The following is a 407,318-nucleotide window of genomic DNA, read 5'->3' as shown; positions in this document are numbered from 1 at the left end:
ACACAGCTAACACAGCTAGAGGCTTTTTCTTTGCCTGCGGGAAATGAGAGTCTGGAAGCGATGGAGGGCAGATTTGAAGTTTATAATTTGTCTATTTATCTCTCATCTGCTCTCAAAATCAAGTTTTAATATATTAAAAAACAGAATATTTGATAAAATAATGTTTTGGTCTGATTAATTATAAAAATGAGATTTAGCACTATGAAAAAATTATTAATGTCGAGTCTGTTATTAGTGGCTTCTTGGGGTTTTGCAGCTGATGATATTGGTATGACGGCACAAGAGGTCTATGAGTTAAAGACAAAAAATGAAACGGCGGTTTTATTCATTGATGTCCGTGATCCTGTTGAAATCATGTTCGTTGGAAGCACCGATGTTGTCGATCTAAACATTCCCTTTATGACGGTTGATCGCAACAGTTGGAATGATGAAAAGGGCGTGTTTCAACTCAATAAAAATACCGATTTTGCAGAGCAAGTTGAAGAGGCGTTAACCGCTCGTGGTCTTTCAAAAGATACGATGGTTGTAACGATGTGCCGTTCAGGAAGTGAGCGCGGTAAGCCAAGTGCGGATGTGCTTCGCGAAGCAGGCTTTAACAATGCACACTACGTGATTAATGGTTTCCAAGGGGATGTGATTAAAGAGGGTGAGCAGAAGGGATTTCGCTTGCAAAATGGTTGGCAAAATTCCAACTTACCTTGGGGGCAGAAAATGAGTGGTGATAAGATTTATCGCACGGATAAATAATGGATAGAGATTAATCCTTAATTTAGAGAGCCTGCAACAACCGTTGGAGGCTTTTTTATTTTCTTGTAAAATAGGCTAATCCTCACATCTCACAAAGTTATCTTGTATAATCGTTCTATGAAACAGCAACCCATTATTTTAAATGCACTCGAGGCATCGCTTGAGGGCAATATATTGATTGAGGCGTCGGCAGGGACAGGAAAAACCTATACGATCACCTCACTTGTGCTTCGATTTTTACTTGGGCTGACCGAAAAAGAGCGTCCATTAAAGCTTGAAGAGCTACTGATTGTTACCTTCACGAATGCCGCTACGGCTGAATTAAAAGAGCGAATTTTTAAGCGTATTGTTGAGAGTAAAGAGTGTTTAATCTCGCAAGAAGTTGAGGCCTTTGATGAGACGCTCGTTACACTGCTTGAGCCTTTTCTTTTTGATGAAGCGGCCCGAAGAGAAGCGATTCTTCGTTTAATTGAAGCTGAGCGTACGATTGATCAGGCGGCAATTTTCACAATTCATGGATTTTGTCAGCGAATTTTAAGTCAAAGTGCCTTAGCGACAGGACTTGAGTTTGAATTTGAGCTAAATAGCGAGCTCAATGACCTGCTTGAAGAGAGTTGCCGCATTGTATGGCGTAAAGATTTTTATCGGTTTAATCCTGAACTTGTGGCATGTGTTCTTGATTATTTTGGCGAGCCCGTTGCGAATCGAATGGATGCGCTCCCTTTTGCAAAGAGTAAATCGCTCTTAGGAACGGTGCGCCCTTATATTCAAAATCCAAAGTTGTTTGAAGATGAGCCCAATTTAATCACCTCGTTTGAGGCGCTTGATGCCGGTCTTCACGAATATCAAACGAAGATGGCGACGCTTAAAGAGAGTTGGAAAACCTTTGGGGCAGAGGCCGTTGCGATTATTCAATCCTCGGGCATTGATAAGCGCAGCTATTCCGCAAAAAACCTGCCTAATTGGGCTAATAAAGTCTCCGATTTCTGTAATGAAGCAGGGTTTAATTATCCAGATGAACTATCGCGTTTTTCTCAAGAGGCATTGTATGAGAAGACGAAAACAGGGGGCACGCCTCCTGAGCATCCGCTTTTTAATTTAGTTGATCAGTTTTTAGCGTTTGCCCATGCCTTTAATCTCGAAAAACGGCTTAAACTCTATGCGGCGTATCGGGTTTATAATGAATTTGAGGTGCTTAAACATGATGCGGGCGAGCTCAACTTTGATGATATTTTAATTAAACTCGATGGCGTGCTCGCAAAACGTCCAGAGCGGCTTTTAGCCCATGTGCGCGAACAATATCAAGCGGTGATGATCGATGAGTTTCAAGATACGGACTATTATCAGCTCTCAATTTTCCAGACTCTATTTGGTGAGGCGAACCAGATCCCCTTTATCATGATCGGGGACCCGAAACAATCGATCTATAAATTCCGTGGCGCTGATATTTATGCCTATCTCAGTGCTAAAAAAGGTGTCGATCTTCACTATACACTCGATACTAACTATCGTTCCTCCTCGAAGATGATTGAGGGTGTGAACCACTTTTTTAAAGGATCAGTCAATCCCTTTTTAGAGGAAAACATTCCCTTTTATCCCGTTAAGTATCCTGAGAAAGCGCTAGCCGAACATCTCTATTTAAAGGGAGATGAAGAGGTGGGGATGCGCTTTTTTAATCTATCGGCAGAGGTAAATCGTGAGGAATATACCGAGTTTTATGCCAACTTTTTTGCCGATGATGTGGTGGAGCTTCTCTATCATGGTGAGATTGAAACTAATGGGGCTCGACGCAAAATTATTCCGGCAGATATTACCTTTTTAGTTCGCAGTGTTCATGAAGCTCGGGTGTTAAAAGAGGCGCTTTTTAAGCGAAATTTAAATGCGGTCTATCTCTCGGATCGAAGCAATGTATTTCATTCGGAAATGGCCGATGAGCTTGCGCTTTTCTTAGAAAGTCTGCTCTATTTTCGTGATTTTTCTTTAACAAAGCGCAGTTTTGCTTCACTTTTGTATGGATTGTCGCTTGATGAGTATTTTGAGGTGATGAGCGATCCCGAGCGTTATGAAGCGATGCTTGAAGAGCGTCATGAGCTTAAAGAATTATGGGATCGAATTGGTGTACTTGGAATGGTACGTCATTTTATGATGCGGGGCGATCGACTCGCGCGCTTGCGGGTATTGCCCGATGGTGAGCGCCTAATTACCGATCTTTTCCACCTTGCAGAATTGCTCCAAGCGCAAAAAATGGCAACCGATGAGTTGTTACTCGCGTGGTTTAAAGAGGAGCGCGAGCGCGGAGAGACGGAAGAGGTCTATCACCAGCGGCTTGAGAGTGATTTTGAGGCGATCAAAATTCTTACCTATCATAAATCTAAAGGGCTTGAATTTCCCATTGTTTATCTACCATTTGCGGTGAGCCCCGTGAGTTATCGCGATCCGGTCTCCTATTATGATAAGGAAAAAGAGCGGATTCGCTACAGTTTTACCCCATCGGAAACGATTAAAGAGCAGATTTTAGATGAGGAATTTGCGGAAGCGGTGCGCCTTTTATATGTGGCGATGACTCGTAGTAAATTCCATTGTCGCGTGGGTTTTGCGAGCCATCTCATGTCCCGGCGTTCAAGTGTGACGCATCAAAGTGCGATCGGCTCAATTTTGGGGTTAACGGAGGTAAATGCAACGCTTCCTGAAACGCTCATCAAGCCGGGTATTATTGATATTACTGAGGTGCCTGAGCATATTTTAGATCGAGTATTTGAAGAAAAAACGGCAGAACCTGAGTTAAGCGCTGCCCGCATGAATCGCTATATTCCTAATATTTGGCGCTTTACGAGTTTTTCGCATCTTTCGTATAAAGCGGAAGTGACCCATTTCCAGGACGAACGTTTTGATGAGATGCCGATTCAGGAGGAGAAAAATCCCGATCAAACCGAAATTCAAACGCCGCTCCCAAAGGCGCAACTTCATTTCCCGAAAGGGGCGGTTGCCGGAACATTCTTACACGATCTTTTAGAGAATTATTCACCGCTTGAGCTCGGTGATGAAGCGATTTTAAGCGAGGCGATTAAGCGCTCACCGCTCTATCTATCTCTTGCCGATGAGCTCGATTGCGCAACGCTTGATCTTAAAGATTGGTTTGTCGGAATCTTGCAAACGCCATTAAATCAAGACGATGAAATGATGACGCTGGGTACGATTTTATCAAACGATCAGCACACCAATGAGCTTGAATTTTTATTCCCCATTCGCCGCGATATTACTCCAGAGCCGATCAATCAATTTTTGATGGAAAATCGTACGCGGACACGCCCGGCAAAGCTCACATTTAAAGCGCTCACGGGGATGCTAAAAGGGTTTATTGACCTTACTTTTATCTGGCAAGGAAAATATTATATCTGTGACTATAAGAGTAACTTTTTAGGGGAATCTTGCGAGGATTATCAGCAAGAATCGATGCAAACGGCGATGGATGAGGCCTATTATGATTGGCAATATCTGCTCTATACCGTGGCGCTGGTGAAGTTTTTGCGCCTTAAACATCCTGAGTTTAATTATGAAACCGATTTTGGTGGCATCTATTATCTCTTTTTGCGCGGAATGCGAGGTGATGCGAGCGGCGATGGTATTTATCATCATAAACCGGCGTGGTCTGTGATCGAAAAGATCATGGATTATTTTGATGCGAAGTAAGGATTGATTATGATGAAAGAGACAATTCTTGCTATGGTTACCGCGCATTTTCAAAATAGATCCTATGCAGTCGGGACACTCTTCACTGATTGGGAAAATCCATCCGGTGGCGAGTATTATTACGCAACATTTAGCCAACAGGATCAGAGCGATCAGCGCTCATTTGTGCGCGAAGTGCCGGTTAAAATTGCGATTTTAAAGCAGATTCCAAAGTCGATTAAGATAGATGTGATTTTAATTAATAATTGTGTTTATGAGCGCTCGCGTTCGGGGCAATATGGCGTTGGGCTCTATCTTTATGATTATCTATTGCGCAAAATTCCGGTGATTGGGCTGACGAAAGAGAGTTGTGGCGGGCATCGATTTATCCATAAAAATAGGTTTGATAATGGGGAAGTTTTTTATTCAAGTGCGGTGGGCGTAAAATCAAGTTGGGCGGCAAAAAAAGTAGCACTACTTCCGGTTGATCACGATTCCGTTGCGCTTTTAAGCGAGCTAACAGACGCATTACAACACTATATTGAAAAGGAGAATACCGATGCTAACCAATCAATTTGCCGTTAATTATGGTTTGGAGGCCGGCGTATTTTCTGAGCTCGATTATTATTTTGCAAAACTGATTGGAGAGCAAAATAAAGAGTTACAGCTTCTTGCTCTATTGGTCAGTCGCGCCTATCGATTTGGGCATACGCTCGCGACGTTTGATTATCTTAATGCACCAGCAAAATGGTTCAGTGAAGAGCCTGATGAAACGGTGCGAAACTTAGGATTTGAGCTGTTAAAAGAGGCTAATCTCTCCCTAGAAACCGATTGGCGTGATATCGCGCTTGAGAGTCCTGCATTGATAAAAAGTGAGTGGGGTATTTACCTTGCTAAAAATTATCAGCAAGAGGGGAAACTCGTTGAGTTTGTGCTAAAGCATCAGGTGGATACTCAATTTTCAGAGGAGCGTTTAGTACGTTTTCAAGGGCTTTTAGACCGTTATTTTAGCACAAGTGATGCACAATCTGAGATCGATTGGCAAAAGGTGGCGGCGGCTAATAGCTTGATTCAATATTTATCGGTTATTTCTGGTGGGCCTGGAACCGGAAAAACGACGACCGTATTTAAGATTTTAGCGATTTTACAGGAAGCGGCGAAAGAGAGCGGGCAAGCGCCACTTAAAATGGTGTTAGCCGCGCCTACAGGGAAGGCCGCAGCGCGATTAACAGAATCGATTAATGAGCAAAAAGCGCAGGCATTAACGGAGATTGAGAACGATATCTTAAAGCAGATTCCGAGCGAAAGTTATACGATTCACCGCCTGCTTGGGATTCATCCCATTAGTAAAAAAACACGCTATCATGCGCAAAATCCGTTGACGCTTGATCTCCTTGTTGTCGATGAGGCGTCGATGATCGATCTCCAGCTTTTTGTGGATCTGATTGAGGCGTTACCCGCTCATGCGCGCATTATTTTCCTGGGTGATAAAGATCAGCTTGCCTCGGTTGAAGCAGGCTCGATTATGAGTGAACTTGCCTTTACGGAAAATTATACTAGTCGTCATAGTCAAACGATTGAGGTGCTTACGGGCGTATCGCTTCCGGTCAATTCGGAGATTTATCCGGCGAATTATTTCTCTTTGTTAAAGAAAAGTTACCGGTTTGATGATGCCTCGACGCTGGGGCGATTGGCCAAACGGATCAATACTTATACCCATAATTATTTTGATACTCAGCAGAAAATTCGTGATGTGATGGGGATTTTAACGAGCCATGATCCGCTGATTGGGTACCACACGCTCCCGATTGAAGAGAGCGTCTTATCTACGGAATTACGCGCTTTTTATCAGCCCTATCTTGATGCCATTCTCGCCCCAAATAGTACGAAACAAGCGATCTTTTCAGCGTTTAACAGCGCACGCGTATTAGCGATTCAGCGGCGCGGGGATTATGGAATCGAGCGCCTTAATCACCTTATTGCTAAAACGCTCTTTCCGACCACCTACAATATGGCGTTTTATCATGGGCTCGCCATTATGATTGAAGAAAACGATTATGAATATGGACTTTTTAATGGGGATATTGGGCTGATTTTAGAAGAGGAAGGGCGACTACGGGCATTTTTTGAAATTGATAACGAACTTCGCGCCTTTTCGATCCATTCCTTACCGCAGTTTAATCACGCTTTTGCGATGACGGTGCATAAATCGCAGGGAAGTGAATTTGAGCGGGTGATACTCTTTTTAGCCGAATATGAGTCGGCCTTTTTAAGTACCGAGCTTTTCTATACAGGGCTTACCCGGGCGAAAAAAGAGGCGATTATCTTTAGCTCCGAAGGGGCAATTCGCGCTTCATTAATGCAACGGGCGCAGCGGTTTAGTGCCATTCAAAAACGGCTTTCGGTCGCGCTTAAAAAGCCAGAGTTTTTAGCGGAACAGGCTAAAGAGGGGCTGTCAAGCGAGTTGCAACTTTCGCTTTTTTAACGGTATAAAAAATCCCTCAGAGGAAGTCTCATGAGGGATTTTTGACTTATTGATTGTATTTTTATCTGGTTAATGAGTACACCTGTTACGCGGTTTCGCCAAAATATGCTTCCACTTCCGATAGAGCGGGCACCGATGATTGCGCGCCTTTTTTCGTTACTACAAGAGCGCTGACTTTCGCGGCAAACTGTAACGCCTCACGGGTTGGAGCGCCTTTTGCCAGCATATAGGCAAATGCGCCAATATAGCTATCGCCCGCGCACGTGGTATCAACGGCATTGACCTTATGAATGGGGATATGCAGGGCTTCATCGGCTTTGACAAAGTATGATCCATGCTCTCCAAGCGTGACAATGAGTGCCGGAATTTTATGCGCTTTTTGCAACATTTTCGCCGCAGCAATCGCCTTTTCGGGCGTGTTGGTGGGAAGACCACTTAAAATCGCGAGCTCCGTTTCATTCGGGACTAAATAGTCGGTATTTTGAAGCAGCTCATCGGAGAGTTTTGCCCCGGGCGCCGGATTTAAGATCACCGTTTTTCCATTGTCTTTGGCATATTTCGCGAGCGCTTCAACCACCTCAAGCGGGATCTCAAGTTGAAAGATAATGATCTCTTTTTCGTCGATCACCGTTTTAATCGTATCGATATAATCGGGCTCAAAGTGAAAGTTTGCCCCGGAGTTGACAATAATATGATTATCGCCATTTTTCGCGACCACAATGTTGGCAATCCCCGTTGTGAATTTGTCCGTCATCGCAATACGATCAACGGCGACACAGCCATTATGCTGCAGATTGTGTTTTGAAGTGCGCCCGTAATCATCATCGCCCACAACGCCCATTAGCTCAACATCCGCGCCAAGCCGACCAGCAGTAAAGGCTTGATTCGCCCCTTTTCCGCCGAAATGCGTTTCAAAATGCTTGGCAAACAGCGTCTCCCCTTTGAGCGGAAGATGCTCGGTATTAAAGACTAAATCCACGTTAATGGAGCCAATTACAAGAATTTTTTTCATGAAATCTCCTTAGGCTGCAGGGTCTGATTCGAGGGTAGGGCTCGGGATAATAAATGAGACTAAAAACGCCACAATCGTGATAATTAACCCAAGCATCATACCGTTATAATAGCCTACTATTGAATCCTCCGCGAGAAATTGCACCGCTGGAAGAAGCGCAAAACTTAAACCCGCGCCAAGGTGAAACGCCGCTGCATTCATGCCGGGAAGAAAGCCCGGATTTTCTTTCGGGGAGAGCACAACGCCAAGACCATTTAAGATAATATTGGCCGTTCCTGCATAAGTGATCCCTAAAAGGAAGGTCATGCCGGCTAAAACGGGGAAGGAAGAGAGTCCGTATTGCATCATAATAAAGACGCCGATGGCACTCCCTAAAAGCCCGAGTCGAAGGATGCGATTATAGCCCAATGAAGGCGCTAAACGTCCCATAAAAGGCCCAACCGCCCAGCCAACAAGTGCGTAGGGGGTTAGCAGAAGAAGAGCCGATTTATTAGCGGTAAATCCAAAGCCAAAATCACTATTTTGCGCCAGCGAAACGGCAAGTCCATTGACCACCGCAAAAATCCCGGTCATGGTGAGAATGGTGGTAAGAAGGAGCGCCCACGTTGAACGGCGTTTTAAATGGGGAATGGTGACGAGCGGTTCAGCTTCGCTTTTTTCAGTGCGGAGGAAGAGGATAAAGGCGACAATGGCGATGATCATCGAGATCACGATAAAGCCCCAGTTGGTATCGGCAAGTTTTCCTGCTTGATTGAGCGCCATTAAAAATCCAGCAAGTGAGGCCACTAAAAAGCTGACGCCTTTCCAATCCATGCGTTGCCCCTTTGAAGGTTTTGATTCAGGCGTGCCTTTGGCAATAAAAAAGAGTGCGATAATGCCAACGGCAGCGATAAACCAAAAAACGGGACGAAAGCCAAAGTTTGTGGCGATATAACCACCTAAAAAAGCATCAATTCCCGCAATGCCCCCATTAACTGCGGTAACAATTCCCATCAGCATGCCGTAGCGTTTAGGGTCATCAATTTCATGATGGAGCATCAATAGACAAAGCGGCACCACGGGGCCGGATACCCCTTGAATAATCCGCGCGACAAAATAGAGCTCAACGTTAGGGGTGATCGCCGCTAAAACGCCGCCAATGGTGGTGATGGCAATCAGGCTAAAGAGCATCTTTTTGCGCCCAACGATATCACTTAATCGGGGCACAAAGATTGAAAAGAGGGCCGCCGACATAAAAAAGGCGGTCTGCGTTAAACCGATCGTCGCTTCATTGGTATTTAAACTTTCAGTAATGGTGACGAGCACCGGATTGAGCATACTCGCATTGAGCTGGAACGCCATACAAGCGACCAAAAGCGCGATCATTAAGGGCACGACGCTTTGGGATTTTTCATGAACGGGGGCGTGACTCATGCATCCACCTCACCGATTCGCTCTAATGCATCGACAATCAGATCCCAGAAATAGCCATGATCGAGTTTGACCGCCACTTGTGTATGGCAATCGGGCTCGGGAGGATTTCTAAAATCGGCCACAGTCATGCCTAAGGTTAAAGTGCCGGTCAGTTCAATATCCACGGGCACTTTGCGCGTTGTCATTACATTTGGGTCGATCACATAAGCCACAGCGCATGGATCGTGGACAGGGGGATGGTCAAAGCCTTGCGCTTTTTTATACATTTTGCCAAAGCATTCTAATAATTCCACCACAAATTGAGCGGGCTTTGTGCCGATCGCGCGGATTTTCTCCACCACTTCCGGCGTTGCAAGCGCTTGATGCGTTAGATCGAGTCCCACCATTGTCAGCGGCCATTTTTCATTAAAGACAATGTGCGCCGCTTCTGGGTCGATTTTGATATTAAACTCAGCGACGGCGCTCCAATTCCCAACGTGATAGCCACCGCCCATAAGGACAATCTCTTTCACCCGCTCCACAATGCGCGGCTCTTTGCGGACCGCCATCGCGATATTGGTGAGCCCGCCGGTGGGCACAAGCGTCACCGTTTTTGGCTCATGACTCATAATGGTGTCGATAATCAGATCAACAGCGTGACGCGGATCAAGCGGCAATTCCGGCTCGGGAAGTTCTGGTCCATCAAGCCCCGATTCACCATGAACGCTTGGTGCAATTTCAATCTCGCGGACAAGTGGACGCACACATCCTGCGGCAAAAGGCACGCCGGTAATATTGGCAATTTTCGCAATGGAGCGCGCATTTCGCGTCACTTTTTCAAGGGTTTGGTTGCCCACAACGGTGGTCACCGCAAGGAGTTCGATATTGGGATTTCCATGGGCAAGCAGAAGGGCAATGGCATCATCGTGGCCAGGATCGCAGTCGAGAATAATTTTACGCGTCATGATTATTTCCTCTTAAGTTAGCTATAAATCGGCATAATATCTATTATAGTAAATGAAATTGAAGAATCTTTAACATCGGTTGAGATAATAGAGAATAATCAAAAAATGTAGAAAAACGCCAAGAAAAGACCACAGATCAGGAGGGGTAATGAGAGCAACTATCAACAAACATCCAAAGAAAAGAGTGCTGTTGATCACTACCGGCGGCACGATTTCGGCGCACCATCACTCTCCGCTCGATCGGGCGCAATATCGTTCGGGCCATTATCTTGGCGAAGACTTTTTAAAGGCGCTTCCAGAGGTGAGCATACGCTACGACATTACCGTTAAAAACTATGCGCGAATTAGCAGTACCGAGATGGGAACCGATGAGTGGATCATGCTGAAAACGGCTTGCGATAGAGCGTTAAATGATGATGGATTTGATGGCGTTGTAATCACGCACGGCACCAATACTTTGGAAGAGACGGCCTATTTTCTCCACCTAACGTTAAAGAGTGATAAACCGGTGGTATTAACCGGCGCGCAACGCCCCTTTACCCACCTAAGTTCTGATGCGCTGAGTAATCTTTATGATGCGTTTTTAGTTGCCGCGAGCGATTCCTCACACGGGAAAGGCGTATTGGTTGTGGCGAATAACCGGATCTATTCTGCCCGCGATGTCACTAAAACCGCCACCTATCATTTAGAAACTTTTCAATCTCCAAGCACAGGTCCGATCGGATCGATTGAACCAGATGACGAGACTCATTTTACTGCAACGCCGGCTAAGAGACATACACTCAATAGTAAGTTCTCGACCCTTCCTTTTTTAGGCGCTGATGGGAAGCCCCTTAAACTCCCGAAAGTCGCTATTAGTTATTCCTATTCGGGGGCGGAGAGTGTGATGATTGAGGCGCTATTAAATACTCACTATCAGGGCATCGTGGTTGCGGGAACGGGCGCGGGGCGTGTTTCAAAAGCAGAAGAGATGGCGCTTAAAAAGGCTCAACAACAGGGGATAGCGCTGGTGATGAGTAGACGGGTAGGCAGCGGGTATGTGGTTGCGATCAAGAGTTATGAGGATCTATTCATTCCTGCGCGAGATCTTAATCCACAAAAGGCGCGAATCCTATTAATGCTTGGGATTTATGCAGGGTATTTTAAAGCAGATATGGTTCAATTGTTTCAAATATTTTAAATGATGATTTAGAGAGTTTGTTGACTTACGCAAGATTGTTATTGTTAGCAATCATTTTTAGTAAATTTGATATCGATTATTCAGTAATTAATCAGTTGTTTTATTCAAAAAAATTGTCAAAGTTGCTATTTAAATGTAGCGCCATGGCACTTTTTAGTTGATTAAATTATTAATAATTTTCTTCATGAGCGTAATAAAAAAGAGGTATTATATTGTCTACTAAAAGAGTAATTTATTGACGAAATGTATGACATATGACAAAAGCAAAAAATAAAAAAAGGAAGGTTAACGAGCAGATATCAAGGGCGTTTCGTTATCATTTGATTACACGTCGGCGGCATATATTGGCGATTTTTTCAGTCTTTATTTTTTTTATTGTTTTTGTGTGTGGTGCTTGGTGGTATTTGATTGGTCAATATCATGTTACTACGGAGGATGCTTATGTCGATGGCGATATCGTGACTATTAATGCTCAAATATCTGGGAATGTCGCCACAATCTATGTTGATAATACCGATATAGTTCAACAAGGGGATCCTTTGATCGAGTTGAGCGATACAGATATGAAACTCAATTTAGAGCAAGCTAAAGCAGGTCTTGCTCAAGCGGTGCGTGAGTTGCACCATAAATTTGCTCTTAAAGCTCAATTAGAGGCGATTGTTAAGCAGCGTCAATCTGAATTTGAACGTGCTGAAAGTGAATATAATCGTCGATCGATTTTAGTCAATAGCCATGCAATTTCCGATGAAGACTTACAACAATCTAAGCAAGAACTTGAGAGTACGGAAGCGATGTTAATCGCCTCTCAAAAAGAATTGGAAGGAATGGTTGCATTAATTGATAATACTGAGGTACGGACACATCCATCGGTATTAAGTGCGATGACCCGTGTTAGAGAAGCTTATATTCAATTGGCACGTACAACTGTTTATGCCCCTGTGAGTGGTATGGTGACTAAACGGAATATTCAATTAGGACAGCATATCACTCCAGCCACTAGTTTAATGGCCACAGTGCCTCTTAATAATGTATGGGTGAATGCTAATTTTAAAGAATCTCAGCTACGACATATTCGCACTGGGCAAGCTGTTATCTTAAAGTCTGATGTCTATGGGCGCAGTGTGGTGTTTCATGGGAAGGTGTTAGGTGTCGATGCTGGTACAGGGAGTGCTTTTGCTCTTTTACCTGCGCAAAATGCAACGGGGAACTGGATTAAAGTGGTGCAGAGAGTACCGGTTCGTATTGGGCTTGATCCTGAAGAAGTGGCGGTTTATCCGTTAAGAGTGGGGGTATCGATGAGGGTAACGGTTAATACACGAAACGCATTGAATATTGACGAAAACTTGAACGCATATGGTGCTAACTCTATCTACGAAACAACATTTTTTGAACAGAGATCGCAAGATGTGGAGGCAATAATTGAACAAATTATTATCGAAAACAGCACACTGTCTACTTAAAAAGTCAATGCGTTGAGCCATAAATTATGTCATTACCGCAATCAATCGTAGCTCCTGCGCATTTTAAAGCGATTTTAATCACGATCTTCTTTTTAAATATAATTGAATATCTTCAATCGGGAATGATCGCGTTTGCAGCACGTCCCATTATGGGAGAGATTGGGAGTAGCCCTGAAGAGTTTGGCTTGATCAATGCTGTCTATGCAAGTATCGCAGTTATTATGATCGCCAAGCAACATTGGATGATAGAGCGGTTGGGGTGGCGGCGTTATATACAGATTGCATTGAGCTTTTTCATGATGGGGGCGTTGGTCTGTTATTTTAGTCACTCATTTTATACTTTTTTAGCTGGCCGAGCTATTATGGCGCTTGGCGGTGCTTCGTTTATGACAAGTGCGCGTCTTCTTACATTATTATTGCCAGTGGGAGTTTTACGTTTTGTAGGGATCCGATTTTTCGTTGTGAGTATGATCTTTGGTATGGCTGGTGCGCCATTTTTAGCATCTTTGGTTGTGACGCATGATAGCTGGAATATGGTCTTTATTTTATTGATTGTTTTTTCGGTGTTAGCCTGGTTGATTTCAACCATTGCGTTGCCCGATGAGATTGTACAACCAAAACATCGAATGACTCAGAGTAGTCCAATGATCTTCATGTTGCTACTTTTAGGGGGATTTTCATTTTTCTATGTATTTAGACGCTCGAGTTATAACTTTTACAGTAATACGTTTATGCTGTTATTGATGGTTTTTGGCTCATTAATCTTTTTAATTCTCTTCTTTTTTCGCCTGCACACGCGAAAACTGGATAAGCCATTAATGCAAATTCGTCCCGTATTTCAAAATAAGCTCTTTATTTTAAGTACTCTCTTTTCTAGTGCTTTTTATATTGTGACAGCAAGTTCTAATTATGTGTTACCTCTCATGCTCCAGCAGGGATTGAATTTTTCATGGGCCTCGATTGGACTCTATATGTCATTTGGCTTTAGTACGGCATTTATCGCATGGAAAATATTTTCGACCTATATTCAACGATCGCCCATGCTTAAAAAATATCTTCTAGTAGGGGGAGCCTGTATCGCTTTTTATGGCTGGAGTTTATCTAATTTAACGCCACAGGCAACACTTTCATGGCATATTTTACCGGCGCTCTTGGCAAATGGTTTTTATATGATCTTTTTTATGTCACCAGTGACTGCTGCAGGATTTCGTAGTTTAAGAGGGGATGATATGCTTTTTTCTCATGCGATGCAGTTGCGAAATATTATTGCACAATTGGCGTTATCGATCGGTGTTTCTTGGGGGATCGTATTTATGCAATGGCGTACGACCATTCATTTTAGTCAAGTCGGAGAGAGTTTTAATTCATTCAATCCTAATTTTCTTAGTACACTCGATCAGTTAACAGCACTTTTTTCTCATGCTATGTCCGACAATGAAGCGCAATATGCCGCTTTAACACAACTGCAAAATCAATTACAGCAACAAGCAATTTTGATGGCGTCCATCGATTTTTTTCACTATGTCATGATTTTTGGTGTAGTCGTAACGATTGTCTTCTTAATTCAACGAACCGTAAAATAGCACAATACCGATTGAATCGATGCATCACCTCTTTTAAAAATCAGACGTTGCTTTATTATTAATCAATAAAATAGGTTTATTATCCCCGTTTAAATTATTATTTCGGTATGATTAACAGTTTATTAAATAATGAATTGATCGAATAATAAAGGTGGATTATGAAGCGGACCCGATTATCACTGCTGGTGGGATCTTTTTTCTTAGCGACGAGCATGCAGATGGGCGTTGCCGATATGGCCGACGGTCTCAATGCCTATTATAGCGGCGATACGACTGCGGCGTACGAAGCGCTTCTTCCTTACGGTGATACCGATGCTAAAAGTGCGTTTTTGCTTGGCATGCTTGAAATGGACGTTTCGCCGAGTGCTGAAGGCGTGGAAAAGATGCGCAAATGGTTTTTAATTGCCGAAGAGAAAGGGATGATTGAAGCGACCTATAATCTCGCGCTGATCGATTATTTTAATCAGGTTGATGAGCCTGAAAAGGTGCTCGAACGCTTAGAAAAAGCCGCCGACGAGGGGCTTTCTCAAGCGGGGATTTTGCTTGCTGTGCTCTATCTTGATATCTCACAAAGTGGCAATGATCTCTACCCGAAAAATGCGAAAAAAGGGATTGCTCACCTTGAAAAACTAAACGCAGAAAATCATCCAATGGTGGCGCTGTTACTGGGATTGGTGCACTTTGGCGATCAAGAAGACATGCCACCGCTTGGCGATTTTAAACAAGATTCTGCCAAAGGGATTGCTTACCTAGAATCGGCGCTGAGCGATGAATTTATTATGCCCGCGATGGTGCTTGCCGAGATCTATGCGGAAGGTCGCCATGACATTAAGGCGGATGCTGAGAAGGCGCAATATTATAAGGCGTTTGTTGAAGAAAACTTCATGCAGTTTTTCTTGATGGAGGACCCGGCGAGCCCATCCCTGATAAAAATTGACGCACTGCTCTCAGCTGAAGAGATCGCGAACACCTTACAAACCCTCGAAGAGAAAGCCGCAAACAATGATCTTGAAGCGATCATTCTGCTGGGGAATATTTATCGTGCCGGCGTGATTGTGCCTGAAAACACGACGCTTGCGCTCGAGTATTATAAAAAAGCGGCGGATTTAGGCGATATGACGGCGCTTTTTTACGTGGCCGATTCGCTTGAAGGCGATGAGCAAATTATCTATCTTGAAAAGGCGGCAGAGGGCGGATCTGTCCGAGCATTACGCTCGCTTGCAGAGATTCATAACGCCTATTATTCTGATTATTATGATGAAAAACGCGCCTTTAATTATCTGTTAAAAGCGGCCGATCTTTCTGATGTTGAGGCGCAATTTCTCGTTGCCAATACCTATTTAAAAGAGCACCATGATAAAAATTCACAGGCGCAAGCGGTGAAGTGGTATGAGCGAATTATTGCAGAACAGTCAGAAAGCGATGCTCATCAGCGTCAAGCCCATCTCAATTTAGGCGATCTTTATGCCGATGAAGAGGGTGTGCTTTATAATATTGAGCTTGCCAAAGCCGCCTATGAAAAGGCCCTTGAAGTCGGTGATCCTGTGGGATATGCGGAATATCGTCTTGCAAAAATTGAAGAGATGAATGATCTTAAAAAAGCCGTCACGCGTTATGAATCAATTTTAGATAAAGCCAATCCTGAATCGGAAGAAGTGCGGGGATTTACAGCGCTCAGACTTGGTAAAATTTATCGACAAGGTGCTGAAGGCATTGAGAAAGATCGCCAAAAAGCCCACGATTATTTTGTCACCGCGCTAGCGTATGATGTGACGGCGGCGAACTATTATCTTGGTGAAGATTATTATGACGGCGTGGTGGTTGAAAAAGATTTAGCAAAAGCGAAAGCCTACTTTAAAGAGGCCAGTTCTGAGTATTATGATGCGGACTATTACTATCATAAAGTGATCGTTGAGATGGGTGATCCAAAAGAGATTGCAGCGATTCGCGAGAAGCTCCTTGATAATGCCCATTATCGCGGGAATGGGCAGCCTGAGTATCTCACGCTTGCTTTTTCAGTATTAGGCGATACGCCCGAGGATTTAGCGTGGCTCTATAATTATTACTATTGGAAAAAGCAGCCAAAAGCGCTTGAAAAATTAAAAGAGCTCGCAAAAACCTCTGATTTGGCCGAGCACTATTATGGGTATGCATTGATTAAAACAGGCGCTCCCTTTGATGAGGCGATCGCGATTTTAGAAAAAACCGCGGAAAAAGGCGTTGTGGAATCGATGACGCTGCTTGGGTCAATCTACCGCCAAAACGAGTGGACCATTGGGCGTTCGATTGAGTTTAATCCTGATCGCGCGCTGCATTGGTATCAACGAGCGGCGGAGCTTGGCGGCGACAAAGAAAAAGAGAAGCTCGCTGAGATCTACTTTAAGGAGGAGTATCGTTTTAGAGATTACCGTAAAGCGAAAGCGGCGTATGAATCGATCTCTCCTGAGTGGAAATATTATGATTCCGTGCAAAAAAATCTGGTGACCATCAATGAAGCGCTCGAAGAAGTCGATGCCGTAGAAGCGCGTTATAAAGCCGGTGATCTTGATGCCGCATTAGAGCTTGCCGAGTGGCATTTGTCTGGCAAAAAAGGCTTTACCAGCGATGAAAAAGGGCTTGAGCTGATTAAAGAGGCGGCAGATAAAGGCCATCGGGATGCTCAATTTCGCTATGCGAATTATCGCTCCCATGATGATGGGCGTCTTTCACAAGCAGAGCGTTTCCGCTACTATCTATTAGCGGCTGAAAATGGGCATGAAGAAGCGGCGGGCGAAGTAGCAGAGCGCTATTATGCGGGCAATGGGGTTGAATATAATCGTGAGGAAGCGCGTAAATGGTTTAGCGTGGCATCGCGTTATTCGATAAATTCTCCGGTAGCTCCTTACTACCTCTCAAACATTAATAAATTTGATCAAGCGCTTGAAAAGGCGGATGCCGGCGAGCTTGAGAGCATTTATCAGGTGGCGATATGGTACAGTTCTGGCTATGGCATAAAAAGCGATGTGTTAAAAGCGATCGAATATTATCAAAAAGCGATTGAAAAAGGGCATACGGATGCACTCTATCGCCTTGGGCAAATCTATATTAATGGCGATTTAGGTGAGTTTAATTGGGAGTTAGCGCTCCCCCTTTTCCAAAAGGCGGCTCAAGCGGGCAATAATAATGCAACCGAGATGCTGGAGCATTATGAAAAGGATGTGAAAGCGGCGCTTGAAGGGGATTTGAAAGGGCGTGTTCATTATGCGGAATATCTCATTAACGAGATTCGTAGCTATTCAGAAGCGTATCAAAAACCTGAGTTTACCTATGCTCTCGGATTTCTTGAAAGTGCGCAACAAGAGGGAAGTGGACGGGCAAGCTATCTACTTGCCGAACTTTATGGCGGCGACTATGCCGATCGATTCTTTGAAAAAGAGGACAATGCAAAAGAGCGTTATGTTGAACTTTTAAAAGAGGCGGTTGAGCGCGGCGATGCGAGTGCGAAAGTGGCGCTCGGGAATTATTATATGACCGATGAATCGCTCTCAGCTTCTGAGCGTGAGACGCTCCTTGAAACGCTCTATCTTGAAGCACTTGAAGAGGATAAAGAGGCCTTTGAATCGCTGATGAAACTCTACGGCGGAAAGATTGAAGGCGTTCCGGCCAACTTTGAAAAAGCGAAAGCCCTCCTTTTTAAAGAGTGCGGTGCTGAGAACAAAGATGCGTGCTATCACCTTGCGGATGCCTATAAAAATGGCGCGTATGATCTGGCGAAAAACTGGCGTAAAGCGGCGGGCGTTTTTACCGGTATCGAGGATGATAATGCGGTCTACACTTATTTAGCTGAACTCTATTTAAAAGGCGATGAGACGCTTCCGCAAAACTTCGAGCTCGCAGCAAGCTATTATGAAAAGGGGTTGCATCTCCTTGAGGCGAAAGAGGCCGCGATGACCTCGGAAAATTCGCTCTGGTTTGGCGTCGATTCCGCAGAGCTCTTTGCTTACCGTGCTGCAAGAAACTTTAGCGAATATCGTGACCATTCACCCGAAGCGAAAGCACTGACAGCCGCTTGGTGGGAAAAGGCGTTTGAGTATAATTATTATGAAGATGGCGCACATGTTTTAATGGAACATTATCGTGATGCGAACGACTTTGAAACGGCTTACTATTACGCTCTTTTAAATAATGAGAAAGATCCTTATTTCCGCTCGCGGATCGATGAGGAAAAACAGGCTGAGATTGAAGCAGCGGCGAAAAAATTCCGTAACGCAGCGCCCTTTTTAAAATATAAAGCTTATATGAATGCCCGCATTGAAAGCGCTGAAAAGAGCGGTGAAGGGCGTGATTATTATCATTTAGCGCGAGTCTATCTTGAAAAACGCTTTACCCCATTTGATTTTGACCAAGCGGTGGCGTATTTCGAAAAATCGGGCGAACTCGGTTATTCGAGTGCCTATAATTATTTAGGCGGACTCTATCGCGATGGCGATTATGGTCAAGCAAAAGATATGGAAAAAGCGGTCTACTATTTTGATCTAGGCGCGAAGCAGGGTGATAGCAACTGTGCGCACTTAGCGGGCGATGCCTACTATTTTGGTCAAAATGGGCTGACGATTAACTACTCGAAAGCGGCGTACTATTTCGATCTGACCAAGATTGATGATGGTACGCACCATGCGCTAGCGAAATTTAAGCTCGGGAATATCTACTATAAAGGCTTAGGCGTTCCGCGCGATCTCAATAAAGCTTATGAACTGCTTCAATTAGCGGCAAAATACCATGACGGGTTCGCCATTGAAGCGCTCAATGAGTGGGATTTTAGTGAGATTGGTAAATAATCGCGCTGAATAATTAGCGGATCATTCGCAGATAAAATAAAACCTCTTAATGGATCGGGTGCTTTAAAATCCCGGTAATTAAGAGGTTTTTTATTGGCTTAAATTGAATATTAGAGCGGGAGGCTCTCAATATGGTGGCGATAGCGATCCATAAACTCTACAAAGGCGCGTACCGTTGGGTAATTGAGCGTCTCTTCATGATAAAAGAGCCACGTTTCACGGGTGATGTTATTGCCTTTTTTATCTTTGAGTGGCTCTTTAATAAGCGTCTCATTATCAAGAAGGCAAACGCCCGGGAGCACGGTATATCCAAGCCCTAAATTCGCCATCGCTTTACTTGTTTCAAGCGTATCGACCTGCATTAAGATCGAAGGCGGTTCTTTAAAGTGCATCTTCCACCAATTATTGACGATATCTTTGAGATAGCGGTCCATTTTATATTCAATGGAAGGTTGTTGGGGAAGCTCAGAGAGCACAATCGCATTTTGTGAGGCGATATAGAGCGGCTCTTCACAAATCAGCATTTTCTCATCTTCCCAATCATTGACGCCTCGTAAGATCGCGACGTGAATATCCCCATTTTTGAGATATTTAGTAAGATCGCGGCTAAGGCCTGTGGTGATTTCGGTTTTAACTTTCGGGAATTCTTTTAAAAACGCTTTTAGCAGCGCGGGCATTAGATATTGCCCGAAGGTTGAGGCGACGCCTAAGCGGATCGTGCCTTTAATTTTCGATTGAATTTGCACGAGCTTACTGCGGAGATGATCAAATTGCTGCATAATTTTGCGCGCATCTTCCACGACAATCTCTCCCTCGACCGTTGGGTGAATCCCTAAGCGGCCGCGGTTAAAGAGCTTCGCGTTCATCTTTTTCTCGATCTGTTGAAGACGATAGGTGAGCGCCGGCTGAGTCATATAGAGCACTTCAGCAACGGTGGTTAAGCTACGATGTTTTTCAATTTCTATTAAAATTTTTAAATCTTTTTCATTCATGGCGGTTGTCGTTATTATTTTAAGAGCATGGTTTCATGACACTTCTCTAGTTGTATCACGAATCATCAATAAAATATATCAATCGTTGATATCTAAATTTTTAAGTATTGTTTTATATCGATAAATTTTTTTTAAGCTGACTTTAATTTATTTGATAGATGACGCTTTTTAGGCGCATCGCAAAACGTCCAGCCCATTTTTTTGCCATACTCACGGCAATCAAAGAGGCGATTTTCCTCGTCAATTTTCTTTAATGTCTTGTCTTCAAGCGCTTTAATTTGGCTCGATAGATCATCGCATGCCAGGCGTTTTCGCCCTAAACGTTCGATCTCTTTTTTAAGCTCTTTGAGATAGAAGATATAGATCGCTTCATGATGTTCTTCATGATCTAAAATTTTACGATATTCGCGATTAAAATCGCTGGTGACGCTGTAACTGTAGTTGTAATGCGTGTTGAGCTTCGGTAGATAAAAATGGGAATGAAGCGTAATGTCCACGCGGGAAACGGTACAACGTTTAAAAAGATGGGTGTTAAAGTGAGTTTCAAACTCCACTTTCGGTTGATATTCGCCCAAGGTTGAGGCGTTTTTTTCATTTAAAAATTGATGAGACGACAGCGGGGCGTCACGGACGATGCTATCGAAAATCGCCTCACCGGGATTTGGGGTTACCGTGTAATAGGTCACCTCTTTCTCGACTTCAATGGCAAAGAGCGGGGAAATCAATCCCCACCCTAAGCTAATGAGTATGCATTGCAGCGTACGCATTATTGATTATTTCACCACAATGTTAACAAGGCGGTTCGGAACAACAATGACGCGTGCGATCGCTTTGCCATCGATAAATTTCTGCGCGTTTTCATTCTCAAGCGCCATTTTTTCGATTGCTTCTTTCGCACTTTCTGCCGGCACCATAATTTCGCCACGGAGTTTACCGTTCACCTGAACCATATATTTGATCTCCTCGGCAACAAGGGCATTCTCATCGACTTCCGGAAGGTCGTAGTTAAGAATGTCATCGCCATAAAGTGATGACCAAATGGTATGAATCAAGTGGGGCACGATCGGGCTTAAGAGGCGTAACATAATTTTGTAACCCTCTTGTTTGACCGCATTATGATCAGCACTATCGCCCAGTTTATTGAGCGCATTTAAGATGATCATATTGGCCGATACCACGGTATTAAAGTGGAAACGATCGTAGTCGTAGAGCGCTTTTTTGAGCTCACCATGAATCTCACGGCGGATCTCTTTCGCTTTTTTGTCTTCAATTGCGGAGAGATCTAAAACGTCACCTTTTAAAACGTCTTGATTGTCGTAGGCAAAATTCCATACGCGTTTCAAGAAGCGTTCAGCGCCTTCAAGCCCTGCACTTGACCATTCAAGTGATTGCTCAGGAGGTGAGGTAAACATCATAAAGAGGCGCGATACGTCCGCTCCATATTTATTGACGATCTCTTCAGGGTCAACGCCGTTATTTTTCGATTTACCCATTTTTTGGATACCATCGTAAACCACCGGCTCGCCATCGCCTTTGTAGAGGTAGACCGTTTCGCCATCTTTCTCAACGGTTTCGATATCTTTTACGTTAAACCATTGATAGCCTTTGCTTGTGTGACGATAGAAGGTTGGTGCGACCACCATGCCTTGGGTTAATAGCGCTTTAAAGGGCTCGGGGCTCACTTTGGCAGGGTCGCCTAAAAGGCCTTCATTACGCATCAATTTATGGAAGAAACGTGAATAGAGGAGATGCAAAATCGCATGTTCAACGCCGCCGATATACTGATCAACCGGTAACCACGCTTCGGCGCGTTCGCTATCGATCATGCCTTTATCGTAATCACTTGAAGCAAAGCGCGCGTAATACCATGAGGATTCCACGAAGGTATCCATGGTGTCAGTTTCGCGTTTTGCAGGTTTACCACATTTCGGGCACTCCACATTGATAAAGCTATCGAGTTTATTGAGCGGATTGCCTGAACCATCGGGGATACAGTCCGTTGGAAGCACTACCGGAAGATCTTGCTCGGGCACAGGAACCGGGCCACAGCACTCACAGTTGATGATCGGAATTGGGCAACCCCAATAGCGTTGACGTGAGATTCCCCAGTCGCGAAGGCGATATTGTGTTCTTGGTTTTCCAAGATTACGTTCTTGTAAAAATGCGCCGATTTTCTCAAAAGCTTCTTCAAAATTTAAGCCAGTGAAATCGCCCGAATCAATGAGCGTTCCGTGCGCGGCATAGGCCTCTTCCCAAACGGTGTAGCTCGTATCTTTTGCGCCGCAATCGATCACAGGTTTAATGGGTAAACCGTATTTATGGGCAAAGCCAAAGTCACGCTCATCGTGAGCAGGAACCGCCATCACCGCGCCGTCACCGTAGGCCATTAAGACATAGTTCGCGACCCAGATTTGCACTTTTTCACCGGTAATCGGGTGCGTTGCAAAAAAGCCTGAGTTCATGCCTTTCGCTTCTTGCGTTGCAAAGTCCGCTTCTGAAGTACCGGTTTTTTGGCACTCTTGGATAAATTCTTTTAATGCAGGATTGGTTTCAGCGGCTTTTGTTGCGATCGGGTGCTCTGGTGCAACGGCGACATAGGTCACTCCCATTAAGGTATCAGGGCGGGTGGTGAAGACGTTAAATTGACCGCCTTCGTAGGTGAAAGTCACCTCCATCCCTTCAGATTTACCGATCCAGTTCGCTTGCATGGTGCGCACTTGCTCAGGCCAGCCGCCTTTTAGAATATCAAGATCTTCTAACAGCTCGTCAGCAAAATCGGTAATTTTGAAGTAGTACATCGGGATTTCACGACGCTCAACCAGCGCATCCGAACGCCAGCCACGACCGTTAATTACCTGCTCGTTTGCAAGGACGGTTTGATCCACAGGGTCCCAGTTTACAATGCCGTTTTTACGGTAGATGATGCCTTTTTCGTAGAGTTTGAGAAAAAACCACTGCTCCCAACGATAATATTCAGGATCACAGGTTGAAAATTCCCGTGACCAATCGAACCCAAAGCCGAGTTCTTTAAATTGGCGACGCATATAGACAATGTTTTTATTGGTCCATGCATAGGGTGCCACTTGGTTGTCGATCGCCGCATTTTCAGCAGGCATTCCGAACGAGTCCCAACCGATTGGTTGCATCACGTTGAAGCCCTTCATCATTTTATAACGGCTAATCACATCCCCGATTGTGTAGTTACGCACGTGCCCCATGTGCAGTCGCCCGGACGGGTAGGGGAACATCGATAAACAGTAATAATTGGGTTTATCGGTCTTATCTTTGGTAATGAAGGATTGATTCTCTTCCCAGTACGCCTGGGCAGCCGCTTCAATGGCAGAGGGTTGATACGTTGGCTTCATCTTTAAACGATCCTTTGTAGTCAAACGAGATTAATAAAAAATCTTACAAGCCTTCCATTATACAAATTTTGGGGCAAGTTGTCTGACTTCTCGAGGCGAATGATGGTAAATTATTTTGTCAGGTGAATGTGCGCTGCACAATGTTGATTTAAACGGCCATAATGGGGATATTTTATTGCGTCAAAAGCCATCTAAAAAACATCTCACAAAAAGACAATATATCTTTAGATCGATAAAGGTCATTGATTATACAAAACTTTTAACTAAAATAGTTTCAAAAAGGGGCTTGCTTTTCCATTTTCGGGGTGTTAAAACTAATACTCAGTGATTCGGCGGTAATGGAAGAATCATTACAAAAAATTAGAAACTTTTTACATCCCATTACCATTTGTTACACACTATATTATTCACACTCTCAATTAGGAGTAGTCATGGCTACGCAAAACGTACAAAAAACCATCGTTTCGACCACCACTTTCAATGTGCGTGCGGCGATGTGTATGTGTTGCTGTTCCATGATGATGTGTTGTTAATCCCTAACCGCATTTAGACTCCATTTTCCAAATAATTACATTTTATATTTCAGATTAATCGATCGTTTTATTCACGATGATATCTGCGCATGCATCGGCGTTACGCTTGGATGTTGCTTTATGGTCTGTGATCTAGGCAGTTTGCCATCACGACTTTAACGCGCCATCTTTGTAACTCCGAGGGCATTTTTGCGCGGCTATGATTTCCGTGAGTGGACGATTGTGCCTAAAAAAGGAGGATCATCGTGATCACTGGGCTATTTATAGGAATTGTTTTCGGCTTTATTTTACAGCGGGCTCGATTTTGTATGACGGGCGGCTTTCGCGACATCTATCTAACGCGAAATAATACCATGCTCTACGCATTTTTAATCGCCATTTCAGTGCAGGCCGTCGGCGTTTATGCGCTCGTGCAAACGGGCCATTTAACCCCTAAAGTGGGGACATTTTCCCTCTTAGGATCGATCGGTGGAAGTCTTCTTTTCGGCATCGGCATCGTCTTAGCTGGCGGGTGCGCCACCGGAACGTGGTATCGCGCGGCAGAAGGATTAATCGGCAGTTGGATCGCACTCTTTTTCTATATGATCTTTGCGGCGATTACCAAATATGGTGCATTAAAAGGAGTCTATAGCGAGATTGTTTCGGTGGGCGTTGTCAATAACTCTGTTGCTGAAACGGTAGGGCTCTCTCAAGGTCTGTTGATTGCGATTCTAGTGGCGGTGACTGGGTTTTTCACAGTGAAACATCTGCGTAAACCAAAAGTAAAAATCCCTTCACTTCCCCCGAAAAAGAGCGGTATCGCGCACCTTTTATTTGAAAAGCGTTGGCATCCCTTTGTGGCCGGTGCGGTGATTGGATTGATCGCACTTGTGGCGTGGCCTTTAAGCACGGCAAGCGGGCGAAATGGCGGGCTCGGCATTACAACGCCCTCCGCGAATATTATTCGATTTTTAGTCACGGGCGATTTAGGCGTGATCGATTGGGGGGTCTTTTTAGTTCTTGGCATCTTTGTGGGCTCATTTATCGCTGCGAAAGGCAGTCGAGAATTTAAATGGCGCGTCCCCAGTAGTGAGATCTTAATCTCAAGCGCAACAGGCGGCATATTAATGGGTATTGGCGCAAGTTTTGCTGGCGGATGCACCATCGGAAATGGCCTAACCAATACTGCCATTATGACCTGGCAGGGCTGGAGCGGACTTGTTTTCACCATCATCGGTGTCTGGATCGCCTCTTACTTTGTCTATGTGAGACCGCGCAAAAAAGCCGGAAGTAAAAAAGGCTTAAACAAGCAACCCGCATTAAACGCAGCATCCGTTACCAACTAAATCAAATTACATCACCCATTCATCATTTTATAATTTATACCCATTTAGGAGATCCATTATGGCACTTTACGAACTTAAATCCCTTGGACTTGTCTGTCCTTTCCCGCTGATTGAAGCGAAAGAGAAGATGGCGGAGCTTGAGATTGGCGACGCGCTTCGCATTGAATTTGATTGTACTCAAGGGACCGAAGCGATTCCGCGCTGGGCAGCAGAAGCGGGGCATGATGTCACCGAGTATGCCCAAATCGGAGATGCCGCTTGGACCATCACCGTGGTAAAAACCAATTAACTTAAACTTATTTGATCGTTATCGATCTTGATTGAACGGCTAATAACCGGCCGTTCAAACCCGTTCCCCCATGATCTCTGCACACTCCATATCAAATGTCAGAGATATCTCTTGAGGCTCTTAATGTTTTCTGGCGACTCCATTAAGGGCCTCCTTTCTATTTTAGCGCCGGCGATTTTTGACCATGCGTTTCACTTTCGGCAGAGTGATTTGGAGCTTACTTAGTGCCGTTTCACTCTTATTTAAAGGTGCGGGTAATAATTTCAGGTCGATCGGATTATCCGTTGAAATTGTGCGCGTTTTGGGGTTCCAAACAAACGGTTGATTGGTAATACTATTGATGGCACGGCGTTTTTCTCGCTGTAAAAAAGCTTCAATATCGCGGTCTTGAATACGATTTTTCGCGATGAGATATTTAAGGCGCAGCAATTTATGATAGTTATGTTGCACAATTAATTGCGTGTAATAACGCTGATCAAAGGGGTTATTTAAGCGCGTTTGCAGGGCAATCATCTTTTCACTCGGATTGAGGAGTGAATCGTGATTTAAAAGCGCGATATACTCATTCACCTCATCAAAATAGTAGGCGCGAGCATTGCTAAAAGGCATGGTTTTAAGCGTCTCATAGAGCGGACTTTTCTCAAACATCTCGATCATATCGCGCATCTCTCGAAGGGAGCGAGTGGCTTCATTTTTACGTTGCAATAGCTCCACATCAAAGGTATTGGGCGTGCCGATGAGCTCGATCAGCTCCTCAATTTTGGGTTTTTGCAGGGTAAAGAGTTCTTCAAGCGTCATCGTTTCTAAGGTTTTTTCATCCATGCCATCGCTAATCGGGTCAAAGAGCGCGGTGGACCAAAATTCCGTTTCATAGCGCGCCCGTTCGGTGAGCTCAAAGGAAACGGCTTTTGTGAGCGTTTCGAGAATATCGAGGCGTTCTTGCAATTCAAAAATCGCTTCAAGCGCCGGATCGTTAAGAATAGGGTCTAGCGCATTTTCGGACAGTAACGCATCGAGCGTCTGATCAAGGGATTGGCGAAGCGAAACGCTCACCATCAGATCGACTAAGAGCGGGGATTGTTTTGATTCGGTGAGAAGCTCAATAAAATGATCGAGCGATTGCAGCGTATGCAGTGCATTTTGTTGCTGATTTGCGCTGTGGTAGCGACTAAAATCGAGCGCCATATTGGAGAGTTCAAGATGAAACAGGTCGATCATCAATTGATGATTATTAAAGGGAATATAGGCAAGCGCGATCGGCGTATCGGGGATTAAAACGGTGTTGTGCTCGCTCTCCTCGCGGAGTGTTTTAAAGCGTTGCAGTAGCGTTTCATTATTATTGATCAGAGTATTAATGATCGGCTGACGGGCGTTAAGCGTTTCCAAACATCCCGTCACCGGATAAACCCGGCAAGGCGTAATCTCTTCGATTGTATAGGCCGCGCCATCTTTTTCAATGTAGCGATTAAAATGCAAAAGCGCGCCATTTTCAGGCAGATAATCATGAATCGATTTAAATTTAGGCGCGTTTCCCGTTTCCCAACTATCGCGCTGATCAGCATCATTTTGGCTAGATTTATTGCCGATAAGTGCATTGTGGCGTACCAGGTTTTCACCAATCTCTAAATAATGATCCCCAGGAAAATTGAGCGCAATGCCATGCAGATAAAGATTATCTTTAAGCAGAGTCTCGATGGGCTGATTCTCGTCAGGTAGCGTCGATTCAGCCAATACCGGCGACAGCGAAAGCGGAATCAACATCGACAACGCAAGAGTTAAAAGCGACTTTTTCACACGGGGCACCATCATTCAATCCTCTCCATTATGATCGTTATTGACATCATTTTTATTATCATGTCATTAAAGCATCTCACTGAATGAGCGTCCATTGAATTTACTTTAATGCAATTAACCATTATTTACGATAACAGATTATTTTTAACAATAGAGTGACAGGGTATCGGGCTGTGACTGTATGTTCAATAATTCGATTACTCGATGATATGTCCTAAAATCTCTCCCGCCTTTAGCGCCATCCAAAGTTCCACAACATCGGCGGTTGAATTGAGCTTTCGTCCGGTAATCTCTTCAACTTTATGGATGCGATAGACCAGCGTCTGCTTATGAATATGGAGCTGATTCGCGGTCTTTTCCCAAGCGCGATCATTTTCTAAAAAGGCTTTTAGTGTATGCAAGTAGCGCGTATTTTTGCTCTGATCTTGTTCATAGAGTGCGCCCAAATTAAATTCAAATATGCGTTCGGCCTCTTCAAGACTTCGAGGGAGGGTATGCGTTGCGTAATTTTGATTGGAATAGTGTTGGATGGGGTATTCCGGCGAGCTATTTTTATAAGCAAGCATCGCCTCTTGAAAAGCATCATGAATCCGCTTAATTTCAACAATCGGATCGCTAATGCCAAGTTGCGCAAAGAGGCGGGTCAAGGTGTCGATATGCGGCGCTTCAGTAATGAGAAAGAGTCGTCCTTTTTTTAAAAGTGCCATTCCCGAGACATTATATTTAAAGAATTGTTTTAGATAATGATGATCGGCCTCGAGGGTTGTAATAACGGCGTAGCAAGGCGTCTGCTCCATATCGATCTTAAAGTTAGGCAATTTCTGTTCGATATAGGCGCTACTTACACGCTCATTTAAAATATCATCGAGGAAATCACTGCTGAGTCTAAAGCGCTGATAACAGGTCTCTTTACGATTTTCAAGGCAGAGGCTAAAGAGCATGGCAAGATTTTGCATCAGCTCATGATTGATGGAATTATCGATCACGATAAGCAATAGATCTTGCGCTTGTAGCGGAATCATGTGAAGTGTCGGCGCTGAGGGTTGATAGATTTTCTGAACCTCTTTTAGCGTTAAGGGAGTTTCCTTGATGGTCGTGAGGACACTCTCAGGAAGGGGCGCTAAATTAAAGAGGGGAATTGTCGGATCGATGGGATCCATCAGATAGATGGGTAGGTTTAAAAGAACACTAACCCGCTCTAATAGCGCATTGATATCATGCTCTTTAATCAGTTCTTTCGTATGATCGTATAAAAGGTTGACGAGTGCGTTATTAACCGCATCTTTTTTCCCTTTATTGGCCTCAATAATAATTTTAGCCACCTCAATAAAGGGGACGTGATAGTTAATAAAAAGGACAGGAAAATCGTGTGCATCGGCGATTTTAATCAGTTTTGAAAGGTTATCGGGCGCGTTCATCTCATCTGAAATCATCAGTCCCGCTAAATCTGCATCAATTAACCGCATAATATAATCGTGCTGTTTCTTTTGATGTTTGGGAATGCCAAGCCCTGTCGTCATAATCAGATAGTTGGGTAAAACCCAAGCGCTTGGGTCTTCAAGCTCGGAAGTATGCGCCCACTCGATAGTGCGACCAAGCCCATTCTCTCCGGCTATTGGGCGTATTTTCAGTTGAGGCATTTCAACTAAATCACGAACGGTCAATTGCATGGAAATCCTTTTCGATTATGGATATTACCCCCATTATATTCATACGATCGTATGAAAGGGTAAAAAATTTCATTATCTTTGTCTAATTGTCATGAATCGTAGAAATCCATATTATCGAATAAGACGTAAATTTTATTATAAGCAAAAACAATTGAGTAATTTACGTGAGACTTCGGAAATGCGAATAAGCGATCAATTATAAAAATATCCAAATATATTATTGAAAATAAAAACGAAGCTCATCGAGGAATAAGGAGAGGAAAATAGTATGAATTCTACTAGCGTAGAGGGTTTTATGGAACCGTCTGGCGGATTTTCACGTGCAGATTCTGATGTGATATCGTCTAAAAAAACGTCTAAAAAAGAGCTGACAAGCGATCAGGCAACAGAGACACTTGTCGCGAAAAAACTCACTCTGTTAGAGGGCATTGCGATGATTGTCGGTACCAATATCGGTGCGGGCGTTTTAGCGATTCCTTATGCATCGCGAAATTCAGGGTTTATCCCCCTCTTTTTCTGGTTAATTGTGATCGGAATTATCACCACGATTACGATGCTCTATGTGGCTGAATCCTCACTACGGACGCGTGCACATTATCAGCTGAGTGGGCTAGCACGCAAATACGTTGGAAAGGTGGGATCGTGGTTTATCTTTATCTCCATTTTTGCCAATAGTACCGGTGCTTTGATTGCGTATATGGCGGGAAGTGGGCGTTTGATGAATGAACTTTTCGGCATTCCCAACCAGATTGGGAGTCTGCTGTTTGCCATTCCAGCCATCGGGATTTTATATGGGGGCCTAAAAGCGATCGGGAAGGGGGAGAAATATATCAGCATTACGATGATTTCGATGATCCTGATTCTCTCATTTGCAACGCTTTTTAATGTTAATACCAAAATTGAGCATCTAATGGAAGGGCAGTGGTCCTACATGATTCCGATCATTTATCTGGTGGTGTTTAGCTACTCGGCGCAATATATTGTGCCTGAGATCGCCCGTGGCTTTGTGCATCAACCAAAACTGTTGCCAAAAGCGATTGTGATCGGGATGCTCTGTACCTTTTTGCTTTTAACGACGGTGGCGCTTTCGATCATTTCACTAGCAGGAATTGATAATGTTGATGAAATCGCAACGATCACTTGGGGGCGCTATTTAGGCCCATGGGCGGCATTAACTGCGAACCTCTTTGCACTATGCGCGATGCTAACCTCCTATTGGGGATTAGGCGGCAGTTACCTAACGAATATTTATGACCAATTTAAATTGGGCTCCGAAACGCGGAAATTTCGCCGTGCGATCGTGCTTGCTGTGATCTCCATTCCTCCCTTTATTTTGGCGTACCGCGAGCTGGTTTCATTTGGAAGAGCCTTAGAGTTTGCCGGTGCTGTCGGTGGGGTGATTTTAGCAATTTTACCCATTTTAATGCTGAAAAGAGCTCGTAAGATCGGCGATATTGTGCCCGATTGGCAGTGTAACCGCTGGATCACGAGTGCTCCTGTGCAAGGAATGATTATTGCACTTTATAGTTTCGCGGCGCTCTATGCGGTGTGCGATCTGCTCTACAACACCAACCTTTTACCTGCCTCAATTGAGGAGATTTTGATCGGCTTAAATGTATTCGTTCCGAAATAGGCCCCTCATTGTTTAACACTTAACATCCATATCAAAAAAGAAGATCAATCAAAGGAGATTTAACATGAGTACTTTACAACAATTGCGTGAAAAATATGTAGCACGTGGGGTGAGCAACGGGAATTTAAATGTTGCGGTATCCGCTAAAAATGCCACTGTGAAAACGGAAGATGGCCGTGAGTTTATCGATTTTGCTGGCGCAATTGGAGTGATGAACGTGGGGCATAGCCATCCAAAAGTGGTAGAGGCGATTAAAAAACAGGTGGAAGAATTTACCCACCCTGGATTTAACGTCGTGATGTATGAGGGGTATATCGCGGTGTGTCAAAAATTATGTGAGATTACCGCCGGTGATCACGAGAAAAAGGCTGCGCTCTTTAACTCAGGGGCAGAAGCGGTGGAAAATGCGGTGAAAATTGCACGCCGTTATACCGGAAAGCCCGGTGTGGTCTCCTTTAATCGTGCATTCCATGGCCGTACTAACTTAACCATGGGCATGACCAGTAAAGTAAACCCCTATAAAGTGGGGTTCGGTCCATTTAACTCAGAGGTGTATCAAGCGCCCTTTCCATTTGTGTATGAGCGCCCAAATGGCATGAGTGAAGATCAATATATTGATCAGGTGATTGATCGTTTCAAAGAGTTTTTTAAAGGCACCGTGTCGCCGGATAATGTTGCCTGTGTGGTGATGGAGCCCGTTCAAGGAGAGGGTGGATTTATGATTCCTCCGCAACGATTTGTGGAGTTTGTCTATAATTTTTGCCAAGAGCATAACATTGTCTTTGTTGCCGATGAAATTCAGACCGGTTTCTGCCGTACGGGGAAAACATTCGCGATGGAAAATTACGGCATTGTGCCCGATCTTATGACTACCTCTAAATCACTTGCTGCAGGTATGCCATTAAGTGCGGTGGTAGGGCGCGCTGAGATGGTGAACACGTCCAACCCTGGTGAGCTTGGCGGTACTTTCGCAGGAAATCCCCTTGCTTGCGCGGCGGCTTTAGCGGTATTTGAGATTATTGAAGAGGAAAACTTAAACGATAAATCTGAAATCCTTGGTCAAAAGCTTGAAAACTTCTTAAAAGAAGCGCAAAAAACGCATGCATTTATTGGAGATATTCGCCGCTTAGGTGCGATGGTTGCAGCGGAAATTGTTGTGGATCCTCTCTCGAAAAAACCGGATGCCGCGCGCACGAATGCGATCGTCAATTATGCCAATGAACATGGCTTACTGCTTTTATCAGCGGGGCTTTACAGCAATGTGATTCGTTTCTTGTCGCCCCTTACAATTACCGATAGCGAACTTGAGAAGGGCTTAGCCATCTTAACAGAGGCCATTGAAGCAAGTGCAAAAGCGTAACGCTTCAATCAGTTCAATAAGTTCAATCAGCGCATATTTTATTTAAGCGAAATTTAAGTGAAATAGAGGTGGGTAAATAGCGAACCATTTACCCACTTTTTTATGAAGGTGAAGAAGAAAAAAGGATCTGAAACAATGACTCAATTAAAAGTACATAATCCTGCTACAGGTGAGCTACTGGCAACGCTCCCCATTGATTCTAAAGAGGTGATTATTGAAAAACTCGCTCGCGGGAATGAAGCATTTAAAACATGGCGGAAAACCTCGGCATATCACCGCGCAGAGCTTATTTTTAAATGGGCAGAGCTCATTATGCGGGATAAGGAATCGATCGCTAAAGTGATGACGGAAGAGAATGGTAAGCCGCTTCAAGAATCCCGTGGTGAGGTCAATTATGCGGTGAGTTATTTAACGTGGTATGCCGAAGAGGCCAAGCGTATCTATGGGCGCACAATTCCGGCAAATGGGAGCGATAAACGCATTGTTGTAACGCGTCAAGGAATCGGGCAAGTGGCTGCCATTACGCCATGGAATTTTCCTGCTGCAATGATGACCCGAAAAGCCGGTCCTGCGCTTGCGGCGGGGTGTACATTTATTGTGAAGCCGGCAGAAGATACACCGCTTACCATGATTAAATTGGTGGAGCTCGCTCATGAGGCCGGGATTCCCGAAGATGTGATTCAATGCGTGATTGGTCATGGCTCAGAGGTTGGCCCTATTTTCACGGAAAGTGAGCATGTGCGCAAAATTACCTTTACTGGCTCAACGCCCGTTGGGAAGCGCCTAATCAGCGATAGCGCCTGTACGGTAAAACATGTATCGATGGAGTTAGGCGGGCATGCCCCGTTTATTATCTGTCAAGACGCGGATATTGATTTTGCGGTGACGCAAGCGCTCGCTTCTAAATTTAGAAATGCAGGGCAGACCTGCGTGTGCGCGAATCGTTTCATTGTCCATCAATCGGTCATTCAGGAATTTAGTGAGAAATTTGCCGCTGCGACCAAGGCTTTAAAAATGGGAAATGGCCTCGATGCGAAGACCGATGTTGGTCCGCTGATTAATAAGAAAGGGTTTGATAAAGTGGTGTCTCAAATTGAGAATGCCAAATCGAACGGTGCGACTATTTTAGCCGGTGGCACCTATCAAGCGGATGATGAGAAAGGGATCTATTTTGTTGCGCCGACGGTGCTTGGCAAGGTCACGCTTGAGATGGATATTATGTCTGAGGAGACCTTTGGTCCCGTCGCTCCCATCATTGCATTTAATACCCTTGATGAAGCGATCGAAATCGCTAATGGCACGCCTTTTGGGCTAGCCGCGTACTATTTCACGAACGATTATAAGGCGGGTATTTATCTGCAAGATAATCTCGATTTTGGGATCGTTGGCTGGAATGATGGCTTGCCGAGCACGGCGCAAGTACCTTTTGGCGGCTTTAAAGAGAGTGGTATCGGCCGGGAAGGGGGAATTGAGGGAATTGAGCCCTATTTAGAAACCAAATATCTCTCCATTGGAAATCTATAAAAGGTCGATCTTCTTCTTTGAGCGTTGCGCTCTTAACGCTTAGAGAGTTTGATCGCCCTAAAGTAGAGTGTGTGATTCGTAGTCGTTTTGTTGACCTCGATATTGATTGCATAATGGGCGCGTCGTGCGCCAAAGACTCACACTCCATGAGTGATATGGCGTGAGAGCGTGCCTTGTTGAGATAAAATCAGTAGGCACGCTCTTTTTCATTGTCAGATGAATTAATGGGAGTTAATCCATCACCACCGGAATCGAATGGGTGATTTTGATTTCGTTTGGGGATAATTCGGTGCCGTAGGCGATGATTTTTACACCGGATTTTTGCGCAAGGCGAAGGGCTTTACCGTACTCAGGGTCGATCTCATCGGCAGGGCGAACGGCGGTAATCCCTGAGAGATTGACGCAGTAGAGCAGAATCGTTTTAACGCCATTTTCAGCAAGGCGCGTCAGTTCACGGAGGTGTTTTGTCCCGCGTTCAGTCACGGCATCGGGAAAGGCGGCGGTGGTGGAATCATCAAATCCGAGCGTCACACTTTTCACCTCAATATAGGTGAGCGAATCGTCCTCATGAGTTAAGCAAAAATCGATGCGAGAATTTTCTTCCCCATATTTCACCTCACGGCGGAGCTTTTTAAAGGGGCCTGCTTCTTTGATAATACCCTCGCTCAGCGCCTCTTCCACAAGCGTGTTGGCATAATGGGTATTAATATTGGCGATGCGTCCGTGGGGCGTTGTCGCTAGCACCCATGTGCCTTTGGTTTTACGATTTGGGTCGGTAGAAGGAAGATACCACGCCTGACTTTCTGGCACTAAGCAGTTCATCATCGAGCCAGTATTGGGGCAATGAATGGTAATCGTTTCACCGGATTCAAGGCGGATATCGGTTAAAAATCGGCGATAGCGTTTAATTAGCGTCGCTTGAATAAGTGGGGGATTGAAAATCATAAAGCGCTCCTCGTTTTAGGCATGATGAGCGAGCAGTATAAGAAATTAAGCGCTCGTAGCGCAACAAAAAGCCCAGCATGAAGGCCAGGCTCTCTATTGAGTTTTTATCTATATTTAAAGGGTGGCAGGTTTATGCAGGTTTTTTCGTTAAGATGACGGTTTCACGAAATGCGTAAAATTCATTGGACTCAGGCCAAGGAATATCGAGCAGTTCGGAGGGCTCAAGATCGACGAACTCGCCATTTTTATAGAGCTCCATCACCGGCATTTCACCGGGGGTGTAGACAAAATTGAAATGGAACCAGAGGAATTCTTCCCCTTCGGCATTATCATAAATGGTCTCAACGAGCGCCTCAAAATAATCCTCAGGAATATCAACTACGCCGCTTTCGGTGGCAATTTTTGCGTTTTCTGCGCCAATTTCATTGGGTTTTCCGGCTTCTCCTTCACCGACGACATTGCCAAGGCACGCGCGATAGAGATCGGGGCCAACTTCCCACTCTTCTTCTTGAATATAGCCCGCTTCATTGATGTTCCAAATAGCAAGCAAAAGCGGATCGAGCGCCGTATGTGAAAAAGCTTGATAGGCATCTAAAATCGCCTCTTCTTCTGAATGAGCATAGCCTTCAAAGTTTTGTGAAAAGGGTTTAAATCCTTCGCGCGCAAGACGAATATGGAGCGTTACCGTTGATAATTCTTGACGTTCTGCGGGATTTAATTCGATCAGTGCAGCAATTTTTGTCGGTGTCTGTGAACTCTCAATCCACCCATCGTTATAGGTTAATCCGGTGACCCCTTCATTTTCTAAAATAGTGTGGAGAAACTCGCAATCATTTAAGTGCTGCATATTCAATATATCCTTCGACAAGCCAAAATGTGTCCCAATTCTTCCCATTCTCCGCCCTTTTAATTAAATAGCAATTTAATTTTTTTAATGAGCGCCTATCAATTCAATTAATTAAGCTGAGATTCGGTGGGGATTTGAGAAAATAGCGCGCGCGGGGAATCTCTTCGATGTTTTATTTGGCCGATACTGCTATAATGCCCCATTGATTTTAAAATAGTTTACAGAGATTTATGAAACAGACGCCAGCATTAACTATTAAAAATATCCATAAGTCCTTTGGTGACCGTGAGATTTTAAAAGGGATTTCACTTGAGTTACAAAAAGGGGATGTCGTCTCGCTTTTAGGGGCTTCAGGTTCAGGAAAAAGTACATTTTTACGCTGTATTAATCTGCTTGAAAAACCCGATCAAGGGGAGATCATTATTAATGGTGAAGCGTTAAAATTGATGCCGGGCGATAAAGGCCTTGTGGCCGAAGATCCGCAACAGATGCGTCGCCTGCGTACTCAGCTTGGTATGGTGTTTCAAAACTTTAATCTCTGGAGTCATATGACGGTGCTTGAAAATATGATGGAAGCGCCGATTCATGTATTAGGATTATCGAAAAAAGAGGCCAAAGCGCGTTCGCTTGAACTTCTTAATAAAGTAGGGCTTTCAGAGCGCGTTCATGATTATCCGATCAATCTGTCGGGTGGTCAGCAGCAGCGCGTTGCCATTGCTAGAGCGTTAGCGATGGAGCCAAGCGTGATGCTCTTTGATGAGCCAACATCTGCGCTTGACCCGGAGCTTGTGCACGAGGTATTAACGGTGATGCAAGATCTTGCCAAAGAGGGCATGACCATGGTGATCGTGACCCACGAGATGGATTTTGCGAAAAATATCTCCGATGAGGTGGTCTTTTTCCATGAGGGCCGCATCGAAGAGCAGGGCCCGCCTGAGGAGCTCTTCACCAATCCAAAATCAGAGCGTTTCCAACAATTTATTAAGCACTATCGCGGCTAAGTAAATCCCCTTCGAGCGATTTGATAAAAGCGTTATAATAATTCGCGAGAGTTCGGCTCTCGCGTTTTTGTTTCGCTCTATTTTTCAGGCCCGATACCTTTAATCCATACATTTAATCTGTACGTTTACTTTTCCGTTCACAATCTAGGATTTCCATGATGAAAAACGATCGATTTGTCTATCTTGATTATGCAGCCACAACGCCTCCCGATCCCCGTGTGATCGATGTGATGGTGAAGACGCTTCACTCCAAGTGGGGGAATTTTACGAGTCATCATCGTGCGGGGTTTGAAGCAAAAGAGGCGCTCGATCAGGCCCTTGATTCGATTGCCGCATTTTTACAGGTGAAACGTAACGAGCTCATTATCACAAGTGGCGCAACGGAATCGATCAATCAGGCGATTAAGGGTGTCTGTCACAGCCAAACGAAAAAGCACATTATCACCTCAACGGTAGAGCATAAAGCCACGCTGCAAACGGTGCAGGCGCTGATGAAAGAGGGTTATAAATCCACGTTTATTTCGCCTAATCGTCAAGGGCTGATTACCCCTGAAATGGTTGAAGCTGCGATCACTGACGATACCGCGATTATCTCGCTCATTTGGGTGAATAACGAGACGGGCGATGTGATGCCAGTTGAAGGCATTGCCAAAATGGCTCGCGCACGAAAAATCCCCTTTCATGTGGATGGCACGCAAACCGCGCCTCACCAACGAATTGATGCCTCTCAATTTGATCTTTTAAGCATGAGTGGGCATAAATGCTACGGGCCAAAAGGGGTGGGAATTCTCTATCGTCGCTATTTTCCACGTTTGCCGTTAACCCCTCTGATTGATGGCAGCGGCGGACAGCTCGGGATTCGTTCTGGCACAATGCCGAATGAACAGATCACAGGGCTTGCGGAAGCACTCGAACTTTGTGCCCATTCATATGAAGAAGAGCAGGCGCGTCATACCGTATTGGCCGATAAAATCTTAACGGAACTTGCCCCCTTTGGCGTTGAGCGAAATTGTGGGCGGATCGATTCAGAAGATCAAATTCATAGAATTATCCCATCGATTCTCAATCTTTGGATTCCCGATGTTCATGCCGATGCGCTGATTCATTTTCTGCCGGAGCTTGGTTTTGCTAAGGGCTCGGCGTGTAATAGCGATGATACGCTGCCCTCGTATGTCTTAACGGAGATGGGCTATTCCACGGAACGTTCGCTCCAGAGTATTCGCCTCAGTTTGGGGCGCTTTACCAATCTGGATGAGATTGAATTTGTGCTTCTGCGCTTTAAAGCGGTGATCGGACTTTTGCAATCCCTTGCAACGGGGAGAGATGCTGATCTTTCGATAGAGCAGAGTGAAGAGGGTGAGGATGAGCTTCAAGAGATGGCGTCGATTTTCAATAATCTTAACTTGATTCGCGCCATGTCAGAAAAACCTGAAGATCCCCCACTAATCAGTGAGGCGCATCTTAATGAAGAACATTTAAAAGTGACCTTTAAGATTATTCAAATGGATGGAAAACTCCGCGTCGTAGCGCTCGTTTCCGGCGTGCCCTATATGATTGACGCGGTACTTACAGTGCGAGAAGCGTTAGAACGATTATTAGCAGAGTTAGTAGAATTGAACGGAGGGTTTACCCAAGGCGATTTCAGTGATTTTTCCATTGAGGCACAATTTAACGAAGGCGTGCCATCTCGCTATTTGCGGGATCTTTTAAAAGTAGAAGGCATTATTCGTACGCTTTAAAATGAAAGATACAAAACGACAGGCAATAAAAAAGCTCATCGGTTTAATGTTAGACTATGAGCTTTTTTGTATTCGGTTTAATATTCGTGAGTCTTAGACGTTTGCGGGGCGAAGTGCTTTCCAAGTAGCGTAGAGATATTGAATCATCGACCAGAGTGTTAACACCGTCGCGGCGACTAATAAGATAAGACCAATGGTAAAGATCGGTAGTCCGAAGAAATCCTCTTTAAAGAGTAGGCAACCGATAGCAAGCATTTGGAAAGCGGTTTTCCATTTACCGATCCACGATACCGCAACAACGCCGCGTTCCCCCATTGAGGCCATCCATTCGCGCAGCGCCGATACGGTGATTTCACGGCTGATAATAATCATTACCGATAGGGTTAAATACCAATGGGTCGGGTTACTCGCCACAATGGCAATGAGCGCTACCGCAACGAGTAGTTTATCGGCAACAGGGTCCAAAAACGCCCCAAAACTTGAGGTTTGATTCCATTTACGAGCGAGATAACCATCAAGCCAGTCGGTGATCGACGCGATGGCAAATAAGATAAGAAGAACGACGTTTGTCGCGGGGAAACCCCAGAAATGTCCGTTTAACTCAATTAAGAAAACTGCGATGAAAATAGGGATGATTGCGACCCGAAAGGAGGTAATCATGCTGGGGATATTCATGATGATGAGACTCCAAAAGCATTTCTAATAGTAAATTGTTCGCATTATAGCAAAAAATGAGAAAAGCGCTATAAATTAGCTATCCTCTCAGATTTCTATGTTAGAATAAAGGACTTTAATTTTTAGCTTTCGAAGCCCTTTTAATATCAGTTTTTTAGGAGACACCAATATGCTTAGAGTGATGGAACAAGGATTAACCTTTGACGACGTTTTACTAGTACCGGATTATTCAGAAGTCATTCCAAAAGCGGTGTGCTTAAAAACGCAATTGACTCAGAAAATCGCGTTAAACATCCCACTTTTATCAGCGGCGATGGATACCGTAACTGAGAGCGCAATGGCGATCGCGATGGCGCAACAAGGCGGGATCGGGATCATTCATAAAAACTTAACCCCCGAAGAACAGGCGGGCGAAGTAGCGAAAGTTAAAAACTATGAAACCGGGATCGTATCAGACCCAATCACGGTAACCCCCGACACCACAATTTTCGAATTTAGACAATTAATGCGCGCCAATAAAATCTCAGGTGCGCCAGTACTTGATAACGGCAAAGTGGTAGGAATCATCACCAACCGTGACGTACGCTTTGAAGATGATGCATCGAAAAAAGTGGTAACCGCGATGACCACCCGTGATCGTTTAATTACCGCAAGCGAAAGTTCAACGCAGGAAGAAGTGATCGAGCTCTTAAAAGTGCATCGTTTAGAGCGTCTACTCGTTGTTAATGAAGCGAACGAACTTTGCGGTTTAATCTCGGTTAAAGATATTTCACACACTGAAAAATACCCAAACTCAGTAACCGATGCTGATGGCAACTTAATCTGTGGCGCGGCAGTCGGCGCGGGCGCAGGTACCGAAGAGCGTATCGAGCGTTTAGTAGACGCCGGTGTTGACGCCATTGTTGTCGATACGGCGCACGGACACTCAAAAGGGGTGATCGATCGCGTACGTTGGGTGAAACAAACTTATCCAGAATTACAAGTGATCAGCGGTAACATCGCAACGGCAGAAGCAGCAAAAGCCCTACTCGCTGCGGGTACTGACGGCGTTAAGGTGGGGATTGGTCCAGGATCAATCTGTACAACGCGTATCATCGCAGGGATTGGTGTTCCCCAAATTACCGCAATTGCAAACGTCGCAGAAGCTCTTCGTGGCACGGGCGTACCGGTGATCGCAGATGGCGGAATTCGTTACTCAGGCGACATGGCAAAAGCGTTAGCGGCAGGTGCATCATCAATCATGGTGGGCTCAATCTTAGCCGGTACTGATCAATCACCGGGCGAAATCGAATTCTACCAAGGTCGTGCGTATAAATCATACCGCGGTATGGGATCACTTGGTGCAATGAGCGCTGGATCATCAGACCGTTATTTCCAAGAAGGCGCAAGCTCAGATAAGCTCGTTCCAGAAGGGATTGAAGGTCGCGTTGCCTATAAAGGCTCACTCGTTCCAATCGTTCACCAATTAATGGGCGGTGTGCGCGCAGGTATGGGCTATGTTGGATGCGGTACCATCGCAGAAATGAACACAAAACCGCGTTTTGTACAGATCACAAACGCAGGGATGCAAGAATCGCACGTTCACGACGTAACGATCACAAAAGAAGCACCAAACTATTCACGTTAATTTAACGGACAAGATGTAAAAAGGTAATCGCGGCGATGGGGAAACTCATCGCCATTCACTTTGATTTAGACGGAAGATTATGACGGATATTACACAAAACGCAGATATTGAGATGAATGAAAACCACCTAATTGCGGAGCGTCGCGAGAAGCTTGCGAAGATCCGTGATGAGAAACAGGTTGCGTTTCCCAATGATTTTAGAAAAGACACGGTCTCAACGGAGCTTCACAAAGCGTGTGAAGGGTTAGATCGCGATGCGCTAAAAGAGAAGGGAATGCACGTGAAGATGGCGGGCCGCATGATGGCTAAGCGTCTTTTCGGTAAGGGTGGATTTATCCAATTGCGCGATAAAGCCGGTGATATCCAGCTCTTTGTGAATACCAAATTAATCGGTGAAGAGGCGTTTGAAGAGTTCAAAACATGGGACTTAGGTGACATTGTTGCTGTTGAAGGGGAGGTCTCTCGCTCGGATAAAGGGGAGCTAACCGTTCGCGCCCAAACACTGCGTCTTTTAACGAAATCACTGCGCCCACTTCCGGATAAATTCCACGGCTTAACGGATGTTGAAGCCCGTTATCGTCAGCGTTATCTTGATTTGATTATGAATCCTGAAACGCGCGAAACCTTCAGAAAACGCAATCTTATCCTGCGCACCTTACGCAATTTCTTCGATAAAGAAGGCTTTGAAGAGGTGGAAACCCCAATGATGCACCCGATTCCTGGGGGTGCAAATGCGAAACCATTTGTTACGCATCATAATGCGCTGGATATGGAATTTTATCTTCGTATCGCGCCAGAACTTTATTTAAAACGCCTTATTGTGGGTGGAATGGAAAAAGTCTTTGAGGTGAACCGAAATTTTCGTAACGAAGGAGTATCAACCCGTCATAACCCTGAATTTACCATGGTTGAGTGGTATTGGGCCTATGCCGATTATCAAGATATGATGAACTTTACCGATGAGCTCATGAAAGAGATTGCGCTTGCGGTCAATGAAGGCGAAAACGCACAAATTCATTATCAAGGCTATGACATCGATTTTGGCAAACCCGCTGAACGCATGACGGTACAAGAGTCGATTATTCGTTATACCGATGATGCGAAAGAGTTTGATCTTAACACGCGCGAAGGCGTTGCGGCGTATGCGGATAAACATGATATCCACTACGATAAAAACGATTGCTGGGGTAAAATCCTCATGGAGATCTTTGATGAAAAAGTGGAAGAGCAATTATTACTTCCAACCTTTATCACAGGTTACCCATTAGCGGTATCACCGCTTGCGCGTCAAAATGATGAGAATCCTCTTATCACTGACCGTTTTGAATATTTCATTGGCGGCCGCGAAGTGGGCAATGGATACTCGGAGCTTAACGATGCGGAAGATCAGCACGCACGCTTTATGGCGCAAGTAGCCGATAAAGATGCCGGCGATGATGAAGCGATGCATTACGATAAAGACTTCGTTACCGCGCTTGAATACGGCATGCCACCAACCGCCGGTGAAGGAATCGGCGTGGACCGTTTAGTGATGATCTTCACGGATTCAGAATCGATCCGCGACGTGTTACTTTTCCCTCACATGCGTGTAAAATAATTTATACATAGACGTATAACAGAGATATCTACAAAACCCTGTGTCCTTGCTGACACGGGGTTTTATTTTGTTTATGTAGATCCTTTTCGTATCTTTTCACTTCTTAATTTATCTGCTACATTGATCAAACGGCATTGATAAAAGTCGATGGTGCATTTTTAAGCGTTAATAACAATAATAAACAAGAGAGAGGATGGCATGCAAAAAATGTTACAAGGAGTTGTGCGTCAAAAAGAGGCTAGTGTAAAGCGTCTTGCATTACTGGTAGGATTATCTCTGTCGATGAGTGGTGCATTTGCACACGATGTGATTAATCCCCATAAAGATGAACAAATTGGTACGGTGGAAGAGGTCTATGATGGTCGCCTAATGCCCGATATTCAGGCCAATACATTCCGCAATATTGATCGGCTTTATCCCACGGCAAAAGTAGCTCATGATCCAGAGAATATTCGCGCGTTACCGAAGGCAGACTTTCAAATTTCAAATGTGATTTTTGAATCAAATGGGACAAAATACGATCTTTACGATTATGTATCGATCAATCGTGTGAGTGGGCTGATTGTGATTAAAGATGGTAAAGTCTATTACGAGGATTATCAACTTGGCAATCATGATAAAACGCGCTGGATGTCGATGTCGGTAGTGAAATCAATTACCGCGACACTGATTGGAATTGCCCTTAATGACGGGTATATCAACGATATTGATGATCCGATTGTAACTTATCTGCCCGAGCTTACGGGAAGCAGTTATGATGGCGTTACTGTGCGCCATTTATTGCAGATGGCATCAGGCGTTGCATGGAATGAAACCTATACCGATCCAAACTCAGATCGTAGAGCGATGCTCGCAGTGCAAAATGCCCAAATTCCGGGCGGTGTGTTGGAGCTTATGGCTAAACTCCCTCGTGCAGCAGAGCCGGGTACGCGCTGGAATTATAGTACCGGTGAAACCCACGTTGCAGGTGCACTTGTTAAGGCGGCGGTCGGAAAGCCGGTGAGTGAGTATCTCTCAGAGCGTATTTGGAAAAAGGCGGGGATGGAGTCTGATGCGACGTGGTGGCTTGAGTCTGAAGATGGTTTAGAAGTCGGTGGAAGCGGTTTGCAAGCAGTGCTTCGTGATTATGCTCGCTTTGGGCTTTTCTTGATTGAAAATGGGGAGGTTAAAGGGGAGAAGCTATTGCCCGATGGTTGGCTTAAAGAGGCGGGTTCACCGAAAGTTATTAATGGTGAAACGATTGAGTATGGTTATATGCTGTGGCCGATTGAAGAGGCAGAAGGTACAGTCAATGAAGGCGCTTTCACCGCTGAAGGAATCTTTGGACAGCAGATCTATATGAATCCGCGTGAAAATGTCGTCATTGCGGCATGGGGTGCGCAGCCCAAACCTACAGGTAAAGAGACGATCGATAGCTACGAATTTTTCGCGGCCCTTGTCAATACCATTAAAGAGAATGAGGCGCAATAAGCGATCTTTATTTATTGGTTTTCATGGGCATCCATTGGAGTCCTAACTGAAAATGGATGTCCATACTAAAACCTCTCAAGCAGGTGAATCGATCATGATTGCCTCATCTTGAGAGGTTTCTTTTTTAAGCGGAATAAAGTGGGGCGATTATTTTGGCAAATATCTAAAATGCCCGACGATTTTCCACTCAAAAAGTACATCTTCGGCGATCTGTCCTTGGCCGATATTATGCACTACGAGCGGGCGCTTTTTATCTTGTGAGCGCTCATCAATAACAATGCCAATATGGGGCAGGCCGTTATGTAGGCGCCAGGAAACAATGTCGCCGGCTCTGTAATTATCAGGGTTTTTCGTGATGGGAAGACTTGCGCCTTGGCGGGTTAAAAAGGTTTCAAGATTCGGCACGCGGCGATGGTCAATATTTTTATCGGGTTTTGAAAGCCCCCACATGCGTTGACTCGGATAGGCATTAAAATGAGTGCGCATATCATTGTGAACCGCCGATTGCAGATCGATATTGAGCGTGCGATAGGCACGGACAATGACATCAGAGCAGACACCGCGATCCGCTGCAACATCGCCATTGGGATAGGCGATCGATTGATAGGAACCATCGTAAATCACGCTCGGATCAATAATGGATTTCGCGGCATTTGATACGGGATTTTGAGCCCATCCGATGCTGGAAAAACTCATGATGCCGATCCAAATTAGGCCGGAGAGTGTCTGTTTTTTATTGAACTGCATGTTTCGAATCTCCCATAAAGGCGCGTTGTAAGGTGTCAATCTCTCGCTCGAGGCTATAAAATCCTGGAATCGTGGGGATGATTTTCGGGGCTTCCATCTCATCAAATCTAGCAGAGTTTGCTAACGTTTCAAAGAGATAAAGCAAGGTAGCAAGCTCATACTCTGAGAGCTCCGGGCGCGCCTTACTTTCGGCTGCGCGTTCGAGTAAAAAGGCGAGCTTTTCCATCGAGTAGATAATCGGCCAATAGTATTCGATCAATTCGCGTTTTTTCGGGATTTCACCAATTGCGGCATCGTAGAGTGCGGTGAGGTTGGCAAGGTTAGTGCGCATTTTAACAAGGCGGGCTTCAACTTGGGCTTGCGTGCTCGCTTTCTCTTTAGAAAAGAGCAATAAAATCATCTGTGATTGGTTGCGAAGCGTGCGCATTAAAATCCGTGGGATTCTCGATGAGGCAGTGCGTTTTCCCATGATAATCACGCCTAAAAGCCCGATCGCACTCCCGATCACAACGTCAATAATACGTGCCGTTGAGAAGTGGAAAAAGGCAAATTCGCCCCCGGTAATGGTTTCCGCAAGGAGGAGTGCATTTGGGGTAATAAAAATCACCGCAAGGCCGTAGTTTTTAACGATGCAGAGCTCGGTCACTGCGGTAAAAAAGAGAATGAAAAAGGCAATGGGATAGCCGGAGGGCTTAAAATAGAGAATGCTACTTGCAATAATAATCCCGATTAGCGTCCCGATTGAGCGTTGTAACGCGCGGTGAAAGGTGGCGACCATCGTTGCGCCTGACATAATCGCAACGCACGATAGCGGAATCCAATACGAGCGAGTAAAGTCGAAACTATGGGCGACCAGCGCGGCAATGGTGGTAATTACGCCAAAACGAAGGGCGGTAATAAAGACAAGGGAATTGCGATCAAAGGCGTTTCCTAAAATATCAAATACGGTGTAACGGCGCTCAAGCGTGATCGGTTTTAGATCGTGGATCGGGTGTTTTAACGCCACTTTCATCTTTTCAAAATGGCGGGTGAGTTTTTGATCGGGTAGTGCGGGAACATTGAGCTCCGTCACGGTTTTGAGGTTGTGTTTGAGCTCCTGATCGACCTTGTCTAAAAATAGCATCGCCTCTTTTGGAAGCGCTTCCTTTTCATCAGCGTAGCGATTGACAAGATAGAGGAGATATTCATTGCCTTCAAGTGCAAGATGAAGCAGGCGCGTATAGGTTTCCGACGGCGACCAAGGGAGTTCTCCCGCCATGAGCGTCTCTTCGACCTCTTTAAAGGCCGCCATCGCGAGGTATTTCTCATGTTGAAAATGGGGCGTTCCCACACTTTCGGTAAGCTTCATTAATTGGCGATAGGCTCGTCTTAACGTCTGAATTTCAGGGCGATGGGGATTGATTAAAAAGCCGCTCATGGCGATGGTCCACGAAAGCGTTGCCCCGAGCGCGACTAGCCCTGCGCGAAATAGGGCGCCGGATAATCCCACTTCTGGCATATCGGCAGTTAATGCGAAAATAAGCACAAAAAAGATCGACGAAGGGCCGATAAATTTAAGCGCGTTAAAGATAAAGAGCATCACCGCCGAGATAAGTCCCATAATGATGGCGACTGCGACGGGATAGGGGGAGGAGATCGAGCCTAAAAATGAGGCAAGGACGATCGATGCGCCGACAAAAAATATCCGCTTGGAGAGATGTGCGTAGGGGAGTCTGAAGGCGTAGAGATAGGTAAATCCACCGAGTCCGGCGATCAGTCCATATTGTAATTGCCCCAGCCACAGTCCAATAAAGATCGGCAAGGCCATCGATAATCCTGCGCCCACTGCGCGCTCCCACGGGAACGACCGCTCATTGACGGCTATCGCTTCTCGCAACATCGACCACACTTTCTCTTTCACGCTCATACGACTCCTTATTGATGGGTAAAAGGCGTATTATACGGGATTTTCAGCAATTGCGCTTGAAGAAGGACGTTACTTTTATTGGTTAATGTAAGGTTATTTTAAGTAGAATTTTGAATTGTATATGAATTTACCTAGCGTGACGTTAAGTTAACCGAAATCCTTAAAAAGGATCGATCAGTTCAATAAGATCAAACGCCGGCGTTTCATAGGGATGGGCCTTTTTAAGAGCGGTGATCGCCGCTTTTGCGAGCGATTTTTCTAACACAAGTTCGACGCGCCACTCTTCGCAGCGAGAGAGATTGCCTTGAATGCCAGAAAAAGGATCGCTCCCGTGAAGCGGCTTAAATTGCCCTTGTCCGAGTGTTTGCCAGGAGCAGTGCGAATAATTGCCAATTTTCCCAGCGCCCGTTGCAAAGATCGCTTCTTTCACCTCTTCCACATGAGAATCGGGAACAAAAAAGACCAGTTTATACATTGAATAGACTCCTATGAATGTTTGGGTGTTAGCCGATCGTATCATAAAATAGCTCTTTATCGCGATAGTGAATTATCTCAACAAATGGGCGTTACGACTTCATCATTTAACTTCTATTGAGCAAAGTAAATAAAGCTGGCAAATCTTGTGATAAGGCGTATGATAATAAAGGTTATTTTAATTTTGCTCAAAATGAGTATAAGTCGATAATCAACATAATAAATAGACGAGGATAGGTTGAGATGATCGAGTTTTTGCATAAAAAAGGGGTGACGCTCTCCCCGCGAGATTACTTTATTACAGCGCTGAGTTATATGGCGCTTGGGCTGTTTTCATCGCTCTTAATTGGGCTCATTATTAAGACGCTCGGCGAGCAGATTGGCGTTGCGGATTTTGTGGAGATGGGGAAGTTTGCCATGGATCCGAAAATTGTTGGCGCTGCGATTGGGGTCGCCATTGCGGCAAGTCTTAAAGCGCCGCCGCTTGTTCTCTTTTCTGCGGTATTTGTCGGCGCGTTTGGCAATCAGATTGGCGGGCCGGTTGGGAGTTATATTGCGGTTTTAATCGCCACCGAACTTGGAAAAATGGTCTATCGGGTGACCCGCGTTGATATTATCGTCGTGCCCTTTACTGTCTTTGTGGTGGGCTTTTATGTGGCAAAATTTGTGGGCGTGCCGATTCAAGAATTGATGACGGGGCTTGGTGAGCTGATTAATTGGGCAACCACGCAACGCCCCTTTGTGATGTCGATTTTGGTGGCCACCATTATGGGGCTTGCGCTTACAGCGCCGATTTCAAGTGCTGCCATTGCTTTTATGCTCGGGCTTGATGGTGTCGCGGCGGGCGCTGCTGTGATCGGGTGTTCGGCGCAGATGATTGGCTTTGCATCGATCAGTTATCGCGAAAATGGGATTGGCGGTTTCATTGCGCAAGGAATCGGCACCTCGATGCTTCAAATTGCGAACATTGTGAAAAACCCGATGATCTTAATTCCCCCAACGGTGGCCGGAATTGTGGCTGCACCGCTTGCCATTACCATCTTTGAGATGACCAATAATAAAGCTGGTGCTGGGATGGGAACGAGCGGTCTTGTAGGGCAATTTATGGCATTTGAATCGATGGGCTTTTCCATGCGAACCTTAATTTTGGTGCTAGTGTTTCATGTGGCAATTCCGATGATTGTGAGCCTATTTGTCGCCGGAATGATGCGCCGTGCAAACCTGATTAAAACCGGTGACATGACACTGACCTACGAGTAACTAGGCCTTAATTGATAGTCATCTTGTTTTATAGATCATAACCTTTTAACGCCTCCCACTATGTGAGGCGTTTTTTGTGCCTGTTTTATCGGATTTATGGGAATTTGAGTGCGCTGCGGGAAAATTCGTTATAGTAGGGGGATGTTTAATCGGAGTGATATTGAAAGGAATCCCATGCCTGATTTAAGTAAATTAACGACGGAAAATCGCAATCCTCGCACCACAGCGATTGACGCGCTCGATACTCGTTCATTGGTGGCTTTAATTAATAGCGAAGATCGTGCGGTGATTGAGGCGATTCATGCTGAAGTGGATGCGATTGCGGCGGCGATTGATCTTGCGTACAGCCGTGTTAAGGCGGGCGGGCGTTTAATTTACATGGGGGCGGGTACCTCGGGGCGTTTGGGAGTGCTCGATGCCTCCGAATGCCTGCCAACCTTTGGCGTTGGAGAGGAATCGGTGATTGGAATGATTGCAGGGGGTGACCGTGCGCTCCGTCATCCGGTTGAAGCGGCGGAAGATAATCAAACGGCGGCGCGGGAGGATCTTGATCGCATTAATTTTAATTCAGGCGATGTGATCTGCGCGATTTCATCCTCTGGCAGAACACCTTATTGCATTGGCGCACTTGAGTATGCGGCCGAAAAAGGGGCGGCGACGATTGCGATTGCATGCGTTAAAGGAAGTGCGATTGGCAAAAAAGCGGATGTGGCGATTGAGGCAGTTGTCGGCCCTGAGGTGATTACCGGATCGACTCGAATGAAGGCCGGTTCGGCGCAGAAGATGATTCTCAATATGCTCTCGAGCGGGATTATGATTAAGTGGGGCAAAGTCTATCAAAATTGGATGGTCGATGTGCGAGCGACTAATCAAAAGTTAATTGAGCGTTCTCGGCAGATGATTATGGCGGCAACGGGGTGTGATTACTTCCGCGCAACGGTGCTGTTAGAGGAGAGTGGTGAACATGTGAAAACGGCCATTGTGATGGAGTTTTTGGGCGTTGATAGAGAAGGCGCACAGGCGGCGCTTAAGGCTCATGAGGGGCGGATTCATGCGGTATTATCGGCCTATGGGAAGACTCAAAACGGGAACGAGCGCGAGGAACAACATACTGATGAGTAACAAAGCACGTAAACTTGCAATTGGGCTTATGTCCGGCACATCGCTCGATGGGATTGATGCGGCGCTCGTCTCAATTGAAGGCGCGGGCGTTACCACTCAATGCGAGCTACTCCACTTTTATGCCTATCCGATGCCTAATGAGGTGCGTGAGGCGATTGTGCGCGTTAGCCATCCCGATACGGCAAAAATTGATGAGATTTGTTCACTCAATACCGAGCTCGGGTATCTCTACCAAACGGCGGTGGAGGCGTTACTCATGGAAGCCTCTCAAAAGAAAATTATCTCGCCCACCGAGCCAATCGATTTTATCGCAAGCCATGGGCAGACGATCTATCATCAGCCAAATGCAACGAAACCCTTTGTGCCTTCAACGCTGCAAATTGGCGATCCATCGCCACTGGCGTACCACTTTAAAACGGCGGTGGTATTTAATTTTCGCATGATGGATTTAGTGGCGGGCGGTGAAGGCGCGCCACTAGTGCCCTATACGGAATATCTGCTCTATCGCTCTGAGACAAAAAGCCGTCTACTGCAAAATATTGGCGGGATTGGCAATGTGACGATTCTTCCCAAAGACTGCGCGATGAGTGAGGTCACTGCTTTTGATACTGGCCCTGGGAATATGATGATTAATGCGGCGATGATGCAGTTATTTAATCAGCCGTACGATCATAATGGGGAGCATGGCAGAAAGGGGCGTTTGATCGAGGCACTGTTTGCTGAGTTAAAAGCCGATCCTTACCTTGAGATGATTCCACCTAAATCAACAGGGCGCGAGCATTATGGAGAAAACCGCGTTGCAAAGCTTTGTGAGCGTTATCGCCGCTTGAGCCAATCGGATCAAACGCAATATGAATATGATCTTATCCATACTTTAACCCGATTTACCGCTTATACCATTGCAGAGAGTTATCGCCGTTTTATCTTTCCAACGTGCAAAGTGGATGAAATTATTGTGGGCGGGGGCGGGGCATATAATCCGTTGCTGATGGCGATGATTCGGGCGGAGCTTCCGGAATATTCGGTATTAACGCAAGAGGATTTAGGGATTTCAAGCGATGCGAAAGAGGCGATCGCTTTTGCCATTTTAGGCAATGAAACACTTCATGGCCTCGCGAGCAATATGCCCGGCAGTACCGGAGCGCGCGAGCGGGTGATCTTGGGGCAAATTATTCCAAATCCCTGGCCCCGGAATGAAGGGCGTTAATAGATCGCTTCAAATTCCTGTAAGCAGGTGCGGACGTTATCTTCGTGGGTGTCAAAATCGAGAATGGAATCGAACCACGCAAGTCGCTCATCGCTCACATCTTGGCCATTTTGCAGATTATAAATAGTGTTGTAATCTTCATCGGGGAGCGCGGCTTTGTCGAGCATATCACGAAATGATCCGGCAACGCAGCGGCAGAGCTCTTCCGACTGATCTTCTAAGCAGACCGACAACATATTGTCGTGGAGTTTATCGACGATGGGATGGGCCGATAGTGCGAGCGGGAAAAAGATCATGCTGCATAGCATCGATAGGCGGTTCATAGCTTTCCTTAGATTGTGTGGTGGTGTGACGAAGTCCTTCGTTAAAAATCCCATCAATCCACTGTCACACTGCCGATGTAATAAAACGAGTAGTAAAACAGTGAATTGATAGGATAGTGAAGATTTTGTATTTATTGCATTAAACCGTCGGAATTGGCAACTCTTTGATCGGTTTTAGCGTCGCAATTCCGTCAACGACATGGATAAATTGCGTCGATAAACGGTGGGCCTCTTTGGCGTTATGGGTTACATAGAGAATCGGAATCCCGGTGGAATCGATAATGCGCTCAAGATATTGCAAAATCTCCTCTTTACGTACCGCGTCAAGGGCCGCAAGCGGCTCATCCATCAGCAAAATTTGCGGTTCACGGAGCAGGGCACGGCCAATCGCGATCCGCTGTTTTTCCCCGCCTGATAGGTGTGCAACGCGCTCATTTAACAGATGCGAAATATCAAGGAGATCGGCAATTGCTTCAATTTTCCCCATCTCTTTTTGCTTCATGCCATATTTGAGATTTCCCATCACCGAATAGTGGGGGAAGAGCGTCGCCTCTTGGAATACATAGCCAATATTGCGTTTGTGCGGTGGCAGATTGATGCGTTTTTCGGTATCGAGAAGTGTATGCTCGCGCACAATAATGCGTCCCTTTTTCGGCTTTTGTTTGCCGGCAATAAAGTTGAGTAGCGTCGTTTTACCGCAGCCTGATTTCCCGAAGATGGAGATCGCCCCTTTGGCCTCAAACTGAAGATCGGCACTAAAGGCGAAATGTTTTAACGGATGTGAGATTGAGAGTTCGATCATCGTGTTTCTCCTAAACGGCGGCGGTGGGAGCGATTGAGCCACTCAGAAATGAGTAGTGCGCCGAGTGAAATAATAATCGCAATCACGCAAAGGCGCATGGTATCGGCTTCACGGTTCGGGATTTGAATCAGCGTATACATCGCAAGCGGAAGGGTACGGGTTTCGCCGGGAATATTAGAGACAAAGGTGATGGTCGCGCCAAATTCGCCAAGTGAGCGGGCAAAGGCAAGCACCACCCCTGAGATAATTCCCGGGATCGCAAGGGGCAACGTGATGGTAAAAAAGCTCTTTAAGAAACTCGCCCCAAGTGAGCGCGCGGCAAACTCGAGATTTTGATTGATCGATTCAAAACTTAAGCGAATCGAACGCACCAGAAGCGGAAATGAGACCACCGCCGAGGCAAGCGCCGCTCCCTTCCAATTAAAACTAAAGGAAAACCCAAAAAGCTGATCGAGCCATTTCCCGACGTAGCCATTTTTCCCCATTGTCACTAATAAAAGATACCCAATTACCACCGGCGGAAGCACGAGCGGCAGGTTAATAATGCCATCAACGAGCGATTTACCATAAAAATTATAGCGCGCTAAAATCCACGCGGTCACAATGCCAAGCGGTAGGCTAAAGATGATGGCCACAACGCCAATTTTTAGGCTGAGCCGGATCACTTCCCATTCATACGGACTTAAACTAAACATAACGTCTCTCTTTGTTTAACGTGTCAAAAACGTGTATCAAAATCGGATGAGTGCCCATTAAGGCGTCGAAAAGCCGTGCTTTTTGAAGACCGCTTTCGATTCATCACTGAGGAGGTAATGATAATAGGTTTTCGCCATCTCGGAGGGATTTTTACCCACAAGTGCAATGGGGAAATCGATCGGCGCGTGCACGCCTTCGGGCATTTTCGCGAGAATTTTTACTTTATCGCTAATCACTACATCGGAGAGATAGACAATGCCAAGATCTGATTCTTTACGCTCAACAAGCACGAGTGCCGCGCGAATGGTGGGCGATGCCGCGACTTTACGTTCCACCACATCCCAAATGCCTAAATTGGTAAAACTCTCTTTAACATACATGCCGCCCGGAACGTGATCGGGGTCACCAATGGCAAGGCGCGTATTTTTAAGCGCATCTTCCCAGAATGATTTGGAATTAAAATCGATCTCAATATCAGGATTATCTTTATGGGTAATCACCGCGAGCTCATTTTTAACGATATAGGCGCGGCTCTCAGGATCGATCTCATCATTTTCAGCTAAATAATTCATCCAGCGTTCATTTGCGGAGATAAAAAGGTGCGCGGGTGCCCCTTCGACAATTTGGCGAGAAAGGTTTGAGGCGGAATTATAGGAGGCCACAATTTTTGTTCCCGGATGGGCATTTTCAAAGGAGACATTAATCTCATCGATCGCATTTTGTAAGGTCGCGGCCGAGAAGAGAATGATCTCTTCCGATTGTGCGCTTTGGAAAAGGATAACAAGGGCGGCGCAAAAAAGGAGTGTGCGTTTAAGAGTGGTCAGCATCGGGGAATATCCTCTATCAGTTGGGTCGATCGGTTCTTTCGATCGGTAAATTCGGCAAAAGAAAAGGGCGCTAGAATTGTTCGAGCGCCCCTTGGTGCATAACGCCGGGCATGATTTATGATCGGCGTATGTGACAATCAATTTATAATGCGGGGCGAACTAGGGAGTCGCGAAACCGTATTTTTTGAAGATTGCTTTTGCATCATCACTTAAGAGGAATGCGTAGTAGGTTTTTACCATGTCGCTGTTTTGCTCGCCAATCATCGCAATGGGATATTCGATAGGATCGTGAAGGTTTGCAGGGAAGGTTGAAACCGTTTGTACTTTTTCGCTGATGCTTGCGTCTGATGAATAAACGATTCCGACGTTCGCTTCATTGCGCTCAACAAGTAAAAGGGCTGCGCGAACGTTTTGTGCTGCCGCTATTTTCGGTGCAACGACGTCCCAAACGCCTAATTTTTCAAAGCTCGCTTTTGCGTACATACCCACCGGTACGTGATCTGGGTCACCTACCGCTAAGCGGGTATCTTTAAGCAGCTCTTTCCAGAACTCTTTTGATTCATAGGTCACTTCGAATGCAGGATTATCGGCATTGGTGATGAGAGCAAGTTCGTTTTTCACGATGTTTGCACGGCTCTCAAGGTCGATTTTTTTGTTGTCTTGGAGGTAATCCATCCAGTTTTGGTTCGCTGAGATGAAGATTTGTGCTGGCGCGCCTTCATTGATTTGGCGAGCAAGGTTAGATGATGAGTCGTAGGCAGGCAAAATAGTGACATCAGGATGTTGCTTGATAAATACTTCATTCACTTCGTCAACGGCGTTTTGAAGCGATGCTGCGGCAAAAATCGTAATATCTTCTGCTTGAGCAAATGCTAAGAGGGTTGCAGCGACAAAGAGCGTTGCGTGTTTAAATAGTTTTAACATAAATGACTCCTATAAAAAATCTATGAATAGATTAAATGATGCGCCTTTAGTCTACCAAATTGCAAAGAAGGGTAAAGTCTTTTCGATCGCGCTATGAGGAATTTCCCAAAAAAACGCTAAAAATTTAAGAGCGCTTGGTGTATTGTAAAAGGGAATTATGATTTGCGTTAAAAATGTGAATCAAATCTGTTTTAGCCAACATTGAAAAAGGAGCCAATATGTTTGGTCAGCCCGCTACGCATCTGTTGTGGCATCATTTTAAGAAAATGAACGATATTCCACGCGCATCGAAAAAGGAGGCGGCAATTCGCGCCTATTATCGAGAGTATGCAAAGACCCACGGACTTGGGTTTGAAGAAGACGCGATCGGCAATGTGCTTATTACAAAACCTGCCACAAAAGGCTATGAAAATGCCCCGAAAATTGTAATCCAAGGGCATATGGATATGGTCTGTCAAAAACGCCCAACGAGTGCGCATAATTTTGATACCGACCCCATCGAACTCATTGAAGAGGATGGCTGGATTCGTGCAAACGATACCACTCTCGGCGCGGATAACGGGATTGGCGTTTCTGCGGGAATGGCGATTTTAGAAGATGAGAGCGCGGTTCACGGGCCGATGCAGATTCTAATCACCGTTGACGAAGAAGCGGGCATGGGCGGAGTGCGCAATCTTGAACTGAAAGGATTGGATGCGGATTATCTCCTAAACCTCGATAGCATGAAGTTTGGCAAATGTTGCGTTGGCTGTGCGGGCGGGGTGGATATCCTGATGAATCGCGAGCTTGCTGATTATTACCGCAGCGATGTGCAAGGGCTTTTCTATGAAGTGACGATTTCTGGACTACAAGGCGGACACTCAGGCGTTGAGATCCATAAAGGACTCGGGAGCGCGAATCAGCTTCTAGCGGAATTTTTAACGGAGTTTTCACACGAATACGCGCTTCGTTTAGTCTCCTTTAAGGGCGGCGAGCTACGTAATGCCATTACCCGCGACGCAACAGCTGTGATCGCAGTTACCGCCAATCATAAAGAAGCTTTTTTAGCCGCAGTTGAGGCGTGGAAAGCGAGTCTTAAAGAGCGTTTTGTCAAAGTGGATGAGGGCGTAACAATTGAAGCGCATGAAACCGCGATGAGCGATACGCTCGACACAGAGATGACGATGACGCTTCTCGACTTTTTAACGCTTCTCCCCCACGGCCCGATTCGTCAATCGGCGCTTTTGCCAGTGGTGGAAACGAGCTGTAATATCGGGGTGATTGAGCTTGATAAAGAAAATGGCCTGCACGTTGGCCTTCTTGCGCGTTCGCTTAATACTAACGGTTTAGATGTGATTAAACGCCGTGCGAAAAGCCTTGCTTATCTAGCCGATGTTGTGATCGAGTTTGATGGGGAATATCCGGCTTGGGAACCCAATTTAGATTCAAAACCGCTACAGGTATTACAAGAGACTTATCGCGAGAATTTTAATGACGAGCTGCAAATTCAAGTGATTCACGCGGGGCTTGAAACCGGTCTGATCGGGGAGCAATATCCTCATCTACAGATGGTGAGCTTTGGCCCGGATATCGTCGGTGCGCATAGCCCGGATGAAAAGGTCAATATTGAGAGCGTTGATAAATTTTATGCGCTGCTAAAAGCCTTGCTTGCGAATCTTAAATAAGGCGTAACCGGGGTAAATCAGAGCTCTTCAATTGTTTTGCCGCGATTGAAGGGCTTTTTTATTCAATTTTTATCACGTTTTTTGACAAAAATATTACCCCCGTGGCACTGAGCTGATACACTCAACTTAAATAAGAATCGCCCCCGATCGGTTCCCATTCATATGGATTAATTTTAATTGATCGAAGCGCGTGAACCCATTAATATCGACGAACATAACGAATCTTGATGCGTGTTTTAACGCACGCACATATTCATGTAAGGAGAGAGACAATGACGACCCCATTTAATTTTGATGAACTGCACAATCGCCGTAATAACAACTCAGAAAAGTGGACCCGTTACGCGGAAGAGGTGACGCCTCTTTGGATTGCGGATATGGATTTTACTGCGCCACCGGCGGTGATTGAGGGATTGACGCGGATTTCTCAAAATGGGATCTACGGCTACGGTAAGGCGCGTCCGGATCGGGTGATCGATGCGATTACCTACCGCATGAAACAGCTCTACAACTGGCAAATTAAACCGGAATCGATCGTGTTATTGCCAGGCCTTGTGGTGGGTTTTAATATCGCCGGAAATATGATCCGTCGCCGGAATGCTTCTGCAAATTACATTGCCATGACGCCGGTCTATCCTCCTTTTTTACAGATGGCGGAAAATCACGATATCGAGTGTAAGCGTCTCCCGCTTGCGTGCGAGGTAAATGACGATCGGGTGATGGAATATAGCCTTGATATCGATGGACTGGTGATTATGCCCGATGACAATACCGAGCTTTTAATGCTGTGCCAGCCGCACAATCCGGTGGGCCATATCTTTACCGGTGAAGAGTGTCATGCGATCGAGCGTGTGGCCGTTAAAAATGATCTTGTGGTGGTTTCCGATGAGATTCACGCCGAGCTCACGTTAGAGGGGCAGCGTCACTATCCTTATGCGCTGACAAGCGATGCCTCGCGCGAGCATACCATTACCCTTTTTGCACCAAGTAAAACCTTTAACGTTGCTGGTCTTTCGGGCGGATTTGCCATTATTGAAAATGAAGCGCTTCGCAATGAATACCTAAAAGCGATGCAGGGCATGGTGCCAAATCCCAATATTTACGGCATGAAAGGGATGGAATTGGCCTTTGATTATGGTGATGAGTGGCTCGTTGAGGTGCGCAAATATCTCAAAGCGAATCGCGATTACATAGTAGAAGAACTGAAAAATATGCCGGGGGTGCGTTACACGATCCCAGAATCGACGTTTTTAATGTGGCTTGATTTTTCCGATACAAAATTGAAAGATAACGCTTATGAGATTTTACTCGAACATAACGTCGCCTTGAGCGATGGTCGACCATTTGGTGCAAGCGGTAGTTGCGTTCGATTAAATTTCGCGGCGCCAAAGGTCCGATTAGTCCGTGCAATCAATAGTTTAAAAGAGATTTTTAACCTCTAGTCGCTTGACTTTATTGTAATTTACATTACTTTAGTCTTATAAATGTTTTAAAATGAACTATTAATTAATTTTAATTTAATGTGTGAGTCATTTACGTTTATAGTATGACTCAACACTTAATCTGATAAATCAATTATTTAGTTTTTATAGCGAAGCGGAGTAATCCGATCAGATTAGATTGAGTGGTTACACTTTATTGATTTATAAGGATAAAGCGATGAAAAAATCATACTCAAATCACAGTGTTAATGTTCGTAAAATTAGCCTTAAAGGGGACGTTTCGGAAGAAAAGATCCTCTCTGAGGAGAATGAGTTTGAAGAAATTTTATCGACAACTAAAAACCCTTACGAGAATCGAGAAAATATCTTATCGACTTATTTTGCGGAGATTGGCGAATACGATCTTCTAACCCCTGAAGAGGAGTTAGAGATGACCATCCGCGCGAAAAAAGGGGAACAAGTTGCGATCGACACAATGATTGAGAGCAATCTTCGCCTGGTGATTAACGTGGCGCGTAACTATGAAGGACGCGGTCTTGATTTCCTTGATCTGATTTCAGAGGGGAATTTTGGGTTAATCCATGCGATCGGAAAATTTGAACCTGAAAAAGGGTATCGCTTTTCGACCTATGCCGTGTGGTGGATTCGTCACTACATTGAGCGTGCGATTATGAATACTGGCCGTACCATTCGTCTGCCGATTCATATTAATAAAGAGATCAACTCTCAACTTAAAACCAAGCATGAATTAAGCGCCAAACTCAATCGTGAGGCAACCCTTGAAGAGGTGGCCGAGGCGCTCAATAAATCGGAAGAAGATGTAGTTAACCTGATGAAAGTCAATGAATCTACGCTTTCTTTGGATGCGGAAATTACCGATGATAGCGGTTCGTTCCACGACTTTTTGGAATCGGATCGAAGCGTTGAACAGTCGCTCAATCAGATGGCTGAGGTGAATTTATACGGTGCTCTCTCTGAAGGGCTCTCGCAGCTTGAAGAGATTGCGCGTAGCGTCATTGAGATGCGTTTTGGTATTCACGGCTATGACAAGCACACGCTCGATCAAACCGCCGAAGCGCTGGGAATCTCCCGGGACAAAGTCCGTAAGATCCAGATCAACGCCCTTAAACGACTCAAAGTGATTCTGCGTGATGAAGAGGATATCTACGACGAGCTCATTGCGTAATTTTAAAAATCACGTTATTCTACACAGAGGCTTTCGGGTAGTACGGAAATGTACTATCTTGAAGGCCTTTTCACGCTGAAAAAAGAAAAAGCAGACAAACTATGCTATAATTGATGGTTTGAGATATTTTCATTTGATTCTTTAAGATTGAGGGTGCCATTCGATAATTATGAGTAATCAGCCAAATATTAAAAAGCAGCAGGAGCAGATCAAGAAATTGATCGCACATGGTAAGGACCAAGGTTACCTGACCTATGCTGAGGTGAATGACCATCTCCCTAAAGAGATTGTTGATCCTGAACAGGTCGAAAACATTATTGGCATGATCGCCGATATGGGAATTCCCGTTCATGAAGAAACACCAGACGAAGATACCTTAATGCTGAGTGAGTCGGTAGATTCCGACGACGATGCGGTAGAAGAAGCGGCTGAAGTGCTCGCAAACATCGATAACGAAGAGATTGGACGCACCACGGACCCGGTCCGTATGTACATGCGTGAAATGGGGACAGTAGACCTCTTAACGCGTGAAGAAGAGAAAGCGATTGCCATCCGAATCGAAGACGGTCTGCGTGAAGCGTTAAGCTCGTTAGCCCTCTATTTGCCAGCGTCTTATCACTTAATTAATACCTATGAAGAGACCGTTAAAAACGAAGGTCGCTTAACCGATATTGCTACCGGATTTATCGATCCTAGCTTCTTTTTAGAAGATGAGGAAAAAGATGATGAAGAGGTGGAAGTGGTCGATAATGGCGATGGCCCCGATCCAGAACTTTTTGCAGAAAAAGTCAAAGAACTTAAAAAGACCGTTGACAAAATCGCCAAATTAAAAGGCAATGAAGATAAGTTAAAAGAGATCGGTGCGTTACGCGGTGAACTTCGTGATCAATTCCTAGAATTTCAGCTTTCCCCAAAAATTCAAGAAGAGATGTATGCACTGCTTCATGATTGTATTGAGCGCATTCGCCCGAAAGAGCGTCGCATCATGCATATCTGTGTGAATCTTGCAAAGATGCCACGTCGCGAATTCTTAAAAGTATTCCCGCGTCATGAAGCCGATAAGGCTGTGTTTGAAGAGGATCTTTTCAAACGCAAAGCGAAATATGTTGAGGGGTTATTAGAGCATAAAGATCGTATTTACGACTATCAAGAGCGCTTAAAACAGATCGAAGAAGAGACTGATCTCACCATCTATGAGATTAAAGAGATCAACCGTCAAATCTCGATCGGTGAAGCGAAAGCACGCCGTGCAAAACGTGAAATGATCGAAGCCAACTTACGTCTTGTGATTTCGATTGCGAAAAAATATACCAATCGTGGCCTACAATTCTTAGACCTAATCCAAGAAGGAAACATTGGTCTGATGAAAGCGGTGGATAAATTTGAATATCGCCGTGGTTATAAATTCTCAACCTACGCAACCTGGTGGATTCGTCAAGCGATTACCCGCTCGATTGCGGACCAAGCGCGTACGATCCGTATTCCGGTTCACATGATCGAAACGATCAATAAACTGAATCGTATTTCACGTCAGTTACTTCAAGAACTCGGCCGTGATCCAACGCCAGAAGAGATCGCAAAAGAGATGGGTGAACCTGAAGATCGCGTTCGTAAAGTACTTAAAATTGCTCGCGAACCGGTGTCAATGGAAACCCCTGTCGGCGATGATGAAGACTCAAGCTTAGGCGACTTTATTGAAGACGTTTACGCGGTTTCGCCAATTGATTCTGCAACGGATGAGGGCTTAAATGCGGCAACGCGTGATGTGCTTTCAACCTTAACGGCTCGTGAAGCGAAAGTCTTAAGAATGCGTTTTGGTATTGATATGAATACAGACCATACTCTTGAAGAGGTTGGTAAACAGTTTGACGTAACCCGTGAGCGGATTCGTCAGATTGAAGCGAAAGCATTACGCAAACTTCGTCATCCAAACCGTTCTGAGAGTTTAAGAAGCTTCCTTGAAACGGATTAATTCGGACCGTTAACGAATCGTTAACTAAAAACAGTGCGAGCGGATTGAGATTAAATCTCGCCCCGATTTGAATATCGGAATCAGCTTGTGAAATAATAGTATCCCCTCCGACGAGGGGATATTTTTTATTGCCCATTAATAATTAGCTTTTTGCATGGATGCCATGACCGAAACACGCCCCCATACTACTTATTCTGTGACTCACCCCTATCCGAAATTTAGCGTTGCGCCGATGCTCGATTGGACCGATCGTCATTGCCGTTATTTTTATCGGGTGATGAGTAAACACGCGCTCCTCTATTCTGAAATGGTCACGACCGGCGCGATTATTCACGGGGATCGGGATCGCCATCTCTATTTTGAAGAGGAAGGCCCGGTAGCGCTCCAATTAGGGGGCTCAGATCCCGCTGATCTCAAAGAATCGGCGAAAATTGGGGAGGGGTATGGTTATAGTGAAATTAATCTTAACTGTGGCTGTCCGTCAGATCGTGTGCAAAAAGGACGTTTCGGGGCTTGTTTAATGACTGAGCCTGAGCTCGTTGCAGAATGTTATAGTGCGATGGCGGATGCCGTTTCGGTGCCGGTAACGATTAAAGCGCGGATCGGCATTGATGATGAGGAGTCCTTTGAGTTTCTCGATCAATTTATTCAAACAATTTCAGCCGCCGGTTGCACAACATTTATTTTGCATGCGCGTAAAGCGTGGCTTTCGGGATTGTCGCCGAAGGAAAATCGCGATATTCCGCCGTTAAATTATGAGCGCGTCTATGCGATGAAAGAAAAATATCCTGAGCTCACAATTGCGATTAATGGTGGGATTCCCGATTTAGATGCGTCTAAAGTGCACCTTAATCATGTTGATGGGGTGATGCTTGGCCGTGCGGTCTATCATGATCCTTATATGATGGCGTCGGTGGATCGTGAGATTTTTGCCGATGATCATGAGATCTTAAGCCGATTTGAGGTTTTGCTGGCGATGAAGGATTATATTAATCGTCACCTAGAAAAAGGCGGTCGGCTCAATCATATCGCGCGCCATATGCTCGGGCTGTTCCATGGTATTCCGCGGAGCCGTATTTTCCGCCGTTACGTCAGTGAGCATATCCATTTAGAGGGAGCCTCTTTTAACACGCTAATGGATGCTTATAAAGCGATGGAGTCCGCATAAACCTCATTAACGCGAAGAGATATCATATGTCTGCACACCACTCAAAAGGAGAATACAATGCCTAAGCGCCCCCTGATGTTGCGCGCTCTCTTGGTTTTTAGTCTGCTTGGATTGATTCCCATGGCGGAGGCAGAGATTTCGCGGCCGGATAATCGCGGGCTGTTTGAGGAGGAGATGCACCGCATGCTCTACGCCATTGAGGCGAAAAATTTCTCGCCCTTTATGGGAAGTGATGAGGTGATGATTGCCCCAAGTTTGACTGAATCCGCCGATAAACCGCATTTTTATCTCGATTACCAATTAAAATCTTCACTCTATTTTCCATTTCTAGGCATGTGCCATTGCCTTGAAGCCTCGCGGAGTAATCGCGTTAATGTGGAGGCGTATCGCCATGCGCGAAGTGAAACAGAAAGTGAGGGCGCGCTCACCTTTTCCCTTGTCTGTACCGATCAAACGCGAGATACAATTCCCCTTGTGGAAGGGTTAAAAAATCGTGAGATTGTGCGTAAAGAGTTTTTTGAGTGGAAGCATGAGGTTATTCAGCCACAAAAAAGTGAGATGGCGCTGCATTATCATGATCAATCGCTTGGTTCGCTATCGCTCGAAGGGTTTCGTTTAGAGCGTCTTTTTAAATTTACCCCTGAGTTTACCGAGCTTCGCCTACGTCATGGCGCGGCGGGTTGGAATACGCTTACATGGGTGCTCAATCAAGATCAGAAAAATGAAAAGCGGGTTACGGTCAATCAATTGCTCGGCGAGGCATTTTTCGATTATGAGACGCAACAATATCGCTCATCGCTGATGGTTGATTCTCTTTTAATTAAAGATCGGCAGAAAAACATTGAATTTAGCCATATTTTATCGGGCCTTGATGCTGAAGAGAGTGACGATGAGCCTTTTTATCTAAGTGCCCATCTATCGGTGGATGATCTCTACCTTTCCCTTGCGAAAAAGCCGCATCTTAATGTCAATTTAGGGGTGATTGAGCTTGGGCTTCAGGTTGAAAACATGCACAGCGTCGCATTGGAACCCACTACAAAAGCCTTAAAAGAGTGGGTCAAAACAACTTGGCAACGCCCCGATATTTTTACGAGCTTTTCCCTTGAGTCGTTATTGCCGATGCCCTTTTTAAAGCCGCTCAGTGAGCTTGTGCAGGGAGATACGCAGATCAATTTCCATTTTGAGAATCGGGTAATCAATCATGCGATGTTCACCGTGGACTTTATGGTGAACGTCAGTGAAGAGTTGACCGAGCGCTTAGCCGATCCTGCGGGGTTTGAGCTTCTACTTAAAGAGGAATCGTTTTCGATGTGGTGGGATCGTTATATCGATGAAGCGACGATCGAAATTGTCCTGCCGGTTCTCTATTTAGAAGCGCAGAAAGATCAGCTATTACGGCTCTTTGAAGAGGATGAAATGCTTGCCTCGTGGGAAGCCGTGACGCAAAACTTAATTGAGGCGGCGATGATGACCTTTATGCTTACCGAGCCCGAGCTTGCACGCTATATGAATTGGAGCGCCGATGAGGTGAGTTTGATGTGGCATTACGATGAGAACCGATGGCGCATCGGGAATGAAACGATTACGACAGAGCAATTAATGCGCGCATTTAATCGTCAATGATCAATTAAATGGATCAATTTTTACAGCAAAAAAGCCCGATTTTGTATATAGTAAGGGCACGTATTTAAACAAATGAATCAGTTGAAAAATCGTTTTCAGCACGACTTTAAGTTCTAAAAGCTGATCTCAAACGGGATTTAAAAAATCATAAAAAGGGTAGATTATGGGTAAGAAAATTTTCGGATATTCCGCACTATTTATTACGATTACCGTGGTGATGGGGAATATCTTCTCCGCCTCGGAGAGTGGGCCAACCGTGTCATTAACAGAGGCCAATAAAGCCACCCTTAAAGAGGATTATCTTGCGGTGAAAACCTCCGGGATTTCAGTGCTCGATAACTTTTTCGATGTGGCACACGGCTATACCCATTTTCTTGAAACGGAAGAGGGGGCGGAGTATGCGCTCTCTTCAAGTGTTCCGTTTGTGGTCGATGATGCAGGAAATACCATCATTTTTAAAAATCGCGAAGCCGGGCACGTGACGTTTGCCGATGCAGCAGGATTAATTAATTTTGATGCGCAAGCGGATTTTATTGCAGAAGTGCATCAAGATGGCGGGCTCATTGGCGAGGTGGATCTGTTACCGCCACACAGCGTGACGGGCATGTTAACGCCAAGCAAAAATCACTTTGGAGCAACGCACTATTTTAAAGATGTAAACCACACGATCACCGCAAAAAATTATGAAAATCGCACCGATGGTGAATTTGATACGATTCCGGTCGCGCTGCTTCGTTTTGGTGAATTAAGCCTTGAGCGCAATGTCACTTATAGCAAACCCTATAGTGAATTAAAAACCAGTCTGCACAACTGGAATGGGGTGAATTTAGGCTTCCGCGTCTCGAAAATGAGCGGTGTTAACATTCAAGAATCGCCCGATTTTGTTGATTTTAGTGTTGAGAGTCTCGCGCTGAGTTCAGATTTTAATGCTGAAACGCTCGATTACACCTTTGAAAGTACACTCAATAATGTGGTTGTTTTAACCGAGGAAGAGTCTTGGTTTAGCGAAGAGATTGAGCGCACGCACCTACAGCTTCCCGTCGTTGATAGCACCATGACGATCAAAAAAGAATCTGGTGAAGGCGTGGTGGAGTATAGCGGTCACGTCTCTGATTTTATGCTCAACTATAACGGTAAAAAAGGCTCGTTTGGTAATTTTAAAGTGGCACAAACCACAACGGGGATGAATGTCGATGAGCTCCAAGCTTATTATGCATTTTTAGGCACAAGCCTCCGCGCGGGGATTGAGGAAGAGCTCTTCGGTGAGGTGAGTGAAACGCTTCGTCTTGAGGTGGCTGAACTGGTGAAACGCATGATGAGCGAAAAGTTTGTCAGCGATTTCTCGATGGTGTCAACGCTTGAAAATGGCAACAGCGCGTCAATGAAAGGGGTGATGGATCTCAATGAGAACTACGCCGCCGTTGCGCTTGATGATATGGCGGATTTTGGCGCATTATTGGAAGCCGTCAACAGCATGCACATTGAGATTTCAGTGCCAAAAGCCTATATCGTTGATCAAGTATTCACCGCGCAAACGCTCTTTGATGAGGACTTTGAGAATAAAGACCCAGCAGCCGCGCGTAAAGAGATCGATGAGGGCATCACCATGGGCTATATGTTTATGGCGATGATGCTCCCGCAAGATTACAAACTGTATGATGCAGCGAAAGAGATCTTTAGCGTTGTGATCGATTACGATGGCACGGTATTTACCATCAATGGCGTTGCGCTCGATCTTGATGAAGTTACACGTCTTTTTTAATCGGCATTCAGAATGAAAAGTCGGCTTGCATAACTTCTACAGGAAAAAGTTGTAAAAAAAGAGTAGAATAGTGCATGGCACATAATCAAAATCAATAAGCCCAAAGCCATCTGGTTTGGGCTTTTTTCATCATAAAAAAGGAAACAGACATGAACTTAAAAGATCAATTAAAAGACGATATGAAGACCGCGATGCGTGAGAAAAATCGTGCCAAGGTCACCGCGATTCGCTCAGTTCTAGCTGAAATTCAATCGATGGAAATTGATAAACATGGCGAGCTCTCTGAGGACGATTTCATCACGATTTTAAATCGTATGGTAGCGCAGCGCCGTGAGTCGATTGATCAATTTAAAAAGGCCGATCGTCAAGATCTTGTGGACGTTGAAGAGGCCGAGCTTGGCTTTTTAGCACCCTATCTTCCTGAGCAATTAAGTGATGAGGAAGTGCTTGCCATTATTGACGAAGTATTGGCGGAAACCGGCGCGTCTGAAATGAAGGATATGGGAAAAGTAATGACTGCACTTCGTCCTAAACTTCACGGAAAAGCCGATATGGGTGAAGCGAATAAAATCGTGCGCAGCCGTCTTGGTTAAGCACTCGCTTAATTTTAAAAGACCTTCTAAAAGACTTTTGAAGTAATACAAAAACGCAGGGGCATTTAGGCATTCTAAGCGCCCCTTTTATTAACTACTTATCGTTAATTAAAGATAATAAGGATTGGCAGTTAATGGAAAAACGAGGATTTATTCCACGGGATTTTATCCAAAATTTGGTCGCACGAGCGGACATCGTTGCGGTCATTAATATGCGCGTTCCTTTAAAGAAAAAAGGGAAGAATTACACCGCGTGTTGCCCATTTCATGAAGAGAAAACCCCTTCCTTTTTTGTCAATGAATCTCGTCAGGCGTATCACTGTTTTGGGTGCGGCGCAAAAGGGACGGTGATCAACTTCTTGATGGAGTATGAGCAGCTTGAATTTAAGGAAGCGGTGGAAGTGCTTGCAAGCCATGAGGGGATGGATGTGCCCTATGAGCGGGGCGCAAATTACGATCCGCAAAAGGCTGAAAAGCAAGAGACGCTAGTCGATGTTTTGGCGCGGGCCAGCCAATTTTATCAAGCGCAGTTACGCAGCAGTAGCGAAAAAGATCACGCCATTTCCTATCTTAAAAAACGGGATATCAGTGGCGAGATTGCAAAACGCTTCGGGCTTGGATTTGCGCCAAGTGGCTGGAGTAATCTGCTCGATGCACTCAAAAAAGAGGGCGTGAAAGAGTCGATGCTTATGGAGGCGGGGCTGTTAAGCGAATCGCAGCGCAATAGCTACGATCGTTTCCGCAATCGCATCATGTTCCCCATTCGCAATCGTCGTGGCGATACCATCGGGTTTGGTGGCCGGGTGTTAAGCGATGAAGATTTGCCTAAATACCTCAACTCACCAGAAACGCCGGTGTTTCATAAAGGCTCGGAAGTCTACGGGCTCTATGAGCTACGCAAATATACTCGCCATTATGATGAAATTATCGTGGTGGAAGGCTATATGGATGTGGTGATGCTTGCGCAATATGGCATTGGCAATGCGGTGGCAACGCTTGGAACCGCGATCGCGGCACGGCAAATTGAGATGCTGCTTCGTTACACCTCGCATCTGGTTTTCTGTTTCGATGGGGATCGGGCGGGGCGTGCGGCGGCGAGTAAAGCGCTTGAAGAATCGCTCGGGGTGATTCCGGCGGGGAAAGAGCTCTCATTTCTCTTTTTGCCAGAGGGAGATGACCCGGATTCCTTTGTTAAAGAGCGTGGCACGGAGGCGTTTAAAGCGGCGATTGAGTCCTCGGATTCGCTCTCGAAATACCTCTTTGAATCGCTTAAAGAGAATTTTGATACTAAAACTCTTGAAGGACGGGCAGCAATGCTCGAATCGGCGGCAGAAAAAATCAATCGAATGCGGGATATTCCCCTTCGGGATCTGTTGCGTGAAGAGCTTGCTAAAACAACGGAAGTTTCTGAGTCGCTCCTTGAAAGACATGTGCGCAAAGGGCGAACGCCGCAGCAGCGCAGATATATCGATCTTCATCAAAATTTAAGCATTACCGATCGGATTGTGGTGCTTTTATTAAATGATCCGAGCCTAATGAATGAGATTGGCACCTTTCAATTTCTGCTCGAAAGCGATGATCGGGATCACCGTAGGCTCTACTATATTATGAGTACGCTGCAAGATTATCCGACGATTAAAAATGCAGCGCAGCTTCTCTTTCATTTTGAGGAGGAGAGCTGGATCGATTGGCTTAAAAATTTAAGTGTAAGTGAGATGATGCTTGAGGCGCGCGAGGAGCAATTGCTTGAGCTTCAAGATCTATTAGCGCAGTTAGCGAAACAAGAATCGCCAATGAAACGGGTCTTGCAAAAGCTTCAACTCGGCGAACCACTTACCCCTGAAGATGAGGCAATTTTACGGGGTGGGCATTAGGTTTAAGAGTGAGACCTCATAAAAAGTTACGCCGATTCATTTAAACGAAAAAACTGAAAAAAGTAAGAAAGCGAGCATTATTCCACATTAAGCGGAGATTGAATGTTCGCTTTTTTTGTGCTCGTTTTGGCGATAAATTTTTTAAATGAGCATTTTGAAAATATGGGCGTATACTCGCGCTTGTAACGTATAAAACGCTGATCGTGCGACTCGTTACACTCTCTATTCACTTCACGATAACAACGAATATGCCGGCAGTTAAGGCGCTTGATATTGCAATGATGTCAAAGAAGTGGATGTTCATATAACAATCGAACTCTCGGTTATTTTTCGTAGAACACATTAGCACCAAACTTACGCATTTTCGCGCTTAAATTTTAGCGATAAAGCTTCAGTTTGTCAGATGTTATCGGGCTAATGATAAGGGATTCCCCTTCCGAAAAGTACGAGTGAGAGCGCTTTTTTTGGTGGAGGAATACCGATATGAAGCGACTTAACTTTTTACACAAAGCACAATCCCCATTTCCTCTTAAAGAGGTGGTCATCACATCGCTCCTCGTTGGTGCGATCGCGCTTCCCATTGCCTATGCGAAAGATAAGGTGGTGCGCGTCTATAATTGGAGTGATTACATGAAGCCGGAAGTGCTTGAGGATTTTACTCAAAAAACCGGCATCAAAGTGATTTACGACACCTTCGATAGTAACGAAATGCTTCTTGCGAAAACGCTCGCAGGGGGCAGTCAATACGATATTGTGGTGCCCTCATCCTTTACCGTAAGCTATCTGATTCAAGCGGGAAAACTCGAAAAAATCGATTTTAACAAGCTTGAAAATCGCGATAATATTGCCCCATTTGTGAACGAACGACTCGAAGCGCTTCCCGGCGTATCGGATTATTCGGTCGCCTATATGTGGAATTCAACCGGCTTTGCCTACAACGTCAAAGAGGTGACTGAGCGCCTTCCCAATGCGGATACCGACTCATTATCACTGCTGTTTGATCCACAAAATGCCAAAGCGCTCGCCAGTTGCGGAATCTATGTGTTAGATACGCCAACGGAGGTGATGCCGCTTGCGTTGATGTATTTAGGGCTCGATCCAAACTCCACTAAGGATGAGGATTTAGCGAAGGTTGAAGAGCTCTTTAAAGATATCCGTCCCTACATTAAAAAATTCCATTCATCGGAGTATTTAAACGCGATGGCAAATGGCGATGCATGCCTTGCAATCGGTTGGTCGGGCGATTTTTATAATGCCAAAGCGCGCGCAAAAGATGCCGGAAAAGGCGTGGATATTCGCTATGTGATCCCGAAAGAGGGCAGCATTGTGGGATTTGATCAGCTCACAATTTTATCGAGTGCGGAAAATAAAGCGGAAGCGTATCAATTGATCGACTTCTTAATTGATGGCAAAAATAATGCCGAGATTGCGAATTTTCTCGATTATTCAACGCCCAATCAAGCCGCCTATCCCTATTTAACGGAAGCGAGCCGCAATGATGAAGGGCTCTATCCGCCGAAAGAGGTGATCGATCGCATGCAGATGTTTAAACCGCATACGCAAAAAGAGCAGAAAAAGATCATGAAACGCTGGCTCAATATCACCATGCATAAATAGTGGCGAGTCTAGCGAATCACAGTTGATTTTAAAAAGCCCGAATAGCTCCGTAAATGGAGGGTTATTTGGGCTTTATTTTGCCTGATGCACACGTTTTAAAAAAGATAAAAAACGTAAAAAAGGGTGAAAAAAAGTATCTTCAGGGGGGAAATAAGGCTATACTCATGCTCACGTAGAGTGTCCTGCCATTTTATTACACTAGAACAAAAAACGGCGACGACTCTACACTCTCTATTCACCTCACGATAACAAGAAATAGGCTCCAAAGCCGCTGATATTGCAATGATGTCACAGAGGTGGATGTTCATAAACGATGGAACTCTCGGTTATTTTTCGTTCACGCATTGACGCAAAAACGTAGCGGTTTGTGTTAGTTATCGGGTCAATGAAAGAGGTTTTCTCTGCCGAAAAGTACGAGTGAGGGCGCTTATTTTGGTGGAGGATACCGATATGAAGCGATACACATTTTTAAATATGGCTGCGCCGCAAAGTGCAGGATTTTCATTTACCATTCGCGTGCAAAAAAGCATGCTGGCGGGATTATTAGCCGGATCGCTCTTGATGCCTTTTGCGTTCGCTCAGAGTGATCATGCGGGCAAAGCGAGTTTGGGCGAAGTGCGCGTCTATAATTGGAGCGATTATATCGACCCTGATAAATTGACCGAATTTACCGAAATGACGGGGATTCGCGTGATTTATGATACGTTTGATAGTAACGAAATGCTCCTTGCAAAAACGCTTACGGGAAATGGTCAATACGATCTTATTGTGCCTTCGGCATTTACGGTCAGCTATCTGATTCAAGCGGATAAGCTCGAAAAAATCGACCGCTCGCAGCTTGAAAATCTCGATAATATTGCCCCTTTTGTCAATGAGCGCTTAGAGGATCTTCCGGGCGTTGCCGATTATTCGGTGGGCTATATGTGGGGCTCGACGGGGCTTGCCTATAACGTCAAGGCGGTGGAAGCGCGTCTTCCGAATGCCGATCATGGCTCGATGTCGCTGCTCTTTGATCCTGAGAATGCCAAAGCGCTCTCGAGTTGCGGAATCTATCTGTTAGATACGCCAACAGAGCTCTTTCCGATGGCGCTCACCTATCTTGGGCTCGATCCTAATTCCACTCATAAAGCCGATTTAGACAAGGCGGAAGCGCTCCTAAAATCGATTCGTCCCTATGTAAAAAAGTTCCATTCTTCTGAGTATGTGAACGCGATCGCTAATGGTGATGCCTGTTTAGTGCTCGGTTGGTCGGGCGATCTCTATCTCGCGAAATCACGAGCAAAAGAGGCGGATAATGGCGTTGAGATTCGCTACATTATTCCGAAAGAGGGCGGTCTTGTGGGCTTTGATCAGCTTGCGATTTTAAAGGATTCTCCCAATAAGGTAAATGCCTATAAATTGATCGATTTTCTGATCGATGGGAAGCACAATGCCGATATCACCAATTATCTTGATTACGCGACGTCCAATCAGGCGGCGATGAAATATCTCAAAGAGGAGCTCCGTGAGGATACGGCGCTCTATCCGCCAAAATCAGAGATTGATCGCTTACGCATTATTAAACCGATGACGCAAAAAGAGCAGAAAAACTTGATGAAGCGTTGGCTCTCGATCGTCAATTCCAAATAAAATGGATCGCATTATCAAATGCGCCACAAGCGCATTAAAATAGATTGCATAAACCATTGCAGACACCCTCCAAACGGAGGGTTTTTTATTGCCCAAAATATCCCCTTAGAATCATAATCTGCCCACGATTAAGACGGCGGAAACTGCGAAAATATGCTATTTTATAGCTCGTTTATTAACTTAAGAGATGAAGGTTTTACATTGCGTTTAAGTAAAGTAAAGTTGTCAGGCTTTAAATCCTTTGTGGAGCCCACGACGTTTGTACTCAACGGGCGTTTGAATGGGATTGTCGGCCCGAATGGGTGCGGAAAATCGAACATTATCGACGCGGTGCGTTGGGTGATGGGGGAATCCTCGGCAAAACAATTGCGCGGGGAATCGATGAGCGACGTGATTTTTAACGGATCGACCCATCGGAAACCCTCGGGATTTGCCAGCATCGAGCTCATTTTTGATAACCGCGAAGGCCTACTTGGCGGCGAGTGGGCGACCTATGCGGAGATCAGTATACGCCGATTGTTAGATCGCGATGGCAAGAGCCAATATTTCTTAAATGGCACCCGTTGCCGTCGCCGTGATATTACCGATATCTTTATGGGAACGGGGCTTGGTCCGCGTTCCTATGCGATTATCGAGCAGGGCATGATTTCACGTATTGTGGAATCGCGCCCGGAAGAGCTCCGCACCTTTTTTGAGGAAGCAGCGAGCATTTCTAAATATAAAGAGCGCCGCCGTGAGACTGAACTTCGCATTAAACATACTCGCGAAAACCTCGATCGTCTTTCCGATGTGCGCGTTGAGCTCGGCAAACAGCTTGAACGGCTTGAAAAGCAGGCGGAAACAGCGATCCATTATCAAACCCTTAAAAAAGAGGAGCGGTCGCTCGATTATTGGCGCATTAAGGCGCAACGTGAATCGGTGCTCGAAAAGCTGGAAACCCTCACCGAAACCGGGCAACAAAAGCATGATGAATTTCAATCCTCTCTTGAGACCTTAACTCAATTAACCGAGCGATTATCGGAAATGAAAGCCGCGTTTGAGACGGAAGAACGGGCACTTGAGGCGAAAAATCGCACCTTTTATCAAGAACAGCAGGCGATCGAATCCTTAAAACATTCGCTTACCATGTTGCGCGAGCTTAAAATGCGGGACTCAAAGAGCTTAGATGAGTGGAATGAGCGCGCGGATACCCTTAAAGCGGAGATTGCAAAACTTCGTGAACGCTTAGTGATTTTAACTCATGATGAAACAGAGCTCGACACAACGCTCATCATGCAGGAAGAGGCACTTTTTGCGAAAGAAGAGGCGCTGCAAACCTTATTAAATCGAGCCGACAGTGAAACCAAACAAGAGCGCGATCTTAAAGCGGCACTTTCTAAACTTGAACATACCATCACCTTAAATAAGCAGCGCATGCAGTTTGAAGAGGATCGCATTGCTCAGCTGAAAGAGGCGGCGCGCCGTCTTGAAAATGAGCGGGATAATTTGCCGGATCTAAAAATCGCGCGGAAAAACGAGGCGGCACTGTCTGACGAGGTCGCGATCATTGCCAATGATTTGGTGGCGTTATCCGCCGATGAGGGGGAGCTTGAGGGTGTGCTAAATGAGAGTCTATCGCTCCTTGCGGCGCACAATCGTGAAAAGCAGGCGCTTCTCAATGAACGCTCAGAGCTCAACGGGAAGGTGAATGCGCTTAAAGCGCTGATGGCAGAGCGGGCAAAACGCCACGCCAAAGTTGAAGCACCGCTGTTTGAAAAGATCACCATTGACGGGGGTTGGAACAAGGCTTTTGACCATGTATTGTCTCGTTATTTAGAGATCTCAACGGATCATAATCATCCAAGTTTTATTGGCGGTGAGTGCTCGATTACCTATCAGGAAACGCAGCTTGGTTATTATCTAAAAAGTGATCTTGAGCTTGGCGCACTGCTATCGCATGTCTATCTCTTAACGGATGCGGAAGCGAGAGATCCTGCCGCCATTAAAGCGCGTCAAAACGCGTTAAAACCCCATGAGTGGCTCGTCAATAAAGAGGGCGATCTCTTTGGGAAAGATTGGCAGATTGCCTTTGACGATGCGAAGGGAATTGAGAGTATTTTAGCGCAAGAGGGGGAGATTGAAGCCGCCGAAGAGCGCGTTTCCGAGATCGATCTTGCGGTGTCGCTAATCGATGAAAAGATCGGCAAGCTAGAGGATGAAAAGACGGAGCAACAGGCAACGCTTGGGCAACTTAAAGCGATGATCAAAGCGCGCAATGGCGAGCGATTTGAAAAAGAGAAAGCGCTTAGCCTAATTAAGCAAGAAACAGCGCAAGTCGATCGTGAGCAAAAGCGTATTGAAACCGATAGCCACCGCGTTTCCAATCAATTAATTGATGCGCAAAAAACAATTAGTGATCTGTTAACCGATACTAGCATTCAGCATGAGTCGTTGTCAGATGCGGTGATGGCGCATGAGTCTTTCGCTGAAACTTTAGCCAAAACGCTGGAAAAGGCGGAGAGTGAGCGGACGCAGTTTGATCACGAAAAATCGAGCTTTATGGAGAAAAAGCATCAGCTCGATCAAATTCAGCGAGAAAAATCTCACGTTGAAGAGGGAATTAAACGGGCTGAAACAGAGCTTCAATCGATCCATCAGCGGGTATCGGAAACCGATATTCGGAGCGATTATGATGACAAGATTGAGGAAAAGGAAGCGAGCTTAATTTTAGCGGAAGAGTCCTTTATGGCGCTCACAGAGCGATTGGAAGCAGACCGAATTGCTCTTGAAGAAAAGCGCGAGGCGATTAAAGCCGATGAAGCGGCAAAAGAGGCTTCAGAAAAGGCGCTTGAGAGTGCGAAAAATGCGCTCCAAGGCTTGATGATTAAAGAGGCAGAGCTTAAAACGCAGCACGAGATGGTGGAAGCGAGCTGGTGTGAATTAAATGATAATCTCACCGATGAGGAGCGCGCGCTTTTAGATGTAGAGCATGAATCGCTTACCGAAACGGAACTTAAAAAGGCGCTCACCTCAGTGCGTGAGGCGCTTAATAAAATTGGCGCAGTAAACCTTGTGGCGATTGAAGAGAGTAAGACGCTTCGCGAGCGGAAAACCTATCTTGACGCTCAGGATGAGGATTTAAATCGCGCGCTTACCACCCTTGAAAATGCGATTAAACAGATCGATAAAGAGACGCGCGAGCGCTTTATGGAGACCTTTAATCAGGTGAGTAAAGATTTCTCAACGCTCTTTCCACGCCTATTTGGTGGGGGAAAAGCCTATCTTCAGCTTACCGATGATGATGCGCTCACAAGTGGCGTTAATATTATTGCCCATCCGCCGGGTAAAAAACCAGGCACGATTCACCTGCTGTCTGGTGGGGAAAAAGCGATGACGGCGATGGCGCTAGTCTTTGCGATTTTCAATCTCAATCCTGCGCCTTTCTGTATGCTCGATGAGGTGGATGCGCCGCTTGATGAGGCGAATGTTGGCCGTCTTGGCGATCTTTTAAATGAGATGAGTGAAAAGGTTCAATTTATCTTTATTACCCACAATAAAGCGACGATGAGTATTTCCGATTCCTTAATCGGGGTCACCATGAGTGAGCCGGGCGTGTCGCGCATTGTATCGGTTAATCTTGCCGAAGCACTCGAATATTCTGAGTCAGCGTGATTTAATAGAGAAAAAGGGAGAAAAGGGAGAAATAAGATAATGAAAGCATTAATTCAGCGGGTTAAATATGCCAATGTGGTGGTCGATGGTAAAACCATTGGTGCCATTGATGAGGGGATTTTAGCGCTGATTGGCGTTGAAAAGGGCGATGATGAGGCGAAAGCGGATAAGCTGTTGCACCGTCTTCTCAATTACCGTATTTTCTCTGATGATGAGGGGAAAATGAATCGCTCGCTCATTGATATTGAGGGCGGTCTGTTGCTCGTATCGCAATTTACTCTCGCCGCTGAAACTCATAAAGGATTACGTCCTGGATTTTCAACCGCAGCGCCGCCAGCAGAAGGGGAGCGCCTCTTTAATTATCTGGTTGAAAATGCGAAAGAGGGGCATAAAAACGTTGAAACCGGTGAGTTTGGCGCAGATATGAAGGTATCACTCTTAAATGATGGGCCGGTAACCTTTATGCTTGAGGTATAAAGAGATAGGCAAGCAGCCCAAAGAGAAGAAAGAGCAGTAAAATCCCAGCCCATTCAAACGGTGAGCTGGGTTTTTTATGGATCTCAGAAAGCTCGCAGAGTTTTCCGCTACAGGCTTTCTCGGATGATTGAGCGGATTGGGATTGATCCTTGTGATTATCTAGATTGATCATAATGGTGCGATAATGGAGATGGATCGTTCCTAAACCACATGCGGTTCGCTCGGATTGGTGAGTGCATTACGAATGAGCCGCGCAAAGGGTATGATCTCACTTGCGGTTAATCCAATTGGTCCGATGCCTTTAGATACAATAATATCTGCCGCTTTCCCGTGAATCCAAACCGCCGCAGGTACCGCTTCTAAAGGGGGAACCCCTTGGACTAAAAGAGAGCCAATAATTCCTGCTAGTACATCGCCCGTTCCCGCCGTTGCAAGTCCTGCGTTGCCACTTGGATTTTGCCAAATGATCTTATCTTGATAAGCAATGAGAGTTTTTGGGCCTTTTAACACAACGATAGCGCGGTAGGTTTTCGCAAGTTGAAGCGCGGCCGTCTCTCGGTTTGCCTGTACAATTTCGGTAGTACTGCTCAGAAGCTGCGCTGCTTCTTTTGGATGAGGCGTTAGAATCGTCATTCCCTCTTCACGCGGCACCCATTGGCGGCGATTAATGAGATTGAGCGCGTCGGCATCAAGGACAATCGGCACATTATTATGAAAAAGCACCTGTTGTAAAATTCGGCGCGCTTCAGCGCATTGACTAAGGCCAGGGCCGACAATCCATGCATTCATGCTATCGCGAAATTCTACAATAAGCTCTTTTGCCGTATAGAGCATCAGCTCCGGCATTGAGGCAATATAAGGCATGGGCAAGGTGTCTTGATTAAAGCCGATAAAAACCTTGCCAGCTCCTAATTTAAGGGCGGCCATACTGGCTAAAATAGGCGCGCCCGTCATGCCACTACCGCCCCCCAAAACTCCAATTGAGCCATGGGTTCCTTTATGGCTCTCAGGATCGCGGGGTAGGCCTAAGCTCGGGAATTGAGTTAAAATCGCTTCTTTTTCGCGCGTGGTAAAAGGGGTTTCATTTGCTACCATAAGGACTCCTGTCGCTTACATTACTTTACATTGTAAAAACAAAGACTCACTTATTTTAGCATGGGATTAATCCCGTTGGTAGACCGATTCCCCGGCAACGATCGTTTCTTTCACGGCGCGGTCGTCAGCGAGCGTCATTTGCACGAAAAGAGCTTCTTCGAGTGAGTTTGCAGAATTCATACGATACTCAATGATCGGCGTTGATTTTAGATCGATTACCACTAAATCCGCCTCCATTCCCGGGGCGATGGTACCCACTTTCTCTTTTAATCCAAGCGCCTCGGCGGTGCCGCGCGTGGCAAGATAAAAGGCGTGGAGTGACGAGAGTGCGTAGCCATTGAGTTGTCCCGCTTTATAGGCTTCTCCCATGGTTTGGAAGATTGAAAATGAGGTGCCGGCCCCTAAATCCGTACCGAGTCCAACGTGGATCGGGCGCTTGGCTAATTTTGCTTTTTTAAGATCAAACGCGCCAGAGCCTAAGAAAAAGTTAGAGGTTGGGCAATGGGCGACAGCGGCGCCGCGTTCGTAAATGAGCGCTAATTCATCATCGGTTAAATAGATCCCGTGGCCATAGATCGCCCGCTCGCGCATTAATCCGTAATCGGCGTAGACATCGGCGTAGCTTTTCGCATTTGGAAAAAGCGATTTCACCCACGCCACTTCATCAATATTTTCAGAAACGTGTGATTGAATCAGCGCATCGGGATGTTCTGCTGCAAGCGCGCCGAGCATTTCAAGCTGTTCGTGAGTTGAAGTAGGCGCAAAACGCGGGGTAATCACATACTCAAGGCGTTTATGCCCGTGCCAGCGATTGATCAGCGCTTTTGAATCATCATAGGCCGATTGTGCCGTATCGAGAAGCCCGTCGGGCGCATGGCGGTCCATACAGACTTTTCCGGCCATAAAGCGCATATTGCGTTTTTCGGCTGCTTCAAAAATAGCATCGACCGATTGCGGGAAAATGGTGGCAAACACCGTCGCGGAGGTGACCCCATTTTTAAGTTGTTCATTAATGAAAATTTCAGCCACTTCATCGGAATGCTCGCGAGATTTGAAGTTTTGCTCGGCAATAAAGGTGTAGTTATTGAGCCAGTCGATCAGTTGCTCGCCGTAGGCACCAATAATCTCGGTTTGCGCGTAATGCACGTGGCTATCGATAAAGCCGGCGCTGATAATCGAATCCCTGTATTCGGTGATCGTGACGGATTCTTTTTTAAGCTCAAATAGTAAATTTTCCGCATCATCCACCGCGGTAATCATGCCGTTTTCAATGACGATAATGCCGTCGCTCAAGAAATGGAGACATTGATCCATCGGGTGAAGGAATGGGTCATTTTTGAACGTCAAAATCTGTCCACGAAGCGCTTTTTTCATGTTATCCTCAAAATTTGGTTAAAATCTTTACAAAAAGATTCTTAATGTTAAGATAAATTTTTACCCCACGCAACTATTCTATTTAAGTACAATATGGGGAGTGATTGGAGCAAATAAGGGAACTCTATATGTATGATGATTTTGTAGATCGATTACTCATTGATTGGTATCGGCACTATGATGAAGCGGATTTAAAAGGCGCGCGAATTACCGCTCGTTTGGTGCGTTTGGAATCGTTTTATTCAAAGCGGGTTGATCAAAATTTGGCCCATTTTGATATCACCATTGGGGAGTTTGATGTGCTCGCCGCGCTAAAACGCTCAAAAGAGGGCAGACTCACACCGGGCGCGCTATTGGTGGATACGCTAGTCTCTTCAGGCGGAATGACCAACCGAATTAATCGTCTTGAAAAGCGCGGATTTATCACTCGTAATCCAGATCCTGATGATCGTCGTGTGGTGCTTGTGGAGTTAACCGAAGCAGGAGAGGCAATGCTTAAGCAGGCAGCGCCAGCGCACTTTGCGGTTGAACGCTCCTTTTCCGAAACACTTACCGATGAAGAGCAAGATATTTTGATTCGTCTCCTTAAAAAACTGCTCCTAGCCGAAGAGGCGCGAAGTTAAGAAAACGATACTAAAAACCCCATCACGATCGATGGGGTTTGTTTTTTGTGAGAGCTTATATTAATCATCAATCTATATCAATAATGGCCTAATCAGCTCGGCAAATTGCTCGGGATTCTCTTCAGGAAGAAGATGGTGAACGTTCGCAATTTCACCAGAGCCTTTAATTAACTGCTCAGGATCGAGAGCACCTTGAAGTGCGTTTGATGCAAGTTTGAAAATCGCGCGGGATTTTTCACCCCAGAGAATGCCGATCTTAGCTGAAATGGTCTTAATTGTGTCCGGGGTAATCGGCGCGGGATTCTCTTGCGATAAGAGAAGCGGCAATGTGTGGAGATTATCAGCTTTAATCGCCTGCACGCGCGGGGATTGTGAATCAAGAAAAGATTCATTATTACTGCATGCTAGCGCAAATTGGTTGGCCGCCTCGAGAAGATCGCCGCGACGAATCGCTTTTATGGAAGGCGCCATCATGCGGGTAATGTCACGGGTGAACGCCTTCATTTTATCGCGCGAGTTTTCAAGGCCGTAGCTTGGCACAATGCACTCATAAAGGAGGATCGTTTTGAAAAGATCGGGACGCTTGATTGCGGCAAGCAGCACTGAATGGCACGCATAGGACCATGCCACTACCTTAATTTTACTAAGTGAGAGCGCATCGCAAAAGGCGATGAGCTCATCGGCGTGAATGGCGGTATTAAACGTCTCTTTCGGCGTATTTTTATTCTCTTTGCCAAATCCTGCAAGTGAGTAGGCGAGAAGATGATGGGTGTTGTTAAACTCCTCGTCGTTGCAGAGCGTTTCCATCACTGGCTCCCACGTCTCTTTAGCGCCTAAAATGCCGTGCAAGAAGAGAAGCGGGGTGCCATCCGCGCTACCCATTTCAAGATAGGGTTTAATGGTGCCATTTATCAGTAGTTGAGCCATCTATGCTAAAAACTCCTTAAAGTCCGGGCGATTTAAGAGATTAACTAAACTACCGGTCAATTGACGGAGCTCTTCCTCTTTAATCACATAGGGCGGCATGATGTAGACGAGTTTATTAAAGGGGCGTATCCAGACGCCATTTTCAACAAAGTAGGCCTGCATTTTTTCTTGGTTAATCGGGGTTTTAAGCTCGATCACGCCAATGGCGCCAAGGACGCGAACATCTTCAATATCCTCGTGGCCTTTTAATACGAAAAGCTCCTCTTTAAGTTGCGCTTCAATGCGGGAAACGTTCGATTCCCATGCGCCATTATCAAGCAGTGAGAGACTCGCTAAAGCAACCGAACACGCGAGAGGATTTCCCATAAAGGTTGGGCCGTGCATAAAGCATTTTGCCTCGCCATTACTGATGGTATCGGCGATGTGGCGCGTGGTGAGCGTTGCAGATAGAGTCATATATCCGCCGGTAATCGCTTTACCAACGCACATAATATCGGGGGCAATCTCGGCATGTTCGCAAGCAAAGAGTTTTCCGGTGCGGCCAAAGCCCGTTGCGATCTCATCGGCGATCATTAAGATGCCAAAGTGGTCGCAAAGTTCCCGAATTGTTTTGAGATAATTGGGGTGATACATGCGCATTCCGCCCGCGCCTTGCACGATCGGCTCCACAATAATTGCGCTAATGTCATCGGCATTATCTTCCACTAAAGTGAAGAGCTCATCCACCGCCGAATCATCCCACTCATCATCAAATCCAAGGGTAAAGGTTGGAGCAAATAGATGCTCTGGGAGATAGCCTTCATAAATACTATGCATGGAGTTTTTCGGATCACAGACCGACATCGCGCCAAAGGTATCGCCGTGATAAGCGTGGGAAAGGCTCACGATTTTGTGGCGTTTTTCCCCTTTGGCGTGCCAATATTGAAAGGCCATTTTAAGCGCGACTTCAACCGCGACCGAACCCGAGTCGGCAAGAAATACGCACTCAAGCGGATCGGGCGTCATCTCGACCAGTCGTTTACAAAGATCCACCGCTGGGCGATGGGTAATGCCACCAAACATTACATGGCTCATTTTATCGAGCTGATTTTTGATCGCCTCGTTTAATACGGGGTGATTGTAGCCATGAAGCGCCGCCCACCAAGAGGACATTCCATCAATCAAGGTGCGACCATCTTCCAGATGAAGTGTCACACCGCTTGCCGAATCAACAGGATAGCAAGGGAGCGGTTCACTCATGGAGGTGTAAGGGTGCCAAATGTGGCGTGTATCAAAGGAGGTATCGATTTTAGTCATTCTTTCTATTTATCCTATTCTTCCATTGAATAAAGCAAACGAAAGTTTACATAGTACTACATTTTCATCTATCATGAGCTCTGATTTGTTGTAATAATAAAATGGAATAAACAATGACAAAAACAATAAAATGGACCGTTGAACAAGCGTTAGCACTTTTTAAGAAACCTCTATTTGAGCTGCTTTTCGAAGCGCAACAAGTGCATCGCGAACATTTCGATCCTACAAAAATTCAGGTCAGCCGTCTGCTTTCAATCAAGACTGGCCGCTGTTCGGAAGACTGTAAATATTGTTCTCAAAGTGTGCGTTATGACACCGATGTCGAAGCTGAGAAGCTGATGGAGGTCGAGAAGGTGATCGAGGCTGCGAAAGTGGCGAAAGAGGAGGGCGCATCGCGATTCTGTATGGGCGCTGCGTGGCGTAATCCTAAAGCGCGCGACATGCCGTACATTAAAAAAATGATTGCTGAAGTGAAAAACTTAGGCATGGAAACCTGTATGACGCTTGGCCATTTAACCAAAGAGCAAGCGGACGATTTAGCCGATACAGGCCTTGATTATTACAACCACAACTTAGATACCTCGCCTGAATTTTACGGCGATATCGTCACCACTCACACCTATCAAAACCGTCTTGATACCTTGGATCACGTGCGCAATTCCGGCATGAAGATCTGCTCGGGCGGAATTATTGGCCTTGGTGAGGAACTCAAAGACCGTGCATCGCTTTTAGTGCAATTAGCGAACATGGATAAAGCGCCAGAAAGCGTGCCCATCAATCGTTTAATCCCGATTAAAGGAACGCCGCTTGGAGAGAATGATCCGGTGGATGATTTTGACTTTATTCGTACCATTGCCGTTGCGCGTATTATGATGCCTGAATCGATGGTACGCCTCTCAGCAGGCCGTGAAACGATGAGTCCTGAACTCCAAGCGCTCTGCTTTATGGCGGGGGCAAACTCAATTTTCTACGGGGCAAAATTGCTCACAAGTCCAAATGCCGATAAAGATGATGATAATGCACTTTTCGAGCGTTTAGATTTAACTGCAACTGATAACCCACGCATGCAGACAGTTCAATAGACCGCAATGCACTTTACACAACGTATGAAGGAGACGCTGGCCGAGCGATCGGCTAGCGATAGCTATCGTCAGCGCAAAATGACTAAAGCCACCGATCTTGGTCGAATGATCGAGATTAATGGTGCGCGTTATCTCAATTTTTCCTCCAATGATTACCTCGGCCTAAGTCAAGCGCCGGAGGTGGTTGAAGCGTGGAAAACGGGCGCCGATCTGTATGGCGTTGGTAGCGCAGGCTCGGGGCATATTACCGGCTACAATGAAGCGCTCGCGAATCTTGAAAATAAGCTGGCATCTTGGCTTGGCTATGATCGGGCAATTGTCTATCCATCGGGCTTTACCGCGAATCAAGCGGTGATTAAAGCCTTGATTGAAAAAGAGGATCGCATTGTTGCCGATCGATTAAGTCATGCCTCTTTAATGGAAGCGTCGATGATGGTGCCGGGGCGATTAACGCGCTTTCATCATAATGATCTCGATTCGTTACAAAAGCGGATGAATGCGCTTCCGGACGGATTTAATGGGGGCACGCTTGTCATTACCGAAGGCCTTTTTAGTATGGATGGTGATGAAGCGCCGCTCCGTGAGATTTTTGATGAAACGGCTCGTCATGATAATAGCTGGCTGATGGTCGATGATGCTCATGGCATTGGGGTCAATGGCGAAAAAGGGCGGGGCACTTGCGCTAAGCATGGCATTAAGCCCGATCTTTTGATTGTTACCTTTGGTAAAGCCTTTGGGTTAAGTGGTGCTGCGCTCCTTTGCTCGGATTTGGTGGCAGAGTATTTTACGCAAGTCTCTCGTCCGCTTATCTACAGTACCGCGATTCCGCCGGCGCAAGCCTATACGCTCCATGAGATTGTGAAACTCATCGAAGTAGGGGATGATCGTCGAGCACAACTGCGCCAAAATATCGATCAATTTAAGACGGGGCTCATTAAAATGGGGATCGAGCCGATCTCAGATAGCGCCATTCAGCCCATTATTATTGGCGGAAATGACGAAAGCCTACAGCTCGCAACAAAGCTACAAGAGCGGGGGATCTGGATTACCGCGATCCGCCCGCCCACAGTGCCACCCAATAGCGCGCGTTTACGCATTACGTTAACGGCGGCTCACACCGAGTCCGATATTGCACAACTTCTGGAGACGTTTGCGAATGTCTATCGTGGATAAATCAAGCGTTGCCATGGCGTTTGGCCGAGCAGCGACGCGGTATGATTCAGCCTCTGAATTACAACAGCGCGTGGGGAGAGTCTTAATCGATGCGCTCGTTGAAAAGATGATGTTTTCCCCGCACAATCACCATATTTTAGATGCCGGTTGCGGTACGGGGTTTTTAAGTCATGAACTTAAAGCGAACTATCAAACCGTGACGGCGCTCGATCTATCGTCTGAAATGCTTGAGACGGCGCGGATGAAAAATGTGGCCGATCATTATATTAAAGGCGATATCGAAGCGCTTCCCTTTGAGGATGAATCGTTCTGTTTTTCCGTGAGCAATCTTGCGGTGCAGTGGTGTCATCATTTAGATGTGGCAGCGCGGGAATTAACGCGCGTGGTGAAAAAGCGCGGTTATGCTTTTTTTACCACCATTGTGGATCATTCACTATTTGAGCTTGATGAGGCGTGGCGCGCGGTCGATGATCGAAAGCACACCCTCGATTTTCTTAAAACGGATGCTGTACATGAGGCGCTTTCAGGGCTCTCTTATGAGTTAATTCCCTTTACGGAAACGCTCTATTTTGATGATTGTATTTCGGTTTTACGCAGCTTACAAAACATTGGAGCAACCACTTTACCCGAACGCCGACAAGGTTTAATGGGGCGCAGTGTCCTCAAAACCTTATCGGAGGCGTATCCTAAAAAAGATGGCAAATTTCCATTAACTTATCACCTTGTATTAGGAGTGATTCGACATGAATAATGCCTGGTTTATTACCGGAACCGATACGGAAGTGGGGAAAACCTACGTCTCCTCATTAATTTTACAAACGCTCAATGCGCACCAGTACCAAACGGTAGGCTATAAACCGATCGCATCGGGCGCGGAAGCCACAGAGATGGGCTTTAAAAACCCCGATGCCGTAGCCCATTTAAAGGCCTCAAACTCGGATGTAGCGCTTACGTACGATGAAGTGAACCCTTACTTTTTTGAGATTGCAACGGCACCACATCTCTTAAGTCGTGCGGAAAATCGCCCGATCGAATTTAAAGTGATGACGCAAGGGGCGGAGCACCTTTTAACGAAATCTCACTATCTTTTAGTGGAAGGCGCGGGAGGTTGGTTTACGCCGCTCAATGAGGAAGGAACCTTTGCCGATTGGGTCATTAAAAACCGTTTTCCGGTGGTGGTTGTAGTCGGTTTGAAACTTGGTTGCATTAATCATGCACTACTGACCTTTGAAGCAGTGAAACAGGCAGGGTTACCGATTTTAGGCTGGGTCGGCAATCATATTCACGATGGCGATGATTGTTATATCCACGATTATATGGAATCGATCCACGAGCTTACTGATATTCCATGCTTAGGTGAGGTCAAACATGGCGCTGAGTTTCGTGAAACGAACCTCAATATCGCGCCCTTAATTGAGCATTATTCCGTATAGTTTTTTATACAAAACTTGAGTTTGTTTAAATATTGTAAACCTCCAGAGTCTTGTTTTATCTAATGTTAATCAAGCAATTCTGGAGGTTTTTTCTTTGTTCTCTTACAAAACTTAACATTTAAATTGATTGTTATCCTAAATCTTGCTCTCTGTAACATTTGCGTCATAAAACTATGTCACACTGCGACTATAACAATAAAGTTCGTTAACATTACGAGGGCAAATAATATGGATATCGGTGCAATTTTTTTAAAGAGTGACTGTAGTTATGCGCTGTTTGATTGGGCGCGCGAGCACTTTAATGGTAAAGAATTTCATTTCGTGCAAGGGGATTGCGTTCCATTTGGATTTTTGGAATTTAAACCGATGATCCTCGGGCATTACGGCGAATGGCACTATTTTTTAATCGATCCACACCTTCTTGAGCAGAAGTTTTTTGATGGTGAGCTTGAAGCGGCGCTCTCAAAACTCTCGGCAAAAGGGGATCTTTTTATGATTAAGAGCCACCTGTTAAGCGGTGAACTCTTATTTGAATATCACCAAGATGGCTCGCTCATGCGTAAATGGCAGGAAGCGAATGAAACAGTGCTCGTTAACCAAGGCATCCCGCTTTCTGAAGAAGATGGCAGTTTTAATGATGAGTGGGATCCCGATGATTATCGTGATGAGTGGTCGCTCGTGGATCTTGCGGAAAAAGTGACGCACATTCACTGGGCATAATCCCTCTTGTTTAAGGTATAAAAAAGCCTGAATCATCTCGGATATTATTAATTGATATCGTGGTGATTCAGGCTTTTTGCTGTCTTACGTTTCGATTGTATGACTTTATCTGATTTCTCTTTATGCCATCTGGCTAATCGTCGAACGGAAGCGTTGATGGGCAAAGAAGAAGAAACACGAGCCGATAATAAGCAGATAGAAGAACGAGGGCCACACAATCTCAAAGCCGGCGCCGCGGAATAAAATCGCTTTTCCAAGTTCAATAAAGTGAGTTGTGGGTGCTGCAAGCATCACAGTTTGAATCAATTCCGGCATACTTTCCCGCGCGGTCATCCCGCCCGATAACATCTGTAGCGGAATTAAGACGAGTAGCATCAGCATCCCAAATTGCGGCATATTGCGCGCAAGCGTCGCAAGATAAATCCCCATGGAGGTGGTGGCAAAAAGATGAAGGGCCGCACCACAAACAAAGAGGAGCACCGAGCCTTCGACCGGCACACTTAATACCCCTTGCACCACAAAGGTGAGCGATAAGGTTGACGCGATTAAGACCACAAGCCCCATCGACCAAATTTTAGAGAGCATAATCTCAAAGGGCGTGAGCGGCATCACCAGAAGATGCTCCACTGTTCCTCGCTCCCGTTCGCGAATCAGCGCCGCTCCTGTTAAAAGGATCGAAAGCATGGTAATAAGGTTAATAATCTCCGTTAGCGCGCCAAACCAAGACGCCGTAAGATTGGGGTTAAACCGCATGCGTTCGACGAGTTTTACTGGGTAGAGCGCCTCACTGCGATAGCGTTGGAGATATTCACTCACCTCGCCATTGATAATTTGATTAATTATCATATTGCCGGTAAAGGCTTGCGTCATGCGCGTTGCATCAATGTTGAGTTGCAGTGTTGGATAACGGCCACCAAGCACATCTTTTTGAAAATAGGGTGGAATGTTCATGACAAAGGTGTAGGCCCCTTTGTCCATGCCATGATCCATTTCACTCAAAGTAATCTCTTTTGGCGGTGTAAATTGGGGCGGATAGAAGGCGGTTTGAATGCGTTCTGATAAAGTGGAACGATCTTCATCAACAACGGCAATACTCGCATTTTGCAGCCCATCAGGTACAGCTGTGGCCGCGGTATAGACCGAAACGGTGAAGGTAAAGGCGATCAAGACCAGTAATACAGGATCACGAATCAGGCTCCAAAGCTCTTTGATGCCTAAAAAATAGATATTGGAAATTTTACGCATAATCATTTTAGGAATCCTGTTTTTTAAGAAGCATTACGCTGCAAAGGACGATAATCGGCGCGGTAATCATCAAGATCATAAGCTCGCTTGAGAGATCGTTGAGATAGAGCGCTTTACTAAAGACGCCGCGAGTTGCAGTGAGCATATGGGAGGCGGGGTAGATCTCACCAATCACCCGGCCAAATCCATCAAGTGCCGAGACGGGGTTGAGCATTCCGGCAAATTGGATTGCGGGAATAAGCGTGCCGATAATGGTAAAGAACATTGCGCCGATCTGGCTTTTCGTTAGCGTTGAAGCAAAGAGCCCAAAGCCCGTTGAAAAGATACAGAAGAAGAAGGTGATGATCGTCAGGGTGAAAAATCCGCCCTTCATCGGCACTTCAAAATAGAAGATCGCAAGCCCTACCATTAAGAAATAGTTGAGCATCGAAATAATAATATAGGGCACCTGTTTCCCTAATAAAAATTCAAGTTTACTGACGGGGGTGACATAGAGGTTAATAATGGAGCCTAGCTCTTTTTCGCGCACTACCGAGAGCGCTGTGAGCATCGCGGGAATGAGGAGCAGCATAATTGGAATCACTGCTGGCACAATGGCAGTTAAGCTTCGCACATCGGGGTTATAGCGATACCGCATCTCCACATTAAAGGCCGGTTTAAACTCATAACCATAGCGATATTTTGCCTCGCTCATCAGCCACTCTTGGTGCATCCCTTGGACATAGCCGCGAATAGTTTCCGCCCGTTGAGGCATTGCGCCATCAATCCAAACGCCGATTTCGACATTATTCCCGCGGGCCACATCTCGCGCAAAATTTGGCGGAATCTCGATGGCAAGGGCGATATCGGTATTGCGCATGCGCCGGTCGAGCTCCTCATAATTATGGATCGGATCTTTTTCGATAAAGTAGCGGGAGCCAGAAATATTATTGGCATAACTGTGGCTCAATGTTGTTTGGTCACGGTCTAAAATCGCGTAGGGGAGATCTTCCACATCGAGGGTAATCCCATAGCCGATCGTCACCATTAAAATGAGCGATCCAAGGAGCGCTAAGGTTGCACGAACCGGATCACGACGCAGCTCTAAGGCCTCACGCCAGGTATAACTTAAAAGGCGCTGAAGACTAAAACGTTGGAAGGCCTCAGGAGTTTGATTTTCAGTGTCAGTGGGCGCGTCTAAAAGATGGCCCTCTTTTTTCGGCATTGCTTCATCATCGCCCGCACCGGCATCAAGCAGGTACTTAATAAACGCTTCTTCGAGCGTCTCGGTGCCTTGTTTTTCAATCAGTTTTTCCGGCGTATCACTGTCGAGTACTTCGCCCGCATGCATCATCGACATGCGATCACAGCGGAGCGCCTCATTCATAAAGTGGGTGGAAATAAAGATGGTGACGCCATCATTTCGCGAGAGCTCAATGAGAAAACGCCAAAAGTTATCCCGCGCCACCGGGTCAACGCCGGAGGTGGGTTCATCCAAAATTAAGAGTTCGGGTTTATGCACCATCGCAACGGCAAGGGATAAGCGTTGACGCATCCCAAGTGGAAGGTCATTCGGGAGCATATCGAGCACATCGCCAAGCTCAAAGCGCTCCACCATCTCCTCAATGCGGCCACTCATCTCTTCAGGCGCTACATGGAAAAGGCGGGCGTGGAGTTCTAAGTTTTGAAAGACGGTCAGCTCGCTATAGAGTGAGAACGCTTGGGACATATAGCCAACGCGGCGACGGGTATTAATATCGTTAGAATCGATCTCTTTCCCAAAGAGCCACGCCTTTCCTTCAGAAACAGGAAGTAGACCTGTGAGCATCTTCATCGTCGTTGATTTACCGCAGCCATTTGAGCCGAGAAAGCCAAAAATTTCGCCCTTTTGAATCTCAAAACTGACATTATTCACGGCGGTAAAATTGCCAAACTTTTTGGTTAATCCTTCCGCTTTAATGGCGATCGCAGTATCTTTATCGAGATTAAGGGGCGGCACGATCACAGGTTCATAGCCGATGCGTTTTTCCTCGGGAAGGAGCTTAATAAACGCCGCTTCAAGATTGTCTGATTCGGTACGTTCTAACAGCTCTTTCGGTGCGCCGGTTGCGAGAATTTCACCATCGTCCATAGCAATCAGCCACTTAAAGCGTTCCGCTTCATCCATATAGGCGGTGGCCACAATGACGCTCATCTCAGGGCGATCTTCACGAATGCGATCGATCAGATCCCAAAATTGCGCACGTGCGAGCGGGTCAACACCGGTGGTTGGTTCGTCCAAAATAAGCAGGTCGGGGTCGTGAATTAGCGCGCAGCAGAGCCCAAGTTTCTGCTTCATTCCACCAGAGAGTTTCCCAGCAGGACGATCTAAGAAGGGGAAGAGTCCAGTACTTTTAGTAAGATCATCAATCCGCTCACGACGCTCTTTTGCATCGTGCCCAAAGAGGCGGCCAAAAAACTGTAAGTTTTCTTCTACAGAAAGGGTGGGATAGAGGTTTTTCCCAAGGCCTTGCGGCATATAAGCGATGCGTGGGCAGGTAATATCGCGAACAGATTTTTCACCCATATCGCCGCCGAGTACGATCACTTCTCCGGTTTGAATCGCGCGGGCACCGGCAATTAACGAGAGCAGACTCGATTTTCCGACACCATCGGGGCCAATCATGCCAACGACAATTCCGCTCGGAATATCGATGGAGAGATTATCAAGAGCGATATTCTCCCCATATTTTAACGTCACATTTTTGACTGAAACAACAGATTCTTTAACCATCGCGATCGATTCCTTGTTCGTAAACCTACGCCCTTAATGCCTATCTAAATAGGGGGGATTAAGGGCCCTTTTTCCCATGCTGATTTGTAGAGTGCTAAGGGGTAAATGCTAAGTACCCAGTACCGAGGACTCTATTTTTTGGCTGTATCGGCACTTGCGTTGTTTGCTTCAATCTCATCGAGAAGAGTGACGGCAAAGCGTTCAGGCCACTCGGCATTGGGATCGGCTTTGATGTAGGCTTCGCCGGTGACGCCGGTTTTAATATATTTACGATAACGCTCAAGAAGGCGTGGATCGACTTTCGCTTTTACGCGGTACATCAGTTTCTGGCGCTCATCTTCAGTTTCAACGGTTTTTGGGGTAAATTGCGCTTCGGGCGAGACAAAGGTTACACGCGCCGGGATTACATATTCTGGAGCTACGTCTAAAATAATGCGCACTTCGGTACCATCGTTTTCCCCTTCAACGAGTAAACCGGTGTATTGAGTGGGGAGGAAGAAGGTCATATGAACTTTCGATAGATCAAGAAGGTTGAGCACCTTACCGCCAGCGCCTAAGACTTCACCGGGCTCAGAGATGCGGTATTGAATGCGGCCTTTTACCGGCGCGACAAGTTTACTGTCTTTAATATCGGCATTTACGCGATTGATGGTCGCTTGCGCCGCTAAGACTTGTGATTCAGCGGCAACGGATTGTGCTTTAGCCGCATCAACAGCAGCTTGCGCTGCGAGAACTTTTGATTTCGCGGTGGCGATTTCCGATTTGAGAACGCGCGTATAGGCCTCTTGGTCATCAAATTCTTGTTCGGTGGTGGCGCCTTTTTTGACGAGCGTTTCAATACGTGTCATTTTGCGCTCAGCCGCATAAAGTTGGCTCTCTTTTGCAGACACCGCCGCTTCAGCAGCTTCTTTATCGCTCATGCGCGCAGCTACCATCGCTTTTGCGGAATCGGCATTGTGTTTCGCTTGTTGAAAATAGGCTTTTGCCTCTTCAAGTTGTGCCTCAAGGGAGTCGAGCTGCATTACCGCAACGACTTGTCCCGCTTCCACATAATCCCCTTCATCGGCCAAAATGGTCTCAATCCGGCCAGGGAGTTTCGTGGAGATATCTAAGGGGGTAACTTCGATGCGACCGTTACTTTTGATGAATCCTTTCATGTCGTCGCGCTGGAGCAGATAGCTTGCGGTGAGCGCGATAATGAGCGCAATGGCGGCGCCACCTAGGAAGAGTTTTCTATTTTTGCCTTGTTGCATATTTGACCTCGATATCAAATAGGTTCGCTGATGTCAGCAAAGTTTAATCAGTGATAAAAACGTAAATGTTTTGTGAATTATTGTTTAATATTGATTGTTAATTATCTATTCATGTTAGCGTAAACCGCACTATTAATAAACATCTTACGTGCCAGGTTGATGCTTAATTAGGCAATTTTAGCGGGATTTACGCCAATATATTTTCTTATCTTTACATTAAGTGTATGACAAAATCGTTATGCTCGTTATGCAGTGGATGAGGAGAGCGCTTGTTCTGAGTCTTGAACTTTAAAGGTGACAACGAGTGGATTATGATCCGATGCGTCCGTGCGAATCACCTCAGAAGAATGTACCTCGAGCCCACGATAAAAGATAAAATCGAGCGGATGTTTAAAGACATTTTTACGCTCATCATTATCAAATCGCACCGGTCTTAAGCCCATGCGACGGGTAAATTGATAGAGAAGATGCAGGCGCGCACGGCTCCAAGTATTAAAATCGCCGGCAAAAATCACCGGACCATTATGATTCATCACATGTTCCGCAAAGGATTTAATCTGCTCGCGATAGATGCCAACGCCCAGGCTAAAATTGACCGCATGCACATTAATCACCATTAAATAGCGTCCATCATGCATCTGATAAAGGGTAATTAGTGCGGATTTTGGGAGGCGCAAAAAGGGCTCATTTTTACGAAATGCCTTGCAATAGACTGGTTGGACTTTTGATAAGGTCATGACGCCAGAGGTCATATTGGGAAGTTCAATGGCGGGCACTTGGTCGGCCACTAAAAAATTTCGTGTGGCAAAATCAATTAAATTTTGGGTGGAATGGGCTTCTTGCAGGAGTACAAAATGGCGCTGTTTGGCGTGTTCTTCCAAAAGAGTTAACCAGTCAAGCCGCTGCTGTTTGAAGATATTCCAGACCATCACCGAAATATAACGCAGGTTCGGAAGCGTCTTTTCATGCTCATAATCGGGCGATGGGAAAATGGTTTCTCGACCGGCATCAGTATAGCGATAGGTAAAATTAGTTTTGCTCATAGGCGTATTAGTAGTAGAATCGTCGTGTAGTAATTGTGTAGTCTTTATTCAAAAGTCATCGTTTTGCTTTGATTGCCCCTCCATTTTAGCTGATTTATAGGCAAATAGGGTGATTAAGTGGTGACATTTGGGGGACTGACTGCTATATATAAAAGAAGTTCATAGTTGAACTCAATAAAAACATAAATAAATTATAAGAAATAATCATATCCGGAGGAAACATTACAAATGTCACCAGATGCTTACGATGTCAGAAAAATTAAGAAGCTGTTAGTTGCCAACCGTTCAGAGATTGCGCTTCGTATCTTACGCGCAGCGTCAGAGATGGAGATCAAAACCGTGGCGATCTATGCGGAGCAAGACAAGCGTTCGACCCATCGTTTCAGAGCAGATGAGAGCTATATCGTAGGAAAAGGCAAACGTCCGCTTGAAGCGTATCTCGACATCGATGATATTATCCGTATCGCAAAAGAGACCGGCGCGGATGCGATCCATCCCGGGTACGGTTTCTTGGCAGAAAATCCAAAGCTCGCTCAGGCGTGTTTGGATAATGACATTGTCTTTATCGGGCCATCCATTCAGGTTTTAGAGAGTTTAGGTAATAAAATTGCGGCGCGTAATTTGGCGATTTCAGCCGATGTGCCGGTGATTCCCGCTTCAAGCTCGCTGCCTTATGAGATGGATGAGATTCGCAAAATTGCAAACGAGATCGGCTATCCTGTGATGCTTAAAGCAAGCTGGGGTGGTGGCGGACGCGGGATGCGCGCGATCTTTAGTGATGCTGAGCTTGAAACTTGCGTTGAAGAGGCGCGTCGTGAATCCCTTGCGGCGTTTGGGAGCGATGAGGTCTATTTTGAGAAGATGATCGTTCACGCCCGTCACGTTGAAGTTCAGCTCCTTGGCGACTTACACGGCAACATTGTTCATCTGTTTGAGCGGGACTGCTCGGTGCAGCGTCGTCACCAAAAAGTGGTTGAGCGTGCGCCAGCGCCTTATCTCTCTGATGAAACCCGTGAAGCGCTCTGCCAAAGTGCGATTCAGCTCGGTAAAAAAGCGAACTATACCAATGCGGGAACCGTTGAGTTCCTACTCGATTCAGAGACCAATAAATTTTACTTTATTGAGGTGAATCCGCGCATTCAGGTTGAGCATACGGTGACCGAACAAGTAACCGGAATTGATATTGTAAAAGCGCAAATTCAAGTGGCAGAAGGGGCAGAAATTGGCACCGATTCCATGGATGTGCCAAAGCAAGAGGAGATTAAACTCTCAGGCTTTGCGCTTCAATGCCGAGTCACAACGGAAGATCCGCAAAATAACTTTGTTCCCGATAATGGAACGATCATTGCCTACCGTTCGCCTGCGGGCTTCGGGATTCGTCTCGACGGGGGTACGGCTTATTCAGGCGCGGTGATTTCGCCATATTACGACTCGCTTTTAGTGAAAGTGACCACATGGGGCAGCACAGTGGAAGAGTCGATTCATCGTATGGATCGTGCGCTGCGTGAATTTAGAATCCGTGGGGTTTCAACGAATCTGCTCTTTGTTGAAAATGTGATCAATCACCCGAAATTCCTCCACGGCGAATACACCACGAAATTTATTGATGAGACGCCTGAGTTATTTGACTTTAGGGTCAATCGTGACCGCGCGAGCAAAATGCTCAATTTCCTTGGGGAAGTGGCGGTTAACGGGAATCCTGAGCTCGAAGGCCGTGAGATTCCAAAACATTTTATTAAACCAATTTTACCGGCACCGACACCAAAACAGATCATTGTGAATGAAGAGGTGAAGGGATCGCGCGAGCGTTTAATTGAGCTCGGGGCGGACGGTTTTTCAAAATGGATGCTCGATCAAAAAGAGGTGCTCATTACCGATACCTCCATGCGTGATGCGCACCAATCGCTCTTTGCAACGCGTATGCGCTCCAATGACCTGTGGGAGATCGCGCCTTATTATGAGAAATTGATGCCATCGCTCTTTTCCGTTGAGTGCTGGGGTGGTGCAACGTTTGACGTCTCGATGCGCTTTTTAAATGAAGATCCGTGGGATCGTCTGCAAAAATTGCGTCAAATGATGCCCAATACTCTGTTCCAAATGCTCCTGCGTGGGGTAAATGGCGTGGGCTATACCAGCTATCCCGATAACGTGATTCAACATTTTGTGAAACAAGCGGCCGAGAATGGCATCGATCTATTCCGCGTATTTGACTCACTCAATATCGTTGAAAATATGCGCGTATCTATGGATTCGGTAATTGAAGCTGGTAAGCTTTGTGAAGGGACTATCTGTTATACCGCCGATCTGTTTGACGCATCACGTCCGAAATATCAGCTCCAATATTATGTGGATCTTGCGAAAAAACTTGAGAAAGCGGGCGCTCATATTATTGGCATTAAAGATATGGCGGGGATTTGTCGTCCTCGCGCAGCATCGGCACTGGTTAAAGCGCTTAAAGAAGAGGTGGGTTTACCAATTCACTTCCATACTCATGATACGTCAGGCATCGCATCAGCGAGCATTTTAGCGGCGATTGAAGCAGGCGTTGATGCGGTAGATACTGCGGTTGATAGCCTTTCAGGGCTAACAAGCCAACCGTCGATGGGATCAATTATTAACGCGCTGAAAGGCACTGAAAAAGAATCTTCGATTTCGCTCGATTCGGTTAATAAAATCTCCACCTATTTTGAAGGGGTGCGTTCGCTCTATGCGCCATTCTCATCGGATATGAAGGCGGGAACGTCAGACGTTTATCGTCACGAAATGCCCGGTGGGCAGTATACTAACCTACGTGAACAAGCGCGCAGTATGGGCTTAGAAGCACGTTGGAGCGATATTGCATCGGCTTATGCGGATGTAAACCAATTGCTTGGGGATATCGTAAAAGTAACGCCAAGCTCGAAAGTGGTTGGTGATATGGCGCTAATGATGGTGACCCAAGAGATCTCGAAAGAGGATGTCTTAAATCCAGATAAAGAGATCGCATTCCCGCAATCGGTGGTCGGTCTTTTAAAAGGGGAGCTCGGTATTCCAATGGGCGGATTTCCAGAGGATATCACCGCCAAAGTATTGCAAGGTGAAGAGCCAATTCACGGCCGTCCGGGCGCGCATTTGCCACCGGTAGATCTTGAGAAAGTCCGTGAGGAATTAAGCGCTGAGCTTGAGATCGAGATTGATGATAACTATTTAGCCTCTTACTTGATGTATCCTGCGGTATTTAAAGATTTCATCAAATTCCAAAAAGAGTTTGGCGAGGTATCGACGATTCCAACAAAACCCTATTTCTACGGATTAGAGAAAGATCAATATGTGAGTATTGAGCTTGAGCGCGGAAAAGATATCTTAGTGAAATTGATGGCGATCTCAAGTCCTGATCGCGGTGGAAACTGTTCAGTATTCTTTGAGCTCAACGGTGAAACCCGTGTGATTAGTGTTCCGAAAGCGGGGCTTCAATCGCAAGAGAAGAAGCGTCCGAAAGCGGAAGCGGGCAATAAACGCCAAATCGCGGCGATGATGCCAGGGGTTGTCGGTAAGATCCACGTCGAAGTCGGTGATATCGTCAAAGAGGGCGATGCGGTCATTACTCTTGAAGCGATGAAGATGGAAACAACGCTCCGTACAGAAATTGGCGGGATTGTAAAAGAGGTCTCTGTGGCATCCGGTGATGCAGTGGAATCACAAGATCTACTCTTAATTATCGAGTAAGGTAATTATCACTTAGGTCATCGATTATTAATCATTGATCGTGACCCATAAAGAAGGCCTAGAAGTGGCGAGTATACAACTGATGTAAACTCGTTCGCTCCTAGGCTTTTTATCGCTTAGATTCTAGGCAAAGAAAAAGCCCTATTATCTGTTTTTAAGTCAATAGATCAATAGAGCTTTGAATTAGAAGCGCCCTCTAGCTGAGGTCTTATTGTGACTGCTTATGGTGATTGATTTACCACTCGCGGAAATCTTCGGTAATATCTTCACCGTCTTCGATGGCAAGGCCCGCGGCAACGGCCGCGTCCGTCATAAACTCGACGATATTTTCACGCTCGATCGTTTCAATTAAGGCATATCCACAGCTTTTGTTTACATCATTGAGCGCAAGCACTGCAACTTCAATGGCTGTACGGATCTTTCCTTCATTCTCATCGGCTTCACCTAGCGCATCGATATAGGCATCGAGCGCCTCGGTTACAGAGGTAATATCTGCGAGCGTATACCCAACATCATTCGGGGTCTCGCCGATATCATCAATGCTTTCATCATAAAATAGATATTCCAGCATCGTGTGAGTAATCGCTTCGTGATCACGAAAGGGGGCTAATTTGTCTGACATAATAATTTATTTACCTTTTTAGATAATGATTTATATAAATAGATATCATTTGATTATAACAAGATGAACCTAAGTGTCTATGGTTTGGGCAAAGCTTTTCCCATCGCTTGGTACATTCCGTAGCCTAAATAGCGAATTGTTTGATCTAAAATAAGTTCATTGAGAGCGCGTAGGAGAGCTTTACGTGAAATATTAAGCATCTGCGAGTAGTAATAATCAAAGAGCCGATTGAGGGTAAAGCAGTGTGGAAAGGTAAAATAATGATCCACCAATACCGTTACCCCATCTTGTTGGCGGGTAAAACGAATGCCATTATTGCTCTTTTGATAGCTCCAAAATGCATTTTGTAATACAACAATGCCATCTGAAACCGATAAGATTGGAAGATTGCGTAAATTAAGCTCCGGATTGCGCTCCGTGAAGGCGGCAATCAGTTTCGCTTGTAGCGCCGCATAATCGAGTACACTCTTTTTTAGTATAAAAGAGTCAAGCGAGTCCGTTTCACGGGTGATAAAGAGGCCGTTTGCTTCAATGTAGGTCTGTTTACGATAGAGGCGAATATTGGTGAGCTCATAGATCATCAAAAAGGGCTCTTGCCAATTGCTCTTCTGTTTGGGCGTCATCTCCGGCATTAAGATCGCTTTAATGAGTACATCGCCCAGCAGTTTTAAAAAACGCTTTGGATCGTGCTCAAGAAGGTGATAATAGGCGGTTAGTAGGGTTTCATCATAATCGGGATCTACAGCGCGTTTAGAAGGGAGCGGCAGGGCTGATGTGTGAGTGGCATATAGCGCTTCAAAAAGTGGGAGCATGCGCTGGGTAAAAGAGCTTTCAGGGAGATCAAGCGAAAGAGTAACCCGTTCGTTTTTTTTGGCCTCTTGTAGTACCGTATCATCATAATTGAGACGCAAACAGTGGCGCTGCCCAAGGTATTCGGCATCGTGATCGGTGTGATTGAGAAGCGTAATACTGAGTTGACGTGTCGGCAAAGCGATAAGACTCCCAAGACAAAATTAAAGAACGTGATCTTTAATTAATACCACGAAATCAATACTTTGTGAAATGCTTTATCTGAGTAGAATCAATGGCTTGTAAGATAAATGGCATGATAGCTTGTTCGATTTAAGCGTTCGTTATGAACGGTACTTTAAATGCGCTCGTAGACGAAATCTTTCCCTTGAATATTCATGCATTGAGTGCCGTCAGGACCCAGTTGATAGAGTTTATCGTTATGGTAGAGATATTTTGTGTTCGCATCGACGTTTAGGATAATGCGCGTGCCGGTCTCATCCCAGCTAAAGTCTCCCTCATCGCCGTAAGTGCCATCCGGAAGCCCCACTTGAATAATGGTGCGGCTAAAGGTGCGATCAGGGCGAAGCGTAAGGGTAATTTCGGTGGCTTCACAATTTGCGCAGGGGAGATAGGCACGATAGGTGCCGGGATAATCAAGGAGCGTCTCCTGCGGTTGAAACTCACGATCAAATTTTGGCGCATGAGAGGTATCAACCGGCGCGTCACTTTTGATAATCTCTACATGGGGACGATGCGATGAAGGCTCGGTGGGCCAAAAAGCCATCGCCAGCAGAGTGCCAAGAAAGATAATGAGAAAAAGACGCGCCATGGGAAAGTCCAGAAGTCCGATTAATTAACGAATGAGACTAAAATTATACCGCGCTGAGCTCATAATCGCATTGATTAATTCAGATTGATCCTTGTTTTCACGGCTGACCACCGAGAGAACCACCATTTTTCCATCATCAAGATAGAGATCGCAGGTGGAAATTTTATCGGCATCAGCTTGCATCACATAGTGAAGATGATCTTCACGGAGTTCAATGGAGCGTAAAATTCCGCGACTTCCGAGTTCCTCTTCAATCTCTTTTTGATGGTCGGCTAAGGTTTTTGTTCGATCGGCTTTCGGTAAAATCGCGCTACTTACAAGAACAGTCATCCCATGTTTGGACGACTGTTCAAGGAGGAGCGTCCCTTCGGGAGAGCGCTTTGCGGAATAGATATCATTAAACGAGCTATCGAGCATCATCGTTACCACGCCTTGACGAGAAGTGACAACTTTTTCCTCAATCGGTTGCACCATTTTATAGGCCATCACACCGACAGCAATGATTAAAAGAAGAAAAAAGCTCACAATAAGATTTCGTTGATTGCGCATACAATTGGCTCGTTTCAGAGTAAAGGTTAGTTAAATTGAATTGCCCATTATAAGCTACATTGTAGGGCTTGTGAACGGCTAAGAGGCTTTGACTTTTAAAAGCGCTTCTAAAATCTCGCTATGATTTTCATTCTCTTTCACGTAACTCTCATAAGTAGCGGTGAGCGCCTTGATAAACACCTGATATTTGTGCTCGCTTAATTGGACGTGGAGGGTCTCTTTCATCTCAGGTTTAGTGAGGCGATTCACCTCAAGGTAGGCATCAAAAATGGGGAGTTGGAGTTGAAAGAAGAATGAGAATTCTTCACGATATGAACGATCGATAAATACAAAGGATTCAAAAGGGTAACATCTATTAAGGGCTTTGCTCCGAGAGTTTTTTATGCAAAAACAATCTTTATGGATAATATATACAGATTTTCCACTTACAAAAGTGAGTCCATAAAAAATAAGTGCAAGTAAGAAGAATGGGGAGATACAGATCATTGTTGCAAAAAAGATGAACCAATAAGATTCCAATTCCAATTCCGATTCAGGATACAGATAGTCGACAATCGGAAATACAGGGATAAAAGACAATAAACCTACAGAGATAAAAATAATAATTAATCGATGATACCGATTTGCCTTGAATCGTAAAGGGTAGGCATTGATATTCATGATGAAAGTCCTTTTGCAATAGCCATAGATTGTTCTACGGGGTTATTACTTGATTAAGTAGAATAATTCAAAAAATCCGTTTTGAATTATGTTCGCTTATGCGTTTAATAATTTTTATCGGTATATTTTTTGTCAAACCCTGTGCAAAGTCAAGCAAATAGCTTACAGTGAGGAATCAAGTATTCTGTTTACAAGTGTAACAGAATATATATAAAGGAACGTTAAGAGGCGCGATAAAATTGGGCGTTTAGCGAAAGTGGTATCGATTATCAAGTGCATAATCGATATGGATTAGATAGATAGCGTATTTGGCAGAGAGATAACATGATTTTTCTTACAACACTTTCCTCCGTGTCAATCATGGGGGTGATGGTTTTGATCGGGACGCTTTTGCGTCGCAATTATGCATTCACACCAGATGTGCAGCGCATGCTGATTACGTTGATTGTTAATATCGGATTACCCTCGATTATTTTGGCGAGTATTTTTAATTTTGAGCTCGATTCGGATCTATTAACGCTGGTGTTTTTAACTTTTGGCTTATCGGTTGCGCTCAATATTACCGGGATTGTGATTGCTCGCTCGATTGCGAGATTGCGCGGTGTGCCGAAAGCGGCCGCGAATGAGATTGCGATCACTGCAACGCTTGGGAATACAGCCTTTATCGGGATTCCGCTCTGTGCGATTTTACTGGGCGCGAAAGGGGCGTTGTTAGCGGCCGTTTTTGATGCGGGGCTAGATTTTGTGATGTGGACTGTGGCGGTCTTTCTGCTTCAATCGGGGCAGACTTTTTCGTTAAAATCCCTCCGTGCGATGATCAATATCCCAATGATGGCGATAGTGACCGGGATGACGCTTGGATTATTGCAGTTTGAAGCGCCGGACTTTTTAAAGCAATTAACCAAAACGCTTGCGGCGATCGCAAGTCCTTTGGGGATGATCTATATCGGGCTTTTAGTGCCCGATCTTTGGCATAAGCTCCGCACCCTTAAAGTTGGGCGCTTAAGTTTTGGGATTATTTTTAAAATTGTTGTTTTTCCGCTAGGAGTGCTCGGTATTTTACTGATGCTCCCGATCGATTCTCTCGTGGCGAAGGTGATTATCATTCAAGCGACCATGCCAACCTTAACGCTCGCTTCGGTGCTTTTCCAGCGCTATGATGCCGATGTCAATTTTGGTACGGCGATGACGATTGTGTCGGTGCTTTTATCGCTCATCACCATTCCGATCATGGTCTATCTCGCCAGCGATTTGATGGCGTGGTAATTAATAATCGCTTATAAGTAGTAGGAAAAGAGTAGGGCAATAAAAAAGCCACCGGTAACGCTTCAAATTAAAGCAGTCGCCGATGGCTTTATCAATATCGCTTCTTAGAGAATTTTATTGAATCATCTCTAAATATGGAACCGTTAAACTTACGCTACGCGCTCGTTTACTTTGTCCCAGTTTACAAGCACCCAGTATGATGCTAAGTAGTTAGGGCGGCTGTTACGGAAGTCGATGTAGTATGCGTGTTCCCAAACGTCACAGGTTAAAAGCGGTGTTACGCCTTCTGTTAATGGGCAACCTGCGTTTGAGGTAGACATTAATTCAAGTTCGCCCGCTTTGTTTAATACAAGCCATGCCCAACCTGAACCGAAAGTGGTCGTTGCACATTCGTTGAATGCCGTTTGGAATGATTTGAAATCGCCCCATTTAGCGTTGATCATTTCAGCGATTTTACCGGTTGGCTCGCCACCTTTTTGAGGCGCAAGTGATTCCCAGTAGAATGTGTGGTTCCAAACTTGTGCTGCGTTGTTGAAGATACCGCCTTTTGATTTAAGGATGATCTCTTCAAGAGACATAGTTTCAAACTCAGTGCCAACGATTAACGAGTTTAATGTGTTCACGTAGTTTTGGTGATGCTTGCCGTGATGATATTCTAAAGTTTCTTTAGAGATATGTGGCTCAAGTGCATCGATTGCATAAGGTAAGTTAGGTAATGTAAAGGGCATAGTTCGTCTCCTTTAAATTTGAATAAGCCAATTAATTAGATAGTATCTATAGTTCTTTGGGTCCGCAAAGCGGATAGCCATAGAGACTATAGGAGATTAATAGATCTCAATCAAGGTTAAAAAAAATAACTCATTGATTGTTCATATTAATATTTTTAGCCAAAGTTTACAAAAAGAACTGGCGCGACCGGCATTTGCTTCATTGCAGGTCCCGCATTTTGTAGTCTTTTTGTATTGATTTAAATTGTTTATGGTTCTGATTCTGAGTCTTAGCCTAAACGTTATGGGGAAGCTCTGAACGCCGCATCGAGTCTTTCTTGGTGACGTTTATAAAATTCATAAGCGCCTACTTTCGGGTGGCGGGGATTTTCGGCAATTAAGTTAATCAGCTCGCTAAGTTCAGCGCTATTAAAATTAAATTGCGCTAAAAAGGTGCTAATTTCCGGAAACTCTTCTTTAAAACCTTTCCGCGCGACAACGACCATCTCGTCAATGGGGTAGATCCCTTTGGGGTCTTCTAACATTTTAATCTCGTGCTGCGCCCATTTATAATGAGGTTTCCACCCGGTAATGACAATCGGCTCTTCCGATGAGATCGCGCGTTTTAATTCGGTAACCATCGCGCTTTCCGATGAGGCCACTTGCTCAAAGTTAAGATTATAGGCTTCAATGGCGCGTTCGGTGCCCGCGTAAATGCCTGATCCTGTGCCAATGCCATATATTTTTCCCGCCATCGCCGCTTCATATTGAGGAAGCTCATCAATGGAGTTAATCGGCAGATAGTTAGGTACAACAAGGCCCGTGCTCGCATCATCAAACACAACGCCAAGAATATCGATCGAATCGCCGTAGCGCTCCCAATATTTTTTCTGAGTATGGGGGAGCCACGCATCGACAAAAATATCGGCGCCACCGTCGGAAAGTGAGGCATAGAGGAGGCCTAGCTCAAGGTAGGTGGTTTCAACATTGGTGTAGCCGTGTTCGTTTAACACCACTTCCGTCAGCGAGGTGAGTGCAACGGCTTCTGCACCATCAGGGTAGACCATGCGGATGGTAGGGTTATCGGCTTCGGTGGATTGATTCATATCGCTGCATGCCGTTAAGAGCAGGGAAAATCCCATAATAATGGTGAGTAATAATCGGTTAATGCCCATAAAATATCCTTTGGTGATAGGGGGTTATTATTGTTGTGGAGTGGTGTATCGTGATGGGTCAGTTAAATAAAGATCGCATCGAGTTTCTCTTGATGCTTTTTATAAAACTTCATCGCGCCACTGTAATTGGGGTCTTTAGTCGTTTCTTCGTGAATAATATCGATCAGCTCATTGAGCTCATCGATGGAGAGTTTAAAATTGGGTAAAATCTTAGCAAGCTCGGGGTGATCGTCTGAAAAGCCGTTTCGTCCGATAATTTCAATTCGATCAATGGGGAAGACCTTTTTCGGATCATCGAGCATTTTAAGATCGTATTTATTCCATTTATAGTGGGGCGTCCAACCGGTGATAATTACATGTTCTCTACTATTAATTGCACGGCGAAGTTCTGCCATCATTGCGCTTTCTGAAGTATTGAGCTGAGTGTAATTGAGCCCATAAATTTCGATCAGTTCGTTGGTCTTTTTGTTGGTGCCCGAACCGGCGCCAAGTCCGTAGATTTTCCCATCAAAGAGTGCCACATTATCGTTAAGCTCAAGAATGGAATTGATTGGCGTATAACTTGGAACGACAAATCCGGTGGTGCCATGATCAAAAAGAACGCCAATTGCCTCCAGTTTCGCGCCATATTTATCCCAATAACTCTCTTGAGTGAAGGGGAGCCACGCGTCCATATAGAGATCCACATCGCCCTTTGAGAGCGCCGCCCAAAGCAGCCCGACCTCTAAATAAGTCGTTTCAACCGGGCCATAACCGTGCTCTTCAAGCAAGATTTTGCTTAAAGTTGAGATCGCAATCGCCTCAACGCCATCAGGGTAGACAAGATGGAGTGCTTTATCATTGCCGTGAGTCTCCTGCGTGGTGTCACTGCATCCCATCAAGACTAAGAAGGAGAGCATCATAAGAGAGATTAACTTTTTCATAACATCACCTATGGTTGGAAAATTTAAATTCAAAAAAAGGCCATCATCACGATGGCCTTAAATACGTCTCTGTGGCGGATTAACCGCCTAAGCCTCATGCATTATTCATGAGTGTTGCGGGAGAAATTATGAGTTAAACCAGCCATCGATGGTGGTTTTATATTTCTCATAAAATTCTGCTGCGCCTTTTTTCGGATCGTTTGATTCTTGGTCCGCTTTACGCACCATTCCCATCAGCTCATGGAGTTTGTCTGAATCAAGTTCGAAGTTTTGGAAGAAGACTGCAAGCGCCGGTTTATCTTCTTTAAAACCTTTACGCGAAAGGATGTTAATTTCGTCAATTTCATAGACTGATTTTGGGTCTTCTAACATTTTAAGATCATAGAGGTCCCATTTGTAATGAGGTTTCCAACCGGTTACGATGACCGGCTCTTTAGCGTTAATCGCGCGGCGAAGTTCGGCCATCATTGAGCTCTCACTTGAGGTAATTTGCTCGTAATCTAACCCATAAACATCGATCGCTTTAATGGTGTTGGTGTGAATCCCCGCACCTGAACCGATGCCGTAGATTTTTCCGCCAAACATCTCAACATTGTCGTTAAGTTCATCGATTGAATCGATCTCAACATAATCAGGCACCACTAAACCGGTACTCGCATCATCAAATACGACGCTTAATTTATCGAGATCTTTACCAAAGCGCTCCCAATAATCAAAGTGAGTGTTCGGTAACCATGCGTCTAAATAGAGATCGGCATCGCCTTTTGCAAGTGATGCATAGAGCGGGCCCGGTTCGATTAGGGTTGTGGTGACATCCACATCGTGAGCGGTTAAAACAACATCAGCAAAGTGGGTCATCGCAACGCCTTCCGCCCAGCTTGGGTAGAGGATCGACACAGATTCTTTCCCGTCTGCCCCTTGTGTAGTATCGCTACAGCCTGCAACGAGTAGACCAAGACCGAGTACCGCCATGGATAAAAGTTTCTTCATTAAATATTCCTTTCTATTGAATTAAATTAATATCTAAAATGTCACAATAAAACTGCTAAATTTGATGATAAAGTGCGCAATTTACGAGGCTTCAGGTGTGAAGCGAGAGCCTTTGAGGAATCACTCCTAAAGGGTTGACCGGTATCGGTCGTCAAAGGCTCACTAATAATTAACTTCGATTAATTTCGATTAATTGCGACGCATTGTCTGTTTGTGTCTGTGAATTATTCTGCGATTTGATTACCGTTTTTACCAATGGCTTGGGTAATGCGGTCTAAGATAATCGCAAGGATTACGATTGAAAGACCGGCTTCAAATCCGAGTGCCATATCGGCTTGCTGAATTCCTTGGTAAACACTTTCACCAAGACCGCCAGCGCCTACCATCGAACAGATCACCACCATTGAAAGGGCGAGCATAATGGTTTGGTTTACCCCGGCTAAAATCGTTGGCATCGCAAGCGGAATTTGCACTTTAAAGAGGGTTTGGCGACCGGTACAGCCGAACGCGACCGAGGCTTCCACAATCTCTTTTGGCACTTCATTAATTCCGAGCGAGGTCATACGAACCGCAGGCGGAAGCGAGAAGATCACTGTTGCAATTACCCCAGGTACGTCCCCAACGGAGAAGAAGAGGATCGCAGGAATAAGGTATACGAATGCCGGCATCGTCTGCATAAAGTCCAGTAGAGGGCGCACAATCGCTTCAACGCGTTTATTGCGAGCACACCAGATTCCAAGGGGAATCCCGATCATTAAAATAATGATGGTCGAGACCAATACCAGTACCAACGTACTGATGAGGTGGCTCCAAAAGCCCATGCCGTTGACGAGCATTAATCCCAAGAAGATAAAGAGCGGAAGCCCTAAACGTTCTTTGGCATTATTGCGGGTGATTTTAATATTGGTAAAACTCTTCGTGATCGCGAAAAATGCGAGTAGCGCAATAATCACCGCGAATAAAACCGGATGAATTTTACTTAAAAATGATTCGAAAAAATGAATCGAGTTGCCGATCATAATGGCGATCTGGTCAAAAAATGGGCGACCCACTTGCGATAACCAGTCGACAAATTGTTCGACATATTTACCTAATTGAATAGTCATGGATTACGCTCCTTTCTCTAACGATTTACCAAATAGCTTCGCGTCGATCACGGTTTGATCGTCACTGCCTGCCATCATCTCAACCACGCTGATATAGCGGAGATAACCCACAGGGCGATCGCGTTCATCAAGCACGGCGATGGGGTAGGTGTGGTGCGCAAAGAGCGGTAAGGTTTCCGAAAGTGGCGTATCACTTGACACGTGCGGGATATTAAGAAGGACTGGCGTTAAATCGCGTTTTCCTTCCTCTAATAATCGGCGCGCATCTTTAAGGCGAATATAACCTTGGAAGCGGTTCATATTATCGACCATCGGCAAAAAGTGATGGTTAAAGCGTTCCATCTGGCGCACCGCATTCGCAGGGCCATCTTTATCAAGGCGAATTCGCTGTTTGAAGGGTTTCATCAGCCCCGCAGCAGTAATCACCTTAGTGGAATCCACCTCATCGATAAAGGATTTTACATAATCATTCGCAGGATTTAATAGGATATTTTCCGAGGTATCTTGCTGAACAATCACACCATCTTTCATAATCGCGATGGTATCACCAAGCTTTAACGCCTCATCTAAGTCGTGCGTGATAAAGACAATGGTTTTCTTTAATTTTTGTTGAATTTCAATCAGCTCATCTTGCATTTGTGAGCGGATTAAGGGGTCAAGCGCACTAAATGCCTCGTCCATCAGTAAGATTTCAGAGTCGTTCGCGATCGCACGAGCAATCCCGACGCGCTGCTGCATCCCGCCACTTAATTGGCTGGGGTAGGAGTCTGCATATTCGCTAAGACCGACCATATCAAGCACTTCACGGGCTTTTTCATGGCGCTCTTTAAGCGGTAAATTTTGAATCTCAAGCCCAAACGCCACGTTATCTAAAATCGTCTTGTGGGGCAGAAGGGCAAAATGTTGGAAGACCATTCCAATTTTTTGGCGACGAACCTCTAAAAGTCCCTTTTTATCGAGCTTGGTGATATCTTCACCATCCACTAGGATTTCGCCCGCGGTTGGGATATTAAGCATATTTAAACAGCGCAATAGGGAGGATTTTCCACTTCCGGAAAGCCCCATGATTACAAAGATCTCGCCATCATTAATGCTGAAATTTGCATGGTTTACTGCAACAACACTGCGTGTCTTTTGCAGAATTTCGTCTTTCGATGCTCCATTTTCAAGCATCTTCATCGCCTGTCTTCGATTTGAGCCATAAATAAGGGACAAATCTTTGACTTCTAATTTACTCATAATCTGTATAATTATCCTTTTTGAGTTGATCCATAAATGGGCTGGCAACTAACATGTAAACACACAAAAACGCCATGCCAGATCAACTTTATCTAACGAGCTTCCGATCAACGAGCCGAAGGGTGGCTCAAAAAATCCATATTTACATCGAGACAATTTGCTGTACAAAGCAAAAACTGACTAAGAAGACGCTATAAATGCGCTATGTCTCGGGTTGATCTCTCAAACTTAAAGCTCTAAATTTCTCTTTATTTTCAATTAATTTTGAGTCTGTTTTTTACGCAATGAAAAAACGTATACCACCCTAACCTGTATTTTCGGACCTGTCAAATTTTCGGGGTGTATTTTTCGTTTTATAGGGCGCATTTATGCTCGATTTACCCTAAAATGAGCACAAAGACGAGCATAAAAATGGAGATGAAATAGAGATGGGAAAGGGAAAAAAGAGGATACATTTTATGATACGGTAAAATGAAAAATCCCCCATTCTAATGGGGGATCTCAAAAAGTTTTTTATTCACTTTTCGGCGGGATAATTAAACGAAATAATCTTAAATAGCGCTTAAGTAAAATTAATGGCCTGAATCGATTGACTCAATTTTAGGCAAAAAGAGGGTGAGCATGCCTAAAAGGGGTAAAAATGAGCAGAAAATGAAGACCGATTGGAGGCTTGTTTTGTCCGCCATGAGTCCTAAAAGGGCGGCGGCAATACCGCTCATTCCGAACATAAAGCCAAAGAAGAGTCCCGCGATCATTCCGGTGCGTCCGGGGACGAGTTCTTGCGCGTAGACAACAATTGCTGAAAAGGCAGACGCGATCACAAGCCCGATAATAATGGTGAGAAAAATGGTGCCGTAATAGCCTACATGAGGAAGAATAAGCGTAAACGGGGCGACGCCGAGGATTGAGAACCAGATCACATAGCGCCGGCCAATTTTATCGCCCACAGGGCCGCCCACTACGGTTCCCACCGCCACAGCGGCTAAAAAGACGAAGAGGAGATTGACCGCGTGTGAGCGTGATAGCTCAAACTTTTCAATTAGATAAAAGCTGTAGTAGTTACTCATGCTTGCCATATAAAAATATTTAGAAAAAATCAGCATGCCCAAAATTCCGAGGGCCAGAAAAGTTTTTTTGCGTCCAAAGGGGAGCGGTGGCGGAGTAAAGGTTTTGCGAGCCGCGCCATTTTCTCGATTAAGGGAAGCGCTCCAGTGGCTTATTTTAAAGAGAAGCAAAATGGCGATCGCGCCGAAAATGGTAAAATAGAGGATATTTTCCTGCTTAGCGTGGCGCACAATGATTAAACTTGCAAGAAGCGGGCCAAACGCGGACCCTAAATTACCGCCCACTTGGAAAATCGACTGAGCAAGGCCATAGCGTCCGCCTGAGGCATAGCGCGCAAGGCGTGAGGCTTCTGGGTGAAAGATAGAAGAGCCAATGCCCATAAAGGCCGCTGAGATTAAAATCACCGAATAACTCTCCGTCATCGAGAGCATCGAGATGCCAAACACTGTTGACATCATCCCAAAGGGTAAAAGATAGGGCATCGGCCGCTTATCGGTAAAATGGCCAATCCCCGGTTGCAAAATGGACGCGGTGAGCTGATAGACAAGGCTAATCGTTCCGATTTGGGCAAAGGTGAGTGCAAATTTATTTTCAAGCAGCGGATAGGTCGCGGTCAACATCGATTGAATCAGGTCATTCAACAGATGGGCCGAGCCGAGCATCAGTAATATATAGACAGCAGGACGTTGATATTTCATGGTAGTAGCGGTTATTAATGAGTCATTTAAGGCGCGTCGAGGCGCGCGTTTATTATTATGCTTGCACGTTTTTGCGTACAGAATCTAAGCATATCATGGGAAATGCCGATTGCCTATCTAGATGAAATATCAACCCTCTGCCGGAGATCGGTTATTTGATAATGGCGGGATAATTATAGTAGAGCCCAAGGAGGTAATGCATCACCATTCGTTTTTCATAAAGGTGCGTAAAGAGGAGGGTAGCGCCGATAAGGCTGATAATGGAAACGAGAATAAACACGCCTTTTCCGGGAAATTTTAGGAAGATAAAATAGATAATATGGGCACTTAAAAAGAAGGCGAGGCCTAAGTAGAGACAATTTGCCCAGAGCGGCCAACTGCCATAAATACGGACCGATAGAAGATTAAATGAGAGCATTGTTGCTGTATTGAGGAGAAGGAAAATCGTCACACCTAAAAATGGGGCAATGAGTAGAGCGGCACTATAGGCTCTTAAAGCGGGAAGGCGAAGGGCATTTAAGAAAACCGACGAGAAAAGCGCGATCCAAGTATAGGAGACCAGCATTAGCGTATAGATAACGGTTTTCTCTGTGTCTGGATCATTGCTATAAACGAGCCTTGAGAGCGTCCGATCGAGATAGATCGCAAGCAGAATGGTTAAAATACCTAAGATCCCAATGCCGATGAGAAACAGGGGGCGCGTGATTTTACCGGAATGATTGGGTGTGCTGAAATTAAAGAGCGCCACAATCGCGGCGAGCGCCAACCCACAGCTTGTGATGGTGTGAAGTCCGCCCGGAGCAATGGGCAAAATTCGAGGTGCTGAAACTTCAAAGGCGTGCAGCCCAATATAATAGGCAAGCGCTGATAAGAGTGTGATGATCACTAAAATGCGCGCTTTGGGGGATTGAGTTTTATCGTGTGGGCTGTTCTCAGCTACGGCGGGGGAGGCGGTTAAATCGGTCATGAGTGTCTCGTTTGCAATCAATAATTAGAAATAGGTAATGGTGGGGAAAGCTTGTTTGACGGAGATCTTTGTCGGGCGCTTATGGTCATCTTCATGAATCGTTTTATCATAGTGATCGCTCGAGCTTCGAATGATGACCTGATGATTTTTATCGACCATTGCGATAAGGATCGCTTCCCCTTTAAATAGCGTCTCGTTGAGATTTGAAACCGTTCCCGACAGCGTCATTTTGCAGTGCGCCGTATCGTCGATCTCAGTAAGATCCGCAAGCAGCCACGCATCCATTGAAATGGTATGATCGCCGTGGGAGAAAACATAAAGATCATTCGGCTGGATGGCGTGCCCCATGGAGAGCATGCGTGGATATTGAGAATAATTTTCCGTGCTAAGCAGAGTATATTGATCGTCAAATTTGAGGCGGCAGTGCATATTATCGGCATTCACCTGTACGGTAAAATTGCGTATAAATACCTTTTCCGGATCGCGAGTATCGATCACAAAGAGATAAAGGAGAAAGACGGTGATCGCAATGAGCGAGGTGAGGCTAATTATAAAGGTTCGTATCATATTGTTTACGGGTTCTTATTTTGGATTTAATGGACTTTTCGATCATACATTATGAGATATATTAAGGGGTTATTATGCTCGAAAGTTTGATTTAACCCAGCAAAAAGACTTTCTTTGAGGAATTATTGCCCAAACGCAAAACTTTATTTGACGGAAACGGAAAAATCTCTATAATACCTAATCTCTAGTCCTCGATAGCTCAGTTGGTAGTAGCACTTGACTGTTAATCAAGGGGTCCCTGGTTCGAGCCCAGGTCGAGGAGCCAGACACGAGAAAGCCTAAGAATGTAAGTTCTTAGGCTTTTTTCTTGCGTAAAATTTGTGATCTATTCGTATGCTCTTCTCATCTATGGGCTATGTTTTAGGGAGATTTGTGACGCAGATACTTTTCGATAAAGCGGGTATCAAAACCGGTAATTTCCATTTTTTGCAGTAGCCGTTTCAGTTTACGGTCGAGCGCATTGAGCGTCATCTCATCGCGATCATCGGTGGATGCGATCAGTTTCGCAAGGGTGACCGCCTCTTGGCGCGCCTCAAGCTCGGGCGGTAAAAAGCCACTATTTTTGAGAATTTTATACCCCATACGGAGTGTCTCAGGTGTACGAGCATAATCATCATCAAGATCGAGTGATTTCCCTTGATTTGGCAGATTATCGAGCTCACCTTGTTGTTGCGCTTTCGCGATGGCACGTTCAGCTAATTGATTAAAAAAGAGGCTCATCGGTTAATCTCAATCCTCATGTTTTTCAGATGCATCATTTAACGCTTCTTCCGCCTGTTTTCGGGCTTTTGCGATCTTATCAAAGTCGGTAAACATCTCGGTGGCAAGTTGCTTTTCATCGGTTGAAAGGGCATCAAATAGCGCCTCAAAATCGTTACCATGATCGAGATAGTGACGCTGAAATACCTGCAGATATTCGCGCGTGGTTGTGAGCTCTAAACTGCGATAACCGGTGTAACTTTCGCCAAGGTAACGGGTCTCCCCCGAGCGGCGCAATGATTGATAGGCAAAATAGGCCTCTTTAATCGAGATCCGCCAAATTTCCCCATCGAGATGATCCATATAATATTTATAGATATCGCGCCCTTTATCGGAATGAAGCAACTGATCGAGCTGATTGGGATGAAGCGGATAGCGATCTTCTCCATCGATGAGTTGAATCACAGGCTTTCTCTCTAAACTGGTAATATTTTTGATGCCCGGAAGCCCATTAATGCCCCGTAAACGAATGTGATCGTCAAGAAAATCCTGCAATGAAAAGAGCGTATTTTGCATGCTCGCTCCATAAAAATAGGCTTTATAGGCAAGCTCGGTAAAGATCGCTTCAATGCAGTTGGTAAAGTGAAAAGTTGCGCTACTGATCTGTGACCGGTGGAATGAGGCTTTTTGGCAGTGTGCCATGGTGAAATCTGAGCGATTAAGCGTTGCTCGCTTAAAATTCGCCCGTTCACAATGGGCAAAGCGGAAATCGACATAATTGAGCTGGGCATTGGCAAAATTGGTGTCTCGGAGATTCGCGGAAGAGAGATCCGAGCGGTCGCCATGAATTCCCTTTAAAATCGCATGAGAAAAATCGAGCCTAAAGTTGAGCGCATTGGTGATCGTCCGCATCTGAGGCAGATCCCGATGGGTAAGGAGATGAAAGAGAATATTGATCTCATTGCTCGGCTCTTCATGATGCTGACTCACATAGACCGAATCCTCGCCGTAATGTTCCATAAAGGGTTTTTGATAGATTTTCCGCGCGATGGAAGGGTAATAATCGAGGAGATAATCCTGCGTATTGGTAAGGCTACGAATATGGCCGCACAAAATATTGAGAATCTGTTCATGGAGCGAATAGGCTTTTAAATACGCATTAATCTGCGCTGAACTTGGGTGATGCTTTTGCAGATAATGGCGTTTTAATTTACTTTGACTTGCGGGGTCAAGGGATTCTTTTGTGTCGCGAATATAGGGAATAATTGCCGATTCTTGCGGTTTTTCATAATAGACGTAGCCATGTTTTTGCTCAAGATAGGGAAGCGCTTTAACCGCATCTTTCACAATCTCCCAAAGGATATAGATCGCGCCGATCCGCACCGATTCATTGCTATCGCCCAATAGTTTAATTCCTTCATGGAAACGTTTTTCCACCTCACTTTCACGGTCTTGTTGCTGAGTGTAATCAAATTGCTTTTGCGTATGTTCAAATTGACGCTCGGAATTTTTAAGATTTTGATTGCGAATATAGGCCACATAGAGCGCGACAAAGACTGCAAAGCTCGCAAACGTACCGATATAGATATTGAGTAAAAACCCTTTGGTATCGTTCGCGTGAAGGAGATCGAGCGGAATCTCTTTGGTAAAGATCGCCACGAGATCAAAAATAAAGAGCGACACAATAAAGGAGAGTGAATAGCTCACCGCTAAAATCACGAGCGCCACAATAAACCAGAAAAAATGGTGGGCCGCATCGGAGGATTCTTGGCGCGGGCGGCCTTTTAAGGTGGAATGTTGCCCACTTGTGATCCACGCAAAAATAAGTAGGTGGAGCGTTGTCACAATAAAAAAGATAAAGAGATAGTTGATCACAAGGCCCATCACGGTGAGATGTTCGGGCGCGTTGAGATTTTGCCAGATGGTGGATGTGGCGCTAATGAGTAGCGGGGCGGTGATAAAGCTCGCAATCACCCAGAGCGCCTTGGTGCTAAATCGAATAGCCGTCAGTAAAATGGTGCTGACATAAAAGGCCAAAAAAAGCAGTAATAGCCACAACGTTAAATCGCCTAAATAGGGCGGTTTTAGGGTGAAAATATCGCGGTAGGCGATCTCACTTAGAAAGATTTTTCCAAGCCCTAATAAAATAAGCCCGTGCAAGAGTAGGGCAAGCAGGCTTAATCCTAAAAGAGAGAGGGTGTGGCGAAGGCGTGCGGATAGAATCATAGGCAAATAGCGTCCCATTCGGAAGGCATCTTGATTAAACTCAACAAGATAAAGAGGTGAATCAATCACAATCTGACTCTCTATTATAGACCGATTTTTTCGATCAGGGCGAATCGATCTCACGATTGAGACGATTTTCGGACGTTTTCAGAAGTTTTTAGGGCATAAAAAAGCAGATCACTTAGGATCTGCCGTTTGTTTGGGTCGAGATTAAGCGAGATTAATCTTCTTTCGGTCCCATTTTTCCCGCATGTTGCGCCGCTTTTGCAAGCTCAAGAGGTTTTGGCGTTTGATCTCGCTCGGAGATAACCACCTCACTATAGGGAATGGTCCAATGATGTTTCTGCGCCGCTTTCACACACGCCCGCTGCATTAATCGTGGCAGTGAATAGTAGTAATTGAGTGCATTAACCCCCATCGAGGCAATCACGGTATAGACAAGGCCGGACGCACTATCGATCTCGCGGAAATCGACGGTAATCGCATTGATCGCCTTTTTCATGCCCTCATCAACATTGATGGTATGGGCTTCCACACTCTCCCGAATTTTTTCGATTGTCTCTTCAATATCAAGATCAAAATGGTCGTGGCTTAGGGTGAAATTGATGGTGATGCTATAGCCGTAGGTGAGGTTTTTCGGTTTTGCCGCAATAAAGTTTGCCGTCGGGTAATTGATCGTACTGCCAAAGGAATCAAGATAGACCGATTCAGGCGTTTGACGCACCACTTTCGCATAGGTTCCATCGATGATCACGGTATCGCCCGGGCGGCACGGAAACCAGATCTCATCCATTTTTACAGGCCGTGAGAGCATGCCATCTAATAGATCCACATTGAGGCGAAGTTTGCCGTTATCAAGCGCGGGATTGACTAGATAAACGGAGTAAAGATTAATGTTTTCAATTCTCCATGGAATCCCTTGATAGATGAGGCGTTCGCCTTCGCGGGCAAGCCCCATATTAAGAAAGGTACGGATCTTTTTAAAGTACGCCGGAATGGAGTTACGGAAGCTAATTAGGAAGGCCAATAAGATTAAGATCGCAAAGCCAAACAGCACCATATCGCCCGATGAATGCAGAATCACGAGGAGCGCTGTAAAGGAGATAGCAAAGGTTGCAATCTGATAGAGCAGGAGCGTTAAGCGCCATGCAAAGGAGGTTTTGCGATGTTTATATTTCTTCTCATGATAGACCGTGAGGCGATTGAGAATCCAAGAAAAGAGGTAGAGCAGCCCAAAAAACGCCCCGAAACTTAAGAGTAAAATGAGCCCGCGATTGGTCAGAAAATTGATCGTGCCATCAATCATGCGTTCAATAAAGGTGCCTTCTTTCTCAATCTCTTGATATTCAAGCATCACAAGATCGAGCTGATTTTGGAAGTTTGCTTTTTTGATCTCCCAAGAGGCACGAATTTTCTCTAAACTCTCTTGCGAGGCGGGGGATAGGGCGGTTTTATCGATCTTATCGAGATGCTTAATCCCTTTATCGATCATCGCAACGCTCTCTTCAAGCGTATTTTTATTGGCTCGAACGCCATCTTTTTTACGCTGTGATTCGGTGAGATCTTGGAGCGATGAGAAGACCGGTTGAATAATTTGGATCAGCTCTTTTTGCCAATCGTAGGTCTCAGGATCTTGGGATTCTTGCGTGGTAAAATTCTCGAAACGATCGATATCAAGGCCACCAAGCGCCTTTTTCTCAAACATCGTTTCAAAGTTTTTCTTTTGCAGGGTGAGCTGATCGAGCGTATAGGTGAGCGACTCTTTTTGCTCCGCATCATCCGCTTTCGCGAGTTCTTTTTTAATCGCCTCTTTCTTAGCGATGACATCATCAAGATTGGTTTTAATCTGATTGAGTTCTTCAACCTCATTGGGCACCGTTTGCGGTTGCGCGGTATCGGTTTGCGCTGTGGCAAAGGAGGCGCACATCAGCACCAAAAATGCGATCAGCGTGCGGAATAAACGCGATTGATCTCTCAGTATCGTGAAGGGGTGTTTCATAGAAAAGTCCTTTGGGTTAGAGAGCGGAAAAAGTAAGCGTGGATGGCGTCTCATCCACATTATAGGATTACATAGGGATTATTTGATTACAAATTTCATGACCAATATTTAGGCATTGATTTTTACGCACCTTAACAAAAAACCATGGGCTTATCGAGGCTGTCATCATCTTGTCATCGAGAGCGATTAGGCTAGAGACATTCAATTAATGAGTCACACAATGATGCATTCGAATCAAAAGGAGAATCAATCATGGGTAAGCCAAAAGCAGTCTATCTAAAAGCCGCGCACGGGGATTTGATCAGCAATGAGAGTGAAAATACTGTATTTTCAGATGTTCTCGAAAAAGGCGTATCGCGCCGTGATCTTTTACGTAAAGCCGGGGTTGGAATCGGGATTCTAGGGGCGGCAATGATCCCGGGAATGGGCGCAGCGACAACGCTCACCGCGAAATTTGGATCAAGTGCAGCCTCTGCGGGTGGACGTGTTGATTTAGCGCGTTTACTTCGCTTTGAAGCGGTGCCATTTTCAACAGAAGATACCATCATCGTTCCGAAAGGGTATAAAGCGCGTGCATTTTACAGTTGGGGCGATGCGGTTGGTTTAAATGGCAATATGCCGGAGTTTAAATTTGATGGTAGCAACAGCGCCGATGATCAGCTCGCTCAAGCGGGAATGCATCATGATGGCATGGCTTACTTCCCGATTGGCGATCATAAAGCCGGCTCGAAAAATGGGCTGCTGGCGATGAACCATGAGTATATCGATAATGGCCTACTCTTTACCGATGGTGATCAAAATTGGTCGCTCGAAAAGGTGCGTAAAGGGCAAAATGCGATGGGAGTTTCCGTGGTTGAAGTCTCAAAATCAGGCGGCGATTGGCAAGTGGTGCGTCCCTCAAAATATGCGCGCCGCATTACCCCACACACGCCGATGAAAATCTCAGGACCCGCGAAAGGGCATACCTTAATGCGTACTTTAGATGACCCGAATGGCGAGGTGATTTTAGGGACCATGCAAAACTGTGCAAACGGGCAAACCCCATGGGGCACCTATCTCACCTGTGAAGAGAACTGGTCCGATATCTTTGTGAAAAAAGGTGAGCGCACGGCGCTTGAAAAACGCTACGGCATCTCCGATAAAGATGAGGTTTATCGCTGGAACGAATTTGATAAGCGCTTTGATGCCAATGAAACGCCCAATGAACCGAATCGCTTTGGATGGGTCGTTGAGATCGATCCATTTGACCCTACCTCAACGCCGGTAAAACATACAGCGCTTGGTCGCTTTAAGCATGAAGGCGCGGAGATGGTAGTGGCTGAAAATGGCCAAGTTGCGGTCTATATGGGCGATGACCAGAAGTTTGAATATATCTATAAATTTATCTCAAACGGCACCTATGATCCGAAGAAAGGCACAGAGAATAGCGCACTTTTATCAGACGGAACGCTCTATGTAGCGCGCTTTAATGATGATGGTTCGGGCGAATGGTTGCCGATGATTCATGGTCAAAATGGATTAACAGCGGCGAACGGTTTCCGCGATCAAGGCGATGTGGTGATTAATGCTCGTGGCGCAGCGGACGTGCTTGGCGCAACGAAAATGGATAGACCGGAGTGGATTTCAGCCAATCCTCATCAACAGGGTTCAATCTACTGTACGCTAACCAACAATAGCGACCGTGGTGAAGCGGGTTATCCTGGCGTTGATGCGGCCAATCCTCGCGCGAATAACCTCTTTGGGCACATTATTCACTGGCTCGAGCAGGGCGGCGATGTCACCGGCACGGCATTTAGCTGGAATATTTTAGCGTTAGCCGGCCGTGATCAAGCGGAAAATCGCAATCATGTAGCCAATCACCGTGGCGATCTTTTCGGAAGTCCAGATGGGCTGAAATTTGACCACAACGGACTCCTTTGGGTGCAAACGGACGTTTCAACCTCCACCTTAAACCAAAAAGTCTATAAGGGGATGGGAAATAACCAGATGCTCGTCGTTGACCCCAATGAAGGCTACTTTAAGCGCTTCTTAACCGGTCCAAGCGGGGCGGAAGTAACGGGCATTGCCTTTACGCCGGATAACAAAACGATGTTTATCAATATCCAGCACCCTGGTGAACCGCCAAGCGGAAATGCCGATGCGAAAAATCCTTCACAATATTCGAATTGGCCCGATCACCGTCAAGGCGGTCGCCCACGCTCTGCAACGGTTGTGATCGAGCGTGAAGATGGCGATATTATCGGCCTCTAAGGCTTGCAAATAAACGAAAAAATAGAAGAGACAGATGTCCCTGTAATCAATGATAGTTTGAATACTTAACTCCTTATCATTGACCTTTTGCCCGAATGCGTAGACCCATTCGGGCTTTTCTTTTTTTGGAAGATTAATTATTGATTTTGAAACGATTTAAAAATAGTTTGCAAAAAGACTTGCTTTTTATTTTAAGGCATGAGATCAATATATAGAGCCTTGTAAAAGGCGACAACTTATCAAGAGTGGTGGAGGGATAGGCCCTGTGAAACCCGGCAACCTGGACATATGTTTAAGGTGCTAACTCCTACAGCGATGATCGTTTTTTCATCGGCTGAGAGATAAGGAAGATTGGATTCTTAGCCAACACTTCTTGATAGACGCAAAAGTGTTGGCTTTTTTGTGCCAGCACCATTTTGAACGGATCGGTCATTTTGACATTACTGGATAAAAAGAATAAGGAGACAATCATGTCCACAGCTCATATTTTAGGCTTTCCCCGCATTGGTGCTAACCGCGAACTTAAATTTGCTCTTGAGGGCTATTGGAAAGGAACGCACGATCAAAAGACGCTTTTAGAGGTGGCGAAAACAGAAGAAGAGAGTGTTTGGCGTGCTCAAGCGGATCTCGATCTACTCACCGTTGGCGACTTTTCCCTCTACGATCATGTGCTCGATACCTCGGTACTTTTGGGCGTTGTGCCTCCGCGTTTTAATCACCCACACGGCGAAACTGTATCGCTTGATACCTACTTTCGCATTGCTCGCGGCCAAGCGCCGACAGGGGAGGACGCACCTGCATCCGAGATGACCAAATGGTTTGATACGAATTATCACTACATCGTGCCAGAAATCGAAAAATCACAAGCCTTTACCCTCTCCCATGAGCGTCTTTTTGATGCCGTAGCGCGGGCAAAATCCTTTAGTGATAAACCGGTGAAAGCGGTCCTTTTGGGACCAGTCACATGGCTCTATCTAGCTCGTGAAAAAGGTGAGGCCTTTGATAAGCTCACGCTTTTACCCAAATTAATCAGCGCATATGAAGAAATTATCGTGCGCCTTAATCAAGTGGGCGCGTCGTGGATTCAGATTGATGAGCCGATCTTAGTGCTCGATCTTGAATCTAGCTGGTTAAACGCGCTTAAAACGGTTTACGAAAGCCTCGGTAAAGTGAGTGATAATCTCATTTTGACCACCTATTTTGATCAATTAGCCGGTAATATTGAGACGATTAAAACCCTCCCCGTTGCAGGACTCCACCTTGATGGCGTGCGCGGTGATTTAGAGAATGTTGCGGGTCATTGGCCGACGGATAAAATTTTGTCTCTTGGGATTGTCGATGGGCGCAACGTCTGGGCGAATGCGCTGGAAAAGAGCCTTGATATCTTAGAACCTCTTGCTAAAAAATGGGGCGAAAAACTCTGGATTGGCTCATCGTGCTCGCTGCTTCATGTGCCCGTTGATCTGGATGCTGAGGTGAAACTTAATCGTGAAGTGAAAGATTGGCTTGCCTTTGGCATTCAAAAAATTGCTGAAATTGTCACTTTAGATCGGGGCATTAATGAGGGGCGTGAGGCGATCGCTGCCGAGCTTGAGCGTTCCCGCAATCGGGAAGAGGCGCGCCGTACCTCAACGAAAATTCATAACGATGCGGTGGTTCGCCGGGTCGCTTCAATTAAAAAGGGCGATGATCAGCGCAATGCCCCGTTTGAAGCCCGTGCTCAAATTCAGGCCGACCGCTTTAATCTCCCGCTTTTCCCCACAACGACGATCGGTTCCTTCCCACAAACGAATGAAATTCGCCAAATTCGCCGTCAATTTAGATTGGGGAATGTGGATGAATCAGCATATCGTGAGGGGATTTTAGCGCAGATTAAATATGCCATTTCGGAGCAGGAAAAACTCGGGCTCGACGTGCTGGTTCACGGGGAAGCGGAACGCAATGACATGGTTGAATATTTTGGTGAGCACCTCGATGGTTTTGCCTTTACGCAATATGGTTGGGTACAGAGTTATGGCTCGCGCTGTGTGAAACCGCCAATCATTTATGGCGATATTTCCCGCCCTTCGAGCATTACCGTTGATTGGATTAAATATGCCCAATCGCTCACAGATAAACCCGTTAAAGGCATGTTAACGGGCCCGGTGACGATTCTCTCTTGGTCGTTCCCGCGGGATGATGAGCGTGATGAAATTAGCGCCTATCAGATTGCGCTTGCCCTTCGCGATGAGGTGGTGGAGTTGGAAGCATCCGGCGTTGGGATTATTCAGATCGATGAGCCGGCAATTCGTGAATTATTGCCTCTGCGTAAAGATCGTCAAACTGCGTATCTTAATTGGGCGGAAAAAGCCTTTAGACTCACCGCGTCAGGCGTTAAAAATGAGACGCAGATCCACACCCACATGTGTTATTCCAATTTCAATGAGATTATCCATTCGATCGCCAATCTCGATGCCGATGTAATCACCATTGAAACCTCGCGTTCTGACATGAAGCTTCTTGATGTGTTCCGCGATTTTAAATATCCCAATGATATTGGCCCGGGCGTTTACGACATTCATTCACCAAGGATTCCGACGGTTTCTGAGATTGAGACATTGATCGAACACGCCACCGAATATCTCCCGAAAGAGCGTATCTGGATTAATCCCGATTGTGGCCTTAAAACTCGCGGTTGGGAAGAGGTGCGTCGAGCGCTGAATAACTTAGTCACTGCGACAGAATCCTTGCGTAAAAAGTATGTCGCGTAAGGCTTGCATACCGATCAATATATATTGATAAACGTATATCGATAAATCCTGAAATGGCTTGGCGTTGCCACGTAGAAAATTCTCTTAAAACGCCCCTTTTCTGTTTATCCCTTTCCGCCTCCAACTGCCTCCAAGTTGTGAGGCGGTTTTTTATGAAGAATTGCAGTGCTCGGTTAATTTTCTTTAAAAATGCGCGATATAGCAGGAATTAACACAATTATTGCGTTAATTTAGCGCATAACCAGGAAATTTATGCCAGGCTGTGTATCTTCGCTTGAATATGTGATATATAGAAAGAATCGGTAAAAAAATTATCGATCTATCTTAACGATTAGCTGATCTACGCTAATTAATAATAAATTCAAAAAAACTTTATAGATTTAAGGAGAAGCCATGGAGCTTTTAGAGCAGGGGAGTGTGACGTCGGTCCCTGGATTTAAAGCCGCCGGAATTGCGGTCGGCATCAAAAAGAGTGGTAAGAAAGATTTAGCATTAATCGTCAGTGAAACGCCTGCCGTTGCGGCGCTAGCATTGACGCAAAACCGTTTTCGCGCGGCACCAGTAGACCTCTGTTTTGATTATCTCCGACGACGTCCATTTCACAGAGCTCTCATTATCAATAGTGGAAACGCCAACGCCTGTACCGGTGATGAAGGGATGGAAAATGCCCAAAAAATGACAGAAGTAACCGCATCGCTCCTTGGAATTGAGGCTGATGAGGTTTTTGTTGCCTCTACCGGTGTAATCGGCCATCAGCTCGATATGAATGTGATGAATGCAGGGATTGAGAAAATTATTCCTGAACTTTCAAGCACCGGCGGTATGGACGCAGCAACCGCGATTCGCACCACCGATACCTTCGAGAAATCCTTAGCGGTACGCGTTGAGATTGAAGGTGTGTCGGTGACGATCGGTGGAATTGCCAAAGGCTCAGGAATGATTCATCCCAATATGGCCACCATGATCGGAATTATCACCACCGATGCCAATATTGATAAAGTAACGCTCCAAACGGCATTTTCAGATGCGGTGACCAACTCCTTTAATATGGTTTCCGTTGATGGGGATACCAGTACCAACGATTCGGCCTTTGTGCTCGCCAATCAAACGGCGAAACATAGCCTCATCGATTCAACAGAGAGTGAAAATTATCGTCTCTTTAAAGAAGCGCTCGATTATGTGGCAAAAACGCTCGCAAAATTGATGGCAAAAGATGGGGAAGGCGCGACTAAATTGATTGAAGCGGTGATCGATCACGCCGGCTGTGATAGCAGTGCGCGTCTTGCGGCGAAATCAATTGTGACCTCAAGCTTAGTGAAAACCGCCATTTTTGGTGAAGATGGGAACTGGGGCCGGATTTTATCGGCGGTCGGCAACTCAGGCGCAGACTTTGAGCCCATCCATGTCAAAGCGTGGATTGAAACAGAAAGCGGTAAAGTTCAGATCGTCGATAAGGGACGAGGTATTTCGTTCGATGAGGCGGTGCTTGATGGATTATTAAAAGATAAAATCATCATTATTCGCGTTGATTTAGGCGCAGGAGAGGCATCTGCAACGGCGTGGGGGTGCGATCTTTCGTACGATTACGTAAAAATTAACGCGGACTATAGGACCTAAAATCATGGTGTATAACAATCACGATAAAGCGCAAATTCTCGTCGAGGCGCTGCCCTATATTCGTAAATACGCGGGCAAAACCGTGGTGATTAAATATGGCGGTGCGGCGATGGTCGATCCTGAGATCCGTGCGGAATTTATGAAGGATGTGGTGCTGATGAAATATATCGGAATCCGTCCGGTCATTGTTCACGGCGGTGGGCCAGAAATTAACGCTATGCTGACTAAAATTGGCAAACAGAGCCATTTTATCGACGGCAATCGCGTCAGCGACAAGGAGATTGTGGAGATTGCGGAGATGGTGCTTTCGGCGAAAGTCAATAAGAGCATCGTTACCGATCTACAGCTCGTTGGCGGCATGGCAATCGGCCTTAGCGGGAAAGATGGCAATCTGCTCCACGTGCGCAAAAAATATATAGAAAAAGAGGGAGAAAAGATCGATATCGGATTTGTTGGCGAGGTGACAAAAGTTAATCGTGAGATTATCGATATGATGCTCGAAAACGATTACATTCCGGTCATCTCCTCGATCGGCACCGATAAAGCGGGCAATACCTATAACATTAATGCCGACTATGTTGCCGGCGCAGTTGCCGGGGCGCTGAATGCTCACCGTTTAATTTTCTTAACGGATGTCGATGGAGTATTCCGCGACTTTAATGACCCGAGCACCCTGATTGCCGATATGAGCGTCACTGAAGCGCTCGATCATATTGAAACCGGCGTTATTAATGGGGGTATGTTGCCGAAAGTGGGAACCTGCCTAAAAGCGATCGAAAAGGGCGTGAGCCATGTGATTATTCTCAATGGGAAAACGCGCCACTCCATTTTATTAGAACTGTTTACCGAAGAGGGTTGCGGTACGATGATCTACCGTGACGAAGAAGGAATTGATTAGATGTTATTAAATGTTTATGGACGGTATCCCGTCACGTTTGTTAAGGGCGAAGGGCTCTACCTTTACGACGATCAAGGGCAAAAATATCTCGACTTTGTTTCGGGCATTGCCGTTAATGGGCTTGGGCATTCTCATCCTAAAATGGTGGAAGCGGTGAAAAAGCAGGCCGATACGCTCTTTCATGTATCGAACCTTTATCACAATGATGCGCAAACTGAGCTTGCGAAAAATATTACCGATAAAACCGCCTTTGAGCGTGTGTTTTTCTGTAATAGTGGCGCAGAAGCGAATGAACTTGCGTTGAAAATTGCGCGTAAATTTGGCAACAGTCAAAACGCCGATAAAAACGTCATTCTCTATATGAACAATTCATTTCACGGACGCACCACGGGAACGCTCGCGGTCACCGGGCAAGTGAAATATCAGCAAGATTTTGTGCCGCTCATGCCACGCACGGAAGCCTGTGATTTCAATAATATTGAGGCGCTTAAAGCGAAATTTAACGATAATGTGTGCGCCGTTATTTTGGAACCGATTCAAGGGGAAGGCGGCTTAAGCTCAGCGTCAGTTGAGTATCTCAAAGAGATTCGTGCGCTTTGTGATCAGCACAATGCGCTGCTTATTTTTGATGAAATTCAGTGCGGCATGGGGCGCACCGGCTCGCTTTTAGTCTGTGAGCGAATTGGCGTGCTACCGGATGTAATTACTGTGGCTAAAGCGCTCGGTGGCGGGCTTCCGATTGGGGCTTGCATGACGCGCGGACAAGCAAACGAGGTGATGAAGCCTGGGGATCACGGATCTACTTATGGCGGTAATCCATTTGTGTGTCGCGTTGCCAATACCATTTTAGAAGAGCTGACAACCGGTGGTGTTATCGATCATGTCAATGAAATTGCTCCATATGCGATTAAAAAGCTCGAAGCACTGCAAGCGAAATACCCAACATTAATTGAAGGACTTCGCGGCGAGGGGTTACTGCTCGGGCTTAAAATGACCGATAAGGTTGAAGCAGGCGAGGTGGTTAAAAAAGCGCTCGAAGAGAAGCTTCTATTAGTGCCTGCAGGCGGTAATGTGGTGCGCTATTTCCCCGCGCTTATTGTAACGGAAAAAGAGATCGACGAATCGATTGTTCTATTAGAGAAAACGCTCAAGGCTTTTCTATAAAGTTTCTATAAAGAACTGATCAGATAATTATTAAGACAATAAGAAAGCCCCTCGAGGATTAAAAATATCGATCCTACGAGGGGCTTTTTTATCTGGAAAAGATGTTTATCTCTTCTTCATTAGTTGGATGAATTAATGTTATGCATCAATCTCATTGACGGCGCGGTGCGCGGCATCGATAGCAGCGTGCATATACGGGTCCCATTCAGAGTCAGAGTTTGCGATATGAATGCGGCCAAACGGTTGACGCGCGGTTTCGATAATTTTCTCCGCTTCCTCTTCATCATCAAAGAGCGTATTAACGCAGTACGAATACCCATGACCCCAGCGATTGACGGTGATGCCAGTAATCATCTCTTCATGATCAAATCCATATTGACCAAACATATTATCGAGCTGCTCACGAATCATCTCTTCAAAGTCGATAAAGTCGAGGCGAATCACTTTTTTACGCCCTTCAATCGACTGCTCGCGCGCAGTTTTACCACTGCCAGGCAGCACAGGGACGTGCACCATGTGAAAAATAATCGGCTCATCGGGCGTATCGGAATGCTCATACCCGCCGATCGAGACCGGATAATCGAGTTTTGTTAAACAAAATGGCGCAGTTGGTGCGTAGAGTTTATGAATGCCAAGCTCTTTAAAGACCTGCCAGTTTTTAAGGGCCACTTTCGCATAGACAAACGGAACGCGAATATTCTCAGAAAGGGCATCGCGCTGCGCTTTTGGCATGGAAGGAACCATATAAGGAATCATATTATTGTAGTTCGCCATCACGATGTTTTTGGCGCGAACACGATAGAGTGAATCATTGAGCGAATAGACAAGATCGGCAGTTTGATCATCATTATTTTCCGCATGAATTGCCGTAGCATTAAGGCGTAGGCGCGTTTTCGAGCCTTCCACATCGAGCTTACTATAATCAAATTTAGCGAGCACGATATCATTCATATCACTGCCGGGAGCTACCTCTGGAATCAATTTGCGCACCACTAATCGGGCAATTGAGGCGTTTCCATCAGGAAAGTGGAACACATACGGGTCATTTAGTTCGGCTTCCGATTCCTCATCCATGGGCGGTAACTTCATCGCTTCAAAACCGGGAAGTGCGCAGAGGCGGGCATCAACACATGGGGTTGCATCAATCCCAACGCCTTGGAATTCGGTGGTTTGTTGGGTGAAGAATTTAATCGCTGTATCGGATAATTTTACCTTATCGCGAAGGAATGCCTCGTAGCTTGTGCTGTCGAGATATTCAAGTTTTTCCTCAGTAGAAAGATCGCTTAAATAATCGGTTTTCTCTTCAAAGAGTTCAATGAGCGCCTTTTTATCAGCATCATTCATCGGGAAGTCCTCAATAAATTCCGCATAACTGCGGCCATTGAGTTTATCGCGTGGAATATCATCGGCCACTTCAAATCCAGGATCGCCGGCCACAATTTTATTCTCGCCCCAGTTTTTCTTATCAAAATAGACCGCTTTTGAGAGTCCCATATCGGGATAGAGATTGACGTCAAACGCCTGTTCTAGCGTATCGATATCAACGGTTAATTCCTTCATGAAATCCGTTGCAACAGGACTAAAGATCGAGCGAGGCGATTGAAGCGACTCACTTCCGGCATAGGTCATCATCATGCCTTTTGAGGTGGTAAATTCATTACGCGCGCAGTGACCGCCAAAATCATCGCTATTATCGAGGATTAAAATGCGATTATCGGGGTGTTTTTGACGATAAAAATAGGCGGCCGCAAGACCACTAATCCCAGCGCCCACCACAATGAGATCGTATGTTTCGCTGATCGTCTCTTTTTTAGGAAGATCAAAAGGTTCATCGCCACGCATTAAGCGGTGCGCGGTTTTAATTGAGCTTGGGACATTCCCACGCAGGCCCATTTCTGCCGGCGGATAGTAATTATAAGGAACGTTCAACTCCGGCATCTCCCCCTCTTTTGTGATGGCAAATGAGAGGTGTGCTAAGGGGGAAAGGGCGATTGCTGCCGCTCCAACGCCTTTTGCAACACCGTCTAAAAAGTCACGACGTGAAATCTTTTTACTCATAGATCTGTCTCCTTTATTTATTTGAGCATGCGTTTAATTATAACAATATAAAGGTAAATTTACGTTAACCTGAGGCAAACCAGCACACTTTTTTTGCTCAATCTTAGCTCATTGTTAACAATTGATAACATTTTAATTGACACGCTTTTAACGCGCAGTTATTATCGATGTTAACAATTGATTACTTTTCAATAAAATTTACATCAAAACTTAATAAGACTTGATAAAGGCGAGAGGGTCGATGATTAATACTCAAAGTGAAATACCACCTAAATCCTCAGGACGGATTGAGTTTGCTGCATTTGTTTGGGGATTGTGTGAGGCGACCTTTTTCTTTTTAGTGCCGGATCTTTTGTTAATGGCGATCGGAATCATGAGTTTTAAGCGTGGCCTACGAGCGATTGGCTTTGCCGTATTCGGCGCGCTTTGTGGCGGGCTGATGCTCTATAGCGTTGCGGCATTATCGCTCATTGAGATGGATGACCTCAGCGCGTTTTTGCTCGATATTCCATTTATTTCAGACTCAATGTTAGACACCATTAATGAAGGGATGAGTCATTCGCCAGAGATGACATTATTAACGAGTGGATTCATCGGGATTCCTTATAAAATCTACGCGGTATTTGCGGGGCTTCACGGGATGAATATGGTGAGTTTTCTCCTATTGAGCGGTTTGATGCGCACCCTGAGGTTCACTTTTTTAGTGTTATTGGTGGAATATTTGCTAAAACGGCCCCTTAAACAGCATTGCACGTTAAAACAAATTTATGTCATATGGGCATTGATTGCTAGCGCTATTTATATGATTTACTTTATACTGATTGTCTAATTATGAGGAGACTTATTATGGAAAAACCTGCTGAAAAACAACAAAAACGACGGGTGTTAAAAACGCGTTCAAATCCGCTTATGATTCGGTTTGCAAGCTTTGTTGCAACGAAAAAGATTACCCCCAATCAAATCTCCCTTTTGAGCATTCCTTTTGCCATCTTAGGTATGATCGGGCTCTGGACATGGAATCTAATGGAGCATCGCTTTCTCCAAATTACGCTACTTGTTATAGCGATTATTGGGATTCAAGGACGGCTTCTTTGTAATTTAATTGATGGAATGGTGGCAGTGGAAGGGGGGAAAGTGACCAAAGATGGCGAGCTCTATAATGATGTGCCGGATCGCTTAACCGACATTCTCTTTTTTGTGGGGCTTGGGCTCGGGGTATCGAAACCGTTTGGGCTAGAGCTTGGGTTAACCGCAGGGCTTTTAGCGGTATTAACGGCCTATGTGCGTATGCTTGGATTATCGATGGGTACGCACGCTTTTTTTGCAGGTCCGCTGGCGAAACAGCATCGCATGGCACTTTTAACCGCTGCAATTGTTGCAACGATTATTGGACTTTTTTATCATCTGACCGATGAGATTCTCTATACCGCGCTCATTGTGATCAATATCGGCGCGCTATTAACGATTATTAATCGCCTCCATCTTATTCGCCAATATGTGCTTAATCGCGACGATGAGGATGACGATGTAGATGGTGAGGAGCGGGCTGAAGAGGCTGAAGAGGTTAAAGAGAAGCCCTCGTTAGAAAAGGATGCGGATCATGCATAATTTTCCACTCAATGCGCTTATTATGGTGGGGGTGCTTCTTGGGATTTTAGGGATGTCGAGTCTTATTGTGTGGCGTAAACAACAGCGCGAACCTGAAAAAGATCACACCGAGCTGATTCTACGCACAAAATCGTGGTGGTGGATGATCGGGCTTGTGCTCCTTGCACTTTTTTTGGGGAAACGAGCGACGACGATTTTTTTCGCCTTTGTCAGTTTTCTTGCGCTCAAAGAGTTCTATTCTATTACGCCGATGCGCGCGGTGGATCGTAGGCTTGTGTTTTGGGCTTATCTCGCCATTCCAATCCAATATTATTTCGCCTATATCCAGTGGTATGGCATGTTTATTATCTTTATTCCGGTCTATATGTTCCTCTTTTTGCCGATGCGCGCGGTCTTAATTGGGGAGACGGATGGGTTTATTAAGGCGAACGCAACAATCCAGTGGAGCCTTATGCTCTGCGTCTTTGCTTTTAGCCACATTGCTTATCTTGCAAACCTTGACCGAATTCATATTCATGCGGGCTTTACGGGGCTTGTGCTCTATCTGCTTTTTGTGACGCAATTTAACGATGTAAGTCAATATGTCTCGGGGAAACTGTTTGGGCGCCATAAGATTATCCCGAAAGTGAGCCCGAATAAGACCTGGGAGGGCTTTTTAGGCGGACTATTGATTACCACCATTTTGGCAAGCCTTCTTGCGCCGGCACTTACGATTTTAACGTGGCAACAAGGATTATTGGCTGGTGTGATTATTGCGTCCTCTGGCTTTATTGGCGATGTAGTGCTCTCCTCGGTAAAACGGGATTTAGGCATTAAAGATAGTGGATCGCTCATTCCAGGGCACGGGGGATTGCTCGATCGGGTCGATAGTTTAATGTATGCCATCCCGCTCTTTTTCCACTACTTTTTTTATGTGACGAAAGGATATGCGCTATGAAATATTGGCAAAAAATCATCCAGAAAATTCGTGCTATTAAATGGGCAAAAATTCTCTTTTTTGGGCTTTTCGTTAAACCGATTGTCTTAATTGCGCTCGGGCTTAATTTGGTCAATCGCGAGAGGCTTCCGGCAGAGGGGCCTGCAATTTTAGCGGCCAATCATACGAGCCATCTTGATACGCTGGTGTTGATGAGTCTCTATCCGCTCTCGCAAATTCATCGAGTGCGTCCGGTCGCGGCGGCGGATTACTTTTTGAGAAATCGCTGGATTGCGTGGTTTTCGATCCATTGCCTCGATATTATTCCGATGCGCCGTTATGATCGCGTTGCGCCTGCTGAACTTTTTAACGAGTGTTATAAAGCGTTAGAGCAGGGGCAAATTATTATTTTATTTCCTGAAGGAACGCGCTCACAGACTGAAGAGCGTGAGTTTCGATTAAAGCGGGGGATTCATTATCTGATTGAGCGCCATCCGGAGACGATCGTCGTTCCGGTAATTTTACGGGGGTTAGGTAAAGCACTCCCAAAAGGGGAGGCACTCTTTGTCCCATTTAACTGCGATGTGATTATCGATCATCCGCTTCCGTTTGAAGCCGATTCAAAGATCTATTTAGAGACGCTTGAATCGCGCTATCAACTTTTATTGAAACGTTGCATTACTAAATAAAGGGGCACTATGAGCGATGAATGAATAACAATCAGTCCAAAAACGTCCCATTTTGATACGCAGTAATCGCATCATTAATTTCGTGGCGCTCATTCATCACAAAGGGGCCGTATTGAATCATCGGCTCATCGATGGGAAGGGCACTTAAAATCATCGCTTCACTGCCAAGTTCGGCGTTCATCATCACCAGATCTGAGGTGTGGTCGAGTGCGGCCACTTGTCCCTCTTTTAAAATCATATTGCCGATTTTCGCTTGCCCTTTTAAGAGATAGATTAAAACGGTGCGCGACTCCTCAAAAATAAAATGATCGCCCATGGCATCATTAAAGATAAGGTAGTAGATGTGAGGATCGGTCGCAGGAGGGCGGAGCTCAGTTTCTGTGCCATTATAATCGCCGCCGATTACATGAAGCGTATTGCCATTTTCAGTGACGGTTTCCCGCGCTTTAAAGCCGTGATAGGCAGGTTCTGCTACTTTTTTGGTTTTCGGCACATTGAGCCAAATTTGCATGCCGCGCATTTTTCCTTCCGTCTGAGCGGGCATTTCGCTGTGAATAATGCCGCGTCCGGTCTGCATCCACTGCACTTCCATATCGGAAATTGTCCCTTTACCACCGGTGCTATCTTGGTGGGTCATTTTGCCGTTTAACATAAAGGTGATGGTGTCAAAGCCTTTATGGGGATGCGCGGGGAATCCTGCAATATAATCGCTTGCGTCGTCCGATCCAAATTCATCCATCATGATAAATGGATTAGTAAATGGATAGTGTGTGCTGCTAAATACCCGCCGTAATTTGACCCCGGCGCCATCTTCCGTGGGCTGCGCGGTAAAAATGTGGTCGACTTCTCGGCTCATGACAACTCCTATTGTTTGGTAAATATCCTTCAAAGAATGACAGCATGCAGTATAGCGAATCATTTTTTAAGTGATAAGTTTATAGATTAAATAGCGGTGATCGAAATTGCTTACCGATAGATGGTTCAAATATAGTTTATATAAAGATATAGCGTTAGAGTTTTTCTGGCCGGCAAAAAAAGACCCCTCTTAAAGTAAGAGAGGTCAAAAAGAAGAGCTATTGCTGAGAATATTGAAAAGGTCTGGAGGTAATAGAAAAGCAATATTCCTAAAGATCTTCTTTAAAATGGGAAATGATAGGGCAGCTAAGGGGTATGACCAAAAACTGCCACCATCATCGGCAAGTGCGACGAGGTTGTGTAGTGTGTAGTTGTGTGCGCGTTTGCCATCGGTTTTGTTATCTATCTTATTAATTGATTAACGTTAAGGGTTTGAACTATTGTTTATCGTTACTGCTTATTACTGTGTGTTACTAAGGTTACTCATTTTTCTAGGTAGGTCGTGTCGAATAATTTATAGAGTCACTTACAAATCGTTCTGCACTCGTTGTTACAAAGGTCACATCTATACAAATGAATCATCACTTGGCTTATTAGTGTTAATTCTTAAATGAGAATTTGTATCAACTGATATCTATTATTAATGCGATCGAAGTAAAAGTAAAGCCTTTTTTTAAATTATTTTAGACTTATCACCTACTGATTTGATTTGTAGTGTTTTTTTGTCTTCGATTTAAGAAATAATCAACTTGTTAATGCAGTTATTGAGATTTATTCTCATAATAAATGAGAACTCCATCTAAAAACATTGTGGGGACGAAAAAAAGATTTTCAAAAACATTTACTTTTCAGAAAAATAAAGCGGTAAACGGGCACGATTTCGCTATACTATTGAGCGATAAATTTATAAACACTCAGATAAGGACGAAAGTAACATGAATGGTGAGTTAATCACGGTTTTAGCGTTGCTCTTTGCGGCCATTGTTGCCTTTTTAATGAACAAACCGCGCATGGATGTGGTGGCGATTATTGCCATTATCGTGCTGCCGATTACGGGCGTGATTACCCTTGATGATGCGCTTAATGGGTTTAGCGACAGCAGCGTTATTTTAGTGGCGGCGTTTTTCGTGATTGGGGAAGGGCTTGTGCGCACGGGCGTTGCCTATCAAGTGGGCGATTGGCTCGTCAAACAGGCGAAAAATAATGAGACGCGGCTGATTGTCTTTTTAATGCTTTCGGTCGCGATCTTGGGCTCGGTGATGAGCTCAACAGGGATTGTGGCGATCTTTATTCCCATTGTGTTAAGCATTGCTGCAAAGATGAAAGCCGATCCACGTCGGCTTATGATGCCGCTCAGTTTTGCAGGATTAATTAGTGGCATGACGACGCTCGTGGCAACGCCGCCGAACTTAGTGGTGAGCTCCCAGCTTGAGCAATCCGGTTTAGAGCCGTTTAACTTCTTCTCGTTTACCCCGGTCGGGCTCATTATTCTTGTGATCGGGATTATCTATATGCTCTTTGCGCGCCGAATTTTAGCGAAAAAAGCGGAAAAACCGATCGATAAAGCGAAACAAGGGCGTCGTCATCTCTATGACTTTATTCGCGACTATAAACTCACCGGGCGAAGCCGTCGTGTGCGCGTTAAGATCGGCTCGATGATGATTGGAAGTACGCTTGGCGAACTGCATTTGCGGGAAAATCATAGTGCCAACATCATTGCCATTGAGCGGAAACAGGGGCGCTTTGGGCATAATGTACTCGATGCGGTGCCAGACCGTGAGATTCGCCGAGATGATATTTTACTCATTGATTTTTTCTATCCGGAGCTCTTTGAGGATTTTTGTACCGAATGGAATCTTGAGATGCTTCCCTTTGCCGGCGACTATTTTACCGATCAATCCCGCGAGATTGGGATGGCAGAGGTGATTGTTCACCCGGATTCAGCCATTATTGGAAAGAGCCTGCTTGAGAGTGAATTCCGTTCCCATTATCGCCTGAACGTAGTGGGAGTTCGCCGCGATGATGAGGCGCTTGAGCATGAGCTCAGTAATGAAAAGCTGAAAAGTGGAGATATTCTACTCGTGATCGGTACTTGGAAAGCGATTAAACAGCTCCAAACCCATCTACAAGACTTCGTTGTATTGAGTATTCCGGCTGAGATTGAAGAGGTCGCCCCTTCCTCAAGTCAAGCGCCGTATGCGCTAATTAGCTTGCTCATTACCGTGGCTCTGATGATTACCGGGATTTTCCCGAATGTCCTCGTTGCGCTCTTTGGCTGCCTCTTAATGGGGGCGTTTAGCTGCATTAATATGGAAAATGCGTATCGCTCGATCCATTGGCAGAGCATTATTTTGATTGTGGGAATGTTCCCCTTTGCGGTGGCGCTGCAAAAAACCGGCGGGGTGGACCTTGCAGTGGAATTTCTCCTTTCGATGGTCGGTGATTTCGGCCCGCGCTTCCTCTTATTTGCACTCTTTTTATTAACGGCGGTGATTGGGCTCTTTATCTCCAATACCGCTACTGCGATTTTACTTGCGCCTATTGCAATTCAGGTAGCGAACGCGATGGAAGTCTCGCCGTACCCCTTTGCAATGACGGTGGCGGTCGCTGCATCGGCCGCCTTTATGACGCCGGTCTCATCGCCGGTTAATACGCTCGTTGTGGGGCCGGGGCGCTATAGCTTTGGTGACTTCTTAAGACTTGGCGTTCCTTTTACCTTAATTGTGATGATGGTGAGCATCTTTGTGCTTCCGGTACTTTTTCCATTTCATCCCTAGGCATTTGCCGCAATAAAAAGCCCTCCGAGCGTTGACTCAGGAGGGCTTTTTTTATGATCCATTAGTCTGAATAATGGAGTTGATCTTTAATCAGATCTTTTGATTAGGTCTGATTATGCATTCGCTTCTTCAGCACTTTCAGAGGCTTCAAGAGGCTTGTGGCATACAATCTTAAGATAGATAAAGCCTGCAACCGCGGCCACCATCGAGCTCACAAGGATACTGAATTTTGCGTTGTTAATAATCTCATCAAAACCGTCAAACGCAAGCATGGTGATGAAGATCGACATGGTAAATCCAATCCCGCCGAGCATCCCTGCGCCAAAGACCATTTTCCAGTTGATAGAACTTGGAAGTGAACAGACTTTAAGTTTGCACGCAATGAACGAGAAGAGGGTAATACCGATTGGTTTACCCACCACAAGACCGAGTAAAATACCAAGACCGTAGTTCTTCGCAAGAGCGCCGGTACTGCTTGCATCAATGGTCACTGCAGTACTTGCGAGCGCAAAGAGAGGAAGAATAATAAAAGCCACCGGTTTTGCGAGAACCACTTCGATCATATAAGAGAGCGATTCTGATTTAATGCGGTTTGAAGGAATGGTGAACGCGAGGAGTACCCCAGCGATCGTTGCGTGAATTCCTGAGTTAAGCATGCAATACCACGCCGCAATCCCGCCAATTACGTAAGGAAGGAGTGATTTTACGCCACGGGTATTCATGATGAAAAGCCCTGCTAAAATCAAGAGTGCAACTGCGAGATATTCTAAATGCAGTTGGCTCGTGTAGAAGATCGCAATGACAATGATCGCGCCTAAGTCGTCAATCACGGCAAGCGCGGTTAAGAAAAGGCGAAGCGCAAAGGGTACATTTTTACCCACTAAAGTGATCACCGCAAGGGCAAATGCGATATCGGTCGCCATCGGGATTCCCGCGCCGCCTATGGTCTCTGCATTGCCAAAGTTGAGCATGATATAAAATCCAGCTGGGATCAGCATTCCGCCCATTGCTGCAAAAATGGGGAGGGCTGCGGTCTTGATATTACGCAATTCGCCGTAATAGATCTCTTGTTTTAACTCTAATCCAACATAGAGGAAGAAGATCGCCATTAAGCCGTCATTAACCCAGTGTGCGAGGTTCTCGCCAAACATCGGCGTATCCCAAATTTTAAGATACCCTTCACCGGCCGGGCTATTGGTGATCGCAAGTGAAAATATCGTACACAGAATTAAGAAAATTCCACCACTTAGTTCGTGATTTAAAACTCGGTAAAGCAAACTCTCCTTGTGAATCATGGTCTTCACTTTCGTATCCATGACTTGTCTCCTTTTCAACTTTATTTTATTCAATTTTGCAGTATAGACCGTTTAATTCCGAAAAAGGAATAGTTGTTTTTATTCAGTGGTCCGTGAGAGTTTAATTTACATCTTGATATAGGATAAAACAAACATTTATCCAAATTGATTGCTCAATAATCAGTCGAAGTTGATGAATCTCATTGATTTTGTTTAAAATTTTTTGTAGATCAATTTTATAGGTTGATGGGTGAGCACAATTTCATGCGGTGCGTCTTCCTGCTTTGATAGAAAATGAGCGTAAAGAGGGGTAAAAAATTAAAAAGATGCGAAGTTTTTTTGCGTGAAAAGTGATCAATCTTTGAAAGGAGAGGAGGAAGTCTTTAATAAGACATGTTTAGTAAGACATTAATGGGCATTAAAAAAGGCACCTTGCCAAAGATGCCTTATTGCTTCAAATTCTTAAAGTGTGATCAAATTATGCCTGTGCTAGCGTGGGATCCGCCTTACGAAGCAGTGCATAGATCTGATCTTTTAATTCAAGCTTTTCGCGTTTAAGTGCTGATAGTTCATGGGTGTTAAAGGTGGAAATGGTGCTATTGGTAATTTTCGTGATTTCCGTATTAAGACGGCTATGACGGTTAAAGAGAGTTGCAAAGTAGTTGTCCGTTTTGAGTAATTTTGCAATTAAATCGCGGTATTCAGGAAACATAGTACTTCTCCTTATCATGTTGAATTAAATGGGTAAGCCACGCTGTTTATCATTATTATTATGGGTAACTTACTCCTTCATTGTAGGGATATTACGCAAAAATTGAAAGGCACAAATCAACTTTTTACTACAAATTGGCTCGGATTAGAAAAGTTTTTGGCGCCGTGCTTCCCAGGAGAGTGCGGCCATCGAAAGACAAAATAATCCACCAAATCCGATCATCAAAAGTGTCGCCGAGAGATCAAGATAGCTAAAAAAGGCAAAGATCCCCATCATGCAGAGCGTTACGCTATTTTCAGCAAAATTTTGCACCGCCACGGCTTGCCCAACGCCATTTAAATCTTGGCCACTTTTTTGCAGAAGGGCATTAAGGGGAATCACGTAGAGCCCACCAAAGACGCCGACAAGTACCAGTAGTAAATAGATCGTAAAAAGGTGGGATTGAAAGGAGAAGATCGCGGTAATGATTCCCATGGCAACGCCCGCCCAAAGTGCTCGGCGTAGGGTTTTAATGGTGATTAAAAAGGAGGCAAGAAACGCACCGATCACAATCCCGACACTGACAATAATATTAAATAGCGCCACAGTATCGATCCCTTTTCCTAAATGATCGCGCACCCAATCGTTTAACAATAATCGAAGCGTTGTCGCAGCCCCCCAAAAGAGGCTTGTGCCTAAAATTGCAAAGCGGGCATAGGGCGAAGCAAAGAGCGCTTTGAGCGTATGGATAAATTCTGGAAGCAGTGAGCCGATGGCGCGTTTTTCGGTAATCATCGGCGGAAGTTTTGGAATAAAGAGGTTGCTAATCAGCGCTGCGCCATAAAAAAGAGCGGTAGCAATAATGGCAACGTTGATGCCAAGTGATGTGGTGATTGTGCCACCAAGATAGGCGCCTAAGAGGATTGCCAAAATGGTAGAACCTTCAATTAAGGCATTCGCTTTCACTAATAGCTCGCTCTTTACCAGTTCACTTAAAATTCCAAATTTTGCCGGTGAATAGATCGCCGCGCCCATGCCCACAAGGGCGTAACAGAGAAATGGATTAATGTTTAAAAAGAGCAGTAATACCCCTGCGATTTTAAGCGCATTTCCCCTAAAAAGGACAGCGCCTTTTGAGCGAGAATCGGCAAAATAACCGACGAGCGGGGCGAGGAGAATATAGAAAAAAACAAACGATCCCTGCAGGAGATAGGTACTGTAATTTGAATAGCCTTTGGTGGGCAAAAACTCAAGAAGGGCGAAAAAGATCGCATTATCCGCAAGGGCTGAGAAAAACTGTGCCCCAATCACCATTAAAAGTGGCTTATTCAGAAGGCGCGCTGAGCGCCTGTCTTTCTTTGCTTCCGGGAATTGAGCGATATCCGTTAAAGTTTGCATCTGTGTGCCGCCTTTTAATGATGATTGAGAGTGATCTTAGAGCATTGCGTTTAACGCGGGATAATTGATCTTTCCTGAGCCAAGAAGCGGAATCTCCATCAACTCACGGAAATCACGGGGAATCGCCAATTCATTGATCCCAAGTTTCTGCGCAATCTCAAGTAACATCTGGCGTTTCGGCGATTTTTGTGTGGTAAAGACTACAATTGCTTCACCGCGTTTTGAATCGTGACGCACCACCGCCGCATGGGCCATTTCAGGATAAGCCTCTTGTAGGAGCGTTTCCACCACTTCAAGGGAGACCATTTCCCCGGCAATTTTCGCAAAGCGTTTCGCACGCCCTTGGATAGAGACAAATCCGCGCTCATCCATGGTGACGATATCACCGGTTTTATGCCAGCCCGTTTCACCATTTAACTCAGGTTTTACCACTACGCCGGGGTTATCGGCAAAGAGATAGCCCGCCATGACGTTGCCGGCGCGGACCACAAGCTCGCCGCCTTCTTTGATGCCATCGATTTTAAGAAGTTTCGCATCGATTCCGGGAAGCATTTTGCCAACGGTGCCTTGTTTATAATTCATCGGTACGTTGATGGCGATCACCGGTGCACATTCGGTTACGCCATAGCCCTCTAAAATACGTTGGCCGATCTTATCGTTCCAAATTTTGCGCGTCTCTTCTGAGAGGCGTTCCGCCCCCGCGACCACATAGCGAAGTGAGGCGAAATCATAAGGATTACCGCGTTTAGCGTAATTTAATAGGAAGGTTGACGTGCCAAAGAGTACCGTTGCTTGAATCTCATAAATCACCTCCGGAATCACGCGATAATGGAGTGGAGATGGATAATAATAGACCTGCGAGCCGGCCATAAAGGGGAGAATCGTTCCCACTGTCAGCCCAAATGCGTGAAAGAGCGGCAACGTAATCATAAATTTGTCTTTGGCGGTAAAGTCCGCAACGGTACGAATCTGCTCCACATTTGTTAAGAGCGAGCGATGCGTATGCACAACCCCTTTCGGCAATCCTTCTGAGCCTGAGGTAAAGAGAATTACCGCTTCAGACTCAGGCGAGAGTTGCGGGAGATATTTGCTTGGAAAGAGGCGTTTTTTCACAATCTCAAGGCGATCGTTTAAGGTAATGGTGGATTTGAGATCCTCCGCATAGACCCAATTGAGGTCGCTAAAGGCCTCGACGATCGATCCTAAATTCGCTTTACTCACAAATCGGCGCGAGGTGATGATGGTTTTAATTTCTGCCGCCGAGATCGCAGCGCCCATCCCTTTAACGCCCGCTGTATAGTTGAGCATTGCTGGCGTACGCTGAAATGCAGAGAGGCCCATAATCGTTTCAGCAGTAATGGTGGCGTTTGGTAAAAGCACTCCAACGCGCTCTTTAGGCGATGTATGATGAGAGAGAAGCTGGCCAATCGCGATCGATTCGGTGATAAATCGGTTATAGGTTTTCGGTTTACGAGAGATATCGTCAGCGCAAATTCGGTCTCCGCCAAATTCATTGCGCGCTTTTAAGAGAGAATTAAATAGCGTATCGGGCTCATAGCAGGCAATGCGGAAATCCATAAAGAGTTTATGGGTATAATCGGAGAGATATTGACGGCGTTCACGACCCATTAAATTCTCTGGCACGGTGATGGTTAAAGGGTCAGCCATGGTGATTTTAATCGGGGTGAAGATACGGCGTTTAACCAATCCTTTAAGACGTCCGAAAAAGGTAAATTCAGCCCCTTCAAGATAGACCGGAATGAGCGGGACATTGGCGCGATAAGCCACAAATGCAGAGCCCTCATAAAACTTCATAAAGCTTCCGGTAAGGGTGATGCGCCCTTCAGGAAAGACCACAATGCTGCGGCCTTCTTTCGCCTTTTCAACGAGATATTTGATCGACATCGGATGTTGACTGTCGATGGTGACATGATCAATAAATTTAAGCGGAATGCGGAAATACCACCGTTTTGCAATGGCCTTATCAATGACAAAGAGCGGCGCTTGCGGTAAAAACAGCCCAAGCAGTAGCCCGTCCAAAAACGATTGGTGATTACATACGATAATCCCTTCGGTGTTCGACGCTTTCTCAGAGAGATTTAGCTCGACCTTAAAGAAAAAGCGAAAGATCGCTCGTAACATTGATTTCATGGAAAATACCTCAACCTTAACTATGTTGTTATGTAATTTTTTTGCAGTGATCGATTTGATCTAATCTACCACTAAAGTTAACAATTGTTATCATAAGATGAATTTTTAAAAAATGCACCTTATTTTTTATCATCTAAGAGGGATATAATGGCGCAAGAGGGGCGGATATGCTAGTAAAACTCAATGTTAACGATCGTTATCATTAGGTGGGTTTATGCGGTATTTTGATCAATAATTAATCAAGTTATGATCGAAAACAGATCAGAAATAGATCGATTTTGATTAGAAAAATGTTCCTTTAGGGGGATTAAATCTCATAATCTTCATTAAACCAACTGATTTAAAGGCTAAATAAGTCCCTAGAGAAAGATTGATAAAACCTCTCGTTTAGGCAGAGCTTTTTGTGATTTTTTAGTAAAGATATGTGAAGAAAAAGGGCGCTTTATTGACGTAGATCGACCTTTAAAATAAGGTGAGCTATCCTTAATTATTCAATATAATGAGAACCATTTTAAATTAGAAGCACACAAGGAGTGAGCATGTCAAAAGCGATGTGGGATGAGATTTTTTCAAGTGAAACCTATCAATATGGCGAAGCGCCGAATCAATTTATCTATGAGATGGTAACGAAAAAAGAGTTAGGCGGCGTTGTGGCTTGTTTTGCCGAAGGTGAAGGGCGAAACGCGAACTTTTTTGCCTCGCGGGGTGCGGATGTTACTGCCTTTGATCAATCGCTTGTTGGTCTAGAAAAAGCCCATAAATTAGCTGAGAAAAACGGTCATTCAATCACGATTCATCAATGCGATCTGGTGAACGATGTGATTCCTTATCAAGCCTTTGATACGGCAATTAATGTCTTTGGACATGTGCATGAATCGGAGCAGGAAGCCTTTTTCAACAATATGATTAGTGCCGTAAAACCGGGTGGGCATTTTCTCTTTGAAGTCTATTCTGAAAAGCAGATCGATTATAAAACCGGCGGGCCACGCAACAAGGCGATTTTATACGATCCCGCGCTCTTATTTAAGGTGATCGGTCATCACGATATTTTGCATTTTTACTGCGGCGAAGCGGAGCGGGTGGAAGGCGAAAAACATACTGGGCTTTGCCATGTGGTGCAGGGCGTGATCCGCATTTGTGAGTAATATGTAATCTTTAACGAGTCGGAAAACGTTAGGGCGCTGGTTCCGGCTCAATCTCAGGAATACGAAGTGGCGTGCCAATGGTTGGAATGGCAACACCAAGATCCTCAAGTTTTTTATTCGGGTCTTGAATGAGCCCATCGAGTGCGAGCTCTTGCCCATAGATGCGAAGGTGCGTCGGAGTGGCTTTAACGCCACTGAAATTTAGCTCAAGCGCCGCCGTAGTATGCGGAAGGAGGGTAATATCTTTCGTTGAGGTAAAGGTTGTCACGCTGTGGGCAAATCGCTGCGTATCGATCAAGATAAAATTATCCGCGCGATCGAGATTCGTGAGGCGCACCGGCGTATCACTATGATTATGGAGCCTTAAATCGAGGGTGTAGTAATGATTGCGCCAGCTCGAGGTGGTCACCTTTTCAAGGGAGAGCCACACGCTTTCGTTAAAAGCATCGTATTCATGAATAATCCGCTCTTCTTGCAGGGATTCACTCCCCGTCGCACCTTCTTGAATGCCTTCAATCGTGCCGGAAATCACTTCTTTACTCTTTTTAATGGTGCTTGAAAAGAAAGATTTCACCCCATCTTTGACGCTAGATTCCTCAGCAAAACTGATCGCGGGGCTCATTAAACCGAGTGCGATAAAAAGCGTCACAGCGCTTAAGCGTTTGAAAGCGTTTGATGCAGATATCGATGGAAGAAAGCGGTTCATATCAGTTCCTTTAAAGAAGCGATCGATGAGCGGGTTACAGGGCAATCATATCATGCTTTTTGGGCCTTAAAAAGACCGAGAGCAGCGATTGAAAAAATCATAATCAGCGCTTAAAAAGGGGATTTGTTACAATGCTCCTATTTAACTCTTTAGAAGAAGGCGAATTTAGTGAACGAGATTCTCACATCGAGCCAAAATGATCGCGTTAAAGCGTGGCGTAAACTCTCCCAAAAAAAGCATCGGGATGCTGAGAAAGCCTACTGGATTGAGGGCGCACATCTTTTAGAAGAGGCGCTTCAATCGGGCGCGGATATTAAAGAGATTATCGTGGTAGAAGGGAGCGATCTACAGCTTGCGTGGACGAAATTTCCCGTTACGGTGGTGAGCGATAGTGTGTTTAAATCGATCTCGCAAACGCCCTCGCCTCAAGGGATTGCCGCGGTGGTGGGCTTTGGTGAGCTCGATTATGCGCCGCAACAAGGCCATCTTTTACTACTCGATGCGGTGCAAGACCCGGGGAATTTAGGCACGATGATTCGTACGGCCGATGCTGCCGGATTTTCTGCGGTAGTCCTTGGCAAAGGCTGCGCCGATCTTTATAACGATAAAACCATTCGCGCAACGCAAGGTTCGCTCTATCATCTTCCCATCTATAAGGCGGATTTGGCGGCGTTACTTCCGGAGCTTAAAGCAGAAGGCTATCATACTTGGGTCACCGATCTAACGGAGTCTACCTATTTCCACGAGTGCGAGGTGCCTCAAAAAGTGGCGCTCATTATGGGCAATGAAGGGCAAGGGGTGTCAGAAGCGCTTATTAACGCGGCGGATCAAGCGGTAAAAATCCCGATTTTAGGGCAAGCTGAATCACTTAATGTCGGTATCGCGGCGGCAGTTTTGCTTTATCACATTGCGCTCGCGCACGAATCCGCTAAATAACGTAAATCAATAGGAGAGGGAATCATGACAAAAGCGACTCAATCGATTGGCGTTCTATTTATCTGCCTTGGTAATATTTGCAGGTCTCCGGCGGCGGAAGGCATTTTTCAGGCATTGGTGGAGAAGCGCGGTTTTAGCGATATTTTTACGGTGGATTCTGCAGGAACCTCCGGATATCACGATGGGGATCTGCCTGATGCACGTATGCGAGCTGCGGGAAAGACGCGGAATTATGCATTTGACTCCATCTCACGAAAATTGATGGTGAAGGATTTTGATCAGTTTGATTATTTGATCGTGATGGATCAGGATAATCACCGCAACACCTTAACTTTAACGCGCGGGCCGGCGGATCAGCAAAAGGTCTTTCCTATGATCGATTTTATCTATACGATCGATGAGATTGATGAAATTCCGGACCCCTATTTTGGCGGGGCGGAAGGGTTTGAGCATGTGCTCAACCTGCTTGAAGAGGGTTGTGAAAACTTGCTCGATATTTTAGTGGCGCGTCATGGACTGGTCACGTTATAAGAAGTTATGTAAACAAATTTAAAGAGCCGCGATCATTGTCGTTGATCTTTGTGAAAAAACGAGGATATCAACGAGTCACGACTATTTATCATTCCTATTTTTGCGTGAGTTTATGCTAAAATAGGCTCTGTTTTTTGGAATCAAAATAAAGGAAATTAGTATGGCAGGTCATAGTAAATGGGCTAACATTCAACATCGTAAAGGGGCGCAGGATAAAAAACGCGGAAAAATCTTCACTCGCCTCATTCGTGAAATTACCGTTGCAGTGCGCGAAGGCAAAAATGGTGACCCCGATACTAATCCTAGGTTGCGCTTAGCGATGGACCGTGCCTTAGCGGCGAACATGCCGAAGGATAATATCGAGCGTGCAATCAATCGTGGTTTAGGTTTAGGCGATGGGGAGCCCGATGAAGAGATTCGTTACGAAGGTTATGGTGCAGGCGGTGTTGCTGTGATGGTCGACTGTCTCTCCAATAACCGAAATCGTACCGTTGGTGAAGTGCGTCACGCATTTACCAAACATGGCGGAAACTTAGGCACAAGCGGTTCCGTTGCGTTCCAATTCACCCAGCGCGGCGTTTTATCCTATCCGTCAGGGACCGATGAAGATGGCCTCACGGAAGCGGCGATTATGGCCGGTGCCGAGGATGTGATCGTCGATAATGATGGTTCGATGGAAGTATTAACCACGCCTCAAGCTTATGTTGAAGTGCACGAAGCGATGGTGAAAGCGGGCTTTGAGCCGGAAGAATCAGAAGTGACGATGTATGCTGATAACACGGTATCGCTCAATGCCGACGATGCGCAAAAAATGATGGCGCTCGTGGACGCACTTGAGAATTTAGACGACGTGCAACAGGTCTACTCAAACGCGGATATCTCAGAAGAGATCTTAGCGGAACTCATTTAATCATATGATTATTTTAGGGATCGACCCCGGCTCTCGGATTACGGGATATGGGGTGATCAGAGTTGAGGGCAATCGCTATCATTATATCGATAGCGGTTGTATTCGCACCGATACCAAGGCAACCATGGCGGTGCGCCTTCACACGATTTTTCAAGGAATTGATCAACTGATCGGGCTCTATAAACCGAGCGTTTTTTCCATTGAAGAAGTCTTTATGCATAAAAATCCCCAATCGGCGATTATTTTAGGACAGGCGCGGGGCGTTGCGCTCTGTTGTGCGGCGATGGCCAATTTAGAGGTTCATGAATATGCCGCTACCCGCATTAAACAGACCATTGTCGGGCGTGGCCATGCGGAAAAAGCGCAAGTTCAAGCGATGGTTCAACACCTCCTTCGCCTCAATAGTACGCCTCAAGCGGATGCAGCCGATGCACTTGCGGCAGCGCTGACCCATGCATTTCACCGTAAAGTAGAAAGGATTATCCAATGATTGGACGTTTAACGGGCATCGTTGCGGAGAAAAGCTCTCCAAATCATGCCATTATTGATGTTCATGGCGTCGGCTATAATGTTGAATTACCAATGTCGAGCTTCTGTCTTCTCCCGGCGATCGGGGGCGAGGTGGTGCTCCACATTCAACATATTTTAAGAGAAGATGCGAGCATTTTATATGGCTTTATGTCAAAAGAGGAGCGCGAGGCGTTTCGTATTTTGATCAAAGTAACCGGCATTGGCCCGAAAAGTGCGATCGTCATTCTCTCAGGATTAACCGCAAGCGAGCTCTATCATGTGGTGCAGGCCGAAGATATCAATCAGCTAACGAAAGTGCCTGGCATTGGTAAAAAAACGGCAGAGCGATTGATTTTAGAACTTCGCGATAAGATCGATGTCTTGGCCGGAAGCGAGAGCCTCATGAATGCGGGTAAAGATGATCTCTTTGCACCGCCCGTAGATGCCTCTGATGATGCGGTACTTGCCCTTGTCGCGCTTGGTTATAATCAAACCAATGCTCAAAAAATGGTGAAGGCTGTGGCGAAAGAGGAGACGGGCGCGAGCGTTGATACGCTGGTTCGTAAAGCATTACAAAATATTATGCGTTCGAAATAGCCCGAATCTAATCAGGTTTAATGCATTAGAACCGATAAAACCGTATCGGATGAGATGATTGATCATGATCTCCGATACGGTTTTTTGTGTCTGCTTGATGAGGCGAGAGTCGTTAAAAGTTTTGAGACTTTAAAACCCGGCGCGCTCTTGAATATAATCGATAATTTGACCATTGGCTTTTGGGAAATCATCGATCATAAGATCGGCTACATTACGCCACTGGATCTGTTGCTCCTCATTGCCGCGGGGTTTACCGAAAAATGAGAAGACATTATAGATCAAAAGCTCGACGCTTTTATGGGGATAATGATGGAGAATGCTAAAGGCAAATTCAAAATCATTGATGGCAATATCGAGCTCTTCGCGCAGTTCCCGCGATAAGGCAAAGCCATCTTCTTCCAGCGCTTCCACTTTTCCGCCCGGAAACTCCCACAGACCGCCAAAATCTTTCGTCATATGACGTTGGCTCACAAGCACTTGATCGAGCGTTTCATTCCAAATAATGCCCACCACCACTCGCGTTGGCGTGCGCTTTGAGAAGTCATTTGGGCTCTCTTCGTTCAAGGCTCTATCTGTCGAGGTTTCGGGCTGACGGGAAGGAGGTTTTAAATCAGAAATTTTATCGTTTGTTTCCATATAATGTAAGGTTAGTTAGGAAAAATTAAGGTCTTTTTTGTAAATAAAGACGGAGTTGATTTAAGAGATTAATCACCGAAAATCGGCGCGTTTGCCCAAGACTAAAGCTCGGAATGGTAATCTCTTTGGTTAATTGTGTGTCCCCATGATAGAGGTTGAGCGCAAGGGTAATGTTGCGTTCGGTACGGGTGACTTCACTCACATTGAGCGCGATATCGGCGCCAAAATACTCGGCCGTATCCTGCAATTTGGTGAAAATATCATCGCTATCGTGATTAATCACCGCGCCTTTAAAATAGGGCGTGCTATCGGTAAGTTCATTGAGGCGCGAGGAGACTAGGCCTGCGCTAAAGGTTTCATAGAGCGCGAGGGTGAGTCCCGCCGTTTCAAGGAGATTTGCCACCACCGATTCCATGGAATCCTCATCATAGCCAAAGATATAATCGCCCAAAATTTCCACGATGCGGGCTTTATAGGGATCGATCAATTGATCGGCCTCCGCGAGCGTTCGGTTTTTGGAGGAGAGTTTCACCTTAATGCCATTAATGCCCGATGCGAGATAGGCAAGTTTCGGGTTGTGTGCATGATCGAGCTCATCATTAATCGTTTTGAGTTTTTCAGCAATGTCCGATTCCGGCAGCCCCCAACATTTCATTGTGCGGGTAAAAACCTGCTCGGGATTAGGAAGAAGATTAAGCAAAAATGGAATGATTGATTCACTCATCATCAGCTTCATCTCAGAGGGCACGCCCGGCATTAAAAAGATCTGTTTATCGCCGGCATCGTTTGAAATCGTATAGTGAATTCCGGGCGCAGTTCCGGGGTGAGTTGCGAGCACTTTCGCACCTTCTGGATAATAGGCTTGGCGGAGATTATTTTCGCTCATATTACGTCCGCGTTCAGCAAATTTTTCTGCAATGCGTTCGGCAAGGCGTTCATCAAATACCAGCGGTTTTCCAAGGGCTTTTGCAAGGCCATCTTTGGAGATATCATCTTGGGTTGGGCCAAGGCCGCCGGTCGATAGAACGATATCCGCGCGCGATAGAGCGAGGGTAAAAGTATTGGCAATATTGTCTAAATTATCGCCCACCACCGCTTTAAAATGGCAATCGATCCCAATTTGGCGGAGGTGTTCCGCAATCCAAGGGCCATTGGTATCGATCGATTCCCCTAATAGTAATTCAGAGCCAATCACAATAATTTCCGCGCGCATATCCTCTCTATCCTTTTTAGACGTGCGCTTTTGTGCGCACAATAGTCAATCGTTCTAGTGTAATCCTCTCGGAAAACGCTGTAAAGCCTTAATGAACGCTTAATCCTCTTCAATATTATGTTTTTTAAGGCGATAACGAAACTGCCTAAAGGAGATGCCAAGACTTTTAGCCGCTTCGGTTTTATTGCGATTATTTTCAAGCGCTTGTGAGATGATTTTGTTCTCAACGCGGGCGAGATAATCATCGATATCGGTCACCTCTTTCGGGACGATAATCTCATCATTTTCATCGGGCTCGTAATATTCGGCAATCGTCTCTTGTTTGGTGTCTCCCTCTTGAAGCGTCGCATCAATGCGGGCGACATCGCGGTTGACCACCTGTTTTTGTAAGAGACCATGTTCTAAGCCCAAATCTTCAGGCGTGATGGTTTGATCAAGGCAGAGCGCGCTCGCGCGTTCTAAAATATTCTCAAGCTCGCGGACGTTTCCGGGAAAATTATAGTGGCTAAGTGCATCGATCGCATCTCCTGTAATCACCGTTTCACTGCCATTGGCTTCATTGATGCGCTCAAGGAGGTGATGGCAGAGAATGGGGAGATCTTCGAGCCGTTCACGTAGGGGCGGAAGATTGAGGGTAATCACATTAAGGCGATAAAAAAGGTCTTGGCGGAACTCTTGTTCAAGCACCAAATGTTCTAAATTTTTATGCGAGGCGGAGATAATGCGCGCATTAATTGTGATCTCTTCGGTGCCACCCACCGGGCGAACCGCACGCTCTTGAATGGCGCGAAGAAGTTTTACCTGCATCGGAAGGGGAAGATCGGCTACCTCATCTAAGAAGATTGTCCCATTATTCGCCGCTTCAAACAGCCCTTTTTTGTCGCGATCGGCACCGGTAAAGCTTCCCTTTTTGTGGCCAAAGAATTCACTCTCAACGAGCTGCTCAGGAATCGCGCCACAGTTGACCGCAATAAATGGCCCATCCGAGCGACCACTTTCCCCGTGAATGGCGCGAGCGGCAAGCTCTTTCCCCGTTCCTGATTCTCCATTAATGTAGACAGGTGCTTGCGAGCGGGCAAGGCGTGAGATAATCCGGCGCACCTCGTCCATTGCTTGCGATTCACCATACATGCCATATTTATTGGGCTTTTTCGTGATGGTTTTTTGGGTCGCTTCTTGCTCAGAGAGCACCGTTTTCGTTTGCACGGCACTCAGCGCTAAGCGGCGCAGATGTTCAAGCTCAAAGGGTTTGGAGATAAAATCAAATGCCCCCATTTTAAGTGCTTCAATGGCACTTTCCACATTTCCATGGGCCGTCATCATTGCAACGGGAAGATTGGGTTTGCGCTCTTGAATATACTCAATAATCTCAAAGCCGTTGCCATCAGGGAGTTTTAAGTCGGTAAAGCAGACATCAAAATCCTGTTTTTGCAGGGCAACAATCGCATCGTTAACGGAATAGGCTTTCACGCAGTCGATATTGATGGACATAAAACTCATCTCGATGAGCTCGCATATATCCACTTCATCATCAATGATTAGGGCAGTATATCGGGGTTCCATGATTTCTCTCTTTTAGGGAAAGTGAAACAAAATAAGGCGAATCAGATCAATTCGTAGTCTGCCAACTATTATAGCGTTTTTTTGTCTACATTGGGGAAGAGAAAATGAGTCTAAAGCCTGATCCTTTCGCACTATTTGAAACATAATCGATATGCGCTTGATTAATTTCGCAGATCTCTTTAACCAAGAAGAGTCCAAGTCCGGTTCCCTTCACATCGGTTGTGAAAAAGGGCTCAAAGAGATGGGTTTGATTTTTCTTAGAAACGCCAACGCCATTATCGTAAATTGTGAGGGTGGGATTGCCGGCGATCTGCTCAAAGGCGAGGGTGATTTTAAGACTTTCCGGCGACATTTTTGAGTGAATTATCGCGTTATTAATGAGATTGCAGACCACTTGATGGAAGTGATTGCGGTCGAAATAGACCCATTTAAAGCCCTCATCAATATCGATGGTTAAACACTCTTTAAATTCGGCGTGTGTGAGATTAAACTCATGCATGAGCTCTTCAGACCACGTCGCTAACTCAATGCGCTCAAGGGTCGGATCGTCTTTCCGCGCGATCATCAACACCTCGCTAATAATGCGATTTGCTCGATTGATATTATTGATAATCATCTCAAAAAGACGGCTCTCCATGGGCGTTTTTTCCTCTTTTTCATTTAAGAGTTGCGCCGCTTGGAAGACGGAGGTCATGGGGTTACGAAGCTCGTGAGCGATTGCTGCGGTTAGCTGCCCAAGCGCGGCGAGTTTATTTTGCTGTGCGCGCTGATTGGCAAGATCAGTCTCTTCAATATTAATGAGGGTATATTCAAGATTGTGCGAGCGAATCTGTTTGAAGTCCACATAAAACTCCTCCTCTTGATGGTGCATCGGCTTTTTATTGTTAAAGGTGAGATCCTTCCAAAGGAGATAGCGCTCATAGAGCGGTTTTGAGTAGAGCTTAAGGGGCATATTGGTGACGATATTACCCCCAAACCAGATGCGGATATATTCGTTAATGAGCAAAATGTTGCCACGATGATCGACGACAATGATACCGCTATTGGCTTGTTGAATCACGATCTCATGGAGTACCGAGGCGTTATGAAGCTCCTCGTTTTGCTGGGTGATGATCTTTTCGGAGGCCTCATATTTACGTAGCCAGACGTTGGTGATCACAACCGCAACAACAGCAATCAGACTCTGGGTTAAAATCCGAATGAGATCTTGATTTTTAAGATATTCAATAAAACTGTAGTAGTTAAAATAACGGTTGCTATCGATCCAGAGATAGCCTTGAAAGAGAATTGCAATCGCCACTAACGAAAGTGCCTGCCAGATCGGTAAGAATGCACCGTGAGCCATAATGGAGATCAGCATCATAATGATGAGTGGACTATCGAGTCCATCGGTGATAAAGCAAAGGACGCTTAAATAGGCAAGATCAACAATGGCGAAAATGCGGATCGCCTGCATCGTTTGAAAGCGCGGGCGTTTTAAAAAGAGATAGGAGAGCAGCAGAAAGAGAAGATAGAGCGTAAAAATGATGTAAAACGTCTGCGATAAGCCCTCATCTGTGGGGATTAAGCGTTTGCTAATCAGATAGAGCGCGGCCAAAATGGTGGCAAGAAGCAACCTAAAAATGCCGAGAATTTGCATGGTAGTGCTGGAAAAGCCACTATATTTTCGTTGATCCATCGCTATATTCCTTGATTGCGGAGTACGTCAATAATCGTTTGGCGCAGCTGCTCTTCCGAATAACGTTTTCGTAACGGCACATGTAGAATCGGTAATCCCGCCTGCGCGTACGCTTCATCAACCCACGCATCGCGAAATTGACGATCATCGGCCTCATGAGAGCTATCATCGAGCTCAATCACTAGGAGCGGCGCAAATGAGAGCGGGTGCACAAGGACAAAATCGGCATGTTTAGAACGAATTTTACTAAAGGCCGCGGAATAATCATCGCTTGCAAGCCCGCGGGTGACGCGAATAAGATCGGCAATGCGAGTTTTTCCAAAAAGACGGACTGGAAGCCCTTCAATAGCCATCTCAAGACTCATCATAAAATGTTGCTCTGCTGGGGTAAAAAGGGCTGCTTGACGCTCATACCAGCGGGCAGGCGTAGGGCGATCGATCACAGGTTTCGGGCGAGTGCGATATTTAAAAAAAAGATAGGTCGCCGTAATGATGATGAGTAGAACAAAATACTTTAAAAACATGGCGGGGCGAAGGCTCCAAACGTTGCGCCCATAGCGCGTATAGGTTATGGGCAGGTTAAATAATCACTAATGCGCGCAGGTTTTCCAAGAAGCGCGTGATAGATCATGGTGTTTCCAAGCACGCTTTTGACATAATTGCGCGTTTCATAATACGGGATGCTCTCAATCCAGAGCACAATATCGTCGATCTCGTGTTTTTTCCACACTTTCACTTTGTGAGGGCCCGCGTTGTAGCTCGCCAATAGATAGGGCACGCATGCGCCGACATCGTTCTCCACTTTTTTAAGGTAGGCGACGCCGTATCGGATATTCGCCGTCGGATTATAAAGCGATTCCCGTTTCGATTCTTTCAATTCACGCGAGACAGTTTGCGCCGTCGGCATTAGAAGTTGCATTAAACCATAGGCATTTGCTGGTGATTTCGCTTTAATATGGAAAAGACTCTCTTGACGAATGAGTCCAAGCACGAGCGGGGTCGTTAAAATTGGATCGCGATTGAGATTGCTTTCAATCGTGATTTGATAGGGCGATGGATAGCGAAGCGAGAGGCCGCCGGTAGCTTTTGCTTGGGTTCCAGCCATCAGACTTAAATTGTAATAACCCGCCTTTTCAGCAAGAAGACTCGCGGCATGTTTGGTGTTGGCATTGGCATTTTTAAGTGCGGCGAGCCAACGTAAACGTCCAAAAAATTCTTCATCGACATTGTGAAGAGAGAGTGCAAGATAAAAATCACTTGGAAGATTATCGGTGCTTGGGCGACTCATGCGCTCTTTAACAAGGGTATTAAGGGCGGTATAGGGCTCATTTAAACGATCAGAGGCTAAAAATCCGTAGAAGGAAAAACGATCTTTAATGGCGCGATATTCAGCATTTGCGCGCGCGGTATCACCGACGATCTCATAGAGATACCCTCGCCAGAAACGCCACACTTCATCGGCTTTTGCACTATCGGATAAACGATCTAAAAAGGTGGTGGCAAGGGCATAATCCCCCTCTTGCATCGCAATGCGAAAGCCCCATTCCCACACGGCATCACTTCCTTCATTGGCGGGAATCGCTTTAAAGAGAGCTAAGCGGTTATCAACGTCCGTTCTGCCGGCTTGGAAGGTGGCAAGACGATTTCGCAGATAACGATAATCTTTGGGTTCAAGCAGATTACGCGCGTGCAAGAAATCGAGTCCTTGTTGCGCGGCAACGGAGTTGTTTTTTGACCAAGCGTGAATCACTTGAGTGTAGAGCGCGCTGGAATCGGAATAGAAGGTTTTTTCACCCATTACACTGCTCGGATTACGCAGTAATTTCACAAAGTAACGATAGTAACCTTGGTTTTTTTGGGGAAGATGATTGATGAGACGTTCTGCTTGAGTGATGTAGTTTTTCTCAAGACGCTCCATAATCTTTTGCGTTAATTCGTGAGCCGTCAATTGATTGCTCGCTAAGAGCTTAGTTTCAGCCTTTTGGCATGTGCCGGGAATGCCGGTCACCGAGAGCCACTCTTTTTTAAAGTTGGCGCTATCAAATTCGTTATACGCTTCAATCGCCGCATCATAGCCAATGCAACGTAGCGATAGCGTGTTTAGCAGTGGTTTATTGTCAAGAATGACTTTGTAATTGCGCTTTTTAAGTTGTTCGCTAAAAAAACGATTGCTGAGCATCCCGTAAAAATCAGCGCCGCGGTGATTCGTTAAAAATTGGGTGATCTCCGCTTCAGGAAGATCATTAACGCGGGCGTGGAGATAATTAAACTCAAGATAGGGTTTGAGGTTTGAGCTACTCAATTGTTGAGCGGCTGATTGATAAAGAGACCAATTCTTTGCGCGAATGGCCTCTTTACCTTTGAGGTACCACTCCTCATGACTCGTGTTTGCGAAACTTAGATTGCAGAGCCAAAAAATGCTCGTCAATACGATGGAAAAGAAACGTAGATCACGTCGAATCATAGGGAGTGCCTCACTTTTTAATTATTCTAATAGGATGACTGCCTTAACTATTCGGCATAAGCCAATAATATCGCTTATTTAGACGATTGGAGCGTTCCAAAAATCTTATCGCCTGCATCACCAAGGCCGGGAAGGATGTATGAGTTTTCATCTAAGCCTTCATCAACCGATGCAGTATAGATCTCAACATCAGGATGCGCTGATTTAAGCACTTCAATCCCTTCAGGGGCGGCCACCATAAAGAGTGCTTTAATGCGTTTACAGCCAGCATTTTTAAGAAGTTCAACGGTTGCTACCGCTGTGCCGCCTGTTGCGAGCATTGGGTCTAAAATAATCGCGGTACGCTCACTCATTTGTGAGGTGAGTTTTTGGTAATAAGCGCGTGGTTCGTGCGTTGTTTCATCACGCTCAAAGCCAACGACTGATACCCGTGCGCTTGGGATCAGATCGAGAACGCCTTGAAGCATTCCAACGCCTGCGCGCAAAATGGGAACGAGTGTCACTTTAAGACCTTTAATTTGCTCAACGGTCACTTCGCCTGCCCAACCTTCAACAACGCGCTCTTCCATTTCGAGGTCTTTCGTTGCTTCGTAGGTTAACAGCATGGCAATTTCTGATGAGAGGGCTCTAAAATCACGGGTAGAGATGCCTTCTTTACGCATTTTACCGAGTTTGTGAGCAATAAGAGGATGTTTGACTTCGATTACAGACATAATCATTTCCTTTAGTAGGGAGAATCAAAAAGGTCATGGAAAAATCCCACTTAAAGAAGTGGGACTTTACAATTTACGCTTCGTTATTGATGGCTTCTTCCATCATTGCTTTGAGTTCGTTGCGCTCTGCAAGTTCGAGTACGATGTCGCAGCCTCCAACGAGTTCGCCACCGATATAAATTTGTGGGAAGGTGGGCCATTCGGCATATTTTGGAAGATGTTCAAAAACTTCGTGATCATCTAATACGTTTACAAACGCAAAAGGAAGACCGGTATCCGCAAGTGCTTGCGCTGCACGGCTTGAAAAACCGCACATGGGGAATTGTGGGCTACCTTTCATATAGATCACAACGGCGTTGTTGGTTACTTGATCTTTGATTTTAGCTAATGTTGCTTGTTCTGTCATTGAAATTCACTCCAAGTAAGTGTGTGGATCATTGATCTGAAATAAACTTTGGTCAATTATTCTAGCACCTTTTAGTAAAGGTTGCTCCTTTGGATTGGCCTATTTTCGCCCTTCACCATTTCCAAAAACAATATATTTTTGTGAGGTGAGGCCTTCTAACCCAACAGGGCCACGGACATGCAATTTATCCGTTGAGATACCGATCTCAGCGCCAAGGCCAAATTCAAACCCATCGCAAAAACGGGACGAGGCATTGATCATGACGCAGGCCGAATCAACCGCTTGCAAAAAGTACATAGCGCGCGAATGATTCTCCGTTAAGATCACATCGGTGTGATGCGAGCCATAATGATTAATGTGTTCGGTCGCTTCCATCATATCGCCGACGATTTTAATCGCGATAATCGGGGCTAAATATTCAGCGCTCCAATCCTCTTCTGTCGCTGAAATGGCGTTAATCCCTGCGGATTTTAGAAGGGGAAGGGTTTTCTCGCATGCGCGCATCTCAACGCCTTTTTCTGCATAGATTGCTCCAATTTTAGGCAAAAATACAGGGGCAATCGATTCATGCACGAGCAGGGTTTCTAAGGCATTACAGGGCGCGTAACGCTGCGTTTTGGCATTATCGGCCACGGCCACCGCTTTTTCCATATCCGCCGCATCATCAATATAGGTATGGCAAATGCCATCGAGATGCTTAATAACGGGAACAGTAGCATTATTATTGATGCGCTCAACTAAGGATTTACCGCCCCGAGGAATCACTACATCAATATACTCAGGCGAGCCGATCATATAATCGACCATTGAGCGATCGGTAGTATTAATGACGCCAACGGCCTCTTCAGGAAGATCTGCCGCTGTTAATGCCTCTTTTAACAGCGATCCTAAATATTGATTGGTATGAAAGGCTTCACTGCCGCCGCGTAAAATCGCACCATTTCCGGATTTTACGCAGAGCGCTGCCGCATCGATCGTTACATTGGGGCGCGATTCATAAATAATGGCAATCACGCCAAGCGGAACACGCATTTTTCCCACTTTGATGCCCGAAGGACGAATTTTAATATCGCTCATCTCGCCGACAGGATCGGGGAGGAGAATCATCTCTTTGACGCCATTGGCCATATCGGTAATGCGCGCATCATTTAAGCGAAGACGATCTAAAAAAGCCTCATCAAAGTTTTGTGAAGCAGCATTAGCGAGATCTTTCTCATTTTCAGCGATGATATCGGCCTTGTGATTTAGGATCGTTTCATAGAGATGCTCTAAAAAGCGATTTTTCTGCCCAGAATTGGCTAGGGCAATGTGGGAAGCAGCTTTTTTGGTGCCACTTGCCAGTTGATTCCAATACTCTTTCACACCATTCTCCTACAAAATTTAACGTCTTTAGCTTATCACAAAGAGTGAGAAAAAAGGGGAGGGGAAGGCTGCTTTTTCTTTAGGCAATTTTAAGGCGATTCACCTTTTTAAAAAGGTAAAAAAAGACCGATTCGAGGGTACTAAGGAATCGGTCTTTGAAAGGTGAAGATTAATCCTGTCATATCCTTACAACAGTGTTGATTAATCTTCCGTTGCCGTCGTGGCAATCATAACGTAACGAGGGGTTATCCTGTCGTCGTGTATTGTCGCTTAGTCAGCGAGTGCAACGCTTACAGAGAAAAGGGTTGCCGCGATACGGATGGCTGATTGAATGCCTTGCGTACTCACGCCCATGCCGCGTAGGTTTTTCTCGTGTGAATCAATACACATACCGCAACCGTTAATGGCTGATACAGCGATTGATGCAAGCTCGAAGGTCTCTTTATCGATCCCAGGATTGCTCATCGCGTTCATGCGTAAACGTGCAGGAAGTTTGCTATACTCACTATCGCTTACTAAGTGAACAAAGCGGTAGTAGATGTTGTTCATGCTCATGATGCTGTTCGCGATTTTCGCGCCGGTCATCTCTTCTTCAGAGAGCGTTGCGCCTGCAAATTCAGTCATCGCTTCAATTAAGCTTGGTGATTTGGTGCTCATTGCCGATGCAAGTGCGATCGCCGCGATCTGTTTGTCCGTTAATCCTGGCGCTCCGGCTTCTGATAATACCGTTGAGAAGTTAAGACGCATATCACGAGCATATTCTGGAAGTTCATTTTTAATTCTATCGATAGGCATTGCAAATCTCCTTACAATTGTTGTTAATGTCGTTCCGCTAATGTGCGGACTCTATAAGTGATGATATTGAATAAGATTGAAAGGGTGTTTCAAAACTTTGGATAAATCTGATGGTTTTCATTTAACCATATCGCACCGCGCTTTTCATATGGTATTTATTAATGAGAACGATTAATAAAGTTAAAGAATGGCGTAATCTTGCACCATACAAGGGGTTTCAGAGAGTTCATCTCGATAACTTTTGCTTATCATGTTTTAAAATTCCATATAAAACTTCAAACGAAAGCACTGTTTTCGCTTTTTGACCAAGTACCCAAACCATGAACCAAGACCAAGCACCGAGGCGCTGACATAAATGTTAAGAAAGATAATTTTAATATGAATGGCTTACCCATTAGTTTAGTGAACTTATGTAAAAAAGTTTCGCACTTTCATTAAAAATTCCCTAAAATAGAGGGATTGACTGTCGACAAAGAGTCGTTTTAAGGCAGGTTCGTGGCAATCTTTTTGCGGGATTGACAAACATCGACTAAAAATAGGGTAGACTACTTAGATTAAATAAGAATCATTATTATTAGAACGAAGTCCACTAGGAACCGACGAGAAATAGAGAGAAACAGGATTGCAGGGATTGAATCCTCAATCAGAGACTAAAAAAGGAATCTATGAGTAATAATCGAATTGATGCGCTCGAACGGGCGCCTATAAAAGGACTGTTGTGGCGTTATGCGCTTCCGGCAATTATCGGAAGCTCGGTTAATGCGCTCTATAATATTATTGGGCGCTACTTTGTGGGGAATACCCCCTATTTAGGGGATGCGGCGATGACGGCGATGGGCGTTGCGCTCCCGATTATGATTATTATTGCCGCGTTTGGCATGCTCGTTGGCGCGGGGTCTGCGAGCCGAATTTCGATCTTTTTGGGGCAAGGCTCCTCACAAAAGGCGGAAAAAGTGCTCGGAACGGCGCTGTTGTTGACGCTCGGGCTCACGCTAACGGTGTCGCTCCTGCTCTTTGCATTTTTAGATCCGGTGGTACGAATGCTCGGGGCAAAAGGGGAGATGGCGTATTATACTAAGGCATTTTTAAGCTTCTTCCTTCCCGGCAGTATTTTCTCGACGCTCTGTTTTAGCTTTAATAATATGATGCGTGCGTCGGGTTATCCGCGAAAAGCGATGTATATTATGATCTTTACGCTGGTAGTCAATATTATTTTGGCGCCGCTCTTCTTAAGACAATTTGAGTGGGGGATTGAGGGGGCTGCAATTGCGACGGTGATCTCAATGATTGTGGGTACGATTTTAGTGCTCTATCATTTTACCGTGCAATCGAGAACGTTACGTCTGCGCCTACGCTATATTCGCATTGATAAAGAGATTGCCAAAGCGATTTTAAGCATTGGGATGTCCCCATTTTTGATGCAACTGGTCTCAAGTACGGTGGTCTTTATTATCATTCGTCAGCTCGATATCTATGGAGGCGAAGCGGCCGTTGGTGCGTATACCATTATGAATGCGCTCTTAATGCTGATGATTATGATTATGGTGGGATTGACGCAAGGGATGCAACCGATCGTCGGTTATAGCTACGGCGCGGCGAAATATGAGCGGGTGGAAGAGGCGCTTAAATACACCATTAAAATCGGTATGACGATGGGGCTTGTGGGCTTAATTATCAGCCTCTTTTTCCCTCATGTGGTGGTCAATCTCTTTAAACCGTCTGATCATGCGATTATCGATGAAACGATTCGTTCAATGCGGATTTCTGGGATTTTATTGCCGATTGTGGGCTTTCAAATTGTTGCGACAAGCTTTTTCCAAAGCATTGGTAAAGTGGCGCAATCGATCGTGTTGAGCGTGAGCCGTCAGCTCCTATTTCTGCTTCCCGCACTCTTTACGCTCCCACGATATTTCGGAACCGTTGGGGTATGGGCATCGATTCCGGTAGCGGATTTTTCAGCCTCGATCATCACTGCGATTTTACTTATTGTGCAGATTCGCGCCTTTCGTGCGGCTCGGAAGATGCAGGACGTGAAGCTTAAAGCTAAATCGGACCAATAGTTTAGATCAATAATTTGGAATGATAAATCACGCGGACAAAAAGAAGGCACTGCCGGGAAACAGTGCCTTAAAAAGCCAATTCCGAACGTGGTTCAATGTACGATGAACTAAACAAAATTTGGATTGGCGCGAAGTAAGTATAAATGCTAAATCGTGCGTTTTTCGGGAAATGTATATTGCTTAAATAACTATGTGTTAACGCGTTCCTTGTTATTGTTGTTTATTCTCCTCACTTCATATCCTCCTGGATATTTTTTTATTGGGCGTTATTACGCCTTGTAAATTTTGGCAGGAATCCCCTGACGAACCACTGCACCCGTTGCCCAGTCGAGCCAAGGCGCAGCGATATTTCGGGTTGGGTCTTGAATCGCTAAATCATTGAGATTAAGCCCGCTTCCCACATGTTTATTAAAATAGATTGGCTCGCCATCGATATAGTGTGCGCGTGCGCCCATATCGCGGTGACCATACCCATGCTCGATCGCAATCACGCCGGGCATTACCCCATCGAGCACCATAATTTGCGCTTCCTCTTTACCGGAAGGCGATTCGATATAGACAATATCGCCATTTTCAATGCCTAAACGGCTCGCATCACCGGCATTTAAGCCCACGAGGTTGGTGGGTTTAATCATGCGCATGCGAAGATTTGATCCCGCAGTACTGCTGATTAAATGGGACTTAAACGAGGTCAGCAGGAACGGCCACTCATGTTGCGTATAGTGATCGCGCATGCTCGACCCATCGACAAAGCGTGACGGATAATAGGTCGGGCAACCGCTATAACGCTCGCCGTTCGTTGAATGTTTATGAACGCTCACCGTTTCATTCCAAAGCTGCATCGTCATCGGCCATTTTTTACGCAGATGATCGCCATCCCAGCCCGTTTCAAAGTGAGCCACACGGCCGCCGCGAGCATAGATATAAGCTACTTTCATCTGCTCTTCAGGCTTTAACACGGCCTCGAGCTTATCTTTAAGACGGCTCACCCCGGTGAGATTCATCTCTTCGCGGGTTGCATCTGGCACGGGTGAATCATCAAAGGCCATATTTGCCGCCGCACGGAGATAATAATCTTCCGGGCGATTGAAGGGGTAGTGGATCGATGGATCGTTTGCATCTTGAATCGCATCATCGCCAATTCCAGGTAAATTCATCGCTTTACCCACCGCGATAAAGAAACTCTCAACGCAGATCGGATCGCCATTTTTCGTCTTATCGACATGAGGCTCAATCACCGGCCAACGAGCGGTGGACGCTTTAAACGGAACGCCGGCCCACGGAGCGGTAAAGCCCCAGCTCTCAAAGTTGTGCGTATCGGGAATGATGTAATCGGCAAACGCCGTGGTTTCATTAATATAGGCATCAACGGCCACAAAGAGTGGTAATACTTTCGGATCGGCGAGTTTATCAATGAGTAATTGTCTAAACCCAGCGATGCCATAAACGGGATTGGTCATATGGCTGATCCACGCTTTAAGCGGATAGGGATCGTGCCCAAGCGCTGAAATTAGCGCCTCTGAAGACTGACCACCGGCAAAGGGATACCAAGGACGACTTGCAGGGTAGGGATTCTCCCCATTTTGCAGGCGATTTTTGTAATCCGTTGAGGTCTCGTACGGTTTTTTCGCACGGGCAATCATCATGCCTTTCGGTTCAACCATGCCTTTAAACGCATTCATGTTGTAGCGCGGGCCATCGGCGTACTCTCTGTATTTTCCGCCATTGACCAACAGACCGCCTTTATGATTCATATTGCCGATCAAAACGTTCATCGCCATCACTGACCACGCATTGTAAAAGCCGTTGCCGCTCATCATGCCGCCATGGCTAATGACCGCGGCTTTGCGTCCGTGACTGGTGAATTTACGCGATAGACCATAGATCGTTTTTTCAGGCACGCCGCACATCTCGCTATATTCGCTGATGCTGTGCTTATGCGCTGATTCGGTTAATAGGGTAAAGCTTGATTTCACCGTAACGTTTGAGCCATCAAGAAGGGTAATTGCTCGCTCAACTTCAAGCTGACCGGTTAAAACAGATGCTTCTAATCCAAATTCACCGCTTGCCTCATCCACCACTAAAATCGCGCTATCACCACGCGGGGTATCGATCGCTTTAATGTCGGCCTCACGGAGGAATTTACCGTAAAGCGGGTGATCGGTATTGGTGATCACAAGATGAGTCGCGTTTGAACAGCTCACCTCATTGTGATGGGCCATGCCGGCTTTTCCGGGGGTTTTTAAGTAAGTTTCGTTGTACCACTTTTCATCAACAATGGTACGAATGATCGCCATCGCGAGCGCCGAGTCGGTTCCGGGTAAAATCGGAATCCAAGTATTATTTTTCGTTGCGAGCGTGTTGGTCATCGGTAAATTGGGAGCAACGACTGCGTACGAAAACTCATCTACATCCTTAGTTCGCGCCGTTGCGAGTTGCCGTCCTTGGCGTTTAAAGGGATTGCCTGATTGCGCAGGTGAAGTCCCCATAAAAATAGCAAATTCAATATGATCAAAATCGGGCTTCGCGTGGGCATTTTTCTGCATATCATTCATCACAGCGCCGGAACCCAAACGATACGCGAGTCCACAATAAGCGCCGTGTTGAGCGAAGTTTTTGGTGCCAAATGAGTTAAATGCAAAACGTTTAACTAAGACCTCACGTCCTTCATTTCCCGCATTGGTAATGAGTAGCTGATTCGCCTTTGGACCATATTCAGGATAAGCGGGGTCGATTGGTGTATTTAAATCACGAATTGCGCGCAAGCCATCGACATGACCTTCACCAAAAAGATCCCCTCCCTCAACGACTTCTTTGACAAGTTCCTCAAAGCTGATGCGTTTCCATTTCCCTTCGCCTCGTTTTCCCACTCGTTTTAAAGGCGACAGAACGCGATAGGGGCTGGTTACGCCTTCGGCCATTGACGCTCCGCGCGCGCAAGCCGTTGAACGATCGTTTAACCCATTTTCTCCCCCAAGACGGCTCCACGCCTCTTTAATGGGAAGCTCATAGGGATAGTGTTCTTCGTGTGATAGCGGATGATAGGGGTTACCCATAATGCGCATGATTTCGTTCTTTTCAGAATCGACGCGTACGCGCACACCGCACACCGTCCAGCAACCAAAACATTGGGTATTGGAGACCACCTGTTTTGCCGACTGAATAAATTCTCCATCTTGGATTCTGCCTTCAACGGGAAGGGCATTCCCGGCAATGCGATCATCGGTTGGCTCGCTTGAGGTGCCATCGATCATGCCGGTCACCATGTTTTTCGCAGTATTACTATAGCCTGCGACAAATGCGGCGGCGCCTCCGGCAGCGGCAATGCCTTTTACAATATTCCGACGTTTTTTATCGAGTTTCTTATCCATGATGAGCTCCTTTAAACGTAAACCAGCGATCGTGGAGTAGACTCCAGAAGACAATTAGCAATGTGAGCCATAACCCAAAGGTGGAGATGATGCCAAGTGCGCCGTCAAAGCCCCAGCTTAAGTGGTAGGGATTGATGATGACGTTATACTTTGGCAAAGTTTGTGTCTGCATGAGGATCGCCCAACGCACCGTCCAGGCAAGTGAGAGACTCATCAGTGCAAGCACTAGGTATAAAAGGCGCGATTTGATGCGATTATCTCGGTAAGTATAGAGTGTGAAACTAAGCAATGACGCAAAGTAGATAAGGAGACCAAGACCAATCGTGAACCAAACCGAACCCTGTTCGGGGAGTGAGCGAAATGCTTCGCCCGCCGGATCATTTGAGAGCGCCCAACCGGCTAAGGTTGCCGCAACGCCCAAAAGTCCAAAAAGTTGTAGATGATTTAAAAAGGGCGCTTTTTCATCAATATTTGCCCAATTTTTCCATGTTTTAATCAGCATCGGCACCGCTTGGAGCGCTGTAAAGAAGAGGGCCCACGGAAGCCAAGGAGAATGCCAGAGCGCTTGCGCTTTTAACACATTGACCTCTTTTCCGGTATAGAGCACGATGCCAAATGCAGTGAGCCCCAACACAATTGAGACAAAGGGGATAAGGCGCGTTTCGTTATAACTACCCCAGTGAATAAAGCGGAGCCACTTAAAGGTGTTCTCTTTGACGCTATTTTCCCGTACGACGAGCAAAAATTGGAGTAAGAGCGCCGCCACAAAGCCCGGCACAATGATCGCACCGACCCACATCCAAGACCATGGAGTGATACTAAGGTAGAAGTTCATAATTCGGCCTGGTTGATGTAGGTCGGCACTGAGCGCGATAGGCCCAACGATGCCGCAGGTCGCAGCAATCGCTAAGGTCACAAGTTCGGTTTTTTTGTAATTCCCTTTACCAAACCAGCGTATGCCGATCGCCACAAATGCCGCCGTTGCCGCAATGCCGATAAAGAAAAAGTATTGAACCGCCCATGGAAGCCAGGCGAGTTCTTGAGGGTGAGTGAGCAGTTCGCGAATCATAGTTTGACCTCCTGCCAAAGCATTGCTTGTCCTTGAACGTTGCTGGTAAACGCCTCATCAAGTCCTAAATAGAAAACTTGAGGAATCGTGCCTTGTTCCGGTTTTAAGACTTTAATGTCCGCTTTGTACTCATCGAGCATCTGGCTAATGGCGCTATTGGGGTCTTTAAGATCGCCAATAATTCGCGCGCCGCCAACACAGGATTCAACGCATCCTGGTAAAAGTCCGGCTTCTAAGCGGTGAACGCAAAAGGTGCATTTATCCGCGGTGCCCGTTTCATGGTTGATAAACCGCGCTTCATAGGGGCAAGCCTGCACACAATAAGCACAGCCAACGCATTTTTTATTATCCACAACGACAATGCCATCTTTTCGCTGGAAGGTCGCTTGTACAGGGCAAACCGGCACACATGGAGGATTGTCACAATGATTGCAAAGACGAGGAAGCATCACGTTAGTCGCTTCTTCGGTTAAATTATTGATCACTTGATATTGACGTACGGTAGTACGAAATTGTCCGGGAGGCATCTGGTTTTCTACCGAGCAGCTCACGGTACAGGCTTGGCATCCAATGCAACGACGTAGATCGATTAGCATGCCATAACGCTTGGTTTCATCCCCTTCACGACGCTTTGGTGAAAAGAGCGGTTTTGCTTCCGCAAGGCTCATCACGGTGGCGCCTGCGGTGATTGCAGTCAGCTGTTTTAAAAGATTTCGACGACTAATGCTCATAGTGCCTCCCTAAAAAAATGGTGATTCAGTTGTGAAAAAATCTGAAAATCACTAAAGTGTGAGCCTATAATCGGTGATTTAAATAAAGCGCTCTATTGTGGTAAACCACATAGGGCGAAAATAATTGACCTACAGCAATAAAATGAGTGCGCATATGAGCAAAAAGGCAAGAAACTTCGACAATTGGCCACAGTTATGGCGCTTGATTGTTCTCTCTATCTGCTTGATTGGCCATGGCGTGATTTATGCTGATAATTTGGAGCCTCAAAATCGTCTAAATATTGCACAAAATGAGCCGTTGATCGAAAAACGTCCAATTAAGATCGGCATCTTGGCACCGAAAGGGAAAGCAACAGCATTTAATAGTTGGAGTCCTTGGATTGCTCATTTAAATGAGCATCTTCCGCAATATGATTTTACGATGCAGGCGATCAATCTTAATGAATTTGATGCGGTGGCCAATAGCGGCGAGGTAGATCTAATCCTTGGGCATCAGGCGAGTTTTTTGTCGATTCAGCCCAATGTGTCGATTCGTTGGATGGCGAGTTTAAAGCGCAATCTCAACACCTTTAATCAATATAGTGAGATCGGGAGCGCCATCTGGGTCACCAAAGCAAGTGGCATTGAATCGCCGAGTGACCTTAAAGGAAAACGGGTCTCGGCGGTGGGCCCGAATGCGTTTGGGGGCTTTTTGCTCGCCTATAAACATCTTTATGATGAAGGGTTAGAAGCGCCGCGGGATTATGAGGTGATCTTTACCGGATATCCGATCGAGCAGGGGATTTTGCTGCTTGAAAAGGGGGAAGTGGATGCGACCATTGCGCCGACCTGTATGTTTGAGCACATGGTGCAAAATGGGGAATTGGTGGGGTCTAAATTTAGGCTGTTATCGCCTTATCCTGCGCTCGGGGGTTGTTTAAGCAGTACGCCGCTTCTGCATAATTGGTCGCTCGCCGCGCTCCCCTCGCTAGATGAACACGACGCACAACGGATTCGTCAATTTCTCTTTAGTGAACAAGATGAGCGTCAGCCAACTTGGGGGCTTCCGGTCGGGCTTGGGGAGGTGTTTGAATTACAAAAACTCTCTGGCCTCATCAAAGTGGATGAAACCTTGTGGCAGACGGTGATTCGGCTCGCGCAGACCTATAAAATCTGGCTGATGGGGATTTTATTAGGGATGTTTTTACTCATGGTGAATCACCTTTGGCTTACGTGGACGGCACGGCGTCAGCGCATTCAGCTTGAAACGGTCTATCATACGCTGCATGAATATGAAGAGATGCTCTCACGGGCGGATCGGCTCTATATTTTGGGCGAGATCGCGAGCGGAATTGGCCACGAACTCAATCAGCCGTTAATGGCAATTCGTAACTACGCGGAAGGGAGTGCCTATGGGCTTAAAAAAGGCGGTGATCCGACGGAATTCATTGGGCCGATGGAGCGAATTGCCCAGCAAGTTGAGCATTGCAACGCCATTATTAAAAATCTTCAAGCGTGGGCAAAACCAAAGCAGGGCCATCAGATGGAGTGGGTCGATCTTCAGCCCTTTATCCTGCGCATTATTGAGATGACACGGCTGCAAAATAAAAACCGGGTGCAGATCGATGTTAATATCGATTGCCATCAGACAATTTTCACCGTAATTTCAATCTTGGAACAGGTGATTACCAATACGCTCCTCAACGCAGTGCAGGCGGGGGCGAATCATATTATTATTGAGGCAAAATGTGAGCGGGATTATTACAAAATTCTCATTACCGATAACGGCAGTGGCTTTAGTGAAGAGATTCTCGACGCGCCATTTGTCCCCTTTAGAACCACTAAACAAGAGGGGCTAGGGCTTGGACTCGTGATTTGCGAACGCTTAATTGCCTCAATCGGCGGAAAATTCCGTCTAGCGAATCGTAAAGAGGCGAACGGCGCCGCGATTCGAATCATTTTACCAAGTGGCCATAAATGCCCCTATCAGCGCGAAGAACTTGCAGGAAAAGAGAACGATGACCCATAATCCAACCATGAAAGTCCATATTATTGATGATGAGCGTGAGGTGCGCGAGTCGTGTGAATTTTTGGTACGTCAGCTCGAGTATGAAGCGGTATCGCTCTGGGAAAATGGCGCTGTTTTCATTGAGGAAGCGAATCTCAAGGAGCCTGCGATCGCCATTGTCGATCTGCGGATGCCAAAGATGAGTGGGCAAGAGGTGGTGAGTTATCTTAAAGCCCATAAAAGCGCGGTGGTGCCGATTATTTTAACCGGGCATGGAGATGTCGCGCAGGCGGTTGCGATGCTCAAAGAGGGCGCGGCGGACTTTTTAGAAAAGCCGGTCTCGATGGCGAAGCTCGTCAACGCGCTCTCCATTGCGGAAAAGCTCGCCACAGAACGGTTTGAGCAATATGAGCTTGATGCGCGTTTTGCCACCCTGTCAGAGCGGGAAAAGGCCGTGAGTGCGCTAGTTTTTGCGGGGCTCACCAATCGAAAAATTGCCGATACTTTACATGTGGCGGTGCGCACGGTGGAGGTTCAGCGCGCGAATGCGATGAAGAAGATGGATGTGGAGAATATCGCTGATTTTATTGCCAAACTTGCCTACGTTGAGGCACTTAAAGCGAGTGATTTTCTCGAAGCGCTCGATCTTGAGATTGATTAACCGGCGATTAACGCCCGATTACAACGAGATTGCAATGCGATTATAACGGACTTGCCTTAAAAGATTCGGCAGAGCGTTTCGATTCCCTCTATACTGAACGAATAGCGAGTAATGATTTGCATCTTTTTGTATCTCTTTGTATTCATTTGTATTGAAATGCAAATGCTGAAACAGGTCATTTAATCATGCTATAGCGCCCTTCTATGACGGCGGGGTAACATTTGTCACATTCCGGTCACAATGCATTTATATACTTGCCTCACGTTCCATAAACTTGTAAGAGAGACAATGAATACCATATTAATCGTTGAAGATGAGTTTACTATTCAAGAGATGCTTACCACGTATCTTGAGTCCCACGGCTATCGCATTATTTCGGCGTACGATGGGCTTGATGCAGAGGCGCGGATTGAAAACGAATCGATCGATCTTGTGCTCTTAGATTGGATGTTGCCGAAAAAGTCCGGTTTGACCCTCTTAAAAGAGCTCAAAAGTCACCCGACGCATAAGCAGATTCCGGTAATTATGGTGAGTGCTAAAGCGGAAGTCGATGATCGGGTCGAAGGGCTTGATGTGGGCGCCGATGATTACCTCACCAAACCTTTTGTCTTAAAAGAACTGTTATCACGGGTAAAAGCGCTGCTTCGCCGAGTGGAAGAGTATCAGGAAGTGGATACCGATCGTGAGATTCTCACCTTTGGCGCGCTCGTGATTGATCTTGCCGCTCACCGCGTTCTTTATCATGAAGAAGAGCTTGAGATGGGGCGGATGGAATTTAAATTGCTCGCCTTTTTAGCGCAAAACCCGGATCGGGTCTATAGTCGCAGTCAGCTCCTTGACCATGTTTGGGGCGATGATAATTATGTCGATGAGCGCACGGTGGATGTAGCGATTGGAAGGCTACGTAAAGCGCTTGATAAGAGCGGGGCCGGCAAATTAATTCAGACGGTGCGCGGCGCAGGTTACCGGTTCTCGGAGGAAGGCTAGCGGATGCTTAGATCGCTGACATTAAAACGAATTTTATTAGAAATAGGTGGGGTATTGCTTGTGTCAGCCTTGATTGGCTGGGTGAGCGGTGCCTTTTTTTTCGCGCTCTTTTTGGGCATGCTCGGGCTTGCGCTCTGGCACTATCTGCAATTGCGTAAATTGTCGCACTGGCTCTGGGAAGAAAATCGCCTCTTTCCGCCGGATGGTCGCGGAACCTGGCTTCCGATCTTTCATGGGCTACATCGCATGCGTAAAAAACAGCGGGAAGAGCGTAATCGCCTTGCCGAACGGGTCAGTTATCTTCGCCGCGGCGCGGAAGCGATTCCCGATGCGGTGATGCTCTGCGATGCGAAGGGGCGGCTTGAATGGTGTAATCATCAGGCAGAGACGCTTCTTGGCCTACGCTGGCCACAAGATCAGGAGCAGCTGCTTACCAATCTGATTCGTTACCCTGAATTTTCCAACTATCTCAAACTGCGTCAATTTGAGACACCGCTGAAACTTACCGTCGATGGGCATCTTCATATCGAGTTTCGTTTTGTCTATCCCTATATAGAATATAATCTCTTAATCATCGCGCGAAATATTACTGAAACGGCGAAGCTTGAACAGATGCGGCAAAACTTCTTTGCTAATGTGAATCACGAGCTCCGCGTCCCGTTAACGGTGATTAAGGGCTATCTTGAAATGCTCGATGATATGGGCGGACACAGCAGTTTTGAAGAGAAAGCGATTTCGCATATGAGTAGCCAAGCCGATCGCCTCTATGCGCTAGTGCAACAATTGATGAAGCTCTCGAAGATTGAATCGGCGACAGAGCGGGATAAAACCGCCATTAATCTTAGCCAGATGGGTGAAACGCTTATTCACGAATGCCCGCACCATGAAGAGTATCCCATTACGAGCCACATTGTTCCGAATCTTTGGATCGAGGGCGATCTTGAGGAGATTAAACAGGTGACCACCAATCTCTTTTATAATGCGATTTTGCACAATGAGGTGGGAACGCCGATTCATCTTGCGGTTGAGCCGGTGGGGGAATATGAGGTGCGTTTTAGCGTGACTGACAAAGGCCGCGGGATTGATGAGGCGCATCTTGCCCATCTTACCGAGCGATTCTATCGCGTGTCAGAATCGCGGAAACGAGACGCGAAAAATGATGGCGGGAGCGGGCTTGGGCTTGCGATCGTGAAACATGCGCTCCAAAATCACGGCTCAGAACTTACCGTTGAGAGTACGCTTGGGAAAGGCTCGACCTTTAGTTTTGTGATGAAATCGATTGAACCCCCAGCAACGAGCAAAAAAACGAATTAATCATTTTCAACATCTTCCATAATCGATCTTTAAAATCAGCGAGATGATCGGAATCAAAAAAGACTATCTTTTTAGTCAAACTTCCGCTAGAATCATTCGCTTTGCCTAAATGGACCGCATTTTTTGCAGGAAAACCTTAGAAAAATCCTGTTAAAAAGCGAAAAACATTTGGTTTTTTAAATTAAGTACGCTATATATAGCATGTAGCATGCAACTAAAAATAAAAACGATTTAAATAACGTAAAAATAACCGATTTAGACAAAATTATAAGAACAATTAACGTGGGAGGATGTTATGAACGTATCTTTAATTAAACGCGGGCTTATGTCATTGGTAATGGCAGGCGTATTGGCTGCGTGTTCACAGGATGACCAAACAAGCGCAAGCGCAGGCCCTGTGGCAGACGATAAACTTGAAACGCGCTTTGTCACCATTGCAACGGGCGGATCATCAGGCCCCTATAATATTATCGGCACCACTTTAAGCCAGATCTATTCAAAAACCTATGGCGCGAACTCCAAATCGCAAACCACCGGCGCATCGATCCAAAACATCAACTTAGTCCATCAAGGTAAAGCTGAGATGGCACTTGTGATGAGTGATGCTCTGAGCCAAGCGATGGAAGGTACCGGACCATTCCCCAATAAGATTGAAAACGTTGAGCAGATGGCAGCGCTCTATTCAAATTACGTTCAGATCGTTACTTCAAAATCATCGGGCATTAAGACAATGGCGGACCTTCGCGGAAAACGCGTTGCAGTCGGTGACTTAAATTCAGGTACTGAGATGAATGCGCGTGCACTTTTAAAAGGGCATGGCATTACCTATGACGATATGAAAGTTGATTACCTTGGCTTTGCGGAAGCAGTTGATGCGCTTCGCGGCGGTAAAATTGATGCGGCGATCCTAACAAGCGGGATGCCGAATGCATCGATCATGGAATTGCAACAAGGCTATGATCTTCAATTGGTTGAAATCAGCACCGATAAAGTGGACGAGATCGCCAAAGATCAGTTCTATTTTATCTCGGCGACCATTCCAAAAGGCACCTACGGTAACCCAGAAGATATCCCAACGGCAGCGATTGTGAACGCACTTGTGGTTCGTTCGGATCTAAGCGAGGCGGATGTCTATAAGCTCACTAAAACCTTCTTTGAGAATTTGGAATCGTTAGCGAACGCGCACCAAGCGGCCAAAGCGATCTCATTTGAGAATGCGCAAAAAGGCTTAGTCGCACCGCTCCATCCGGGCGCGAAGAAGTACTACGATGAGCAGGCTGCAAAATAAAGGAAGGAAACTTTCCTTAACTCTCGGGGTAGTGCTCAACGCTGCCCTTGTTAGCTTGATTGGCTTGATAGGTCTTACCTTTTTTAGCCAACATTTTTTTCCAAAACAGGTGACACTCGCTGAATATGGCGGGAAATCGTGCATCATTGCATCGCCTGATTTTGCCCTTTATTGGATTCATTCCGTCGATGGGACTCCATGGATTGAATATTACACGCGCCACGATGATCACTTCATCTTAACGGAAACGAAGTTTAAAAATTTTGGCGCAGGGGTCCCACATTACGGAACAGTGATTCAAAGTACCGATGGCATGATTACCTATCGGCTCGATCAACGCGTGCCTGAAATTAATTGGGTGGCCGATCGCGCCGTCAAGTCAAGCCTTCTGTTTGCCGATGGAACGCGCTGGCAGCTCTACAAAGAGATCGAACCTTTCACGCTAATTACCCTTCGCGCAACCACTTTGAATGGCTGGCAACGATTTTTAAAGAGGAATTGTTATGAGTCACACTCAGACTAAACAGCACGATGAATCGATGCTCGATGCGGATAAAATTTTAGAAAAATTCGATCGAGAATCGGTGGTAAGACAGCCGCAAAATGCCTATTTACGCCATTTTATTACGCTGTTTGCCGTCTTTTATTCATTATTTCATCTCTACACGACCTATAAGCCGATGCCGGAGCTTTTGTACCGCGCAACGCACGTTGCAGTGGGGATTGCCCTTGTTTTCCTAATCTACCCAACCCATAAAAAGCAGCGCCGTGATGGGGTGGCTTGGTATGATTGGGTGTTAGTTGCGCTCTCATTTGTGTCGCTTGGGTATCTATTTAAAGAATATAATGCGCTCGCAACGGTACGCGGTGGAATCGCGAATAATGCCGATATTGTGATGTCGATTATTACCATTGCGCTCGTGATGGAAGCGGCGCGCCGAGTGATGGGTCTGATTTTACCGACGCTTGCGGCAATTTTTCTGATCTTTCCATTTATCAGCCACCTTAATTTTATGCCACGGGTCCTTGCGACGCGTCCGTTTGATCTAAACGATATTTTCGGCCATATGTTTATCACAACTGAAGGGCTCTACTCGTCAGCAGTTGGGGCATCGGTCTCGTTTATCTTCCTCTTTATTCTCTTTGGCGCGTTTTTAAATAAATCGGGTATGGGGCAACTCTTTAACGATTTAGCCCTTGCGCTTGCCGGCCATAAACAGGGCGGTCCTGCGAAAGTGGCGGTTGTGGCGAGTGGCTTTATGGGAAGTATTAATGGATCAGCGGTTGGAAACGTTGTGGGAACGGGTGTTTTCACCATTCCAATGATGAAACGTGTGGGTTATAGTCCCAACTTTGCCGGCGCTGTGGAAGCAAGTGCCTCGGTGGGCGGCCAAATTTTGCCACCGATTATGGGAGCAAGTGCCTTTATCATGGCGGAAACGACGGGGATTTCCTATGGAACGATCGCTTTAGCGGCACTTTTCCCTGCGCTTTTATACTATTTAGGCGTGATTGCACAAGTGCATTTCCGTGCTGGAAAAGATAATCTTAAAGGGATTCCAAAAGCGGATCTTCCTCGAGTGAAAGAGGTGCTAAAAGAGCGTGGTCACTTGATGATTCCAATCTTTGCGCTGGTCTATTTCTTAGCCAATAATCTGCCTATTAGTTATGCGGCATTTTATACCATCGGGATCGCCATTGTGGTGAGCCAATTCCGTAAATCAACGCGCATGACCTTTAAAGATATCTTTGATGCCCTTGAAGATGGGGCGCGTCAATCGCTCTCTGTGATGGCGGCGTGTGCGGTGATTGGGGTTGTGATCGGGTCGCTTAGCTTAACCTCAGCGGCAACGGAATTGATCGGATCGATTACCGGAACGGGCGAGGGCATGCTCTTCTTAACGCTCTTTTTAACCATGATTGCATCGATGATTTTAGGGATGGGTCTTCCATCAATTCCGGCGTATATCATTACCGCAACGATTGCAGCGCCCGCGCTCGCAAATATCGGCATTCCAACCTTAGTGGCGCATCTCTTTGTATTTTATTTTGGGCTGTTTGCTAATATTACGCCTCCTGTGGCACTCGCCTCCTTTGCAGGGGCAGGCATTGCAGGCGGACATCCAATGCGTACCGGTTGGCAGTCACTTAAACTGTCGATGGCAGGGTTTATCGTTCCCTTTATGTTTGTCTATAATCCGGCGATGCTCTTTATCGATGTGACCGGCTTACCGATGAACGCAACGGAATTCCCCGCGCCACCACTCCTCGATATGCTTAGCATTACGGTAACTTCGATTATCGGGATTATCGCACTAAGTGCAGCGGTAGAAGGGTACTTTAAAGCGGGATTGAGCGGTGTCGGACGCATTATTTTAGCAGGTGGTGCATTAATGCTGATTGTCCCTGAAACAATGACCGACATTATCGGCCTTGTGATCGTAGGAACCGTGCTCGTTATCAATATGAAACGCGTGCCGTTTAAACTTCTTAATAAGGTGACAACGCTTTAATTACACGGTGATTTAATACCTAAAAACGAATATTTATATATAAATTTACATATAAATAGAAAGCCCCTCTAAGGGGCTTTTTTATGGTCGGTTATATCTTGGTGGTTACTTTAAAAAATGGGGAATCCAACGATCGATGATCGCTTTATGAAATTGATTAAAGGTGTCGCCCGGTTGCTGAGCGAGAGCAAAATCAAGATCGGGGGTTTCTACTTCGGTGTTAAGGCCGGAGAGCGCTTCAATTGCCGCGAGTCCGCAAAAGGGAACGTAGCTTTCAGAGTAACCGCCTTCGTGGGTCATGACGAGTTTCCCGTTACAGATTTTTTCCGCTGTCTCTTTAACAAGTGCCGTCATCGCGCGATAGCTATCTGAGTGGAGCATCATGCGCCCAAGCGGATCTAACGTGTTCGCATCAAAGCCGGAGGCGATAATAATCATCTCAGGGTTAAAGGCTTCAATGGCGGGTAGGGCGATGGTTTTTAACGCATGGAGATAGATCTCATGGCCACTGCCGGGAAGGAGCGAGAGATTGATGTTATAGCCAAGGCCTTTCCCTTCACCGCGGGCATTAATCGAACTCATCGCTTCAGAGTTCGGAAGCAGCGCATCATTGGGGAAATTGTTTTCCTGATGGAGCGAAATGGTGAGCACATCATCTCGATCGTAGAAAATATCTTGCTGACCATTTCCATGGTGCACATCCCAATCGATAATGGCCACGCGAGATAAGCCGTGATGTTTTTTCACATATTCAATGGCGATCGCAATGTTATTGAGATAGCAAAAGCCCATCGCTTGGTTTTTCGTGGCGTGATGCCCAGGCGGACGGGAGAGCGAATAGGCATTTTGATAGCGCCCGAGATAGACATCTTCCACCGCGCGTTTAGCGAGCCCCGCGGAGACGAGCGCGATATCGTACGTTTGCACTCCGACCGGAGTATCGACATCATACGGCGCATCAAGCGTGCCACCACCGCGATCGCTTACCGCTTTAAGATGAGTTAAATAATCGGCATCGTGAACAAGTGCCGCATCCTCAAAAGTGATGGGGCGTGCCGAATGGACCGCTAATTGACGCAGTAATCCGGAGCGATCTAACAGGTTGCGCAGACGGCGTTTACTCTCCGGGGATTCCGCATGGGCTGAACCTGCAGGCGGTTCTACCCAACCTCCCACGGGAAATTCTAAAATGTATTGACCGGCTGAGTGCCAAAAGGTGTGCTCATCGGTGTAAAAGGCGGTTTTTGGGGTGTGATGATTCATCCATAACTCCTACAATTTCATGGCCGATAATCGTCGCTGTGGCCATATGGTGAAGGCGCATTCTAGGCGCGCGCTTAATGGCTTGCACTGTATCAGATTTTGGTGTTTTGCGGGCATTAATTTGATGAAATAATCGGTTAATCTTCTGTCAACGACCAACTCGGCAGTGGCCGGTTTAAATCTCGTAAAATCGCATCAATTGCCCCAAAGGTGGTGAGCTTCATATGGCGGACAATCTCTGTTTGCTCGGCACGAGCGTTATAGAGCGTCGGATAGATTTCGCCGGCGACGGAATGATCCATAATTAGATACAGAATATTGGGGGCGCTGAGATTAAAAATGATTCGATCGATACTGCGATGATCCTCGGGAAGCCCGCTATAATCGGCGACAATGCGGCGGGTAATCTCAATTTTAGGGCTGACGCGATTGGCCATCACATCGTGCATCACCTCGTAAAATTCAGACGAGGGGAGAATCGATTCTCGTATAAAAATTCTAAAAAATCGCGGGTTACAGAGCGCACGTTCGACAAAACTTTCAATAATGGCAGAGAGTTTTTCAAAAGGGCTCATGGCACTTTCATCGATCTTGATTAAGACTTTCGTTTCGATCAAAAGCTCATGGGAGCGATAGAGAAGCGCTTTATAGAGCCCCGATTTTCCGCCAAAATGGTAATTAATCGAGGCAGTATTGACGCCGGCGGCTTCGCAAATTTCTTTACTGGTGGTGCGATCAAAGCCTTTTTCGGCAAAAATTAAGCTCGCCACATCTAAGATATGTTCTTTTGTGGCATCGCCATCAGCGCGCGTAGCGGGCGCGGTGCATTCAACCATGATCGTCTCTCCAAGTGTGATGATATGAGTGCCTGTATTTTATCAGCTTTTATCTTTCCTGCTTGACAGCGGATCGATTTTGCTTAAAATAGGTCGCCTTAGTTTAAATTCAAATTTAAATTAGATCAAATAACAGAAGAAGGTAGCAATGAGTAAGAAGGGAGATGAACTCCGCGAGCATGATCGATTGAGCTGGGTTGAGCAGATGCTCTATCCGGTGGAATCGTTAGCGATTATGGTGCCGATTATGCAAGAGATGGCGGATCGAAATCGCGTGATTTTAAGTGAATCTCACAGTGAAACGAGCGGTGAAATTGCGCAACCGTTAAACCGATCCCACAGCGCGTAACCTTGAGTGAAAGCGGGGCTTTTTATTGTTGAATATCGAGCTAAATGATAAGATACTCATTCGATAAAAGAGGTATAGAACGAAAAGGATTAGCTCGATGGAAATTATAGAGATTCATCACCCCTATGCGCCGGACGAGATTCCGAGCGATCATGTTGTGCTTGCGCTTGGCTTTTTTGACGGCGTGCATCGGGCCCATCAAAAGGTGATCAATCGCGGGCGGGAAGAGGCCAATAAACGCGGTCTAAAACTCGCGGCGATGACCTTTAATCACCATCCTTCGATCGTTTTTCAAAAAATTAATCCGCATGAAATGCGCTATTTAACCACGCTCGAGCAGAAAATTGAGCATATGGAAGCGCTTGGCGTAGATTATCTTTACGTCGTCGAATTTACCTCCCATTTTGCAAGCCTCAAACCGCAAGCCTTTGTTGATCAATATATGGTGGGACTCAATGCTGAGGTGGTGGTCGCGGGCTTTGATTATACCTATGGTCCGAAAGATTTAGCGACGATGGCGGCGCTCCCTGAATATTGTCAAGATCGCTTTGAGATTATCGCCGTTGAAAAGCAGATGGAGAGCGAGCTTAAAATTGGCTCTACGGAAATTCGTCAATTTATGGCGCTAGGCGATATGGAAAATGCGGCGCGTTATTTAGGCTATGTCTACGAGCTTTCGGGCATTGTGGTTCATGGCGATAAACGCGGGCGTCTGCTTGGCTTTCCTACGGCGAATATTAAAGTCTCTTACATGTCGCGTTTGCCACGTAAAGGGGTTTACGCCGTTAAAATTCGCGTCGCCGATAAGTGGTTTTTAGGCATGGCGCAGATCGGTTATAACATCAGTTTTGAGCAAGATCGCGATCTCACCATTGAGGTCAATATTCTCGATTTTGATCAAGATATTTATGGCGAGCAGGTGGATGTGCAGTGGTATTCTTATCTTCGTGATGAGATTAAATTTGATGGGATTGATGGTCTCATTGCCCAGCTTGAGCAAGACCGCGCCGATACCCGTGAATATTTTAATCATTACCAAGAGCCGGCCTATCTAACAAGCCCGATGGCGCGCCGCGGTATGACGATTTAATCTATGGGAAATCGCAATTCATTAAAACGGGTGCTCACCATTCAGTCGCACGTCACCTACGGCTATGTCGGCAATTCTGCGGCGGTTTTTTCTCTGCAACGCTTAGGGATTGAGGCAATGCCGCTCCATACGGTGCAATTTTCCAATCATACGGGCTATGAGCTTTTTACCGGCGATATCTTTAGCGCCGAGCATCTTCGTTCGGTGGTTTCTGGCCTTGAGCAAAACCATATTTTAGAGCGCATCGATGCGGTTTTAACCGGCTATTTAGGCAGCACTGAAACCGGCGATGTGGTCGCCGAAATTGTGGCGAAAATCCGCGCAAAAAACCCTGAGTTACTCTATCTGTGCGATCCTGTGATGGGCGATAAAGAAGATGATTGCGGGCTGTTTGTCCATGAATCGATTCCACCCTTAATGCGGGATTCAATGCTTTCGATTGCCAATATTATTACCCCCAATCATTTTGAATTTGAGCTTGTGTGCAATCAAAAAGTCACCACGATTGCAGAAGCGTATCAGGCCTCAAAAGCCCTTTTTAACGCCCATGAAACGCTCTCAACCATTGTGATTACAAGCTTTAATAGCACGGAAAGCGATGCCTTTGTAACGCTGCTTTTCTCTCGCGATGGACAAAAATTACGAGTAGAAACCCCGCGTCTTGAACGTTTCCCCATGCCGAGCGGGATGGGGGATACCTTTTCGGCGCTCTATCTCGGGCATATTTTACAAGGAAAAACGCCAGAATATGCGCTCTCCTATACCACTTCAACGCTCTACGCCTTTGTAAATGATAGCGATGATGGGCAGCGCGATCTTTCGATGATTCGTGAGCAAGCGCAGATTATTAGTCCAAAAGTGCTCTTTACCGCAACGGAGCTTGAGATTTAGCCTAACAAGTTTGGTTTAGAAGAGTTTTGATCCGTTAGAAAAATTAACGAGAAAAGAAAATGCTGCCAATCACGGAGTTTTGTAAGACGTGAGGGACAGCATTTTTTCATTATAAGCCTGCCAGTCGAAACAGGCTCTCGGATTGATCGTTACGGTTCTCTATCACTACTGGCTTAGAGCGCTTTGTGATCTTTGTTTTTCAGCAAGACTTGAAGTTTTTCATCTTTTTGTACGCGAATATCGACGCCTTTAACAAAATAGATGATAAATTCACAAATATTTTGGCTACGATCGCCAATGCGTTCAAGCGAACGGGCACAGCGCATCGCGGTTAATACTGGTGGAATGGTGCGGCTATCTTCCATCATATAGGTCATCAGTTGTCTGACAATATTGTCGTATTCATCGTCGATTTTATCGTCATCGGGATAGATGTTGAGCACCGTTTCAAGATCCATGCGCGCAAAAGCATCGAGCACATCGTGGAAAAATGTCAGGCTGCGTTTTGAGAGCGATTCTAAACTCGCAAGCACCGGTTTTAAGTGTTCTGGAAGCGGGTTAAACGCCATACGGGCAATGTTGCGCGCGGCATCGGCAATTCGCTCAAGTTCGGTAATGGTTTTTATGATCACAATTAAAAGACGCAGGTCGCTCGCGGTTGGCTGACGTTTGGCGATAATAGTGATGCACTGCTCATTAATATCAACCTCCATCTGGTTGATCACTTTATCTCCTTCAATCACCGATTTTGCGAGCGTTTCATCGTTGGTCATCATCGCTTGGACCGCTCTTTCAAGCTGTTTTTCCGTCAGTCCGCCCATGGTGAGCACTTGATTCATCGAATCTTCAAGTTCAGCATTAAATTGCGCTGAGATATGATTATTCAGTTTGACAGGTTTCATCAATATAATTCCTTTTAATTAACCATAACGCCCGGTGATATAATCTTCCGTCTGCTTGTGTGTTGGGGTGGTGAACATGGTGTCGGTGTCGTTATATTCGATCAGTTCGCCAAGGTACATAAACGCCGTTTTATCGGAGGTACGCGCCGCTTGCTGCATGTTGTGCGTCACCATCACGATGGTGTAATCGGCTTTAAGCTCGTTAATCAATTCCTCGATTCGCCCGGTTGAAATCGGGTCAAGGGCGGAGCAGGGCTCGTCCATCAATAAAATCTCAGGTTTAATCGCAATCGCGCGGGCAATGGAGAGACGTTGCTGCTGCCCACCAGAGAGATTGTAGCCACTTTCATGGAGCTTATCTTTTGTTTCATCCCAGAGCGCCGCTTTCGAAAGGGCCCATTCAATCCGCTCTTCGAGCTCAATTCTCGGGAGCTTTTCAAAGAGTTTAATGCCAAAGGCGATATTATCGTAGATCGACATCGGGAAGGGGGTCGGCTTTTGAAACACCATGCCCACTTTCGCCCGAAGGAGCGCGACATCCTCTTTGCTCGTTAAGATATTTTCATCGCCAATTAAGATTTCACCCTCGGCGCGCTGCTCAGGATAGAGCGCATACATCTTATTGAGCGTGCGCAATAGCGTCGATTTACCGCACCCTGAGGGGCCGATAAACGCGGTCACTTCATTGGCGGGGATATCGAGCGAAATGTTATGGAGCGCCTGATATTCACCGTAATAAAAATTGAGATTTCGGATCGAAATTTTCGAGTTACTCATGTGTTGGAATCTATCCTTGCAACAAAATGAATCGATTTAATTTATTCTTAAGGTATTGTAGAAATCGATTATGACGGGAATGTGACAGTATGACAACTTTGTCATATTTCGGAGTGTTATCTACGCTGAGCCATAAAAAACACCTTAAACCGGCGCACTCACAGAAGGAGATATACGCCGTTTAAGGTGTTTTGGGTGCAAGGTTAATTTAAGTTTAGGCTTAGGCTTAGATTTGGGCTAACAGGCGCTAATTAAAACTCAATGAACACATTAATGATGGGGGCGACGTTTCATATATAAGCGCCCGACAAAATCCCTGCCTCCTGCTTGTGCAAAAGGATCGAGCAAGCAGAGGATTTCTCCATTGACCATCGTTTGGCAACGCCCCGCATCTTCTGACGCTTTATCGTAACTGTAGTAACTGTCGGCGCTTCCGGTAATCTCGATCAATTCGGCTTGTATGCCGAGCGATAAGATCGTGGTCTGATTGCCGTAGACTTTTTCAGTCCCGGTGGAGAGATAGTTCCCCGAAAAGTTTCCGCCGGCGGCGTTGGTGTAGGCCAAATTACTTTCACGGCTAAAATGCTTGGTTTTCCCGGTAAATGGATCGAGCGCTAAGCGTTTACCAAAGGGAATCGCCGAGGGTAAACAGGGGTCATCACTGCGATATTTACCGTAGATTTCGTGCTGGTGGATCGAAAATTCATAAACGCCCCACGTATTGAAATGAATGGTTTTGCGCTCATTGTCGTATTGCGGTGAATAGACTAAACGCTCGCCCATATTGTTGCCATCGGCCGTTAGCGGAAGATACCAGCCGCGCTGAGAGTGGCTCTCTTGCAGATCCGCTTCAACGGGATAGGTTTTATAGGTGAGGTAATCATCTAAATAGGGTTTTTTGCCAGTATATTTAAGGTCGCCACGGTTTAAATCTTTCAGTTGCAGGGGAGAATTCATCGCTGCCGGAATATCCTTAATGGCAATTAGATTATGGGTGACGAGCGAATTTTTCCCGCGGTCAAGCTCCATGCTTGCGTTTAATCCCGTCCCAAAATAGACCCAGTGGATATCGTTTTTATTGGGGTCGCGAATTACAAGCGGTTGTACAGAAATTGCCGATTGTCCCTTCGCGGTTTTAGGCGCTTTAAAGAGGGTTTGGATCGATTCGGTATTGAGCTCCGCGTCAAAGGTCACTTTATAAAGATGCCCCTCGTAATCGCCCACATAGACCTTATCGAGCTGCTGCATATTGAGCCCCGCATCTTTCACAATAATGGTCGGAGTCGCAGCACCGCCGCCTTGTTTATTGAGAATCACCTCTTTAATAAGATCGCCGGTGTAGGCATCAATCAAATAGAGGCTCGAGACATTGCTCGTACTCCCAAAGCCATTGCCAAAGAGAGCGACTAGTTGCGGGGAGGTGCGCGCGGATTTCGGGCTCATATGATTAAAAAATTGAAAGCCGGAATAACTATAGCCTAAGTTTTGAAAGCCAGGGGTGCGCTTTTTCCCTTCGTTCACAATCTCAAAAAGTGGAGTGATATGGGTATCGCCAGTGATTTTTAGATTATCGAGGTCGGCGGCTTTTTTACCATAGAGCTGATAGCCAATCACCGCTTTTCCGCCTGCGCCAAGATTTGATAGGCCGACGGTCGCGTAATAATCGCTTCCCTCTTTCATAACGAGCCCATCACTAATGTTAGTTTTACCATCGATGACAAGCTGATGGGTGTGGCTGTGGGCAATCTCATCGATGCGCTCATGAAGAAACGAGGGGAAATAGGCAGTATTTTGCTCCCCGGCACGGCGCCCAGATTTAAGTCCGCGAGTGGCATTAATAAAGCGGAGCGTCCCGGTATCATCGCCGAGCACAATGACGCTGGAAAAATGTGAGGCTTTATTTTTCAGATACTGAATAAAGCCCTGTTTATGCGCTTGCATCAGCTCAAGATTGAGATAGAGATTGTCGTGGTTGGCCAAAAATAGATCGGCATTTGGGGAACTCCCAATCGGGGTAATGCGCCCATTTAATTGGATAAAATAGGCATCTTTCGAGGATTTCTTAAAGCGGAGCCAATCTTCATGGGCTTGTCTAAAGGGCGTTTGCGGATAGAGTTTTTTAATATTCGCCGTGGTTAAACCCATCTCTTTTTTCGAGGTGGGATTAAAGGTGATGTAACGGCCTTGATTGGGCAAAATAGTGCTACCCGTTTCCCACAATGTAACGTTATTGATGCGGTCTTTGGAGCGGTCGCCACTCGGATCCGCGACTTTATAGGAGGTCACCGCGCGAATGGAGCCAATGCCCTCATTAAAGGTGTAGGTGGTGTCGTAGCGAATTCCGCCCATATTATCGAGATTGCTGATGTTTGGCACCGATTGCGGTAGGGTCGTGATCTCTTTATCAAGGGAGGCGTAGGTGCTACTTGTACTGCGAACGAGCGTCGAGAAAATCACATCAAAGGCGCTAATGAGGTCGTCGGCGTTTTTCATCACATTGCGGCCACCCTCAACCCCCATGCGAAGTCCTCCGGTGCCATCGGTGTAATATTTATACATTTTATCGTGGATCGGCATCGCCAGACTCACCGTATGAATGGTGATTGGCATCGGTTTGGAATAGCGATCGTTCCAAGGTTGGCCGGCATTATCGTAGAGTTTATCGGCCCAGGTATTATGTTCAATGGTCAATTTTCGGATATCGCGAAGATCGATTTTTTGTGCAATATCGACGACGAATTTATGCTCTTCACCCCTAAAAAGTAGATGGCGATTGTGATTAAAACGGGCATCATAGGGTTTTAGCAAGTGCTTATCACCGGGTAAAATATCATAGAAGAAAGACTCGTTCGCAGCACCATCGGTCATTAAAATTACGTGATTGGATTGACAGCGATAGTGCAGTGGCGACTCAAAGTGTGAACTGATAATCGGCGGATCGGCTTGATCTAAAATGATGGGGTCACCACGGAGTAAGCGAATCGCTTGATAGGTCACATGGGAGACGGGCGTGTTTCCAAAGGCGATAATGTCTTTATCAATATTTTGATAGATGCGGCGATATTCATTGGAATCCACCTTGGAAAGATCTTGCACGGGGAGGTGATTATCAAGAAGCGTCCACGAATTTCTTCTCGAATTCATATTGGTATAGCCCAGCAACGCTTTATCTTTATAACGGTCAAAGAGAAGGCGAACGGTGTGTTGTAACGCATCAATTCGGCTGGTGGTTTTACCATTTAAAATCATGTCGCGAATTCCCATCGAGCCGGAATTATCGAGCGCAAGCGCAATCGCGGGCTTCGGGGAGTTTAGTTTTAACACCGGCTCACTTGAGGGGGTAAAGGTCTCATCGGCATGCAACATCTGCATCGCTCTAAGGAGAAGCAATAACAAGGAAAGTCTCTTCATTTATCGTGATCTCACATAACAATGTATTGAATATTAATTTGTTTTTATTTGTAAAGAAGTACAAAGATTTGTGTGGGATTACGTATCCTATAGGGTTTATGAGAACAGTTAAAATAAAAATATATTAATGGATTAGGTCTAAATTGACTAAAAATTAGCCTGTCACACAACGTGGCATAGAAAATTTTTTAATTGATGACGATCGACAAAATTTATGGCGCGCTTTTTGCTAAATAATCGAACGATTCAAGCATGAATCATAACGTATCAATGAGTTGATAGTTTAGGTGTGCTGAATTGTTGGCAAGATTCTTAATGGGAAGATATTTACAATTAAGAGCATCTCTCCACGATTTATTTAGGCCGTACAATTTTTGACGTAGGTCATATTCTCGATCATAAAGAAAACTTATTGGGTGGATTTAAAAAAGCTATATGGCGCTCATTTTTGGATAAAAATCGCTCAATCAAAATGGATTTTTGCTGAATAATGAGTGGCTTGGAATTGATTGACAAATCTTGACGAAAAAAAGCCCAACCGGTAGAAGGGTTGGGCAAAAGGTGAGGAACGAACGCCTCAAAAAGGTGGGTGTGACACTCTAGAGTTGATTTGGTTGCTTACATTTCGGTTAATTACGCTGACCTTTCGGACTAAAGAAGATGCGCGCAATGATGTTGAGCAGTAAGATCGCGATCGTCATAAAGAAGACGCCGGCCCAAGCAAGATGCTGTAAATTGCTATCGGGGGTCATCGCGAAGTTATAGATCGTCACCGGTAAACTTGCCATCGGCTCCATCACATTGGTGGTCCAGAATTGGTTGGAGAGCGTAGTAAATAAAAGCGGTGCGGTTTCACCTGAGATACGTGCAATGGCGAGCATAATCCCCGTCATAATGCCCGATAGCGAGGCTTTTAGAGTGATGTTGATGATGATTTTCCACTTAGGTGCGCCAAGGGCATACGCCGCTTCCCGAAGCGTGTTGGGGACTAAAAGAAGCATGTTTTCCGTGGTTCGAATCACAATCGGAATCTGAATCAGCGCGAGCGCTAAAATCCCCGCAAGCCCTGAGAAGTGTCCCATTCGCACTACAATGACGGTATAGACAAAGAGCCCAATTACGATCGAAGGGGAGGAGAGCAGTACATCATTAATAAAGCGAATCACCGAGGTGAGGCGACCATTCGGGTTATATTCCACCAGATAGATTCCGGCAAAAATCCCCATTGGCGTACCGATAAAGGTGGCCCATAAAATTAGAATGCCACTTCCGACAATGGCGTTTAATAGCCCGCCGCCTTCGGAGTTTGCCGGTGGGGTCATCTCGGTAAAAAACTCCATGGAGATGCCACCAAAGCCTTTCGTTACTGTGGTAAATAGGATTAAAAAGAGCCAGAAGAGCCCAAAGAGCATCGCCGTCATCGAGAGCGCAATGGCGCCGCGATTAATCCATTTACGAATGCGCTGTTTTTTAAGACGCATGGCGTGGCGATTTTGATCGGAGGGCGTTTGATTTGTGGCAGAAACGGAGTTGGAATGAAGGATCTGTGTGGTCATCTTAATAAGCCTTTCGATTCATAATGAGTTTAGAGAGCGTGAGCACGATAAAGGTGATGATAAAGAGGAGAAGTCCCAATTCCATCAACGCTGCGGTGTGCAGCTCACTCGACGCTTCGGCAAATTCGTTCGCAAGGGCGGAGGTGATACTGTTTCCGGGCATAAAGAGCGATAGACTATCGAGTTGATAGGTGTTCCCGATGACAAAGGTCACCGCCATCGTCTCCCCAAGGGCGCGCCCAAGTCCAAGCATAATGCCGCCAAATACTCCTTTACGAGTGTGCGGTAAGATGATGTGCCATACCACTTCCCAGGTTGTTGCACCAAGACCGTAGGCCGATTCTTTCATCATTTGTGGGGTACGTTCAAAGACATCTCGCATCACTGATGCAATGTAGGGAATGATCATAATGGCGAGAATAATGCCCGCCGAGAGAAGCCCGATTCCAAAAGCTGGGCCTTCAAAGAGTTTATTAATGAGCGGGATATTGGCGGTAAGGCGCGTGAGCGGCTCTTGGAGATGATCGGCAAAAAACGGGGCGAAGACAAAGAGTCCCCACATTCCGTAGACGATGCTTGGAATCGCGGCTAAGAGCTCAATTGCAATGCCAAGGGGCTTTTTAATCCAGTTTGGCGCGAGTTCCGTTAAAAAAAGCGCAATCCCAAAACTGACCGGCACCGCAATTAAAAGGGCAATAATGGAGGTGACGAGCGTTCCGTAGATCGGTACTAATGCACCAAATTGATCCATCGGCGCGTTCCACTCTTTCGTCCAAAGAAACTTGAGACCAAATTCTTTAATGCTCGGCATCGAGGCGATGATGAGCGAAACAATGATGCCCCCGAGCAGTAGTAGGACAAAGTAGGCAGACCCTTTGACCAGTAGACCAAACAGCCTGTCAAAATGGGCACTGAATTTAGAAGCGTAATGTGTCTGTCGACTCATAAAATAATTCGTTCCTTGTAGTTAACGTAACGATGGGCGGGCGGTGTTATTGTTGTCGATCTGTGTTAAATCGGTGCCTTCTGTCCCAACGATTGTCTTGTTTGATTTCAATTTATCTACCAATTTGTAGATATGCTGAAATGACAAGGGAATCATCGTTCCACTTGCCATCTCAGTGTGTCATTGATTTAGAATACGCGAAATCAATTATTTAGTTTTGATCTCTTTTGCAAGCGTCTCATCGATGATGGTTACAACGTTTTCAGGAAGTGGCGCGTAGTCTAAGCCTTTTGTGATCGCTTGACCTTTTTCAGTCTGGCCCCATTGGAAGAATTTGATGATCTCTTCCGCTTTAACTGGATCTGCTTGATCTTTATGCATTAAGATAAAGGTCGTTGAGGCTAATGGCCACGCGTTTTTACCTTCACGATGGGTGAGGTCTTGTGCAAAGGATTGTTTCCAGTTTACTTTCGCCGCAGCCGCACTGAAGCTTTCCGCGCTTGGGCTTAACACTTCACCATCTTTTGAGACAAGCTTGGTGTAGCTTAAATTGTTCTGTTTTGCGTAGGCATACTCAACGTATCCGATAGACCCTTTCACGCGTTGAACGAATGCGGTTACGCCGTCGTTACCTTTCCCGCCGATACCGGTAGGCCAGTTGACCGTTGATCCTGCGCCCACTTGGTCTTTCCAGTCGCTATTGACTTTCGAGAGGTAGGTGGTGAAGATAAATGAGGTGCCTGAACCGTCTGCACGGCGCACAACTGAGATCGCTTGATCGGGAAGTTTTACGTTCGGATTTAAGGTTTGAATCGCTTCATCGTTCCATTTTTTGATTTTGCCGAGGAAGATGTCGCCTAAGGTTTTCCCGTCAAGAACGAGCTCATTGGATTTGATGCCTTCAACGTTGATCGCAAGCACCACGCCGCCCGTGACCGTTGGGAATTGAACTAATCCCTTCTCTTTAAGATCCGCGTCACTTAATGGCGCATCGGATGCACCAAAATCAACGGTTTTTGCGGTGATCTGTTTAACGCCCGCTGAGGATCCGATCGATTGATAGTTAATGCGTTTACCGGTCTCTTTATTATATTCGTCGGCCCATTTTGCATAGACAGGCGCTGGGAATGATGCGCCCGCACCGGTGATTGACACATCTTGTGCAACGGCTGTACCACTCATAATCGCACCGCTTAAAAGGATGGCTGAAGTGAGTTTTTTTAATGAAGTCATACTGTTTCCTTTTCGTTTGATAAACGTGATTTAGATTTAAGGTTTTGATTTAAGGATTTTTGATCTACGTTGAGTATAAAAAAGGAATATGACGGGATTGTGACACTTTAAAAAGAGTCGTGTTACATAAATTTTTTTCTGAAAAGGCGGTTAGGGCAAGGTTTTTCGCGTATGAATAAAGTAAGAAACGGAAAGTCCTGTCACAATTAAGAGGAGTGCGACAACGCCGTTACGCGCGATCAGCATGCTAAGGATCATCGTTCCCCATAAGATAAGATAGATGCGGATCTTACGGCGTCTGCTAATCCCTTTATGGATCAGATAATCGCGGATAAATTCGCCAAAATAGGGATGATTGAGGAGCCAAGCGTGAAAGCGGGGCGAACTTTTCCCAAATAAATACGCACTCAAGAGCAAAAAAGGCGTGGTTGGAAGCAGTGGTAAGACCGATCCAATCAGCCCTAATATGAGCGAGATAAACCCCGCAATAATGAGAAGATAGCGCGTAATCATGGGAGCATTATAAGAATATTTAGCCAATAAAAAAAGACCCGCCGAATCATTCGAAGCGTGTCTTTTTACGTTGTGAGTCGTTGTTGTATCTCAAGGGCGAAGTAATAATTTACTTCTCGCCGCTCTTCTTTTTGCTTTGTGCGAGGAAAAAGTAGACAAGACCGCCTGCGATTGCAAATTGAAGTAACATACCAACGATGGTAATAATCATGGTTGCACTCATTATTATTCTCCTAGTAAAGTGATTGATATAGATCAAACCCGATAGGAGAGTATACGGGGTTTTAGGGAAATTACCACTGAAAAAGCGCCCCTTAAATGCTACTCGCTTAACAATCTTTACAATACGCTGATTTGATGTTTCTTTATCCTCAAAAAAGCGTATCCACTAAAGCGTTTGCATAATTTCAGCAAGGCGGCGATAGGAGTCTAAATGCGCCGTTTCATCAAAAATTGCCGAGGTAAACATCAGCTCATCGGCTTTCGTTTGACGAAGGACATCCTTTAATTTAAGGCGAACATTTTCCTCGCCACCCACCGCAGAATAGCGCAGCATCCGATTAACATGCACCTTTTCCACGATATTCCATTCCGATTCCATCTCATCTACGGGCGGAGGCGAGAGCTTTATAGTACCGCGAACGAGATTGGTAAAACTCTGCTCCATGGTGGTAAATAAGCGATGGGCTTCACGGTCACTTTCGGCAACAACCGCATTCATACAGACGATCACATAGGGGCTTTCGAGTACGTTTGAGGGTTTGAATTTACGGCGATAGGTTTCAATTGCTTGAATAAGATGATCGGGAGCAAAGTGGGCGGCAAAGACATAGGGAAGTCCAAGCTCTGCGGCAAGTCCCGCACTAAAAAGACTTGAACCTAAAATATAGATGGGAATATCGAGATCCCGCCCCGGAATCGCTTGAATTGAAGGGTCATACGCGGTACTCATGGCCGGATTAAAATAGCTCTGCAGTTCGCGGACTTCATCAGGAAATTCAAGGGCTCTGTGAGGATCACGGCGAAGGGCAAAAGTGGTCTTTTGATCAGTCCCCGGCGCGCGGCCGAGTCCACAATCGATTCGCCCAGGATAGAGCGATTCAAGCGTACCAAAACTTTCCGCAACCATAAGTGGCGCGTGGTTTGGCATCATCACCCCGCCAGAGCCAATCCGAATACTATTTGTATTTTCCGCGAGATAGCCCATTAACACCGTTGTGGCGCTGCTTGCGATATTGACCATATTGTGGTGCTCGGCAACCCAAAAGCGGGTATAGCCCTCTTTTTCCGCCTGCTGGGCTAACACTTTTGAGCGTAAAAATGCATCGCGTGGGGTTTGGTTTTGGTAAACGGTCGCAAGATCTAAAATCGAGTAGGCAATCATGTGAGCTCCTTGTCAATAAGCGGGGATTGAGGTGGATTGAGCGATTGATGACGCATCGTGCGAGCGTCAATCGAAGTGATTCGTTAAGGATAATTGATAAAAATCAAAGATTCAAGCTAACGCCTTGAATTTAAGCAATGAATTTAAGCCACTAAGTTAATTACTCGAAGTGCCTAAGAGTTTGATAAAGTAGAGGGATATTCCACCGCTAAATTGATTCATAATTAATTAATGATTAATTCATGATTGATTTATGATTCGGAAGGCGATGACACAAAGAAAAAAGGAACCGACATGCGACTAAAACAATGGATATTACTGGGGTGTGGCGTTTTTACATGGGCCAATGCAGGGACGCTGATTGACGAGATGAGTGCCTGCGATCAGCGCTTTTTCAATGCTTTATATGAAAAGGGAAGTGCGGAGCCGGGTTTTGTGCGTTCTGATAAGGCGGGCGGCGTTGCGTGGTTTGCGGTAGAAGATCGTTTTTCAGAAGATGAAGCGTCGGTCTATCGTTTTAACACACCGATTAAAGAGAAAGGCCTCTCGCTTATTGCTTATTACGATCGCTATATTGATCTGCGTGGATTTGAGCTCGGTGAATTCTACTTTTGGGGTTTTTTAGCGGAGAACAATTTTGATGAGGTGAAAGCAGCGCTTCCAAACCTTGCATGGCGTGAGACGAGCCCCGATCAATCGTGGAGTGGTGGTGAGTGGGTGCGCCGAAGCGGGAATGAACCGTGGAAATATAATCCCATCGATATGGCGGGGATTTTAACGCCGTCAGGGGTGATGGAAAAAGGCTTTTTTATTGAGCGCCTTCCCGATCATCCCAATCAACTTTGGATTACCTGCACCATCCAAGGGAGCGTAACGCCGGCGGCCATTATGCAAGATCGCCCAGATCTCGCGCCGGAAGTCGGGGAGATTGAGAATTTAGAGAGTGAGCTTAAACGTATGGAGACGGCGGATAAAGCGCGCTTAGATTAGAGTTTTCGACTGAAACCCCAAGGTTTAGTGTTTCGAATTAAAAAAACGAGTCCAGTTAAGGCTCGCTTTTTTTGATGCTTGGATTTGAGAGAGATGCTCGTTTAGAGGCGTTCGATATAATCACGCAATTGAACATCGTCAAACATCATCGCGCGAAATTCTAAGATAAAGTATTTCATCTCATCAAAATTCCCGCGAAGTGAGCAGGTATCCGCTTCTGGGTCGTAATCAAATTCGCCCATTAAATCGGGAAAGTTATCTTCTAAGAAAAGCTCAATAATATCGATCCATGCATAGCCTGAATGTTCCTTTTCGGCATCTTCAAAGAGCTCATATTGTAGATCTGCGTCAAAAAAAAGGTTGAGTTGATCATTTTCAAGTTCAATCACATGAAGCGGGTAGATATTTTGTAGGTCTTGCATCGCGTTATCCGTTAAAAGTGTGTCAAAATGAGGACCGAGAGCGATTATTATATCCACTTTTTGATAAAAGCTCGATTAATTTTATGGCCGACTTATCCTCAAATTGAGCATTTATAGGGAAAATGGGCATAGTGCGCTAAAAATGAGGCTTAATATATGGAAATAAATAGGGTAGTATATTAACGATATTATAAATTTATAATCCATTTTAGGACGGGTTATCGGGTTTATAACGGCCAAGTGGTCACGGCGTCCTCGAAGACGAAGGGCAACTTTAAAATATAAAATTCATCTAGGAACGTAAGATGTCTCAAAAAAATAATCACACCGTAAAAGAGTTCGACCTAAAGGAACAGGGAAAAATCAAACGTTTGACCAATAAAACGTTCAAGTTTGATGAGAGGATTGGAGAGGGCTGGTTTTCCGCAGTTTACTTTTTAAAAACCGCTGAAATTGCGCGACGCTATCGTGAAGATAAAAAGGTGACGATGCAGTTTTTCCAGCGTCATGATGACGTTGTCCTATGTGGCATCGACGAGGCCATTGCACTCCTTCACACTTTCGCCGATTCGCCTGAAACGCTCGAAATTAAAGCACTCAATGATGGCGATAAAATTGGGGCGTACGAAACCGTTTTATCGATTACCGGAAATTACCAAAAATTTGGCTTTCTTGAAGGCTTAATTGATGGGTTGTTAGCGCGCAGAACCTCCATTGCCACCAATGTGCATGACGTGGTTCAAGCGGCGGGCGATAAAGAGGTAATCTTTATGGGCGACCGTGACGATCATTTCGGGCAACAAGCGGGCGATGGTTATTCAGCTTATATCGGCGGCTCAAGTGCGCAAGCGACCCATGCGATGAATGAGTGGTGGGGCAAAGAGGGCTTAGGCACGATGCCGCACGCGCTCATTCAGCTCTTTAATGGCGATCTTTTGGAAGCGGCGAAAGCCTATTACGAAACCTTCCCTGAAGATAAGCTCATGGTGCTCGTTGATTACAATAATAATGTGATCGAAGATTCGCTCCGTGTTGCGCGCCATTTTGGTGAAAAACTGGTGGCGGTGCGGGTTGATACCTCCGGTAATATGGTGGATCAATACTTTATGCGCAATCCCCATCTATTGGGTCCCTTTGATCCCCGTGGCACGAATCCAACCTTGATTCGCGCGCTTCGTGATGCGCTTGATGCGGAAGGTTATACCAATGTAAAAATCGTGGTAAGTGGCGGGTTTAATCCTAAGAAAATTGAAGAATTTGAAGCGCAAAACACCCCGGTGGATGTTTATGGCGTCGGCTCAAGTCTTCTAAAAGTGAATGTCAGCTTCACCGGTGATAATGTGTTATTAGATGGTGAGCCTCAAGCGAAAGCGGGCCGAATTTTGCGCCCCAATCCCCGTTTAGAAGTGGTGGAATATCCCATCGATTCAGCGGATGCTGAGTAATTAAAATCATTTAAGGAGTGTTTCGTGGAAAAATATATCGATTATTTAGGAAACTGGTTGCAAACTGAACTTGATTATCGCGGCGCTGAGCACTTTGTGTTTGGTATGAGCGGCGGGGTTGATTCGGCAGTAGTGGCCTTTCTGTTAGCGAAGTTTTTTCCCGAGCGCTCGCTAGGCGTGATGATGCCGTGCATGAGCCACCCCAATGATTTAAAAGACGGAGAATTGGTGATGAAAGCGTGTGGCCTTCCCTCCATTACTGTTGATTTGACCGCAACGCACCATGCGCTCATGAGTGAAATTGAAGCCTCGGGAACTGAGTATATGACCAATTCAGATCCTGAGCGTCAGCGCGTTTTAATTGGCAATACCAGTGCACGCCTTCGGATGACAACGCTCTATACCATTGCACAGGCGAAAAACTCGATCGTCGTCGGCACTGATAATGCGGTGGAGTGGTATACCGGTTATTTCACTAAATATGGCGATGGCGGGGTGGACATTGTGCCGCTTTTTCATCTCAATAAAGATGAGGTTTACGACATCGCGCGGATTTTAGGCGTTCCCGATGAGATTATTAATAAAAAACCCTCAGCGGGCCTTTGGGAAGAGCAGACCGATGAAGATGAGATGGGCACAACCTATGCAATGCTCAATCGTCATCTAAATGGGGAATCGGTGCCGGAGAAAGATCGTGAAGTGATCCGTTTTTGGCATGAACGCTCGCACCATAAACGTGCTCTTCCACGCACGCCGAAGTCGCCTTCTGAGGATTGATCTTCGCGCTAAAGCCCGATATGATCGAAAGATGATTTAGTTTGAGCATACTACAAGGATTGTCCGTGTGAACGTTAAATATTTAGGATTGGCCGATTATCTTCCTGTGTTTGAAGCGATGAAACACTTTACCGAAACTCGTACCGATGAGACTGTCGACGAGCTTTGGATTGTGGAGCATCCGCAAGTGTTTACGCAGGGGCAGGTGGGAAAGCCGGAACACATTCTAAATGTTACGGAGATTCCCATTGTGCGTGTCGATCGTGGCGGTCAGGTGACCTTTCATGGTCCTGGGCAACTGGTGGTCTATACGCTGATTAACTTTAAAAAACGCAAAATTGGGATTCGTTCCCTCGTCCGTTCGATTGAGGCGAGCATTATCGATACGCTTAGCGATTATGGTATTGAAGCGTACGGTAAAGAAGATGCGCCGGGAGTCTATGTGGAGGGCGATAAGATTGCCTCCCTTGGCCTTCGGATCAAAAATGGCGCAGTCTATCATGGGCTTGCGCTCAATGTGAAGATGGATTTAACGCCCTTTACCTATATCAATCCGTGCGGGTATGCGGGGCTTAAAATGACGCAGATGGCTGATCTTATCGCAAACGAAAAGGCCGATCAGCTAAGCGTTAATCAAGTGGCCGAAAAACTGGTGAATCATCTCAAAGGCTATCTTGGCGAGATCGATTAGACGAACCAACATTTGTAGATAATTATTTTAATAAAATAGCGACCAATTATTAGGGGAAGCCAAGCGGTTTTGCCTACTTTATGCGGTCTATAAAAAACTCACAAAGGGGATACTGTGGAGAATGAATTTAGCTGGAAACGCGCCGTAAAGGTGACGTATCCAGTTGCGATGGGTTATGCGCCGGCGGGAATGGCATTTGGGATTTTAGCCACAAGTGCGGGCATTCCATGGTGGCTTGCGATTTTGATCAGTATTGTCGCACTCTCTGGGGCGGCGCAATATGCGATGATCGATGCGGTAAAAGCGGCTGCCGGCGTGATGGGGATTTCGCTCCAAACGCTCACCATTAATCTTCGCCATGTCTTTTATGGTCTACCACTTCTTGATGCGCTCCCTAAAAATCGTCTTGCACGAACCTACTGCTATTTTTGCCTTACCGATGAAGGCTTTTCCGTCCTAACGACGCTCTCAAAGCGCGATCAGAAGGGGCTTTTTCTTAAGATCTCTTTTTTAGTGCATAGCTATTGGGTGCTCGCGACCATTGCCGGTGTGATTTTAGGGGAGGGGATCGGCAGTTTGATCCCAAATCTTGATTTTGCGCTCTCATCGCTCTTTGTCATTTTATGGTATGAACAAGTGAAGATGAAAAAGGTGTGGTGGCCGAGCGTTTTAGCGCTTGGGGTGTTTCTGCTTATGCTTTGGATTTTGCCGGAGTCAGTGCTGATTATGGCGCTTGTGGTGTCGATTGCGATTATTTTAGTGCGCGCTATTTTGTTTGAGCGTAAACAGCCACTCTATCATGGGGATGGATCACTTAACGAAGATGCGCTTGGTGGGGAGAAATAAGATGACGACGATGACTGTAACCGCAATGTTTATCTCAGCGCTTTTGATGAGTGTAATCACGCTTTTCCTTCGTGCATTTCCCGCGCTTGTCCCGCTTAAATGGCTCGATTCGCCGATTTTACGGGCGCTTAATTTCGCGCTTCCCATCAGTGTGATGATGATTTTAATTTTAAATAGCCTCGCCATTCCCGAGAGTTCCATGACCGATATTTTTGCCAAAGTTGGTGCGATGTTTCTTGTGCTTGGCAGTTATCTCTGGTGGAAGAATGTCTTTGTGAGCGTTATTGTCGGCGTCGCTTCTTTAAATGGGATTCTCTATTTAGTGGCACTTTTCGCATAATTATTTATAATAAAGCCCCCCTTTAATCACGGAATCGGCATTGATGAATTGGAAAAATCGTCTTCGTAATTGGCCTAATGGCGTCTGGTTTATGGGCGTAACTCTCTGGTCGCTCTTTATTTTGTACGCTCTTTTTAAGCCAGCAAGCGAGATTCCCGAGGTGCCGTTGATTATTCCGCATCTCGATAAAGCGGTGCATTTTACCCTGTTTGCAGTGGAAGGATTTCTATTAGTAGCGCTCTTTAAAGGGCCGCTCCTTCGCTTTGATGCACGCGGGAAATGGGGTTGGTTTTTACTCTTTATGTTTCTTGTAATATGCAGCGCCGGCTCTGAATATCTGCAAGAGCACTATACGCTTGACCGAAGTGGTGATCTATTTGATGCGGTGGCCGATCTTCTAGGCGGCATTATTGGCGCGCTCTGTGCGACCTTTTTCTTTACAACGCGCGACTAAAATCGAGATACCACTTAAAGCGGTCGTAATTATAGAGAGGGTGATTGCCGGAGGTTTTTTGCCAATTGACAGAGAGTTTTGGCGTAATGCCCCAAAATTCGATATCGCGTTTCCACACGGAGAGCGAGAGCGTATATTCATCTTGTCTGCGCTGAATTCGGGTGATGTCCTCCCCTTTATAGGCACGTTTGGCGTAGCTCGCTTGCACGTTGGTTGAAAATTCATTGGGCCACTGTTTTCCCCAACCGACACGAATCCCCCGGCGAATATATTGGTCTGACTCATCACTAGGGGACTCTTTACTAAAATCGAGCCCGGCAAAGAAAAATTGGTCATTAGACGGGGCGTAAAGCAGGGTGGTGGCGATCATAAAGCGATCTCCATCTAAAAAATTCCGCTGCTGATCATAGGTTTCGTGGCGAAATTCTGCCATATTCATCCATTGCCATTTTGGCGAAAGCATCTGATCGACGCTCACTCGTAACCCGACGCTGTGGGCATAGGGTTTTTGGCTAAACCAGCGCTTTTCATAAAATGGGGTGACAAAAATCGATGTACCAAAGGTTTGATACCCGTAACCCGCGTAAACTCGTGCAGTAACCTCATTGTAGGTGCGATTGTCCCAATAATATTGCCCGTAGAGCTCGCCTTTGGTGCGGAAATAGTGCTGTCCGCTAAGGTTGTAATCTTTTTTAGCGGAGAAAAAATAGGATATCCCGTGCGCCGATTCCGCTTCGGTAATGGAGACAAATCCATTGGCATTTGCGCCGATCGGCGGTGCGCCATTGATATTCCGATCTTCCGTATAATTGAGCCCAAGATCAAATTCAAACGATTCCCGTTTATTGATATAGTCCTGATAGGATTGAAGCGCCTCGCGAGACCCATCATCAAGCGGATAACGCTCAAGCTTTTCAATGATTTCTTCCGCATCTCGATGAGCACGATTGGCAAGATTGGCCTCAAGCAGTGAAACCTCAATTTTAGGGAGATCTGGCGTCTCTTCGAGCATCGCATTAAAGTGGGCGATCGCCTTTGAATAATCGAGGTGCTCTTTTGCTACCATCCCTTCCATATAGTGGATCAGCATTGGGTCTTGATAGTGCTCGGGCAGGCGTTTATAGGCGGGAAGTAGCGCGCCCATCGCGGGGATATTATTTTCTGCAATCACCGTTTGTAGGAGCGACATTAAGAGCGCGGGATTATTTTCAAGCCCTTGAGTCGAGATCTCAATCTCCACTGCTTCGCCACTTTGTTTTGCAGGAACGACGGGGCGTTTTACTCGGTCGCTACTGGTTTCATTGTGAGTATAGTCCGCAATGGGATTGAGATTGTCTGTAGGACGATCGTGATTAAAGTTTTGTGTCTGCGCCTGTGTTTGCGCTGCAGCCTGCCCAATTAACATTGATCCGATTAATAAGGGTGCTGTAAGCGTTATATAAAAAATAGAGGAGAGAAGCGCTGAACGTTTTTGCCGATTTTTTTGTAAATGAGGCAAGGGCAATAATGAATGGCTCAGCATACTCTCTCCTTGGGCTTGATGATGCGTTATTTGGGTAAAATATCGAACGCATCGATGGCATTTTTTACATCATCGAGCATCGGTACGCGCCCGATTCCGCCCATATTGATCACATGGCGATTATGTTTGGTGAGAACCGCACCGGCGTGGCTCGGTTTACTATCGGTAAAGAGCATCACAAGCGGTAATTCTTGGCTATTGGCGATATGGGCAAAGCCAGTATCGACCGCCACCACAAGTTTAGATTGCGCGATAATATGAGCACTTTCCGTGAGCGATTGTCTTGGAACGACCACCGATTTTGGAATCTCACGGCTCATGCGTTCGGCGCGCTCTTTTTCCCGCTCATTTCCCCAAAATAATATCGAAACGAGCCCCTTCTTACGCAGCCATTTCCCGAGTGCAATCCACTCTTTTTCCGGCCACTCTTTCGATTCAGCGCTTGTGCCATGAATGAGCGAGACAAACGGTTCATCCGGCGTTAATGGATTGCTGTTTTCAAGTTTTGGCAGACCAAAATCGATTTGCGGGGTGAGATCGTAGCCAAAAATCTGCGAAAATAGCAGACGAGCGCGAGCAATGGCGCCATTGAGCCATTTGACCTCATATTGATAGGTATTAAATCGAGCAGCAGCCTTTTCACGAATGCTCTTTTCATTAAAGCCATGAATCGGCTGTTTCGCTTTTTTCGCTAAAAAGACGCTTTTTAATAATCCTTGCGCATCGATCACATAATCCCACTTTTCGGCGCGCATGGCCTTTTTAAAGGCACCATATTCGCGCCATGTTTTTGGGCTTAATAGCGCTTTTCGCCAACGGCGCATCGCAACGGGAATGATTTTTGTCGTTGCAGGATGAAGAAGCGGAATGTCTTGAAAACTCTCTTCAACCACCCACGTGAGCTCAAAGGGCTCGTCGCCAAAATGGGCTTTAAGATCGGTAAGTGCAGGAAAACAGTGGATTAAATCGCCCATGGAAGAGGTCTTAACAAGCAGAATTTTTTTCATGATATTCAAAATCTAAGGATTAAAAGAATGATAAAAAGGGTAGCACATTTCGCGTAGGCTCGCCGTTCTATCCCCTTAAGAGTTGATCAAAATGGGGTTACTAGACAGCGAATCTTTATCTACTATTTGCGCATCAGCCTGTACTCCCTAAACTTGCAAAAAATGCGAGCAGAATGGGCGAGATAATATTGATGATAAATCCAAAACTAATGGCAATCGGCACCACGCGAATCCCGCCGGATTTTTGAATGACGGGAAGCACAAAATCTAGAGAGGTTGCTCCACCTGAGCCAATGGCTGAAAGGGGGTATCGGCGCATCATAATGGGAATGACCGCAAAGGCGAAAAATTCACGAAAGAGGTCGCTAAAAAAGGCGATACTACCGACGGTCGGGCCAAATCCTTTTTGCAGGACACTCGCGGAAAGAGAGTACCAGCCAAAGCCGGAGCTTATGGCAAGCCCTTGGATAAGATCAGCACCGCTCATTAGCGCCGCTAAAATACCTCCTAAAAATGAGGAGATAATGAGCGCGACGCTTAAAATAATGCCATAGCGATTGAGGAAAACCGCTTTAAGGCTGATCCCATTACTGCGAAGTTGAATCCCGACGAAAAAGAGGAGAATCATCAATGCGATCTGCCCGGTATGGTCAGCCGTTGCCTTCATCATGCTGTGACTTAAAAGGCCCAAACGTTGGACAAAAACGCCCAATATTAAGCCTAAAATAATGGAACCAAGCAGTTTTCCAGCGTTTAACACGAGCTCAAGTTTCGAGGGTTTATAATTTGAAGTTTGCTTAACCCGTAGCGGAATATATTTATCGATGATGTAGAAAAAAGCCATATTACAGCCAAGAATCATCACAATATAGAGCACCGTTTTTCCGGCGATGCTGGTGAGTTCTGCTAGCAGATTTTCCATCACCGAGAGATTGAGCCCCATAATAAAGAGGATAAAGTAGATGAGAATCATCAAGCCCTTATCGACAAATTTTAAGATGGGCGGGTTTTGAATATAGAGCGCAAAGCCAAGAAAGAGCGGGGTTAATACCCAAAGCAAAGTGGTTAGCATGAGATCCTAAAGCAACATAGACAATAAAGATGGGGCATCGGTTTTGATGGCAACCTTAAAAGGGCGAGAACCAACGTTCGATAATAATGGCGGCCGAGATCGCATCGAGCTGGCCTTTTTTATTTCGCTGCGAGGGTTTTAAAAACGCTTCACTCTCCATCGAAGAGCGTGATTCATCCACTTCAAAAACCGGCAGTCCAAAACGGCCATGCAGGCGATTGCCAAATTTACGAATCTTTTTGATGTGATCGGTTTCCGTCCCATCTTTGGTAAAGGGAATGCCGAGAATAAACGCATCGGGCGTATACTCTTTGATCAACGCTTCCACCTCACTCCAATCGGGTTCGCCGTGGGTTGATTTTAAGATCGTAACGGGCTGCGCCGTACCAGTAATCGCATTGCCTGAGGCAACACCAATATTTTTCTCGCCGTAATCAAAGCCTAGGACGAGAGAAATCTCTGTCATCTGTGAAGGGTCTCCCTATGAATCATGAAAAAATGTGGCACAAGTGCTGATTTTAGCAGAAATAGCCGAAAAATGGAGAGAATCCTCACAGCCAATTGTGAAGGAATTTAATCGAGGTGGTGATGGATGAGTGATTACCGCTCAAGGGCCCTATTGGTATGGGCATAAAAAAGACCTTAAGTGTGCTTCTTTAAAAGGCATGACTTAAGGTCTTTTTCTGTGTTTAGTCAAATGTAGACCAAAGGGGTAGATTAAAGAGATGGGCTACTTACGCGCCGGTATTTTGTGCGGTGTCGATCTCGCTTGAGGTCTCTTTATCGCCAATTTTATCCACGATAAGGGTAAGTGCACCGTCACCTGTGACGTTCGTTGCGGTCCCAAAGCTATCTTGAGCAAGGTAGAGCGCCATCATGAGGGCAAGCATGGTATCGGTAAAGCCGAGGACGCTCGCTAAAATACCAAGAGCTGCCATCACTGCGCCGCCGGGAACGCCAGGGGCAGCCACCATGGTTAAGGCTAATAAGAAGATAAATTTCGCGTAAATGGGGAAATCAACGGGCATACCATTAAGAAGTAGAACGCCGACGGAACAGGTGACAAGCGTTACCATACTGCCTGAGAGATGGATCGTTGCAAAAAGCGGAACGGTAAAGCCCGCAACACGCTCGCTCGCGCCTGCTTCAATCGATTGACGCAGGGTTACCGGAATTGTCGCTGCTGAAGATTGTGTACCCACGGCAGTAAAATAAGCCGGAAGCATAGTTTTAATCAGCGCAAACGGTGAACGACCTGAGACCATTCCCGCGATTGAATATTGCGCGACGAGAATGATCCAATGCATCACGATAATGGCCACAAATACGAGTGCAAAGATCGATAAAATGCGCGCCACTTCGCCGGCGTAGGTCATGTTGAGGAAGATCCCGAAAATATGGAAGGGAAGAAGCGGAATAATCACTTTAGAGATCAATTTTTGGATGATTTCGCGGAACTCGTTAAACCCACTCTGAAGCACTTTACTTTTAAGCGAGGCGATTCCAATTCCGATTACAAAGGCAAATACAAGCGCACTCATCACGCCGATCATCGGTTCAATGCCGATATCAACGAAGGTGGTCGCTAATCCAGCGCCGGGCGCATCAAAGCTTTCGGTCGGTTGTGAAATAACGCGAGGAAGCAGGCTCGATGCCACGAAAAAGGCGAAAAATCCTGCAATTAAGGTCGAAACATAGGCAATGCCCGTTGCCGCACCTAAGAGCCTTTGCGAGCCTTTACCAAGCTCTGCAATTCCCGATGCGATAAAGGCAATAATAATTAACGGAACGCTGAAGTTGATAAATTCGCCAAAGACATTGTTATAGGTGGCGAAAATGCGCACAAACCATTCAGGTACGAAGTTTCCAAGCGCGCCCCCTAAGGCGATCGCAATGATGATTCGCGTTAATAATCCAAGTTTTCGTTTCTTCATTATATGGGTCATCCTCTGACAGTTAATTGACTCTGATAATAGTTAATTGAGCATCATACCAGTATTGGCACACGTTTTGGCACATGCTTTTTCAGTATATAAAAAATCCCCACAAAATATCAAAATATCATCGTGAGGATTGTATTATGACCGAAATTTCAGAAACGTACAGCCCCGTTTTGCCAGGAGCGGATTGATCGATTAAGGAATCACTTTAACAAAATCGGTATAGGCTGGTTTTTCATTCGGTTTTGGCATTTTTTCAGGATATCCAAACCATAAAACGCCGCGAATAATCTCTTTTTCAGGATCAATATCGCAAAGCTCATACCACGCTGGGCCTGAAAAGAGGCTCGCGGTAGACCATTTACTGCCAACGCCATTTTTATGAAAGCTCAGCATCATCATATACATCGCAATCGAAAGCGTCGCGTGATCTTCTAAAAACGTTTTTTCATTCTCGTTAATGGTTTGCGTTACCAGTAACCAGCCGGGAATATTGCTCCAGCGGCCAATCTTTTTATTGGCGGTATCCAGATCTTTTTGGGCAAAATCATCAAATGCTCGCGCTAAAAAGGCTTTTTTCGTCGACTCCCCAATGCGGTAAAAACGATAGGGATAGGTGAGATGATGATTCGGCGCATAGATCACCTGCGACAGCGCTTCATCAATCAATTCTTCCGGCACTGGAGTCGGCTCATAGTGATGAATGGTGCGGCGGTTTTTCATAAGATCGTTTAAGGAGAAATTCTCTGTCTGACTCATTTAAATAATCCTCTTAATCTGTTCATGTAAGTTATTTGAAAGGGGGGTATCGCTCTCTAAAAGGGAGTTAAGCGGCGCTAAAATAGCGGCTTGATCCTCACTTGAGTAGTTGCCGATTCGGGTATAAGGACCGATCAAACGGGCAGCGGTTTGTGGATTAATCCCATCGACTTTAACAATTTCACCCACATGGAACGCGTATGATGCCGGCATATCCCGTTGCATAGCCACCACATTCATACCGTATCCGGCAATGACTGAGCGCGCGCGATTGGGATTTTTGTAGCTAAATTGCGGATGCTCGGTGAGCTTTTTCACCACCGGAAGGGATACATTGGGATTACGCGCTTGGAGGGCAAACCACGAATCGATCACCGTTGGATAGTCGCGATAAGTCTCTAAAAAGTGTGTAAGAAGCGTCTCTTTTACCGCGATATCATGCTCAATTGCCAGGGTAAATGCGGCCTTACGATCGGTCATGTTGGTGGCGTTCATATAGTGCGCTTCCAAAATCGGATGATTGGTTTCGATATGGGCTAAATAGCTAAGCGCACAGTTTTTAATCGCGCGATGAGCCGGTGAATCGCCATCAAATTCCTCATAAAGATCGAGCCAACGATCCTCAAAATGTGCGGCGAGTTGGCGCGTAATGCCATTGATTTGCCCAAACAGAAGGAGCGGATCTGCGCTCTCCATTTTAGGCAAAAGCGCGGTTACGGTAGGAAGCGTAAAGAGCAGCGCGTAAAACTCAGGTGATTGGCGCACGTTTGCAAAGAGCGGCTCAAAGACCTCAAATAACTCGCGGGCTTTATCCTCTGTAGTCGAATGCTCAAAAATAATCAGCTCATAGATGCGTTGCATCGCTTCCCAACGAGCAAAGTCGTCCGTTTCGGCATGTAAAATCAGAATTAATTCTTTGAGCGTATAGTCAAAATGAAGATTGACCGGTGCTGAAAAGTCCCGTAGTAGCGAGATCACCGGCTTTTCTTTAATGCCATGGAAGAGCACACACTGCACATTTTCATTAAAGACGAGCATCTCTTCGAGGAGCATCTCGCCATCTTGCGAAAAGAGCGCATATTTAATCGGAATCGGTTGCGCGGCTCTATTTTTTTGATGCTTGCTATCGGGAAGCACTTGACGGAGCGCTAAGCGAAGCGTCTCTGATTCTGGGTGAAAGTCGATGCTAGCATGCAGCTCTGGCGTTCCCGATTGAGAATACCAGCGATCAAAATTGGTGAGATGCGTTTCATTGGCCGATTCCATTGCATAGAGAAATTCATCAGTAGTCACCGCTTGTCCGTCAAACTCTTCAATATATTTTTTCAGGCCTTTATTAAATCCGTCATGGCCCAAAATCGTTTGATAGAGGCGAATCACTTCCGCGCCTTTTTCATAGATGGTCATGGTGTAGAAATTCTCCACCTTTTCACACTCATCGGGGCGTACAGGATGAGAAAGCGGGCCCGCATCTTCCGCAAATTGGTGAGTGCGAAGTAGGGCAACATCTTCAATTCGTTTAATGCCACGGTGATGGAGATCGGCGGTAAATTCTTGCTCGCGAAAGACGGTCAATCCCTCTTTTAAGGAGAGGTTAAACCAATCGCGACAGGTGATGCGATTGCCGGTCCAGTTGTGGAAATATTCGTGCCCAATCACCGCTTCAACGGTTTTAAAATCCTCGTCGGTCGCGGTATCAGGATCGGCCAGAATAAATTTGGCATTAAAGATATTGAGCCCTTTATTTTCCATCGCGCCGCCATTAAAATCATTCACCGCAACGATATTGTAGTGATCGAGATCGCACACAAGGCCAAAGCGCTCCTCATCCCATTTCATCGCACGTTTTAGCGCACCAAGCGCAAATTCACACTGCGCAATAAACGGTTTGTGGGCGTAGATTCGAAGTTTAACGGGCGAGCCGTCGGGGCGAATGTGCGTTGCTTCAATAAATTCAAGATCGCCGGCCACAAGCGCAAAAAGATAGGTGGGTTTAGGGAAGGGGTCGTGCCAAATGGTATAGTGGCGCGTCTCATCATACTCACCCTCTTCAAGAAGATTGCCGTTCGATAGAAGAACAGGGTAAGCCTTATCGGCGATCACTTTAACGCGATAGGTCGCCATCACATCGGGGCGATCGGGGAAATAGGTAATATGGCGGAAGCCTTGCGGTTCGCAATCACTGCAAAAGAGCCCATCGGTCATGAAAATCCCTTGAAGACGATGATTATTCTCAGGGCTGACGCTGTTTTGAATCTCAAGGGTCACCGTATCGGAAAGGTCCGTAAGTAAAATCCCACCTTCTTGATTAAAGCGAAGAGCCTTAAGATCGAGCATTTCACCATTTTGAATGAAGGATTCGAGCGTTAAGGTATCGCTTCCATCCAAGGTAAAATCACGGCTTGGATTGTCAGGATTTTTCGTTAAGGTATAGCGCGCGGTAATGAGCGTTTTTTTCGGGTCGAGCTCAAAGGTGAGGTCAACGGAATCGATTAAAAAGCTGGGCGCTTCGTATTCAAGGCGATAGAGCGTAGTCTCGTGCATAGTGATCAAGTATCCCTTTTAAACGGAGAAAAACGTGGAAATATTGATCTCTATCATACTCGGTTATGGCCAATTTTGCATGGTTTCCTCGTGCCCGAGAAGGTGTTAGCGCGTTAGTGCGTCTGCTTGATCGATATGAAAGGAGAGGGTGCTGAGCTGAGTTTTAAAATGGGAAAGATCGCCGGTGGTATAAAAATGATAATGGGGCGACGCTTGATCATTTTTAGCGGATGGTAATAGCGTTAATGTCTGTTTAACAATGGAGCGTGCGGGATCGATTAAATTCACCGAATCACCCAGATAGGCTTGAATTGCCTCTCTGAGAAAGGGAAAGTGAGTACAGCCTAAAATAAATTGATCGATCTGAACCGTCTGTTCTGTGTTAGACGCGTGATTTGCTCGGGTGAATTGATATGGATTGAGTAGCGTTTCGATGCTTTGTTGGGCTTTTTTACCATAAATCTCGCCAGATTCTATAAGGGTTACCCAAGGGCCTGCTTCAATGGTGTGAACGGTGATTCCGTTAGGCGTTGCAAAGCGTTCAATGAGGCCTTTTAAGCGTGGACTATTGATGGTGGAATGGGTGGCTGCGACGGCAATGTGGCGCGTTTTAGTCAGAAGGATTGCTGGTTTAATCGCCGGCTCAATGCCAATTAGGGGAAGATCTGGGTAAAGCGCGCGAAGTGACTTTGCACTCACGGCTGTTGCGGTATTGCACGCAATAACGAGCGCATCAATTTGGTGAGTTTGAATGAGAAAATCCGTTAAAATCTCCATGCGCGTTTCGATATAGGCATCGCTTTTCGTGCCGTACGGAAGATGCCCAGAATCGGCAATGTAAAAAAAGTTGGCAGGAACGCCGGCCGCGATAAATGCCCGAAGCACCGAGAGCCCGCCAATCCCTGAATCGATTAGTCCTATATTCATATGGGAGGTATTTTACCGCCGAAGAATGGGAACGACAATACTATCATCAAAAGATTCATGTGGAGGCTCAATTTCGGCTTGTTTCACCATCACCTCTTCCGCAAGCGCTGAGAAATCTTCCGGATCAATATCAAGCATCGATTCATAGGTCTCAAGATCCCACATCTCAATGACATCCCCATTTCCGAGTAAAATGAGATCAGACTCAATATTGGCATATTTCATTAGACGTTGGGGAAGGTTGATACGGCCCTGTCCATCGAGGGTTACCTCGGTCGCACCACCGCGAACAAATCGGACAAAATCGCGCTCTTTTTTAACAAACGGATTGAGTTTTCCAAGCTCCGAATCGATCTCTTGCCACATATCATACGGGTAGAGATTAAGGCACTTATCAAAGGAGCGGTTAATGACAAAACGAACGACATCGCCGAGCTGCTTTTTAAGTGCAGCCGGGAGCATGATGCGCTTTTTCGCATCCACGCGGATCTCGTATTCGCCTAAAAAATGTACCATCGTTTTGCCAATAAAAAGAATATTCTTCTACCAATAGTAAACAGAAGCAGTCAGTTATGCAATGATTTTTGCTGGAAATGGTCCATAAAAGGCCCATGAACTGATCTCGGTAGCCTCTTTCTCTATCAGGCCCTTAATCTGCCCTTAGTCGGTATGGCTATTTTGTGCCGATTGAGGCGATTCAAGCATCCAAATAAGCGGTTTGAGCTCCCGAATGGTAAAGGGCTTCGGATCATCTTGATCAGGGTGATTTGCCGGATTAAAACGTTCTTTAATCAGCGTGAAAATCTCACAAAATTCTGGAATATCTTCCGCTTTGGTTTTGCTGTCTTCCATCAAATAGCCAAGGTAAGAGAGCTGAGCGAGGAGCGATTGGAACATAATCAGCTCGTCATTGAGCATGGAAAGGTTATAGGTTTGAATCTTTTTGGGCTCATTTTGCATGCGCGTGAGCGAATTGGAATAATCCACAATGGAGGTTTGCGTTTCACGAAGGCAATATTTAAATTCCACATCATCGGCGGCGTGACGAATCCACACCTTTTCGATGCTCAAAAAGACGCCGTAGAGATTCTCTTTGATTTTTGCAAGGTGTTCGGGAATGGTGTTTTTCTCCCAATAAGGCAATAGATAGCTAAAGCCAACGGCAATGATCGCGGCAATCACGGTGTCGATAATGCGTTCGCCCGCGAGCCCTAAACCTTGGAGCGCGGTTAAATCGCGGTCGATGTTTAATAATACTAGAACGTAGAGCGTCGTAAAGGCGATGCTGAGCTGATTGTGAACTCGCATTAATCCGTTATTAAGGACAACGGCGAAAAAGATAATGACGAGCATTCCCACAGGATTAATTTTGGACGCGATCAAAAGTCCCCCGACGACGCAGCCGACAAAAGTGCCAATAATTCGGTTGCGGCTCCGCTCTTTAGTGAGGCTAAATCCGGGGCGCATCAGACTTAACAGGGTAAAGGCAATCCAAAATCCATGGGACATAAAACTCGTCGCTTTCACAAGCAGGAGCGCGGTACACATGGCAACGGCAGAGCGAATGGAAAAGCGCATCACGTTGGAGCGAATTTTAAGATTATTGCGAATATAATCACGCGACCAATAGGAGTGCGATAAAAAGCGGGAAAAACTTTTTTGGCTGAGCTCTTCATCGGGCATATATTCACCAATTAAGAGCGAGCGGAGCTTTTCGAGCTGGCGTGATAGTGACCACACTTTACGATAGTGACCGATTAAAACTTGATAGCCCTCTAAGCGTTCTCCTTCGGGATTTTCACGGCGGAGAAGTTCAAGCTCATATTCGAGCGCACGAAGTTCCGCCTTAAAGCCAAGACGTTTAAGCATCTCGCCGGCGCGAAGCGTATAGAGTCCCATCTCTTCAAGGTTATTACCCGCTTTTGAAAAGGCATCACGGAAGAAAATCTGAATATCGGTATTGGGGAATACTTGACGAATCGTTCTAAATTCTTGATGGGGAACAAGGGCTACCTCACGAATCTCAATTAGGGTGATGAGCTCGTAGATCATCTTTTTGATCTTATCGTGATTGGGGTTTTCAAGGCGAAAGAGCAGATCGCGAAGCAGCTGTAACTCTTCAAGTAGGCTCGTTTGTGAATCGATCAGTTTTTTAAACTCTTTTTGAATATCGCTATTTTGACGATAACAGGCCGACAGGTTTTTAAGGTGTTTTGAGAGTAAAAAGTAGATATTTGAGAGATTGTGCCGAATGATATGGCGCTCAAAAATCCGTGAAATCAGCAGGGTATAGATATAGTAAAACACCGCCCCAATCGTGAAAAAGAGGGTGTAGGTGTAGGGGTGCTCATTGGTGCGCGCCGCCATCATTGCGGTAAATACAAGCACAAAGCCAATCGCATTAAAGCGTGGGCCAAAATTGGAGACAAAGCCACTTAAAAAGGTGACGAGCGTTAAACTTGCGATCATCCCGATCGAGAAGTTTTTATGATAGGAGAAGAGAAGCGAGATAATTATCATCGCCACTAAACTCGCTAAAAGCTCATTGCGTTTATGCTTATAAGGGCCGATCTGATCGGAAATACCAATGGTTAAACTTCCATAGCCCACAATCAGCATGAGCGGATAATCAAAGCCAAAGGGATAGTAGAGATTGGCAAGATAGAGTAGCCCCACCGGCAGAAAAATGCCCACAGCTTTCTGGAGCCCAAAACTAAAGTCATGGCTAAAGAGGAAGCGGTAGGTGGCGGTGAGTAGTTGGTTCATGCGCTAATCTCAAATGGGGAAAGGTTAACGGGATTTAGGTCTATTTTATAACGTTTTTATCAGGGATTTATAACGTAGAGAGCCTCCAAAAAGGAGGCCTCTAAGTATACACAGATGGCTACCAATACTGTAGTCAATCCGTTTGATTTATGGCTCGTTTGCGTTAAAAGAATGCAAAACGGATAAAGAAGAGGAACGCCACAATCGCCGTTGCGGGGTGAATCTCTTTAAAGCGTCCGGTAAAGGCTTTTAACACCACGTAGCTGATAAATCCAAAGGCAAACCCGGTAGCGATCGAGTAGGTAAATGGCATCCCTAATACTAAAAGCGCTGCAGGAATTGCGTCCGTTGCCTCTTCCCAATTGACTTCCGTTAATTCGCGAAGCATCAGCCCTGCGATATAGACAAGAGCAGGGGCGGTTGCGTAGGCAGGAATTGAACCGGCAAGCGGTGAGAAGAACATCGCAAGCAAGAATAAAACCGCAATGGTTAGCGCGGTTAATCCTGTACGACCCCCGGCTTGAACGCCTGCTGAAGATTCAACAAACGCTGTTACCGAGCTGGTTCCTAAGAAGCTACCCGCAAGGATTGAGGTACTGTCTGAGAAAAGAGCACGGTTAAAACGTTTTTTCGCTTCGGGAACGTTGTTATCGGTTAAGTGAGCTTGTTTTGCAACGCCCATTAATACGCCGGTTGCGTCAAAGAGTTCCACTAATACAAGCGCGATTAAGATCTGGATAAAGCTGCCGTGAAGCACTTTTTCAAAGCTCAATTGGAAGAAGGTTGGCGCGATCGATGGTGGGGTTGACATAATGCCTTTAAATTCATTATGACCTAAGACAAAACTGAGGACACTCACCGCTAGTACACCGATTAAGATAGCGCCTTTAACGCCTAAACGGTCAAGCACCACCATGATGAAAAAGCCTAAAATACAGTAGAGCGCAGCAGGCTGAGTTAGATCCCCCATCGATACCAACGTTGCAGGGCTATCCACAACGATGCCTGCATTTTGTAGACCGATAAAAGCTAAGAACAGCCCGATCCCTGCACCAACAGAAGCGCGCAGTGATTTAGGAATCCCATCGATAATCCAGCGGCGTGCACCGGTGACCGTTAAGAGTAAGAACACCACGCCCGATACAAATACCGCACCGAGTGCTTCTTGCCAGGTAAAGCCCATTCCGCCGTGCGCAACGGGCGCTGCGATCGTAAATGCGAAGAATGCGTTTAAGCCCATGCCCGGCGCCATGCCCACCGGATAGTTTGCTGCAAATGCCATGATGAGCGTTCCGATTGCTGCTGCAATACAGGTCGCCATAAAGACAGAGTTATAGTCCATGCCCGTGGTTGAGAGAATCTGCGGGTTGACGAAGATGATGTATGCCATCGTGAGGAAGGTGGTAATCCCCGCGATAATCTCTGTTCGCACAGTCGTATTATGAAGTTTAAGTTTAAAAAGTTTTTCTAACATTTGAGGTGCATCCTAAACATGTGTTAGCAAGGGTCAATAAAAAAGTCCCGCCGAGGCGAGACTCCGAAACTATGAACTCTTTTTAGGAGGGGTCACTAAAGAGAGGACGATGGTAATCACCAGTGTTCCCAAAATGACGCCAAGCGATAATCCGGTCGGGATATGAATATCAAAATAGAGCACCAGCATTTTCGCTCCGATATAGATTAGGATAAATGCCAATCCATATTGAAGGAGGTGGAAGCGCTCCGCCATATCCGCAAGCAGGAAATACATCGCTCGTAACCCTAAAAGAGCAAAGACGTTTGAGGTCATCACAATGAAGGGATCGCGGCTCACAGCAAATACTGCGGGAACAGAGTCTACAGCGAAAATAATATCAGAGATTGTGATCATTACCAAGACTAAAAAGAGCGGGGTGGCATAGCGTAACCCATCGATTTTAGTAAAGAAATGTTCCTTATCGTAGTCTTCCGTAAAGCGGAAAAACTTCTTGGTGATCTTGATCAGTTTGTTGTCGCTTAGGTCGGCATCTTCATCATGGCCAAAGAGCATTTTGATTCCGGTGTAGAGTAAAAACGCGCCAAAAAGATAGAGAATCCACTCAAAGCGGGCAAGCAAGAAGCTTCCGATTAAAATCATTAAAATACGCAGGCCAATCGCCGCTAACACGCCATAAACTAAGACGCGACGCTGGTAAATATTGGGGACTTTGAAGTAGCCAAAAATCAGTAAGAAGACGAAGATGTTATCCATCGAGAGCGATTTTTCCAAGACGTAACCGCTTAAAAATTCAAGGGCAACGGTGTTGGCAAAGGCTTGATGATCCTCGGCAACGTGAAGACTTTCAGGCATATGAAAGCTTAAATACCACCAAAGTCCAAAGTTAAAGAGAAGCGCGACGGTAATCCAAACGAGCGTCCAGCCGAGTGCCTCTTTAAAGCTGACCTTATGATCGCCCGTTGTTTTTAGCGCGAACATATCGATCAAAATCATAATCCCGACGACAATCCCAAAGATTGTGTAGAGAAGGGGCGAACCAATATTTACATGGGGGGTCACAGCGTTACGAGTCCTTATAACGAAATATCAAAATAGTTGTCTAAAAACTCATCGAATGGAATTTGCGGTTCGGCTTCAATCGCCGCTAATTTTTCAAGGGATGCCGTTGCCTTTTCGTCAAAAAGAGCCATCTCCGCATCGCTCACTTTAAACTCCATATTCTCTGAGTAGTGTTGATGCGCAACTTTAAAGAAGTACTCTTGGTAAGTCAATCCACTTGCTTGGATTTTTTCAAGGATGATTGAAGAGGGCGTAAGCTTCGGATTTTCAATCATTTTTTCAAAGTGCGAAAGGGCGTCAGAAAACCCATTTTCTAATTGCTCACAAATTGGGCGCATCCAGTCGATCACTTTTTGAAGCGCATCGGGTAATTCGAACACTTCATTGGCAATAGTGAGATGGAAATCATCACGCTTTCCATTTTCCGCGACGAGTTTTAAGTTTCGCTGCGTCTGTTCGTACTCTTTTTGATCAAGTGGCGCGGCATCAGTTAAGAGGCAAGCCGTTAAAAGCGCTTGTAAAAACTTCATCGCTGGCAGATCAATTCCGGTGGAGACAAGAGGATTAATATCGATCGAACGCAGTTCAACATATTCAATGCCACGATTGTTGAGCGCTTCAATAAAACTTTCGCCTTTCTTCATAATCTGTTTTGGGCGAATGCTCGAGTAGTACTCATTTTCAATCTGTAAAATATGATTGTTGATCTGCTGATATTTTCCCTCTTTTTTGATCTCAATTTTCGAGAAATCTTTGCAAGGGGTGGTAATCGCATAATAGATATTTTTCACAAAGGAATTGAGATCATTCAGCGATACATCAAAATGGCATTTATTATTGCCATAGCCAATGTCGGAAAGACGAAGCGAGGTGCCCGATTTCACATAACTATCGACTTCATTAAAATCATCAAACTTATTGGGCTTATCGCGTAAAAAGCTCTTACACATTAAGGGCGATGCACCGATAAAGTAGGGCACCACAAAGCCAACACGGGCGATGTTGCGCGCTAAATTAAGATAGCGTTCAGTCTTAAACTGATTAAGTGTCTGCGTATTACCGAGCGCTTTTTGGAGTGCGATAAAAAACTCATCTTTAAAGGAAAAATTATAATGAATGCCGGAGATCGCCTGCATCATTTTACCGTAGCGATGGCTTAATCCAACGCGATAGGTATGTTTCATTTTCCCTTCATTCGATTCGCCATAATAGCCAATGATAATTTCATCATCACTTTCAATGGCAGGCGGCATCGAATTTGGCCAAAAGAGCTCACCGTTTAGACGGCGATAGGTAAATTCCTGAATTTTTTCGAGCGATAAGAGTGTTTCCTCCACAGAATCGTGGGGATCGGTGACAAATTCGAGCATCATCTCGGCAAAGTCGGTAGTGATATTGGAATGCGTGAGGGCAGAGCCGATCGCTTTTGGGTGAGGCGTACTGCTTAAACGGCCACTTTTTTCATCAATGCGGAGCGTTTCACGCTCAAGGCCAATATTAACGCGGCTCAGTAATGAACGTGCCGCGCCGAGTTTTGATAAGGTATCGTTGAGCGACTGATTGAGCTGAGTAAACATCTTAGATCATCCTTTAGTGTCGTTAGTGATACACGCTTAGTCGCCAATATTGTGTGACGATTGAATATAAGCGGGCGCAGAATCGTTATTAAACATCGAGTTATTATACCCGATATGATCCTGCCACTTGTTAACAATATTACAGAAGAGCTCGGCGGTTTTTTCGGTGTCATAAACGGCCGAATGCGCTGAATCGGGATCCCACTCAATCTTTGCTGCGTGAATCGCGCGCGCAAGTACGGTTTGTCCATAGGCAAGCGCTGAAAGACTCACGGTATCGATCACCGAAAATGGATGGAACGGTGAGTTTTTAATGCCAGTGCGTTCAATCGCTGCATTTAAAAAGCCTAAGTCAAAGTGCGCATTATGACCAATTAAAATGGCGCGGGTGCATCCACGAGATTTCACCATTTCACGGATCGGTTTAAAGATCTTGATGAGCGCTTCTTTTTCAGTAATCGCAAAGCGAAACGGATTATCGAGCTTGATGCCATTAATTTTCATCGATTCCGGATTAATGAGTAATCCTTTCGCTGGTTCAATGTGCGCTGAGACGGTTTCCACGGGGAAAATTTTGCCGGTTTCATCCATATCGAGCATGGTTGCGGCGATCTCTAAAAGTGCGTCCGTTTGGCAATTAACGCCGCCGGTTTCAACATCGACAACGACGGGTAAAAACCCCCTAAATCTCATGGAGATAGGGGGTGTACTATTGAGTTGATCAGTCATAATTATGAGGTTTTAGAAAGCGAATCGCCTTCGTTATTATCCTTTTGTGTTGATGAGTTGCGATAAATAATTTCAGGATCAAGTTTATCAGTGATCGATTTTTCGGTCACGATCACTTTTTCAACATTCTCGGCCGAAGGGAGCTCAAACATCGTGTTAAGAAGAAGCTGCTCAATAATCGAGCGTAATCCACGAGCACCGGTTTTCTTCGCCATCGCCTGTTTTGCAATCGCACGGAGCGCTTCGTCCGTAAATTCAATCTCAACCTCTTCCATTGAAAAGAGATATTGGAACTGCTTGACAATCGCATTTTTCGGTTGCGTTAAGATGTTGATCAGCGCCTCTTCATCGAGATCATCGAGGGTGGTAATCACAGGGAGACGACCGATAAATTCTGGAATCAGTCCATATTTAATCAGATCATCAGATTCCACTTCTTTAAAGATCTCTGAGGTGGTTTTCTCATCATCTTTCTCTTTAATTTCTGCAGTAAAGCCGATGCCGCCTTTGCTTTGACGTTGCTGGATCACTTTTTCAAGTCCTGCGAACGCACCGCCACAGATAAAGAGAATGTTGCGAGTATCCACATCGACAAGCTCAGCATTTGGGTGCTTACGCCCGCCCGATGGAGATACCGATGCTACCGTGCCTTCTAAGATTTTAAGCAGCGCCTGCTGAACGCCTTCGCCCGATACGTCGCGAGTGATGGAGGGGTTTTCGCTACGGCGAGTGATCTTATCAATCTCATCGACATAGATAATGCCCGTTTCAGCTGCTTCCACATCAAAGTCACAGCTTTGCAGCAATCGCTGAATAATATTTTCAACGTCTTCACCGACATAACCCGCTTCAGTAAGCGTTGTTGCATCGGCAATGGCAAAGGGGACGTTTAACGTTTTCGCAAGCGTCTCTGCCAAAAGCGTTTTCCCTGAACCGGTGGGGCCAATTAAGAGAATATTACTCTTAGTAAGCTCCACATCGGCATCTTTATCGGCTTTGCTCTCAAGGCGTTTATAGTGATTGTACACCGCAACGCTGAGGCTCTTTTTCGCATCTTCTTGGCCAATGACATATTCATCTAAAACGGCGTAGATCTCTTTGGGAGTGGGAAGCGGTTCATCGCTATAAACCACCTCTTCTTCCTCATCGACAAGATTGTTGCATAGCTCAACGCATTCGTTACAGATGTAAACGCGGTTGCCTGAAATGAGGCGCTGCACCTCATTTTGGTTCTTCCCACAAAAAGAACACTCTAATAATTTAGTGGGTTTATCTGTCTCTTTAGTCATCTTAATTCTTTAATACAAGGTGAAAGGATCGTGTTTAGTAGGATTCACTTTTTGTTTACGCATTTATTATTTTAGTACAATAATTTTAGTGTAAAAACGCCCAAAAAAGCTGGGCGATCAAAGTCGAATCAACGCAATTCGCGCAGGGCTTATCGCTTAGTGACAACACGATCAATTAAGCCGTAGTCGGCCGCTTCCTGACTGCTTAAGAAGTAGTCGCGATCGGTATCTTTTTCAATGGTTTCTAGGGGTTTTTTAGTGTGATGTGCCATGATGTCATTTAAACGACGTTTAATGGTGAGCATCTCTTTGGTGTGAATTTCAATATCACTGGCCTGACCTTGATAACCGCCAAGGGGTTGGTGAATCATCACCCGTGAATTGGGAAGGGCTAAGCGTTTGCCTTCAGCGCCCGCGGTTAATAATAGGGCACCCATGCTGCAGGCCTGACCGATACACATTGTTGAAACGTCGGGCTTAATAAATTGCATGGTGTCGTAGATTGCCATTCCCGCAGTCACTGAGCCGCCGGGAGAATTGATATAGAGGTGGATATCTTTATTGGGGTCTTCCGCTTCTAAAAAGAGCAGCTGCGCCACAACCAGATTGGCCATATGATCTTCCACTTGTCCTACGAGGAAAATCACTCGATCCTTTAAGAGGCGAGAGTAGATGTCATAGGAGCGTTCGCCGCGTCCCGTTTGCTCAACCACCATAGGAACTAATTGATTCTGGATATCATTGCCCATTAACGACATATTTGGCTACCTTTATGATCTATAAATTTATTCTGATATACAAGAGAGCTATTCTAGCAGAAAGCTTTCTGATTTTAAGAGTTTTTATAAGAATATTGTGAAATATCCTTAACCAAGTAGTAATATAACTACTTTAGGACTTTATTCTAGCGTAGATCTATCGATAAGGAGCAATTTGTGAGAAAAACATATAATTTTTGTGCAGGACCTGCGATGATGCCCGAAGATGTGTTGCAAGAGGCGCAAGCAGAACTTCTTGATTGGCAAGGGCAAGATGCCTCAATCCTAGAAGTATCCCACCGCGGCAAGGAATTTACCGCCGTGATTGAAGAGTGTGAGGCAAACCTTCGTGAGCTTCTTGATATTCCGGTTAATTATCGCGTTCTCTTCATGCAAGGGGGCGGTCTTGGGCAATTTGCGTTTGCTCCAATGAACTTACTTGGCGATAAAAAACAGATCGACTTTATTGAGACCGGTTCATGGTCGAAAAAAGCGATTGCGGAAGCGTCAAAATACGCTAAAACCAATGTTATCTATAGCACTAAAGAGGAAGGGTATTTAAGCATTCCCCGTCAGCGCGATCTCACGAATATTGATCCTGAGAGTGCGTATCTCTATTTTTGTGCAAACGAGACCATTAATGGGGTGGAGTTCTGCTACGATATCGAAAATTCACCGATTCCGGTGGTTGCGGATATGAGCTCAAACATTCTCTCGCGCCGCATTGATGTGAGTAAATATGGCATGATTTTCGCCGGTGCTCAGAAAAATATCGGGCCTGCGGGATTAACGATTGTGATTATCCGTGAAGATCTTCTTGGAAAAGCAAGTCCTTACACGCCGGATGTATTTAATTACACGATCCAAAATGAAAAAGGCTCGATGCTCAATACGCCGCCCACATTTGCTATCTACTTAATGAATTTAGTCCTTCGTAAAGTTAAAGAGCGCGGCGGAGTGGCTGCCATGGAAAAAGTGAATAACCGTAAAGCGGAACTTTTATATAAAACCATCGACGAGAGCCATCTCTATCGTAATCCGGTACATGTCGATGCGCGCTCAAAAATGAACGTGCCTTTTATCTTAGCGGACGCGAAATATGATGCGCTCTTCTTAGAAAAAGCGAAAGAAAACAACCTGATCTATCTTGCAGGACACCGATCCGTTGGCGGTATGCGTGCAAGTCTATATAACGCAATGCCCCTTGAAGGCGTGATTGCGCTCACAAACTTCATGAAAAAATTTGAGTTAGACGTCCTATAATCTAATATAGACTCAAATCGATTCAATATAGTCGAGACTGTCCCGTTATAAAGAGGCGTTAATATGACGCTTTTGTAACGGGCTTTCTTTGCTATAGCCCCTCGAAAGGAATCCATTGTTGATTCTTTTTTAAGCGATATTAATTTGAAATAGATGGTCGTATCGCTCTGAAAAGAATGGCATAATGCGACAATGTTGATCTGAAAATCGACCAAAATTATTAATCTGTGTGTGAACGATCCGTAAAGTTGGGAAATAATGAGAAAAAAACAGCCGATCATTTGGATTAAAGTCTTTGTCCTCTATTTAATGACGTGGTTTGCCGTCCAGAGTACGGCGCTTGCGGCGATTGAAGAGGATCTAATTCCGACCTATAAACAGCAGCGCATCAGTGCCGCGCATTCGGTCGTTTTAACAAAATATCATTACAGTAAACTCCCCTTTGACGATAATCTCTCAATGCGGATTTACAATACCTATCTCCGCTCACTCGATCCGCAGCGGGTCTTTTTTGTGAAGGCGGATATCGATGCCTTTAATAAACACTCGCAATATTTTGACGATTATCTGCGCCGCTCCAATTTAATGGTGCCATTTCAGATGTATGAGCAGCTCATTAAACGCATTGATGAGCGCACTGCGTTTGTTGAAAATCTCTTAAAAACCGAAGAATTTGATCTTGCGAGCAATAAGAAAATCTATATCGACCGCAGTGAACTTCCCTATGCGAAAGACCAAAAAGAGCTCGATAACATCTGGCGTGAACGTCTGCAAAATGAATTAATTATGTTGATGGTCTCCGATAAAGATCGCACTCTAGAGGATGCAAAAGAGCGCCTTTTGAAGCGCTATAAAGTCCGCGGTGAACGTTTAGCGCAAAACACCAAAGACGATATTTTTGATCTCTTTATGAATGTGGTCGCCCGCAGTTTTGACCCTCATTCAGGTTACTATTCTGCCAAGCAGATGGAAGATTTTAACATCGGCATGAGCTTATCCTTACAGGGGATCGGTACGGTGCTCCGTCAAGATGAAGATGCAGTTAAAATTATGGAGATTGTGCCGGGCGGGCCTGCGGATTTAACCAAACAATTGAACGTTGCCGATGAAATTATTGGCATTGCTCAAGGCGATAATGGTGAGTTTATGGATATCGCCGGCCTTCGTCTTGATAAAGTCGTCGATAAAATTCGCGGTAAGAAAGGGACGGTGGTGCGCCTGCAAATTTTAGGCAATAAAGGCAAAGGCCCTGAGAAAATTGTCCGTATTGTGCGCGATACCGTCAAACTTGATAAACAAGCGGCAAAATCTGAGATTAAAACCGTGTTATCGGAAAAGGCCGTTAAACCTGCCAATGTAGAAGTAGGTACCGGCAACGTAGAAGTACTCGAGAATGACAACGGAGCGAATGAAAACGGGGCAAATGAAAGCGGTGCTTATCGCATTGGCGTGATTACACTTCCCACGTTTTACAGTGACTTTGAAGGCAATCATCAAGGGAAAAAAGATTACCGCAGTACCACCCGCGATGTAAAAAATCTGCTTACTAAAATGCAAAAAGAAGCGCCGATTGATGGCTTAATTATCGATCTACGCGGCAATGGCGGGGGCTCTTTGCAAGAGGTGATCGATCTATCCTCAATTTTCCTGAAAGACCCGCATAAAACCATCGTGCAAACGCGCAATTTTGATGGGCGTATTGAACTGCAAAAAAGCTCTAATGATAAACAGCTTTACGATGGGCCACTATTGGTGATGACCGATCGCTTAAGCGCCTCCGCAAGTGAGATCTTTGCCGGCAGTATGCAGGACCAAGGGCGCGCGATTATCGCGGGATCGACTACCTTTGGAAAAGGAACCGTGCAGACCATGCTCAATCTTGAAGCGCTGCTCTCTAAAACAGAAAAGCCGGGGCAAAGTAAAGTCACCATCGCAACCTTTTATCGCGCGAGCGGTGAAACAACGCAAGAAAAAGGGGTGGTGCCCGATATCGAATTCCCAAGCCTATATGATCCCCAAGAGATTGGCGAGGCGAAAGAGCATTACGTTCTGCCGTGGGATCGCATTAAACCTGCATCCGATTATCGCCCCGATGTGATTGAGAATTTAGCGATTTTAAAAGCGAAAAGTCGTGAGCGATTTGAGAGTAATGAGCGCAATATCCTCTTTAAAAAGCAAGCGGATAATCTCTATGAGCAGTGGCGCACCAAGAAAATTTCGCTCAATTTAGAAGCGCGCAAAAAAGAATTACGAGACAAGGAGCGAGTGGTCTTAAAACGCCAAAATCGCCTGCGTGAACTCTATGGATATAAGGCGCTGACCTTAGAAGAGTTCAAAAATGAAGATGGCACCTATTCCGATCTAATCGAAAAGACCAAAGTGGATGTGCTCCTTGACGAAGCGGTGGAAATCCTCCGTGATTATATTGATTTAACCAAATAGTAGTTGTTGAAAATGGAAAATGTAAAAGGAAAACGAGTCATCGTTGGGATGTCTGGCGGTGTGGATTCATCGGTTGCGGCCTATCTGTTAAAAGAGGCGGGCGCCGATGTGCATGGCGTCTTTATGAAGAATTGGGAAGAGGAATTTGACCAAGGTTATTGTACCGCAGAAGAAGATTTGCAGGATGCAAAAGCGGTTTGTGAAACCTTAGATATTCCGCTTCACACGGTCAATTTTGCGAAAAACTATAAAGAGCGCGTTTTTGCCTACTTTATTGAGACGCTAAAAGATGGCCTAACCCCGAATCCCGATGTGCTCTGTAATAAAGAGATCAAGTTTAAAGCGTTCTTAGATTACGCCTATGAATTTGGCGCAGATCTTATCGCAACGGGGCATTATACCCGCGTTAAACGCGATGATGAGCAGACCTATCTGTTAAAAGGGCTTGATGATAATAAAGATCAGAGCTATTTCCTCCATCTGTTAAACCAAGAACAGCTTAAAAATGCCGTTTTTCCTATCGGCGATTACGATAAAAAAGAGGTGCGCCGCATCGCACTTGAGCACGAGCTTGTCACCTTTGATAAAAAAGATTCTACCGGTATCTGCTTTATTGGTGAGCGGGATTTCACCGATTTTATTATGCAATATCTCCCTACGCACCCCGGCAAAATGCGCACGCCTGAAGGGGAGGTGGTGGCAGAGCATCAAGGACTCGCGTTCTATACCATCGGGCAACGTCAAGGACTAGGCATTGGTGGGCGTAAAGATTCAAGTGGCGAGCCATGGTTTGTCGCTGATAAAGATATCGGAAAGAACGAGCTGATCGTGGTGCAAGGGAATCACCCTTATCTCTATGGAATGGCGCTCACGGCGCGGGATCTCCACTGGATTGCCAAATACGATATGGCGAGCATTAATGAGGGCTTAAAAGCGAAGATTCGTTATCGTCAAAAAGATGAGCCCTGTCAGATTGAGTTTTTAGAAAGTGGTAAGATTAAGGTCGTCTTTGATAATCCCCAGCGCGCGATTACTCCCGGGCAATCGATCGTTTTCTATAAAGAGGATGTCTGTCTTGGCGGTGCGGTGATTGAAGGAAAATGTGACGCATAAGCAGATCGTGCCGATATTGCATTACCATTAAATCGTTATCGATAACGTAAATTAAATTGAGCGGAGGGTGCATTCAAACGGGTGCGCTCTCTATTATTTTTTAGATGTGAAACCTGAGGACAAAAAGGATGAGCGACAGTAACACGCCTGCATTAGAACGTGGGCTTAAAAATCGTCACATTCAGATGATCGCACTCGGCGGTGCCATTGGAACGGGCTTATTCTACGGATCGGCGAAGTCGATTGCGCTTGTAGGCCCCGCTATTTTATTGGCGTACTTGCTCGGCGGAATGGTGATCTATCTGATCATGTCGATGATGGGAGAGATGTCCACCCACGAGCCGGTTGCCGGCGCATTTAGCCATTTTTCATATAAATATTGGGGCGAATTCCCGGGATTTTTAGCCGGTTGGAACTACTGGTTTCTCTATATTTTAGTGAGTATGGCGGAGCTCTCGGTTATCGGGCTTTACTTGCAGGAGTGGTTTGGGCTAACGCCGTGGATCACATCGCTTGTCACCTTAGTGATTATCACCTCGGTCAATCTATTGTCGATCCGCATTTATGGTGAATTTGAGTTCTGGTTTGCCTTTATTAAAGTCTTTGCCATTGTGCTATTAATCGGGCTTGGACTCTATCTAATCGGAAAAGATTCACTTCTTGGGAATACCGGTACTGAGTCAATGGTGAGCCTATCGAATCTTTGGCGCTTAGAGGGTGGATTTATGCCCTTTGGAATTAAAGAATTTCTGCTCTCGCTTGTGATCGTGATGTTCTCCTTTGGTGGAACTGAATTGATCGGGATTACTGCAGCAGAAGCCGATGACCCAAAAACCAGTATCCCCAAAGCGATTCGACAAGTGATTTGGCGGATTTTACTCTTCTATGTGCTCTCGATTGCGGTGATTATGGTGCTTGTGCCGTGGAATGAGATTGGCGAACAAGGCAGCCCCTTTGTGGTGATCTTCCAAAAAATGGGCTTAGGGGTAATCACGCTCTCAAATGGCTCTGAAATTAGTATTCCTGCGGTCTTCTTTGGGCTTGTGGTCTTTACTGCCGCGATCTCGGTTTACAATAGCGGGATTTACAGTAATGGCCGGATGCTCTACGGGCTTGCAGAGCAGGGTAATGCGCCGAAAGTCTTTATGAAGCTCAATTGCAATCGCGCGCCGTTTATCGGGATTCTGTTTTCATCATTCTGTACGCTCATTGCGGTTGTGGTCAACTTCCTCATTCCCGATGGGGCGTTTATGCATATTATGTCGGTGGCAACGGCGGCGGCGACCATCACTTGGGGACTCATTGTTCTAGTGCAATATCGTTTCCGTAAAGCGATTAACAAGGAGGGCGTCGAGCTCTCGTTTAAAGCGCCTTTTTATCCCTTTAGTAATATTTTCTGCTTGGCTTTTTTAGGGCTCCTCTTTGTGATGATGACCCAGATGGATTCGATGAAATATGCGGCCTACGTGATTCCGGCGTGGGTGATTTTGCTCTATATCGGTTTTTTAATTCGTAAAGGATTGCAGAAACGACGCGATTAAACGGAGCGTTGTAGAGTTCTCTATTGATAAACCTTCCTGATTCACCACATCAATTAATGATGGGTGGCAGGGAGGTTTTTTATTGCCTTGTAATCTAAAAGTGGAGCAATATGGGGGATTAATTAAACATCTTAACTATTTATAGAATGATTGGGTCCTGCGTAAGATTGAGCGTTATCAAGCGATAACTTGATTCTTTTTACCTCATCTTTACATAGCCATAAAATTCGATATGATGAGGCTAGGCGTTAGGCTTTTATCAGTTCTAACATTCTTTTTATACGCATTTTGACTCAAAGAGTCATATTAGTAGGAGAGATCGATGTTTAGTTTAAAGACTCAAGTTGCACTTATCACAGGCGGCGCAAATGGAATTGGTAAAGGGATCGCAAGCGTACTCGCAAAAGCGGGTGCGAAGGTGATTATCGCAGATATTGATACAAAAGCTGGTGAAGCGACGGCGAAAGAATTAAAAGGGGAGTTCGTTGAGCTCGATGTTACCAACAGAGCGCGCGTTAATGAGGTGATTAATGCGATTGATGAAGAGTATGGTCGTCTTGATATTCTCTGCTCAAATACCGGAATTTTCCCGCAAGCAACGCTTGAAGAGATGACGGAAGAGGATTGGGATTTGATGAATAACGTCAATCTTAAAGGCACCTTTTTCGTGGTTCAAGCGGCGCTTAAAGTAATGAAGAAAAATAATTATGGTCGCGTTGTGATCACTTCGTCCATTACCGGCGCGGTGACAGGGTTCCCCGGCTGGGCCCATTATGGCGCAACGAAAGCGGGGCAGCTTGGATTTATGCGAAGTGCGGCGCTTGAATATGCGAAATATGGCATTACCGTCAATGCGGTGCAACCCGGTAATATTCTCACCGATGGATTAAAAGCTCAAGGGGAAACTTACCTTGCACAGCAGCGCGCGATTATTCCGACTCATAAACTCGGAACGCCGGAAGATATCGGTTATGCCGCATGTTTCTTAGCGTCAAGTCGCGCGGGATTTATCACCGGTCAAACCATTATTGTTGATGGCGGGCAAATTCTCCCAGAATCCCCTGAAGCGATTATGGAATAAGATTGGGATCATAATAGCGAGGCTCATCGTCAACATTATTATCGTATGGTAATGAGCTTTAGATCAATCATTAAACCAGTGCCGATGCACTGGTTTTTTATTATCAAACTATTTTTTGTGATATTGTTAAGCATTAAGCCTATGATTTGTGGGCAGAGATAGACGAAGAGGCGTTATGAGCTACGATCGTAAAAAACGAATTTTAAAGATTATTGGGATATTTAGCGCGCTGTTGGTGATTGCGATTATTCTCGACGCGATTTTGAGTCATCGCGATTATCGCGATCGGCACGGGGCGATTCCCTTTAGCATTGAAACCGATGAGGTGTTTGTGCCAACGCCGGTGCAATTTTGGCCGATTGATGATGTCGATAGCTTGCAACTTGGCAGCTCCGCACTGTCGTTTTATCGCAATTTATTTACCGAAGAAGCGCTCTCTAAGCAGGTATTAGAGGAAGGGGAGACCCACGCCGCATTTGTTTCCACCGAGCTTAATATGGGGATTCATGTGGGGACGTATCAATTTAAGGAAGCGAAAACGCCGGAGGATTTTTATGACTCTGTCGGGCGCGCACTTTTCCCCGAGGAGTTCTCGCAGAAAACCCAAGAGGGGGGCGATGTGATTACCGCCGATAGTTGGCGATTGATCAATATTGATCGGATCGAGGTATGCCGTTATCATCCCGTTGATTATTATCGGGCAATGGTGAAGGTCTGTATCTTAAGCGGTCACGATCGCGGGAAAGAGATCGATCAAATTTTCTCTAAAATTCAGTTTAAGTCGCTCTAAGCGTTACAAAAGCACTCATAAAAAAGCTCGCTGATTCCTATTCATACAGGATCATTAGCGAGCTTTTTCTTATCGATCTTATTTAAGACCTTATTTATTATTAAAATAATCCACTAAAAACGCATGGAAATCATCAACGCTTTGCGATCCGGCAATCGCCGATTCATTATCAATCACGAAAAATGGCACGCTTGAGATATTCATCTGGTGCGCCAATTTTTCATCATCGCGGACATTATTGGCGTACTTTTCACTTTCAAGCGCTTCTTTAAAGGCATCCGCATCAAGTTCAACCGCTTTAGCAACTTCAATGAGTGTGGCATCATCGGCTAAATTAAGCCCTTTTGAGAGATAGCCATCAAAGAGCGCGCGCGATACTTGAATGGTTTTTTTCGGCTCATTATCCATGGTGTAATGAAGGAGCTGATGTGCTTTAAAGGTATTGGTGGGAACGATTTTATCGTAATCAAAATCAAGCCCATATTGATTGGCGATAGAAGTCGCTCGGCGGGCGAGGGCTTTAGCGCGTTGCAGGCTTGAATTGTACTTTTCAGCGAGCTGTTCATAGGCCGTTTGCTCCGTGTAATTGGGCGCATCGGGGGTGAGCTCATAGCTACGGAAATAGAGTTGAATCTCTTTTTGTTGTTCAGGGGTTAAACGGGTGATCGCCATCTCTAAATTGTGCTTTCCAATGAAGCAAAATGGGCAGGCAAAGTCAGACCAAATTTGAATCAACATCGTTATGCTCTCCGGTTTAATAAATGAGTCATTATACTATGATTTAAACTAAATGTACCGCGTAAAAATTGCCGACAATCTTGACAGATTTTTATTATATCAGTAATAATTATAAGATGATTTTTATGGATGAACCGGAGGTAAATACGATGGCCTATGCAATTATAGAAGCCCGTCAAAACGATCTATTTGCATTATCGTGCATTTGGGAAGCATCGGCGCGAATGTTCCAGAATTATCTGTCGGAGACAGAGTTTGAAACCCGTCGTAATGAGATTTTAGAGAGTAATTTTAAAGATTTAACCCTGCGCGTATATAAAATTGAAGAGGAGATTGTGGGCTTTATCGGCGTGCAATCGGGGTGCCTCGTTAAGCATTATATGTCGCCGAAATATCATGGTAGAGGCATTGGGAAAGCACTGCTTGCTTACGCAATCGGCGAGCTCGGCGTTGTTGATATTCGAGTCGATGAGAAAAATAAAACGGCGATCGATTTTTATCTATGCCACGGCTTTCGTGAAAAATCGCGCACCGATGCGGAGCGTTATGCCGATGAAGAGGCGGGGATTTTGTATCTCACCTTTGCCGGTTAACGGGGGCAAAACTTAAACGCCTTATGAACCTTCATGATATGATTAATGTCGCTATCCATCCGTACACGAAAGTAGTACAACAACAATAATAAGAAGGAGAGACTATGAGTTATGACTTAACCGTTGAGAATGTAAATGAGATTAACGCGCATAATTTAATGGGCCACATCGGTATTGAAGTGACAAAACTTGAGGCAAAATATGCCGAAGCGGTGATGCCGGTGACAGAAAACAATCAGCAAACCATGGGGTATCTGCACGGCGGGGCAACCATTGCGCTAGCGGAATCGATCGCGGGGATTGGGAGCTTTAATCTAATTGATGAAAGTGAGGCGTGCGTCGGTATGCAAATTAGCGCGAGCCACGTTTCCTCAGCTCTTTTAGGCGATCGTGTGATTGCGAAATGTGATCTTATTCACAAAGGAAAACGCAGCCATGTTTGGGATGTGAATATCTATTCTGAAACGAGGGCGTGCTTGATTTCAACCATTAAGGTGACAAACGCGATTATCCCGCGCCCTAATTATCAACCGAATAACGGTAGTTTCTAATTTTCATGTTTAATGTTTAGTTTTAATAACTGAATTGAACAAAAAGCCTCTTAGTGATCCGGTTGTATGAATGGTCAAACTAAGAGGCTTTTTTTATCTTCGGGCTTATGATGCAAGTTTTCTATGTGCGCGCTGAGTGACAATATAGCCGCGCAGGCGATTATAGCTAAAGGCTAAAATAAAGAGCGCCGCTTGCGTGAGCACAATGCACGGCCCAGTATCTGCATCGAGATGGAAGCTCGCAATCACCCCGACAAAGGAGGAGATGATCGACGCAATCACCGCAATAAGCATCATAATCGGGAAGCGTTTGGTGAGTAGAAAGCCGATAATCCCCGGCGCAACGAGCATTGCAATCACTAAAATCACGCCCACCGCTTGAAGCGAGGCAACAATACTTAGTGCGAGTAAAATGAGCAATGTGTAGTGGAGAAACTTCACCGGAAGGCCCAACACTTGAGCTTGAACCGGGTCAAAACAGTAGAGCATAAAATCTTTTCGTTTGAGCGCAATCACGGTGAGGGTAATCACTGCAATAATCACAATCTGCCAGAGCTCTTCCGGTAAAATGCCGAGCATATTCCCAAATAGAACGTGGGTGAGATGTTGATCGGTTTTCACAAAGGAGAAGAGAAAAAGCCCGAGTGCAAAAAGTCCTGAGAAGACAATTCCAAGCACGGCATCCTCTTTAACGCGACTATTGGCTTTAATATAACCTGTCGCAACGGCGCAGAAAAGCCCTGATATAAACGCACCGACCACAAGCGGAAGCCCCATAATAAAGGCCATCACGATTCCGGGAAGGACTGCGTGCGAGATCGCATCGCCCATCAGCGACCAACCCTTTAATACGAGATAGCACGAAAGTACCGCGCAGACGATTCCCGCGATCAATGCGCCGATCATCGCTTGTTGCATAAAAGGGTAGCTGAGCGGTTTTAGAATAATTAATTCCAGCATTAATACTCCTCCTTAGCGGTTAAACGGTGTAATTTTGCCGCACGACGTTTAGCTAATTGGCCATGTTTTGGTGCAAAGACAAAGGCGGTGAGGAAGGTGAGTGTTTGCAAAACGACAATGAGGCTTCCCGTTGTGCCACCGGGGAGAAAGAAGCTGACGTAAGCACCAATTAAGCTGGTAACCGCGCCGATAATGACGGAGATAGTAAGCATCACGCCAAAGCGGTCTGTTAAAAGATACGCCGTCGCGCCCGGAGTAATCACCATAGCAATCACTAAAATCGCGCCAACGGTTTGAAGCGCTGCAACAGTACAGGCGCTCAATAGCACAAAAAAGAGGATCTTAAGACGGGTAACGGGGAGACCAATTGTCGCCGCTTGTACCTCATCAAAAAAGAGGAGCATCAGATCTTTCCAATAAAGAAGGAGGAGTGTGAGCGAGACAAGGGTGATAATGGTCGCTTGAAGTGCATCGCTATCGGCAATCCCGAGCACATTCCCAAAGATAATTGAGTTGATGCTAATCGGTGTTGGGTTGAGCGAGATGATTAAGAGTCCCGTGGCAAAAAAACTGCTAAATACGAGCCCGATAATTGCATCCTCACGGAGTTTTGTGAAATGTTTGACAAGCCCCATGGCAAGCGCCGCTAAAATGCCGGTAAAAAAAGCTCCAATGGCGTACGGAAGACTAAGCGCATATGCGCCGGCGACACCGGGAACCACCGAGTGAGAGAGTGCATCGCCCATTAATGACCAGCCTTTTAACACCAGATAGCTCGATAAGAATGCACAGACTGCCCCAACGAGTAAGCACATCGCCATCGCTTTAAGCATGTAGTCATAGGTGAAGGGTTCAATGAGAAATGCAATCATGATTTCCTCTCTTCACAGGAATAAAAATTCTCTTTTTCACGAATTTCGCGAGATTTTTTAAGGTTTTGCGTCTTCTCACAACCATAGAATACCGCCGGGCGTTCATCGTCGGTTAAAACGGTGACGCTGCGTGGGTCATCGTCATCATGGAGGTGATCGCCTTTTAGGGTAATCTCACGCAATACGCCACCAAAGGTGCGCATTAAGTTCTCTTGGGTGTAGGTCGTTTCCGTTGGGCCATGGGCTAAAATGGTCTGGTTTAATAGAACCACCTGATCGCAAAACTCGGGAATGGAACCTAAGTTATGGGTCGATACCAGCATTAAATAACCCTCTTCACGCAGTGAGATTAAGAGCTCAATAATACTATCTTCCGTTTTGAGGTCTACGCCGGTAAAGGGCTCATCGAGCAGTAAAATTCGGCTCTCTTGAGCAAGAGCGCGTGCTAAAAAGACTCGTTTTTTCTGCCCGCCGGAGAGTTCACCAATTTGACGTTTACGAAAGTCGGTTAAATCCACTCGTGCGAGCGCGTCAGTCACTTTCTGCTGATCCTCTTTTGAGGGAATGCGCAAAAAGCCCATCTTGCCATAACGGCCCATCATCACCACATCTTCAACGAGAACCGGAAAATCCCAATCCACCTCTTCTGTTTGCGGCACATAAGCGATTTTATTAGCTTTAAGCGCCTGTTTAATAGGAAGATCGACAATTGAAATTGTGCCCGTTGTGGGAGTAATAAGGCCCATAATGGACTTAAAGAGCGTTGATTTTCCGCTTCCGTTGACGCCCACAAGACCGCAAATAGTCCCTTGATCGAGTCTAAAATTAATATCGAAAATAGCGCGGTGACCGTTGCTATAGGTCACCGAGAGATTATTTATTGCGATGCTCATTAGAGATCAAATCCTTTTACGATGGTTTCTACCGTAGTTTCGAGAAGTTTGATATAGGTGGGAACAGGGCCATTTTGATCCGACAGCGAATCGACATAGAGAACGCCCCCATATTTAGCACCGGTCTCTTTAGCCACCTGTTTAGCCGGTTTATCTGAAATGGTGCTTTCGCTAAAGAGAACCGGAATGTTATGTTTGCGAATGGTATCAATGAGGCGTTTTACCTGTTGCGGTGAGCCTTCTTGATCGGCATTAATCGGCCAGAGATACGCCTCTTTTAGATTATAATCAGCCGCGAGATAGCCAAACGCGCCTTCACTTGTTACAAGCCAGCGATTTTCCTCTGGAATTTGATCTAACTTCGCGCGAAGTGGCGCATCGAGGGCTTTAATTTCAGCGGCGTAACGCTCTGCATTTTGATTATAAGTGTCTGCATTGTCAGGATCGTATTTCACCAGTGCCGCGCGAATATTTTCAATGTAAACGAGCGCATTATTGGGGCTCATCCACGCGTGAGGATTGGGCGTACCTTCATATTCGCCCTCGTAAATGGAGAGTGGGGTGATCCCATCGGTGACTACAACGGACGGCACATTACGAATGCTTTGGAAGAAACGCTCAAACCAGCGCTCTAGGTTTAAGCCATTCCATAAAATGAGTTCAGCATCTTGCGCTTTAACAATGTCTTTAGGCGTTGGCTGATAATCGTGAATCTCAGCGCCCGGTTTAGTAATTGATTCCACAACCGCCGCATCTCCTGCGATATTCTGCGCCATATCTTGAATAATGGTGAAGGTTGTGATAACTTTGAACGGTTCTTTGGCATAACTTATTCCGCTTGCCGCAATGAACATCATTCCTAAGAGGGCAGCTCTCGCCCCATATTTCCATCGTTTTATCTCTGTTAGTTTCATGAATCGTCAGGCTCCTACGTCCTTTTGTTGATAATCATTCTCATTTGTAAATTTATCGCATTTAAGACAATGGGTCAAATCAATCTCGGATAAAATTTGTAAATGAACGTCATTTGTAGGCTGTCTTTTGGCCATTTTTGGAAAGGGTTAATTTAATATAGCGCTAAAATCAGCCGGTTGGGTGGATTTTAGGCATCTTCAAAATGAGCATAAAAAAAGAAGGCGGATGAGGCCTTCTTCTGTCGATTAGTTAAATGTCAGTTGACATGAGTGGTTAAGCGAGACAATCGGTCTATTTCGTTACTTTGCATTGCCTGAACATTTACGATAGAGCGACTGGTAACGATCAAAGAGATCGAGATATTGATCGATGATCGTGGTGTAATAACTTTGTGATTCCATCAATACCCGTTCATTGATATTAGTATCCATCAGATGGCGATATTGATCATTGGAAATGCCAAATTCACTGGGAATAATGGTTTTCACATTGAGCGATTTTAGCATGGAATGATGAGCTAAATATTCAGAGTTGAGCACTTTGCTTGGTAACGCATTCGGGTCTACTTTCAGCGCATCACTCATCATGATAGGAAGCGTGCGAAGGTGCGCGAACGATTCATTGTGGATCCCCTCAAAAATTGCATCGCGGTAGGTATCATCAAGGGGCGCTGATATCTGCACAATCAGCGCATTCTCCTCATCGGTGAGTTTATGACGGTCACTCTGGGATTGAAAGAGAAAGGACTCAATCAGATAGCTGAGCGATTTTAAAGACGAGTGCGCCATCAATACCGCCGAGAGATCGCTCTTTTTCCCCGTTGCCATAAAGCGCGTGATAAATTGACGTTCTTCCAGTAATTCCGTTAAGCCTTCAATGGTCTCACCACGACTAATTTTTAGTACCGCTTCTGCCATACGCATCTCTGAAAGTTTTAAGATAGAATTCCAGTCGGGCGATGGGGTTACAAGAGAACGAGCGATGGGCTCAAAGTGCTTAAATTTCCGCAATTCAAGATAACGCTTCATTAAGAGATCATTGTGCTTATTTTCATAAATTTCGTTATAAATTGCTTCATCATCGATCACTTGTTGATAGCAAATAATCGTCGGTTTTGCACGGCATGGAAACGGAAACGCTTTGCGCTCCCAATCGGAAAGACGTGTTGAAATCGGAAGCTCACCGAGGGGTGTCATCTTCTCTAACAGTTCAGCATCCATCTGGGTTTCAACACGAATGGTATTATCAAATCGAAGCGGCGCTTCATCTGGGAAGAGATAGGCGATGATCGATTCCACATGATACGGTTCGGCGTGTTCGAAATTATCGGTGGTTTTTTTGAGTTGATCGTAGTTGCGCGTGGTGAGATTTTTCCCGACGGTGTAGTAATCATCGTGGGGATAATTAAAGCCCATCAGTGCGATGTAGAGATTATCTTCAAGCTGATTGGGAGTTAATTCAGGAAGTGATAAGATAGAGCGAACTGGGTCAAGGAGGGCCGCGGATGGCGTAGACATTAACGTGCTCATTAGCGGTATTTTGGATGGCGTTGTGGGTGGTGATATCGAGGAATCATATGCTAGCGCCACCGATGAGATGAGCGTTGTGATGGTCAGAGCGGGTAGCAGTGCGAAGCGTCTCATTCGTCTCATATATAGTTCTCCAAACTCAAATTAGACATTTGTTTTTATTATCATATCATTGAATTTTTTCATAAAAGGTGATCTTTCTTATGAAAGTGATGGTTAATCTCTTTTTTATAGCACTTTTACTTGGGCTCATTACCATGATGGCCTATCCGCTCTACATGATCTATACCGATACGCCGGTTAAACAGGTCAAACCGATCGAAAAGAGTGAAACGGTGGCTCCATAATTTGATTAATTTTGATAAATCCGCAAGGTAAGTGCCTTCGCGGATTTTTTTATGGCGCACTAATGGCACACAGAAAATTTTCAATAATTTTAACTATTTTAACAAATAGAGTTGCAAATCTTTTGTGAGAGTGTATTATCGTAATGGTACAGCAATACACGCAAACCGACATGACACAAAACGAGAGCATTAGTATGAAATCGACACTCCATTATCATCATTTTTACTAATCTCAAGCAGATGCTTGGGAGCTTTACCGAGCATCGTAAAAATGTATTGCGAACGCCTCGGATGTCCGAGGTTTTTTTATAATTAAAATAATTCACAACAGCCGATTAACGAATCAAAGAGAGAAGAGAATGAAAAATCAGCGTTTAAAAATTGCCCTGCAAAAATCGGGCCGTTTAAGTAAAGAATCTGAATCCTTACTCAAGCAGTGTGGTTTAAAAATTAATATGCACGGTGATAAGTTAATTGCGCATGTTGAGAATATGCCGATCGATATTTTGCGCGTTCGTGATGACGATATTCCGGGCCTTGTGTTTGATGGTGTGGTGGATCTTGGAATCGTTGGGCAAAATGTGTTGGAAGAGGTGGAGCTTGGCCGTAAAAATGGCAATGGCATTGAATATACCACGCTAAAAGAGCTTCCCTTTGGCGGCTGCCGTCTTTCGATCGCACTGCCGAAAGAGATGGCTTATGACGGACCGGAAACCCTTAAAGATATGCGGATCGCGACCTCATATCCCAATCTTTTAAAACGTTATCTCAATGAGAAAAACGTTCCGTTTAAAAGCTCGCTCTTAAATGGATCGGTGGAAGTGGCTCCGCGTGCAGGGCTTGCTGATGCGATTTGTGACCTTGTGTCAACGGGGGCAACCCTTGAGGCCAATGGCCTTCGCGAGGTGGAGGTGATCTACCGTTCTAAAGCGTGCCTGATCCAATCATCAGCAGCGCTTTCTGAAGATAAACAAGCGTTAATTGATAAATTATTAGTGCGCATTCAAGGGGTCACCCAAGCGATTGAATCAAAATACATTATGCTTCACGCGCCAAAAGATCGTTTAGAAGAGATTCGTAATCTTCTTCCCGGAGCAGAAACGCCTACCATTTTACCGCTCACTCACGATGAGACGAAAGTTGCGATGCACATGGTCAGTAGCGAAAACCTCTTCTGGGAGACGATGGAAGCGCTCAAAGCGAAAGGCGCGAGTTCAATTTTAGTATTACCGATTGAAAAAATGATGGAGTAATGGGCGATGCGTAGATTAAATTGGAACGATCTTGATCAAAAAGCACGGATTGCAGCGCTTGAGCGTCCGGCGCAGATGGCCGCCGGCGATATTACTGCGAGCGTAACTGCTGTTAAAAATGCTGTTTTAGCAAAGGGCGATGCGGCGTTAATTGAGCTTACAGAGAAATTTGATAAGGTGCGTTTAACGGAATTAACCCTCCCGAAATCGGCCTTTGAAGCAGCGAGAAACCGACTATCCGATGAATTTAAAACCGCGCTTAAAAATGCGTATGACAATATCTACCGTTTTCACAAAGCGCAAAAGCCAAAGCCTGTCCAAGTGGAGACGCAAAAAGGGGTGATGTGTGAGGTATTAACGCGCCCGATTGAGAAGGTGGGGCTCTATATTCCGGGCGGTACTGCGCCGCTATTTTCAACGGTGTTGATGCTTGCAATCCCGGCGAAAATTGCTGGTTGTAAACGCATTGTGCTTGCTTCCCCTCCTGAGATTGCCGATGAGATTATCTATGCGGCAGAGCTTTGCGGGATTGATACTGTCTATACGTTAGGTGGCGCACAAGCGATTTTTGCACTCGGTCTTGGGACTGAAAGTGTCGAGAAGGTTGATAAGATTTTTGGCCCGGGCAATAGTTTTGTGACTGAGGCGAAAAAACAGGTGAGCCAGATGGCAGGGGGCGCCGCAATTGATATGCCGGCAGGCCCTTCAGAGGTGCTGGTGATCGCTGATGACAACGCCAACCCTGATTTTGTTGCCTCCGATCTTCTCTCGCAAGCGGAGCACGGCACCGATTCGCAAGTGGTCTTAGTCACCACAACAAATGAGATGGCCGATCAAGTGGATGCATCGATTGAAAAGCTCTTAAAACAGCTCTCTCGTAAAGAAGTGGCCCTTGAGTCGCTCGCTAACAGTGTGACGATTTTAGCAGATGATTTAACCGAAGCGGTGGCGATTAGCAATGCCTATGCGCCGGAGCACTTAATTATTCAAACGGAGAATCCACGCGCACTTCTGCCGTCGATCTATCATGCAGGATCGGTCTTTTTAGGCGCCTATTCGCCGGAATCGATGGGGGATTATGCCTCAGGAACGAACCACGTTTTACCCACTTACGGCTATGCAAAAACCTATTCGAGCTTAGGCTTGGCCGATTTTAGTAAACGTATGACGGTTCAAGAATTAACGCGCGAAGGGTTTGAAGCGCTTGCGCCAACGGTGTCGCTCCTTGCATCAAAAGAATTGCTCGATGCGCACCAATTAGCGGTGGATATTCGCGTACAATATGGCAAGGAGGAACAATAAATTATGACCAATAATCAAATGACCGAGATCGATGAGTTGAGCCGTAAAACCATTCAAGGCCTAAAGCCCTATAGCTCAACGCCGCGAGATGAATCGAGCGATGTGATCTATCTAAATGCCAACGAAAATCCCTACCCGCGAGAATATGCGCTCTTAAGTAAGGAATTTAACCGCTATCCTGAGCCGCAACCGAGCCGGTTAATTGAAAATTATGCCCAGTTTTTAGGGGTGACTCCGGATAATATTTTGGTGAGTCTTGGCGGGGATGAATCGATCAAACTCATTATCGAAGCTTTTTGTGAGCCGCGCGATGAAGCGATTTTATATTGTCCACCAACCTTTGGCATGTACGATATTAGTGCGCGCGTTGTGGGCGTGAACTCCATTGAAGTACCGCTTGATAAAGACTTTAATCTCGATGTGGCGGGCATTAAAAATGCACTCGATAATACCGAAACCAATGTCAAAGTGATCTTTCTCTGTAGCCCCAATAATCCAACCGGCAACAGCATGGATCGAGCGGCGATGATTGAGATTTTAGAAGCCGCAAAAAGGCGCGCGATTGTGGTGATTGACGAGGCCTACATTGAATTTTCCGATCAAAAATCCGATAGTGTGACAGATCTCATCAACACCTATCCTCATTTAGCGATTATCCGGACGCTCTCAAAGGCGTTTGGCCTAGCGGGGATTCGTTGCGGGTTTACCGTTGGCAGTAAAGCGCTGATTGACGTGCTTAAAAAAGTGATCGCTCCATATCCGATTCCCATTCCCGTCATTGATATTGCAACGCAAACCGTCAATGAGGCGGGCATTGCCGAGATGTGGCGCGTCGTTGATAAAATCAAAGCTCTTAAAGCGGAATTAAAAACCGATTTAGAAGCGCTGCCCATTGTCAAAAAAGTCTATAAAAGCGATACCAACTGGTTACTGGTGGAAGTATCGGACGCAAGCGCAATTTTTAATTATCTATTACAGAATAATATTCATGTACGCGATCAACGCGGCGTGCTCCAAAATATGCTACGAATTAGCATTGGCACACGTGAGGAAAACAGGCGTTTAATCGACGTATTAAAAACGTATCCATAGGAGAGGAACTCATGCAAAACATTCTTTTTATCGATCGTGATGGCACCTTAATTGACGAGCCGAAGACCGATTTTCAGATCGACTCACTGCAAAAACTGATCTTTGAGCCGATGGTGATTCCATCTCTCATTACGCTTCGCGATGCGGGGTACCGCTTTGTGCTTGTGAGCAATCAAGATGGCTTAGGAACAGAGAGTTTCCCGATGCCCACCTTTGTTGAACCTCAAGAGAAAATGCTTGAGCTCTTTGCATCGCAAGGCATTGAGTTTGATGATGTTTTAATCTGCCCGCATTTTGATAACGATAATTGCGATTGCCGTAAACCAAAATTAGGTTTAGTGCAGGCGTATATCGATGAAAAACGTTTTAATCCAGAACAGAGTTTTGTGATTGGCGATCGTGAAACCGATGTAAAATTAGCAGCAAATATGGGGATTGAAGCGATTCAATATAACCGCGAGAAGTTAGGCTGGGAGCTGATTGTTGAGAAGCTTATTAACATCAAAGAAGTCGATACGAAAACCCGCGCACCACGCGAGGCAAGCGTGACTCGCACCACAAAAGAGACCGATATTGCGCTCTCAGTATTTTTGGATGAAACCGGCTCAAGTACCATTAATACCGGCCTCCCATTTTTTGATCATATGCTCGATCAGATCGCAACCCACGGCGGTTTTCGCATCACTGTTAATGTGAAAGGGGATCTTGAGATTGACGATCACCACACCGTTGAAGATACGGCGATTGCGCTTGGTGAGGCGATTCGCGAAGCGTTAGGCGATAAACGCGGCATTGCGCGCTTTGGATTTGTCTTGCCGATGGATGAGTGCCGTGCGTTCTGTACGCTCGATCTTTCTGGCCGTCCACACTTAGAATTTGATGCGAAATTTAAGCGCGATATGGTAGGGGATTTCAGCACAGAGATGGTGCAACACTTCTTCCGTTCGCTCTCGTACTCAATGGCGTGCACGCTTCACTTAAAAGCAAAAGGCAAAAACACCCATCACAAAATTGAGTCCCTCTTTAAAGTCTTTGGCCGTACGATGCGCCAAGCGATTAAAGTCGAAGGCACCGAGCTTCCAAGCTCAAAAGGCCTACTCTAATCGAGTATAGAAGACGGATAAGGGACAAATAAGAGACTAAGGAGAGAAGATGATTATTCCAGCACTCGATTTAATTAATGGTGAGGTGGTTCGTTTAGAGCAGGGCGATTACGGCAAACAGACGACGTTTCACTACTCGCCGATTGAGAAATTTCAAGAATATGTGAGTGATGGCGCGACCTATCTGCATCTAGTGGATTTAGACGGTGCAAAAGATCCGGAAAAGCGCCAAATCACGACGATTCAATCGATTGTTGCCAATGTCGATGCTCCCATTCAAGTGGGCGGTGGTATTCGGACGGTTGAGGATGTTAAAGCGCTCCTTTCCATTGGTGTTCAGCGCGTTGTGATCGGTTCGACGGCGGTGAAAAATCCTGAAATGGTCAAAGCGTGGTTTGAAGAATTTGGCGCAGATCGTTTAGTATTAGCGCTCGATGTTCGCATTGAAGCCGGTGAAAAACGCGTCGCAGTGAGTGGTTGGCAAGAAACGAGCGATTTAACGCTTGAAGAATTGATTGCCCTTTACGAGCCCGTTGGCCTTAAACATGTGTTATGCACCGACATCTCTAAAGATGGCATGCTCACTGGATCAAACGTTGCGCTCTATAAAGAACTCGTTGAAAATTATCCTGAGATTGAGTTTCAATCCTCGGGAGGAATTGGCGTACTTGCCGATGTTGAAGCACTTAAGCCTACCAAGGTTAGCGGTGTGATCGTGGGTCGTGCGCTGCTTGAAAATCGCATTACCTTGAAGGAGGCCATCACATGTTGGCAAAAATAATCGCCTGTTTAGATGTTAAGCATGGCAAAGTCGTTAAAGGGACCCAGTTTCGCGATCACGAAACCATGGGCGATATCCTAGAATTAGCCGCACGCTACAATGAAGAGGGAGCCGATGAGATCGTGATTTACGATATCGCTGCCTCTGCTGAAAATAGCGTGGTGGATAAATCGTGGATTAAACAAGTGGCCGAAATTATCGATGTACCGCTTTGTGTCGCAGGAGGCATTAAATCTGTTGAGGACGCGCAGATGGTGCTCGATAATGGCGCGCAGAAGATTTCAATCAATTCGCCCGCGCTAGCCAATCCCGCGCTTATTACTGAACTATCACGCACCTTTGGGCGCGATAAAGTGGTGATCGGGATCGATTCCTATTTCGATGATAAGCGCAATGATTATTTTGTGTACACTTTAACCGGCGATGAGAGCAAAACGAACGAAACCGAGTGGCGTACCCTTGATTGGGTGCAAAAAGTGGAAGAGCTCGGGGCTGGCGAAATCGTGCTTAATATGATGAATCAAGATGGCGTGCGTTCGGGATACGATCTTGAGCAACTTAAAAAAGTGAAAGCGGTGTGCCAATTACCGCTTGTAGCATCGGGCGGCGCCGGAGCGAAAGAACACTTTTTAGCGGCCTATAAAGAAGCAGGCGTTGAAGGTACGCTCGGGGCATCGGCCTTTCACAAAAAAATCGTCCACATTGGCGAATTAAAACAATATTTAAACGAGAATGGGGTAGAGATACGCAATGAGTAACGCATTTGGGATTGATGAAGCGTCCATTGATTGGGAAAAAGTTGATGGAATGTTGCCGGCGATTGTGCAGGATTATCAAACGGCGGAAGTGCTGATGATGGGCTATATGACGCCAGAAGCGCTTGCAAAAACCTTTGACACAAAACAGGTGACATTTTTCTCGCGTTCGCAAAATAAACTCTGGACGAAAGGAGAGACCTCGGGGAACTTTTTAAATGCGGTAGAAATGGCGCTCGATTGTGATCAAGACACGCTCTTAATTCTCGCAAATCCTGTGGGTGAAACCTGTCATCTAGGGGAGACAAGTTGCTTTGAGTCGGCGTCGAAAAAAGCGTCATGGGTCTTCTTTAGCCGTTTAGAAAAACTGCTCGATGCGCGTAAATCAGCTGATCCTGAGAGCTCTTATACGGCGCGTCTTTATGCCTCAGGCACCAAACGCATGGCGCAAAAAGTGGGTGAAGAGGGCGTTGAGGTGGCGTTAGCCGCAACGGTTAATGATCGCGATGAGCTAATTTGCGAAGCGGCGGATCTTCTCTATCACACAACCGTTCTCCTCCACGATCAAGATCTTGCCTGGGAAGATGTTCTCAATAAATTAAAAGAGCGTCATGGCGAATAGTTGAAGCGTAAATATTCAAATACTCGTATTAATGCTTATATTAAGGCCTAAGTTAATCTTAGGCTTTTTTTATGAAGATGAATCAATGATTGTAAGGAAAATATGTACAGGCTCAAGCCTTTTCCGCTACAGTAAGGTAATCGTTCGACAACAATAATAATATGGGAGTGTGTATGAAAAAGCCTCTATTGACGCTATTGATCGGCGCGCTATTAACGAGTGCCTATGCGGCAAATGTCCCCGAAGGGACACATCTTGCGGAAAAGCAGGTGCTCGTTCGCAATAATGGAACCGAACCTCAATCGCTCGATCCGCATAAGATTGAAGGCGTGGCGGAATCCCATCTCGCGCGGGATCTGTTTGAGGGGCTCGTGATTGTCAATCAAGAGGGGGAATTGGAACCGCGGCTTGCCACAAAATGGAGCCATGAAAATCACCGTATTTGGCGTTTTTATCTTCGCCAAGATGCGCTGTGGTCCGATGGATCACCGATTACCGCCCATGATTTTGTCTATAGTTGGCAACGTTTGGCTGACCCTGAAACGGGCTCGCCCTATGAGAGTTATCTGCAATATGCGCATATCGAAAATATTGATGCGATTATCGCGGGCGAAAAGGGGAAAGAGACGCTCGGAGTGAGCGCGCTTGATGATTATACCCTTGAAATTCGCCTCTCTGAATCGATTCCTTATTTGCCACAAATTTTAGCGCATACGGTGATGTCGCCGGTGCCGCAAAAGGTGATTAATAAGGCAGGCATTAAGTGGACAAGTCCTGAAAATTTTGTAGGAAATGGTGCATACAAACTTCAAAAATGGGTCGTCAATGAACGCATTGTGTTAGAGCGCAATAAATATTATTGGGATAATGATAAAACGGTGATCGATGAGGTGACATTTTTACCGATTGCATCCGAAACGGCGGAGGTGAACCGCTACCGCAGTGGCGAGCTTGATATTACCGCCAATGTCTCCGTTGAGCTCTACCCGAAACTTAAACAAGAGATTCCCGATGAGATCAAAACGAGTCCCTATCTCTGTACCTATTATTACGGCATCAATAATCAGCGGAAACCCTTTACTGATCCACGCGTGCGTGAAGCGCTGAAACTCGGGCTCGATCAAGCATTGATGGTCAATAAAATCAAAGATCAAGGCGATACGCCGGCGTATAGTTTTACTCCACCCTTTATTTCAGGCGTTGAGATTATTAAACCGAAATGGGCAGCACTTCCGCAAAAAGAGCGCAATGAAAAAGCGCGGGTCCTGCTTGAAGAGGCGGGTTTTAATAGTGATAATCCGCTGACGATTACGCTTCTTTATAACACTTCCGATATGCACAAAAAGCTTGCGATTGCAGCCGCATCGATCTGGAAGAAAAATATCGGCATTGAGGTCAAACTTGAAAATCAAGAGTGGAAAACCTATACCGATACTCGTCATCAAGGCAATTATGATCTTGTTCGCGCCTCGTGGTGCGCCGATTATGATGAGCCGTCCTCCTTTTTAAATATGATGCGCTCCGATAGCAGCGTTAATACGGTGCATTATAAAAGCGCTGAGTTTGATCATCTGTTAGATGAAACGGTGCAGGTGGAAAATGATGCCTCCCGCGCGCTCCTATACCAAAAAGCGGAGCGGGTGCTCGATCAAGATTCGGCGATTATTCCGCTCTATTACTACGCCAATCTGCGTTTAGTGAAACCCTATGTTGGCGGGTATAACGGCAAAAACAGCCTAGGCTATTTCTTCACCAAAGATCTCTATATCATTCAAAATGAGGCAAAAAAGTAGCGAATAACCTGCGTAATTATTACACAAAAACCCATCTTTTTAGAGAATTGTAGATTGATGGGTGATAGAGTCATAAAAATAGAACCTAAAAATGATCGTATAGATGGATCACACACAATAATAAAAAATAGAGAACATAATGAATTAGGGAGGAGGCTTCCAATGAAATTAGATCACACATTTGGGCGTAAATCGATATTAACGGTGGCGCTGTCACTTCTGATGGCGGGCGGTATTGCACAGGGCGCAACAGTTCCAGAGGGCGTTACACTTGCCGATAAACAGGTGCTGGTGCGAAATAATGGCTCTGAGCCACAATCGCTTGACCCGAATAAAATTGAAGGGGTGCCTGAGTCGCAACTGTCGCGCGATCTGTTTGAAGGGCTCACCATTATCGATCCTGAGGGCAATGTCATTCCGGGAAGCGCAACAGCGTGGGAGCATGACGAGTTCCGCGTGTGGCGTTTTACCCTTCGCAATGAGGCAAAGTGGTCCAATGGCGATCCGGTGACGGCTCATGATTTTGTCTATAGTTGGAAGCGTTTAGCAGACCCAAATACCGCCTCTCCCTACCAAAGTTATCTACAATATGCCCATATCGATAATATCGATGGGATTATTAAAGGAGAACAGCCGGCAGAGAGCCTTGGCATTCGCGCGATTGATGATAAAACCTTTGAGATTACCTTAAGTGAAGCCGTTCCCTACATTCCAAAACTTGTGGCGCATACAGCCTTATCGCCAGTGCATCAAAAAACGGTGGAAGCCCATGGCGAACGCTGGACACAGCCGCAAAACTTTGTGGGAAATGGGGCGTATAAACTTAAAAATTGGGTAGTAAACGAGCGCATTGTCCTCGAGCGCAATCCTGAATATTGGGATAACGGGCAGACGATCATCGATGAGGTGACCTTTTTACCGATCGCGTCAGAAGTGACCGATGTCAATCGTTACCGCAGTGGCGAAATTGATATCACCTACAATAATATGCCAATCGAGCTTTTCCAGAAATTGCGCACCGATCTGCCCAATGAGGTGCATATCGACCCTTATCTCTGTACCTATTATTATGAGATCAATAATCAAGTGGCGCCCTTTGATAATCCTAAGGTGCGTGAAGCGTTAAAATTGCTACTCGATCGCGACATTATCGTGCATAAAATTAAAGATCAGGGTGATATGCCAGCTTACGGATTTACGCCACCCTTTATTGCGGGCATGGAGACCGATACACCGGAGTGGTTTACCCTCGATCAAAAATCGCGTAACCAGAAAGCGGCTAAACTCCTAGAAGAGGCGGGCTACAGTAAGCGCAATCCGCTCAATTTTAATCTCTTATATAACACCTCCGATCTGCATAAAAAGCTCGCCATTGCAGCATCATCGATGTGGAAGCAAAATAGTGGTGGCCTTATTAATGTGAAGCTTGAAAATCAAGAGTGGAAAACCTTCTTAGATTCGCGTCACCAAGGCAATTATCAGGTAGCGCGTGCAGGTTGGTGCGCCGATTATAATGAGCCATCGTCATTTTTAAATATTATGCTCTCTCATAGCAGCAATAATACCGCTCACTATAAGAGTGACGATTTTGATGCGGTGATGGCAAAAAGCGTGCGCGCCGAGACGGAAGCCGCTCGTGCGGTGATCTATAAAGAGGCGGAAACAGTGCTTGATCGTGATACGGCGATTGTCCCGGTCTTCTATTATGCGAATCCGCGCTTGGTGAAACCGTACGTTGGTGGCTATACCGGGAAAGACCCGCTTGGCAGTACCTACACCAAAAATCTCTACATAATCAAACATTAATCATAAAACCGTGCCACGGGTTTGGCACAATGAATAAAGCATCATTGAGATTGGGCGGGGCGTTATCGCGTTATCGGCTTTATCTCAATTAATGCCATTCATAATGAATTAATCGGATTAAAAAGGGAGGAGAATCATGGTGAATCGACATCGTTCGGTGCTTTTTAGTGTGCTCGGGGCAGTGGCGCTTAGTTCACTCGTGACTCACATAACGCTTGTTGCCGCGACAGTTCCAGAAGGGACGATGCTCAAAGAGACACAAACTCTAGTGCGCAATAATGGGACTGAGCCACAATCGCTCGACCCGCATCTGATGGTGGGCGTACCAGAGTCTAATTTGGCGCGCGATCTTTTTGAAGGTTTGACGATTACCTCTCCTGATGGTGAAATTATCCCCGGCGTTGCAACGGACTGGAAAAGTGATGATGGACGGATCTGGACATTTCATTTGCGGACAGATGCCAAGTGGTCAAATGGCGATCCGGTCACCGCGCTCGACTTTGTCTATAGTTGGCAGCGGGTTGCTGATCCGAAAACCGCTTCCCCTTATTCAAGCTTTTTAGAGCAAGCGCATATTGAAAATGCAACTGCGGTGATTCATGGTGAAAAACCGGTGGAATCGCTCGGGATTAAGGCACTTGATTCCCATACGCTTGAAATTCATCTTACGGAATCGATTCCCTATTTCCCAAAACTGACGGCGCATACGACGTTAATGCCGGTGCATGCAGCGACGATTAACGCTCACGGCGAGAAGTGGACTCAGCCCGATAATATCGTGGGAAATGGGGCGTATCAACTCTCATTTTGGCGCGTCAATGACAAGATTGTCCTCACGCGAAATTCTCACTATTGGGATAATCAGAACACCATTATTAATGAGGTGACCTTTTTACCGATCGCCTCTGAAATTACCGACCTTAATTTTTATCGCAGCGGGATGACCGATATCGCCGCAACGGTGCCGATTGATCTCTTTCATCGGGTTAAAAAAGAGCTGGGCGATGAGCTGCATATTAATCCAAAGCTCTGCACCTATTATTACGAGATGAATCATGAGGCAGAGGTTTTTAACGACCCCAAAGTGCGTGAAGCGCTTAAAATTACGCTCAACCGTGACATTATTGTCAATCGGGTGAAAAATCATGGCGAACGAAAAGCCTATGGACTCACACCTCCTTACACATCGGGAATGGGCGAATACGCGCCAGCTTGGTTTGAAGCATCTCATCAAGAGCAGGCCGAGCGAGCGAAAGCACTCCTAAAAGAGGCGGGCTATTCGAAATCCAATCCGCTTCGATTTGAATTTTTATACAACACCTCAGAGGGGCACAAAAAGATCGCCATTGCCGTTGCCTCCATTTGGAAACAATCGCTCGATGGCATGGTGGAGATGACGCTCACCAATCAAGAGTGGAAGACGTTTTTAGATCGCCGTTATGGCGGGCATTATGAGATGTCGAGCTCGGGTTGGTGCGCCGATTACGATGAGCCATCTTCCTTTTTAAATATGCTCAAATCCGATAGTAGCATCAATACCGCGCGCTATAAAAGTGAGGCCTTTGACCGCGCTATGGAAGAGGCTGTGCTTGCTAAAACAGAAGATGAGCGGCGCGAGATGTATAAAAAAGCAGAGGCGGTACTCGATCAGGAATCGGCCATTTTACCGATCTATTATTATGTGAGCGCGCGGCTGATTAAGCCCTATGTCGGCGGGTATAGCAACCAAAATACGATGGATGGATTTTATACCAAAGATCTCTACCTAAAAGAGCCCACAACTACAAAACGTTCAAGAAATTCACCGGATCGGCACAGACGCCATCGTTAATTAATAGGGAAATGTTTAGCTTAGAAGGATACTAAGAATCATGATTAAATTTATTGTTCGGCGTTTTTTGGAGGCGATTCCGACGCTGCTGATTTTAATTACGCTATCGTTTTTTATGATGCGGTTAGCCCCCGGGAGTCCCTTTACCGGTGAGCGCATGCTCCCGCCGGAGGTGCTCGCCAATATCGAGGCAAAATATAATCTTAATGTGCCGATCTGGAAGCAATATCTCGATTATCTGTGGCAATTGATGCAGGGCGATTTTGGCCCGTCGTTTAAATATCGGGATTATACGGTCAATGAGCTTGTCGCTAATGCCTTTCCCGTATCGCTTAAACTGGGGCTATTTGCCTTTATCGTTGCGGTGACGCTCGGTATTACCGCGGGAACCATTGCTGCGTTAAAACAAAATAGTTTGATTGATTATGGAGTGATGGGATTTGCGATGATCGGGATTGTGATTCCGAGCTTTGTGGTCGCGCCGCTCTTGGTGTTAAGTTTTGCGATTAAGTGGCCGGTACTCCCTGCAGGCGGTTGGCATAATGGCGAATTTATCTATATGTTGATGCCGATGATTGCGCTCTCACTTGGCTATATTGCCAGCATTTCGCGCATTATGCGCAGTTCGATGATTGAGGTACTCCATTCAAACTATATTCGTACGGCGAAAGCCAAAGGATTACCGCTTCGCCGAATTATCTTTAAACATGCGTTAAAACCGGCGCTTTTACCGGTGCTTTCCTATCTTGGGCCGGCCTTTGTGGGAATTATTACCGGTTCGATGGTGGTAGAAACTATTTTTGGGCTTCCCGGGATTGGGCAACTCTTTGTTAATGGCGCGCTCAATCGAGATTATTCGCTGGTTTTAAGTTTGACGATTTTAGTGGGCAGTTTAACGATTCTCTTTAATGCGATTGTGGATATTTTATATGCCGTAATCGATCCGAAAATTCGTTATTAAGGAGGATAGCGATGTTGATGATGAATCAAACAAAAAACCGTGAGGTGGCGGAGCAAGTTGCCGATTCTTTAGCGGTAAAAGGGCGGAGCTTATGGCAAGATGCGTGGCGCCGCTTTGTGCGCAATCGTGCCGCGATGGTGAGCCTTTTTATTTTGGTCATGATCACTCTTTTTGTGATCGTGGCTCCCTATCTCTCCCCGTTTGAATATGATGATACCGATTGGGGCATGATGTCTGAAGGCCCGGATTTTGAGTCGAAACACTTTTTTGGGACGGACTCATCAGGGCGAGATCTTTTAGTGCGCGTTGCCATTGGTGGGCGAATTTCGCTGATGGTGGGTGTTGCAGCGGCGCTGATTGCGGTGATTGTAGGCACCTTTTATGGCACGATTTCTGGCTATTTAGGCGGTAAGATCGATAGTTTTATGATGCGCGGTCTTGAGATTTTAAGCTCCTTTCCCTTTATGTTTTTCGTAATTTTGCTAGTGACCTTTTTTGGGCAAAATATCTTCCTGATTTTCGTTGCGATCGGTATGGTGTCGTGGCTTGATATGGCGCGGATTGTGCGCGGGCAGACGCTTACCATTAAACATAAAGAGTTTATTGAAGCAGCGAAGGTTTCGGGCGTTTCAACGCCGATGATCGTTTTTCGTCATATCGTGCCCAATGTCTTGGGTGTTGTGGTGGTCTATGCCTCGCTGTTAGTGCCCAATATGATTCTGTTTGAATCCTTTCTGAGTTTCTTAGGGCTTGGAACGCAAGAGCCGCTCAGCAGTTGGGGCGCGTTATTAAGTGATGGATCAAATTCGATGGAAGTCGCGCCATGGCTCTTAATTTTTCCCGCACTTTTTTTAATCATCACACTCTTTTGTTTTAACTTTATTGGCGATGGATTGCGCGATGCACTCGATCCAAAAGATCGGTAGGAGGCAGGATGTCAGAATTATTATCGATACAGAATTTAAATGTCACCTTTAAGACGGAAGAGGGCGATGTGATTGCGGTCGATTCGCTAAACTTTGCTCTTAATCGTGGGGAAACCCTCGGCATTGTTGGTGAATCAGGCTCCGGGAAATCCCAAACGGCGTTCGCATTGATGGGTCTTTTAGCCCAAAATGGTCGGGCGCAGGGCTCCATTTTATTTGATGAGCGTGAGATTTTAAACTTGCCGGCAAAGGCGCTTAACGAACTTCGCGCCAATGATATCTCCATTATCTTCCAAGATCCGATGACAAGCCTCAATCCCTATATGAAGGTGGGCGATCAGCTGATGGAAGTGTTGCGCCTTCATCAAGGATTATCGAAAAAGGAGGCGTTTAATCGCTCTTTGCAGATGCTCGATGCGGTAAAAATGCCGGAAGCGAAAAAACGGATGAATATGTATCCCCATGAATTTTCTGGTGGGATGCGGCAACGTGTGATGATCGCGATGGCACTTTTATGTGAGCCGAAACTCCTGATCGCCGATGAACCGACCACGGCGCTAGATGTCACGGTGCAAGCGCAAATTATGGCACTCTTAAAAGAGCTTCAGCAGGAATTTAACACCGCGATTATTTTGATTACCCACGACCTCGGCGTTGTTGCCGGCGTCTGCGATAAGGTGCTGGTGATGTATGCGGGGCGGACGATGGAATATGGGAGTGCGCACGAGATTTTTTACGCGCCACAACATCCCTATACGCAAGGATTACTTAGCGCAATTCCACGGCTTGAATCAGATTCGATGGCAGAACTTCGCACAATTCCGGGTAATCCGCCAAATTTATTGGCGCTTCCAAAAGGCTGTCCATTTTCACCTCGCTGCGAGCAAGCAATTGGCGCTTGTTTGGAATTACCGCCGCCACTCGTTAAAGAGTCGGGAGGGCGTTTGCGGGCCTGTTATTTAGAGAGTGGAGCGCTATAAGGAGGGATCATGGAAGAACACAATATAAATAAAATAGAGGCGCCGAAAACGATCTTAACGGTGAATCATCTTAAAGTTCATTTTCCGGTTAAAGAGCGGGTGGGATTATTTCGAACGCGCGCCCAAGCGGTGAAGGCGGTGGATGGTGTCTCCTTTTCCCTTTATGAAGGGGAGACGCTTGGCATTGTTGGGGAATCGGGGTGTGGAAAATCAACGTTAGCACGGGCAATTATCGGGCTTGCACCGAAAACAGAAGGGAGCGTTGTCTGGCTCGGGCGAGATCTCAATAACCTTGATCGAAAGGGGCAAAAGATGCTGTGCAGTGAGATGCAGATGATCTTCCAAGACCCTCTAGCATCGCTCAATCCCCGCATGACTATTGGTGATATTATCGCAGAACCGCTTAAAACGCATTCGCCTCATCTCTCTAAAAAAGAGGTGAAAGTGGAGGTAGAGGCGATGATGACGCGGGTGGGATTGCTACCGAATCTCATTAACCGTTATCCGCATGAATTTTCCGGCGGGCAATGTCAGCGAATCGGGATTGCACGCGCGCTTATTTTAAAGCCAAAGCTCGTAATTTGTGATGAGCCGGTGTCCGCGCTCGATGTCTCCATTCAAGCGCAGGTGATCAATCTCTTGCGTAAACTGCAAGCGGAAATGGGGCTCTCGCTGATCTTTATTGCCCATGATTTAGCGGTCGTGAAACATATCTCAGATCGCGTATTAGTGATGTATTTAGGCCATATTGTGGAGCTTGGCGAAAAGCGTGCTGTCTATCAAAATCCAAGCCACCCTTATACCAAAGCGCTGTTAAGTGCCGTGCCGATTCCCGATCCTGAAAAAGAACGCCATAAATCTCAAGATCTTTTAGAAGGGGATCTGCCCTCGCCGATCAATCCGCCCTCAGGCTGTGTATTCCGTACGCGTTGTCCGAAAGCGGATGCAAAATGTGCTACGATAATGCCTGAGTTACGCGGTGAAAAGGCGCATCAAATTGCCTGTTTGCATAGCGACATTAAGAACGACATTAAAACGGAAAATAACGGATAAAATGTAGGAGAGGGATCGATGGTAACGATTTACGGCATTAAAAATTGTGACACAATGAAAAAAGCGTTTAAGTATCTTGATGAGAAAGGGATTGCGTATACGTTTCATGATTATCGCGTCGATGGCATTGATGAAGTGTTGATCGATCAGTTTTTAGCACAATTTCCTTTAAAAGAGCTCGTCAATAAACGCAGCACCACCTATCGCAATCTCTCAGATGAGGAAAAGGCGACGATTGACGAGGTTGCGGTGGTAAAAGCGATTATGCTGCGCGAGCCCACATTGATTAAGCGCCCAGTTTTACTCAAAACGGCGGGTGATTCTGGTGAAAATCAAAAGGGGCTAGTGGGCTTTAAAGCCGCCGATTACGATGCATTTTTCGCGAGATAAAAATATTGCCCACTTTTTTATTCATTGGGGTTGACAAAATTTTTAAAAGGCGTTTAATAGTAATCATGCCGATTTGATACAGCTTGCGGGCAAGGAATACAGCTAAAGCGTGAGAATCTCGAAAGAGATGGATAAATCACTGAATTTATAAAAAGCCTGTGTCGACGTCGATATGGGCTTTTTTTGTGATTGAAAAAAGCGTTTGGTTTAACATCAATGAAAAAGGATGATCTAGAATGAGTTCTACAAAGACATTCGCATCACGTGTTGAAAACGTGGTCGACCTAAAACCTGAAATTCTAAAGGCGACGCAAGAGACCTTTACAATGCTTGGAATTTCCGTAACGACGGGGGTAATTATCGGGTTGATGCTCGGAATTATTCTCTATATTACGCGTCCAGGTTCGCTCTATCAGCGTCATGCGTTTTATAAGGTTAACAGCATTGTCGTAGACTTTTTCCGTGCGTTTCCTTTTATCATCTTGATGGTTGCCTTAAGTCCGCTTGCGAAAAAAGTCGCGGGCACAACCATTGGGCCGATTGCAGCGTCCGTTACCTTAACCATCGCAGCCGTTTTTTACTTTGCGCGCTTAGTGGAACAAAATTTACGTGAGGTGGATAAAGGGGTGATTGAAGCGGCGCTCTCGATGGGGGCCGATCCGAAAACGATCATCTTCAAAGTGCTCATTCCTGAGGCGCTCTCGGGCATTGTGTCAAGCGTTACGATTTTAACCATCAGTATCTTATCGGCGAGTGCGGCAGCGGGGATGATTGGCGGCGGCGGTCTTGGAGACTTAGCAATTCGCCACGGTCACATGCGCTATCAGCCGGAGGTCATTGTCACCATCATGATTATTTTGACGGCAATGGTTATTTTAATTCAATCACTGGGTAACAAAATTTCACGATCACTCGATAAACGATAATCGATAATCGATAATCCAATAGGGATAAAACGAGTGAATTATTACAAATCGCTTAGGAGGCAGAAATGTTTAAAAAATGGTTTAAAAGTCTTGCCGTAGTATTAGGACTCTCCGTCCTAGTGGCATGTGGCAGTGGGGACGACGCAACAACTGAAGGTGGCGTTAAAAAAGAGATTCGCTTTGGGGCAACTACCGGTGAATTTTACGACATGATCAAATACTCGATTGCGCCGATCTTAGAAGAGCAGGGCTATAAAGTAAAATTGATCGAATTTACCGATTACGTTCAACCAAATCTCGCGCTTGCAAATGGGGATTTAGATATCAACGTATTCCAACATCTTCCTTATTTACAGAGCTTTAAAAAAGAGCACGGTTTAAATATTAAAGAAGGGTTTGAAGTCCCAACGGCGCCTTACGGACTCTATCCTGGTCGCTTAAAATCACTTGATCAAGTGAAAGAGGGCAGTAAAGTTGCCGCGCCAAATGATCCAAGTAACTTTGCACGCGTGCTTGTCATCTTAGATTATTTAGGTTGGATTGAGCTTCGCGAGGGCACCGATCCACTTACCGCGTCAAAGCGTGATATCACCAAAAACATTCTCAATATCGATATTATCGAGCTTGAAGCGGCGAATATTCCACGGGTATTAGATGATGTTGATTTTGCTGCCATTAACGGTAACTATGTCTTATCAGCGGGCATGAAATTAACCGATAGCATCTTAAATGAACCAAACTTTAACTACATCAATTGGTCAGCAATTCGGGTAGAAGATGAAGATTCACAGTGGTATCAAGATGTGAAAGCGGCCTACAATTCAGAGCGTTTTAAAGAGTATATCACCACTAAATTCCCAGGCTTCCAATTCCCATCAGCGTGGGGCGAAGCGAGTAAATAAGAGGTCTATAATGAAAGCAATTATTACCCGCTGGGCAGCACTTCTCTCGTTTGCACTCCTTGCGACTGCCTGTTCTGATGATGCAGCAACCGGCGCGTCTAAAGAGGATGCGAGCGGGGCATCTGAGAAGAAAACCATTGTGATCGGTACAACCGTCGGTGACTTTGGCGATATGGTCAAAGAGTTCATTCAGCCTGAGATGGCGAAAGATGGTTACACTATAAAGCTCGTTGAGTTTACCGATTATGTGCAGCCCAATCGTGCATTAGCCGAAGGTTCGATCGACATTAATGTCTTCCAACATAAACCTTATTTGGATGCGTTTAAAACGTCGAATAATCTCGATTTAGTGGAGCTTTTTCAAGTGCCAACCGGGCCTTTAGGGGTTTACACCGGGAAAGGCAAAAGCCTTGATGAGCTTGGCAAACGGAAATTGACCTTTTCTGTAGCAAATGATCCAAGTAACTTTGCGCGCACCTTAATGATGCTCGATGAGATGGGGATTATTACCTTAAATGAGGGCATCGATCAGCTTAAAGCATCAAAACGCGATATTAAGCAATTTAATTATGAGGTTGAATTAATTGAGCTTGAAGCGGCGCAAATTCCGCGCTCCCGTGATGATGTGGATTTTGCCATTATTCCGGGTAACTATGCAGCAAGTTCAGGAATTTCCTTTACCGATGCGCTCTATACCGAAGGCGGATTTACCTTTATTAATTGGGCGGCTATTAAACGCTCAGATTTAGGAAGGCCTTGGGTAGAAGCGGTTGAAAATGCCTATAACTCAGAGGCGTTTAAAGCGTATGCAGCAAAACGTTTTGCAGGGTATAAATATCCGCAGATTTGGGATAAAGAATAGAAAAAATTAAAACAATCACTCCATAAGCCCCGTTATTATTCGATTGAGATCGATATAGCGGGGCTTTTTTATGGGCGTTATTCGTATTCTTCTAAAATCTCTTGATAGGCACGGCGGAGCGTTGAAGCGTCGCTGCAAACAATCATAAAGGAGGCGCCAATGTGCATATAATGTTTAATAAACACCGGATCATTATGAATCAGCCCAACGGGGAGACCGGCTTTACGAATTTTTAAAATAGCATCATGGATCACCGCTTGGACTTTCGGGTGATCAGGATGGCTGCAATAGCCCATCGAGGCACTTAAATCTGCTGGGCCAATAAAAATTCCGTCGATGCCTTTCACGGATAAAATCTCATCGAGTGCATCGAGTCCTTCCACCGTTTCCACTTGTAAAATCAGTGCAATTTCTTCTTCAGCATGGAGGAGATAATTGGGAATATCCCCCCAACGAGAGGCGCGAGAAATATTTCCCGCTACGCCACGAACGCCTTTGGGCGGGTAATGCACCGCTTTTACCATCGCTTCAGCTTCCGTTTTACTCTCAATCATCGGCACCATCACCGATTGCGCGCCAATATTTAGGATTCGTTTCATCGTAATAGGATCCGCTGCCGGTAAACGAACGACAGAGCTCACATTATGATGCCCTTCAATAATGCGAATCTGTTCTAAAATTGCTTTGAGATCATTGGGGCCATGCTCGGCATCAATTAAGAGCCAATCAAATCCGCTGTGCGCTGCGATATCTGCGGTTGTGCCGTCGGCAAGCCCTAAACGCGCACCTATTTGGATCGTTTTTTCATGTAGATTAAGCTTGAACTGATTTTTAGGGATCGTTTGCATCGTGAACTCACTCCTTATTTTTATTGGTAACCACCATTAATTCATCATAATCAGCTGAGGAATAAACTGCAAGTGTGTTCGAAGATCCCTTGATGGGTAAGGGGAAAGAGGATAGAGGAGAGTGGGCAATTAAGCGAGAGTATGAAATGGAAGGGTTTGCTGATTGAGCTCATTGTTAAGCTCATGCTTTTCTTCATCGCTATTGTGAAGAGTGAGGCCCATTAACCGAATGCGCCGATGCTCACGCACTTCTGATAACAGCTCAAGGGCAAGGGGCCAGATAAAATGCTCTTCGGTGTTGAGATCAAAATTGACGGTGCGGCTTCGGGTAATCTGCTTAAAGTTATAGTATTTAATTTTAAGAGTGAGCGTACGTCCGCGAAAATCATGCTTTCGGCAACGACGAATTAGCTCGGCGTGAATCATTTTAAGGAGATCGACTACCTCATCATGGCTGTTAAGATCGTTTAAGAAAGTCTCTTCAACGCCAACAGATTTACGAATTCGATTCGGGTTGACAGGCCGATCATCAATCGCGCGGGCGTAGAGATAATAGCTGTGTCCCGCCTTACCAAATTCACGAATCAGCGCCTCTTCATTCCAGGCTTTAAGATCTTTGCCGGTTTTAATGCCAAGGGCATGCATTTTTTTTGCAGTTACGGCACCAACACCAAAAAAATCTTCAATGGGGAGCGCCTCGACAAAGCGCGGGGCATTGAGTGGATGAAGCACAAAAAGACCATCGGGCTTACGAACATCAGACGCGATTTTGGCAAGAAATTTATTATAAGAGACACCGGCGGAAGCGGTGAGATTGAGGGTTTCTTTAATGCGCCGTTTAATCTCAAGGGCCACATCCATGCCAAGCTCAATTTGATGGAAATTGTCGGTCACATCTAAAAACGCCTCATCTAACGAGAGCGGTTCAACGAGATCGGTATACTCATGGAAAATGTCACGAATCGATTGAGAGATGGCGCGGTAGAGCTCAAATCGCGGCTTTACCACAATAAGATCAGGGCATTTTTGCAGCGCCGTACGCATAGGCATCGCGGAATGAACCCCAAATTGGCGCGCCTCGTAACTTGCAGCAGCCACCACGCCGCGATTCGATTTCCCGCCAACGGCAACGGGTTTGCCGCGATACTCGAGATGATCGCGCTGCTCAATTGAGGCGTAAAATGCATCCATATCGATATGAATAATTTTACGATACTCAATAGTCACAGCAGCGATCTCCTTTAATATTTACGCATTAACGGCGTTTTTTACGACGATTGCGACGGCTCTTTTTATCCGTACGATCATTTTTTTTACGAACGGAATTAGATTTCCCGCGATGACCTTTCGAATCGTTATTAGAACGGCGACGCGGTGGGCGACTGCCTGCATTTTTACCACTATTTTTATCGCCACCAATCACCGGAGATAAGAGGGTAAAGTCAATGTGTTTTGTTTCAGGATTGGCTTCAACCACACGGATTTTAACTTTATCATTGAGACGATATTGGAAACCGGTATGTTCGCCCATCAGGCGGTGTTTAATCTCATCGTAAATGAAGAAATCGCCATCCATTTGGGAGATATGAACGAGCCCTTCAATAAAGATATCCTCAAGCTCAATAAAGAGCCCGAAATTGGTAACGCCGGTGATATGGCCTTCAAATTCATCGCCAATGAAGTTTTGCATATAGCTTGCTTTAAGCCATGCAATCACATCGCGTTCCGCATCTTCAGCGCGGCGTTCAGTCATTGAGCAATGCTCGCCAAGCGCGATCATTTCAGCATCGTTATAGAACTCATTTTTATCCCGTTTGCGAATAATATGTTTAATCGCGCGGTGGACTAAAAGGTCAGGATAACGGCGAATGGGCGAGGTAAAGTGCGCATAGTGGCTTAATGAGAGCCCAAAGTGCCCACTATTTTCCGGCTGATACACCGCTTGCGAGAGCGAACGGAGCATGACCGTTTGAATCATCTCAAATTCATTTTTCTCTTTGGCCGCTTCAAGAGCGCGAGAGAAATCGAGTGGTGAGGGGTTTTCACCTCCGCCAAGACCGATATTAAACTCTTTTAAGAAGGAACGGAGCTGGCCAAGTTTCGCAGGATCGGGCGTATTATGCACTCGATAGAGTCCGTTAATCTCAAGCTTTTCTAAGAATTTTGCCGCAGCGATATTCGCAGTAATCATGCACTCTTCAATGATTTTATGCGCATCGTTACGGGAATCGGGAACGATCTTTTCAATGTGTCCCTCTTCATCATATAAGATAAGTGTTTCCACAGTTTCAAAGTCGAGCGCACCGCGTTTTTCACGCTGTTTACGCAATACTTTAAAAAGATTGTAGAGATTATCGAGATCGGGCGTGAGCTCTTTATAGCTTTCACGTAGAAGCTCATCACCACTAATAATATCGAAGACCAGATCGTAGGTAAGGCGCGCATGAGAACGCATCACACCTTCGTAAAAATGATAGTTTTGTAGCTCACCATTATGGTCGATATCGAGCTCAGCCACCATCGCTAAACGATCGACATCAGGGTTGAGCGAGCAGATACCATTGGAGAGATCGCGGTGCAACATCGGCACCACTTTACGCGGGAAATAAACTGACGTTCCGCGAAGGTGCGCTTCTTTATCAATCGCAGAGCCACGGCGCGCATAGTGCGACACATCCGCAATGGCAACATAGAGGCGATAGCCATCTTTAATCGGCTTACAATAGACCGCATCGTCAAAGTCGCGGGCGGTAATGCCATCGATGGTGACAAGCGGTAGATCGCGATAATCCTTGCGTCCCTCATGTTCACTTTCGAGCACTTTATTAGGGATTTTACTCACCTCATATTCCACTTCTGCCGAGAAAATATTGGGAATATTGTGCTCAAGGAGCGCTTGTTCAATTTCGATATCCACGGTTGCGGTATCGCCAAAAACTTCAACAATTTCCGCCATGGCAATCATATTTTTATCGGGATATTGCGTCACTTTCGCGCGGACAATATCGAGATGCTTTGCTTGCAATTTATCGGAATCTTGCGGGACTAAAAAGTGTTGCGAGATGTCGCGATTTTCAGGCACTAAAATATAGCTCCCTTCTTCACGATGTACTCGGGCGAAAAACTCGGTAAAGCCGCGCTCCACAATCTCGGTAATTTTTGCAATGCGACGACCCCGACGATCGGTGCCAAGGGGAAGCGCTTTCACGCGGTCATTATGGAGAAGATATTCCATCTCATAGGGCGGAATAAAGAGCGAATCTTCGCGCTTACCTTTCCCGTCGGGATCGATCGGATCAAGATAACCAAAGCCTTCCGCTTTTCCTTGAACAATCCCTTCAATCGGCTCTGAGGGATCAACTTTTTTGATCTGATCGTGCTGATTGAGATAGATCTGTCCTTGGCGAATCATCGCATTTAAGCGGTTTTCAAGCGCATCAAGCTCCCACACTTTGCGGAGTTTAAAGGCACGGCTCACTCCATCAAAATCGATCGTGCGATCTAAACTTTGGTAAAATTCAAGGAGTTCTAAAATAAAATCGCGACTCGGAATCGCTTTGCCATATTGTTCAACCTGAACGGCATACTCAGGGTCATTTTCTTTAAATCGAATGAAATATTCGTCTGTTTTTGGGTCGTTTTGACTCATTATATTGGTTTCCTCATGGGATGTTAGATCCCCGTTGAGCGGAGCGGGTTTAATTTATTTGTCTATTGCGCTCACGCTTTGTTATTCTTAAGTTGTTTTTATAGGATCGATTTTCTATCTAAAGCATAGTAGAGATGCGCTAAACGTGGGTTTTGCTATTTGGTTTCACGTCTAAATTAAGGGTTTTTAAGATCGCATCAATCAGCGCCTCCGGTAAAGTTGTTTCAAGGGGCACTTTCCATGCATTGTCTAAATCAAGCGCTAAATCTTGACATTTGACCGCGTCTTTTTCAGTCATGAAGAGCGGCGTATCAAGGGCGGCGAGATCCTTTTTTGTAAAATGGTGATGATCGGGAAATCCATATCCCATCACATCGATGTTATGATCGCGTAACATGGCGAAAAAATGCTCAGGATACGCAATGCCAGCAATGGCAGAAACGCCTTGGTTTTGCCAATGAGAGAGGGGTTTTGCCTTCCCGGTTTTAAGGTTAATCGCTTCATTTAACACACTTTGAAGCGTAAATTGAGGCGGGATGAAATCGTATTTTTTTAGATCCAAATTCCCACTATTATTGATAATAAAATTTACTTTGTTCAATCGTGAAATCGGTTCACGCAGCGGACCTGCAGGAAATCCTAGCTCATTGCCAAAGCCTTGTTTTCCAACAACCCCAATCTCAAGATCGCGGTGCAAAATATGGTGCTGTAGCCCATCATCGCAAATAAAAAGATCGATCTCAGGATGCTGTTTTAAGAGCGCGACTCCGGCCTCATATCGATTACGGTGAACCGCCAGAGGAACGCCTGTTTTTTGGTAAATTAAGTAGGGCTCATCGCCAAGATCGCTTGCGCTATGATGGGTATCTGCAATGAGAAGCGCATCGGTTTTACGGCCATAGCCTCGCGATAATACACCGACATTAAAACCGCGTGCTTTAAAGCGATTGACGAGCGTAATGGTCACCGGCGTTTTCCCTGTGCCCCCTAAATTAATATTGCCCACCACGATCACCGGACGTGGCAGTGTTTGCATCTTTTTTAATTTAATGGAACGGTCAAGCGACGCAATCCCACGATAGAGAAGCGCGAGCGGTAGGAATAGATAACTCCAAAGCGTGCGTTGTTGCCAAAATTTAGGGGTCTTCATAAGGCACTATTTTAGCACGGAACCTTCAAAATGGAGTAGAAATTATTCCGTTATTTGCGTCTCGTTTAATTGGGGCTTTTTCGGCGGTGCGGGAAGGCGACCTTTTGCCTCATAAAGATTGATTAACCCCTTAAAAATGAGCTCTTCATCGATCAAAACCCCCTCTTTTTCACAGCGCTCTTCGTAAAAACGGGCATTGCCTCCAGTAAAGAGAATTTTATCGATACGATACTCCTCTTTCATCTCCCCAATGAGCCCCATAATCATATGGTAATGACCTTTAATGGAGCCAATTGAGATCGATTCAAAGGTATTTTTCCCAAGTGTTTCCGGAATCATTTGATAATCCATCTGCTCAAGTAAGGAGGCATTACTTAAGAGCGCTTCTAAACTAAAAGTCACGCCGGGAGAGATGGTCGTTCCAACAAAATTCCCCTCTTGAATGAGAAAAATCGTCGTCGCTGAACCAAGAGCGACAATCGCCACATTTCGGCACGGATAATGCGCCATAAATCCAAAATAGTTGGCCACAAAATCGGCGCCAAGCAGATGGATATTTTTAAGCTTAAAGGGCGATTGATCAAAGGCGATATCATTACGGATATTAATCACTTCAATCGAGAGCGAGCGCCCTAAATCACGCACAAGATCATTGAGCTCCGGCACAACAGAGACGTAGATAATCTTGCTAAAAGTCTCGTTGAGCGCACCGACATGTTCTTGCAATAGCGCCGGTGCATTAATCAGGAGTTTTCGGCTAAAGATGCGAAACAGGGGAGTGATGCTTTGATCGCTTGGGTCGTACGCTCTGGCATCGCACGTGGTGTTCCCAATATCGATTAATAATATCCTCATGGAATTCTCTTTTTTTGTTATTGTTTGCAAATAATTGGGCTATTTTACCATTCATGGAGTGAATGTGTAGCGCGTTTTCCAAAATTAAACCCCGTTTACCGTCACTTAACGCTGTTTAGGATTGATTTACAGGGTATTTGGGTATTATTTGTGCAATCTATCCACCAAAATCGGCGACAATCGATCGCTTGATCTATTTCACGAGAATAATCGGTTTTAGATGCGTTAAAAGGTAACCGAAGCATGCCATCGTAGGCATTAAAGTAGGGTTTAAGTTCCGGCTGATTATAATAATCTTCATGAATGGTTCGAGTGGAAAATAGGAGGGTAATATCATGATGTTTAACCAATTCTTTCCATGCATAGAAGTCAGTATACCCGCGAGATTGCCCCTGTTTAGGAAATAGTAGTGTAACATTGAGCGCATCACCATTTTTATTTTGATGCTCAAAAAGCGCTTGATTGAGATCGATAGAGAGATTCCGAAACTCCCGTATTGTGGGGTCTGATAAGAGGATAATCAGCTCATTTTCCATTCTTACAAAATAACTACAACTGCTCTTGATCGTCTTAATGGGGGTAATGGTGAGACGTTCAGATTCGTGTTGGAACTCGTGGCAATGCCGACTTCCATCGGTCCATGCTAATAAAGAGGAGTGGGCAAATACAGGTATTTGAGGATATTTGGTTAACAGCGAACGCGTTCCACCTGTGTGCTGACCATTGTAGAGACTTAAAATAAGGGCATCGGGAGCTTTTATATTTAAGCGATTGAGCGTTGGCAATATCACATCCCGCCCGGGATCAAATTGGCGAAAATACCGCCCCGTATCGTATAAAAAGGTAATCTCATCGGTGACAACGAGCGCCGATAAGCCTTCACCTACCGGCATTAAATAGAGTCCTTCTTTAGTCTTTTTAGGAAGGAGATAATGGCCGACAAGAATCATTAAGCAGAGAATGGGATAGAGAATTGAGAGGCCTCTGTAAGGATTCCATCTACTGGTGTGAGCTCGCTTTCGCCTTAAAATTAAAAGGAGAAGCAGGGTTAAAATCACCGTTGGAAAAAGCGCAATATAGGGCGTTTTAACTGAACTATAGGGAAGCATAACCATATAATCAAGTCCGTAGCGAAAGAGTCTAAGCGCGAGATTGGTGATGGTAAAAAAGGGCGTGCTCAGCGAGATTCCCCATAAAAACTCGAAGGGCAGTAATAGTGTGCCGATAAGAAGCGTTGGGAGAATATAGAGCGTTGTCCAAGGAATCGCGAGCAGGTTCGTCAGTGGACTAATGAGTGAGACTTCACCAAAGAAATGGGCGGTTAACGGCATAAGGAAAAAGCTGACGGTTAATTGCGTTAAAAATAACGTTTTAATCACGCCCCAGCGATATTGACTGAGCAGAATTAAAATTGCAACAGCAGTAAATGAGAGCCAAAAACCGATGGAAAGAAGCGCTAAGGGCATCACCATCATCATAATAATAAAGGTAATGGCAAGCGTATGGAGGCGGAAAATCGGCCTGTGCAAGAGTAGCGTGATCATCGCGATGATGTACATTAAGAGCGCGCGCTCGGTTGGAAGCGAGAGACCGGCAAGGAGCGCATAAAAAAGGGCAACGCCGATCGAAAGGAGGGCAGCTAGCTGATAAGGGGCAAAACGTATGGGTTTAAAGAGTGCGATGAGATAGCGCAAAATTAGAAAGCTCCAAAAGGCCACAAAGGTTAGATGCAGGCCTGAAATCGAAACGAGATGAATGGTGCCAGTTTTACGCAGCACATTCCAATCATGCTGAGTCAGTGAATCGGTAATGCCGACAGTGAGCGCACTAAAGTAGGCGCGGTTTTCGTACTGGGTTAACCCGTCAAAATAGTGATAGAGAGTGTTTCTCATCGTTTCAACCGAGTTGGCAGATTTAAGTGTGATCAGTTCATCGGAATTCGTGAGCGACGCTCTACCGATCAGCTCATTGGCAAGGAGGTAAAGTCTCCGGTAAGGTTTATTAGGGCGGTGAACTGTTTTAATTGGATTAATGATAAGCTCTGCTTCATGGATGGAACTTGCCGGCATCTGCTCTTTTAATAGAGCATTATTGAGAGAAAGATAGAGCTTCTTTCCATTTAGCGGCGAGTCTTTAGCGCGGACTTCGATGGTTAATCGGTCGTAATGAGTGGGATTTTTCAGCACTTTAAATTGGTAGCGCGTCGCTGTGTTCACTTTTTTGTGAACCTCATGAATAGCATTTTGATAATCGATTAATCTCGGTAGATAGAGTGAAATACCAAGTGCCATCCCGATCATCATAAATAGAGCTGAGTAGTGCCGTGTTTTTGATGCAAATCCTGAGGTTGAGAAGTGTGTTAGAGTTTGCAAATAAAGCGCTAGCGGAATGATAAAAATAAGTGCGAGGAAACTTAAGGTCAGCATAAGCGAGTAGGGCGATAAGATTAGCCAGAGCGCACTCGCAAGAAGGGAAAAAGCGATAATAACCATCGCATTAGGATAATCGATTAATCGACTAAAATCAAAGAGATAGGGGTGTTTTATAAAGAAGAGGATAAACGGGGATAAATTCGTGGCGTAAAAAAGCGCGGGCAATATCGCTAAGGGGGACTTAAGAGGGTACTTAAGAGAGTGATAGAGATATTAATATTGCCTGCGCTTGTACGTTATGTTTATTAACAATTTCGATTATAGTGGGTCAATTGTAAAAATTTGACAAGATCTAAAATTATTTACTTTTTTGATCGAGTTTTGAACCACTGAGCCATTCATTTCCCGAGACCATCAAAGAACTTCTTTACGCCATCGAGCCAGCTATTTTGCTGGGGGACATGGTTTTCCCCTAAGGTTTCGCCAAATTTACGGAGCATCTCTTTTTGATCGCTACTCAGTTTCACCGGCGTTTCCACTTTAATCGCGCAGAGTAGATCGCCTTGAGCGCCACCGCGTACAGGTTTAACTCCTTTTCCGCGGAGTCTAAAGATTCGGCCCGTTTGTGTTTCAGCCGGAATTTTCAAATTAACACGGCCATCAAGGGTGGGGACTTCAATTTCACCACCGAGTGCTGCCGTAACAAAGCTCACGGGAACCTCGCAGTGAAGATGCTGATCATCACGGGTGAAGATCGCATGTTTTTTCACGCGAATTTGGACGTATAGATCGCCACTTGGGCCACCATTAACGCCCGCTTCTCCTTCGCCTGAAAGACGAATACGATCGCCCGTATCAACGCCTGCTGGCACTTTCACTTCGAGCGTTTTTGTTTTGCGCTCTTGGCCTGTGCCATGACAATTGGTACACGGATTGGTGATTTTCTTACCGCGTCCTTGACAGTCCGGACAGGTTTGCTGAACGGAGAAGAACCCTTGCGACATGCGCACTTGGCCTTGTCCGTGACAGGTTGGGCAGGTGACAGGCTCTGATCCTGCGGCTGCGCCTGATCCATTACAGTGATGACAATGAACGGTTGTCGGGACACTAATGCGCGTTGTGGTGCCGAAAGCAGCCTCTTCTAGGGTGATATCGAGTTGATAGCCAATATCATCGCCACGATAGGCTCGATTTGCTTGAGAGCGTCCACCTCCGCCGAAGATATCGCCAAACATATCACCGAAGATATCGCCAAAATCTGCGCCACCAAATCCGCCAGCGCCCCCGCCAAACCCACCGGCTTGACCGTTTACTCCTGCATGGCCGTATTGGTCATACATTTGGCGTTTTTCATCATCAAAGAGCACTTCATAGGCTTTTTGAACCTCTTTAAATTTCTCTTCTGCTTCTTCTTTTTTGTCAGCATTACGGTCAGGGTGATATTTCATTGCAAGACGTCTATATGCTTTGCGAATCTCATCTTTCGATGCGCCTTTTTCAATCCCTAACACTTCATAATAATCGCGTTCTGCCATGGATAATGATCGTTCCTTATTAACCGTTTATCTGTTTATTTAATGCTCTTACGAGCCGCCATTATGGGATGAAGAATCATCTTATTGATCAACATCGTGCGCTTAAATCTGTGAGCCTAGATGCGGAATAATAAAATGACTCAGAGAGCCCTCTTTTTCAGGAAAGATCCCCAGAGAATCGAAATTCTCTGAGGATTCTTTGTTACTCAATCAATTCATTCAGAATGATTATTTTTTATCTTTGTCGTCTTTAACTTCTTCGAACTCAGCGTCAACAACATTGTCGTCTTTTGGCGCCTCTTCAGCACCGGGAGCTGCGCCGGCTGCATCGCCGCCTTGTTCCGCATAAACGCGCTGTGCAAGCTCGCCCGCAACGGTTGTTAAAGCATCAGTTTTTGCCTTGATTGCATCAACATCATCGCCTTTTAAGACTTCTTTTGTCTCTTCAATTGCCGCTTCAATATTTTTCTTCTCATCGTCAGTCACTTTGTCACCAAGATCTTTGAGAGATTTCTCAGAGGCATGGATCATCTGTTCTGCCGTGTTACGTGCGGTCACGAGCTCTTGGAATTTTTTATCCTCTTCCGCGTTTGCTTCCGCATCTTTTACCATTTTCTCGATATCATCTTCCGATAATCCTGAGCTTGATTTAATCACAATCGATTGCTCTTTACCGGTTGACTTATCTTTCGCCGAGACGTTCATAATCCCGTTTGCATCGATATCAAAGGTCACTTCGATTTGTGGAACACCGCGCGGTGCTGGTGGAATATCTGTTAAGTCAAATTGACCAAGTGAATGGTTTTGTGATGCTTGTGGACGCTCACCTTGTAAGATATGAATCGTTACTGCAGGCTGATTATCCGCCGCTGTTGAGAAGACTTGGCTCGCGTTGGTTGGGATTGTGGTGTTTTTGTCGATCAGTTTTGTCATCACGCCACCCATGGTTTCAATACCGAGCGAAAGAGGGGTAACGTCGAGTAGTAAAACATCTTTCACATCACCGCCTAATACACCGCCTTGGATTGCGGCGCCCGATGCCACTGCTTCGTCAGGATTCACGTCACGACGGGGTTCTTTACCGAAGAATTCTTTCACTTTTTCTTGAACTTTCGGCATACGGGTTTGACCACCGACTAAAATCACATCATCAATTTGTGATACGGCTAAACCAGCATCTTTAAGCGCTGTACGGCATGGCTCTAATGTGCGCTCGATTAACTCTTCAACTAATGCTTCGAGTTTTGCGCGGGTCATTTTGATGTCTAAGTGTTTAGGACCTGTGCTATCAGCTGTGATGTAAGGAAGGTTGATCGAGGTTTGTTGTGATGATGACAATTCGATTTTCGCTTTTTCACCGGCTTCTTTTAAGCGTTGAAGCGCTAATGGATCGTTGCGAAGGTCAATGCCTGAATCTTTTTTGAACTCTTCAACTAAGTAGTCGATCACTACCGCGTCAAAGTCTTCACCGCCAAGGAATGTATCTCCGTTGGTTGAAAGTACTTCGAATTGTTTATCGCCATCAACGTCGGCAATTTCGATAATTGAGATGTCGAATGTACCGCCGCCTAAGTCAAATACCGCAATTTTGCTTTCGTCTTTGGTTTTTTTATCCATACCGTAGGCAAGGGCAGCCGCAGTAGGTTCGTTGATGATACGTTTAACATCTAGACCAGCGATTTGGCCCGCGTCTTTAGTTGCCTGACGTTGTGCGTCATTAAAGTATGCAGGTACGGTGATCACCGCTTCTGTTACTTTTTCACCTAAATAATCTTCAGCGGTTTGTTTCATTTTACGAAGCACTTCCGCTGAGATTTGAGGAGGTGCCATTTTTTCGCCTTTGACTGATACCCACGCATCGCCGTTGTCTGCTTTAACGATTTCAAAGGGGACAAGATCTTTGTCTTTTTGAACTTCAGCATCTTCAAAACGGCGTCCGATAAGACGTTTGATCGCAAAAAGAGTGTTTTTAGGATTGGTCACCGCTTGGCGTTTTGCAGGTTGACCGGTTAAGATTTCACCATCTTCTGTGTACGCAACGATTGATGGAGTAGTGCGATCGCCTTCGGCGTTTTCGATAACGCGTACTTTTTCGCCGTCCATAATGGCAACACATGAGTTAGTTGTACCTAAGTCAATCCCGATGATTTTAGACATATATAATTACCTCAAAAATATAATTTTAAAATTTAGTTTGAATTATTGATAAAACGCTATAAAAACGTGTTTGTTTAAACTGATTAAATTCTCTTTCTGAAGGTAATATGGAGATGGGATTTGGATATTCAAGGCTAAAGTGCAATTTTTTTTGAATTTGGCCGATTTTTAAGCGATAAAGTGAGTGATCCGCCTTAATTTAGGTCTCTCTTGATTTAAATGGAGTGGTGGAGTAACTACGAATAATCCCGCTGACCGAAGATGTCACTGCCGACACGAATCATCGTGGCACCCTCTAAAATCGCCAGCTCAAGATCGCCACTCATCCCCATCGAGAGCTCTGTTGCCGTGTCAGGAAGAAGGCCTTTCTCAATGGATTCATCACGGAGGTTGCGAAGAAGCGCAAACCCTTTGCGGACGTTAGTTTCATTATCGCTATGTAGGCCAATCGTCATCAGCCCCCGAATGGTTAGCTTGGTGAGCGGTTTAATATCGGCTAAAAATTCAAAAAGTGCTTCCGGTAAGAGGCCCGATTTACTTGCTTCTCGGGAAGTATTGACTTGGATAAATACCTCCATATTAATGTGATTGAGCGTGCAATAATCATTAATGCGGCGGGCAATGCGAAGGCGATCGACCGATTGAATGCAGGTGGCGACTTGGCAAACGTCCGCGACTTTATTGCCTTGCAGTTGGCCGATAAAGTGATTTTCTCGTGGAGTAATAAGCTTAATATCCGAAAGATCAGCTTTAGTGAGTAAGTGAGGCGCTTTTTCTACCAGTTCCTGTACGCGATTTTCCCCCAATAACCCATACCCAAACTCAATTGCCGCATTAATCTCCTCGGGCGTACGCGTTTTTGTTGCCATTAATAGCGAGATCTCATTGGGATCACGGGCTGCTTTTTTAGCCGCCGTTTCAATGCGAGCGTTTAGGTGATCTAAATTTGTTTTAAGGTAGGAAAAATCAGTCATAGCAGTGTGTGCAGGTTGTCATTAAAAGTTAATCATGATGGTGATGGCATTATCGTTATTTGCCAGTTTTTGGGTCAATATCGAGCGATTTTAATTTACGATAGAGGTTTGTTCGTTCCATTCCCACAAGCTTTGCGAGATTTGCCATATTGCCATCAACGCGCTCATATTGAGCAATTAAATAAGCCCGCTCAAATTGTTCTCGGGCTTCGCGAAGTGGCAGATCAAGCGGAAGCGAATAGGTATGATCGTCTGCTTTTTTCGGTGCTTCAAGAATCTGCTTTTCAAGCTCCGCATTCACCTCATCGAGCGATACTTCATCTTGTGAGCCTAAAATTAAGAGGCGTTTAATGAGATTTTTCAGTTCTTGATGATTGCCCGTCCATTCATGATTGCGAAGGCGATTTTGTGCAGCAATCGAGAAATGGCGATAATTGAGATGTTTCTCTTCCACAAAATAGTGCACATAAGCATTGATGAGCTCAGGCACATCTTCAGGATGGAGGCGAAGCGAAGGCAGCTGAATGGTTACCTCATTTAAAAGGTGCCATAACTCGCTTGAAAATTCCTCTTGTTCCACTAAATAGGGAAGATAGGCATCGGCGGAGAAAATAGCGCGCAGTTGAATTGCGCTACTTGTTTTGCGCTCAGTTGCAAGGGCATTTAATAGTTTGGCAAGGGCGGTTTGGATCGCAGTGCTCGCCTCATCAATCTCTTTAAAATAGAGAATTCCCCCATTGCCGTGCTGAATGATTTGAGGACTGATTTTTCCACTTGGATCGAAAAAGGTGGAATTAAAGAGCGCATCATTCATAGTGCCAAGGTTAAACTCTAAAAAAGCCCCCTTGCGTTCTGGGGAGAGGTCATGAATGTAGCTTGCAACGCCATCAATCTCGGTACCTGGCTCACCAAGCAGTAAAATATTGGCATGGGAGACCGAGGCCGATTTTTGCAGATTATTACGCAGATTTTGTGCCACTAAACTGCGCCCAACCGGCTCAAAAGGATAGGGTTTTTCAGTGGGTAAAATCGGCTCGATCGATTCAGCCAGCAGAGCAGGCGCTTCAGTTAACGTTTTATCCACCACCATTAAAAGTTTCGCAAGCGTGAGCGGCTTTTCTAAAAAGTCCGATGCCCCGAGCTTTGTCGCTTCAATGGCGTGTTCGAGGGTTCCATGGCCGCTCATCATAATCACCGGTGCCATATTGCCCGCTTCACGCCACGATTTAAGCAGTGAAATCCCATCAATGTCGGGCATCCAAATATCGAGCAAAATCAGATCAGGATCGGTCGATTCTTTGAGGGCATTGGCTTCCGCGCCGTTATAGGCAACCGCCACTTCGTATCCTTCGTCTTGTAAAATGTCGCTGACGAGATCGCAAATATCTTGTTCATCATCAACAATTAAGATTTTCGCTGGATTATCGGCCATAAATATAGAAACTCCTGAATGAATGGTTTTCAATTAACAATTAAATTAAAATTGTGGATAAAAAGAACGCCTATAGGGTCGATTGTATCACGTTCCTAGAGGCGTTTTTAGTTTGAGCGTTTTAAAGCGTTACCCCAATTTAGTGGTAATGTTCGCGGAATGAATCGAGATTAAGATTCATTACCCGCATCACTTTTTGTGGCTTTTTTAGTCGTCGTCTTTTTAGCTGCCGTTTTAGTGGTTGTTTTTGACGTTGCTTTGGTTGCAGCTTTGGCTGTTGTTTTCTTGGCTGCAGGCTTTTTGGCAGCCGTTTTTTTAGCCGTTGTCTTCTTCGCGGTCGTTTTCTTTTCTGCAGCCTTTTTGGTAGTGGTTTTTTTCGCACGGGTTTTTTTGGCCGGTGCTTTTTCGATCATCTCTTTACACTCATCTAAAGTAAGTGTTTTCGGGTCACGATCTTTCGGAACACGCACGTTTTTCGTACCATCTGTGATATAAGGCCCGTAGCGGCCATTAATTACCTCGATGGTGAGCTCTCCCTCTTTAAAGGTGTGGATATATTTCGCTGCTTCTGCCTCTTTGTGCGCTTTAACCACTTCCAGTGCCTCTTCATAGGTCACCGTATAAGGGTCGTACTCTTTGAGCGAGACGAATTTACGTGGACCGTATTGGATATAGGGCCCAAAGCGACCGATATTGGCGCGAATATCATAATCATCATCGCCTTTGCCTAGAACGCGCGGTAATTTAAAGAGTGCAATGGCCTCTTCGAGCGTGATGGTATCGAGGCGTTGATCAGGAAGAAGTGAAGCGAATTTTGGTTTCTCTTCATCATCTTTATCGCCAATTTGAGCAAAAGGCCCATAGCGACCAATCCGAACAGATACGGGCTTACCAGTTTTCGGATCATCCCCTAAAACGCGGGCTTGCGCCACATCCGCACGGGAGACATTCTCTTCCACATCATCGCATTGAGTGATAAAAGGTTGCCAGAAAGCATCAAGTAGTGGTACCCACTCTTTCTCACCACGAGACACCTCATCGAGGCTATCTTCAAGCGTTGCGGTGAAATCATAATCGACATATTGGGTGAAATGTTCGGTTAAGAAGCGCGAGACAATTTGCCCAACATCCGTAGGAATAAAACGGCGCGCATCCATGGTGACATACTCACGATTTTGCAGGGTCGAGATAATGCTTGCATAGGTGGAAGGACGGCCAATGCCATACTCTTCAAGGGTTTTTACGAGCGAGGCTTCCGTATAACGGGGTGGTGGCTCAGTAAAATGTTGATTGGGGATGATATCGCTTAGCGCAACAATATCGCCAACCGCCATCTCCGGTAAGATGCGATCTTCCTCTTTCTCAGCTTTTTCATCATCATTATCTTCAAGATAGAGGCTCATAAAGCCTGGGAAAGCGATGGTTGAACCGTTAACGCGGAAAAGGTGTTTGCCTTGCTCCCCTAAATCAACGGCGGTGGTATTCATAATGGCTGATTCCATCTGAGAGGCAACGGCACGTTTCCAGATTAGCTCATAGAGACGATATTGATCCGAATCGAGATATTGTTTCACCGATTCTGGCGTTCTAAACACCGAGGTAGGGCGAATCGCCTCGTGAGCCTCTTGGGCATTTTTGGATTTCGTTTTATAGATGCGTGGCGCTTCAGGACAATACTCTTTGCCATGTTCGCGGGTAATGTATGAGCGAATGTCGGTAAGCGCTTCGTCCGATAAGGTGACCGAGTCGGTACGCATATAGGTAATCAGACCGATCGTTTCAGTGCCAAGATTAATCCCCTCATAGAGATTTTGCGCAACGCGCATGGTGCGAGAGGCGCTAAAGCGAAGTTTGCGTGACCCTTCCTGTTGTAAGGTTGAAGTAGTGAAGGGCGGTGCGGGATTGCGGCGACGCTGACGCTTTTCAACATTGACAACCGGCAGTTCATTACCAAAGGCATCGGTTAAGGTTTTAACCACATGAGTAGCCGATTTTTCATCGCGGAAGCTAAATTGTTCCACTTTTTCAGCCTCAAAATCCGTAAGACGACCGGTAAACTTACTTGAATCTTTATTAAGATCAGCGGTGATTGACCAATACTCTTCAGAGACGAAGGCGTTAATCTCATCTTCACGCTCACAAATCATGCGAAGTGCCGGTGATTGAACGCGTCCTGCTGACAATCCGGGGCTAATTTTCTTCCATAAAAGCGGTGATAAATTAAATCCAACGAGATAATCGAGCGCGGTTCGAGCTTGCTGCGCATTGACTAAATCCATCGCAAGATCGCGGGGATTTTGTACCGCATCTTGGATCGCTTTTTTGGTGATTTCGTGGAAAACCACGCGTGAAATCTTCTTATCTTTTAAGGCATTTTTCTCTTTTAGATACTCTAAAATATGCCATGAAATCGCTTCCCCTTCGCGGTCCGGGTCAGTTGCGAGCATGAGGTTGTCTGCGTCTTTTAACGCCTTTTCAATCGCCGCAAGATGCTTTTTGTTTTGGCTAAGGACTTCATACTTCATGTCGAAGTTATTATCTGTGTCCACAGAGCCCTGTTTACGCACAAGCGCACGCACATGCCCAAATGAGGCAAGTACGGTAAAATCTTTCCCTAGATATTTTTCTATGGTTTTTGCTTTGGCTGGTGATTCAACTATGACCAGTGATTTTGTCATTAAATATTACCTTATATCCCGAATGTAGATAAGATTGGTGCGCGATTTGAGTAGCTCGCGTTTTGGGTGTTTGTTATAATACCTAAATTCCAATCGAATAAAAATGTTATATTTAGTTTGGAGTTTTTTTTGAGAATTTCAAGTGATCTAACATTATAGTTATAAATTGAGAGCAAGTTAAACCTATGTATTTTGAAAAGAAAGAGAAGAAACGTTCATTTTTTTGGGTCTATATTATCCTATTTGTCGCCTTTATTATCTGGGTAATGCTCGATGAAGGTGAGAATTTACAAGAAGAATATCAAGTGCACGAGCTTCAATTTGAACGATAGGCCACTTAAATTAAGATAGATCAAATAATATGATGAATAAACCGGGTGCTACGGGATTAAAACGCATTATCAATGCGTTTTTTTACTCTATGAAGGGCATAAAAGCGGCATTTAAATCGGAAGCGGCGTTTCGTCAAGAGGCGCTCCTCGCTGTTATTTTAATTCCACTCGCGTTTTGGCTCGCTGATACCAAAATTGAGCTAATATTAATGGTGGGTTCGGTGCTTTTATTGATGATGATGGAGCTTGTGAATTCTTCCATTGAAGCAATTGTGGATCGGATTGGGCCTGAGATTCATCCGCTTTCAGGACAGGCGAAAGATATCGGTTCAGCGATTGTATTTTTTGCCATGATGATTCTTGCGCTAGTGTGGGGCGGGATTCTTCTTTTTTAACTTTAAACACATTCAGTGGTGTTCTGCTTCGATCGATAACGCATACTATGGCTCGAAATAGAACACACAGTACGACTGATAAAACAGAAAATATAAGGATATACGTTGATTGTTTTAGGGATTGAGAGTTCTTGTGATGAGACGGGCGTTGCGCTCTATGATTCAGAGCGAGGATTAATTGGGCATGAGCTCTATTCGCAAATTGCACTCCATGCAAAATATGGCGGTGTTGTGCCTGAGCTTGCCTCGCGGGATCACATTCGTAAATTACCGCTTTTAGTAAAAGAGCTGATTGAAAAGGCCGATATATCGCTCTCGGATATTGATGGGATTGCCTATACCGAAGGGCCGGGGTTGATTGGCGCGCTTATGGTGGCCGCTTCCTACGCACAAGGATTAAGTTTGGCCATTGATTGTCCGATTTTAGGGGTCAATCACATGGAGGCGCATTTAATGGCGGTGATGCTCGAGGAGGAAAAACCTGAGTTCCCGTTTATTACGCTCTTGGTATCGGGCGGGCATACGCAATTGGTGCTCGCAAAGGCATTTGGAGAATATGAGCTTTTAGGGCAATCGCTTGATGATGCAGTCGGTGAGGCGTTCGATAAAACGGCAAAATTGATGGGGCTTCCTTATCCCGGTGGCCCGCATTTAGCAAAAATGGCGGAAGGCGGAGATCCAAAACGATTTAAATTCCCGCGCCCAATGCTCGATCGCCCGGGGCTTGATTTTAGCTTTAGTGGAATTAAGACAAAAGCTTTATTGACCATTGAAGGTCATAGCGAGGCGGATTATCCTGATATTGCCGCAGGTTTCCAAGAGGCGCTTGTCGATACGCTTATTAAAAAAGCGATTCGCGCACTTAAACAGGAAAATGTGACGCAATTAGTGGTGTCTGGCGGCGTTGGTGCGAATCAAGAATTGCGCCGAATGCTGAAAGCGGAGGCTGAAAAACGTGGATTTGAAGTCTTTTTCCCGCGGAGTGAATATTGTACCGATAATGGTGCAATGGTGGCGTATGTCGGCCACGAGCGTCTTAAACGTCAAGAGAGCAGTGAAAAAGTCAATTTAAAAGCACGCTGGCCCATTGACCAGCTGAGTAAAGAGCGATCGTAAGGGTCGCTTTTTCTTTTAAAGCAAGTTTTTTTGAAGCGAGATTGGAAACCCGCGCGTCACATAGAAGGTGTATGCTAGGGAAGTAAACAGATAGGAGAGGGTATGCTAGAACAACGTTGGAGAGAATTGATTACCGCGAAGCGCTTTGGTCATCGTACCGTTGAAGAGGCGCCCAGTTATCGAACAACCTTCCAAAAAGATTATGATCGGCTCGTATTTTCCGCAGCCTTTCGCCGACTACAAGATAAGACGCAAGTCTTTCCTCTCGCGCAGACCGATTATATTCGCACTCGTTTAACCCATAGTTTGGAAGTAAGCAGCGTCTGCCGCAGTCTTGGCACCATGCTCGGTGAGTATTTAGTGGATCGCTATGACATTCCGGGGATCACTGCCTCAAGCTCGGGTGCTATTTTAGCCGCCGGAGCACTTGCTCATGATATTGGTAATCCACCGTTTGGTCATGCAGGGGAAGAGGCGATTAGCCGATTTTTTGCCGATAATCAGATTGGGCAGGAAGCGCTTTCCGAAGTGTCGGATCTTGAGAAAGCTGACTTTCTTCATTTTGAGGGAAATGCCCAAGCTTTTAGATTGCTGACTAAACTGCAAAACTCCCATAATTACGGAGGAATGCAGCTCTCGCTTCCGGTGATTGCGAGCTTTATTAAATATCCATGTGGCAGCGATCAGCGTAAAAAAGCCGACCACATCGCTTTCCATAAATTTAATTATTTCCAAGCAGAAAAGACCTTTTTCACCCGATTTGCCGAAGATGCGACGTTAAAACCGCATGAGACATTGCCTAATGCATGGTATCGTCATCCATTTGCCTATCTACTCGAAGCGGCGGATGATATCTGTTACAGCTTGGTCGATATTGAAGATGCTTACCGCTTAAAATTGATTAGTGCGGAAGGGGCGTTTGAGTTTTATGAGGCGATTATTACCGAACATCATGAAATGCCGCATGCGCGTCTTTCTCGGATTCCTCGGGAAAAAGATCGGGTTGAATATCTGCGCGCTTATACGATCGGGATTTTAGTCGACGAAATTATTAAGGTATTTATTGAAAATGAGTCGACAATTTTAGAGGGGAAATGCCGTGAACCGCTCCTCTCAATCATTCCATCTAAAACCGCGATTGCAGAGATTAAACGCTTTGCGTATAAAAATATTTATGTCTCAGATCCGGTGCTAGAGGTGGGAATTGCAGGATTTAAAGTGCTCGAAACATTGCTAGAAGCATTTGTTGGTGCAGTAAGAGCGGAAGCGCGTGGGCAGGGGAGCTCAAAAACGCGGATGTTAATGGAATTTATGCCAGATCAGTTTTTATCGGATAATCGCATTATAAATCAAGATCCCTACATGCGTTATTTGCAAGTGACTGATTTTGTTTCGGGGATGACGGATCGATATGCGATAAAAGTGTTCAAGATGATTACTGGAGTTGATTTACCGGTCTAATTTTTGTTTAATATAGGCGTTAAATTGGCTAAATTGCCGTCAGCTATGGCGGTTTAGAAATACAAGTTGACAGATATCAAGAACCTATCGCAAGGTTCTAGTACTATGCATTGTGTAAGTAAATGTATATTGCTTTAAGGGGTAGTTTTTTAATTATGTTTATTAACTTTCGGGGGTACTATGGGACATACTAAAAGTCTTCATAATCAATACGAATACGGGGTGGTTAGAGGTTTTGTAATCACTGCGTTGATCTTCGGTGCTGTCGGGATGTCAGCCGGTCTTTGGGCCGCGCTTGAACTGACCTGGCCTGCACTTAACTTTGATTCACCATGGTTATCATTTGGTCGTTTACGTCCAGTGCATACCACAATGGTGATCTTCGGAATGGGGGGATCGGCGTTAATCGGTACTTCATTCTATGTTGTTCAGAGAACATGTCACGTTAGATTAGCCTATCCGCTACTAGCGAAATTTGTGTTCTGGGGTTGGGCAATTGTCTTCTCAATCGTACCGTTCACCTATGTGATGGGCTATACACAAGGTAAAGAGTACGCAGAATTTGAGTGGATTTTTGACTGGGCTGTAGCGGTAATTTGGGTAACTTACTTCTGGGTGTATATCAATACAATCTGGAGACGTAAAGTTAAACATATCTACGTTGCAAACTGGTTCTACCTCGGCTTTATCTGTGCAACTGCATTACTTCACATCTTCAACAACATCGCGATTCCAGTATTTGGCGCAGGCACGTTAAAATCATATAACGTATTTGCCGGTATGCAAGATGCGATGGTTCAATGGTGGTACGGCCATAACGCAGTAGGATTCATTCTTACCGTTGCGTTCTTAGGTATGATGTACTACTTCGTTCCAAAAGAAGCTGGACGTCCAATCTACTCCTATCGTCTGTCGATCGTTCACTTCTGGGCATTAACCTTCCTCTACATGTGGGCAGGTGCTCACCATTTACACTGGACTTCACTTCCTGACTGGGTTTCATCACTTGCGGCAACCTTCTCGGTTCTTCTTCTTCTTCCATCATGGGGGGGTATGATCAACGGGATTATGACGCTTTCAGGTGCATGGGATACGATTCGTACTAACCCAATTATCCGCTTCATGGTGGTTTCATTATCGTTCTACGGTATGAGTACTTTTGAGGGTCCTTTAATGAGTCTTCGTTCAGTAAACGCGCTTTCGCACTACACTGACTGGACTGTTGGACACGTACACTCAGGTGCGTTAGGTTGGGTTGCGATGATTACTTTCGGTTCGCTCTATCACTTAGTTCCCCGTATCTTCGGTACTAAGATCTATAGCGAGCGTTTAATCTTTGCTCACTTCTGGTTAGCAACTATCGGTATCGTTCTTTACATTGCATCTCTTTGGGTTGCAGGTATTGGTCAAGGTATGATGCTCCGAGCATTTAACCCTGAGTACGGTACACTTGTATATCGCTTTATTGAGACTGTGAACTTTATGCACACTCCTTATATCTTTAGAGCGATCGGTGGTGCACTCTATCTTTTAGGCGCGGTGATTATGATTATCAACTTCGTAATGACTATGCTTTCTGGTAACAGAGAACAAGCGGATAGAAATGCTCAAATCCCAGCAGTTGCTGCTCACGCATAATTAAGATAGGAGTAAATATCAATGATTAAACACGAACGTTTAGAAACCAATAGTGGTCTTCTTCTCCTCTTTATCATGGTGATTATCAGTATCGGTGGATTAATTGAGATTGTTCCGCTCTTCTATATTGATGATTCGATCGAGGAAGTTAAAAAAGAAGTTCCTAAGTATGAATTAGATGATAATTTCAACTATGTAACGGATAAGCGTGGTCGTCCTGTCCCCGTTTACGCTACAGATGAAAAAGGTGAATTCGTATTAGACGCTAGAAAACGTAAAGTTCAAGCGACTCAAGAAGTTGATGCGGTTCGCCCATACACGCCTTTAGAGATGTTAGGTCGTAATATCTACGTTGCTGAAGGTTGCTACAACTGTCACTCTCAACAAATCCGCCCAATGCAGGATGAGTTTGAGCGTTACGGTTATTATTCACTCGCTGCTGAATCACAATATGACCGTCCATTCCAATGGGGTTCGCGTCGTATTGGGCCAGACTTAGCAAGAGTTGGCGGTAAAATGGACAATCAATGGCATGTAAATCACTTATATCGTCCGAAAAGTGAAGAGCCAGATTCCATCATGCCAGCGTATCCTTGGTTACTTAAAGAGAAGCTTGATGTTGAGACCGTTGGTCAACACATGAAAGCGCTTCGTTTAGCTGGGGTACCTTACTCTGCAAATATGGATGAGTACAAAGCAAACCTCGAGCAGTTTGGTAAAGAGGTTGCAGACTTACTTCATATTGATAATGCTAAGAAAAATCTTGTAGAAGAAGCAAAAGAGATCCGTAAAAACTATATTCATAAAGATAAGATCGATGAAATTAGTAAAATGGATGCATTAGTAGCATATCTACAGGTGCTTGGAACTATGGTTGAGTTTAAACAAGACCAAGGTGTTGAGTTCAGTAAATTCCGTTAATTGGAAAGGAGACATAGAATGACAGATTTTTTAATGTGGTTTACCGACATGGGTAACAGTAAAACACTGGCAGCTGTGCTTTTCTTTACAGTGTTTGTCGGAATTCTGTTCTATGTCTTCACTGGAAAAGAACGTAAAGAGCGTTTTGATCAATACCGCTATATCCCTTTTATGGATGACGAAGACGATTTAAATCGGGCTATCGAAGAAGATCAAAAGGGAAAAAGCGATCGGTAATGATTTAAACTTCACATATTGCTGAGGAATTTAAAATGAGTGAAAACAAAGAAAAAGATTTTGAAAAATTAGAAGGTATTACCGGGCATGTCTGGGACGAGGATTTGTGCGAATATAACAACCCTCTTCCGCGCTGGTGGCTAATGGCTTTCTACGGTACGGTAATTTTCAGTATTGGCTATTGGATTTTATTCCCAACGTGGCCACTGCCTAACTCCTATACTAAAGGGTTCTATACTCTTAAAGTCGAAGATGAAGGCGTCACCACAGATCGTAACTGGAACAGCCGTGTGCGTTTAGCAAACGAGCTTCAAACTTCTCCAGAAGCGCAAAACCGTACAGCGAACCTTAAAAAGTTAAGCGAAATGAAACCTGCAGAGATCTTACAAGATCCTAAAATGATTCAATTTGCACGTGCGGTTGGTAAAGTAACCTTTGGTGATAACTGTGCAACCTGTCACAACGCAAATGCGCAAGGTCAAATCGGGATGTATCCGAACTTAACCGATAACGCATGGTTATGGGGCGGTAAGCTTGAGCAGATCGAAGAGACTATCACGCGTGGTCGTAAAGGTAACATGACACCGGCAAAACCGGAGAAAGGTCCTGCGAACATGACCGATGATCAGATCTTAGATGTAAGTAAATACGCATTAAGTCTTTCAGGCAACTACTCAGGAGATGAGGAAGCGCTTGAGCGCGGCGAGAAACTATTCTACGGCCGTACACCTAACGCATGTCATACTTGTCACGTAAACTATGCAAGTGGCAGTAAAGAAGCAAAAGGTAACCCACTTATGGGGGCGCCTGACTTAACTGACAATATTTGGGAAATCGTTGATATTAACAGTATGACGACTCCTGAAGAGAAACTTGCAGCGATCATTCCACACGTTGAAAATGGTGTTGTTCCTGATACCACTCACCGTGAAATGCCTTCATGGAAAGATCGTCTAACGAAAGAACAGATCCGTGCACTTGCGGTATATGTTCACCAGTTAGGCGGTGGTCAGTAAATACTGATTGCTAAGACAATTTAAAGTAATAGGAAAGGATTTTTAGACACCGTTTAAAAATCCTTTTTTTAAAGATAGAAAAATGATCTGTGGTATGATTATACGCGGTAAATAGCATATAATAGGGCCATCTATTTTAGGTGTGTAGACAAGAGGTACGTGTAGTGAGCAACCAACAAACTCCAGAAGCAGCAGAACTGTATGAAAAACGCATCCCAATTTTTACCCGCTCGGTAAAAGGGAAGTTCAGAACGTTCAAAACCAGTATGTTGCTATTAGCATATGCAACATTCTTTTTATTACCTTGGGTGCCATGGGATCGTGGAATTCCGGGCATACAGCAGGCGATCCAATTTGACATTGTCGGTCGTCAATTTTATATTTTCAATCTTTTAGTCGACATTCAGAATATTTTCTGGTTAGCAGGGGTGCTCGCACTCTTTGCATTTGGTCTATTCTTCGTAACCGCTGTGCTCGGTCGAGTTTTTTGTGGGTATTTTTGTTTCCAAACAATTTGGACTGACGCATTTATGTTTATCGAATCATGGGTGCAAGGCGATAGAAATGCACGTAAAAAGCTTTATGAAAGCCCATGGAATGGTGAGAAATTTGCAAAAGTAGGGGGGACTTGGTTGCTCTGGTTACTCTTTGCATTTTGGACAGGTTTTACCTTTACCGCGTATTGGAACTATGCGCCAAAACTCTTTATTGATTTCTTTACCGGCCACGCGCCTTTTGCGGCGTATATGACAACGCTTTTCTTAACCGCAACCACCTTCATTATGGCAGGATTTGCCCGTGAACAAGTCTGTACCTTTATGTGTCCCTATGCTCGTTTCCAAGGAGTAATGTTCGATAAAGATACTTTAATCGTTACCTATGATGAAAAACGTGGCGAGGGTGAAAAAGGTCGTCATAAACCCATTCGGGGCGCGCGCGAACATGATGAGCGTGTGGCAACCGGTCACGGTGATTGTATTGATTGTGGCCTTTGTGTGCATGTGTGTCCTGCCGGAATCGATATCCGTGATGGGGTAAACTATAAATGTATTACTTGTGGTCTTTGTATTGACGCATGTAATAACATGATGACCAGCCTTAACTATCCAACTGGTCTGATTCGTTATGAGTCTGAGCGTGGATTAGAAGGTGGAAAAACCAACTATTTTTCACCGCGTAACATCGGCTATTTCACCGTGATTTGTGTGATTATTGGCCTATTAGGATTCAGTGTTGCGAACCGTGATAATGCGCAATACAAAATTGAACCTGAACGCCGCGCACTGGTAACACTATCAGATAGTCGTTTACAAAAACGTTATGAGATTAAACTTAATAACCTCTCCTTGTCAAAACAGCAATTCTTTGTTGAGTTAGAAGATAAAGATAACTACGAGCTTGATATGCCATTTAACGGCTATATTCTTGAATCAAGTGAGCGCATCAGCTTAGCGGCAAGTGTTATCGCTGGAAAAGGGGAAACTGAGGATCGTGAGATCGGCTTTATTGTGACAGTTAAAGACCCAGCTACTGGTGAAGTAACCGATCAACGCCGTGTTAAAGCGATCTTTGGTAACTAATAAACTAGAGGAATCGTTCATGATTGGCACAATTATATTTATGGTATCGGGCATTGTTGGGGTTTTTCTACTCTGCCTGATGTTTAACAAACTGTTACGCTTTACCTATCTGCAAGCGGCGAGTATTTCAGCGCTGATTAGTATCGCAGTATTGGTACCGGTGTCGATCGTGAATTGGCAAGGGGGCGATGTTCTCGCTCTCTACCTTTCATCGAATCTTGTCACTGCGTTTGCATATTATCTCATCGGGAAGGGTGGGCTTAAATCTTTAGCCGGTAATGATGGCAAAAAGATGCACTGGGGCCCGATCGCGATCTTAGCGTTCTTCGTTGTCCTTGTAATCGTTGACCTTAACTTTGTCTTTATGGCAGAAAAAGGGCTTCGCTTTACTAAAAACGATGGTGTTGAGGTGAATACTCGATTCTCAGGGGAAGTTCCGAATGCCTATCACAAAAAAGAAGCTTATTTTAATGAGTATCAAAAACGTATGGTGCTTCAGCGTGAACGTGGTTGGAAAGTCGATTTTGGCTTTGAGAAAACCCCGCGTATTGATGAAGATAATGTTTTTAAAATTCGTGTGATTGATCGTGATAATTATCCCATTAATGATGCAGTAATAGTGGCTGAATTTGGCCGTTCGGCAGAGCAAGAGCTTGATCGTGTGTATGATGTCAAAATGGTTGGGCCAGGGCTTTACGAAGTACCGGTTAAATTTGAGCGCGTCGGTCGCTGGAATTTAGAGCTGTTAATCACAAAAGATGATGCAACCTTTGAACAAGTCGCTTCAACGGTGATTAATTGTGAAGTCGGCAATAGTGAATGTGAAGCGCGCCTTGATCAGTTACTTAATAAAAAGCGTAAAGGCCGTGCGGTTACTGCGCAAAACTAAGTCGCATTAAGCATTAAGCATTAAGCATTAATAACAACTATAACTCATAACTAAAGAGAGATGAAATGAGCAATGAAGTAGGAGCATGCTATCATTGCCATCTTCCTATCAAGGGTACCCCTCCGTTTTATGCGGAGATTGATGGCATCGATCAGCCAATGTGTTGTGCTGGCTGTAAAGCAGTAGCAGAGATGATTGCGCAGTCAGGATTGACGCGCTATTATGATCACCGTGAAGCAGGGGCTGTACGCCCTGTGATGAGCGAACAGTTAATTCCCGCCGAATTGAAGCGGGAATTGACGTTTTATGATCATCCTGATATTGCTCAACAATTTGTCTATACACGTAAAACAGGCGATAAAGAGTTCAAAGAGAGCTATCTCATTGTGGACAATATCGTCTGCGCCGCGTGCGTATGGCTTCTCGAAAATGGGTTAAAAAGCATGGATGGGGTCGAAGCGTTTGATATTAACTATACAACGCATCGAGCCCATGTCACCTTTGACCCTGAGAAAGTCAAACTCTCTGAAATTCTCATGGAGGTGATTAAGCTTGGTTATGAAGCGACGCCCTATGATGAACAGACTGAACAGAAACAACTTAAAAAAGAGTGGCGGAGCCTCCTAATTGACTTTGGGATTGCAGCACTATTTTCAATGCAAGTGATGATGACCGCGGTTGGGATCTATTTTGGTAAATATAATGATATGAGCCAAAACTCCTACCATTTCCTCAACTGGTTTAATATGTTTGCCGCCATTCCATGCGTCACCTATGCGAGTCGTAGTTTTTATAAAGCGGCCTATCATGACTTGAAAAACAGGCGTTTAAGTATGAACGTCAACGTTTCACTTGCGATTATTGTTGGGACAATTTGGAGTATTTGGAACACGATCACCGGCCAAGATGAGACCTATTATGAATCGGTTACGATGTTTGCCTTTTTACTCTTAGGGGCGCGAGTGCTCGAAACTAATGCTCGCCATAAAGCGCTATTAGTCTCAGATCATATTCTTAAAGTTAAGCCGCATTTTGCAGAGCGATTACTTCCCGATGGATCAACTGAACCCGTTCCGACTCAGCGTCTTCAGATGGGCGATCATCTTTTAATTAAACCGGGCGATAGCATTCCACTTGATGGAGTGCTCCTTGATGATGTTGCGATGGTGGATGAATCTCTGTTAACGGGTGAAAGTTTGCCACTTGAGAAGCGCAAAGGCGATCGGCTAATTGGTGGCTCGGTGAACTATGAGCAACCGCTTAAAATGGAAGTCACTGCGATTGGGGCTGAAACGGTTCTATCGCAAATGGCGCGCCTCATTGACCGTTCAATGACAGAAAAACCTAAAATCGCGCAACTTGCCGATATTATCTCAACCTATTTTGTCCTCGGAATTATTATAGCCTGCGTAGGAACCTTTATTGTTTGGTACAACTGGATTGATCCAAGCCGTGCATTTTCCGTAACCTTAACGGTACTTGTCGTATCGTGCCCATGCGCACTTGCGCTTGCAACCCCAGCGGCGCTCAGTACCGGAAATCAGGCGATTATAGAAAAGGGGCTGATTGCGACACGCTCTGGAGCCCTTGAAACGCTCGGCAAAATCACCGATATCGTCTTTGATAAAACCGGAACATTAACGGAAGGAAAACTCACCATTAATGCGATTCATTATTTTGATGAGTCGATGGATGAAGCCTATATTAAACAGATTGGTGCTGCGCTTGAAGCAAGCTCAAGTCACCCGATTGCCTATGGCTTTAGAAAATTGAGTGAAGATGAATCCCTTGAGCCGCTTGCAGTTGATAATCTTCTTAACCATGTTGGAAAAGGGATTAGTGGCGAGGTCGATGGCGCCCAATATAAGATTGGGCGTCTTGATTGGTTTGATCTAACGGGCCATCACGAGCGCTTTGATGATGGGCTTTGGGTCGGGCTTGGGAAGGGTGATCAATTGATTGCGGCTTTCTCGCTGCTCGATCGCTTAAAAGACGATACGTTAAAAACGGTGGAGTCCCTGCGCGAAGCGGGCTATAAACTCCATATTTTAAGCGGTGACCGTACTGAAACGGTTAAACGCTTTAATGAAACCTTAAACATTGAAGAGGCACATGGCGATCTATTGCCAGAAGAGAAGCTTCACTATGTAGAAAAACTACAGAAAAATGGCGCGAGAGTTGCTATGCTAGGAGACGGCATTAATGACGGACCTGTATTAGCGAAAGCTGATGTTTCTATCGCAATTGGTCAGGGAGCACTCCTTGCACAAACCACCGCGGATATGATTTTAATGAAAGATCAAAAACTTGAGCCGCTGGTGGATGGTATTGTGTTGGCAAAACGTACCGATCGCATAATTAATCAAAATCTCGCCTGGGCATTGGGGTATAATTTAGTAGCTATTCCAATTGCAATGTTTGGCGTGATATTGCCCTGGATGGCGGCACTAGGCATGAGCCTTAGTTCGCTTTTAGTCATTGGTAATACACTTCGCATACGAGGAGGAGATGATGAGTAACGTACTCTTAATATTGTTGCCCCTAACTTTAGCCGGCATGTTCCTAATAGGGTTCGCATTTGTTTGGGCGGTGAGATCAAATCAATTTGACGACGTCGATGGCCCGGCCTATATGATTCTTTATGACGAAGAGATTGCTCCAAATGATGACGAGCAAACATCAAAAAAAGCCGACATGCAAAGCGTCAGCGCGGATGATTTAGAATCCGGAACCGATACGATTAAAACGAGTAGTAAAGAAAATGATGAAAATAGATAAAAATACCATAGAGCGACTCGCCTTTTTATCACAGATGGCGATTCCTGAAGAAAATATCGATGCGGAGATCAAGCGTCTTGAGCAGATGGCGGACGTGATCGCTGTGATCCGTGAGCAAAATACGGACGGAACCGAGATTATGTGCAATCCTCATGATGCGCATATGATTCTTCGTGATGACGTGGTAACTGAAACAAATCATCGTGAAGAGTATCAAAAGACAACGGAATTTACCGACAATGGTCTTTACCTCGTTCCACAAGTTATCGAATAAAAAGCACAAAAACTATGAATAGATACACAATTAAAGAACTACGACAAAAACTCGATAGCGGAGAACTAACGAGTGTTGAATTAGTCGAACATTATCAAAAACGCATTGAACAATTTGATCCAAAACTCAATGCATTTATTACAAAAACATTTGAAAGCGCGCTTGAAGAGGCTAAAGCGGCTGATGAGCGCATTAAACGCGGTGAACAAACACTCTTAACCGGGATTCCCATTGCCCATAAAGACCTCGTTTGTACCGAGGGCGTTTTAACAACGGCCGCGTCAAAAATGCTGGCTAACTTCACTTCACCTTATAGTGCGACGTTGGCTGAAAAATTAAAAGAGGCGGGGGCGATTTCCCTTGGTAAGCTTAATATGGATGAGTTTGCAATGGGCTCAACGGGGCAAACAAGCTTCTTTGGTGGTACTGAAAATCCATGGTCGGAAGAGTGCGTTGCAGGCGGATCATCAAGTGGATCTGCAGCCGCAGTTGGCGCTGGATTAGTCGTTGCGGCAACGGGCTCTGATACCGGTGGATCGATTCGTCAACCGGCAAGCTTTTGTGGTGTAACCGGAATTAAACCCACCTATGGTCGAATCTCACGTTTTGGGATGATCGCGTTTGCATCTTCCCTTGATCAAGGTGGCGTGCTTGGCGGATCGGCTGAAGATTGCGCGGCGCTTTTAGAGGTGATGTCAGGCTATGATCCGAAAGACCCAACCTCAGTTGAGCGCGATGTTCCGGCATATACCGATGAATTAGATCGTTCCCTAAAAGGCTTAAAAATTGGCGTTCCTAAAGCCTTTTTTGCTGAAAACTTAGATGAAGAGACGGAAAAAGCCGTTAACGATGCCCTCGCTGAGTATGAAAAGCTTGGTGCGGAGCTAGTAGATGTGGAACTTAAACTCCATCATTTAGTGACGCCCGTTTACTATGTTGTTGCTCCTGCGGAAGCATCGAGTAACTTATCGCGTTTTGATGGCATTCGTTATGGCTATCGCGCGGAAGATCCGAAGGATTTAGAAGATCTCTATAAACGCACGCGTTTTGAAGGCTTTGGTAAAGAAGTTCGTAGCCGGATTTTCATGGGAACTTACGCACTTACCGAAGAGCTCTATCAAGACTACTACTTAAAAGCGCAAAAAATTCGTCGCCAAATTACTGATGAATATAATGCCATTTTACGCGAAGTGGATGTGATTGCAGGTCCAACCGTGGCTTCAGGGGCATTCCAAAAAGATGCGGATAACAGTGGCGTACAAAATTCTCTTTTTGACGCGAATTTAATTGGCGCAAACTTAGCGGGACTCCCCGCACTCAGCCATCCGGTTGGGTTTTCAAACAATCTTCCGGTAGGACTTCATTTAGTAGGGCGTGCATTTGATGAAACCACGATTTTAGCGATGGCGCATCAATATCAAACGGTGACCGATTGGCACAAAAAACTTCCTGAAAAATATTCGTAATATTCGAACGAAATCAGACACCGTTAAATTAATAGATGTAAGGAATTAAAATTATGAGTTGGGAAGTTGTCATTGGTCTTGAGGTTCATGCTCAATTGACCACAAACACAAAAATCTTTTCAGGTTCAAGCACTGCCTATGGCGCTGATCCGAACACACAAGCAAGCTTAGTTGATCTTGCAATGCCAGGCACATTACCGACGCTTAACCGCGCGGTTTTAGATAAAGCAATTTTATTTGCGCTTGCGACAAATTCAAACGTGGAACGCCGGACGATTTTCGAGCGTAAACACTATTTTTATCCAGATTTACCTAAAGGCTATCAAACAAGCCAGCTCGATAAGCCGGTGGTGTATGAAGGGCACCTTGATATTGAGGTCAATGGTGAGACAAAACGTATTCGCATTAACCGTGCACATTTAGAGGAAGATGCGGGAAGCTCACGCCACGGCGTTGTTTATGGCATGACCGGCGTTGACTTAAACCGTGCAGGAACGCCGCTATTAGAGATCGTTTCTGAGCCAGATCTTAATTCTGCTGAAGAGGCGGTTGCTTATCTGCGTCAGCTCCATCAGATCGTCACGTGGTTGGGAATTTGTGATGGAAACATGCAGGAAGGGTCATTCCGCTGCGATGCGAACGTATCGATCCATAAGTCGGGCACGCCATTAGGTACGCGTACTGAGCTTAAAAACATTAACTCATTTAGATTTGTCGAGCAGGCGATCAATTATGAAGTTGAGCGTCAAATCGAAGTACTGGAAGCGGGTGGCGAGATCGTCCAAGAGACGCGCCTCTACGATTCGGATAAAAATGAAACGCGCTCAATGCGTTCAAAAGCGGAAGCGAATGACTATCGTTATTTCCACTGTCCGGACCTTCTTCCGATCATTATTACTGATGAAGCGATTGAAAAAGTTCGCGCAACGTTCCCGATGATGCCTGAAGAGCTTAAAGCGCACTTTATGGAAACCTACGAACTGCCCGAATATGATGCAGGCGTATTAACCCATTCGCGAGTAATGAGTGATTATTTTGTGGCGATGGTGGAAGCCGGCGCTGATGCGAAGATGTCAGCTAACTGGCTTCTTGGCGATGTATCGGCTCACTTAAATGAAAAAGAGATCGAGATCGATGCCTTCACCGTATCGGCGGAGCGTTTAGCAGGGCTACTTGCACGCATTAGCGATAAAACTATTTCAAATAATATCGCGCGAAAAGTCTTTACCAGTATGGTAGATTCTGAGCTTAGCGCTGATGAGATTATCGAGCGTGATGGTCTTAAACAGGTGACGGATACCGGTGCAATCGATGGTTGGATTAGCGAAGTTCTCGAGAAAAATCCAAAACAGGTTGAGCAATATCGAGGCGGTCAAACTAAATTACTCGGCTTCTTTGTTGGCCAGGTGATGAAGTTAAGTCGCGGTAAAGCTGATCCTGCAATGATTAACCAAATGCTCGCGAAAAAATTAAACGATTAATGTGAGTTGCTATTAAGTTAACTTAACAGCGTAACAAAATAGAACCTCGTGATGATCTAACTCTCACGAGGTTTTTGTTTATCCGAAGAATCAGCAGTAGCTAAATAATCAGATAATAGAAATCCTAGAAAAGCCCAGAAATTTTTCCATCCGAGCTTAAGTCAATGCGCTCAGAAGCGGGATGTCTTGGAAGCCCAGGCATCGTCATCATAGTGCCGCTTAAGGCAACGATAAACCCCGCGCCAGCGGAGACTCTAAAATTTCGAATGGTGATGGCAAAATCGGTGGGTCTACCAAGTTTTTTCTTATCATCACTGAAGGAATATTGCGTTTTAGCAACACAGATCGGGAGATGGTCAAGTCCAATCTCGGCAATCAGTTTAAGATCGGTTTTGGCACTCGCAGTTAAAATCACCTCACGGCCACCATAGACTTTCGTCACGATTTGGTGAAGCTTTTCTTCAACGGTCGATCCGCCGTTATAGAGTTTTTTATAGCTTCCATTGTGATTTTCTGCTAAACGAACCACCTCATGCGCAAGCGCTGTCGCGCCATTTCCCCCTTCCGCCCACACGTTCGATACAATCACATTCACGCCATATTCAGCACAGCGTTTTTGGATCGTTTCGATCTCATCATCACTATCGGTAGGGAAGCGATTAATCGCGATGGTGCAAGGCAGTTCATACACATTTTTAATGGTATCGAGATGTTTTTCAAGATTCGGTAGTCCCGCAATCACCGCTTTTATATTGGGTTTACTGAGCTGATCGATCTTGACGCCCCCATGCATTTTAAGCGCCCGAACGGTAGCGACAATCACGACCGCGGACGGTGAAATTCCTGCTGCAGGGCATTTAATATCAAGGAACTTTTCAGCGCCTAAATCTGCTCCAAATCCAGCTTCTGTCACGACATAATCGGCATATTTAAGTGCAAATTTTGTCGCTAAAATGGTGTTGCATCCATGGGCAATATTGGCAAAAGGACCACCGTGAAGCAGAACTGGCGTATGGGCAAGCGTCTGCACTAAATTGGGTTTAAGCGCTTCTTTAAGGAGCACCGCCATCGCGCCTTCCGCCTTTAAATCTCCAGCGGTGACGGGCGTATTATCAAAGGTATAGCCAATAATAATTTTCGCAAGACGGGCTTTAAGATCATCAATGTCTTTAGAGAGGCAGAGAATCGCCATCACTTCGGACGCGACGGTAATATCAAAGCCATCTTCACGTGGTGTCCCATTTTTACGACCATCGAGCCCACTAATAATCGAGCGCAGTTGACGATCATTCATATCTACAGCGCGCTTCCAACTAATTCGGCGTGGGTCGATATTAAGAGCATTCCCTTGGAAAATATGATTATCAATGAGCGCTGCGAGTAGATTGTTCGCTGCCCCAATTGCGTGGAAATCGCCGGTAAAATGAAGGTTAATCTCCTCCATCGGAACGACCTGAGAATAGCCGCCCCCCGTTGCACCGCCTTTCATGCCAAACACAGGACCAAGCGAGGGTTCACGCAGTGCAATCATCGTCTTTTTACCAATAAGACTCAGCGCATCGCCAAGACCCACTGATGTAGTGGTTTTGCCTTCACCTGCAGGCGTTGGAGTAATGGCGGTGACTAAAATCAGCTTGCCATCAGGCGTCTCATCAAATGTGCTGAACGGGAGATTGAGCTTTGCTTTGTAATTGCCGTAAAGATCAAGATGAGCGGGATCCATTCCAATCGATTTTGCTACCTCCACAATCGGCTTCATTGTGTGGCGCTGTGCAATCTCGATATCTGTCATTCCAGACATGTCTATCCTTTTTTTGAGTATTGAATTTTAAATATGAAAATATGAAACAGGTGAGGTGAATAAAATACGCAGATATTATAAGCGAAAATAGAATGAGTGCGAGCAAGAAAGTCTTAATGATAAGAGATATTATTGTGGAATTGAGCATTAATTATCTGGTTTGATCGTTAAGGCTGTTATTTTTAATTTAATTGATATGATGTTTAAATGTTAAATCTATTTTTTAAGGTTGATAAATGAAAAAACGTGCCTTTTTTGATGGATCGGATCTAAAAACAATTTTGCATTCGAAGCGTGCAAATTTCTATTATCTTGAACATTGCCGAGTGCTTGTAAACGGTGGACGGGTTGAATATGTTACCGAGCGCGAGCGGGAATCGCTCTATTTTAACATTCCGCACAGGCGGCTTAGAAACTTGGCATCCGATGGATCAAAGCAACGTTTTTGTTAACCGCCGCACAGGCGGCTTAGAAACTCGCGGTAAAGACGGAAACCCTTACTTTCATAGTTAACCGCCGCACAGGCGGCTTAGAAAATTTTCTCGTTTGTAATTTACCTTCCACGTAAAGTTAACCGCCGCACAGGCGGCTTAGAAATACAGATTCATTGCCAAGTAAAATTTACTTGAGTTAACCGCCGCACAGGCGGCAATAAATCTCGATCGGACAAAAAAGTAGCAAGAGAGGATTGAACGGTGCCAAGTGTCTCGATTAAACGTATAATGCTTTCTCGCGATTCTTTGCAAAACTTATAGGATATTTTCGTTAATTAACGATTTGTAAAGACAATAGAATAGAGTCCCGGATGGATTCAGTGGTTTACTAAACGGATATTTGAAAATGGCACGGAAAAAGAAGCAAAAAACGATTTTAGATAATCTTGCGAAAGAATTATTTAAGAAGAACAATCCCGTTTTTTGGGTGATCGGCGTTATATTACTCGTTCTTTCGTTCTATTTTAATGATTTTTTATTGCAATTACCCGATCTCTCCCCAAAGACAGAGCAACAGCAATCAGAGACTGATTTCCCGATCGATCTTGAGGGATTATCGTTTAATCAAGCAAAATCTCGTTTGGTTCAGCTCTATAAGGATCACCCTGAGCAGAAAGAATTTTATTGTGGCTGTGATTTTAGCTGGGAAGGGAAAAAGGGGATTGTTGATCTCAAAAGTTGTGGCTATAAAATCCGCAAAAATGAAGAGCGCGCGCGCCGGATTGAGTGGGAGCATGTGATGCCTGCGTACGCCTTTGGCAATCAGCTGCGATGCTGGCAAGAGGGCGGGCGGAAAGCGTGTCAAAACAACGCCTATTTTAATGTAATGGAGGGCGATATGCACAATCTTCAGCCGGCGGTTGGTGAGATTAATGGCGATCGTTCCAACTTCCGTTTTAGCGATTTTGAGAAGACATTTACTCAATACGGAAAATGTGAGTTTTACACCGACTTTAAAAATCGCCAAGTCCAGCCTCGCAATGAGGTGAAAGGGATGATCGCGCGGACCTATCTCTATATGGAAAAACGTTATCAGCTTGATGTTGCCGACCAAGAGAAAAAATTGATGACGGTGTGGAACGCGGAACATCCTCCTAAAGCGTGGGAATGTAAGCGCAATAAAATCATTCAATCGATTCAGGGAAATGATAACGAATTTATCACCGAAAAATGCCGTTAATTTTCGTTTAATCGAGCACCCAACGTGATCGTATTGAGCGGTTTACCAGATCGGGAAGATGCGCTCAGCGATCACGTTTTTCATCACAATGGTTGAGGTTAAGCGCAAAATACTCGGGATATTGGAGAGCTTTTCATCATAGAGTTTTTGGAAATCCTCGAGATTTTCAGCCACCACATGGAGCATATAATCCGGATCGCCAAAGAGCCGTTGTGCTTGCACAATCTCCGGAATATCGATCAGCGCATTTTCTAAGCGTTTGATCGAATCATTATTGCCCTCTTTTAAATTAATAAAGACAATTGCCGAAAATTGAAGCCCGATTTTGCTCGGATCAAGCTGCGCCGAATAGCCTTTAATCGCGCCGGATTCCTCCAATTGTTTTACGCGACGATGGCAAGGGGAGAGGCTTAATCCTACGTGATTGGCAAGATCGGTGATCGACATACGGCCATCTTTTTGCAGTGCCGAAAGAATTTTTTTATCTATCGTATCCATGTAGAAGATTCCACTAATAAAGAGGGTGAATTGGAGAAACTTTGAAAGAAAATTCTAGCAAATAAGGGGTATTATTTCTAATTATTATCTTAACAGTAGAAGTTTTTTCCAATTTTATCGATTTTTTAGAAAAAGTGAGTCAATGTAGATGGATTTCGGGATTTTAGCGACTTTTTGGACAGTCTCTTTTCTTTTTGTGATTACCCCAGGCGCGGATTGGGCCTATGCAATTTCAGCGGGCATTCGAGGGAAGGTAGTCCTGCCAGCGGTGTCGGGTATGCTGTTTGGTCACTTTTTAGCCACTGTCGTGGTCGCGCTTGGCGTTGGGGCAATTGTTGCGAAAAGCCCGATTTTAATGACGACGATTACGTTACTTGGTGCAGGGTATCTACTCTGGCTTGGGACCAATTTAGTGCGCTCACCCTCTCGCCCAAGTGAGGCCAGCGTTGCCGATATGAATAGCTCAAAAAGTTGGGCAGTGAAGGGCTTTTTTGTCAGCGGCTTAAATCCAAAAGTTTTACTGCTCTTTTTGGCGCTATTACCCCAATTTACCGATCCGGGCTCATCGTGGGCACTCCCCATTCAGCTCGTATTACTCGGCCTTATTCATATTTTCAGTAGCGCCATTATCTACTCGCTCGTCGGTTATTGCTCGCAAGCGGTATTGCAAACGCGTCCTTCAGCGGCGCTCATTGTCAGCCGAATCTCAGGCTTTTTAATGATCATTATCGCACTGCTTCTCATTATCGGGCAATTACGCGGGTAGTGGGGCTTAATAATGAAGGCTAGCCCTTAACGTTTCTAATCTGAAACTTTAAGCGCTAGCTTTTTTATAGGATGCTTAATAAAGCATTACTCTTGATTAAATCGCTCTTTAATTTCACTAGAATGCTCAATGGTCATAATGCTTAAACTGCCTTCCACTGCCGGGCCCATTCCAGGTGAACTAGCGGGCATTCCAGGAAGTGCAATACCTTTAATATTCGGTGTTTCCTTAAAAAGTTTTTGAATCGATGCGATTGGTACATGTCCTTCAATCACATAATCTCCCATAATCATCGTATGGCAACTAGCGCCTTGATAGGTTCCATATTGATATTTTATTGTCCGCATATCAGGGTGATCGATCGCTTTTACACTCACCCCTTCTTTTTTTAGATAATTTACATATTCTGTACAGCAACCACAATATTTATCTTTGTAAAGAACGGCTTCGGGAAGAGCGGTATCTGCTAGCGTAAAAGAGCTTATTAAAGATAATCCTACTAAATAAAGAGATCGTTTTTTCATCTTATAAATCCTTATAAATGCATATTTAATTAAACCATTCCAAATACTTACTATGGCGAATATTGCGCCTGGAAATGAGTATTATCAGCGTTTTGAAAGGTGTGGAATGGTTGATTTTCGTTATATTTAACTAATTAAATAAGAAGAGCATTTATAGGGGGCGGTAATTCAAGCGTATAGATACCATCGTTCAAATTAACTCGATCCGAAATGATTGTATGATTCGTTGGGTATTCTAGATAAATTGAGGCTCTATATTCGATGAGCGATAAACAGAGCAAACAGTGATGACTACCGCCTAACTCACACATTTCTATGCACCCATGATGGGCAGAGATTGGTTGCTGAAATGCCGAGGCTACCTCACTAGCATGCTCATGCCACGTTAATGTTTGAGTGGGGAGTGTTTCATGATGATCAATAGCACCCGCAACGAAATCACTCATGAGGTATCCCATAAGGAGTCCTATCAGTAAGATTAATCGTAAAAAAGGTCGTAGTGCTAGTATCATGAGTATAAGTATAAATGAAAACGTATGATTCGTATATTTTAAAGAGGTCTTTTGAGTTAAATGTATAAGAGAGCTACCTTTAACTCTTTGTTCTATGGAAGATTAATAATCGACTCGATAGTCTTTTTTGCGGAAAGTAAAACTATCGAGTTTTGTTATTTTGCTGAATACTTCGCTTAACAATTCCCCTTTTTCGCTTGTCCGGGCGGGCAGAAATTGCCGTTTCCATTTTGTTTTGCATCGATGGTAACACCTTCTGAATCAATCACCACACGATTGGGCATATCAGCACGTACTGAGCAGGCGGATAAGAGCATCACGCTCGCCATTAAAAGATAGAGTTTCATCAATTGGTTTCCTTTTTATAAGAATTCTTTGGTTAGTTTTACTAAAATGAACACTCCATTGCAAACAATATAAATTCGGTATGAAATTATTCATTTTTTTATTGATAACTCTGATGGGGCTTGGGGATTACGGAGATTCCCCTATTTTGTTTAATCAGGGAATCGTGATTGAAGAGATGGGACTTGAATTAGCTGATTCTATGGCTCAATCTCACCAAGGATCACAATTAGAGAAATTACTGAGTAATAAGAGTAATCAAAAGAAACATTATCCTCGGCTAATTATTATAGGAGGATTAATTGCATTTTATCTCTATATCTTTGTTCAGAGATTTTTTTATCAGCAGATTGAAGAAAAATTGGGTATTGAGCTTCCCTTTAATCACCTATCAGAGATACTTTTCTGGTTGATGATTGTTATCGTAGGATTAATCGGGGTAATGCTCTTAATGATTGTCTGAAAATAATGAAAGAATTGGCGCCCTAGACAGGAATCGAACCTGTGGCCTTTCTCTTAGGAGGAGAACGCTCTATCCGACTGAGCTACCAGGGCGTGGGGTACTATTCTACGCCTCTCATTTTTAGATGTAAATTTTGCGCTCATTTTTTATGATCTTGATCGGACAAATTGGGATTTTTAGAGCAGGAATTATATTGGATTTTTGCATATGAGAATCATTGTTATCTCAGCGGTTTAATAAATTATCGCAATCTTAAAAAGTCTACAAAAACACGCTATAATGGCCGATTGATTGTTATATTTAAGGGTTACGATTGTGAGAGAGTTTGAGGGCGTGACGCCACTTTTTTCGTATCGAAAGTTTTGGGCGCATCGTTTTGGCACGGCACCATTTTTGCCAACGACGCGCGATGAGATGGATCTTTTAGGATGGGATAGTTGTGACATTATTTTCATCACCGGCGATGCCTATATCGACCATCCAAGTTTTGGTACTGCGATTTTAGGGCGTCTGCTGGAAGCGCAGGGGTTTCGCGTTGGGGTGATTGCCCAGCCGGATTGGAATTCGCTTGATGATTTTATGCGCCTTGGTCCGCCAACCCTCTATTTTGCCATCAATTCGGGCAATATGGATTCGATGGTGAATCACTATACCTCGGATCGTAAAATCCGCCGAAATGATGCCTATACCGCCGGTGATGTGGCGGGAAAACGCCCGGATCGCGCGGTGATTGTCTATACTCAAAAAGTGCGTGAAGCGTATCCTGATACGCCCATTATGATTGGCGGCATTGAGGCATCGCTTCGCCGGGTTGCTCATTATGATTATTGGTCTGAATCGATTCGCCGTTCGATTTTGCTCGATTCTAAAGCTGATCTTTTACTCTTTGGGAATGGTGAGCGCTCGATTGTGGAGCTTAGTCATCGCCTTGCACGGGGAGAATCGATCTCTGAGATCACCGATATTCGCGGCTCTGCCATCTCACTGCCTCACGGAAAAAATCATTTTGAGCGCGCTGAACTCGATTCAACGCATTTCGACCATGTGGGGAAAATCGACCCTTATATTAATCCCTATGGCGAAGCGATCGACGGGAAAACCTGTAAAACTAATGTCGCGCTCGAAGCCCCGACGGAGCAGCAAGCCAAAGAGAGCGAGAAAATTAAGCGCGATGAGCTCGCGATTCGTCTCCCAAGTTTTGAGGATGTGTCCGAAACGCCGGCGCTCTATGCTCACGCGAGCCGAATTTTGCACCTTGAAACCAATCCGTTTAATGCACGTCCCCTTGTACAGCAACATGGTGACCGCGATATTTGGATCAATCCGCCACCGATTCCACTCTCAACCGAGGAGATGGATGCCGTTTATGCGCTCCCCTTTGAGCGTAATCCGCATCCGAGTTATGGCGATGCGAAAATTCCGGCATGGGAGATGATTAAACACTCGGTCAGCATTATGCGCGGCTGTTTTGGTGGCTGTTCATTCTGCTCGATTACCGAACATGAAGGGCGGATTATTCAGAGCCGTTCTGAACAATCGATTCTAAATGAGATTGAAGAGATTCGCGATCGTACCAAAGGATTTACCGGTTATATCTCCGATCTTGGCGGGCCGACGGCGAATATGTATCGTCTTTCCTGTAAAGACCCCAATATTGAGAAGCATTGCCGTAAGCTCTCGTGCGTCTATCCAAATGTGTGCCAAAATTTAAATACCGATCACGGACCACTCATTGATCTTTATCGAAAAGCCCGTGAGATTGAGGGGATTAAGCGAGTCCATATTGCCTCTGGCGTGCGCTATGATTTGGCGGCGCAAGATCCGCGCTATATCAAAGAGCTTGTGACCCATCATGTGGGCGGGTATCTTAAAATTGCGCCAGAACATACTGAAGAAGGGCCACTTTCGAAGATGATGAAGCCGTCGATGAAGAGCTACGATGATTTTAAACGTCTCTTTGAAAAGTACTCAAAAGAGGCGGAGAAAGAGCAATATTTGATTCCTTATTTTATCGCAGCTCACCCCGGAACGACCGATGAAGATATGATGAATCTTGCACTGTGGCTCAAAGAGAATGGGTTTAGGGCCGATCAGGTGCAGGCATTTTTGCCGACGCCGATGTCGCTTGCGACCGCTATGTATTATTCAGAGCGCAATCCCTTAAAACCGGTGAAACGAGATTCAGAGCAGGTTGGCACTGCAAAAGGGATGCGTCGTCGCCGCTTGCATAAGGCGTTTTTACGCTATCACGACCCCGAAAATTGGCCGTTACTGCGTCAAGAATTGCGTTATATGGGGCGTGCTGATCTGATTGGTAATCGCAAAGAGCATCTCATTCCGGCGGAGAGTCGTAGTGAACGGGCTGACAATCGTCGCGGACGCAATCGCCGTGGAGCAGGAGGGGCGCGTGGAAAACAGTTTACCACTAATTATCAAGGCATCCCGCGTAAACGCTCGCCTAAATCGTAGTAGCTGATTTATCAATAAACGCTAAAAGTGGGGCGCAAAGAAAAAGCCTAGGAATCGTGTTGATTATCTCCTAGGCTTTTTCAATACGTGATTTGCAACTTAATGAAGTTCGGTAACTTCTGAGGCTTGCTCATCAGCATGGTAGCTTGAACGCACCATTGCACCAACGTAGGCATTTTTAAAGCCTAAACGATACGCTTCCGCTTCATACTCTTTAAAGGTTTCCGGCGTCACATAACGCTCAACATTTAGATGGCCATCTGAGGGCTGAAGATATTGCCCGATGGTGATCATCTCAATATCGTGCGCGCGCATATCACGCATCAATTCATACACCTCTTCATCGGTTTCACCAAGGCCCACCATGATGCCCGATTTTGTCGTGATATCGGGATTCATTGCTTTATAGCGCTTTAATAGGTCGAGCGAGTTTTGATAATCCGCGCCTGGGCGTGCTTTCTTATAAAGACGAGGTACGGTCTCTAAGTTGTGGTTTAACACGGTTGGTTGCGTTTCAGTTAAGATCTCAAGCGCCACATCTAAGCGGCCGCGAAAGTCAGGAACTAAAATTTCAATTTCCGTTTTTGGTGATGCGTTACGAATTTCAGTAATACATTCTGCAAAATGGCCAGCGCCTCCATCACGGAGATCATCACGGTCAACGGAGGTAATTACCACATAATTAAGGCGGAGATTGGCTACCGTTTCGGCAAGGCGTTTCGGCTCTTCGGCGTCAAGAGGAAGCGGGCGACCGTGGCCGACATCACAGAAAGGGCAGCGGCGCGTACAGATATCGCCCATAATCATAAAGGTGGCGGTGCCTTTATTGAAACATTCGCCAATATTGGGGCACATCGCCTCTTCACACACTGAGTGGAGTTTTTGCTCGCGCAGAAGGGAGGTGATCTCCTCAAAACGCTGGCCGCTTGGGATTTTTGCCTTAATCCAACTCGGCTTTTTAAGGCGCTCTTCTTTTGGAACGCTCACCACTTTAATGGGGATACGAGCCGTTTTATCGGCACCGCGTAATTTCGTTCCTTCTTTCATTCTGCTCACAACGCTCATCCTCTCATTGGTTTAGTTTTACGAAATAATTAGTATACGGGATCACCGCGAAATCCGCTAGTAACCCGCCTCTTATCCATGCACAAATTACCTAAATTTACACACCGATCGAATCACAACAATGCGGACGAAAACGCGTAATTCAAGCCCAAAAAAACCACTTAAGTGTAAGTGGTTTTAGATCGTTCAGTTGTCAGAAATTTATTCTATTTTATAACGCCGATATTACGACCGGTTTGGCCGCGGTGACGAAGTGCATGATCGAGTAGCACGATGGCCAGCATCGCTTCAGCAATGGGTGTGGCGCGAATTCCGACGCAAGGATCGTGGCGACCTTTGGTAATCACCGTCGCAGGATTGCCCTCTTTATCGATGGTCTGGCCTTCTAAACGGAGGCTTGAGGTGGGTTTTAGGGCAATGTGCGCAATGATCGGTTGCCCCGATGAAATGCCCCCTAAAATTCCGCCAGCGTGATTTGATAGAAAGCCTGAATCGGCATCAATTTCATCACGGAAATCGGTGCCTAACGCGTCAATGCAATCAAATCCATCGCCAATTTCAACACCTTTTACTGCATTAATGCCCATCATGGCGTGTGCAATATCCGCATCGAGGCGATCAAATACCGGCTCACCAAGCCCAACGGGGACATTTTCCGCCACCACGGAGACTTTCGCGCCGATGGAATTGCCCGATTTACGCAGCTGATCCATATAGGTTTCAAGCTCAGCAATATCGGCTAGATTCGGCCAAAAGAAGGGATTGCCCTCCGATTCAATGGCGGATTTATCAAACGCCGAGGGTTTAATGGGGCCAAGTTGGGAGAGATAGCCATAAATTACCGTGCCGTAAAGGGTTTTAAGTGCTTTTTTTGCAATTGCACCCGCCGCAACGCGAATCGCCGTTTCCCGAGCGCTTGAACGCCCGCCGCCGCGATAATCACGATGGCCATATTTATGATAATAGGTATAGTCGGCATGCCCCGGTCTAAAGAGGTCTTTAATATCGTTATAATCTTTTGAGCGCTGGTCTTCATTATGAATGATAAGCGCGATGGAGGTGCCGGTGGTTTTGCCCTCAAATACGCCCGATAAAATGGTAACGCGATCTGCTTCTCGGCGCTGAGTGGTATGGCGTGAGGTGCCCGGTTTACGGCGATCGAGATCGATCTGAATCTCCTCTTCTGAGATTTCAATCCCGGGAGGACAGCCGTCAACGATGGCTACGAGCGCTTTTCCGTGACTCTCGCCGGCGGTAGAAACAGTGAATAATTGACCAATATGATTTCCTGCCACAATAGATCCTTCTTGTATTATGTATTAACGATATTAAAGATAAATTAAAATTTAGACCGATTTTTCATTCTACCCAATTTAGCGCCTTTCGGGAAAGAAAAACGCCCGAGGATAGGAAAATCATTCATGATATATAGCATTAATGAGGCAATTAAGGAAAGGAAATGCATGAAAATGAGTGTTTTAGCAGACAGATCAATCCTGAAAAAGTGACTTCTTAGCATATATTTACAAAGACATCACTATATTTACGCTTCGTTATAGGAATTTTGAATAATCGGGTTATTATAGTAAGCAATCCCGATCAATATTCTCAAAGAGGAGTCTTTATGTCATTTCGTGCACTGGTGTTAGATCAAACGGAAAATGGCGATCAAACGGCAACGATCAAGGTCATCAACTTAAAAGAATTACAACAGGAAGAGGGCGAGGTGCTGGTTAAAGTGGCCTATTCCACGCTCAATTATAAAGATGCCTTAGCGATTACGGGGACGGGAAAAATTGCGCGTCGCCTCCCGATGATTGCCGGCATTGATGCGGTTGGCGAGGTGATTCAGGATCAAAGTGGGTATTTTAAAAAGGGCGATCGCGTCTTAATCAATGGCAATGGCCTTGGTGAAACTCATTGGGGCGGATTGTCGGACTATATTTTCGTTAAATCCAAATGGCTTATTGATCTTCCGGATAATCTCTCAGAATGGGATACGATGGCGCTTGGAACAGCGGGATATACTGCGGCGCTTTGCGTTCAGAGATTACTGCAACATGGCATTAAGCCCGATCGTGGGGATATTTTAGTCTCAGGGGCGACGGGCGGCGTTGGACTTGTGGCGGTTTATCTCTTAAGTCAGCTTGGATTTTCCGTCACGGCGCTCACCTCGAAAGTCGATGAGACGGAGTTTTTCAATAAACTTGGGGCTCAAGCGATTGAAGCGGCGCAACCTTATTATGAAGCCGGTCGTCCGCTTAAAAAAGCGCGCTGGCAAGCGGCAGTGGATGTGGTCGGTTCCCATACGCTTGCGAATATTGCCTCTGAAATTGAGTATGGCGGGGCGATTGCAGCGTGCGGTTTAGCGCAGGGAATGGATTTTCCAGGGAATGTAGCACCCTTTATTTTGCGCGGGGTAACGCTTTATGGAATCGATAGTGTTTATGCACCGATGGAGCGCCGCGAAAAAGCGTGGGAACTCCTTAATGAATATATGACGACCCCATTTTTATCGGATTATGCGACCACCATTTCACTCGATGAATCGATTGAGATCGCCGAGAAGATGATGCAAGGCGCGATTAAAGGACGTTTTGTGGTGGATTTAAGTAAGAAATAAAGTCAGCAATAATTCGTATAGAATGAGAAAAGCTTCCCCGATGTGATCCTTAAAAAATCATAATCGCGGGAAGCGTTTTTATTATCCCTTCACGCAGACAATCTGTTTGAGCTGATACACCACTTCGACCAAATCTTGCTGGGCAGCCATCACCGCATCGATATCTTTGTAAGCCATTGGCGTTTCATCGATCACATCGCGATCTTTACGGCACTCAACCCCTTCCGTTGCGCGTTTATGATCTTCAAGAGAAAAGCGCTTTTTCGCTTGCGTCCGGCTCATCACTCGTCCCGCACCATGGGAGCACGAGCAAAAGCTGGTTTCATTGCCAAGCCCGCGGACGATATAACTTTTCGCCCCCATCGAGCCTGGAATAATTCCAAGTTCCCCTTTGCGTGCCGATACCGCACCTTTCCGCGTGACATAGATCTCCTCGCCAAAATGGGTCTCTTTTTCCACATAATTATGATGACAATTGACCGCTTCCTCCTCGATGGTGAAGGGTTTATCAATCACCGAGCGCATCGCTAAAATGGCGTTATGCATCATCACTTCACGATTAAAACGCGCATACTCTTGCGCCCATTCAACGGCATTCACATAATCGTTAAAATATTGGCTTCCCTCTTCTAAATAGACCAAATTGGCATCGGGGAGATTAGCGAGATGCTGCTCCATCTCTTTTTTCGCGATCTCAATAAAGTAGCTTCCAATGGCATTACCCACACCGCGCGAGCCACTGTGCAGCATAATCCAAACGCCATCATCAAGATCAAGGCAGACCTCCACAAAGTGATTGCCCGTCCCGAGCGTCCCAAGATGCTTATAATTATTAGTCTTAATAAAGCGCGGATATTTATCGGTGAGCGCTTTAAAACGGGGCTCAAGTTTTGCCCAATAGCGATCGACGATTTTTGGCGGTTCATCCCATGCGCCTACATCTTTTTTCCGTTTACCATTACCGCTTCGGCCATGGGGAATTGCTGCCTCAAGCGCGATTCGTAGCGGTTTTAAATTATCGGGAAGATCGCTTGCCACAAGAGAGGTTTTCACCGCCATCATGCCACAGCCTAAATCAACGCCGACCGCTGCCGGAATAATCGCCTTTTGCGTTGGAATGACGCTTCCAACCGTCGATCCAAGCCCATAATGCACATCGGGCATCACCGCAAGATGCTTAAAAATGATTGGTAAGCTCGCCGTCTTAATGAGCTGTTCTTTCGCGGCTTCTTCAACGGGAACACCTTTGGTCCACATCTTAATCGGTGCCGATTTTTCAGGGGTGAGGGTAATATAATTCATAGACTTTTGAAATCCTTCAATAGTAAAGCGGTGATTCCTATAAATGATTCTATCGCAACTTAAATCGCGGAAAGACTAGGCAATCAGCACCATATGGCGCATTGGTGAAATTGGTATAAATTTAAATGATTGATTTTAGTTAATTTCCAGCAACTTAAAGCGGAAAATATTTCCAGCGTTGATATAGTGAACGAACTGGTTGGGGCGACTCAATTGGTAAGTCATTAGTATAGTTATTAGTGTATCATTTTTAGTTCTCCTAGGCAGGTAAGGCGTTTATTGATAAATGGCCTCCTGCCTCTTTTTTTGCCCGCGATTTTATTGCGTTAAGGGAATCGCTCTAAGCGACGCTTTTATATGCGAATATCCTAAATACACGCTACAATAGTGCTGTTATTTTCACCGTTTTTAATGATTAAAAAGAGAGATAATATGACACGAGGCTTTCGTAAAGGGATTCTTGGGGCTGCGCTCCTGACAACGATCTCCACCGCTGTGGCAACGCCATATTCAGGCTATTTGCATCAAAAAGTCGATGCCGATAGCGATCTCTATTTACGGCTTCCGGCGTGGAGTTTAGAGGCGAAAAAGTCCGCTTCCACCACGATCGATAAATTCAATCTATTTTCCCAAGCAGTGAGCGATCTTTTCTTTGAAGAGGAGAGCGAGCTTGATGGGGATCTTTTTATTGATTTGATTAAAGAGCTTGAAATCCCTGAGTGGATTGGCGAAGAGGTGATTCCTGCGCTGTTGCAAGAGTCGGGGCTTGGCGATTATCAAATTGGTGAATTGATCGATCTTCAAAAGCAAGAGATTTTAGGCTTAAGTGCGCCGATGGCTGAGTTTTTAAATTCGATGAATGTGCGCATGATTCTCGGGCTCTATGCCAAAACCCGCGCACCCCTTGAGGTCTTATCTCGCGATGGTATCTATTTTTTCTCAACAAAGCTCGATCTAAGCACTGTGGAAGCCTTTAATCAGATGCTTGATGATTATCAGATCGATCCGCGTTATTATCTCGATTCCACCGGTTTTGGCAGTGCCTCAGTAGAGAAAAATCGTTATCAATTTCATTATTATCTCAATGAAAAAACCGGCCAATTTGTCGCGGCTTACGGGAATGAATCAAGCCGGGCAAAGCAGTCACTCGTTGGGCTTGAGAGTAAACGCTTTGCGAAAAAGGAGCATAATGCCTCGTTTGTGAATGCAGAATCGACGCTTAAAAACAGTGGTGATGATCTCTTTTTATGGGTTAAACACAGTGATAATGGGCTCTATCATGGATTAATTGAGCAGTTTGGTTTGCAAAATGTTGCGCTCTTTTCTAAGGCGAAAAGCCTCTCCTTTCAGCGAGAAAAAGGATTTGACCGTTCGGCGATTCGATATTTAATAGAGCATGATGACGCTACTGCCGATAAAAATGTCACCTTTACCGAGAGCCGTTACGCCGCGCTTAACGATTCAAACCGCTATTTTATTGCGCCTTTTCCTAAAGAGGTAATCACCGAAATTCGCGATGGATTACTCGGGGATCTTGCTACCTCGCTTAATCGTGAAGAACAAGCTGAAACGTCTGAATCGCTTATCTTAACGCTATTAACGCTCCCGTGGGATCAATTTGCCGGTGATCATATCGCCTTTTCAGAAACCGAACGGGGCAGTGAATGGAGTCTTGAGTTAAAACGCGATGCAAAACGCTATCTTGAAGAATCGCTCAAACCGTTTATTACTACGACGGAAACGGCTGAACAAAAAGAGACCGTTGGAATCTCGTTAAAAGGGGAGGCGGTACGCTTAGAGAGATTATTGCAACAGGTCTGGACGCAAAAAGCGACGGATGAAAAACTCCCGCGCCCACTTAAAAACTTAGTGAAAAAGGGCATTGCAGAGAGCTTTAAACAGGTGGATTTTGATCAAACACTCTTTATTAAATCCGGTAGTGACAGGCTCTCCTTTGCCTTAAATGAGGCCCGTTTAAAAGAGGAGCCTGCGCAAGAATCCTTAAAGACTCTAAAAAAATTAACTGGCGTTGATCAGATTGAATCAAAAAAAGCGCTCACGCCAATCTTCCTTCTAAAATGGCCTGTCGATCCTGAATTTATGATCGATCAATCGGTGAAAAAAGAGAGCGATCAACTCGGCATTAATCTCAATTCACTCGCCACGCTTTTCGGCAATACGCTTAAAAAGAGTGATTCACACATCGATATTCAAGGCTATAAATCCGATGGACATTATTTGGGCGAGATTCAATATCAGATGAGCTGGTATGATCTGGTGCAACTCTATCTTGCGCTCAATCAGCTACAATAGACGCCGATAAAATCAGAGATCAAACAGTATATTTACACGAGGAAACGAAACTGAGTATGAATCAAATGGTCGATATCAATGCCCTTAATGATGATCAATTATGCGCCTATTTAATTGCGTTATTATCTGAAACTCTGCCCGATTTAATCATAAAAGGCGGGGCAGATGAGCCCTTTTATGAGGCGCCGACCGACGATTCTAAAGGGATTCTCTATTTTAGAAGTAATTACCCGCGTAGTCTCCTCCACGAGCTCTCTCACTATTGCCTAGCGGGCACGCGTCGCCGTAAACTCGATGATTTTGGCTATTGGTATATTCCTACCGGACGAACCGCCGATGAACAAGCCCGTTTTGAATCGGTGGAAGCTAGACCCCAAGGCCTTGAAAAAGCGATGTGTTATGCACTTGGCATTCAATTTTCCCCAAGTTTAGATGATTTTTCCGGCAGACCTGCCTCAAATGAGTTTTTAGAGGCGTTAGAAGCGGTCTATCAAGAGATGTTAACCTCACCACCGCCCACAGCAGGGAAGGTTTTAGATGCACTTGCCAACCGCAAATAACGGCGTTCATCAAGGCTTACTTTAGATTATCTCGATACCACGTGCCCCAGTCATAGAGGGCTTGATGAATGGGCTCTAGCGATTTTCCAAGCGTTGTTAATGAGTATTCAACTTTCGGGGGAACTTCAGGATAGACGGTTCGATCGACGAGGCCTGTTTTCTCTAAATCTCGCAGATGTTCGGTTAATACTTTTTGAGAAATGCCGGATAGAGCGCGTTTTAATTCACTAAATCGGCGTGTATCGATCAATAATTCTCGCACAATTAAGACTTTCCAGCGGCTTCCCATGAGTGATAATGTCACTTCGACGGGGCAGTCAGGTAAATTTTTTTTGCTCATTGCGCCCAACTCTCCTAAAACGTTACCAAAAAGTAACTATAGCACGTAAAAGTGCCTTATTTACATTGTAAAATTCGCGATCTATCATTGAGTTTATTCCCAAATGAAGCCATAAAGGAGAACAATATGACAGATCAAGCACAAACCATTGCCATTATTGGCGCATCCGGTAAAGCCGGCTCACTGATTATGAACGAGGCGCTAGCGCGAGGCCATCGTGTGATTGCCATTGTGCGAAATCGCGCTAATCTTACCTCTGAATTTTTACAACATGATCATGTTACCGTTTTAGAGAAGGATCTTTTTTATCTCACCGATGATGATCTCCGGGAAGCTGATGCAGTTATCGATGCCTTTGCGGTTTGGTCTCCGTCACAGCTTCATCTGCACCGATCCTCGTTAACCTATCTTGCCGATCTTTTGAGCCGTAAGCCACAGCGCCTCTTTGTAGTTGGTGGGGCAGGAAGCCTCTATGTCGATGAGGCGAAACAGACGCGATTGATGGATACACCCGATTTCCCGGAAGCGTTTAAACCCCTTGCGAGCCATATGGCGATGGCACTTGATGAGCTTAAAAAGCGCCGAGATGTCAATTGGACCTACCTAAGCCCGGCTACTGAGTTTAATGCCGATGGCGCGCGAACTGGCGATTATGAGATTGGGGGTGAAACTTTGATGATCAATCGAGCTGGCAAGAGCGAGATTAGCTACGCCGACTATGCCATTGCGATGATCGATGAGGTAGAAAATGGGCGACATCGGAATCAGCATTTTAGCGTTTACTCAAAATAATGTCTGTATATGAGCCTAATAATAAACCGGTAATAACGACCCTACTATTAGCGATTTGATAAATTATTAAGATTCGTTAATTATTCCCGATAAATTGCCTATAATAGAGCTTTTAGAATCAATGAGCAGGATAGAGTATGCGTTGGGAAAAAGAGAGACGAAGCGATAATATTGAAGATCGACGTCGTTCAGGCGGTGGGCGCGGAGCAAACTTAGGCGGGCTCCCGATTCCATTAAATGGGAAGGCCGGGATTGCGGTCTTTTTAGTGGTGATGATCGCGGGCTATTATGGCATCGATCTATCGCCGCTTTTAGGCGGCGAAGGCACCACCTATCAGACGGAAACCAATGTTCGCATCTCCCCAGAAGAGGAGAAGATGGCGGAATTTACCGGTGCGGCCCTTGGGATGACCGAGGATTTATGGACGCGAGAATTTAAAAAACTGGGCACCCCCTATCAAGAGCCTAAACTTGTGCTCTATAAAGGGCAAACCTCCACGGCGTGCGGATTTGGGCAAGCAGCGATGGGCCCCTTTTATTGTCCGGCTGATTATAAAGTCTATATCGATCTCTCATTTTATGACGATATGCGCCGAAACTTAGGCGGTGGCGGTGATTTTGCGCAAGGCTATGTGATCGCTCATGAGGTTGGGCACCATGTCCAAAATCTGCTTGGCACGAATCAAAAAGTGCGTAGAGCACAAGCGGGTGCGAGCAAAAAAGAGGCCAATCAGCTCTCGGTTAAAATGGAGCTTCAAGCCGATTGTTATGCCGGCATTTGGGGTAAATATGTGAGCGAGCGTGGTTTATTAGAGATCGGTGATCTTGAAAAAGCGATGAAAACCGCGGCCGCAATTGGTGATGACCGTCTGCAAAAACAATCTCGCGGAGTCGTTGTGCCCGATAGTTTTACGCACGGCACATCCAAACAGCGTCAAGAGTGGTTCCAACGCGGATTTGATCAGGGCGATATTAGAGCCTGTAATACCTTTGAAGCACTCTAACCCGCGATCAATTTTGTAAAACCATCAATCAAAAAGCGTAAAATTTCACAGGGTTTTACGCTTTTTTGTGCTCATTTAGAGTCTATTTGGTACGATACCTTTTCAAAATAACTGTTTTCAAGAACCATAAAAGCCAAATTATTTCGGGGGATATATGCTAAACGCACTGATTGTATCGGATTCTCATGGCAGTGCCGATCATTTAATTGAGATCATTGCCCATCACGAGCGCGAGATTGCTTACGTGCTCTTTTTAGGCGATGGTGCAAAAGAGGCGGTGGAAGCGGCCTATCTTTTCCCTGATATTCAGTTTTTCGGCGTGATTGGCAATAATGATTTTGGCATTCAAGATTCACGCGCTTTAACGCTTCCCCTTGAACGCTCCGAAACCATCGGGAAACACCGCATCTACATGACGCATGGCCACATTGCCCACTATCAACATGTGGAAAAAGAGGTACGAAATCGCGCGCTAATTCATAAAGCAAGCATCGCCTTTCACGGGCATACCCACCGGACAGCTGTAAGCCATAAGAACGAGGTCACTGTGATTAATCCCGGTAGCATTACCTATCCCCGAGGCGGATCGATCGCTTCCTATGGTATGATCAATTTCGCTGAAGAGACGCCAACGCCAATCTTTTTTGATGCGACTACCCATGAAACAATTACGCTTATTTAGCTTGTTTAATCTATTTAACCGTGCGTAGATAGATACGCTGGCTGTAATTGGGGCGGTGGATGAAGCTGATGATGTTAATAATCTTACGGAGCAGGATATTTTGCGTTATGAGCGTCAAAAGTGAGATCGGGATTTTCTACAATGCGCGTTAATGTTTTTGGAGGCACCCAGAAAAAGGAATCGGCTTTAAAGAGTTTCGAATATGCCCATTTGGCAACATTATGGCTACGCTCTTTATCGCAAATAAATCCAATCGGAGTAATCGCTTCAATAATCTCATGATTGCGCAGTTCGTTGCGTTCAAGCCAGCGTGCTAATACAGGAAGCGACGCAAGAGCATCACTTTTTTGTAAATTACAACGGCTATCAGAGAGCACAAAATTATGCCCTGTATCGCTACTGTAGAGCGACCACGGGATAAAGTGATCGACGTGATGATCGTTCTCTTTAATCGGCTTGCCACAATAAAAACAGCAATTATTTTGGAGGGGAATTAATTGATCTTTGACTTTACCAAGTGCTTGGCGCGAGGGTTCAAACAGGAAGGTATAGAGATCGTGATCGTCTTGGAAAAGCTCCGCGTTTTGGCTATTTTGACGAATCAATTGTAGCCATTTATGCTCCGCGAGCTGTGTAATAATGCCGTTAAATTGTCTAAAACCGTACATCACCCCGCGTTTAAGGGTAATCTCCATACCTTTTGATGACCATTCATATAAAAAAGGATACGTTTGACCGCCGATATTTTGGAGATATTGCGCCGGCATTTTTTTAACGGTTTGGGCAACACTTGTAATCGTGCTATTCCAATCGGATTGACGGCGTGCATTGGCGAGCGTTGTATAACGAGCTTGCAGTTCATCGATTCGTTGCATGATGGCGATCGTATTACCTGTATTTTGCGCAAGGATAATTTCTGTTTGATTAACAATTTTATAGGGGCGCGCTTGGTGCCAGTAAAGCTGAATAAATTGCTCAGCTAAATCTCGATAATGAATTGTTAACGGCGCGTCAGTATCGCTCCCTTTTTCGATCGCGACATTACTAAGCGCGATTAATAGGGCGCATTTATAGGTTGAGGTGAATGAGCCTGCCTGTAGAATGTTTTGAATATATTTTAAAAACTCAATCTGCCATTCGGCACTGGGAAGCGTCATCTAAAAAATCCTTTTTCTGAATAATGACATTAAGCCAACGTTCTACTCGATCGGGGCGCTGATCTTCGGTAATCCATTCCTTTTGGATTGAAACGGGAAGCGGGGTTAAATAGGCGCGAATTGATTGCTCGTTAAGATCGGTAAAGATTCGTCCATTATGTTCGCGCATTGAATCGCCATATTTAAAGGAGAGATAAGCAACGCCCTCTATTTTTAAAGCTCTCACTAAGCGCATTAAAACATCGGAGAGTTGATCGAAAGGCACGTGCAAAAGCGATGCGCAACACCAAATTCCATCATATTGATAGCGTTCATCAATCTCGTAAAAAGAGCGGTGCAAAATGGGAAGTCCGGTTAAGGCTTGTGCATTTTTAACCAGTTCTAATGAATAATCAAAGGCGGTAACGTCGTAGCCTTTTTCGTAGAAATAGAGTGCGTCCCGTCCTGCGCCACAGCCAACATCTAAAATCGACGCTTTTGGCGGTACATAGGCTTCAAAGGGGCGATATAACTCAGACATATCGACTGCCCAAGTCTGCTCGCAAAACGCATCGGCATTTTGGTTGTAATACTCTATATTTGTTTCGTCACTCATCGTAAAATTATATTTATTGATCGAACCATTTGATCATATTTTATTTAACTTGATTCATCAATAGCATGGGCTTAAATAAGGCAAATGATCCGCTCTCAATTTATCCAATTATGAAGGCGACTTTTCAAATTCGTTTTCCCCTTCCATTTAGACATTTTATTAAGTAGGATTGAGCTGTTTAAATTGTTAATGAGTGTTGGGGAATGTTAAAAAAAATCGTCAAAAAAGTGGCGGGGTGTCTGCTGATAGGCATGCTCTATCTGCCGATCGCGATGGCACAGAGTGATGCGGTGATTATCGAGAAGATGATTCGCGAATCGAAAGCGCGCTATGCGGGGCGGTGTGCTTGCCCGGATGATCTTGCGAAAAATGGGGCCCGTTGCGGGAAGCGAAGTGCCTACTCAAAACCTGGTGGGGCGCGTCCACTTTGCTACGCAAAGGATGTGAGCCAAGAGATGATCACCGCTTATCGAAAGGCACGGCGCTAACGGTTTTAAGCGCTGTTTTGCGCCTGAAATCGGCCTCAATTAAGTCAATTATATTTTCATTTAGAGTTTTGATCTACAAATGCTTTTTTGACTGATATTTATCATAAAAATTCATGAAAATTGAATATTCTTTCACCAATGAATTGGGGCGAATCGAACGTTTCTATTGAGAACTATTATCATTTATCACCGCGATAAGAATCGCTCTTTTGATGCAATATTCCCGTTAAATGAAATCAGACAGATAACAAAAATGGGCGAATGTCCATTCAATTATTTGGTCAAACTTTTTTTGCTAAGTTTGCTATAGTAACGACAAGTTGATTCAAGGGAAGTTTGTGGAAAGCAAACACTGCCCCCGCAACTGTAATTAGCTAGAAGTTTCTCGGGAGAAGCCACTGGGTAAAAGGTTAGATCTGGGAAGGCTTGAGGAATTTTTAAGACCTATAAGTCAGGAGACCTATCAACTAATTAACACAACTTAACAAATGCTTGAGAGCGGGGAAGCCTCTTGTATTAGAATTTTTCTATACAGCCTACTTCTTCGTTTTTATGCGCCTTAGGTTAAAAAAAGGGGTATAAAGACGCGCCTCCATGGAAATCCGTGGACGCTTCGGTTTTGCCTCTTTTTTTAGACTAATGAATATTCTTTTTTTTGTATTCTTTTAAATGTATAAATAGGGCTAAATCATGATCAATTACGTCGTAAAAAGTAGCGGAGAACGCGAAGAATTTATTCCCGAGAAACTCAATAAATGGGCGGAGTTTGCCTCTCATTATGAAGTCGATTGGAGTGCGATTGCGCTAGAAGCGTACCGTAAATGTTACGACGGGTGCACGACGTTAGAACTGCACAAAGCGATGATTGATGCCTGTGTTGAACGTGAAGATCATCGTCATCTTAAGATGGCGGGCCGTCTTTTAATCGGGACGATCTATAAAGAAGCGTTTGGCGGATTTCGTCAAATTCCATCGCTTCCTGAATTTTATGCGCACATGATTTCGCTCAAACATTGGGAAAATATGGATTATAACGCCGAAGAGCTCAACGAGCTTGATGCGGTGATCGATCACAATATCGATATTAATTACAACTACACCACGCTTCACCAGATGAAAGATCGCTATCTCATTAGCAATCGTGTGACGGGACGTTGTTTAGAATCGCCTCAATTTATGTTTATGGGGATGGCGATGCAAAACATGCAGAACCAGCCGCGTGAGCGCCGTTTAGAAGACGTTAAAAAACTTTATCGTTATTTAAATGAGCTTAAAATTAATACCCCAACGCCGATGTTAATCAACATGCGTACGCCTCATAAAGGCTATGCGTCGTGCTGTGTATATACCACCGATGATAATGTTGAATCGCTCTCGGTTGGGGATCATATCTCGTATATGATGACCTGTGCGAGTGCAGGGATTGGGGCGCATCTGTTAACGCGCTCAAAAGGGGATCCGGTGAAAGAGGGGCGCGTTGTCCATCAAGGAAAACTCCCTTATTACCGTATGATTCAATCGGCGGTACATGCCAATATGCAAGCAAGCCGTGGCGGAAGTGCGACGGTCTATTTCAATACGCTCGATCCTGAAATTTTCGATCTATTAGTGCTTAAAAACCCCACAACGGTAACGCAAAAACGAATTCGTGATATCGACTATGCGATGCTCGTTAATCGTTACTTTGTTGAAAAAGTGGCAAAAAATGAAGATTGGATGCTGATCAGTCTGCTTGAAGCGCCGGATCTTTACGAGGCGTTCTACTCAAGCGATTATGAACACTTTAAAGCGGTCTATGACAAATACGAGAAATCGGACTGTAAAAAACAATTTGTAAAAGCCCGTGAAATTGCGATCAAAGCGCTCACCGAATCGGCAGAAACGGGGCGTATCTACCTCACCTATATCGATGAGATGAACCGCCACACGCCGTTTAAAGATACGATCTATTCAAGTAACCTCTGTTTAGAGATTGCGCTTCCGACAAAACCGTATACCGGCATGATGGATCTTTATAGCGACAATCCGGAAGGGGAAATTGGGCTCTGTAGCTTGGCATCACTTGTGGTGGGCCGTATTGCGGAAGAGGAGTATGAAGAGATTGCGTACTACACCGCGCTGATGATCGATAACGTCATGGAGATTATGGAGTATCCATTTAAATCCCTTGAAGTGACCGCAAAAGCGCGCCGTTCGATCGGGGTGGGAATTACTAACCTTGCCCACGATATGGCGATGCATAAATTGAGCTACGCTTCACGTGAAGGAAAAAACTATATCCATTTTATCGCCGAGCGCCACAGTTACTATCTCCATAAAGCGAGTCTTCGTCTTGCCAAAGAGAAAGGCAATGCGCCGTGGATCGATAAAACCAAATACCCAGAGGGTTGGTTACCGATCGATACCTACAATAAAAATGTGGATTCGGTGCATGATGCGGAGCTTCGCTACGATTGGGAAGCGTTACGTCAAGCAATTATTGAGCAGGGCGGGATTCGTCACAGTGTGCTAGAAGCGATGATGCCGGTTGAATCGTCAAGCCAGCTCACCAATACCACGAACGGTCTCTATCCAATTCGTAATCTTAAAGTGATGAAAACCTCAGGCACGGGCAAAAACTTACTGCTTGCGCCCGATATGGATGAGCTCGGCCAATATTATGATATTGCGTGGAACTTAGATTCAAAAGACTTAATTGAGATGTATGCGATTATTCAGAAATTTACAGGGCAAGCGATCTCCGCGGACCTCTATCTCAATCTGCAAGAAGAGCAAACCATCTCAACCCGTCAGCTTTTAACGGATTTCATCTACATGATGCGCCTCGGTTGTAAAACACGTTACTACTTAAATAGTGCGTCGGGCATTGTGCATGAAGGGTATGAAACCGTTGCCGATGCAAGTTGTGCGGGCGGTGCGTGTACGCTGTAAGGTACACAAGGCCTTGAGCTATGGCTCGGGTAAAATGGTGGGGCTAGGGTGCGTCGTAACAGCCCCATTTTTATAAGGTACGACGATCGTAATTGCCAAGATGTTTGATTGTTGGAAATGGCAATTATATCAACTGTAACCAACAGCTTTAATATAAAGGATTGGTAAAATGAAGGACGCTGTTCTCGAAACGTCAATTTTTAATCAGGATAATGATGCGTGGCAAACAGGGCGTTATCCGCTCTTTTTGGGCGAACCACTTGCGTTATACGATTCAATCAACACGCCATATCCTCGTCTATTTGATCTGTATAAGCTTCAAAAATCCATGGACTGGACGGAAGATGAGGTGAATCTTGAGCAATCACGTATGGACCTACTCAACTGCTCGAAAAATAACTATGACATTATGGTGAAAACCCTCGCGTTCCAATGGGAGCTCGACTCGGTGGCATCGCGTACCATCGCGCCATTATTTGCGCCATTTGTCACCAATAGTGAGCTGTGGGTGATGCTTTCGAAGCAATCGGAAGTGGAAAACCTGCACGCGCTCACCTATTCAGAGATCATTCGCCAATGTATCTCCGATCCGCAAGAAGTCTTTAAAGAGGTGATGCGTAACGATGAAGTCTTAAATCGTTCTACCACCATTATCGACTGCTTCAATGAGCTTGACCGTTACGGCGCGCTCTATAAATTAGGGCAAGTTGAGCGGGATTCAAAAGAGCTTAAAGCGGTGGTTTTAAAAGGCTTTGTTGCGCTTTATTGCTTAGAAAAAATCGAATTTATGAGCTCATTTGCGTGTACATTCGCGCTCGCTGAGCAAAATATCTTCCAAGGCATTGCCAAACTCGTGCAAAAAATCGCACAAGATGAGCAAGTGCACGTGATGATGGACGAAGCGGTGCTTGAGATTCTCTTTAGAGAAGAAGAGTGGCGCAATCTCTTTGAAGAAAACAAAGAGTACGTTCACGAAATTATCCGCTCGGTGATCTCGCAAGAGCTCGATTGGAATGAGTATCTCTTTAGTGAAAATCGTTCAATCGTTGGGCTCAACAAAACGCTCCTCGATGAGTGGGTACTTTGGAACGCGCAAGAACTCTACGGTTTCTTAGGCTTAGAAAACCCCTACAAACCGATCGCGAAAAAACCGCTCATGTGGATGGATAACTGGTTAGACCTCAACAAAACGCAAAACGCGAACCAAGAGATGGACAACACCAACTACCGCCTCAACAGCGTCACCGACGATGCGGAAGATGAGATTTTTGAGATTTAACGATCTCTAAAATTGATTAAAACGAAGTAAAAATATTGGAAGCCCTCGATTGAGGGCTTTTTTATGGGCGGAATTAATTAAAGCGCGGTTTGAGAATCTAAAAATAATTGAGAGCTATGGTAAAATAGCTCTTTTTGATTTGTTTACGATAATAACTAAGACATTTTATGGATATTGCCACCGAGCTTAAAAAATTAGAGCAACTGCTTCCTCACACTGAAACGAAAGATCGTTACTTTTTAGAACGCGATCTTAAGCGGGCGATGCGTGATAATCATCGGGAGATGGATGAGGCGCTGATCTCGCTGAAAGAGCGAATTGTTAGCTCGGCGGAGCGGGTGTTATTGCGCCAGAAAAATGTGCCGAAGATCACTTATGATGATGCGCTTCCCATTGCGGAAAAGCGTGAGATTATCAAAGAGGCATTAAACGAGTATCAGGTGGTGATTGTCTGCGGGGAGACGGGCTCGGGGAAAACCACTCAGCTTGCGAAGATGTGCCTTGAGCTTGGGTTTGGCTCGCGCGGATTAATTGGGCATACTCAGCCTCGGCGAATTGCTGCGCACTCGGTGGCCTCGCGCATAGCAGAAGAGCTTGATCGTCCCCTTGGGGAATTTGTCGGCTATAAGATGCGCTTTAATGATAAAACCGCGGACGATACCGTCATTAAACTGATGACTGACGGGATTTTACTCACGGAGCTTTCCCGCGATCGCTATCTCAATCAATATGAAGTCTTAATTATCGACGAGGCGCACGAACGTAGCCTCAATATCGACTTTCTGCTCGGTATTTTAAAGAATATTTTGCCACGCCGCCCCGATCTTAAATTGATCATTACCTCGGCAACCATCGACCCTGAGAAGTTTTCTAACTATTTTGGCGGTGCGAAAAAAGCGCCGATTATTGAAGTTTCAGGCCGAACTTATCCCGTTGAGATGCGCTATCGTCCTCTTTTGGAGATGGATGGTGGGAAAGATTCTGATGAAAAAGATCTCAATGAGGGGATCATTGATGCGGTGCGCGAGCTTTCGCAAGAAGGGCGCGGGGATATTCTCGTCTTTTTATCCGGTGAGCGGGAGATTCGGGAGGCGGCTGATGAGCTTCGCCGAGAATTTGCGAGTTATTATGAGATTTTGCCGCTCTTTTCACGCTTAAGCCAAGCAGAGCAATCGCGGATTTTCCGCCCGGGCAATCGTCCTCGCATTGTTTTGTCCACCAACGTTGCCGAAACCTCGCTCACTGTACCGGGCATTAAATATGTGATCGATTCGGGCGTTGCACGGATTAGCCGATATAATCCCACCTCGCGCTTACAGAGTCTGCTCGTTGAGCCGATCGCAAGAGCCTCCGCCGATCAGCGTGCCGGGCGGTGCGGGCGAGTGAGTGAAGGGATCTGTATTCGTCTCTTTAGTGAGGAGGATTTTGAGAGTCGCCCTGAGTTTTTAGACCCTGAAATTTTACGCACCCATTTAGCCTCGGTAATTTTACAGATGGGGTATCTTCGCCTTGGCGATCCGGAAGCGTTTCCCTTTATTGAAGCGCCTGAAACGCGCCAAATTCGGGAGGGATTTCGCACGCTGCGTGAGCTTCGAGCCGTGCGCCATAATGGTACATTAACAAGACTCGGGAATGATCTTGCGCGCCTACCGATCGATCCGCGCTTTGGGGCGATGCTGCTTGATGGAGTAAAACGGGGCGTTGGGCATGAATTATTGGTGCTCGTTGCGATGATGTCGATCCAAGATCCGCGGGAACGGCCCCTTGAATTTCAGCAACAGGCCGATGAAAAACATCGTCTCTTTAAAGAGCCTCATTCTGATTTTATTAGCTTTTTAAATCTCTGGACCTGGTATCAATCCTACGCGGTCAATAGCTCGCAATCGCAGCTGCGTAAATTGTGTAGGCAGTATTTTTTAAACTTCATGCGCATGCGCGAATGGTACGATCTCTATCGCCAAATTGAAGGGTTACTGAAATCGATGAAATTCTCGATTAATCCTTTCCCAACGGTGACAAAAGAGGTGAGTAAAAAAGGACGCGGCAGCGGTAATGGCAATCGTAAAAATAATAAAGACTCAGACAATGACGAATTTAGATTCCCGAGTTTTTCAGAAGATCTGATTCATCAGTCGCTCCTTGTGGGCCTTCTCGATCAGATCGGGATGATTGGCGATGATAAAACGTATACGGGCCCCAATAATCGTAAATTTAAGATTTTTCCTGGCTCGTTTCTCTTTAAAAAGCCGCCGAAATGGGTGATGGCGATGGAGATTGTGGAAACCTCCCAAGTCTACGCGCGCACCTGTGGGGTGATTGATCCGGCGTGGCTTGAATCGATCGCAGATCACCTCATTAAAAAACAATATAGCGAGCCTCACTGGAGTAAAACCCAAGGGCAAGCGGCTGCGTATGAAACGCTCCTACTATTTGGGCTTCCCGTTGTGGCCAATCGCCAAATTAGCTACGGGAAAGTCGCGCCTGAGCTCTCCCGAGAGCTGATGATTCGTGAAGGACTCGTGGAAGGGGAGATCAATATTCGTGCGCCGTTTTATCGTAAAAATAGCAAGGTGATTGAAGATGTTGAGCTGATGGAAGAAAAGACCCGTCGCCGCGATATCTTAGTGGAAGAATGGCAGCTCTTTGAGTGGTACACAAAACGCATTCCCGCCGATTGTTACTCCGTTGCCGCCCTTGAAAAATGGTGTAAAACGCCGAACAATAATGATTCGCTCATCTTAACGAAAGCCGATATTTTAGCCCGTGATGATGCGCTCAATCTCGAAGATTTCCCTGAAACGGTGCAGTTTAATCAATTAACCTTAAATGCGCTCTATCTGTTTGATCCATCGAATGAATCCGATGGAATGACGCTCTTGGTTCCGCTGGCTGCGCTCAATCTGCTCGATAAAACGCGCCTTGATTGGCTGGTACGCGGGCTGATTGAAGAAAAGGTGGTGGAGATTATGCGTACCATGCCCCGCGCGTTACGCCGGAATTTTGTCCCGCTTCCCAATGTGGCGGCCGAAATGGTGGAGCGCCTCGAATTTGGTGAGGGGAATCTCTATTATCAAATCGCCGACTTTTTAACCAAGCGCTCCGGCATTACTATCGAACCGCACAATTTTAATGAAGAGGCATTGCCGCGCCATCTGCGTATGAATATCCGTGTGATCGATACTGGCGGGAAAACCTTGGGCGAGAGCCGTGATCTCAATGAACTGCGGGAAACCTTTAAAGCAAAAGCGGCCTCAGCGTTCCAAACGCTTGTAGAAAAGGGCAAGCCGAAAGTTAAAGTGCGTAAAACTCGCGGGAAATCCGGCGAGGAAAATGGTACGCATCACCATCAAGCGGGCACTCAAAACGCATCTGACACTCATCTTCCGGATCATGATACGGTGCTCGATCCGAACAGTTGGGCGCTGGAAAAATCGGTCAGTTTTAATCGTAATGGTATCCAATTGATGGGCTATCCTGCGCTTGTTCTTAAAAAAGATCAGCTTAAAATGGAGCTCTGCGACCGGGAAGCGGTGGCGGAGCAGAAACATCTCACCACGCTGATTGAACTGAGCCTCAATGCACTTAGTGAGCAGATTAAATATCTCCGTCGTCAATGGCCACAGTTTGGGAAATTGGCGTTAATGTTTCGCCCGGTTGGCAGTGAAGAGGCACTCCGTGAAGATCTCATGCGCGCGGTAATTAAAGATGGCTTTGAGGCAAATGAATTGCCCCGAGATGCGAAAACGTTTAATCACATTGTGGAGCGTCTTCGCCGTGAAATTGTGAAAAATGCCACCGATTTAAGTGGGCTGATTATCGATATTTTTGAGCGTTATAAAACCGTGCGCGAAACGCTAAATACGCTTCACCCGATGAATAAAGCGATGATTGAACGGGAGATTAAAACCCATCTCGATCGCTTAATCTATGTGGACTTTATTAGCCAAACGCCGCGGGAATGGCGCTTACAAATTCCTCGATATTTAGAGGCGATGGCCATTCGAGTTGAACGCTTCCCGCAAAATGTGAATCGCGATAAAGCGCAACACGCAGTGCTTGAATCCCATTGGCAAAATTATCTAAAAGCGCGGGAATTCTTTAAAAATCGTGAAGAACTTTACGGCGCGGTGGAAGAGTATCGCTGGATGATTGAAGAGATGGCGGTCTCCTTTTTTGCTCAGCCGATGAAAACGGTGATTACCGTCTCTGAAAAGCGGCTTAAAAAGGCGTGGGAAGCGATTGAACTGGTGATTAAAAATAGTGATTATCGTTAAGGAACCCTGATGATGTAACGCAGGATCGACAATATTTAAGGAGAGGATAGGAGGCACCAAGACGCAAAAGCATGGCAAAGATCAAAGGATCGATGCTGTGCCGGTGTATATTAAAGTATGGATCTATTTTCGTGGTTGGAACTCATCTTTATTGACTATGGATACGTCGCCGTATTCATCGTTTTACTGCTGTGCGGATTTGGGGTTCCGATCCCGGAAGATGTGACGCTGGTAGCAGGCGGGGTGATCGCAGGACTCGGGCACGCAAACCCACATTTTATGGTGATTGTCGGGCTTGCCGGTGTCTTAATTGGTGATGGGGTGATGTTTCTCGCCGGGCGCATCTTTGGCTATCGGATTTTACGGCTAAAATGGGTGGCGCGGATTATCACGCGCAAACGCTATATTCGCATTAAAGCGCTTTTTACCAAATATGGCAATTGGGTGCTCTTTATTGCGCGCTTTTTACCAGGATTACGAACGCCGATCTATATCACCTCCGGCATCACGCGCCGTGTTTCCATTATGCAATTTTTGATTATGGATGGGCTCGCTGCACTCATTTCGGTGCCGGTTTGGATCTATCTGGGAGTCTTTGGCGCTGAAAATATCGACTGGCTTGAGCATAAAATCCATCAATTTCAGGTGGGGATTTTTGCACTTTTAGGCATCGGCGCACTTATTTTAGTCTCTGTTTTCTGGCGTAAATATCGCGCGAAAAAGCTCGCAAAACTCGAGAATAAGCCCGCTGAGTAATCCTTTATAAGTATTGTAAGTTACGATGGTTATTCTATAATGGGGTGATAGTTATTGTTTGTTACTAAATCGTTACGGAAAAAGGAGATCTTATGACGATATTAATCTCGAAGGCTCATTGTGATATCCGTGAAATTGCGAAGCCCGATCCGAGCCATTATGAGCTATTACTCGATGCCGATCCCCTTAAAGCACGAATAAATGAAGCGCTTTCGATCGGAAAACTCTTTGCGCTCTATCATGAAGAAGAGCTCGTTGGCGTTCTGATTTTAGCCCCTAGAGCCCATGAGAAGGGCGTGCTTGAGATTATGAACATTGCGGTTTTAGAAGCCTATCGCCGCTCAGGTCTTGCAACGTTATTAATTGAATATGCCATTAATGAAGCGATCGCCGAGGGGTATGATTCGCTCTTAGTCGGTACTGGCAACTCAAGCTTTGGCGCACAGGCGCTCTACCAAAAAATGGGCTTTCGGATTGATGGAATCGAGCTCAATTACTTTGTCGAGCAATATCCCTTTAAAATTATTGAAAACGGGATCTTATGCCAAGACCGCATTAATCTGCGCTACCTAATTAAAGCAGATTAAGATGAATTAACGCCCCTTGAGGCAAATAAAAAAGTAAATAAGCGTTGCTTTTTTTATAAAACAGCGTATGATTCCTCCTTTCCTCATCGCCCAGTGAATTCATAATGTGAGATTATGAGCTAAGTGTACTTGACACTTAAGAGTAGTATCCGGTCGATGTTTCTTCTGACCGAGAATGATCAAGCACATTCCAAGCTTATAAAAGGCGACCTTAGCAATAAGGCCGATAGTTTTTTATGTTTTCAAAATTAAATCTCCATCCTACGTTACTCGAAGCTGTGGCAAAAATGGGGTATAACGAACCTACAGAGGTTCAAAATAAAGTTGTGCCGGTTGCAATGGGCGGCGCAGATGTGATGGTAAGTAGCCAGACCGGTAGCGGTAAAACGGCTGCGTTTTTATTACCCACATTACACCAAATTTTAACAGAAGAGAGTGATTCTCCTTCTGGCGATTCACAATCTCGTCCACGTCGTGGTCGCGGAGATCGTGAGCGCATGCAAGTTGCAAAACCTAAGGCCATTGTTATGTGCCCAACGCGTGAACTTGCCCTTCAGGTTTCTAAAGAAGCAATTTTATTAAAAGGCGATAGCCGTAACCTCCGCATTGCAACAGTGGTCGGTGGTATGCCATATCGTCGTCAAATTAAAGAGTTACAAAATGTCGCGCTTGTGGTTGCAACGCCGGGCCGTCTTTTAGACCTTTATAATCAAAATGCGATTAACTTTGATGATGTGCGTTTCTTCGTTGCTGACGAAGCAGACCGTATGCTTGATATGGGCTTCTCAGACGATATTAAAGCGATTCATAATGCTTGTCATAACGTTAATCAAACCTTAATGTTCTCAGCAACATTCCCACGTAAAGTGATGGATTTAGCGGAAAGCATGATGGATCATCCGGTTCGTGTTGAGCTTGCGATTAAAGATAATATTAATCCAAAAATCGAACAGCTTTTAAACTGGGCGGACGGTAAAGAGCATCAGCGTAAAATTTTACGTCATTGGCTTGATGATGCCGCGATCGACCAAGCGGTAGTGTTTGCACCAACGCAAAAAGAGAGTGAAGAAATTGCCGATGAACTTCGTGATGAAGGCGTATCTGCAAGCTTCTTACATGGCGGCTTACCACAAAATGTGCGTAATCGCCGTTTAGATGATCTTCGCCGTGGTCGTACTAAAATCTTAATCGCAACGGATGTTGCAGCGCGCGGGATTGACGTTGCGTCGATCACTCACGTGATTAATATCGGTCTTCCTCGTAAAGCCGAAGATTATGTGCATCGTATCGGTCGTACTGGCCGTGCGGGTCGTAGCGGTGTTGCGGTAACGATTCTTCATCATAAAGATGGTCGCCTACTTTCAGAAGTGACTCGTTTTATCGATCAAGAGATTGAAGCGAACGTCATCGAAGGATTAGAGCCTCACAAAACTCCATCAATGGGTGGCAATGGCGGCGGAAAAGGTCGCGGTCGCTCACGCCGTAATAGCGGTGGTGGTCGTCGTGGCGAAGGCCGTAATGAAGAGCGCCGTGAAAGCCGTGGCCGTCGTGATTTCTCTGAATCTCGCGGTGAGCGCGGTGGACGTAACGAGCGTAGTAATGATCGTTTTGAAGCCCGTGGTGATCGCGATAATCGTCGCGGTGGTGGCGAAGGTCGTCGTGAGCGTGCAGCGCACAATGAACGTGGATTTGAATCGCGTCGTGGTGGCAATAGCAATAATCAAGGCGAGCGTAGCTTTGGCGGTGGTCGTGGTCGTTCAGATCGCAATGAACGCGGTCAATTCTCAGATCGTCGCGATAATGACAACAATCGTGGCGAACGCCGTAGCCGTCGTGATAGCGAAGGGGGCGGTTTCAAAGCAAAACGTAGCTTTGATAACGCAAAACCACGCCGTTCACGTCACGCAGGTTAGTTGTTAATTTAATCAAATTAATCAAATCGCCCTGATCAACTATTGAAAAGGGTAATCAGAAAGCCTAGATTTTAACGAGTCTAGGCTTTTTTGTTCTCTACGAATTTTAACAACATCAAAATATATGAAGATGCATTTGCTTTCTTTATGTTACGTATCATTATGTAAAGATATGTGATCTATAAAGGAGGGAAATGATGTATCAAAAATTAATTAATAATTTACAGATCGGCACCAAATTAAATAATCATGAGCTTTGTGAGATATTCTTATGCAGTCCTCAAGGTGGAATGAGGCGATCACTTAAAACAAATGCTCTAGTCCTGGTCTCTAATCATATTAAATCTATCTATGATGATCGTTGGGAAAATGATATTTTGCATTATACCGGGATGGGGACGATTGGGGATCAGCGATTTGATCAGAGCCAAAACAAAACGCTCTATGAGTCGGAGACAAATCAAGTAAACATCTATCTATTTGAGGTGTTTAAAGATAAAGAATATACCTATACAGGAAAAATGGAATTAGCGGATGAGCCATATAAAGAGCAGCAACCGGATAGCACAGGCAATTTAAGAAATGTGTGCGTTTTTCCTCTTAAATTAACACATGGGTCGCGGTTATTATTAAAAGACGATATTGATGCTGCAACGCGAATAAAATTACGCCGCCTAAGTAAGTTATCCGATGAAGAGGTGTTAGCAGAAGCGCTTCTTGCTGCCGATACATTAGAGCTTTATCAAGAGTTGGCAACTAATTATAAACGTAATGTCTATGTTGCGGAATATGCCAAACGTAGAGCGAAAGGAATGTGCCAATTGTGTGATCAAGCCGCTCCCTTTAATACTCCAAGAGGTGCCCCTTATTTGGAATCACATCATATTATATGGCTTGCGCAAGGTGGAAAAGATACGATAGAAAATACCGTTGCACTGTGTCCAAATTGCCATAAAAAAATGCATATTGTTAATAGTGAGACCGATAAAGCCAAACTTCGTGGACGCGCCTCATTTATTTCATAAATTTGTTACCTATCCAATTATCGGCCATCATTGATGCAAATCTTAAAGAATGTCTAAGAGCCTGATAGCATGAACGTTTCTCTACAATAACAAATAAGCACCCTTAAAATGACAAAGAAAGATACGATAAAAGAGCGGCTGATGGCCAAATTCGTTCCAATTATTTTAGCATTTCTGTTTATCGTGATTATTGTTGATGGGGGCGTTTTCTGGTCGGTCGGATTGTTGTTACTTGTGATATTTACTGGAGAAGTATTCACTTATATTAGGCTCTTTAAGGCATTGAGTGATCCCTTTCATCGTTTAAATAAACCGCTGGGTGATGCTCATTCATTCGCGCCGGAGGCAATATCAGACATTTATAAGAGAGTGGCGTCCGCAGACATCTCAAGCAGTTCCTCCAAAAATCCTGACGAGCCGGCTAACAGAGTCATCATCAAGGGATATATTGAAATGAGCGATCGTGATCCTGAGTCGCGAGCATTAAGTAAACCCTTTGTCTATCTAGCAAGCACTGCCGATAGTTACTATGATTCAGAAGATTTTTGCATCAATGATGGTACGGGGCGGATCTATCTTAAAAAAGAGACGGAGATGACTCTCCACGCGCCGTTTGAATTTTCTCAAGTCTTAAAAGAGGGGGATTCGGTTCATGCGCTGGGCGTGCCGATTTTAGAGAAAAATAGGCTCTTTTTAACGGGGAAAAAGGATAAAATGAGGGTGATGATCGAGCCTGAACTCCCCTATAGCGTGCGTCTTCAGCGGGAAAAAGATCAGAAAACACTAGTGCGGAGCGGACTCATGCTACTAGTGGGAATAATCATGGCATTTTTAGCCGTGGCAATGGGGGCGGGATCCGGAATCGGGTCGGCGGGAGAAGATATGTTCATCAAAATGTTTTTGCTATTGGCATACATTTTTTCAGGATTAATGGTTCTATCGCTGCTTTCGATGATTGCCGATCTTACCAAGGAACGCTCGAAGTGGCGCTATGTAGAAAAAATCATAAAATATGGTTGGAGGCTCGGAATCTTGACCAATCTTTTTAGCATCATGATTAATGCCTCCGCGTATTATCTATTGATCGGCTTAGGGGTCGCTTTTGCCACAAGCCTTATAATCACAGTAATCTATTTTGATTTTATTATACGGGTTATCGATAAACCCTATTATCGAGAGGCCAATAAAGCGTAAACGCCCTCGAGAGATGAGGTTTTAGAGTCGCTCAACTCCCAAAAGCAATATAGCAATATATCCTACTTCTTCAAATAACTGGGATCTTGCCATTTTGAGGTGAAGTGGGGCGCATAGTTGGCCATTTTGGTTAATAGGATTTCAGGATCAGCGTCGCTATCAAAGAGGGAGAGATTCGATTCAGGCATAAATTTTTGCGCGATAATGCTCTTAATGCAGGTCACAAGGGGATCGTAAAAACCTGAGATATTGAGTAGCCCAGTAGGTTTATGGTGGAGTTTTAATTGTGACGCGGAGAGTACTTCAAAGAGCTCTTCGAGCGTACCAATCCCGCCGGGCATTGCGATAAATCCATCGGAAAGCTCCATCATTTTAGCTTTACGGGTGACCATGTCGGGTGTGACGATCAATTCCGTCACGCCTTCGTGAGCGACTTCCATCTCTTTTAAAAAGGTCGGGATCACACCGATCACTTTGCCGCCATGCTCAAGCACCGAATCGGCCACCGCGCCCATGAGACCAATCGCGCCGCCTCCGTAGACTAGGGTAATCTCTTTTTCAGCCATCGCTTTTCCAAGCGCTTTAGCGCCGGCTAAATAGTTGGGGTCTTCCCCTAAATTTGATCCGCAATATACGGCGATCTGTTTCATGTTGCTCTCCTTGCAAGAATGGATGGAATCAAACAAAAAAAGAGACCGATCACAGGATGGCCTCTTTTTAAATCATTAAAATTTAAGGATTACAGCGCCCATAAAACGCGCTCTTCACCTTTTAAATGCTCATAAATCGAATGAACTTCTTCTGAAGTTGTAACATAAACTTTGAGCGTTAAGGTCATATATTTATTGGTTTTGCTGAACGTGCGCACGATATGTTCCTCTTTAACGGGAGGAGCGACGCGCTCAACAAGCGATAAAATCGCCGGTTCAAATGCCTCATCATTACCGCCAACCACTTTATAGGTAAAGTAGGTGGGAAATTCGATGAGCGATTCGCCAGTTTCTGGATTAATCATTTAAATACGTCTCCACGTTGTTTGGCCATCCTTGTCTTCAAGAACAATGCCTTTTTCCTTCAATTCATCACGAATGCGATCGGACTCGGCCCAATCTTTATTCGCGCGTGCTTCATTACGTTTAGTAATGAGGGCGTCGATGTCAAAATCAAGGTCCGTTTGGTCTCCTTGTAAGAATTTTTTTGGCTCTTCCGTTAAAATGCCGAGCACATTTCCAAGCCCTTTTAAAATGGCGTGGTGCAGCGCATCTTTATGGATATTGAGCTGTGCGGCCACCTCATGCATCACACTTAAGGCAAGCGGGGTATTGAAATCATCATTCATCGCCTCTTTAAAGCGAACAATATAATCATGATTTTCCGCGATTGCCTTGTCAAACAGGGCCTCATCACGATCCTCAATCGCCACTTGATTTAGAGCGGTGTAGAAACGCTTGAGTGCATTTTCTGATTGCTCAATGGTCTCATCGCAGTAATTAATGTGCGTGCGATAGTGGGCATTTAAGATGAAAAAGCGTAACACTTCCGCCGGATAGCGCGCTAAAATCTCACTAATGGTGAAGAAGTTTCCGAGCGATTTACTCATCTTTTCATTATCGATATTGATAAAGCCGTTATGCATCCAAAAGTTCGCCATCGGCGTGTCGTGGCAACCTTCCGATTGGGCAATTTCACACTCATGATGGGGGAATTTAAGGTCCATTCCACCGCCGTGAATATCAAAATGTTCGCCAAGTTTTTCCTTACTCATTACCGAACACTCAATATGCCAGCCCGGACGACCGTTACCAAAGGGCGATTCCCACGCAGGTTCTCCCTCTTTTGCACGTTTCCAGAGCACAAAATCGAGCGGATCTTCTTTATGTTCATCAACGGCAATGCGTTCACCCGAGCGAAGATCATCGATATTTTGGTTCGATAATTTGCCATATTCCGGGAATTTACGCACACGATAGTAGACATCGCCGTTTTTAGCTTCATAAGCGAGCCCTTTTTCAATAAGGGTTTCGATCATCTCAATCATGCCGCCGATATAATCGGTCGCGCGAGGTTCATGATCGGGTGCCATAACGTTCAGCGCGTCACAATCTTCATGCATCGCATCGATAAATTCGGTAGTCAGCTCACCAATTGTGATACCACGCTCATTGGCGCGGGCAATGATTTTATCGTCGATATCGGTGATGTTGCGCACAAAATTGACATCATAACCGGCAAAACGTAGGTAGCGATTGATCATATCAAAGGCAACGAGTGAACGCGCATGACCAATGTGACAATAGTCGTAGACTGTCATTCCGCAGACATACATATTGACCTTAGGCGGTGCAATGGGTGTAAAATCCTCTTTTTTACGGGTAAGACTATTGTAGAGTTTGATCATATTGGTTTATCCACCTTGAATCGAATAAAGAATAAATAAGACAATCCTTAATTTTAGCGTAAACGGTGGGAAATATCACCCCGAAAGCGGTGTTTGCTTGATATAAATAGAGAAGTGCCTTAAAGCGATCCGTTTCGTACGATTCGAATTGAGAATAATTCCTATTCTATCTGCTATACTATCGGCTCGTTTATTTGCGATCGATTGTAAGGGATGTATCTATGATTCAACCGAAGGCTTTGCCCGCGGCTCATTTTTTAGTGGCGATTTTAACGCTGATGGCGGCTTTTGGTCCGCTCTCGATTGATCTCTATCTCCCCGCATTTTTACAGATCCAAGAGGGGCTCAATGCCGATCCTTCCGATGTAAAACGAACGCTCACTACCTTTTTAACCGGGCTTTGTATCGGGATGATGTTTTATGGCTCACTCTCGGATAAATATGGCCGGCGGAAACTGGTTTTAATCGGCTCGGTGATCTATACCGCCACCAGCATTATTAGCGCCTTTGCCACCTCCATTGAATACCTTATTTATGCGCGATTTTTCCAAGCGATCGGAGCGGGGGCGTGCATGGTGGTCGGACGGGCTATTATCCGTGATGTCTTTAGCGGAAAAAAAGTGGCGATGATGATGTCGGTAGTGCAGGTGATTTTAATGATCGCGCCGCTCGCAGCGCCTTTTATTGGCGTCCAAGTTTTGAAACTCTTTGATTCATGGCGGGCACTTTTCTGGCTACTCGCGTTTTTTGGGATAATTACCTTTCTCTCGACGCTCTTTTTCCTCCCAGAAACCTATAAAAAAGAGGATCGCCAAGAGGTGAGCATTCTCGGCACTTTTTATAATTACATTCGCATTCTTAAAAAGCCCGATTCGCTCGGCTCAATCTTAGGGTGTGCGCTTCCTTCGGGCTTTGTATTTGCCTATATTACCGGCTCGCCGCATCTTTATCAGCAGACCTACGGAGTGAGCGAGCAGACCTTTAGTCTCCTCTTTGGAATCAATATTATTGGGGTGATTATTAGTGCGCTCCTTAATATCGTGTTGCTGCGCCGATTTTCCGTCAATAGCCTGATTATGTTTGGGCTCTCGTGGATGGCGGTTGCCGGTGTGATTACCTTCTTCTTTGCCGATTATTCGCTGATTAGCTTCCTTATTTCGATCTTTTTATTGATGTGCGTATCGGGCTTTGTGGGCAATAACCTTGCGTCGAAAATTATTGAGCTCAATTATCATCAAGCGGGCGCGGCGATGGCGCTCAATTCCGCCTCACAATTTATGATCGGCTCGATTGCAAGTTTCATCGTCGGGCATAATCAAGCGCTGATGGTGCCGGTAATGGCATTTTGTGGGATCTCAGCGCTCTTTGCCTATCTCTTCTTGGTGGTGTTTTATCAAAAACGTCATGCTGGTTAATCAGCACGGATCATTCCGCTAATCGTAATCTCTCACATCGGCGATCGGCGTTGTTTTCATCGCATCGCTATGGCGAAAACGGATCAGTTTTTGCGCCGTCTCTTCCGGGGAGCTTAAGAGCTCCTCCTCTTTAAGGGAGATAAAACGCTCTACAAGCGGGAAGGTTTCAATGGAACTGCTCCGAATGACCGATTGCATATCCGTATCAATCACGCCCGGGGCAATAGAGGCGATATAGACCGGATTTTTAACCGATTTCTGCTCTTCAAAGACCACGCGAGTGAAGTGATCGAGCGCCGCTTTGGTCATGCAATAAACGCCCCAACCGAGATAAGCTTTTCGCCCCGCGCCCGATGAGATATTCAGCACATATTTTTCCCCGGGAAAATCCTCTAAGGCCTCGATAAATGCATTGGTTAACGCGATCGGAGCGGTAATATTGAGCGCCACCGCATTTTGAATCGAATGGGCATTGACGCTCCCGATTAATCCAATCGGTTCCACCATACCGGCATTATTAATAAGCGTGATGCTTGCCGCGCCTTGCCGATTTTCATCAATCCAATTAATAACCTCCGGAATGGTATCAATATCGGTAAGATCGAGGGTTAAAAAGTGCTCAAGGGCTTCGGGATTATTACGCGCGATACGGAGCACAATGCTCTCGGGATCTTTATCAAGTTTTGTTGCGAGCGCCTTACCAATTCCTCGCGATGCACCTGTCACAATATAGAGATGAGTCGCCATAAATATGAATACTCCTAATCTGTTTTATAGTTATTCTTAAGAGTTGAGTGTAACCCATTCCCGCGTGAATTATGGTATTTTTATTATAATATTTGAACGATTGAGGCAGAGCGATGAGTCACGATAATAATCTAAACAGAGCGCAATACATTATGGCGATCGACCAAGGAACGACGAGTACGCGGGCGATGATTTTCGATCATGCGGGGCGAATTGTGGGGATGTCGCAAAAGGAGTTTTCCCAATCGTTTCGCAAGCCAGGCTGGGTGGAGCATGATGCCAATGAGATTTGGGGGACGGTATTATCGGTGATGGCGATGGTACTCACTGAATCCAATATCCGTGCCGATTCCATTGCGGCGATCGGCATTACCAATCAGCGTGAAACCACCGTGGTGTGGGACAAGACAACCGGCCTACCGATCCATCCTGCCATTGTGTGGCAATCTCGGCAAAGTGATGCCATTTGTCATCAGCTCAAAGAGGCGGGGTATGAGCCACTTTTTCGCGAAAAGACCGGATTATTACTCGACCCTTATTTTGCTGGTACCAAAGTTAAATGGATTTTAGATCATGTCGATGGGGCGCGTCAGCGTGCGGAAAAAGGGGAGCTCTTATTTGGCACGATCGATAGCTGGCTGATCTGGAAACTTTCCGGTGGGAAAGCTCATGTTACCGATTATTCCAACGCCTCAAGAACACTATTATATAACATTCATACCCTTAAATGGGACGAAGAACTTCTCAATATTTTAGCGATTCCGAAGGCGATGCTCCCGGAGGTTAACCCGTCATCCCATATTTATGCGACCACCGAAGAGGATCACTTTTTTGGGCAACAAATCCCCATTGCAAGTGCCATTGGTGATCAGCAAGCGGCGCTCTTTGGGCAAACCTGCTTTGAGGCGGGTCACGCGAAAAATACCTACGGCACGGGATGTTTTATGTTGATGAATACCGGCGAAAAGGCGGTGCATTCGAAGCATGGATTATTAACGACGATTGCTTGGGGACTCGATGGAAAAGTAAATTATGCGCTGGAAGGCTCGATCTTTGTGGCAGGTTCGGCGATTCAGTGGCTCCGCGATGGGTTACGAATGATTCAATCGGCGCCTCAATCGGAGCAATATGCGACGCGTATTACGAGCAGCGAAGGCATCTATGTGGTGCCGGCGTTTGTCGGGCTTGGCACGCCTTATTGGGATTCTGAGGCGAAAGGGGCGATTTTTGGATTAACCCGCGGTACTGAAAAAGAACATTTTATTCGGGCAACGCTTGAATCCCTTGCCTACCAAACGCGCGATGTCTTGGAAGCGATGGAGGAAGATTCCGGCGTATCACTTAAGACGCTTCGGGTTGATGGCGGGGCAGTTCAAAATAACTTTTTAATGCAATTTCAATCAGATCTACTTGGTGTTCCGGTAGAGCGGCCGTCAATCTCGGAAACCACCGCTCTTGGCGCTGCTTATCTTGCCGGGCTTGCCGTTGGATTTTGGTCCTCAAAAGAGGCGATTGCAAAATATTGGGCTCTTGACCAAGAGTTTACCCCGCAGATGGAACCGATCATGCGGGAAAAACTCTATCATGGTTGGAAGGTAGCGGTAAATGCCACTATGCAGTTTAAGCCTTAAGTTGCGCCTAAAGTAAGTTGTGTTGCTTTAATACGCTGTAGGTGGTCCGCCCGATTTCGGCCGGTGAACGTGTATAGGTAATTCCGGCTCGTTCAAACGCTTTAAATTTATCCTCGGCCGTGCCTTTCCCTCCGGCAATAATCGCGCCGGCATGGCCCATTCGTTTTCCAGGGGGCGAGGTAACCCCGGCGATATAAGCGATCACGGGTTTACGAATGTTCGATTGGATAAATTCAGCCGCGCGTTCTTCAGCGGTGCCACCAATTTCGCCAATCATAATAATGGCATCTGTCTCAGGATCGTCTTCAAATAAAGCGAGGATCTCCATCTGATTCAATCCAATAATCGGATCGCCGCCGATGCCAATGCAGGTAGATTGCCCAAGGCCTAATGTGGTAGTCTGCGTGACGGCTTCATAGGTCAAAGTCCCCGAGCGTGATATTACGCCGATCCGTCCTTTTTTATGAATATGTCCCGGCATAATCCCAATTTTACAGGCATCAGGCACAATAATTCCCGGGCAATTAGGACCAATTAAACGGACATTGGGCACCGATTGGATATACTTTTTCGCAATAATCATATCGTGAATGGGGACATGCTCGGTGATTACGATAATCAGTGTAATGCCGGCATCGACCGCTTCAATAATGGAGTCGAGCACAAAAGGCGCGGGCACAAAGATGACACTGGTATCGGCAGATGTGGCTAAAACCGCCTCGCGCATCGTATTAAATACCGGCTTTCCAAGATGGATTTCGCCCCCTTTCCCAGGGGTCACACCGCCCACAATATGGGTTCCATACGCCATGCACTCTTTTGCGTGATAGGTACCCGTTTGTCCGGTAAAACCTTGCACTAAGACTTTTGTCTCTTGATTAACTAAGATCGCCATTTTGACCTCCTGTTGTTCTGTTATCCATAGGAGTATTTCCGGTGGCTTGGATCACTTTTTGAGCGGCATCAGCAAGATCCTCGGCCACTATTATGGGAAGATTGGCTCGATCAATCAGCGCAAGCCCATCTTCGGCGTGATTTCCCGCAAGGCGCACTACGATAGGACGAGTAATATATCCCTCCTCCATCGCGTTAATAATGGCCTCGGCAATCATATCGCAACGCACAATACCACCAAAGATATTGACTAAAATCGCCTCTACCTTCGGATCAGACAAAATCAGTTTAAAAGCCGCTAAAACCGCCTTTTCAGTCGCGCCACCGCCCACATCTAAAAAATTCGCCGGCGTTGCACCATAAAATTGAATAATATCCATGGTCGCCATAGCAAGCCCCGCGCCATTGACCATACACCCAATATTTCCCCCGAGGGATACGTAGCTAAGATTATATTCCGCCGCCATCAGCTCATAGCGATTTTCCTGCGAACGATCTTGCTCGGCAACGTGATGAGGCTGTCTAAAGCGTGCATTATCATCAATGGCAATTTTTGCATCGATCGTCATCAGCCGGCCATCTCTCAATACCGAAAGTGGGTTAATCTCTAGCAGCGCAAGATCATGCTCTATAAAGGCCTTATACGCGCCTTGCACCATTTTAATAAATGCGTTAAGTTGCGATTCATTGAGTCCTAAGTGATACCCCATATTTCGTGCATGGCTAACGCGCAATCCAACGAGTGGAGAGAGCGCTATTTTAAAGATCTTATCGGGCATGATTTTGGCAACCTCTTCAATCTCCATACCGCCTTCAGTGGAGACCATAAAGGTGATGCACTCATTTTCCCGGTCGAGCGTTGCCCCTAGATAGAACTCCTTTTCAACCGGATAGAGATTTTCAGAGATTAAAAGCGCATGAATGGGCTGGCCTTTTTCATCGGTTTGCGGGGTTACGAGCGATTTCCCAAGGAGCGAGGAGGCATATTCCCGCGCTTCTCCTAAGCTCTCCACCACACGGACACCGCCGGCTTTTCCACGTCCTCCTGCATGAATTTGTGCTTTAACAACCGTCGTATGCGTGCCTAATTGGCTCGATAATTGCGTGTACGCTTCCACCACCTCCTCAATCGTTGTGGCTAGGATCTCATTGGGCAGGGGAAATCCATATTGCTTAAGCAGGGCTTTGGCTTGATATTCGTGTAGATTCATTGGCATTACCTCTCGTTTTACTTTTGTTATTGTTGTTATAGATGGGTATCTTCTTAATAATAAACGGCCAAGTCTTCTATATTGAATCATAATTTTCATTATTTTTCCGTTATAAGAGATGTGATAACATACTCTTATTAAGAAATATGAACGTGTAATTCTCTAGTATTTACTCGAAAGGAACTATGGTATGAGCTTATCTTCACTCAATCGACGTCACACCTTTTTACAATTTAAAGAGAAAACCTATGACCTGCTTGTGATCGGTGGAGGGATTACCGGTGCGGGGATTGCGCTTGATGCAGTAAGTCGCGGAATGAGCGTTGCGCTCGTTGACAAAAGTGACTTTGCCGCGGGGACGAGTAGCCGTTCAACCAAGCTAGTTCACGGGGGATTGCGCTATCTTAAAAATTTCCAATTTAAAGTGGTCGCCGATACCGGGAAAGAGCGCTCCATCGTCCATCAAAATGGGCCACATGTTACTCATCGTGAGCCGATGTTATTGCCCATTCATAAAGGCGGTGGACTCGGGCGATTTACGACATCCCTTGGTCTTCGTTTTTATGATTATCTGGCGGGGGTGAAAGAGGATGAACGCCGCGCAATGCTAAAGGCGGGCGATGTCTTAGCGAAAGTCCCTAATCTTAAAAAAGAGGGGCTTAAAGGGGGCGGATATTATGTGGAATATCGCACCGATGATGCGCGTCTAACCATTGAGGTGATTAAAAAAGCCCATGAGCTTGGGGCGGATGTGATTAACTACGCCGAAGTGAAAGCCTTTAACTATGATGATTCCGGCATGGTGGAAGGCGCGGTGATTACCGATAAGGCAACCAATAATACCTATCTTATCGATGCGCGCGTGGTGGTCAATGCGACCGGTCCTTGGGTGGAAAATTTAGAACGCATTATTAATCCTAAAAACGACTCAACAAAGGATCAGCAAAACGAGCGCCTACTTTTAACTAAAGGGGTGCACATTGTCTTTGATAAAGCGCGTTTCCCGCTTGAGCAATCGATCTATTTTGATACTGAATATGATAAGCGGATGATCTTTGCGATCCCGCGGGGTAATAAGGTTTACGTCGGAACGACCGATACCATCTATGTGGCCGAGAAAGAAAATCCTCCCATTACCACGATGGATCGTTACTATCTGCTCGGCGCGATCAATTATATGTTCCCAACGCTTGGTTTGACGGAAGTGGATATTGAATCGTCGTGGGCGGGCTTACGTCCGTTAATTAAAGAGGATGGAAAAGATCCTTCAGCCATCTCCCGTAAAGATGAGATTTGGGAAGATCATACCGGCGTGATGACCATTGCCGGTGGGAAATTAACAGGCTATCGCTTAATGGCGGAAGAGATTGTCGATCGCGTCGCTGAAAAGCTTAAAATCGGCTTTGAACGGGAATTTAATCCGTGCCAAACGCTCACACTTCCCATTTCAGGCGGGAATATCGCTATCGATCAATATGAAGCATTTATTGAAGCAAAAGGAAAAGAGGCTGTAGATTTTAATCTCACCGAAGAGGCAGGCAGACGCTTAGCGGCCTTTTATGGCACCAACGTCGATAAACTCTTTACCTTAGCGAAAAATGCAACGCCCGATAAGATGGGGAATCTCCCCATTGAGCTCTATGTCCGTCTTTTATATGGACTCGAGGAAGAGGCGATTATGACCCCCGCTGATTTCTTCATTCGTCGTACCGGCGCGCTCTATTTTGATATTGATGCGGTCTACACTTATAAAGATGATCTTCTAAAAGTGATGGCGCGTTATTTTGGTTGGTCGCTTGAGCGAATTGCCTACTATAATGCAGAGATGGCGAGTGCAATCTATCATGCAACGCACGCAGTGGAAGAAGAGGGCGTGATTAAGATTGGTATGACAGGAATGGACGGCGCTCAAAAACCTGAAACCTTAAAAGCACTTGAAGCCGATGTGGAGGCGCATTTTAAAGCCCGTCAGGCGCGTCTTAGCCATCAAGCGAAAGAGGCGAAAAAAGCCCTCCATCATCAAGAAACACCGAAGAATCCTCAAAAGGAGGAACCTGAGATGGATGAAGAGTAGACGTTACGTTCAATATTTATGAAATAAGATATATAGATATATACAAACAAAGAGAGCCTGGCGATGTGCCGGGCTTTTTTATGATCGATTTAATAGGATTAATAGGCGCGAGGGGGATTAATGCGTATAATAGACAATCATTGTATGGATGTATTAGTATAGTGGATCAAGGAATAACCAATAAAATAATATCGTTACATTGAGGATACTGACAGATATGGATAAAATTAATGATGCTCTTCGCACCAAGCTTGAAGAGCGCAATTTTGAGGATGAACTCTATAAGGCGATTTTACTGCTGGAGACAAAAGAGGAGATGAAGGCCTTTTTCAAAGATCTCTGTACGCCTCAAGAAATTAGTGCCATGGCGGAACGTTGGAAAGTGTGTCAGCTTCTCGAGCGGGGCGATCTCTCTTATCGGGATATTAATGCACTTACTGGCGCAAGTTTGACAACGATTGGGCGTGTGGCGCGTTTTATTAAAGATGAGGATAATCGCGGCTACATTAATGTACTTGCTAAGCTTTCACCTGAGGAAAAGCTCTAGTTTTAGTTCAATCTCATTTTAATCCATCTCTCATCAACGCAAACCCCGGACAATCTAATTAAACCTATGACAAATTCACGTTTTGAGAATCATTTACTCAGCCAATTTAAGATTCAATATCCCATTATTCAAGCGCCGATGGCTGGGGGCATTACAACGCCAGAATTTTTAAAGTCTGTGTTTGATGCAGGTGCGTTACCCTCGCTTGCAACGGGCTATCGCTCGCTTACGGGATTAAAAGAGGATTTAGAGGCGCTAAAAACGTTAGGCGTGAGTGTCTATAATGCCAATCTCTTTGTGCCAGAGCTATTAACAAAAGAGACGGTTGCTAAGGCAAAGCCTGCTTATCAGGCATTAAAACCCTTTTATGGGGCGTTAAATATCACCCAAGAACCGATCGAGTTTCGTGAAATCCAAGAGCTTGACGATTATGCCAAAAAGATTGAGCTTCTATTGGAATATCGTGTGCCGATTGTCTCGTTTGTATTTGATATGCCCTCGTTGGAGATTATTCGCCAGTTTAAAGCGATTGGCACGTATACGATTGGTACGGCAACATCCGTTGAAGAGGTCGTGGCGCTCGATACGCTTGAGCTAGATGCGATCATTCTCCAAGGGATTGAGGCGGGCGGGCACCGGGCCAGTTTTATTTCAGGTTGTGGGGATGGGGATGATCTTCGCACCCTTCTGAAAAAAGCCAAACAAGTGACCGATCGCCCACTTCTTGTGGCTGGCGGGATTTGTCAGTATCTCGATATCGATCACTATTTAACGGAAGGGGCAGCCGCTGCGGTCATTGGGACGGCCTTTTTAGCGTGCGCTGAAAGTGGCGCATCGTCACTTCATAAAGAGAAAATCTTAAATGCCTGCGCCGGTGAAACGATGCTCACCAACGCCTTTACCGGCAAATGGGCTCGCGGATTTACCAATCGCTTTATGGTGCAATATGCCGAAGATGATCTTCCCGTTGCCTGTTATCCTGTCCAGCATTATTTTACAAGCGCGCTCCGGGCGGAAGCGAAAAAAAACAATTTTCCCGAATATATGTCGCTTTGGGCGGGAATGAATGCGCACCGCGTCACCGAGAAAACAGTTAAAGCGCTGATGGCGCGTCTTGTATCGCCGTAATGCTCCTTTTCGAACCATATCAGCCTCCTTCATCATGATGTCACCATGAGGGGAGGTTTTATTTTGGCTTCACTCTTTCCAATTAGGATATATTGTTGTACCATTACAGTGGAACAGGCAGAAAGCGGTAGCGGAGATGTGTAAATTCCGCCCCTTTTATACAAACTAAGTCCATTTATAATCATTCAACACGGTCGTGTGTAAGGAGAATCATGAAAAAGTTACTAATGTCATTGATGGTCGGTAGCCTACTTGTGACAGGCGCTGTAAATGCTGAAGAAGTGAAGAAAGTCTATGTCAATAAAATCGTCGATCACCCTGCGCTCGATATGACGGCAAAAGGGATCAAAGATGGTCTTGAAAAGCACGGCTTTGTTGATGGGAAAAACCTTGATTTCCGTGTTGAATCGGCTCAAGCAAACGTACCGCTTGCAGGGCAGATCTCCACTAAATTTGTGAGCCAAGGCGCCGATGTGACCGTTGGATTAGGAACGCCTTCCGCGCAAAGTTTAGTGAAACCGGCGATGGATGGCAAAACCAAAATGGTCTTTAGCTCAATCACCGATCCCGTTGGCGCGAACCTTGTTACTAAATTAGAAGGCTCGAATAATAACGTTACCGGTATGTCAAACTACGTCGATGTTGAGCCACAACTTGAGATGTTTAAACGTGTGATCCCCAATCTTAAAAAATTAGGATTTATCTATAATCCGGGCGACGCGAACTCAATCAAGCAATATGATGACCTTAAAAAAGCAGCGAAAGCGATGGATTTAGAAGTGGTTCGCCAAGTGGTTAACCGTACCTCTGATGTACCGCAAGCGGCAGCCTATTTAGCAGCGCGTACTGATGCGATCTTCATCTACGGTGATAATACAGCTCTTGCAGCGCTCGAAAGCATTGTGATGGCCGGCAATAAAGGTGGCGTACCGGTATTTGTTGCTGATACGGATGCGGTAGAAGTCGGTCCTTTAGCGGCGCTTGGTCCAAACCAATATGATCACGGTTTAGAAACAGCGGATATGATTGCCGATATTTTAAACGGTAAAGATATCAATACGATTCCGGTAGGATTCCCTTCAAAAATGGAACTCTATCTCAATCTTGACGCTGCAAAAGCACTCAATATGGAATTGCCACAAGCGCTAATCGATAGCGCGGCAGTATTAATCAACGATGGCAAACAAGAAGTAAAATAATCGATGGGATTTGATGAATTAATGATGAGCCTGAATCTCGGGCTCATCTTTGGAATTGTAGGGATGGGGGTTTTCATCACCTTTAAAGTGATCGACTTCCCAGACCTTACGTGCGATGGATCGTTCGCCCTTGGACTCGCCGTCACCGGCGTTTTAATTCAGCAGGGCGTCAATCCCTACTATGTACTTTTAGTCTCTGTGATTGCCGGCGCGCTTGCCGGAGCAGTCACGGGGATTTTAAATGCCTACTTTAAAGTGACCGATCTGTTAGCGGGGATTTTAGTGGCATTTATGCTCTATTCTGTGAACGTACGCGTCATGAGTGAACAGACCAACCGGACGCTCTTATTTGATGATACAACCTTTACTGTTTGGACCGATAAAGTGATGGCACCGCTCGAAGGCGCATCAGGCTTTATCAAAAATCTTGGTATGGATCATCCTATGACGATTTTAATCGTTATTTCCCTTTTTATTATCGGGCTGTTAACCTGGTTACTCAGCACCGATATGGGGCTCTCTATTCGCGCGATTGGTCAAAACAAACGTCTTTGCCAAAATAGCGGCGTGAATGTGAAATGGATGGTGATCCTAGGGGTTGCCATGGGAAATGGGTTAGTGGCACTCGGTGGCTCACTCTTTAGCCAATTTACCGGCGTTGCAGATATTACCGCGGGAATCGGCACCATTATTACCGGCTTTGCAGCGGTCATTATTGGGGAAAAAGTTCTCCCTTTCCGCTCGATTTGGGTCAAACTCATTAGCTGTATCCTCGGCTCAACGCTCTTCCACTTAATCAAAAGTGCGGCGCTCAATGCAGAAAGTCTAAACCTTGAAGCCTATGATTTTAACCTTATTGCAGGAATCATTATTGTGCTTGTGATGGCAATGCCAGGGAGACGGAAATGCTAAAACTTAACTCGATCGATGTGGTGGTCGGCAAGGGTACTCAACTTGAACGAAAAGTGCTCTTTGATCTTGATTTAGAGGTGGCTGAGGGTGAATTTCTCGTCATTATTGGCGGCAACGGCGCAGGAAAATCGACACTCTTTAACGTTATTTCAGGATTTATGCGCCCTGAAAGTGGCTCTATTTTCTTAGATGGAAAAGAGATTACCAAAACCTCTCAAATTGCGCGCTCACGGGATGTCTCTATTGTGATGCAAGATCCACGCGTTGGCACCATGGAAAATCTCACAATTTTAGAAAATATGGCCTTTGCCTATAAACGTGGAAAAAATCGTCTCTTTCGGTTTTTTAATCAAAAAGAGCGCGTGGAACTCTTTAAAAAACGTCTTGCACTCCTTGATATGGGGCTTGAAAATCGTCTTAATGAAACGGTAGCGAATCTCTCAGGCGGGCAGCGGCAGGCACTTAGCCTAATTATGTCGATCATCAGTGAGTCTAAAATTCTACTATTAGATGAGATTACGGCAGCGCTCGACCCGAAAATTGCGGAAAACGTGATGGAGATTGCCAACCGAATTGTACGAGAGGAAAAACTCACCTGCATCATGATTACCCATAACATGGAACATGCCATTGAATATGGCGACCGCACCATGCTCCTTAAAAATGGGGCGTTTATGAAGTGCTATACCAAAGAAGAGAAAAAGGCGCTTAAAGCAACCGATTTAGCGCTTGAATTTGCGGAAGCGTAATCTGAGGATTCTCTCGGAATTACATCAAATCATGCTAGGATACTGTGATCGATCTTAAAATCGCTCACAGTATTTTTTTGCCCTATATAATTAATGACTGACTTACCAATAATCCACCGTTTTCCAAGACCTGATCGGCCATTAACCGATAAAGAAACGAGGCTTTACGCGCTTGCCGATGAGGCGCTCGTTGCTTTAGAAAATGTGTTTTTAAAGGCCGAGAAATTTTATCAAACCCCCTTTCCACGGCCAGAGCTTAATTTTAAACAACGGGGAAAGATTGCAGGATCAGCAAGACCAAATACCTGGGAGATTCGGCTCAATCCCATTCTTTTTTTAGAAAATAGTGAGGCGTTTTTAAGCGAGGTGATTCCCCATGAAGCGGCGCATCTCATTACCGCGCGCCGTTATGGACGAGTGAAACCTCACGGCAAAGAGTGGCAGTTTGTGATGAATAACGTGATGGGGCTTCCTGCACGGGTCACCCACCAATTTGAGACGACATCTGTCGCGGGAAAAACATATCCCTACCGCTGTCAATGCCAAACTCACGCGCTCACCATTATTCGTCATAATCGCATTTTACGGGGCGGCGAATATCGTTGCGTTAAATGCAAATCGCTCCTTATCTATCTCGACAATGAGATAAAATAAAGAGCGATTAATAGATAGTTTTAATTTCTGAACAGATTATCCAGATTTTTAATAAATTCCGGTAGTGTAATGAACGCCGTAATCACGGGTAATTTTAGACCCATCGATCACTTTTCCTTCTGTTTCGCTACCATTCTCATCGTCTACAAATTTTGGTGCGGGGATTCCAAGCGTCTCAGCCATGTTGGTGTAGTAGTCAATACGGGTTGGATGAGAATCGGCGACAACATTATAGATTTGATTACTCTCCCAATCGGATTTTACCAGCGCTTTAATCATCTCAATCACATCGTTTTGATGAACAAGATTCACTGGATGATGCGGATTTTTCACATCATGACGGCCGGATAATGCATGGGCAGGGTGACGATCCGCGCCAATTAAACCGCCTAAACGAAGAATCGTAACGGGGATATTAACCTCGTGAATGAGCGCATCTTCAATCACTTGAATCGCTTTTCCGCTATCGCTCACCGGATCTAAAATAGCCTCTTCTGTGAGATTCCCGGTTTGATCACCATAAACCGAGATTGAGCCGGTAAAAATGAGGCGTTTCACCCCGCAATAATGGGCGGTTTTCCCTAGAGCTTTCACAATGGAAGGATATTTTTTCACCCCATGATGGGCATTCGGTGGGAGCGTTACAATCATGGTGTCACAATTGAAAAGATCGCGCACGCCACTTTCCCGAAGTGAGAAGTCGAGCGTGGTATTAAAGAGCTGGCAATCGATCCCTTCAGCCAGCACTTTTTCCACGCCTTCGGAGGAACTTTTCGAGCCTTTAACGTTAAATCCATCGGCTTTGAGTGCTTTTGCAAGCGGTAAGCCAAGCCAACCGAGTCCAATGATGGAGATGGTCTGTGTCATGAAAATCCTTTTGGAAAACTAAAAATCGTAAACGCACAATTATACGCTATATTGTCTCAAAAGGGCGTGGCGCGATGGGAAAAAGTCCGGCATCACTGTAAATGAATAAATTCAGATGCGAATGATTCCAGCTTGCGCTATAATACTCACCCAACAAATTGGGGAAATCGCCCAAAGTCAAAAAGCGTATAACCGATCAATCAAATTGGAAAGGTGGAATGGGATGAGCCAAGCATTTTTTAAAGTAGAAGAGATCAGCTGCGGACACTGTACATCACGTATCGAGAAGGCATTAGCGGAACTTGAAGGCGTTTCAAAGGTTTCTGCAAGCGTTGATGACAAAATGGTTGAAGTCACGTATGACAGCGAAAAGTTAACCGTTGACGATTTAATCGACGAGTTCGATGCAATTGGGTTTGATGCCATGGAAGCCTAACGGCAAATTACAAAAAGATAGACATTCAAACACGCTCTAAAATCATATCAAGATCTCTAGAGAGGTGTTAAAAGGGACTGATCGAATCCTCAATCAGTCCCTTTTTTTATGCGCCTTTAAACAATTCCATCAATGCTTATAACGTATTAAGCGGGGTTTCTTTAAGCGCTTTAAGTGCGGCGATCACCATTTTTGTGGAGTTTTTCGCAGCAAATTCAAGATATTCCACAAAGGTCATCGGCATCTCTTGCTCGGGGATATCCGAAAGGGCCCGGAGCACTACAAACGGCGTATCGTATTGATAGCAGACTTGCGCAATGGCCGCGGCTTCCATCTCAACCGCTAAAATTCCCGGGAAACTGGTTTTGATAAATTCCGTCCGCGCTTTATCGGCAATAAAGGCATCGCCCGTACCGATAAGACCGATCCGATAATTGAGCCCAATCTGTGGCACAATTTCACTCATCAGTTTTACAAGACGCGGATCGGAAGGATAGCGCGCCGGCATGCCCGGCAATTCTCCGAGTACACAATCATTAATCGCCGTGGAATCGATGTCATGATGGATCGTTTCATCGGAAATCACAATATCCCCAATGGCCAAATCGGTAATTAAACCGCCCGCAGAACCAATATTTAAGATCAGTTCAGGCTGAAAGCGCTCATGCAAAATGGTGGTCGCCATTGCGGCATTCACCTTACCAATCCCCGATTTTACCAGCACAATATCAAGCCCTTCAAACGTGCCTTGAAATAGCTTGGTATTCGCTACGGTCAGCTCCGTTCTATTTTCGATTTTTTCGGCGAGGAGGGCAATCTCTTGCTCCATCGCGCCAATGATCGCAATTGTCATTTTCTCTCCTAAAATGAAACTCTCACACTACTTTTATGATAAAAATACTATAAACATAAAAAGCGTTGGGATACTCCTAAAAATTAGGCATTACCAACGCTTTCTGTTTGATTAATCGATGCATCAATAATCGTAAAGCCCGTAATTATTGCGCCGGAGGATTGAGGGTAATCTCAACACGGCGGTTTTGCGCGCGCCCTTCAGGGGTTGCATTGCTCACAAGCGGCTCACGCGGACCTGCGCCATACATCTGGATGCGGTTTTGATCGACGCCCATCATAATCAGTTGCGAAGCAACACTCTCCGCACGTTGGCGAGAAAGCTTGCTATTGAGCGCATCCGATCCAGTGCTATCGGTATGACCAATCACATTAATGCTGGTACGATTGTACTCTTTTAGCACCATCGCAACGCCGCGAAGGGTGTTCGCGCCTTGCGGTTTAATGTTACTCTCGCTTGAGTCGAAGGTCACATTATTGGGCATATTGAGGATAATTTGATTGCCTTGACGAGTTACACTGACGCCCGTTTGTGCCAGTTCATCACGGAGTTTTGCTTCTTGCACGTCCATGTAATACCCAACGCCACCCCCCAGTGCTGCGCCGGCACCGGCACCAATCAGTGCGCCTTTACCGCGATCTTTTTTCGAAGAGGTTAGGGCGCCAACGCCTGCACCAACGGCCGCGCCAATCATCGCACCTGTCGAACCTTTGGCCATCTTATCTTCACGAGTGTAAGGGTCCACCGTCGTGCACGCTGAAAGAATAAAGAGCGCTGTTATTGTGAACGCTAATTTTTTCATCATCTAAGTCAATTCCTTTCTAGTTGTCTCAAATTTAGCTTAAATTCATTATTTTTTAGTAGCGCTCGTAACGATTATATTGCTGTTGGTTACGGTCACTTTTATCCATCATATAGCCGGTATTTCCGCCTAATACAGCTCCCGCTCCCGCACCAATGAGAGCGCCTTTACCGCGGTCTTTTTTCGAAGAAACCAGCGCGCCTAATCCTGCGCCTACCGCAGCGCCAGTTACAATACCTACTTGCGCCTTTTCACCGGCATACGGATTTGACCCGGTATTATACGGATTGCTACTGCAACTTGTCAGGGTGAAAACGCCGATTAAACCAGCGGTCATCAGTAATGTTGAACGTTTCATAAATAAACCTCCAAAGTGGATTATGTTCGATATCGTTATCATAGCATGAGAAAAATTTAAGGTTAACGAATCAATAAGCTTTTTAACGTTCAATAACGCAAACAAGAGGCATAAAAAAGCCCTGAGATCGTTTGCATTAAGCGAGGATCTTCAGGGCGATTTACTTATAATAAATTAATAATACTTTAATTAAATAGCTCTTTGTTTAATGTAGAGACGTTTGCCGCTGATTAATTCATCTTCTGATTCCCAGATATCATCTTGAAGAATCAGTTTATTCTTCTGTTTACCACCTTCGGTTGTCGATGACATTGAAGAGAATTTACCACCATTTTTGCCACTGATTGTAGCACCACCAATAGCCATACCTGACTGATTGCCAGAGTCTTTGGAGAGATCTACATAATAACCATCAGATGAAGCGAGTTCCTCGATGAAGCCATAATAGTAGTTACCGCCATAGATGTTATGAGGAATAATTCCCTCACCGGTAGGACGACCAAACGCGTCATCATCAAGATGTTCACCATTATATTTGGCGCGAATGGGCTCTCCTTGACCATCTTTATCGATACCTTTAAGGCTTCCATCAGGATTGGTCTCCCAGAAAATAGTTCCTGCATTTCCGGTATAGAGATCTAAAGTAAATTCAGAGCCCACTAAGTTGTCACTTAAGCAAGGATCGTTTGCGCCACCACGAACAATCGACCAGGTTGCAAAGGTAATATATTTGTTACCCACCAATACAGCAGGGCGGATCACTCGCTCGTTATTTTCATCTGAACGATGCGTGAGCTTTAATTTCCAACCATAGGGTGTCGTCGCACCATCCACTGCTTTTGAGGTAAGAAGTTGGCGCTCTTTTCCAGTACCAAACGTTTTTTCCACTTTCTGCTCAATCAACTGCCCATCTTCAATGGTCTCATTGATATCTTTGATACCATAAAAATAGTGTTGAGCATTTAATGCTTTCTCGGAGATATCATTCGCTGTTTTTGCGCTTCCTGTACCAAAATAGACCCAAACCTGATCATTATCTTTTTTGTTCTTCATCACAACTGGACGAGTTGTGATCGGTCTTGTTGAGCCGCCGCTTTGGAAGATTGTTTGTTTGGAATAATGTTTAAAGTTATAGCTTCCTTCTTTGTCAGAAGCGGTATAGTCAAATACGATTTTGTACATATTGCCACTATAATCGCCGACATAGATCGACTCTAAGCGTTGCATCTTTGTAACAGGATCTTTTGAGACTAATAACGATGGTGATGCCGCACCTAGGCCATTATTCGATAAAACAATTTCTTCGATCTTTTGCCCGGTTATTGCATCAATCATATAAATGGACGATACTTTAGAAGGCGCACCAAAACCATTTCCAAACACAGCAACAGCGCGGGAATGCTTATCATCTTTAGCTTGATTAACGTAATCAACTTCTGAATAGGTATAGCCTAAGTTTTCAAATCCTGCCGTTTTATTGGTGATTTCAAAATTAATTTTAAAATCATCCGAGGTCTTTTTGAATTCGCTATCGCTTTCAAAAACTTGATAACCCACCAATGCTCTTGCACCGGATCCCATCGATGTAATACCAATTGTGCGATAATGATCATCGACTAAAGCATCAAAGAAATGCGTTGTTCCATCGACTTTATATTGATGCGAATAAGGCACGCTCGTAATATCAGCTAAGTCATCTTTAAAAAATGATGGGAAATAGCTAAAAATACGTGTTCCTGGTAATTCTGAGCGTTTACTTGAGTCAGTTTTTTCAGCCACGATAAAGTTAATCAGTCCATCATTAGAGCCAGTGATAAGGTAGTTGATCCCCATTGTATCGCGACGTTTTTTTACATATTTAATGATGTTATCGCGGTGCGCTTTTCCTACCACCGTTTCATTAATATTTACATTTGGCATGTCTGACGAAAAATGGTAGATATCCGAGTTAATAATCGCACCTAGCGTATTGCCTTGACGATCTCTTAACTCAGGATCATCATAGCCTTTAAGCCAACGTACATATTGCTCGCCCAATGCACCGTAATATCCATTAACCCAAAAAGGCTTTTTTGGACGGCCTCTGCGATCATTCTCTACGATCCATTTACCTTCCGTTAACTCTTTAGTTATCACATTTCTATTTTGAATTTCTGCGGTATAAAGCTTGCCTTGTCCAGGTTTAATACGCTCTTTGGTGTCCCACACAGGAATAGAAAACTTACCGGTTTTACTGTCATATCGTCTAGCAACAATGGCGCCGGTCCAAACACGGGGCTCATAACTTGTTGTATAACGAATGGTATTGAGCGTTTGAGCATTTTGGTCTTCTACCGCTCCCGTACCACTTCGTGTTTGAATAATGCTTTGGAAAATATCATTAAATGCGTCATCAAGCTGTTTTGGGTTTTTGGCATGAACGTGAACACCACCACTTGGAGCAACCGTTAAATCCAACTCTTTTTTAGACGTAGAGTTAGTATCATCCCCAAATGTGATCGCATTAACATAAATCGGCATTCTTACCGATCCCTCATCCAGCCATCCTTTTCCAGCATTGTCTTTAGTGGCAAGATTTTGAGTATCTGTTCTAAGATCTAAATTCCACAAATGCTGTGCAATAAACGAGGTTGAAAAGTTACCCAAATAGTCTGATCCATTGTATCGATCTTGTGTTAGTACTGTCTGATAGTATCTTTGTATGATTTGATTTCTGGGATTACTCCTAGCAATCCTTTCAATTTCAGCCCGACGTACAGCGGCTCTATTTCTCACCGAATTTAAATTAGACAGTCTCTGTAATGCAGACTTATCACGTGGCAATATTTGCCCTACCTGGTCAACATCTGGGTCACCATCAGTTAATAGGACAATATGCTGTGCCTGACAACGATACTTTATAGGCGATGGTTTAACACCTATAAAACTATCAAAGTGCGCATAACGTCCATCATTCCAGCTATATTTATAATTTGTTTCTTTTAATAACTTGTCACCTCGGAAATACTTTGCTGCTTCATATAGGGCAAAGGCCAACGGCGTTCCTCCGTTTGCTTGTAGTCCTTTCACCGTATTCTGAATTGATCTAAGCTTCGCAGCATTTTCAGTATTTATTCTTGGATCATCGGATGTACTAAGGTCACTTAAATCATGTTTAATAATATTTAAATCATTTCGATAACCGAATCTTGGATCAATGTGATACCCAAATTTTCCTAATGTCGAAATGCCAAGATACGCATCATTACGATACCGAGCTAATAACCTATCAACCGTGCTTCTTAAAACATTAATTCTGCTATCACTACACATCTCGCCTGGATAACCATTTTCACAAGGAACTCCCATATCGTATTCTCGCATCGATCCTGACGTATCGAGAATCATTAAGATATTAGGCTTAGGCGGATTTTGTTTAATCAGTGGCTCATGGTGTGGCTTAAATCCTGTGGATTCTTGCGCAAAGCCAAATTGGGACATTAATAGGGCGGTCCCAAGAGCTAAAGATAATCGTTTTTTCATTCTATTCTACTCACAACTCTATAAATTAGTTACAGATCTTAACATAAATTGACATTATATATGCCACAAACGCAGATTCATATATTGATTTAATGCAGGAAACTCAATGTTAGTTTTGTGGCCAAAAAGCGCCTATCTCAATGCTTTCAGCTGATTATGAAAATAATTAATCAGTTTAGAAATGTAAATTCGACGCTACTTTAGCAAGTTTTTCTGTTGGAATAAGCCTTTTTTGTGCTCATTCCGGTTGATTTTGACTACAGGAGTTTAGTATACAATTTAATATTTGTTAACACTTTTTTATAAATGAGTGAGATACAAAACAAAAAGCTCTATCACGAATCTCTTGATAGAGCCTATATTAGCTATTTTTGAGCGATTTCTTATTTTTTAAATGAGGTTAGAGTCTTGACTTAATGTAAAGACGACCTGAATGGTTACGTAACTCCTCACCACTATAAATATCGAAAAGAGAGAGCAGGTCGGTTTCGGTATTCCCTTTCTCGGTATCGCTTTGTGCCCCGAGAATCTCTTGCTCGTGGTACTCTTTGGTTAAAAGAAGCGTATTAAAATGCTCCATCTTCACGGTTGATTCAAAACGTTTGGAGATCCGTGATTGGCCAGTGCGTTGGTCTCGATTGTAGACCGGATTATGCGTATACGAGCCACCATAGATATTATAGGCCGTGACGTAATCTCCCGTCGGGCGACCATAGGCGTCATCCTCTAAATGCGAACCATTATTGTCTTCTAATATACGATTGCCATCATTGTCGGTTACTTTTTTACCATTCTTATCGGTTTTAACAATAATTTTACCGGCGTTGCCATTGTAAAGATCAAGATACATTTTTGATCCGGTACTTTTATCAGCAAGGCAGGGGTCGTTTTTAGCGCCGGGGATAATGGACCAAGTCGCAAGACTTAAGTATTTATTCCCAATAAAGACAGCAGGGAAGATCACCCGTTCGCCGGCAGCATTTCTCGGATGTGAGAGGGAAATTGACCAACCTTTTTCCGCAGGACTATCTCCATTCATCGACGTATAGAGCACTTTACGCTCACCATCACCCTCCACTTTAGTAATCTCCTGTTTGAGTAGATCATCCTTTTTAATCTGCTCATTAAGATCTTTAATGCCGTAGAAGTAGTGCGTAACATTAAGAGCCTCTTTAGCAATATCATCGAGCGTCATGGCACTACCGCTACCAAAATAGAGCCACATGGTTTCACTTTTATCGCGATTGATGATGGGACGAACAGTAATCGGCTGATCGCTCGATCCTGTACTAAACAGTTTCACCTTTTTTACATCGGAAAAATTCGTGGATGCAGGATTGAAACTTAATTTATAAAGATCACCACTGTAATCGCCGACGTAGAGCTTACTTAAAATTTGAAAGCCGGTATCCGGATCCCGATCAACCACAAGGGCCGGAGAAGCCGCGCCAAGACCTTCATCAGATAAGATAATCTCATTGATTTTTTGGCCAGTCACCGCATCAATCAGAAGGATTGACGATACTTGATTGCCAAATCCATTCCCAAACACAGCCACGGCTCGATTTTCGACGGGGGTTTTTGGGTTAAAAAAGTCGATCTCAGAATAGGTATAGCCTAAATTTTCAAACCCTTTGGTTTGATTGGTAATCTCAAAATTGATCTGAAACTCAGATGATACGCCTGATGCATAACGAGAAGTCCGTTCGGTATGTCTTGGCGCTTCAAAGAGCTGATAGCCCACTAATGCTTTCGCGCCGGCGCCCATTGAGGTAATCCCGATTGTACGAAATACCTCTTGGTGGAGCGCATCAAAAATATGGGTTTTTCCATCCACTTTATAGCTGTGATTGTAGTAAAATTCGGTAATGTCATCGAGCTCATCTTTAAAAAATGATGGGAAATAACTCACATAACGCTCGCCCGCACGGGGATGATTCCCAATACTTGATTTATCGGCGTAGATAAAATTAATAAGGCACATCGTTTGTGCCGGCAATTAAGAGATTATGATGCATTTTGTCACGGCGAAGCATGGCGTAATTGAAAAATTCATCCTGCACGGAAGGACTCAATGAACTGAGATTGACATAGGGAATATCGTTTGCCATATAGGTAAGATCCGAGTGGATAATGGCTCCGAGCGTATTGCCTTGACGGTCGCGAAATTTATCGAGACGCTCATTTCCTTGAAGCCAGCTAACATATTGTGCGTTAATATTGGCCTTTTTAAGCGCCACTTTTTCAAGCTGTCCAGTGCTCTTTTTATTCCCTTTTTTAGCGGTATAAAACTGACCTTGATTGGGTTTAATCCTGTCGCGAGTATCCCATTTGATGGTATCGAATTTACCCGTGTCACTATTATAAGAACGCGCCACTATAGCACCGGTCCAAACGCGGGGCTCATAGCTACTTGAATAACGAAGGGAATTTTTCGATTGCGCCTGCTGGTCTTGAATCGCACCGGTTCCACTTCGGGTCTGAATAATGCTTTGAAAAATATCGTGAAAGGCTTTATTGAGTTGTTTTGTATCATAAGCATGAACGTAGGTTCCATCACTATAACTTACCGCTTGCTTAAGTTTATTACTCGACGCATCACTTACGTCACCGCTGAATCCAATGGCATTAAAATAAATTGGTAAACGAGTCGCTCCTTTCGCATTCCAAAATTTATTCGCGCTATCTTTCAGCGTTAAGTTTGAAGCATCTTTAATGAGGTCAATGTTCCAAAGTAATTTTGTTACCTTACGGTAATCGGTCTCGTTATGATTTAATTTGCCTTTATCTCGAGATAAAATAGGGCCAACCGCGTCATTCATAGGGTCACCATCCGTCATAAGAATCATATGTTGCTCTTGGCAACGATATTGGATCGGTGAATCTTGCACGCGATTAAAAGAGTATTCTGCAGGAATAATTTTATATTTTGGACTCAATATGCCAAGACCAACCCTATAACGACGCTCGGCCTTGATTGACTGCAATAACGGCTCTCCGCGAAACACTTTGGCCGCCTCATAAATCCCAAATGCAATCGGTGTTTGGCGGTATTCTGTGCGAGGCGGGATGGTAAACTTATGTTTGATTAAATTAACGGCTGATTCATAATTATTAGGGTTGCTCAAATCCTGAATTGGCATCTTTAAAATATTAAAACTTACAGAAGACATTGCATTTGTTGTGCTCGCTTCCTGATATCCCGTTGGGCCAAGGGTTGTAAAGCCAATGTTGGCATCGTATCGATAACGTGCTAGTAAATTCACTACTGTAGATTTTAAAGCAGCAATCCGCGTTATTTTATTACCTTTTGCATCAGACATATCGACAGCATTCATCGATCCTGAGGTATCGAGAACCATTAAGATATTGGGTTTTGGCGGATTTTGTTTCACTAAAGGCTCTTGGTGGGGCGTAAATGCAAAGCTTGCATTAGATAAGAGCAGGGCACTCACAAGAAGGGAAAGCTGTTTTTTCATTATTTCTCCGTAAAAGTGAACTAAATAAACATATCGCATGAAAGATCATGCTAATGTCGAATAATTACAAATATATACAAATAATATAGCATCATTACAAAACTTAACGTCAACATGGATCAATTCGATGGGATATCATCGTCAATCAAAAAACGACAATAAAAAAGGAGAGCCGAAGCTCTCCCGTAAGTTGATTTAAAAATATTTAATTAATGGCGATTGTTTTAAGATAGAGTCGGCCAGGTTTGAGTCCTTTATCTTTACAATATGGATGTGTTGGGTATAGCTCGCAAAAAGGTTTTGGAGGTTTTGGAGGTTCATCATCATCATCATCATCATCATCATCATCATCACCACTAATACCACCACCTGGAAGTAGTTCAGTTATACTGTCTCCATAATAGGTATCAGTGTGAACACCTTCAGGTAGCGTATCATCGTCATTGCGTTTAACATAACTTGTACTACCTTCATATAGCTCTTCTATAAAGTATGAATAATAATTGCCCCCATAAGGGTTATTACCTTCGATATTCCCCCCCGTAGAACGCCCATAAGCGTCTTGTTTAGAGTGAATTCCGTTATATTTTCTATAGACGGGGATAGAGTTCCCTTGATCGTCAATTTCATAGATTGGCTCACCATCCTTATCGACAGCGGCATAAGTGTCAGAAGCGCTTCCATCAAATAGGTTCAGTGTTATCAGACTTCCCATAACTGTATCACTCAAACATGGGTCATTCTCTTTTCCTAGGACAGCAGACCATGTTGAAACTTGTAACGATGTACCCCGTGGATTATAAACCAAAACAGGGCTTAAGATAACTCTCTCATAATTATTTTCGCCTATTTTCAATGACAACTTCCACCCTAAATGATTTTCATCGTTAGACATATGATGTTTAGTCGTTGTTAAAGCCTGTAATGAAGAATTCCCAATAATATTTTCAATTTTAAGAAGGTTTTGACTGTGTAGCTGACTAGCAGAGATTTTTTTATCTAAATCTTTAATTCCATATACATAGTGATTTTTTATTAGAGCCTTAGCAGAAATATCATCCTTTTCTAATGCCTTTCCTGTTCCAAAGTAGACCCACATGGCATCTTTTTCGGGCTTATGTAGTATCGGTCGGGTCGAAATAGGAGCTTCTTTACCACCTGCATCAAATAGTACTTTATGCTCTGCTTGATCAAAGTTTGATGATGCCCCCGAGAATACAATCTTATATAATTTCCCACTATAATCACCTACATATAATGCATCTAGCTTTTGAAATCCTGTGCTTGCATTATTTGAAACGACAAGAGCGGGGGAAGCTGCGCCGCCGCCATCAGCATCTAACACGATTTCATTAATTAGTGTTCCTGTTACCGCATCTATAAAATAGATAGAAGATGTTTTGGCGCCAAATCCATTTCCAAATATAGCTACAGCTCTTGGTGAACCGTTATGAAGATGGTTAATAAAGTCAATTTCAGAATAGGTATATCCTAAGTTTTCAAACCCTTTTGTTTGATTAGTAATTTCAAAATTAACTTGAAACTCTTTTGAATAATCCTCTACATTATCTCTTGATGCACTAAAAAGCTGGTAACCGACCAATCCTCGTGATCCTGAAGCCATAGATGTTATACCTAAAGATCTAAACGTATGTTTGTCTATGGCATCAAAGAAATGAGTCTTACCATCCACTTTAAATTTATGTGTGTAATAAATGGACGTAATATCCGCTAAATCATCTTTAAAAAAAGATGGGAAATAACTAACGTATCGTCTACCAGGAGTGTTTGATTTATCCGAATAGATGAAGTTAATTAATCCATCATTTGATCCAGCAATCAAAAGGGAGTATTTCATTTTTTCTCTACGCAGTTTTATGTAGTTAATGAACTCTTTCTGAATATTATTTTGCATATAACGTAGATTGATATAGGGAACATCATTTGCATAATGCGCAATATCCGAATTGATGATTGCTCCCAATAAATTATCATTACGCATACGTAAATTCTTAGGAGATTCTCCTTTTAACCATTTTACATATGAATCTTGAATATTAGCTTTATCAAGATTTACCTTCTCATTAAAGAGATAATTTCCATTTAAATAACCATCATTACTTGTATAAAACTCGCCATCATTGGGCTTAATTGTATCTTTACTGCTCCATTTTATTTTACTGAAACTTTTTTTCTTAGAATTATAGGCCTTTGCAATGATCTCACCTGTCCAATCTCCAGGGATATACGATGTAGAATAACGGATACTATTAGTGGTTTGGATAAACTGATCCATTACTGCTCCCGTACCACTGCGAGTTTTGATAATGGATTGGAAGATATCATGAAAGGCGACATAGAGAGCGGTTGCATTTAACGCCTCAACATGCACGCCTCCACTATATTTAACGGTGTTTTTAAGCTCTTTTTGATCATTACTACTAGTATCACTGCCAAACGTAATTGCATTTAAATATATCGGCATTTTATCTACGGCACCCGTACTATCCCAATACTGATCCGCATTATCTGTAGAGCCAAGATTTGTTGCATCTGTAAGTAAGTCAAGATTCCATAAGAATTCTCCTACTTTGGAGGTTCTTTGATTGGAAATTGAATCTGACCAACGACCAACATTGAAATAATCTTTATCTCTATTGATAACAGGTCCAGTGATATCACCCATTGGTGCCCCATCAGTCATTAAAATTATATGTTGCTGTTGGCAGCGATATCGTATCGGATTTTTAAGTGTGCCTCTAAAATTTATTCGCCCCCGATTATAATTATCAAGCATATCTTCACCGCGAAAGTATTTTGCGGTTTCATATAACGAAAAGGCTAAAGGTGTTCCTCCGTTAGCAACGATACCGCTAATTTGATTTTTGGCATTTTTAAGTGAGTCATCGTCAGATAAATCTGAAATTGGCATCTTAACGACATTGTAATCATAACTTCTAGTTCCACTCCCAGTATATTTATATCCTAAATATCCTAAAGTCCCATATCCCATATAGGCATCATAACGATAACGTTCAAACAAATTTGTAACTACACGTTTTAAAACATTAATACGAGACTCGCAATTAGGATCTGGTTTTGGTCGCCACCCAGAAGATTTTTTACACTTATAATTAATAGACATTCCTTCCTTAGGAATATCCACTTCATCCATCGATCCTGATGTGTCAAGAATCATATAAATATTAGGTTTAGGAGGGTTTTGTTTAATTAAAGGCTCATGATGAGGTTCAAAAGCAAAGCTCATTTGCCCCATCAATAGCGCGGCCATGCATGTTAGAGAAATCCGTTTAACCATCGATTTGCCTCATAAATACGTTAAAATTGAATAGATTAGAATGAATTTTAAAGCAGTGTTTTCCATATAAATCATCGCTCCGCCCAAGAGAGATGGTTTAAGAAAGGGTTTACACTTGAAATTAAAACACTACATTAGTTAATCTATTTTAACATATTGATCTATTTAGCTTACTTGTTAAGAGGCTTAACATTTCTTGGTTGATGTAGATCAAACGAATTTAACGTACTAAGAAGTGTAAAAGGAATGTTAATCTACGTTTAATGGCTTGTTTTGTATTGATTTTTAATGAATTATTTATTTTCTTTTCTATCTAAATATGATCATGCCGTGACGTAATTCAAAAATTGGCACGGAAATTTTTCTCAAAAAATGCATTTTAAAACTAAAGTGATTATTTTTTATGCTTGAAATCGGTAAATTCCGCCCCATATTTGATCGGAAGGCAGGGAAGAACGCCCATCATGCCAACCAAATAAATAACCAAAGTTTAGCTATTTTATTGCATAAGGAGTACATCAATTATGTCCAATCAAAGAGAGACGATGCAGTTCCAAACGGAAGTTAACCAACTACTCAATTTGATGGTGCATTCGCTCTATTCAAACCGCGAAATTTTCTTACGTGAATTGATCTCAAACGCCTCAGACGCACTCGATAAGCGCCGTTTTGAGGGATTGACGGATGCGAAGATAATTGAAGATCAGGGCGATGCGAAAATCTCGCTGAGCTTTGATAAAAATGCAAAAACCTTAACGCTCTCTGATAACGGCATCGGGATGGATCGCCAAGATGTAATCGACAATATCGGAACGATTGCAAAATCAGGCACCAAAGCCTTTATTGAAAAGCTCGAAGCGGATCAGAAAAATGCGTCCAATTTGATTGGGCAATTTGGCGTTGGCTTCTATTCGGCATTTATTGTGGCCGATAAGGTAGAAGTTTTAACCCGTAAAGCGGGCACCGAGGCAAGCGACGCCATTCGCTGGATTTCAGAAGGTAAGGGCGAATTCACCCTTGAAAATAGCACACGCGATAGCGTCGGCACCACCATTACGCTCCATATGAATGAGGAGCATCTCGATCTTTTAAATGAGTGGTCGCTTAAATCGATTATCACTAAATATTCCGATCATATTGCCTATCCCATTATGATGCAGGTGGAAAAAGAGGTGCCGGTTGAAGGAAAAGAGGGCGAATTTGAGACGGAAGTGGCGATCGAGCAGGTGAACTCAGCCACATCGCTCTGGCAGCGGGAGCGCTCCGAAATAAAAGATGAGGAGTACGTTGAGTTCTATAAATCGCTCACCCATGATTATCAAGACCCGCTCTCATGGTCGCATAACCGCGTTGAAGGCAATCACAGCTATACATCGCTTTTGTATCTTCCATCCGTTGCGCCGATGGGGCTTTGGGATCAAAATGTTGAGTATGGCGTACAGCTCTATGTTCAGCGCGTTTTCATTATGGATGGCTCAGATAAACTGATTCCTCGCTATCTCCGCTTTATGAAAGGGGTCGTGGATACGCAAGATTTACCGCTCAATATCTCCCGCGAAATTTTACAATCGTCGAAAACCATCGATGCGATTCGCCAAGGACTCACGCGCCGTTCGCTCTCGATGCTTGAATCATTAGCGGCGCAAGATGAAGCGAAATATCAGACCTTCTGGGAGCAGTTTGGACGGGTATTAAAAGAGGGCTTTGGGGAGGATTTCTCCAATCGCAATAAGATCGCAAGCCTATTACGGTTCTCATCGACGGAAACCGATGCGCAGACCGTATCATTTGATCAATACATTGAGCGCATGAAAGAGGGGCAAGATAAGATTTATTACATCACTGCCGATTCGCTCAACACCGCGAAAAATAGCCCGCACCTTGAGATCTTCAAGAAAAAAGGCATTGAAGTGATTCTGATGACCGATGTGGTCGATGATTGGATGATGGGCTTCCTCCACGAGTATCAAGATAAAGCATTTGTAAACGTTGCCAAAGGCGATATCAATCTCGATGGTGATGATGCTAAAGAAGAGGCGGACAAAGAAGAAAAACCTCTATCCGCGGAAGAGAAATCCTTAGTGGATTCGCTTGAAACCCTGCTTAAAAATGAAGTGGAGTCGGTGAAAATTTCAAAACGCTTAACCGATTCAGCCTCCTGTTTAGTGCGTAATGAGATGGCACTGAGCGGACATTTTGAGAAGCTCTTAAAAGAGGCAGGCCATGAAGTGCCCGAGGTGAAACCTTGGCTTGAGATCAATCCCGATCACTTTATTGTTAAAGCCTTTGAAGCGGAAAAAGAGAGCGATAAACAGAGTGATTTAGCGAAACTTCTCTATGAAGAGGCGCTGTTATTAGAGGGCGCGCAACTTCCCGATCCATCGGCATTTGTGGCTCGTTTAAACCGCTTAATGAAAGAACAGAATTAAAAGAGAGATCTCTACACACTGTAAAAAGAGTGATTCTAGATTCGTCAATCAAACGGATTGGGATCGCTCTTTTTTATGCGGATTTTTCTCAAGTTTGGGGTGAAAAAGGGCGCATAACCATAGGTTATTGCAAAATTTATGTGTATAATATCGAAATTCTTCTAAACAATTTTCACCGAATCGAAACAAATAGGATGGGATATGAAACGATTGATTAGCATGATCACTTTGGCGATGGTACTTGTTGTCGGCGCAGAAGCAAAACAGCTCTATGTGAGTGATCAACTTGAAGCGCCCGTGCGTGCAGGATCAGGCGATAGTTTCCGTATTCAAAAAATGCTCGATTCAGGAACGCCGGTGGAAGAGGTTTCTCGCCGTGGGCAATTTGTACAAATCCGCTATTCAGGCGGGGTGACTGGCTGGATGCATCAACGTTTTTTAATGGATGAGCCCGTGGCTCGCGATCTTGTTGAAAAAGCGCGCGAAGATTTAAAAGCGGTAGAAACTTATAAAACAAAAATCACCGAGCAAGAGAGCATTATTAAAACTCTCGAAAGTGAGCTTGCAGAGAGTAAAACCGCCCAAGAGCAGCTTGAGAGCCGGATTACCGAGATTATGAAAACCTCGGAGAGCATCTTTAAAATCGATGAGCAAAATAAAGTACTCACCAAAGAGAATCATCAGCTCGATGTGGATTTAAAAGCGCTTCAGCAAAAACATGATGTGCTAAAACAGAGCATCCGCAGTAATGAGTGGACGGTTGGGGCGATTATTCTCTTTTCGGGAATTATCTTTGGCTCGATGATTATGCCACGTCTGGTTGCGAAATTGCGCCGTAAACGCTCGTGGGATCTTTAAGCTTATAGAGTAATGAAAAGCGCAGGATTATCACGATCACTGCGTTTTTTATTGTCTATGTAATTTAAGAAAAAGGATAACAGACGTGCTCGTATTCTATTTTATGCTAGCGATGATAATGCTTCTGAGCATCTATTTATGGTATCGGCTCGCACACCTCGCACCAAAAGGATTACTCCGTAAACTGACTAAAATTGCGGGCGTTTTCTTTACTCTCGCATGGCCCTTTACCATTGTTAGCACACGCTTTTTCCCCAATGTGATACCCAATCCGGTCGAGGCGATTTTATCGGAATGGGGCGCAGGTTGGATCATTATGATGGTTTATGTTTTGCTACTCACCATTTGTTGGGATCTCTTTCGCATTTGCAATCATTTTACCGGCTGGATTCATCCTCGCACGCTGAAAAGCTGGATCGGTAAGGAAGGAAATCTCGGGGTTTTTATCCTAGTAGCGGGATGTATGATCGGTTTAACCCTGTATGGCAATCACCAATATCACCAGAAAAAGCGGGTGGAATATAGCGTTATTACCGAAAAAGACCTTACAGAAACATACACGATTGTGGCGCTGAGCGATCTGCATTTGGGGCACTTGGTGAAGGCGGACGAGCTTGCCGAATGGGTCGATCTCATTAATCAAGAAAATCCTGATTTTGTGCTGCTTCTTGGCGATATTATTGATCACTCCCTTCATTCAATCGATTTTAATGCCATTAAAGCCGAATTTGATCGAATCGAGAGCCGTTTTGGCGTCTACGGCGTATTGGGAAATCATGAATATATTGAGTCGCGAACGGCCAATATTGCCTTTTTACAAGCGCTCGGCATACAGCTTTTAATTGATGAAGGGACGATCATTAATGATGAGCTCTATCTCATCGGGCGCGATGATCGAACCCATTATGAAAGACATCGTTTAGAAGAACTGTTACCGGATCATATCGATAAGCCGATTATTGTGATGGATCATCAACCATTTGGCGTAGAGGAAGTCGCGAAACACCCGATTACACTGCAACTTTCTGGCCATACTCATCGCGGGCAAATTTGGCCTTATTCATGGCTTACCGAGAAAATCTATCATCTCACTCACGGGATGAAAACGATCAATAATAGTACCTTTATCGTTAGCTCTGGGATTGGCATTTGGGGCGCAAAAATCCGTATTGGCACTGAGTCGGAATATTTAGTCATTCGCCTTAAATCCGATAAGGCCCCGATTTAACCCATTAAAAACCGATCTGAGTTGATCTCCATCGAGGTAATTATTTGATGTAAGCATTCCCGTACACGCCCATCGGTGCTATCATAGGATTTTTTACGAAAAATAGTTTAGAACGATGAAATTGCCTCAGGATTGGGGCATCATGCACAAGAGGAGAAGAGAATTGACTGCTTCTAATCAATGTTTTATCTACCCACCCGTGGGATCGATGGACCTGTTATCCCACATCGAGAGCGTCATTTTAAAAAGTACGGCCGATGGCGAGTTGTATCAACTTTTTCGCAATTGTCTGTTAGCGGTACTCAATACCGGAAGCCAAACCGATGATCCTCGCGAGCTTTTCGATCGTTTTAAAGATTTTGATGTGGAATTGATGCGCACCGAACGGGGCATTAAACTCCATCTTATTAATCCGCCGACTGAGGTATTTGTTGATGGGGAACTTACCGACGTTATTCGCCGCAATCTCTTTTCAGCGCTTCGCGATATTTTATTTGTAAAGGCGGCGACCGATAGTTACCGCTCATATAGTAATAATGGCGTGCGCAATAGCTCGCTATTAACCGACATTGTGTTCATTATTTTACGCAATGCCAACGCACTCCATGCAGCGCAAGATCCTAGCATTGTGGTCTGTTGGGGCGGGCACTCAATTAATCAATCAGAATATGATTATGGCCGATTAGTTGGGCAAGAACTGGGTGTGCGTCATCTCAATATCTGTACCGGTTGTGGACCGGGAGCGATGGAAGCGCCGATGCGAGGCGCAGCGGTTGGCCATGCAAGACAATCTTATAAAGAAGGGCGCTTCATCGGGATTACAGAAACCTCGATTATTGCAGCTGAACCACCAAACCCATTAGTAAATGAACTTGTCATTATGCCGGATATTGAAAAACGCCTTGAAGCGTTTGTGCGTCTTGGCCATGGCATTGTGATTTTCCCCGGTGGTGTTGGTACGGCGGAAGAGTTTTTCTATATCTTGGGAATTCTCCTGATGCCGGAAAACCGCAAGATTCATGTGCCGGTCATTTTAACAGGCCCTAAAGAGAGTGAAGAATATTTCCGTACACTCGATCGGTTTATTGAGCGCAGTTTAGGTAAAGAAGCACAAGCGCTCTATGAGATTATTATTGATAATCCGGCAGAGGTTGCGCGCAAAATGAAGAATGCAATGCCACGGGTGAAGGAAAATCGCCGTGGCCGGGGCGACTCATTTTGCTATAACTGGTCACTTAAAATCACCACCGATTTTCAAGTCCCGTTTGAGCCGACCCATGAGAATATGGCGGCACTCAATCTTCACCTTAATCAGCCAAAAGCAGAGCTTGCGGCATCGCTTCGTCAGGCATTTTCAGGCATTGTTGCAGGAAATGTTAAAGATTTTGGGGTAAAAGCCATTGAAGAAAAAGGGCCATTCCAACTACATGGCGATCCTGAACTGATGGAGATGATGGATGAATTGTTGCGTGATTTTGTGGATCAGCAGCGCATGAAACTCCCCGGGAAAGAGTACGTTCCGTGCTATGTGGTTAATCGTTAAACGTTTAATACTTTCCAAACTTTAACTCCAAAACACAGACAAAAAAGTGCCCCAAATGATTGCTCATCTGGGGCGTTTTTCTGTTATCTATACAATAGACAGGAGAGTCAATTATCATACATTTACATGTAGGAAAAAGATAAATAACAGAAATTTGGATGTTCTGTTATCGAGGATTCTCGATTAATATGACCTCTATAATACGCTATTCGAGGATATAATCATAGAAAAAGTCATTTAATTCACCAACTGAGGTGATTAGATGAAGTTCATCACCTTCATTCCAAATCAGATAGCCTTTTTTCTCAAGTAATGGCTTCGCTCTGCGGTATAACGCACTTCGTTTCTCTAAAATTTTAGTTCGCAAGTCTATCACATTATCATTTACCGCAAACGTCTCTTTTAACGCATACATTCCTAACCTCCGTTTCCACAGGAACGGCCACACATTATCCTTGTATGACCGGCGCAATTAATTCAATTATCTCGTTGATCGAATGCTGATCTAATTATTAAGTATTATTGTCATTCGGTGAAAATAAGTGTAGTAGAAAATTCTTAAAAACGCTAAAAATTGGCAGTTTTTCATTTAAACCCCGATCTATGTCAAATTTTTTGCAGTTAGTTGCGTTTTCATCCGACAATCACTCATCCTTTAGAGCTATTTTTAATCATTCTATAAAAGCATGCCAACTGAGCTCTATGGATCACCTTAATAACCTTTATTAGTACAAGTGTAGTATCCGCCGTAGGAATTATGCAGAATTTGGGAGGTTTTTTATCTCAGGATTAAGAGATCTTAGTAAGCTCTCCGTCAAGCTCAAATAAACGCTGACTAATCATAATGGATTAGTCAGATTAGTAAGAATTTTTTGAAACCTTTCTGAATATAGTCATTAGTTATTTTTTCTGGTTGAGAAGTTTTAGCGAATGGATTATGCACTAATCTTGAAAACGAATCCAAAGCCGTGGGGCATAGGTAATACAAATAGAACAAGAGGAAATCTGATCTGTCTACTCTGATAGTTAACGATGTCTATAGTGCCATCTCAATAATTTAACATAATATATAGAAATGGCTATCATACCTATAATGAAATAGAGAACTTCATCTCATCTTAAGTCCCATTTGCCTGAACGCGGTTGTAAAGCGATCCGCAAACCCATACCATACATATGACTTTTAATAGTAAGAGATTAAGAATGAGTTTAATAATTGTTATTTTGCTAGCGATCGCTGCAGCCATTGTTATAAAACGACCAGAAACGATAAAAGAGGTAAAAACATTTATTGAGAATACGCTCAATGAGATGAAAAAATCGATTGAAGAATCGTCACAACATCGAACGCCTCCAATCCCACCGCTTAATAGAAACCCATCCGTTGAGAATAAGTCTATCGATATCGCTCACAACTCAGATTTTTATCGCGTTAATCTACTAAATCACAGCGAGATACGTGTATTTAACGAACTCCAGAAGTATTTAAAAAGTGATTTCTTTATCTACCCGCAAGTCAGTCTGGGAGAAATCATTAAGGCGAAAAATAAAAATATTAGCGCTTTTAACATTATTAATTCTAAACGAGTGGATTTCTTAATCGTCAATCAGCGCTTTAACCCTATCATCGCTATCGAATATCACGGACAAGGCCATTATCGAGGTAACTATAAAGTTCGCGATGAAGTTAAACGAATCACCCTAGAAAAAGCCGGCATTATCTACTTAGCGATTCGATACGATGATGACGATTTGCAAACGGTTAAGAATAAGATTACTAGATTATTAGAGGATGTCTCTAAGCCTGATTGACAGGCATAAAATGCTTATCGCGAATGCCGATATACTCGATAGAGTGCTCGTAATTGATTCCACTTTCGCTCTAACCAATGGGTTTTAATCTCAGAATGGCGCTCTTTACGCATCGCCTCCAAAATGGTTAACGCCGTTAATGCATCCATTAATTCTCCCGTTTCAGGATTAATATAAGTAGGATATAAAAGCATACTACCAGCGACTAATTCCGCTAATGTGAGGGTTCGCGTACGCCGATTAACGAGCTGTTTATCCGTCGTTAATCCCCAGCCAGAATAAAATGGTGCTCCATAACAGGTCACCTTCTTTTTACGTAACAATGCTTCAAATCCAGAGAGAGATGTCATCGTATGTACCTCATCCACCGCTTGAATACAGCTCAGAATATCCGCATGAATCACCACATCATCCACATATTTTCTCGCATCTTCAATCGTCGTAATCGCTTTACGATTCCCGCTGACAACATCTGGATGGGGTTTATAGATAAGATAGGCTTTCGGATTTTCCTTACGCACCGCTTGGACAAGCTCGAGATTGGTTTTAATCCTTTCTGAACCAAATCGAATTGAGGCATCCTCTTCCACTTGCCCAGGAATTAAAATAACCGTCTCAGGCCGAGGGTTTGGCAACGTAACCCCCCCACTGCCCACATTGTATTTACCAATATGTTTCTCAATAAGATTGCTGATTAAACAATCGGCCATCTCTAATTCTGCATCATTGAAGCTGTGGTGTTGCAATAGATCTTCTAAACGAGATGGCGTACGAGCATCAAAATAGATCCCACGATCATCAATCACAAGCGACAATGGAGGCACCAGATTAGACCCCAATCCAACTGACCGAATAAACCCATCTTCCATGCGTAAAAGTGGGATTCCCACCTCCGTTGCCCACTTCGCAACCTGCGGATACTTCTGCCCCCAGATCATCACTTTTAGCTCGTTGGGCTTAGGATGGTTTTGAGAATAAAGCTCACAGGCTTTAAGCGTCTTAAAAAAGTGAACCTTATTATTATACGTTGTAAGAAATGGCTTTATGATGCGCTTTTTCCACCAAGAGAGCCCGACGCATAAAATCTCACCTTCAAGCAAGATGGCTCGCTCTTTCGCCATGACAAAGTATTTAAGCAGATCAAAAATATCGCCTCGCTCTTTCGTAAAAGGATTTAGGTAACGGCAATAGCGCAAATAAGCGGCGGCAAAGAGCTCTTCCAATGTTCGATCCTTACGCCTTTCCGCCTGCTGTAACGCCTGAATCTTAGCATGACGATCATCGGTAATCCCCCATCCGGCATACCAAGAGAGCCCAAATGTCACCACCTCTTTACCAAGCATTAATGCCTCAAACCCCATTTGTGAGGTTGCCGTGTAGACCCGATCCATCTTTTCCAATAGCGAGATTGGATTAATATTCTCAGATAATATTCGGATATTATCCCCATCCAACAGCCCCGTCAGATGCCCTTTTTTCTTTCCCGCTAATACATCCGGATGAATTTTCACCCAGATATCAGCCTCCGGATTTTCCGCTTTTGCGGCGGTGAGCATTGCCTCAAACGTTTCCGGTGTCACACCGCCATAAACGAGCGCCATATCACCGGCAGTTTGATCAATCACTAAAACCTGTTTTTTACTCTCATCTATTTCAAGATGCGCTGGCCACCCTGCTTTAACATGATTATATTTAGAAAGATGATGCTCTGTAATGAGCGCGATCGCCCGCTTTGCATCCTCTAAAAATGGCTCTAACGCACCATTATCTAATATTAAATTTTCAAGGCGCGACGGTTTCGAGGCATCATAATAGATCCCCAGATCATCCACCACAAGCGACAGTGGCGGATACCCTTCCACCCCCAATCCCACCGAACGCAGAAAGCCATCTTCCAAAGAGATATATGGAAGATGGTGTTTTTTAGCATACGCCCGAGCTTTAGCCGTATTGGGTTTGTTGCCCCAGCCAATAATACCAGCTAATTGAAATAATGATAAATATTTTCTATTCAACCACAGCTTATAACTAGAGAATTTTACTCTATTAAACATAATTAACAACTATATAAAAAATGTGCTATTTTTTCGGCAGTTGTATATTCTTTCATATAAGGATGAAAATACTTCGGATAAAGTATATATGCCACAGCCACTAACTCTTCTATTGATAATTGCCTATCTCTACGGTCATTAATTTGCCTATCATCCGTTAATCCCCAACCGGAATAAAAAGGGCAGCCTAAGGTAGTAACTTTAATATCTCTCATGAGTGCCTCAAGTCCTGACAAAGATGTAATCGTATATACATGATCTATAGTTTTAAATGCTTCTGATAATGCGATATTTTCAGTCAAAATTGTAATATTGTTAGCTAAACTACCACTAGAAAACTGTTTATTTTTTTTCAACACGTCTGGATGAGGCTTGTAAATAATTTGAGCGTTAGGATTTTCTGTTATCGCCACTTCCAGCAATTGCTGATTAGTAATTGGTTCTATACATCCATACTTTATGGATGCATCATGCTCAACTTGTCCAAGGACTAATACCCGTTTTTGAGACTTTTCACCGTATATTAAATCAACACCGCTATTAATCCCTTGATTATATTTACTAACACCCTTTTCTATTAAAAAATCAATTAAAGCTCTGGAAGCTTTTAATAATTGAGTATCTTCTTTAAAATCATAACTCAATAACATTTTTTCAAGATCAGATTCTTTAGTAGCATCAAAATATAGAGTTGTCCTGTCAAAAATTAAGGATGCTGGAGCGACATATTCTATACCTAGTTTTTTAGAGCGTAAAAAGCCATCCTCAACATAGTAGTATGGAATATTATTTTCTAATAAAAACTTTAATAAGTAATCTGGAGCATTCATTCCCCAGATTAAAAATCCATCCCCTGAATCTTTTAAGATTTTTGAAGCAAAAACCCGTAAAAATTTTTTTTCTGATAGATAAAATGGCAAGAATTCTAAAGAATTATTAGGATACCAATCTTGTAAAAAATCTCTTTTCCAGTAACTAAAGTGGTACAAATATAGTGCTGGTTTGTTGCAATTTTTATACGCATTACTAAATCGTTTGTTCAAAAACCTTTGCAATCCGTCATAAAAATATTGTTTAGGATTATTAAAAAATTTTTTAAGCTTGTTTTTTACACCATTTAATTTAATAAAACTTACCTTTCCCATATTATATTATTTTTAACTACTTTCGCAGGTGTTCCTGCAATGATGACATTACATGTCTCAAATTTTTTATTAACAAATGATGATGCACCTATAACACACCCATTGGGAATATTTGCTCCTTTAGAGACTATAACTCTTGCTCCGATCCATACGTTATCTCCAATAATAACTTTTTTTGCAGGATTAATTCTTTCTCCTGTATCTAAATCATAAATTTTATGCACGTCTGTGGATCTGATTTCAATTTCCCTAGAAAACATACAATTTTTCCCAATAATCACGTCTTCATCTCTACTTAAAATATATACTCCTTGCGCGGTAGTCCCCTCCCCAATAGTAACTAGACGGTTGTTCCCGACAACTAGTATATGACCAGTCCAACGAACATTAGCACCAATAATCAATTTGTTATTATTACCTTTAAAAACAATTTTTAATTTGTTAAAACTACAACCTTCCTCAATTATCAAGGTGTTATTTTCAGATTTCCTCCAAAAATGTATTTCATTTAACCCCTTAGTTTCTATAGTAGAAACTGAAAAATGGTTATCTGATATATTTCCTTTTATCTTAAAGTTACCGATCTCCATTCCTATACCCTCATATATATTTGTATGTTACACAAAATCACCTAGTCGAATTTATATTGATAACAATAATTTTTAGGCATGCTATTTCGATTTAGTAATATAAAATGGTCTTTTATATCAATCGTGTCTACATCGATATTACTCTCCGCCTGAACAGGCGTATTTAGTAAAGTATCATTTTTTAAACTAATCAATCGCTCTAATGCTTCTTCTGGACGAACTCGTACTTTATAAATTGGATCAAAGTAAATAGGATACAGTAAATATGCGCCAGCAAACACCTCTTCCAGCGTTAACGCCCTTGTTCGCCTAACATTCTCTTGACGATCATCTGTTAACCCCCACCCTGAATAAAAAGGGCATCCCAGTGTCGTGACTTTAATTCCTCTTAATAAAGCCTCAAAACCTGCTAAAGAAGTAATTGTATAAACATGATCTATAGTTTCAAATGATTGAGATAAAGATATATCTTCTTCCAAAACGTTACAAATATGCATCACATCTTTAGGGTTTGATTGCATTTTTCGCTTTTGATGCAACACATCTGGATGTGGCTTATAAATTATCTGAGCATTGGGGTTTTCAATATAAGCAATACGCACTAAATCATTATTTGTTAAACTTCGGGTACACCCATATTTAATAGATGCATCATCCTCAACTTGTCCAATCACTAAAACTCGTTTTGTATTTTTTTCTCCGTAAATCTCTTCAATATCTATTGCCTGTCCCTGATTATATTTGCTAATCCCCGTCTCCAATAAACGTTTCATCATCGTACGGGCTCTTTCTAATAACTCAAAATCACTATCAAAATCATATGTTAATAAGATTTCTTCTAAATCCGATGTTTTCTGAGCATTAAAATATAGTGTCTGACTATCAATTGCCATAGATAAAGGTATTGTATGTTCGGCTCCTAGACCAATGGAACGAATAAAACCATCTTCTACGTATTTTAATGGAATATTATTTCTTCTACAAAAACGTATAAGGTAACTAGGAGCATTCATTCCCCATACTAAAATCTCAACATTACTATTTTTTAAAACTTTAGATTCATACTTATTACTAAACTCTGAAGCGGTCATTTTAAAAGGGAAAAACTCAATATGACTTTCTACAAAAAAATCTTTAATAAATGTTTTCTTCCAGTCATTAAAACGATAAAAATAAAGTGTCTTATTAATAGCTGGAATTTCCACTGGCTCCGCCTGAACAGGCGTATTTAGTAAAGTATCATTTTTTAAACTAATCAATCGCTCTAATGCTTCTTCTGGACGAACTCGTACTTTATAAATTGGATCAAAGTAAATAGGATACAGTAAATATGCGCCAGCAAACACCTCTTCCAGCGTTAACGCCCTTGTTCGCCTAACATTCTCTTGACGATCATCTGTTAACCCCCACCCTGAATAAAAAGGGCATCCCAGTGTCGTGACTTTAATTCCTCTTAATAAAGCCTCAAAACCTGCTAAAGAAGTAATTGTATAAACATGATCTATAGTTTCAAATGATTGAGATAAAGATATATCTTCTTCCAAAACGTTACAAATATGCATCACATCTTTAGGGTTTGATTGCATTTTTCGCTTTTGATGCAACACATCTGGATGTGGCTTATAAATTATCTGAGCATTGGGGTTTTCAATATAAGCAATACGCACTAAATCATTATTTGTTAAACTTCGGGTACACCCATATTTAATAGATGCATCATCCTCAACTTGTCCAATCACTAAAACTCGTTTTGTATTTTTTTCTCCGTAAATCTCTTCAATATCTATTGCCTGTCCCTGATTATATTTGCTAATCCCCGTCTCCAATAAACGTTTCATCATCGTACGGGCTCTTTCTAATAACTCAAAATCACTATCAAAATCATATGTTAATAAGATTTCTTCTAAATCCGATGTTTTCTGAGCATTAAAATATAGTGTCTGACTATCAATTGCCATAGATAAAGGTATTGTATGTTCGGCTCCTAGACCAATGGAACGAATAAAACCATCTTCTACGTATTTTAATGGAATATTATTTCTTCTACAAAAACGTATAAGGTAACTAGGAGCATTCATTCCCCATACTAAAATCTCAACATTACTATTTTTTAAAACTTTAGATTCATACTTATTACTAAACTCTGAAGCGGTCATTTTAAAAGGGAAAAACTCAATATGACTTTCTACAAAAAAATCTTTAATAAATGTTTTCTTCCAGTCATTAAAACGATAAAAATAAAGTGTCTTATTAATAGCTGGAATTTCCACTGGCTCCGCCTGAACAGGCGTATTTAGTAAAGTATCATTTTTTAAACTAATCAATCGCTCTAATGCTTCTTCTGGACGAACTCGTACTTTATAAATTGGATCAAAGTAAATAGGATACAGTAAATATGCGCCAGCAAACACCTCTTCCAGCGTTAACGCCCTTGTTCGCCTAACATTCTCTTGACGATCATCTGTTAACCCCCACCCTGAATAAAAAGGGCATCCCAGTGTCGTGACTTTAATTCCTCTTAATAAAGCCTCAAAACCTGCTAAAGAAGTAATTGTATAAACATGATCTATAGTTTCAAATGATTGAGATAAAGATATATCTTCTTCCAAAACGTTACAAATATGCATCACATCTTTAGGGTTTGATTGCATTTTTCGCTTTTGATGCAACACATCTGGATGTGGCTTATAAATTATCTGAGCATTGGGGTTTTCAATATAAGCAATACGCACTAAATCATTATTTGTTAAACTTCGGGTACACCCATATTTAATAGATGCATCATCCTCAACTTGTCCAATCACTAAAACTCGTTTTGTATTTTTTTCTCCGTAAATCTCTTCAATATCTATTGCCTGTCCCTGATTATATTTGCTAATCCCCGTCTCCAATAAACGTTTCATCATCGTACGGGCTCTTTCTAATAACTCAAAATCACTATCAAAATCATATGTTAATAAGATTTCTTCTAAATCCGATGTTTTCTGAGCATTAAAATATAGTGTCTGACTATCAATTGCCATAGATAAAGGTATTGTATGTTCGGCTCCTAGACCAATGGAACGAATAAAACCATCTTCTACGTATTTTAATGGAATATTATTTCTTCTACAAAAACGTATAAGGTAACTAGGAGCATTCATTCCCCATACTAAAATCTCAACATTACTATTTTTTAAAACTTTAGATTCATACTTATTACTAAACTCTGAAGCGGTCATTTTAAAAGGGAAAAACTCAATATGACTTTCTACAAAAAAATCTTTAATAAATGTTTTCTTCCAGTCATTAAAACGATAAAAATAAAGTGTCTTATTAATAGATTTCTTTAACAACAAACGTCTGTTAAAATTTTTCCATGCATCATAAAAAAACAATCTGGGACTAAAAAAGAATTTCGACACTTTACTCATTGTTATCCTCTCTACTTTGCATTATTTTTTTTACCATCAATAACCCATCTTTTGTATCAACACCTGGATAAGCAAACTCAACTTCCATCATATAAATATCTACATCGTTAGATAACAGGCGAAGTTGCTCAAGAGATTCTGTTAACTCCAATGAGTTATTTTCCACCTTTGGATAATCGGCTAGTAGGTTTGAGCGATAGGCATAAACCCCAATATGCTTATAATATGGGAGCGCCGTTTCTTCACGTTTATAAGGAATTCTAGAGCGACTGAAATAAAGTGCTTTCTTGCCCTTACCCAAAACGACTTTTACTGAGTTTGGGTTGTTTGCCTCTTCCTCTGTAATTGGGTGACACATTGAAGCACAATCAATTTTTGGGTTGTTTTTTATTAATGTAACTAACTTACCCACATCCTCTACATTAATCAGTGGCTCATCACCTTGTAAATTAATATAGATATCTGCTTTTATCTTTTGAGAAACTTCTATTAAGCGATCAGTACCTGATGGATGATTTTTATCTGTCATCAAGGCTTTATAACCAAGTCCTTCGACTACCTCTAATATTCTTTGATCATCTGTTGCCACATAGACTTCATCAACACCTTTTACTTTATGAGCCGCCTCGACGACATGCTGAATCATTGGCTTTCCATTAATGTCGATTAAAGGCTTTCCGGGCAATCTAGAAGACTGATATCGAGCAGGAATTATAATAACTGTTTTTAATGACATAGCGCTTCCTATTTTATCTCTAAAACTGGGAATGATTTGACCACCTCATCCACCGCTTTAACTCTTTCTAAAAAAGGCTTTAAGAGTGATAATGGTAATGCACTAGGCCCATCACACTTTGCTTCATCAGGATTAGGATGGGCTTCTAAAAACAGTCCTGCTAAACGTGTCGCCATGCCTGAAAGAGCGAGATCTAATACTTGTTCTCTACGTCCCCCTGATGCTTTCTCTAATGGGTTGCGCTGTTGTAATGCATGGGTAACATCAAAAATAATTGGAGCATTATTACTAACCCTCTTCATAACACCGAAGCCTAGCATATCTACGACTAAATTATCGTAGCCAAAACAGGTCCCACGATCACAAAGAATGATTTGTTCATTACCCGCCTCCTTAAACTTCTCAATAATATTTACAGTTTGTGACGGACTTAAAAATTGGGGCTTTTTTACATTAATCGGTTTGCCTGTTTTAGCCATCGCAACAACTAAATCTGTTTGTCGTGCTAAAAATGCCGGTAGCTGTAATACATCGGCAACTTCTGCAACAGGTTCTGCTTGATAGGGCTCATGAATATCAGTGATGACAGGCACATTAAACTCATCTTTAACGGCTTGGAAAATCTTCATTCCTTCATCAAGACCAACGCCTCGATATGAATGAATAGATGAACGATTTGCTTTATCAAAAGAACCTTTGAATACAAGAGGAATGTTTAATTCATGTGTAATTTTTACATATTCTTCACAGGCTTTTAACGTTGAATCGAGTGACTCTAAAACGTTAATTCCTCCAAATAATACAAAAGGTAAATTATTACCTACCTGAATATTCTTAATTGTAAGCATTATTATCCCCCCTTAAATTGATTGTTCAAATAGTCCAACGACATGATTATCTTCATCTAATACAACTAGCGTATGAATTTTATTGTTTTTAAGATATTCTTCCGCTTTTACTAGATACTCATTTTTAGAAATTGTATGTGGCGCCTTAGTCATAATTTCTTGAGCCTCCAATGAGGTATCCATATTATTAGATAATAAGGCTCTGCGAATATCACCATCGGTAATAATCCCTTGAAGGTGCTCAGTCTTCCCTACAAGAGCCACACCTGCTTTAGAGGCCGTCATTTTTAATAGACACTTAGATAATGTATCTTGAGGCAATACAAATGGTAATACCTCACTTTGCATTTCATCCTCGACTTTACATAATAATTTTCGTCCAAGACTTCCACCAGGATGAAATTTAGCAAAGTCTTCTGGTTTAAAATCTCTGGCTTTCATTAAAGCCACTGCCAAAGCATCCCCTAATGCAAGAGTAACTAATGTAGAGGATGTTGGTGCTAGATTATTAGGGCAAATTTCTCTTTCAACACCGATATCTAAAAAAACATCTGAATGGATCGCTAGTGTAGATTCTGCTTTCCCTGTAATTGCAATGATTTTATTACCAAAGCTTTTTAAGCTAGGAATTAATTTATTAACCTCATCCGTTTCACCGCTATAAGAGATGAGAATTAACACATCGGATGATTTAATCATCCCTAAATCCCCATGGAATGCTTCTGTTGGATGAATAAAAAAACTGGGGGTACCAGTAGATGCGAGCGTTGCAACAATTTTTTTACCAATTAAACCTGATTTTCCAACTCCCGAGATGATTACGCGTCCTTCGCACGCTAAAATGGTATTGATTGCATGAACAACTTCACCATTTAATTTTTCTTTCCATCTCGACAATGTCTCAACTTGTGCGTCAACCGTTTCTCGAACAATTTCTATATATTTTTGATCAATCATTTTCACCAATCTCTATCAACTATTCTTTTATATCTATCTATTAATAATCAGCGCTATAACAATACTCTTATTCCGTTATATTGCAAGCCTATCTATAAGTTTTGATAAACTTTTATGCCCTCTTCTATATCATCATAAAGTGTCGCTTTTCCGCCATCGAGCACTAACACAAGATCACACATTGTGCGTACTTGGGTCATTCCATGGGTGACTAAGATAATGTTTGCTTTCCCCACTTTGTCCTTAAAGGCATCGCTTGCCTTTTTCTTAAAGTGAGCATCCCCTACGGACATCGCCTCATCGACGAGATAGTAATCAAACTCAAAAGCAAGGCTCAAGCCGAATGCTACCCGCCCGCGCATGCCTGATGAATAGGTTTTGACGGGGAGATCAAAGTATTCCTCAATTTCTGCAAATGCCTCTACAAAACGAACCTTTTCCCGCAGTGCATCTCCGCGAAAGCCTTGGGTGCGTGCAATAAACTTTACATTTTCTCGTGCAGATAATGAGCCTTGAAAACCACCGGATAACCCAACGGGCCATGAGATCGATTTATCCGTAATAATCTCGCCACTATCGGGCGTATCCACTTTAGCCAGTAGATTCATTAGCGTTGATTTGCCGGCGCCATTTCTTCCAATGATGGCCACATTTCGATCGGTTGGGATCGTAAATGAGAGATCCCTAAATACATATTTCCGCCCGCCCTTATGATGCAGATAGGATTTTGTGAGATTCTTAACTTCGATCATCGCATTAATAATTGGTCTCGTCGTACACGATAGAGGCCAATTCCTATAAAGAGAAAGATAATGGTGCAAGTTAATGGGTAGGTTTGCGAAACGCCCGGAATATCGGGATATGAGGTAAAGACAGCAGAACGGATATTACTCACAATATGGGCATAAGGATTCCACAATACCCAGTGCAGATAACGTTCCGGAATGATCCAGAGCGGAAAAATTACCCCGGAGATAAAATAGAGTGGCATAAAGAGAAGACGAACCATCGACTTCATATTGGGCATCACTTGCACCAATACAGAAAGCATAATACCGAGTCCAAAGGAAAAGAGAATGCCAATAAAGATGGAGTAGACCCACTCAACAGGATAGGCGATAGAGACATCATACCCGGCCCAAAACCCTAAAATGAAGATAAAAATGCCATAGATACACGTTGAGATAATAAACTCAACAATAACCCGGGCAATATAAGTATCAAAGATCTTAATATTGGGATAGGCAAAGAGCGCTTTATTGGCATCCACCGCGCTCATTAATTGAATTGCAAGATTACGCATTAAGAAAAAAGGAATCATGCCCGTTAAGAAAAAGACGGGGAAATCCATCCCGGGTACATGACGAGCACGAATAACAGTAAAGATAAACATCATAGCGCCCACATGAGCGGCAGGCTCAAAGAGCATCCAAAATGCCCCCATACGTCGGCTACCAAAGCGGGTCAACATCTCGCGCAGGACTAAGGCGAAGATGACATCGCGCATAATTTGGAGTGAAGAGCGTTTCTTAACAGCCATAACGTTATAGATTATCGATTGTTTTACCCAAGACGAGTACTTGAATAATGGGTGAAATCATTTTTTGGAACTCGTAGACATGCGCATTTGTCACATATACGGCATCTTCTGGATGAATGAGGAATTGCCGTGCTAAAAACATCGATGTGGGATCACGCATATCGAGATGGAAGACGAGCGGCTTTTCCTTAGAGGTCACCCGCGCGAGTGTTTTATCATAGGCGATCGTTTCAGGCAATCTAAAGATAAAGACACCGCGAGCATCGGCTTTTTGTTCGCTTAAACCACCGACGCTACCCAATACCTCTAAAAGACTCGGAGATTGTGAGGGGAAATCATGCAATCCTGGCTGATTCACTGCGCCCATCGCAACAAAACGTTTACGAGCACGCTCTAAGACAATCTCTGCATTAGGGGCAACGGCAAAGTTTAATCCATTGAGTAAGTCTTGATAATTATAACGATCCGCAGACTTCCCATTACGCACGACAACATCCACCAGATATGGCTCGAGCTTCGGCCCGCCTGCTTGATTGATCGCATCTAAAACGGTTAAAGGTCCTTCCAACGTTGAAAATCGGCCTGGGCTATTGACATCTCCTGCCACTAACACCGAACCACCGAGATCCCCAACTAAAGAGACAAAGACTTGAGGATCGAGCGTATAACGTTTAACTTGATCACGAATCGCTTTTTCTGCTTGATCGACGCTCAACCCCGCGACTTTAATATTCCCAGCATAGGGTAATGAAATTGCGCCTTTCGCATTAATCCGCACCTTATCAAAGACGGTTCCTCCACCAGCAAGCGGGGCAAATAACCCGCCTTCCTCCGCACTATCGGAGATCATGACTCGAAGCACATCCCCCGATGAGAGTCTTAATTCTGGGATAGATGTTCGCGTCACTTCCGGTTTTAGTCTTGGTTCGGCGGGACGCATATAGGGAATAATATTCTCAGCAGAGAGCGTAACTAACGTGTAATCCTGCTTTTCAGAAGAGGCTTGTGACACAATGCGATTTTTGCTAGGCCCAGCACCTGAAAAAACACTGCTACAACTGCTTAAAGTAATGAGTGCGGTAAATGAGGCAAGGAGTCGAATCATACGTTTTTTTGATCGGTTATTCACGGTGATCCTCAATAGATGCAATCACAAATCGAGTAATGCCATATAAGAGGCAAAGTGCGATAAAGATTGTGATTAGATTATAAAGATGTCTTGGATAGAGTGGATATTCTGGTAAATTTGGCTCCACGACAGCCACTAAATTGCGTAGATTTTTTGTGGTTTCTAATTTAGCATTTTCCACAACCGCCAGACTTGTTTTATAAAATTCTTCGGCTACCAACGTATCCACTTGAAGCTTACGATATTCAGAGGCAATCACATTAAGGGGATCATCTAAGGATTCAAGGGAGGTAATCCGCCCCTTTTCAGAGGCTAATTGCTCTTCAAGTGCCTTGATTTTATTCGTTTGCGCGCGTATTTGTGGCGCATCGGTGGCAAGCGTTGCAACAAGTGCTTTCAATTTTGCATTCTCTTTAGCGATCTCTGCCTCGAGCGTACTCACTATCCCAACCATAGAGACCGCAGTGGCTTCTGCATCGAGTAGATTGTAGCGATTTTGAAACGCCAACATTCTATTTTTGCTCGCTTCATAGCGCTCTGTGGAAGCGAGAAGTTCTTTACGGGCAAACTCTAACTGCTCAAGCGCCATATCTCGAGAGATTGCATTGACAAAAACCTCACTACTTTTTAGGATCTCTTGTAATACTTTTTGTGAATATTCAGGGCTAAATGCTTGAACGTCAATCTTTAATAGCCCAGTGGTTTCATCATAGGTCGCGCCCACCATCTTTTGATAATATTTGAGTTTTTTCTCTAAAGGTGCGGAATGGTTAAGCCAGTAGAGAGGATCTAAGATATGGCCTGAGTAGTGTTCGGTCCAATCAGCGACATCTTCTAAATATAGAAGCATATCGTGCGATAAAATATGCTCGCGTAGATAGAGGGTATATTCTCTTGAGGCGGGATCGGCACTCCCCATTAACAGCGCAAGCCCCGGCATACTTGCCTGTTGCCCGCTTTCTGCTTGGCGCACCACAATTTGAGCATTGCTCACATAGCGATTCGATGCAAACAGGCTAAAATAGATAATTGAGATCACCATGGGAATAATGATCATCCATATAGCGAGAGGTTGTAATTTAAGTTTTTTAACCGACATAAATGAGGCTCTATAGACCTGATGAATCAAACAAGGGGTTTATCTTAACCAAGAAAAAGGATGATGCAAACCTTTAGCTTACTAATTTTACTATCCTTCGCTAAAGCGCCATAGAATCATATCAAAAAAGAGCGATTCTTACCGAAAATTATCACTTTCTAAATGATTCTTAACAAAGAAAACTTATTTTATATTCTTCAATAATATCAATCTGCTGTACATCACTCACAACTAAAAATAATGGGAAGCTTCCCGCTCTGATCACGATAGAAATTGCCATTGAGTTGTGTTTTATGGAGAAGATAACGCCGATAGGCATTAAATGCGCTACTATCAGGACGCATGGGATCTTTCCAAAATTTTGCAAGGGTCTGTTGATCGGTTAACCCATCAAAATCATAATGCGCTTCACCCAATGCTTTTACCGGAATGCCATGAATCATTCCCGATAAACCGCTGGTACTATTGAGTACTACCATCCCGGCGGCTTCTCGCATCAAAGTGGGGAGATTCACATCAAATAGATAGTGGACCCGCCCTTCAATGCCATAGCGTTTACTCAACTTCTTAATAAGCGCACCATAATGATTAAACCCCCGATCCATGGGATGATGCTTAAAGACTAGTTGCGTCTCTTTAGGGGCATATTTGGCAAACGAGTAGAGCAGATGCCGAATAAATGAAGGCACTGACTTCCCACGACCATTGGCGGTCACTTGGCTATCGTTATATACCTGAAGCGGTGCGATAAAAAAGCGCCCTAACCCACCTTTTTCCACGAGACGCGCAAATCGATTTTCTCGAAACTGATAAGTAAAGTGCCGATAGCCTGATAAGAGCCATGCACCTACATAGATCGATAATTGTGTTTCACGATGATGTTGATATTGAGCATACTCTTGTTTTTGTTTATCCATTTCATAGTAATAACGCATTGCAAGTAACGCTCTAGGCACAAATCCACTCGCCATCGGCAAAGGTGCTTTTGGCTCTTCTAAGCATGTTTGTAAACTTAGGTAATACTCCGCCTTTTGCATAAGACGGGAGTTATAATTAACGCCCCATTTTTCAAACGTGATGTAGTGAGGCCGTAAATACCCTTCCTCAAATGCCCAAAATGAGCGTTGCTCTTTATTCTCTAAGCAGAGCTCTTTGGCGATCTGATGGTAAATACGTTGATGACCAAAACAGACAATGGCATCAATCTCATTGGCCTCTACATATTGCTTTAAAAAGGCCTTAAACTCATCGATTCCACCATGATAAGAGAGGCTTTTGTTATCTTTTTCAGGATAATAGTAACGATCCCCACCATTAAAGTTGATCTTATAGGCCGTCATTGCGTGGTTTTCTTCTAAGTACTCACTTAAACGCGCAAAAAAGGGCCCTACGGGACCTTGTAGAAACAAAACCCGTTCTGTATTTGCTGTAAATTCTTGCCAGTAACTTTGAATCGTTGCCATTAATAACTATCACGCTTTGCCGAAATCAGAGTGCATTATACACGCTATTAAAATGTTAGCTTTAGTAAATATTCTTCAATTTATTATAGTAACTAAATAGTCTCTTGGAATGTTTTCTACTTGGTGATTACCAGGCTCAACAATAGGTATATGCTCAAAAAATAACCCCTCCAAAATTTGAAGGGGTCTCTATTATCTTAAATTTAAATGTTAAATTTCGTGAAAATGTTCTTTAAAGCTTAAAACGTCACGATGGGCTTAATCACTTTGCCACTTGCGGAATCTGCGAAGGCTTGATTGATCTCTTCAAAGGGGTAGAATTTTACCAGACGATCGAAGGGGAATTTCCCTTGTTTGTAGAGTGAGATGAGTGTAGGGATAAAGATTTTTGGAATGCTATCACCCTCGATGACGCCGATGAGTGATTTTCCTTCCCACATCAGCTCGTTGTGAATATTGAGTGTGACATCACCGGTAAAGCCGACAATGGCCACCACTCCGAGCGGTTTCACTCCGGCAAGCGCCTGTTTAACAACAGCCTCGACACCGGTCGTTTCAATCGCGTAGACGGCGCCAAATCCGGTCAGCGCTTTAATGTTGGCAACGGGATCTTCATTTTTACTATTAATGGTATGTGTCGCGCCCAATTCTTTCGCAAGATCGAGGCGATGATCATGAATATCAACCGCCACAATGGGATAACAGCCGATCGCTTTTGCCGCCATAATGGCACTTAATCCCACCGCGCCCGTCCCATAAATCACAATCGATTCATTTGCTTTCGGGTTTAACCGATTAAGCACCGTTCCGGCGCCGGTTTGAATCCCGCAACCTAATGGCCCGAGCAGTCGTAAATCGATCTCTTTATCGACTACAATCACATTTGTTGCTTTAGTCACCACCACCTCACTAAATGAGGATTGCCCGAAGAAGATGGAAAGTGCTTCCCCTTCATAGGAATATGGCGAACCGCCCCCTTTTAACGTACCGCCAAAGTTAAGCGGGTTAAAATCTTCACAGACTGTTGGATGGCCTGAAAGACAATGTGAACAGTGTTGGCAACTCGAGAAACTGAGCACCACATGATCACCAATGGAGACCGAATCAACATCCTCGCCAACGGCGGTCACAACGCCCGATCCTTCATGCCCTAAAATTCCCGGAAGTGGGAAAACGCCCTCTAAATCACGCGCCACAGCATCTGTATGGCACACGCCCGAGGCCACCATTTTAATCTGTACTTCATCGTGTTTGGGTGGTGCAACATCTACATCACAAATTTTAAGCGCTTCCCCCAATTTAAAGGCAACGGCTGCTTTCGATTTCATATCGACTCCTTATATTTATATTCATTGAATTCTCTATAGTAACACTAATGTATACAATTCAATCGATATTTAATTCGACATTAATCACGAAATGCCATTTTTCCATGATGGGCTGCTATGAGAAATCACACTAATAAACTAACGTGAATTCCACGAGGCAGGATGTTTGTAACCTGGGAAATTTTCCTTAATATAGGCCTTATATTCTGCCCCATGATAAGCTTCCGTAATCGCTTTAACCCAGTCACTCTCCGCATCTTCCGGGCGAATGACGGCCCAATTGATAAAGTTGTAATGGGGATCGGTAAAGAGCGCTTCGGTAAATGGAATGCCAGAACTTGCTGCAAAATTTCCCGTAATAATGGCATAATCCACATCCACCCGAATTCTAGGAATGAGTGGCGATTCGATCTCTTTTAAAATAATGCCGTGAGGATTGGAGATAATATCCTTAGCGCTCACTGAAAAAGGATCGGCCACATTCTCCGAGAGCTCAATCCAGCCAAGATCCTGCAGTAAGATAAGTGCTCTAGAATAATTAGTTGTATCGAGCGGCACAGCCACAACAGCGCCCTTTTCAACCTCTTGTAACGTCTGTTTACGCCCACTATAGAGCCCTAAAGGCCCTGTCGGAATTTGAAAGATCGGCAATAGATTACTATTGTTACTTTGATTAAATCCCTCTAAGAAAAATCGATGTTGAAAGGTATTAATATCGATACTGCCATCATTGAGCGCAATATTGGGCCCCATAATATCGCTAAACTCCGTCACCTTTACCGTATAGCCCTGCTTTTTAAGCTCGGGGGCAATAAAATCACGCGCCATTGTGCCAAAATCTCCTACCGACGTACCGATCCGAATCACTTTTTGCTCATCGCTCGAATTGGAGAAACAACCGGCCAAAATAATACCGATACCTATATATAAAAATGCCTTGAATCGCATCATCGCCTCCTACCAGCTTAAGGGTAAATTGTAGCCAGGGAAATGCGCTTGCGTGTACGCTTTAAATCCATCTGAATTGATAATATCGATCAACGTTTTCGCCCAAGGAGTGTCGCTATCGGCCTTTTTCACCACAACCCAATTGACAAAATGTTTGCTCGGTTCAATATAGAGCGCATCGGTAAATGGAATCCCCGCATCTTGCGCAAAATTCCCATTAATCACCGCATAATCCACATCTTGACGCGCCCGCACCATCTGCGCCGCTTCAATCTCTAAAATCTTCAGGTTTTTAGGGTTTGAGGTAATATCCGTTTTACGCACCCGAAAAAAATCAATATCCTCTTTGAGCGTAATCCAACCTAGCGCCTCTAAAATGCGCAATCCCCGTGAAAAGTTGGTGACATTGGAGGGAATCCCAATCGTTGCTCCCTCTTTGACACTGTCCAATGAGTGAAGCTTACCGCCATAGAGTCCGAAAGGCGCGGTCGGCACTTGGACAATCGGCGTTAGCATTGCGTTATAATTTTCATTAAATTCATCTAAATAGGGTTTATGTTGGAAGATATTGACCTCAAGCGAGCCCTCATGCACGCCCGTATTGGGAATCACAATATCGGTAATCTCTTTTAGCGTGACCTGATAGCCCGCCTTTTCAAGTTCAGGCCCGATATAATCCCGAACCATATCAGCAAAATCCCCCGGTGAGGTGCCAATCCGAATGGTCTGTTGATCGGGGTTTGTTTGAGGCGTTGCTTTCGTACTAATATCCGACTCTGCCTCAGAACAGGCGGTTAAAACAAGGCCGGCAATCAATAGATAAAAGAGCTGCTTTGCGCGTTTATTAATTTTATTCAATTTTTTAAGATAGGTAACGGTAATCATAATGATCTCCTTTGGTTATTTTATTGTTCGTTATGTCGTTGTTATATGGACGATGGCCGAAAGGAAACGATCGAGGCGTTTACTCATCTCTGCTTAGCTGTCTGCCCGCAAGCATTTCCAAATCGGCATCTGTGTGACGTATATCGTTTTTTTTGCCCTGTGATTTATCGGTTATTGATCCTCTAGAGAGTTTCGAGTGTTCTATCCATTAATTTATCCATCAATGCGTAGATCGGCATAATGGCGTTTTGCTACATCGGGATGGGAACGTAAGCGCCCTTTTAAGAAGTTTTTCCCGATTTGAGTAAAGAGCGGATTTTTTGGATCTTGAGTGATACTAAACGATTTGCCTTGAAGCGCCTCGGGCAATGTAATTAATGGTACCGTTGCATCAAGTTGTGAGGTTAAGAAAAAGGCGTGCGAATAGCGATCAACCCCTACAGGTGGCGTTACGACGCGATGCAGTGTTGCTTTAAGATAGCCTTGGGAAGCAATCTCTAATAGCTCCCCAATATTGACCACAAACGTGCCCGGAATCGGTTCGGCCAATACCCACTCATCCCCTTTTAATACCTCAAGCCCAGCGGTCTCATCTTGCTGAACAAAGGTGAGATAGCCTGAATCTTTATGCGGACCAACCCCTTGGATACTATCCTCAATCCCCGGGTAATGAATCGCTTTCGATAAGACTGAGGGTTTATGGGCGTAGGTGTGCGCAAACACATCTTCATCTTGCCCAAGCGCGAGCGCAAAGGCCGATAGCAGCGATTTTGCGAGCTCGGTTTGCTCTTTTTGTAACTGCTGTAGCGTCCCTTTCAGTTCCGGTACCGCTTCTGGCCATTGATTTGGGCCTTGAAGACGTAACCAAGGCTGATCCTCAGGAATTTCATCAAGAGGGATCGCTTCATACTCAGGCATATAATCGAGTTGCTCCCGCGTATCAGGATTCTCCCGAGTAATCTCATCATGCAGTTGGGTATACCCGCGAAAATGAGGGGAATTGACCATGTGAATGGCGCGTTTTTGCTCTAGTGGCAATGAGAAAAAGGTTTTCGCATGGGTAAACGCATCCTCAATCAAGCTCTGTGAGATACCATGATTTTTAAGATAGAAAAAGCCGACTTCATGGGCGGCATATCCCAAATCTGCTACAAATTGCTGACGGGATTCGCCCCCTTTAATAAATTCAGCATAATCGAGGATCGGTAAATTAAACTCAGACATTGTCTCTCCTTATCAACATTAAGACATAAAAAAAAAGAGCTGCCGTTTGAGCCGCTCTTGTGTCACACCTGTTGCTAGTGGAGTATCTTCATTTTATCTATTTTCCAGTGCTATTCTAGTGCTGTCATATAAAAATGTCTGAAGATGGACGCTTTAGCTGTTGTGCCCGCAAGCTGTTTTTTCAAATCGGCATTGACTTAGATATAGCGGGAGTTTGATTATCTGTCAATACCTTATTTTAATTTACAACTTAATAGATTGGTGGATTCATCGGTAATGGCTCTCCTTAAAGCGGATTTCCCACATAAAAAAGAATGCTAAAATAGTGGCACGCGCTCCCTGCGATGACAAAGAGATGCCAAATCCCATGGAAATGTTTGACCTTTTCATCGAACACAAAAAATAAAATGCCGACGGTATAGATAATGCCCCCGAGCACGAGCCAAAATAACCCGGCAGTTGAGAGCGTTAGCATTAAAGGTTTTGCGGCGATCACAATGAGCCAGCCCATCACCACATATAAGAGCATCGAGAATACTTGCGTCCGCCAGCCGATCCAAAATTCCTGAATCACCCCTATCAGACACAATCCCCACGATACGCCAAAGAGAGACCATCCCCATGGTCCCCGAAGGGTAACGAGCGTATAAGGCGTATAACTCGCAGCAATCAAAATATAGATCACCGCATGATCAAGGCGCTGGAAAATCTGTTTGGTACGCTCTTTTTTAAGGCCGTGATAGAGCGTCGATATCGCATATAACAGAACGAGTGCCGCCCCATAGATCGACACGCTCACGATCTTCCATGCATCTTGATAGAGACTCGAATGCACAATCAAAAAGACCATTCCACCGAGTGCAAGCAGCGTCCCAATCAGATGCGTATAGATATTAAATCGCTCCCCTTGAATTGTCTGTTGATTTTCTGCGTTCATTATTTTGCCCCTCTCTATTTAATCGCTATTTAATGGCTGTTCAATGGATATTGATTAGGCATATTTTACGGCAAATGATCTCCCCACATGCAAATCTCTTTTGATAACTTCTTTAACGCCTGTCACCTCCTTGTCATCAGCTTGTCATATTGATTTAATACGCTATGCTACGGGAAGACGCGCCGACGCTTAAATTATGAAGGGATCCATTGATGTTAACGCCGCCACAATATGACTCAACACAGACACATTCGAAATTTGGATCTAAATTTAGAATGTTCTGGGAGATTTTCCTCGTATCGCTCAAACTTGGGCTCACCTCATTTGGGGGACCCTCGGCGCATTTAGGCTATTTCCATGAAGTCTATGTACGCCGGCACCGGTGGCTTTCTGAAAAGGCGTATGCCGATCTCATTGCGCTCGCTCAATTTCTCCCCGGGCCTTCGAGCAGCCAAATTGGGCTTGGCATCGGAATGACTCGCGGAGGACTTTTAGGAGGCATCGCTGCCTTTTTAGGCTTTACGCTTCCTTCAGTGATTTTATTAATGCTCTTTGCGCTCTCGCTCACCGCCTTTGAGCTTCCCTTTTTAAGCGGATTAATTCACGGGCTAAAACTTGTGGCCATTGCCATTGTGCTGCACGCCTTAAGCGGCATGGCAAAGACCTTAACGCCCGATAATACGCGCCGCGGCATTGCGCTATTTGCGTTAATTGTAGCGCTCCTTTGGCATCACGCCCTTGCGCAAGTGGTAATTATTGTATTGACGGCTCTCTACGGACTATTTTTCTGTAACGCGGACCATTCTGATGGCCGAGATAGCGCGCCCCCAATTAAACAACCGCTTAATCAACCCCTTAATAAATCGATCGCCTATGGTGCGCTCGTGCTCTTTATGATCTTTCTCGTTGGGCTCCCCGTACTGAGCTACTTTATCGATAATCCTCAATCCGGTGTCACGTTATTTGAGAAGTTTTACCGCTCAGGGGCGCTTGTTTTTGGAGGCGGTCATGTTGTGCTCCCGCTCCTTGAGCAAGAATTTGTGCCAACGGGATTGATTGCTCATGAAACCTTTATCGCAGGCTACGGAGCAACGCAAGCTGTACCCGGGCCACTCTTTACCTTTGCGGCTTTTATTGGTACGGATATTGGCGGAATACTTGGCGGGATGATGGCTACGATCGCGATCTTTCTCCCCGGGTTTCTCCTTATGGTTGGGGTAATGCCCTTTTGGGAAAGCCTCCGCCGTTATCGCAAAGCTCGCGGAGCCCTAATGGCTGTCAATGCGGCAGTGGTTGGGTTATTGTGTGCCGCCTTTTATACGCCACTCTGGACCTCTACCATCCATAGCCCCAAAGATCTTTCCATCGCCGCCCTCCTCTTTGCTCTTATTGCATTCTGGCGTCTCCCCCCGTGGAGCATCGTCTGCATTGGCGCGACCTTTGGCATCCTGTCGGAAGCCCTTGTTTAATCGACTCTATTTAATCGGTTATTTAATATCCTTAGTTACATAATTAAGGCGGTGATAATTCAGTAGACACACAAAAATTCCGCCGGCATAACAGCATATAAGCGCATAAAACATCCCATCGACGGTGATATCGACATATGGCTGCAAAAAGGGACTCAAAAAGAGTATGCCGAGCCCGATCAATCCGCCAAGTGCAAACCCTAAGTTAATTACCCCCAGCGGTTTAATGAGTACCCCAAGATAGCCAAACGCCATAATGCCGATATAGCCACTGACTATGTGCAGAAATAGAAGCGTAAGCCAATCAAATGGAATAAACGGGGTTTCCGGCTCGATCGTACGAAACAAAAGCAAAAAGGCTGCAAGAATCGCAATAAAGAGCGTATAAAAGCCACTCTGTAACAGCGGGACTAATTGATCCCGAAACCTCATCCGTTCAGGCTCAAGAATGGTATCAACGAAAATACTCCCTTGATAAGGTTCGAGCATTAATGTGCCATTCCACTTATCGGGAATGCCTGTCACCAACACCTCTTCCCCCACAAGAATTCGCTTTTCAAGCGCAATAATACCTCCTGCTAAGGTGATATTGCGCTCGCTACGCACCGACAGTGGCCGATCATTTAAAATGCGAACCCGCCCCGTGCCATCATTAATATAAAATCCCATCTGCTCGGCTTGATTATTCAGCGCCGTATATTTGGAGGGCGTGGCCGTCTTCCCAATATCTAGATTCGCGCCGAGCTCAGTATAGACAAGTGCCTCCTGATCGACTCCAGAAAAGATCGGCATCTCATCGGTCTCCACAATGCCGCAGATCGTGATCGGCTTGTTAAACACTTGATCGGAATGCTCAAAAATCGCCTTAATATCCGCTATCGTCACCCTTGGGTATTTCTCTCGATAAAAAGCAAAGCGGGCAACGCCATATAAAAAGAGCACAATCGGCACCATAAACCCAATAAAGATCATGATCTCATCGAACGCGATAATCCGGCAACCGATCACCACAACCATCCAAATAAAGAGAAAAAGATACGCCCCGATTAAAGGGTGCTGAATCATGCGCAGGCTCATAACAGTCATTCCATAGCGTTAAACACTCCTATGATATCAATATCGTGTTAAACGCTCACGATTCATATCAATCCCTCCTACTCAGATCTTGTTACCCAGTGTTATTTCATCATGGTTATTTCATCAGGCGATGGAGCAATGCTTTAGAGATACCGGTCACCTCGCGCAGCCGATCGTAATAGCTTTGATCGATGACAAAATGGACAATATCGAGCATTTTGAGTACCGAACTAATGAGCTCATCTTTGCTATGATTTATTTCACTAAGAATCTCACTATCTAAGAGCTTGGGAAACTCAGAGCGCAGATAACTCATACTCGATGCCACAAAAATCGGCGCAATATACAACTTCGCATGCACGCGCCCAATTGCCCATTGCGCAGCCAAATAATCCTCCTCTAGGCGCGTCGTAAAGAGTGATGTGAGCCACTCAAGATGGGTCTTTTTTAAGAGCTGCACACGTCCTTCTAAATAAGGGGCTGTGTGGGGACTGCGTTCTAATTGACAATAAAATTGATCGGTCAATTCAGCAAGTTTTGGGGTAATGAGTGGCGCGATCTGATTTAAACGATCAAGATCATGCTCACTAAACCCATTGATTCTACGAAGTATTAATAGATCTTCCATGAAGGTCCGATTTTCCTCTTGAGTCATAGGATTCCTTGTTATTTTGAAATTTGACAAGTTGAATATGCACACCAATTGTGACCGTTTTATAACAATGACTCGCTCCCTTGACCGCAATCAATCACAAAATGCTAATTTACAAATTCTCAGCTACACTAAACCTAAATAACCCCTCATCTAAGGAGCTTTTATGGTGCGTTTTTCGATTAAAAAGATTCAAAAAATCCTTCCCACACTGCTGCTTGCAGGCGGACTTTCTTTTAGCATTGCCGATGCCTGTACGCGCATTGTCTTTCATGGCGATAATGAACGGATTATGACGGCACGGTCGATGGATTGGAAAGTCGATGTCGGCACCAATTTATGGATTCTCCCCCGCGGAATTGATCGAACCGGAGCGGCGAATTCAAAGTCGATCCACTGGAAGGCAAAATATGGCAGCGTGATTGCCTCCGGCTATGATATTGCTACTACCGATGGGGTGAATGAAGCGGGACTAGCGGCGAATCTTCTTTGGTTAGCGGAATCGGAATATCCCGATCCTCACGATGTGGACAAACCCACCTTATCGCTCTCACTTTGGGCGCAATATATGCTCGATAATTTTGCCACCGTTCAAGAGGCGGTCAATGCGCTTGAGGCAGAGCCGTTTATTGTCATTAGCGATCAAGTCCCGGGCGATACTCGTTTAGCGGCGCTTCATCTCTCGCTCTCGGATAAATATGGCGATAGCGCGATTGTGGAATATATTGATGGAAAACAGGTGATTCATCACAATAAAGCTTATCAAGTGATGACCAATTCGCCGGCCTATGAAAAGCAACTTGCTCTTAATGATTATTGGAAACAGATTGGCGGCACGGTGATGCTTCCGGGCAGTAATCGCGCGGCGGATCGATTTGTGCGCGCCTCATTTTATATCAACTCAATCCCTAAAGATGGCGATGAACGTAGCTCTCTTGCGAGTGTCTTTAGTGTTATACGCAATGTCTCCGTTCCCTTTGGATTAAACACCGAAGCAGAACCGAATATCTCTTCAACCCGCTGGCGCACTGTGATCGATCATAAAGCTCGCCGGTATTTCTTCGAATCTGCCGTATCCCCGAATCTCTTCTGGGTCGATCTCAACAAAGTTGATTTTAGTGGCGCGGAGGAGAATGTAAAAAAACTCGATCTCGGGCCCGATCAATCCCATATCTTTGGCGGTGAAGTCTCCGGAAAATTTGAATATCATCCCCCTTTTCAATTTCTCCCAGTACGTCATTTAGAGAATTAAGACAAACAAAATGATAAGCTCTCAATCAAGAGGGCTTATCTCTAATTCGCTCACCGCTTTAGAAAAAACTTCACAACTTAAAATATTTTCTAATAAAACAATATAGTGATGAGAAATATCTTCAAGGATATTAAATATATTCGCGTTAGGAAGGCAGGACACTTTTGCAGCTTTTAATAAACCCATATTGGTATTCCCATGAGAATATAAACAACAAAAACGATAAAGCAAATACGCTTTCCTCTCTGTTTCTGTACTAATCTCTCCAAAAATTTCATGTAACATACAAGAGACACTCAACCCTTGCCCCTCTCCCTCTAATTTAGGTAAAAAGTGTTTTGCCTCTTTGTCCACCTCAGTTTCTAAAATTTTTTTTAAATCTTTTCTATACTTATCGTATTCCTTTAAAAAAATCTTTACGATTTTAGAAAACCTTTCTTCAATTTCTTCTTGTTCAAAATTATTCTCATCTACAAATCTATAGACGTACAGAACTCTAAAAAAACCTTCTAAAACCACTCGTATCAATGGAATTACTATATTAAGTTGCGGTAAATCCCATGAAGCATTTTTCTTAAACAACTCTAATTTTATTAAAGCTGTAAATAAATTCTTTAACTTCCAAACCTCATCTGATAGAAATAAGTAACTCGAAGAAGTTTTTACATGCAACCTTAAGTCAAAACTTAACAAAAACCCAGATAATGGCATGCCACAATGATCAAGCTTCTCTTTATAGCCCTTAATAAAAGACTCGTCATTTACAAACTCATAGGTTAGCTCGTAATTTTTCATAAAACACTCCCTAAAATTATAATTCGTAAACATCTTAGCAAGAAAAAAGCCTAGACTCATCGGAATCTAGGCTTTGTCATATTGACCTTAAGAAACTATTTAATCATCTGTTCAAACGGCCCTAAGCGGTGCTCTTCTTCAGAGAACTCATCGCCAAAAGGTGCAAAGGGTGAGTCTACCGGCTTGATACGACGATCGGGGAAGTCATTTTCCATGCCCGCTTTTTTCGGACGGGGTTTGCTATTGATATATGAGGCTACATCATACGCTTCTTCAATGGAAAGTGTGCCTGGTTTATCTTGTGGCATATTGTGATAGATATAGGCCGCCGCTTTCATCAAGCGATACATACCCGCCCCATCGTTATAGCTATCATCACCCCAAAGCGGTGGATAGATATAGTAAGCGCCGCCGAAGGTATCCGCAACGGGGTTTACAATTCCCGAACCATCTTGTTGGTGACAGGCCACACAGTTTTCCATATAAACCTCTTCACCATGCTCAGGATCGGCCGCACGGTCTAAATAAGGAATGTCCACTAAGCCCTGACCTTCCACTTTCGCGCCAACAGGAATCCCTTGAGAGAGCCACTGCATATAAGTGACCATCGCTTTCATCTCAACGGAGTTATTTGGCAAGGGTTTACCATTTAAACTGCGCTGCATACAGCCATTGATACGATCTTCAAGCGTGCTGATGGAATCACCACGTCCACGAAATTGTGGGAAGCGTGAATAGACTCCGACATACGCCGATTGATATTGACGAGTTCCGCCATACGCGTGACAGCTCCCGCACGAGAGATTGCTCCCGGCATAACGCATCGCTTCATCTTCTGCTTGTGGGCCGATATAACGCGTCGTTTCATTGATAATTTTGTTCCCTAAAATCACCATTTCGCTATAGCGCGACCCTTCTGGCATTTTAGATTCATCAATATACCCGCTCGGTTGCATCGCTTCAGGGAGTGTCCACTCATAGGTTTCCCCTTCAATGCCCGTTGCCCCTTTCTGTTTATCCACGGCTTTCTCAAATCCATTTGCAACCATTGTCGCAAGCGGAAGGAGTGCCAATGCAGTAATTGCGACTCTTTTCATCGTTGCCTCCAGTACTAAAAATAACGTCTTCTAATTGTGTAAATCTTTTGATTTTTATTATATTTCGAATAATTTAGCGTAATAGATTGTTTACATTTCTAACTATTTTTATATGAAAGTTGATATGAATCAATCACTAAATTTTCGGGGTTAATCATATCACAACTTTTAAACTCGAGGTTGCTTTTTGATAAAAATGCTCAATTGTCCTTATAAAAAAGCTCTATTTCAGCAATTTAGCGCCCTACAGGCATAAAAATTGATCGCGCAAAAGTTGACAAATTTGCCAAACAATTTATGATTAGTGAAGTAATTTCTTAATCAATATCGATTTTATTCGATCTCTTTTATGTTACGTATCTATATGGACAGCTTTCAGACCTTTCTCACCGCAATGTTTTGCATTTTGGTGTACTGAAGTCCACCTCTAAAAAAATCTCCCCTCGTAACGGTCTCAACCGCGTTATTCCCGCTCTTTTCACGCCAAAGTTGCGTCAAAATTGTGTGAATCACGCTCTATTTGAGGCCAAGCATGTAATCAACTTCAATTTAGCATATCAAACAATAGGATATTATGAACAAGGCATGGCTGTACGTCATTTTGACGAGTGTATGCGAATTAGTATGGCTTTATGGATTTAAAGCGGCTTCCGCGTGGTGGCACTGGATTTTTATCGTGCTCTTTATCATCTGCGATCTACAATTTTTAGCCAAAGCGTGTGAAGGACTCCCGACGGGAACCGTCTACGCAATCTTTGCCGGAACTGGCACCGTTGGCACCATCTTAATGGATTATTTCTTCTTTGATGCGGCGATCTCTTCGACCATGCTCCTCTTTATGGGGCTGATTTTAGTCGGCGTTGTCGGGCTCAATTTATCGGACGTTAATACCAAACTTGACGATGCCGATCTGGAGGTATAATTATGTTAATGGGTTGGCTCTACGTTTTTTTAGCGACCATCGCTGAGATGGTGGGCGTATACGGATTAAGCCTCTATAGCGAGCGCCGTACGCTGCGCAACTTTCTAATTTACTACGGCGGGATTGCCGGCTCATTTGGGCTCGTCTATCTCTCCTTTAATTACCTGAGCATGAGTATCGCCTATACGGTATTTACCGGCGTTGGTACGGCGGGCGCGGTCATTTTGAACATCGTCCTTTTTGGTGAATCTAAAAACTTGATGCGCATTTTAAGCCTCTGCATTATCATTGCTGGCGTTGTCGGACTTAAAGTGGTCGAACCGCACGACACTCTGGTTGAAAATGAGGCGATTGCTACAGAACTGGCGACCGAAATCAAGGCGACTAAGCAGTAATTTCTCAACATAGAAAAAGCCCCTGACTTTAATCGGGGGCTCTTTTTTATCTGCTATATTTTATCTAAATTATCTTTAATTAACGGCGACGGGTTGCTTTTTCACGCTTATGTTCGCGCTCAAGCGTTGCAAAATTTGCCGTATCGTGAGCGAGCAGTAATTTTTGCCCACGAGCATCATACTCACAGTTATCCGGGCGCACTAACTCCCCTTCCATATAAGAGAGATAGATATCACTCACGCCGGAACGCCAATCGCTCTGCGTTACTTTTTGGGCGCGTCGAACGCGAGTTTGTCCATCCATACGGCAAAGAACGCCAACCGTTCGATCATTAACCGCACTTGGTGCTGCTTCACGCTGAATCGCATTAATAAGATTGGTTTCCGGATATTGCATCGTTGCAAGCGCTAAACGGCCATCTAAGAAATAGAGCGCAATCTTATCGACCACAAATCGATTATCAACACGGTAATTGTAGAGTAGATAGGTGGTGGCACGGTTACCATATTTAAATTCACCCGGTGCGACTTCACCTTCACGCGGTTCGCGAAGTTTAATGGCGCGCTGCTGATCACGGCGATCGGCTACACACTCAACATCGCCACACTCTTCAAGCACTAAACGCTGTTCGGTTAAACGGCGAAGCAGATCACTTTCAGTAAAGCGTCCTGGCATAAATTCATAGGCGCCGGCGGGCGTAACACCATCGGCTTGCATCGTTAATGCGGACCCTTTCACCATCTGCGGTTTTACAACACCGCCTGTCGTATCAATACAGCCTGCTAGAATAAAAGCGCACGCTGCGATGGGTAAAATCTTTTTCATAATTAGCTTCTCATCGATTCGTGAATCATAAATTAATGGACATAGTATAGCGCGTTAATCTGAAATGTATTCCCACACGCATTAAAAAGCCGCTCCTTAAAAGAAGCGGCCTTATTTTGATACAGAGATTAATCAATCCTCTACTTAAATTGATTAGTTATCTGCAATCATTTGGCGTAATACGTAATGTAAGATACCGCCCGCTTTGAAGTAATCTACTTCGTTAAGGGTATCGATACGGCAAAGAACGGTGAATTTCACTTCGGTGCCGTCTGCTTTTTTCGCAGTTACGTTGATATCTTGACCAGGTTTGATGTTGTCATCAAATTCGATCGAGAAGGTCTCTTCGCCGTTTAAGCCTAAACTCTCAGCGTTGTCGCCATTTTTGTATTGAAGCGCGAGAATACCCATTCCGATTAAGTTCGAACGGTGGATACGCTCATAGCTCTCAGCGATAACTGCTTTAACGCCTTGAAGATTTGGACCTTTTGCAGCCCAGTCACGGCTTGAACCACTTCCGTACTCTTTACCCGCTAGGATAATCGTTGGTGTACCTGCTTCTTTATAACGCATTGCTGCATCATAAATTGGAAGAGTTTCACCGGTTGGAATGTGTTTCGTGTAACCGCCTTCAACGCCTGAAAGCATTTTGTTACGAATACGGATGTTAGCAAACGTACCGCGCATCATCACTTCATGGTTACCACGACGTGAACCGTATGAGTTGAAGTCTTTTGGCTCAACTCCACGCTCTTGCAAGTAACGACCTGCAGGAGAATCCGCCATAATCGCACCGGCTGGTGAGATGTGGTCCGTTGTGATTGAATCGCCGAAGTACGCTAACACATTCGCATTTTCGATCGATGATAATGCCGCGATTGGCTTATCAATATTCTCGAAATATGGAGGATGTTGAACGTAGGTTGATTTCTCATTCCATGCGTAGGTTTCGCTTGCGCTAACATTGATCGCTTGCCATGATTCATCCCCATCAAATACGCCTGCGTAGCCTTTACGGAACATTGTACCGTCAACTTTTGCTACTGCATCCGCGATCTCTTGGTTTGATGGCCAGATATCTTTTAAGAATACATCATTACCATCTTTATCTTTAGCAATTGGATCGTTTGCAAGATCGATACGGGTTGTACCCGCGATTGCAAATGCCACAACTAACGGAGGCGACGCTAACCAGTTTGCTTTGATTTGTGCGTGGATACGACCTTCAAAGTTACGGTTACCGGAAAGTACCGATGATACCGTGAAGTCTTTCTCGTCAATCGCTGCAGCAACTTCAGGAATTAGAGGACCTGAGTTACCGATACACGCCGTACAACCATAACCGGTTAAGTTAAAGCCCACTTCGTTAAGTGATTCTGTTAATCCTGCTGCATCTAAGTATTCACTTACAACGCGTGAACCAGGAGCAAGCGATGTTTTCACCCATGGTTTACGTTTGATACCAAGTTTCGCCGCTTTTTCAGCCACTAAACCCGCTGCCATCATAACGCTTGGGTTTGAAGTGTTTGTACATGAGGTAATTGCCGCAAATACTACGTCACCTTGATCTAAGGTTACCGTTTCGCCGTCGATGGTGATCTCTTTTGAAAGAGAAAGATCATCGCCTTGGCCTTCTGCAAATCCGTCAAACGCTTTTTGAAGATCGCTTAATACAACGCGGTCTTGCGGACGTTTAGGACCGGCTAAGCTTGGAACTACGGTGCTTAAATCAAGCTCAAGTGTTGCAGTGAACACAGGCTCATCACCGTCGTTGTACCATAAGCCTTGCTCTTTTGCATACGCTTCAGTACGCGCGATTACTTCTTCGTCACGACCGGTTAGACGCATATAGTTAAGCGTTACTTCGTCAACGGGGAAGAAACCAACGGTTGCACCATATTCAGGCGCCATGTTTGAGATCGTTGCACGGTCTGCAAGTGGAAGCTCTGATAAACCGCTACCGTAGTACTCAACGAATTTACCCACCACACCGTGTTTACGGAGCATTTGTACGATCGTTAATACTAAGTCAGTCGCGGTTACGCCTTCACGAAGTTTACCTTCAAGTTTAAAGCCCACCACTTCAGGAATTAACATTGAGATTGGTTGACCAAGAATCGCCGCTTCTGCTTCGATACCGCCCACACCCCATGCTAAAACTGAAAGACCATTAACCATTGGTGTATGTGAGTCAGTTCCCACAGCCGTATCAGGCATGATCCATGATTTTCCGTCTTTTTCAGATACCCAAGCCACTTGTGAGAGATACTCTAAGTTAACCTGGTGACAGATACCCATTCCAGGAGGCACAACGCGGAAGTTATCAAACGCGCCTTGACCCCACTTTAAGAACTCATAACGCTCACCGTTACGTTCCATCTCTTTTTCAACGTTGGTTTGGAAAGAGCTTTGGGTACCGAATGAGTCGATCATTACCGAGTGGTCAATGACTAAATCAACCGGCGCTAAAGGATTAACCTTTTTCGGGTCACCGCCCGCTTTCGCCATTGCATCACGCATTGCTGCTAAGTCAACTACCGCAGGAACCCCTGTGAAGTCTTGCATTAAAACGCGCGCTGGGCGATATTGAATTTCGTGTTTTGATGTACGGTTTTTAAGCCACTCACCAATCGCTTTAATATCGTCTAACGTTACGGTTTTATTATCTTCGTAGCGTAATAAGTTTTCTAAAAGAACTTTCATCGATTTTGGAAGTGATGAAAGATCACCTAAGGCTTCTCCAGCTTTTTTAAGCGAGTGATAATGGTACGTTTTACCATTCACATCAAGTGTGGAGAGTGTGTTAAGACTATTGACTTTACTCAAAACTACCTCCTAGATATTTATTTTGATCTGTTTTTATTGTTAATGATCATTAAGACCAATTAGCCATTGATTTTAAAAATCAAGTAACCGTTCAAACCTTCTTTATCATAACAAGATTATGATGCAAAAGAAATTCAAAACCTTTAATCTATCTGCTCGAGTAAACTGATCATTTCTACAGCACCCACGGCAACATTGTAGCCCGTATTTCCCGCCTTCGTACCGGCTCTTTCAAGGGCCTGTTCAATGGTGTCTGTGGTCAAAACTCCAAACATGACTGGTTTCCCCGCATCGATCCCAATTTGACCGATTCCTTTCGCCGCCTCGCCAGCAACAAAATCAAAGTGAGCCGTTGCCCCGCGAATCACAGCCCCTAGGCAGATAACTGCGTCAATATCAGCCTTTTGCGCGAATTTTTTCGCAATCAGCGGAATCTCATAAGCGCCCGGTACCCACGCAAGGGTAATATTTTCCTCTTTAAGACCGCTACGGCAGAGCGCATCTTTCGCCCCTTCAATAAGTTGCTTGGTAATGAGGCTATTAAAACGCCCTGCCACAATCGCAATTTTTTTGTCTTGAATATTGAGCTGACCTTCAATGATTTTCATAATTTTTCTCTCTAGTTATATATAAAATTTTTTTATCGAAATGAAATATTTTTATCTTGCAAACGAATCATTATTGAGCAATCTTATCGAACTGATGCCCCATGCGATCCGCTTTCACCGTTAGGTAACCCCGATTTTCATCCGTCTCAAAGCGCGGCGTCGCCACTTGTTCGAGCACATTAATGCCCCCCGCTTTCAGCGCCGCAACCTTTTCAGGGTTATTTGTAATAAGTTTGACATTGCTCACATTAAAATAGTTGAGCATACTCACCGCTTCCTCATAACTGCGCGAATCCACCTCATGCCCGAGCTTCACATTCGCGTCAATGGTATCTAAACCACTATCTTGGAGCGCGTAGGCTTTAATTTTTTCCACCAAGCCAATCCCGCGCCCTTCTTGACGCAGATAGATTAAGATTCCGTTTTCAGCTTGGGCAATCTCATTGAGCCCAAACTCAAGCTGACGGCGGCAATCGCATTTAATCGAGTGGAAAATATCCCCCGTTAAACATTCTGAGTGAATCCGAATCGTCGCCGGTTGATTGAAATCTGATCCCTCTTTAACGAGCGCAACATGGGGCTCACCGCCAAGTTTATTTTGGAAGCTAAAGATACGGAAATCGCCAAATTCTGTGGGAAGTTTTGCATCACTTTCTGGCGTTAAGATAAATTCACGATAAGCCACAATGTCTGCAATTGTTAATAGGAGTAGATCGTGCTTTTCGGCAAATTCGATGAGATCCGGCTCACGCGCCATATCGCCATCATCTTTTAAAATCTCACAGATCATCGCAACCGGTTTTAATCCGGCAAGTTTCACAATATCCACCGACGCTTCAGTATGTCCGCGGCGCTCAAGCACTCCGCCATCTTTCGCAATCAGCGGGAAAATGTGGCCTGGTTTATTAAAATCATCGCCCGTCGCCTCATCATTTGCGAGCTCATTAATGGTGACGCAGCGCTCAATCGCCGAGATTCCGGTATGGAGCGATTTATGATCCACCGAAACGGTAAACGCCGTTTTATACGGATCTTCGTTATTGATCACCATCGGCTTTAACTCAAGCTGATCGGCACGCTCCCGCGACATCGGCACACAGACAAGTCCCCGCGCCATTTTAATCATAAAGTTGGTGGTTTCAACGGTGGCTTTTTCCGCCGCCATCACTAAATCCCCTTCATTTTCACGGGATTTATCATCCATAATGATGACCATTTTGCCCTGTTTAATCGCACGAATGGCCGCTTGTACTTTTTGAATAGATTGTTGATTCATGATCGTTCTCCTAATCCCTTAATAACCCCAATTGCTCAAGGTTTCCCGTGTTAATGTCTCTTTTGCTTCGTGTTGCGCACGTACATATTTTCCATACATATCAAATTCAATATTGACGCGATCGCCGATCTTTTTGCTGCCCAAATTGGTGACGCTAAAGGTGTGCGGAATGATGCCAACGGTGAATGTATCTTTCGTAACGCCCATAATCGTTAGGCTAATGCCATCAATCGCGATCGAGCCTTTCGGAATAATCAGTCCCTCATGAGGATTATCGAGCTTAAAAGTGAGTTCATGCACCTCTGTCAGCGGCATTACTTTTGTTAGCACCGCGCCTCCATCGATATGCCCGCTCACCAGATGCCCGCCTAAACGATCACCCACCGCAAGCGCGCGTTCAAGATTGACCTTTAAGCCTTTATGATATGTACCGAGCTCCGTTTTTTTGAGCGTCTCCGGCATCACATCGGCCTCGAAATAATCGCTCCCAAGCTTTGTTGCCGTCAGACAGGTTCCGTTCACAGCGATACTATCGCCAAGTTTTGTCCCTTCTAGCACCGTTTTCGCGCCGATGGTAATCACGGTAAGATCTTTTTTATGCTCGATCGAGCGAATCTCACCGAGTTCTTCAATAATTCCGGTAAACATCTATGCATCTCCCTTAAAAAAGGCACCGACGTAGAGCGATTCCCCTACGCGTTCTGTCTCAAAAATCGTTAAAATGGGGGCACACTCAAGCGCTGTCGTATCACTCGTTGCCCAAAGCTCGTACGCATCGCGATCGCCAATGAGGCGCGGGCCGTAAAAAAGTGCGAGCTCATCGACATAGCCTGCATTTAAAAAGGCATCATAAATCCCCGCACCGCCTTCCAGCATCACGCTCATAATCCCTCGCTCAGTAAGCGTATTAAACACCGATTCGATGGAAGTAGTCGCCCCATCTACCGCAACGATCTCAACGCCTTTATTTGTAAGCGTCTCAATCAGTTTTCCGGCCTGTTTGGTCGCGGATTCTGTCGTAATTACGAGGGTTTTAAGCTGTGTGCTTTCGTCAGCCGTAATATCATTAAAGAGGATCAGATCCTCGCTAACGCCGGTAAAATCTTGGATTAAGACCACGCGTAGAGGCGCTTTCCCAAAGCCTTCATAGCCATAACGCACCGTTAAGCTCGGATTATCGGCAATGAGCGTTCCTTTTCCAATTAAAATGGCATCGTGAAGCCCGCGAATGTGGTGGGTTTTCTCCCGCGCTTTTGGACAAGTGATCCACTGTGAATCCCCAGTTTTTGTGGCGAGTTTTCCATCTAAACTAAGCGCTGCTTTCAGAGTAATAAAAGGGCGTTTGGTCAATTGATGATGAATAAAATGACGATTGATGTGGCGGGCACGCGGCTCAAGTAATCCCGTCGAAACGTCAATCCCTTGCACTCTTAAATATGCATGACCTTGTCCGCCAACTTTAGGATTAGGGTCTCCCATTGCGCTAACAACGCGGGTGATTCCTGCTTTGACAATAGCTTCGGTACACGCGCCGGTTTTCCCGACATGACAACAGGGTTCAAGCGTGACATAGAGGGTCGAGCCTTGAATCTCAGCCGCGGATGCATGTTTTTTTGCCGCACGAATGGCATTGACTTCCGCATGGGCATCACCTGCTTTTTGATGATACCCCTCGCCGATAATCCGCCCCTCTTGTACTAAAATAGCACCTACATAAGGATTTGGCGATACATTGCCATATCCTTTTTCCGCAAGCGTTAAGGCAAGCGCCATAAAGCGTTCATCTTCTGCTGTCCAACGATTTTCACTCATAAAAAAAGCCCCAATTTTTAATTTGGGGCTTTAAGCATTCAGGTTGAGCGATTTATAAAAATAGATACATAAAATAGACACGTATAAAAACGACCACACTAAAAAATCGGCGCGTCTAAATATTCGATCAATCGTTATAGGATCGATCTCTCAGTCTCTCTATCTTTATAATCTATCTTTTACCATCCAGACTTTACTGTCGGTCTTGGAATTTCACCAATGTCAGCTTGCGCTCGCGGACTATCACCGCCGGTCGGGAATTTCACCCTGCCCCAAAGATAAATTTAAAATCTATTCCTTGAGATTAGCACAAATTGTATGAAATGGGTAGTCTGCATAAATTCTATTCGTCTTCCGCGCGAAGTCAGAGTGAAAAAGTGCAAAATCGGGTATTATAGAGACGGCTTTAGGTCTTATTATCAGACCCTCTATTTATTCAATTTGAGGAGTTTTTTCGTCATATGACGTCGATCCAATCCCCTTTTTTAAAGAAAGTTTCAAAAAGCGCGCTCCGCTATACGCTGACGTTTACCTTTTTTATGGGCTTTTTCCTGCTCTATCTGAATGCCGATTACAGGATAGGCATGCCCTACACGCTGCGCTATTATGATCACAGTTTTGTACTTGCGTTTCTCGCGCTCATCTCGTTTTTGGGGCTCATTCATTTAAGTGCATTCTACCAAGAAACAAGCACCCATCCTGAAGAGAAGATGCTGATCACCTCCGCCCTTGTGCTTACGCTGGTCGGCGCGCTCATTGCGATGCTCCTCTCCCTTTCAGATACAACACTGCAAAAACGGACCAATGATTATATCTTCTGGTGCGTTCTCTTTTATGCGCTGATTACCGGATTTTTCCTCAATTTAAACCACTATAAACGCGGATTTTGGGTCTTAACCGTGGTGATTTTCCCGCCGATTAGCCTTGGACTCACCTTTCTTTATCTCATTACCGGACACTTTTTAATCTCAGATGCGACGCTCAATCTCATTCTCGACAAGCTCGATTGGCTCATCAATACAAAACTCAACATCATTCCGCTGCGCTCAGGGAGCCGATATACCGAAATTACCGAAGAGTTTCTCTTTTTGCTCTTTTCTATTACCACGCTGATCAATATTGCGCTCGTGAAACTTGGGTTTAATCTCTATCTTAAAATTGAATCAAGCTTTTTACAGGGGACGATTAAATATCTCTTTATTACAGGCGGCGCGCTCTCATTTGCGCTCTATCTGCTCTTTAATTTTACGTAAACGCGCTCTTCTTAATACTCATCAAAAAGAGAGACTACTAAGGCAGGCGACATTACAATAACCCTGCCTTTTTTAATGCCTCATAGACCGATTCCGCCAGCTGATAATAGCCTGCGCTATTGGGGTGAATTTGATCCGAGCGCAGCGACTCATGTTTTAATACATCACCAATGGCGTTTGAAATCAGTAAAATCTCTTCCTCTTTTGCAAGCTCCCGATAGAGCGAGGCATCGCTTGGCATCCCGAGGACTACCGCCGTCATCGAAAATTCAGGCACCGCAATTAAAACCGGAATCGCGCCATGGGCTTTAACCTCACCAATCATCGCGCGGAGATCCTCTTTTACCAGATTTTCTGAACGGCGAGCCAAAAAGTCATTGCCGCCAAGCTCAATTAAGACAAGCTCGGGCCGATAGGTTTCAAGCTCATTTTGCAAGCGAATCCGCCCCTCAAAAGCCTTTTCGCCACTGATGCCACGATTAATCACCTCCATACCAGAAAGATCGCTTAAAATCGCGGGGTAACTTGCCTCGCGCGGAGCGTTATAGCCATAAGTAATGCTATCGCCAAAGGCTAAAATAATCGCATCAAGGGGGAGTTTATTATAGGTTTTGTTCGGCGCCCCACAGCTCACAAGTAATCCCATTCCCATAATCAATATCCCCTTAATCAACTCTCGTCTCATGCCCCCATTATTTTGCATAGCGCACTCCTTTTTTCTCTCGATATTGCAGACAGATAAGCCCAAGCCATAGATAGAGAAAGCCCGCCATAAGTATGATCCCCACAGCGATCATCAATAACTGGTAAAGCGTTGCGATCGGCACTAAAAAGAGCATAATGCCAATCAAAATCATGGCGCGTGCAAACCAGATAAATCCGCTGGTATAACGTTTTTGATAAAGCCGTAAGCGATAGCCCGTTAAAAAGAATAGAAAGCCACTTAGCGCCGTCCAGAGCCCAAGTAAAATGGGGAGATATTCGATGGTGTAATGTTCTGCATAACCGGTATAGAGATAAATCCCGATCAGCGCGAATAATCCGGCAATCGCAATCCGAAAGCGCGGACGATTAAATTCCCAATTACTCAGGAGAAAGACCACCTCAAAGAGCGCCACTAGCAAAAAAAGAAGCGTGCTAATGGTGGGCACTAAAATCAGCGTCATCAGCGGGTAAAAAAACATAAAAAGCGCCATTACAATAAAGATTGTCCCGAGCATAAATGGCATCCAGCCGTTATTTATCAAAAGTGGCGATCGCGTCATATCTACCCCGTAAGCTGTGATGGCGAATAAAATCTTTAAAATCAATTCTCATTATACTTAATTTTAAGCAAAAGATAAGGTTGAAAAACAAGCCATTTCCTCCGACAATGCTATCTATCTTATCTACGTTTCAGCCCTTGGAGGTGCCTATGTTTACGTCCCACTATACGCCGAAATTTCTCACGAAAAACGAGATCCCGATGATGCGCAACTACGCAAAAGCAAATGAAGAGCGTGGTGCATTCCATCCCGATATATTAGAGGTGATCCATCAGAAAAAGTGGCTACGGACAACAATTCCTGAAAGCATCTCCGGCGGGCTTGAGTGGTCTGTGCCAGAGATTATCGCGCTATTTGAGGAGCTTGCCTATGTCGATGGTAATATCGGTTGGACTGTGAATTTGGGCGCGGGCGCAAACTTATTTGCCGGCTTTTTCCCAGAGGCGGTGGCTAATGAAATTTTTAGTGATCCACTTGTCTGCTGCGCGGGAAGTGGTGCCTCTACCGGAACGGCGCTTTATAATGAAGAGAATGAAAACTACGCTTTAAAAGGGTATTGGCGTTATGCAAGTGGCTCCGATCATGCTACCCATTTTACTGGTCATGCAGCGTTAATGGATACGGACGGTAATGAGATTAAAAATCGCTACGGTGAGCCAGACACCGTTACCTTTCTTGTACCAAAATCTGATGTAATCTCGCACCCTTCTTGGCGAACACTCGGTCTAACGGCAACAAGTAGCCACGATTTTGAGATTAAAGGCGCAACGCTTCCGGCCGCCCACACCTTTGATATTTCAAAGGGCTCTGATTTCCAAACCGGTGCACTCTATCACTATCCCTTCCCACTCTTTTCAACTACTGCCCTTAGCGTTATGGTCTCCGGCATTACCCTTCACTTTATTGAGCTTTTCGAGAGCGAAATTTTAACGAAGATTCCACTCTATGGTGAAGAAACGCTTGAGCATCATGCCAATGTACGCCAAGATTTTGAACGCCTCGTACCGCAATTTTTTAAACTCCGCAGTGATTTCTATACTGCATTAGAGGCCTCGTGGAGTGCCGTTTCAAAAGAGAAAATGATTCTGCCTCAACTTGAAAATTTACTCACTGATTCCGCCCTTGCGATGTCCGATTTTTGTTATGATTTAGCCACAACGCTCTTCCGTTACTGCGGAATGAGCATCCTCTTTGAGGGAAGTGAATTTAATCAGGTCTACCGCGATCTGATGACGGCGACGCAACATTTTGTAATCTCACCGATTAACCGTAATTAGACGAAAGGACTCTCTATGACGCTCACTGTAACGCTCCGCTCCGAAAACCAAAAAATGCTCACCTTTGAGGCACTCGAAACGCTCTGCCGTGGGCAATATTGGATCGGCACGCAGAGCATTAATGGCGTATTTCTTGAAATTAATGCCTATGATGAAGCGCAATTTGGGGTTATGATCCTCGATCCTACGGAGATCTCCCGCGGGATCTATTTAATGCTCGAGGAAGAACTTAGTGCCGTGACGCTCATTATGCCAACGCCCTCAGCGACCAATGATGTGACGCTCCTTTTAAGTCTCATTGAGCGAATTGCCAATCATTTTGGTACTGCTCAATTTGAAACGGGGAATGGCTCGATTTCGCTAAGCAACCTTAATGAGCGAGCAGAGTTTCTCTATAAAAATAGCCGGGATATGCTCTCGATGATGTTAAATCAAGCGACGAGTGAATCGATCGATATTATCAACGTTCCCGGCGCGCGAACACCCGTTGATATCAAGGTGAGCGAGATATTAACGGACAATCCCATTACAACGCAAGATGCCTTTGATGAGCGTCTACACGCAATCCAGAATCATCCGGCAGACTATCCGATTCCGCAATTTCATAACAAAGATGATGATTCAACCTTGATCGGAATTATCCCGGTGTATGAAAATCGTGAAACGATATTACCGCTCGTTCCTCCGCGCCCCTATTGGCTTGCCGATCATTTCTCCATCGTCGATTGGGTGGTATTATTTGTCAATCACGATGCGACGCAGCGCTATGGAATGTTTAGTTTTGAGTCGGTAAAAACAGCGCTTTCGCTTGAGGAGCTTCCTCATTATGATGCCAAAAACGTGATTGCTCCGGCGCTTAATAAGAGTGAGCTTACCGAGCTCTACGGACAATGTGAACGTGTGACACTGCAATAAACAACAAGCAACAACTGGCACTAAAAACCCATCGAGGCGTTAACACTTCGATGGGTTTTATTTTAAATCATTTTACGACGCTTGCGACTTAACTTAAGCGACCGTGACAATGCTTAAATTTACGGCCTGATCCGCAAGGACAATCGTCATTACGGCCAACGTGGGCATATTTAAGCGCTTCATCACTCAACTCCTCTGATTCATTCAGCTCTTCATCGCCGTGAAGGTAGGTCATTTCTGATTCTTTTGGCGCGATTTCAACCGGAGTTTCTTCAGCAACCTCAGGCTCCATTTTGATCTGGATATGGCTTAAGAATTGAAGGGTTTTCTTGTTGATTTCATCGAGCATTAAAACAAAGAGTTCAAAAGATTCTTTCTTATATTCATGCTCAGGACGGCGTTGACCATAGGCACGAAGCTGAATCCCTTGACGGAGATAATCCATCGCCGCGAGATGACGCTTCCACTCATTATCGAGAATCTCAAGCATTACGCTCTTCTCAAAATGACTAAAGTTGGTACGATCAACTAACGCAAGTTTTTCATTATAGATTTCTGCGTTACGCTCAATCACCGCACCCGCAATCTCTTCACCACTAATCTCAGGATTCTCTTTAAGCATCGCTTTAAGATCAATATCGGTATTGAAGTTTTGTAACAGATCTGCTTCCAAGCCCTCTAAATCCCACTGCTCAAAATAGCTCTGCGCAGGAATATATTTTTCAACCACATCGCCAAGCACTTCTTGACGCATCATATCCACAACGCTCGACACATTTTCAGCTGCTAATAGATCATCACGTTGTTGATAGATGATTTTACGTTGATCGTTCGCCACGTCATCGTATTGGAGAAGGTTTTTACGAATTTCGTAGTTATGACCTTCCACTTTACGTTGCGCGTTTTCGATTGTGCGGTTAATCCATTTATGTTCTAAATGCTCCCCATCACGAAGCCCTAGATTTTTCATCATTTGGTAGGCGCGCGGTGAGGTAAAGATGCGTAAGAGATGGTCTTCAAGCGAGAGATAGAAACGCGAAGATCCCGCATCCCCTTGTCGCCCTGCACGGCCGCGAAGCTGATTGTCGATTCGGCGTGATTCATGGCGCTCGGTTCCCACAATGTGAAGTCCGCCAAGCTCAAGCACAAGATCGTGACGTTTTTGCCACTCAGCGCGTAATTCTGCAATCTCTGCCTCTGTCGCATCGGGATGGCCTTCTAATTCCATCTCAAAGTTTCCGCCAAGCACAATGTCCGTACCACGGCCCGCCATATTGGTGGCAATCGTGATCGCGCCCGGCATCCCCGCTTTACCAACAATGTACGCTTCACGCTCATGCTGTTTTGCGTTTAAGACTTCATGCGGCACGGCTGCTTGGGTTAATAATCCTGAAATAAGCTCAGAAACCTCAACGGATGCAGTACCAACGAGTACCGGTTGCCCTTTTTCATGACACTCGGCAATGTCGCGTAAAATCGCACTATATTTATCATCTTGAGTGAGATAGATACGGTCAGGCAGGTCTTTCCGTTGGATCGGACGATTCGTCGGAATCACCACCACTTCAAGCCCATAAATATCAAGGAATTCTGGCGCTTCAGTATCGGCCGTTCCCGTCATTCCCGAGAGTTTTTCATAGATACGGAAATAGTTCTGGAAGGTGATTGATGCAAGCGTTTGGTTCTCAGGTTTCACCTCAACGCTCTCTTTGACTTCGATCGCTTGGTGAAGCCCATCAGACCAGCGGCGCCCTTTAAGTGTACGACCGGTATGTTCGTCAACGATTACTATCTCGCCACCGGCAACGATATAGTCCACGTCACGATGGAAGAGATAATGCGCGCGTAGACAGTTATCCAAATGATGATAGAGGCGTAAGTTTTGATTGTCATAAAGGCTCTCACCTTCATTTAAAAGACCCGCTTCAATTAAGAGCCCTTCGATCTTTTCATGCCCTACTTCCGTTAAGGTGACCTGACGATCTTTTTCATTGATCTCAAAATCAACAGGACCGTCTTCATCGGGTTTATCTAAATAAGGAACCAATTTATCAATGGCGATATAGAGCTCTTCTGAACCCTCAACCGGGCCTGAGATAATTAACGGTGTACGCGCCTCGTCAATTAAGATCGAGTCCACCTCGTCAATCACAGCAAAATAATGGGGACGCTGTACTTTTTGCTCAAGCGAATAGACCATATTATCGCGGAGATAATCAAAGCCAAGCTCGTTATTGGTACAGTAAGCAATGTCCGCTTGGTAGGCTGCTTTTTTCTCTTCTTGCGATTGGCCCGAATAGACAACGCCGACCGAAAGCCCTAAGAAATTATAGACGCGCCCCATCCACTCCGCGTCACGGCGAGCAAGATAATCGTTCACAGTAACCACATGAACGCCTTTGCCCGTTAACGCATTAAGATAGACCGCAAGTGTTGCCACAAGCGTTTTACCTTCCCCGGTTCTCATCTCTGCGATGCGGCCGTGATGCAGGGTAATCCCCCCGATCATCTGCACATCGTAATGGCGCATGCCAAGAACGCGAGAGCTCGCTTCACGCATGGTCGCGAATGCTTCGGGCAATAAATTATCTAATGGCTCACCATTTTTCAAACGTTCACGAAAAAGAGCGGTTTGACCTTGAAGCTCCTCATCGCTCATCGCTTTCATGGTCTCTTCGAGCGCGTTAATTTTTCGTACTTGCTGATTCGCTTCTTTAATTAAGCGATCATTGCGTGTGCCTATTATTTTTCGTATTAATCCAGTAAACATTCGCTGCCTTTTCTTAATAAAATTCTATTCTTATCCGTAATAAACTGCCGTTATTCTATCGTATTTTTACGATTAATTTCACTCTATTCGCTCATTATGGGGGCGATTTATTGTATTTCAATCCAATTATTGCGATGAATCATCTCATCGGAGATCATAAAGCCCAGTTTTTGTGCAATCTCATCGGAATGGGCCTTCATAATTTTTTGCGCTTCTAAACAGTTGTAGTTGGCAAGACCGCGCCCTAAGACTTTCCCCTCTTCATTAACGCACACCACAACATCGCCCCGCTCAAACATCCCATCTACCGAGATTACACCCACCGACAAGAGACTTTTGTGATGCACCATCAGCGCCTCTTCCGCGCCTTTATCGACTACAAGCGTGCCTTTTACCTGTCTTTGGCTAAGCATCCAACGCTTTTTCGCATCGATCGTATCGCGGGTTGGCGTTAATTTTGTGCCCGCTTCCTCACCTTTTGCGAGCGCAATTAAAATCCCCGGCTCATCGCCTTTAGCAATATAGGTAACGGCACCAGATTTTGCCGCCATCTGCGCCGCGGTGACTTTCGTGTACATTCCGCCCGTTCCCAAGCGCCCACCGACAGGCGATGCCATCTCAACTAAACGCTCATCAAACGCACTGGCTTCATCAATCAATTTTGCCTCAGGATTATTGCGCGGATCGCTATCAAACACCCCTTTTTGATCCGTTAGAATCACATAATGATCGGCATCCACAAGGCTTGTCACAAGCGCACCAAGCGTATCGTTATCGCCAATTTTAATCTCATCGAAAGAGATGGTGTCGTTTTCATTAATAATAGGCACAAGATCATGCTCTAAGAGCGTTGTGATCGTCCCTTTAATATTAAGATAGCGAGTACGATCAGCCGCATCTTCATGGGTAATCAAAATCTGTCCAACATTGAGCCCAAATTGAGAAAACCCGCGCTTCCACGCATTCATCAAGGTTGTTTGCCCCACCGATGCCGCCGCTTGCAGTTCATTTAACAGTTTCGGACGCTCATTCCAACCAAGATCGTTCATGCCAATTGCAATTGCCCCTGAGGAGACCACAATCACATTCATGCCCATCTTTTTAAGCTCGGCAATCTGCTCACACCAGAGCGCCATTCGCCCATCGTCGACGCCTTCGCCATCGTTTGTGATCATCGCACTGCCAATCTTAATTACCCACGTTGGTAAATTTGTAATTTTGCCCATAAATGCTTCCAAAACTTGTTCAAAAATGTTGAAAAATTGCCCGTTTTCACGAAAATAATTTATTCTAACACTCTTCCAGATTAAATTTGTTAATATAAATTCTTATGTGGGTAAAATCCCCACTTATCTAACTATAACGATTCACAAAAACTGGAGTTTACAGGGTATGACAGCAAAGACTCTCTATGAAAAAATCTGGGAGGATCATGTTGTGCGCACGGAAAAGGATGGCACAGCATTAATCTATATTGACCGACACATCATTCATGAAGTAACGAGTGCTCAGGCGTTTGAAGGCCTTGAGAAAGCGGGACGTGAGCTATGGCGCAAAAATTCAATCGTCGCTATGGCCGATCACAACACCCCGACCACGAGCAACATTCATGACATTGAAGATCCGATCGCGAAACTGCAAGTGGATACCCTGCACAAAAATGCAACGCAAAACGATCTGACCTACTTCCCCATTGGCGATATTCGTCGCGGGATTGTCCACGTCGCAGGCCCTGAACAAGGCGCTACGCTTCCAGGCATGACCATTGTGTGTGGTGACTCACATACCGCAACGCACGGCGCCTTTGGCTCAATCGCTTTTGGAATTGGCACAAGTGAGGTTGAACATGTGATGGCGACAAGTTGCCTTGTTCAATCAAAATCAAAAACCATGAACATTAAAGTGGACGGTAAACTCCAAAAAGGCGTTTCAGCAAAAGACTTAATCCTCGCGATTATCGGTAAAATCGGTACGGCGGGCGGTACAGGCTATGCGATCGAATTTTCTGGCGAAGCGATCCGCGATCTTTCCATGGAAGGCCGTATGACTATCTGTAATATGGCAATCGAAGCCGGCGCACGCGTTGGACTTGTCGCCGTTGATGAGACAACGATCAATTATGTAAAAGATCGTCCCTTTGCGCCGAAAGCCGAATCTTGGGATAAAGCGGTGGCTTACTGGAACAGACTCCATTCAGATGAGGGCGCGACCTTTGATAAAGTCATTGAGATTAACGCCGAAACCATCGAGCCGCAAGTGAGCTGGGGAACAAGCCCTGAGATGGTGATTAGCATTAATGAATTAATTCCTGATCCTGCCAAAGCCGATTCTGAGGTCAAACGCGACAGTATCACTAAAGCACTTAACTATATGGGACTTGAAGCCAATCAATCACCGAAAACGATTCAGCTCGATAAGATCTTTATTGGATCGTGTACCAACTCTCGCATCGAAGATATTCGCGCAGCGGCCGAGGTGGTTAAAGGCAAAAAAGTAGCAGATACCATTAAGCTTGCGATGGTGGTTCCCGGCTCTGGTTTAGTGAAAGCGGAAGCGGAAAAAGAGGGGCTTGATAAGATCTTTATCGATGCCGGATTTGAGTGGCGCGAGCCTGGTTGCTCCATGTGTTTAGCGATGAATCCTGACCGTTTAGATCCCTACGAGCATTGCGCGTCTACCTCAAACCGAAACTTTGAAGGCCGACAAGGCGCTCATGGCCGTACACATTTAGTGAGCCCTGCCATGGCAGCCGCGGCGGCAATTGCCGGTCATTTCGTTGATGTTAGAGAATTAATTTAAAGGAGCCCTCATGAAACCATTTACCACCCATAAAGGCATTGTGATTCCGATTGATCGCGCTAACATCGACACCGACGCCATCATTCCCAAACAATTTTTAACCAGTATTTATAAGACCGGATTTGGGGTCAACCTCTTTGACGAATGGCGTTATCTTGACCAAGGGAAACCGGGAATGGATAACTCAAAACGCCCGCTCAATATGGATTTCCCCTTAAATAAGCCGGAATATCAAGGCGGATCGATCCTCCTTGCCCGTGAAAACTTTGGCTGTGGCTCATCGCGCGAACATGCGGTTTGGGCACTTGATGACTTTGGCATTCGCTCCGTGATTAGCTCAAGTTATTCCGATATTTTCTACAATAACTGCTTTAAAAATGGTCTGCTCCCTATTCGTTTAACTGAAAGCGAAATTGCAAGCCTATTTGAATTTGCGGAAAAAGAGAGTGGCCTAGAGATCGAGATCGATCTACCGAATCAAACGGTCACTGCGATCGCTGGCGGCAGAGCGCTCCACGAAGCTTATCACTTTGAGCTCGACGAATTTCGCAAACATTGCCTCATTCACGGACTCGATGATATTAGCTTAACGCTTGAACATGCAGACGAAATTCGCGCTTATGAAGAAAAACGCGCAAAAGAAGCGCCTTGGATCTTCGAATAATCGAATTTTCCTCTATAATAGAAGCGTTCACTAACACACATTAATAGATTTATGAAAACAGAAGAAATACGTCGGAAATTTTTAGATTATTTCGTTAGCAAGGGGCACACCGAAGTGCCCTCGAGCTCTTTGCTCCCTGCAAACGACCCAACCCTGCTCTTTACCAATGCGGGGATGAACCAGTTTAAAGACCTCTTTTTAGGCCACGAAAAACGGGATTATAAAACCGCGACCACAACGCAAAAATGCGTTCGTGCAGGTGGAAAACATAACGACTTAGAAAATGTCGGTTACACCGCCCGTCACCACACCTTTTTTGAGATGCTCGGTAACTTTAGCTTTGGGGATTACTTCAAAGAGAAAGCGATCACCTACGCGTGGGAACTCTTAACGGAAGTTTATAAACTCCCGAAAGAAAAACTCCTCGTCACCGTCTATCACACCGATGATGAAGCCTATGATATCTGGCACAAACAGATCGGCATTCCCGCTGAGAAAATTATCCGCATTGGCGATCTACCCGATGGCTCGTCGGATAACTTCTGGCAGATGGGCGATACCGGTCCATGCGGCCCCTGCTCTGAGATCTTCTACGATCACGGCGCGCACATTTGGGGAGGTCCTCCAGGATCACCGGAAGAAGATGGCGACCGTTTTATCGAGATTTGGAACCTTGTATTCATGCAATACAATCGTGACGAAGAAGGCGTGCTTCATGCACTTCCGAATCCATCGATCGATACCGGTATGGGGCTTGAGCGAATTGCGGCCGTTTTACAACACGTTCACAGCAACTACGAGATCGATCTTTTTGTCAATCTCATCAAAGCGTCTGCCGATGCGGTGGGCATTACCGACTTAGAGAATAACTCGCTTAAAGTGATTAGCGACCATATTCGTTCGGTCTCGTTCTTAATTGCCGATGGCATTATTCCTTCAAATGAAGGCCGTGGATATGTGCTTCGCCGTATTTTACGCCGTGCGATTCGTCATGGGTATAAACTCGGGCAAAAAGATCTTTTCCTTCACAAAATCGTCAAAGCGCTTGTCAATGAGATGGGTGAGGCTTTCCCGGGTCTAAAAGAGAAGCAATCCTTTATCGAAGAGACCATCAAAGAGGAAGAGAAACGCTTCTCAACCACGCTTGAAAATGGTCTAAAACTTCTTGAAGAAGATATCGCAAAACTTGAAGGCTCCACCATTCAAGGCGAAACGATCTTTAAGCTCTACGATACCTACGGCTTCCCCGTTGATTTAACCAACGACATTGCCCGTGAACGTGATTTAACCCTCGATATGGATGGGTTTGAAGTATGCATGGAAGAGCAGCGTCAACGGGCTCGTGCCGCAAGTAACTTCAGCGCCGATAAGATGGTTGAATTCCACGAATCCCAAAATACCAAATTTGAAGGATATTCTGAAACAGAAGGGACCGCAACCGTGATTGCCCTTGCCTCTGGATCTGAGGAAGTTGAATCGATCTCAAGCGATGATGAAATTGCCGTAATCGTTCTCGATAAAACCCCATTTTATGCCGAATCCGGTGGACAAGTGGGCGATACCGGTGTGATTACTGCCGATGGGTTTGAGTTTTTAGTGACTAGCACGCAAAAACAGCTCAACACCTTCCTTCATTATGGGGTTGTTAAGCAAGGCTCTCTCAAAAAAGGCGCGAAAGTAATGGCTAAAATTGATGCGTTCCGCCGTGAGCTCATCAAGAAAAATCACTCAGCAACGCATCTTTTACATAAAGCATTGCAAGAGCATTTAGGTAGCCACATCGAGCAGAAGGGGTCGCTTGTTACAGACGAACGTCTCCGTTTTGACTTCTCACACAACGAACCGATTAGCTATAAAGATCTGCAAGCAATCAACTACATGGTCAATATAGCGATTACCAAAAACTCGCCGGTTTCAGCCAATGAAATGCCGATCGACGATGCGAAAGCGAAAGGCGCGATGGCGCTCTTTGGTGAGAAATATGGCGATGTGGTGCGCGTGATTGAGATGGGTGATTCCATTGAACTTTGTGGCGGTACACACGTTGAGCGTACCGGTGATATCGGGCTCTTCCGCATTGTCTCGGAAACCGGAATTGCAGCAGGCGTTCGCCGCATAGAAGCAGTAACTTATAAAAAAGCGCTTGAAATTGGTTTTATGAACGACGCGACGCTTAATACGCTCGTTGAGACCCTTAAAACCGACCGTCCGCACATTGTTACCCGCGTCGATGAAGCCCTTGATGAGGTGAAGCAACTGCGTAAAGAGGTTGCGAAACTCAAATCACAACTCGTATTTGCTAATCGCGAGAGTATTATCAACAACGCGATGGAATTGAGCGGCGTTAAAGTGATTATCGAAAAACTCGATGGCGCTGATAACCGTTCACTCCGTGAACTTTGCGATAACCTACAAGCAAGCACTCATGGCGCAACGCTTCTTCTTTCTGAAGTTGATGGTCGGGTCGCACTTGTGGCATCGGTTGCAAAAGAGTTAACCAAAACCTTTAAGGCGGGCGATTTCTTAAATGTAGCCGCCGCAGAAGTTGGCGGAAAAGGGGGCGGTCGCCCTAATTCAGCAAACGGTGGTGGCACTGAACCTGAAAATATGGACAAAGCGATTGAAGCCGCGAAAGCGTGGATTACCGCGAAACTTAGCTAATCTAATCAAACGTCATCGTTAACGATGTAAAATGTACGATATACATGAAAATTTAAAAAGCACTCTGAGGGAATCTCTAGAGTGCTTTTCTTTCTCTATCGGGTTGCCGGACAGCTTTCTAAGCCGCCCGCCCGCAAGCATATCAAGGAGAAGACCTGCATTTTGCCAGTCTTTCGCTTTTTCTGGATCAGAATCTTTATAGTCATCAATTTTTTGATTGATGATCTGCTTCATATCCTGACGCGTTCGGTCAAACTGTTGTGTTACTTTGACTTGTAGATCGATCTCCGCCTGAACTTTCTCTTTATCAAAGATATTTGCTTCCTGAGGCAACTTTTTCTTCTGCCCAAGTTTCGCTTTCTGATTTACTAGAACCGAGGGAGACAATTTAAGTATACTGCTTAGGAATAACTATCTCCCGTTAATGCCCATTAACAGATCGCCCCATTGGCGGTTGCAACTGTTACGCCTAATAAACCATGTGCGAGCTTACGCTACAACCAACAAAAAATTATTTATGATTTAACAATTTTATTACAAAAACTACGTAAAAATCTTGTTCTTTAAACTTTTCTAAATAATCTCTAGCTACTAAAATACTTTCTTGAATATCATTACTATCATAGGACCAACTAGCATAAATAAATTCAAAGCCCCCTTCAGACCCTTTTTTATAAACATCTCCTCCTAAAATCAATAAGTTATTTTTCTTGAAAAGATTAATAATAGCATGATGCTGAATATCAATTATCCACCTTCCTGTTGAACTAATAGATCTCGAAAAGTGCTAAGATATTTAATACCTAATGAATTTTTAGCTAAAAATCCACATGTCGCACTTCATAGTTGAATCTGCCAGCTACCATAAGTAAATTATGAGCTGAATACTATTCATACTCCTTGCGCAAAAAAATCCAACCACGGTTTCCTTTCTTTTCAAAAATATCTTTTGTGACAGGGACTACCGTTAACTTTAAACGTATGTCACCGTCATATATATCAGGCCAAATATCAGCTAATACTTCTGTATGAGCATATTCCATCTCTTCTTCTTCTTCTTCTGTGAGCTCTTGATCAAAAAAAAACTCAATTGTAAATACCGAGTCTTGATAATTGAAACTAATTCCTCTCATTTTTTTACTAGCTCTACCAATCAGGCTATAAAAAGTACTTTTTTTGAGCTCAGTTTCAATAATTATAAGCTTATTTTTCTTCTTAAGGTCTTGCTGGGACAATGTGAACTCCTTTTTTTGAGTAATGAATTATAAAATTTTTTGTGGGAATAAATTTTTGTAAACCGGCATCATAATAATTCCCGATGACTCTATCACTAGAAATTCTTTCTTTTGAACCTGGCTCTCCAAATTTTTTCCCTCCTGGAATCACTCTACCTGTTCCTGCATATTGGTCTACAATTTTTTGAACATCCAAATCTTTACTTAAAGTAGATCTTGGTGTTGAGCTGCTAGAATTTGCTGTTTTATTTTCATTTGTTCCGACTATATGCTTATTTTGCTGATTTATATTAACACTTGTATTAGTTCCTATGAGTTTTTCATTACGGGCATGATCTTTAAAATTACTAGAATTATTCCCCTTTTGGCTGTCATTTCATCAATTAATATCGCCTCATGAATCGCATTTAGAGCGGAATTAGATATAGTATTAGCCCACTCAAGCGTTGATAAGGTTGATGGATTATTCTCCCATCTTTTCTCTCCTTCACTAGCCCCTTTCATCATCGCATCTCGATAATGGGAGACTAAATCCTTAATATCTTCTTTTGATAACTCTCCTGACTCATAAAGTTCAAGAATTTTCTGATCACCTAACTCTGAAGCCTTATAATATTCTTCACGAACCTCTTTTTTACATTCATTAGTTGTACATTGATCAAATTTTTCCTGAAATTCATCCATACTTGGAATATGTTCAGAAATTTTTGTATCAAGCTCTTTCAACCGATCAGGAAGCTTATTCGAGCCAGCTTTATTGTGAGTAAGATTATTCTCCACCGCATTGGTTGCAACACTGTCACCGATTACGGCATCTAGGGCGCTATCACCTGTTAAAGCTCCAGCTCCTATACCGAGAATTCCGATAATGGCGCTTAGGGTATTTTTTTCATCTGCGGTTAAATCTTCTGGTTTTTTGCCTTTGCCGTAGAGGAATTCTGCAATGATCGGCGCTAGAGCTTCTGCACCGCCTGCCGTTAATGCTCCTGATAATAGATCGCCACCATTGGCCGCTGCCATTGCTGCGCCGGCGATTCCGTGCGCGAGGAGATGACTTAAACCTCCTTCTTCAAGCGTCCCATCATTGACCATTCCTTTGATCATTTGCGCTACTGCAGGATTTGCTGCGCCAGCAACAATGCCTAAACCCTCGCCGGGACTTGATAGACCGCCGGCAAGCATATCGAGTAGTAAGCCGGCATTTTGCCAATCTTTCGCTTTATCTGGATTTTTATCCTTGTATTCATCAATTTTTTGATTGATGATCTGCTTCATATCCTGACGCGTTCGGTCAAACTGCTGCGTTACTTTAACTTGTAGATCAATCTCCGCTTGGACTTTCTCTTTATCAAAGATATTCTCGATCGCACCACTATTGTCAGCAACGGTTTCGGTGGTGAGATTGCTCTCAATCCCTTTTGTTGCTTCCTCGGCGGTTTGTTCGGTGAGTTCTTTCTGCTTCTCATTATCCGTAACTTTAATGTTGCCGGTGCCAATACCTGATTGTGTGACGCTTGATTCAGACTCTTTATCTTTACCGTAACCCACATTTTTATTCACACTATGCGAGCCATCAGGGAGATTAACCGTTTCTGTTTGCGTTGGATTAGTTCCTTTCGGATTGTTTGGCCCATCATTTTGATAGCCATAACCGCCGCTAATCCCAACCCCTTCACCATCATATTCTGATTTATTGACAAGATCATTGGAGGTAATCGTGCCGGTTTCAAAGCTGTTAAGACCTTCTAACTCTGCTTTTTCATTGGCCACAATAACGCCACCTGAAAGGTGCGTATTCCCCTCAACTTTCACTTGGAAACCATCATCGCCGGCAAAAATTCCGCTCTGATCTGTTACAGACTGATAATTAGCATCGATTTTAGATTGGCTATGACTTCCTGAAACAGAACCACCACCGCCCAACATCCACGCACCTTGAACAGAAGAGTCTTTCTGATTACTATGGTAATCGGAACGATTTTGCGTACTAACGATCGTAAGATCACCACCGACATCAAGTTCTACGCCTTTTCCATAGACTTCACCACCAACAATATTGGTATTGCCACCACTTACGATTATGGTTTTGCCTGTTTCAGTGCCGACAACGCTATTGGTGTAATACTCGCCGCTGCCTTGACCTTTACCTTTGCCTTTATTGGCACCGGCAGTAATCCCAAAACCCGTTCCACCAGAACCAATTGCCGCCACAACGCCGGCATTCCAGCCTGAGCTACTGTTTTTACTAGCTTCACTAGAAGTGCTCTCTGCAGCGATAATATTAATATCATTATCAGCCGTCAGATTTGTTGATTTTATTCCATCGTAGGATCAACTTTTTTAACAGCTTTTAAACTCAATTGAATAGTACATTTAAATATGCATATTTGTAATATTTAAAAGCGACCCAATTATTTTCTAATACTAGATGTCAATCCTATTGTCCAGCCTCTATCTCCATCGTGATGAAACTCTATCAAATACATTTTATCAGCTGACAGTAACCATATATTAGGTGCCACGCACTCCACGTCATCAAAATTATTGAGAATACTAATTAAAGTACTTTTAACTACAGGTATTTGCACGTCATCCCAAATTATATATATTTCTGAGTCTCTCGAAAGAGCATTATCTTTTAAAAATTCGTAAACATCATTAAAAGAATAATTATATAACTCAATCTTCTTTTTAACTTTAACTTTACTCCATTCAACATAATTCCACTTACTGATTGGATACAAATCTTCAAACATATTAACAATATTCCGACTTGTTTGTTCATCAAAAATTTTAATTTTACATTCTAATGCTAATGCTTCTATGCACTCATCAAACAATGTTTTCATAACAATACTACCTATTTAAATGATTCAATATGTTCTTAAAATCCTGCTCGTTTCCCTTAAATGGTATAACTACCTTTACGCCTTTACTTCCTTTTCCTTTTGAAAAATCCTCAATATTAATATGCATTCCTTTATCGGGATCATAATCTAAGCGCCATCTTTTTTTTCCATCCGCACTAACTCTTCCTACAACTTTCTCATATCCAGCGCTTGCAGATAATGTCCCTATATAGGGTTTTGAATCCACACCCAAATCACCAACCAAATCTAAAGCTTTATTTCGAGCTTGTTCATATGTATTAACCTTATCTAATACTATTTCTCTATTGGAATGATTACCTGATACTTGCGTTTTATTTCCAGATTCTTCCTTGTCTTTATTATTAGAATTCCCTGGCTTTTTGCCCCCTCCTTTTATCCCCCCAATACCACCGAGACTGGCAATACCCATTTCTAGGGTTTTATCTATCAGTGCATCAAATTCTGCCTCCTCTCTCGATAGCCCTAATGCCATTTTCTCCTTAATATTATTTTCATCTATAAAATAACCATAAGGTTTCTCTTTCCAGCTCATCTCTTCGCCAACATTTCCTTCTTGCCTCATATATTCAGAAATGTCTGCGGCTAATTGATTATTTAGAAGAGCAAGTTCCTGACGAGATAATTCTCCATTAGCAAATAAATCGTTAATTTTTTCTTTGGTAGCATCAATACCTTCTAAGCGTATTGCATTTTCTTCAGCCTGCGTACAAATTGGATCTTGTGTACAAGCTTCTATTTTGGCTGTTATATCCTCATACGAGGGCACACCACTTTCTAAAAGCTTATCAATTAATTTCTGTTCAGCTCCACACAATGCAGAATTTGAATGTGTACAACCTTGTAGTTTCTTAGGTATTAAATGGTTATTTTCTACCGCATTGGTTGCAACGCTATCGCCGATTACGGCATCAATTGCGCTATCGCCCGTTAATGCACCGGCGCCTGTCCCGAGAATTCCGATAATGGCGCTTAGGGTGTTTTTCTCATCGGTATTTAACTCTTCAGGATTTTTGCCTCGATCACCATAGAGGAATTCTGCGATGATCGGCGCTAATGCTTCTGCGCCGCCAGCTGACATTGCTCCAGAAAGGAGATCGCCACCATTAGCTTTTGCCATCGCTACCCCGGCAATTGCATGAGCTAACAGATGACCCATTCCGCCATCTTTTAGAACCTCCTTATTCACTAAATCCTTAATACCCTGTGCAATAACCGGATTGCTCGCTCCCGCAAGGGTACCTAAAAGCCCTGTATCAGGACTGGATAGGCCGCCGGCAAGCATATCAAGGAGAAGACCTGCATTTTGCCAGTCTTTCGCTTTATCTTTTGTCCTTATAATTGTTGTCGCTATAATTGCGATTCAATCGGGAGCCAGCTTACGATTTTGGTCATTGCCCGCTTGATAAGCCCTGTCTCCGGTTCGCGTGTCCAGATTTTTGGATCCCCTGCTGCTTCATCCCGCCAGCGAATTTTTCCTTCCTCTAAAAAGAGGATGTAACTATTTTGTTGGGTGACATGATTTTCATAAAGATCTTTCAAACTATCGGTAATTACTTCACTCTCAAATAAGATCCCCATCTCGGTATTGAGCCGTGCTGAGCGAGGATCATGGTTAAAGGAACCGATAAAACTGAGACGATTATCAATAATAAAGGCTTTGGTATGCAGACTCGCGCCTTTTGCCCCAATCCCTTGACGTTTCCCCATATTAAAGGGCATCAACTCATAAAGCATTGCGCCACATTCAAGGAGCGGTTTACGATATGGCGCATAGCCCCCATGCACCATCATCACATCATTGGCTGCCAACGAATTGGTTAAAATCTGTACATTGACATTTCGCTCACGCAGATCACAAATTTGGGTAACACCCGCTTCACCGGGGACAAAATAGGGCGAAATGAGATAAAATTCCTCCGAGGCACTGCTCCAAGCACGATGTAAAACCGTATTCACGAGCCATTCGTCCTCATTCTCATCAAACACTTTTTCAGGCGGATCTGAATAGACGTGCGCCTTATCAGTCCAAATGATTTCACGCTCCCCTAAAAAGAGCTCACGAATCGAAGGCGAGGCTTTAATCTCTGCTAAATAAAGCTCGCGAATATCACGCTCAGAAGCATCTACCTCAAGCTCACGATCACGCAGTTTTTGGAGCGACTTTTTCTTCCAGGGCATAATCTGTTTAAACGGAATCACCGCAGGACTATTCCAAAATTGATCAAAAATCGCTTCCGTCTCCCCCACTGCGTTCCCCGCTAACAGAAGATCGACATCGAAAAAATTGGTCTCAGGATCGGCATCGAAATATTCATTACCAATATTGCGCCCGCCGATAATCGCGAGCTGACTATCGGCAATCCACGCTTTATTATGCATGCGACGATTTAAGCTCAAGCCCCGAAACACCATCTCAACGCTGCGTGTAATAATATTTTGACGGCTATGGATCGGATTAAAGAGGCGAATTTCAATCTGTGGATGCCCCGCTAATCCCGATAAAACCGAGTCTTTATTAATGGCATTAAGATCATCGAGCAAAATCCGCACAAAAACGCCTCGATCGGCCGCCTTTAAAAGCTCCATACCGAGCATATGGCCGGTCAGATCATCGTTCCAAATATAGTATTGAACATCGAGCGTTCGCTCTGCATTTCTCGCCGTAATCGCGCGAATGGCAAAGGCATCAAGATTATCCTCTAAGAGCACAAGCCCCGTTTCGCCCGCATGTTCGGCAAGGATTGGGTCGAGTGCTTGATCAATTTTAGTTTGATAGGAGCGATCGATCGGCGGACGCTTTTTCCCCATAAAGCTAGGATTGGGCTTAAAGTCTTTAAACGTTAGCGTGATAATGGTGATCGCAACCGAGATTAGCACAAATGCGAGGATTAACCATTTTACCCAAAAATAGATGCGCGCGGCCATTGATTATGCTTCCTTATTATTTCGTTTAAATGTTAGACAATTTGATTCTGATTAAAATAGTTTACGCAAAAGTGGGCGCTTTTTCAGCTAAATTCCTTTTTATCGAGCGATTGTGATACACTTCTCTCCTCATTTTTGATTATCCATTTCATTTTTAAGGAGTTTTTATGAGTGAGATTCCAAATTGCCCGGCCTGTGATATGGGCGATGCCTACCTCGATGGTTTTCACTACGTTTGCCCTTATTGTGCCCACGAATGGTCACCGGAAGAAGAGGCAGCAAAGGCTGAAGCAGCGCGCGTTGTCACCCGTGATGCCCACGGTAATGAGCTGCAAGATGGCGACAGTGTCTTTTTAGTGAAAGATCTCAAAGTGAAAGGCTCATCACTTGTGATTAAAACCGGTACAAAAATCAACAACATTCGCATTATTGATGGCGATCATGATATCGATTGTAAGGTCGATGGGGTAAGCCTTCAGCTCAAATCGGAGTTTATGCGTAAAGCCTAATTCGCAAAATTAAACCGATATTAAGTGCTCGGCGTGAGATGAATGATCGCTTTTATTCTGATTCTCGATTATTCATTCCTCACTTCGAGCACTTTTTATACAATCTAATAATCCTCGATTTGATTATTACGATTTAAATCACCCCTTGGGCAATCATCGCGTCGGCCACTTTAATAAATCCGGCAATATTTGCCCCTTCCACATAATTAATCACGCCCTGCTCGCGCTCACGATGCTCGCCATGAACCACGCACGCTTCATGAATATTGAGCATAATATCGTGCAGACGACGATCCACTTTTTCCGCTGTCCACGATAGACGAATCGCATTTTGCGCCATCTCAAGACCGGACGTGGCAACCCCACCTGCATTCGCCGCTTTTCCTGGTGCAAAGAGGACACCCGCT

General features: G+C 44.8%; 336 protein-coding genes, 2 tRNA genes, 1 CRISPR repeat array and 3 riboswitches (1 of these 342 cut by a window edge). Of the genes, 164 read left to right on the top strand and 174 right to left on the bottom strand.

Going from position 1 to position 407,318, the window contains the following annotated elements:
- The first annotated feature begins 201 nt into the window (after nucleotides 1–201).
- The 4 genes from OXI21_RS09740 to recD all read left to right on the top strand — a co-directional run bounded on the left by OXI21_RS09740 (nucleotide 202) and on the right by recD (nucleotide 6,901).
- Nucleotides 202–747, top strand: a complete 546-nt coding sequence (locus OXI21_RS09740) for a rhodanese-like domain-containing protein (RefSeq protein WP_279619385.1) — start codon at nucleotides 202–204, stop codon at nucleotides 745–747.
- 117 nt (nucleotides 748–864) lie between these two features.
- Nucleotides 865–4,437, top strand: a complete 3,573-nt coding sequence (recB, locus tag OXI21_RS09735) for an exodeoxyribonuclease V subunit beta (RefSeq protein ID WP_279619384.1) — start codon at nucleotides 865–867, stop codon at nucleotides 4,435–4,437.
- 9 nt (nucleotides 4,438–4,446) lie between these two features.
- On the top strand, nucleotides 4,447–5,001 hold the full coding sequence (locus tag OXI21_RS09730) for a hypothetical protein (protein ID WP_279619383.1): 555 nt from the start codon (nucleotides 4,447–4,449) through the stop codon (nucleotides 4,999–5,001).
- A complete protein-coding gene (recD, locus tag OXI21_RS09725; protein WP_279619382.1) occupies nucleotides 4,976–6,901 on the top strand; it encodes an exodeoxyribonuclease V subunit alpha in 1,926 nt (641 codons plus the stop codon). The genes OXI21_RS09730 and recD overlap by 26 nt, the downstream gene beginning before the upstream one ends.
- A gap of 85 nt (nucleotides 6,902–6,986) precedes the next feature.
- Here the strand turns inward: recD and rbsK are convergent, their stop codons facing one another.
- From rbsK to OXI21_RS09710, 3 genes are read right to left on the bottom strand one after another with little or no spacing between them, the layout of a single operon-like run.
- The gene (gene rbsK / locus OXI21_RS09720) at nucleotides 6,987–7,913 is read right to left on the bottom strand and encodes a ribokinase (RefSeq protein ID WP_279619381.1); all 927 of its coding nucleotides are present in this window, start codon (nucleotides 7,911–7,913) and stop codon (nucleotides 6,987–6,989) included.
- Between the two features lie 9 nt (nucleotides 7,914–7,922).
- The gene (locus OXI21_RS09715; RefSeq protein ID WP_279619380.1) at nucleotides 7,923–9,326 is read right to left on the bottom strand and encodes an MFS transporter; all 1,404 of its coding nucleotides are present in this window, start codon (nucleotides 9,324–9,326) and stop codon (nucleotides 7,923–7,925) included.
- Nucleotides 9,323–10,270, bottom strand: coding sequence for a nucleoside hydrolase (locus OXI21_RS09710; RefSeq protein ID WP_279619379.1), 948 nt, complete (start codon nucleotides 10,268–10,270; stop codon nucleotides 9,323–9,325). The genes OXI21_RS09715 and OXI21_RS09710 overlap by 4 nt, the downstream gene beginning before the upstream one ends.
- A gap of 148 nt (nucleotides 10,271–10,418) precedes the next feature.
- On the opposite strand from OXI21_RS09710, the gene OXI21_RS09705 reads away from it, so the two are divergent.
- From OXI21_RS09705 to OXI21_RS09690, 4 genes are all read left to right on the top strand, one after another.
- Nucleotides 10,419–11,450, top strand: a complete 1,032-nt coding sequence (locus OXI21_RS09705) for an asparaginase (protein WP_279619378.1) — start codon at nucleotides 10,419–10,421, stop codon at nucleotides 11,448–11,450.
- A gap of 254 nt (nucleotides 11,451–11,704) precedes the next feature.
- Complete coding sequence (locus OXI21_RS09700) at nucleotides 11,705–12,910, top strand: efflux RND transporter periplasmic adaptor subunit (RefSeq protein ID WP_279619377.1); 1,206 nt, start codon at nucleotides 11,705–11,707, stop codon at nucleotides 12,908–12,910.
- A 26-nt stretch (nucleotides 12,911–12,936) separates the two neighbouring features.
- Nucleotides 12,937–14,493: an MFS transporter gene (locus OXI21_RS09695; RefSeq protein ID WP_279619376.1), complete on the top strand. Its 1,557-nt coding sequence runs from the start codon at nucleotides 12,937–12,939 to the stop codon at nucleotides 14,491–14,493.
- A 158-nt stretch (nucleotides 14,494–14,651) separates the two neighbouring features.
- Entirely contained in the window at nucleotides 14,652–19,310 is a 4,659-nt protein-coding gene (locus OXI21_RS09690) for a hypothetical protein (RefSeq protein WP_279619375.1), read from the top strand.
- Between the two features lie 110 nt (nucleotides 19,311–19,420).
- Here OXI21_RS09690 and OXI21_RS09685 read toward each other — a convergent pair whose 3' ends face one another.
- The 3 genes from OXI21_RS09685 to leuS form a co-directional block, all read right to left on the bottom strand.
- Nucleotides 19,421–20,302 carry a LysR family transcriptional regulator gene (locus OXI21_RS09685; protein ID WP_279619374.1) on the bottom strand — a complete coding sequence of 294 codons (882 nt, stop codon included), beginning with the start codon at nucleotides 20,300–20,302 and terminating at the stop codon, nucleotides 19,421–19,423.
- Between the two features lie 131 nt (nucleotides 20,303–20,433).
- Entirely contained in the window at nucleotides 20,434–21,069 is a 636-nt protein-coding gene (locus OXI21_RS09680) for a DUF922 domain-containing protein (protein WP_279619373.1), read from the bottom strand.
- 6 nt (nucleotides 21,070–21,075) lie between these two features.
- The gene (gene leuS, locus OXI21_RS09675; RefSeq protein ID WP_279619372.1) at nucleotides 21,076–23,667 is read right to left on the bottom strand and encodes a leucine--tRNA ligase; all 2,592 of its coding nucleotides are present in this window, start codon (nucleotides 23,665–23,667) and stop codon (nucleotides 21,076–21,078) included.
- Nucleotides 23,668–24,442: 775 nt separating this feature from the next.
- On the opposite strand from leuS, the gene OXI21_RS09670 reads away from it, so the two are divergent.
- Nucleotides 24,443–25,525, top strand: coding sequence for a YeeE/YedE family protein (locus OXI21_RS09670; protein WP_347815536.1), 1,083 nt, complete (start codon nucleotides 24,443–24,445; stop codon nucleotides 25,523–25,525).
- 58 nt (nucleotides 25,526–25,583) lie between these two features.
- Nucleotides 25,584–25,814: a sulfurtransferase TusA family protein gene (locus OXI21_RS09665; RefSeq protein ID WP_279619370.1), complete on the top strand. Its 231-nt coding sequence runs from the start codon at nucleotides 25,584–25,586 to the stop codon at nucleotides 25,812–25,814.
- Nucleotides 25,815–25,976: 162 nt separating this feature from the next.
- Here the strand turns inward: OXI21_RS09665 and OXI21_RS09660 are convergent, their stop codons facing one another.
- The gene (locus OXI21_RS09660; protein ID WP_279619369.1) at nucleotides 25,977–27,623 is read right to left on the bottom strand and encodes a hypothetical protein; all 1,647 of its coding nucleotides are present in this window, start codon (nucleotides 27,621–27,623) and stop codon (nucleotides 25,977–25,979) included.
- A 182-nt stretch (nucleotides 27,624–27,805) separates the two neighbouring features.
- On the bottom strand, nucleotides 27,806–29,278 hold the full coding sequence (locus OXI21_RS09655; RefSeq protein WP_279619368.1) for a PucR family transcriptional regulator: 1,473 nt from the start codon (nucleotides 29,276–29,278) through the stop codon (nucleotides 27,806–27,808).
- Between the two features lie 268 nt (nucleotides 29,279–29,546).
- Here OXI21_RS09655 and OXI21_RS09650 point away from each other — a divergent pair, with 268 nt between their 5' ends.
- From OXI21_RS09650 to OXI21_RS09640, 3 genes are all read left to right on the top strand, one after another.
- Nucleotides 29,547–30,911, top strand: a complete 1,365-nt coding sequence (locus tag OXI21_RS09650; RefSeq protein WP_279619367.1) for an aromatic amino acid transport family protein — start codon at nucleotides 29,547–29,549, stop codon at nucleotides 30,909–30,911.
- A gap of 43 nt (nucleotides 30,912–30,954) precedes the next feature.
- Entirely contained in the window at nucleotides 30,955–32,271 is a 1,317-nt protein-coding gene (gabT, locus tag OXI21_RS09645; RefSeq protein WP_279619418.1) for a 4-aminobutyrate--2-oxoglutarate transaminase, read from the top strand.
- 135 nt (nucleotides 32,272–32,406) lie between these two features.
- Complete coding sequence (locus tag OXI21_RS09640; RefSeq protein ID WP_279619366.1) at nucleotides 32,407–33,795, top strand: NAD-dependent succinate-semialdehyde dehydrogenase; 1,389 nt, start codon at nucleotides 32,407–32,409, stop codon at nucleotides 33,793–33,795.
- A gap of 231 nt (nucleotides 33,796–34,026) precedes the next feature.
- On the opposite strand, the gene sfsA is transcribed toward OXI21_RS09640, so the two are convergent.
- Nucleotides 34,027–34,740: a DNA/RNA nuclease SfsA gene (gene sfsA / locus OXI21_RS09635; RefSeq protein WP_279619365.1), complete on the bottom strand. Its 714-nt coding sequence runs from the start codon at nucleotides 34,738–34,740 to the stop codon at nucleotides 34,027–34,029.
- A 130-nt stretch (nucleotides 34,741–34,870) separates the two neighbouring features.
- Nucleotides 34,871–35,587, bottom strand: coding sequence for a DUF6348 family protein (locus tag OXI21_RS09630; RefSeq protein ID WP_279619364.1), 717 nt, complete (start codon nucleotides 35,585–35,587; stop codon nucleotides 34,871–34,873).
- Between the two features lie 230 nt (nucleotides 35,588–35,817).
- Here OXI21_RS09630 and OXI21_RS09625 point away from each other — a divergent pair, with 230 nt between their 5' ends.
- Both OXI21_RS09625 and OXI21_RS09620 read left to right on the top strand, forming a co-directional pair.
- Complete coding sequence (locus tag OXI21_RS09625) at nucleotides 35,818–36,588, top strand: ATP-binding cassette domain-containing protein (protein WP_279619363.1); 771 nt, start codon at nucleotides 35,818–35,820, stop codon at nucleotides 36,586–36,588.
- A 155-nt stretch (nucleotides 36,589–36,743) separates the two neighbouring features.
- Nucleotides 36,744–38,327, top strand: coding sequence for a cysteine desulfurase family protein (locus tag OXI21_RS09620; protein ID WP_279619362.1), 1,584 nt, complete (start codon nucleotides 36,744–36,746; stop codon nucleotides 38,325–38,327).
- Between the two features lie 93 nt (nucleotides 38,328–38,420).
- On the opposite strand, the gene pgsA is transcribed toward OXI21_RS09620, so the two are convergent.
- Nucleotides 38,421–39,002: a CDP-diacylglycerol--glycerol-3-phosphate 3-phosphatidyltransferase gene (pgsA, locus tag OXI21_RS09615; RefSeq protein ID WP_279619361.1), complete on the bottom strand. Its 582-nt coding sequence runs from the start codon at nucleotides 39,000–39,002 to the stop codon at nucleotides 38,421–38,423.
- 169 nt (nucleotides 39,003–39,171) lie between these two features.
- Between pgsA and guaB the strand changes: the two genes are divergently transcribed.
- From guaB to OXI21_RS09600, 3 genes are all read left to right on the top strand, one after another.
- A complete protein-coding gene (gene guaB, locus OXI21_RS09610; RefSeq protein WP_279619360.1) occupies nucleotides 39,172–40,629 on the top strand; it encodes an IMP dehydrogenase in 1,458 nt (485 codons plus the stop codon).
- A gap of 79 nt (nucleotides 40,630–40,708) precedes the next feature.
- Nucleotides 40,709–42,226, top strand: coding sequence for a lysine--tRNA ligase (lysS, locus tag OXI21_RS09605; protein WP_279619359.1), 1,518 nt, complete (start codon nucleotides 40,709–40,711; stop codon nucleotides 42,224–42,226).
- Between the two features lie 198 nt (nucleotides 42,227–42,424).
- Complete coding sequence (locus OXI21_RS09600; protein ID WP_279619358.1) at nucleotides 42,425–43,696, top strand: serine hydrolase; 1,272 nt, start codon at nucleotides 42,425–42,427, stop codon at nucleotides 43,694–43,696.
- Between the two features lie 147 nt (nucleotides 43,697–43,843).
- Here OXI21_RS09600 and OXI21_RS09595 read toward each other — a convergent pair whose 3' ends face one another.
- From OXI21_RS09595 to OXI21_RS09585, 3 genes are all read right to left on the bottom strand, one after another.
- Entirely contained in the window at nucleotides 43,844–44,443 is a 600-nt protein-coding gene (locus OXI21_RS09595) for a DUF1287 domain-containing protein (protein WP_279619357.1), read from the bottom strand.
- A complete protein-coding gene (locus tag OXI21_RS09590; RefSeq protein ID WP_279619356.1) occupies nucleotides 44,430–46,349 on the bottom strand; it encodes an FUSC family protein in 1,920 nt (639 codons plus the stop codon). Before OXI21_RS09590 ends, OXI21_RS09595 begins: the two co-directional genes overlap by 14 nt.
- Nucleotides 46,350–46,509: 160 nt before the next feature.
- Entirely contained in the window at nucleotides 46,510–46,824 is a 315-nt protein-coding gene (locus tag OXI21_RS09585; protein ID WP_279619355.1) for a YqfO family protein, read from the bottom strand.
- 242 nt (nucleotides 46,825–47,066) lie between these two features.
- Here OXI21_RS09585 and OXI21_RS09580 point away from each other — a divergent pair, with 242 nt between their 5' ends.
- From OXI21_RS09580 to anmK, 3 genes are all read left to right on the top strand, one after another.
- Nucleotides 47,067–48,083, top strand: a complete 1,017-nt coding sequence (locus OXI21_RS09580; RefSeq protein ID WP_279619354.1) for a PTS sugar transporter subunit IIC — start codon at nucleotides 47,067–47,069, stop codon at nucleotides 48,081–48,083.
- A 174-nt stretch (nucleotides 48,084–48,257) separates the two neighbouring features.
- Nucleotides 48,258–49,205: an N-acetylmuramic acid 6-phosphate etherase gene (murQ, locus tag OXI21_RS09575; protein ID WP_279619353.1), complete on the top strand. Its 948-nt coding sequence runs from the start codon at nucleotides 48,258–48,260 to the stop codon at nucleotides 49,203–49,205.
- Nucleotides 49,198–50,412, top strand: coding sequence for an anhydro-N-acetylmuramic acid kinase AnmK (anmK, locus tag OXI21_RS09570; RefSeq protein ID WP_279619352.1), 1,215 nt, complete (start codon nucleotides 49,198–49,200; stop codon nucleotides 50,410–50,412). Before murQ ends, anmK begins: the two co-directional genes overlap by 8 nt.
- Here the strand turns inward: anmK and OXI21_RS09565 are convergent.
- The 5 genes from OXI21_RS09565 to modA (OXI21_RS09545) form a co-directional block, all read right to left on the bottom strand.
- Nucleotides 50,409–50,735: a hypothetical protein gene (locus tag OXI21_RS09565; protein ID WP_279619351.1), complete on the bottom strand. Its 327-nt coding sequence runs from the start codon at nucleotides 50,733–50,735 to the stop codon at nucleotides 50,409–50,411. The genes anmK and OXI21_RS09565 overlap by 4 nt on opposite strands.
- 139 nt (nucleotides 50,736–50,874) lie before the next feature.
- Nucleotides 50,875–51,537: an ATP-binding cassette domain-containing protein gene (locus OXI21_RS09560; protein ID WP_279619350.1), complete on the bottom strand. Its 663-nt coding sequence runs from the start codon at nucleotides 51,535–51,537 to the stop codon at nucleotides 50,875–50,877.
- Nucleotides 51,534–52,232 (bottom strand): molybdate ABC transporter permease subunit, encoded by a 699-nt coding sequence (modB, locus tag OXI21_RS09555; protein ID WP_279619349.1) that lies wholly within the window; start codon nucleotides 52,230–52,232, stop codon nucleotides 51,534–51,536. Before modB ends, OXI21_RS09560 begins: the two co-directional genes overlap by 4 nt.
- Nucleotides 52,233–52,289: 57 nt before the next feature.
- Nucleotides 52,290–53,060, bottom strand: coding sequence for a molybdate ABC transporter substrate-binding protein (gene modA / locus OXI21_RS09550; protein WP_279619348.1), 771 nt, complete (start codon nucleotides 53,058–53,060; stop codon nucleotides 52,290–52,292).
- Between the two features lie 159 nt (nucleotides 53,061–53,219).
- Nucleotides 53,220–53,984: a molybdate ABC transporter substrate-binding protein gene (gene modA, locus OXI21_RS09545; RefSeq protein WP_279619347.1), complete on the bottom strand. Its 765-nt coding sequence runs from the start codon at nucleotides 53,982–53,984 to the stop codon at nucleotides 53,220–53,222.
- A gap of 218 nt (nucleotides 53,985–54,202) precedes the next feature.
- Here modA (OXI21_RS09545) and pepD point away from each other — a divergent pair, with 218 nt between their 5' ends.
- The 13 genes from pepD (at nucleotide 54,203) to dtd (ending at nucleotide 74,642) form a co-directional block, all read left to right on the top strand.
- Nucleotides 54,203–55,648 carry a beta-Ala-His dipeptidase gene (gene pepD / locus OXI21_RS09540; protein WP_279619346.1) on the top strand — a complete coding sequence of 482 codons (1,446 nt, stop codon included), beginning with the start codon at nucleotides 54,203–54,205 and terminating at the stop codon, nucleotides 55,646–55,648.
- A gap of 272 nt (nucleotides 55,649–55,920) precedes the next feature.
- Nucleotides 55,921–57,090, top strand: a complete 1,170-nt coding sequence (locus tag OXI21_RS09535; RefSeq protein WP_279619345.1) for an aminotransferase class I/II-fold pyridoxal phosphate-dependent enzyme — start codon at nucleotides 55,921–55,923, stop codon at nucleotides 57,088–57,090.
- A 217-nt stretch (nucleotides 57,091–57,307) separates the two neighbouring features.
- On the top strand, nucleotides 57,308–58,276 hold the full coding sequence (locus OXI21_RS09530; RefSeq protein WP_279619344.1) for a sigma-70 family RNA polymerase sigma factor: 969 nt from the start codon (nucleotides 57,308–57,310) through the stop codon (nucleotides 58,274–58,276).
- 169 nt (nucleotides 58,277–58,445) lie between these two features.
- Nucleotides 58,446–60,248 carry an RNA polymerase sigma factor RpoD gene (rpoD, locus tag OXI21_RS09525; protein ID WP_279619343.1) on the top strand — a complete coding sequence of 601 codons (1,803 nt, stop codon included), beginning with the start codon at nucleotides 58,446–58,448 and terminating at the stop codon, nucleotides 60,246–60,248.
- Nucleotides 60,249–60,411: 163 nt separating this feature from the next.
- The gene (dusA, locus tag OXI21_RS09520) at nucleotides 60,412–61,416 is read left to right on the top strand and encodes a tRNA dihydrouridine(20/20a) synthase DusA (protein ID WP_279619342.1); all 1,005 of its coding nucleotides are present in this window, start codon (nucleotides 60,412–60,414) and stop codon (nucleotides 61,414–61,416) included.
- Between the two features lie 57 nt (nucleotides 61,417–61,473).
- Nucleotides 61,474–63,039: a hypothetical protein gene (locus OXI21_RS09515; RefSeq protein ID WP_279619341.1), complete on the top strand. Its 1,566-nt coding sequence runs from the start codon at nucleotides 61,474–61,476 to the stop codon at nucleotides 63,037–63,039.
- 163 nt (nucleotides 63,040–63,202) lie between these two features.
- On the top strand, nucleotides 63,203–64,801 hold the full coding sequence (locus tag OXI21_RS09510; protein WP_279619340.1) for a hypothetical protein: 1,599 nt from the start codon (nucleotides 63,203–63,205) through the stop codon (nucleotides 64,799–64,801).
- Nucleotides 64,802–64,950: 149 nt separating this feature from the next.
- On the top strand, nucleotides 64,951–65,394 hold the full coding sequence (locus OXI21_RS09505) for a GatB/YqeY domain-containing protein (RefSeq protein ID WP_279619339.1): 444 nt from the start codon (nucleotides 64,951–64,953) through the stop codon (nucleotides 65,392–65,394).
- A 134-nt stretch (nucleotides 65,395–65,528) separates the two neighbouring features.
- Nucleotides 65,529–67,268, top strand: a complete 1,740-nt coding sequence (gene dnaG, locus OXI21_RS09500) for a DNA primase (RefSeq protein WP_279619338.1) — start codon at nucleotides 65,529–65,531, stop codon at nucleotides 67,266–67,268.
- Between the two features lie 483 nt (nucleotides 67,269–67,751).
- Nucleotides 67,752–68,885, top strand: a complete 1,134-nt coding sequence (locus OXI21_RS09495; RefSeq protein WP_279619337.1) for an extracellular solute-binding protein — start codon at nucleotides 67,752–67,754, stop codon at nucleotides 68,883–68,885.
- A 450-nt stretch (nucleotides 68,886–69,335) separates the two neighbouring features.
- Entirely contained in the window at nucleotides 69,336–70,514 is a 1,179-nt protein-coding gene (locus OXI21_RS09490; RefSeq protein WP_279619336.1) for an extracellular solute-binding protein, read from the top strand.
- 201 nt (nucleotides 70,515–70,715) lie between these two features.
- Nucleotides 70,716–74,165: an AAA family ATPase gene (locus tag OXI21_RS09485; RefSeq protein WP_279619335.1), complete on the top strand. Its 3,450-nt coding sequence runs from the start codon at nucleotides 70,716–70,718 to the stop codon at nucleotides 74,163–74,165.
- A 39-nt stretch (nucleotides 74,166–74,204) separates the two neighbouring features.
- Entirely contained in the window at nucleotides 74,205–74,642 is a 438-nt protein-coding gene (dtd, locus tag OXI21_RS09480; protein ID WP_279619334.1) for a D-aminoacyl-tRNA deacylase, read from the top strand.
- Here dtd and OXI21_RS09475 read toward each other — a convergent pair.
- The 3 genes from OXI21_RS09475 to guaD form a co-directional block, all read right to left on the bottom strand.
- Nucleotides 74,626–74,814: a hypothetical protein gene (locus tag OXI21_RS09475; protein ID WP_279619333.1), complete on the bottom strand. Its 189-nt coding sequence runs from the start codon at nucleotides 74,812–74,814 to the stop codon at nucleotides 74,626–74,628. The genes dtd and OXI21_RS09475 overlap by 17 nt on opposite strands.
- A gap of 29 nt (nucleotides 74,815–74,843) precedes the next feature.
- The gene (locus OXI21_RS09470) at nucleotides 74,844–75,737 is read right to left on the bottom strand and encodes an NAD(P)H-hydrate dehydratase (protein ID WP_279619332.1); all 894 of its coding nucleotides are present in this window, start codon (nucleotides 75,735–75,737) and stop codon (nucleotides 74,844–74,846) included.
- Between the two features lie 66 nt (nucleotides 75,738–75,803).
- Entirely contained in the window at nucleotides 75,804–77,111 is a 1,308-nt protein-coding gene (gene guaD, locus OXI21_RS09465; protein ID WP_279619331.1) for a guanine deaminase, read from the bottom strand.
- A 128-nt stretch (nucleotides 77,112–77,239) separates the two neighbouring features.
- Between guaD and OXI21_RS09460 the strand changes: the two genes are divergently transcribed.
- Nucleotides 77,240–77,734, top strand: a complete 495-nt coding sequence (locus OXI21_RS09460) for a MarR family transcriptional regulator (protein ID WP_279619330.1) — start codon at nucleotides 77,240–77,242, stop codon at nucleotides 77,732–77,734.
- A 72-nt stretch (nucleotides 77,735–77,806) separates the two neighbouring features.
- Here OXI21_RS09460 and OXI21_RS09455 read toward each other — a convergent pair whose 3' ends face one another.
- Together OXI21_RS09455 and bioA are read right to left on the bottom strand one after the other, a co-directional pair.
- Entirely contained in the window at nucleotides 77,807–78,661 is an 855-nt protein-coding gene (locus OXI21_RS09455; RefSeq protein ID WP_279619329.1) for an alpha/beta hydrolase, read from the bottom strand.
- Nucleotides 78,662–79,957 (bottom strand): adenosylmethionine--8-amino-7-oxononanoate transaminase, encoded by a 1,296-nt coding sequence (gene bioA / locus OXI21_RS09450; RefSeq protein WP_279619328.1) that lies wholly within the window; start codon nucleotides 79,955–79,957, stop codon nucleotides 78,662–78,664.
- 113 nt (nucleotides 79,958–80,070) lie between these two features.
- Here bioA and bioB point away from each other — a divergent pair, with 113 nt between their 5' ends.
- From bioB to OXI21_RS09425, 5 genes are all read left to right on the top strand, one after another.
- A complete protein-coding gene (gene bioB / locus OXI21_RS09445; RefSeq protein WP_279619327.1) occupies nucleotides 80,071–81,039 on the top strand; it encodes a biotin synthase BioB in 969 nt (322 codons plus the stop codon).
- 6 nt (nucleotides 81,040–81,045) lie between these two features.
- Nucleotides 81,046–82,212: an 8-amino-7-oxononanoate synthase gene (locus OXI21_RS09440; RefSeq protein ID WP_279619326.1), complete on the top strand. Its 1,167-nt coding sequence runs from the start codon at nucleotides 81,046–81,048 to the stop codon at nucleotides 82,210–82,212.
- Entirely contained in the window at nucleotides 82,196–82,963 is a 768-nt protein-coding gene (gene bioC / locus OXI21_RS09435; RefSeq protein WP_279619325.1) for a malonyl-ACP O-methyltransferase BioC, read from the top strand. Before OXI21_RS09440 ends, bioC begins: the two co-directional genes overlap by 17 nt.
- Complete coding sequence (gene bioD, locus OXI21_RS09430; RefSeq protein WP_279619324.1) at nucleotides 82,956–83,645, top strand: dethiobiotin synthase; 690 nt, start codon at nucleotides 82,956–82,958, stop codon at nucleotides 83,643–83,645. Before bioC ends, bioD begins: the two co-directional genes overlap by 8 nt.
- Nucleotides 83,646–83,873: 228 nt before the next feature.
- Nucleotides 83,874–84,365: a hypothetical protein gene (locus OXI21_RS09425; RefSeq protein ID WP_279619323.1), complete on the top strand. Its 492-nt coding sequence runs from the start codon at nucleotides 83,874–83,876 to the stop codon at nucleotides 84,363–84,365.
- Between the two features lie 120 nt (nucleotides 84,366–84,485).
- Here OXI21_RS09425 and OXI21_RS09420 read toward each other — a convergent pair whose 3' ends face one another.
- The 4 genes from OXI21_RS09420 to OXI21_RS09405 form a co-directional block, all read right to left on the bottom strand.
- Nucleotides 84,486–85,610: an ABC transporter permease gene (locus OXI21_RS09420; protein WP_279619417.1), complete on the bottom strand. Its 1,125-nt coding sequence runs from the start codon at nucleotides 85,608–85,610 to the stop codon at nucleotides 84,486–84,488.
- A gap of 7 nt (nucleotides 85,611–85,617) precedes the next feature.
- On the bottom strand, nucleotides 85,618–88,362 hold the full coding sequence (gene rbbA / locus OXI21_RS09415; protein WP_279619322.1) for a ribosome-associated ATPase/putative transporter RbbA: 2,745 nt from the start codon (nucleotides 88,360–88,362) through the stop codon (nucleotides 85,618–85,620).
- A 131-nt stretch (nucleotides 88,363–88,493) separates the two neighbouring features.
- Complete coding sequence (locus OXI21_RS09410) at nucleotides 88,494–89,615, bottom strand: HlyD family efflux transporter periplasmic adaptor subunit (RefSeq protein ID WP_279619321.1); 1,122 nt, start codon at nucleotides 89,613–89,615, stop codon at nucleotides 88,494–88,496.
- A gap of 245 nt (nucleotides 89,616–89,860) precedes the next feature.
- The gene (locus tag OXI21_RS09405) at nucleotides 89,861–90,658 is read right to left on the bottom strand and encodes an endonuclease/exonuclease/phosphatase family protein (protein WP_279619320.1); all 798 of its coding nucleotides are present in this window, start codon (nucleotides 90,656–90,658) and stop codon (nucleotides 89,861–89,863) included.
- Nucleotides 90,659–90,886: 228 nt separating this feature from the next.
- Here OXI21_RS09405 and OXI21_RS09400 point away from each other — a divergent pair, with 228 nt between their 5' ends.
- On the top strand, nucleotides 90,887–94,363 hold the full coding sequence (locus tag OXI21_RS09400) for a pyruvate carboxylase (RefSeq protein ID WP_279619318.1): 3,477 nt from the start codon (nucleotides 90,887–90,889) through the stop codon (nucleotides 94,361–94,363).
- A gap of 235 nt (nucleotides 94,364–94,598) precedes the next feature.
- On the opposite strand, the gene OXI21_RS09395 is transcribed toward OXI21_RS09400, so the two are convergent.
- The 5 genes from OXI21_RS09395 to OXI21_RS09375 all read right to left on the bottom strand — a co-directional run bounded on the left by OXI21_RS09395 (nucleotide 94,599) and on the right by OXI21_RS09375 (nucleotide 97,674).
- The gene (locus OXI21_RS09395; protein WP_279619317.1) at nucleotides 94,599–94,985 is read right to left on the bottom strand and encodes a hypothetical protein; all 387 of its coding nucleotides are present in this window, start codon (nucleotides 94,983–94,985) and stop codon (nucleotides 94,599–94,601) included.
- 77 nt (nucleotides 94,986–95,062) lie between these two features.
- Nucleotides 95,063–95,974, bottom strand: a complete 912-nt coding sequence (locus OXI21_RS09390) for a hypothetical protein (protein ID WP_279619316.1) — start codon at nucleotides 95,972–95,974, stop codon at nucleotides 95,063–95,065.
- A gap of 158 nt (nucleotides 95,975–96,132) precedes the next feature.
- Nucleotides 96,133–96,606 (bottom strand): copper resistance protein NlpE N-terminal domain-containing protein, encoded by a 474-nt coding sequence (locus OXI21_RS09385; protein ID WP_279619315.1) that lies wholly within the window; start codon nucleotides 96,604–96,606, stop codon nucleotides 96,133–96,135.
- Between the two features lie 24 nt (nucleotides 96,607–96,630).
- Entirely contained in the window at nucleotides 96,631–97,155 is a 525-nt protein-coding gene (locus tag OXI21_RS09380) for a hypothetical protein (RefSeq protein ID WP_279619314.1), read from the bottom strand.
- Nucleotides 97,156–97,233: 78 nt separating this feature from the next.
- Nucleotides 97,234–97,674: a hypothetical protein gene (locus OXI21_RS09375; protein WP_279619313.1), complete on the bottom strand. Its 441-nt coding sequence runs from the start codon at nucleotides 97,672–97,674 to the stop codon at nucleotides 97,234–97,236.
- 465 nt (nucleotides 97,675–98,139) lie between these two features.
- On the opposite strand from OXI21_RS09375, the gene OXI21_RS09370 reads away from it, so the two are divergent.
- Nucleotides 98,140–99,081, top strand: a complete 942-nt coding sequence (locus OXI21_RS09370) for an AEC family transporter (RefSeq protein WP_279619312.1) — start codon at nucleotides 98,140–98,142, stop codon at nucleotides 99,079–99,081.
- Between the two features lie 149 nt (nucleotides 99,082–99,230).
- Here OXI21_RS09370 and OXI21_RS09365 read toward each other — a convergent pair whose 3' ends face one another.
- From OXI21_RS09365 to OXI21_RS09325, 9 genes are all read right to left on the bottom strand, one after another.
- Complete coding sequence (locus tag OXI21_RS09365) at nucleotides 99,231–99,809, bottom strand: superoxide dismutase (RefSeq protein WP_279619311.1); 579 nt, start codon at nucleotides 99,807–99,809, stop codon at nucleotides 99,231–99,233.
- Between the two features lie 281 nt (nucleotides 99,810–100,090).
- A complete protein-coding gene (locus tag OXI21_RS09360) occupies nucleotides 100,091–100,963 on the bottom strand; it encodes a glycine betaine ABC transporter substrate-binding protein (protein WP_279619310.1) in 873 nt (290 codons plus the stop codon).
- 62 nt (nucleotides 100,964–101,025) lie between these two features.
- Entirely contained in the window at nucleotides 101,026–101,886 is an 861-nt protein-coding gene (locus tag OXI21_RS09355) for a glycine betaine ABC transporter substrate-binding protein (protein ID WP_279619309.1), read from the bottom strand.
- Nucleotides 101,887–102,012: 126 nt separating this feature from the next.
- Nucleotides 102,013–102,876, bottom strand: coding sequence for a glycine betaine ABC transporter substrate-binding protein (locus OXI21_RS09350; protein ID WP_279619308.1), 864 nt, complete (start codon nucleotides 102,874–102,876; stop codon nucleotides 102,013–102,015).
- 224 nt (nucleotides 102,877–103,100) lie between these two features.
- Nucleotides 103,101–103,982 carry a proline/glycine betaine ABC transporter permease gene (locus tag OXI21_RS09345; RefSeq protein WP_279619307.1) on the bottom strand — a complete coding sequence of 294 codons (882 nt, stop codon included), beginning with the start codon at nucleotides 103,980–103,982 and terminating at the stop codon, nucleotides 103,101–103,103.
- 3 nt (nucleotides 103,983–103,985) lie between these two features.
- Nucleotides 103,986–105,221, bottom strand: a complete 1,236-nt coding sequence (locus OXI21_RS09340) for a glycine betaine/L-proline ABC transporter ATP-binding protein (protein WP_347815496.1) — start codon at nucleotides 105,219–105,221, stop codon at nucleotides 103,986–103,988.
- A 572-nt stretch (nucleotides 105,222–105,793) separates the two neighbouring features.
- Complete coding sequence (locus tag OXI21_RS09335; RefSeq protein WP_279619306.1) at nucleotides 105,794–106,984, bottom strand: MFS transporter; 1,191 nt, start codon at nucleotides 106,982–106,984, stop codon at nucleotides 105,794–105,796.
- Nucleotides 106,985–107,135: 151 nt separating this feature from the next.
- Nucleotides 107,136–107,951 (bottom strand): hypothetical protein, encoded by an 816-nt coding sequence (locus OXI21_RS09330; RefSeq protein ID WP_279619305.1) that lies wholly within the window; start codon nucleotides 107,949–107,951, stop codon nucleotides 107,136–107,138.
- Between the two features lie 24 nt (nucleotides 107,952–107,975).
- Entirely contained in the window at nucleotides 107,976–108,518 is a 543-nt protein-coding gene (locus tag OXI21_RS09325; RefSeq protein WP_279619304.1) for a hypothetical protein, read from the bottom strand.
- A 188-nt stretch (nucleotides 108,519–108,706) separates the two neighbouring features.
- Here OXI21_RS09325 and OXI21_RS09320 point away from each other — a divergent pair.
- A tRNA-Asn gene (locus tag OXI21_RS09320) sits at nucleotides 108,707–108,783 on the top strand.
- 95 nt (nucleotides 108,784–108,878) lie between these two features.
- Here OXI21_RS09320 and OXI21_RS09315 read toward each other — a convergent pair.
- The 3 genes from OXI21_RS09315 to OXI21_RS09305 form a co-directional block, all read right to left on the bottom strand.
- Entirely contained in the window at nucleotides 108,879–109,238 is a 360-nt protein-coding gene (locus OXI21_RS09315; RefSeq protein WP_279619303.1) for a DnaJ family domain-containing protein, read from the bottom strand.
- A 9-nt stretch (nucleotides 109,239–109,247) separates the two neighbouring features.
- Entirely contained in the window at nucleotides 109,248–111,512 is a 2,265-nt protein-coding gene (locus OXI21_RS09310) for a pentapeptide repeat-containing protein (RefSeq protein ID WP_279619302.1), read from the bottom strand.
- Between the two features lie 151 nt (nucleotides 111,513–111,663).
- Nucleotides 111,664–113,442, bottom strand: coding sequence for a hypothetical protein (locus OXI21_RS09305; protein ID WP_279619301.1), 1,779 nt, complete (start codon nucleotides 113,440–113,442; stop codon nucleotides 111,664–111,666).
- A 252-nt stretch (nucleotides 113,443–113,694) separates the two neighbouring features.
- Between OXI21_RS09305 and OXI21_RS09300 the strand changes: the two genes are divergently transcribed.
- From OXI21_RS09300 to OXI21_RS09280, 5 genes are all read left to right on the top strand, one after another.
- Nucleotides 113,695–115,692 carry a PhoX family phosphatase gene (locus tag OXI21_RS09300; protein WP_279619300.1) on the top strand — a complete coding sequence of 666 codons (1,998 nt, stop codon included), beginning with the start codon at nucleotides 113,695–113,697 and terminating at the stop codon, nucleotides 115,690–115,692.
- A 233-nt stretch (nucleotides 115,693–115,925) separates the two neighbouring features.
- Nucleotides 115,926–116,040, top strand: a riboswitch (SAM riboswitch).
- 122 nt (nucleotides 116,041–116,162) lie between these two features.
- Nucleotides 116,163–118,442: a 5-methyltetrahydropteroyltriglutamate--homocysteine S-methyltransferase gene (gene metE / locus OXI21_RS09295; RefSeq protein ID WP_279619299.1), complete on the top strand. Its 2,280-nt coding sequence runs from the start codon at nucleotides 116,163–116,165 to the stop codon at nucleotides 118,440–118,442.
- 393 nt (nucleotides 118,443–118,835) lie between these two features.
- The gene (gene argJ, locus OXI21_RS09290) at nucleotides 118,836–120,059 is read left to right on the top strand and encodes a bifunctional glutamate N-acetyltransferase/amino-acid acetyltransferase ArgJ (RefSeq protein ID WP_279619298.1); all 1,224 of its coding nucleotides are present in this window, start codon (nucleotides 118,836–118,838) and stop codon (nucleotides 120,057–120,059) included.
- A gap of 7 nt (nucleotides 120,060–120,066) precedes the next feature.
- Nucleotides 120,067–120,957: an acetylglutamate kinase gene (gene argB, locus OXI21_RS09285; protein WP_347815535.1), complete on the top strand. Its 891-nt coding sequence runs from the start codon at nucleotides 120,067–120,069 to the stop codon at nucleotides 120,955–120,957.
- On the top strand, nucleotides 120,958–122,121 hold the full coding sequence (locus OXI21_RS09280; protein WP_279619296.1) for an aspartate aminotransferase family protein: 1,164 nt from the start codon (nucleotides 120,958–120,960) through the stop codon (nucleotides 122,119–122,121). It begins immediately after the preceding gene.
- Nucleotides 122,122–122,259: 138 nt separating this feature from the next.
- On the opposite strand, the gene OXI21_RS09275 is transcribed toward OXI21_RS09280, so the two are convergent.
- Nucleotides 122,260–124,179: an NAD(P)/FAD-dependent oxidoreductase gene (locus OXI21_RS09275; RefSeq protein ID WP_279619295.1), complete on the bottom strand. Its 1,920-nt coding sequence runs from the start codon at nucleotides 124,177–124,179 to the stop codon at nucleotides 122,260–122,262.
- A gap of 241 nt (nucleotides 124,180–124,420) precedes the next feature.
- Here OXI21_RS09275 and OXI21_RS09270 point away from each other — a divergent pair, with 241 nt between their 5' ends.
- Genes OXI21_RS09270 through OXI21_RS09255 form a run of 4 tightly spaced genes read left to right on the top strand, consistent with a single transcriptional unit; the run spans nucleotide 124,421 to nucleotide 127,392 of the window.
- Nucleotides 124,421–125,008: a hypothetical protein gene (locus OXI21_RS09270; protein ID WP_279619294.1), complete on the top strand. Its 588-nt coding sequence runs from the start codon at nucleotides 124,421–124,423 to the stop codon at nucleotides 125,006–125,008.
- Nucleotides 125,009–125,025: 17 nt separating this feature from the next.
- Nucleotides 125,026–125,787 (top strand): CDP-alcohol phosphatidyltransferase family protein, encoded by a 762-nt coding sequence (locus OXI21_RS09265; protein ID WP_279619293.1) that lies wholly within the window; start codon nucleotides 125,026–125,028, stop codon nucleotides 125,785–125,787.
- Nucleotides 125,780–126,724, top strand: a complete 945-nt coding sequence (locus OXI21_RS09260) for a phosphatidate cytidylyltransferase (protein ID WP_279619292.1) — start codon at nucleotides 125,780–125,782, stop codon at nucleotides 126,722–126,724. The genes OXI21_RS09265 and OXI21_RS09260 overlap by 8 nt, the downstream gene beginning before the upstream one ends.
- Nucleotides 126,721–127,392 carry a lysophospholipid acyltransferase family protein gene (locus tag OXI21_RS09255; protein ID WP_279619291.1) on the top strand — a complete coding sequence of 224 codons (672 nt, stop codon included), beginning with the start codon at nucleotides 126,721–126,723 and terminating at the stop codon, nucleotides 127,390–127,392. The genes OXI21_RS09260 and OXI21_RS09255 overlap by 4 nt, the downstream gene beginning before the upstream one ends.
- 31 nt (nucleotides 127,393–127,423) lie before the next feature.
- On the opposite strand, the gene OXI21_RS09250 is transcribed toward OXI21_RS09255, so the two are convergent.
- Nucleotides 127,424–128,248: a pirin family protein gene (locus tag OXI21_RS09250; protein WP_279619290.1), complete on the bottom strand. Its 825-nt coding sequence runs from the start codon at nucleotides 128,246–128,248 to the stop codon at nucleotides 127,424–127,426.
- Between the two features lie 934 nt (nucleotides 128,249–129,182).
- Here OXI21_RS09250 and OXI21_RS09245 point away from each other — a divergent pair.
- The gene (locus OXI21_RS09245; RefSeq protein ID WP_279619289.1) at nucleotides 129,183–131,024 is read left to right on the top strand and encodes an SLC13 family permease; all 1,842 of its coding nucleotides are present in this window, start codon (nucleotides 129,183–129,185) and stop codon (nucleotides 131,022–131,024) included.
- A 113-nt stretch (nucleotides 131,025–131,137) separates the two neighbouring features.
- Here the strand turns inward: OXI21_RS09245 and nhaA are convergent, their stop codons facing one another.
- The 4 genes from nhaA to aas all read right to left on the bottom strand — a co-directional run bounded on the left by nhaA (nucleotide 131,138) and on the right by aas (nucleotide 136,559).
- A complete protein-coding gene (gene nhaA / locus OXI21_RS09240; protein WP_279619288.1) occupies nucleotides 131,138–132,340 on the bottom strand; it encodes a Na+/H+ antiporter NhaA in 1,203 nt (400 codons plus the stop codon).
- Nucleotides 132,341–132,797: 457 nt separating this feature from the next.
- Entirely contained in the window at nucleotides 132,798–133,031 is a 234-nt protein-coding gene (locus tag OXI21_RS09235; RefSeq protein WP_279619287.1) for a DUF465 domain-containing protein, read from the bottom strand.
- Between the two features lie 144 nt (nucleotides 133,032–133,175).
- The gene (gene lplT, locus OXI21_RS09230; protein WP_279619286.1) at nucleotides 133,176–134,408 is read right to left on the bottom strand and encodes a lysophospholipid transporter LplT; all 1,233 of its coding nucleotides are present in this window, start codon (nucleotides 134,406–134,408) and stop codon (nucleotides 133,176–133,178) included.
- A 36-nt stretch (nucleotides 134,409–134,444) separates the two neighbouring features.
- The gene (gene aas, locus OXI21_RS09225; RefSeq protein ID WP_279619284.1) at nucleotides 134,445–136,559 is read right to left on the bottom strand and encodes a bifunctional acyl-ACP--phospholipid O-acyltransferase/long-chain-fatty-acid--ACP ligase; all 2,115 of its coding nucleotides are present in this window, start codon (nucleotides 136,557–136,559) and stop codon (nucleotides 134,445–134,447) included.
- Nucleotides 136,560–137,098: 539 nt separating this feature from the next.
- Here aas and OXI21_RS09220 point away from each other — a divergent pair.
- The gene (locus OXI21_RS09220; protein WP_279619283.1) at nucleotides 137,099–137,704 is read left to right on the top strand and encodes a class I SAM-dependent methyltransferase; all 606 of its coding nucleotides are present in this window, start codon (nucleotides 137,099–137,101) and stop codon (nucleotides 137,702–137,704) included.
- A 28-nt stretch (nucleotides 137,705–137,732) separates the two neighbouring features.
- Here the strand turns inward: OXI21_RS09220 and OXI21_RS09215 are convergent, their stop codons facing one another.
- A complete protein-coding gene (locus tag OXI21_RS09215) occupies nucleotides 137,733–138,410 on the bottom strand; it encodes a hypothetical protein (RefSeq protein ID WP_279619282.1) in 678 nt (225 codons plus the stop codon).
- A 168-nt stretch (nucleotides 138,411–138,578) separates the two neighbouring features.
- Here OXI21_RS09215 and OXI21_RS09210 point away from each other — a divergent pair, with 168 nt between their 5' ends.
- From OXI21_RS09210 to ruvA, 5 genes are all read left to right on the top strand, one after another.
- Nucleotides 138,579–139,346, top strand: a complete 768-nt coding sequence (locus tag OXI21_RS09210) for an RNA methyltransferase (protein ID WP_279619281.1) — start codon at nucleotides 138,579–138,581, stop codon at nucleotides 139,344–139,346.
- 24 nt (nucleotides 139,347–139,370) lie between these two features.
- Nucleotides 139,371–139,877, top strand: coding sequence for a low molecular weight phosphotyrosine protein phosphatase (locus OXI21_RS09205; protein WP_279619280.1), 507 nt, complete (start codon nucleotides 139,371–139,373; stop codon nucleotides 139,875–139,877).
- Nucleotides 139,878–140,037: 160 nt separating this feature from the next.
- A complete protein-coding gene (locus tag OXI21_RS09200) occupies nucleotides 140,038–140,787 on the top strand; it encodes a YebC/PmpR family DNA-binding transcriptional regulator (RefSeq protein ID WP_279619279.1) in 750 nt (249 codons plus the stop codon).
- A gap of 4 nt (nucleotides 140,788–140,791) precedes the next feature.
- On the top strand, nucleotides 140,792–141,277 hold the full coding sequence (gene ruvC / locus OXI21_RS09195) for a crossover junction endodeoxyribonuclease RuvC (protein ID WP_279619278.1): 486 nt from the start codon (nucleotides 140,792–140,794) through the stop codon (nucleotides 141,275–141,277).
- Nucleotides 141,274–141,894 carry a Holliday junction branch migration protein RuvA gene (gene ruvA, locus OXI21_RS09190; protein WP_279619277.1) on the top strand — a complete coding sequence of 207 codons (621 nt, stop codon included), beginning with the start codon at nucleotides 141,274–141,276 and terminating at the stop codon, nucleotides 141,892–141,894. The genes ruvC and ruvA overlap by 4 nt, the downstream gene beginning before the upstream one ends.
- A 129-nt stretch (nucleotides 141,895–142,023) precedes the next feature.
- Here ruvA and OXI21_RS09185 read toward each other — a convergent pair whose 3' ends face one another.
- The 10 genes from OXI21_RS09185 to OXI21_RS09140 all read right to left on the bottom strand — a co-directional run bounded on the left by OXI21_RS09185 (nucleotide 142,024) and on the right by OXI21_RS09140 (nucleotide 152,724).
- Nucleotides 142,024–142,530 (bottom strand): (deoxy)nucleoside triphosphate pyrophosphohydrolase, encoded by a 507-nt coding sequence (locus tag OXI21_RS09185; RefSeq protein ID WP_279619276.1) that lies wholly within the window; start codon nucleotides 142,528–142,530, stop codon nucleotides 142,024–142,026.
- Nucleotides 142,531–142,555: 25 nt separating this feature from the next.
- On the bottom strand, nucleotides 142,556–143,743 hold the full coding sequence (locus tag OXI21_RS09180) for a CinA family nicotinamide mononucleotide deamidase-related protein (protein ID WP_279619275.1): 1,188 nt from the start codon (nucleotides 143,741–143,743) through the stop codon (nucleotides 142,556–142,558).
- Between the two features lie 99 nt (nucleotides 143,744–143,842).
- The gene (locus OXI21_RS09175) at nucleotides 143,843–145,306 is read right to left on the bottom strand and encodes a sigma-54 dependent transcriptional regulator (RefSeq protein ID WP_279619274.1); all 1,464 of its coding nucleotides are present in this window, start codon (nucleotides 145,304–145,306) and stop codon (nucleotides 143,843–143,845) included.
- Between the two features lie 85 nt (nucleotides 145,307–145,391).
- A complete protein-coding gene (locus tag OXI21_RS09170) occupies nucleotides 145,392–146,984 on the bottom strand; it encodes an ATP-binding protein (RefSeq protein WP_279619273.1) in 1,593 nt (530 codons plus the stop codon).
- Between the two features lie 2 nt (nucleotides 146,985–146,986).
- Nucleotides 146,987–147,508, bottom strand: coding sequence for a DUF2726 domain-containing protein (locus OXI21_RS09165; protein WP_279619272.1), 522 nt, complete (start codon nucleotides 147,506–147,508; stop codon nucleotides 146,987–146,989).
- 44 nt (nucleotides 147,509–147,552) lie between these two features.
- Nucleotides 147,553–149,448, bottom strand: coding sequence for a lytic transglycosylase domain-containing protein (locus OXI21_RS09160; RefSeq protein ID WP_279619271.1), 1,896 nt, complete (start codon nucleotides 149,446–149,448; stop codon nucleotides 147,553–147,555).
- A gap of 74 nt (nucleotides 149,449–149,522) precedes the next feature.
- Complete coding sequence (gene upp / locus OXI21_RS09155) at nucleotides 149,523–150,161, bottom strand: uracil phosphoribosyltransferase (protein WP_279619270.1); 639 nt, start codon at nucleotides 150,159–150,161, stop codon at nucleotides 149,523–149,525.
- 73 nt (nucleotides 150,162–150,234) lie between these two features.
- On the bottom strand, nucleotides 150,235–150,567 hold the full coding sequence (grxD, locus tag OXI21_RS09150; RefSeq protein ID WP_279619269.1) for a Grx4 family monothiol glutaredoxin: 333 nt from the start codon (nucleotides 150,565–150,567) through the stop codon (nucleotides 150,235–150,237).
- Between the two features lie 99 nt (nucleotides 150,568–150,666).
- Entirely contained in the window at nucleotides 150,667–151,929 is a 1,263-nt protein-coding gene (locus OXI21_RS09145) for a glutamate-5-semialdehyde dehydrogenase (RefSeq protein ID WP_279619268.1), read from the bottom strand.
- 270 nt (nucleotides 151,930–152,199) lie between these two features.
- Nucleotides 152,200–152,724, bottom strand: a complete 525-nt coding sequence (locus OXI21_RS09140; protein ID WP_279619267.1) for a carboxymuconolactone decarboxylase family protein — start codon at nucleotides 152,722–152,724, stop codon at nucleotides 152,200–152,202.
- Between the two features lie 665 nt (nucleotides 152,725–153,389).
- Between OXI21_RS09140 and OXI21_RS09135 the strand changes: the two genes are divergently transcribed.
- On the top strand, nucleotides 153,390–154,784 hold the full coding sequence (locus OXI21_RS09135; RefSeq protein ID WP_279619266.1) for an MATE family efflux transporter: 1,395 nt from the start codon (nucleotides 153,390–153,392) through the stop codon (nucleotides 154,782–154,784).
- Between the two features lie 269 nt (nucleotides 154,785–155,053).
- Here the strand turns inward: OXI21_RS09135 and OXI21_RS09130 are convergent, their stop codons facing one another.
- The 3 genes from OXI21_RS09130 to ttrB are packed head-to-tail and all read right to left on the bottom strand — an operon-like array spanning nucleotide 155,054 to nucleotide 159,955.
- Nucleotides 155,054–158,155: a molybdopterin dinucleotide binding domain-containing protein gene (locus OXI21_RS09130; protein ID WP_279619265.1), complete on the bottom strand. Its 3,102-nt coding sequence runs from the start codon at nucleotides 158,153–158,155 to the stop codon at nucleotides 155,054–155,056.
- Nucleotides 158,148–159,224, bottom strand: a complete 1,077-nt coding sequence (gene nrfD / locus OXI21_RS09125) for an NrfD/PsrC family molybdoenzyme membrane anchor subunit (protein ID WP_279619264.1) — start codon at nucleotides 159,222–159,224, stop codon at nucleotides 158,148–158,150. Before nrfD ends, OXI21_RS09130 begins: the two co-directional genes overlap by 8 nt.
- Nucleotides 159,221–159,955 carry a tetrathionate reductase subunit TtrB gene (ttrB, locus tag OXI21_RS09120; RefSeq protein WP_279619263.1) on the bottom strand — a complete coding sequence of 245 codons (735 nt, stop codon included), beginning with the start codon at nucleotides 159,953–159,955 and terminating at the stop codon, nucleotides 159,221–159,223. The genes nrfD and ttrB overlap by 4 nt, the downstream gene beginning before the upstream one ends.
- A 154-nt stretch (nucleotides 159,956–160,109) precedes the next feature.
- Here ttrB and OXI21_RS09115 point away from each other — a divergent pair, with 154 nt between their 5' ends.
- The 7 genes from OXI21_RS09115 to OXI21_RS09085 all read left to right on the top strand — a co-directional run bounded on the left by OXI21_RS09115 (nucleotide 160,110) and on the right by OXI21_RS09085 (nucleotide 168,705).
- Nucleotides 160,110–161,963 carry a sensor histidine kinase gene (locus tag OXI21_RS09115; RefSeq protein ID WP_279619262.1) on the top strand — a complete coding sequence of 618 codons (1,854 nt, stop codon included), beginning with the start codon at nucleotides 160,110–160,112 and terminating at the stop codon, nucleotides 161,961–161,963.
- Nucleotides 161,953–162,603, top strand: a complete 651-nt coding sequence (locus tag OXI21_RS09110; protein WP_279619261.1) for a response regulator — start codon at nucleotides 161,953–161,955, stop codon at nucleotides 162,601–162,603. The genes OXI21_RS09115 and OXI21_RS09110 overlap by 11 nt, the downstream gene beginning before the upstream one ends.
- Nucleotides 162,604–162,891: 288 nt before the next feature.
- Complete coding sequence (locus OXI21_RS09105; RefSeq protein WP_279619260.1) at nucleotides 162,892–163,590, top strand: response regulator; 699 nt, start codon at nucleotides 162,892–162,894, stop codon at nucleotides 163,588–163,590.
- A 3-nt stretch (nucleotides 163,591–163,593) separates the two neighbouring features.
- Nucleotides 163,594–164,904, top strand: coding sequence for a phosphate regulon sensor histidine kinase PhoR (gene phoR, locus OXI21_RS09100; protein ID WP_279619259.1), 1,311 nt, complete (start codon nucleotides 163,594–163,596; stop codon nucleotides 164,902–164,904).
- A 295-nt stretch (nucleotides 164,905–165,199) separates the two neighbouring features.
- Complete coding sequence (locus OXI21_RS09095; protein WP_279619258.1) at nucleotides 165,200–166,192, top strand: TAXI family TRAP transporter solute-binding subunit; 993 nt, start codon at nucleotides 165,200–165,202, stop codon at nucleotides 166,190–166,192.
- On the top strand, nucleotides 166,173–166,715 hold the full coding sequence (locus OXI21_RS09090) for a DUF1850 domain-containing protein (protein WP_279619257.1): 543 nt from the start codon (nucleotides 166,173–166,175) through the stop codon (nucleotides 166,713–166,715). The genes OXI21_RS09095 and OXI21_RS09090 overlap by 20 nt, the downstream gene beginning before the upstream one ends.
- A complete protein-coding gene (locus OXI21_RS09085; RefSeq protein WP_279619256.1) occupies nucleotides 166,696–168,705 on the top strand; it encodes a TRAP transporter permease in 2,010 nt (669 codons plus the stop codon). The genes OXI21_RS09090 and OXI21_RS09085 overlap by 20 nt, the downstream gene beginning before the upstream one ends.
- A gap of 105 nt (nucleotides 168,706–168,810) precedes the next feature.
- Here the strand turns inward: OXI21_RS09085 and OXI21_RS09080 are convergent, their stop codons facing one another.
- Together OXI21_RS09080 and OXI21_RS09075 are read right to left on the bottom strand one after the other, a co-directional pair.
- Nucleotides 168,811–169,968 (bottom strand): class II histone deacetylase, encoded by a 1,158-nt coding sequence (locus OXI21_RS09080; protein WP_279619255.1) that lies wholly within the window; start codon nucleotides 169,966–169,968, stop codon nucleotides 168,811–168,813.
- Nucleotides 169,969–170,105: 137 nt separating this feature from the next.
- Nucleotides 170,106–170,804 (bottom strand): TetR/AcrR family transcriptional regulator, encoded by a 699-nt coding sequence (locus OXI21_RS09075; protein ID WP_279619254.1) that lies wholly within the window; start codon nucleotides 170,802–170,804, stop codon nucleotides 170,106–170,108.
- Nucleotides 170,805–170,952: 148 nt separating this feature from the next.
- Between OXI21_RS09075 and OXI21_RS09070 the strand changes: the two genes are divergently transcribed.
- From OXI21_RS09070 to pdxY, 3 genes are all read left to right on the top strand, one after another.
- Nucleotides 170,953–171,153 carry a hypothetical protein gene (locus tag OXI21_RS09070; protein ID WP_279619253.1) on the top strand — a complete coding sequence of 67 codons (201 nt, stop codon included), beginning with the start codon at nucleotides 170,953–170,955 and terminating at the stop codon, nucleotides 171,151–171,153.
- 97 nt (nucleotides 171,154–171,250) lie between these two features.
- The gene (gene ribF, locus OXI21_RS09065) at nucleotides 171,251–172,243 is read left to right on the top strand and encodes a riboflavin biosynthesis protein RibF (RefSeq protein ID WP_279619252.1); all 993 of its coding nucleotides are present in this window, start codon (nucleotides 171,251–171,253) and stop codon (nucleotides 172,241–172,243) included.
- Between the two features lie 3 nt (nucleotides 172,244–172,246).
- Entirely contained in the window at nucleotides 172,247–173,134 is an 888-nt protein-coding gene (gene pdxY, locus OXI21_RS09060) for a pyridoxal kinase (RefSeq protein ID WP_279619251.1), read from the top strand.
- Between the two features lie 173 nt (nucleotides 173,135–173,307).
- On the opposite strand, the gene phoU is transcribed toward pdxY, so the two are convergent.
- From phoU to OXI21_RS09020, 8 genes are all read right to left on the bottom strand, one after another.
- Nucleotides 173,308–174,036 (bottom strand): phosphate signaling complex protein PhoU, encoded by a 729-nt coding sequence (gene phoU, locus OXI21_RS09055; RefSeq protein ID WP_279619250.1) that lies wholly within the window; start codon nucleotides 174,034–174,036, stop codon nucleotides 173,308–173,310.
- 18 nt (nucleotides 174,037–174,054) lie between these two features.
- Nucleotides 174,055–174,813 carry a phosphate ABC transporter ATP-binding protein PstB gene (gene pstB, locus OXI21_RS09050; protein ID WP_279619249.1) on the bottom strand — a complete coding sequence of 253 codons (759 nt, stop codon included), beginning with the start codon at nucleotides 174,811–174,813 and terminating at the stop codon, nucleotides 174,055–174,057.
- Nucleotides 174,814–175,083: 270 nt separating this feature from the next.
- Nucleotides 175,084–178,224 (bottom strand): PilC/PilY family type IV pilus protein, encoded by a 3,141-nt coding sequence (locus OXI21_RS09045; RefSeq protein ID WP_279619248.1) that lies wholly within the window; start codon nucleotides 178,222–178,224, stop codon nucleotides 175,084–175,086.
- Nucleotides 178,225–178,853: 629 nt separating this feature from the next.
- Complete coding sequence (gene pstA, locus OXI21_RS09040; RefSeq protein WP_279619247.1) at nucleotides 178,854–179,780, bottom strand: phosphate ABC transporter permease PstA; 927 nt, start codon at nucleotides 179,778–179,780, stop codon at nucleotides 178,854–178,856.
- Nucleotide 179,781: 1 nt separating this feature from the next.
- On the bottom strand, nucleotides 179,782–180,726 hold the full coding sequence (gene pstC, locus OXI21_RS09035; protein WP_279619246.1) for a phosphate ABC transporter permease PstC: 945 nt from the start codon (nucleotides 180,724–180,726) through the stop codon (nucleotides 179,782–179,784).
- Between the two features lie 207 nt (nucleotides 180,727–180,933).
- Nucleotides 180,934–181,959, bottom strand: coding sequence for a phosphate ABC transporter substrate-binding protein PstS (pstS, locus tag OXI21_RS09030; protein ID WP_279619245.1), 1,026 nt, complete (start codon nucleotides 181,957–181,959; stop codon nucleotides 180,934–180,936).
- Nucleotides 181,960–182,109: 150 nt separating this feature from the next.
- Nucleotides 182,110–182,472, bottom strand: coding sequence for a YbaN family protein (locus OXI21_RS09025; protein ID WP_279619244.1), 363 nt, complete (start codon nucleotides 182,470–182,472; stop codon nucleotides 182,110–182,112).
- 388 nt (nucleotides 182,473–182,860) lie between these two features.
- On the bottom strand, nucleotides 182,861–183,856 hold the full coding sequence (locus OXI21_RS09020; RefSeq protein WP_279619243.1) for an LLM class flavin-dependent oxidoreductase: 996 nt from the start codon (nucleotides 183,854–183,856) through the stop codon (nucleotides 182,861–182,863).
- A 294-nt stretch (nucleotides 183,857–184,150) separates the two neighbouring features.
- Here OXI21_RS09020 and OXI21_RS09015 point away from each other — a divergent pair, with 294 nt between their 5' ends.
- Nucleotides 184,151–184,846 (top strand): hypothetical protein, encoded by a 696-nt coding sequence (locus OXI21_RS09015; RefSeq protein ID WP_279619242.1) that lies wholly within the window; start codon nucleotides 184,151–184,153, stop codon nucleotides 184,844–184,846.
- Between the two features lie 101 nt (nucleotides 184,847–184,947).
- On the opposite strand, the gene OXI21_RS09010 is transcribed toward OXI21_RS09015, so the two are convergent.
- Nucleotides 184,948–185,268 (bottom strand): Imm51 family immunity protein, encoded by a 321-nt coding sequence (locus OXI21_RS09010; protein WP_279619241.1) that lies wholly within the window; start codon nucleotides 185,266–185,268, stop codon nucleotides 184,948–184,950.
- 305 nt (nucleotides 185,269–185,573) lie between these two features.
- Between OXI21_RS09010 and OXI21_RS09005 the strand changes: the two genes are divergently transcribed.
- The 6 genes from OXI21_RS09005 to OXI21_RS08980 all read left to right on the top strand — a co-directional run bounded on the left by OXI21_RS09005 (nucleotide 185,574) and on the right by OXI21_RS08980 (nucleotide 189,821).
- Entirely contained in the window at nucleotides 185,574–186,713 is a 1,140-nt protein-coding gene (locus tag OXI21_RS09005; RefSeq protein WP_279619240.1) for a nicotinate phosphoribosyltransferase, read from the top strand.
- Between the two features lie 24 nt (nucleotides 186,714–186,737).
- Nucleotides 186,738–187,490, top strand: a complete 753-nt coding sequence (gene nadE, locus OXI21_RS09000) for an NAD(+) synthase (protein WP_279619239.1) — start codon at nucleotides 186,738–186,740, stop codon at nucleotides 187,488–187,490.
- Between the two features lie 67 nt (nucleotides 187,491–187,557).
- Nucleotides 187,558–188,181: a lipoyl(octanoyl) transferase LipB gene (gene lipB, locus OXI21_RS08995; RefSeq protein ID WP_279619238.1), complete on the top strand. Its 624-nt coding sequence runs from the start codon at nucleotides 187,558–187,560 to the stop codon at nucleotides 188,179–188,181.
- A 114-nt stretch (nucleotides 188,182–188,295) separates the two neighbouring features.
- Nucleotides 188,296–189,027, top strand: coding sequence for an AzlC family ABC transporter permease (locus OXI21_RS08990; protein WP_279619237.1), 732 nt, complete (start codon nucleotides 188,296–188,298; stop codon nucleotides 189,025–189,027).
- A 1-nt stretch (nucleotide 189,028) separates the two neighbouring features.
- Nucleotides 189,029–189,367: an AzlD domain-containing protein gene (locus OXI21_RS08985; RefSeq protein WP_279619236.1), complete on the top strand. Its 339-nt coding sequence runs from the start codon at nucleotides 189,029–189,031 to the stop codon at nucleotides 189,365–189,367.
- A 43-nt stretch (nucleotides 189,368–189,410) separates the two neighbouring features.
- Nucleotides 189,411–189,821, top strand: coding sequence for a VanZ family protein (locus tag OXI21_RS08980; protein WP_279619235.1), 411 nt, complete (start codon nucleotides 189,411–189,413; stop codon nucleotides 189,819–189,821).
- On the opposite strand, the gene OXI21_RS08975 is transcribed toward OXI21_RS08980, so the two are convergent.
- The 16 genes from OXI21_RS08975 to clpP form a co-directional block, all read right to left on the bottom strand.
- A complete protein-coding gene (locus OXI21_RS08975; protein WP_279619234.1) occupies nucleotides 189,805–191,343 on the bottom strand; it encodes a surface lipoprotein assembly modifier in 1,539 nt (512 codons plus the stop codon). The genes OXI21_RS08980 and OXI21_RS08975 overlap by 17 nt on opposite strands.
- A 26-nt stretch (nucleotides 191,344–191,369) precedes the next feature.
- Nucleotides 191,370–192,350: a lipopolysaccharide heptosyltransferase I gene (waaC, locus tag OXI21_RS08970; protein WP_279619233.1), complete on the bottom strand. Its 981-nt coding sequence runs from the start codon at nucleotides 192,348–192,350 to the stop codon at nucleotides 191,370–191,372.
- A gap of 133 nt (nucleotides 192,351–192,483) precedes the next feature.
- Entirely contained in the window at nucleotides 192,484–193,422 is a 939-nt protein-coding gene (locus tag OXI21_RS08965; RefSeq protein WP_279619232.1) for a lysine exporter LysO family protein, read from the bottom strand.
- Between the two features lie 55 nt (nucleotides 193,423–193,477).
- Entirely contained in the window at nucleotides 193,478–193,888 is a 411-nt protein-coding gene (gene ruvX, locus OXI21_RS08960; RefSeq protein ID WP_279619231.1) for a Holliday junction resolvase RuvX, read from the bottom strand.
- A 268-nt stretch (nucleotides 193,889–194,156) separates the two neighbouring features.
- Complete coding sequence (locus OXI21_RS08955; RefSeq protein ID WP_279619230.1) at nucleotides 194,157–195,356, bottom strand: dicarboxylate/amino acid:cation symporter; 1,200 nt, start codon at nucleotides 195,354–195,356, stop codon at nucleotides 194,157–194,159.
- A gap of 201 nt (nucleotides 195,357–195,557) precedes the next feature.
- Nucleotides 195,558–196,121, bottom strand: a complete 564-nt coding sequence (locus OXI21_RS08950) for a nitroreductase family protein (RefSeq protein ID WP_279619229.1) — start codon at nucleotides 196,119–196,121, stop codon at nucleotides 195,558–195,560.
- Entirely contained in the window at nucleotides 196,122–198,665 is a 2,544-nt protein-coding gene (gene pepN, locus OXI21_RS08945; protein ID WP_279619228.1) for an aminopeptidase N, read from the bottom strand.
- 105 nt (nucleotides 198,666–198,770) lie between these two features.
- Nucleotides 198,771–199,592: a glutamate racemase gene (gene murI, locus OXI21_RS08940; RefSeq protein ID WP_279619227.1), complete on the bottom strand. Its 822-nt coding sequence runs from the start codon at nucleotides 199,590–199,592 to the stop codon at nucleotides 198,771–198,773.
- A 12-nt stretch (nucleotides 199,593–199,604) separates the two neighbouring features.
- Entirely contained in the window at nucleotides 199,605–200,108 is a 504-nt protein-coding gene (mraZ, locus tag OXI21_RS08935; protein WP_279619226.1) for a division/cell wall cluster transcriptional repressor MraZ, read from the bottom strand.
- A gap of 144 nt (nucleotides 200,109–200,252) precedes the next feature.
- On the bottom strand, nucleotides 200,253–202,358 hold the full coding sequence (locus tag OXI21_RS08930) for an FUSC family membrane protein (RefSeq protein WP_279619225.1): 2,106 nt from the start codon (nucleotides 202,356–202,358) through the stop codon (nucleotides 200,253–200,255).
- Between the two features lie 163 nt (nucleotides 202,359–202,521).
- Nucleotides 202,522–203,832 (bottom strand): NCS2 family permease, encoded by a 1,311-nt coding sequence (locus OXI21_RS08925; RefSeq protein WP_279619224.1) that lies wholly within the window; start codon nucleotides 203,830–203,832, stop codon nucleotides 202,522–202,524.
- A 69-nt stretch (nucleotides 203,833–203,901) separates the two neighbouring features.
- The gene (locus OXI21_RS08920; RefSeq protein WP_279619223.1) at nucleotides 203,902–204,894 is read right to left on the bottom strand and encodes a TerC family protein; all 993 of its coding nucleotides are present in this window, start codon (nucleotides 204,892–204,894) and stop codon (nucleotides 203,902–203,904) included.
- Nucleotides 204,895–204,908: 14 nt separating this feature from the next.
- Complete coding sequence (gshA, locus tag OXI21_RS08915) at nucleotides 204,909–206,471, bottom strand: glutamate--cysteine ligase (protein ID WP_279619222.1); 1,563 nt, start codon at nucleotides 206,469–206,471, stop codon at nucleotides 204,909–204,911.
- A 36-nt stretch (nucleotides 206,472–206,507) separates the two neighbouring features.
- A complete protein-coding gene (gene rnt, locus OXI21_RS08910; RefSeq protein ID WP_347815495.1) occupies nucleotides 206,508–207,200 on the bottom strand; it encodes a ribonuclease T in 693 nt (230 codons plus the stop codon).
- Nucleotides 207,201–207,202: 2 nt separating this feature from the next.
- Nucleotides 207,203–208,489 (bottom strand): ATP-dependent Clp protease ATP-binding subunit ClpX, encoded by a 1,287-nt coding sequence (gene clpX, locus OXI21_RS08905; protein WP_279619220.1) that lies wholly within the window; start codon nucleotides 208,487–208,489, stop codon nucleotides 207,203–207,205.
- A 149-nt stretch (nucleotides 208,490–208,638) separates the two neighbouring features.
- Complete coding sequence (clpP, locus tag OXI21_RS08900; RefSeq protein ID WP_279619415.1) at nucleotides 208,639–209,238, bottom strand: ATP-dependent Clp endopeptidase proteolytic subunit ClpP; 600 nt, start codon at nucleotides 209,236–209,238, stop codon at nucleotides 208,639–208,641.
- A 186-nt stretch (nucleotides 209,239–209,424) separates the two neighbouring features.
- On the opposite strand from clpP, the gene serC reads away from it, so the two are divergent.
- The 6 genes from serC to OXI21_RS08870 all read left to right on the top strand — a co-directional run bounded on the left by serC (nucleotide 209,425) and on the right by OXI21_RS08870 (nucleotide 217,477).
- Nucleotides 209,425–210,510: a 3-phosphoserine/phosphohydroxythreonine transaminase gene (gene serC, locus OXI21_RS08895; protein WP_279619219.1), complete on the top strand. Its 1,086-nt coding sequence runs from the start codon at nucleotides 209,425–209,427 to the stop codon at nucleotides 210,508–210,510.
- A 258-nt stretch (nucleotides 210,511–210,768) separates the two neighbouring features.
- Entirely contained in the window at nucleotides 210,769–212,952 is a 2,184-nt protein-coding gene (locus OXI21_RS08890; RefSeq protein ID WP_279619218.1) for a carboxy terminal-processing peptidase, read from the top strand.
- A gap of 12 nt (nucleotides 212,953–212,964) precedes the next feature.
- Entirely contained in the window at nucleotides 212,965–214,065 is a 1,101-nt protein-coding gene (mnmA, locus tag OXI21_RS08885) for a tRNA 2-thiouridine(34) synthase MnmA (protein ID WP_279619217.1), read from the top strand.
- 128 nt (nucleotides 214,066–214,193) lie between these two features.
- Nucleotides 214,194–215,606: an amino acid permease gene (locus OXI21_RS08880; RefSeq protein ID WP_279619216.1), complete on the top strand. Its 1,413-nt coding sequence runs from the start codon at nucleotides 214,194–214,196 to the stop codon at nucleotides 215,604–215,606.
- Nucleotides 215,607–215,928: 322 nt separating this feature from the next.
- Nucleotides 215,929–216,687, top strand: a complete 759-nt coding sequence (gene fabG, locus OXI21_RS08875; RefSeq protein ID WP_279619215.1) for a 3-oxoacyl-ACP reductase FabG — start codon at nucleotides 215,929–215,931, stop codon at nucleotides 216,685–216,687.
- Nucleotides 216,688–216,862: 175 nt separating this feature from the next.
- Nucleotides 216,863–217,477, top strand: a complete 615-nt coding sequence (locus OXI21_RS08870) for a hypothetical protein (RefSeq protein ID WP_279619214.1) — start codon at nucleotides 216,863–216,865, stop codon at nucleotides 217,475–217,477.
- A 90-nt stretch (nucleotides 217,478–217,567) separates the two neighbouring features.
- Here OXI21_RS08870 and OXI21_RS08865 read toward each other — a convergent pair whose 3' ends face one another.
- Nucleotides 217,568–218,215: a DsbA family oxidoreductase gene (locus tag OXI21_RS08865; RefSeq protein WP_279619213.1), complete on the bottom strand. Its 648-nt coding sequence runs from the start codon at nucleotides 218,213–218,215 to the stop codon at nucleotides 217,568–217,570.
- A 125-nt stretch (nucleotides 218,216–218,340) separates the two neighbouring features.
- On the opposite strand from OXI21_RS08865, the gene OXI21_RS08860 reads away from it, so the two are divergent.
- Entirely contained in the window at nucleotides 218,341–218,808 is a 468-nt protein-coding gene (locus OXI21_RS08860) for a GNAT family N-acetyltransferase (protein WP_279619212.1), read from the top strand.
- Nucleotides 218,809–218,912: 104 nt separating this feature from the next.
- Entirely contained in the window at nucleotides 218,913–219,359 is a 447-nt protein-coding gene (locus OXI21_RS08855; protein ID WP_279619211.1) for a PaaI family thioesterase, read from the top strand.
- Nucleotides 219,360–219,464: 105 nt separating this feature from the next.
- Here OXI21_RS08855 and OXI21_RS08850 read toward each other — a convergent pair whose 3' ends face one another.
- From OXI21_RS08850 to OXI21_RS08830, 5 genes are all read right to left on the bottom strand, one after another.
- Complete coding sequence (locus OXI21_RS08850; RefSeq protein WP_279619210.1) at nucleotides 219,465–220,319, bottom strand: metal ABC transporter permease; 855 nt, start codon at nucleotides 220,317–220,319, stop codon at nucleotides 219,465–219,467.
- Nucleotides 220,319–221,191 (bottom strand): metal ABC transporter permease, encoded by an 873-nt coding sequence (locus OXI21_RS08845; RefSeq protein ID WP_279619209.1) that lies wholly within the window; start codon nucleotides 221,189–221,191, stop codon nucleotides 220,319–220,321. The genes OXI21_RS08850 and OXI21_RS08845 overlap by 1 nt, the downstream gene beginning before the upstream one ends.
- Nucleotides 221,188–222,084: a manganese/iron ABC transporter ATP-binding protein gene (locus tag OXI21_RS08840; protein ID WP_279619208.1), complete on the bottom strand. Its 897-nt coding sequence runs from the start codon at nucleotides 222,082–222,084 to the stop codon at nucleotides 221,188–221,190. Before OXI21_RS08840 ends, OXI21_RS08845 begins: the two co-directional genes overlap by 4 nt.
- Nucleotides 222,084–222,941: a metal ABC transporter substrate-binding protein gene (locus OXI21_RS08835; RefSeq protein ID WP_347815534.1), complete on the bottom strand. Its 858-nt coding sequence runs from the start codon at nucleotides 222,939–222,941 to the stop codon at nucleotides 222,084–222,086. Before OXI21_RS08835 ends, OXI21_RS08840 begins: the two co-directional genes overlap by 1 nt.
- Before the next feature lie 357 nt (nucleotides 222,942–223,298).
- Complete coding sequence (locus tag OXI21_RS08830; protein WP_279619206.1) at nucleotides 223,299–224,516, bottom strand: hypothetical protein; 1,218 nt, start codon at nucleotides 224,514–224,516, stop codon at nucleotides 223,299–223,301.
- A gap of 215 nt (nucleotides 224,517–224,731) precedes the next feature.
- On the opposite strand from OXI21_RS08830, the gene OXI21_RS08825 reads away from it, so the two are divergent.
- From OXI21_RS08825 to OXI21_RS08735, 19 genes are all read left to right on the top strand, one after another.
- Complete coding sequence (locus OXI21_RS08825) at nucleotides 224,732–224,875, top strand: hypothetical protein (protein ID WP_279619205.1); 144 nt, start codon at nucleotides 224,732–224,734, stop codon at nucleotides 224,873–224,875.
- Nucleotides 224,876–225,234: 359 nt separating this feature from the next.
- The gene (gene hisG, locus OXI21_RS08820) at nucleotides 225,235–226,128 is read left to right on the top strand and encodes an ATP phosphoribosyltransferase (protein ID WP_279619204.1); all 894 of its coding nucleotides are present in this window, start codon (nucleotides 225,235–225,237) and stop codon (nucleotides 226,126–226,128) included.
- 6 nt (nucleotides 226,129–226,134) lie between these two features.
- Entirely contained in the window at nucleotides 226,135–227,430 is a 1,296-nt protein-coding gene (gene hisD, locus OXI21_RS08815; protein WP_279619203.1) for a histidinol dehydrogenase, read from the top strand.
- A gap of 18 nt (nucleotides 227,431–227,448) precedes the next feature.
- Nucleotides 227,449–228,522, top strand: coding sequence for a histidinol-phosphate transaminase (gene hisC, locus OXI21_RS08810; RefSeq protein WP_347815533.1), 1,074 nt, complete (start codon nucleotides 227,449–227,451; stop codon nucleotides 228,520–228,522).
- An 11-nt stretch (nucleotides 228,523–228,533) separates the two neighbouring features.
- Nucleotides 228,534–229,625 (top strand): bifunctional histidinol-phosphatase/imidazoleglycerol-phosphate dehydratase HisB, encoded by a 1,092-nt coding sequence (hisB, locus tag OXI21_RS08805; RefSeq protein ID WP_279619201.1) that lies wholly within the window; start codon nucleotides 228,534–228,536, stop codon nucleotides 229,623–229,625.
- 49 nt (nucleotides 229,626–229,674) lie between these two features.
- Complete coding sequence (gene hisA, locus OXI21_RS08800; protein WP_279619200.1) at nucleotides 229,675–230,406, top strand: 1-(5-phosphoribosyl)-5-[(5-phosphoribosylamino)methylideneamino]imidazole-4-carboxamide isomerase; 732 nt, start codon at nucleotides 229,675–229,677, stop codon at nucleotides 230,404–230,406.
- A complete protein-coding gene (gene hisF, locus OXI21_RS08795) occupies nucleotides 230,391–231,164 on the top strand; it encodes an imidazole glycerol phosphate synthase subunit HisF (protein ID WP_279619199.1) in 774 nt (257 codons plus the stop codon). The genes hisA and hisF overlap by 16 nt, the downstream gene beginning before the upstream one ends.
- Nucleotides 231,157–231,783 (top strand): bifunctional phosphoribosyl-AMP cyclohydrolase/phosphoribosyl-ATP diphosphatase HisIE, encoded by a 627-nt coding sequence (hisIE, locus tag OXI21_RS08790; RefSeq protein ID WP_279619197.1) that lies wholly within the window; start codon nucleotides 231,157–231,159, stop codon nucleotides 231,781–231,783. The genes hisF and hisIE overlap by 8 nt, the downstream gene beginning before the upstream one ends.
- 173 nt (nucleotides 231,784–231,956) lie before the next feature.
- Nucleotides 231,957–233,576, top strand: a complete 1,620-nt coding sequence (locus OXI21_RS08785; protein ID WP_279619196.1) for an ABC transporter substrate-binding protein — start codon at nucleotides 231,957–231,959, stop codon at nucleotides 233,574–233,576.
- A 162-nt stretch (nucleotides 233,577–233,738) separates the two neighbouring features.
- On the top strand, nucleotides 233,739–235,382 hold the full coding sequence (gene oppA / locus OXI21_RS08780; RefSeq protein WP_279619195.1) for an oligopeptide ABC transporter substrate-binding protein OppA: 1,644 nt from the start codon (nucleotides 233,739–233,741) through the stop codon (nucleotides 235,380–235,382).
- Between the two features lie 136 nt (nucleotides 235,383–235,518).
- Nucleotides 235,519–237,213 (top strand): ABC transporter substrate-binding protein, encoded by a 1,695-nt coding sequence (locus OXI21_RS08775; RefSeq protein ID WP_279619194.1) that lies wholly within the window; start codon nucleotides 235,519–235,521, stop codon nucleotides 237,211–237,213.
- Nucleotides 237,214–237,253: 40 nt separating this feature from the next.
- Complete coding sequence (gene oppB, locus OXI21_RS08770; protein ID WP_279619193.1) at nucleotides 237,254–238,174, top strand: oligopeptide ABC transporter permease OppB; 921 nt, start codon at nucleotides 237,254–237,256, stop codon at nucleotides 238,172–238,174.
- A 17-nt stretch (nucleotides 238,175–238,191) separates the two neighbouring features.
- Entirely contained in the window at nucleotides 238,192–239,100 is a 909-nt protein-coding gene (oppC, locus tag OXI21_RS08765; RefSeq protein ID WP_279619192.1) for an oligopeptide ABC transporter permease OppC, read from the top strand.
- 8 nt (nucleotides 239,101–239,108) lie between these two features.
- Nucleotides 239,109–240,080 carry an oligopeptide ABC transporter ATP-binding protein OppD gene (gene oppD, locus OXI21_RS08760; protein ID WP_279619191.1) on the top strand — a complete coding sequence of 324 codons (972 nt, stop codon included), beginning with the start codon at nucleotides 239,109–239,111 and terminating at the stop codon, nucleotides 240,078–240,080.
- A 9-nt stretch (nucleotides 240,081–240,089) separates the two neighbouring features.
- Nucleotides 240,090–241,133, top strand: coding sequence for a murein tripeptide/oligopeptide ABC transporter ATP binding protein OppF (gene oppF, locus OXI21_RS08755; RefSeq protein ID WP_279619190.1), 1,044 nt, complete (start codon nucleotides 240,090–240,092; stop codon nucleotides 241,131–241,133).
- A gap of 18 nt (nucleotides 241,134–241,151) precedes the next feature.
- Nucleotides 241,152–241,523 (top strand): ArsC family reductase, encoded by a 372-nt coding sequence (locus OXI21_RS08750; RefSeq protein ID WP_279619189.1) that lies wholly within the window; start codon nucleotides 241,152–241,154, stop codon nucleotides 241,521–241,523.
- A 236-nt stretch (nucleotides 241,524–241,759) separates the two neighbouring features.
- On the top strand, nucleotides 241,760–242,449 hold the full coding sequence (locus OXI21_RS08745; protein ID WP_279619188.1) for an ABC transporter permease: 690 nt from the start codon (nucleotides 241,760–241,762) through the stop codon (nucleotides 242,447–242,449).
- A 65-nt stretch (nucleotides 242,450–242,514) separates the two neighbouring features.
- Nucleotides 242,515–243,351, top strand: coding sequence for a MetQ/NlpA family ABC transporter substrate-binding protein (locus tag OXI21_RS08740; RefSeq protein ID WP_279619187.1), 837 nt, complete (start codon nucleotides 242,515–242,517; stop codon nucleotides 243,349–243,351).
- A gap of 10 nt (nucleotides 243,352–243,361) precedes the next feature.
- A complete protein-coding gene (locus OXI21_RS08735) occupies nucleotides 243,362–244,213 on the top strand; it encodes a MetQ/NlpA family ABC transporter substrate-binding protein (protein ID WP_279619186.1) in 852 nt (283 codons plus the stop codon).
- A gap of 77 nt (nucleotides 244,214–244,290) precedes the next feature.
- Here the strand turns inward: OXI21_RS08735 and OXI21_RS08730 are convergent, their stop codons facing one another.
- The 11 genes from OXI21_RS08730 to OXI21_RS08680 form a co-directional block, all read right to left on the bottom strand.
- On the bottom strand, nucleotides 244,291–245,061 hold the full coding sequence (locus tag OXI21_RS08730) for an aldolase/citrate lyase family protein (RefSeq protein ID WP_279619185.1): 771 nt from the start codon (nucleotides 245,059–245,061) through the stop codon (nucleotides 244,291–244,293).
- Between the two features lie 129 nt (nucleotides 245,062–245,190).
- Nucleotides 245,191–246,288, bottom strand: a complete 1,098-nt coding sequence (gene dinB / locus OXI21_RS08725; RefSeq protein ID WP_279619184.1) for a DNA polymerase IV — start codon at nucleotides 246,286–246,288, stop codon at nucleotides 245,191–245,193.
- Nucleotides 246,289–246,316: 28 nt separating this feature from the next.
- A complete protein-coding gene (gene rnr / locus OXI21_RS08720; protein WP_279619183.1) occupies nucleotides 246,317–248,710 on the bottom strand; it encodes a ribonuclease R in 2,394 nt (797 codons plus the stop codon).
- 139 nt (nucleotides 248,711–248,849) lie between these two features.
- Nucleotides 248,850–249,860, bottom strand: a complete 1,011-nt coding sequence (gene lpxK, locus OXI21_RS08715; RefSeq protein ID WP_279619182.1) for a tetraacyldisaccharide 4'-kinase — start codon at nucleotides 249,858–249,860, stop codon at nucleotides 248,850–248,852.
- A 42-nt stretch (nucleotides 249,861–249,902) separates the two neighbouring features.
- The gene (locus OXI21_RS08710) at nucleotides 249,903–250,715 is read right to left on the bottom strand and encodes a type III pantothenate kinase (protein WP_279619181.1); all 813 of its coding nucleotides are present in this window, start codon (nucleotides 250,713–250,715) and stop codon (nucleotides 249,903–249,905) included.
- Between the two features lie 101 nt (nucleotides 250,716–250,816).
- Nucleotides 250,817–253,207, bottom strand: a complete 2,391-nt coding sequence (locus OXI21_RS08705; RefSeq protein ID WP_279619180.1) for a ComEC/Rec2 family competence protein — start codon at nucleotides 253,205–253,207, stop codon at nucleotides 250,817–250,819.
- A 278-nt stretch (nucleotides 253,208–253,485) separates the two neighbouring features.
- Nucleotides 253,486–254,622, bottom strand: a complete 1,137-nt coding sequence (gene dnaJ / locus OXI21_RS08700) for a molecular chaperone DnaJ (RefSeq protein ID WP_279619179.1) — start codon at nucleotides 254,620–254,622, stop codon at nucleotides 253,486–253,488.
- 228 nt (nucleotides 254,623–254,850) lie between these two features.
- Nucleotides 254,851–256,779 (bottom strand): molecular chaperone DnaK, encoded by a 1,929-nt coding sequence (gene dnaK / locus OXI21_RS08695; protein WP_279619178.1) that lies wholly within the window; start codon nucleotides 256,777–256,779, stop codon nucleotides 254,851–254,853.
- Nucleotides 256,780–257,015: 236 nt separating this feature from the next.
- A complete protein-coding gene (locus OXI21_RS08690) occupies nucleotides 257,016–257,753 on the bottom strand; it encodes a YggS family pyridoxal phosphate-dependent enzyme (protein WP_279619177.1) in 738 nt (245 codons plus the stop codon).
- 55 nt (nucleotides 257,754–257,808) lie between these two features.
- Nucleotides 257,809–259,185: a sigma-54 dependent transcriptional regulator gene (locus tag OXI21_RS08685; RefSeq protein ID WP_279619176.1), complete on the bottom strand. Its 1,377-nt coding sequence runs from the start codon at nucleotides 259,183–259,185 to the stop codon at nucleotides 257,809–257,811.
- 170 nt (nucleotides 259,186–259,355) lie between these two features.
- Nucleotides 259,356–261,863 (bottom strand): DNA topoisomerase I, encoded by a 2,508-nt coding sequence (locus OXI21_RS08680; protein ID WP_279619175.1) that lies wholly within the window; start codon nucleotides 261,861–261,863, stop codon nucleotides 259,356–259,358.
- A gap of 185 nt (nucleotides 261,864–262,048) precedes the next feature.
- On the opposite strand from OXI21_RS08680, the gene OXI21_RS08675 reads away from it, so the two are divergent.
- The 15 genes from OXI21_RS08675 (at nucleotide 262,049) to gatB (ending at nucleotide 277,447) form a co-directional block, all read left to right on the top strand.
- Nucleotides 262,049–262,195, top strand: coding sequence for a hypothetical protein (locus OXI21_RS08675; RefSeq protein WP_279619174.1), 147 nt, complete (start codon nucleotides 262,049–262,051; stop codon nucleotides 262,193–262,195).
- A gap of 32 nt (nucleotides 262,196–262,227) precedes the next feature.
- The gene (locus OXI21_RS08670; protein WP_347815532.1) at nucleotides 262,228–262,590 is read left to right on the top strand and encodes a diacylglycerol kinase; all 363 of its coding nucleotides are present in this window, start codon (nucleotides 262,228–262,230) and stop codon (nucleotides 262,588–262,590) included.
- A gap of 105 nt (nucleotides 262,591–262,695) precedes the next feature.
- Nucleotides 262,696–263,706 carry a tRNA (adenosine(37)-N6)-threonylcarbamoyltransferase complex transferase subunit TsaD gene (gene tsaD / locus OXI21_RS08665; RefSeq protein ID WP_279619172.1) on the top strand — a complete coding sequence of 337 codons (1,011 nt, stop codon included), beginning with the start codon at nucleotides 262,696–262,698 and terminating at the stop codon, nucleotides 263,704–263,706.
- Between the two features lie 102 nt (nucleotides 263,707–263,808).
- A complete protein-coding gene (locus OXI21_RS08660; RefSeq protein ID WP_279619171.1) occupies nucleotides 263,809–265,167 on the top strand; it encodes a deoxyguanosinetriphosphate triphosphohydrolase in 1,359 nt (452 codons plus the stop codon).
- Nucleotides 265,168–265,347: 180 nt separating this feature from the next.
- The gene (ccoN, locus tag OXI21_RS08655) at nucleotides 265,348–266,805 is read left to right on the top strand and encodes a cytochrome-c oxidase, cbb3-type subunit I (RefSeq protein WP_279619170.1); all 1,458 of its coding nucleotides are present in this window, start codon (nucleotides 265,348–265,350) and stop codon (nucleotides 266,803–266,805) included.
- A gap of 24 nt (nucleotides 266,806–266,829) precedes the next feature.
- Nucleotides 266,830–267,726 carry a cytochrome-c oxidase, cbb3-type subunit II gene (gene ccoO, locus OXI21_RS08650; RefSeq protein WP_347815531.1) on the top strand — a complete coding sequence of 299 codons (897 nt, stop codon included), beginning with the start codon at nucleotides 266,830–266,832 and terminating at the stop codon, nucleotides 267,724–267,726.
- 18 nt (nucleotides 267,727–267,744) lie between these two features.
- Complete coding sequence (locus OXI21_RS08645; protein WP_279619168.1) at nucleotides 267,745–267,963, top strand: cbb3-type cytochrome c oxidase subunit 3; 219 nt, start codon at nucleotides 267,745–267,747, stop codon at nucleotides 267,961–267,963.
- A 35-nt stretch (nucleotides 267,964–267,998) separates the two neighbouring features.
- A complete protein-coding gene (gene ccoP / locus OXI21_RS08640) occupies nucleotides 267,999–268,979 on the top strand; it encodes a cytochrome-c oxidase, cbb3-type subunit III (RefSeq protein WP_279619167.1) in 981 nt (326 codons plus the stop codon).
- 164 nt (nucleotides 268,980–269,143) lie between these two features.
- Entirely contained in the window at nucleotides 269,144–270,559 is a 1,416-nt protein-coding gene (gene ccoG / locus OXI21_RS08635) for a cytochrome c oxidase accessory protein CcoG (RefSeq protein WP_279619166.1), read from the top strand.
- A gap of 19 nt (nucleotides 270,560–270,578) precedes the next feature.
- On the top strand, nucleotides 270,579–271,448 hold the full coding sequence (locus tag OXI21_RS08630; RefSeq protein ID WP_279619165.1) for a FixH family protein: 870 nt from the start codon (nucleotides 270,579–270,581) through the stop codon (nucleotides 271,446–271,448).
- A gap of 65 nt (nucleotides 271,449–271,513) precedes the next feature.
- On the top strand, nucleotides 271,514–273,967 hold the full coding sequence (locus OXI21_RS08625) for a heavy metal translocating P-type ATPase (RefSeq protein ID WP_279619164.1): 2,454 nt from the start codon (nucleotides 271,514–271,516) through the stop codon (nucleotides 273,965–273,967).
- On the top strand, nucleotides 273,957–274,226 hold the full coding sequence (gene ccoS / locus OXI21_RS08620; RefSeq protein WP_279619163.1) for a cbb3-type cytochrome oxidase assembly protein CcoS: 270 nt from the start codon (nucleotides 273,957–273,959) through the stop codon (nucleotides 274,224–274,226). The genes OXI21_RS08625 and ccoS overlap by 11 nt, the downstream gene beginning before the upstream one ends.
- Nucleotides 274,210–274,500, top strand: coding sequence for an Asp-tRNA(Asn)/Glu-tRNA(Gln) amidotransferase subunit GatC (gene gatC / locus OXI21_RS08615; protein ID WP_279619162.1), 291 nt, complete (start codon nucleotides 274,210–274,212; stop codon nucleotides 274,498–274,500). The genes ccoS and gatC overlap by 17 nt, the downstream gene beginning before the upstream one ends.
- Nucleotides 274,501–274,514: 14 nt before the next feature.
- Nucleotides 274,515–275,966: an Asp-tRNA(Asn)/Glu-tRNA(Gln) amidotransferase subunit GatA gene (gene gatA / locus OXI21_RS08610; RefSeq protein ID WP_279619161.1), complete on the top strand. Its 1,452-nt coding sequence runs from the start codon at nucleotides 274,515–274,517 to the stop codon at nucleotides 275,964–275,966.
- 53 nt (nucleotides 275,967–276,019) lie between these two features.
- Entirely contained in the window at nucleotides 276,020–277,447 is a 1,428-nt protein-coding gene (gatB, locus tag OXI21_RS08605; RefSeq protein WP_279619160.1) for an Asp-tRNA(Asn)/Glu-tRNA(Gln) amidotransferase subunit GatB, read from the top strand.
- 124 nt (nucleotides 277,448–277,571) lie between these two features.
- On the opposite strand, the gene OXI21_RS08600 is transcribed toward gatB, so the two are convergent.
- Complete coding sequence (locus tag OXI21_RS08600; protein WP_279619159.1) at nucleotides 277,572–279,248, bottom strand: formate--tetrahydrofolate ligase; 1,677 nt, start codon at nucleotides 279,246–279,248, stop codon at nucleotides 277,572–277,574.
- A gap of 387 nt (nucleotides 279,249–279,635) precedes the next feature.
- A CRISPR array of direct repeats spans nucleotides 279,636–279,905; the repeat unit is 28 nt; unit sequence GTTAACCGCCGCACAGGCGGCTTAGAAA.
- 183 nt (nucleotides 279,906–280,088) lie between these two features.
- Between OXI21_RS08600 and OXI21_RS08595 the strand changes: the two genes are divergently transcribed.
- Nucleotides 280,089–280,922: an endonuclease gene (locus tag OXI21_RS08595; RefSeq protein WP_279619158.1), complete on the top strand. Its 834-nt coding sequence runs from the start codon at nucleotides 280,089–280,091 to the stop codon at nucleotides 280,920–280,922.
- Between the two features lie 42 nt (nucleotides 280,923–280,964).
- Here the strand turns inward: OXI21_RS08595 and OXI21_RS08590 are convergent, their stop codons facing one another.
- Nucleotides 280,965–281,420 (bottom strand): Lrp/AsnC family transcriptional regulator, encoded by a 456-nt coding sequence (locus OXI21_RS08590; RefSeq protein WP_279619157.1) that lies wholly within the window; start codon nucleotides 281,418–281,420, stop codon nucleotides 280,965–280,967.
- A gap of 148 nt (nucleotides 281,421–281,568) precedes the next feature.
- Between OXI21_RS08590 and OXI21_RS08585 the strand changes: the two genes are divergently transcribed.
- Nucleotides 281,569–282,186, top strand: coding sequence for a LysE family translocator (locus OXI21_RS08585; protein ID WP_279619156.1), 618 nt, complete (start codon nucleotides 281,569–281,571; stop codon nucleotides 282,184–282,186).
- An 86-nt stretch (nucleotides 282,187–282,272) separates the two neighbouring features.
- On the opposite strand, the gene OXI21_RS08580 is transcribed toward OXI21_RS08585, so the two are convergent.
- Nucleotides 282,273–282,710: a DUF411 domain-containing protein gene (locus OXI21_RS08580; RefSeq protein ID WP_279619155.1), complete on the bottom strand. Its 438-nt coding sequence runs from the start codon at nucleotides 282,708–282,710 to the stop codon at nucleotides 282,273–282,275.
- Between the two features lie 688 nt (nucleotides 282,711–283,398).
- Nucleotides 283,399–283,569 carry a hypothetical protein gene (locus OXI21_RS08575; RefSeq protein WP_279619154.1) on the bottom strand — a complete coding sequence of 57 codons (171 nt, stop codon included), beginning with the start codon at nucleotides 283,567–283,569 and terminating at the stop codon, nucleotides 283,399–283,401.
- Between the two features lie 80 nt (nucleotides 283,570–283,649).
- Here OXI21_RS08575 and OXI21_RS08570 point away from each other — a divergent pair, with 80 nt between their 5' ends.
- Entirely contained in the window at nucleotides 283,650–284,030 is a 381-nt protein-coding gene (locus OXI21_RS08570; RefSeq protein WP_279619153.1) for a hypothetical protein, read from the top strand.
- Nucleotides 284,031–284,045: 15 nt separating this feature from the next.
- Here the strand turns inward: OXI21_RS08570 and OXI21_RS08565 are convergent.
- Nucleotides 284,046–284,122 (bottom strand) — tRNA-Arg (locus OXI21_RS08565).
- Between the two features lie 223 nt (nucleotides 284,123–284,345).
- On the opposite strand from OXI21_RS08565, the gene OXI21_RS08560 reads away from it, so the two are divergent.
- Nucleotides 284,346–286,499 carry a YgiQ family radical SAM protein gene (locus OXI21_RS08560; protein ID WP_279619152.1) on the top strand — a complete coding sequence of 718 codons (2,154 nt, stop codon included), beginning with the start codon at nucleotides 284,346–284,348 and terminating at the stop codon, nucleotides 286,497–286,499.
- A 99-nt stretch (nucleotides 286,500–286,598) separates the two neighbouring features.
- Here the strand turns inward: OXI21_RS08560 and lipA are convergent, their stop codons facing one another.
- The gene (gene lipA / locus OXI21_RS08555) at nucleotides 286,599–287,546 is read right to left on the bottom strand and encodes a lipoyl synthase (protein WP_347815530.1); all 948 of its coding nucleotides are present in this window, start codon (nucleotides 287,544–287,546) and stop codon (nucleotides 286,599–286,601) included.
- Between the two features lie 224 nt (nucleotides 287,547–287,770).
- Complete coding sequence (aroC, locus tag OXI21_RS08550) at nucleotides 287,771–288,859, bottom strand: chorismate synthase (protein WP_279619150.1); 1,089 nt, start codon at nucleotides 288,857–288,859, stop codon at nucleotides 287,771–287,773.
- Nucleotides 288,860–289,188: 329 nt separating this feature from the next.
- On the opposite strand from aroC, the gene OXI21_RS08545 reads away from it, so the two are divergent.
- A complete protein-coding gene (locus tag OXI21_RS08545) occupies nucleotides 289,189–290,187 on the top strand; it encodes an oxidoreductase (protein WP_279619149.1) in 999 nt (332 codons plus the stop codon).
- 81 nt (nucleotides 290,188–290,268) lie between these two features.
- Here OXI21_RS08545 and OXI21_RS08540 read toward each other — a convergent pair whose 3' ends face one another.
- A complete protein-coding gene (locus OXI21_RS08540) occupies nucleotides 290,269–291,489 on the bottom strand; it encodes an RtcB family protein (RefSeq protein WP_279619148.1) in 1,221 nt (406 codons plus the stop codon).
- A 432-nt stretch (nucleotides 291,490–291,921) separates the two neighbouring features.
- Between OXI21_RS08540 and OXI21_RS08535 the strand changes: the two genes are divergently transcribed.
- Both OXI21_RS08535 and OXI21_RS08530 read left to right on the top strand, forming a co-directional pair.
- Entirely contained in the window at nucleotides 291,922–293,802 is a 1,881-nt protein-coding gene (locus OXI21_RS08535; protein WP_279619147.1) for a hypothetical protein, read from the top strand.
- A gap of 56 nt (nucleotides 293,803–293,858) precedes the next feature.
- On the top strand, nucleotides 293,859–294,362 hold the full coding sequence (locus OXI21_RS08530) for an elongation factor P hydroxylase (RefSeq protein ID WP_279619146.1): 504 nt from the start codon (nucleotides 293,859–293,861) through the stop codon (nucleotides 294,360–294,362).
- A gap of 16 nt (nucleotides 294,363–294,378) precedes the next feature.
- Here the strand turns inward: OXI21_RS08530 and OXI21_RS08525 are convergent, their stop codons facing one another.
- Nucleotides 294,379–294,702 carry a helix-turn-helix domain-containing protein gene (locus tag OXI21_RS08525; RefSeq protein ID WP_279619145.1) on the bottom strand — a complete coding sequence of 108 codons (324 nt, stop codon included), beginning with the start codon at nucleotides 294,700–294,702 and terminating at the stop codon, nucleotides 294,379–294,381.
- A gap of 126 nt (nucleotides 294,703–294,828) precedes the next feature.
- Between OXI21_RS08525 and OXI21_RS08520 the strand changes: the two genes are divergently transcribed.
- From OXI21_RS08520 to OXI21_RS08510, 3 genes are all read left to right on the top strand, one after another.
- Nucleotides 294,829–295,494, top strand: coding sequence for an NAD(P)-dependent oxidoreductase (locus OXI21_RS08520; RefSeq protein ID WP_279619144.1), 666 nt, complete (start codon nucleotides 294,829–294,831; stop codon nucleotides 295,492–295,494).
- 137 nt (nucleotides 295,495–295,631) lie between these two features.
- Nucleotides 295,632–296,498, top strand: coding sequence for a zinc metallopeptidase (locus OXI21_RS08515; protein WP_279619143.1), 867 nt, complete (start codon nucleotides 295,632–295,634; stop codon nucleotides 296,496–296,498).
- A gap of 154 nt (nucleotides 296,499–296,652) precedes the next feature.
- Complete coding sequence (locus OXI21_RS08510) at nucleotides 296,653–297,180, top strand: YfcE family phosphodiesterase (protein WP_279619142.1); 528 nt, start codon at nucleotides 296,653–296,655, stop codon at nucleotides 297,178–297,180.
- Nucleotides 297,181–297,263: 83 nt separating this feature from the next.
- On the opposite strand, the gene OXI21_RS08505 is transcribed toward OXI21_RS08510, so the two are convergent.
- Nucleotides 297,264–298,337, bottom strand: a complete 1,074-nt coding sequence (locus tag OXI21_RS08505) for an HNH endonuclease (RefSeq protein ID WP_279619141.1) — start codon at nucleotides 298,335–298,337, stop codon at nucleotides 297,264–297,266.
- Nucleotides 298,306–298,932, bottom strand: a complete 627-nt coding sequence (locus OXI21_RS08500; RefSeq protein WP_279619140.1) for a class I SAM-dependent methyltransferase — start codon at nucleotides 298,930–298,932, stop codon at nucleotides 298,306–298,308. The genes OXI21_RS08505 and OXI21_RS08500 overlap by 32 nt, the downstream gene beginning before the upstream one ends.
- Before the next feature lie 203 nt (nucleotides 298,933–299,135).
- Between OXI21_RS08500 and OXI21_RS08495 the strand changes: the two genes are divergently transcribed.
- The 9 genes from OXI21_RS08495 to OXI21_RS08455 all read left to right on the top strand — a co-directional run bounded on the left by OXI21_RS08495 (nucleotide 299,136) and on the right by OXI21_RS08455 (nucleotide 313,379).
- Nucleotides 299,136–299,420, top strand: coding sequence for a hypothetical protein (locus OXI21_RS08495; protein WP_279619139.1), 285 nt, complete (start codon nucleotides 299,136–299,138; stop codon nucleotides 299,418–299,420).
- A gap of 304 nt (nucleotides 299,421–299,724) precedes the next feature.
- Nucleotides 299,725–299,903: riboswitch (cobalamin riboswitch) on the top strand.
- 207 nt (nucleotides 299,904–300,110) lie between these two features.
- On the top strand, nucleotides 300,111–302,351 hold the full coding sequence (locus OXI21_RS08490; protein WP_279619138.1) for a ribonucleoside-diphosphate reductase subunit alpha: 2,241 nt from the start codon (nucleotides 300,111–300,113) through the stop codon (nucleotides 302,349–302,351).
- Between the two features lie 169 nt (nucleotides 302,352–302,520).
- Nucleotides 302,521–303,630, top strand: coding sequence for a ribonucleotide-diphosphate reductase subunit beta (locus OXI21_RS08485; protein ID WP_279619137.1), 1,110 nt, complete (start codon nucleotides 302,521–302,523; stop codon nucleotides 303,628–303,630).
- 167 nt (nucleotides 303,631–303,797) lie between these two features.
- A complete protein-coding gene (gene hrpA / locus OXI21_RS08480; protein WP_279619136.1) occupies nucleotides 303,798–307,904 on the top strand; it encodes an ATP-dependent RNA helicase HrpA in 4,107 nt (1,368 codons plus the stop codon).
- 117 nt (nucleotides 307,905–308,021) lie between these two features.
- The gene (locus OXI21_RS08475; protein ID WP_279619135.1) at nucleotides 308,022–308,660 is read left to right on the top strand and encodes a DedA family protein; all 639 of its coding nucleotides are present in this window, start codon (nucleotides 308,022–308,024) and stop codon (nucleotides 308,658–308,660) included.
- 92 nt (nucleotides 308,661–308,752) lie between these two features.
- On the top strand, nucleotides 308,753–309,247 hold the full coding sequence (locus OXI21_RS08470; RefSeq protein ID WP_279619134.1) for a GNAT family N-acetyltransferase: 495 nt from the start codon (nucleotides 308,753–308,755) through the stop codon (nucleotides 309,245–309,247).
- 236 nt (nucleotides 309,248–309,483) lie between these two features.
- On the top strand, nucleotides 309,484–311,160 hold the full coding sequence (locus tag OXI21_RS08465; protein ID WP_279619133.1) for a DEAD/DEAH box helicase: 1,677 nt from the start codon (nucleotides 309,484–309,486) through the stop codon (nucleotides 311,158–311,160).
- Nucleotides 311,161–311,354: 194 nt separating this feature from the next.
- A complete protein-coding gene (locus OXI21_RS08460) occupies nucleotides 311,355–312,185 on the top strand; it encodes an HNH endonuclease signature motif containing protein (protein WP_279619132.1) in 831 nt (276 codons plus the stop codon).
- 108 nt (nucleotides 312,186–312,293) lie between these two features.
- A complete protein-coding gene (locus tag OXI21_RS08455) occupies nucleotides 312,294–313,379 on the top strand; it encodes a hypothetical protein (protein WP_279619131.1) in 1,086 nt (361 codons plus the stop codon).
- A 62-nt stretch (nucleotides 313,380–313,441) separates the two neighbouring features.
- On the opposite strand, the gene OXI21_RS08450 is transcribed toward OXI21_RS08455, so the two are convergent.
- From OXI21_RS08450 to cysS, 3 genes are all read right to left on the bottom strand, one after another.
- Nucleotides 313,442–314,029, bottom strand: a complete 588-nt coding sequence (locus OXI21_RS08450; protein WP_279619130.1) for a TIGR00730 family Rossman fold protein — start codon at nucleotides 314,027–314,029, stop codon at nucleotides 313,442–313,444.
- Nucleotides 314,030–314,118: 89 nt separating this feature from the next.
- A complete protein-coding gene (locus tag OXI21_RS08445; protein ID WP_279619129.1) occupies nucleotides 314,119–314,394 on the bottom strand; it encodes a DUF493 domain-containing protein in 276 nt (91 codons plus the stop codon).
- Nucleotides 314,395–315,777, bottom strand: a complete 1,383-nt coding sequence (cysS, locus tag OXI21_RS08440) for a cysteine--tRNA ligase (protein WP_279619128.1) — start codon at nucleotides 315,775–315,777, stop codon at nucleotides 314,395–314,397. It abuts the gene before it with no gap.
- Between the two features lie 221 nt (nucleotides 315,778–315,998).
- Here cysS and OXI21_RS08435 point away from each other — a divergent pair, with 221 nt between their 5' ends.
- Complete coding sequence (locus OXI21_RS08435; protein ID WP_279619127.1) at nucleotides 315,999–317,192, top strand: multidrug effflux MFS transporter; 1,194 nt, start codon at nucleotides 315,999–316,001, stop codon at nucleotides 317,190–317,192.
- 18 nt (nucleotides 317,193–317,210) lie between these two features.
- Here the strand turns inward: OXI21_RS08435 and OXI21_RS08430 are convergent, their stop codons facing one another.
- Nucleotides 317,211–317,939: an SDR family NAD(P)-dependent oxidoreductase gene (locus tag OXI21_RS08430; protein WP_279619126.1), complete on the bottom strand. Its 729-nt coding sequence runs from the start codon at nucleotides 317,937–317,939 to the stop codon at nucleotides 317,211–317,213.
- Nucleotides 317,940–318,052: 113 nt separating this feature from the next.
- On the opposite strand from OXI21_RS08430, the gene glpK reads away from it, so the two are divergent.
- Nucleotides 318,053–319,570, top strand: coding sequence for a glycerol kinase GlpK (gene glpK, locus OXI21_RS08425; protein WP_279619125.1), 1,518 nt, complete (start codon nucleotides 318,053–318,055; stop codon nucleotides 319,568–319,570).
- Between the two features lie 7 nt (nucleotides 319,571–319,577).
- Here glpK and sucD read toward each other — a convergent pair whose 3' ends face one another.
- Both sucD and sucC read right to left on the bottom strand, forming a co-directional pair.
- Nucleotides 319,578–320,465, bottom strand: a complete 888-nt coding sequence (gene sucD / locus OXI21_RS08420; RefSeq protein ID WP_279619124.1) for a succinate--CoA ligase subunit alpha — start codon at nucleotides 320,463–320,465, stop codon at nucleotides 319,578–319,580.
- Nucleotides 320,449–321,675, bottom strand: a complete 1,227-nt coding sequence (gene sucC, locus OXI21_RS08415; protein ID WP_279619414.1) for an ADP-forming succinate--CoA ligase subunit beta — start codon at nucleotides 321,673–321,675, stop codon at nucleotides 320,449–320,451. The genes sucD and sucC overlap by 17 nt, the downstream gene beginning before the upstream one ends.
- A gap of 190 nt (nucleotides 321,676–321,865) precedes the next feature.
- On the opposite strand from sucC, the gene OXI21_RS08410 reads away from it, so the two are divergent.
- The 7 genes from OXI21_RS08410 (at nucleotide 321,866) to OXI21_RS08380 (ending at nucleotide 328,938) form a co-directional block, all read left to right on the top strand.
- Nucleotides 321,866–323,749, top strand: coding sequence for a glycerol-3-phosphate dehydrogenase/oxidase (locus tag OXI21_RS08410; RefSeq protein WP_279619123.1), 1,884 nt, complete (start codon nucleotides 321,866–321,868; stop codon nucleotides 323,747–323,749).
- Between the two features lie 217 nt (nucleotides 323,750–323,966).
- A complete protein-coding gene (locus OXI21_RS08405) occupies nucleotides 323,967–324,296 on the top strand; it encodes a YerC/YecD family TrpR-related protein (RefSeq protein ID WP_279619122.1) in 330 nt (109 codons plus the stop codon).
- Nucleotides 324,297–324,362: 66 nt separating this feature from the next.
- A complete protein-coding gene (locus tag OXI21_RS08400) occupies nucleotides 324,363–325,424 on the top strand; it encodes a nitronate monooxygenase (protein ID WP_279619121.1) in 1,062 nt (353 codons plus the stop codon).
- Between the two features lie 212 nt (nucleotides 325,425–325,636).
- Nucleotides 325,637–326,623, top strand: coding sequence for an ABC transporter substrate-binding protein (locus tag OXI21_RS08395; protein ID WP_279619120.1), 987 nt, complete (start codon nucleotides 325,637–325,639; stop codon nucleotides 326,621–326,623).
- Between the two features lie 3 nt (nucleotides 326,624–326,626).
- Nucleotides 326,627–327,535: a hypothetical protein gene (locus tag OXI21_RS08390; RefSeq protein ID WP_279619119.1), complete on the top strand. Its 909-nt coding sequence runs from the start codon at nucleotides 326,627–326,629 to the stop codon at nucleotides 327,533–327,535.
- Nucleotides 327,529–328,284, top strand: a complete 756-nt coding sequence (locus OXI21_RS08385; RefSeq protein WP_279619118.1) for an ATP-binding cassette domain-containing protein — start codon at nucleotides 327,529–327,531, stop codon at nucleotides 328,282–328,284. The genes OXI21_RS08390 and OXI21_RS08385 overlap by 7 nt, the downstream gene beginning before the upstream one ends.
- Nucleotides 328,285–328,377: 93 nt before the next feature.
- The gene (locus OXI21_RS08380) at nucleotides 328,378–328,938 is read left to right on the top strand and encodes a SprT family zinc-dependent metalloprotease (RefSeq protein ID WP_279619117.1); all 561 of its coding nucleotides are present in this window, start codon (nucleotides 328,378–328,380) and stop codon (nucleotides 328,936–328,938) included.
- 48 nt (nucleotides 328,939–328,986) lie between these two features.
- Here the strand turns inward: OXI21_RS08380 and OXI21_RS08375 are convergent, their stop codons facing one another.
- Nucleotides 328,987–329,805, bottom strand: coding sequence for an NAD(P)-binding domain-containing protein (locus OXI21_RS08375; protein WP_279619116.1), 819 nt, complete (start codon nucleotides 329,803–329,805; stop codon nucleotides 328,987–328,989).
- Between the two features lie 223 nt (nucleotides 329,806–330,028).
- On the opposite strand from OXI21_RS08375, the gene OXI21_RS08370 reads away from it, so the two are divergent.
- Nucleotides 330,029–330,241 (top strand): heavy-metal-associated domain-containing protein, encoded by a 213-nt coding sequence (locus OXI21_RS08370; RefSeq protein WP_279619115.1) that lies wholly within the window; start codon nucleotides 330,029–330,031, stop codon nucleotides 330,239–330,241.
- A 136-nt stretch (nucleotides 330,242–330,377) separates the two neighbouring features.
- On the opposite strand, the gene OXI21_RS08365 is transcribed toward OXI21_RS08370, so the two are convergent.
- The 7 genes from OXI21_RS08365 to OXI21_RS08335 form a co-directional block, all read right to left on the bottom strand.
- A complete protein-coding gene (locus OXI21_RS08365; protein ID WP_279619114.1) occupies nucleotides 330,378–331,094 on the bottom strand; it encodes a 5'-methylthioadenosine/adenosylhomocysteine nucleosidase in 717 nt (238 codons plus the stop codon).
- A 145-nt stretch (nucleotides 331,095–331,239) separates the two neighbouring features.
- Nucleotides 331,240–331,896: an OmpA family lipoprotein gene (locus tag OXI21_RS08360; protein WP_347815529.1), complete on the bottom strand. Its 657-nt coding sequence runs from the start codon at nucleotides 331,894–331,896 to the stop codon at nucleotides 331,240–331,242.
- Nucleotides 331,897–331,951: 55 nt separating this feature from the next.
- Nucleotides 331,952–332,254: a glycine zipper domain-containing protein gene (locus OXI21_RS08355; protein WP_279619112.1), complete on the bottom strand. Its 303-nt coding sequence runs from the start codon at nucleotides 332,252–332,254 to the stop codon at nucleotides 331,952–331,954.
- Between the two features lie 189 nt (nucleotides 332,255–332,443).
- Nucleotides 332,444–335,776, bottom strand: a complete 3,333-nt coding sequence (locus tag OXI21_RS08350) for a PilC/PilY family type IV pilus protein (RefSeq protein ID WP_279619111.1) — start codon at nucleotides 335,774–335,776, stop codon at nucleotides 332,444–332,446.
- 400 nt (nucleotides 335,777–336,176) lie between these two features.
- Nucleotides 336,177–337,760 carry a PilC/PilY family type IV pilus protein gene (locus tag OXI21_RS08345; RefSeq protein ID WP_279619110.1) on the bottom strand — a complete coding sequence of 528 codons (1,584 nt, stop codon included), beginning with the start codon at nucleotides 337,758–337,760 and terminating at the stop codon, nucleotides 336,177–336,179.
- Nucleotides 337,747–339,255, bottom strand: a complete 1,509-nt coding sequence (locus OXI21_RS08340) for a hypothetical protein (protein ID WP_279619109.1) — start codon at nucleotides 339,253–339,255, stop codon at nucleotides 337,747–337,749. The genes OXI21_RS08345 and OXI21_RS08340 overlap by 14 nt, the downstream gene beginning before the upstream one ends.
- Before the next feature lie 205 nt (nucleotides 339,256–339,460).
- Nucleotides 339,461–342,574: a PilC/PilY family type IV pilus protein gene (locus tag OXI21_RS08335; RefSeq protein ID WP_279619108.1), complete on the bottom strand. Its 3,114-nt coding sequence runs from the start codon at nucleotides 342,572–342,574 to the stop codon at nucleotides 339,461–339,463.
- Between the two features lie 524 nt (nucleotides 342,575–343,098).
- Here OXI21_RS08335 and htpG point away from each other — a divergent pair.
- From htpG to ppnN, 4 genes are all read left to right on the top strand, one after another.
- Nucleotides 343,099–345,003 (top strand): molecular chaperone HtpG, encoded by a 1,905-nt coding sequence (gene htpG, locus OXI21_RS08330; protein WP_279619107.1) that lies wholly within the window; start codon nucleotides 343,099–343,101, stop codon nucleotides 345,001–345,003.
- Nucleotides 345,004–345,204: 201 nt separating this feature from the next.
- Nucleotides 345,205–345,861, top strand: coding sequence for a TIGR04211 family SH3 domain-containing protein (locus OXI21_RS08325; protein WP_279619106.1), 657 nt, complete (start codon nucleotides 345,205–345,207; stop codon nucleotides 345,859–345,861).
- Nucleotides 345,862–345,946: 85 nt separating this feature from the next.
- Complete coding sequence (locus OXI21_RS08320) at nucleotides 345,947–347,089, top strand: metallophosphoesterase (RefSeq protein ID WP_279619105.1); 1,143 nt, start codon at nucleotides 345,947–345,949, stop codon at nucleotides 347,087–347,089.
- Between the two features lie 163 nt (nucleotides 347,090–347,252).
- Entirely contained in the window at nucleotides 347,253–348,632 is a 1,380-nt protein-coding gene (ppnN, locus tag OXI21_RS08315; RefSeq protein WP_279619104.1) for a nucleotide 5'-monophosphate nucleosidase PpnN, read from the top strand.
- 205 nt (nucleotides 348,633–348,837) lie between these two features.
- On the opposite strand, the gene OXI21_RS08310 is transcribed toward ppnN, so the two are convergent.
- Nucleotides 348,838–349,047: a hypothetical protein gene (locus tag OXI21_RS08310; RefSeq protein ID WP_279619103.1), complete on the bottom strand. Its 210-nt coding sequence runs from the start codon at nucleotides 349,045–349,047 to the stop codon at nucleotides 348,838–348,840.
- Nucleotides 349,048–349,835: 788 nt separating this feature from the next.
- Between OXI21_RS08310 and OXI21_RS08305 the strand changes: the two genes are divergently transcribed.
- Nucleotides 349,836–350,444 (top strand): DUF2726 domain-containing protein, encoded by a 609-nt coding sequence (locus tag OXI21_RS08305; RefSeq protein WP_279619102.1) that lies wholly within the window; start codon nucleotides 349,836–349,838, stop codon nucleotides 350,442–350,444.
- Nucleotides 350,445–350,458: 14 nt separating this feature from the next.
- On the opposite strand, the gene OXI21_RS08300 is transcribed toward OXI21_RS08305, so the two are convergent.
- From OXI21_RS08300 to OXI21_RS08220, 17 genes are all read right to left on the bottom strand, one after another.
- Nucleotides 350,459–352,459, bottom strand: a complete 2,001-nt coding sequence (locus tag OXI21_RS08300; RefSeq protein ID WP_279619101.1) for a hypothetical protein — start codon at nucleotides 352,457–352,459, stop codon at nucleotides 350,459–350,461.
- 41 nt (nucleotides 352,460–352,500) lie between these two features.
- Nucleotides 352,501–353,643 (bottom strand): hypothetical protein, encoded by a 1,143-nt coding sequence (locus OXI21_RS08295; protein ID WP_279619100.1) that lies wholly within the window; start codon nucleotides 353,641–353,643, stop codon nucleotides 352,501–352,503.
- A complete protein-coding gene (locus OXI21_RS08290; RefSeq protein ID WP_279619099.1) occupies nucleotides 353,631–354,233 on the bottom strand; it encodes an acyltransferase in 603 nt (200 codons plus the stop codon). Before OXI21_RS08290 ends, OXI21_RS08295 begins: the two co-directional genes overlap by 13 nt.
- 41 nt (nucleotides 354,234–354,274) lie before the next feature.
- Entirely contained in the window at nucleotides 354,275–357,646 is a 3,372-nt protein-coding gene (locus OXI21_RS08285; RefSeq protein ID WP_279619098.1) for a hypothetical protein, read from the bottom strand.
- Nucleotides 357,639–358,382, bottom strand: coding sequence for a 3-deoxy-manno-octulosonate cytidylyltransferase (kdsB, locus tag OXI21_RS08280; RefSeq protein ID WP_279619097.1), 744 nt, complete (start codon nucleotides 358,380–358,382; stop codon nucleotides 357,639–357,641). Before kdsB ends, OXI21_RS08285 begins: the two co-directional genes overlap by 8 nt.
- 8 nt (nucleotides 358,383–358,390) lie before the next feature.
- A complete protein-coding gene (gene kdsA / locus OXI21_RS08275; protein WP_347815528.1) occupies nucleotides 358,391–359,233 on the bottom strand; it encodes a 3-deoxy-8-phosphooctulonate synthase in 843 nt (280 codons plus the stop codon).
- A 9-nt stretch (nucleotides 359,234–359,242) separates the two neighbouring features.
- The gene (locus OXI21_RS08270) at nucleotides 359,243–360,187 is read right to left on the bottom strand and encodes a KpsF/GutQ family sugar-phosphate isomerase (protein WP_279619095.1); all 945 of its coding nucleotides are present in this window, start codon (nucleotides 360,185–360,187) and stop codon (nucleotides 359,243–359,245) included.
- Nucleotides 360,188–360,279: 92 nt separating this feature from the next.
- Nucleotides 360,280–360,939, bottom strand: coding sequence for an ABC transporter ATP-binding protein (locus OXI21_RS08265; RefSeq protein WP_279619094.1), 660 nt, complete (start codon nucleotides 360,937–360,939; stop codon nucleotides 360,280–360,282).
- Nucleotides 360,936–361,727 (bottom strand): ABC transporter permease, encoded by a 792-nt coding sequence (locus OXI21_RS08260; protein WP_279619093.1) that lies wholly within the window; start codon nucleotides 361,725–361,727, stop codon nucleotides 360,936–360,938. Before OXI21_RS08260 ends, OXI21_RS08265 begins: the two co-directional genes overlap by 4 nt.
- Before the next feature lie 4 nt (nucleotides 361,728–361,731).
- The gene (locus OXI21_RS08255; protein ID WP_279619092.1) at nucleotides 361,732–362,856 is read right to left on the bottom strand and encodes a polysaccharide biosynthesis/export family protein; all 1,125 of its coding nucleotides are present in this window, start codon (nucleotides 362,854–362,856) and stop codon (nucleotides 361,732–361,734) included.
- Complete coding sequence (locus OXI21_RS08250) at nucleotides 362,849–363,955, bottom strand: hypothetical protein (RefSeq protein ID WP_279619091.1); 1,107 nt, start codon at nucleotides 363,953–363,955, stop codon at nucleotides 362,849–362,851. Before OXI21_RS08250 ends, OXI21_RS08255 begins: the two co-directional genes overlap by 8 nt.
- A 221-nt stretch (nucleotides 363,956–364,176) precedes the next feature.
- The gene (locus OXI21_RS08245; protein ID WP_279619090.1) at nucleotides 364,177–365,418 is read right to left on the bottom strand and encodes a capsular biosynthesis protein; all 1,242 of its coding nucleotides are present in this window, start codon (nucleotides 365,416–365,418) and stop codon (nucleotides 364,177–364,179) included.
- A gap of 239 nt (nucleotides 365,419–365,657) precedes the next feature.
- On the bottom strand, nucleotides 365,658–366,746 hold the full coding sequence (locus tag OXI21_RS08240; RefSeq protein WP_279619089.1) for an NAD(P)-dependent alcohol dehydrogenase: 1,089 nt from the start codon (nucleotides 366,744–366,746) through the stop codon (nucleotides 365,658–365,660).
- Between the two features lie 138 nt (nucleotides 366,747–366,884).
- Nucleotides 366,885–367,697, bottom strand: coding sequence for a MetQ/NlpA family ABC transporter substrate-binding protein (locus OXI21_RS08235; protein ID WP_279619088.1), 813 nt, complete (start codon nucleotides 367,695–367,697; stop codon nucleotides 366,885–366,887).
- A gap of 6 nt (nucleotides 367,698–367,703) precedes the next feature.
- Nucleotides 367,704–368,579: a MetQ/NlpA family ABC transporter substrate-binding protein gene (locus OXI21_RS08230; protein ID WP_279619087.1), complete on the bottom strand. Its 876-nt coding sequence runs from the start codon at nucleotides 368,577–368,579 to the stop codon at nucleotides 367,704–367,706.
- A 213-nt stretch (nucleotides 368,580–368,792) separates the two neighbouring features.
- Complete coding sequence (locus OXI21_RS08225; RefSeq protein ID WP_279619086.1) at nucleotides 368,793–369,803, bottom strand: 2-oxoglutarate and iron-dependent oxygenase domain-containing protein; 1,011 nt, start codon at nucleotides 369,801–369,803, stop codon at nucleotides 368,793–368,795.
- Between the two features lie 286 nt (nucleotides 369,804–370,089).
- Entirely contained in the window at nucleotides 370,090–370,740 is a 651-nt protein-coding gene (locus tag OXI21_RS08220) for a hemolysin III family protein (RefSeq protein WP_279619085.1), read from the bottom strand.
- A 212-nt stretch (nucleotides 370,741–370,952) separates the two neighbouring features.
- Here OXI21_RS08220 and chrA point away from each other — a divergent pair, with 212 nt between their 5' ends.
- Nucleotides 370,953–372,209 (top strand): chromate efflux transporter, encoded by a 1,257-nt coding sequence (chrA, locus tag OXI21_RS08215; RefSeq protein ID WP_279619084.1) that lies wholly within the window; start codon nucleotides 370,953–370,955, stop codon nucleotides 372,207–372,209.
- Between the two features lie 18 nt (nucleotides 372,210–372,227).
- On the opposite strand, the gene OXI21_RS08210 is transcribed toward chrA, so the two are convergent.
- A complete protein-coding gene (locus tag OXI21_RS08210; protein ID WP_279619083.1) occupies nucleotides 372,228–373,286 on the bottom strand; it encodes a hypothetical protein in 1,059 nt (352 codons plus the stop codon).
- 115 nt (nucleotides 373,287–373,401) lie between these two features.
- Nucleotides 373,402–373,941, bottom strand: coding sequence for a protoglobin domain-containing protein (locus tag OXI21_RS08205; protein WP_279619082.1), 540 nt, complete (start codon nucleotides 373,939–373,941; stop codon nucleotides 373,402–373,404).
- Between the two features lie 163 nt (nucleotides 373,942–374,104).
- On the opposite strand from OXI21_RS08205, the gene OXI21_RS08200 reads away from it, so the two are divergent.
- Nucleotides 374,105–375,190, top strand: coding sequence for a linear amide C-N hydrolase (locus tag OXI21_RS08200; protein WP_279619081.1), 1,086 nt, complete (start codon nucleotides 374,105–374,107; stop codon nucleotides 375,188–375,190).
- A 21-nt stretch (nucleotides 375,191–375,211) separates the two neighbouring features.
- On the opposite strand, the gene OXI21_RS08195 is transcribed toward OXI21_RS08200, so the two are convergent.
- Both OXI21_RS08195 and OXI21_RS08190 read right to left on the bottom strand, forming a co-directional pair.
- Nucleotides 375,212–375,985 (bottom strand): hypothetical protein, encoded by a 774-nt coding sequence (locus OXI21_RS08195; RefSeq protein ID WP_279619080.1) that lies wholly within the window; start codon nucleotides 375,983–375,985, stop codon nucleotides 375,212–375,214.
- A 95-nt stretch (nucleotides 375,986–376,080) separates the two neighbouring features.
- Entirely contained in the window at nucleotides 376,081–377,082 is a 1,002-nt protein-coding gene (locus tag OXI21_RS08190) for a c-type cytochrome (RefSeq protein ID WP_279619079.1), read from the bottom strand.
- Nucleotides 377,083–377,656: 574 nt separating this feature from the next.
- Between OXI21_RS08190 and OXI21_RS08185 the strand changes: the two genes are divergently transcribed.
- Both OXI21_RS08185 and OXI21_RS08180 read left to right on the top strand, forming a co-directional pair.
- Nucleotides 377,657–378,004 (top strand): SMR family transporter, encoded by a 348-nt coding sequence (locus OXI21_RS08185; RefSeq protein WP_279619078.1) that lies wholly within the window; start codon nucleotides 377,657–377,659, stop codon nucleotides 378,002–378,004.
- Between the two features lie 2 nt (nucleotides 378,005–378,006).
- Nucleotides 378,007–378,399 (top strand): multidrug efflux SMR transporter, encoded by a 393-nt coding sequence (locus OXI21_RS08180; protein WP_279619077.1) that lies wholly within the window; start codon nucleotides 378,007–378,009, stop codon nucleotides 378,397–378,399.
- Between the two features lie 79 nt (nucleotides 378,400–378,478).
- On the opposite strand, the gene OXI21_RS08175 is transcribed toward OXI21_RS08180, so the two are convergent.
- The 6 genes from OXI21_RS08175 to ribD form a co-directional block, all read right to left on the bottom strand.
- Nucleotides 378,479–379,225, bottom strand: a complete 747-nt coding sequence (locus OXI21_RS08175; RefSeq protein WP_279619076.1) for a hypothetical protein — start codon at nucleotides 379,223–379,225, stop codon at nucleotides 378,479–378,481.
- Between the two features lie 153 nt (nucleotides 379,226–379,378).
- On the bottom strand, nucleotides 379,379–382,051 hold the full coding sequence (acnA, locus tag OXI21_RS08170; RefSeq protein WP_279619075.1) for an aconitate hydratase AcnA: 2,673 nt from the start codon (nucleotides 382,049–382,051) through the stop codon (nucleotides 379,379–379,381).
- 143 nt (nucleotides 382,052–382,194) lie between these two features.
- Entirely contained in the window at nucleotides 382,195–382,659 is a 465-nt protein-coding gene (gene ribE / locus OXI21_RS08165; protein WP_279619074.1) for a 6,7-dimethyl-8-ribityllumazine synthase, read from the bottom strand.
- A 70-nt stretch (nucleotides 382,660–382,729) separates the two neighbouring features.
- Entirely contained in the window at nucleotides 382,730–383,935 is a 1,206-nt protein-coding gene (gene ribB, locus OXI21_RS08160) for a 3,4-dihydroxy-2-butanone-4-phosphate synthase (RefSeq protein WP_279619073.1), read from the bottom strand.
- A gap of 18 nt (nucleotides 383,936–383,953) precedes the next feature.
- Nucleotides 383,954–384,583: a riboflavin synthase gene (locus tag OXI21_RS08155; protein WP_279619072.1), complete on the bottom strand. Its 630-nt coding sequence runs from the start codon at nucleotides 384,581–384,583 to the stop codon at nucleotides 383,954–383,956.
- The gene (gene ribD / locus OXI21_RS08150; RefSeq protein WP_279619071.1) at nucleotides 384,584–385,747 is read right to left on the bottom strand and encodes a bifunctional diaminohydroxyphosphoribosylaminopyrimidine deaminase/5-amino-6-(5-phosphoribosylamino)uracil reductase RibD; all 1,164 of its coding nucleotides are present in this window, start codon (nucleotides 385,745–385,747) and stop codon (nucleotides 384,584–384,586) included.
- 170 nt (nucleotides 385,748–385,917) lie between these two features.
- Nucleotides 385,918–386,031, bottom strand: a riboswitch (FMN riboswitch).
- 177 nt (nucleotides 386,032–386,208) lie between these two features.
- Here ribD and OXI21_RS08145 point away from each other — a divergent pair.
- Complete coding sequence (locus OXI21_RS08145; protein ID WP_279619070.1) at nucleotides 386,209–387,000, top strand: hypothetical protein; 792 nt, start codon at nucleotides 386,209–386,211, stop codon at nucleotides 386,998–387,000.
- A gap of 52 nt (nucleotides 387,001–387,052) precedes the next feature.
- Here the strand turns inward: OXI21_RS08145 and OXI21_RS08140 are convergent, their stop codons facing one another.
- Nucleotides 387,053–387,703, bottom strand: a complete 651-nt coding sequence (locus OXI21_RS08140) for a GDSL-type esterase/lipase family protein (protein ID WP_279619069.1) — start codon at nucleotides 387,701–387,703, stop codon at nucleotides 387,053–387,055.
- Nucleotides 387,693–388,265, bottom strand: coding sequence for a hypothetical protein (locus OXI21_RS08135; RefSeq protein ID WP_279619068.1), 573 nt, complete (start codon nucleotides 388,263–388,265; stop codon nucleotides 387,693–387,695). Before OXI21_RS08135 ends, OXI21_RS08140 begins: the two co-directional genes overlap by 11 nt.
- 149 nt (nucleotides 388,266–388,414) lie before the next feature.
- Between OXI21_RS08135 and OXI21_RS08130 the strand changes: the two genes are divergently transcribed.
- Nucleotides 388,415–389,542: a hypothetical protein gene (locus OXI21_RS08130; RefSeq protein ID WP_279619067.1), complete on the top strand. Its 1,128-nt coding sequence runs from the start codon at nucleotides 388,415–388,417 to the stop codon at nucleotides 389,540–389,542.
- 15 nt (nucleotides 389,543–389,557) lie between these two features.
- Complete coding sequence (locus tag OXI21_RS08125) at nucleotides 389,558–390,457, top strand: hypothetical protein (protein ID WP_279619066.1); 900 nt, start codon at nucleotides 389,558–389,560, stop codon at nucleotides 390,455–390,457.
- Between the two features lie 88 nt (nucleotides 390,458–390,545).
- On the opposite strand, the gene secA is transcribed toward OXI21_RS08125, so the two are convergent.
- Both secA and proB read right to left on the bottom strand, forming a co-directional pair.
- Nucleotides 390,546–393,227 (bottom strand): preprotein translocase subunit SecA, encoded by a 2,682-nt coding sequence (gene secA / locus OXI21_RS08120; RefSeq protein WP_279619065.1) that lies wholly within the window; start codon nucleotides 393,225–393,227, stop codon nucleotides 390,546–390,548.
- A gap of 107 nt (nucleotides 393,228–393,334) precedes the next feature.
- A complete protein-coding gene (gene proB, locus OXI21_RS08115) occupies nucleotides 393,335–394,453 on the bottom strand; it encodes a glutamate 5-kinase (protein WP_279619064.1) in 1,119 nt (372 codons plus the stop codon).
- A 166-nt stretch (nucleotides 394,454–394,619) separates the two neighbouring features.
- On the opposite strand from proB, the gene leuC reads away from it, so the two are divergent.
- The 3 genes from leuC to alaS are packed head-to-tail and all read left to right on the top strand — an operon-like array spanning nucleotide 394,620 to nucleotide 399,351.
- Nucleotides 394,620–396,026, top strand: a complete 1,407-nt coding sequence (leuC, locus tag OXI21_RS08110) for a 3-isopropylmalate dehydratase large subunit (RefSeq protein ID WP_279619063.1) — start codon at nucleotides 394,620–394,622, stop codon at nucleotides 396,024–396,026.
- Nucleotides 396,027–396,036: 10 nt separating this feature from the next.
- Nucleotides 396,037–396,690 (top strand): 3-isopropylmalate dehydratase small subunit, encoded by a 654-nt coding sequence (leuD, locus tag OXI21_RS08105; protein ID WP_279619062.1) that lies wholly within the window; start codon nucleotides 396,037–396,039, stop codon nucleotides 396,688–396,690.
- 51 nt (nucleotides 396,691–396,741) lie between these two features.
- Nucleotides 396,742–399,351, top strand: coding sequence for an alanine--tRNA ligase (alaS, locus tag OXI21_RS08100; protein WP_279619061.1), 2,610 nt, complete (start codon nucleotides 396,742–396,744; stop codon nucleotides 399,349–399,351).
- 18 nt (nucleotides 399,352–399,369) lie between these two features.
- On the opposite strand, the gene OXI21_RS08095 is transcribed toward alaS, so the two are convergent.
- The 7 genes from OXI21_RS08095 to OXI21_RS08065 form a co-directional block, all read right to left on the bottom strand.
- On the bottom strand, nucleotides 399,370–399,684 hold the full coding sequence (locus tag OXI21_RS08095) for a hypothetical protein (RefSeq protein ID WP_279619060.1): 315 nt from the start codon (nucleotides 399,682–399,684) through the stop codon (nucleotides 399,370–399,372).
- Between the two features lie 554 nt (nucleotides 399,685–400,238).
- Nucleotides 400,239–400,586, bottom strand: coding sequence for a hypothetical protein (locus OXI21_RS08090; protein WP_279619059.1), 348 nt, complete (start codon nucleotides 400,584–400,586; stop codon nucleotides 400,239–400,241).
- Nucleotides 400,567–400,854: a polymorphic toxin type 50 domain-containing protein gene (locus OXI21_RS08085; RefSeq protein ID WP_279619413.1), complete on the bottom strand. Its 288-nt coding sequence runs from the start codon at nucleotides 400,852–400,854 to the stop codon at nucleotides 400,567–400,569. Before OXI21_RS08085 ends, OXI21_RS08090 begins: the two co-directional genes overlap by 20 nt.
- A 41-nt stretch (nucleotides 400,855–400,895) precedes the next feature.
- Nucleotides 400,896–402,905 carry a hemagglutinin repeat-containing protein gene (locus tag OXI21_RS08080; RefSeq protein WP_347815527.1) on the bottom strand — a complete coding sequence of 670 codons (2,010 nt, stop codon included), beginning with the start codon at nucleotides 402,903–402,905 and terminating at the stop codon, nucleotides 400,896–400,898.
- Between the two features lie 92 nt (nucleotides 402,906–402,997).
- A complete protein-coding gene (locus tag OXI21_RS08075; RefSeq protein WP_279619058.1) occupies nucleotides 402,998–403,435 on the bottom strand; it encodes a hypothetical protein in 438 nt (145 codons plus the stop codon).
- 7 nt (nucleotides 403,436–403,442) lie between these two features.
- Complete coding sequence (locus OXI21_RS08070; protein ID WP_279619057.1) at nucleotides 403,443–404,759, bottom strand: VENN motif pre-toxin domain-containing protein; 1,317 nt, start codon at nucleotides 404,757–404,759, stop codon at nucleotides 403,443–403,445.
- Nucleotides 404,760–404,824: 65 nt separating this feature from the next.
- A complete protein-coding gene (locus tag OXI21_RS08065) occupies nucleotides 404,825–406,402 on the bottom strand; it encodes a phospholipase D family protein (protein WP_279619056.1) in 1,578 nt (525 codons plus the stop codon).
- Between the two features lie 167 nt (nucleotides 406,403–406,569).
- Between OXI21_RS08065 and OXI21_RS08060 the strand changes: the two genes are divergently transcribed.
- Nucleotides 406,570–406,911, top strand: coding sequence for a zinc ribbon domain-containing protein YjdM (locus tag OXI21_RS08060; RefSeq protein ID WP_279619055.1), 342 nt, complete (start codon nucleotides 406,570–406,572; stop codon nucleotides 406,909–406,911).
- Nucleotides 406,912–407,044: 133 nt separating this feature from the next.
- On the opposite strand, the gene gdhA is transcribed toward OXI21_RS08060, so the two are convergent.
- Nucleotides 407,045–407,318, bottom strand: partial view of an NADP-specific glutamate dehydrogenase gene (gene gdhA, locus OXI21_RS08055; protein ID WP_279619054.1) — the end only. The gene runs 1,082 nt beyond the window's last position; only the last 274 of its 1,356 coding nucleotides appear in the window; its start codon lies beyond the right edge, outside the window; its stop codon occupies nucleotides 407,045–407,047.

Origin of the sequence: Ignatzschineria sp. RMDPL8A (genome assembly GCF_029815055.1) — a bacterium.
Lineage (GTDB): Bacteria > Pseudomonadota > Gammaproteobacteria > Cardiobacteriales > Wohlfahrtiimonadaceae > CALZBJ01.
The sequence above is the reverse complement of the archived record's forward strand: the minus strand, read 5'-3'. Positions and strand labels throughout refer to the sequence as shown.

Coding starts and splice junctions, on each gene's coding strand:
- OXI21_RS09740 (WP_279619385.1), top strand. CDS start 202: ATGAAAAAATTATTAATGTCGAGTCTGTTATTAGTGGCTTCTTGGGGT.
- recB (WP_279619384.1), top strand. CDS start 865: ATGAAACAGCAACCCATTATTTTAAATGCACTCGAGGCATCGCTTGAG.
- OXI21_RS09730 (WP_279619383.1), top strand. CDS start 4,447: ATGATGAAAGAGACAATTCTTGCTATGGTTACCGCGCATTTTCAAAAT.
- recD (WP_279619382.1), top strand. CDS start 4,976: ATGCTAACCAATCAATTTGCCGTTAATTATGGTTTGGAGGCCGGCGTA.
- rbsK (WP_279619381.1), bottom strand. CDS start 7,913: ATGAAAAAAATTCTTGTAATTGGCTCCATTAACGTGGATTTAGTCTTT.
- OXI21_RS09715 (WP_279619380.1), bottom strand. CDS start 9,326: ATGAGTCACGCCCCCGTTCATGAAAAATCCCAAAGCGTCGTGCCCTTA.
- OXI21_RS09710 (WP_279619379.1), bottom strand. CDS start 10,270: ATGACGCGTAAAATTATTCTCGACTGCGATCCTGGCCACGATGATGCC.
- OXI21_RS09705 (WP_279619378.1), top strand. CDS start 10,419: ATGAGAGCAACTATCAACAAACATCCAAAGAAAAGAGTGCTGTTGATC.
- OXI21_RS09700 (WP_279619377.1), top strand. CDS start 11,705: ATGACAAAAGCAAAAAATAAAAAAAGGAAGGTTAACGAGCAGATATCA.
- OXI21_RS09695 (WP_279619376.1), top strand. CDS start 12,937: ATGTCATTACCGCAATCAATCGTAGCTCCTGCGCATTTTAAAGCGATT.
- OXI21_RS09690 (WP_279619375.1), top strand. CDS start 14,652: ATGAAGCGGACCCGATTATCACTGCTGGTGGGATCTTTTTTCTTAGCG.
- OXI21_RS09685 (WP_279619374.1), bottom strand. CDS start 20,302: ATGAATGAAAAAGATTTAAAAATTTTAATAGAAATTGAAAAACATCGT.
- OXI21_RS09680 (WP_279619373.1), bottom strand. CDS start 21,069: ATGCGTACGCTGCAATGCATACTCATTAGCTTAGGGTGGGGATTGATT.
- leuS (WP_279619372.1), bottom strand. CDS start 23,667: ATGAAGCCAACGTATCAACCCTCTGCCATTGAAGCGGCTGCCCAGGCG.
- OXI21_RS09665 (WP_279619370.1), top strand. CDS start 25,584: ATGGCACTTTACGAACTTAAATCCCTTGGACTTGTCTGTCCTTTCCCG.
- OXI21_RS09660 (WP_279619369.1), bottom strand. CDS start 27,623: ATGATGGTGCCCCGTGTGAAAAAGTCGCTTTTAACTCTTGCGTTGTCG.
- OXI21_RS09655 (WP_279619368.1), bottom strand. CDS start 29,278: ATGCAATTGACCGTTCGTGATTTAGTTGAAATGCCTCAACTGAAAATA.
- OXI21_RS09650 (WP_279619367.1), top strand. CDS start 29,547: ATGAATTCTACTAGCGTAGAGGGTTTTATGGAACCGTCTGGCGGATTT.
- OXI21_RS09640 (WP_279619366.1), top strand. CDS start 32,407: ATGACTCAATTAAAAGTACATAATCCTGCTACAGGTGAGCTACTGGCA.
- sfsA (WP_279619365.1), bottom strand. CDS start 34,740: ATGATTTTCAATCCCCCACTTATTCAAGCGACGCTAATTAAACGCTAT.
- OXI21_RS09630 (WP_279619364.1), bottom strand. CDS start 35,587: ATGCAGCACTTAAATGATTGCGAGTTTCTCCACACTATTTTAGAAAAT.
- OXI21_RS09625 (WP_279619363.1), top strand. CDS start 35,818: ATGAAACAGACGCCAGCATTAACTATTAAAAATATCCATAAGTCCTTT.
- OXI21_RS09620 (WP_279619362.1), top strand. CDS start 36,744: ATGATGAAAAACGATCGATTTGTCTATCTTGATTATGCAGCCACAACG.
- pgsA (WP_279619361.1), bottom strand. CDS start 39,002: ATGAATATCCCCAGCATGATTACCTCCTTTCGGGTCGCAATCATCCCT.
- guaB (WP_279619360.1), top strand. CDS start 39,172: ATGCTTAGAGTGATGGAACAAGGATTAACCTTTGACGACGTTTTACTA.
- lysS (WP_279619359.1), top strand. CDS start 40,709: ATGACGGATATTACACAAAACGCAGATATTGAGATGAATGAAAACCAC.
- OXI21_RS09600 (WP_279619358.1), top strand. CDS start 42,425: ATGCAAAAAATGTTACAAGGAGTTGTGCGTCAAAAAGAGGCTAGTGTA.
- OXI21_RS09595 (WP_279619357.1), bottom strand. CDS start 44,443: ATGCAGTTCAATAAAAAACAGACACTCTCCGGCCTAATTTGGATCGGC.
- OXI21_RS09590 (WP_279619356.1), bottom strand. CDS start 46,349: ATGAGCGTGAAAGAGAAAGTGTGGTCGATGTTGCGAGAAGCGATAGCC.
- OXI21_RS09585 (WP_279619355.1), bottom strand. CDS start 46,824: ATGTATAAACTGGTCTTTTTTGTTCCCGATTCTCATGTGGAAGAGGTG.
- OXI21_RS09580 (WP_279619354.1), top strand. CDS start 47,067: ATGATCGAGTTTTTGCATAAAAAAGGGGTGACGCTCTCCCCGCGAGAT.
- murQ (WP_279619353.1), top strand. CDS start 48,258: ATGCCTGATTTAAGTAAATTAACGACGGAAAATCGCAATCCTCGCACC.
- anmK (WP_279619352.1), top strand. CDS start 49,198: ATGAGTAACAAAGCACGTAAACTTGCAATTGGGCTTATGTCCGGCACA.
- OXI21_RS09565 (WP_279619351.1), bottom strand. CDS start 50,735: ATGAACCGCCTATCGATGCTATGCAGCATGATCTTTTTCCCGCTCGCA.
- OXI21_RS09560 (WP_279619350.1), bottom strand. CDS start 51,537: ATGATCGAACTCTCAATCTCACATCCGTTAAAACATTTCGCCTTTAGT.
- modB (WP_279619349.1), bottom strand. CDS start 52,232: ATGTTTAGTTTAAGTCCGTATGAATGGGAAGTGATCCGGCTCAGCCTA.
- modA (WP_279619348.1), bottom strand. CDS start 53,060: ATGCTGACCACTCTTAAACGCACACTCCTTTTTTGCGCCGCCCTTGTT.
- modA (WP_279619347.1), bottom strand. CDS start 53,984: ATGTTAAAACTATTTAAACACGCAACGCTCTTTGTCGCTGCAACCCTC.
- pepD (WP_279619346.1), top strand. CDS start 54,203: ATGTTTGGTCAGCCCGCTACGCATCTGTTGTGGCATCATTTTAAGAAA.
- OXI21_RS09535 (WP_279619345.1), top strand. CDS start 55,921: ATGACGACCCCATTTAATTTTGATGAACTGCACAATCGCCGTAATAAC.
- OXI21_RS09530 (WP_279619344.1), top strand. CDS start 57,308: ATGAAAAAATCATACTCAAATCACAGTGTTAATGTTCGTAAAATTAGC.
- rpoD (WP_279619343.1), top strand. CDS start 58,446: ATGAGTAATCAGCCAAATATTAAAAAGCAGCAGGAGCAGATCAAGAAA.
- dusA (WP_279619342.1), top strand. CDS start 60,412: ATGACCGAAACACGCCCCCATACTACTTATTCTGTGACTCACCCCTAT.
- OXI21_RS09515 (WP_279619341.1), top strand. CDS start 61,474: ATGCCTAAGCGCCCCCTGATGTTGCGCGCTCTCTTGGTTTTTAGTCTG.
- OXI21_RS09510 (WP_279619340.1), top strand. CDS start 63,203: ATGGGTAAGAAAATTTTCGGATATTCCGCACTATTTATTACGATTACC.
- OXI21_RS09505 (WP_279619339.1), top strand. CDS start 64,951: ATGAACTTAAAAGATCAATTAAAAGACGATATGAAGACCGCGATGCGT.
- dnaG (WP_279619338.1), top strand. CDS start 65,529: ATGGAAAAACGAGGATTTATTCCACGGGATTTTATCCAAAATTTGGTC.
- OXI21_RS09495 (WP_279619337.1), top strand. CDS start 67,752: ATGAAGCGACTTAACTTTTTACACAAAGCACAATCCCCATTTCCTCTT.
- OXI21_RS09490 (WP_279619336.1), top strand. CDS start 69,336: ATGAAGCGATACACATTTTTAAATATGGCTGCGCCGCAAAGTGCAGGA.
- dtd (WP_279619334.1), top strand. CDS start 74,205: ATGAAAGCATTAATTCAGCGGGTTAAATATGCCAATGTGGTGGTCGAT.
- OXI21_RS09475 (WP_279619333.1), bottom strand. CDS start 74,814: ATGATCAATCTAGATAATCACAAGGATCAATCCCAATCCGCTCAATCA.
- OXI21_RS09470 (WP_279619332.1), bottom strand. CDS start 75,737: ATGGTAGCAAATGAAACCCCTTTTACCACGCGCGAAAAAGAAGCGATT.
- guaD (WP_279619331.1), bottom strand. CDS start 77,111: ATGAAAAAAGCGCTTCGTGGACAGATTTTGACGTTCAAAAATGACCCA.
- OXI21_RS09460 (WP_279619330.1), top strand. CDS start 77,240: ATGTATGATGATTTTGTAGATCGATTACTCATTGATTGGTATCGGCAC.
- OXI21_RS09455 (WP_279619329.1), bottom strand. CDS start 78,661: ATGGCTCAACTACTGATAAATGGCACCATTAAACCCTATCTTGAAATG.
- bioA (WP_279619328.1), bottom strand. CDS start 79,957: ATGACTAAAATCGATACCTCCTTTGATACACGCCACATTTGGCACCCT.
- bioB (WP_279619327.1), top strand. CDS start 80,071: ATGACAAAAACAATAAAATGGACCGTTGAACAAGCGTTAGCACTTTTT.
- OXI21_RS09440 (WP_279619326.1), top strand. CDS start 81,046: ATGCACTTTACACAACGTATGAAGGAGACGCTGGCCGAGCGATCGGCT.
- bioC (WP_279619325.1), top strand. CDS start 82,196: ATGTCTATCGTGGATAAATCAAGCGTTGCCATGGCGTTTGGCCGAGCA.
- bioD (WP_279619324.1), top strand. CDS start 82,956: ATGAATAATGCCTGGTTTATTACCGGAACCGATACGGAAGTGGGGAAA.
- OXI21_RS09425 (WP_279619323.1), top strand. CDS start 83,874: ATGGATATCGGTGCAATTTTTTTAAAGAGTGACTGTAGTTATGCGCTG.
- OXI21_RS09420 (WP_279619417.1), bottom strand. CDS start 85,610: ATGCGTAAAATTTCCAATATCTATTTTTTAGGCATCAAAGAGCTTTGG.
- rbbA (WP_279619322.1), bottom strand. CDS start 88,362: ATGGTTAAAGAATCTGTTGTTTCAGTCAAAAATGTGACGTTAAAATAT.
- OXI21_RS09410 (WP_279619321.1), bottom strand. CDS start 89,615: ATGCAACAAGGCAAAAATAGAAAACTCTTCCTAGGTGGCGCCGCCATT.
- OXI21_RS09405 (WP_279619320.1), bottom strand. CDS start 90,658: ATGAGCAAAACTAATTTTACCTATCGCTATACTGATGCCGGTCGAGAA.
- OXI21_RS09400 (WP_279619318.1), top strand. CDS start 90,887: ATGTCACCAGATGCTTACGATGTCAGAAAAATTAAGAAGCTGTTAGTT.
- OXI21_RS09395 (WP_279619317.1), bottom strand. CDS start 94,985: ATGTCAGACAAATTAGCCCCCTTTCGTGATCACGAAGCGATTACTCAC.
- OXI21_RS09385 (WP_279619315.1), bottom strand. CDS start 96,606: ATGGCGCGTCTTTTTCTCATTATCTTTCTTGGCACTCTGCTGGCGATG.
- OXI21_RS09380 (WP_279619314.1), bottom strand. CDS start 97,155: ATGCGCAATCAACGAAATCTTATTGTGAGCTTTTTTCTTCTTTTAATC.
- OXI21_RS09370 (WP_279619312.1), top strand. CDS start 98,140: ATGATTTTTCTTACAACACTTTCCTCCGTGTCAATCATGGGGGTGATG.
- OXI21_RS09365 (WP_279619311.1), bottom strand. CDS start 99,809: ATGCCCTTTACATTACCTAACTTACCTTATGCAATCGATGCACTTGAG.
- OXI21_RS09360 (WP_279619310.1), bottom strand. CDS start 100,963: ATGGGCATTAACCGATTATTACTCACCATTATTATGGGATTTTCCCTG.
- OXI21_RS09355 (WP_279619309.1), bottom strand. CDS start 101,886: ATGAAAAAGTTAATCTCTCTTATGATGCTCTCCTTCTTAGTCTTGATG.
- OXI21_RS09350 (WP_279619308.1), bottom strand. CDS start 102,876: ATGAAGAAACTTTTATCCATGGCGGTACTCGGTCTTGGTCTACTCGTT.
- OXI21_RS09345 (WP_279619307.1), bottom strand. CDS start 103,982: ATGACTATTCAATTAGGTAAATATGTCGAACAATTTGTCGACTGGTTA.
- OXI21_RS09340 (WP_347815496.1), bottom strand. CDS start 105,221: ATGAGTAAATTAGAAGTCAAAGATTTGTCCCTTATTTATGGCTCAAAT.
- OXI21_RS09335 (WP_279619306.1), bottom strand. CDS start 106,984: ATGAAATATCAACGTCCTGCTGTCTATATATTACTGATGCTCGGCTCG.
- OXI21_RS09330 (WP_279619305.1), bottom strand. CDS start 107,951: ATGACCGATTTAACCGCCTCCCCCGCCGTAGCTGAGAACAGCCCACAC.
- OXI21_RS09325 (WP_279619304.1), bottom strand. CDS start 108,518: ATGATACGAACCTTTATAATTAGCCTCACCTCGCTCATTGCGATCACC.
- OXI21_RS09315 (WP_279619303.1), bottom strand. CDS start 109,238: ATGAGCCTCTTTTTTAATCAATTAGCTGAACGTGCCATCGCGAAAGCG.
- OXI21_RS09305 (WP_279619301.1), bottom strand. CDS start 113,442: ATGAAACACCCCTTCACGATACTGAGAGATCAATCGCGTTTATTCCGC.
- OXI21_RS09300 (WP_279619300.1), top strand. CDS start 113,695: ATGGGTAAGCCAAAAGCAGTCTATCTAAAAGCCGCGCACGGGGATTTG.
- metE (WP_279619299.1), top strand. CDS start 116,163: ATGTCCACAGCTCATATTTTAGGCTTTCCCCGCATTGGTGCTAACCGC.
- argJ (WP_279619298.1), top strand. CDS start 118,836: ATGGAGCTTTTAGAGCAGGGGAGTGTGACGTCGGTCCCTGGATTTAAA.
- OXI21_RS09280 (WP_279619296.1), top strand. CDS start 120,958: ATGTTATTAAATGTTTATGGACGGTATCCCGTCACGTTTGTTAAGGGC.
- OXI21_RS09275 (WP_279619295.1), bottom strand. CDS start 124,179: ATGAGTAAAAAGATTTCACGTCGTGACTTTTTAGACGGTGTTGCAAAA.
- OXI21_RS09270 (WP_279619294.1), top strand. CDS start 124,421: ATGATTAATACTCAAAGTGAAATACCACCTAAATCCTCAGGACGGATT.
- OXI21_RS09265 (WP_279619293.1), top strand. CDS start 125,026: ATGGAAAAACCTGCTGAAAAACAACAAAAACGACGGGTGTTAAAAACG.
- OXI21_RS09260 (WP_279619292.1), top strand. CDS start 125,780: ATGCATAATTTTCCACTCAATGCGCTTATTATGGTGGGGGTGCTTCTT.
- OXI21_RS09255 (WP_279619291.1), top strand. CDS start 126,721: ATGAAATATTGGCAAAAAATCATCCAGAAAATTCGTGCTATTAAATGG.
- OXI21_RS09250 (WP_279619290.1), bottom strand. CDS start 128,248: ATGAGCCGAGAAGTCGACCACATTTTTACCGCGCAGCCCACGGAAGAT.
- OXI21_RS09245 (WP_279619289.1), top strand. CDS start 129,183: ATGAATGGTGAGTTAATCACGGTTTTAGCGTTGCTCTTTGCGGCCATT.
- nhaA (WP_279619288.1), bottom strand. CDS start 132,340: ATGGATACGAAAGTGAAGACCATGATTCACAAGGAGAGTTTGCTTTAC.
- OXI21_RS09235 (WP_279619287.1), bottom strand. CDS start 133,031: ATGTTTCCTGAATACCGCGATTTAATTGCAAAATTACTCAAAACGGAC.
- lplT (WP_279619286.1), bottom strand. CDS start 134,408: ATGCAAACTTTAACGGATATCGCTCAATTCCCGGAAGCAAAGAAAGAC.
- aas (WP_279619284.1), bottom strand. CDS start 136,559: ATGAAATCAATGTTACGAGCGATCTTTCGCTTTTTCTTTAAGGTCGAG.
- OXI21_RS09220 (WP_279619283.1), top strand. CDS start 137,099: ATGTCAAAAGCGATGTGGGATGAGATTTTTTCAAGTGAAACCTATCAA.
- OXI21_RS09215 (WP_279619282.1), bottom strand. CDS start 138,410: ATGAACCGCTTTCTTCCATCGATATCTGCATCAAACGCTTTCAAACGC.
- OXI21_RS09205 (WP_279619280.1), top strand. CDS start 139,371: ATGACAAAAGCGACTCAATCGATTGGCGTTCTATTTATCTGCCTTGGT.
- OXI21_RS09200 (WP_279619279.1), top strand. CDS start 140,038: ATGGCAGGTCATAGTAAATGGGCTAACATTCAACATCGTAAAGGGGCG.
- ruvC (WP_279619278.1), top strand. CDS start 140,792: ATGATTATTTTAGGGATCGACCCCGGCTCTCGGATTACGGGATATGGG.
- ruvA (WP_279619277.1), top strand. CDS start 141,274: ATGATTGGACGTTTAACGGGCATCGTTGCGGAGAAAAGCTCTCCAAAT.
- OXI21_RS09185 (WP_279619276.1), bottom strand. CDS start 142,530: ATGGAAACAAACGATAAAATTTCTGATTTAAAACCTCCTTCCCGTCAG.
- OXI21_RS09180 (WP_279619275.1), bottom strand. CDS start 143,743: ATGCGCGCGGAAATTATTGTGATTGGCTCTGAATTACTATTAGGGGAA.
- OXI21_RS09175 (WP_279619274.1), bottom strand. CDS start 145,306: ATGGAACCCCGATATACTGCCCTAATCATTGATGATGAAGTGGATATA.
- OXI21_RS09170 (WP_279619273.1), bottom strand. CDS start 146,984: ATGGATCAACGAAAATATAGTGGCTTTTCCAGCACTACCATGCAAATT.
- OXI21_RS09165 (WP_279619272.1), bottom strand. CDS start 147,508: ATGTTTTTAAAGTATTTTGTTCTACTCATCATCATTACGGCGACCTAT.
- OXI21_RS09160 (WP_279619271.1), bottom strand. CDS start 149,448: ATGATTCGACGTGATCTACGTTTCTTTTCCATCGTATTGACGAGCATT.
- upp (WP_279619270.1), bottom strand. CDS start 150,161: ATGTCTGTAATCGAAGTCAAACATCCTCTTATTGCTCACAAACTCGGT.
- grxD (WP_279619269.1), bottom strand. CDS start 150,567: ATGACAGAACAAGCAACATTAGCTAAAATCAAAGATCAAGTAACCAAC.
- OXI21_RS09140 (WP_279619267.1), bottom strand. CDS start 152,724: ATGCCTATCGATAGAATTAAAAATGAACTTCCAGAATATGCTCGTGAT.
- OXI21_RS09135 (WP_279619266.1), top strand. CDS start 153,390: ATGAGTAATAATCGAATTGATGCGCTCGAACGGGCGCCTATAAAAGGA.
- OXI21_RS09130 (WP_279619265.1), bottom strand. CDS start 158,155: ATGGATAAGAAACTCGATAAAAAACGTCGGAATATTGTAAAAGGCATT.
- nrfD (WP_279619264.1), bottom strand. CDS start 159,224: ATGATTCGCGAACTGCTCACTCACCCTCAAGAACTCGCCTGGCTTCCA.
- ttrB (WP_279619263.1), bottom strand. CDS start 159,955: ATGAGCATTAGTCGTCGAAATCTTTTAAAACAGCTGACTGCAATCACC.
- OXI21_RS09115 (WP_279619262.1), top strand. CDS start 160,110: ATGAGCAAAAAGGCAAGAAACTTCGACAATTGGCCACAGTTATGGCGC.
- OXI21_RS09110 (WP_279619261.1), top strand. CDS start 161,953: ATGACCCATAATCCAACCATGAAAGTCCATATTATTGATGATGAGCGT.
- OXI21_RS09105 (WP_279619260.1), top strand. CDS start 162,892: ATGAATACCATATTAATCGTTGAAGATGAGTTTACTATTCAAGAGATG.
- phoR (WP_279619259.1), top strand. CDS start 163,594: ATGCTTAGATCGCTGACATTAAAACGAATTTTATTAGAAATAGGTGGG.
- OXI21_RS09095 (WP_279619258.1), top strand. CDS start 165,200: ATGAACGTATCTTTAATTAAACGCGGGCTTATGTCATTGGTAATGGCA.
- OXI21_RS09090 (WP_279619257.1), top strand. CDS start 166,173: ATGAGCAGGCTGCAAAATAAAGGAAGGAAACTTTCCTTAACTCTCGGG.
- OXI21_RS09085 (WP_279619256.1), top strand. CDS start 166,696: ATGAGTCACACTCAGACTAAACAGCACGATGAATCGATGCTCGATGCG.
- OXI21_RS09080 (WP_279619255.1), bottom strand. CDS start 169,968: ATGAATCATCACACCCCAAAAACCGCCTTTTACACCGATGAGCACACC.
- OXI21_RS09075 (WP_279619254.1), bottom strand. CDS start 170,804: ATGGTTGAATGCACCGCGCCCGCTACGCGCGCTGATGGCGATGCCACA.
- OXI21_RS09070 (WP_279619253.1), top strand. CDS start 170,953: ATGAGTAAGAAGGGAGATGAACTCCGCGAGCATGATCGATTGAGCTGG.
- ribF (WP_279619252.1), top strand. CDS start 171,251: ATGGAAATTATAGAGATTCATCACCCCTATGCGCCGGACGAGATTCCG.
- pdxY (WP_279619251.1), top strand. CDS start 172,247: ATGGGAAATCGCAATTCATTAAAACGGGTGCTCACCATTCAGTCGCAC.
- phoU (WP_279619250.1), bottom strand. CDS start 174,036: ATGAAACCTGTCAAACTGAATAATCATATCTCAGCGCAATTTAATGCT.
- pstB (WP_279619249.1), bottom strand. CDS start 174,813: ATGAGTAACTCGAAAATTTCGATCCGAAATCTCAATTTTTATTACGGT.
- OXI21_RS09045 (WP_279619248.1), bottom strand. CDS start 178,224: ATGAAGAGACTTTCCTTGTTATTGCTTCTCCTTAGAGCGATGCAGATG.
- pstA (WP_279619247.1), bottom strand. CDS start 179,780: ATGACCACACAGATCCTTCATTCCAACTCCGTTTCTGCCACAAATCAA.
- pstC (WP_279619246.1), bottom strand. CDS start 180,726: ATGAGTCGACAGACACATTACGCTTCTAAATTCAGTGCCCATTTTGAC.
- pstS (WP_279619245.1), bottom strand. CDS start 181,959: ATGACTTCATTAAAAAAACTCACTTCAGCCATCCTTTTAAGCGGTGCG.
- OXI21_RS09025 (WP_279619244.1), bottom strand. CDS start 182,472: ATGATTACGCGCTATCTTCTCATTATTGCGGGGTTTATCTCGCTCATA.
- OXI21_RS09020 (WP_279619243.1), bottom strand. CDS start 183,856: ATGATTGCCTACTCGATTTTAGATCTTGCGACCGTTTACCAAAACCAA.
- OXI21_RS09015 (WP_279619242.1), top strand. CDS start 184,151: ATGCGACTAAAACAATGGATATTACTGGGGTGTGGCGTTTTTACATGG.
- OXI21_RS09010 (WP_279619241.1), bottom strand. CDS start 185,268: ATGCAAGACCTACAAAATATCTACCCGCTTCATGTGATTGAACTTGAA.
- OXI21_RS09005 (WP_279619240.1), top strand. CDS start 185,574: ATGTCTCAAAAAAATAATCACACCGTAAAAGAGTTCGACCTAAAGGAA.
- OXI21_RS08985 (WP_279619236.1), top strand. CDS start 189,029: ATGACGACGATGACTGTAACCGCAATGTTTATCTCAGCGCTTTTGATG.
- OXI21_RS08980 (WP_279619235.1), top strand. CDS start 189,411: ATGAATTGGAAAAATCGTCTTCGTAATTGGCCTAATGGCGTCTGGTTT.
- OXI21_RS08975 (WP_279619234.1), bottom strand. CDS start 191,343: ATGCTGAGCCATTCATTATTGCCCTTGCCTCATTTACAAAAAAATCGG.
- waaC (WP_279619233.1), bottom strand. CDS start 192,350: ATGAAAAAAATTCTGCTTGTTAAGACCTCTTCCATGGGCGATTTAATC.
- OXI21_RS08965 (WP_279619232.1), bottom strand. CDS start 193,422: ATGCTAACCACTTTGCTTTGGGTATTAACCCCGCTCTTTCTTGGCTTT.
- ruvX (WP_279619231.1), bottom strand. CDS start 193,888: ATGACAGAGATTTCTCTCGTCCTAGGCTTTGATTACGGCGAGAAAAAT.
- OXI21_RS08955 (WP_279619230.1), bottom strand. CDS start 195,356: ATGAAGAAACGAAAACTTGGATTATTAACGCGAATCATCATTGCGATC.
- OXI21_RS08950 (WP_279619229.1), bottom strand. CDS start 196,121: ATGAGTCAGACAGAGAATTTCTCCTTAAACGATCTTATGAAAAACCGC.
- pepN (WP_279619228.1), bottom strand. CDS start 198,665: ATGCACGAGACTACGCTCTATCGCCTTGAATACGAAGCGCCCAGCTTT.
- murI (WP_279619227.1), bottom strand. CDS start 199,592: ATGAATATAGGACTAATCGATTCAGGGATTGGCGGGCTCTCGGTGCTT.
- mraZ (WP_279619226.1), bottom strand. CDS start 200,108: ATGGTACATTTTTTAGGCGAATACGAGATCCGCGTGGATGCGAAAAAG.
- OXI21_RS08930 (WP_279619225.1), bottom strand. CDS start 202,358: ATGAACCAACTACTCACCGCCACCTACCGCTTCCTCTTTAGCCATGAC.
- OXI21_RS08925 (WP_279619224.1), bottom strand. CDS start 203,832: ATGTTAGAAAAACTTTTTAAACTTAAACTTCATAATACGACTGTGCGA.
- gshA (WP_279619222.1), bottom strand. CDS start 206,471: ATGTTTACTCAGCTCAATCAGTCGCTCAACGATACCTTATCAAAACTC.
- rnt (WP_347815495.1), bottom strand. CDS start 207,200: ATGACTGATCAACTCAATAGTACACCCCCTATCTCCATGAGATTTAGG.
- clpX (WP_279619220.1), bottom strand. CDS start 208,489: ATGACTAAAGAGACAGATAAACCCACTAAATTATTAGAGTGTTCTTTT.
- clpP (WP_279619415.1), bottom strand. CDS start 209,238: ATGGGCAATGATATCCAGAATCAATTAGTTCCTATGGTGGTTGAGCAA.
- OXI21_RS08890 (WP_279619218.1), top strand. CDS start 210,769: ATGAGAAAAAAACAGCCGATCATTTGGATTAAAGTCTTTGTCCTCTAT.
- mnmA (WP_279619217.1), top strand. CDS start 212,965: ATGGAAAATGTAAAAGGAAAACGAGTCATCGTTGGGATGTCTGGCGGT.
- OXI21_RS08880 (WP_279619216.1), top strand. CDS start 214,194: ATGAGCGACAGTAACACGCCTGCATTAGAACGTGGGCTTAAAAATCGT.
- fabG (WP_279619215.1), top strand. CDS start 215,929: ATGTTTAGTTTAAAGACTCAAGTTGCACTTATCACAGGCGGCGCAAAT.
- OXI21_RS08870 (WP_279619214.1), top strand. CDS start 216,863: ATGAGCTACGATCGTAAAAAACGAATTTTAAAGATTATTGGGATATTT.
- OXI21_RS08865 (WP_279619213.1), bottom strand. CDS start 218,215: ATGTTGATTCAAATTTGGTCTGACTTTGCCTGCCCATTTTGCTTCATT.
- OXI21_RS08860 (WP_279619212.1), top strand. CDS start 218,341: ATGGATGAACCGGAGGTAAATACGATGGCCTATGCAATTATAGAAGCC.
- OXI21_RS08855 (WP_279619211.1), top strand. CDS start 218,913: ATGAGTTATGACTTAACCGTTGAGAATGTAAATGAGATTAACGCGCAT.
- OXI21_RS08850 (WP_279619210.1), bottom strand. CDS start 220,319: ATGCTGGAATTAATTATTCTAAAACCGCTCAGCTACCCTTTTATGCAA.
- OXI21_RS08845 (WP_279619209.1), bottom strand. CDS start 221,191: ATGATTGCATTTCTCATTGAACCCTTCACCTATGACTACATGCTTAAA.
- OXI21_RS08840 (WP_279619208.1), bottom strand. CDS start 222,084: ATGAGCATCGCAATAAATAATCTCTCGGTGACCTATAGCAACGGTCAC.
- OXI21_RS08835 (WP_347815534.1), bottom strand. CDS start 222,941: ATGATGTTCATTGCGGCAAGCGGAATAAGTTATGCCAAAGAACCGTTC.
- OXI21_RS08830 (WP_279619206.1), bottom strand. CDS start 224,516: ATGTCTACGCCATCCGCGGCCCTCCTTGACCCAGTTCGCTCTATCTTA.
- OXI21_RS08825 (WP_279619205.1), top strand. CDS start 224,732: ATGAAAGTGATGGTTAATCTCTTTTTTATAGCACTTTTACTTGGGCTC.
- hisG (WP_279619204.1), top strand. CDS start 225,235: ATGAAAAATCAGCGTTTAAAAATTGCCCTGCAAAAATCGGGCCGTTTA.
- hisD (WP_279619203.1), top strand. CDS start 226,135: ATGCGTAGATTAAATTGGAACGATCTTGATCAAAAAGCACGGATTGCA.
- hisC (WP_347815533.1), top strand. CDS start 227,449: ATGACCGAGATCGATGAGTTGAGCCGTAAAACCATTCAAGGCCTAAAG.
- hisB (WP_279619201.1), top strand. CDS start 228,534: ATGCAAAACATTCTTTTTATCGATCGTGATGGCACCTTAATTGACGAG.
- hisA (WP_279619200.1), top strand. CDS start 229,675: ATGATTATTCCAGCACTCGATTTAATTAATGGTGAGGTGGTTCGTTTA.
- hisF (WP_279619199.1), top strand. CDS start 230,391: ATGTTGGCAAAAATAATCGCCTGTTTAGATGTTAAGCATGGCAAAGTC.
- hisIE (WP_279619197.1), top strand. CDS start 231,157: ATGAGTAACGCATTTGGGATTGATGAAGCGTCCATTGATTGGGAAAAA.
- OXI21_RS08785 (WP_279619196.1), top strand. CDS start 231,957: ATGAAAAAGCCTCTATTGACGCTATTGATCGGCGCGCTATTAACGAGT.
- oppA (WP_279619195.1), top strand. CDS start 233,739: ATGAAATTAGATCACACATTTGGGCGTAAATCGATATTAACGGTGGCG.
- OXI21_RS08775 (WP_279619194.1), top strand. CDS start 235,519: ATGGTGAATCGACATCGTTCGGTGCTTTTTAGTGTGCTCGGGGCAGTG.
- oppB (WP_279619193.1), top strand. CDS start 237,254: ATGATTAAATTTATTGTTCGGCGTTTTTTGGAGGCGATTCCGACGCTG.
- oppC (WP_279619192.1), top strand. CDS start 238,192: ATGATGAATCAAACAAAAAACCGTGAGGTGGCGGAGCAAGTTGCCGAT.
- oppD (WP_279619191.1), top strand. CDS start 239,109: ATGTCAGAATTATTATCGATACAGAATTTAAATGTCACCTTTAAGACG.
- oppF (WP_279619190.1), top strand. CDS start 240,090: ATGGAAGAACACAATATAAATAAAATAGAGGCGCCGAAAACGATCTTA.
- OXI21_RS08750 (WP_279619189.1), top strand. CDS start 241,152: ATGGTAACGATTTACGGCATTAAAAATTGTGACACAATGAAAAAAGCG.
- OXI21_RS08745 (WP_279619188.1), top strand. CDS start 241,760: ATGAGTTCTACAAAGACATTCGCATCACGTGTTGAAAACGTGGTCGAC.
- OXI21_RS08740 (WP_279619187.1), top strand. CDS start 242,515: ATGTTTAAAAAATGGTTTAAAAGTCTTGCCGTAGTATTAGGACTCTCC.
- OXI21_RS08735 (WP_279619186.1), top strand. CDS start 243,362: ATGAAAGCAATTATTACCCGCTGGGCAGCACTTCTCTCGTTTGCACTC.
- OXI21_RS08730 (WP_279619185.1), bottom strand. CDS start 245,061: ATGCAAACGATCCCTAAAAATCAGTTCAAGCTTAATCTACATGAAAAA.
- rnr (WP_279619183.1), bottom strand. CDS start 248,710: ATGAGTCAAAACGACCCAAAAACAGACGAATATTTCATTCGATTTAAA.
- lpxK (WP_279619182.1), bottom strand. CDS start 249,860: ATGAAGACCCCTAAATTTTGGCAACAACGCACGCTTTGGAGTTATCTA.
- OXI21_RS08710 (WP_279619181.1), bottom strand. CDS start 250,715: ATGAGGATATTATTAATCGATATTGGGAACACCACGTGCGATGCCAGA.
- OXI21_RS08705 (WP_279619180.1), bottom strand. CDS start 253,207: ATGGTTATTATCGCTTTTTCCCTTCTTGCGAGTGCGCTCTGGCTAATC.
- dnaJ (WP_279619179.1), bottom strand. CDS start 254,622: ATGGCAGAACGCGATTATTATGAAGTGTTAGGGATTGAAAAAGGCGCA.
- dnaK (WP_279619178.1), bottom strand. CDS start 256,779: ATGTCTAAAATCATCGGGATTGACTTAGGTACAACTAACTCATGTGTT.
- OXI21_RS08690 (WP_279619177.1), bottom strand. CDS start 257,753: ATGACTGATTTTTCCTACCTTAAAACAAATTTAGATCACCTAAACGCT.
- OXI21_RS08685 (WP_279619176.1), bottom strand. CDS start 259,185: ATGGCCGATAATCCAGCGAAAATCTTAATTGTTGATGATGAACAAGAT.
- OXI21_RS08680 (WP_279619175.1), bottom strand. CDS start 261,863: ATGACAAAATCACTGGTCATAGTTGAATCACCAGCCAAAGCAAAAACC.
- OXI21_RS08675 (WP_279619174.1), top strand. CDS start 262,049: ATGTATTTTGAAAAGAAAGAGAAGAAACGTTCATTTTTTTGGGTCTAT.
- OXI21_RS08670 (WP_347815532.1), top strand. CDS start 262,228: ATGAATAAACCGGGTGCTACGGGATTAAAACGCATTATCAATGCGTTT.
- OXI21_RS08660 (WP_279619171.1), top strand. CDS start 263,809: ATGCTAGAACAACGTTGGAGAGAATTGATTACCGCGAAGCGCTTTGGT.
- ccoN (WP_279619170.1), top strand. CDS start 265,348: ATGGGACATACTAAAAGTCTTCATAATCAATACGAATACGGGGTGGTT.
- OXI21_RS08645 (WP_279619168.1), top strand. CDS start 267,745: ATGACAGATTTTTTAATGTGGTTTACCGACATGGGTAACAGTAAAACA.
- ccoP (WP_279619167.1), top strand. CDS start 267,999: ATGAGTGAAAACAAAGAAAAAGATTTTGAAAAATTAGAAGGTATTACC.
- OXI21_RS08630 (WP_279619165.1), top strand. CDS start 270,579: ATGATTGGCACAATTATATTTATGGTATCGGGCATTGTTGGGGTTTTT.
- OXI21_RS08625 (WP_279619164.1), top strand. CDS start 271,514: ATGAGCAATGAAGTAGGAGCATGCTATCATTGCCATCTTCCTATCAAG.
- ccoS (WP_279619163.1), top strand. CDS start 273,957: ATGATGAGTAACGTACTCTTAATATTGTTGCCCCTAACTTTAGCCGGC.
- gatC (WP_279619162.1), top strand. CDS start 274,210: ATGATGAAAATAGATAAAAATACCATAGAGCGACTCGCCTTTTTATCA.
- gatA (WP_279619161.1), top strand. CDS start 274,515: ATGAATAGATACACAATTAAAGAACTACGACAAAAACTCGATAGCGGA.
- gatB (WP_279619160.1), top strand. CDS start 276,020: ATGAGTTGGGAAGTTGTCATTGGTCTTGAGGTTCATGCTCAATTGACC.
- OXI21_RS08600 (WP_279619159.1), bottom strand. CDS start 279,248: ATGTCTGGAATGACAGATATCGAGATTGCACAGCGCCACACAATGAAG.
- OXI21_RS08595 (WP_279619158.1), top strand. CDS start 280,089: ATGGCACGGAAAAAGAAGCAAAAAACGATTTTAGATAATCTTGCGAAA.
- OXI21_RS08590 (WP_279619157.1), bottom strand. CDS start 281,420: ATGGATACGATAGATAAAAAAATTCTTTCGGCACTGCAAAAAGATGGC.
- OXI21_RS08585 (WP_279619156.1), top strand. CDS start 281,569: ATGGATTTCGGGATTTTAGCGACTTTTTGGACAGTCTCTTTTCTTTTT.
- OXI21_RS08580 (WP_279619155.1), bottom strand. CDS start 282,710: ATGAAAAAACGATCTCTTTATTTAGTAGGATTATCTTTAATAAGCTCT.
- OXI21_RS08575 (WP_279619154.1), bottom strand. CDS start 283,569: ATGAAACTCTATCTTTTAATGGCGAGCGTGATGCTCTTATCCGCCTGC.
- OXI21_RS08570 (WP_279619153.1), top strand. CDS start 283,650: ATGAAATTATTCATTTTTTTATTGATAACTCTGATGGGGCTTGGGGAT.
- lipA (WP_347815530.1), bottom strand. CDS start 287,546: ATGAAAGAAGGAACGAAATTACGCGGTGCCGATAAAACGGCTCGTATC.
- OXI21_RS08545 (WP_279619149.1), top strand. CDS start 289,189: ATGTCATTTCGTGCACTGGTGTTAGATCAAACGGAAAATGGCGATCAA.
- OXI21_RS08540 (WP_279619148.1), bottom strand. CDS start 291,489: ATGAATTATATTACCCTCACCCCTGAAAAATCGGCACCGATTAAGATG.
- OXI21_RS08535 (WP_279619147.1), top strand. CDS start 291,922: ATGACACGAGGCTTTCGTAAAGGGATTCTTGGGGCTGCGCTCCTGACA.
- OXI21_RS08530 (WP_279619146.1), top strand. CDS start 293,859: ATGAATCAAATGGTCGATATCAATGCCCTTAATGATGATCAATTATGC.
- OXI21_RS08525 (WP_279619145.1), bottom strand. CDS start 294,702: ATGAGCAAAAAAAATTTACCTGACTGCCCCGTCGAAGTGACATTATCA.
- OXI21_RS08520 (WP_279619144.1), top strand. CDS start 294,829: ATGACAGATCAAGCACAAACCATTGCCATTATTGGCGCATCCGGTAAA.
- OXI21_RS08515 (WP_279619143.1), top strand. CDS start 295,632: ATGCGTTGGGAAAAAGAGAGACGAAGCGATAATATTGAAGATCGACGT.
- OXI21_RS08510 (WP_279619142.1), top strand. CDS start 296,653: ATGCTAAACGCACTGATTGTATCGGATTCTCATGGCAGTGCCGATCAT.
- OXI21_RS08505 (WP_279619141.1), bottom strand. CDS start 298,337: ATGACGCTTCCCAGTGCCGAATGGCAGATTGAGTTTTTAAAATATATT.
- OXI21_RS08500 (WP_279619140.1), bottom strand. CDS start 298,932: ATGAGTGACGAAACAAATATAGAGTATTACAACCAAAATGCCGATGCG.
- OXI21_RS08495 (WP_279619139.1), top strand. CDS start 299,136: ATGTTAAAAAAAATCGTCAAAAAAGTGGCGGGGTGTCTGCTGATAGGC.
- OXI21_RS08490 (WP_279619138.1), top strand. CDS start 300,111: ATGATCAATTACGTCGTAAAAAGTAGCGGAGAACGCGAAGAATTTATT.
- OXI21_RS08485 (WP_279619137.1), top strand. CDS start 302,521: ATGAAGGACGCTGTTCTCGAAACGTCAATTTTTAATCAGGATAATGAT.
- hrpA (WP_279619136.1), top strand. CDS start 303,798: ATGGATATTGCCACCGAGCTTAAAAAATTAGAGCAACTGCTTCCTCAC.
- OXI21_RS08475 (WP_279619135.1), top strand. CDS start 308,022: ATGGATCTATTTTCGTGGTTGGAACTCATCTTTATTGACTATGGATAC.
- OXI21_RS08470 (WP_279619134.1), top strand. CDS start 308,753: ATGACGATATTAATCTCGAAGGCTCATTGTGATATCCGTGAAATTGCG.
- OXI21_RS08465 (WP_279619133.1), top strand. CDS start 309,484: ATGTTTTCAAAATTAAATCTCCATCCTACGTTACTCGAAGCTGTGGCA.
- OXI21_RS08460 (WP_279619132.1), top strand. CDS start 311,355: ATGATGTATCAAAAATTAATTAATAATTTACAGATCGGCACCAAATTA.
- OXI21_RS08455 (WP_279619131.1), top strand. CDS start 312,294: ATGACAAAGAAAGATACGATAAAAGAGCGGCTGATGGCCAAATTCGTT.
- OXI21_RS08450 (WP_279619130.1), bottom strand. CDS start 314,029: ATGAAACAGATCGCCGTATATTGCGGATCAAATTTAGGGGAAGACCCC.
- OXI21_RS08445 (WP_279619129.1), bottom strand. CDS start 314,394: ATGATTAATCCAGAAACTGGCGAATCGCTCATCGAATTTCCCACCTAC.
- cysS (WP_279619128.1), bottom strand. CDS start 315,777: ATGATCAAACTCTACAATAGTCTTACCCGTAAAAAAGAGGATTTTACA.
- OXI21_RS08435 (WP_279619127.1), top strand. CDS start 315,999: ATGATTCAACCGAAGGCTTTGCCCGCGGCTCATTTTTTAGTGGCGATT.
- OXI21_RS08430 (WP_279619126.1), bottom strand. CDS start 317,939: ATGGCGACTCATCTCTATATTGTGACAGGTGCATCGCGAGGAATTGGT.
- glpK (WP_279619125.1), top strand. CDS start 318,053: ATGAGTCACGATAATAATCTAAACAGAGCGCAATACATTATGGCGATC.
- sucD (WP_279619124.1), bottom strand. CDS start 320,465: ATGGCGATCTTAGTTAATCAAGAGACAAAAGTCTTAGTGCAAGGTTTT.
- sucC (WP_279619414.1), bottom strand. CDS start 321,675: ATGAATCTACACGAATATCAAGCCAAAGCCCTGCTTAAGCAATATGGA.
- OXI21_RS08410 (WP_279619123.1), top strand. CDS start 321,866: ATGAGCTTATCTTCACTCAATCGACGTCACACCTTTTTACAATTTAAA.
- OXI21_RS08405 (WP_279619122.1), top strand. CDS start 323,967: ATGGATAAAATTAATGATGCTCTTCGCACCAAGCTTGAAGAGCGCAAT.
- OXI21_RS08400 (WP_279619121.1), top strand. CDS start 324,363: ATGACAAATTCACGTTTTGAGAATCATTTACTCAGCCAATTTAAGATT.
- OXI21_RS08395 (WP_279619120.1), top strand. CDS start 325,637: ATGAAAAAGTTACTAATGTCATTGATGGTCGGTAGCCTACTTGTGACA.
- OXI21_RS08390 (WP_279619119.1), top strand. CDS start 326,627: ATGGGATTTGATGAATTAATGATGAGCCTGAATCTCGGGCTCATCTTT.
- OXI21_RS08385 (WP_279619118.1), top strand. CDS start 327,529: ATGCTAAAACTTAACTCGATCGATGTGGTGGTCGGCAAGGGTACTCAA.
- OXI21_RS08380 (WP_279619117.1), top strand. CDS start 328,378: ATGACTGACTTACCAATAATCCACCGTTTTCCAAGACCTGATCGGCCA.
- OXI21_RS08375 (WP_279619116.1), bottom strand. CDS start 329,805: ATGACACAGACCATCTCCATCATTGGACTCGGTTGGCTTGGCTTACCG.
- OXI21_RS08370 (WP_279619115.1), top strand. CDS start 330,029: ATGAGCCAAGCATTTTTTAAAGTAGAAGAGATCAGCTGCGGACACTGT.
- OXI21_RS08365 (WP_279619114.1), bottom strand. CDS start 331,094: ATGACAATTGCGATCATTGGCGCGATGGAGCAAGAGATTGCCCTCCTC.
- OXI21_RS08360 (WP_347815529.1), bottom strand. CDS start 331,896: ATGAAAAAATTAGCGTTCACAATAACAGCGCTCTTTATTCTTTCAGCG.
- OXI21_RS08355 (WP_279619112.1), bottom strand. CDS start 332,254: ATGAAACGTTCAACATTACTGATGACCGCTGGTTTAATCGGCGTTTTC.
- OXI21_RS08350 (WP_279619111.1), bottom strand. CDS start 335,776: ATGAAAAAACGATTATCTTTAGCTCTTGGGACCGCCCTATTAATGTCC.
- OXI21_RS08345 (WP_279619110.1), bottom strand. CDS start 337,760: ATGTGCCTTATTAATTTTATCTACGCCGATAAATCAAGTATTGGGAAT.
- OXI21_RS08340 (WP_279619109.1), bottom strand. CDS start 339,255: ATGAAAAAACAGCTTTCCCTTCTTGTGAGTGCCCTGCTCTTATCTAAT.
- OXI21_RS08335 (WP_279619108.1), bottom strand. CDS start 342,574: ATGGTTAAACGGATTTCTCTAACATGCATGGCCGCGCTATTGATGGGG.
- htpG (WP_279619107.1), top strand. CDS start 343,099: ATGTCCAATCAAAGAGAGACGATGCAGTTCCAAACGGAAGTTAACCAA.
- OXI21_RS08325 (WP_279619106.1), top strand. CDS start 345,205: ATGAAACGATTGATTAGCATGATCACTTTGGCGATGGTACTTGTTGTC.
- OXI21_RS08310 (WP_279619103.1), bottom strand. CDS start 349,047: ATGTATGCGTTAAAAGAGACGTTTGCGGTAAATGATAATGTGATAGAC.
- OXI21_RS08305 (WP_279619102.1), top strand. CDS start 349,836: ATGAGTTTAATAATTGTTATTTTGCTAGCGATCGCTGCAGCCATTGTT.
- OXI21_RS08295 (WP_279619100.1), bottom strand. CDS start 353,643: ATGGGAAAGGTAAGTTTTATTAAATTAAATGGTGTAAAAAACAAGCTT.
- OXI21_RS08290 (WP_279619099.1), bottom strand. CDS start 354,233: ATGGAGATCGGTAACTTTAAGATAAAAGGAAATATATCAGATAACCAT.
- OXI21_RS08285 (WP_279619098.1), bottom strand. CDS start 357,646: ATGAGTAAAGTGTCGAAATTCTTTTTTAGTCCCAGATTGTTTTTTTAT.
- kdsB (WP_279619097.1), bottom strand. CDS start 358,382: ATGTCATTAAAAACAGTTATTATAATTCCTGCTCGATATCAGTCTTCT.
- OXI21_RS08270 (WP_279619095.1), bottom strand. CDS start 360,187: ATGATTGATCAAAAATATATAGAAATTGTTCGAGAAACGGTTGACGCA.
- OXI21_RS08265 (WP_279619094.1), bottom strand. CDS start 360,939: ATGATCGAAGTTAAGAATCTCACAAAATCCTATCTGCATCATAAGGGC.
- OXI21_RS08260 (WP_279619093.1), bottom strand. CDS start 361,727: ATGGCTGTTAAGAAACGCTCTTCACTCCAAATTATGCGCGATGTCATC.
- OXI21_RS08250 (WP_279619091.1), bottom strand. CDS start 363,955: ATGTCGGTTAAAAAACTTAAATTACAACCTCTCGCTATATGGATGATC.
- OXI21_RS08245 (WP_279619090.1), bottom strand. CDS start 365,418: ATGGCAACGATTCAAAGTTACTGGCAAGAATTTACAGCAAATACAGAA.
- OXI21_RS08240 (WP_279619089.1), bottom strand. CDS start 366,746: ATGAAATCGAAAGCAGCCGTTGCCTTTAAATTGGGGGAAGCGCTTAAA.
- OXI21_RS08235 (WP_279619088.1), bottom strand. CDS start 367,697: ATGATGCGATTCAAGGCATTTTTATATATAGGTATCGGTATTATTTTG.
- OXI21_RS08230 (WP_279619087.1), bottom strand. CDS start 368,579: ATGATTACCGTTACCTATCTTAAAAAATTGAATAAAATTAATAAACGC.
- OXI21_RS08225 (WP_279619086.1), bottom strand. CDS start 369,803: ATGTCTGAGTTTAATTTACCGATCCTCGATTATGCTGAATTTATTAAA.
- OXI21_RS08220 (WP_279619085.1), bottom strand. CDS start 370,740: ATGAACGCAGAAAATCAACAGACAATTCAAGGGGAGCGATTTAATATC.
- chrA (WP_279619084.1), top strand. CDS start 370,953: ATGTTAACGCCGCCACAATATGACTCAACACAGACACATTCGAAATTT.
- OXI21_RS08210 (WP_279619083.1), bottom strand. CDS start 373,286: ATGAGCCTGCGCATGATTCAGCACCCTTTAATCGGGGCGTATCTTTTT.
- OXI21_RS08205 (WP_279619082.1), bottom strand. CDS start 373,941: ATGACTCAAGAGGAAAATCGGACCTTCATGGAAGATCTATTAATACTT.
- OXI21_RS08200 (WP_279619081.1), top strand. CDS start 374,105: ATGGTGCGTTTTTCGATTAAAAAGATTCAAAAAATCCTTCCCACACTG.
- OXI21_RS08195 (WP_279619080.1), bottom strand. CDS start 375,985: ATGAAAAATTACGAGCTAACCTATGAGTTTGTAAATGACGAGTCTTTT.
- OXI21_RS08190 (WP_279619079.1), bottom strand. CDS start 377,082: ATGAAAAGAGTCGCAATTACTGCATTGGCACTCCTTCCGCTTGCGACA.
- OXI21_RS08185 (WP_279619078.1), top strand. CDS start 377,657: ATGAACAAGGCATGGCTGTACGTCATTTTGACGAGTGTATGCGAATTA.
- OXI21_RS08180 (WP_279619077.1), top strand. CDS start 378,007: ATGTTAATGGGTTGGCTCTACGTTTTTTTAGCGACCATCGCTGAGATG.
- OXI21_RS08175 (WP_279619076.1), bottom strand. CDS start 379,225: ATGAAAAAGATTTTACCCATCGCAGCGTGCGCTTTTATTCTAGCAGGC.
- ribE (WP_279619074.1), bottom strand. CDS start 382,659: ATGAAAATCATTGAAGGTCAGCTCAATATTCAAGACAAAAAAATTGCG.
- ribB (WP_279619073.1), bottom strand. CDS start 383,935: ATGAATCAACAATCTATTCAAAAAGTACAAGCGGCCATTCGTGCGATT.
- OXI21_RS08155 (WP_279619072.1), bottom strand. CDS start 384,583: ATGTTTACCGGAATTATTGAAGAACTCGGTGAGATTCGCTCGATCGAG.
- ribD (WP_279619071.1), bottom strand. CDS start 385,747: ATGAGTGAAAATCGTTGGACAGCAGAAGATGAACGCTTTATGGCGCTT.
- OXI21_RS08145 (WP_279619070.1), top strand. CDS start 386,209: ATGACGTCGATCCAATCCCCTTTTTTAAAGAAAGTTTCAAAAAGCGCG.
- OXI21_RS08140 (WP_279619069.1), bottom strand. CDS start 387,703: ATGCAAAATAATGGGGGCATGAGACGAGAGTTGATTAAGGGGATATTG.
- OXI21_RS08135 (WP_279619068.1), bottom strand. CDS start 388,265: ATGACGCGATCGCCACTTTTGATAAATAACGGCTGGATGCCATTTATG.
- OXI21_RS08130 (WP_279619067.1), top strand. CDS start 388,415: ATGTTTACGTCCCACTATACGCCGAAATTTCTCACGAAAAACGAGATC.
- OXI21_RS08125 (WP_279619066.1), top strand. CDS start 389,558: ATGACGCTCACTGTAACGCTCCGCTCCGAAAACCAAAAAATGCTCACC.
- secA (WP_279619065.1), bottom strand. CDS start 393,227: ATGTTTACTGGATTAATACGAAAAATAATAGGCACACGCAATGATCGC.
- proB (WP_279619064.1), bottom strand. CDS start 394,453: ATGGGCAAAATTACAAATTTACCAACGTGGGTAATTAAGATTGGCAGT.
- leuC (WP_279619063.1), top strand. CDS start 394,620: ATGACAGCAAAGACTCTCTATGAAAAAATCTGGGAGGATCATGTTGTG.
- leuD (WP_279619062.1), top strand. CDS start 396,037: ATGAAACCATTTACCACCCATAAAGGCATTGTGATTCCGATTGATCGC.
- alaS (WP_279619061.1), top strand. CDS start 396,742: ATGAAAACAGAAGAAATACGTCGGAAATTTTTAGATTATTTCGTTAGC.
- OXI21_RS08075 (WP_279619058.1), bottom strand. CDS start 403,435: ATGAAAACATTGTTTGATGAGTGCATAGAAGCATTAGCATTAGAATGT.
- OXI21_RS08070 (WP_279619057.1), bottom strand. CDS start 404,759: ATGCTTGCCGGCGGCCTATCCAGTCCTGATACAGGGCTTTTAGGTACC.
- OXI21_RS08065 (WP_279619056.1), bottom strand. CDS start 406,402: ATGGCCGCGCGCATCTATTTTTGGGTAAAATGGTTAATCCTCGCATTT.
- OXI21_RS08060 (WP_279619055.1), top strand. CDS start 406,570: ATGAGTGAGATTCCAAATTGCCCGGCCTGTGATATGGGCGATGCCTAC.